417 protein-coding genes, 6 tRNA genes, 1 pseudogene, 1 riboswitch and 1 other annotated feature (1 of these 426 only partly in view) are annotated in these 461,373 nt (G+C 44.3%); of the genes and pseudogenes, 157 read left to right on the top strand and 267 right to left on the bottom strand.

Features of this window, described 5'->3' with window-relative positions; translation table 11 throughout:
• Positions 1-101 precede the first annotated feature (101 nt).
• From LIX84_RS05240 to LIX84_RS05275, 5 genes are all read right to left on the bottom strand, one after another.
• A complete protein-coding gene (locus LIX84_RS05240) occupies positions 102-413 on the bottom strand; it encodes an antibiotic biosynthesis monooxygenase family protein (RefSeq protein ID WP_226420843.1) in 312 nt (103 codons plus the stop codon).
• Positions 414-556: 143 nt separating this feature from the next.
• Positions 557-1,342 carry an NYN domain-containing protein gene (locus LIX84_RS05245; protein WP_047517926.1) on the bottom strand — a complete coding sequence of 262 codons (786 nt, stop codon included), beginning with the start codon at positions 1,340-1,342 and terminating at the stop codon, positions 557-559.
• Between the two features lie 161 nt (positions 1,343-1,503).
• On the bottom strand, positions 1,504-1,902 hold the full coding sequence (fos, locus tag LIX84_RS05255) for a FosG/FosC2-related fosfomycin resistance glutathione transferase (RefSeq protein ID WP_193447683.1): 399 nt from the start codon (positions 1,900-1,902) through the stop codon (positions 1,504-1,506).
• A gap of 686 nt (positions 1,903-2,588) precedes the next feature.
• Complete coding sequence (locus tag LIX84_RS05265) at positions 2,589-3,083, bottom strand: GNAT family N-acetyltransferase (protein WP_226420844.1); 495 nt, start codon at positions 3,081-3,083, stop codon at positions 2,589-2,591.
• A 145-nt stretch (positions 3,084-3,228) separates the two neighbouring features.
• Entirely contained in the window at positions 3,229-3,738 is a 510-nt protein-coding gene (locus tag LIX84_RS05275) for a DUF6882 domain-containing protein (RefSeq protein ID WP_020838879.1), read from the bottom strand.
• Positions 3,739-3,956: 218 nt separating this feature from the next.
• On the opposite strand from LIX84_RS05275, the gene LIX84_RS05280 reads away from it, so the two are divergent.
• Positions 3,957-4,388: a hypothetical protein gene (locus LIX84_RS05280; RefSeq protein WP_226420845.1), complete on the top strand. Its 432-nt coding sequence runs from the start codon at positions 3,957-3,959 to the stop codon at positions 4,386-4,388.
• A gap of 172 nt (positions 4,389-4,560) precedes the next feature.
• On the opposite strand, the gene LIX84_RS05290 is transcribed toward LIX84_RS05280, so the two are convergent.
• The 7 genes from LIX84_RS05290 to LIX84_RS05335 all read right to left on the bottom strand — a co-directional run bounded on the left by LIX84_RS05290 (position 4,561) and on the right by LIX84_RS05335 (position 9,435).
• The gene (locus LIX84_RS05290) at positions 4,561-5,073 is read right to left on the bottom strand and encodes a GNAT family N-acetyltransferase (RefSeq protein ID WP_094124842.1); all 513 of its coding nucleotides are present in this window, start codon (positions 5,071-5,073) and stop codon (positions 4,561-4,563) included.
• 134 nt (positions 5,074-5,207) lie between these two features.
• A complete protein-coding gene (locus LIX84_RS05300; RefSeq protein ID WP_230417863.1) occupies positions 5,208-5,816 on the bottom strand; it encodes a hypothetical protein in 609 nt (202 codons plus the stop codon).
• A gap of 50 nt (positions 5,817-5,866) precedes the next feature.
• Positions 5,867-6,334, bottom strand: coding sequence for a hypothetical protein (locus LIX84_RS05310; RefSeq protein WP_049535828.1), 468 nt, complete (start codon positions 6,332-6,334; stop codon positions 5,867-5,869).
• 147 nt (positions 6,335-6,481) lie between these two features.
• Positions 6,482-6,928, bottom strand: a complete 447-nt coding sequence (locus LIX84_RS05320) for a GRAM domain-containing protein (RefSeq protein ID WP_029836295.1) — start codon at positions 6,926-6,928, stop codon at positions 6,482-6,484.
• 154 nt (positions 6,929-7,082) lie between these two features.
• Positions 7,083-7,694 (bottom strand): hypothetical protein, encoded by a 612-nt coding sequence (locus LIX84_RS05325; protein ID WP_226420847.1) that lies wholly within the window; start codon positions 7,692-7,694, stop codon positions 7,083-7,085.
• 688 nt (positions 7,695-8,382) lie between these two features.
• Positions 8,383-8,817, bottom strand: a complete 435-nt coding sequence (locus LIX84_RS05330; protein WP_226420848.1) for a GNAT family N-acetyltransferase — start codon at positions 8,815-8,817, stop codon at positions 8,383-8,385.
• Between the two features lie 150 nt (positions 8,818-8,967).
• Positions 8,968-9,435 (bottom strand): cold shock domain-containing protein, encoded by a 468-nt coding sequence (locus LIX84_RS05335; protein WP_077681830.1) that lies wholly within the window; start codon positions 9,433-9,435, stop codon positions 8,968-8,970.
• Positions 9,436-9,679: 244 nt separating this feature from the next.
• On the opposite strand from LIX84_RS05335, the gene LIX84_RS05340 reads away from it, so the two are divergent.
• Positions 9,680-10,642: an integron integrase gene (locus tag LIX84_RS05340; RefSeq protein WP_226420849.1), complete on the top strand. Its 963-nt coding sequence runs from the start codon at positions 9,680-9,682 to the stop codon at positions 10,640-10,642.
• A gap of 44 nt (positions 10,643-10,686) precedes the next feature.
• On the opposite strand, the gene LIX84_RS05345 is transcribed toward LIX84_RS05340, so the two are convergent.
• The 8 genes from LIX84_RS05345 to LIX84_RS05380 all read right to left on the bottom strand — a co-directional run bounded on the left by LIX84_RS05345 (position 10,687) and on the right by LIX84_RS05380 (position 18,582).
• Positions 10,687-11,160 carry a DUF2947 domain-containing protein gene (locus tag LIX84_RS05345; RefSeq protein WP_226420850.1) on the bottom strand — a complete coding sequence of 158 codons (474 nt, stop codon included), beginning with the start codon at positions 11,158-11,160 and terminating at the stop codon, positions 10,687-10,689.
• A gap of 13 nt (positions 11,161-11,173) precedes the next feature.
• A complete protein-coding gene (locus LIX84_RS05350; RefSeq protein WP_170903013.1) occupies positions 11,174-11,761 on the bottom strand; it encodes an HD domain-containing protein in 588 nt (195 codons plus the stop codon).
• Between the two features lies 1 nt (position 11,762).
• Entirely contained in the window at positions 11,763-12,347 is a 585-nt protein-coding gene (gene rimJ / locus LIX84_RS05355; RefSeq protein ID WP_226420851.1) for a ribosomal protein S5-alanine N-acetyltransferase, read from the bottom strand.
• Between the two features lie 36 nt (positions 12,348-12,383).
• A complete protein-coding gene (gene tyrR, locus LIX84_RS05360; protein WP_226420852.1) occupies positions 12,384-13,928 on the bottom strand; it encodes a transcriptional regulator TyrR in 1,545 nt (514 codons plus the stop codon).
• Between the two features lie 100 nt (positions 13,929-14,028).
• Entirely contained in the window at positions 14,029-15,069 is a 1,041-nt protein-coding gene (locus tag LIX84_RS05365; RefSeq protein WP_226420853.1) for a YcjF family protein, read from the bottom strand.
• Positions 15,066-16,442, bottom strand: a complete 1,377-nt coding sequence (locus tag LIX84_RS05370) for a YcjX family protein (RefSeq protein ID WP_226420854.1) — start codon at positions 16,440-16,442, stop codon at positions 15,066-15,068. The genes LIX84_RS05365 and LIX84_RS05370 overlap by 4 nt, the downstream gene beginning before the upstream one ends.
• 263 nt (positions 16,443-16,705) lie before the next feature.
• Complete coding sequence (locus LIX84_RS05375) at positions 16,706-16,891, bottom strand: hypothetical protein (protein WP_012841654.1); 186 nt, start codon at positions 16,889-16,891, stop codon at positions 16,706-16,708.
• 173 nt (positions 16,892-17,064) lie between these two features.
• On the bottom strand, positions 17,065-18,582 hold the full coding sequence (locus tag LIX84_RS05380; RefSeq protein WP_005376905.1) for a fumarate hydratase: 1,518 nt from the start codon (positions 18,580-18,582) through the stop codon (positions 17,065-17,067).
• Between the two features lie 270 nt (positions 18,583-18,852).
• On the opposite strand from LIX84_RS05380, the gene pabB reads away from it, so the two are divergent.
• Entirely contained in the window at positions 18,853-20,214 is a 1,362-nt protein-coding gene (pabB, locus tag LIX84_RS05385; protein ID WP_226421142.1) for an aminodeoxychorismate synthase component I, read from the top strand.
• A 369-nt stretch (positions 20,215-20,583) separates the two neighbouring features.
• Here pabB and LIX84_RS05390 read toward each other — a convergent pair whose 3' ends face one another.
• Entirely contained in the window at positions 20,584-22,284 is a 1,701-nt protein-coding gene (locus tag LIX84_RS05390; protein ID WP_226420855.1) for an ATP-binding protein, read from the bottom strand.
• A gap of 7 nt (positions 22,285-22,291) precedes the next feature.
• Positions 22,292-22,831 (bottom strand): heme NO-binding domain-containing protein, encoded by a 540-nt coding sequence (locus tag LIX84_RS05395; RefSeq protein WP_012841652.1) that lies wholly within the window; start codon positions 22,829-22,831, stop codon positions 22,292-22,294.
• Positions 22,832-23,072: 241 nt separating this feature from the next.
• Here LIX84_RS05395 and LIX84_RS05400 point away from each other — a divergent pair, with 241 nt between their 5' ends.
• The 5 genes from LIX84_RS05400 to LIX84_RS05420 all read left to right on the top strand — a co-directional run bounded on the left by LIX84_RS05400 (position 23,073) and on the right by LIX84_RS05420 (position 29,218).
• A complete protein-coding gene (locus LIX84_RS05400; protein WP_012841651.1) occupies positions 23,073-23,672 on the top strand; it encodes a CoA pyrophosphatase in 600 nt (199 codons plus the stop codon).
• A 344-nt stretch (positions 23,673-24,016) separates the two neighbouring features.
• Positions 24,017-25,270 carry an aromatic amino acid transport family protein gene (locus tag LIX84_RS05405; protein WP_047009959.1) on the top strand — a complete coding sequence of 418 codons (1,254 nt, stop codon included), beginning with the start codon at positions 24,017-24,019 and terminating at the stop codon, positions 25,268-25,270.
• Positions 25,271-25,368: 98 nt separating this feature from the next.
• The gene (locus LIX84_RS05410; protein ID WP_005396900.1) at positions 25,369-26,730 is read left to right on the top strand and encodes an L-serine ammonia-lyase; all 1,362 of its coding nucleotides are present in this window, start codon (positions 25,369-25,371) and stop codon (positions 26,728-26,730) included.
• 210 nt (positions 26,731-26,940) lie between these two features.
• Positions 26,941-28,656 carry a cyclic di-GMP phosphodiesterase TpdA gene (gene tpdA / locus LIX84_RS05415; RefSeq protein WP_226420856.1) on the top strand — a complete coding sequence of 572 codons (1,716 nt, stop codon included), beginning with the start codon at positions 26,941-26,943 and terminating at the stop codon, positions 28,654-28,656.
• Positions 28,657-28,750: 94 nt separating this feature from the next.
• Positions 28,751-29,218 (top strand): GNAT family N-acetyltransferase, encoded by a 468-nt coding sequence (locus LIX84_RS05420; RefSeq protein WP_065646580.1) that lies wholly within the window; start codon positions 28,751-28,753, stop codon positions 29,216-29,218.
• A 90-nt stretch (positions 29,219-29,308) separates the two neighbouring features.
• Here the strand turns inward: LIX84_RS05420 and queD are convergent, their stop codons facing one another.
• From queD to LIX84_RS05575, 31 genes and pseudogenes are all read right to left on the bottom strand, one after another.
• Positions 29,309-29,686: a 6-carboxytetrahydropterin synthase QueD gene (queD, locus tag LIX84_RS05425; protein WP_085344009.1), complete on the bottom strand. Its 378-nt coding sequence runs from the start codon at positions 29,684-29,686 to the stop codon at positions 29,309-29,311.
• 345 nt (positions 29,687-30,031) lie between these two features.
• On the bottom strand, positions 30,032-30,193 hold the full coding sequence (locus LIX84_RS05430; protein ID WP_153904392.1) for a hypothetical protein: 162 nt from the start codon (positions 30,191-30,193) through the stop codon (positions 30,032-30,034).
• Between the two features lie 281 nt (positions 30,194-30,474).
• Positions 30,475-31,026: a hypothetical protein gene (locus LIX84_RS05435; RefSeq protein ID WP_053318072.1), complete on the bottom strand. Its 552-nt coding sequence runs from the start codon at positions 31,024-31,026 to the stop codon at positions 30,475-30,477.
• 42 nt (positions 31,027-31,068) lie between these two features.
• Entirely contained in the window at positions 31,069-41,526 is a 10,458-nt protein-coding gene (locus LIX84_RS05440) for a PLxRFG domain-containing protein (RefSeq protein ID WP_226420857.1), read from the bottom strand.
• Positions 41,527-41,616: 90 nt separating this feature from the next.
• On the bottom strand, positions 41,617-43,368 hold the full coding sequence (locus LIX84_RS05445) for a DUF4670 domain-containing protein (protein ID WP_226420858.1): 1,752 nt from the start codon (positions 43,366-43,368) through the stop codon (positions 41,617-41,619).
• Positions 43,369-43,379: 11 nt separating this feature from the next.
• Positions 43,380-43,640 (bottom strand): hypothetical protein, encoded by a 261-nt coding sequence (locus LIX84_RS05450; RefSeq protein ID WP_226420859.1) that lies wholly within the window; start codon positions 43,638-43,640, stop codon positions 43,380-43,382.
• Between the two features lie 9 nt (positions 43,641-43,649).
• Positions 43,650-44,156 carry a hypothetical protein gene (locus LIX84_RS05455; protein WP_021454673.1) on the bottom strand — a complete coding sequence of 169 codons (507 nt, stop codon included), beginning with the start codon at positions 44,154-44,156 and terminating at the stop codon, positions 43,650-43,652.
• Between the two features lie 19 nt (positions 44,157-44,175).
• Positions 44,176-44,853: a hypothetical protein gene (locus tag LIX84_RS05460; protein ID WP_021454682.1), complete on the bottom strand. Its 678-nt coding sequence runs from the start codon at positions 44,851-44,853 to the stop codon at positions 44,176-44,178.
• Complete coding sequence (locus LIX84_RS05465; protein WP_226420860.1) at positions 44,846-45,199, bottom strand: hypothetical protein; 354 nt, start codon at positions 45,197-45,199, stop codon at positions 44,846-44,848. Before LIX84_RS05465 ends, LIX84_RS05460 begins: the two co-directional genes overlap by 8 nt.
• 125 nt (positions 45,200-45,324) lie before the next feature.
• Complete coding sequence (locus LIX84_RS05470) at positions 45,325-47,742, bottom strand: phage tail tip protein (RefSeq protein ID WP_226420861.1); 2,418 nt, start codon at positions 47,740-47,742, stop codon at positions 45,325-45,327.
• Positions 47,743-49,353, bottom strand: coding sequence for a hypothetical protein (locus LIX84_RS05475; protein WP_025558172.1), 1,611 nt, complete (start codon positions 49,351-49,353; stop codon positions 47,743-47,745). It abuts the gene before it with no gap.
• Complete coding sequence (locus tag LIX84_RS05480; RefSeq protein WP_020840883.1) at positions 49,353-49,577, bottom strand: hypothetical protein; 225 nt, start codon at positions 49,575-49,577, stop codon at positions 49,353-49,355. Before LIX84_RS05480 ends, LIX84_RS05475 begins: the two co-directional genes overlap by 1 nt.
• A 121-nt stretch (positions 49,578-49,698) precedes the next feature.
• Positions 49,699-50,559 carry a DUF4376 domain-containing protein gene (locus tag LIX84_RS05485; RefSeq protein ID WP_226420862.1) on the bottom strand — a complete coding sequence of 287 codons (861 nt, stop codon included), beginning with the start codon at positions 50,557-50,559 and terminating at the stop codon, positions 49,699-49,701.
• Positions 50,556-55,124 carry a hypothetical protein gene (locus LIX84_RS05490; RefSeq protein WP_226420863.1) on the bottom strand — a complete coding sequence of 1,523 codons (4,569 nt, stop codon included), beginning with the start codon at positions 55,122-55,124 and terminating at the stop codon, positions 50,556-50,558. The genes LIX84_RS05485 and LIX84_RS05490 overlap by 4 nt, the downstream gene beginning before the upstream one ends.
• 19 nt (positions 55,125-55,143) lie before the next feature.
• Positions 55,144-55,815 (bottom strand): phage adaptor protein, encoded by a 672-nt coding sequence (locus LIX84_RS05495; RefSeq protein ID WP_031856814.1) that lies wholly within the window; start codon positions 55,813-55,815, stop codon positions 55,144-55,146.
• An 8-nt stretch (positions 55,816-55,823) separates the two neighbouring features.
• Complete coding sequence (locus LIX84_RS05500; protein WP_064490279.1) at positions 55,824-56,402, bottom strand: hypothetical protein; 579 nt, start codon at positions 56,400-56,402, stop codon at positions 55,824-55,826.
• The gene (locus tag LIX84_RS05505; RefSeq protein WP_226420864.1) at positions 56,402-56,752 is read right to left on the bottom strand and encodes a hypothetical protein; all 351 of its coding nucleotides are present in this window, start codon (positions 56,750-56,752) and stop codon (positions 56,402-56,404) included. Before LIX84_RS05505 ends, LIX84_RS05500 begins: the two co-directional genes overlap by 1 nt.
• A gap of 113 nt (positions 56,753-56,865) precedes the next feature.
• Entirely contained in the window at positions 56,866-57,312 is a 447-nt protein-coding gene (locus LIX84_RS05510) for a hypothetical protein (protein ID WP_025604732.1), read from the bottom strand.
• Positions 57,313-57,371: 59 nt separating this feature from the next.
• Positions 57,372-58,594, bottom strand: a pseudogene (locus LIX84_RS05515) (phage capsid family protein).
• A gap of 14 nt (positions 58,595-58,608) precedes the next feature.
• On the bottom strand, positions 58,609-59,310 hold the full coding sequence (locus LIX84_RS05520; protein WP_226420865.1) for a hypothetical protein: 702 nt from the start codon (positions 59,308-59,310) through the stop codon (positions 58,609-58,611).
• 80 nt (positions 59,311-59,390) lie between these two features.
• Positions 59,391-59,720, bottom strand: coding sequence for a hypothetical protein (locus tag LIX84_RS05525; RefSeq protein WP_226420866.1), 330 nt, complete (start codon positions 59,718-59,720; stop codon positions 59,391-59,393).
• A gap of 207 nt (positions 59,721-59,927) precedes the next feature.
• Positions 59,928-60,413 (bottom strand): hypothetical protein, encoded by a 486-nt coding sequence (locus tag LIX84_RS05530; protein WP_226420867.1) that lies wholly within the window; start codon positions 60,411-60,413, stop codon positions 59,928-59,930.
• A gap of 26 nt (positions 60,414-60,439) precedes the next feature.
• Positions 60,440-60,757: a Gp49 family protein gene (locus LIX84_RS05535; protein ID WP_021485000.1), complete on the bottom strand. Its 318-nt coding sequence runs from the start codon at positions 60,755-60,757 to the stop codon at positions 60,440-60,442.
• A complete protein-coding gene (locus LIX84_RS05540) occupies positions 60,758-61,273 on the bottom strand; it encodes a hypothetical protein (protein ID WP_226420868.1) in 516 nt (171 codons plus the stop codon). It lies immediately after the preceding gene.
• A gap of 19 nt (positions 61,274-61,292) precedes the next feature.
• The gene (locus tag LIX84_RS05545) at positions 61,293-63,398 is read right to left on the bottom strand and encodes a portal protein (protein WP_226420869.1); all 2,106 of its coding nucleotides are present in this window, start codon (positions 63,396-63,398) and stop codon (positions 61,293-61,295) included.
• Between the two features lie 11 nt (positions 63,399-63,409).
• Positions 63,410-65,203, bottom strand: coding sequence for a putative pyruvate/2-oxoglutarate dehydrogenase complex, dihydrolipoamide acyltransferase (locus LIX84_RS05550; protein WP_021454674.1), 1,794 nt, complete (start codon positions 65,201-65,203; stop codon positions 63,410-63,412).
• A complete protein-coding gene (locus LIX84_RS05555; RefSeq protein ID WP_033907881.1) occupies positions 65,193-65,759 on the bottom strand; it encodes a hypothetical protein in 567 nt (188 codons plus the stop codon). Before LIX84_RS05555 ends, LIX84_RS05550 begins: the two co-directional genes overlap by 11 nt.
• Before the next feature lie 390 nt (positions 65,760-66,149).
• On the bottom strand, positions 66,150-66,572 hold the full coding sequence (locus LIX84_RS05560; protein WP_226420870.1) for a hypothetical protein: 423 nt from the start codon (positions 66,570-66,572) through the stop codon (positions 66,150-66,152).
• A 243-nt stretch (positions 66,573-66,815) separates the two neighbouring features.
• A complete protein-coding gene (locus LIX84_RS05565) occupies positions 66,816-67,397 on the bottom strand; it encodes a hypothetical protein (RefSeq protein WP_226420871.1) in 582 nt (193 codons plus the stop codon).
• A 187-nt stretch (positions 67,398-67,584) separates the two neighbouring features.
• Positions 67,585-67,920, bottom strand: a complete 336-nt coding sequence (locus tag LIX84_RS05570; RefSeq protein ID WP_226420872.1) for a type II toxin-antitoxin system RelE/ParE family toxin — start codon at positions 67,918-67,920, stop codon at positions 67,585-67,587.
• A gap of 12 nt (positions 67,921-67,932) precedes the next feature.
• On the bottom strand, positions 67,933-68,175 hold the full coding sequence (locus LIX84_RS05575; protein ID WP_020840902.1) for a type II toxin-antitoxin system Phd/YefM family antitoxin: 243 nt from the start codon (positions 68,173-68,175) through the stop codon (positions 67,933-67,935).
• Between the two features lie 483 nt (positions 68,176-68,658).
• Between LIX84_RS05575 and LIX84_RS05580 the strand changes: the two genes are divergently transcribed.
• The 6 genes from LIX84_RS05580 (at position 68,659) to LIX84_RS05615 (ending at position 72,542) form a co-directional block, all read left to right on the top strand.
• Complete coding sequence (locus LIX84_RS05580) at positions 68,659-68,979, top strand: YbjQ family protein (protein WP_226420873.1); 321 nt, start codon at positions 68,659-68,661, stop codon at positions 68,977-68,979.
• Between the two features lie 134 nt (positions 68,980-69,113).
• A complete protein-coding gene (locus tag LIX84_RS05590) occupies positions 69,114-69,860 on the top strand; it encodes a hypothetical protein (RefSeq protein WP_065969353.1) in 747 nt (248 codons plus the stop codon).
• A 149-nt stretch (positions 69,861-70,009) separates the two neighbouring features.
• The gene (locus LIX84_RS05595; RefSeq protein ID WP_226420874.1) at positions 70,010-70,585 is read left to right on the top strand and encodes a hypothetical protein; all 576 of its coding nucleotides are present in this window, start codon (positions 70,010-70,012) and stop codon (positions 70,583-70,585) included.
• Positions 70,586-70,719: 134 nt separating this feature from the next.
• The gene (locus LIX84_RS05600; RefSeq protein ID WP_025562236.1) at positions 70,720-71,199 is read left to right on the top strand and encodes a hypothetical protein; all 480 of its coding nucleotides are present in this window, start codon (positions 70,720-70,722) and stop codon (positions 71,197-71,199) included.
• A gap of 159 nt (positions 71,200-71,358) precedes the next feature.
• Positions 71,359-71,994 carry an MltR family transcriptional regulator gene (locus LIX84_RS05605; protein ID WP_226420875.1) on the top strand — a complete coding sequence of 212 codons (636 nt, stop codon included), beginning with the start codon at positions 71,359-71,361 and terminating at the stop codon, positions 71,992-71,994.
• Positions 71,995-72,344: 350 nt separating this feature from the next.
• The gene (locus tag LIX84_RS05615) at positions 72,345-72,542 is read left to right on the top strand and encodes a hypothetical protein (protein ID WP_154216400.1); all 198 of its coding nucleotides are present in this window, start codon (positions 72,345-72,347) and stop codon (positions 72,540-72,542) included.
• Between the two features lie 351 nt (positions 72,543-72,893).
• On the opposite strand, the gene LIX84_RS05625 is transcribed toward LIX84_RS05615, so the two are convergent.
• The 17 genes from LIX84_RS05625 to LIX84_RS05705 all read right to left on the bottom strand — a co-directional run bounded on the left by LIX84_RS05625 (position 72,894) and on the right by LIX84_RS05705 (position 80,356).
• On the bottom strand, positions 72,894-73,103 hold the full coding sequence (locus tag LIX84_RS05625) for a hypothetical protein (protein ID WP_020840915.1): 210 nt from the start codon (positions 73,101-73,103) through the stop codon (positions 72,894-72,896).
• A gap of 4 nt (positions 73,104-73,107) precedes the next feature.
• Entirely contained in the window at positions 73,108-73,392 is a 285-nt protein-coding gene (locus LIX84_RS05630) for a hypothetical protein (protein WP_021453067.1), read from the bottom strand.
• Positions 73,379-73,879: a hypothetical protein gene (locus tag LIX84_RS05635; protein WP_226420876.1), complete on the bottom strand. Its 501-nt coding sequence runs from the start codon at positions 73,877-73,879 to the stop codon at positions 73,379-73,381. Before LIX84_RS05635 ends, LIX84_RS05630 begins: the two co-directional genes overlap by 14 nt.
• A gap of 10 nt (positions 73,880-73,889) precedes the next feature.
• Complete coding sequence (locus LIX84_RS05640; RefSeq protein WP_020840918.1) at positions 73,890-74,282, bottom strand: hypothetical protein; 393 nt, start codon at positions 74,280-74,282, stop codon at positions 73,890-73,892.
• A 104-nt stretch (positions 74,283-74,386) separates the two neighbouring features.
• A complete protein-coding gene (locus LIX84_RS05645; protein WP_025541757.1) occupies positions 74,387-74,815 on the bottom strand; it encodes a hypothetical protein in 429 nt (142 codons plus the stop codon).
• Positions 74,816-75,057: 242 nt separating this feature from the next.
• Positions 75,058-75,354, bottom strand: a complete 297-nt coding sequence (locus LIX84_RS05650; RefSeq protein WP_021454335.1) for a hypothetical protein — start codon at positions 75,352-75,354, stop codon at positions 75,058-75,060.
• A 69-nt stretch (positions 75,355-75,423) separates the two neighbouring features.
• Positions 75,424-75,882 carry a Ref family recombination enhancement nuclease gene (locus LIX84_RS05655; RefSeq protein WP_020840922.1) on the bottom strand — a complete coding sequence of 153 codons (459 nt, stop codon included), beginning with the start codon at positions 75,880-75,882 and terminating at the stop codon, positions 75,424-75,426.
• Positions 75,883-75,959: 77 nt separating this feature from the next.
• A complete protein-coding gene (locus tag LIX84_RS05660; protein ID WP_020840923.1) occupies positions 75,960-76,232 on the bottom strand; it encodes a hypothetical protein in 273 nt (90 codons plus the stop codon).
• A 13-nt stretch (positions 76,233-76,245) separates the two neighbouring features.
• The gene (locus LIX84_RS05665; RefSeq protein ID WP_226420877.1) at positions 76,246-77,055 is read right to left on the bottom strand and encodes a BRO-N domain-containing protein; all 810 of its coding nucleotides are present in this window, start codon (positions 77,053-77,055) and stop codon (positions 76,246-76,248) included.
• A gap of 43 nt (positions 77,056-77,098) precedes the next feature.
• Positions 77,099-77,290 carry a hypothetical protein gene (locus LIX84_RS05670; protein WP_020840925.1) on the bottom strand — a complete coding sequence of 64 codons (192 nt, stop codon included), beginning with the start codon at positions 77,288-77,290 and terminating at the stop codon, positions 77,099-77,101.
• 2 nt (positions 77,291-77,292) lie between these two features.
• Positions 77,293-77,442, bottom strand: a complete 150-nt coding sequence (locus LIX84_RS05675) for a hypothetical protein (RefSeq protein WP_021454738.1) — start codon at positions 77,440-77,442, stop codon at positions 77,293-77,295.
• 7 nt (positions 77,443-77,449) lie between these two features.
• Positions 77,450-77,755, bottom strand: a complete 306-nt coding sequence (locus LIX84_RS05680) for a DUF4406 domain-containing protein (protein ID WP_020840927.1) — start codon at positions 77,753-77,755, stop codon at positions 77,450-77,452.
• Positions 77,752-78,153 (bottom strand): hypothetical protein, encoded by a 402-nt coding sequence (locus LIX84_RS05685; protein ID WP_021453894.1) that lies wholly within the window; start codon positions 78,151-78,153, stop codon positions 77,752-77,754. The genes LIX84_RS05680 and LIX84_RS05685 overlap by 4 nt, the downstream gene beginning before the upstream one ends.
• 62 nt (positions 78,154-78,215) lie before the next feature.
• Complete coding sequence (locus LIX84_RS05690) at positions 78,216-78,581, bottom strand: hypothetical protein (protein WP_021484988.1); 366 nt, start codon at positions 78,579-78,581, stop codon at positions 78,216-78,218.
• Complete coding sequence (locus LIX84_RS05695; RefSeq protein ID WP_133296392.1) at positions 78,578-79,051, bottom strand: hypothetical protein; 474 nt, start codon at positions 79,049-79,051, stop codon at positions 78,578-78,580. Before LIX84_RS05695 ends, LIX84_RS05690 begins: the two co-directional genes overlap by 4 nt.
• Positions 79,008-79,967, bottom strand: coding sequence for a hypothetical protein (locus tag LIX84_RS05700; RefSeq protein ID WP_226420878.1), 960 nt, complete (start codon positions 79,965-79,967; stop codon positions 79,008-79,010). Before LIX84_RS05700 ends, LIX84_RS05695 begins: the two co-directional genes overlap by 44 nt.
• 74 nt (positions 79,968-80,041) lie before the next feature.
• A complete protein-coding gene (locus LIX84_RS05705) occupies positions 80,042-80,356 on the bottom strand; it encodes a hypothetical protein (RefSeq protein ID WP_031843978.1) in 315 nt (104 codons plus the stop codon).
• 291 nt (positions 80,357-80,647) lie between these two features.
• Between LIX84_RS05705 and LIX84_RS05710 the strand changes: the two genes are divergently transcribed.
• The 6 genes from LIX84_RS05710 to LIX84_RS05735 all read left to right on the top strand — a co-directional run bounded on the left by LIX84_RS05710 (position 80,648) and on the right by LIX84_RS05735 (position 84,880).
• Positions 80,648-81,283 carry a helix-turn-helix domain-containing protein gene (locus tag LIX84_RS05710; protein ID WP_033908283.1) on the top strand — a complete coding sequence of 212 codons (636 nt, stop codon included), beginning with the start codon at positions 80,648-80,650 and terminating at the stop codon, positions 81,281-81,283.
• Positions 81,284-81,606: 323 nt separating this feature from the next.
• Positions 81,607-82,035 (top strand): hypothetical protein, encoded by a 429-nt coding sequence (locus LIX84_RS05715; RefSeq protein WP_226420879.1) that lies wholly within the window; start codon positions 81,607-81,609, stop codon positions 82,033-82,035.
• 13 nt (positions 82,036-82,048) lie between these two features.
• Positions 82,049-82,873 carry a DUF2303 family protein gene (locus LIX84_RS05720; protein WP_226420880.1) on the top strand — a complete coding sequence of 275 codons (825 nt, stop codon included), beginning with the start codon at positions 82,049-82,051 and terminating at the stop codon, positions 82,871-82,873.
• A gap of 65 nt (positions 82,874-82,938) precedes the next feature.
• Positions 82,939-84,063, top strand: a complete 1,125-nt coding sequence (locus LIX84_RS05725; RefSeq protein WP_029809449.1) for a hypothetical protein — start codon at positions 82,939-82,941, stop codon at positions 84,061-84,063.
• Positions 84,060-84,686 carry an MT-A70 family methyltransferase gene (locus LIX84_RS05730; protein ID WP_050550019.1) on the top strand — a complete coding sequence of 209 codons (627 nt, stop codon included), beginning with the start codon at positions 84,060-84,062 and terminating at the stop codon, positions 84,684-84,686. Before LIX84_RS05725 ends, LIX84_RS05730 begins: the two co-directional genes overlap by 4 nt.
• Complete coding sequence (locus LIX84_RS05735) at positions 84,671-84,880, top strand: hypothetical protein (protein WP_025630572.1); 210 nt, start codon at positions 84,671-84,673, stop codon at positions 84,878-84,880. The genes LIX84_RS05730 and LIX84_RS05735 overlap by 16 nt, the downstream gene beginning before the upstream one ends.
• A 424-nt stretch (positions 84,881-85,304) precedes the next feature.
• On the opposite strand, the gene cspE is transcribed toward LIX84_RS05735, so the two are convergent.
• Together cspE and LIX84_RS05745 are read right to left on the bottom strand one after the other, a co-directional pair.
• Positions 85,305-85,517, bottom strand: a complete 213-nt coding sequence (gene cspE, locus LIX84_RS05740) for a transcription antiterminator/RNA stability regulator CspE (protein ID WP_021822123.1) — start codon at positions 85,515-85,517, stop codon at positions 85,305-85,307.
• Positions 85,518-85,911: 394 nt separating this feature from the next.
• Positions 85,912-87,072, bottom strand: a complete 1,161-nt coding sequence (locus LIX84_RS05745; RefSeq protein ID WP_033908285.1) for a tyrosine-type recombinase/integrase — start codon at positions 87,070-87,072, stop codon at positions 85,912-85,914.
• A gap of 489 nt (positions 87,073-87,561) precedes the next feature.
• Here LIX84_RS05745 and LIX84_RS05750 point away from each other — a divergent pair, with 489 nt between their 5' ends.
• Positions 87,562-89,187 carry a methyl-accepting chemotaxis protein gene (locus LIX84_RS05750; protein WP_226420881.1) on the top strand — a complete coding sequence of 542 codons (1,626 nt, stop codon included), beginning with the start codon at positions 87,562-87,564 and terminating at the stop codon, positions 89,185-89,187.
• Between the two features lie 188 nt (positions 89,188-89,375).
• The gene (asnS, locus tag LIX84_RS05755; protein WP_046876186.1) at positions 89,376-90,776 is read left to right on the top strand and encodes an asparagine--tRNA ligase; all 1,401 of its coding nucleotides are present in this window, start codon (positions 89,376-89,378) and stop codon (positions 90,774-90,776) included.
• 101 nt (positions 90,777-90,877) lie between these two features.
• Here asnS and LIX84_RS05760 read toward each other — a convergent pair whose 3' ends face one another.
• Both LIX84_RS05760 and LIX84_RS05765 read right to left on the bottom strand, forming a co-directional pair.
• Entirely contained in the window at positions 90,878-91,096 is a 219-nt protein-coding gene (locus LIX84_RS05760; RefSeq protein WP_012841649.1) for a hypothetical protein, read from the bottom strand.
• A gap of 106 nt (positions 91,097-91,202) precedes the next feature.
• Positions 91,203-92,624 carry an aminotransferase-like domain-containing protein gene (locus LIX84_RS05765; RefSeq protein WP_047009964.1) on the bottom strand — a complete coding sequence of 474 codons (1,422 nt, stop codon included), beginning with the start codon at positions 92,622-92,624 and terminating at the stop codon, positions 91,203-91,205.
• 259 nt (positions 92,625-92,883) lie between these two features.
• On the opposite strand from LIX84_RS05765, the gene LIX84_RS05770 reads away from it, so the two are divergent.
• The 3 genes from LIX84_RS05770 to LIX84_RS05780 all read left to right on the top strand — a co-directional run bounded on the left by LIX84_RS05770 (position 92,884) and on the right by LIX84_RS05780 (position 95,181).
• Positions 92,884-93,114, top strand: coding sequence for a hypothetical protein (locus LIX84_RS05770; RefSeq protein WP_005396877.1), 231 nt, complete (start codon positions 92,884-92,886; stop codon positions 93,112-93,114).
• Positions 93,115-93,359: 245 nt separating this feature from the next.
• Complete coding sequence (locus LIX84_RS05775; protein ID WP_074191498.1) at positions 93,360-93,659, top strand: hypothetical protein; 300 nt, start codon at positions 93,360-93,362, stop codon at positions 93,657-93,659.
• A gap of 331 nt (positions 93,660-93,990) precedes the next feature.
• The gene (locus LIX84_RS05780; RefSeq protein ID WP_074191499.1) at positions 93,991-95,181 is read left to right on the top strand and encodes an amino acid aminotransferase; all 1,191 of its coding nucleotides are present in this window, start codon (positions 93,991-93,993) and stop codon (positions 95,179-95,181) included.
• An 87-nt stretch (positions 95,182-95,268) separates the two neighbouring features.
• On the opposite strand, the gene LIX84_RS05785 is transcribed toward LIX84_RS05780, so the two are convergent.
• Positions 95,269-95,910, bottom strand: coding sequence for an outer membrane beta-barrel protein (locus LIX84_RS05785; RefSeq protein WP_074191500.1), 642 nt, complete (start codon positions 95,908-95,910; stop codon positions 95,269-95,271).
• Positions 95,911-96,228: 318 nt separating this feature from the next.
• Here LIX84_RS05785 and LIX84_RS05790 point away from each other — a divergent pair, with 318 nt between their 5' ends.
• Together LIX84_RS05790 and LIX84_RS05795 are read left to right on the top strand one after the other, a co-directional pair.
• Positions 96,229-98,118 carry a DUF294 nucleotidyltransferase-like domain-containing protein gene (locus tag LIX84_RS05790; RefSeq protein WP_226420882.1) on the top strand — a complete coding sequence of 630 codons (1,890 nt, stop codon included), beginning with the start codon at positions 96,229-96,231 and terminating at the stop codon, positions 98,116-98,118.
• Between the two features lie 8 nt (positions 98,119-98,126).
• On the top strand, positions 98,127-98,846 hold the full coding sequence (locus LIX84_RS05795) for a 3'-5' exonuclease (RefSeq protein WP_080955984.1): 720 nt from the start codon (positions 98,127-98,129) through the stop codon (positions 98,844-98,846).
• Positions 98,847-98,916: 70 nt separating this feature from the next.
• Here LIX84_RS05795 and LIX84_RS05800 read toward each other — a convergent pair whose 3' ends face one another.
• Both LIX84_RS05800 and LIX84_RS05805 read right to left on the bottom strand, forming a co-directional pair.
• Positions 98,917-100,800: a methyl-accepting chemotaxis protein gene (locus tag LIX84_RS05800; RefSeq protein WP_012841645.1), complete on the bottom strand. Its 1,884-nt coding sequence runs from the start codon at positions 100,798-100,800 to the stop codon at positions 98,917-98,919.
• A 229-nt stretch (positions 100,801-101,029) separates the two neighbouring features.
• Positions 101,030-102,601: a BCCT family transporter gene (locus LIX84_RS05805; RefSeq protein ID WP_176319976.1), complete on the bottom strand. Its 1,572-nt coding sequence runs from the start codon at positions 102,599-102,601 to the stop codon at positions 101,030-101,032.
• Between the two features lie 387 nt (positions 102,602-102,988).
• Between LIX84_RS05805 and LIX84_RS05810 the strand changes: the two genes are divergently transcribed.
• Positions 102,989-103,465 (top strand): MarR family winged helix-turn-helix transcriptional regulator, encoded by a 477-nt coding sequence (locus tag LIX84_RS05810; protein ID WP_031780419.1) that lies wholly within the window; start codon positions 102,989-102,991, stop codon positions 103,463-103,465.
• Positions 103,466-103,505: 40 nt separating this feature from the next.
• On the opposite strand, the gene LIX84_RS05815 is transcribed toward LIX84_RS05810, so the two are convergent.
• From LIX84_RS05815 to LIX84_RS05840, 6 genes are all read right to left on the bottom strand, one after another.
• Positions 103,506-104,144, bottom strand: coding sequence for a response regulator (locus tag LIX84_RS05815; RefSeq protein ID WP_005394727.1), 639 nt, complete (start codon positions 104,142-104,144; stop codon positions 103,506-103,508).
• The gene (locus LIX84_RS05820) at positions 104,137-105,492 is read right to left on the bottom strand and encodes a cache domain-containing protein (RefSeq protein WP_012841643.1); all 1,356 of its coding nucleotides are present in this window, start codon (positions 105,490-105,492) and stop codon (positions 104,137-104,139) included. The genes LIX84_RS05815 and LIX84_RS05820 overlap by 8 nt, the downstream gene beginning before the upstream one ends.
• A gap of 151 nt (positions 105,493-105,643) precedes the next feature.
• Entirely contained in the window at positions 105,644-106,930 is a 1,287-nt protein-coding gene (locus tag LIX84_RS05825; protein ID WP_005394731.1) for a TRAP transporter large permease, read from the bottom strand.
• Positions 106,931-106,942: 12 nt separating this feature from the next.
• Positions 106,943-107,482, bottom strand: a complete 540-nt coding sequence (locus LIX84_RS05830) for a TRAP transporter small permease subunit (protein ID WP_047009966.1) — start codon at positions 107,480-107,482, stop codon at positions 106,943-106,945.
• A gap of 115 nt (positions 107,483-107,597) precedes the next feature.
• Positions 107,598-108,689 (bottom strand): TRAP transporter substrate-binding protein, encoded by a 1,092-nt coding sequence (locus LIX84_RS05835; protein ID WP_005394734.1) that lies wholly within the window; start codon positions 108,687-108,689, stop codon positions 107,598-107,600.
• Between the two features lie 413 nt (positions 108,690-109,102).
• Positions 109,103-109,507, bottom strand: a complete 405-nt coding sequence (locus LIX84_RS05840) for a hypothetical protein (RefSeq protein WP_005394736.1) — start codon at positions 109,505-109,507, stop codon at positions 109,103-109,105.
• A gap of 273 nt (positions 109,508-109,780) precedes the next feature.
• Here LIX84_RS05840 and LIX84_RS05845 point away from each other — a divergent pair, with 273 nt between their 5' ends.
• Positions 109,781-110,446: a DUF2982 domain-containing protein gene (locus tag LIX84_RS05845; RefSeq protein WP_048625698.1), complete on the top strand. Its 666-nt coding sequence runs from the start codon at positions 109,781-109,783 to the stop codon at positions 110,444-110,446.
• 18 nt (positions 110,447-110,464) lie between these two features.
• Here LIX84_RS05845 and LIX84_RS05850 read toward each other — a convergent pair whose 3' ends face one another.
• The 15 genes from LIX84_RS05850 to nrfB form a co-directional block, all read right to left on the bottom strand.
• Positions 110,465-111,121 (bottom strand): MBL fold metallo-hydrolase, encoded by a 657-nt coding sequence (locus LIX84_RS05850; protein WP_226420883.1) that lies wholly within the window; start codon positions 111,119-111,121, stop codon positions 110,465-110,467.
• A 95-nt stretch (positions 111,122-111,216) separates the two neighbouring features.
• Positions 111,217-111,765 carry a DUF882 domain-containing protein gene (locus LIX84_RS05855; RefSeq protein WP_226420884.1) on the bottom strand — a complete coding sequence of 183 codons (549 nt, stop codon included), beginning with the start codon at positions 111,763-111,765 and terminating at the stop codon, positions 111,217-111,219.
• Between the two features lie 166 nt (positions 111,766-111,931).
• On the bottom strand, positions 111,932-113,473 hold the full coding sequence (locus LIX84_RS05860) for a L,D-transpeptidase family protein (RefSeq protein WP_226420885.1): 1,542 nt from the start codon (positions 113,471-113,473) through the stop codon (positions 111,932-111,934).
• 141 nt (positions 113,474-113,614) lie between these two features.
• Entirely contained in the window at positions 113,615-114,697 is a 1,083-nt protein-coding gene (locus LIX84_RS05865) for a DUF1513 domain-containing protein (RefSeq protein ID WP_226420886.1), read from the bottom strand.
• Entirely contained in the window at positions 114,678-115,715 is a 1,038-nt protein-coding gene (locus tag LIX84_RS05870) for an imelysin family protein (RefSeq protein WP_226420887.1), read from the bottom strand. The genes LIX84_RS05865 and LIX84_RS05870 overlap by 20 nt, the downstream gene beginning before the upstream one ends.
• Positions 115,716-115,725: 10 nt before the next feature.
• Positions 115,726-117,108 (bottom strand): di-heme oxidoreductase family protein, encoded by a 1,383-nt coding sequence (locus tag LIX84_RS05875; RefSeq protein ID WP_226420888.1) that lies wholly within the window; start codon positions 117,106-117,108, stop codon positions 115,726-115,728.
• Positions 117,109-117,205: 97 nt separating this feature from the next.
• Entirely contained in the window at positions 117,206-118,468 is a 1,263-nt protein-coding gene (locus LIX84_RS05880; protein WP_226420889.1) for an imelysin family protein, read from the bottom strand.
• Positions 118,469-118,644: 176 nt separating this feature from the next.
• Complete coding sequence (locus tag LIX84_RS05885) at positions 118,645-119,301, bottom strand: GTP cyclohydrolase II (RefSeq protein ID WP_005394759.1); 657 nt, start codon at positions 119,299-119,301, stop codon at positions 118,645-118,647.
• Between the two features lie 216 nt (positions 119,302-119,517).
• A complete protein-coding gene (locus LIX84_RS05890; RefSeq protein WP_005394761.1) occupies positions 119,518-119,694 on the bottom strand; it encodes a hypothetical protein in 177 nt (58 codons plus the stop codon).
• 146 nt (positions 119,695-119,840) lie between these two features.
• Positions 119,841-120,251 (bottom strand): heme lyase NrfEFG subunit NrfF, encoded by a 411-nt coding sequence (gene nrfF, locus LIX84_RS05895; RefSeq protein ID WP_005394762.1) that lies wholly within the window; start codon positions 120,249-120,251, stop codon positions 119,841-119,843.
• Entirely contained in the window at positions 120,238-120,771 is a 534-nt protein-coding gene (locus LIX84_RS05900; RefSeq protein ID WP_041852916.1) for a DsbE family thiol:disulfide interchange protein, read from the bottom strand. Before LIX84_RS05900 ends, nrfF begins: the two co-directional genes overlap by 14 nt.
• A complete protein-coding gene (locus LIX84_RS05905; protein WP_226420890.1) occupies positions 120,749-122,653 on the bottom strand; it encodes a heme lyase CcmF/NrfE family subunit in 1,905 nt (634 codons plus the stop codon). Before LIX84_RS05905 ends, LIX84_RS05900 begins: the two co-directional genes overlap by 23 nt.
• Before the next feature lie 9 nt (positions 122,654-122,662).
• Positions 122,663-123,634, bottom strand: a complete 972-nt coding sequence (gene nrfD / locus LIX84_RS05910; protein WP_226420891.1) for a cytochrome c nitrite reductase subunit NrfD — start codon at positions 123,632-123,634, stop codon at positions 122,663-122,665.
• Positions 123,631-124,317 carry a cytochrome c nitrite reductase Fe-S protein gene (gene nrfC, locus LIX84_RS05915; RefSeq protein ID WP_020196497.1) on the bottom strand — a complete coding sequence of 229 codons (687 nt, stop codon included), beginning with the start codon at positions 124,315-124,317 and terminating at the stop codon, positions 123,631-123,633. Before nrfC ends, nrfD (LIX84_RS05910) begins: the two co-directional genes overlap by 4 nt.
• A 1-nt stretch (position 124,318) precedes the next feature.
• Complete coding sequence (gene nrfB / locus LIX84_RS05920) at positions 124,319-124,921, bottom strand: cytochrome c nitrite reductase pentaheme subunit (RefSeq protein ID WP_226420892.1); 603 nt, start codon at positions 124,919-124,921, stop codon at positions 124,319-124,321.
• 467 nt (positions 124,922-125,388) lie between these two features.
• Here nrfB and nrfA point away from each other — a divergent pair, with 467 nt between their 5' ends.
• Positions 125,389-126,798: an ammonia-forming nitrite reductase cytochrome c552 subunit gene (gene nrfA, locus LIX84_RS05925; RefSeq protein WP_152812101.1), complete on the top strand. Its 1,410-nt coding sequence runs from the start codon at positions 125,389-125,391 to the stop codon at positions 126,796-126,798.
• Between the two features lie 87 nt (positions 126,799-126,885).
• Here the strand turns inward: nrfA and LIX84_RS05930 are convergent, their stop codons facing one another.
• From LIX84_RS05930 to gyrA, 3 genes are all read right to left on the bottom strand, one after another.
• Positions 126,886-127,440 (bottom strand): hypothetical protein, encoded by a 555-nt coding sequence (locus LIX84_RS05930; RefSeq protein WP_104971905.1) that lies wholly within the window; start codon positions 127,438-127,440, stop codon positions 126,886-126,888.
• A gap of 41 nt (positions 127,441-127,481) precedes the next feature.
• A complete protein-coding gene (locus tag LIX84_RS05935; protein WP_226420893.1) occupies positions 127,482-128,105 on the bottom strand; it encodes a TPR domain-containing protein in 624 nt (207 codons plus the stop codon).
• A 123-nt stretch (positions 128,106-128,228) separates the two neighbouring features.
• On the bottom strand, positions 128,229-130,949 hold the full coding sequence (gyrA, locus tag LIX84_RS05940; RefSeq protein WP_226420894.1) for a DNA topoisomerase (ATP-hydrolyzing) subunit A: 2,721 nt from the start codon (positions 130,947-130,949) through the stop codon (positions 128,229-128,231).
• A gap of 479 nt (positions 130,950-131,428) precedes the next feature.
• On the opposite strand from gyrA, the gene ubiG reads away from it, so the two are divergent.
• From ubiG to yfaE, 12 genes are all read left to right on the top strand, one after another.
• Positions 131,429-132,136: a bifunctional 2-polyprenyl-6-hydroxyphenol methylase/3-demethylubiquinol 3-O-methyltransferase UbiG gene (gene ubiG / locus LIX84_RS05945; protein WP_031780424.1), complete on the top strand. Its 708-nt coding sequence runs from the start codon at positions 131,429-131,431 to the stop codon at positions 132,134-132,136.
• A 501-nt stretch (positions 132,137-132,637) separates the two neighbouring features.
• Entirely contained in the window at positions 132,638-134,920 is a 2,283-nt protein-coding gene (nrdA, locus tag LIX84_RS05950; protein ID WP_005394788.1) for a class 1a ribonucleoside-diphosphate reductase subunit alpha, read from the top strand.
• Between the two features lie 203 nt (positions 134,921-135,123).
• Complete coding sequence (locus LIX84_RS05955) at positions 135,124-136,350, top strand: hypothetical protein (RefSeq protein ID WP_222133566.1); 1,227 nt, start codon at positions 135,124-135,126, stop codon at positions 136,348-136,350.
• Positions 136,351-136,352: 2 nt separating this feature from the next.
• Positions 136,353-137,978 carry a hypothetical protein gene (locus LIX84_RS05960; RefSeq protein WP_226420895.1) on the top strand — a complete coding sequence of 542 codons (1,626 nt, stop codon included), beginning with the start codon at positions 136,353-136,355 and terminating at the stop codon, positions 137,976-137,978.
• Between the two features lie 2 nt (positions 137,979-137,980).
• A complete protein-coding gene (locus tag LIX84_RS05965) occupies positions 137,981-139,873 on the top strand; it encodes a hypothetical protein (protein ID WP_226420896.1) in 1,893 nt (630 codons plus the stop codon).
• A 23-nt stretch (positions 139,874-139,896) separates the two neighbouring features.
• Entirely contained in the window at positions 139,897-140,214 is a 318-nt protein-coding gene (locus LIX84_RS05970; RefSeq protein WP_226420897.1) for a hypothetical protein, read from the top strand.
• The gene (locus tag LIX84_RS05975; RefSeq protein ID WP_047725737.1) at positions 140,207-140,605 is read left to right on the top strand and encodes a hypothetical protein; all 399 of its coding nucleotides are present in this window, start codon (positions 140,207-140,209) and stop codon (positions 140,603-140,605) included. The genes LIX84_RS05970 and LIX84_RS05975 overlap by 8 nt, the downstream gene beginning before the upstream one ends.
• On the top strand, positions 140,605-141,048 hold the full coding sequence (locus LIX84_RS05980; RefSeq protein WP_078231366.1) for a hypothetical protein: 444 nt from the start codon (positions 140,605-140,607) through the stop codon (positions 141,046-141,048). Before LIX84_RS05975 ends, LIX84_RS05980 begins: the two co-directional genes overlap by 1 nt.
• Positions 141,048-143,234, top strand: a complete 2,187-nt coding sequence (locus tag LIX84_RS05985) for an ATP-dependent DNA helicase (protein WP_226420898.1) — start codon at positions 141,048-141,050, stop codon at positions 143,232-143,234. Before LIX84_RS05980 ends, LIX84_RS05985 begins: the two co-directional genes overlap by 1 nt.
• A gap of 39 nt (positions 143,235-143,273) precedes the next feature.
• Positions 143,274-145,634, top strand: coding sequence for a hypothetical protein (locus LIX84_RS05990; RefSeq protein ID WP_226420899.1), 2,361 nt, complete (start codon positions 143,274-143,276; stop codon positions 145,632-145,634).
• Positions 145,635-146,381: 747 nt separating this feature from the next.
• Positions 146,382-147,515, top strand: a complete 1,134-nt coding sequence (gene nrdB / locus LIX84_RS05995) for a class Ia ribonucleoside-diphosphate reductase subunit beta (protein ID WP_005376818.1) — start codon at positions 146,382-146,384, stop codon at positions 147,513-147,515.
• Positions 147,515-147,796 carry a class I ribonucleotide reductase maintenance protein YfaE gene (gene yfaE / locus LIX84_RS06000; protein ID WP_226420900.1) on the top strand — a complete coding sequence of 94 codons (282 nt, stop codon included), beginning with the start codon at positions 147,515-147,517 and terminating at the stop codon, positions 147,794-147,796. The genes nrdB and yfaE overlap by 1 nt, the downstream gene beginning before the upstream one ends.
• Before the next feature lie 95 nt (positions 147,797-147,891).
• Here yfaE and LIX84_RS06005 read toward each other — a convergent pair whose 3' ends face one another.
• Entirely contained in the window at positions 147,892-149,124 is a 1,233-nt protein-coding gene (locus LIX84_RS06005; protein WP_226420901.1) for a CinA family nicotinamide mononucleotide deamidase-related protein, read from the bottom strand.
• 193 nt (positions 149,125-149,317) lie between these two features.
• Between LIX84_RS06005 and LIX84_RS06010 the strand changes: the two genes are divergently transcribed.
• Together LIX84_RS06010 and LIX84_RS06015 are read left to right on the top strand one after the other, a co-directional pair.
• Positions 149,318-150,220 carry a DUF3943 domain-containing protein gene (locus LIX84_RS06010; protein ID WP_226421144.1) on the top strand — a complete coding sequence of 301 codons (903 nt, stop codon included), beginning with the start codon at positions 149,318-149,320 and terminating at the stop codon, positions 150,218-150,220.
• Between the two features lie 226 nt (positions 150,221-150,446).
• Positions 150,447-150,959 (top strand): glycine cleavage system protein R, encoded by a 513-nt coding sequence (locus tag LIX84_RS06015; RefSeq protein ID WP_005394795.1) that lies wholly within the window; start codon positions 150,447-150,449, stop codon positions 150,957-150,959.
• Positions 150,960-151,037: 78 nt separating this feature from the next.
• Here LIX84_RS06015 and nspC read toward each other — a convergent pair whose 3' ends face one another.
• The 10 genes from nspC to uvrY all read right to left on the bottom strand — a co-directional run bounded on the left by nspC (position 151,038) and on the right by uvrY (position 161,310).
• The gene (gene nspC / locus LIX84_RS06020; RefSeq protein WP_005394797.1) at positions 151,038-152,171 is read right to left on the bottom strand and encodes a carboxynorspermidine decarboxylase; all 1,134 of its coding nucleotides are present in this window, start codon (positions 152,169-152,171) and stop codon (positions 151,038-151,040) included.
• 103 nt (positions 152,172-152,274) lie between these two features.
• On the bottom strand, positions 152,275-153,519 hold the full coding sequence (locus LIX84_RS06025) for a carboxynorspermidine synthase (protein ID WP_226420902.1): 1,245 nt from the start codon (positions 153,517-153,519) through the stop codon (positions 152,275-152,277).
• 18 nt (positions 153,520-153,537) lie between these two features.
• A complete protein-coding gene (locus LIX84_RS06030) occupies positions 153,538-156,414 on the bottom strand; it encodes a pyridoxal phosphate-dependent class III aminotransferase (protein WP_226420903.1) in 2,877 nt (958 codons plus the stop codon).
• Between the two features lie 911 nt (positions 156,415-157,325).
• A tRNA-Gly gene (locus LIX84_RS06035) sits at positions 157,326-157,401 on the bottom strand.
• Between the two features lie 13 nt (positions 157,402-157,414).
• Positions 157,415-157,501: transfer RNA gene (locus LIX84_RS06040), tRNA-Leu, on the bottom strand.
• Between the two features lie 77 nt (positions 157,502-157,578).
• Positions 157,579-157,654 (bottom strand) — tRNA-Gly (locus LIX84_RS06045).
• A gap of 37 nt (positions 157,655-157,691) precedes the next feature.
• Positions 157,692-157,765, bottom strand: a tRNA-Cys gene (locus LIX84_RS06050).
• A 462-nt stretch (positions 157,766-158,227) separates the two neighbouring features.
• Entirely contained in the window at positions 158,228-158,785 is a 558-nt protein-coding gene (pgsA, locus tag LIX84_RS06055) for a CDP-diacylglycerol--glycerol-3-phosphate 3-phosphatidyltransferase (protein ID WP_005394805.1), read from the bottom strand.
• A gap of 46 nt (positions 158,786-158,831) precedes the next feature.
• Positions 158,832-160,664 (bottom strand): excinuclease ABC subunit UvrC, encoded by a 1,833-nt coding sequence (gene uvrC, locus LIX84_RS06060; RefSeq protein ID WP_025767270.1) that lies wholly within the window; start codon positions 160,662-160,664, stop codon positions 158,832-158,834.
• A gap of 1 nt (position 160,665) precedes the next feature.
• Entirely contained in the window at positions 160,666-161,310 is a 645-nt protein-coding gene (gene uvrY / locus LIX84_RS06065; RefSeq protein WP_005386783.1) for a UvrY/SirA/GacA family response regulator transcription factor, read from the bottom strand.
• A 427-nt stretch (positions 161,311-161,737) separates the two neighbouring features.
• Between uvrY and LIX84_RS06070 the strand changes: the two genes are divergently transcribed.
• Entirely contained in the window at positions 161,738-164,101 is a 2,364-nt protein-coding gene (locus tag LIX84_RS06070; protein ID WP_226420904.1) for a DNA polymerase II, read from the top strand.
• On the opposite strand, the gene LIX84_RS06075 is transcribed toward LIX84_RS06070, so the two are convergent.
• Positions 164,098-164,865, bottom strand: coding sequence for a hypothetical protein (locus LIX84_RS06075; RefSeq protein ID WP_012841624.1), 768 nt, complete (start codon positions 164,863-164,865; stop codon positions 164,098-164,100). The genes LIX84_RS06070 and LIX84_RS06075 overlap by 4 nt on opposite strands.
• 194 nt (positions 164,866-165,059) lie before the next feature.
• On the opposite strand from LIX84_RS06075, the gene efpL reads away from it, so the two are divergent.
• Together efpL and LIX84_RS06085 are read left to right on the top strand one after the other, a co-directional pair.
• Positions 165,060-165,626, top strand: coding sequence for an elongation factor P-like protein EfpL (gene efpL, locus LIX84_RS06080; protein ID WP_005376801.1), 567 nt, complete (start codon positions 165,060-165,062; stop codon positions 165,624-165,626).
• A gap of 2 nt (positions 165,627-165,628) precedes the next feature.
• Positions 165,629-165,949, top strand: a complete 321-nt coding sequence (locus LIX84_RS06085; RefSeq protein WP_005376800.1) for an HI1450 family dsDNA-mimic protein — start codon at positions 165,629-165,631, stop codon at positions 165,947-165,949.
• Between the two features lie 185 nt (positions 165,950-166,134).
• On the opposite strand, the gene rluB is transcribed toward LIX84_RS06085, so the two are convergent.
• Positions 166,135-167,073 (bottom strand): 23S rRNA pseudouridine(2605) synthase RluB, encoded by a 939-nt coding sequence (gene rluB / locus LIX84_RS06090; RefSeq protein WP_005376798.1) that lies wholly within the window; start codon positions 167,071-167,073, stop codon positions 166,135-166,137.
• Positions 167,074-167,619: 546 nt separating this feature from the next.
• Between rluB and LIX84_RS06095 the strand changes: the two genes are divergently transcribed.
• Positions 167,620-168,330, top strand: a complete 711-nt coding sequence (locus LIX84_RS06095) for a calcium-binding protein (RefSeq protein ID WP_005394815.1) — start codon at positions 167,620-167,622, stop codon at positions 168,328-168,330.
• 104 nt (positions 168,331-168,434) lie between these two features.
• Here the strand turns inward: LIX84_RS06095 and LIX84_RS06100 are convergent, their stop codons facing one another.
• Positions 168,435-169,055 carry an L-threonylcarbamoyladenylate synthase gene (locus tag LIX84_RS06100; RefSeq protein WP_005376791.1) on the bottom strand — a complete coding sequence of 207 codons (621 nt, stop codon included), beginning with the start codon at positions 169,053-169,055 and terminating at the stop codon, positions 168,435-168,437.
• Positions 169,056-169,240: 185 nt separating this feature from the next.
• Entirely contained in the window at positions 169,241-170,098 is an 858-nt protein-coding gene (gene rnm / locus LIX84_RS06105) for an RNase RNM (RefSeq protein ID WP_226420905.1), read from the bottom strand.
• Positions 170,099-170,193: 95 nt separating this feature from the next.
• On the opposite strand from rnm, the gene LIX84_RS06110 reads away from it, so the two are divergent.
• The 8 genes from LIX84_RS06110 (at position 170,194) to LIX84_RS06145 (ending at position 178,145) form a co-directional block, all read left to right on the top strand.
• A complete protein-coding gene (locus LIX84_RS06110; RefSeq protein WP_005394819.1) occupies positions 170,194-170,319 on the top strand; it encodes a trp operon leader peptide in 126 nt (41 codons plus the stop codon).
• Positions 170,266-170,369: a sequence feature (Trp leader region), on the top strand. It overlaps the preceding gene by 54 nt.
• A gap of 126 nt (positions 170,370-170,495) precedes the next feature.
• Positions 170,496-172,061 (top strand): anthranilate synthase component 1, encoded by a 1,566-nt coding sequence (locus LIX84_RS06115; RefSeq protein WP_226420906.1) that lies wholly within the window; start codon positions 170,496-170,498, stop codon positions 172,059-172,061.
• A 16-nt stretch (positions 172,062-172,077) separates the two neighbouring features.
• On the top strand, positions 172,078-172,686 hold the full coding sequence (locus LIX84_RS06120; protein ID WP_226420907.1) for an aminodeoxychorismate/anthranilate synthase component II: 609 nt from the start codon (positions 172,078-172,080) through the stop codon (positions 172,684-172,686).
• A gap of 37 nt (positions 172,687-172,723) precedes the next feature.
• Complete coding sequence (gene trpD / locus LIX84_RS06125) at positions 172,724-173,734, top strand: anthranilate phosphoribosyltransferase (RefSeq protein ID WP_226420908.1); 1,011 nt, start codon at positions 172,724-172,726, stop codon at positions 173,732-173,734.
• 13 nt (positions 173,735-173,747) lie between these two features.
• Positions 173,748-175,187 carry a bifunctional indole-3-glycerol-phosphate synthase TrpC/phosphoribosylanthranilate isomerase TrpF gene (gene trpCF / locus LIX84_RS06130; RefSeq protein WP_226420909.1) on the top strand — a complete coding sequence of 480 codons (1,440 nt, stop codon included), beginning with the start codon at positions 173,748-173,750 and terminating at the stop codon, positions 175,185-175,187.
• Positions 175,188-175,251: 64 nt separating this feature from the next.
• Positions 175,252-176,442, top strand: a complete 1,191-nt coding sequence (gene trpB, locus LIX84_RS06135; RefSeq protein WP_005394827.1) for a tryptophan synthase subunit beta — start codon at positions 175,252-175,254, stop codon at positions 176,440-176,442.
• Positions 176,442-177,248, top strand: a complete 807-nt coding sequence (gene trpA, locus LIX84_RS06140; protein WP_109169705.1) for a tryptophan synthase subunit alpha — start codon at positions 176,442-176,444, stop codon at positions 177,246-177,248. Before trpB ends, trpA begins: the two co-directional genes overlap by 1 nt.
• 201 nt (positions 177,249-177,449) lie before the next feature.
• Complete coding sequence (locus LIX84_RS06145) at positions 177,450-178,145, top strand: Crp/Fnr family transcriptional regulator (protein WP_226420910.1); 696 nt, start codon at positions 177,450-177,452, stop codon at positions 178,143-178,145.
• A gap of 122 nt (positions 178,146-178,267) precedes the next feature.
• On the opposite strand, the gene LIX84_RS06150 is transcribed toward LIX84_RS06145, so the two are convergent.
• Entirely contained in the window at positions 178,268-179,809 is a 1,542-nt protein-coding gene (locus LIX84_RS06150) for a long-chain-fatty-acid--CoA ligase (RefSeq protein WP_226420911.1), read from the bottom strand.
• 545 nt (positions 179,810-180,354) lie between these two features.
• Here LIX84_RS06150 and LIX84_RS06155 point away from each other — a divergent pair.
• The 5 genes from LIX84_RS06155 to LIX84_RS06175 all read left to right on the top strand — a co-directional run bounded on the left by LIX84_RS06155 (position 180,355) and on the right by LIX84_RS06175 (position 186,613).
• Positions 180,355-181,614 (top strand): dicarboxylate/amino acid:cation symporter, encoded by a 1,260-nt coding sequence (locus LIX84_RS06155; protein WP_012841620.1) that lies wholly within the window; start codon positions 180,355-180,357, stop codon positions 181,612-181,614.
• Positions 181,615-181,769: 155 nt separating this feature from the next.
• Positions 181,770-182,939: an acyl-homoserine-lactone synthase gene (locus tag LIX84_RS06160; RefSeq protein ID WP_226420912.1), complete on the top strand. Its 1,170-nt coding sequence runs from the start codon at positions 181,770-181,772 to the stop codon at positions 182,937-182,939.
• A gap of 6 nt (positions 182,940-182,945) precedes the next feature.
• Entirely contained in the window at positions 182,946-185,492 is a 2,547-nt protein-coding gene (luxN, locus tag LIX84_RS06165; RefSeq protein ID WP_145473747.1) for a quorum-sensing autoinducer 1 sensor kinase/phosphatase LuxN, read from the top strand.
• 111 nt (positions 185,493-185,603) lie between these two features.
• Positions 185,604-185,846: a hypothetical protein gene (locus LIX84_RS06170; protein WP_005392851.1), complete on the top strand. Its 243-nt coding sequence runs from the start codon at positions 185,604-185,606 to the stop codon at positions 185,844-185,846.
• Positions 185,847-186,049: 203 nt separating this feature from the next.
• Complete coding sequence (locus LIX84_RS06175) at positions 186,050-186,613, top strand: septation protein A (protein ID WP_005392849.1); 564 nt, start codon at positions 186,050-186,052, stop codon at positions 186,611-186,613.
• Here the strand turns inward: LIX84_RS06175 and LIX84_RS06180 are convergent.
• Positions 186,610-186,849: a hypothetical protein gene (locus LIX84_RS06180; RefSeq protein ID WP_226420913.1), complete on the bottom strand. Its 240-nt coding sequence runs from the start codon at positions 186,847-186,849 to the stop codon at positions 186,610-186,612. The two genes, LIX84_RS06175 and LIX84_RS06180, sit on opposite strands and share 4 nt — an antisense overlap.
• Here LIX84_RS06180 and yciA point away from each other — a divergent pair.
• The 3 genes from yciA to gspS2 all read left to right on the top strand — a co-directional run bounded on the left by yciA (position 186,841) and on the right by gspS2 (position 188,044).
• Positions 186,841-187,236, top strand: coding sequence for an acyl-CoA thioester hydrolase YciA (gene yciA, locus LIX84_RS06185; protein ID WP_005392848.1), 396 nt, complete (start codon positions 186,841-186,843; stop codon positions 187,234-187,236). The genes LIX84_RS06180 and yciA overlap by 9 nt on opposite strands.
• Positions 187,237-187,351: 115 nt before the next feature.
• A complete protein-coding gene (locus tag LIX84_RS06190; protein ID WP_005392847.1) occupies positions 187,352-187,648 on the top strand; it encodes a YciI family protein in 297 nt (98 codons plus the stop codon).
• A gap of 3 nt (positions 187,649-187,651) precedes the next feature.
• On the top strand, positions 187,652-188,044 hold the full coding sequence (gene gspS2 / locus LIX84_RS06195; RefSeq protein WP_226420914.1) for a GspS/AspS pilotin family protein: 393 nt from the start codon (positions 187,652-187,654) through the stop codon (positions 188,042-188,044).
• 132 nt (positions 188,045-188,176) lie between these two features.
• Here the strand turns inward: gspS2 and metE are convergent, their stop codons facing one another.
• Positions 188,177-190,459 carry a 5-methyltetrahydropteroyltriglutamate--homocysteine S-methyltransferase gene (metE, locus tag LIX84_RS06200; RefSeq protein WP_226420915.1) on the bottom strand — a complete coding sequence of 761 codons (2,283 nt, stop codon included), beginning with the start codon at positions 190,457-190,459 and terminating at the stop codon, positions 188,177-188,179.
• A 278-nt stretch (positions 190,460-190,737) separates the two neighbouring features.
• On the opposite strand from metE, the gene metR reads away from it, so the two are divergent.
• Positions 190,738-191,649 (top strand): HTH-type transcriptional regulator MetR, encoded by a 912-nt coding sequence (gene metR / locus LIX84_RS06205; RefSeq protein WP_005392844.1) that lies wholly within the window; start codon positions 190,738-190,740, stop codon positions 191,647-191,649.
• 19 nt (positions 191,650-191,668) lie between these two features.
• On the opposite strand, the gene LIX84_RS06210 is transcribed toward metR, so the two are convergent.
• From LIX84_RS06210 to LIX84_RS06220, 3 genes are all read right to left on the bottom strand, one after another.
• The gene (locus LIX84_RS06210; protein ID WP_005392843.1) at positions 191,669-191,869 is read right to left on the bottom strand and encodes a DUF4250 domain-containing protein; all 201 of its coding nucleotides are present in this window, start codon (positions 191,867-191,869) and stop codon (positions 191,669-191,671) included.
• A gap of 153 nt (positions 191,870-192,022) precedes the next feature.
• Positions 192,023-192,733 (bottom strand): hypothetical protein, encoded by a 711-nt coding sequence (locus LIX84_RS06215; protein ID WP_012841615.1) that lies wholly within the window; start codon positions 192,731-192,733, stop codon positions 192,023-192,025.
• An 86-nt stretch (positions 192,734-192,819) separates the two neighbouring features.
• Positions 192,820-195,276, bottom strand: a complete 2,457-nt coding sequence (locus tag LIX84_RS06220) for an EAL domain-containing protein (RefSeq protein WP_226420916.1) — start codon at positions 195,274-195,276, stop codon at positions 192,820-192,822.
• A gap of 422 nt (positions 195,277-195,698) precedes the next feature.
• Here LIX84_RS06220 and LIX84_RS06225 point away from each other — a divergent pair, with 422 nt between their 5' ends.
• From LIX84_RS06225 to LIX84_RS06235, 3 genes are all read left to right on the top strand, one after another.
• A complete protein-coding gene (locus LIX84_RS06225) occupies positions 195,699-198,032 on the top strand; it encodes a YgiQ family radical SAM protein (protein ID WP_226420917.1) in 2,334 nt (777 codons plus the stop codon).
• 262 nt (positions 198,033-198,294) lie between these two features.
• Positions 198,295-201,801: a T6SS effector BTH_I2691 family protein gene (locus tag LIX84_RS06230; RefSeq protein ID WP_226420918.1), complete on the top strand. Its 3,507-nt coding sequence runs from the start codon at positions 198,295-198,297 to the stop codon at positions 201,799-201,801.
• A gap of 3 nt (positions 201,802-201,804) precedes the next feature.
• Positions 201,805-202,755 carry a hypothetical protein gene (locus LIX84_RS06235; RefSeq protein ID WP_226420919.1) on the top strand — a complete coding sequence of 317 codons (951 nt, stop codon included), beginning with the start codon at positions 201,805-201,807 and terminating at the stop codon, positions 202,753-202,755.
• A 105-nt stretch (positions 202,756-202,860) separates the two neighbouring features.
• Here the strand turns inward: LIX84_RS06235 and LIX84_RS06240 are convergent, their stop codons facing one another.
• Positions 202,861-204,957: a methyl-accepting chemotaxis protein gene (locus LIX84_RS06240; protein ID WP_226420920.1), complete on the bottom strand. Its 2,097-nt coding sequence runs from the start codon at positions 204,955-204,957 to the stop codon at positions 202,861-202,863.
• Between the two features lie 578 nt (positions 204,958-205,535).
• Here LIX84_RS06240 and LIX84_RS06245 point away from each other — a divergent pair.
• The 3 genes from LIX84_RS06245 (at position 205,536) to LIX84_RS06255 (ending at position 208,509) form a co-directional block, all read left to right on the top strand.
• Positions 205,536-206,213: a response regulator transcription factor gene (locus LIX84_RS06245; RefSeq protein WP_048625732.1), complete on the top strand. Its 678-nt coding sequence runs from the start codon at positions 205,536-205,538 to the stop codon at positions 206,211-206,213.
• The gene (locus LIX84_RS06250; protein WP_226420921.1) at positions 206,210-207,511 is read left to right on the top strand and encodes a sensor histidine kinase; all 1,302 of its coding nucleotides are present in this window, start codon (positions 206,210-206,212) and stop codon (positions 207,509-207,511) included. Before LIX84_RS06245 ends, LIX84_RS06250 begins: the two co-directional genes overlap by 4 nt.
• A 101-nt stretch (positions 207,512-207,612) precedes the next feature.
• Positions 207,613-208,509 (top strand): 1-aminocyclopropane-1-carboxylate deaminase/D-cysteine desulfhydrase, encoded by an 897-nt coding sequence (locus tag LIX84_RS06255; RefSeq protein ID WP_226420922.1) that lies wholly within the window; start codon positions 207,613-207,615, stop codon positions 208,507-208,509.
• A 39-nt stretch (positions 208,510-208,548) separates the two neighbouring features.
• Here LIX84_RS06255 and LIX84_RS06260 read toward each other — a convergent pair whose 3' ends face one another.
• Together LIX84_RS06260 and LIX84_RS06265 are read right to left on the bottom strand one after the other, a co-directional pair.
• Positions 208,549-209,091 carry an isochorismatase family protein gene (locus LIX84_RS06260; RefSeq protein WP_226420923.1) on the bottom strand — a complete coding sequence of 181 codons (543 nt, stop codon included), beginning with the start codon at positions 209,089-209,091 and terminating at the stop codon, positions 208,549-208,551.
• Positions 209,092-209,241: 150 nt separating this feature from the next.
• The gene (locus tag LIX84_RS06265; protein ID WP_005376746.1) at positions 209,242-210,102 is read right to left on the bottom strand and encodes a LysR family transcriptional regulator; all 861 of its coding nucleotides are present in this window, start codon (positions 210,100-210,102) and stop codon (positions 209,242-209,244) included.
• A 99-nt stretch (positions 210,103-210,201) separates the two neighbouring features.
• Between LIX84_RS06265 and LIX84_RS06270 the strand changes: the two genes are divergently transcribed.
• Positions 210,202-211,266, top strand: coding sequence for an HlyD family secretion protein (locus LIX84_RS06270; RefSeq protein WP_226420924.1), 1,065 nt, complete (start codon positions 210,202-210,204; stop codon positions 211,264-211,266).
• Positions 211,267-211,275: 9 nt separating this feature from the next.
• Entirely contained in the window at positions 211,276-212,295 is a 1,020-nt protein-coding gene (locus tag LIX84_RS06275) for a DUF2955 domain-containing protein (protein WP_226420925.1), read from the top strand.
• An 817-nt stretch (positions 212,296-213,112) separates the two neighbouring features.
• On the opposite strand, the gene LIX84_RS06280 is transcribed toward LIX84_RS06275, so the two are convergent.
• Together LIX84_RS06280 and LIX84_RS06285 are read right to left on the bottom strand one after the other, a co-directional pair.
• Positions 213,113-214,141, bottom strand: a complete 1,029-nt coding sequence (locus LIX84_RS06280) for a methionine synthase (protein WP_226420926.1) — start codon at positions 214,139-214,141, stop codon at positions 213,113-213,115.
• A 30-nt stretch (positions 214,142-214,171) separates the two neighbouring features.
• Positions 214,172-215,146, bottom strand: coding sequence for a DUF1852 domain-containing protein (locus LIX84_RS06285; RefSeq protein ID WP_226420927.1), 975 nt, complete (start codon positions 215,144-215,146; stop codon positions 214,172-214,174).
• A gap of 1,115 nt (positions 215,147-216,261) precedes the next feature.
• Here LIX84_RS06285 and LIX84_RS06290 point away from each other — a divergent pair.
• Together LIX84_RS06290 and LIX84_RS06295 are read left to right on the top strand one after the other, a co-directional pair.
• Positions 216,262-217,179: a leukocidin family pore-forming toxin gene (locus LIX84_RS06290; protein ID WP_053809756.1), complete on the top strand. Its 918-nt coding sequence runs from the start codon at positions 216,262-216,264 to the stop codon at positions 217,177-217,179.
• Between the two features lie 68 nt (positions 217,180-217,247).
• Complete coding sequence (locus tag LIX84_RS06295) at positions 217,248-217,931, top strand: topoisomerase I (RefSeq protein ID WP_226420928.1); 684 nt, start codon at positions 217,248-217,250, stop codon at positions 217,929-217,931.
• Between the two features lie 78 nt (positions 217,932-218,009).
• Here the strand turns inward: LIX84_RS06295 and LIX84_RS06300 are convergent, their stop codons facing one another.
• From LIX84_RS06300 to LIX84_RS06330, 7 genes are all read right to left on the bottom strand, one after another.
• Positions 218,010-218,708 carry an ABC transporter ATP-binding protein gene (locus tag LIX84_RS06300; RefSeq protein WP_226421145.1) on the bottom strand — a complete coding sequence of 233 codons (699 nt, stop codon included), beginning with the start codon at positions 218,706-218,708 and terminating at the stop codon, positions 218,010-218,012.
• 22 nt (positions 218,709-218,730) lie between these two features.
• A complete protein-coding gene (locus tag LIX84_RS06305) occupies positions 218,731-220,014 on the bottom strand; it encodes an ABC transporter permease (protein ID WP_226420929.1) in 1,284 nt (427 codons plus the stop codon).
• Positions 220,015-220,016: 2 nt separating this feature from the next.
• On the bottom strand, positions 220,017-221,231 hold the full coding sequence (locus tag LIX84_RS06310) for an ABC transporter permease (protein ID WP_226420930.1): 1,215 nt from the start codon (positions 221,229-221,231) through the stop codon (positions 220,017-220,019).
• Positions 221,228-222,499, bottom strand: a complete 1,272-nt coding sequence (locus LIX84_RS06315) for a TolC family protein (RefSeq protein WP_226420931.1) — start codon at positions 222,497-222,499, stop codon at positions 221,228-221,230. Before LIX84_RS06315 ends, LIX84_RS06310 begins: the two co-directional genes overlap by 4 nt.
• Positions 222,492-223,625 (bottom strand): efflux RND transporter periplasmic adaptor subunit, encoded by a 1,134-nt coding sequence (locus tag LIX84_RS06320; protein WP_047010019.1) that lies wholly within the window; start codon positions 223,623-223,625, stop codon positions 222,492-222,494. The genes LIX84_RS06315 and LIX84_RS06320 overlap by 8 nt, the downstream gene beginning before the upstream one ends.
• Positions 223,626-223,853: 228 nt before the next feature.
• Entirely contained in the window at positions 223,854-224,288 is a 435-nt protein-coding gene (locus tag LIX84_RS06325; protein WP_226420932.1) for a hypothetical protein, read from the bottom strand.
• A gap of 2 nt (positions 224,289-224,290) precedes the next feature.
• Entirely contained in the window at positions 224,291-225,103 is an 813-nt protein-coding gene (locus LIX84_RS06330; RefSeq protein ID WP_226420933.1) for an NlpC/P60 family protein, read from the bottom strand.
• A gap of 376 nt (positions 225,104-225,479) precedes the next feature.
• On the opposite strand from LIX84_RS06330, the gene LIX84_RS06335 reads away from it, so the two are divergent.
• Positions 225,480-226,013: a hypothetical protein gene (locus LIX84_RS06335; RefSeq protein ID WP_012841605.1), complete on the top strand. Its 534-nt coding sequence runs from the start codon at positions 225,480-225,482 to the stop codon at positions 226,011-226,013.
• Positions 226,014-226,062: 49 nt separating this feature from the next.
• Here LIX84_RS06335 and LIX84_RS06340 read toward each other — a convergent pair whose 3' ends face one another.
• The 5 genes from LIX84_RS06340 to LIX84_RS06360 all read right to left on the bottom strand — a co-directional run bounded on the left by LIX84_RS06340 (position 226,063) and on the right by LIX84_RS06360 (position 231,714).
• On the bottom strand, positions 226,063-226,578 hold the full coding sequence (locus tag LIX84_RS06340; RefSeq protein WP_226420934.1) for a protein disulfide oxidoreductase: 516 nt from the start codon (positions 226,576-226,578) through the stop codon (positions 226,063-226,065).
• Positions 226,575-228,686, bottom strand: coding sequence for a protein-disulfide reductase DsbD family protein (locus tag LIX84_RS06345; RefSeq protein ID WP_226420935.1), 2,112 nt, complete (start codon positions 228,684-228,686; stop codon positions 226,575-226,577). Before LIX84_RS06345 ends, LIX84_RS06340 begins: the two co-directional genes overlap by 4 nt.
• Positions 228,687-228,751: 65 nt before the next feature.
• Positions 228,752-229,150 (bottom strand): hypothetical protein, encoded by a 399-nt coding sequence (locus tag LIX84_RS06350; protein WP_104971937.1) that lies wholly within the window; start codon positions 229,148-229,150, stop codon positions 228,752-228,754.
• A gap of 100 nt (positions 229,151-229,250) precedes the next feature.
• Positions 229,251-229,853: a response regulator transcription factor gene (locus LIX84_RS06355; RefSeq protein ID WP_226420936.1), complete on the bottom strand. Its 603-nt coding sequence runs from the start codon at positions 229,851-229,853 to the stop codon at positions 229,251-229,253.
• 25 nt (positions 229,854-229,878) lie between these two features.
• Positions 229,879-231,714 carry a sensor histidine kinase gene (locus tag LIX84_RS06360; protein ID WP_226420937.1) on the bottom strand — a complete coding sequence of 612 codons (1,836 nt, stop codon included), beginning with the start codon at positions 231,712-231,714 and terminating at the stop codon, positions 229,879-229,881.
• A 179-nt stretch (positions 231,715-231,893) separates the two neighbouring features.
• Here LIX84_RS06360 and dsrO point away from each other — a divergent pair, with 179 nt between their 5' ends.
• The 9 genes from dsrO to LIX84_RS06405 all read left to right on the top strand — a co-directional run bounded on the left by dsrO (position 231,894) and on the right by LIX84_RS06405 (position 243,033).
• Complete coding sequence (dsrO, locus tag LIX84_RS06365) at positions 231,894-232,661, top strand: sulfate reduction electron transfer complex DsrMKJOP subunit DsrO (protein ID WP_226420938.1); 768 nt, start codon at positions 231,894-231,896, stop codon at positions 232,659-232,661.
• Positions 232,658-233,788, top strand: a complete 1,131-nt coding sequence (nrfD, locus tag LIX84_RS06370; protein WP_226420939.1) for an NrfD/PsrC family molybdoenzyme membrane anchor subunit — start codon at positions 232,658-232,660, stop codon at positions 233,786-233,788. Before dsrO ends, nrfD (LIX84_RS06370) begins: the two co-directional genes overlap by 4 nt.
• A gap of 17 nt (positions 233,789-233,805) precedes the next feature.
• On the top strand, positions 233,806-236,898 hold the full coding sequence (locus tag LIX84_RS06375; protein WP_226420940.1) for a tetrathionate reductase subunit A: 3,093 nt from the start codon (positions 233,806-233,808) through the stop codon (positions 236,896-236,898).
• 208 nt (positions 236,899-237,106) lie between these two features.
• Entirely contained in the window at positions 237,107-237,670 is a 564-nt protein-coding gene (locus LIX84_RS06380; protein WP_370685997.1) for a c-type cytochrome, read from the top strand.
• A gap of 8 nt (positions 237,671-237,678) precedes the next feature.
• Positions 237,679-238,731 (top strand): c-type cytochrome, encoded by a 1,053-nt coding sequence (locus tag LIX84_RS06385; protein ID WP_226420941.1) that lies wholly within the window; start codon positions 237,679-237,681, stop codon positions 238,729-238,731.
• 305 nt (positions 238,732-239,036) lie between these two features.
• Entirely contained in the window at positions 239,037-240,368 is a 1,332-nt protein-coding gene (locus tag LIX84_RS06390; protein WP_046874435.1) for a paraquat-inducible protein A, read from the top strand.
• Complete coding sequence (gene pqiB / locus LIX84_RS06395; protein WP_182019831.1) at positions 240,361-242,007, top strand: intermembrane transport protein PqiB; 1,647 nt, start codon at positions 240,361-240,363, stop codon at positions 242,005-242,007. The genes LIX84_RS06390 and pqiB overlap by 8 nt, the downstream gene beginning before the upstream one ends.
• The gene (locus LIX84_RS06400) at positions 242,007-242,585 is read left to right on the top strand and encodes a PqiC family protein (protein ID WP_226420942.1); all 579 of its coding nucleotides are present in this window, start codon (positions 242,007-242,009) and stop codon (positions 242,583-242,585) included. Before pqiB ends, LIX84_RS06400 begins: the two co-directional genes overlap by 1 nt.
• Before the next feature lie 208 nt (positions 242,586-242,793).
• Complete coding sequence (locus LIX84_RS06405; RefSeq protein WP_226420943.1) at positions 242,794-243,033, top strand: hypothetical protein; 240 nt, start codon at positions 242,794-242,796, stop codon at positions 243,031-243,033.
• Between the two features lie 65 nt (positions 243,034-243,098).
• On the opposite strand, the gene LIX84_RS06410 is transcribed toward LIX84_RS06405, so the two are convergent.
• The 8 genes from LIX84_RS06410 to sohB form a co-directional block, all read right to left on the bottom strand.
• Positions 243,099-244,937, bottom strand: a complete 1,839-nt coding sequence (locus tag LIX84_RS06410) for an extracellular solute-binding protein (protein ID WP_005397104.1) — start codon at positions 244,935-244,937, stop codon at positions 243,099-243,101.
• Between the two features lie 497 nt (positions 244,938-245,434).
• Positions 245,435-246,136, bottom strand: coding sequence for an orotidine-5'-phosphate decarboxylase (gene pyrF, locus LIX84_RS06415; protein WP_226420944.1), 702 nt, complete (start codon positions 246,134-246,136; stop codon positions 245,435-245,437).
• 83 nt (positions 246,137-246,219) lie between these two features.
• Positions 246,220-247,395: a lipopolysaccharide assembly protein LapB gene (gene lapB / locus LIX84_RS06420; RefSeq protein WP_005376665.1), complete on the bottom strand. Its 1,176-nt coding sequence runs from the start codon at positions 247,393-247,395 to the stop codon at positions 246,220-246,222.
• Positions 247,396-247,413: 18 nt separating this feature from the next.
• Complete coding sequence (locus tag LIX84_RS06425) at positions 247,414-247,710, bottom strand: LapA family protein (RefSeq protein WP_226420945.1); 297 nt, start codon at positions 247,708-247,710, stop codon at positions 247,414-247,416.
• 262 nt (positions 247,711-247,972) lie between these two features.
• The gene (ihfB, locus tag LIX84_RS06430) at positions 247,973-248,254 is read right to left on the bottom strand and encodes an integration host factor subunit beta (RefSeq protein WP_005385816.1); all 282 of its coding nucleotides are present in this window, start codon (positions 248,252-248,254) and stop codon (positions 247,973-247,975) included.
• A 213-nt stretch (positions 248,255-248,467) separates the two neighbouring features.
• Complete coding sequence (gene rpsA / locus LIX84_RS06435; RefSeq protein ID WP_005385817.1) at positions 248,468-250,138, bottom strand: 30S ribosomal protein S1; 1,671 nt, start codon at positions 250,136-250,138, stop codon at positions 248,468-248,470.
• A 110-nt stretch (positions 250,139-250,248) separates the two neighbouring features.
• Positions 250,249-250,929 (bottom strand): (d)CMP kinase, encoded by a 681-nt coding sequence (gene cmk / locus LIX84_RS06440; protein WP_005397113.1) that lies wholly within the window; start codon positions 250,927-250,929, stop codon positions 250,249-250,251.
• A 208-nt stretch (positions 250,930-251,137) separates the two neighbouring features.
• Positions 251,138-252,199: a protease SohB gene (gene sohB / locus LIX84_RS06445; RefSeq protein ID WP_161443560.1), complete on the bottom strand. Its 1,062-nt coding sequence runs from the start codon at positions 252,197-252,199 to the stop codon at positions 251,138-251,140.
• A 254-nt stretch (positions 252,200-252,453) separates the two neighbouring features.
• On the opposite strand from sohB, the gene LIX84_RS06450 reads away from it, so the two are divergent.
• From LIX84_RS06450 to LIX84_RS06465, 4 genes are all read left to right on the top strand, one after another.
• Entirely contained in the window at positions 252,454-253,200 is a 747-nt protein-coding gene (locus LIX84_RS06450; RefSeq protein WP_046874431.1) for a YciK family oxidoreductase, read from the top strand.
• Between the two features lie 129 nt (positions 253,201-253,329).
• Positions 253,330-254,022 (top strand): translesion DNA synthesis-associated protein ImuA, encoded by a 693-nt coding sequence (gene imuA, locus LIX84_RS06455; protein WP_114323271.1) that lies wholly within the window; start codon positions 253,330-253,332, stop codon positions 254,020-254,022.
• Positions 254,023-254,026: 4 nt separating this feature from the next.
• Positions 254,027-255,430, top strand: coding sequence for a Y-family DNA polymerase (locus LIX84_RS06460; protein ID WP_226420946.1), 1,404 nt, complete (start codon positions 254,027-254,029; stop codon positions 255,428-255,430).
• A gap of 27 nt (positions 255,431-255,457) precedes the next feature.
• Positions 255,458-258,532 carry an error-prone DNA polymerase gene (locus LIX84_RS06465; protein WP_226420947.1) on the top strand — a complete coding sequence of 1,025 codons (3,075 nt, stop codon included), beginning with the start codon at positions 255,458-255,460 and terminating at the stop codon, positions 258,530-258,532.
• Positions 258,533-258,607: 75 nt separating this feature from the next.
• On the opposite strand, the gene LIX84_RS06470 is transcribed toward LIX84_RS06465, so the two are convergent.
• Together LIX84_RS06470 and mlc are read right to left on the bottom strand one after the other, a co-directional pair.
• The gene (locus LIX84_RS06470) at positions 258,608-259,561 is read right to left on the bottom strand and encodes a chemotaxis protein CheV (RefSeq protein ID WP_005398212.1); all 954 of its coding nucleotides are present in this window, start codon (positions 259,559-259,561) and stop codon (positions 258,608-258,610) included.
• Positions 259,562-259,929: 368 nt separating this feature from the next.
• Positions 259,930-261,147, bottom strand: a complete 1,218-nt coding sequence (mlc, locus tag LIX84_RS06475; RefSeq protein WP_005398213.1) for a sugar metabolism global transcriptional regulator Mlc — start codon at positions 261,145-261,147, stop codon at positions 259,930-259,932.
• Positions 261,148-261,559: 412 nt separating this feature from the next.
• Here mlc and pyk point away from each other — a divergent pair, with 412 nt between their 5' ends.
• A complete protein-coding gene (gene pyk / locus LIX84_RS06480) occupies positions 261,560-263,002 on the top strand; it encodes a pyruvate kinase (RefSeq protein ID WP_005398214.1) in 1,443 nt (480 codons plus the stop codon).
• Positions 263,003-263,123: 121 nt separating this feature from the next.
• Here the strand turns inward: pyk and LIX84_RS06485 are convergent, their stop codons facing one another.
• Positions 263,124-264,275, bottom strand: coding sequence for a patatin-like phospholipase family protein (locus LIX84_RS06485; RefSeq protein WP_005398215.1), 1,152 nt, complete (start codon positions 264,273-264,275; stop codon positions 263,124-263,126).
• Between the two features lie 44 nt (positions 264,276-264,319).
• Complete coding sequence (gene cydH, locus LIX84_RS06490) at positions 264,320-264,412, bottom strand: cytochrome bd-I oxidase subunit CydH (RefSeq protein WP_005372970.1); 93 nt, start codon at positions 264,410-264,412, stop codon at positions 264,320-264,322.
• Positions 264,413-264,539: 127 nt separating this feature from the next.
• Here cydH and LIX84_RS06495 point away from each other — a divergent pair, with 127 nt between their 5' ends.
• The 3 genes from LIX84_RS06495 (at position 264,540) to LIX84_RS06505 (ending at position 267,259) form a co-directional block, all read left to right on the top strand.
• A complete protein-coding gene (locus tag LIX84_RS06495; protein ID WP_226420948.1) occupies positions 264,540-265,130 on the top strand; it encodes an outer membrane beta-barrel protein in 591 nt (196 codons plus the stop codon).
• A gap of 570 nt (positions 265,131-265,700) precedes the next feature.
• Positions 265,701-267,167 (top strand): sodium-dependent transporter, encoded by a 1,467-nt coding sequence (locus tag LIX84_RS06500; RefSeq protein ID WP_005398219.1) that lies wholly within the window; start codon positions 265,701-265,703, stop codon positions 267,165-267,167.
• Complete coding sequence (locus tag LIX84_RS06505) at positions 267,164-267,259, top strand: MetS family NSS transporter small subunit (protein WP_005372963.1); 96 nt, start codon at positions 267,164-267,166, stop codon at positions 267,257-267,259. Before LIX84_RS06500 ends, LIX84_RS06505 begins: the two co-directional genes overlap by 4 nt.
• Positions 267,260-267,322: 63 nt before the next feature.
• Here the strand turns inward: LIX84_RS06505 and LIX84_RS06510 are convergent, their stop codons facing one another.
• The 15 genes from LIX84_RS06510 to yceD all read right to left on the bottom strand — a co-directional run bounded on the left by LIX84_RS06510 (position 267,323) and on the right by yceD (position 280,473).
• Positions 267,323-267,724, bottom strand: a complete 402-nt coding sequence (locus LIX84_RS06510) for a hypothetical protein (protein ID WP_005396996.1) — start codon at positions 267,722-267,724, stop codon at positions 267,323-267,325.
• A 210-nt stretch (positions 267,725-267,934) separates the two neighbouring features.
• Positions 267,935-269,365 carry a PTS glucose transporter subunit IIBC gene (gene ptsG / locus LIX84_RS06515; protein ID WP_006743155.1) on the bottom strand — a complete coding sequence of 477 codons (1,431 nt, stop codon included), beginning with the start codon at positions 269,363-269,365 and terminating at the stop codon, positions 267,935-267,937.
• 444 nt (positions 269,366-269,809) lie between these two features.
• A complete protein-coding gene (locus LIX84_RS06520) occupies positions 269,810-270,577 on the bottom strand; it encodes a TatD family hydrolase (RefSeq protein WP_226420949.1) in 768 nt (255 codons plus the stop codon).
• A complete protein-coding gene (locus LIX84_RS06525; protein ID WP_104969633.1) occupies positions 270,568-271,530 on the bottom strand; it encodes a DNA polymerase III subunit delta' in 963 nt (320 codons plus the stop codon). Before LIX84_RS06525 ends, LIX84_RS06520 begins: the two co-directional genes overlap by 10 nt.
• Before the next feature lie 27 nt (positions 271,531-271,557).
• On the bottom strand, positions 271,558-272,190 hold the full coding sequence (gene tmk / locus LIX84_RS06530; RefSeq protein WP_031780597.1) for a dTMP kinase: 633 nt from the start codon (positions 272,188-272,190) through the stop codon (positions 271,558-271,560).
• Positions 272,187-273,203, bottom strand: coding sequence for an endolytic transglycosylase MltG (gene mltG, locus LIX84_RS06535; protein ID WP_226420950.1), 1,017 nt, complete (start codon positions 273,201-273,203; stop codon positions 272,187-272,189). Before mltG ends, tmk begins: the two co-directional genes overlap by 4 nt.
• Entirely contained in the window at positions 273,200-274,015 is an 816-nt protein-coding gene (pabC, locus tag LIX84_RS06540) for an aminodeoxychorismate lyase (protein WP_226420951.1), read from the bottom strand. Before pabC ends, mltG begins: the two co-directional genes overlap by 4 nt.
• 107 nt (positions 274,016-274,122) lie before the next feature.
• Positions 274,123-275,373 carry a beta-ketoacyl-ACP synthase II gene (fabF, locus tag LIX84_RS06545; RefSeq protein ID WP_005396984.1) on the bottom strand — a complete coding sequence of 417 codons (1,251 nt, stop codon included), beginning with the start codon at positions 275,371-275,373 and terminating at the stop codon, positions 274,123-274,125.
• Positions 275,374-275,466: 93 nt separating this feature from the next.
• Positions 275,467-275,700 (bottom strand): acyl carrier protein, encoded by a 234-nt coding sequence (acpP, locus tag LIX84_RS06550; RefSeq protein WP_004406112.1) that lies wholly within the window; start codon positions 275,698-275,700, stop codon positions 275,467-275,469.
• Positions 275,701-275,946: 246 nt separating this feature from the next.
• Positions 275,947-276,681: a 3-oxoacyl-ACP reductase FabG gene (gene fabG, locus LIX84_RS06555; RefSeq protein ID WP_031780596.1), complete on the bottom strand. Its 735-nt coding sequence runs from the start codon at positions 276,679-276,681 to the stop codon at positions 275,947-275,949.
• A 46-nt stretch (positions 276,682-276,727) separates the two neighbouring features.
• Positions 276,728-277,651, bottom strand: coding sequence for an ACP S-malonyltransferase (gene fabD, locus LIX84_RS06560; RefSeq protein WP_012841591.1), 924 nt, complete (start codon positions 277,649-277,651; stop codon positions 276,728-276,730).
• A 75-nt stretch (positions 277,652-277,726) separates the two neighbouring features.
• On the bottom strand, positions 277,727-278,677 hold the full coding sequence (locus LIX84_RS06565; protein WP_005396980.1) for a beta-ketoacyl-ACP synthase III: 951 nt from the start codon (positions 278,675-278,677) through the stop codon (positions 277,727-277,729).
• 5 nt (positions 278,678-278,682) lie between these two features.
• Positions 278,683-279,708, bottom strand: a complete 1,026-nt coding sequence (gene plsX, locus LIX84_RS06570; RefSeq protein ID WP_012841590.1) for a phosphate acyltransferase PlsX — start codon at positions 279,706-279,708, stop codon at positions 278,683-278,685.
• A 10-nt stretch (positions 279,709-279,718) separates the two neighbouring features.
• Positions 279,719-279,889 carry a 50S ribosomal protein L32 gene (gene rpmF / locus LIX84_RS06575; RefSeq protein ID WP_005396978.1) on the bottom strand — a complete coding sequence of 57 codons (171 nt, stop codon included), beginning with the start codon at positions 279,887-279,889 and terminating at the stop codon, positions 279,719-279,721.
• A 59-nt stretch (positions 279,890-279,948) separates the two neighbouring features.
• Entirely contained in the window at positions 279,949-280,473 is a 525-nt protein-coding gene (yceD, locus tag LIX84_RS06580; RefSeq protein ID WP_005396977.1) for a 23S rRNA accumulation protein YceD, read from the bottom strand.
• Positions 280,474-280,622: 149 nt separating this feature from the next.
• Between yceD and LIX84_RS06585 the strand changes: the two genes are divergently transcribed.
• The gene (locus tag LIX84_RS06585; RefSeq protein ID WP_104971955.1) at positions 280,623-281,204 is read left to right on the top strand and encodes a Maf family protein; all 582 of its coding nucleotides are present in this window, start codon (positions 280,623-280,625) and stop codon (positions 281,202-281,204) included.
• Positions 281,205-281,239: 35 nt separating this feature from the next.
• Here LIX84_RS06585 and rluC read toward each other — a convergent pair whose 3' ends face one another.
• Positions 281,240-282,208, bottom strand: a complete 969-nt coding sequence (gene rluC / locus LIX84_RS06590) for a 23S rRNA pseudouridine(955/2504/2580) synthase RluC (RefSeq protein ID WP_226420952.1) — start codon at positions 282,206-282,208, stop codon at positions 281,240-281,242.
• Positions 282,209-282,847: 639 nt separating this feature from the next.
• Between rluC and rne the strand changes: the two genes are divergently transcribed.
• Together rne and LIX84_RS06600 are read left to right on the top strand one after the other, a co-directional pair.
• The gene (gene rne / locus LIX84_RS06595) at positions 282,848-285,931 is read left to right on the top strand and encodes a ribonuclease E (RefSeq protein WP_226420953.1); all 3,084 of its coding nucleotides are present in this window, start codon (positions 282,848-282,850) and stop codon (positions 285,929-285,931) included.
• A gap of 332 nt (positions 285,932-286,263) precedes the next feature.
• Complete coding sequence (locus LIX84_RS06600) at positions 286,264-287,823, top strand: SulP family inorganic anion transporter (RefSeq protein ID WP_226420954.1); 1,560 nt, start codon at positions 286,264-286,266, stop codon at positions 287,821-287,823.
• Between the two features lie 60 nt (positions 287,824-287,883).
• Here the strand turns inward: LIX84_RS06600 and LIX84_RS06605 are convergent, their stop codons facing one another.
• Entirely contained in the window at positions 287,884-288,333 is a 450-nt protein-coding gene (locus LIX84_RS06605) for a low molecular weight protein-tyrosine-phosphatase (RefSeq protein WP_226420955.1), read from the bottom strand.
• A gap of 117 nt (positions 288,334-288,450) precedes the next feature.
• Between LIX84_RS06605 and cobO the strand changes: the two genes are divergently transcribed.
• A complete protein-coding gene (gene cobO / locus LIX84_RS06610) occupies positions 288,451-289,056 on the top strand; it encodes a cob(I)yrinic acid a,c-diamide adenosyltransferase (protein ID WP_005380837.1) in 606 nt (201 codons plus the stop codon).
• Positions 289,057-289,118: 62 nt separating this feature from the next.
• On the opposite strand, the gene LIX84_RS06615 is transcribed toward cobO, so the two are convergent.
• The 3 genes from LIX84_RS06615 to apbC form a co-directional block, all read right to left on the bottom strand.
• A complete protein-coding gene (locus tag LIX84_RS06615) occupies positions 289,119-291,206 on the bottom strand; it encodes an AsmA family protein (protein ID WP_226420956.1) in 2,088 nt (695 codons plus the stop codon).
• 188 nt (positions 291,207-291,394) lie between these two features.
• Positions 291,395-292,036: a uridine kinase gene (gene udk / locus LIX84_RS06620; RefSeq protein WP_005396962.1), complete on the bottom strand. Its 642-nt coding sequence runs from the start codon at positions 292,034-292,036 to the stop codon at positions 291,395-291,397.
• A gap of 180 nt (positions 292,037-292,216) precedes the next feature.
• Entirely contained in the window at positions 292,217-293,293 is a 1,077-nt protein-coding gene (gene apbC, locus LIX84_RS06625; protein WP_226420957.1) for an iron-sulfur cluster carrier protein ApbC, read from the bottom strand.
• A gap of 163 nt (positions 293,294-293,456) precedes the next feature.
• Between apbC and metG the strand changes: the two genes are divergently transcribed.
• The gene (gene metG, locus LIX84_RS06630; RefSeq protein WP_046874415.1) at positions 293,457-295,532 is read left to right on the top strand and encodes a methionine--tRNA ligase; all 2,076 of its coding nucleotides are present in this window, start codon (positions 293,457-293,459) and stop codon (positions 295,530-295,532) included.
• A 67-nt stretch (positions 295,533-295,599) separates the two neighbouring features.
• Here the strand turns inward: metG and LIX84_RS06635 are convergent, their stop codons facing one another.
• From LIX84_RS06635 to LIX84_RS06645, 3 genes are all read right to left on the bottom strand, one after another.
• Entirely contained in the window at positions 295,600-295,947 is a 348-nt protein-coding gene (locus LIX84_RS06635; RefSeq protein ID WP_074191585.1) for a hypothetical protein, read from the bottom strand.
• A 68-nt stretch (positions 295,948-296,015) separates the two neighbouring features.
• The gene (locus tag LIX84_RS06640) at positions 296,016-296,369 is read right to left on the bottom strand and encodes a hypothetical protein (RefSeq protein ID WP_074191586.1); all 354 of its coding nucleotides are present in this window, start codon (positions 296,367-296,369) and stop codon (positions 296,016-296,018) included.
• Positions 296,370-296,379: 10 nt separating this feature from the next.
• The gene (locus LIX84_RS06645; protein WP_226420958.1) at positions 296,380-297,291 is read right to left on the bottom strand and encodes a hypothetical protein; all 912 of its coding nucleotides are present in this window, start codon (positions 297,289-297,291) and stop codon (positions 296,380-296,382) included.
• 475 nt (positions 297,292-297,766) lie between these two features.
• Between LIX84_RS06645 and LIX84_RS06650 the strand changes: the two genes are divergently transcribed.
• Positions 297,767-298,576, top strand: coding sequence for a hypothetical protein (locus LIX84_RS06650; RefSeq protein WP_226420959.1), 810 nt, complete (start codon positions 297,767-297,769; stop codon positions 298,574-298,576).
• Positions 298,577-298,695: 119 nt separating this feature from the next.
• On the opposite strand, the gene fadR is transcribed toward LIX84_RS06650, so the two are convergent.
• Entirely contained in the window at positions 298,696-299,535 is an 840-nt protein-coding gene (gene fadR / locus LIX84_RS06655; protein WP_005396954.1) for a fatty acid metabolism transcriptional regulator FadR, read from the bottom strand.
• A 639-nt stretch (positions 299,536-300,174) separates the two neighbouring features.
• On the opposite strand from fadR, the gene nhaB reads away from it, so the two are divergent.
• Both nhaB and dsbB read left to right on the top strand, forming a co-directional pair.
• On the top strand, positions 300,175-301,761 hold the full coding sequence (nhaB, locus tag LIX84_RS06660) for a Na(+)/H(+) antiporter NhaB (protein ID WP_005396952.1): 1,587 nt from the start codon (positions 300,175-300,177) through the stop codon (positions 301,759-301,761).
• 83 nt (positions 301,762-301,844) lie between these two features.
• Positions 301,845-302,381: a disulfide bond formation protein DsbB gene (dsbB, locus tag LIX84_RS06665; RefSeq protein WP_065646638.1), complete on the top strand. Its 537-nt coding sequence runs from the start codon at positions 301,845-301,847 to the stop codon at positions 302,379-302,381.
• A 91-nt stretch (positions 302,382-302,472) separates the two neighbouring features.
• On the opposite strand, the gene LIX84_RS06670 is transcribed toward dsbB, so the two are convergent.
• Positions 302,473-303,090: a YecA family protein gene (locus tag LIX84_RS06670; protein WP_225462050.1), complete on the bottom strand. Its 618-nt coding sequence runs from the start codon at positions 303,088-303,090 to the stop codon at positions 302,473-302,475.
• A 170-nt stretch (positions 303,091-303,260) separates the two neighbouring features.
• Here LIX84_RS06670 and dusC point away from each other — a divergent pair, with 170 nt between their 5' ends.
• Positions 303,261-304,220 (top strand): tRNA dihydrouridine(16) synthase DusC, encoded by a 960-nt coding sequence (dusC, locus tag LIX84_RS06675; RefSeq protein ID WP_226420960.1) that lies wholly within the window; start codon positions 303,261-303,263, stop codon positions 304,218-304,220.
• Positions 304,221-304,255: 35 nt separating this feature from the next.
• Here the strand turns inward: dusC and LIX84_RS06680 are convergent, their stop codons facing one another.
• The 6 genes from LIX84_RS06680 to yfbV all read right to left on the bottom strand — a co-directional run bounded on the left by LIX84_RS06680 (position 304,256) and on the right by yfbV (position 311,537).
• The gene (locus LIX84_RS06680) at positions 304,256-305,731 is read right to left on the bottom strand and encodes a sensor domain-containing diguanylate cyclase (protein ID WP_226420961.1); all 1,476 of its coding nucleotides are present in this window, start codon (positions 305,729-305,731) and stop codon (positions 304,256-304,258) included.
• Between the two features lie 176 nt (positions 305,732-305,907).
• Positions 305,908-307,734: a maltodextrin glucosidase gene (gene malZ / locus LIX84_RS06685; RefSeq protein WP_226420962.1), complete on the bottom strand. Its 1,827-nt coding sequence runs from the start codon at positions 307,732-307,734 to the stop codon at positions 305,908-305,910.
• Between the two features lie 141 nt (positions 307,735-307,875).
• Positions 307,876-308,670, bottom strand: coding sequence for an ABC transporter ATP-binding protein (locus LIX84_RS06690; protein ID WP_005396631.1), 795 nt, complete (start codon positions 308,668-308,670; stop codon positions 307,876-307,878).
• Positions 308,667-309,602, bottom strand: a complete 936-nt coding sequence (locus LIX84_RS06695) for an ABC transporter permease (RefSeq protein ID WP_226420963.1) — start codon at positions 309,600-309,602, stop codon at positions 308,667-308,669. The genes LIX84_RS06690 and LIX84_RS06695 overlap by 4 nt, the downstream gene beginning before the upstream one ends.
• 174 nt (positions 309,603-309,776) lie before the next feature.
• The gene (locus LIX84_RS06700; protein ID WP_047010059.1) at positions 309,777-310,742 is read right to left on the bottom strand and encodes an ABC transporter substrate-binding protein; all 966 of its coding nucleotides are present in this window, start codon (positions 310,740-310,742) and stop codon (positions 309,777-309,779) included.
• Positions 310,743-311,084: 342 nt separating this feature from the next.
• A complete protein-coding gene (gene yfbV, locus LIX84_RS06705; protein ID WP_005380809.1) occupies positions 311,085-311,537 on the bottom strand; it encodes a terminus macrodomain insulation protein YfbV in 453 nt (150 codons plus the stop codon).
• 346 nt (positions 311,538-311,883) lie between these two features.
• Here yfbV and LIX84_RS06710 point away from each other — a divergent pair, with 346 nt between their 5' ends.
• Complete coding sequence (locus tag LIX84_RS06710; RefSeq protein WP_005396635.1) at positions 311,884-313,080, top strand: acetate kinase; 1,197 nt, start codon at positions 311,884-311,886, stop codon at positions 313,078-313,080.
• A gap of 136 nt (positions 313,081-313,216) precedes the next feature.
• Positions 313,217-315,361: a phosphate acetyltransferase gene (gene pta / locus LIX84_RS06715; RefSeq protein ID WP_005396636.1), complete on the top strand. Its 2,145-nt coding sequence runs from the start codon at positions 313,217-313,219 to the stop codon at positions 315,359-315,361.
• A gap of 111 nt (positions 315,362-315,472) precedes the next feature.
• Here the strand turns inward: pta and LIX84_RS06720 are convergent, their stop codons facing one another.
• Entirely contained in the window at positions 315,473-316,750 is a 1,278-nt protein-coding gene (locus LIX84_RS06720; RefSeq protein WP_226420964.1) for an MgtC/SapB family protein, read from the bottom strand.
• 287 nt (positions 316,751-317,037) lie between these two features.
• Here LIX84_RS06720 and LIX84_RS06725 point away from each other — a divergent pair, with 287 nt between their 5' ends.
• The gene (locus LIX84_RS06725; protein ID WP_226420965.1) at positions 317,038-317,460 is read left to right on the top strand and encodes a DUF7282 domain-containing protein; all 423 of its coding nucleotides are present in this window, start codon (positions 317,038-317,040) and stop codon (positions 317,458-317,460) included.
• 114 nt (positions 317,461-317,574) lie between these two features.
• On the opposite strand, the gene LIX84_RS06730 is transcribed toward LIX84_RS06725, so the two are convergent.
• The 11 genes from LIX84_RS06730 to moaA all read right to left on the bottom strand — a co-directional run bounded on the left by LIX84_RS06730 (position 317,575) and on the right by moaA (position 327,681).
• Entirely contained in the window at positions 317,575-318,522 is a 948-nt protein-coding gene (locus LIX84_RS06730) for a glutathione S-transferase family protein (RefSeq protein ID WP_226420966.1), read from the bottom strand.
• A gap of 167 nt (positions 318,523-318,689) precedes the next feature.
• Positions 318,690-319,703, bottom strand: coding sequence for a murein tripeptide/oligopeptide ABC transporter ATP binding protein OppF (gene oppF, locus LIX84_RS06735; protein ID WP_006742812.1), 1,014 nt, complete (start codon positions 319,701-319,703; stop codon positions 318,690-318,692).
• Positions 319,682-320,653: an ABC transporter ATP-binding protein gene (locus LIX84_RS06740; protein WP_005396641.1), complete on the bottom strand. Its 972-nt coding sequence runs from the start codon at positions 320,651-320,653 to the stop codon at positions 319,682-319,684. Before LIX84_RS06740 ends, oppF begins: the two co-directional genes overlap by 22 nt.
• A gap of 27 nt (positions 320,654-320,680) precedes the next feature.
• Positions 320,681-321,583, bottom strand: a complete 903-nt coding sequence (gene oppC, locus LIX84_RS06745; protein ID WP_226420967.1) for an oligopeptide ABC transporter permease OppC — start codon at positions 321,581-321,583, stop codon at positions 320,681-320,683.
• A gap of 15 nt (positions 321,584-321,598) precedes the next feature.
• Positions 321,599-322,519, bottom strand: a complete 921-nt coding sequence (oppB, locus tag LIX84_RS06750; protein ID WP_226420968.1) for an oligopeptide ABC transporter permease OppB — start codon at positions 322,517-322,519, stop codon at positions 321,599-321,601.
• Between the two features lie 128 nt (positions 322,520-322,647).
• Complete coding sequence (locus LIX84_RS06755) at positions 322,648-324,324, bottom strand: ABC transporter substrate-binding protein (RefSeq protein WP_005396644.1); 1,677 nt, start codon at positions 324,322-324,324, stop codon at positions 322,648-322,650.
• Between the two features lie 532 nt (positions 324,325-324,856).
• Entirely contained in the window at positions 324,857-325,312 is a 456-nt protein-coding gene (gene moaE, locus LIX84_RS06760) for a molybdopterin synthase catalytic subunit MoaE (RefSeq protein WP_114323293.1), read from the bottom strand.
• 1 nt (position 325,313) lies between these two features.
• Positions 325,314-325,571: a molybdopterin synthase sulfur carrier subunit gene (gene moaD, locus LIX84_RS06765; protein ID WP_005396646.1), complete on the bottom strand. Its 258-nt coding sequence runs from the start codon at positions 325,569-325,571 to the stop codon at positions 325,314-325,316.
• The gene (moaC, locus tag LIX84_RS06770; RefSeq protein ID WP_005396647.1) at positions 325,568-326,047 is read right to left on the bottom strand and encodes a cyclic pyranopterin monophosphate synthase MoaC; all 480 of its coding nucleotides are present in this window, start codon (positions 326,045-326,047) and stop codon (positions 325,568-325,570) included. The genes moaD and moaC overlap by 4 nt, the downstream gene beginning before the upstream one ends.
• Before the next feature lie 26 nt (positions 326,048-326,073).
• Positions 326,074-326,586, bottom strand: a complete 513-nt coding sequence (moaB, locus tag LIX84_RS06775) for a molybdenum cofactor biosynthesis protein B (RefSeq protein ID WP_226420969.1) — start codon at positions 326,584-326,586, stop codon at positions 326,074-326,076.
• Positions 326,587-326,691: 105 nt separating this feature from the next.
• The gene (gene moaA / locus LIX84_RS06780) at positions 326,692-327,681 is read right to left on the bottom strand and encodes a GTP 3',8-cyclase MoaA (RefSeq protein ID WP_226420970.1); all 990 of its coding nucleotides are present in this window, start codon (positions 327,679-327,681) and stop codon (positions 326,692-326,694) included.
• A riboswitch (molybdenum cofactor riboswitch) is annotated at positions 327,670-327,804 on the bottom strand. It overlaps the preceding gene by 12 nt.
• Before the next feature lie 175 nt (positions 327,805-327,979).
• On the opposite strand from moaA, the gene LIX84_RS06785 reads away from it, so the two are divergent.
• Complete coding sequence (locus LIX84_RS06785) at positions 327,980-328,876, top strand: YvcK family protein (protein ID WP_006742807.1); 897 nt, start codon at positions 327,980-327,982, stop codon at positions 328,874-328,876.
• A 112-nt stretch (positions 328,877-328,988) separates the two neighbouring features.
• Here LIX84_RS06785 and luxU read toward each other — a convergent pair whose 3' ends face one another.
• The 3 genes from luxU to uvrB form a co-directional block, all read right to left on the bottom strand.
• Complete coding sequence (luxU, locus tag LIX84_RS06790; RefSeq protein WP_226420971.1) at positions 328,989-329,333, bottom strand: quorum-sensing phosphorelay protein LuxU; 345 nt, start codon at positions 329,331-329,333, stop codon at positions 328,989-328,991.
• Entirely contained in the window at positions 329,330-330,736 is a 1,407-nt protein-coding gene (gene luxO, locus LIX84_RS06795) for a quorum-sensing sigma-54 dependent transcriptional regulator LuxO (RefSeq protein ID WP_005396653.1), read from the bottom strand. The genes luxU and luxO overlap by 4 nt, the downstream gene beginning before the upstream one ends.
• Before the next feature lie 293 nt (positions 330,737-331,029).
• Positions 331,030-333,060 carry an excinuclease ABC subunit UvrB gene (gene uvrB, locus LIX84_RS06800; RefSeq protein ID WP_047010067.1) on the bottom strand — a complete coding sequence of 677 codons (2,031 nt, stop codon included), beginning with the start codon at positions 333,058-333,060 and terminating at the stop codon, positions 331,030-331,032.
• Between the two features lie 559 nt (positions 333,061-333,619).
• Between uvrB and LIX84_RS06805 the strand changes: the two genes are divergently transcribed.
• The 10 genes from LIX84_RS06805 to LIX84_RS06850 all read left to right on the top strand — a co-directional run bounded on the left by LIX84_RS06805 (position 333,620) and on the right by LIX84_RS06850 (position 341,965).
• Positions 333,620-333,695: transfer RNA gene (locus LIX84_RS06805), tRNA-Asn, on the top strand.
• Between the two features lie 328 nt (positions 333,696-334,023).
• On the top strand, positions 334,024-334,602 hold the full coding sequence (rsxA, locus tag LIX84_RS06810) for an electron transport complex subunit RsxA (protein WP_005380762.1): 579 nt from the start codon (positions 334,024-334,026) through the stop codon (positions 334,600-334,602).
• Positions 334,603-334,605: 3 nt separating this feature from the next.
• Positions 334,606-335,202, top strand: coding sequence for an electron transport complex subunit RsxB (rsxB, locus tag LIX84_RS06815; protein ID WP_012841575.1), 597 nt, complete (start codon positions 334,606-334,608; stop codon positions 335,200-335,202).
• 8 nt (positions 335,203-335,210) lie between these two features.
• The gene (gene rsxC / locus LIX84_RS06820; RefSeq protein WP_226420972.1) at positions 335,211-337,847 is read left to right on the top strand and encodes an electron transport complex subunit RsxC; all 2,637 of its coding nucleotides are present in this window, start codon (positions 335,211-335,213) and stop codon (positions 337,845-337,847) included.
• On the top strand, positions 337,847-338,893 hold the full coding sequence (rsxD, locus tag LIX84_RS06825; protein ID WP_012841573.1) for an electron transport complex subunit RsxD: 1,047 nt from the start codon (positions 337,847-337,849) through the stop codon (positions 338,891-338,893). The genes rsxC and rsxD overlap by 1 nt, the downstream gene beginning before the upstream one ends.
• Before the next feature lie 7 nt (positions 338,894-338,900).
• Positions 338,901-339,533, top strand: a complete 633-nt coding sequence (gene rsxG, locus LIX84_RS06830) for an electron transport complex subunit RsxG (protein WP_006743364.1) — start codon at positions 338,901-338,903, stop codon at positions 339,531-339,533.
• A complete protein-coding gene (locus LIX84_RS06835; RefSeq protein ID WP_054867993.1) occupies positions 339,533-340,225 on the top strand; it encodes an electron transport complex subunit E in 693 nt (230 codons plus the stop codon). The genes rsxG and LIX84_RS06835 overlap by 1 nt, the downstream gene beginning before the upstream one ends.
• 64 nt (positions 340,226-340,289) lie before the next feature.
• Positions 340,290-340,931: an endonuclease III gene (gene nth, locus LIX84_RS06840; protein WP_226420973.1), complete on the top strand. Its 642-nt coding sequence runs from the start codon at positions 340,290-340,292 to the stop codon at positions 340,929-340,931.
• Between the two features lie 32 nt (positions 340,932-340,963).
• The gene (gene gloA, locus LIX84_RS06845; protein ID WP_005380739.1) at positions 340,964-341,380 is read left to right on the top strand and encodes a lactoylglutathione lyase; all 417 of its coding nucleotides are present in this window, start codon (positions 340,964-340,966) and stop codon (positions 341,378-341,380) included.
• Between the two features lie 150 nt (positions 341,381-341,530).
• A complete protein-coding gene (locus tag LIX84_RS06850; RefSeq protein WP_005384886.1) occupies positions 341,531-341,965 on the top strand; it encodes a DUF2753 domain-containing protein in 435 nt (144 codons plus the stop codon).
• Between the two features lie 120 nt (positions 341,966-342,085).
• Here LIX84_RS06850 and motY read toward each other — a convergent pair whose 3' ends face one another.
• The gene (gene motY, locus LIX84_RS06855; protein WP_012841571.1) at positions 342,086-342,967 is read right to left on the bottom strand and encodes a flagellar protein MotY; all 882 of its coding nucleotides are present in this window, start codon (positions 342,965-342,967) and stop codon (positions 342,086-342,088) included.
• Between the two features lie 263 nt (positions 342,968-343,230).
• On the opposite strand from motY, the gene rnt reads away from it, so the two are divergent.
• Positions 343,231-343,875, top strand: a complete 645-nt coding sequence (gene rnt, locus LIX84_RS06860; RefSeq protein ID WP_012841569.1) for a ribonuclease T — start codon at positions 343,231-343,233, stop codon at positions 343,873-343,875.
• A gap of 28 nt (positions 343,876-343,903) precedes the next feature.
• Positions 343,904-345,229, top strand: a complete 1,326-nt coding sequence (locus LIX84_RS06865; RefSeq protein WP_005396535.1) for a Na+/H+ antiporter family protein — start codon at positions 343,904-343,906, stop codon at positions 345,227-345,229.
• Positions 345,230-345,304: 75 nt separating this feature from the next.
• On the opposite strand, the gene LIX84_RS06870 is transcribed toward LIX84_RS06865, so the two are convergent.
• Together LIX84_RS06870 and LIX84_RS06875 are read right to left on the bottom strand one after the other, a co-directional pair.
• Positions 345,305-345,934, bottom strand: a complete 630-nt coding sequence (locus LIX84_RS06870) for a DsbA family protein (RefSeq protein WP_012841567.1) — start codon at positions 345,932-345,934, stop codon at positions 345,305-345,307.
• Between the two features lie 74 nt (positions 345,935-346,008).
• Positions 346,009-346,344: a Grx4 family monothiol glutaredoxin gene (locus LIX84_RS06875; RefSeq protein WP_017635833.1), complete on the bottom strand. Its 336-nt coding sequence runs from the start codon at positions 346,342-346,344 to the stop codon at positions 346,009-346,011.
• Between the two features lie 284 nt (positions 346,345-346,628).
• Between LIX84_RS06875 and sodB the strand changes: the two genes are divergently transcribed.
• From sodB to LIX84_RS06890, 3 genes are all read left to right on the top strand, one after another.
• The gene (sodB, locus tag LIX84_RS06880) at positions 346,629-347,213 is read left to right on the top strand and encodes a superoxide dismutase [Fe] (RefSeq protein ID WP_005396533.1); all 585 of its coding nucleotides are present in this window, start codon (positions 346,629-346,631) and stop codon (positions 347,211-347,213) included.
• A 155-nt stretch (positions 347,214-347,368) separates the two neighbouring features.
• Positions 347,369-347,872 carry a VC2046/SO_2500 family protein gene (locus LIX84_RS06885; RefSeq protein WP_226420974.1) on the top strand — a complete coding sequence of 168 codons (504 nt, stop codon included), beginning with the start codon at positions 347,369-347,371 and terminating at the stop codon, positions 347,870-347,872.
• Between the two features lie 191 nt (positions 347,873-348,063).
• A complete protein-coding gene (locus tag LIX84_RS06890) occupies positions 348,064-348,747 on the top strand; it encodes an SDR family oxidoreductase (RefSeq protein WP_046874522.1) in 684 nt (227 codons plus the stop codon).
• A 141-nt stretch (positions 348,748-348,888) separates the two neighbouring features.
• Here LIX84_RS06890 and adhE read toward each other — a convergent pair whose 3' ends face one another.
• Positions 348,889-351,591 carry a bifunctional acetaldehyde-CoA/alcohol dehydrogenase gene (gene adhE, locus LIX84_RS06895; protein WP_012841564.1) on the bottom strand — a complete coding sequence of 901 codons (2,703 nt, stop codon included), beginning with the start codon at positions 351,589-351,591 and terminating at the stop codon, positions 348,889-348,891.
• A 650-nt stretch (positions 351,592-352,241) separates the two neighbouring features.
• Here adhE and LIX84_RS06900 point away from each other — a divergent pair.
• Together LIX84_RS06900 and LIX84_RS06905 are read left to right on the top strand one after the other, a co-directional pair.
• Positions 352,242-352,880: a YchE family NAAT transporter gene (locus LIX84_RS06900; protein ID WP_005396528.1), complete on the top strand. Its 639-nt coding sequence runs from the start codon at positions 352,242-352,244 to the stop codon at positions 352,878-352,880.
• Between the two features lie 35 nt (positions 352,881-352,915).
• Positions 352,916-353,779: an ion transporter gene (locus tag LIX84_RS06905; protein WP_226420975.1), complete on the top strand. Its 864-nt coding sequence runs from the start codon at positions 352,916-352,918 to the stop codon at positions 353,777-353,779.
• Between the two features lie 55 nt (positions 353,780-353,834).
• Here the strand turns inward: LIX84_RS06905 and asd are convergent, their stop codons facing one another.
• Positions 353,835-354,950: an aspartate-semialdehyde dehydrogenase gene (gene asd / locus LIX84_RS06910; protein WP_005396526.1), complete on the bottom strand. Its 1,116-nt coding sequence runs from the start codon at positions 354,948-354,950 to the stop codon at positions 353,835-353,837.
• A 430-nt stretch (positions 354,951-355,380) separates the two neighbouring features.
• Between asd and nhaC the strand changes: the two genes are divergently transcribed.
• Positions 355,381-356,814: a Na+/H+ antiporter NhaC gene (gene nhaC, locus LIX84_RS06915; protein ID WP_005396525.1), complete on the top strand. Its 1,434-nt coding sequence runs from the start codon at positions 355,381-355,383 to the stop codon at positions 356,812-356,814.
• A gap of 89 nt (positions 356,815-356,903) precedes the next feature.
• Here nhaC and LIX84_RS06920 read toward each other — a convergent pair whose 3' ends face one another.
• The 3 genes from LIX84_RS06920 to yejK all read right to left on the bottom strand — a co-directional run bounded on the left by LIX84_RS06920 (position 356,904) and on the right by yejK (position 360,569).
• Positions 356,904-358,067, bottom strand: a complete 1,164-nt coding sequence (locus LIX84_RS06920; protein WP_226420976.1) for a chemotaxis protein — start codon at positions 358,065-358,067, stop codon at positions 356,904-356,906.
• 104 nt (positions 358,068-358,171) lie between these two features.
• Positions 358,172-359,488, bottom strand: a complete 1,317-nt coding sequence (locus LIX84_RS06925; RefSeq protein WP_226420977.1) for an Hpt domain-containing protein — start codon at positions 359,486-359,488, stop codon at positions 358,172-358,174.
• 82 nt (positions 359,489-359,570) lie between these two features.
• On the bottom strand, positions 359,571-360,569 hold the full coding sequence (yejK, locus tag LIX84_RS06930) for a nucleoid-associated protein YejK (RefSeq protein ID WP_226420978.1): 999 nt from the start codon (positions 360,567-360,569) through the stop codon (positions 359,571-359,573).
• Positions 360,570-360,654: 85 nt separating this feature from the next.
• On the opposite strand from yejK, the gene LIX84_RS06935 reads away from it, so the two are divergent.
• The 3 genes from LIX84_RS06935 to LIX84_RS06945 all read left to right on the top strand — a co-directional run bounded on the left by LIX84_RS06935 (position 360,655) and on the right by LIX84_RS06945 (position 362,958).
• On the top strand, positions 360,655-360,882 hold the full coding sequence (locus LIX84_RS06935; RefSeq protein ID WP_005380722.1) for a YejL family protein: 228 nt from the start codon (positions 360,655-360,657) through the stop codon (positions 360,880-360,882).
• A 22-nt stretch (positions 360,883-360,904) separates the two neighbouring features.
• Complete coding sequence (locus LIX84_RS06940) at positions 360,905-362,713, top strand: DUF3413 domain-containing protein (protein ID WP_226420979.1); 1,809 nt, start codon at positions 360,905-360,907, stop codon at positions 362,711-362,713.
• Between the two features lie 154 nt (positions 362,714-362,867).
• Positions 362,868-362,958 (top strand) — tRNA-Ser (locus LIX84_RS06945).
• Between the two features lie 191 nt (positions 362,959-363,149).
• Here the strand turns inward: LIX84_RS06945 and LIX84_RS06950 are convergent.
• Positions 363,150-364,073 (bottom strand): histone deacetylase family protein, encoded by a 924-nt coding sequence (locus tag LIX84_RS06950; RefSeq protein ID WP_104972008.1) that lies wholly within the window; start codon positions 364,071-364,073, stop codon positions 363,150-363,152.
• A 271-nt stretch (positions 364,074-364,344) separates the two neighbouring features.
• On the opposite strand from LIX84_RS06950, the gene LIX84_RS06955 reads away from it, so the two are divergent.
• Together LIX84_RS06955 and LIX84_RS06960 are read left to right on the top strand one after the other, a co-directional pair.
• Positions 364,345-365,034: an SDR family oxidoreductase gene (locus tag LIX84_RS06955; protein WP_145473614.1), complete on the top strand. Its 690-nt coding sequence runs from the start codon at positions 364,345-364,347 to the stop codon at positions 365,032-365,034.
• A gap of 183 nt (positions 365,035-365,217) precedes the next feature.
• Positions 365,218-365,424 (top strand): hypothetical protein, encoded by a 207-nt coding sequence (locus LIX84_RS06960; protein WP_005380717.1) that lies wholly within the window; start codon positions 365,218-365,220, stop codon positions 365,422-365,424.
• A 44-nt stretch (positions 365,425-365,468) separates the two neighbouring features.
• On the opposite strand, the gene LIX84_RS06965 is transcribed toward LIX84_RS06960, so the two are convergent.
• Both LIX84_RS06965 and LIX84_RS06970 read right to left on the bottom strand, forming a co-directional pair.
• Complete coding sequence (locus LIX84_RS06965) at positions 365,469-367,436, bottom strand: DNA topoisomerase III (RefSeq protein ID WP_145473613.1); 1,968 nt, start codon at positions 367,434-367,436, stop codon at positions 365,469-365,471.
• A gap of 103 nt (positions 367,437-367,539) precedes the next feature.
• The gene (locus LIX84_RS06970) at positions 367,540-368,088 is read right to left on the bottom strand and encodes an NAD(P)H nitroreductase (protein WP_226420980.1); all 549 of its coding nucleotides are present in this window, start codon (positions 368,086-368,088) and stop codon (positions 367,540-367,542) included.
• A 173-nt stretch (positions 368,089-368,261) separates the two neighbouring features.
• Between LIX84_RS06970 and LIX84_RS06975 the strand changes: the two genes are divergently transcribed.
• Complete coding sequence (locus tag LIX84_RS06975) at positions 368,262-369,578, top strand: MFS transporter (RefSeq protein WP_226420981.1); 1,317 nt, start codon at positions 368,262-368,264, stop codon at positions 369,576-369,578.
• A gap of 59 nt (positions 369,579-369,637) precedes the next feature.
• Here LIX84_RS06975 and LIX84_RS06980 read toward each other — a convergent pair whose 3' ends face one another.
• A complete protein-coding gene (locus tag LIX84_RS06980) occupies positions 369,638-371,650 on the bottom strand; it encodes an NADPH-dependent 2,4-dienoyl-CoA reductase (RefSeq protein WP_065645046.1) in 2,013 nt (670 codons plus the stop codon).
• A gap of 224 nt (positions 371,651-371,874) precedes the next feature.
• Here LIX84_RS06980 and sppA point away from each other — a divergent pair, with 224 nt between their 5' ends.
• Together sppA and ansA are read left to right on the top strand one after the other, a co-directional pair.
• Positions 371,875-373,725, top strand: coding sequence for a signal peptide peptidase SppA (gene sppA, locus LIX84_RS06985; protein WP_226420982.1), 1,851 nt, complete (start codon positions 371,875-371,877; stop codon positions 373,723-373,725).
• A 164-nt stretch (positions 373,726-373,889) separates the two neighbouring features.
• The gene (gene ansA / locus LIX84_RS06990; RefSeq protein ID WP_046874512.1) at positions 373,890-374,903 is read left to right on the top strand and encodes an asparaginase; all 1,014 of its coding nucleotides are present in this window, start codon (positions 373,890-373,892) and stop codon (positions 374,901-374,903) included.
• A gap of 105 nt (positions 374,904-375,008) precedes the next feature.
• On the opposite strand, the gene LIX84_RS06995 is transcribed toward ansA, so the two are convergent.
• Entirely contained in the window at positions 375,009-375,293 is a 285-nt protein-coding gene (locus LIX84_RS06995; protein WP_005380700.1) for a YeaC family protein, read from the bottom strand.
• A gap of 101 nt (positions 375,294-375,394) precedes the next feature.
• Between LIX84_RS06995 and LIX84_RS07000 the strand changes: the two genes are divergently transcribed.
• Positions 375,395-376,216, top strand: coding sequence for a DUF2989 domain-containing protein (locus tag LIX84_RS07000; protein ID WP_114323307.1), 822 nt, complete (start codon positions 375,395-375,397; stop codon positions 376,214-376,216).
• Between the two features lie 115 nt (positions 376,217-376,331).
• Here LIX84_RS07000 and msrB read toward each other — a convergent pair whose 3' ends face one another.
• A complete protein-coding gene (gene msrB / locus LIX84_RS07005) occupies positions 376,332-376,742 on the bottom strand; it encodes a peptide-methionine (R)-S-oxide reductase MsrB (RefSeq protein ID WP_005396508.1) in 411 nt (136 codons plus the stop codon).
• A gap of 337 nt (positions 376,743-377,079) precedes the next feature.
• On the opposite strand from msrB, the gene gap reads away from it, so the two are divergent.
• From gap to LIX84_RS07055, 10 genes are all read left to right on the top strand, one after another.
• On the top strand, positions 377,080-378,075 hold the full coding sequence (gene gap / locus LIX84_RS07010; RefSeq protein WP_012841556.1) for a type I glyceraldehyde-3-phosphate dehydrogenase: 996 nt from the start codon (positions 377,080-377,082) through the stop codon (positions 378,073-378,075).
• A gap of 158 nt (positions 378,076-378,233) precedes the next feature.
• The gene (locus LIX84_RS07015; protein ID WP_012841555.1) at positions 378,234-379,118 is read left to right on the top strand and encodes a D-hexose-6-phosphate mutarotase; all 885 of its coding nucleotides are present in this window, start codon (positions 378,234-378,236) and stop codon (positions 379,116-379,118) included.
• Between the two features lie 199 nt (positions 379,119-379,317).
• Positions 379,318-381,354: a methyl-accepting chemotaxis protein gene (locus LIX84_RS07020; RefSeq protein ID WP_182019786.1), complete on the top strand. Its 2,037-nt coding sequence runs from the start codon at positions 379,318-379,320 to the stop codon at positions 381,352-381,354.
• A 96-nt stretch (positions 381,355-381,450) separates the two neighbouring features.
• The gene (gene rlmA, locus LIX84_RS07025; RefSeq protein ID WP_074191650.1) at positions 381,451-382,278 is read left to right on the top strand and encodes a 23S rRNA (guanine(745)-N(1))-methyltransferase; all 828 of its coding nucleotides are present in this window, start codon (positions 381,451-381,453) and stop codon (positions 382,276-382,278) included.
• 97 nt (positions 382,279-382,375) lie between these two features.
• Positions 382,376-383,323 carry a ChaN family lipoprotein gene (locus tag LIX84_RS07030; RefSeq protein ID WP_199804079.1) on the top strand — a complete coding sequence of 316 codons (948 nt, stop codon included), beginning with the start codon at positions 382,376-382,378 and terminating at the stop codon, positions 383,321-383,323.
• Between the two features lie 251 nt (positions 383,324-383,574).
• Positions 383,575-383,934, top strand: coding sequence for a hypothetical protein (locus tag LIX84_RS07035; RefSeq protein ID WP_047010122.1), 360 nt, complete (start codon positions 383,575-383,577; stop codon positions 383,932-383,934).
• Positions 383,935-384,331: 397 nt separating this feature from the next.
• Entirely contained in the window at positions 384,332-385,909 is a 1,578-nt protein-coding gene (locus LIX84_RS07040) for an alkaline phosphatase (RefSeq protein ID WP_226420983.1), read from the top strand.
• A 136-nt stretch (positions 385,910-386,045) separates the two neighbouring features.
• The gene (locus tag LIX84_RS07045; RefSeq protein WP_031780613.1) at positions 386,046-386,345 is read left to right on the top strand and encodes a ribbon-helix-helix domain-containing protein; all 300 of its coding nucleotides are present in this window, start codon (positions 386,046-386,048) and stop codon (positions 386,343-386,345) included.
• Between the two features lie 151 nt (positions 386,346-386,496).
• On the top strand, positions 386,497-386,892 hold the full coding sequence (locus LIX84_RS07050; RefSeq protein ID WP_182034122.1) for a VOC family protein: 396 nt from the start codon (positions 386,497-386,499) through the stop codon (positions 386,890-386,892).
• Between the two features lie 17 nt (positions 386,893-386,909).
• Positions 386,910-387,194 (top strand): putative quinol monooxygenase, encoded by a 285-nt coding sequence (locus tag LIX84_RS07055; protein ID WP_065645039.1) that lies wholly within the window; start codon positions 386,910-386,912, stop codon positions 387,192-387,194.
• A gap of 69 nt (positions 387,195-387,263) precedes the next feature.
• Here LIX84_RS07055 and LIX84_RS07060 read toward each other — a convergent pair whose 3' ends face one another.
• Positions 387,264-388,862 (bottom strand): mechanosensitive ion channel domain-containing protein, encoded by a 1,599-nt coding sequence (locus LIX84_RS07060; RefSeq protein WP_443083698.1) that lies wholly within the window; start codon positions 388,860-388,862, stop codon positions 387,264-387,266.
• Between the two features lie 271 nt (positions 388,863-389,133).
• Entirely contained in the window at positions 389,134-389,574 is a 441-nt protein-coding gene (locus LIX84_RS07065) for a YcgN family cysteine cluster protein (protein WP_226420985.1), read from the bottom strand.
• Positions 389,575-389,761: 187 nt separating this feature from the next.
• On the opposite strand from LIX84_RS07065, the gene LIX84_RS07070 reads away from it, so the two are divergent.
• Together LIX84_RS07070 and LIX84_RS07075 are read left to right on the top strand one after the other, a co-directional pair.
• Positions 389,762-390,010 carry a GlsB/YeaQ/YmgE family stress response membrane protein gene (locus LIX84_RS07070; RefSeq protein WP_005397239.1) on the top strand — a complete coding sequence of 83 codons (249 nt, stop codon included), beginning with the start codon at positions 389,762-389,764 and terminating at the stop codon, positions 390,008-390,010.
• 127 nt (positions 390,011-390,137) lie between these two features.
• Entirely contained in the window at positions 390,138-390,386 is a 249-nt protein-coding gene (locus LIX84_RS07075; RefSeq protein WP_025574470.1) for a YkgJ family cysteine cluster protein, read from the top strand.
• A gap of 18 nt (positions 390,387-390,404) precedes the next feature.
• Here the strand turns inward: LIX84_RS07075 and LIX84_RS07080 are convergent, their stop codons facing one another.
• The 3 genes from LIX84_RS07080 to LIX84_RS07090 are packed head-to-tail and all read right to left on the bottom strand — an operon-like array spanning position 390,405 to position 392,766.
• Positions 390,405-391,064, bottom strand: coding sequence for a helix-turn-helix transcriptional regulator (locus LIX84_RS07080; protein ID WP_005397228.1), 660 nt, complete (start codon positions 391,062-391,064; stop codon positions 390,405-390,407).
• A 28-nt stretch (positions 391,065-391,092) separates the two neighbouring features.
• On the bottom strand, positions 391,093-392,370 hold the full coding sequence (locus LIX84_RS07085) for an L-cysteine desulfidase family protein (protein ID WP_006741736.1): 1,278 nt from the start codon (positions 392,368-392,370) through the stop codon (positions 391,093-391,095).
• 15 nt (positions 392,371-392,385) lie between these two features.
• Entirely contained in the window at positions 392,386-392,766 is a 381-nt protein-coding gene (locus LIX84_RS07090; RefSeq protein WP_226420986.1) for a RidA family protein, read from the bottom strand.
• Between the two features lie 317 nt (positions 392,767-393,083).
• Between LIX84_RS07090 and LIX84_RS07095 the strand changes: the two genes are divergently transcribed.
• Positions 393,084-394,343, top strand: a complete 1,260-nt coding sequence (locus LIX84_RS07095) for an amino acid permease (protein WP_031780611.1) — start codon at positions 393,084-393,086, stop codon at positions 394,341-394,343.
• Positions 394,344-394,549: 206 nt separating this feature from the next.
• Positions 394,550-395,248 (top strand): aquaporin Z, encoded by a 699-nt coding sequence (aqpZ, locus tag LIX84_RS07100; protein WP_226420987.1) that lies wholly within the window; start codon positions 394,550-394,552, stop codon positions 395,246-395,248.
• A gap of 51 nt (positions 395,249-395,299) precedes the next feature.
• Here aqpZ and recR read toward each other — a convergent pair whose 3' ends face one another.
• The 7 genes from recR to LIX84_RS07130 form a co-directional block, all read right to left on the bottom strand.
• Complete coding sequence (recR, locus tag LIX84_RS07105; RefSeq protein WP_031780610.1) at positions 395,300-395,899, bottom strand: recombination mediator RecR; 600 nt, start codon at positions 395,897-395,899, stop codon at positions 395,300-395,302.
• Between the two features lie 30 nt (positions 395,900-395,929).
• Positions 395,930-396,259 carry a YbaB/EbfC family nucleoid-associated protein gene (locus tag LIX84_RS07110; RefSeq protein WP_005380618.1) on the bottom strand — a complete coding sequence of 110 codons (330 nt, stop codon included), beginning with the start codon at positions 396,257-396,259 and terminating at the stop codon, positions 395,930-395,932.
• Between the two features lie 82 nt (positions 396,260-396,341).
• Positions 396,342-398,432: a DNA polymerase III subunit gamma/tau gene (gene dnaX, locus LIX84_RS07115; RefSeq protein ID WP_226420988.1), complete on the bottom strand. Its 2,091-nt coding sequence runs from the start codon at positions 398,430-398,432 to the stop codon at positions 396,342-396,344.
• 8 nt (positions 398,433-398,440) lie between these two features.
• Positions 398,441-398,986 carry an adenine phosphoribosyltransferase gene (apt, locus tag LIX84_RS07120; protein ID WP_005380615.1) on the bottom strand — a complete coding sequence of 182 codons (546 nt, stop codon included), beginning with the start codon at positions 398,984-398,986 and terminating at the stop codon, positions 398,441-398,443.
• A gap of 162 nt (positions 398,987-399,148) precedes the next feature.
• The gene (locus LIX84_RS07125) at positions 399,149-399,535 is read right to left on the bottom strand and encodes a YbaN family protein (protein ID WP_185090735.1); all 387 of its coding nucleotides are present in this window, start codon (positions 399,533-399,535) and stop codon (positions 399,149-399,151) included.
• 33 nt (positions 399,536-399,568) lie between these two features.
• Positions 399,569-399,700: a hypothetical protein gene (locus tag LIX84_RS23475; protein WP_005380608.1), complete on the bottom strand. Its 132-nt coding sequence runs from the start codon at positions 399,698-399,700 to the stop codon at positions 399,569-399,571.
• 224 nt (positions 399,701-399,924) lie between these two features.
• On the bottom strand, positions 399,925-401,031 hold the full coding sequence (locus LIX84_RS07130) for a response regulator (RefSeq protein ID WP_005397213.1): 1,107 nt from the start codon (positions 401,029-401,031) through the stop codon (positions 399,925-399,927).
• A 288-nt stretch (positions 401,032-401,319) separates the two neighbouring features.
• Between LIX84_RS07130 and LIX84_RS07135 the strand changes: the two genes are divergently transcribed.
• Positions 401,320-402,195 carry a LysR family transcriptional regulator gene (locus LIX84_RS07135; protein WP_005397211.1) on the top strand — a complete coding sequence of 292 codons (876 nt, stop codon included), beginning with the start codon at positions 401,320-401,322 and terminating at the stop codon, positions 402,193-402,195.
• Positions 402,196-402,262: 67 nt separating this feature from the next.
• Here LIX84_RS07135 and purF read toward each other — a convergent pair whose 3' ends face one another.
• From purF to fabB, 10 genes are all read right to left on the bottom strand, one after another.
• Positions 402,263-403,777: an amidophosphoribosyltransferase gene (gene purF / locus LIX84_RS07140; protein WP_005397209.1), complete on the bottom strand. Its 1,515-nt coding sequence runs from the start codon at positions 403,775-403,777 to the stop codon at positions 402,263-402,265.
• Between the two features lie 36 nt (positions 403,778-403,813).
• Complete coding sequence (locus LIX84_RS07145; protein ID WP_005380590.1) at positions 403,814-404,305, bottom strand: CvpA family protein; 492 nt, start codon at positions 404,303-404,305, stop codon at positions 403,814-403,816.
• Positions 404,306-404,366: 61 nt separating this feature from the next.
• Entirely contained in the window at positions 404,367-404,960 is a 594-nt protein-coding gene (locus LIX84_RS07150) for an SPOR domain-containing protein (protein ID WP_226420989.1), read from the bottom strand.
• A 14-nt stretch (positions 404,961-404,974) separates the two neighbouring features.
• On the bottom strand, positions 404,975-406,237 hold the full coding sequence (gene folC, locus LIX84_RS07155; RefSeq protein WP_226420990.1) for a bifunctional tetrahydrofolate synthase/dihydrofolate synthase: 1,263 nt from the start codon (positions 406,235-406,237) through the stop codon (positions 404,975-404,977).
• A 46-nt stretch (positions 406,238-406,283) separates the two neighbouring features.
• Positions 406,284-407,210 carry an acetyl-CoA carboxylase, carboxyltransferase subunit beta gene (accD, locus tag LIX84_RS07160; RefSeq protein ID WP_005397203.1) on the bottom strand — a complete coding sequence of 309 codons (927 nt, stop codon included), beginning with the start codon at positions 407,208-407,210 and terminating at the stop codon, positions 406,284-406,286.
• 197 nt (positions 407,211-407,407) lie between these two features.
• On the bottom strand, positions 407,408-408,202 hold the full coding sequence (gene truA / locus LIX84_RS07165) for a tRNA pseudouridine(38-40) synthase TruA (RefSeq protein ID WP_047010110.1): 795 nt from the start codon (positions 408,200-408,202) through the stop codon (positions 407,408-407,410).
• A gap of 138 nt (positions 408,203-408,340) precedes the next feature.
• Positions 408,341-412,720 carry a FimV/HubP family polar landmark protein gene (locus LIX84_RS07170; RefSeq protein ID WP_226420991.1) on the bottom strand — a complete coding sequence of 1,460 codons (4,380 nt, stop codon included), beginning with the start codon at positions 412,718-412,720 and terminating at the stop codon, positions 408,341-408,343.
• A gap of 197 nt (positions 412,721-412,917) precedes the next feature.
• The gene (locus tag LIX84_RS07175; RefSeq protein ID WP_053808783.1) at positions 412,918-413,931 is read right to left on the bottom strand and encodes an aspartate-semialdehyde dehydrogenase; all 1,014 of its coding nucleotides are present in this window, start codon (positions 413,929-413,931) and stop codon (positions 412,918-412,920) included.
• Entirely contained in the window at positions 413,928-415,061 is a 1,134-nt protein-coding gene (locus LIX84_RS07180) for a 4-phosphoerythronate dehydrogenase (RefSeq protein ID WP_226420992.1), read from the bottom strand. Before LIX84_RS07180 ends, LIX84_RS07175 begins: the two co-directional genes overlap by 4 nt.
• A gap of 341 nt (positions 415,062-415,402) precedes the next feature.
• A complete protein-coding gene (gene fabB / locus LIX84_RS07185) occupies positions 415,403-416,614 on the bottom strand; it encodes a beta-ketoacyl-ACP synthase I (protein WP_006741726.1) in 1,212 nt (403 codons plus the stop codon).
• Positions 416,615-416,742: 128 nt separating this feature from the next.
• Between fabB and mnmC the strand changes: the two genes are divergently transcribed.
• Positions 416,743-418,761: a bifunctional tRNA (5-methylaminomethyl-2-thiouridine)(34)-methyltransferase MnmD/FAD-dependent 5-carboxymethylaminomethyl-2-thiouridine(34) oxidoreductase MnmC gene (gene mnmC / locus LIX84_RS07190; RefSeq protein WP_226420993.1), complete on the top strand. Its 2,019-nt coding sequence runs from the start codon at positions 416,743-416,745 to the stop codon at positions 418,759-418,761.
• Positions 418,762-418,837: 76 nt separating this feature from the next.
• On the opposite strand, the gene LIX84_RS07195 is transcribed toward mnmC, so the two are convergent.
• The 3 genes from LIX84_RS07195 to LIX84_RS07205 form a co-directional block, all read right to left on the bottom strand.
• Positions 418,838-419,362 carry an NADPH-dependent FMN reductase gene (locus LIX84_RS07195; protein WP_104972025.1) on the bottom strand — a complete coding sequence of 175 codons (525 nt, stop codon included), beginning with the start codon at positions 419,360-419,362 and terminating at the stop codon, positions 418,838-418,840.
• 145 nt (positions 419,363-419,507) lie between these two features.
• Positions 419,508-419,771 carry a YfcL family protein gene (locus LIX84_RS07200; RefSeq protein ID WP_226420994.1) on the bottom strand — a complete coding sequence of 88 codons (264 nt, stop codon included), beginning with the start codon at positions 419,769-419,771 and terminating at the stop codon, positions 419,508-419,510.
• A 25-nt stretch (positions 419,772-419,796) separates the two neighbouring features.
• The gene (locus LIX84_RS07205; protein WP_012841543.1) at positions 419,797-420,327 is read right to left on the bottom strand and encodes an elongation factor P hydroxylase; all 531 of its coding nucleotides are present in this window, start codon (positions 420,325-420,327) and stop codon (positions 419,797-419,799) included.
• 333 nt (positions 420,328-420,660) lie between these two features.
• Here LIX84_RS07205 and LIX84_RS07210 point away from each other — a divergent pair, with 333 nt between their 5' ends.
• Positions 420,661-421,284, top strand: a complete 624-nt coding sequence (locus LIX84_RS07210) for a trimeric intracellular cation channel family protein (protein ID WP_012841541.1) — start codon at positions 420,661-420,663, stop codon at positions 421,282-421,284.
• Positions 421,285-421,370: 86 nt separating this feature from the next.
• On the opposite strand, the gene aroC is transcribed toward LIX84_RS07210, so the two are convergent.
• Together aroC and prmB are read right to left on the bottom strand one after the other, a co-directional pair.
• Entirely contained in the window at positions 421,371-422,456 is a 1,086-nt protein-coding gene (aroC, locus tag LIX84_RS07215) for a chorismate synthase (RefSeq protein ID WP_226420995.1), read from the bottom strand.
• Between the two features lie 179 nt (positions 422,457-422,635).
• The gene (prmB, locus tag LIX84_RS07220) at positions 422,636-423,568 is read right to left on the bottom strand and encodes a 50S ribosomal protein L3 N(5)-glutamine methyltransferase (RefSeq protein ID WP_226420996.1); all 933 of its coding nucleotides are present in this window, start codon (positions 423,566-423,568) and stop codon (positions 422,636-422,638) included.
• Positions 423,569-423,631: 63 nt separating this feature from the next.
• On the opposite strand from prmB, the gene smrB reads away from it, so the two are divergent.
• A complete protein-coding gene (gene smrB / locus LIX84_RS07225) occupies positions 423,632-424,162 on the top strand; it encodes an endonuclease SmrB (protein WP_046875553.1) in 531 nt (176 codons plus the stop codon).
• Between the two features lie 97 nt (positions 424,163-424,259).
• Here the strand turns inward: smrB and sixA are convergent, their stop codons facing one another.
• Positions 424,260-424,724 carry a phosphohistidine phosphatase SixA gene (gene sixA / locus LIX84_RS07230; protein WP_005397904.1) on the bottom strand — a complete coding sequence of 155 codons (465 nt, stop codon included), beginning with the start codon at positions 424,722-424,724 and terminating at the stop codon, positions 424,260-424,262.
• A gap of 375 nt (positions 424,725-425,099) precedes the next feature.
• Between sixA and LIX84_RS07235 the strand changes: the two genes are divergently transcribed.
• Positions 425,100-427,877: an insulinase family protein gene (locus LIX84_RS07235; RefSeq protein ID WP_226420997.1), complete on the top strand. Its 2,778-nt coding sequence runs from the start codon at positions 425,100-425,102 to the stop codon at positions 427,875-427,877.
• A gap of 168 nt (positions 427,878-428,045) precedes the next feature.
• Positions 428,046-428,300: a hypothetical protein gene (locus LIX84_RS07240; RefSeq protein WP_005397900.1), complete on the top strand. Its 255-nt coding sequence runs from the start codon at positions 428,046-428,048 to the stop codon at positions 428,298-428,300.
• Between the two features lie 62 nt (positions 428,301-428,362).
• Here the strand turns inward: LIX84_RS07240 and fadJ are convergent, their stop codons facing one another.
• Together fadJ and fadI are read right to left on the bottom strand one after the other, a co-directional pair.
• Positions 428,363-430,474 (bottom strand): fatty acid oxidation complex subunit alpha FadJ, encoded by a 2,112-nt coding sequence (gene fadJ / locus LIX84_RS07245; protein ID WP_104969676.1) that lies wholly within the window; start codon positions 430,472-430,474, stop codon positions 428,363-428,365.
• A complete protein-coding gene (gene fadI / locus LIX84_RS07250; RefSeq protein WP_226420998.1) occupies positions 430,474-431,781 on the bottom strand; it encodes an acetyl-CoA C-acyltransferase FadI in 1,308 nt (435 codons plus the stop codon). Before fadI ends, fadJ begins: the two co-directional genes overlap by 1 nt.
• Before the next feature lie 718 nt (positions 431,782-432,499).
• Between fadI and LIX84_RS07255 the strand changes: the two genes are divergently transcribed.
• From LIX84_RS07255 to LIX84_RS07270, 4 genes are all read left to right on the top strand, one after another.
• Entirely contained in the window at positions 432,500-433,075 is a 576-nt protein-coding gene (locus LIX84_RS07255; protein ID WP_029836529.1) for a sigma-70 family RNA polymerase sigma factor, read from the top strand.
• Entirely contained in the window at positions 433,068-433,799 is a 732-nt protein-coding gene (locus LIX84_RS07260) for a DUF3379 domain-containing protein (protein WP_005380527.1), read from the top strand. Before LIX84_RS07255 ends, LIX84_RS07260 begins: the two co-directional genes overlap by 8 nt.
• A 297-nt stretch (positions 433,800-434,096) precedes the next feature.
• Positions 434,097-435,356 carry an outer membrane protein transport protein gene (locus LIX84_RS07265; RefSeq protein ID WP_124008391.1) on the top strand — a complete coding sequence of 420 codons (1,260 nt, stop codon included), beginning with the start codon at positions 434,097-434,099 and terminating at the stop codon, positions 435,354-435,356.
• Positions 435,357-435,665: 309 nt separating this feature from the next.
• Positions 435,666-436,994 (top strand): outer membrane protein transport protein, encoded by a 1,329-nt coding sequence (locus LIX84_RS07270; protein WP_226420999.1) that lies wholly within the window; start codon positions 435,666-435,668, stop codon positions 436,992-436,994.
• A 74-nt stretch (positions 436,995-437,068) separates the two neighbouring features.
• Here the strand turns inward: LIX84_RS07270 and LIX84_RS07275 are convergent, their stop codons facing one another.
• The 26 genes from LIX84_RS07275 to fliP all read right to left on the bottom strand — a co-directional run.
• The gene (locus tag LIX84_RS07275) at positions 437,069-437,842 is read right to left on the bottom strand and encodes an MlaA family lipoprotein (RefSeq protein WP_005394290.1); all 774 of its coding nucleotides are present in this window, start codon (positions 437,840-437,842) and stop codon (positions 437,069-437,071) included.
• 215 nt (positions 437,843-438,057) lie between these two features.
• Positions 438,058-439,272 (bottom strand): c-type cytochrome biogenesis protein CcmI, encoded by a 1,215-nt coding sequence (gene ccmI, locus LIX84_RS07280; protein WP_226421000.1) that lies wholly within the window; start codon positions 439,270-439,272, stop codon positions 438,058-438,060.
• Complete coding sequence (locus LIX84_RS07285; protein ID WP_074191667.1) at positions 439,272-439,760, bottom strand: cytochrome c-type biogenesis protein; 489 nt, start codon at positions 439,758-439,760, stop codon at positions 439,272-439,274. The genes ccmI and LIX84_RS07285 overlap by 1 nt, the downstream gene beginning before the upstream one ends.
• Positions 439,757-440,311 (bottom strand): DsbE family thiol:disulfide interchange protein, encoded by a 555-nt coding sequence (locus LIX84_RS07290; protein WP_012841537.1) that lies wholly within the window; start codon positions 440,309-440,311, stop codon positions 439,757-439,759. The genes LIX84_RS07285 and LIX84_RS07290 overlap by 4 nt, the downstream gene beginning before the upstream one ends.
• Before the next feature lies 1 nt (position 440,312).
• Positions 440,313-442,289, bottom strand: a complete 1,977-nt coding sequence (locus tag LIX84_RS07295; RefSeq protein ID WP_226421001.1) for a heme lyase CcmF/NrfE family subunit — start codon at positions 442,287-442,289, stop codon at positions 440,313-440,315.
• Positions 442,286-442,771 carry a cytochrome c maturation protein CcmE gene (ccmE, locus tag LIX84_RS07300; protein WP_005380516.1) on the bottom strand — a complete coding sequence of 162 codons (486 nt, stop codon included), beginning with the start codon at positions 442,769-442,771 and terminating at the stop codon, positions 442,286-442,288. The genes LIX84_RS07295 and ccmE overlap by 4 nt, the downstream gene beginning before the upstream one ends.
• The gene (gene ccmD, locus LIX84_RS07305; RefSeq protein ID WP_005380515.1) at positions 442,768-442,974 is read right to left on the bottom strand and encodes a heme exporter protein CcmD; all 207 of its coding nucleotides are present in this window, start codon (positions 442,972-442,974) and stop codon (positions 442,768-442,770) included. The genes ccmE and ccmD overlap by 4 nt, the downstream gene beginning before the upstream one ends.
• A gap of 11 nt (positions 442,975-442,985) precedes the next feature.
• A complete protein-coding gene (locus tag LIX84_RS07310; RefSeq protein ID WP_005394301.1) occupies positions 442,986-443,729 on the bottom strand; it encodes a heme ABC transporter permease in 744 nt (247 codons plus the stop codon).
• A 109-nt stretch (positions 443,730-443,838) separates the two neighbouring features.
• Positions 443,839-444,507, bottom strand: a complete 669-nt coding sequence (ccmB, locus tag LIX84_RS07315) for a heme exporter protein CcmB (protein ID WP_006741714.1) — start codon at positions 444,505-444,507, stop codon at positions 443,839-443,841.
• A gap of 1 nt (position 444,508) precedes the next feature.
• On the bottom strand, positions 444,509-445,126 hold the full coding sequence (gene ccmA, locus LIX84_RS07320; RefSeq protein WP_012841536.1) for a cytochrome c biogenesis heme-transporting ATPase CcmA: 618 nt from the start codon (positions 445,124-445,126) through the stop codon (positions 444,509-444,511).
• A 285-nt stretch (positions 445,127-445,411) separates the two neighbouring features.
• The gene (locus tag LIX84_RS07325; RefSeq protein WP_226421146.1) at positions 445,412-445,906 is read right to left on the bottom strand and encodes a DUF2802 domain-containing protein; all 495 of its coding nucleotides are present in this window, start codon (positions 445,904-445,906) and stop codon (positions 445,412-445,414) included.
• 14 nt (positions 445,907-445,920) lie between these two features.
• Positions 445,921-446,415 (bottom strand): chemotaxis protein CheW, encoded by a 495-nt coding sequence (locus LIX84_RS07330; RefSeq protein WP_005380507.1) that lies wholly within the window; start codon positions 446,413-446,415, stop codon positions 445,921-445,923.
• A gap of 35 nt (positions 446,416-446,450) precedes the next feature.
• Positions 446,451-447,557 (bottom strand): chemotaxis protein CheW, encoded by a 1,107-nt coding sequence (locus LIX84_RS07335; RefSeq protein WP_226421002.1) that lies wholly within the window; start codon positions 447,555-447,557, stop codon positions 446,451-446,453.
• Entirely contained in the window at positions 447,547-448,326 is a 780-nt protein-coding gene (locus LIX84_RS07340; RefSeq protein ID WP_226421003.1) for a ParA family protein, read from the bottom strand. Before LIX84_RS07340 ends, LIX84_RS07335 begins: the two co-directional genes overlap by 11 nt.
• Before the next feature lie 8 nt (positions 448,327-448,334).
• Positions 448,335-449,447 (bottom strand): protein-glutamate methylesterase/protein-glutamine glutaminase, encoded by a 1,113-nt coding sequence (locus tag LIX84_RS07345; protein WP_109169796.1) that lies wholly within the window; start codon positions 449,445-449,447, stop codon positions 448,335-448,337.
• Between the two features lie 29 nt (positions 449,448-449,476).
• The gene (locus LIX84_RS07350) at positions 449,477-451,723 is read right to left on the bottom strand and encodes a chemotaxis protein CheA (protein WP_226421004.1); all 2,247 of its coding nucleotides are present in this window, start codon (positions 451,721-451,723) and stop codon (positions 449,477-449,479) included.
• 9 nt (positions 451,724-451,732) lie between these two features.
• Positions 451,733-452,473, bottom strand: coding sequence for a protein phosphatase CheZ (locus LIX84_RS07355; RefSeq protein WP_006741709.1), 741 nt, complete (start codon positions 452,471-452,473; stop codon positions 451,733-451,735).
• 120 nt (positions 452,474-452,593) lie between these two features.
• On the bottom strand, positions 452,594-452,962 hold the full coding sequence (gene cheY, locus LIX84_RS07360; RefSeq protein WP_017635949.1) for a chemotaxis response regulator CheY: 369 nt from the start codon (positions 452,960-452,962) through the stop codon (positions 452,594-452,596).
• Positions 452,963-453,007: 45 nt separating this feature from the next.
• Positions 453,008-453,742 (bottom strand): RNA polymerase sigma factor FliA, encoded by a 735-nt coding sequence (locus tag LIX84_RS07365; protein WP_006741708.1) that lies wholly within the window; start codon positions 453,740-453,742, stop codon positions 453,008-453,010.
• Positions 453,735-454,622: a MinD/ParA family protein gene (locus LIX84_RS07370; protein WP_005380498.1), complete on the bottom strand. Its 888-nt coding sequence runs from the start codon at positions 454,620-454,622 to the stop codon at positions 453,735-453,737. Before LIX84_RS07370 ends, LIX84_RS07365 begins: the two co-directional genes overlap by 8 nt.
• Positions 454,623-454,636: 14 nt before the next feature.
• Complete coding sequence (flhF, locus tag LIX84_RS07375; protein WP_226421005.1) at positions 454,637-456,154, bottom strand: flagellar biosynthesis protein FlhF; 1,518 nt, start codon at positions 456,152-456,154, stop codon at positions 454,637-454,639.
• A gap of 28 nt (positions 456,155-456,182) precedes the next feature.
• A complete protein-coding gene (flhA, locus tag LIX84_RS07380) occupies positions 456,183-458,282 on the bottom strand; it encodes a flagellar biosynthesis protein FlhA (protein ID WP_046875562.1) in 2,100 nt (699 codons plus the stop codon).
• A 210-nt stretch (positions 458,283-458,492) separates the two neighbouring features.
• Complete coding sequence (flhB, locus tag LIX84_RS07385) at positions 458,493-459,623, bottom strand: flagellar biosynthesis protein FlhB (RefSeq protein WP_006741705.1); 1,131 nt, start codon at positions 459,621-459,623, stop codon at positions 458,493-458,495.
• A gap of 3 nt (positions 459,624-459,626) precedes the next feature.
• Positions 459,627-460,409 carry a flagellar biosynthetic protein FliR gene (fliR, locus tag LIX84_RS07390; RefSeq protein ID WP_005384463.1) on the bottom strand — a complete coding sequence of 261 codons (783 nt, stop codon included), beginning with the start codon at positions 460,407-460,409 and terminating at the stop codon, positions 459,627-459,629.
• Positions 460,410-460,417: 8 nt separating this feature from the next.
• Positions 460,418-460,687, bottom strand: coding sequence for a flagellar biosynthesis protein FliQ (gene fliQ, locus LIX84_RS07395; RefSeq protein WP_012841532.1), 270 nt, complete (start codon positions 460,685-460,687; stop codon positions 460,418-460,420).
• Between the two features lie 24 nt (positions 460,688-460,711).
• Positions 460,712-461,373 carry the 3' portion of a flagellar type III secretion system pore protein FliP gene (gene fliP / locus LIX84_RS07400; RefSeq protein WP_006741704.1) on the bottom strand. Its footprint extends 208 nt past the window's final position, so 662 of the gene's 870 nt are visible here — the last part of the coding sequence; its start codon lies off the right edge, out of view; the stop codon is at positions 460,712-460,714.

The following is a 461,373-nucleotide window of genomic DNA, read 5'->3' on the forward strand; positions in this document are numbered from 1 at the left end:
GGTGAGCAACGCAATACCGAAGCCGCCGCATACCACCTTAAACACAAAAACCAACGCATAGTGAAAATATCACGCGTTGCGAATCCCTCTTAAACAGTTTGTTATAACCACATGTTCTCACGGACTTCATAGTGGCTTACATGACGATCTGGATTCAATCTATATTTTTCATCCTCTGGATACAATTTAGCGACACTAATATCTTCTCCGGAAAATGCTTTGATACATTCAAGATCTTTCCAATAGGTCAGCAAGGTGATTTCAGCATTATCACCTAGATCTCGATTTAAAATTTGTGCACCAAGGAAGCCTTTGGTACTGGATGTATCTTTTATACCGGTCTCATATAGATATGCTATAAACCCTTCTTGATACTCTTTAGGGCAAGTTGCTTTCCATTCTCTTGCTATCATAAATACTCCATTTCATGCCGTGGTTATAACGCCCTGTTAAGGTGTGAGCAACGCAATACCGATGCCATTGCATACCACCTTAATCACCTAAACCAACGCATAGTGAAAATGCCACGCGTTGCGAATCACTCTTAAACAGTTTGTTAGGCATTTTTTCGAGCATCTTTAATAAAGATATGCACTGCCCCCGACTCTGTTTCCTTACGCAAAATGTCAAACAACTCAGTTGCCTCAATTAGTTGACTTAATGTAGTGAAACCATAGTTCTTTGAACTGAAGTCTGGATACTGACGCTTTATTAAACTGCCACAATGCCCTAAGAACGACCAACCATCTTCATCTTGGTACTCACTAGCAGCACCTCGCAAGATATTGAGAAGTTTAGTGTCTTGGCGTAATTTCCTGCGAATGGATTTACTGTCATTCTGGGATGATTTTTCATTCGGGCTATTGGTCAAAGGCTGCTCTTCTTTAGGGGCATATCTTTCTTTGAGCACCTCTGTATACATGAAATCATCACAAGCATTACGAAATGCCACAGGCGTCATTTTTTTACCAACGCCAAAAACATATATCTCTGACTCCTTTAGCCTTGAAGCCAGTTTAGTAAAATCACTATCACTACTTACTAAAGCAAAGGCGTCATATTTGTTGGAGTAAAGGAGATCCATTGCATCAATAATCATTGCTGCATCAGACGAGTTTTTACCTTGAGTGTAGGAAAACTGTTGTACCGGATTTATCGCCAGCTCATTTAAAGGTTGCTTCCAATTTTTCAAGCACTCAGAACTCCAATCCCCATAAGCCTTTTTAACGAGGATGTGCCCATGTTTAGATAGCTCCTTTAATACTGCATCTAACACGGAGTATTGAGCATTTTCGGCATCGATTAAGACCGCAATTTTTTTCTCTGAATTTATATCTATCAATCTCTTTTCCTTTAGGTATGCTGAGCTACCCTGATGCCTAACGCCCTGTTAAGGTGTGAGCAACGCAGTTCCGAAGCTCCCGCATACCACCTTAAACACTAAACGCAACGCACAGAAAAAATGCCAAGCGTTGCGAATCACTCTTAAACAGATTGTTATGTTTAAAGCCAAACGAGCCCACTATATGGTTTCGTTCTTAGAGATTCTAACCGGCTTTTCAGCGAACCTGAATGTATCTCTAGTTTGTGGCCATCAGGGTCTAAGATATAAAGTGACTGCCCTTCACTCTTATTCTCTTTCCAAACTTCTGCACCCAATGAAACTATGCGCTTCGCAAACGCTTCAAATTCTTTTGGTTCGATATCAAAAGCTACGTGGGTATAGTCTGTTTTAGGGCAAGGTTCATCGTGGGAAAGGCAAAACCATAGTTCGCCTATTGATAAATAAGCTCCGTTGTCCCACTTAGCATGAGCTGTGAATCCCAACGTCTCCTGATAGAACTGAAGAGAGCGATCTAAGTCACTAACTGCAATGGTTATATGATTGAGCCCTAAAATCACCGTTTTCTCCCGTAAACATAACGCCCAATTAAGGGGTGAGTAACGCAACACCGATGCCACCGCAAACCACCTTAATCACTAAAATTAACGCATAGTAAAAATGCCACGCGTTACGAATCCCTCTTGAATTGTTTGTTAGTACGCTGCCCGTTAACCTTTGGTACATGCCAAGATATTGAAATATAGCACGAAAATTAAGACTTAAAACGCTGAAGCTAAAGGGACAACTGCCAAACTAGAACTCAATCTCAAAACGCAAGTTGGCGAGAAGAAAAACTTGCTTAACTGACCTATTTTCACCGTTTTCAAATTAGCAAAGGATACGGTCTTCAGGATTAAACAACCGCGCCAAAGAAACTCAGTGTTTGACGAAAATTTCCCAGCATCAAAGAAACCACACCAAAGAAATAACCCGAAAGTTAGAAACCGTAAACGGTGAAATCAACGCGAACACAACTCATATAGTGCCACCGGAAAGAACGTGAAAGGCACATTTAACCAGGTGTAAAGCTAGGAAAAGAAACCGATAAACTCCGAAAATTTTACCGTTGATGCCAATCCAGTACTAACGCCGCGTTAAGGGGTGAACAACGCCACCACCTGACCTAACCCATTGTGCCATAATCACAAAAGCTAAACTTTGAACCAAAACTGCCAAGCGTTGAGAATCCCTCTTGAACGCTTTGTTATGTGCGTGCTAAACGGTAGCGCCTTACAGTGCCCTCGTTTTCACTTGTGTAGTTACCAAGATACTCACCGCCGCAGTTTTCGATAACCTTTTGGGATACAGGATTGTCAATTGAACAAGTAACAATAACTGAGTCAGTGACGACATGGTCTCGCACCCAAGCAAGCAGAAATGAGGCTACACCCTTACCACGAGCTGACGGTCTAGTTTCGTAGCCAACATGACCAATGACATTTTCTACGTTGGCATTAGTACCTTTGCGAACTCGGATTGCACCTAAAATTTCGGAGTTCGATACACAGTAGTAAGTTGTGCTAGGTAAATATCCTTTGGGTAACTCGGAGATTGCCTTTGAACGTTCGACCAAACCTGACAAATAAGCTGTCGGATCTTGCTCCACACCCGAATATTTTGGAATACCCGACTCTAGGCATTCTTTCGCATAACTCGCTAATAATGGGGCCAAATCAAGGTTGGCCTCTATCACTTCCATGTCAATTTTCCTCATAAGCACATAACGCCCTGTTAAGGTGTGAGCAACGCAATACCGATGCCACCGCATACCACCTTAAACACTAAACGCAACGCATAGTAAAAATGCCACGCGTTGCGAATCACTCTTAAACAGCTTGTTATACCTAGTTTGCCCAACTTATGTCAGTTATCACCATGTAAGTAAAACCCGTCTCTCCCGTGGTTCGGTAGGCACCTTTAGCTTCCAAAAGATAAGAGGTCACGGAAGTCATTTCCCACCCATCAATCTCATCCGCTTCCCACTTGTCTATGATAAGCGCTTCATAGCCTTTTGACTCGCCAAACTCTCGAACGATGTGCATCTGATCTTTTACATTGTCATAAATGTAAGAGTTTGCCCAAGACCAAAGCCATGTATTTGACGTGGTAGAAATAGAACCGACGAACTGTACCTTTGCAATAACAGCAACCTTTCCATCGTTTGAAAATATAAGAGTACCGCTTTCCTGATCCCAGTCGAAACGCTCATGTTCACCAAGTTTAAACTCGCTCATCAGCTTGCTCTGCTTTTCTGTCAGAGCAGTATGCGCTTCGGTAACAAAATCTTCCCAGCTAATATTTGCGTTGGCATTTGAAACGAATAATCCCATGGCTGCTGTTAGTAATTTCTTCATAATTCTCCTACGAGGTATAACGCCGCGTTAAGTAGTGAGCAACGCTTCCACGAAACTTAACCATACCACCATAAACACAAAACCCAACGATAGAATGAAAAATACCAAGCGTTGGGAATCTGCCTTAAACGCTTTGTTATGTGACGTACTACGTGTGGTAATCATTGCTCGAAATAAGCACCTAGATTACTATAACTTTAATAACTAGGAGAGAGATTATGAAGTTTATTAATATTGGAGAAGGTGCAAAAGTTGATGGTTTGCAGCTAAAGCGTAATATTTTAGTTACCGATGATATGTCTCAGGTTGTTTTTGTTGATGTTGGGAAAAATGGTGAAGTAATAAATTTAGATGCTGATGGCAATCAAGTGCTAACTCCCGAAGCATATAGTAAATACCTGGATGCACGAGTATCTGAGCTTGACGATTGTTTCTCAGAGTTTACTGAAGAATTACATAAAATTGAGAATGAAATAGCTAAAGCTAAAATTAATCGCCAGCTAAACGCTGTCAAAGAAGAACTAAAACAAGTCGTACCTCAAAACAGCGCAATCAACTACTCTAGAGCACTTAATACACTCAAAGATCTATGTATAAATTTGGGGTATGGTGTTTTAGCTGGCATTGCAACATCACAACTCGGGTTTTAAGTACCATAGGGGCAACACGCCCCTAGTCACATAACGCCGCGTTAAGGGGTGCTGGCACGCAATACAAAAGCTACCGCACAGCGCCATAAACACTGAACTCAACGCATAGTAAAAATGCCACGCGTGCCAAATCCCTCTTGAACGCTTTGTTATGTGAATTTTTTCAGAGTGCTCAATACACACAACCATTAAATTCAATGACTTGATCGCTTAAAGCATGACTGCCATTGTAAGACTTAACCATACCACCACGGTAAACAAACTGACTCCAAGTTTTCTGCTGTACGTCGAAGTAATGGATAGGCAAAACTAACTCCGAATACCCTGAGCTTCGATAAACATCTGGCTCATAAGCGAAGAGAAAAGAATGAGTTACCCCAAAAGACACTAAGCATCGATCGAGCTCTTTCACGATGACTTTAGCTAAGCCCAAACCACGCTTACTTGGTGTAATGGCAATACCACCAATTATGCCCCCTTTGAAGCTTATTGAGCCCTGCCTCATTAAACGACTATAAGCCAAACCAGTAGCGATAATCTGATTATCGTCTTCAATGAGAATTGCACAAACGAACTCACGATTGAAAATGAACATAGAATCTTGGCCAAAAACGGAGTTTAGATGAGCATTAAGTGCTGCTTCGTAAGCCTCAATCTGACCACTTTTGACAACTGATATTTTCAAGATTGACTCCATTCACATAACGCCCTGTTAAGGTGTGAGCAACGCAATACCGAAGCTCCCGCATACCTCCTTAATCACTAAAACCAGCGCATAGTGAAAATGCCACGCGTTGCGAATCACTCTTAAACAGATTGTTATGCATCATTTTCACGGACTTTATTAGACCATGACTTGACTACCCTTTGCTCTTTTTTGACTAACCTAGATCGCCACATGAGATCAGCAAGCAATATAGCAATGACTGAGTTAAAACGTTCTCTAGGTGTCGAATTTTCCTCGAACTCTGAAGGACCACACCAAGGTAATTGACTAACCAAATGTGCTACTTTTTCAGAGTCAAAGCTAACACCACGCCAACTATGACCAAACTCATTTCGGATTTTACGGATAAGAGTTATTTCTCGAAACTCATTATCTTGAATTAAGCCAAGGGCATGCGCTGCTGTTGCTTTTGCGGAAAAAGTACCTAGTGGTGCGTTAAACCCAGATATAAGGTCTTTTCCTGATTTATTATCAGCAAAAAACTCTCCAAGGATATTACCTAACCAGTCATCTAATACCGCAGCAGCATTTAAAGCAGCACCACGATCACTCTCTTTGTTAAATTCCCTAAGAAACTCCGCAAGTTCCATAGTTTCAGGTTCTGACTTCATAACACTCCTGATGCATAACGCCCTGTTAAGGTGTGAGCAACGCAATACCGAAGTTGCCGCATACCACCTTAACCACTTAAAACAACGCATAATGAAAATGCCACGCGTTGCGAATCACTCTTAAACAGTTTGTTAGGTTTTTACTCAAAGAGTGCTCTATAAACTGGCGAAGATTTACTCTCATTCAAATCAATGACTTTTACATGCTTCGAAGCATGCATGGCAAGTTTACGATCCATTGTAACCAAGTACGCATCTTCAATCTTTGCGATGCATGCAAAAACCAAATCTGCTCCATACAACTTATCAAAGCCATCCAACGTAAATAATTGATTAGCTTTTCGAATTAGTTCTTGGTCAACATCGTACATAAGAGCTCGGTCATCTAAAAGATAGAACTCTCTAAGAACCGGTTTTCCTTTGCGAGCGAGCTTTGAGACCGTTGCATTTACTTCGAAAACAGCGAGAGTTGGAAATATATTTTGATAGTCAATATCAATCCAACCGTCAGAAAGATCTTTAAATAGGCTTCTACCCGGTGAATATCCATCATCATTCGATTCTTTAATATTTACTATTGCTGATGTATCCCATACAAACTTATGCATTTTACCTCCGAAAAACCTAACGCCCTGTTAAGGTGTGAGCAACGCAATACCGAAGCTACCGCATACCACCTTAAACACTAAAACCAACGCATAGTAAAAATGCCACGCGTTGCGAATCACTCTTGAACAGTTTGTTATACATTTAATCTAAGATCGTGTGTTTTTCTCAATCAAGTACAAGAATTGCTTGTATTTTTCAGTTGCAAAAGAGACGGATTCTTCGTCAGTATAAACACAAAATACTTGTCCAATTAACGAGATGGTGGCAGCCAGAGGATTACACTGTTCAACTTCAACGATGTCATTCAAGAGAGTCGAATATATTGGTCTGTATTCATAAGAATCATTATCCCACTCTGCAAAAATCACTTGCTGGTCAGTTAAAATTAAAGCACCTGAATATGCATATAACCCTTCCGTGAACATAGACTCAGAATAAACCAAAATAGACTCATTGCTTGAAACTAAATCTCTTTTTAACAACTCTATGTATTTAGAGGTTTCTACAGGTCCAAAACCGGATTTCATTGGTCCTCGATTCGAACAACCAACCAAAGACAAAATACATATCAAAAACATCCATTTTTTAAACATCTCGAAGCTCCCTTTCTAATTTTTCGAGTTGATGTATAACGCCGCGTTAAGTAGTGAGCGACGCATCCACCTAACCTAAACTACTACACCGTAAACACAAAACTCAATTTGAACTGAGAATGCCGAGCGTTGCGAATCTGTCTTAAACGCTTTGTTAGGTTTGCAGTATGATGCTAGGTGTGTACTTTGATTGACCTTTAACTAGCTCTTCTCCACGCTTTATACGAGCAAAAGCTTTCAAACTCAACCACGCAGGAAAGCCAAACATTGCCAATGTCGTGCCAAATAAAAGAAAAGATTGAACTTTGCTAATCCCTAAAATCCCGTCAAGAAATAGAGGGGAGCAAGCGATAAAAGCTAGCAAGAAGTATAAAGAAGCATACAAAGACTTTCGCCAGTTCCGTGATAAACTCGAAGAATATTTTTCTTTAAATTCAAGAGTCAATGCCCCATGCAACTCAAGCTTTTTTAGATATTGCTTTGACAGTACATAATCCCTTAAACACTTCGTCGAGTTTTCCAGCGTTAAAATGTACTCAACTTCTTTTACTGATATATTCTCTGTGCCAGCGATAGCTTGATAGCCTTTTTCCACAGCATAAGGATGTAGTTTACCCTCCGCTAAGTCGAACAGAAACTCTTTAGAAAAGCGGTAATCGTCTTTCAACCTAGCATGCTTACCACTAGCCAATTCAAGTAAGAATTTGCTCAATAGAATGAATGCTGAAACTAACGCAGGGATCTTGACCCACAATGAAATGTCCAAATTTCCTCCAAAAAACCTAACGCCGCGTTAAGTGGTGAACAACGTCAACCAGCAAACCTAAACCATTGTACCTTAAACACTTAACCCAACTGAAAGTGAAATCGCCAAGCGTTGTGAATCCGCCTTAAACGCCTTGTTAGGCGAAGTTTCCCACCAATGTTTAAGGTTGTTTGCAAGCAGATTACCCGAAACCAAATAAGCAACCAACCACCCACTGACTTTTTGTGATTCAAGAACCACAAATATCACTATGTTTCAGCCAAGATTCCAACGACCACGAAGCGCAGACCTTCAGCAACAAATTAGGTTTTAAGCCCGAAAAACCCAAAGCTGTAAACTTAAAGCGAGAACGAAAGCCTCGATTGGCCTGCCCTTTCCACACTTTGAGCCAGTGAGATTTACAACCAACCGACTGTGAAAACCAATGAGGCAACCCGCGAACCTTTGCATATTTTACGGCCAGAGAGATTCAAGAATTGGAGCCGACAATGTTGAATTGCCGACTTAGAAAAACGAATGCTCAAAGAGAACTAAGAAGATGAGAACAAAGAACTTTCCTGCCCGTCGCCTAACGCCCAATTAAGGGGTGAGCAACGCTACCACCCAACCTAAAGCATTGTACCGTAACCACTAAAATTGAAGTAGAAGCAAAAATGCCAAGCGTTGGGAATCCCTCTTAAATTGTTTGTTATGTGTTTGAACTTAAAAGGATCTCCATTTCAACCAACCCTTTGACTTCAGATGTTCTAACGAAGCCCTTGGACTCATACAGGCTGATTGCTGGATTTTCACTAAACACACGTAAAACTAGCTTAGTGGATTGTCTTTCTAGCGCATATCTAACAACTAGTTCGAGACACTTAGCCCCAATACCTCTACCCTGAAACTCAGGCAAAATTTGAAAGTCTCTCAAGAAGGTAGTATCGCCACTATAGCTAAAACGGAGAACACCAACACGAGCTTGGTCTAGATGGACTTCGTAATTATCTAACTCTTCCCAACTACTTAGAAACTGATTGTTATCCCAGATTATCCCACGGGTTTGATAGTAACTTGCCATATTAGACTTGGTTAAAGATTCTGCGAATAAGGAGTCACTACCTACTTTTAGCTGTACTTCCATGCATTTTCCTCTGGTTACACATAACGCCGCGTTAAGTAGTGAGTAACGCCACCACCATACTTAAACCATTGTGCCGTAAACACTAAAGCTGAATCAAACCCAAAATGCCGAGCGTTGCGAATCTGTCTTAAACGCTTTGTTATGCCGATACTACCAACTACCACACAACTGGCTCTCACAAGGGCTACCATCATTGTCACCATCAATTTTAACTCCGGGACAGTTTGACAAGTAAAACTTGGCTTCATCACAAGATACCATCTGGCTGCAATAAGTTTTGCCTTGGCAGTTAAAGCCCATATTTTCATATGCTGGATTTAACTTTGGCTCTATTACAAAGATATATAAAACTGCACCTAAAAAACCAACAATAAGTGCAAGGAGTATAATTGAAAAAGGGTTGCTTTTTTGGGGTTCGACACCAACCAACTGTGCAATCGAAGCGCTTGGCTTAGAGGTATTCTCCGCAAGTTGAAATTCTACTTTATCTCCAACTTGTGGTCGGCGAAAACCCTTTTTGAATTTGGATACATGAACAAAAATGTCACCATTGAGATTGTCAGACTTTATAAAACCAAAACCTCTATCATCAACCCAGCGAACGATTTTCCCTTTCATATATCCTCCATTTTCTTATAGCGGCATAACGCTTTCTATACGGCAATTTGCCTCCTTTCTAGCAGGCTACCGCCTTCTTTCTGATCAAAAGCGCTATAAATCGTAGCACCTATATGCATGAAAAAAATAGAAAAACAGTATGAATATGTGTGGTCGCGCGCGCAATTAGACGGCGCAATGCACGCTAATTGCAAAAGAGGTGATAGATTTAAGGGGCTGTATAAATAAACAGGTCAATTTTATCATGAAAAGTCAGTTTTTACTTAGTGTAAAAGAGCACATGCTTACTCGTCATTATGCGAATAAAACCATCGAAAGTTATCTATTTTGGATAAAACGCTTTATCACTTTCCACCAGCTTGCACACCCTTCGACACTAGCAGAAGATGATGTCGTTCAGTTCCTGAGTTACTTAGCGGTAAAAGAAAAAGTTGCGGTAAAAACGCAAGCTTTGGCACTGAACTCAATATCATTTTTATATCGTGATTATTTCAAAACTCCACTATCACTTGATATGAGATTTCAGAAATCTCTGACCGAAAAGAAACTTCCCGTTGTGTTAACCAGGGAGGAGATCCGACGATTTGTTCAACATATCGACCCGAGGTATAAACTCCATATTCAGTTGCTTTATGGCTCAGGGCTTCGAGTCATGGAGTGTTTGCGCTTAAGAGTTCAGGACATCGATTATGATTATGGTGCAGTTCGTGTTTGGCAAGGAAAAGGAGGTAAAAATCGTACCGTAACGTTAGCAAAAGAGCTACATGAGCCGCTTAAAGCTCAGGTTAATTTAACAAGAGATTACTATTTTAAAGATAGACACATGCCTGGTTATGCGGGCGTATACATCTCTGAAGGTTTACGACGTAAATACCCAAAAGCGGAGCTAGATTTTAACTGGCACTTTTTATTCCCATCAACAAAGTTAAGTACAGATCGGGACACCGGAGAGCTCAGAAGGCATCATATCAATGAAAGTGCAATACAAAGAGCGGTAAAGCGCGCTGCAACGGATGCGTGTATCGAGAAAATAGTAACATGCCATACACTCAGGCACAGCTTTGCCACGCATTTATTGGAGTCTGGTGCAGACATTAGAACCGTACAGGAGCAATTAGGACACACTGATGTAAAAACCACCCAGATTTATACTCACGTTATCGAGCGCGGGGCTGGCGGCGTGTTGAGTCCATTATCCAGCCTTTAGAAAAACAAAGCCACCTCGAAAAGGTGGCTTTGCAGTATAACTCGTTATTGGCGAACACCGAGTTTCACATTGCCCTTTGAGTCAAACCAAAACGCTTGTGAACGACGACGTCCAATCAATATTGGACCATCATCATAAAAGAGAAAGTTCTTCCAATGCTTTTTAAAAATCGACCACTTAGTTTCGATGACATTGTACTTCTCGTAGCAAAAGTAAACGGTCACATCGTCTTGCCAATCGATATGTGCTTCTACTTCCGCTGGCATGTCCGGATCATCCAACTCCCACGCAGCCATCCAATCAACGACTTCAGACCAGTTCGCCTCATTCATTGGCCAATCTTGGGAGCTAAGTCGATCCATATCGGGGCTTTGAGTACTAATATTTTCTTTCCAAAATTGTGCTGAACGAGCTTGGCTCATCGGCTTAATAAAAGCCAAATCTTCTTTTGGCACAGGCATCGACTGATGCGTAAAAATCCATTTTCTTTGGTATTCATCCAAAGGCAAATAAGACATTCAGTCTCCTTTATTACGATTTCAGCCAACCTTTCTCTGTGGCTTCTTCTATCAACTCTTTCGCTTTGCCCCATAAGGTAACAGAGCCAAATTCAATTCGTTTATTAATGGTAAGTGCTTGTTCACGAGAAACGCCATGCTCCTTCCAACTCTGACCATTATTATGGTAGTTCAAGAGCATTGGAATTAACCGATCGAGTGCTTTTGCATACTTAGCATCATCGGTCTGCGCGGCTTCAAATTCATGCCAAAGCGCCAATAACTCTTGCTCCTGATCGCTGGGTAACATACCAAACAAGCGTTCTGCCGCTCTAATTTCTTTTTCTGCCTGCTCTTGAGACGCGGCAGTATCATAAACAAAGGTATCCCCCGCGTCGATCTCTACTACGTCATGTATCAATAACATTTTCATCACTCGGCAAATATCAACAGGTGCATTTGCATGCTCTTCCATCAATATTGCCATCAGTGCGACATGCCAACTATGCTCACCACTATTTTCGAGACGCCCTTCAGCACTTTTAACTCGGGTTCGGCGCAAAATACTTTTGAGTTTATCGAGCTCGATTACAAGTGCTAATTGCTTTTCCAATCGCTCCATACTATCGCCCTTCTGGTTGCCAATTCGGATTAATAAGTGACGTTAGAACGTGGTCTTGCCATTCACCATTAATCAAAAGGTAATCTTTTGCATACCCTTCTCGATTGAACCCTACATGCTCTAGCACAGATTCACTACGTTTGTTGTGAGGCATGTACCCGGCTTGAATACGATGCAGTTTCTGAACGTTAAACATGTAGTCGCAAGCCATAGTTAATCCACGACGCATATAACCATGCCCTTGTGCTTTTTCAGCGAGAGAGTATCCGACGTTACAAGAATAAAAAGGGAAACGACTCAAATTACTAAAGGATATCGTACCTAGCATTTCACCCGAAGAGGCTCTGACCAAGAGGCAATAATACCCCAACCCCATTCGATGCAGCTCATTGAGCTTGATAAGCTTTTGCAACCAACCGTTCACTGAGAAAAAAGCCTCTTCACGTTTCGGCTCAAACGGTTTCAGGTATTCTCGGTTCGCTTGAAAATACTCGGCAATCATATCTGCGTCAACGATTTCAGCGGTACGCAGAAGCAAGTCACCGTCCAACTTATGAACGGCGATAGATGAGCTGTTATCTTCCATTACAAATGATTAATTCCGTCTTTTCGTTCAATTCGATTAATTCTTGCGGATACCGTAATCACGCAGTTTATTAGCGATTGAGGTATGCGATACATTTAAGCGCTTAGCAAGCTTGCGGCTTGATGGGAATGACTGATACAAACGCTCCAGAACCTGAGATTCATAGTCACGCATGATCTCATCCAATGAACCGTCGATGTTAAGAGTCGCACTACCAGCACCGAATGATTGAGGCTGAGGTAAATTGAAGTGATCCGCGTTTAGTATACCACCATCCATTTCTGTGAGCGCTCGAAGAACCATGTTATCGAGTTGGCGCATGTTTCCTGGCCACTGATAATTTGCAAGGGCATCAACTAGACCATCATCAAACTCTGGCTTATCAAGCCCAAGCTGTTGAGCATGTTTCGCCACAAATAACTCAAGCAATGGCGCAACGTCGTTTGAGCGCTTACGTAACGGAGGAATGCTGAGCGTAAGTACGTTGAGACGATAATACAAATCTTCACGGAACATTCCTGCCTCAGAAAGTTCGGCAAGGTTATGTTTTGTTGAAGCGATGATGCGAACATCGACATGCATCTCATCTTCTGCACCGACACGACGGAAATTACCATCCTGTAGAAAACGTAACAGCTTGATTTGAAGATGCGAACTCATTTCACCGATTTCATCAAGAAATACCGTCCCGCCATTTGCTTGCTCAAAGATGCCTTTGTGACCTTGTTCATGATTAAATGAACCCGGCGCGTGACCAAAAAGTTCGGTTTCTGCTACATCGTCAGGCATCGAAGCACAACTCAAAACTAGGAATGGCTTGCTCGCACGGCTAGAACGGCTGTGGCAAGCTTTAGCAAGCATTTCTTTACCGGTCCCTGTTTCGCCCTCAATTAACAGTGGCTGGTCAAGCACAGACAGCTTCTTAGCTTGGTTCATTAGCGCTTTATGACGGTTCGATATACCAACAAAGTGCTCAAAACCCAGAGGATTATGCAGCGGTAGCGCTTCTTCAATTCTTGCGACTTGCTGACTAGAGCGAATCGTCATTAGAGTACTCGCTAGAGTCGAGTTTTGCGCTTCGTCTCGGATATAAACTGGCATCAACTCAAGAACATAGTCCAAGCCATCAATCACAAGGTTTTCCCGCGTTCTGCCATTCACACCTTCAGACCAACGAGAGAAACGAACACTTGGTAACAAAGCACCGATTTGAGTGCCAATTACTTCTTGCTTGTGAAGACCAAGCAGTGTAAGTGCAGACATGTTTGCCATGTCTACGGCACCTTTAAGGTCGATGGCAAAGACCGGATCGGGCAAGTTATCAACTAGCGAAAGCAGCTCCGTATTGTGGCGCTCCATCGGCATAAACTGGATTTTACGTACGTCTTTCACCCCCGGAATACGGCGGATTTCAGCCATCAGCTCACTAAACGTATCAAAATCAATATCTGGGCAATTCAAATAGATAATACCGCTAATATCGATTTCGATACCACGCAAGTCGATGCTTTTAGACGCTAAAATATCGAGCAGTTCTCGGGTCAAGCCGAGTCGATCTTCACATAAGACTTCAAGACGCACTTAAAATATCCCAATTCACAACTGTCAGGAAAAGTTGACAGTAGTTTCTATCATGCTTGGAATCGCGTCAAGCAATCCTATCCATCAAAGTTGATATTCGTTACGGTTTCATCGTAATTGATGCAACTTTCGCCGCCACTGCCTTGCGTATGGTGCCCAATTTAACCTGACGGTCAGGATACCATGGTAGTGGACGCAATAAGGTCATCGCTTTCAAGCCCAAACGTGCCGTTAGAATACCAACACCTAGCCCCTGCCCCGCACGAGCAGAGACTTTGCCAGCAAGGTCCATCGACATCAAGTCCATACTGGCATCAATAGCCAGCTCACTGGCACCAGCCGCCGCCATATTGACAAATACCGCTTTTAGTAGCTTGATGCGAGAGGCGTAACCTAGCTCTACCCCATATACTTTGGAGAGGTTGTCGATCATTTTGAAATTTCGCCACGCCACCAGCAACATATCAGCGGCAGCCAGAGGGCTCACGGCGACCAGGGCCGCACACTCGGTTGCGTGCTGCGATACGATTTTCGTTGCCAATTTGTCTTGTTGGCTCACGACCATCGAGTCATACATATCAAGGATTTCAGCATCACTATGAGCAGGGTTAATGCTGTTCTGCCAACGATCAAAGCCCGGGTTCTCTGCCATCACGCCACTTTGTTCTGCTACATTTTCGCAAAAGGCTTTCCCTTTCCCCACACTCTCACTACTAACAAGCGCTTCTGCTTCTTCTTGAACACTAAAATGATTTCGTAGTTTGCGCAGTTTCCAAAGCTCTTTACCCATCGCCCCTAAACCAAGCGAAGCGATCGCAGCAATAAACCCCGTCCAGCTTAAAGCCAGCCAATCAGAAGTTTGAATTGCGGTTATAACCGAGTCCACCGCTTGCCAGCCAACCAAACCAGCAAAGGTGGCAAATGCGCCAGTCGCAAGCCATTTTCTGCCCGGTTTTGGACGAATGACATGCTCGAGTTGCAATTCCTGTTCGGTCTCCTGGCGCTCTTCTTTAAGTTCAACAGGTACGAATGTTTCTTTTTCGCCGAATGTTTGCTGCGCCGTCAACTCCGGTTGATTCGATTGCTGCTCTTTTTCCATCGCCTTTTCAGAGAAAACTTGTTTTTGCTTCAACTCACTCATTTCAATTTATCTCCAATCAGGTAATCCAGTGCTTTGTCTAAGCGTATGTGCTTCACTGGCTCATCATTCTGTGAGGGCATTGGACGGAATGACGTAAAATCAAACCCGTTGTTTTGCCAATAAGCCGCATTTGGTAGTTTTTTCGGCACTTCTCCCGGGAACATCGTCATCGGCTCACCATCCAACGTCGTACCCTGTAACGCCGGAATCGTCTTATCTCCAGAAGAAATAAATCCCGTCGTGGTTGATTGGATAGAAGCAATACTCATGCAACTCATCTCGATATTCTCGTAGGCTGCGGTTTGCCACGCTGGATGCACCATTTGTTGTAGCAAAGACACTAAATTGGGATGCTGATCGGGCGTTATGTGATCCGCTTTTGTGGCAGCAAACAGCACTTTGTCGATTTTTGGTGAGAATAAACGGCGCAAAAAGCTACTACGACCATAACGGAAGCTATGCATGATCTGCTCTAGCGCTTGGCGCATGTCGTAAAACGCTTCATCGCCGGCATTGAGAGGCTGCAAGCAATCCACCAGCACAATCTGTCGATCGAAGGTCGCAAAATGATGCTTATAAAATGCTTTCACTACTTTCTGTTGGTATTCCTGAAAACGCGCTTCGAGCATCGCCAAGTTGCTGCCCTTAAGAGCCTTGCTTTCCGAATCAGCACGACACGGGAAAAACTGTAGCACTGGCGCGCCTCCGAGCTCACCAGGTAATACGAAGCGGCCAGGCTGAACCCAATGAAGACCTGCGTCTTTACAGGCATGAAGGTACTCGGTGTATGTATGCGCAACTTTCTCGAGTAGTTTCTCGTTCACTTCAGCAGAAAGATCCACCTTTTCTAATTCAGACAGCCAAGCTTTGGCTAAATCGCCACGCTGGCCTTTAAGTGCATCAAACTGAGTTTGCGACCACGTCGCAAAGTCCATGTCCAATAACGGCAGGTCGAGCAGCCACTCTCCTGGATAGTCGATAATATCAACATTTAAAATTGCGGTTTTACTCAACAGCTTTTTCGTGGTTTTATTTGGTTTGTACTTGAGCGCTAAGCGAATCTCACTCACATCCCGTGTTGGTACTGGCCATTGAGGTGGGGTCGCATGGATCTGGCTCATCGCTTCGTCGTAAGCGAAACGTGGCACCATCATATTCGCTTGAGGTTCACGCTTCGCTCCAATAAGACGCTTATCTCTGGCTGCAGTCAAAAGAGGCAAATTATCATGGGTAGCGGTATGGAGGAACTGATTCACTAATGACGTGATGAATGCCGTCTTACCTGCACGAGAAAGTCCGGTGACGGCAATTCGAACATTGGAGTCCATACCTCTGTTGATAAAGTCATTGACTTCTTTCTTTATTCTTTTCATTGCGCTTCTTTATCTTGCTCCGCTCTAAAACAACGTTATCAGCAACTTCGGGTATTAATCTATGAATACTTACCTTTTCATACTGAACTCTATGAGTCTAACTTTATATACCTTAATAAAAGATGAACAAAACATTCGCTTAAAGCAGGATGAAAAAAGAAAAGCCCCTGAGTGGTTCAGAGGCTTACTTAATCAACACTAAAGCATTAGTGACCCTATTTATGCTGATTACTGTGTTGAACAGAAACCTGCTTTCTTTGAGTCTAGTCGTCTTCGATTAATTTATAGATAACAAATAGAGCGATTTCTAAAATCAGCCATAATACACACGTGATGGTCACGTACTTCTCATCAAAGATGCTGATGCCGTGAAGGATCAAGTCGTAGCCAACAAAGCCACCTACCACTACAGCAAGAATAATTTGTAGAATCTGAATAAAACGAGGCATGCCGTCTCCTAATTATTGTTCGCATAACGTTTGATTGCTATGCCCTGAGGTTTATATCTACATTATATAGACAAAAAGTGCAGTTTTCGCTGCACTTTTGTCAAATGTTTGCTAGGTAAATCAGCACCTTGTCACATTCTCTCTACTGAGACAATGTAAGATTACCGTTTGCCTTACGCTTCCATCTCTTGGATTTTCACTTTCCAAGTGTCAGGACCGATTTGGTGCGCGTTAACGCCATTTGAGTCTACAGCCACTGTTACTGGCATATCTTCAACTTCAAATTCGTAAATCGCTTCCATACCTAAATCTTCAAATGCGACAACGCGAGCTTTCTTGATCGCTTTCGCTACAAGGTACGCCGCGCCACCAACAGCCATTAGGTAAACCGCTTTGTGATTCTTGATAGATTCAACCGTTGCAGGGCCACGCTCAGCTTTACCGATCATGCCCATGATTCCTGTTTTTTCGAGCATCATATCGGTGAATTTATCCATACGCGTTGATGTTGTTGGGCCAGCAGGACCAACGACTTCATCACCAACTGCATCGACAGGGCCTACGTAGTAAATGAACTTACCGTTGAGATCTACGCCTTCTGGTAGACCTTCTCCATTGTCTAACATGCCTTGAATACGTTTATGCGCAGCATCACGGCCAGTCAGAATTTTACCTGATAGAAGAACGGTTTCGCCTGTCTTCCACTCTTGTACTTCTTCTTTAGTAATCGTGTCTAAGTTTACGCGACGCGTGTTTTCGCCCGCTTCCCAAGTAATATCTGGCCAATCTTCTAGTTTAGGTGGAGTTAGCTCTGCTGGGCCGCTGCCGTCAAGCGTGAAGTGCACGTGACGAGTCGCCGCACAGTTCGGTATCAAACAAACAGGCTTAGAAGCAGCGTGCGTTGGCGCCGTTTTGATCTTAACGTCGACAACAGTTGTCAAACCACCAAGGCCTTGCGCGCCGATACCAAGTTTGTTCACGCGATTGAAGATATCAAGACGAAGCTCTTCTTCTGCGTTTTGTGGGCCACGGTCAATAAGCTCTTGAATATCGATGTGTTCCATTAGAGATTCTTTTGCCAATACCGCTGCTTTTTCAGCCGTACCGCCAATACCAATGCCAAGCATGCCAGGAGGACACCAGCCCGCGCCCATTGTTGGTAGCGTTTTCTCTACCCACTCAGCAATATCGTCAGATGGGTTTAGCATCACCATCTTAGTTTTGTTTTCACTACCGCCGCCCTTCGCTGCGATCTGAATTTCAACTTTATCGCCCGGAACCATGTTGATGTGTACGACAGCAGGCGTGTTGTCTTTGGTATTAATACGTTTACCGGCAGGATCCATAAGTACTGACGCACGCAACGGGTTGTCTGGGTTCGTATACGCTTGTCGAACACCTTCATCTACCATCTGCTGAACCGTCATGTCGGTTGAGTCCCATTGCACGCCCATACCGATGTTGACGAAACACGTCACGATACCAGTATCCTGACAAATTGGTCGGTGACCTTCTGCGGACATTCGGGAGTTAATTAGGATCTGAGCAATCGCGTCTTTAGCGGCTTGGCTCTCTTCGCGGTGATAGGCTTTTTCAAGAGCTTGAACAAAGTCTAGCGGGTGGTAGTAAGAAATATACTGTAGCGCATCAGCGACACTGCTGATCACATCCTGCTTGCGTATTACCGTCATTACATGCCTCGTTATAGTTATGCTTCCATTATTGGCTTGGCTTCAATCGTGTTTGTTGAGCTTATTGCTCTTTTGAGCTTCGTTTTTTATAAACAATTGTCGAACGGCTGATATCGACACACGAAACGCTGAAGTCGCCTACTTGTAAACCATCTCAAAACCCTATGAATAGAGGGAGTTTGGCTATACAGAGGAATATGATACTCTTGCTGCCCATGACATGCCATGCAGTGAACGATCTCTTTGTCACAAATTACACAAATGAACAACATGGACAATCAATTCATTGATTTTAAAGCGCTGGAATACGCACCAGAGTTTGCTCTTCACCTCTTTTCTCGCATTCAACACCTGCCTTGGGCGATGTTGCTGCGTTCTGCATCAGAAACGCATATCGATAGCCGCTTCGATGTGTTGGTTGCCAACCCAATTGCAACGTTAGAAACCACTGCCGAAAGCACACAAGTTGAAACACCATCGAATGCCTATTCAACTCAAGATGACCCATTCGCGCTGCTTCATCAGTTGCAAGAACAGTGGCTTCCTCACGTTGAGTTAAATAAAGAATTGGATTTGCCTTTTGTCGGCGGAGCGCTCGGTTACTTCAGTTACGATTTAGGTCGACGCGTAGAAACAATGCCAGAACAAGCCGAAAAGGATCTCAACACGCCCGATATGGCGGTAGGTCTGTATGAATGGGCCGTCGTTGTTGACCACAAGCTTAAAAAAGCATACTTAGTCGGTCAGAATATCGAGCTAGCTTGGCAATGGTTAGACAAACAAGAAGCGGAGCAAAGCGTAGACTTCGCTCTGTCTGGCGATTGGCAGTCAAACATGACGAAAGAGAGCTACGCTACTCGCTTTGACAAGGTGCAAGAATACTTGTTGAGCGGTGACTGCTATCAGATCAATTTGGCGCAACGCTTTAACGCACCGTATCAAGGCTGTGAGTGGCAAGCGTATCTAAAATTAGAGTCCGCCAACCAAGCGCCATTTTCCGCTTTTATCCGTATGCCGGAATCTTCGATTTTGAGTATCTCTCCAGAGCGCTTTTTAGAACTCAAAGATCGCGTCATTGAAACGAAACCAATCAAAGGTACTCGACCACGCAGCGAAGATCCAAGGCAAGATAACGCTAATGCCCATGACTTGCAGACAGCGGAAAAAGATCAGGCAGAAAACCTGATGATTGTCGATTTGCTGCGTAATGACATTGGTCGAGTTGCATCACCTGGTAGCGTTCACGTGCCAAAGCTGTTTGAGATTGAAAGCTTCCCCGCAGTGCATCATTTGGTGAGCACCATTCGTGCGAATTTGGATGAACAATACTCTCCTGCAGATTTGCTGCGAGCGTGTTTTCCAGGCGGTTCAATTACTGGCGCACCTAAAGTTCGCGCAATGCAGATCATTGAAGAATTGGAGCCGCATCGACGCAGCGCGTATTGCGGCAGTATTGGCTACATTTCTCGCCATGGTCGTATGGATACCAGCATCACCATCCGCACTCTCGTAGCGGAGAATCACAAACTGTACGCTTGGGCAGGCGGCGGCGTCGTTGCAGATAGCGATTGCGCTTCTGAATATCAAGAAACGTTGGATAAGCTCTCAAAGATTTTGCCAGCGCTGCAATAGTAGGTTTCGCCAAATGGCAACGGCCTATGAATCCTGCTAACGAAAACAAGCAAAAACGCCTCCAGTAAGGATAATGCCGCTCGTTTAACAGCGAGTGGCATATTTCTGCATCTCGTCATCCTGTACCGCGACGAAGGAGCGTGATACAGGCTCTTCTATCCGAGCACTTTATGGTCAAATTTGTTTCATTAGTCGCTCAGCATGCTGCTATTAGATTCCTAGTCTCGCCAAGGCTCGCTGGAATGACACAAGAAACATCGTTAAGCGATCGGCATTATCCAGTGTGGAGCGTTTTTTGTGTGTTTTATTTACAGGTACTTTGGCTTTTAGCCGTTGGCTAACAAGAATCCGTTTTTTAAGAGGCAGCGTCTACTGCTCAAGCCACTTACACATGATCTGTTCAATATCGGTTGCGGTGTACGGTTTAGTGAGGATGTCGTCCATGCCTGAATCAATGCACTTTTGACGCTCTTCGATGGTAGTGCCAGCGGTTAATGCAATAATAGGATGAGTAAAGCCACTCTCTCTCAGATACATCGTCGCCTCATAACCATCCATTTCTGGCATTCGGCAGTCCATAAATATCAGTTCGTACTCTTTGTTTTTCACCGCTTCTAAAGCTTCTTTCCCATTGGCTTTTAAATCAGGCGTAATGTCGAGTTTTTTCAGCATTTGAGTAACTATCACTTGGTTCATTCTGATGTCGTCAACCACCAGTATTGAGCGTCCTGCCAAATCACTTCGCTCTATGGTAGCTAATTCCCCCTCAGCTGCGCCTTGGGCTTGTCCCTCCTTTAGAGGAATAGAGACTTTAAAGGTGGTACCTTTGCGTTCTTCACTTTCAAAGCTAATCTCGCCCTGCATCAAATCCACTAGATTTTTACAAATCGCAAGGCCCAAACCTGAGCCTTCAAAACTTCGCTTCGCCGAGCGATCTACTTGCACAAATGGGTCAAATAATGAGGGCTGCGCTTCTATCGGGATGCCAATACCCGTGTCTTCAACCTCAAAATGCGCAATACCGTTTATCCACTCCACTCGCAGCACCACCCCACCCAAATGAGTAAACTTAATAGCATTTCCCACCAAGTTGACCAAGATCTGTGTAATTCGCTCTAAGTCACCAACTAAAAACTCGGGAATACCGAGCTTTTTATCGATGGAGAAATGAATTCGCTTTTCTGCTGCTTTAGCTGAAAATACGCCCATGATGGCTTTTTCAAGCTCTTCCCAAGCAAAGACCTTATCGATGATTTCCATCATACCGGCATTCATCTTGCTGAAGTCGAGAAGATCGTTAATGATGACCCTCAACAAGTCTCCCGATTGAGTCAAGTTGTTTAGGTAATGGCGTTGCTCTTCACCTAACTGTGTTCGACTTAGTAGTTCAGCACTACCTAATACGCCATTAAGAGGCGTACGCAACTCGTGGTTAATCATGGCGACAAACTCTTTCGTCGCTTTTTCCGATTCCTCTGCCCGCTTTCGCAGCTCCACTTCTCGCTCTAAACTCAAATGACGGCCAATGACCCCATGAACCAAATCCGATACCAGCTCCATCTGTTTGGAAATAAAAGACTGATCGATTTGATCCAACTGAACAGAGAAGATCAACTCCCCTACTGTTTGCTTGTCAATGATGATAGGCAAATGCAAGTTCTCCCCTTGCCAATTGGGGACAGTCTTAATCGTATTCTCATGGCGAAGCTGTAAATGACCAAAATGATGTCGGCGCAAAGAAGAGAGTTTTGTGGAATCAAGATGTAAGTAAGCCGCAGAAATGATTGAGTTCGAAGTGAGCTGTTCAATAAAACTGGCAATCATGGCTTCATCAAACGTGCTCGACAAAAAAGTTCGACCAAACTTAATCAGCGTCGCGTCAACTTTCTCTTCGAACTCAAACTTGCGTAAATCCTTTTTTGATTTCAACTCAAGCTTTTTCAAAGCAACACTTAGCTGTTGAGTAGATTCATAAAGTTCGAAGCTCTTCTGCTCCAATAACCGCTCAGCTGCTTTTCTTGATTCGATTTCTCGTTTGAGTTTCCTTTCTAGCGAGGAACTTCCTGTCATATCGTTCTTATTGTGCCTCTAACCAAAAGCGAACCTGGCTACCATCTTCTGACTGGTTTTGGTGTTTGATATGAATAACTTCACCAAAGTGCGCCGCGCAGCCTTTTATTAGACCTAAACATACGTGAGACATGCACCGCGCACTTCGATAATCAAACACCATGTTTGATTGAGTCTCGCTGATAAAATCAAACTGAGGAGGATTAGCATCTGGGTAGAGCTTTTTGACCTCGACATGAATAAAATCTTCAACATGGCGAACAAATTGAAATGTCGTTTCACACTGCTGCAAACTGGCATGACTAGGAATCGAGCGAAGTAAATTCAAAAAAACGCACTCTCCAAATACTTCTTGCAGTTGTTCAGGTGGAATGCCAGATACTTTACTGAGATTCACAATCAATTTAACCAAGTCTTTATGATCGTAACTGCCAACCGCCGTATAAATCCCTTCGTCATTAGAAAGGTCGAGCACTTGGTCTAACACATCGAGACCAAACTTCTCTTCCACTAACTCCATGAACTCGGTGAAAATAATCCCTTTCATTAGTCAATACTTGCCTTATGGTGACGTCTTAAAATAAAGAATGGTTTATAACCTTATAAGTTTCAAATTATTATATCCAAGCAGAGTGAGACACACGACACAAAGCAGGGAAAGACCAATGGCCGTACTTTGGTATTGCCGTACTAATACTTTAATACCGTACCAACGGCGATAGCACCACGCCTCTTGCGGCCATTGAGTATAATAAATAGTGGTTAGGCACAATAAATAAGGATTTGGTTTGGTTATCGACAAAACTCAATTACTGCAAAACTTTCAATTTCGGCTTCCAACGGGTTACCACAAAGAGTCCCTCGCGCGACTGAAATGGATGAAAGGAAAATCACTGCGAGACGCAGCGGTCTTAATTGGTTTTGTAGAACGCCCGGAGGGGCTACAGGTCATTTTGACAAAGCGAGCAGCGCACTTGCGTCATCATCCGGGACAAATCAGTTTCCCCGGCGGTAAGTTTGAGCAGGAAGATCATCATCTAATCAATACGGCATTAAGAGAAACCAAAGAAGAGGTCGGTATAGAAGATGAACATATTCATGTATTTGGCCAGCTTCCAACATTGCCAACGATTAGTCAGTTTAATGTGACACCTTTTCTGGCCTTTATTTCTCCTGAGTATAAAACGCATATTGACCCAAATGAGGTGGAGTCTGTTTTTGAAGTTCCTGCCAACCACATTCTGAATCCGAAAAAGTTGTACAGCACCAAGTTTGACCTAAAAAACAGCAGTCATCGTGTATTTGCTATCCCATATAGACAGCATTTCATCTGGGGCATGACCGCACAAATCATCGAATCAATGCAAAAACATATCATTTCACATTAAAAACTTCTGATATCGGTATTTTTATGGATGCGATCATCATGCGCATCAATATTAATAAAACGTTGCTTCATAAACATTCATTCACATTAGATTAATTTGCCGTTTTCACCGCAAACGCTTGCGGTGAAATAAATTTATACAAACAGCCCTATCGATAAGTTTTTCTAATTTTACTCATTAGCAGAAATCACGAGTAGCACATCATTTTCGTGATAAAAAGCAGGTTTTTGACATATCATTCAATAAGCGTAAGCAATAAATGATTTAGATCTAATTTTCCTAGTGTAAAATCTTGCAAAATTACTCCCGACTTATTTCCTGTTCCCAAAATGAGTAACTAAAAAATGAATACAACTACTTCTGCGGTTTCTACCGCACAATCGTCTAGTAAGTTTTCTTACAAAGACTTTACCTGGTGTCTGTCCCTTTTTGGTACGGCAGTAGGTGCCGGTGTACTATTCCTTCCTATTAAAGCAGGTGCAGGTGGCTTTTGGCCATTAGTAATCCTATCCCTAATCGCAGCACCAATGACTTGGTTCGCACACAAATCTTTAGCTCGCTTCGTTCTTTCTGCGAAAAACCCAGAAGCGGACATCACTGACACAGTAGAAGAGCACTTTGGTAAGACTGGCGCAAACCTTATTACGTTCGCTTACTTCTTCGCTATCTACCCAATCGTACTTATCTACGGTGTTGGTATCACAAACACGGTTGACTCTTTCCTAGTTAACCAAATGGGTATGGAATCTATTCCTCGCTGGCTACTTTCCGGTGCACTTATCGCTGCAATGACAGCGGGCGTAGTGTTCGGTAAAGAGCTTATGCTGAAAGCAACTTCAGCGATGGTTTACCCTCTAGTGTTCATCCTACTAGCGCTGTCTGTGTACCTAATTCCTGGTTGGAACACTTCAATGATGGAAGTATCACCTGACTGGGGTGCAATGCCAGCTATCGTATGGCTAGCAATCCCTGTTATCGTGTTCTCTTTCAACCACAGCCCAATCATTTCTCAGTTCTCTAAAGAACAACGTCGTGTATACGGTGATGACGCAGTTAAGAAAACTGACGCTATCACTGGTGGCGCAGCGATGATGCTAATGGGCTTTGTAATGTTCTTCGTTTTCTCTGTTGTACTTTCTCTGTCTCCAGAGCAACTAGCAACAGCACAAGAGCAAAACATCTCTGTTCTTTCTTACCTAGCAAACGTTCATGAGTCTCCACTGATCTCTTACTTAGGTCCACTGGTTGCTTTCGCGGCTATCACTTCTAGCTACTTCGGCCACTTCCTAGGTGCGCATGAAGGTCTAGTTGGTCTAGTGAAATCTCGTTCAAAATCACCAGTAAGCAAGATCGAGAAGATGTCTCTTATCTTCATCGTAATCACAACTTGGATCGTTGCTATCGTTAACCCAAGCATCCTAGGTATGATTGAAACAATGGGCGCACCGATGATTGCGGCAATTCTATTCTTGATGCCTATCTTCGCAATGCAAAAAGTTCCAGCGATGGCTAAGTACAAAACTTCAGCACCTGTGCAAATTTTCACAGCAATCTGTGGTCTTGCTGCCATTAGTTCTGTAATCTACGGCGCTCTTTAATCATCCCTGCCCTAGCACGGTATGATTAATCCAAAAATATAACGATAAAATTAAGCCTCCCAACTCCCCTTGGGAGGCTTTCTTCTGAGGTAATCGATATGATTAGTGTTTTTGATATCTATAAAATCGGTGTTGGACCTTCAAGCTCACACACTGTAGGCCCAATGAAAGCGGGTAAAGAGTTTATTGATGATCTTCGCGCAATGGGAAAACTGCGCGACATCACTAAAATCACCGTTGACGTTTATGGATCACTATCACTGACAGGGAAAGGTCACCACACAGATATTGCTATCATCATGGGTCTTGCAGGCAACACTCCTGAGAAAGTTGATATCGATTCTATCCCGGGCTTTATCGCTCGCGTAGAAGAAACTGAACGCCTTCCTGTTGGCATGCACTGTCACACAGTATCGTTCCCACGTGAAGGTGGAATGAACTTCCACAAAACAAACCTTGAGTTACACGAAAACGGCATGCAAATCCACGCTTGGATTGATGACGAAAAAGCGTACTCAAAAACTTACTACTCTATCGGCGGTGGTTTCATCGTTGATGAAGAAAACTTCGGTAAAGAAGTTGAGAACCCAGTAAAAGTTCCTTACCCGTTTACAACGGCAGAAGAGCTTGTAAAACAATGTCATGAAAGCGGCCTATCTATCAGTGCGCTAACCATGAAAAATGAACATGCGCTTCATTCTGACGAAGAAACTCGTACTTACTTCGCAAACATCTGGCGCACAATGCGCGAATGTATGGATCGCGGTATGAACGAAGAAGGCATTCTGCCTGGTCCACTACGCGTGCCTCGTCGTGCGGCAGCACTTCGTCAGCAACTGCTTACTTCTGAAAAAACAACGAACGATCCAATGTCTGTTGTTGACTGGGTAAACATGTTTGCTTTTGCAGTAAACGAAGAGAACGCAGCAGGTGGTCGTGTTGTAACTGCGCCGACTAACGGTGCATGTGGCATCATCCCTGCGGTACTGGCTTACTATGACAAGTTTATTCAAACCGTAACTGAGAAAGACTACATCCGTTACTTCGCAGCTTCTGGTGCAATTGGCGGCCTTTACAAGCGTAACGCGTCTATCTCTGGTGCAGAAGTTGGCTGTCAGGGCGAAGTTGGCGTGGCATGTTCTATGGCAGCAGCTGGCCTTGCTGAGCTTATGGGTGGTAGCCCAGAGCAAGTATGTATGGCGGCTGAAATTGCGATGGAGCACAACCTAGGTCTAACTTGCGACCCGGTTGCAGGTCAGGTTCAGGTTCCATGTATCGAGCGTAATGGTATTGCAGCTGTAAAAGCAATCAACTCAACTCGTATGGCACTGCGTCGTTCTTCTGCTCCTACTGTTTCTCTAGATAAAGTTATCGAAACAATGCTAGAGACAGGTAAAGACATGAACGCGAAATACCGTGAGACTTCTCAAGGCGGCCTAGCAGTAAAAGTTATCTGTTAATAAGCCTTGCTGAATATCGACGAAACCCGAGCCGCCGCTCGGGTTTTTTATACCTCATTAACTATGAATAATGGGTTGCTACGCCCAGCATAAAAAAACCTAAAACCTTGAATATATCCAATTATTATGGATATCCCCGTAAAAAATCACATCCCTCTCCTAGCTTTATTGATAACGTAGCCAAAAATTAAACTTGGAGCACACCAACACATGATTAGGTTTGAAATTGGAAACCAAATCTGCGTTTGCTTGTCCGAAAACGAAATATCTTTAGAGCTCAATCAATCACTCCACCACTCCATTCCTGTCAACCCAAATGAGTACGCCATTCTGTCAACCATCGCCAAATACGGCAGCTTAAATACGCCAATTAGCCAGCGATTGATAGAAAGCAAAATCACTCAACAATACAAAATGACACTGCCTGAAAATGGCTTTAAAAACGCGGTGGCCGCTCTAAGAAAGAAATTTCGCAAGCTCACGGAAGAACACGTAACCACAAAAAAAAATATTATCGAAAATATTCACCGGACCGGATACTTCATCCCTTTTACTATGCAAAACAACCATCAGAATGGCATCGACCATCAACACAAGATCAATCAATACACAACAAACAGCCTTGGCAAAGCCCTTCGTATTTGTCTGCGTAATAAAAAGATCTATTCAGATACACTGTGGGTCGTGTTGCTCACAGCGATCATTTTCTTTGCCATCTGTTACTACGCGATAAACAGCATTGTGAAACATAATTATCTGGATAACGCCTTCCAAATTGCAGAGAATCTTTCCCAAAAGAGCTGCTTTGCTGATGAAAGAGAATTGAAGTCGCTCTTTGATAATGTAAAGCTGGTCGAATCGAGCATGATGCTAGACCGTTTCAATATCCGGTGTTTAGTCACCCCCGAAACCGTTGTCCCTGTCAGCAAAAAAGCATTTGAAGAGTGGAGTTATAATAGCAATTATACGACCCAATCATTTGACTTGAATAACGCAACCGTTTTGGTTCGTGTCAAAAACATTAACTTATCCGACAACGTTGAAAATCATATTTCGCGTTTTTTTCTTTCCGGCATGAAGCTATCAACCAATACAGGGACCTCTTTAGAAATTGGTAACACCAATGAACGCTTTTTCAACTATCACGTGAAGAACAGCGGCTATAAAGAGGTGTATTACATCTCTGGCCCGTTTCAAAGCATCATTTTATTAAGCTTGCTGTTTCTAATAATACTGCGCCATCGCTCTCTACAAGCCTTTATGGCTTATTTGTGCGCAATTCGACAATTTAAAATCAAACTGGAGCCGATTTATGACACTTCAGCGCAAAAGATTGTGCATTACGAAGCGCTCTCGCGGTTTAAGGTAAAAAATACGCAACGGTTTATTGAGACACTGATCCGCAATGGGCTGCTCCTAACTCATACCTTAATGGTGATAGAGTCCATCTATACTAAGCACAAAGCCTTGCCTATTCCTATCAGCATTAATGTTTGTCCTTCTTTGCTGCGAGGACGCAACTTTTCAATCCTACACAGAGAACTATCTAACCGAGATTGTCGTTTGCTGACGATTGAAATCACGGAAAATGCATCGATGTACTATACCTCCGAGATTTATGGCAATGTCGCGAAACTAAAAGCACTGGATTGTAAAATCAGTATCGATGACTTTGGCACTGGCAACAACAACGTGTCGCTCATCAGTAAAATCAATCCAGATTATTTGAAAATAGATCGGGAGTTTGTGATTGGTTTAAAGTCGGACGATAAGAAAGTGGAAACGTTGCGTCAGTTAATCGCCATGGGAAATACGTATCGCTGTACAGTCATTGTCGAAGGCGTAGAAACCGCCGATAGCGCTCACTTACTCACAACATTAGGTGCCTATATTCACCAAGGTTATTATTATCCTCTGCATTTCTAGCTTTTCTTAACCTCGTGAGTTACTTAAACTAGAGGAAATACTCTATTAAAGTTCGTGGCGGCATGAGGATATGCCGCCAATTTGTGGTTGAACGATGATTGCTATTAAACCCACCAAACTGAAAGATTTTTCGAGTTTGATGCAATTGGATGTGCAGGAAGAGCAGAAAGGATTTTCTACGCCGTTTGAAGTGGCTTATCAAAAACGCAATAAGTCTGAAGCGTTCTTTACGATTTATTCTGACGATCTATTAGTTGGCTATCTTGTTATCGATAAAGGCTTCTCCCAACATGCGCCCTTTGCCAAAAGGCACGAACTGGGGCTCAAGTACTTGATGGTTGATCAACGTTTCCAACGCCAAGGGGTTGGGAGTGAAGCGTTACGCAAACTGTTCGTTTACGCGTATACCATTGACCCTGAAAGCAACTCTCTTTGCGTCACTGTGCCACAGAGTCAGCAATACGCTATCAGTTTTCTTGATGCGTGTGGATTCATCAATACAGAGAAAACAACGTTTGGTGAGAACGAAAAAGAGTGGATTTTACGTCATCCACTGAGCTAGCAAGAAAAGTATAAAAAATAGGGAATATCCAGATACAACAAAGGCAAGCTCATGGCTTGCCTTTGTCTTCAATGCTCAATAAAAAGTGACTTATTCACCTTTGTAAATACAACCGGCTGTGCACGTCTCTTTGATTTCAACTTTACTTAGCAACGGTAAACTTGGCTTAAGCTGTTGCCAAATCCATTTTGCTAGCACTTCGCTCGTCGGATTCTCCAAACCTTCAATGTCGTTCAGGTAATAATGGTCTAAACGATTGTAAATTGGTTTGAATGCCGCTTTGATTTCAGCGAAATCCACTACCCAACCAGTATGCGGGTCTACCTCACCTTCTACATAAAGACGAACTAAGAAAGAGTGTCCATGCAAACGACCACACTTATGGCCTTCAGGTACATGTGGCAAGTGATGTGCCGCTTCGAACATAAACTCTTTGTATATTTCTGACAAATGGGATGACAACTTCATAAACCTCTGTTTTATATAGACTTTTACAGCAATCAAATAGTGTGTACATGAACTCATATACACGCCTATATACACACTGTATTTTTTCGTGCTCCCCGATATACACACAAATCGGCGTGATTTAAGAAAAGGATCGGGCAAACACGAAACGATAATGTGGTCATTATCGTCGGCTAAGAGGCAATGCGCAAGTGAGTTAAACTGATATACACAACATCCGGCCACCAGCTATACACACACCAAAAAGCACAAAAAAAGGGAGCACTTTCGCGTTCCCCTTTAATCAATAAATTAGAATCATATCTATCAGAGATAGTGGCCGGATTGCCACGCAAAGCATATCTGTTACGACTCTTCTTTATTGCTATTGTTGATAAACTTGGCTGCTTCAAGCAGCTTGGCCGCCTTCATCACTGTTCGCTGAATAAACTCCTTCGCAGCTTCATCCAAAGCTTCACATTCCATAAGCGTAGCGACCACTCTAAGGTCATTTGACGTATATTTCATTTTTTTCTCCTTAAAAGCCGAGTGGTTTACTGTCAAATAATTTACCAAAGAATTAGCAAGTTCTAAATAATGAAAAACAAAAATAGATTGGCTACCGACATAAGTGAAATTACTTAACGAAATATGCGTCTAATTTCGCGAATTTCATAACAAATCGGAAACGCGCATAAGCTACCAGACCACTGTTTATATATCCAGTTCTTTATAGCTATTTAGAGGTATTTTTTTATACATATTTGATAAAAAGCAAAAAGCCGCAATTTAGCGGCTTTTTATGGCATTTAGATGTTTCTTAGCGCTCTGAAACGGCATATTCTTCGAATTTCGGCTATTGCTGCGCTGGTGGAATCACCCTTGATTTTCTCATAGATACAGTCATCGGTTTGGGCTGCAATTTTGGCTTGAGCCTCTTCTATTTGACGCTCAATTTTGTCGCGATCAAGGTTAGTAACCAAATCACCATGAACACCCAACTCAACCTCATAGAACTTGCAAACCTTATACTTTTCGATTTGCTCTTTTAGCTCCACCTCACGCATTGCACTATTAAAGTCAAGTTCCGACTTACCAAAGCCATGCATTTCAGCAACTTTGGCTCTGCCATATTCAAGCGCTTCTTCATCCGACAAACCATTATCAACACCTTGCGCAACATTGATTTTAAAGTCACGCGAGTACAGTTTGCTCTCCATCAAACGTGCATAATGATAATCATACGGGTTTCGTTGTTCCGTTACCGTCGGGCAACGTGGTAGTTGCGCTGCGGTGGCGCACGACGCGCCACCAGCTAAACCCAAAATCATTGCTGTTAAAATGCTTTTACTAGCGATCATTTTAGATCTCTCCATACTTCTTTTCTAAGCACTCCATTAATGCTACCAACTCTGTTGCTCTTGCAGCAACTTCATATATTTTTGATTATAGTGCGCACCATTCTGTGATTTACTCGCCATTTTGAAATGTTGCTTCACCGAACGGCTTAAAACTTCGTTGGTGATCGGGTTTTGTCGGCCCCATTCCGAGCGGTTGAACTCACGGATATTGTTAAGCACGCTTTTACGTCCATCATTGTCCTTAGTGCGTACCGCCAGCCAGTAAGCATTCATTAAGCTTTGACGACGGCGAGTAACTTGACGTTCGTAGCCTTTCAATGCGCTGTTTGAGTCGTACTGCTGAACAAGTCGAGCCGGAGTAAAACCAAGCGCTTGTTGAGCATGTTCAAACAATGTCACATCATCAATGATAATTTCACCATTTCGGTTTGTGACAGTGCCACCTTCTGAAGCGTATCGCGCAGTTCTAAATACGTCCTTAATCCATTTTGGAGTCATGTATTCTACGCCGCGCAAATACTGGCCTTCTGTCATGTAGTCCAAACCACGCGCCCAAGATACAGCAATACCAAATGATGCACCTGCCGCCTGTTGAAGAATGTTTTCAGCAACACCAACGCTATCTTGTGCGTCTGATTCTTGTACCCAAAGGCGAAGCAAATCAATGTTGATTCGGCTTGAAACGTTAGGCATTGAACCGTAGTACAAGCCTTTCGCAATATCTTCACCGAACGTCTTAGAAAGTAGCGATTTTAGCTCTGTCTCTGCATCCCAAGGCTCATTGTCATCACCTGCCACTGCATAGGCCATATTAGCAATTGCCGCGATTGTAGCGACTGGTAGAGCGTTTAGACCGCCAATGGCAAACGTAACGGCAAACGTGCCAAGCAACTGCTTACGCGCTTCCTTTCTCACCTCTGGCGTTTCGCCCTTAATTGAATCAAAGAAACGGCTAAACAAGTAGTAAGTCATGTTTTGGCTGTACTGCTTGAACTGCAATGCTACCGCCGCAACGTCACCTTGCATGAATCGAGCGCGGTTACGGCTCGAATAGTCAAAGTGGCTATCCCAAGTTGCTTTAGTTGCGTAATCAAGTGACTCTTGTTTGCTTAGTCCGTTCTTCTTCGCCATACGGTAAGCAGTGATAAAACAAACCTCACGGTTCATTACTTCGGCCCAATGGAAAGGCGCACCGATTAGTTGCTGTGCTTTCGCCCATTTACCCGTATAGTTTGACGACTCTTGCTCTGCCATACCTGTTAAGTCGGCCATTTGAGTTACGTCGATAGCACCAATTTTGATCGCGTGGCGTAACGCCTCTCTCTCTTCTTGGTTAAGTACGTCGCCCAAAATGCCGTTGGTCATGTCCATATCACCACGCAAGCCAGCTTTTGATTTTTTAGCAACGAACGTCTTAGCAAATAGGCCCGATAGACTTGCCATTTCCGCCGCTGTTTCCTTAAAACCAAAACGTGAGCCAATGTAAGGCAAAGCAATCTGCCAGTTTTGGGATAAGTTGATCATCGCTGACGCTGGTGAAATACCGATTTGCCAGAAGAACCCAAAACCAGTTAGCGCTTGCGCCCATTGTGCGCGTTGTGGGTTCATCATCCATTCGTGACGCTTAACCATTTCGTTATATAAGCGTGACGCCGAAACGTTATTGCTCTTATCCGTAGCAATCTTCAACTCTTCCATTAGATCGGTGAAGCGCTTCTCTGTTTCTAGTCGCGCTTGTTGGTTCGCTTGGCGAACACCCTGATCTGCTAGCACACGAGCCGCATCTTCTGAATAACCAGCCACACCTTTACGGTGAATGAATGATTTACGAATTGAACGATCAGGCATGGTTTGCAAATACATTTGGTAGATTTCATCAGTTAACTGATCTTTCACCTTGTCGTTAGTTTGCGCACCTGAGATCGCCTTAATAATATCGCTCACGAATGACGCGCTAGCACCGTTTAGGCCGCGACTCTCTTGGATTTTTAGACCAAAGCGCACTTGTCCAACTTCTAAGTTCGCATTCTTATCATCCTGAACCTTGTAGCCAGCCGCCTGAAGCTTTTTAACGTCTTTCATCATGGCGTTTTCAGTCTCATACATTTGGAATACACGCTCACCGCTTGGGTCAACGACATCGATCCAGTAGTTACCAAAACGCGCCAACGGCACATAGAAACCAAGGCGTGATTTTTCCATCATGTAACGATGGTAAGTGTTCTCACCTGCTCGTTTGTTACCAGCCATGGCAAGATCAGTAATGCGCTCTTCTAGCGCCTTATCCATTTCCTCGCGTTGGCTAATGTAGTGATCGCGCACATCGGTAAAGACTTTTTGAGCATCTGGCGAAAGCTGTAGGAACTTCTCGCGTAATGCCTTGTGTTTAAGTCTTAGTTTCGGCTCGTTCTTAATCTCACGCTCTAGCGCTTGGCGTTCTTGCCAAATTTCTGAACCACGTTTAGTTTGCGAACCACCGTACTCTTGGTAAAGCTTCGCTAGTGTTTTGAGTAGCGCTTTCTTCTCATCAGTTTGGTCAACATACTCTTTTGACGGGTCAACATCGGCCAACGTCGCATCGTGCAACAAACTAAAGGTAGCTTCGGCGTCTTGCGGCTTATCCTTACGGAACTTATTCATGGCATCAGCTTGTTTGTGAACTTTCTCAATCAAGTCTGTTTTGCGTGTAGTAAACAAATCTTTGTTGTTTACATACGACTCAAGAATGTTGCCAACCTCACGGCTTACTCGTTTTCTACCTACTTCAGCCATTTGGCGTAGGTTTAACAACGCCCAACCACCATTTTTAAGCGCATCAAACTGCTTGCTAATAAATGGAACGTTGATCTTGCCAAGCATTTGCTTGTAGAAACTCTCATTCTTCGCTGCCAGCGCATCAGCAATGCTCACAATTGGATCGCCTTGCTGCGCCAAATCCTCATCCATGCTTGAGATTGTTTGGCTAAAGCGCACAACGTTAGAAAGCGTGGTCATTCCTTTAGGTTTTCGAAGGTCGCTATCCACGTTGTTGATCATGTTGCGCACTTCGGAAAGCGTGATTTTCTCTGCACTCAAAATGCCAGAACGACGCAATGCACCAAGTACCCAAGACAACACTTTGTCTAAGATTCGTTGAGAAACACTAGACTCTGTTTCTGCAATCTTAGCGATCACCTCTTCCGCTTTTACGTCTTCCGGTGCGGTTCGATATGATTTATCAACCTCGGCAAAGATGCCTTTCAAAGAGTTAACGTTTCGTAGGCTGTTGACCTTCTTGGTTAACTGCGCTTGTTGAGCAACGTCTAGGTTTGCGTATAGGCCATTGTGAGCAATAAACTCATGCCGCAAAGTGCGGCGAACGTCAGCAACGTTTTCCAAGTTTTCTGCCACCAGCACAACACGGTTATCACCGGACAACCATGCGCCTTTAACAATCGCATTGGATTCAGTTTCAACCAGTTCATGCAGATCGGCCATAGTTGGCACAACCATTACATTCGCACCTTTCAAACCGTCGTATTGGTTAATCCAATCTTGAGCGGCTTGAGTAACCTTTTCAGGCGATAGGCTGGTGGAAGGCTTTTTGTTGACTTCGCTGGCCTTGCTGAAACGAATATCGTCGTACTGATCGTTCGCTGGTTTTTCAATGACAATAATCTTTGTTGCTACGTTCGTAGGGTTCAAGCTGTTCTTGAATGCGCCAGCGTCTAGGTTGATCTCTTCTGCACCAACTTCATCTAGGTAACGACGGAAGTTTTTATTTGTTGTGTTACCACGATTACCAGCCATTGAGCTAGTGATAGCAACCAACTTACCGCCATCTTTTAGCATCGTTAGCGCATGGTTGATGTGGTGAATATCTGCATCGTTACTAAATGGAGGATTCATAACAATGCGGTCATAGATTTCACCAGCGTTATATTCCAAGAAATCACCAGCAACAACGTTGTGCCCCTTCTCTTCAAGTAATTCGCTTAGAGTGAAAGCAAGTTCACCAACATCAAGATCTACGCCATTTAGAGCTGCAATTTGATCGGCAATGTGACCCATACCAGCACTTGGCTCTAGCACTTTCATACCTGGTTTAATATCGGCTAAATCAATGAGCTTTTTCACTTCTGCTTCAGGAGTTGGGAAGAAGTCATTAAACGCATTACGGTTACCGCGTACAGTTTCCTCAATCTTCTCTGTGAGTTTTTGTAAGCGTGTTTTTTCTTTCTGCGTTGACATTTTTCCGTTGTTCGCTTGCTCATATTCACGCAAGGCTTGGCGCAACGTGATATCGCCTTTAATACCCATGCGAATTAAGCGATCTTGCGACTTGAATAACTCGTTGATGTGCTCGACACGGTAAACAGTGTTTGATTTGCTACGCGCTAGCTGGCGCAATTTAGGAATAACTTTATCCCAACGCGCACCATTCAAGTTAACGCTCTCGTGCTCCTTCAAGCCTTTAATGTTTGCTCGAATAGATTTAGCCGTCATCTTGTAACCGTCTAGGTTTTCGATTTCTCGCGCAATGTATTCAAGTGACGCTGGGGTACTCTTCGGCGCTGGAAAACGAACGTAACGAGCAACCTGATTAAACTTAGTTTCTGGTTTTAAATGCCAGTTGCCTTGCTGATCTCGATACGCTAGTTTTTCTCGATCATCTTCAGGCATATCCCATTTAACACGGTTCATAACGCTTGTTAGTTCTTCAAGCTGGCTGATATCAGTCAAGTTGCCTAGCAGTAGGAACTCGCCAGATTCAACGCCATCGGCAATCTTACGCAAGATATTCGCTTGCGCCTCTTGCTTATCTGCTCGTGCCGCTGCGCTTGCTGCCATGGCTGCGCGACGAGAAGTATTAGTCAAACGCTGTGCGTTGTTTGACTCATCAGCTTTCGCCTGTAGTGATGCCGCTTTTTCGCGTAGAGCTTCAACTTGCTTCTCTTTTTTCGACTTCGTTTTCTCTTGATCGCGTTGTTTAACTCGTTCGCTTTGATCAACGTTCAAGCCGCCCATTACAGATAGGAAATCATCACGCGCTTGTTCAGATTTAAAGTCAAAACGAGCTGGCAAGTTTTTAGGTTTGTAAGCTCGTGCGTACCAACCGCCTAGCTGTTTCGCCTTGGCTCTCATATCGTTGAAAGTATCGCTATCAACTTCGCTAAACGCAGCGCCATAGCGTTGTTCACCTTTAGCTTCGTTGAGAACATCGACCTTGCTCAACTCGATAGTCCCGTCAGTTTCAACGGCCTTAACTTCAGCTTTTCGCTCTAGTTCGCGCTTTTCTTGCTCTGCTAGTTTGCTTAACTGATTTTCAGTGTATAGACGGTCAAACTCGGCTAGCTGCTGGTCATTGAAAGCATCAATAGTGCCGCCGTTAGCTCGTGCGTAGGCTTGGAAATCATCAAGTGTTTGAGGATTATCAAGAGCCTTTTTCTTGCGCTCGGCTTCCTGCTCACGCTCGATTGCTTGTTGTTTTCGTTTCTCAGCAAGCTTGTTGTAGTCAGCATCACTCATTTCAGAAAGAATGTTGCGCATAGCTGAAGGTGATTTAACTACAAACATTCCACCATCAGACTGAATAGCAGCAAACTGGTTGCCGATATCTTTAACCGCTCGCTTAACTAGATCGTCTTTACGCAAGCTTGTGTCAATCCATTGGCCCATTTGCGCAAAGAAATTGCCGATAGCTGGCTTCGTGAATTGGCTAAATTCTTCTTCTAAAGCCGGAACATCATCAATGTAGTTATCGATCAGCTCAATGGCCTCTTCCTTGGTGTACTCGCCACTTTGAAGCGCGTTGATAGCTTTTAGATATTCACGCGCTCCACTTGGGCGAGAACGGCCTTTTTTAGCTTTAGACGCATCAGTTTCGTTGCTGGTGGCCTTGCTAGATTTTGGTTTGCTTCCTTTTGGAGGCGTTGGCTCTGGTTTGTCGTCACTCAGATAGCTTTTTGCCAAGTCGATTGCTTTTTGGCGATCTGATTGATATTGGCTAGTGATCCAATTGCTGAATGAATATAAGTCGTGCGTATCCGCGCCAGCTTCTTCCATTGCTTTAGATACTGCTTTCCAAGCTGGTTCTAACTCGTAGCTCTTGACGCGATAAGTCGGGTTTTCTGCGTACTTATCTGATACAGCTTGAAGAGTATCAATGAGCGAAGGCTCTTGCTTATCTGCTTTTGTATTGGTTTTGCGCTCTTCTAATTTGGCAATATCACCTTCTAGTCTATTGATTAGTAGGCGCATGGCTTCGCCGTTCTCACCATTAGCAATACGAGCTTTGTAGTGAGCGATCTCAGCTTGTTTGTAGTTGATTAGCGCATCCAGCTCTTCAATGGTTGGATTAGACAAATCTTTAAATGGAGGAACCTTGGCCGGAATCTCTGGAATTTCCACATCGGAATCCGCATCTTCACCAAAATCTAGGTTCAAATCTTCCCAAGAGTTGGCGTCTAGGTGGCCTTGGTTTTCGTTGATAAACTTATCCCAAACCGCTTCGTTACCGCCTTTCGCTCGGTACTCTTTCCAGACTTCACCAAGCTCGTTGTAAGCATCTTGTTCGGCTTTTTCTGCTGTTCTTAGTCGGCTTTGTGCTGCTTTAACTCGTGGATGAGCCATATCAACACCACTACGATCCGTAGAATGTTGCATTTCAACTTCGTCTAAGTTCTCTTGAGCTGCTTCAACTTTCTTTTGAGCTGTCGAGATTTTAGAGAGTTTGCCCTTAGCTTTACGGCTGATTGTGGCCGGAATCGCTTTTAATTGTGTAGGTTTGTTCTCAGCTTTTTTCGCCGTAGAGTCGCGCTCTGACTTCACTCGTTCAGATAAGTGACGATCAGCATAATCACGCAGATACTTATCAAACTCTTTATGCTGTGAAGAAGTTAGATCGGCACCCTTTTTAATTCCGTTTTCGTCTCGGAACTCCGCAATACGATGAGTGATCCAAGACATATAGCCAGCATTGCTATTGATAGCTTCAAGCTCTTCCGCTTCCAAAGTATCTAAGTACGCTTGATAACGTGGGTTATCTGCCTTACCTGTTTTTGCTTTAGCAAAGCGTTCTTTTGCAATTGTCTGATTTACGTCTTTAGCTTTCTCTGGAGTGGTAATGCCTCGACGCTCAGACTCAAGCTCTGAACGTAACCATTTAAGATCTTCAGTAGTGCCTTTGCCGTCTTTGATTTTGTTTAGACGACCTAAACGAGCGGTAGTGCGTTGGCGAGAAAGGTCATTGTCACTTGCTTGGTATGCCTTCTTAGCGTCTGCAATCTCGCGATCCAAACCTTCCAGCTCTTCATCACTAAGTAGTGCGTCATATTTTGATAAGCGAGTTTTCAGAACGTCACCAAGGCGGAGCAAATCACCTAGCTTGCCAGTAAAGTAAATCTTGCCTGCTGAATTGATATATTTCGCAGCATCTTGCAAAACATTCATTTGTTCAGGCGTAGGCATTTGACCGCGATCAAGGCGTTGCTCAACACTAGGCCAAATATCAACGGCTTTCGCTGTCTTTTCGCGTTCTTCGACTAAAAGTGATTGGTCAACAACACCTTTGCTTTGGGCTTTTTCTGCTTCGCTCTGAAGGTAAGATTCATTGCTTTTTACAATAAGGCTTACATATTTATCGGCTGCTTGATTAGCTTTTCCAATAGCATCCATCAAGCGCATATCGCTACCTTTGCCATAGTCAAAAGTAGTAACCGGTTCCTCTTGTTCCGCTAGTCGGATTTGTACCTGTTTAAGCTCTTTATCTTGAGTGACGAAAACCGATCTCTCGCCAATAGTTGCGTTCCACTTTTCGACTTTAGGCGTCAACGTTGTGGTATTACCGCTGCGCTTAACGTCCACTCCATCAATACCTTGACCTATTTTAAGGGTAGGTTTCTTGGCTTTTTTGCTATCAGCTTGAGCGTTTACTTCTTTGTCCAACCAGTTCAGATCATCTTTTGTACCCTTGCCTTCCAAGATGTTCTTGATGCGTTGTTCACGGTTAACTTTCTGACGGCCTTTGATTGCGATTTCAGCTTGAGCTTTACCAAGTTGACGGCCAAGCTCTGAACGTTTTGCAGCTTCACCAGATTGGTAAACATACTCGTCGCCAGTCTGTGGCAACTCTTCACTGTATGACTCAACCTCTTGAGACTCGTGCTTATCAAATTTCTTTTGAATACGAGCATTGCGATTAAGTTGGCGCTGTTCGACCTCTTGGATTGATGCGGAAATAGGCTCTTGAGCAACTATATAAGGCGCACGATAACGCTCCTGCTCTGTTTCTACAGGATTTAGGTCATATTCATTCGCTAGCTTGGTGAATCGCTCATCACGATTAACGTCTTTAGGATTAACGTCAGACCATCGATCAAACTCAACTTGTGGCGCGTCATAAACTCGTTGATTCTCGATACCCGTTGCTAACGGAGTAACGTCACGCTCACCGTTTGGTTGATGTCCACCAGCAAACGAGTTGGTTTGAGCTTGTTGTCTCATACCTTGAAGAACACGCGCCTGATTACGTTGAAACTCTGGCGTTTCCTCAACGTTTGGTTGATAGCCATTGGTTCGAATGCCGCGATTCTCAAGTTGCTGTTGAGCATTGCGCTCTTGAGCTTGCTGATCACGCAGAAAACTCTCTTCATCAGTTGGGCGTAACTGATCGACTTGTTTTAGCTCTTCGGAGTTAATGACACGCTGCAAAGCGCTGATCGCTTGCTCTTGGCTCATGCTTCCGTCACGACGCGCTTTTGCAATCTGAAGCACTGCTGCTGGCGAGATTTCCATGGCGCGTTGCAAGCCTTGTTTAAAGTTTTCGTCTTGCGCTGCAATTTCATCGACAAAACCAAGCTCACCACGTTGAATTGATTGGCTCAATTCAAACTTATCTCGTTGAGCATCTTGAGAATGGTATAGCTCTGAATCTGCCATTACTTCGCCAGTTTCAGGATCAAACATTTCTGCTTGAGCAACTTCATTATCAACTGGTGATTTTTGTTTCTGTCCAATAGCACTCAAGAACTCATTGTAAATTGAATTCATTGAACGCTGCGCCGCTTGACGTTCTTCAATGGATAGATCTGTATTAAGAGTTGCCAAGTAACGGCTCATGTCTTGACGCAATTGCTTCGCGTAATCATTGCCTCGGTCTTGTTTTTCCCAAGTTTTGATTGCGCTGACAGCTTGCTGGCCGTCACGGATTAGATCGGCATGATTGTCTGAAGAGAACAGATTAACAGGCGCTTGCTCTTGCTGTTTTGCAGCTTCAGAAATTGGTTGTTGTGGTTGCGCTTGCTGTGGCTGTACTGGTTCCGGCTGTTGTGGCTCAACACTTTGTTGTGCTTCCGCTTGATCTTCCGTTGCGTGACGCTCTGCTGCTGGTGGCACTTTACCCATTGCAGCACCTAACGCTTGATGTGCTAAAGCCGTAGATTCGTTAGCATCAAAGCCCATAGAAAGAGCGCGGTTCTCAATCTTCGGTCTTAGAAGAGCCTCAATCTCTTGATCTGTTTTACCAACCGAGCGCAATTGCGAAATCACTTCTGGATTGATCGCTTGTTCAATCTTGGTTTCAAAGTTACGACGACGGTAACGACCAGCCACACCACTAGGCGCACCAAAACCACCACCGATCAAACCACCGACTAAACCAGACTCAAGCGCAGCCGCGCCAACGCCTTCGGAGTTGTCGCCTTCAACGTCCATCTTTTCGTTGGTATGAACGTTAGAGCGGTATTGTTCAACGCCACCTTGTACGGCCTCGGTGCCACCTTCAGCAAGTACACCTTTACCAATAGCACCTTTGATTGTTTTGCCTAAACTACCTTTTAGCAGTTTAACCATTGCCTGATCACCTACCGTTTCACCGATCAGGTTGACCATGCCTAGAGTAAGGTCGGTTTTAATCGAATCTCCAACCTCTTGGGCCAATCGAGTACGAGCGTTGTTTAGCGCCTCTTCATCAGAGATATTCTTATCCGCTTCTTCGGCCACATAACGCTTGAACTGTGGAGAATCCATTAATTCGTGATAAGGAATGTTCTCGATTTCTCGTTGAACATTTAAGGCTTGACCACCGTTACCAGCCGCCAAGTTTAGAAGTGCGTTAGTACCGACATTGGCACCTTGGGACACCGCAGCGCTTCGACCTGCCATTGACGCTGCTTTACCTGCTGCACCTGCTGGCAACATGGTTACAGCCATACCACCAAGCACATTAGATGCTGTGCCTAACCATGTACGCCAATCTTTAGCACCTTCTCCAAAGCTCATATCATCATTGATGATATCTTTCGCCATGGCTTCGCGCATTTCAGGCGATAAGGTTTCGTATTGCTCATTAGCCCAATTCTCTAATGAGCTTGCTGCCTTTTCTGCACCAACGAAATTCGCAGCACCAGCCAAAGTTTGCAAAGCGCCTTGTTGAGCCATATCAACAACGTCACCAAACGTTGATGTGTTTTGATTGCGTTCCCTTTCCTCAACTAGACGCATCGCCTCTCTGAAATCCATCGGTATCCCCTCTTATTCTGCATAGGAAATAGACAGGGGAAGTATAACCCCAACCGCACCGATTGGGGATTTTTGTTTACGTTCGATGAATTAACGATTAGCCAAACCTAATGCCATGTAGCGTGCGGCTGGTGGCGCATTTTTACGCTGCTCTTCTACTCGTTGAGCCTGAGTTTTTAAGTTATCTCTGGCGTTACTTGTTAGCTTATCGGCTGCGCTATAAAAGCCACTATAGTTAAGCCAATCCATTGCCTGTTGTTGCTCTTCAGGACTCAAGTTCGCTGCCTTAATTGCTGCAAGCTTTTCTTGATAAGTTCCATCAGAGTTTAGGATTTCCTCTCGTAAAGCCTCTAACTCGCCTTGATTTGACGGTTCACCTTCTGTCTGTCCGGCGGCCTTCTTCTCGCCATTGGTGAACTCTTGAGACTCGCTTATCAGCGTTTCATTAGATGGCTTTTTCTTGATGATATCTTTACTTTTAATCATCTCTTGAATAGCCTTATTTACCTGATCAGGCGTCGCGGCTGGGTTTTCCATTAGATAAGACTGAAGTTGCGCTTTGCTGCCCGCTTGGAACTCATAATCAGGATATGACTCAACAAACGCTTGCGCTCGTTTTCTTGCCATACTTTGCGCTTGTTCCTTGGTTAAGTATTGAGGATCATAACCTGTTAGTGGCAAATACATCATCGTATGACGCTCTAGTGCCTTCTCCCTTTCTCGATTCAAGCGATCAATTTCAGCCTGATAATCTTGTTCCTTATCGAACATATTGCGGTCAAGTTTGACAATCTGTTCGTCATACTTACTATTAATTCCGTTTTGTTCAGATAGCTGTTGCTTCGCCAATTGAGCCATTGAAGAAGATGAACCACTAGAGCCAGATCGACTAGAACGGCCTGAGCGACCACCATATACAACATTGCCATTTTCATCGAAGTTCAGAGATCGACCTGTTTGAAGTTGACGCCAGTTGTTCAACTCTTCACGGTTCAAATGCTGACGAGTATCAATCATGGTTTTCATTCGATTACTAAACTCCGACAATGGCACAACTAAGATATTGTCATCTGGCTTGCTTGTTCGGTTTTGAGTAACGGGAACTGTGACAGTTTTTCCATTATCAAGAGTTAGATCTTGCTCAATAACTGCCCCACCGCCTTGAGTGATTCGAACTGCCGAAACTTTTCTCTCAACTATTTGATGTTGCTTACCATCTTTATCTGTGTAGATCGTAGGTAAACCTTTTGCCTTGGTGATTTCAGGCATCAATGTTTCCACTGCATTGATCAACATTGGATCATTCTCTGCTGGCATTTCACCTTGTGCCATTTTGTTGAACAAAGTCGCCGCCTCACCTAAAGCCTTGCCAGCATCACTACCAAGAATGTTGTTCACATCAAATTGAGGGTTTTTAGCTACATAATCTGCAAACTCCGGCGTCTCCATTAAGGAAAAATCGCCGCTGGCAATCGCCTTATCAATCGCTGGAAGGAAGATTGTTTGAAAACCTTCTTGGCGTTCCATAAGTGTTTTCTTGTGGTTATATTCTTCCTGTTGCTGCTTAAATGTAAGCTCTGCTTGCGCCCACTGCTTTTCTTGTTGTTTTCGGCTTTTGGCTTGCCAATCTAGTTCATCTTTACGCTGTAACTTTTGTTGTTCTCGATCTTCAAGCCCTTGCTGCCAACGAATATCTTCTCGCTGTCGCAAGATTTTCTTTCGTTCTCGGTCTTCGTTGTGCTCCTGTCTCCACAACTCACGATCTTGCTGGCGGTTGTGTAGGTCAATTAATCCTGCACCAACTCGAACGCCTTCATTAAAACTACCAATAACGTTTGCCATGAAAAACACCTCTAAAACAATGACGCAGCTAAACCACCAAGAACGGCACCAATCGCACCACCAGCAACAGTACCCACGACAGGCACAACACTACCGATTGTTGCACCTAGAGTTGCACCAGTACCGATACCTGACGCAATACCTTGCTTGTATTGTTGTTTAAGCTGCTCGTTCACTTGTTTGCGCTGTTGTTCTTGGTTAGAAAGATTTCTGTAAGTATCAAGCGAACTTCTCGCGTTATTTCGACCAATATCAATTAGACCGTATCCCATATTAGCCACCTACACTCCACCAACTGAGTTAATTAAGTTTCTGCTTCCTGACGAAACACCCGTCATTAATCCGACTTGTAAATCGTTTATGGCTTGGCGAGTGTTGTTATTAGTTGAAGCTAGCGCAAGCGCATTATTCATTTCCAAGTTTCGTTTTTGCTGATCAGTTCGAAGATCACCTAAACCATACTTTCTGGTTGCATTTGCAGCATTGATATTGGCTTGTTCTAAGTTCTTCGTGGCATTTGCGTTATTTCTATCTAACTGCTTATTTAACAAATTATCGGTCATAGCAAGATCGATAAGTTGATTCTCATATTGTTGGAAGCGCTTTAGATAATCTTCGTACTGCTTTCTCGTAAGATTCGCGTATATGTATTCAGGATTACCATAAGCGTTAACCATCATGTTTGAAAGATTATCGCTTTTAACACTGGCGGTTGGAGAGGTTGTGGCTGGCGCGGCTGAACGGCCAGTATTTGGATTGTAATAACCTAATTCACCCTCTTGAGGCATGATTATTTTCTCCTAACGTTTAACTTAAACCGTATGAACTAGCGCCGCCCATTGGCGCAAAGCCATCGTCTGATTTCATACTTTTGTAAGTATCTGGTTTGAAGTAATTACTTAATCCCTGTCCAGCGCTTGATAGCATCTCTTTGCCTGTATCGGTGCCAGTAAGTAAAGAGGCACCAGCGCCAGCAACCGCCGCCGGAATAGATACGGCGTTAGCTTCATCAATTGCAGCTTGGTTGGCCTTACGCGCTGACGCCGCCGCAATATCGTTAAGCCCTGCCGTGGCTTGAGTCGCCTGACCTCGCCCCATTGCAACTACGTTTTGAAGATTGCCAGTAAAACGCTCGGTTACGTTGTGTTGGCCTTGCGCAGTAGTTTGCACCTCGTTGGCATTAGAGCCTGAGATTATGTCGTTTGAAGCGCTAGACGCCTTACCTGAACTTGGATTAAAGCCAGATGCCGACAATTGTTTTTGAGTCTGATTGACAGCCGAACTCGTTGCACTATTCGACGTTGTATTGGCCGCTCCTGCTATTTTTTCGTAGTTTGCCTCGTCCCCCATTTTTTCGGTTATACGCATATATTCGTTTTCAATTGGAACAAACACCTCTTGATATCTATTCCACTCTTTAGCTGCTACTTCTGCTGCTGCAATCTGATCGGCAGTTGGTTTTGCTTTTTCTGGCCCTTTACCCATTGTTTACCAGCCTTTTCTCAAACCTGATTAAACCTTGCTCATTGTACCCTACTTTTTTAAATCCGTGAGCACGCCAAAGCCTGTACACACCTGCTCTTCGAGCCAATGAAACAATCTTTTCTGCTCCCGCATCTTTAGCAAGTTGATAGTACGCATTGATGTAATCTGATATGCCATGTCCGTTATCAGACCATCCAAAAACCACATACATAACTATCTCGTTATCTTCGTGCGTCACCTCCAAAACTGCGCCACAACGCTCACCAACAAACAAGTGTGCATCACCATTATCCAACTTACTGATCACCTCTTTCGGCAAATCCGGCAAATCATCACGACCAGCCACGTAAACAAGCTTTCTCACAAGCATGTAGATATAATTGTTGTGATCAACTTTAGCGAACCGCACTTTTTACCCCTGAACGATCTAGAGCACCTTAACAAAATGGCGCAATTCCAAAAGCACTAAACCTAAGCTTTGTAGGTGAGCACTAATCCAGATGAGTTCCACACATGCCAAGAATTGTTTTCGTGGTTTCTTGCGCGCAAACTAACCTTATAAGCCTTACCAGCCGGAAGACTATGCCGCCAGATCGGTGAGTTTTGAGCGCTCATACCACCAACATCTTGACTATGAACAACCTCATCATTAATTAAAAAATCAAACCATGCACCGAACGTAGTCACATACACACTCCCCCAAACAACCTCACGATCCCAAGTAGCCATTGGAATATTTACTGAGTAGAGCGTCTGAATTAGTCCTGTAGTACTTTCTGTCTTCATAACCGTGTACGGATAAGGTTTTATTACATCACCAACGATCTGATTAACATTGAGACGACCTTGAATATCGCAAGAATCAGTAATCGTAACGTTCCTTAGCACACCAGAAGTCGCGGTAATTTTCCCCGAAACATCAGCATCAACCATTTTTGCCACACCAGCCGCGCTCACATAGAACTTGCTGTTCGGGTCATTAATCGTTGACGCTCGTAACGTTACGTTTGCGATCACTGTATTTGCTTGCACGCTTGTTGCCACTACATCGCCAGCAACCAGATCTCTAATGTCTGCAACCTTGATTGATGCAGTGTCGATTGCGAGTACATATTTTGGCGGAGCTGTACCAACTTGACCGCCGTTAACCCAATCCTGATAGGCTGGGTTTTTGATAGTGCCAAAAACCGGAACGATGCTGTTGCTACCTGTACCACCAGTATTCTTGTCGTAAGCGACCTTAAACCCTGCGTTCTTAACAACAAATTCTGCGTTTGCTGTGCTCGTATCAGTGGAAGACTTGGCTATAAGAGCAACACTAGCCGTCATTCCACCTATGCTTGTTTTAACGCCCCACAACGCAGAATAGCCATCATCAAGATCGGCCAATGCTTCACTAATCTGTGTGACTGAAGATGAAACGCCGTTAACCGTTGCATTAACTTTTCCAATCTCGGTACTAATCGCCTGATTGGTTTGCGCCTTTGTGTAGTAGTTCTTGGATAGATTCGAGCTAACACCGTCAATTGATGATTGCAATGTCAAAGCAGATTTAGCAATGGCCTGATCGGTTTGCACTTCAGTGTAATAGTTGTTGGCTAAGTTACTCTCAACCTCTCCAATTTTTGAAGACAATGAATTGGTTGCAATATTGATCGCCTTTTCAGTATCAACCCACGTTTTATAGTTGGTTGATAGATTGCTCTCAACTCCTTCAATTGACGCTGACAACGACGTATTTAATTGAGAAATTGCTGACGTTAGCTTGGCGTTCGTCGCGTAGTTTTGCTCAATGCTTGAAATCGAATCGCCTAACTGAGTTTCGAGATCTAACTTGGCTGTAGATATAGCCTTATCAAGCTCAACTTGAGTCGCAAACTCTTGGCCTACCTGCGCAAGAATTGACTCCCCATTAGACTGAATTTCTGACTTAACAGACTCTCTTAATGCCGATAACGCGCTATCAACTTCAACCTTCGTTGCGTACTCTCGTTTGATCTGAGCAAGAATTGATGTCTCGTTTTCCTCGATCTGAGAAGTAACCGACTCTCTTAAAACCGCCATTGCCTTATCGGTTTCAACTGCTGTGTAGTAGTTGGTTTCAATCTCGGCCCTTAATGTCCGGTTCTCTTCTCTGCGAAATGCGCTTTCCTTATCAACGGTTACAGCGTTTTGCATAGCTGCTTCCGCTAATAATACGTCGATATTCTCAATAGTTTCTGCGTCTGGAATGGATGAAAAATCAATGCCTTCTAATGCCTCCGGTAAAGGAATTAGTTCGGGATGTTCTTCCATCTCCTTAATGATCAGGTCAAGATAATATTGAGGGTCAACAACGCTCTTTGCATGAGTACCATTAATTGAGTTAATCGCTGAACGTTCGCCTTTTAGGTTTACGAACTTGATCCAATAGTAATAATCACCTGTAGGCTCAATCGGCAATGACGCAACACTAGAAGGAGTTGTTTGCACCACAATCGCATCTGCAAAAACGTTTTCTCTTGCCTGATAAATTTCGGTGTAAGCATGGCCTTTATATGGCGCGGTATCCCACGAAAGTAGTGCGATACCAAAGCCAGATTTAACCACTAAGTTTTGTGGTGTAGTTGGCGTCTGAACTTCCTCACCAACAATCGGATCACCACTACCGCCGTCCGAACTTGGGATATTAATTGTGCTCTGTAATTTGCCGTTTCTGTAGTCAGCAAAACCAAGCTTTTTCATATCTTCCCAAAGGACGGCTTTTTTGCCGCCCTCGCCACGCATACCGATCAACTGTTCCAAGTTGTCGGCAACTGCATCCATTACAGCGTCACTTCCTTTCTTGTGGGGAATAGATTGGAATTTACCCTTTAGCTTTTTGCCGCCTTGTAATGTACGAACTGCCATTTACCCGTAAACCTCTGCCATACTAGAAGCAATGATCACCTCTTCTAATATTCCAGTGCCATAAACTTCAAATTGCCATGAGTTGCCCCTTGCTGGTGGAATGCGTATAGGTCGATCAGTTAACGTACCTATCTCGTAATCTTTGATGACGACTCCATCAACGATAATTTTCATTCCAACCAATGCCGGATCTTCCGCTCGGATATACAGCGTACTAAGTGTTGGATACATGGCGTAATACTCTTTAGAACGCCAAACATACGCTTTAGGTTGGCCCTTGTTCCATTCAGCCAATTTTGTTCCATCTTCGCTTCGAACATAAAGCGTACCTGTCACTAAGTCAGTAAATCCAAGGTTTGAACCTATAGAATGGAACGTAATACCACCCGTTTTAGGGTCGAATATGAACGACTTATCAAGCGCCTTTCCGTAAAAAGCCAAATACTTTCCATCGTAGTAGTAAGCTTCAATGGTTTCTGGCTCCAATGCTTCCCACTGCTTAGAGTCAATAATATCTTTGGTAATTAGCTCAACGTCTTGACCAGTGAACGCACAAAGGCCATGAGGAGACGCATAGATAATTAGGTTGTCGATATTTCTCATAGAGCGCTTGGAAACACACGCTTGCATAGACTCAAGCTTTCGCCCACTAATCGCATCACTGGTGATACCTTGGAACACCCAAGGGTAACCTTTCGTGCCAACCAATAGCATATTGCTCACTGATTCCATTGCTACGATTTCGTGCTCTGTTGTGAGCTGATAATCTACAGGCCATGCGTGAAGTAAATACGGCTCACTAAAACAAACAGTTCGGTCATAGCCACCAGCCATAATTCCGTTAGGCATTAGGGTTAAAAACCGTAGCTTTTTGTTAGGCATTTCGTATTTTTCACTTTCCAACGGGAACCCAAGATCATCGGCTGACTTATCATCCACAAACGTATTTTGTGAAATCGGAATTTCCCCAACCAGATAGAAGTCAGAAACACCACCCTCTGTTGACGTTCTATAGATTCGACGTTTAGTGATATTGCCGGATAAAGCACCTTCACTGTGAAATGTCAGCGTAACCGTACTCTCTGGGAACTTAATTTCAGCTTGATTGCTGATCGGAGATTGCGCCCCTTCCTCTTCTTGTTCGCTAACAAGCGTGTAGACATAAAAACGAGTTTCGTCGTCGGTTGCTTCGTCTTCTTCTGGCAGAGGATCTGGAGCATTTACTTTTGCTGTCACGCCATGCTCTGGCGCTGGCACTCCTAATGGATAAGAGTCAACGGGAAGATCACCAACACCATTAAATATCTGGTTATTGGTAACGCGAACTCCGGTATCACTTGTAAAATAAACACGGTTCCAAGGGTCACCAACAATTGGCGACACAACCACATCAACATCAGTTTTCCACTTGAACCACCAATCTAAAAACTTATAAACCGTTTTATGGCTTTCCGTTAAGCCTTCAGTAGTGTCCTTCAAGCCAAGGTAAGGCTGAAGGTTTCCAACCGGAAACTGACAATCTACCGCTTTTGTAGCGTATTCATTTGGTAGGAGTCTCGGCGTCTGTTTTGGCCGTTCTCCAAAGAAAGTAGCGACGTTAATTCTAGGCATTATTTACCTGCTCTCTCTTTGTAATCAGCAACGGCTTTCAAGCCAGCAACATCAGCCTGTAGAGCGCTTATATCTTGGCGAATATCTTTTACATCAGTGCCAATGTTTTGTTGAGTCGTCTCGATACTGTTCAAGCGATAATTCATCACATAGCCAGTCCCAACTATCGAAGCACACAACATCACAACGCCTAGTGGATTGTTGTTTAGTAACTTCTCTAACATCTTTCGCCCCTTTCAATTCGGGGCACTTTCGCACCCCATCATAAACTGCAATGCTTGACCAATAATAACTCGGAATAAAAACACTTTCTCGATTGAAAACAAAAATCACCAATCGAAAACATTAGATTTCTAAAAATTCGAATGGAGTTTGCATATCCCCCTCTGTCCAAGTGGCATATTGATTAAATAGCTTTTCTAATCGAATCGCATAAGCATCTTTAATTTGTTGGATTTGATTGTACGTCAGTTTTACAGGTTCATTATTTGCTGCAATCCAGACCGTCTCTTTATCCAGCATATTATTTCGCTCTGCATACCATAGGGTTTCATCCATGTTGTTCCGGTCAACTTGGCGAACTTGGAACTCATATCCATGAATAAAGATGTTTGATAGTTTTATTTCATCTCGCAAAGCTTGCGCCTTGTTCCGATGAAACTCCGCGATCACATTGTCAGGCTTTCTCTCGACAACTGGCGTCTTGGTAACAGTAAACTCTTCATCATTGACCAAATAATCGTATTCACCATTATGAGTGTAATAATTAGCGTCGTATGACACTTCAATCACTTCATAAACGGCGCGGCGATTTTGCATATCGATCACTGGCCGCGCTGGTGGCAACGTGGCAACTTCTTCACCATCTTCGCCAATAGTGATTTCAGGAACAAAGTTCTCTACATCCACCAGCCATTGAAGATATTGATCGTGGTTTACTTGAAAATCTTCCCAAGCAATTGCTCGTTCAAGCTCTGGCTTAATAAGTTGCTCCCAAGACTTACCCTCCCAGCGTCTTTGGTTTGCATCCTGATAAGTAATTACTTCAGGCTTATTAAGAACGATAACCGTGTATTGCTCGGTTATAGGGGAAGTTTCCTCCCACTCTGTGTAGCCAATCACTCGTTCTCGAACATCTTCAGCATAATAATGCCGGATATTCTCATCAATATCGGTTAGAGCTGTGTAGTCGGTATCAATGATCATAAATCCACCCCACTAACTTGAGAACCAGCACGAGCTTTGTTCTTCGTGTAGCCGTATGGAATTGCTAGCTCATGCGTACCATATAGACATAAATCACCATTGAGATTCTTATATGTCCCAACCTCACTTACGATTCGCAGTTTTCCATCATCACCCCATAAATCCGACTGTGAACCATATACGACCAAAAAAGGATCTCCCGTTGGAGCTGTGATATACACAAAGCCTTTTCCGTTCTCTAACCACACATCCCCCCAAGACGCAGTAAAAGACTTAACGCAGCGAAGCAACTTATTACCCAAAGCATTTGTAATACTTGGATCGGTTAAATAAAGCTGACCAGCAACACCATCAGTCGCAGTGTTAGTGGACGTAATTTTGGTTACATTCAACGACGAATAGCTACCAACCCAAATCAACTCATTGAATGATAGATTTAAATTGGCCTGTTGGTTGTTTGAACTCTGACTCCACAACACTTTGATTGCTGAATCATCATAAGCTGGTTCACCTAGTGCAATACATTCATGCGTTGGCGAGAAATCAGGGTTACTAGCAAAATATCCATCAAGCAACGTACATTTGTTCAGCTTCACTGTTTGGCTGTGTGGATGCTTCTGCGAGTAGCCACTAACAACTTTGTTTATAAAACTTTCCCGTAATAATCCACCACGAGTACGATCATTAAACATCGTTGCGTAAACATCACCGACGCCATTAGCGCCATTTAATATAGGCTTGATGTTTGCTGATTTAGTAAGTTTTGCGCTAGCAGTATAAGAATGTAATGCAACGCGAGTTGATGGAATTGCAGAACTGTTATCACGCGCATTTAATGATGAAGCGAACGTATAAGTTCCGGTTTGCCAAGCTGCGTCACCGTCGCTCCAATACATTCGCAGATCCTTATCCACCGCAACGTGAGTCATCGGAAATTTATTTGCCACCAATGTATTGTTTGGAACAACCGGAATCCAGCCACCAAGCCAACCATTTGCTAGTTCAGTTTTAGCCAAAATGCGCTCTGGCGAACCAAGCACATCAATCATATTAAAATTGCCAGACACTGGTATATTGGTCGGTGAAGTGACGACTACGTTGTTACTGACAGACTTCCAATAAGATGAAATATCGCCGTACTTAGAATCGAAATACACATACTGCCCGTGTCCATCTGTGGCTGCGGTTACCACTGTGTAACCATTTACCTTGAAATCTCTAGGATTCCGAGAACCAATGAAGTCATCAATTCCCTCAATCCATATAGCAGTTTTACCACCATAAAAATAAGGCTCTGTACTTGTTCGAACGAACAAATCACAACGAGTAGCAAACTCCTTGCCACGATAAGTACCATTCACTACCTTCTGGAAAATCTTCGCTGCTTCTTCTTTGCTGCTCATATCCCAAGCACTCAAACGATAATCAATTACACCACCTTGACCACTTGCGTAGATAGCATCGTATAAACGGTCATCACTACGACCAGAGGGTTTGGTACTAGTTGAGCCAATGAAGCCTGTCTCCAAGCTTGAACCTGCAATATTATTATGAACATCTCCGTTATTGTAACCACGGAAACAATCTAAAGTAGAAGTAACACCTCCAATGGTAGATGAGCCACCAAACTCGTACCAGAAGTATGCACCTGTAACTGTGGAGGAACCCCCGCTTGCTGCCGCAAATGCACGAGTACCCATAGGGTTAAAACTAGGATGATAAGCACCTTTGTTTAATCGAGGAACTACACCGCAAACATAGAAATAACACTCACCGTTTACTGCGTAAGAACCATCTGAAGCATGAGAGAAACGAACTTTATACGCGCCCAAACTTTCATCTGGACGAATAGGCTCAACGTTGCCATCAAAAACGCCATACCCAAGAGCATTATTAGGTTTACCAAATGAAGTGCCATTACCTCCGAGTACATCTTTAATGCCCTGTGGATTAACCACCGAACAGTTACTAAACACGCCGTAGAAATGTAAATAGTGTTGTGTTGCATCGACAGGGCTAAAGCCTTCCCAATCCCCATTACCTGCACCTGCAATAGTTCTCTGACGCACACGCCATTGAACAAGTCGTCCATCATCAAGTAAATAAATGTTGTGTTCAGGATTAGAAACTAAAGCTCTCTTCTGCTCATCCGTTGCAGCCCAAAAGTCAACGCCTTTACCTTTTGAGCCTGTATCACCATCAAAAGCGGCATAATAAGTTACAGGTCTATTAGAGCCTGTAGTAGCAATGCCTTCCATTGTGGAAGCAAGCGACTGAATACAACCATAAGGGTAAACAAATGGATTGGCCTTGCTGACTTCCTCTAAGAAGAACTCAAAACCAAACATATCAACACGCTCCGTTACTACCTCTTCGGTTACCTTTTGAACTGATAGGTATTTAAACGTACCCTTAAACGAAGCTCGTGCTTGGTAGTGCAACTGAAGCTTTGCGCCCGTCCAAGCGCTATTGAATGTAAAGTTAACCTCAAACGCTTGAAGTCCAGTGCCTGTTGTTGATTCAAATACGATACCGCCACCTGCATGATCACGAGTATATAGCCGCCAACCACTACCTATATTTTCAACATTAACTACACCTTTAATTCTGTATGTAGAGCCAGCCTCAAATGATGTGTAGTTATCGAAGTATGCTGATTCTCCCGTTTGTTGCCCGTTGACATACCCACCAGAACTGCCAAGAGAAAGGGAGTTGTTTACGTTGCTACCGCTAATACCCCAATTAGATGTACCGTTTCTAAAGTCGCCATTTTTACAATCTCCCTCAAATGCACGAGCAACTGCTTCATTACTATTAGCAGCAACATCCCCATACTTAGGATCAGCTTCCTTAGACAAATCTAGATTAACTTTACCAGAACCACGACAGTTACCAGTGGAGTCATAAACAACTGCGCCGTTCGGGGCTTCAGGAAACTTAATCGAAGCCCTTGGTTCAAACGCATCGTTGATATTAATCAGTTGCGAAATAAAGCCTGCGATATGCGTAACGGCATGGTTAGTTTTTGACGTTCCTGAAGCATTGGTGACCTTACCTATTCTTAGGCTATTTGGTGAATCTAACTGCGACCAAAGCCCCTCATTGACAGGAACATAATTACCAGAACTATAGTGACGACCAAAATCAACGAATCCACTAGCCGCAAACTGTTCACTAGCTAGCATTCGTGCTGCTTTCATGTTTGCTTCGCTTTGGCAATAGATTTGCCAACCAACATAACTACCGGATTTAATCTCTTCCGCTACTTGCTTTGTTTCATTCGCTAAGGCTTCAGTTTGCGTTTTCAGGGTTTGAGCATCGGTTTTACTTTGTGCTGCGCTTGTAGCTGAAGCAGCCGCTTGAGTAGCCTTTTGTGTTGCCGTTGATGCTGCTTGTTCGGCGCTCTGTTTTAGTGAAGTCATTTCACTAATTGCTGCGGTTGATTGCTGCGAAATGGCTGCTTTTTCTGTGGTAGCTAGATCCGTGATTTCGGTTTTGCTTGCACTAACTAAGGTGTTAATTGCACCCTTGCTCGTATCGGTAAGTGACGTAATGCTATTAGTGCCACCAGCCACTAGATCTGAAATTTCACCCTTACTCGTTGTCGTAAGAGTCGTAATATCTTTCTTGCTCTGAGTAGCAAGAGCCACAATGTCACTTTTGCTTTTGGTAGCTAGCGCCGTTATTTCACTTTGACTCGTAGAAGAAAGTGAAGAAATGCTGTCCGTTCCACCAGTAATAAGCTCGGCAATATCGCTCTTACCAGTAGTTACTTGCGCAGAAATCTGGCTCTTACTTGTCGTAACCAGTGTTGTGATTTCGCCCTTAACGGTAGTCGCTTGCGTAGCAATAGCCGTACTAATAGCAGTAGCCTTGGCATCAATTTCAGTTTTTGATGTACTTACAAACTGCTCAATATCTGTTTTGGTTTGCTGAACTTGAGAGGCTTTTAAATCCACATCGCTTTTTGCTTTGTTCACTAAAGCCAACGTATCCGCCGCATCAGCCGCATAGCTCTTCGCTGAATACTTGCCAGGTTCAACTTCGACACCTTGCGCCGCATTAGAGTATTGACGAACAAGATCTAGAGCTGCCTGTGTATTAGCTAGATCGTTTTTAATACTTTCAGACTGAGCGATCAGGTTTGTGATATCTGACACCAGTGTTTGAAGTGGCACAACCTCTATAGTTGAGCCGTCATCGGTGTGAATAAGAACCTTGTCAGCCGTTGATGTGTAATAACCTCGAAGGTCATCAAGCAACACTTGTTTTGAGTTGATAGCCGCCGCGACCATTGCGGCCACACGAGTTGCAATAGTTACTGAAGTATTTCGAATGATCGCATACTCACCATTTGCTGGTGGAACGCCAGTAAATGGTCTGAACAGTGACAAATGTTCGTTATCGGTGATCGATTCGACCTCATAAATACTGCCAGCTATGAACATGATATCGCCAGCTAGCGGTTTATTTCCGGCATCAACCCATAACGTACCAACGCCTACAACCTCTTTTGAGCCGTCGGTTACAGTTACCGTACCTCTTCGATACCAGCTACTACTCATTGTGCTCTACTCCAATTAATTAGCGTGGTTGGTTTTTGATATCAGCGCTCTTTTGTTGAACGATGCTATCTGCTTGGCTCTTGTCGCCTAGCATTGTTCTAAAGGCGTTTAATGCTGTGGTTGCACGAGCGGCGTTAGCGGTAAACTCCGCATCCTCACTAAATGCGCGGTAGACAAGCCACTCAATGATTGCGTTGTCGTACATCGGGTTTAGTTCGCATTTGGTTTCAGAGTCGTAATCGCTTTCAGTTATTGGCGTAGGCACTTTTGCAAATACGCACTCAATGGTTGTTCCAGAAACTACCGGAGGATACATATAAAACGTGGTTGGATTTCGGTCATCGTAAAGCCACGCTTTGGCCGTGCTAGCAAGAGGCTCTGAACGCCATTCAGGGCGATAATCATCAAGCATCTTCAAATCCACATTGCCAGAAATGGCCGCGCCGCCTTTATTTCGCAGAACATCAACAACAAAACGAGCACCTACTGGAATTGTCTGAGTTGAACCCTCAACACAAACAAAGTCCTCATTGGCCGTTAGCGCATCAGATCGAATTGCTAGGATTGCTCGAACTGCCGAGTTGAACGCATCAACCCAAAACGCTTTATCCCAACGGATCATGTTTTTATCGACAACGAGACGAGCTGCCTCATCGATCAAGTGTTTGACCGGAGTGTTATTAGCAGACATACACACCTCTAGTAGAAATTGTGCTTGCGCACTTTGTTTTTGAATGAATTGAAGTTGTCTTTGCTTAGTCGGTAAGCGCAGCGATAACCCTCTATAAATTCACGCTCGTACATCAACGCGAGATCAGGGTTAAACCAATTTGTACCAACCTGTAGTCGGAGGCGGTAAGCAGCGCCAGCCGCTAGAGCTTCGCCGTAATTTTCAACTAGGTATGAATTAAGGTTGTTCTCATCGAAATTTAGCTTTGGTTTTAGTACCGCCGTAACGGTCACCACATCAAAGTGATTCGTGAATGTGAACTCGTTGGTTACAGGATCAAAAACGTAGTCGTCATTGACGTAAAGCGGAGAACCGCAATTACTCACTACGCTGTCAATTTTTAGAATTGCTGAATCGGTAGGAATGCCAGCAACCGGAATTTGCACACCAGACACAACGGCGGTCAATTTGACCTTTGTTTTTAGGAACTCTGATTTCTCGCAAAACTCGCGGTAAGAGTCGCGCAAGGCGTCATCCATCATGATATCGACAACGCCAGCGCAACGCTGACGCACTAACCGATATAAATCAGATAGTGCGCTCATCATTAAGCCTCTGGAATACCGTGTTTAGCGTGTAGCTTGTCACGCACTGCCATGCGTAGAGCTGACGCATGTGTTTCGCCTTCTGGAACTTCCAACGCTAACGGATCAATCGGAAGCTCTTCTGCTAGGATAACGGTTTCAAGTTTCGCCTTGGTGTATTTGGAAATGTTGACGACTTCACCATCAACCATAACGAGCCAAGTGTTTGCTTTCTCTTCTTCAGCTTTTAGTTGCGCCACTTGTTCCGGTACGCTGGTTGGTTCGCCACGGTTAAAGTAGTAGTCACGGCCAAGCGTGTTTACTTTTTTAATTGGCTTTTCACCGATCCAAACAATTTTCTTTTCTGCTGTCATAGTCAATACCCTTATGTGTATTCGATGTGTTGAGCTGCGGCCATTGCCACGGAACATATAAAAAAGGCCAGCCAATTATCTGACTGGCCTGTTTTTCAACAGAGTGGACTATCTTAGATAGTGCCGACTGAAGTGGTGTAAATCGCTAGACGGATCTTGTCTTCCGTAACTGCGGCACCTGCGAACGTTAGAACAAGACACTTATCTTTTTCAGCAACATCTTCTGACGGAAAGTATCCAGCCGCATCAGACGACAACGCACCTTTCGGAACTTCCGTGGCCGTACCGATCACATCTTCTAGCTTGGTGCCAACTTGAGGCGCATGAATACCATCACCTAGCAGCACTTCATTAAGCGATGCTTGTGCAGTCAAACTAGTAACCGCTTCGCCTTTGGTAAGAATCTTAACTTCCACCAGCTTCACGCCAGCCTCAAGGCTTGCTGCGATAACCGAGTCACCATCAGCAAGTGCCGGAACTTCAGCGAACATCACTGAAAGGTTACCGTGAGTACCGTTGTAGACGTTTTGCTTAACAGCTGGTGATACTTTAACTGCCATTGCAATTCTCCTTTGATTCCGATGAATAAAGGCTGGCTAGATAGCCAGCCAGTCACTTATTACTTAGATAAACCGCCAACGGCTGTATCTAGCACCATTACGCCGTAGTCATTGATTCGGCCATTCTTCTCTTGGAAGCGAACTTTCTTAACGCCGCTCATCCAAGCGATAGACGTTTCACGACCGTTGCCGTGGTCAACCTTCTCGGTGTGCATAGAGAACTGAGCACCGCTTGAAGATTTACCGTAAGCCACTGCTAGCGCTTGGCCGCCAAGTAGGATTGCGCGGTCAATTACGGTAGCTGCTGTAGCTTCAGTTTCAGTGCCGTTGCCGCTTGCTGCGCCAACTTTCACTTTAGAGCCAGCATTGAAACGTACTGGTTTGCGGTATTGACGAACCAAGATATTGCGCCACATTAGGCGGTCACCTTGGAATAGTGGATGCTTAAAGCCTTGCGAACGGTTAACCGCATTCGCGATCAGCTCTTGCACTTTGCCAGCACCTTGAACGTCAGCCCATAGGTCGGCCCATTGGCGCGGAGTAACAAATAGAACGTAGAAAGGCGATTCACCGTAAAGCTCATCTGCTTCGAAGCGGATAGGCTTGATTGGATGTGCCATTTCTTCTAGGTAAAGCGCAATTTCATCGATCTTCGCTAGGGTTAGCGTGTCGGCTGCCACGATATCTGCAATACCTGTTGCGTCACCACCGAAGAAGTGGCGATCCGCTGTAGGAGCGGTAACAGGGTTAACCATGATTTCACCAAACATTGGATGATCCGCAGTTGGAACAATCATGTCGGAAGGCATGAAGTCACCACGCGCACCAGCTAGGTGATACGTTGCGATTTCATCTTGTAGATCGTTGAAGTAGTTACCAAGCATTGTACGAGCTACTTGAAGTAGGTTTTGCTTGGTGCGTTGTTGAGCCATCTTACCGCCTGAATCGACGTTATGACGGCCTTGGTTAATGACTAATTCAAACTCAACTTTTGATAGAGACTCGCCACGACCTTCGATTTTTTATCGCCCATCGTTGGCATACCGCCCAAGTTGTGGAACAAATCCATTTCAACTGTGTCACCAGCCTGTTTTGTAAGGTCGGTGATCATTACAACTGGCGCACCAGCTTCAGTTTGAGTTTTGTTTCGGTTGCGGTCTGCTGGCACTGCCTTTGGAGCTTTACCAGTTAGCATGTTTACAAAAGTGTTTTGGCGGCGCGTATGAGTAAACAGCGCGGCACCAAACGCTTTAGCAGCTTGAGCTTTAGTGATAGTAGTCATTATGAAATCCTCGACTAATCTAGAGCTATCACCGCTTGAGCTAGGAACTCTTCAACCTTCTCTGGCGACATATTGGCAAGTGATTGCTCAAGCGCTAGTGCGTCTTGATTCAACAATGCCTGATTAGCTGCCGCCGTAGTGTCCAGTGAAGAACCACCTAGACTAGACGGTGAATTAGGTACAACGGTTTGTTTTTCTGCCGTTTGTTGAGGTTGCTGCTGGCCTTGCTCGGCTTGTTTCTGTGCCTTTTCAGCATCAATTGACGCTTGAACCGGATCACCGAAAGCGGCCTTCACTCGGCGTTGCACTTCTGCAAAGCGTTCTTTTAGTGGCATGGCTTGGAACGCTGGATCATTCTTGAGCTTGTTGTCGATAACTAGGGCCATATCCCAACGGTCACGGTCACTCGATTCCCAAGTGCGAAGTTCTGTTAGTTCGTCAGCGTTTAGCGCGTTAGTAACTTCGTTAACTCCGTCATTGGCTTCTTGTTGAGTGGTCGCTGCCTTACTTTGAAAACGCTTAACTAGCGCCGTTAGTAAATTTGCTGCCGTTTCTGGCAACTCATCACGCAGCGCATTGAGTGCATTTTCATCGTTCAGCAATTCCTCAGGTAGCTTTTCAGGCGTAATGCCAGCTTCTTCTAATTGCTTGGTGTATAGCTGTAGTTTTTCCTTGGCGGTTGTAGCTTCACTTAACTGTTGCTCTAGCTCCTGCATACGGCTTGACGCTTCGCTCGCCTGATTGCGAGCCTTTTCTAGAACTGCATAAGGAATCGTATGTTTACCGTCCTTACTTGCTACCGCTGCATTGTCTGGATCAACTTCAATGTAGAGCTTGCCGTCAATCTCTCGAACCCAATGCTATCTTTGGCCGCATTCGTTTTAGGCTCTTGGCCCTGTTCTGATTTATCTAGGTTGGCGTCACCTTTTGGCTGAGTAGTGTCAATAACACTTGGTAGTGCCTCATCTTCCTCGCCTACGCCCATTTCGTTATCAGTCGAATGGTTGTCTTGGTCATTTTCACCGCTGAGAACGCCCAAATCGTCATCTAGGTCAATTTCATCTAGCAGTGCGTCAATGTCTTCGACGTTGCCAGTTAATAGTGCTTGGTCAAGTTCTATAGTCATAATCCCCTCATGTGCGCTTATCGCTGCGCTTGCGTTTGGTTTGTGCTTATCGCCGCACTTGCGAACAAGAAAGCCAGCTAACGCAATCGCGCTAACTGGCTTTTTTATGTTCTCGTGTTGCGTTAGTTTTTCGCCGCACACTCAATTTGCTGATAAATGTACCACAAATTTACGAATGCAAACTAAAAATTAACGCTCGATGATTATCTAGACGTGGCGAGTCTCACCTGATTTAGTAAACAACAGGATTGCATTCTCTGGTGCATCTTCTGGTAAGTTGAACACATCCAAGTGCAACCAGCTCACACCTTCTTCCATTCTCGTTAGATAAGGGAATCGGTCTTTGTGTTTAATAATCAAATCACGCAACTCTTGAGCCGTGTAATGATTACTAATTAAATCAACAGCTTGCCCTCTGCCATGCGCAGAGAATGGAGTGAAATGTTTGTCACTCGCAAGTCGCAAACCTGAGTAACCACGAGATCCACCAGCTTTCCAGTTGTTACAGATAAGCGCCGCTTTCTTCGGATCGATTTCACTAAGCAGCGTTCGCAGCTCATCAATGGTGATCAGCAATCGAGCATCCATACCAAGCATCGCCTTTTCACCACGCGCCTGATAAGCAGCTTTGCTCACAAGTTCCCAAGTCTTGAACCATTTAGGTCGATAGCTTCTTAGTCGTTTGTCATACATGGCTTTTCTCTCCAAACAATTACGTCTTATGCGCTCATCTTTCTGTAAGCTTCTAGCTTGTAGATCTCTTCGAATGTGTTGTTAAAACTCACTTGTCGGCCAATCTGGTCACGCCAGTTTTCAGGGTCGATACAAGTTGCTGGTTTACCAACAACAACAAAGCCGCCTTTCATCTTGATGCCGCAATACATGAATTTATTACCTGCAAGCGTGACGGTTTGAAAATCAATCTCTTCAATTCGATCAACAATGTCTTGAGGCTTTACACGTTTGCCAGTGCAACCTAGCTCTTCCATCATTTCTTGAATTTCAGTATTCGGCTTAAACTCGGCTGGTAATTTCATTTACTTACCCCCCCACTTCATAAACTTCATTGGTTGCTTTGTTCGACCTAAGCCCTGCATCATCGTTGAGCCTAGCCAAAACACGATAGCCGTTGAGAACGCGCCCATTACCTGACCTGCGATCATGATAATTAGTTGCTCGTATGATTTTGGAACCGTCCACCAAAACAATGAGCAAAACATACCTGACACCATGACACACAAGATCAGAGTTAACGCTGAAGGCATCCAGTGATCGCCGTGTGCGTCTCTCGCGTCTTGTGTGTCTGTTAGCTGCATAGATAACTGGTTAAGCGCCATTTCTTGCAACTTAACTGCGTGTTGATTCTGAAACTCAATAATCTTTGTTAGAGCTTCAGGGTTTTCTATCAGCTCTTTGATAACGGCGTCCGGTGTATCTTTGACACCAAGAACGCCAGCGATCAGAGTACCTATTGTTTTACCAGTGGCACCGCCAAGTAATGAACCAACCAAAGGGGCGGATTCGCCCACGATGTTTTTAACTTGTTCCCACACTTCTAGTTACCTCTTACATTTAGATTTGAAGGTTTAGCAATTGCTGGTCGATGTTCGCTAATATTGCATTAACTGTGCTATCTGCTTGTGCTTTGACTTCTGCGACCTCCTGTAAAACTTTCGCAGTTTCGGCCTCAACCTTGTTGTCTTTAACGTCTTGGCTTTCTGCATCACGTTGTAGTTTGGCAATCTTGGCCTGTAGTTCTTCAACCTTGGCCGCGCCTAAAGCAACCTCGTTTTGTAGCTGCTGCATTTGAATTTCAGCCATTTCTTGCTGCTTGCGTTGTTCTTCCTGCATAGCTGCTTGTTCTTCTGGCGTCATATCTTCCGGCGCTTTTGGAATGTTTAGAGTTTGTCTGATACGGTTCAGGATCTCTTGCTTGTTAGGTACATCCATTAACTCGACAACCATATCTAGCGTTGCCATTTGAATTTGTGGTGGCAACTGAGCAACTAGCGCGGTTAGTTGTTGAGCCATTTGAGCGCGGAATGTGGCAGTTTGCTGGATTGGAGCTTGAGCAATATGACCTTTCCAACGCTTAACGTCGTTGGTCACTGTGCCGTCGTCATTGGTCACGTTTAGGTGAATGACTTTTCGCTTATGAGCGTCTTGCTTGTTGATAGTTACAGCGATATTGCTTTGCTTCGCTAGGTCTTCGATTAGATAGGCCATTAACAGATCAGCTACTCGTGTTCTCGAATAGTGATAGTTGTCATTGATCTCTGCTAGCGTAGTCGCGCCTTGTTCCACTAGCGAGTTAATAGCCACTCCGCTGGTGGCTGAAGAGTCTTGGCCCAACATTGCATTGTAGATACCAGCAACGTCTTGGGTTTGCTTCATTGAGTCCTGCATAACAGTAAACTGCTGACTCGCAATATTGAAATCTTGCTGAATCTGGATAGCTTCACTGATTGATTTCTTGTTCTTGCGATCAGGGTTTAACTCAATGTAACCATCTGCACGTTCGACCTCTTCGAGCAAGTCTTCGCGGCTCATATTGGTTGCGTCTTGGTCTGCAATGACACGTTTAGCTTGTAGCAGCCACGTAAGCTTCATACGACGATAGTTGATCTCATCTTGAGCACTAATCATTCGGCTTACAACACCATAAGGTTGGCCGGATTTATCCATTCGATAACCGAAGAACGGAACAATTGGAAAGTATCCGCTCGGTGCAACTGATTTACGATCAATGATTCTATGAATACCAACAAACCACGCTTCGCGTACTGCTGACCATGTAGCAATTCGTGGTTTAAATGTACCCATTTTTACGCCAACGGCTTGAGCGATATTATTTGGATTGTATTCAACTGTTCGGCCATTCTTTAGGTCGATGACATAACCGCGTCTAAATGTACGGTAGTAGATAACCTGTAAGCAGATACGGCCACGCGCCTGATCTAACCATTCAGACGTATTTCGATCCCAACTCTCAAATTCATGGTAAGCAGCAAGCAAATCTTGGTCTTGCTCTTCGTAGCTTTCAAGGTTTGCAAAGTCTTCCCAATTATTCATTGCTTGGCGAATGATTTCGGCGTGTTCAGGGAAATGAGCAATAGCCTCGTCAACGTCTACCCAACGTTTACGCAGCAACCATCGAGCATCAGACAAGTCGGCCTCTTGAGCGTTCCAGTCCCACCACATTTCCTGACGGCGAACTGGCTTGATGTTGTAGCCACCACCATAGAAAGGATCGTCATTTCTGGTAACTTCTACCCAACCAATACCAGCTTTAATTTGTGAAGCGTAAGCGTCGGCATTAGCGCGATCAGCTCGTGCAAGTCGCCACGCATCTTTAAACTTCTCCTGAAGTGCATCGCGTAGCTCTTCGCCGTCATCGTCATCGGCTGTAAGTACAAGATCAGTTCGTGTTCTTGCTTCCATACCTAAAACGGCGTCAATAGCTGGCGCTATTAGGTTATTGATAATGATCGGTTGTCCACGTTCTTCGTAGACTTGTTTTACTTCCGGCGCTAGTTGGTTGCCGTCGTAGTAATCACAACACTTTTGCGCTGGGTCGCGCCAGTTTGGTTGTGCTTCCACGTTTGAGACTAATCGGCGTAATTGAGCAAGGTTAAAGCCCTTGCCGTCATGCTCCGCATGGTCTTCATTCCAAGCCATAAATTCTCCCCTCACTTAGTACGCCAATCGCTTGATCGCTTGGTGCGTGGCTGTAACTTGGTCATGGTTCTAGGCATTCGAACAACCATTTCTAGCGCAATCGCATAGCTCATCACTTGGTCATCAAATGCGCCTTCAATTGCGTTCATGCTTCCTTTGGAGTCATAAACGTAGGTATTCAGCTCTGTAACTGTCCCGATCCATCGAATGCCCGACGTATTATTGCGCAATTGCTCATTTAAGTTTGAAATAATTATCGGCTTGGATTTACGAGTGGTAAGCCAGCCTAATCGTCCTGTTTCTTCGTCCTCGTCTTCCTTGTCGTGGTGTTCTTCTTGGTAGATTCTGGATATTGGATAGATATCGCGTAGAACGTTTAAAACGGCGTGGCCGTGGTTGTTTCGTTCTGGCGCAGCGTAGGCCGCTCTGCCGTTTTTACCTGCGTACATCTTTCCAATGATTGCGATAATCTTTGCAAACTGATCTGTGTCGATATGACCAAACCAATGAGCAACTTGATTGCCAGTTTCGTCCAGCACATCAATTGAACCTCTGTCCCCATGTTCCAGACCTTCCGCAACGTCAGCGCCAAGGGCGTAATCCTTTTCTGGATCAGGCAATTCCCAAATAAGCAAATAGCCCTGTAGTCCGTTCTGCATGTTCTCGCTTTTACCTTCACGGTTTACGCTATCTCGAACATCAAACATTGCGCCTGTCTCTGGATTAACGTCATAGACAAGCAACGGCTTGGAGCAAGCTGACTCCGCAGCCATACAGGAAGGAGCGCTAAATACACGACGGCCTGACGTTAAGAACGCCTCTTGTGGTGTACTTGGATACTCTTGTTTTGTGTACTCTTCGTAGTGGTTATAGGTTTCGACATACCACTGCTTTTGCTCATCCGTTAACGGTCTACCCAAGTGACGGATCACGAATGGCTCAATCGACTTAAAGTATTCAATAAAGTATTTGGATAGCTTCAATCCGCCTAATGGCAATGGTGAGTAATATCTAGGATGAGTGAACCAAGGAATGAATCTAAAGTGAAAGTCTTTAGCACCCAACTTCACTCCGCTATGTGCTCGTTCCTCGGCTTTCTTACACAACTCAAAAAAGAGTCCTGCCGCGCCTTCTGCCGTCGATTCAATAAAGAGTTTGCAACCTTCGTGAACAGTAGGCATCGAACCTGTTTGGATCTCTTTGGCCTTTTGTGGGTAACCTGCACAAATACGGCCCAACTCTGAAATATGTAGAAACTGCAACGTACCGGAACGGAATGACGTTGCAACACGGATTCGTGAACCATTGGAAAAACTGAGTCGGCCACCGTTAGCGCCACCAGCTCGTTGAACTACACGAATGCGAGAACGCAAGTAATTAGGCAAATTGTTATATGGAAAGACAACCTTTGTCTGGAAGATAGCGCCAGCACTTTCCAAATCCTGCGCGATAATACCTGCGGCATAGTTCTTATTGAATAAACACGAGTCCAGCGCGTACAAGTCGATAAAGGTACTAAAGCCCAACTGACGCGCTTTAAGAATCAATTCAAAGGTATGGGCTGTTTCAAAGAGATCTCTCTGAGCGTCACGCATTCGAAACGTGACAACGCGACCTTTATCATTCTCTATCTTGTAAAGGTTGTTTAAGCGCCATTCCTTACAGGTCATATAGTTCCTGAAGTAACGGCGCTTCTCTGGCCGTGAAAGCGCTTTGAATTGCTGATCGGTAAGCGCTGGCATAACTAGGTTTATGCCACGGCCATTAATAGAATCCTTATACGGCTGAATACCATCATTCATCATCGTTCAACACTCCACCTTTATCTTTGAAGCGCTGAATGATTTCATCGTCATCCAAATCTTGAACTTCATCTAGCAACATACCTAGATCATCATCGTCGCCTAGACCTTCACGTTGTTTCTGGTCGAGATCATGACGAGCAAGCGCAGCTTGAGCCTTAGCCTTGTCAGTATTCGCTTCGGCCAACGCAATGCCTTTGCGTTTAAGGTTGGTATCAACTTCGACTTGTGTGGTTTGAGCGATAACCTTGCTTATTGCTCGATTGGTTAATCGACGGTTCGCCATTTGGCCCTCTAAATACTCAAGCTTTCCGGTGTGGTGGCAAACCATGCCAAAACTCGACTCGATTCGTTTCTCAAGTCGATCAATAAACTCCTGCTCTAGTTCTGTAGGTTTATCACCACGCTCTTCCAGCTCTTTGAGGAAGTCGGCTAATTCATCTTTGTATTGCGTGTAGCACTCAAGCGCCTGAAGAGCGGCAAGCTTATGCACTTCTAACTTAAATTCGTCATCGACTTGATGAGAGTATTTAACTAGGTTGCCAAATGCTTTAGTCATCAAGCCATGCACGAAAGCGTTGCTATTTCCCTTTGGAGCGCCAGCGCCAGCTCGACGGCCACCGTGTCCATTTTTGGCACTTGATTGATTCGCGGTTTTCTTGCGTTTGATTTTGGTTTTGGGCGGTGTGATCCCTTTGGGTTGTAATTTTTCGCCCTGAACTTCTTCGTTGTTCGCGTTCTGTTCGCTTGGTTTGTTCTCTTCTCTCTGTAACAGTTTGTTATTTAAGTATTTTCTTGCTGTGGAGTAGACTAAACCATTGCGAACACAAAACGTCTTAACGTCAACGCCAGTTTCTTCGTGTTCGCTAAGGTATTGTTTTTTTAATGCGTTCCCAATTAATTCTCGCCACTTCTCTAACTCCGAGTGTTCAATTGCGTCAACATATTATCACTGTTCAATGCTAATTATTTCCGTTCGATGACAAAAGGCACGTTCTAACCAACCTCTAAGCTGGCCTAAGTTGTCCGATGCAATCTCAATAACAATCCAGCCTAAAAGCTGCGCTTCGTTCATCTTCTCTCTGTCGTTTGCAAAGCCAACGCCGCGAGTGTGACGCCCATTTGAATGAGTACCGCCGTGAATCTCCAAGGCAATCTTTAAGTCGGGCCAAGCGTAATCCATTCGCCATTTGCGAGTCGGATGAAATAGAACTTCAGTTTGATATGGTGGCAAGCCGATAAGGTTGCGCTGAACACGCGCATGTAGCTTCTGGTAAGCCTTGCTAATGTCCCTTTGCTGCTTGGTCGGTGTTTTGGCTTGGCTTTCGATAAAAGCCTTTCCTAAGTGTCTGACGGGGATATAAACGGCCATATCTGTTCTCACCTGTGAACTTTATGACACGAATGATAACAAAAAAAGCCAGCGTTAAAGCTGGCTTGTTTAGTTTAAATACATGTTCGAGGATTATTTTTTATTTTTAAATACATCTCGTTTACGAGCGATGAACACACCCATAAAAAGAATGGCAAAGTATTCCACGATTATTAAGATGCAATTGAACATTTCTTGAGTCATTACTTCAGCGTTCATGCTAACAACCTCCCGAACAAACAATTACTCTACATCTACATGGTTCATGTGGAACTCAATCAGATATTCCTCATCTTCTTGGTAGAACTGCAAAGAGTAGTCTGAGCGTTCGATACATTTGAATTTGCTGTTCTCTTCCATATCCGGCGCGTAAAAGTCGTATTTCTTGTTTAGGAATGCTTTCACTCTTTCTTTGCTAGAGAAGTAATTAGTATGCGTTGATAGCGGTTCACCTCGATTAGTAGAAACGCGCACCACTTCATAGATAGTAATGCCTTGGCGGTATTCTGGACGCTCACACTCAAACACTTCTAGGCGGTTTTGCTTCCAAGCAAGGGCTTTGATTGCGTTACCCTTAACGGCTTCCAATGCTTCACGCGCTTCGTTCTCTGAATCCCAAGAACCACACCAGCAGTAAGCAATGTCTAAGCAATCTTGTTGGATTGGTGACGCTTCGTTGTAGAAGTTACAAACGGCCTTTGCAGTTGCCTCAACGCCAGATTTAGAAAGATTCATTAGTAGATTGCCTGTTTGCGCCACCAGCTCTTTAAGATCAGCAATAGCAGCAGTAGCAAGTTTGATTTGTTTTTCTTTTAAGTTGGTCATTTTGGTCATCCTCGTGTCGAAAGGTGCAATTTTGTTTGCATGTAAAATATAGCCCCGACGTTTTCGTTTGTAAACAAAAAGAAACGAACGAAAACAAAATATTTTTTGAGGATGATCAAAAAAGGCCGCTATTGCGACCTTTAGGCATAAAAAAACCGCCTCGAAAGGCGGCTTTTAATCATCAGTTTTATAAGAACCGGATGCAGTAATCCACTAGGGTTTTCTGCAAATCTTGCTTATCACTAATCAAAACCATGGCGTAAACCGTATCTGTCGCATCGTCGTATTGATAGATAAGTTTGAACCCATCAAAACTAAACTGACGAAAGTGATACACCCCAAGCTGAGTTAGCTCATAACAAGCCGGATATATGGCCGGATTGCTCTCAACGTTCTGCTCGAACGTCTCAATCAAATTTTCAATTCTCTCTACTACGCTAGTGGAATCATTCCATTGTGAGTAGTAGTCAATACGTTCTTCTGCTGTGTTAGCGAACGTTTCCGTATAAACAATATTGGCCATCTTATGGTCACCTTATGATTTCTTGGCGGCCAACCTCTCCTTAAATGAACTCGATGACATCGTGCGGCCTTGAGCTACGTCCTTGCTACTGATAGTAACAAGCTTCATCAAGGCTACTGCTTGATCGCGCTTTAGTCGTTCTTCGTATGATTCCACCACATAAATCGGCTTACCGTTTTGTGTGATCGTCATCGCTTCATCTAGTGGGAGATCGGCTGCATTTTTCTTTAAATAGCTTACCGTCTCAGTTCGCATGGGTTTCTTCCTTCGGTATAAGAATGTAAACCAGCTAAATTTAAAAGTTAGTCTGGGTTCATTTGTTTGCGTTACTAACTATACACCAAAATCTATATTAGCCCAAATTTAAACTAAATTTAGCTCACATCCAACTCGGATTGATCGATTAAGTGCTCTTTATGCTTATTAACCATAAAACGACTACTTGAAGGAGCTTTTGCAATAGGCATTGCAAACTCATTTATGCCCTATTGTTGGTTATCACTGAAGCGAATTAACTTCATTTGGATGAAGTCTCCCTTACCGACAGCTACCCAAGGTCGTCGAAGTAAGCTTTTTAAACTATCCGTCATTTTGCAATTTAATATCCATCATCTCTCATTAACCTATTGATTATCAATTGAACTGTAATTGGAAAGATTGCATTATAGGAGTATGGAAGACGGCTAAAATCCGTATATAGAAAGCGTTATGCAACAGTAATTAATAATGGAGAAAGTAGTGATTGTAGTTACCACTAATGAAATACATAAAAAAGAGATTTGTGCTTATCATGGTGTTGCAAAAGGGGTCGTTACTAAGAAACCTAATTTAAAGCAAGTTTGGAAGAGTGGGATGACTTTCACAGGCAATAACGACGACGCCTTGACGAACGTATCAGAAGAAGCCAGAGAACAAGCTTATGGCTTGATGATAGAAGACGCAAAACGGTTAGGTGCTAACGCAATTATAGGTATGAGCTACGACTCGGTTTCAGCACAAGAAGGCAGAGTTGAGGTAGTTGCATATGGTACGGCTGTAACGGTCGAGCAAGTTGCATAACAAAGCGTTCAAGAAGGATTTGGCACGCGTGGCATTTCAGTTTGCGGCAAGTTTAGTGGTTAAGGTGTTATGCGGTTACTTTTGTATTGCGTGCCTACGCCCCTTAACGCGACGTTATGTGCTTTAGGGTAATAATGAAGAATAACGAAAAATTCAAAGAACAAGTTGAATCAGTAATGAAAGAGCCAATGGCTGTTGAACCTACTGATTATGAAGAAAAAATAAGGCGAAACTTGATAATCGCTTCAAGCATTACCTTAGTGATGCTCAAACTTGGGCTTATGCCCGCTGCTGATTCAAGGTTTTTAGGGGGAATGAAGTTTGACAATTTAACCCCTGATACAATCTATACGATTCTGTTCGTTATTGTTGCATATGAGCTTGTCCATTATTCATGGCTACTAATCAACAAGTTTTCATATTGGAGAATTAGACTGACAGGAACCAAACATACTGAGTTTCGAGGGAACAGAGGCTCAATGGGAAGTACATATGAGCGGCTTGATTTTACGGGTAAAAGCGAAAATTCTAATCTCTATGTTTGGATGTTAGAAAATAACTCTGCTTCGAATTCAGCTATTGAACAACTCAATAAACACTGGTTGGAAGTTGAAAGTCTTTGTCAAAACATAAAATCAGATTCCTCCGAACAATCAAAGCTTAATGACTTGTTAAAAAAATTGAATGATATAGATAATACTATTAAAGGTTTGGAGCAACACCTTACGAACATTCGTATTTCTGCTTCACTACATAGATTTGATAATTGGTATCATTTTTTAGTTCGTAGCCAGAGCGCTAGGTGGCTAATTCTCGATGTTGTTTTACCTGCTTCAATCGGTATATACAGTTTATATTGTCTAAGTGATGCGTTATTTTGAAAACGCACATAAAAAAGCATTTAAGAGTGATTCCCAACGCTTAGTATTTTTGGTGATATCGTTGGGTTTTGTGTTTACGGTTGCATGGTTTAGTTTCGTGGTAGCGTTGCTCACACCTTAATGCGGCGTTATATTTAATGGAGAATCTGATGGAGTTACCAGCCACGGTATTTGTAGCCGGGGGGGCAATTATAGCTTCTTTAATAACAGGGCTAATTACGTTCACGAATATACTGATATCAAAGGATCAAAAAACGTCAGAATTCAGACAAGACTGGATCGACCGCGTAAGAGGTGAAGTTTCTTTGTTTACGTCTTCGGTGGCTGATTATACCTCCCACCTTGTAGCTAAAAAGGAAGATCCTGATGCATTAGATAAATTCTATGATGACAACATAAAATTAACTGGTGAAATAACTCGTAGCTACAACTCGCTTAGACTTCATTTGAACAAAGTCGACGATAAAGAAATAGTCGATATTTTAGGCGATTTGTATGAGTTCGCAGCAAAAGGTGAAATCGACTTCGAGGTCGAAGATGTTACAAAAAAAGAAAATGAACTCATTTCTCTAACACAAGATATGTTAAAGAAAGAGTGGACGCGCGTTAAAGCCGGTGAAAAAACATATCAATTTATGAAGTGGTTCGGGCTCTTTATGATTATTGCTCCACTTTTAGTCATTGCTATGAATTATCAGTATATTGCTACATTTTGGGCACCGTAGTTAAAAATATAACAAACTGCTCAAGAATTATTCGGCACACAAGGCTTTTTAATCTGCGTTAGTTTTAGTGGTTACGCCTATATACGTAAGCACGACCCTCACACCTTAACAATGCGTTATGTGCAAGGAGCAAAATGGAAACTTTAGAAATAGCGAACAAAATGTATCAATACCTAAGTTCGCTGCCAATTGCAGGGAAATACTTTGCTGACAATACTCCTATAATCATAGGTTTTTTGGGCATGTGGTGTTTTGGGCTTTTAATTGCTCGTGTTACACCAGTGCAAACGCTTATCCGTCGAACTAGCGAAGAAGCAAATGGTGATTTGCAAGAAAGTGATTTGATTCTTCTATTACCACTAAATTGGCGTCTACTGTTGTATAAAATCATCTTACCATTGCAGATTCTAGCTGTTTTCATGCTGGGCTTTTTGGTTGTTATCGTTGGTGGTGGTTTTATGGAAACGCTGTTTCTGGAATCATCAGCCGAGAAGTTTTCCAAGCTAGCAAACTCATTTCTATTTTTATTGTTTATTGGTTGGATTTGGAATTTACAGAGGTTGTACTTGTTTCAATTGGCTAGATTTATTCGTTGCAATCGGGATAACACATAACAAAGCGTTTAAGACAAATTACCACCGCTTGGCCTTTTCGGTTTGTTTTTAATTTAGTGTTTACGGCACTATACTTTAAGAGCAGTGGTCTACATAGCTCACCACTTAGCACCGCGTTAGGTTTTAAAGCACAATCTAAATGATCAATAGGAGGTAAGCTTGGAAATTGATAAGGTAAATCTTACGAAAATTGTCCAAGATTTAGGTGCAGATCTTTTAGGAGACGCTGAAAGTGAAGCCGCCAAAATGTTTAGGCGCATAACAGATTTCAGACAGACCATTACCTCTGAGTCTGATCGTGGTTGCGCTTTAATGGCAGCGGCGTATATAGATGAACGTTTAGGTGAGTTGTTACGTTCATATTTTGTCGATGATTTAAAAGAAGTCAGTAAATTGTTCGAATTCAATGGTGCTTGTGGGACATTCTCGTCCAAAATAGCACTAGCTTACGCCTTAGGCCTTATTTCAAAAAATGTACGCTCAGATCTGACTCTATTAAGACGAATTAGAAATGACTTTGCTCATGTATCTAAGCCAATTAGCTTTGACGAAAATCCTATCATATCTAGGTGCCATGAACTGAAGTTGTACCCTCACCCCAAAGAAATCCCACCTCGCTCACGCTTTTGTCGTTCGATGATGATAGCCGTTACACAGATTGAAACTACACGGGCCGATTTGGAAAAATGCACCGTAAAGGAAGACTATAATGGTGAACATTCAGCCCAACTAGCTCAAGCCTTTACGACAAAACTTGATGAGGTCCTAGGTACGGATTTTGCGGAGCGGTTATAAACCAAACAAAAATATTTAAGAGTGATTCGGCACGCGTGGCACTCTTGTTAAGCCTCAGTTTTTAGTGTTTAAGGTGGTATGCGGTAACTTCGGTATTGCGTTGCTCACACCCTAACAGGACGTTAGCTTTAAATGTGGAAAATAATACTGTGTTAGATTGCATTTTCAATTTGATTTTAAGCGTAGTTTCTGGAATTTATGCAGGACTAATAGTTTCACGGTTTGTAAAATTTGAGGATATTAGAACAGAGGTGAAGCGAGTTGTTCATGACATTGACTTCATGAATGAAGGTCCAAATGGAGAGATTGTCATGATAAATGAACCAAGAATTAACGACTTACACCATTGCATGTCAGAGCTATTATACCTAAAGCACAAAAATGCAGCGAACATTGTTGGAAGTCTAATCGACGCAATCAGTAATGCTAAATCCCACTCGGGGAAACCGACTGGTGATGTCGGTGATTTTTACCAAACATGGCAAAGCATGGTCAGAAAGATGACTCCGGATCTTAAGGTATTACTTAGTCTGAAACCCAAGGTGTAATTAATAAAGCTAACAAACAATTTAATAGTGATTCGGTACGCGTGGCATTTTTACTATACGTTAGGTTTAGTTTTTAGGTAATATGCTTGGGCTTCGGTGTTCCTCACACCTAAAAACGGCATGATACTATTTGAAGGCCGTGGTGGAACATCAGTTTAAATTTCGCATCGGAAGTCGGCTCACTTGATGTCCAGTATTAATGGTTACACAGTGTGACCCTAGCCTCGCTAAGTCTTCAGGGAAAGAACAGCGTACACACACGTATACACGGTATGTACGCTCTACATGCATTCTTTCACACGCAAATAGACATGGTTTTTACTGAATACTCAATCTCGGTGGCTGATATTACTATCGTTCCAACATGGAAAGTTTGTTTTCGATATCTTTGGCAATGACTTGCAGCTTGCTAGAAAGCCGTGATCGAATGATGCACATAAGAATCTGCTTATCTTTTTTGTACCAAGTGTAAAGCGTATTACGGCCTCGCCCCGACTCGTCCTCAAGGTCGGCAACTGTTAAACCAAACTGCTTTAAATACTCCGCTAGATCGTATCCCATAGGCTCACACCGTCTTTAGATGCTCATTACACTCTTTAATAACGTCCACCAGCTTCTCTATCGTTAAAGAGCTGGCCGAACGCCCCTCAAATTCAGCAAATAACTCATGCAATACCATGCACTTTGTTTGCTGCTTTAGAAACTTTGCTTCGTCTAGCATTCGGGTAAGACGCTTGATTGCCTCTGCCTTGCGAATAACTAACTGAACCGCGCTTAACTTAGGCGCACTCAAATAACCGATCACGGCACCTAAATCGCGCTCTAATTGCTTAATCTCACTCACGCTCATCGGTTTTTGCCTCTTCTTCGATATATTCCGAAACAGTCTCGCTAAAGAACACCGTGAAATCCGCACGAAAATCACTAGGAACGTCGCAACCAAGCTCCATAACGTATTCGCAAGCTTCCGAGAACTTAGGGCAATCTGGATACATCAGAATGATTTTAGCCAGTTCAAAACACGTAATTTCTGCGTTTTTTTGACTGACGGCATGATTAACAAGCGATTGCCAAGCAATGTGATTCATCACTGAGTAATTGCAAAACTGCGGCTTAGTTTGAATGGCCGCTTTAACTAGAGTCGGCAACGTTCCGGTGCGCTCTGCAATTACGTTCGCCAGAATGGTTTTCATTGAGTCGCAATTTAAGTCAAACCATAGGGCGTCAAGCTCCGCTTGGTCGCTGTAGGCTAGTTGGACGTAAGCGCTTGCAAATTCTGGATTATCAAAACCAAGTTCGTCTTGAAAAACAATGGTCGCTGCGTCAATGGTATTCACTACTTTCTCCTTAGCTGTCTTGCTTACTAACTTCGCCTAGTTCGGCCTCTTCCGGTGTAACTGCGTCGATAACAGTTATCTGGCCGGACTCTTCAAGCAACTTACTGAGTCGGGCCACTTCTTCTTGTAGTTCTTTGATTTGGCTTTCTTGTTGCTTGGTTCGGAGTAAGTAGTAATTCGAGTTAGCGATACCAAAAGAAATGTTTTCCATAACGATGTTCGATACATCCTCATGGTCATGTAGAAGAGCCAAGGCTTTAGCCGCTGCTAAGGAACAAAGCTCACTAACGCTAACAGGTTGCAGCGTGTTGGCTTCCATCTGTTTAAGTAGTGATCTTGATTTCGAAAGAATCCCCTCTGCTAGTAGCTGTTCTTGCGTTGACAGTACAATCTCGCGTGTCATAGCTGGATATTTCCTCGTTGTTCTCGTAGATAGTGACAGACTTGTACGAACCGACTAGCTTGGCTAGCCGGATCATAAACTCATCAAGGTTTAAGCGTTTCGCATCAGTGAATACGATTTGACGAGCTTGAAGTAATTCGGATCTTTTCTGCTCCGTCGTCTTTTGATTCGTCGCTTTCATTGTGGTGTTCAGAATCCTTGCATTGGCAATCTTCACAATCGCACTCTGTAAGTTTCACGCTGCTCAAATCCACACCTGCCATCTTTGCAAGAGCAATAGCTGTTACCTTTGGAAGAAGTTGAGGCATAAGCTCTTTGATCACCTCGTTCAAAGCACAACCGATGTGATCAGCGAGATTATTGTTAACCGTAGGAAACTGTTCGTGTTTAATGCCTAGACCTACTCTTTCATCATCCTGAATCTCTGGATTAATGGTTAAGGCGATTTTAAAACCGTCCCTTTGCACAAACTCTTCAAGAAAGTTCATTAGTTCTGGTCGTGTTTTGCTGTTTAGCACTTTTTGGTCGGTCATTTGTTCATACCTATTTGTTGAATTAGCCACAAAGGGCTTAGAAGAAAGCCGCTCGTCATAAGCAGCGTTCCAATCAAAAAAATTATGGTCGATGTCTTACTTGTTAACTTTCGATTCATAGAATCATAGAACGACAACACCGAAATCATAAAAAGAGCGTGACCAACAGAGAAGATCACGAATCCAAACAAAACAACAATCAAGCCTATTTTCCCCTGTGTTTTGTCTGGTAATACCTTGCGTCACTTTGTGTTGCGCCATTGTGCCATAGCAATAATTTCTTTTGTTGGCGCTAGCTGGTGGCGACCAAATGGGATTTTGTTTTGTCGCATTATCTCGATGACTTTAGGAACTAAGTGGATACTTAGCCCTACTACTCGGTAATGCTCAATCTGTGGAATTGCTCGGCCTAGCTCGAACGCTAGGTACTCAACTGCATCTTGCTCTGAGCAATGTCTATGGATAGAAAGGAGACGAATAGCTGCGTTAAATCCTATTGCCGCGATTTCATCTCTCGGTGAAATTTTGTTTTTGGTCATGTCAGTCATACCTTGCAATATTCATTGAACAAAAATAATTGTATCCGTTCGATGATTATACAAACAAACCTAAATATTGGAATTTATGTTTTCAAAAATGTTGCGTTGCTTCGCGTCCTCTCGCACCAACTCTTCAAAGCTCCATATTCCGGTAAGCTCTCCAATCTGATCGAGCGCTTCTAGTGGCAATTTAGACCACGCATATTCCACCAGCTCTAAATCTGTACCAACCTTGTTGAAGAATAATTGCTTGCGACTACCTAGCGGATCGTGTCGCACTGGTTCGCCTTCTGGTATTGGGTTGCCGCCAGTTGCGCCTCGATGGTGAACGGGACAAAGGCCATAACCAAAAAAGTGAGCTAGTGGCTTAACCGCACCTTTCTCACTCGAATGATGAAACTCAACGTATTCCAACGGTTCAGGCCAATCATTCGGGTGACCAAGCTTATCGCAAGCTATACAACCACAACGTTGAATCACGGCCTGTCCATAGATCTGTTCTGCCTTTGTCGGTTTGCGACCTTTCATTGCTCTTCTCCTGTTTTCTAGGCACAAAAAAAGCGCTGCATTCACTGAATGCAACGCTCTAACTCAAAAGCGATACTCTAAAGCGTTACTGTTAACGCCTCGGCTTGTTCTTTTAGATCTTCAATCATGGCTCTTGGATAGGAACCAAGCTCCTGAATGTTGATAGGCAGTAACGTATCTGCGTCAACTCCTAAGTGATCGGCTATAGCGGCCATTATTTTCTTAGTTGAGTAAGGCTTCATTCTCTGGCTCAAAGCAACTTGCTGATAGCCAGCTTGCGCAAACACGCCTTTTTTGTAGTAGTGATAAGTGATCAGGTAGTAGGTTAATACTTGGTTCGGATTACTCATCTAATGCGTTCCCCTAAATAACTGCTAATGTCTCTTGGTATTTTTTGAATAGTTCTAACACTCGCCCTTTGGCCGCAAATCGCCCTAACTGTCCACCAGCAAACCATAATCCGGTATCTGATAGTGAGAGAAGTTGAATTTCTTTCTTGAGCGCGGCTTTAAAGTCCTCAATGAGCACCATCTTAGTGAGAACGGGGAACGTCCCACTATTCACTGTGATTGGTCTAGTTGGAACGTCATAAGCTTCCACTAGCTCTTTAGCCTTTTGATTGGATAGCCCGTAGTGAATACCCAAACCGGAAACAATCGCATATCCAGCCGGAATAAAATTGCGCTCTAACTCGTCAATTCGTCGATGAGCGTCGTTGGCCGTTTCAATGGCCTGTTTGGTCTGCTTCTCCTGTTCAACTAGAGCCTTTGCTTGCTCAAGTAACCATTCCGCGCTTGTTCGCGGCTGTTCGGTCAATGAATAGGAGCCATGCTTTCGAATTTTTGGTAACACTTCGTGAGTGATCCAACGCTGAAACGGCTTACCCTTTGGCGCTTGGCTGGAAAGAATCAAGTCATACATACCAGCCTCGTTTATTACCGTAAGCCGTTGATTTAACTCTAACGTCGAGCAGCTCGACGTTGAAAATTCGGCCATTAATTGCTTTAGCGGCTTCTTATCTTGTTCTGAAACATACCGATTAACCGCATCACGAGCGTTCACAAGTCCAAGCATTGCGCCGACCTCGTTCCCGATAAACCAAGGATTGTTATCCATATCAATGATGACGGTCAGATCCCCAAAAATAGGTTTGTTGAATTTGGTTATGTTCATCAACGTAATTCCTTAAAACATGGTTCTTTTGGTCATACCCTGCTTACACACGAACACGCACTATTGGCTTAACTTCAGTCATGCAATGAATATCAATAGAGTCGCCTTGCGGCGGCTCATAACACACGACTTTGAAATCATTCGGATCTACTGGCTTTTTAGGTCTAATGAATTGGCTATATCTCTTCCCGTTAAGCTTGAAATCGTACTGATAAGGCAAGTCTCGTAATTTCATGCCTACCTCACCAATTTGAGTGATTTCAATCTCGCAACGATTACGCCAGCTAGAAAGTAAATCATTACCGTAAATTCGATGCCGAACTTAGCCAGCATGTAGATCGCTAGTGCGCCGTGTATCGCTACTAGAACGGTTTCACTAAAACGCATAACTCACCTAGAAACGAAAACGATGCTTGATTTGTTGAATGTTGTGGAACACTGGCAAGTGAAGCTTCTTTGCGTAAGCAACTTCAGCGAATGCGCCAACGCTAGTTTTCCAGTTCGGCAAGCAATAAATCGCGTCAACTTCACGAATCATTGCCATTGCTATATCCATGTACCCTTGTTCGCTTAATCCTTCTGGCAACATCAGTGTGTGAACGGGAACGTGACCGATGCACTGAATCTTTAGGGCTGCGCGTTTAAATTGCGCTTCGCTATCAGGCACATCGGTAACGCCACCAGCGATATAAATCTTCATCCCTTAATGCTCTCCATTTCGCGTCTAAGGGCGTTGATTTTTAGCTCAATACGCTCAATTTCTTCGGTACTGGATTCTTTAGTGATTTGATGTTGCAGCTCGGAAATCTCGCGTGGGATCTCTCCTACTCGCCATAGATAAAAATCAAGCTTTTCGATTTTCTTATGTCGGATAGCTTCTAGCTGGTCTTTGTCTACGAGCTGGTAGATCTGCGCTAGCATGATTTCAACGTCAGCAATTTCTTCCATCACTTCAGTGATCGAGCCTTTGCCTTGTCGAAAGTGGTGGTACAGGGCAACGGCCAATTCATTTAGCTCTGAAATGGCTTGTTCAACTTGGCGTCTGCGCCCCATTGTTAACAATACTTGGCAAGCTTTTTGGTCTGGCAATTTGGTCATTGATTGTTACCTTGTGTTTTGTTTCGAAAACAAATATATGATCGAAATTTACGTTTGTAAATTTAACGGGCCGAAAATTTAGATTCTTCTTTTGCGCGGTGAAGAGCCTCTAAAGCAACATCAAACGCTTCAATTTCCATTCGCCCGTATGAGTTACACGTATTGCCGATCATGCTAGCCATGCCAGCTAGTGTTTTTAAGTCCTGTTCTAAGTTCTCACTCAATACTTTGAAGTCTCTTTGCTTCGCTAGCTTGTGAAGGCGAGATACGCTCAAGAATGCGTTGCTGGTGGCTTCTAGGTAATTCACTAGCGCTTTAGCAAACTCCTGATCCATTGCTGGCACATCGTTGTTGATTGCGATTTCTTCAAAGCCGTACTCGTGCATTTTGGCGATCAAAATCTTCATTTGCTGCTTGATATCGTTCATCGTTTCATGGCCCTTAGTTGGTCAATTCGATCAGAAAACTCGTGTCGTTCTCCTGAACGTCGATACTCTTCTCGAACCTTGTCACTTACCGAAACTCGACTGTGTACTGGTAGCGCTTTTAGCTCATCCTCTGCAAGTCTCAAGCGGCCAGCTCGTTCTTTAGCGTCTGCATCCCGTAGATACTTGATGAAAAGTTCTAACTCTCCACCAGCTCTAGCTCGTTTCAAATCCCAATCACAATTTTGTGCTACCCATTTCTCGGCTCTCCCCATTGGCGCACGATTCAAAAATCGGTCATAGGCTTCGCGGTATTCCGCTTCGGTTCGCTGGTTAATCTGAGTCATCAACTCACCAAGCGATGGAGGGAAGCGGTTGCCGTTGGATAGTCGGTCAAAGCAGATCGCTAGTATCCGGTTAAGTTGCAAATCATTCAGGGTCGAAAGGAAGTTTCCCCATGCCGTAGTAATCACTGCGCCATTCATCGTTACCCATGTCTTGCCGTACATTTCCGTTAGCGTGTCCCATAGGGCTGTTAGCTTGGGATTCAATCCATTGGCGCTGTTGTTGTACTCGTGCAAATATGATTGCTGGCGATTGGTTTGGGTAAATCCGCAACCATTCAGGGAAGATTGACTGATCGGCATTCTCGCCATAACCGATTCCATTGATTTCAAATTTCTGTCCATTGTCGATACCTCTTAGATTCGTGTCGTTAAGCAATTCATCTGTCCAGCGTTCGTACTTGATGTAACGTTCTGGATGTAAGCGATCAAAACCTTGTTGCTGCGCTGCATTGCGTCGCTTTACGTCTTCAGCGAGCATTCGTGCAAACTCGTAAGGCTCGGCCTTTAGGCGCTTGATAGCTCGCTTAAACTCATTGAATGCTTGAATCTTCCCAACCTTTCTCATTCCGGCAGTCCAGAAAATTGCAAACGCATCAGAAAGCAATTGGTCTGAATCGTCAGATTCGGACGAAGTATTTAGATCAGTATTTAGTTTAAGATCAGTATTTAGTAGTGTCGTATTAGCCGGATCTGGCTTTTCCGTAATACGGCTTTCACGGATTAGGCTTTTTGGATAGTCACGCACTTCATACCAGGTTGAACCGTCAGCCTCTTTGTGGCGAAGGCAAAAGCCACGCTCAATAAGCTCTTTTAGTATTACGTAAACACCATCACGCCCCGTTTTCTTCATGGTTCCGGTGGTTACTTTCTCTAAGTGGGACACTTTAACTTCCCAATCATCAGGTTTTGACAACAAGTAACTAAGCAATCCCATAGCTTGAAAACTCAAACAATGGTCTGCATAAACCTCGTTGCAAATCATGGTGAAGTTGCGACTTGCACGTTTACGCTTGATCGTTGCGTTCTTATTTGGTTGTGCCATATAATTACCTCGTCACAGCACTAACATTTGGTGCAAACTTAAAGACCGCCGCCTCACACGGCGGTTTTTTTTACTTAAAATTCACTATTTGTTCGAATGTCTTTGTAGATAGAGCTTGCGCGTTCAGCCTGTTCTTCTTCGTTGTATTCGTCTTTAGGTTCAGTCAAACCACACTTTTCAACTAACGCTTGTCTGAGTGATTCAAGTTTCTCGACTGGCACTCCCAATGCGTTGCTGAGTTCATCGACCTCTTTCCACCAGTTGAAACTTGTCGCGCTCAAAACGCAGTAAGCTCCTAACTCTTCAAGCGTCAAACCACGCTTAAAAATCATCGTTGGAACGACAGCCATGTTGTTTAGAACGAAAAAGCGATTTTCAGGAATGTTCATGGTTACCTCTCAATGTGCTTTGGTTGAGCGTGGCGACACTGAGCTATTAGCGCCACAAGTGGGTGGCTGATAGGAAATAGCTCCCACGCTCACCAAAACACACTTTTAGGTTATCTACCGTTGAGTGTCGTCAACATTCGATGACCACAATCATTGATCGTAAACAATGGAATTGTCAAATAAAAAAAACTGGACCAATAATCGACCAAAAAAAAGAATTGGTTTATACTTGGTGTGTGAATTTCACATACATATACAAGCGTAATATTTAAACATCAAACAGGGGGCATTATGTCTATGTCTGTGCTTGCTCGGAACATCGAGCAGAGGAAACGGGATTTAAACATAACCAAAAGCATCGACTTGGCAAAGAGATCTGGTGTAAGTCGAGCGGTGTTAACCAACATCAAATTGAATCCAGAAAAAAGTATCATGCTTGATTCGGCTATCAGGCTAGCAGATGCCCTTGATTGCCGTCTTGAGTGGTTAGCTACTGGTGAAGGTTCGCCAACGGCTGACGAATACAAAGAACTTTCTCGCATTGAACTAGGTGCACCCCTAGTATCGTTAAACTCGTTCGTTGATGTTGACCCAGATGAGTTTTTAAAAACAGGCATTGCAGAACACACTCAAAGATTCCCTTGCCCTAGTGGAAACTCAAAGAGTCAATTCGTTGTAAAAGTGAATGACCAAATCAAAAACTATCCTGCTGGTGGCTATTTGTACTTTGACATTGATAAATCACCAGTGTCTGGTCAATTGGTTGTAGCAAACACTGGTAACAACGTGGAGATCATGGAATACCAATCCGCACACGGTAGGCAGTTTTTGAAATCCATGAATGAAGAGTTACCTCTTGAATTGCGTCTTGTAGAAATCACTGGTCAGAAATTAATTGGCACTTTCGCTGCGTATGCGATATTCTAATTTGTGGTGATAGATATCACTCACAATCAGCTTTTAAAAGGATTTCCCTCGCTATGCGAGGGTTTTTTTTATCTAAAATTCCAAATCAATCAAAAACGAAAACAATAATTTCATTTTTTATTGTTCTCGATCACTTCCAATATTTTCATCGTTAAGTTAATCTTTGCATCGTTCGGAAACAAACAGATAAAAATAAAACCGCCCATTTCTGAGCGGCTTTATTCACAAGGTATGACCAGACCATTTAATGGTGTGACCGTGTTGAAGCGGCGACCAAACCGCTACAACGCAGTCATAGTATCACAAAAGATGAGTGAGTAAACATGACTATTGACGAAGCAAAAATGACTGGCGAAGGAACTGCCAAAAAAGACCCTCAAATGGAACGTGTGACTAACTTCCCTGAGTTTATTGAGCGTGTAGAAGCTGGCTCGATTGCTAACGTTCTTGGTTTAGCCACATCCAACGTGGCGCTAGCCGTCTCTAACTCCGGTAAAGCTGGCGAGATCATCTTAAAGCTAAAACTTTCACCAGCATCTAAAACCGACCCGTCGATTATGAATGTAACCACGGCGATCACAGTTAAAGAACCGAAAGTAAATTACGGCTCGAAAGTCGAAGATTTCAAATATGAAACCGTGGCGTTTGCTGGCTTCGGTGGAAAGTTGAGTTATGACCGCCCTGCCGTTGGCGTCCACAACCAGCTAGAACTTCCGGCTGGTATTAACAAACTAAGCGTTGGCAAATACTAAGGAGTAAAGAGAAATGTCATTTACTAAAGAATCAATTCAAGAACTTGTAAATAAGGGTAGCGTTCCTGAGTTTATTAAAGCTATTGAAGCTAAAAATACGCTTTCCCAACTGATTCTAGTGCCTGACAACTGTTCCCTAAAAGATTTGGAACAGTACCCAGAACACCGCAATAACTTGCGTGGCGAGTTTAATACAATCTTGATCACTGAGTTTGCGAAGTATGCAAAAGACCACCAGCTAGAAGGCTCAAAGACTTTTATTGATGCTGATTCAATGAAAGCTAAAACAATCTTTGACGTTGGTACTAACGACAAAGCTGGTCATCAACTTCACAAGGCTTCAGTATCACTAAAACGCACTGCACCATTTAAAGCGCTGCTAAACATCGACGGCGAACGCATGGAACAACGCGATATGGCTGAGTTCTTGGAAGATTGGAAAGACTACATTTCTGCGTTTGACTCAAACGGCGAACAAATTGAAATGTTCAAAGCGATTGCGGCTGTTCGTGAACTTGATTTTGAACACACTCGCGGCTCAAACCGACAAGTTAGTGATTTCTCTCAATCACAAAGCGAATACGAACGTATTGCGACTAAAACTCGTGAAGATCTTGTGCTACCTGCGGCATTTGTATTCACTTGCGAACCATACTCTGGTTTAGGTGATTTCCACTTTGATTTGCGCCTATCAATAATTCGAAATGAACTTTTAATCCTACGCATTAAACGCATGGAAGAGATTCAAGAGAAAATGGCTGAGAAGTTCCTTGAAGTCGTTAAAGAAGAGTTCGCAAACCAATCGGTAGCAATGCCGACTTACATCGGTACTTACTAATGAGTAATGGTTCCCTCGTGAGTGAGGGAACCAAATCAGATAAGTTGTATTCACAAGGTAGACCAATGACCAACCAAACCCAACCTGTAGACGTTGCTGTTAATCACCTTCTGAACATGGTTCAAAACCAACTTGGTAACGTCCTTTCTCTTGTTGAAACCCAAGCACAATTAGTTTCTGAATCTCTAAACTACGAAACCGATCAGTACAACGAACTAATTGATCGAATTGAAAAGGCCGAGTCTGAACGCGACACGCTTGAACTGAAAGTTATTGAGCTGACCAAAGAGAACGAAGCAATTGAACTAGACCACCTAGACAAGCTCAACAAACTACGCAGCGAATTTAACTTACTAAAAGCAAGAACGGCTGATCTTCCTGCACTAAGAGAAGAAGTTAAGCGTTACCGTGAAATGAATCCAGACGCCTTAAAGCAACGCCTAGCTAAATCACGCGCAACTGCTGACGAGCGCTTAAACACAATCAACCGTTTAAAGAAAGAATCAAGCGACTACCGCAAAGAAAATATTCGTTTGAGAAAGGAAGTAACCCAACTAAGTGAAGCGGCTTTAGAAGCAACGCACCTATGCGAAGAGTACAAAGCTCGATTGCATTTCATTGATGGTGACGTAGAAAAACCATACGTTGGCAAAGACGGTTTAGAGCTATTTATATATCGCTATGGCTACCCTCTGGCATTTAAGCCATTAGTTAAAAACATTAATGTCATTCGCGACTTAAATTTTCATATTGAATTGCGTTCAAATTGGGCGGTTTGTTGTATCGTGAGCGTGTCTGATTGGCTGATCCCCCTTATCCCTACAGTACACGAGTTTGAAGGCCGTATTCCTTCAGAGCTGTATGTGGATCTTCAAGAGATATATACAAACGCTGCTGAAGTTAACCACCAGCATCTAATTGATCGAGTGGAACACTTCAAAGAAGTCACACTTGAATCTGTTTACGACGGTGTAATCACCGAACGAGAATTAAAGCTTCTGAACGATGCAAATTACTTCTCCGTTTACAGCGTAATGCACCCAACTGATGAGCAACTAGCAAAATCAGTTAAGGGCGTTAGCGAAACAAGTGCGTCAAAAATCCGAGCAGCAATTGACGAAAAGATCGTTCAACCTTGGGAACGCGAGAACTGGACGAAAGAACAAGTAAACGAGGTTCGTCGCAAGTGAAATACGATGTGATTTATGCCGATCCGCCTTGGCAATTCAGCTCAAAAAGAACTGGCGGTTCAATGAAAAGCGGCGCTTCACAAAAGTATCCAACAATGACGATAGACGACTTAAAGAAAATGCCAGTTGGTGAACTGGCATCTGATAACTGTTATCTGATCATGTGGTACGTGAACGCCATGCCTAAAGAGGCCTGTGATCTTGCTGAAGCGTGGGGATTTACCGTTAAAAACATAAATGGATTGGTTTGGGGAAAAGAGACTGTTAACGGCTTACCTTTCTTTGGTCTTGGTTACCACACAAGAGCTGGAACAGAATCGGCACTAATCGCGGTTAAAGGTAAACCAAAACCAGCAAGTCGCTCCGTTCGCTCGTTCTTTACGGCACCCGTTGGCGAACATAGTGCCAAGCCACAAGAAGGCCGCGACAAAGTAGAAAAAATCGCAGGACGGTTCGCTAGAAAGCTTGAGCTTTTCCATCGAGGCGAACCAAGAAATGGTTGGGATGTATTCGGCAACCAATCGGCACCAAGTTTAATTATAGATGAGGTTGGATTCAGAAAACCATACTTAGCGGAAATTCAGCTTCAATATGAGGAATTAGAAAAGTGGAAGAAAAACTAATTAGTATTGAACAATTGCTTGTTAGATATCGCCCTTTTGCAATGCGCGATGGTGAAAACTTCACAAAACGTGGCCTATACAACTGGCGTAAAACAAAGGGATTTCCTGAACCTGTAATCTCTTCACCGAGACTCATTTGGAAAACGGAAGATGTCTTAAGGTGGGAGAAAAATCAAGGTTACGACTTTTTATAACATCTTCTAACTTGCTGTTATATAAGGAGAGCGACAAAGCTATAGCGAATGATATTGTATTGTACTTAATTTGGATTAAGCTTTTACAGCATTCACCCAGATTCCGCCCTCTTTGTGGGCTAACAATGTACCAATAAGGTCTCGAAGCTCAATTCTATTTGTACAAAATGGAGCGCAGGAGGATGCTGATATTTTTGCACCTTTTAATCCACGCATGAAAACAGTTTCCATGCGTAAAGTACTATTACTTTCGTTTATATATTTTATATTGAATGTAGGCATATTTTTCTTAGTCTTAGTTATAATTTATTTTAATACTTTAATTTAAATGGAGATATTTTATGTTCTTTGAGTAATAAATAAATTGTATGGGTTTAGAGGAGATGAGAGTAGTAGAGGTGTGAATACACCTCTACAAATAATTTTATGCAACAACTACATTTGCAGCTTGCAAACCTTTCTGGCCTTGCTCTACTTTAAAGTTAACCTTTTGGCCCTCGGCTAGAGTTTTAAAGCCTTCTGAAACAATAGAGTTAAAGTGAACGAATACATCAGCACTACCATCATCTGGTGTCAAAAATCCGAAACCTTTACTATCGTTAAACCATTTTACAGAACCAGTTTTATTATTAGACATATGTTGTCCCTTATTTTAAATATAATTTACGCGTAACTTGCGAGAGAAGCACTGAAATCTTGAATTATTTAATGTTTATAATGAAGCTAGAGAGGGAAACTCTGAGGATAACAATGAAGGAATTCTGAGGGCTTAACTTAAAAACTTTATTTTTCATTTAATAACTCTGAACTACAACAGAGCAAATTCAGTATCACTAGTTCCGTGTTAAATGTAAAGCTTTATTTTTCACCATAGAGAAAAATAAACATAAAATTACAAAAAACCATTAAGCATCAATCACTTTATGCAACTAGCACTCGCAATCTTACATTCATAGGTTCTAGGTTCAGTGCTAACACCCGTATTTTTACGTGTAGAATCTGTAGACTAATACGCTCAAAAGAGCTCTAAATTAATTACTCTCTTTATAGTTAACTACAGCGTCGTGATAGACTCTCATAGCGTCTAACTGTTGACTTAAATACTGACCTTTGTTGTAGGTTTTCATTTCACCAGCCATTTCATGTCCTAGCATCTTCTCAGCGATATAAGGCTCAATTTTCAAATCACCAAAGTGTGTGGCTAAGGTGTGTCTAAATACGTGTGGCGACCAGCTTGGCAACGCTAACGCCGCTTGCAGCGGTCTAAAACGACTTTGAAAGCCTTGCACTCCTAACTCCCTACCCCTGTTCGAGATAATCAAGTTCTCAGAGCTTGGATGAAGGTTGTATAAAAACTCAAAGTAACCAATTAAGAAATCTGGAATTGGACGAACGATTAAACGCCCGTTCTTGCTGTTTTCTGGTGGCACTTTCCAAGTTCTACCTTTCAGGTCGATGTTAACTTTCTTGGCCGTTCTCAGTTCTCCGCTACGCGCTCCGGTAAACATGAGAATCAAACAAGCTGCCGCAAACTCAAGAGGATATTCACCAGAACGGCAATAGTCGTAAATTTGCTTGAGTTCTTTGAATGATAAAACCCTATCCCTTGGCTTTGACGGCGTACCAACAAAGCGGCTTTGAATGTTGATCAGTTTGTTCTCTTCAATAATGTCTACAGCCATTAGGTATTTGGCACACTGCTTTAATTCTGTCAGCAAGCGAACTGGAACAGTTTTACCTTCAATAGTCTTAATCACGTTGATCCAATCAACGGTTTTCATCTGCTCCCATTCATTAGAGCCAATCTTGCTAATTATGTGTGTATATAGCGCGTTGATAATTAGCTTTGGATATTTGCGTCTTGGGATCAATTCTTCATTAATCCAAAACTCAATACACTCTTGAACGGTTGAGATTTTCTTTTTGGCTTTGTTGTTTCGCGGATCTAAACCTTGCTCAAGCATCTTTTTAGCTTCTCGGTGAATATCCCTAGCTTCTTTTAAAGAAACTTGAGGATAAGTGCCGATTGTTAAGATTGCTTGTTTCCCCTGCCAGCGGAAGCGATAGAAAAAGCTAATTTTTCCGCTCTTATAGAAGCGCGCAAGTAGGCCGCCGCCGTCGGCTAAATCTTGGTGTGGTTTGTCTGTTGGAAAGTTATTTTTGGACTTTAAAGCCCGTTCGGTGATGGTCATAGTCTACCCTGTCATATACACAATATATACACACATTACGTTTCTTCAGGCATTTTTCCCATGTCACACGAGGAAACACCATGAAGCTCGCAAGCCCCGTATTTATTGGCTTTACATGATAAACGATGTAGATTTTGGAAGCTATTAGAAAGCCGATGAAACTAAAACATATTCCCTTTGTACAATTCTGTTTTCATCTTGATTCTCAGGCTTTAAAAAGACACGCAATACTAAGGAATTCACTGCTAACAGACAAGTGCTACTCAATACAAGCGTAGCAAAACGCCGTTTGTTCTCAGCGAAAATAATTAAACCTTTGTCCTGATCGTCGTATTTCTGTCATGCGCCAAACATTTGATTACACAGCACTCACATCACAATTACATATCCCCAACATGAGTGGGGTCACAATCATTCATTTCGTTGATCGCAGTGTGCATTTGTGCACATTAAGATTGTGCAGTTCGTTCCAATTACACTTATAAATTTATGCGCTCAACTATCACTTTTAAGCTCTTGCTCGCGTTAATTGCCGTCTTCAGCTGTGTTCTGGCTGCCTCTACGGCTTATCAATACCATCAACAAAAAACCTTAATCAATGATGTTCTCAGTGAACAGCTTCATGATAAGGCTAGTAATTACTTCGATAGCCTAAACATGATGATGCTAACAGGCACCATGTCGCAAAAAGAAACTTTGCGAAAAAAAGCACTCGCTCAAGAAGGGATTGAAGAAGTTCGCGTGTTGCGGGCCGATACCGTCACCAAGCTTTACGGACCAGGACAAGCAAACCAACAACCGGTCGATGATATTGACCAACGAGCTTTAAATGGCGAACTGGTCATTGAGCCAATTTCAGCCAATTGGGGGAACGGACTGGTTGTCGCGCTACCAATGAAATCAAGCGAAAATTATCGTGGCACCAACTGCGTTTCTTGCCATATAGCACCAGAAGGCGAAGTATTGGGCGCGATTCGTTTGGAATACAACATGAACCACGTCAATTCAATGATCAATAAACAGGCAATGTTTGCGATGGGAATAATGGCCGTTATCGCTTTTGTTGGTTTTATTATAACGATGAGTTTGATTCGTAAGATCATTGTTCGCCCAATACAAAAAACGTCGCAATTCATGGCGAATGTGAGCCATAGTAAAGATCTATCTCAACGACTTGTTCATCACCAAAAAGATGAGGTAGGCCAACTTTCTACCGCGATTAATTCGTTTATGGATACGGTATCCGAGAGTTTAGAGCGTGTACAAGACACCTCTCACTCTCTTGCCAATTCAGCCAGTCAGTTAACGGATGTTGCACAATCAACAGACAAAGCCGCCAATAATCAACAATTGGAAACCAGTGACGTACAAAGCAACATCACCGACATGTTGCAACAACAAACCGCCGTTGAAGACTCGACCAATAACGCCACAGCTCTAGTCAACCATACCGTTGATGTTGCCACTCACAGTGCAAGCCAAGCACACAGCGTAAGCGAAGACATCAAACACTTGGTGAGCAATATTGACGGCGTGCGGGAGAAAATCAGTTCGTTAAACCAAAGAACCGAAGAAGTGTCGTCCATTCTTGGGGTCATTAAAGGCATTGCAGAACAAACCAACCTACTCGCGTTGAATGCTGCAATTGAAGCCGCCCGAGCCGGAAAGCAAGGACGCGGTTTTGCCGTCGTCGCGGAGGAAGTGCGTAACCTAGCTTCTCGGACCGCCGAAGCCACGGGCAACATTGAGCATATCATTTCTCAATTCCAGCAAGGGAGTGAAGAGTCCTTAGCCTCTGTGGATACTGTCTGCCAGTTTGCTCACCAACGTTCAGTCGATGTCGAGACACTTTCAGTCACGATGCATAACGTTGTCGATGAAATGCATCAAGTTCTGAAACATGCGGAAAACATTCAAAGCCAGACGCAAACCACATCCGACGTCAGTCAGCGTATTCAATCCAAAATTGATGTGATCACACTGCATGCTGACGACACATCGCAATCAGCATCGCACACGCGTGATATTAGTGTTGATTTAGAGCATCTATCCGAACGTTTAGAGCAATTACTTAACCAATTCACACTTTCAGAGCATCAAAGAGTGAATAAATAGAGAGATTCTCCCCATCAAAATGAATATAAAGGTTGATGCGAGCGAATTGACAGGTAATATGTCTCGTTGAATCTGTAAAATGCTACCCAACTCAGCACTTAGCTTGTTTTTTGAACAAAAATGTTATTAGACAAGCACTTTAATAAGTGTTGGGTTGAATTTTTACCTCAATGGAGAATATTGAAAACATGACTTACGCGCCTGTATCAGACGTATTGAAAGGTCAGCTAGCAGTAGACAGCGAAGTGACTGTTCGTGGCTGGATCCGTTCACGTCGTGATTCCAAAGCTGGAATCTCTTTCCTTGCCATATATGACGGCTCTTGTTTCGACCCGATTCAGGCCGTGGTCCCAAATAATCTTAATAATTACGAAGACGAAGTACTAAAGCTAACGACTGGCTGCTCTGTTGAAGTAACTGGTAAGATTGTTGAATCTCCTGCAAAGGGCCAAGACTTCGAACTTGCTGCCACTGGCGTTAAAGTGGTTGGTTGGGTTGAAGACGCAGAAACTTACCCGATGGCAAAAACTCGTCACTCTATCGAATACCTACGTGAAGTTGCGCACCTACGTCCGCGAACAAACGTAATCGGTGCGGTAGCACGTGTACGTAACTGCCTATCTCAAGCGATCCACCGCTTCTACCACGAGCAAGGTTACTTCTGGGTATCTGCGCCGTTGATCACTGCCTCAGATGCTGAAGGTGCTGGTGAAATGTTCCGCGTTTCTACGCTAGACATGGAAAACCTACCTCGTACAGACGCTGGCAAAGTAGACTACAACGAAGACTTCTTCGGTAAAGAAACTTTCCTTACGGTATCTGGTCAGCTAAACGCGGAAGCTTACGCTTGTGCACTAAGTAAGGTTTACACTTTCGGCCCTACTTTCCGTGCTGAAAACTCAAACACAAGCCGCCACCTAGCAGAGTTCTGGATGGTTGAGCCTGAAGTTGCGTTTGCAGAACTGGACGACGTTGCGAAACTGGCTGAAGACATGCTTAAGTACGTATTCAAAGCAGTACTTGAAGAGCGTCGCGATGACCTTGAGTTCTTTGCTCAGCGCATCGACAAAGAAGCCGTTAGCCGTCTAGAGAACTTTGTTTCTTCTGACTTCGCACAAGTTGACTACACTGACGCGATCCAAATCCTGCTGGATTCTGGCCGTGAGTTCGAATTCCCAGTTGAGTGGGGTATCGATATGTCATCTGAGCACGAGCGTTTCCTAGCGGAAGAGCACTTCAAAGCGCCGGTAATCGTTAAGAACTACCCGAAAGACATCAAAGCATTCTACATGCGTATGAACGATGATGGTAAGACGGTAGCGGCAATGGACGTTCTAGCACCTGGCATCGGTGAAATCATCGGTGGTTCTCAGCGTGAAGAGCGTCTAGACGTACTGGATGCACGTATGCGCGAAATGGGTATCGACCCTGAGCACATGAGCTGGTACCGCGACTTGCGTCGTTACGGCACAGTGCCACACGCAGGCTTTGGTCTAGGCTTTGAGCGTCTAGTATCTTACGTAACAGGCATGGGCAACGTTCGTGACGTGATTCCATTCCCACGTACGCCTCGCTCTGCGAACTTCTAATCACTTTTTAGTGAGACAGAATTAGAAAAGACCTCCCTAGTGGAGGTCTTTTATTTTGTGCTCAACCGTCAATACCATCTGCTAAGTAACTCAAGCTTGAGTTAGTCTTCTTCCTTATCTCTGTCCGCTTTTTCAGCATACTTTACGCCCACAATACATAAGCCAAACATTACGAAAGGGATCACGGCCGCGGTGTACTCTGTCCATGCCATATGAGAGAAAGACTTCGCCAAAATGAGATGCGCAAATACCAGTAAAAACGCACTAAAAATAGCAACGGCGATTAACCTTAACTCATGTTTAACCAACTGCTTTTTCATCTTAAATCCTGCTTAATCGTCCAAGGTCTGTCGACCTGAATAATGATTGAAGCATAATTTTCAAAAATGGCGCTGATACAGTTGGAGCAAAAAAACACTAAGCAGTTTAATGAGTTTCAATTCTGAGTAATTCGCGAAGCAAATCACCTAACCTTTTGATAGCACGTTCCAAACTCGTTTCTAAAGGAAGCGATGTATTCAGTCTTAAATAGTTTTCGTATTGATCACTTATCGAAAAGAGTTTGCCATAAGCGACGGTAACCTGCTCAGACAATAGTGCCTGATATACCGCTTTACTTGATATTCCATCTGGCAATTTCAGCCAAAGAAAGTAACCACCATCAGGACGTAGATAGGTAACCTCTTTAGGTAGGTGCTTTACAAGTAAATCCACGAAGTCAGCTTGACGTTGTTGCAGTGTCTTACGCAGCTTTCTCAGGTGGTTGTCGTAACTGTCGTTTTGTAAGTAATGTGCAACCCCCTGCTGAATAGGGGCACTCCCAGATAATGTCGATATTAACTGGAGCTTTTGAATAGTCTCGTTAAAACGCTTATTCACCACCCAACCCAAGCGGTATCCAGGGCATAAACTCTTAGAAAAAGAACCACAATGAAGGACACGCTCTTGCTCATCAAAGCTCTTTAATGAGTTCGGCCTTTTGTCAGAAAAATACAGCTCAGAGTACACATCGTCTTCGATGAGATACACATCATATCGATTGGCTAACTCAACAATGTATCGTTTGTGTTCATCAGACAAAGAAGCCCCGGTTGGATTATGAAAGTTCGTCATTAACCAACAAGCCCGAACATCTTCATTGGCAAAGGCTGCTTCGATTTGTTCAAGCGAATGCCCACTCTCATCATCGACACTGATTTCTATAGCCTTGAGCCCTAATCGTTCTACCGCTTGAAGTGCGCCATAAAACGTTGGGGATTCGACAACGACGGTATCACCTGGTCGGGTGACCGCTTGCAAACTCAAGTTCAATGCTTCTAGCGCACCGGAAGTAATAACCACATCATCATGGGTTAATGATATCCCATGATGAATATACCTCTGAGCGACGAGTCGCCTTAACGACTCAGCACCAGGAGGTAGGTTGTCTAGCAACTTATCCGGCCCCATTTTTCGTCCCGAGCTGGCCAAATTACGGTTAAGCGACTCTAAAGGAAACAAACACGGATCCGGAAACGCCGAGCCTAAATGAACAACATCCGATGTTGCTTGGTGCTTCAAAAACGAATACAACTCATCATTCAACTTAGTGCATGGCGTATTATTGCTTTTAATTCCATTCGTATTGGTGAGACGTTCAAGATCGGCAGTCACATAGTAACCAGATTGAGGCTTTGCTATCACCCAACCTTGCGCCTCTAGCAATTGATAGGCTTGTAATACCGTACCTGCACTTACGGAATGATTGCGGCTGGTGACGCGTATTGAAGGCAGCTTCTCCCCTGCTCTCCAAGTATCTTGCTGAATTTGTGCCTTAAACAATTCGGCCAATTGACGGTATCGATTCATGTATCCCTCATTTCACTTGCAGCCGCACCATAGCATACTTCGCGCCAGCATTCTGATATGGCAGTAGTCAATTTAGCAACGTAATTTATCAAGCTTGTTTATAGCAATTTCGACGACGAAGTGAGAATTTATGTTCCATACTTTTACTGATACGTCCGAGTGGTCTTAAATCTTTGCCTTGTCCGAAAAGCAAGGCATTCCACGGAGCTGAGAGTGTTAAATCCACTTAGACATCTATCTTTTAAGCCGGGAGGAAGCGATGAAAGTATTTACAATGGACGATCTCTCTTATCGCGGGAAACATAAAGGTGTACATAGCTGGGACCATCCTGGCGGCACAACCCCTTATTACTGGCATCCTGATTGGTTGCATATCGCTGAAGATGCTTTGGGTGAACACAAAAAGGCTGACCTTGAAGTCCCTGACGGAGAGGCCGCAACAGAAGAGCATGCAAAAGCGGCGATTCTCAAACACTTGAATGACGAGTAGTTTAGGCTCTATCACCGTTCAAGAATAGCGTTAGGCAGGCGAATCCATCGTCGTATGCTTTAAACGCAGATAAAGCCAAAACCTGCCAAATAATAAATTCTTCTGAATGAGAAGTACGCATCGTCTGTAGCTATCGAATGACAAAATAAGTCGATAGTTATCACATTAATTTTCATTACATCTGTTACATTTAGATAGTAATGGTGATGCACACCTCAACTCATGGATTATGAGAGAAAACAATAATGGCGAAATACAACGAAGAAGACATTAAATACAAAGGTGAATCCAACGGCGTACATTCTTGGAGTTCACCTTCCGGCCAACCTTATTATTGGCACCCAGATTGGCTACACGTAGCGGAAGATGCGACGGGCACACACCCGAAACAAAAGCTTGACGTCGAAAAAGCGGAAGTCCCAACAGAGAAGCACGCGTTAAAAGCAATCTTAAAGCATATGAACGACTGGGCGACTGAGAAGCTTTCTTCTAACCCAGACATCGAAACCAATGCGGTTGAGTCTGAAATCGATCTGAAGAAATAACATCAATCGGCCTCTATACTTCTTACAAGCAAACGCTCCAACTTTAGTGGGGCGTTTTTGTCGCAACTAGTAACCGCCACTCCACGTAAATCACTAACGCAAAGCACTAAAGTCAAACGATTGGTACGTGAACAAAACTTCATCAACCATGGTATAAATCCCCTTCAAACTCTGTGCCTACCAAACGTTTTCATGGCAAAAACTTTAGTTATGTTATAATTCTGTTTCAAATCGCAACTTTTTTAGGTTTTCTTTTCAGTAACGGTTGTAACCAATATTGCTGAAAGGTATAAATGTTAGCACACCCCTTCGATTAACATGGATGAAGATTATGTTTGAAAAAGTAGTTGCCGCTCCGGCTGACCCTATTCTTGGCCTTACTGAAGAGTTTAAAAAAGATACTCGCGCAGACAAAATTAACCTTGGCGTAGGTATTTACAAAAACGAGCAAGGCGAAACTCCCGTTCTTGCAACAGTAAAGAAAGCTGAAGCAGCGCTTGTTGAAACTGAAAAAACCAAATCTTACCTAACTATCGAAGGCACAGCAGAGTACGGCATTGCAGTACAAAAACTGCTTTTCGGCTCTGATGCAGAAATTGTAAACGAAAAACGCGCTAAAACAGCTCAAGCTCCAGGTGGTACTGGTGCATTACGTGTTGCTGGTGAGTTCATTAAACGCCAACTTGGCGATGTAAAAATCTGGATCAGCAACCCTACTTGGGCAAACCACAACGGCGTATTTACTGCCGCTGGTATCGAAACGGCACAATACAGCTACTACAACGCAGAAACAAAAGACAAAGACTTCGATGCAATGCTAAACGATCTGCAATCTGCATCTGAAGGTGACATCGTGCTTCTACACGGCTGCTGCCACAACCCTACTGGTATCGATCCAACTGCTGAAGAATGGGAAACATTGGCGAAACTTGTCGCAGAGAAGAAATTGCTTCCTCTATTTGACTTCGCATACCAAGGCTTTGCTAAAGGCGTGGAAGAGGATGCTGCGGGTCTTCGTACTTTTGCTAAGTACAACAAAGAAATCCTAGTCGCGAGCTCGTTCTCAAAAAACTTTGGCCTTTACAACGAACGCGTTGGTGCCTTCACGTTAGTAGCGGAATCAGAAGAAGTCGCAACAACCGCATTCTCGCAAGTTAAAGCCATTATTCGCTCTATCTACTCTAACCCACCAGCGCACGGCAGCGCGGTCGTGACTCACATTCTTGGCAATGCCGAAATGCGTGCGGAATGGGAAGCTGAAGTAGCAGAAATGCGTGACCGTATCCAAGAGATGCGTGAACTATTTGTAGCGACACTAAAATCAGAAGGTGTGGACGCAGACTTTAGCTTCATCGAACGTCAAAATGGTATGTTCTCTTTCTCTGGCCTATCTAAAGAGCAAGTAAACCGTCTGAAAGAAGAGTTCGGTATTTACATCGTCGGTTCAGGCCGAATCAGTGTTGCTGGTATGACGAAGTCAAATATGGTTCCTCTATGTAAAGGCATTGCAGCGGTTTTATAATCGATAGTCGCATACTTTATTAAAAGAAAAGGTCAGCATAAGCTGACCTTTTTGTTTTTATTTATTGCCAATAAATGAACCGGTCCGCTAGTAGACAAACTTCAAACTCAGCCCCACTTCATTGACATAATCAGAGCTTTCACCGCTGTAATCGGTATCTCTAAACTGATAAAAAAGACCGGTACCAATAACATCATGCCATTGGTAGTTAAAACCTATCTTAAAATTGTTCTCATCGACGATATCACTGCGGTTAACTTCCACCTCGGCCGTCGCAATAAGTTTTTCACTGAATAAGTAATTCACCCCAACGGTGATGGCTTGAAGCAGTTCGCTATCTGAAGATAACGTATTATCCGTTTTGTCGTCCGTCGCTTTCGCTTTGATTGCACCTATTCCATATTTACCGTAGATATCGAATTGATCCGTAATCCCATAACGATAACCACCACCAAACAACAAACGGTCAATGCGAAGAGTAAAGTCGTCCGGATGGAAAAACTGCGCTGAGTAATCGACATTAAACAACCAGTTCTCAGTAAATAAGTAATTACCACCGAGTCCAATTGTGGTCGCGTTCGAATTATCTAACCACTCTTCATTTGTGGTTCCGGCACCCACATCCAAGTGAATGTGTTCATACCCAAATTTTTCTGCTTGGTCCATGACCGCCGCGCTAGTTACTGCTGGCAAAGCAGCTAAAGACGCAAGCAATAAACTTCTCACCATTCGACTTCCTTTCATGAGAATTATTTAAACACTGCCCCCAAATCACCTTGAGTGGCTTAGTTCAACAAAAATAACTTAGTTTACAGACGCGGTAACGATTTGAAATCTGCTATGCCTCTAAATCAAGCATTGGCCCAAAATATATCGACCACGTCCGCTCACCTTTTAAGTGACTATATAGTAGTAGAAATGCCGATTCCTTATCGTGCGATATGTCAGAATCTTATGACTGAGTACGAAAATCACGGTTCAGATAAGACTCTGTTTTAAAACTAAGTTAAGATTACTTTATTATTTGCGAACTAAAAGGCACCTTCGATGGATGCAGAACTTCTCGAGATTTATAACTTTCTCGCCAAGTACCCCCCGTTCAATGAACTCCCTGAAGAAACACTAAACAAGGTGACAGAGAGCGTCGAGATCTCGTACTACCGAGAAGATACCCCAATCATCCATTTTGGAGACTATATCCAAGATCTCTACGTGGTGCGAAGCGGTGTCGTAGAAGTTTATCGACGTAAAGGAGAGCTTTATAACCGTCTTGATGAAGGTGACCTCTTTGGTCAAATGGGAATGCTAACCAACAACAAAGTACGCTTTCCAGTAAAAGCCATTGAAGATACTCTGCTCTATTGTATTCCTGGTGACGTTTTCCAAGAGATATACGACAACTTTGATTCCTTTGCAGACTTTGTCGAAGTGGAAAATAGTGCTCGTTTACGCCAAGCCATTTCAGAAAACAAAGATGCCAATGACCTGACGACATCGAAAGTGAAAACCTTGCTGACTGGCGATGCTCATACGATTGATCGTGGTCAGACAATCCAGCAAGCCGCGCAGCAGATGGCGAATGACAACGTATCTGCTCTACTTATCGTCGATCCAGATTTCGTTCGTGACGAAGATGACCCACAGTCTCCGGTACTTGGTATTATTACTGACCGTGACTTGTGTACCCGTGTGTTAGCCGAAGGCTTGTCTCTACAGGACGATGTATCAAGTGTGATGACCACTGAAGTCATGTCTCTTGATCACAATGCCTACATCTATGAAGCAATGTTAACCATGCTGCGTTACAACGTGCACCATCTGCCTGTGGTTAAAAACCAATTGCCTATTGGTATTATCGAAACAACCGACATTGTTCGTTATGAATCACAAAACTCGCTCTTATTGGTGAGCAGCATTTTCCAACAACAGACCATCGAAGATTTGGCAGTTGTTGCTGAAGAAGTAAAAAGCAGCTTTGTACGCCTGGTCAACGAAGATGCCAACTCACACATGGTGGGCAGTGCGATGTCCGTAATTGGTCGAAGCTTCAAACAACGTCTGTTAGAAATGGCTGAAGAAGAGCTTGGCCCACCACCAATTCCTTATTGTTTCCTTGCACTTGGCTCAATGGGACGTGATGAGCAACTGTTGGTGACTGACCAAGATAACGCCATCATTCTAGATGAGACCTACCAAGAAGAGAAACATGGTAAGTACTTCGAAGCTTTAGCAAAATACGTCAGTGATGGATTAGATGCCTGTGGCTACAAGTATTGTACGGGCGATATTATGGCAACCAACCCATTATGGCGCATGACTCGTTCAGAGTGGGAAGAGTGCTTCGCTGACTGGATTGATAACCCGAACCCGAAAGCGCTACTCAACGCGTCCATCTTTTTCGATTTGGATGGCGTTTACGGTCGCTTAAAATGGGCAGAACAATTAACCAGCTTTATTGTTCGTCGTGCGCGTAAAAACAATCGCTTCTTAGCCTGTCTGGCTCGCAACGCACTTAACCGAACGCCGCCACTTGGCTTCTTTAAAGACTTTGTGATGGAGAAAGATGGCAGACACAACAACTCCATCAACCTCAAACGTCGTGGTACGGCTCCTCTGGTCGACTTAATTCGCGTTCACTCTCTGGCGGTTGGCTCACGCGCACAGAACTCGTTTGAGCGTCTCGACGACATCATTGATGCTGGCATTTTGCCAAAAGGTCGTGCACAAGACTTAAAAGACGCACTAGAGTTTATTTCCATGGTGCGTATTCGTCACCAAGCGACGGACGTGGAATTAGGCATTGACCCAGATAACAATATCGAACCAGAAAATCTCTCTGAATTTGAACGTCGCAACCTAAAAGATGCTTTCCAAATCCTAAGCAATGGTCAGAACTTCCTTAAGTTCCGCTACCAAGCGAATAAGAGCTTTAAGTGAGGTTGAACATGATCAAAAAGCTCTTTCAGAAGCCAACCATTCAGTGGCCAACGAAATTTGAACAAAAGTTGGAGATGGCTAAAGATGAGAATTTAATTGCGTTTTATAGCAATAAACCACCTGCACCAGAGACCCCCCTGTCTGAGGTGGAGTTCGTCGCGCTAGATTTCGAAACGACGGGGTTGAACCCCGAGAAACATGACATCATTACCATTGGTTTAGTGCCGTTTAACTTGAAGCGGATTTTTTTGCGCAATTCACGTCATTGGAAAGTTCGCCCGCAGCGAGCACTCGATGAAGACTCGGTAATCATACATGGTATTACTCACAGTGAATTGATCGATGCACCTGACTTGGGCGACATCTTAAGCGAGCTACTACCATGCTTAAGCGGAAAAATCATTGTTGTGCATTATCGTCGTATCGAGAGAGAATTTCTGGATAAAGCACTCAAAAGCCGTTTAGGGGAAGGAATTGAATTTCCAGTGATAGATACGCTGCATCTTGAAGAAACCATTCAACAGAAACGCTCTGGCTCACTCTGGGAGCGTTTAAAAGGGAAAAAGCCAGAATCGGTTCGGCTAGCGCAATCTCGACGCCGTTATGGTCTGCCAGACTATACCCCTCACCATGCATTAACCGATGCAATTGCTACGGCAGAACTGCTACAAGCGCAAATCGCCCATCATTATAGCGAAGAGCAACCGATCAGTGAGTTCTGGCTATAACGTCTTGCTAGCTTAATAAGCGTTCAAAAAAGGAGCCAAATGGCTCCTTTTTATTTAGGTCGGTATCCGATTACAGCTTAAAGCGTTGAATCTCTTGCTCTAATTCGTGTGAAAGCTCAGATAGGTGGGCAGCTTGTTCTGCTGCTTGATGAGCTTCTACAGACAGCTCGTTAGAAACGTCACGAATGCCTTCAGTATTACGCGTGATCTCGGTTGTTACCGATGCTTGCTCTTCTGCCGCCGATGCAATCTGCGTTGCCATGTCACTGATGCGCTCAACAGCAGTATGGATTTGCGTCAAGCTCGCTGCAGCCGCGTTTGCATCATCAACACTGGTGTCAGCCAGACGACGGCTATCACCCATGATGCCAACCGCTTTCGCTGTTGTGCCCTGTAACATCTCGATAGTTTCTTGAATCTCTTGCGTTGAAGCATGAGTGCGTTGGCTCAATACGCGAACTTCATCCGCAACCACAGCAAAGCCACGGCCTTGTTCACCTGCACGTGCCGCTTCAATTGCCGCGTTAAGTGCAAGTAGGTTAGTTTGCTCAGCAATACCTTGAATCGTTGATAGAATCGTATTGATGCTATTTCCGTGTGCTTCTAGCTCTTGAATCACATCAGTGGCAACTTGAACTTCTTGCGCCAAGTTCTGGATAGAACCTTGCGTCTGAGTCACTTGGCTAGAACCGTGTGAACAAGCTTGAACCGCTTCCTCTGAGTTACTTGCCGTGCTATCTGCATTACCTGCAATTTCTTGTGTCGCTGCAGCCATTTCGTTCACAGCCGTCGCCACCATGTTGATTTCATCTTGCTGGTAAGAGATACGCTGACTACGCTCTTCAGCTTGCTGTGCCGTCGTGCGTGCTTGCTCTGAAAGCGCAGATGATACGTGGCTAAGCTTGGTCACCATCGTGTGCATGTTGCCAACAAAGCGGTTGAAGTTTTCAGCCAGTTTACCGACTTCATCATCACTGCGTGGTTCTAGTCGTTGCGTTAAGTCACCTTCACCAGATGCAATTTCCTCAAGTGCATTTGATACGCGGCTCAAGTCACGGAACAAGAAACCAACCAACCAAGATACCGCAAGAATAACCACAATGGTGATCATCACTGCAGTGATCAATAGGTCACGTAACAATACCGCATGCCCAGCTTCTTCCGTTGCGCGATCCATTTCAATCGCGAACATCCAATGCGTGCCAGGTACTTTATTAAAGTAGTAAAGCTTCTCTTTACCTTTGATTACCGTATCTTCGATACGACCTTCATCTGCAGCGCGCTCGATTGCCTCTTCTGAAAAGTCTTTTAGAACACTGGTGATAGGCTTAAGCGTTAAACTTTTATCTGGATGCGCTAGGAACGTACCTTCGTTCATATCGATTAACATCGCATGCGCATTTTCACCTGCATCTAGGTTAATCACGTCGCTGATAAGCTGATCGATCAGTACATCTGCACCAACAACACCAACAAACTGACCATTTTTCATTACTGGCTCAGCAATGGTTACAAGCAGCGCGTTAGTGATTGCATCTTGATATGCAGCTGTGATGATCTGCTTACCTGCGGCGTTAGCATCTTTGTACCAAGGACGAGTACGAGGATCGTAATCAGCACGGTTACGCTCTGGGTGAGAGCGATACATATCACCGTTTGGTGTACCAAGGAAGATGTCATCAAAGCCACCAGCCTTGCGAGCTTGTTGTAGGAAAGGGACAACGTCTTGCTCTGTCGAGTAGTCGTTGAATGCAGTAGCAATATCTTTACGGATATTGACCCAATCAGAAATTCCTTCTGACGCAGTAGTACTTAGACTTTGCGCACGTGAATAGACACCTGAACGAGTCTGATCAAATAATTGACCAGCCGACAACCAAGTAAGTGCTGTTGCCATCACAACAACAGCAGAAAGGCTTGCGCCAATAAGCTTTTGTTTTAATGATAATTTCATATTTATAGTTTTTGAGTTGGGAGAACAGTTAAGGTGTGTGAATATTACACACTTTTTCACGACTATTCACTAATTTTTAAAAAACAAAATAGCACATTAACTCTTTGTAAAATATGAACTTTCATGTGTCATTTTTTTGTCTCACCGTCATAAAAACCGCACAAAAAAGCCAGCAAAATGCTGGCCTTTTGATTACTTGTTACTCAGACTGATTTATAAAATGCCTGAGTTATTGACGTTCTGTTCTCATACCCATCAATAAGCTCACACACATTGCAAGCAGAATGAAGGTAAACGGTAGTGCTGTAGAAATTGCACCTGCCTGAAGCGCTTGAACTGCTTCTGAGCCACCAATCCACAGTAGAGCAACCGCAATTGCACCTTCCATAAATGCCCAGAAAACACGTTGAAGTACAGGAGCGTCGACTTTACCGCCCGCTGTGATGCTGTCGATAACAAGTGAACCAGAGTCAGAAGACGTGATGAAGAACACAAGTACCAACACAACAGCAATGATTGAAAGCATGCTACCAAATGGAAGAACATCGAACATTTGGAACATAGCAAGTGAAACGTCAGTCAAACCATTCGTGCCCAACTCACCTACTTTATCAACAACTTGCTCGATCGCTAGACCACCAAATACTGACATCCAAATAACAGTAACAGCGGTTGGAACCAGTAGAACGGCTGTAATGAATTCACGAACGGTACGACCGCGAGAAACACGCGCAATGAACATACCTACGAATGGTGACCATGAAATCCACCAAGCCCAGTAGAATACTGTCCAGCCTTGGAACCATGCCTCATCTGTACGACCAAACGGGTTACTTAGCGGAATAATATTCTCTACGTATGCCATAAGTGTGGTTGGAATCGAGCCTAAACTCGCAGCCCAACCGATAAGACCAACAAGAATCAGTAGCAAGAACGCCACAACCATGTTGATGTTACTAATGACTTTAACGCCACCATCAATACCACGTACGACTGAAACAACAGCAAGCAAAGTTACAACGGTAATGACGACGATTTGTAGGCCAAGGCCTGGCTCAACACCAAATACGTGATGAATACCACTTGCCGCTTGTTGTGCACCTAAGCCCAGTGACGTTGCAAGACCAAACAAGGTCGCAAGAACGGCTAAGATATCCACGATATGACCAGCCCAGCCCCACGCGCGATCACCCAGAAGTGGGTAGAAGATCGAGCGCATAGACAGCGGTAATCCTTTGTTGTAGGCAAAGAATGCTAAAGAAAGTGCTACAACACCGTAAATTGCCCATGGGTGAAGACCCCAGTGGAACATCGTCGCACCCAGTGCCAATCTCGCTGCTTCTGGTGTATTTGCTTCAACACCGAGTGGCGTTTCATACCAACCAGTGAAGTAAGCGACAGGTTCTGCGACACTCCAGAACATTAAACCGATACCCATACCAGCCGCAAATAGCATTGCAAGCCATGACATGAACGAGTAATCGGCAACAGCGTCTTTACCACCTAAGCGGATTTTACCCATTGGCGAAACGATAAGTGCCAAACAGAAAATAACGAAAATATTACCTGCAATAATGAACAACCAATCGAATGAACCAATGATCTTCCATTTCAGCCCATCAAGTGCCGTCTTTGCGGTATGTGCATCTAGAACTAATGCAGCGACAAGAAACAGCGCAATTAAACCTGCACTAATACCAAAAACTGGGTTATGAACATCAAAACCCCATTTTTGAACGTTGTCTTGACCTACCGTATAGTCGGTACTATCGATACTGTACTTATCTATACCCTTTGTCATCGTTCCTCTCTATTTTTGTACTGTTTTTACGTACCAAACAAAAAAATCTTTCGAACACGATACGTTTTACATTCCGTGAAGGCGCAAGATCCTATCATTTGACACGTTTTTGTCTATCTTTTTGCTATGAAAAAATCCAATAACTTACTTTTCACTCAGCAATTTCCGCCTTTAAAAGGATAAACCACTAGCGCAATAGTTAGACCACAAACATTTATTGCTATAATAATTTTAGGTCTTCTTATTTTGTCTACACGACGCGACAAAATGAAATTGGAGACACTACTTAAAATTGTAGTGGTAATTTTTGATTCCACCCCTTTAAATAAGGGCGCATTTAAGTTAGTGTCGCCTCGATAAATGTTCCCTACAGACTGGATGAATAAATTGGAAAAGTACGAAGAAGTATTGGTCTCGATTCGTCAGATCATCCGCGCTATTGATTTACATTCTAAAAAGCTGAGCAAAGAGTCTGGATTGACCGCTCCACAGTTGATTTTGATGCGTGCTATCAATGAGTTAGATAATGTAACGATTAAACAGTTGTCTAGCCACACTAACATGAGCCAAGCGACCGCAACGACCATTCTAGATAGACTAGAACGAGGCCAGTTTGTTGAGCGTCAACGCAGTGTTCAAGACAAGCGTAAAGTGCATGCTGTACTTACGAGCAAAGGCCAAGAAGCCCTAAAGCAAGCACCAACGCCATTGCAGGAACACTTCATTAATCGATTCCAAAAATTGGAAGAATGGGAGCAGTCTCTGCTGCTATCTTCCGTTCAACGCATCTCAACAATGATGAATGCAGAGGATATCGATGTCGCTCCAATGCTAGAGCTTGGCAGCATTACAAAAGTCGATTAATTTCGCTCTCACGTGCTCGCTTTTTGCGGGCACTACTCTCCTACTCCGTTAACCCTGTTTCAAACGCATATTTCGCTAGCTCTGCCGTCGAATGTAAATCCAACTTGTGCTTAATGTTGTGGCGATGCGTCTCTACCGTTCGGTAGCTAATGTTAAGTAGTGTGGCGATTTTCTTACTGCTGTTTCCTTGAGCGACTAATTTAAGCACCGCTTCTTCCCTACGGCTAAGTGGATTCGTTTTTTGAGTGGCTGGCACCACCTCTTGGGTAAAAAGCGTTTGTGTGACAGACTCGCAGAAATACGTTGAACCTTGATTCACCGTTTTTATTGCTTGCACCATTTTCTCGGCCGAGATTTCCTTGAGCATGTACCCTACTGCGCCAGCTTGCATGACCTTCATGATGTATTCACGGTTATCGTGCATGGTCAGCATAAGTATTTTGCTTTCTGGTCGCTCTTCTTTAATTACCCCAGTCGCTTCAATACCGTTCATTATCGGCATGCTAATGTCCATCAAGATGACATCAGGCTGAAGGTGCTTTGCGACTTCTATCGCTTCCAGCCCATTGCTTGCCGTACCGACCACTTCAATGTCAGGCTCTAACTCCAAGCGAGCCATGAAGCCATCTAAGACCACTTGATGATCATCCACAATCACCACACTAATCGGTTTATCCATAAACTAATTCATCCAAATTAAGCAGCACGGTAATCTCTGTTCCTAAACCAAGCTCACTCATCAGTTCAAACTCACCACCAATGAACTCTACACGCTCTTGCATGTTCCTTAACCCAATCCCTTGTTGGTGCACTGCTTGGTTAACCACAAAGCCAACACCGTCGTCACGTATGAGTAATTGCAGCATATTGCCCATTTTTTGCAAAGTAACCGTCACTTTTTTCGCTCTTGCGTGTTTTTCGATATTGTTCAAAGACTCTTGAGCAACACGATACAAGGTCGTCGCGACTTCCGACGTCAGTTTGTACTGCTGAGTATCAAAATTACTCTCGATATCAATCCCAGAGTGAGAGTGAAAGTCTTGCAGTAAAGTGGTCAGTGCCGCCTCTAAGCCGATATCATCAAGGGCGCTAGGGCGAAGTTGATGAGAAATATGCCTTACTTCATTTATCGCGGTGACCAATGAGCGTTGCGATTTATCTAAGTGGGATTTGAGTTTTTCGTCTTCCAGTCTATGACTCATTAAATCCAAATGACATTTACTAGAAACTAACAACTGGTTGATTCCATCATGCAACTCTCTCGCTAGATGCTTTTTCTCATCCTCTTGAAACATGACGGTTTTATGTGCCAACTCTTTAAGGTTTTTATCGGCAAGACGGTGTTCATGCAGATTGATCGCTAAAGTGAGAACGATAATTACAGCAACGGTCACCGCTAAGATCACGACGACCGAGAAAAAAGTCGTTTCGATATTTTTGTTCACCGCAGCACGCATATTGGCGACTTCTTGACTGACGTCCTCAATATAGAGCCCTGTCCCTATCATCCATTCCCACTTATCGAGCCATGCGGCGTAGCTAAGCTTTGGGACGACCTCACCCGTAGATGGCTTTTGCCACAGGTACTGATGAAATCCACCACCTGATTGAGCTTGATACAACAAAGCTTCGATTAGACGATCGCCATTCTCGTCTTCAAGATAGAGTAAGTTCTCCCCGACTAGCTCTGGAAGAACAGGATGTACAAGGTTGGTGCCGTATTTATCGTAAGCAAAAAAGTAACCGTCTGCTCCGTAGCTTAAACGGTTTAAAATCGCTTTCACGCGTGTTTTAGCAACGCCCTCTTCTAAGGTTGGATCGTTGTAAATATAAGAAATGGAGTCAAAGGCGACGTCGACCGTGTCTTTGAGCGCCGCCTCTTTTGATTGGATCAGGTTTTGATGAAAGATCTCTACCTCCCTTTTGCCAAGAGTCTTGGTTTGATAGATAGAAATCCAACTGATACTCGCTGACACCAATACCACGGGTATCAATGTCAGCAGAATTAACTTTGCTTTGAGAGGCATCCCTTTCCTCCATGAAACGCTGCTTTACAGCTCACTATCTTAGCAGCACAAATAACTCGACTTCGTCCGCCTAGACATAAATAGCAGCTTAACAACTTGTCTCAAAAGGTAAAAACTCTCAGTTCACAAAATCTCTTTTATTATCGAGTGATCAACTCATGCCATAAAAGCCTGGGAAAAACAGCAAAGAAGCCAACACGACAATTTGAATCGCGATAAACGGCATCACACCTTTGTAAATATCTCGCGTAGTGACACCTGCTGGTGCGACGCCTTTTAGATAGAACAAACTAAAACCAAATGGCGGTGTTAGGAATGATGTCTGTAAGTTCATTGCGATAAGAATCGCAAACCACGTCATGTTGATACCCATCAACTCAGCGACCGGCGCAATAATTGGCACGATGATAAAGCAGATTTCAACGAAGTCGATAAAGAAGCCTAAAATCAGAATCACCACCATGGTAATGATGAGGAAGCCCCACTTTTCTCCAGGTAGTTCTAGCATCCACTCTTCGACTAGATAATCACCGCCAGTGTAGGTAAATGCCATTGAGAAGGCGGTTGCCCCTAGCAAAATAGCAAAGACCATTGCGGTTACTTTAACGGTTTCTTTCGATGCATCATAAATCATCGACCAACTAAACTGCTTATACAGTAACGACAGAACTATCGCACCAGCGCCGCCCAGAGCCGCTGACTCTGTTGGCGTTGCAATCCCAGCAAAGATTGAGCCCAATACCACAATTATCAGTGCTAGTGGCGGTAAAACGGCTTTCAGCGCAGTGAACACTTCTTGCTTTCGACTGATCGACTCATCGCGCTCTATCGCCTGTGCGGCTTGAGGGTTCAACTTCGCGTAAATAAGAATGTAGATAACATAGGCGCCGACGAGCGTGATACCGGGCCAGATTGCAGCTTGGAATAAGTCCCCGACCGGAACGCCGAGTACATCCCCTAACAAGATCAACACGATAGAAGGCGGGATAATTTGTCCCAAGGTACCAGACGCACAAATAGTCCCGCACGCCAAGCCTTTGTCGTAATTGTATTTAAGCATCACAGGCAATGAGATCAACCCCATCGCAACAACCGATGCGCCGACTACGCCCGTTGACGCGGCAAGTAATGCACCAACTAATACTGTCGAAATAGCAATACCACCACGGACACCGCCGAACAGACGTCCCATTGACTCAAGCAGTTGCTCTGCAAGCTTCGTCTTCTGAAGTACTAGTCCCATGAAGACAAACAATGGTACGGCCATTAGCACCGTATTTTCCATAATGGATTGAATACGATATGGCATGAAAGCAAACATCTCGATGCCTTCAGCCCAAACACCAAAAATCAGTGCAATACCGCCAAAAGTAAAGGCAACGGGGAATCCCAATAAAAGCGCAAAGAGCGCGACAAAAAACATCACTATACCGATCATAATGACTTCCTTTTACGACTTACCGTTATTACCGGCATAGATAAGATGAGGGTTAACAATCTTGTTGATCGAATGCAGCAGCAGTCCAATGCCACTGACTGCCATAAAGAAAAATGATAGCGGAATCATCGCTTTGATGATCCAACGATATGGCAATCCGCCTGGATCACCAGACGTCTCGCCTAGCGCGTAACTTTCTTTGGCGAAATCGACACCAAACCAAGCCACCAGTAGGCAAAAAGGGAATAAGAAAAATAGCGTGCCTATGATGTCGATGATGGATTGTGCTTTGTAAGATAAGCGTTCATAAAAAATGTCAACGCGAACATGGCCACCAGACTTAATCGCGTAAGGCACACCAAGCAGAAATACGGCGGAGAATAGATGCCATTCCATTTCTTGGAATGCAATGGATACATCGTTGAATACATATCGCATCACAACGTCGTAAACCACATTCACCAACAATAAAATAAACAGGATGCTGGACAACCATCCGAGGAAATCGCTAAAGCGGTTAAATAATCGCTCAATATAAATAAGACTTCTCATTCCGAACTCCGTGGAACGTTTGGATACGCTCCGCTATGGTGCGGAGCATTCATTATGAAGTTTTCTTGGGCTTCGTTCGCAGGCTAAACCTCTCGGCGTCGCCTGCGTCATAACGTTATTGTTGAGCTTGACTGTTTAAGTAAGCTCGGTGTGAAATGTCTGACCAAGGTCGAACTTGATTCATGTAGTTCGCTTGCGACTCTTGAATCTCTTTCGCCAAAGCATCTTTTTCTGCGTGCTCTTTCAACAAACGATCGTTTGCTTCTCGCAACGCAGCCACTACTTCAGGCGGGAAGTCTTTGACTTCAACATTTGGGTATTCAGATTTGATAGATGCCCAGTTTTTGCCACTTTCGTGTTTCGATTGCGTGTACATATCGTAAGCGGCGGTTTTCATTGCTACTTGTAAAATCGCTTTTAGATCATCAGGTAGACGGTTCCAAGTACGCTTATTAACAAGGAACTGAAGCTCAGTTGCTGGCTCATGCCAACCTGTGTAGTAGTATGGCGCGATTTTGTGGAAGCCCATGCGCAAGTCCAATGATGGACCAACCCACTCCAAGGCATCAATTGTGCGACGCTCTAGAGAGGTATATAGTTCACCAGGGGCGATATTCGTTGGTTTTGCACCTAGCTCTGCCAAGATCTCACCAGCAAAACCTGGGATACGCATTTTCAAACCCTGCAAATCCTCGACGGACTTGATCTCTTTCTGGAACCACCCGCCCATCTGAGTATCGGTATTACCGCCAGGGAAAGACATCAAATTATGTGGAGAGTACACCTTCTCCATCAGCTCCATACCACCGCCGTAGTAAAACCACGCATACTGCTCAGTTGGTAACATACCGAAAGGCATAGAAGTGAAGTAAAGTGTGTTTGGAACCTTGCCCTTCCAGTAGTAAGACGCCGAGTGGCCCATGTCGTATTGACCAGACTTAACCATATCAAACACCCCAAAAGGCGCTTTGTGCTTGTTTGCGGAATCAATACGGATTTGCAGACGCCCGTTGGACATCTCCTCTGCCATTTTTGCCATGTTTTTTGTCGCATCACCAAAAATCGGGAAGTTAGGTCCCCAAGTTTCAGCAAGCTTTAAACGATAGACTTTTTCAGCAGCATTTGCAGAAGTCACAACGAATGTCATCGCGGCAACGACAGCGGTTGTTTTGAGCACTCGTTTTAAAGATTTTTGGATTAGACTCATCGTTCACGTCCTTTATCACCAAGGTTATTGTTGTCATCCATTTCATTAGGATTGGCTGTATTCGGTATAAAAGATGTAACAATGTTGTCGAATGCGAAATGGGCATGAACACGGAAGCGAGTAATTCATCAATAAGACATTAGCCTTAGGTATTACGTATAACTACGTAGGATAGCCGTTATACAACAAGTTTAACTATCATAAAATTAATGAGTTACTTTTCCCTTAACGATGCAAAAGAAAAATGATACGTACGTACTTCTCTGCCAAAAAATTTACATAGTATTTAAGAAAATGTGACAAAGCACTTATTGGCAGCGTTAAAATCAATACCTAATGGATTATTTTCAATACGAAGATAAAAAAATACCTCGGCATTGGCCGAGGTATTCAAGCTAGAACGGTAGCGGTAATTAAACTGCTTTGTAGATAACTTTGTTACCTGCTAACTGCTCTTTTTGAACTAGGTTTTCTTCAAGAAGCTTCTTCAGTGCGCCAGTAGCCCATGATGCCGCTTTAGTATCTTCTTGACCTGCAGCTAGACCAATGCCTTTAGGGTTGATACCTTCAGCATTTGCTACAACGATGTCTAATACTTGTTGTTGCTTAGGAGTAAGGGCAACATCAACTGTTTTCACTGCAGCTACTTTTTTCTCAGCTACTACTTTCTCCGCAACAGCTTTTTCAGCAACAGAAGGTGCTACTGCTTTTTCGGCAACAGGCTTCACTGCTTTAGGTGCTGCAGCTAAGTTTGCTACTGTCGCTTTAATGCGTTTTTGCAGTTTCATCTGCACTTTACGCTTATGAGCAAGTCTCATTGAATATTTCTCCAGTTCACTGCATCTCAGCAGGGATGAAAATTTGAAGCGCGTTTTATACCAAAATTCACAAGCAATTTGTAGGTTTTAGCGGCGAAACGCGATGAAAAATGCGCTCAAAGCATAGAACGTCTACTATTTAATCAGATATTTTATGAACGGATTTATTGAATACTGGGTATAAAAACAGAGGTTTCTTTTATTTCAAATGCAAGTCAATGCACATTTAGTCATCCACGCATTTTTGATCAAGTATTCGATGAGGTTATAAGCATGGAAACGCTGCACCTAACAAATTCACATTTCAAACCCGACTCCCCTATCAACAGAATACTTTTGTTGCTCGTTGCACTGATAACCCTGTTTTTGGTTGTCATTTCTCCGGGATGGAAGCAAGCCATGTTGTCGGTCATTTTGATGTCTGCAATTGTTGGTTTCGCCATCTTGATGATCAAAAAAAGCCAAGTCACTTTTACGCTGACAGCTTCTCACTTCCAACAACATCTTTTTAAAGGCGGATGGGTCGTCCGATGGCGAAATATTGAGTCAATAGGGATTTGTAGCTACCAGCAGGAAGGGTGGCATCAGCCGCTACCTTGGATTGGTATTCGTCTAAAACACTACTCACCTTATTTGGATTCGATCTGCCCTCGTATAGCGACAGAAATTCTCCTTAGCCAACGCGCACTACTTTATTTAGGTGCGAAGCAGAATCAGTGTGAAGAAAAGTTTGAAGATATGGTGCTTGATCCTAAGCCATACATAAACAGCAACGGGGTTGAGTATAAAGGCTTGCTGGCGATGCTCGCCAACCGTATGAAATATCAAAGAGGATTTTACGGCTACGATCTGTTTATATCAGCCAGTGACCTAGATCGTGAAGCAGAGGATTTTGTGGGACTGACTCGGCGATACTTAGCTGCCGCCGAGCCAGAATAATGCTTAGTACACGCGCTTTTAGTAAAGCGGCATCTCGTCAGCAACAAACGGGTTAGTTTTACGTTCGTGACCGAAAGTCGATTGAGGGCCGTGACCAGGGACAAACGTGACATCATTGCCTAAAGGCCACAATTTCTCTTTGATAGAGCTAATCAAGGTATTGAAATCACCTTGTGGGAAGTCAGTTCGGCCAATGCTACCGTTAAACAATACGTCGCCCACAAACGCCAATCGCGCTTCTTCACTATAAAGAACAACGTGACCAGGGGTATGACCTGGTGTGTGGAATACCTTTAATACTTGATTACCAAATGTGACAGTGTCACCCTCATTTAACCATTTATGCGGTTCAAAGGCTTCAGTCAATGGGAAACCAAACATTTGGCTTTGCCCTTCTAGACCTTGTAGCCAAAAATTATCCGCTTTATGAGGACCAATGATCTCAATACCACCAAGCATTGCAGCCAGCGGCTCTGTTCCGCCAACATGATCTAGGTGACCATGGGTCAGCACCAAGTTGACGATCTCGATGCCAAGCTCTTTAATGAGCATAGCAAGTTGCTTTTCGTCACCGCCTGGGTCAATAACGATGCCTTTCATCGTTTCATCACACCACACGATAGAACAGTTTTGAGAAAAAGATGTCACTGGGACAACTTGGTATTTCAGAGCCATAGAAAACCTATTACCAAACAAATTTGCGTTAAAACTGGCGCAACTATGACACTAACCCCATGCGACTTCAAGACCTGCTGAGGCTTGCTATTGACTTACCAAGAACGCACAGCACCTGTGTCGATATGGACAAAGTTACTACTTGGATAATACCCAACACCACCAGCTTTCAAGCTAATTGCTGCATCGCGTACAGTAGACAATTTCACTCCATCAAGACGGAAGTCTATGGCCTTACCTTCCATATGAAGACTTTTCTTTGCCACTCCACTAGCCCCTTTGCGCAGGGACGCATTGGTCAAAGGCGAACGGTAACCAGAAATTACAATGACTTCTGCATCTGTACCGATCAGCTTTTGAATCTGGCTGATTTGATCGAACAAGCGTCGATCCATCGGATGAACTTCGTTTCGACGGTGATCACGACAAAACTCATTCAGCTTTTTTAGTTCATCATCAAGATAGCGTTTACCATCGAAATAGCATGTTTCGAGGAGCTCTCCAGTATTAAGGTTGTTCATCGCCAACTCACGTGGCTCGTCAGGGAATGAAGCCCATGAAATCGATGGCAAGGCAGATGCCAATACCACGCCACCAACGGTCATTTTAAGGAAATCTCGGCGGGAAAAATTACGACTCACCATTTCAAAAAACAATGCTCAACAACTAAACAAGTCGCGGACATTACCCAAACACCTTTGTCACGTCAAACGCATAAATCGCTCCACCCTAATTTTAAGATGTGGTGATTGACGCTTAATTATTGAGCAAACAGAAGATTCTTAGTTTTGTAAATTTTACTTAAAGATTTCAACTACGGTGATCGTATTTATAGATATCATCTCGGTAGTAAAGTGTTCCCTCTTCTAGCCATGCGGTTTGATAAATAATGTGCACTTGGATGCGTTCTCCTAAAGGAACCGACGTGTTAGAGCGACGCGTACTTTCCCGTTTTTTCGCTAAGCGCTCTTCTAGTCCCTGAGTTTTGAATAAGAGCTCCGCCAGTTGGTCGGCATGTTCAACGCGGACACACCCGGAACTGAATGCGCGTCTATCTCGTTCGAACAAGTTTTTACTTGGCGTATCATGCAAATAGATAGCTTGGGGGTTTGGCATATTAAACTTATACAATCCCAATGCATTGTGTAAGCCCGATGCCTGTCGCATACGATAAGGAAATGTTCTCGGATTCACCGTCGCCCAATTGATGGTTGTAGGGTCAATAATTTCGTTTGACGTCCAAGACCGGATGATTTGAATGTTATGGTTAATCAAATACATCGGATTACGTTTCACTTTAGGAATGATGTCTTTCACCATTATGGTCCATGGCACATTCCATGTGGGGTTGAGAATGACGGAGTCAAGAGTCCCCGACATGATTGGTGTTTTTCTTGAGGCTCTGCCAACCACAACTTTAGACTCGAACAACGGTTGACCATCGTGCCAATACGTTACTTCGTATCCAGGTACATTTACAAAGACAACATTATCTCTGTCTTTGGACCAAATCCTTGAACGTTCTGAGTTCAGCGCCAATAGATGCAATCGTTCTTGAGGAGAAAAGTTGATCCATCGAATGGTATTCGGGCCAATCACCCCATCCTCTTTCAAGCCATGAATACGCTGAAACTCTTTCACCGCTAACTCTAATTCTTCATCATACTGTTGGGTCGTGATATCTAAATACGATACATCCACACCAACCACTTCCATACGCTCAATCAGAAGCGGTTTATTTTCTAATTGGTCACCGACACGGGCAAGGCCCGTTTGTTCATAGATTGGATATTGATACTGAGCGTGCTCGGATAAAGAGGAGTAAGCGGAATAAAAAGCTTCGTCCGTTTGTAAAGGAGAGCGAAGGCTTGCTAAGAATTGACTAAGTTTGTCTACCGTAATTTCGTTACTCAGTACGGACAAAGTATCGATGCTAGGAGCAGGTAAAATCACGTGGGCTTTGTTAGCAAATAACCAATTGATACCTTCTTCAGGGAGCTGCTCGAGATAGCTGAGATACATCAAGAGTGAATCTGTCATTACCAAATCAAAGTCGAGGTTATCTCCCTGCCATCGAACTTGGTTTATACGATGGAGTTGATTCTCGAATTCGTCCGTGACGCCAGCAAGAGCAACCAGGTTTACTTGAAAAAGAAACTGCTCAATATCGCTTTCATTTTCCCAGTTCAAACGGTAATTAGTACTTTGATAAAGCTGGTCAATCACCTCTGGATAATGGATCATTTTTTCGACAGACAGCTTTTGTACCGCTCCCTCTTGCTCTGTTTGTGCAGAAGCTTCGAGAGAAACGACGGTAGAAAAGCTGAAAAACGGCACCATAAGTGCCGTCATGATTAAAACCCTAGCAAACACTGAAACGATCCTTGCGCTACTTGCCATAATGAAAAGTATGGCAAATATCTCACAGCTTGCAGGTTTAAAATTAAGAATCTGATGTTGAAATTAACATCAAGTTTCTTTATCTATTTGGGTTCAAACAATCTTTGACCAATGGTTATCCCATTGAACACCACTAAAAGAAGCGCTTTTATGTGTCGTTGGCCTTTGCTCAACCACTTTGCCAGCACCAGAGCTGACTCGGAACTCATCGCCATAGACCACAACACCAGAGGCGTCTGGTAACGCACTTAGTTCTACCAATTTCCCTGTAGATTTAGACCATATCCCATAACAACTGCCTGGAGGAGAAGTCGCAAGGATCCATTCATCCGTCGCCGCGATACTCGCGACATAGTGATTAAATCTCGCCCACTCTTCGGGTTCCGCATGCAAAGATTGCATCACGCCTCCACGAGTGTGCATCGCAAGTAAAGCTGGGTATTCATCCGGCTCTCCACGATATTGCTGACCACACAGTACCGTCTCTGCACCATCATGCGCTAAATGACGGATGCTCAACTTATGATCTGGTAAAGAGACTTGACCCAACAGCTCACCTTCTTGTGAAAGGTAACTCAGGCTTGGTCTCATGCTATCTAGATTGAGCGGTTCACGGCCGTTGGTGTGTACGCCACCGACGCCAATCGCTAATGCGCCATCAGGCATCATGATCACTTCATGAGGGCCGAGGCCAAAACCTGTTAACTCATCGATCTTTTGATATTGCTTTTGCACATCATAAACACCGATGATCCCACGGCTTGTGCCCCTTTCCCCTTCTGTAGCAAATAGCAACATACCGTCATGGGAGTAAACACCATGACCATAGAAATGGCGATCCGGTTCTGCTAGCTGCAGCTTGATCATCTGCTCAGAGCGATAATCAAACACCATGAAGAAAGTACCCGGTCGACGACCAAAGACCACAGCGTGACCTTGTGGGTTGGTCGCCACACCATGACCACGCTCAGGAATCGGCAACGAAGATAGCGGCATACCATGCTCATCGGCCACTACCGCTGTGTATTTATCTCGGCCGATGATTGAGCAGCCAATCAACGCTGGTTGACGTGAACGTGTTGAAGTACAACCAAATGGCATCATAGGTGCGGCCGCACCAAAGAGAGCGGCTTTCAGTAAGGTTCGGCGGGTTTGATCAGTCACCATCGGTTGCATTAAATCCTATAACCACGCCAAGCTCAATCGCCACTTCTTCGTGAATCAAGTACTTCAATTGCTCTAGCTTGTTGTATTGAGCGAGTACCATGCGGTAGCCTTCTTTACTTTGTAAAGCCGTGAACAAACTCTTATCTTCAGGCCATGTTTCCAACGCCATTTCAAACTGGTGAACAACACGGTCAGCGAGATCTGCATGGCCTTGCTCTCTTAGTAGCGCATCTAGGCCATTTCCGTTAGCAAAGTACAACGCTTCCATCCCTTGAAGGTTGGCTTTTAAGTTTGAAAGTGAGGTCTCTGAACGCCACGATTCTGAAAAATACGGGCGAGGCTTACCAATCTTCGCTAATGGACGACTCAACTTCTTCATGCTGTAGTCAAGCTGATTAGAGAGCAGCGAAATGTACTCAGATTTCCATTCCGTCATCTCTAACGACTTCCAAGGATTTTGTGCCCAAGAGTCTGCGATGATCTGCGCTTTGTTTTCTAGGTTTTCAGCAATTGCAACACCTGTCGTACAGGTATTGCTGTTGCTAGATAAGGTCGACGCTTTATCGTAAAGCAGCCATTCGAGCGCACCTAAACCTTGCACAGTGACACTTTGCGTGGAGATCTTTTCCGCACTCCAAACTTGGTCAGATTTCGTCAGCACAGACATTTTTCGGCCAGTGGTGTTCTTTTTATCTGGCCAAAACTGGATATTCCAACTTTGCTCCAACGCCGTAGCAGGGCCACGCTCTTGACCTTGTAATGCCATCCACGTCAGCATAGTTTGGTGCCATTGCTGTTTTAATTGCGCATCATCTTTCGTCTCTGATGTGCAGTAATCCGCGAAGCTTTGTTCTAGTTCTGTGGTTTGCGCTAAAAATGTCTGCGCAGATTGAAACTCAACTTCATAGACCGCTTGAGAAATATGACTTGTACTCTCAGGCTTGGCAGAGCTCGAACCGACTGTCGATTGGCAACCAATCAAACTTAACGTTGCGGCAATCGCACTCACTAACAGTGTTTTTTTCATGGTTGCTTCCTTATAGAGAATTCAGAAACGCAATCAATGCATTACGCTCTTTTTTGTTCAGTGCTAGCACGTTTTGTTTGGCCGTTTCCGCTTCGCCGCCGTGCCACAACACCGCTTCCATCAGGTTACGGGCGCGGCCATCATGTAAGAAGTAAGTATGCCCGTTTACTTCTTCGGTATAACCAATGCCCCATAGGGGTGCCGTTCGCCATTCACGGCCGTTTGCTAAGTACTCAGGACGGTTATCGGCTAAACCTTCCCCCATGTCATGCAGAAGCATGTCTGTATATGGATGGATAAGCTGCTCAGAAAGCGCTGGTAACTCTGGTCGCTTCGCCGTTTTGACACTGGTCTTATGGCAGCTTTCACAGCCAGAAGCCGCAAAAATTTGCTGACCGAGTTTCACGCTAGGATCGTTCATATTTCGGCGAATAGGTACGGCTAAGTGCTGGCTGTAAAACTCAACGAAGTCGAGAATATTTTCACTCACTTCTGGTTTGCCGCCATTTGGCATGTCGTCACAAATACTTTGTTTCGAGGTACAGTTTTCATTGGGGAATAAATGGCTCGTCAGCCCCACATCACCATTGAATGCTGCTGCATTTTGCTGCATTAACGTCGGTTGTCCGGCTTTCCAGCCAAAACGACCAATTGAGAAGTCGTCCTTCTCAATCTCCCAAACCTTGTTTACTTTGCCTGAGATGCCATCTTTGTTGGCATCTTGTTCATCAACCCAAGCCAGTAGCGTTTCGTCAGGAATACTCTCTAACAAACCAAGGCCGATCATTGGCGGTGCAACACGCGCTGAAAATTCCGTATCAGGGTGCATATCGCCGTAACCTAGATCGGTAATATTCAAATGAGGTTTTCTTAGTGTCACTGTCGTGCCGTCTTTAAACTTCACTGGCACATCGGTGTACGTGATTTCGATTTTTCCTTCTGGCGTTTGATCTTGCAGGGCAAAGTCTTGGAGCTGGCCGCCATAAGTCGGCTCAGGTATAACGCCGTCTCTGATGTACTCTGTTTTTTGTTCTGACGTCATCGCAGGGATGCTCAAACGCACTAACATGGACACCGCATGCAAATCCTTTTGCTCAGGAGGATGACCACGACCATCTTTGATGTGGCAGTTTTGACAACCATTTGTATTGAAAAGAGGTCCCAAACCATCTCTGGCATCGGTAGACGCTGGCGCTTGTACCCAAGGGTTGCGGAAAAAACTATTACCCACGCTAAAATCAAGACGTTTACTCATAGGAAGGTTCGCGGCAGGAAGAGAATACGCGTTGGCGCCTTCTTTTTTGACGCTCGTTTGTCCACCAGATTTCACATCATACGCGATAGCAGTAGAAGAAAAGATCACGGCCAAGGCCGAAATTAAGTAAGGCTTCATATCATTGCTCTAAAACACAACAAGAGGGGTGGGATAACAGCGAGTTAAAACGGTAAAGGGCTCAAACGAGCCCTTTCAATTATTTTTTGTACTTTGATTAAAACTCGTGGTCTGCAGTATCAGGGCTTAGGCTATCAATACCAATGATACCCGCAGCACGTTCAATTGAACCGGTTTGAGCAACCAATGACATGATGGTGTCATTCACTAACGTGTTGCCTTGTGCATTACCCGCTGCAATTAACTGGTCGAAGTGTTGGTTGTTCTTCTCCGCAGACGTAACCAATTTACCAACTTGATTACGCGTAACATCAAACTGCTTCTGGATCTCTTTAGCTGCTTGTTTGTCTTTTTGAGTCACTAGGTCAGCAATACTCGGACCAGAAAGCAATGTGCCGTCTTCACGCTTGTAAAGACCTGTGTAAACGTTATAGATGCCCTGCTCGTTGTAGTAATGAGAGTTGTGCGTATTGTCTGAGAAACAATCGTGCTCATCTTCTGTCGAGTTTGCTTCCAACGCCACCTTCATACGCTCACCAGCAAGCTCACCTAAAGACAATGAACCCATACCGAACAACATTTTACGTAGGCCATTATCCGCAGAATCATTAAGAAACGTTTCACGGTAGTTGCCTTTCACTTCCGCAGACCACTGTTTTTCCATCCATTCAAGGTCTTGAACCAGTAGATCGGCTGCCGCTTTTAGGTACTCACCACGACGGTCACAGTGACCATTCGTACACTCAGAACCGACAACGAAGTCTGTGTAAGCGCGCTGACCTGCGCCTGCGTTTGTGCCGTTTAGGTCTTGACCCCAAAGTAAGAATTCAATCGCGTGGTAACCTGACGCAACGTTTGCCTCAGAACCACCTACTTCGTTGAGATCCGCTAGCAATTCTGGAGTAATGTTTGAAACGTCTAGTTTAGAAGCACCAATCTGTAAACTGGTGTTTGCGATGATGTTTGCAGCAGCGCCTTCGTTACCGAGTTCATATTGGTAATCTGTCGCTACGTAGTCAATTAGGCCTTCATCAAGTGGCCATGCATTTAACTGCCCTTCCCAGTCATCAACAATCGCGTTACCAAAACGGAATACTTCAGATTGTTGGTACGGAACGCGAGAGTCTAGCCACGCTTGTTTTACTTCTTCAAGCTTATCCGCTGATGGCGATTTTAGGAATTCGTCGATTTTTACGTCGAGCGTTTTCGCCGTTGTCACTGAGTCAGCAAAGACTGCATGTGCAACGTCTGCATAATGTTCAACGACTTGTTGTTTCGTTACTTGGGCAGCAACGGTAGAACCACTGGCAATGAGGAGTGATGCAGCAATAGATTGGACTAAAACTGTTTTTGCATTCATCTGAAGCATCCTTGTTGAGCAATTTATTTGTTTTATTCGTAGTGCTAATTATTCTTATTTGCACTATTAGTCACGAGATAATACAAATTTACAATTTATTTTCAACTCTAGATACAAAAAAAGCCTCATCATTGTGAGGCTTTTAACATGCAAAACTGATAATTTAATAAATAAAATCAGAATTTTAGATTGTGCTTACCATGAGAAACTTTTGCTTTTAGGTAGCTTTCATTACCATCTTTAATATGTGCAGAGGTATTGACAACCTCAACAATCTCGATGCCGTATTCTGCTAATTCACGGATTTTCTTAGGGTTGTTGGTCACAAGGCGAATTTTACTTACACCTAATGCTTCGAGCATTTGCGCTGCTTCAGTGAAATCACGCAGGTCATCGTCAAAACCCAAATGGTTGTTTGCTTCATAGGTGTTCATACCTTGGCTTTGCAAACGGTACGCATCAATTTTGTTGTATAGACCAATACCACGACCTTCCTGACGTAGGTATAAAATAATACCGCCAGATTCGCCCATGCGTTGAATGGTTTCTTCTAATTGCTCGCCGCAATCACAACGGGATGAGTGAAAAACATCACCAGTAAGACATTCTGAATGCATACGCACCAAAGGCGTTTCTTGCGTTTGATCCGCTTGCCTAAAGATAACTGCCACATGCTCTTTATCTGTCTTCAGGCCACGAAAAGACAGGATTTCAGCATCGATATTACTTTTAGCCCCGACTTTAAAATCTACTCTGGCACGTACTTCCGCCATATCTATACTCACTCGATTTATTGCTTGATGCGCTTGATGCGTTTTCGTTATTGCATTCATGGGATTCACTCATTGCTCTTCAACTATGGGGATTGATACCGCATTTTTCAATATAGAGATCACAATTGAGAGCAGTTATCCCCTAAAGACAGCCAAAGAGAACAACTCCCCGCGCTGACGAATTGTTATAGTATAACAATTTTGAAAAACTACAATAAAAAACCCCAGACAAATTTTGTCTGGGGTTGATAATGAGTTGTATGTAGGGGTGATGATTTAATGTGTTTGGCTACGTTTCCAAACCGTAAGCTCTATCCATACCGCTTCGAGTTCTTGAATTTCTTCTTCGGTTAATACGGCAAGAGACGATGTAACTTGAGGCAGTTTCGAGGTTTGCAATGCACGAATCTGCGAATAAAAGTCTTTTTTTAACTGTAATATAACTGAATCCACTGCGTGCACCTACTTAGTTCTTTTATTACTTCTCCAGCTCAAATCGTTGATTTTCTTTATACTGGAATCTTCATAAATTCGGAAAAATGATAACATTCTGTTTGTTATCTGCACGATTTATTTCCCATAGTGGAATAGTGGTCACATTATTGACGCTTTATCATTTTGATCGAAAATAGGATAAAAAAGATCAAAAGTAATAGAGGAAAGATCCACAACGCCGCTGTCGAATAATTAAATGGTGGCTGATACAAAACGATATTCCCATATCTCTGAACCAAATAATCTTTTACCTCTTGATCCGTGCTTCCTTCGTTTACCATCGAGTACACTTTCAATCTTAAATCTTTAGCGGCTTGTGCATTAGATTCAACAAGGTTTTGGTTTTGACATTGCGGGCATCGTAAAGCCTTGGCTAATGCATTTGCTCTTTGTTGCAGTTCAACGGAATGAAATTCAAACAGATCAACATGCTGCGTAATTTGCTCTGCTTTGACCCAAGAAGAACACAAAGAAAACAAAACAATAATGAAGTAAGCATATTTAAAGTGAGACATTAAAATACCCTGAAAATAACGAGTTCCATTTGTCTATTGTTAACTTACCTCTATATTTGATCAAAACATTGCCATTTTGATCAATTAAGTAAGTTTCTGGCGTTCCTATTACACCAAGTTCAACCGCCAGTTGCCCATTAGGATCGGATATAACTTCGGTATATGGATTGTGTGAAGAGCTCAAATAGCGTTTAGCCGCGCTCTCTTTATCTCGATAGTTAAGACCAACGATGGGCACACCTTGTCGAGCTAAGTTGAGCAAATCATCATGTTCTTGTTTACAAACCCCACACCAAGACGCCCAAACATTCAATAGCACATAACCTTGATTTTCTAGTACTGCATCGGTGATTCGATTGCCTGAAATGAGTGAGTAAGCGGTAAAATCAGGGATAGATAACATACGATTTTGTTGTATTTCTACGTTTGGTCTATCGGATAATGCCATTGTCGCGGTGACAAAAAAAATCGCAACTAGCAATATGAGAACGATCAGTTTAAGCGTATTTTTCGATCTCATTACCTTTTCCCCTTAGATTCATCATACTCCCCAAAGAACTTATTACGATTAAAGCGCCACCAAACCATATCCACCATATGCCCGCGCGATATTGCACTTTAATTGCGTAGGCGCTGTTGTCGAGCTTGTCACCCAAAGTGATGTAGTAGTCTCCATGCCATAGTGATCGAATAGCGGGCTCGGTCATATTCATCACGCGTACAGGGTAATGCCGTTTCTCGGGTTGAAAGTTCAACGCCTTACCGCTCTCCAAATAAAGATCAACACTTCCCTGTTCTGCGGTGTAGTTCGGCCCAACTAACCATTCAATTCCATGATAATCAACGGTGATACCCGCTTTTTGATACGAGCTACCAGGCTCTGCCCGTAAGTTGTATTCATACGAATAGTCACTATTAAATACTGCTCCGCTTGCAGCCAACGCAAAGCCAATATGAGCAAGAAGCATAGGCATTAATTTGCTCTTGTTTTCTGCATAAAACAGCAAAAGCAAATGAGAAACCACTACCCACGTCGCTAATACCAGAGTAATCAAAGTCGTTATATGAAGCTCTTTTGTAGTAAAAACGAAAATAGTACTAACCGCAATAACATGAATACCGACAAACCCAATGGTTTTAACGGCATGAGGACTGGCTCCTTTCGTCCACTTCAACACGGGCATAAAGGCGAGAAAGGTCAGAGCAACTAATGTAAGGGGAAAAACGAGGCTGTTAAAGTAAGGTGCCCCAACGGATATATTACCCAAGCCAAGCAGTTGATAGAGCATTGGGTAAAAGGTACCGAGGAAAACAATCGCCATACAAACAACGAGAAGTCCAATAGCGATGTATACCATGTAGGCACGACTTATTAACGAATCGAGCGTAAAACGAGGAATATGTAGCCCTCGCACAATGAGCACACCAAAAGTGACAACCACCAAAACGCTGAGAACAGCAAGAAGTACTACACCTTTGGTTGGATCAACCGCAAACGCGTGTACTGAGGTTAATACACCCGATCTCACCACAAATGTGCCGAGAATACTCAAACTGAACGTCGCAAAAGCCAATGCGTAGGTGCTCCAAATTGCTCCTTTATTACGCTTCGACAACACACCGCTATGCAGTAGTGCGGTACCCACTAACCAAGGCAGCAAAGACGCGTTTTCTACCGGGTCCCAAAACCACCACCCGCCCCAACCTAATTCATTGTATGCCCACCAAGAACCGATCAAAATTCCAATTGTTAGCGTACCCCAAGCAAAGAAAGCGGCACTACGGGCAACACCATACCATTCATTTATAGGTCGCTTCGCTAATAACGCAGCTAAAGCGAACGCCAGTATCGCGGCATAACCAACGTAACCCAAATACAACAGCGGTGGATGAATAATAAGCCCGATATCTTGCAACATCGGATTGAGATCTCGTCCCTCCAACGCTAGCGTCTGAGCATACTCAAAAGGATTGGACGTGGTGAGGGTAAACCAAGCGAACATAGCAATAAGTAAGTTCATGATACCCAAGCAATCGCCTGTATATTGAGTGCAAACTGGCGACTTGATAGCAATAAAAGAGGCCCATAAGCTCAACGTAACCACCCAAAACAACATAGACCCTTGATGGCCGCCCCAAGCAGCTGCAATCTTAAACGCGATAGGTAACTGGCTGTTCGAGTGTGTAACCACATACTCAAGCGCAAAATTATCCTGAATAAAACAGACTATCAAAAGCGCCAAACAAACTAAGGAGGCTAAGCTGATAATATGAGACGTTGCGGTTTGGTGTGGCAACACTCCCTTCTTACTCAGCGTAAAGCAAACCCAATGCAGCAGCGTCGCACATGTCGATGCGACAGCCACCAATATCAACAAAAAGAAACCGAGCTCAGCCTCCATTTTGCCTCCTTACACGATGGTCATTTGACCAGCATAGAGAATGAAAGTACGCAGCATGAGTACGCCAACCAAACTCAACGTTGTGACCGCAAAAACGTAACTTCTCCTATGACGAACTTCAGAAGGCGTCAACCAATTAAGAGTCAAAGGCGTTATCATGCCGATGAGCACCACCCCAACCCAGAACCACTGAGCCCAGAATCCACTCGAAATGGCATTCCAAGCCGCGGCTTCATTTTGCCCGCCACTAAAGATAAGCCCAGTAAAGAATGTTACTAAGACAAACAGCTCAAACAATACCACTGGGCGTTCAAATCCGTGCACCCAAGACACACTAGGGCTGCTGGTCGACTCTTTAAACACCAAGATGCCGAACATCAAACATGCTGCTGCGCCAGATGACAAACTAGAGAATAGGAATAAGATTGGCAGTACTGGATTGTTTAGCATTGGGTAAGTCTTCAATGCAGACAATAAAAAGCCGGTGTATGCCGCAAGCACGATGGCTAAGAAGCCCAAGAATAATTCAATTGCGTTGTTGGCTTTCCCCGCCTTAATCAAAATGCCATCAGCAAAATCCAGCAGTTTGCTTGGTAACTTCCCTTCACAGAAGCTGATGATTTGATGGCGGAAGATAACGCCGATCCAAACAAACAGCACTAGCATGTACACTTGGAACAAGATCACGCCCATCGACATCACGGAAGTCGGGTTGTAGTAAATCATGATCTTCCAAAACTCAAGCGGTTTAGTTAAGTGGAAAATCAAAATCACTAAGCCAGAAATAATGCCAAATGGCGCTAGCCAAGCCATTGCTTTTATAATGCCATTGTTTGCGGGATCACCTTCAATCACTTTGCGTTTTAAATAGATAGAAATCATCACCGCACCTGCTGACATCCCTGCGAGGAATAAGTAAATCGCAATAATCCAATCCCAGACTAACGAGTCAAAGTGGAATGCACTTTCGAAGCCGTTCATGATGACACCTCCCCTTTGCTATGCGGAATTTTGTACAGTTTAGGCTGCGTACCTAAATGCGATTTATCGCGATAGACAACATGGCTTTCAATGGCTTTGCTCACCTCACTAGTTGGGTCATTCAAATCACCAAAAATGAGAGCTTTTGTTGGGCAAGATTCCACGCAAGCTGGCTGCTTACCTTGCGCTAGGTTGGTATCACGGCAGAAGTTACATTTATCCGCAGAGTGATCGACTGGATTAAAGAAGCGCACTTGATAAGGACAAGCAGCAAGGCAATAACCACATCCGACACATTTCTCTTTGTGCACATCCACGATGCCGGTCGCTTCATCTTTGTATGCAGCGCCTGTTGGACAAACGTATACACATGGAGGGTTATCACAGTGCTGACAGGATTCGCGAGTAAACTGGTATTCCACATCTGGGTATTCGCCAATCGGTTCACTGCGATGAATTTTAAGTCGCGTTACGCCTTCAGGGACTTTATTTACTTCGCGACAAGCATCAGTACAGGCGGTACAGCCAATACAGGCATTTTCATCATGAACCATACCCATGCGCTTCGCCTGTTCACTGTTGCTGGCATAAAGAGAGGAGCTAACAACGGAAGTGCCTGCAACGCCTGTAGTTAAAATCAACGCGCCGCTGCCGGCTAAAAAGTTTCTTCTCGAACATTTCATGCTATCTCTCCTCTTCTTTGGCAAGTTCAGGTTCGACGGCAAATTCAGAGTGACAATCCACACACTGCTTGATCAGTTGTTTTCTGTCGTACGACAACGCTTTGGTTTTCGCTGCGTGTACATCGTGGCAATTTGAACAACTGAGATTCTTGGCGTGCACATCGTGCGTCCAATGCTTTTCTCTTAACTTAAGTGGCGCGTGACAATCCACACACTGGCTATTAGCTTTGAGAATCAAGCTTGGGTCAAGGGACACTTTGTCGTGCACCGCTTTCGATTGCGCAGCAGAAAACTTAATCACATCGGGTGCACCTTCACGGTGATCAGGGCCGATGTTGCTGTGACAGTTAGTGCAATTGAGCTGCTTACCTTGACTCAATAACGCTTGCGAATCATGCGATAGATTCAGAGTATCTTTAGCATCCTTATGACATTGAAGACATTTATAGTCTCGGTCACGGATCAACTCGACTTGATGACGCTCAGCTTGAGCACCTTCAACTGGCTCTGAAGAAGTCGCATGGGCGGCGGTGAAAAAACCATAGATGGCAAAGATGAAGAGAAATTTCAGCATTGTCTCTATGGTCAATTTTATATTGCCCATATTTTTCTTTCCTTAGCTCGATAATAATTGATAACTCTTATCAACTATTATTTGAGCAACAATTAATTTCCTCTGAAGATATTTTTACACCTTCAAATGACATCAATTCTTATTTTGGAAAGCCACAACGCTAAACCTGTATTTATAATACCTCTATAATTCCTAAGAGGTAGAATCACATGTTCAAAAAGCGACCTTAATCACCTTATTTTTAGAATGGTTATACCCATAACACGCTGTGATTAAAGGGGATTACAACATACCACTTTAGGGGTATATGAACTTAAACATGATTAAGATCACTAGCATAAATTGATCTAAAACAAGGCCAATTTCGGTCACTATTTCATCTATTCAATTCACTATTAATATTAACGATAGATCTCCGATTCTTATTTGGAATAGCTCCTCACAACGCTGCTAATAAAAACGAATATGGAGATAACACCGTGAGCATAAAACACTGGATGAGCGCACCTATCGCGGTTGCGACCTTATTCGCCAGCCAATTATTTTTGGTTGGTGCTCCTTTGGCGGCAGAGGATACTGGTCTCATAGAGCCTCGCAATGATACCTTTGAACAAAACCATCCTGACCAATATCACTCTTGGAAAGCCACATCGGAAAGCGAGCATATTGAAGATGCCTTAAGTGAAGACCCAAACATGGTGATCTTGTGGGCTGGTTATGGTTTTGCTAAAGACTACAACAAAGCGCGCGGTCACTTTTACGCGCTTGATGATGTGAGGCAAACCCTCAGAACTGGCGCACCAGCAGACGAAAACTCCGGGCCAATGCCGATGGCTTGTTGGAGTTGTAAAAGCCCAGATGTCGCCCGCGTAATTGAAGAGCGCGGTGAAGACGGCTATTTTGAAGGTAAATGGGCGCGCTTGGGCTCAGAAATCGTCAACCCTATCGGTTGTTCCGACTGTCACAATACGGGTTCTGAAGCCTTCAAGAAAGGCGAACCCGCACTGGCACTGACTCGCCCATACGTCGAGCGTGCTTTTGACACCATCGGCAAAAATTTTGACCAACAATCTCGCTTAGATAAACAAGCGTCAGTCTGCGCTCAATGTCATGTCGAGTACTACTTCACAGGTCCGACTAAAGCAGTCAAATTCCCATGGGACATGGGGACCAACGTCGCTGATATGGAGAAATACTACGACGCGTTGAACTTTAAAGATTGGACGCACGCCGTTTCTAAAGCACCAATGCTTAAGGCGCAACACCCAGGTTTCGAAACTTGGAGAGCGGGTATTCATGGCAAAAACAAAGTGGTGTGTGTGGACTGTCACATGCCTAAAGTAACCAAAGAAGACGGTACGGTATACACTGACCACAAAGTGGGTAACCCGTTTGATCGTTTTGAAGACACCTGTGCGCAATGCCATACTCAAACCAAAGAGCAGCTACAAGGCATCGTTTCGACTCGCAAAGCGCAAGTACTAAACATGAAGCTAACCGCCGAGAAGCAAATTGTGGCAGCGCACTTTGAAGCTGGTGCAGCATGGGAAGCAGGGGCAACAGAAGAAGAGATGCAACCTATCCTACAAGATATTCGCCATGCACAATGGCGTTGGGACTACGCGATTGCTTCTCACGGTGTTCACATGCATGCTCCTGAGGTAGCACTTGAAGTACTCGGTACCGCAGTTGATCGCGCTGCTGACGCTCGTACTAAGTTAGTTCGTTTACTGGCAACAAAAGGTATTACTGACCCAGTTCAAATTCCAGATATCTCGACCAAAGCAAAAGCGCAACAAGCACTAGGTATGGATATGGAAAAGATGAACGCAGACAAGAAACACTTCCTAGAAACGGTGGCACCAGAATGGGATAAAGCAGCTGCTGAGCGCGAAGCAACGTACTGATCAGTATCGATTACACTAGGTTAAATGGATAAAACGAAGGGCGCACGTTGCGCCCTTTTTGTTTGATAGAAGGCAGAGGAAAACAGATTAGCGACGAGGAAGTCTCGGCCTAGGCTGAATATGTGGACGTGTTTTAGGCATCTGCACATTTGGGCGTGTAACTGGGCGTTGGATCTTCGTTTCCGGCAATGCTTTTCTTTGTTGAAGCTTTTCTGCCACGGCTTTGTCTTGTAAAGCCGTAGGCTCGATGCGCTCGGGGCGGTTCTCCCACTTGGTTTGAATCTCCTGCTTTTGCTCGTCAGGCAGCGATTGCCAATGATCGTCAAGCTGTCGCTTCATGTTATCGATGTTGGCGGACATATCATCGTCTTTCCAATCTTCGACTTTGTCTTTGATGGATTGCTGTTGCTCTTCATCCAAGCCATTCCACCACTCTTCTAGTTTCTCTTTGTATTCATCGTCGTTGTCGCAACAACCCGGATAGTAATAAATCCAGTAGTCGTCATGATCGTACCACCAAGGGTCGTAATAACCGGAAGAGTAATAAACCGTAGATGAGGTGCCAGAATGTTCGGAAGAGCTACAACCCACTAACACGGAGCCGCACAGCACCACAAATATTCCGAACGCTTTATTCTTCATTCGTCCCCCACCTTTCTTCTACTACTTATTAGAGTCTACGCCTACAACAGCTCTTTCGCTTTATTGATCGAGTTAATAATTTGTACTCGATCTAAGCTTGGATCGTTCGAGTCGAGTAATAGCACCCAAGTATCAATGGCTTCCTGAAAGCGGAATGACAGAAAATGATCATTGGCAATCAACGACAAAGCCGCTTCATTATGCGGTTCTATCTGCAAAGCTTGTTCTAGAAGCAAACTGACTTCTTGCGTCATTGATTGCTGGTGAATGTAGTATAAGGTCGTTGCTTTCGCAGCAAGTTGCGTGGCACCGACTGGCTCAGTTAGTTGGATGGCGTAATCAAAACAAATCAGTGCGCCATCCAGTTCTCCCTCTAGCAGGTAGCCCTGCCCTAACTGAAACCACAATTCGGCATTGTTTGGGTCTTCACGTAATTGGTCTTGAATTTCCTGCATGATATCGCGAGCAGTCATCATTCGAGAGACTTCAGCTTGAATAGGTTGTGGAGGAGATTGACGCAACAATAAGAAGCTAACGCTGGTTAACACTAGTACCAAAGCACAAAAACCGAACCATTGTGCCGCTCTTACTCTTGAAGCGCTGAGCGATAATACGACGACGAATAATCCCATCAAAGTGATGGCAATGAAAAACCAAACAGACATAACGCGCTCCCTAGACAAACTGAGTATTAGTGTACTGGTTTAATGCTTGTATTGCGTTGATACAGGTACAAAAAAGCCGAGCAACTGAGGCTCGGCTTTTTACATTAGAATAGTAACGAAAGATTACTCTTCGTTACCTTCCTCTGCATCATCAGCGGCTGGCGCTTCTGGAGTATCTTGCTGCGTATTTTCGTCTGTTGACTCTAACGCTTCTGCTTCTTCACCAGCAGGCAGCTCTTCGTCATCAACTTCTTCAATACGTTGCAAACCAACAACAGATTCGTCTTCCGCAGTACGGATAAGCGTTACACCTTGCGTGTTACGACCAACCTGGCTAACTTCACCCACACGAGTACGTACTAGTGTACCAGCGTCGGTGATCATCATCATTTCATCACCTTCAACAACCTGGATAGCACCAACTACCGGGCCGTTTCGCTCAGAAACTTTGATAGAAACGACACCTTGAGTGCCTCGACCTTTTGTCGGGTACTCGCTCAGCGCTGTACGTTTACCATAACCGTTTTCTGTAACCGTTAGGATGTCGCCTTCGTGCGAAGGAACGATAAGTGATACAACTTGGTCATTTTCAGCCAGTTTCATACCACGAACACCAGAGGCAGTACGACCCATAGGACGAACACCTTTAAACTTGATCTCTGGCTGACCATTCTCATCAAGAACTGGCTTACCATTTTCGTCAAGTACTGGAATTTCTTCTGCTTCTTTAAAGCGAACCACTTTACCCGCTTTAGAGAACAGCATGATTTCGTTTTCGCCGTTAGTGATATCCACACCGATTAACGAATCGTCTTCACGTAGGTTTACCGCAATCAGGCCATTTGAACGAACATTTGCAAATTGGTTCAACGGCGTTTTCTTAACCGTACCGTCACCTGTTGCCATGAAGATGAATTTGTCTTCAGAGAATTCATCAACACGCAGAATCGCGGTAATGCGCTCACCTTCTTCTAGTGGAAGGATGTTCACAATTGGCTTACCACGAGCAGTGCGGCTCGCTAGAGGCAATTGGTAAACTTTCAGACGGTATGTTTTACCGCGAGTAGAGAAACACAAGATGTTATCGTGGGTATTCGCCACTAGAAGACGCTCAATGTGGTCTTCATCTTTCATCTTGGTCGCACTCTTACCTTTACCACCACGGCGCTGTGACTCGTAGTCGCTCAGTACTTGGTACTTAACGTAACCACCATGCGATAGAGTAACCACAACGTCTTCACGCGCGATCAGCTCTTCCATGTCGATATCATGGCTCGCAGCTGTGATTTCTGTACGACGAGCATCACCAAAGCCATCACGAACCGCTTCAAGTTCTTCGCGGATCACTTCCATCAAACGCTCAGTGCTCGCAAGGATATGCATGAGTTCAGCGATTTCTTCTAGAAGTGTTTTGTATTCGCCAAGAATCTTCTCGTGTTCTAGACCTGTTAGTTTATGTAAACGTAGATCTAGGATAGCTTGTGCTTGTTGCTCAGTCAGGAAGTACTGACCATCACGAATACCATATTCAGGCTCTAGCCATTCAGGGCGTGCAGCATCTGTACCAGCACGCTCTAGCATTGCTGAAACGTTGCCTAAATCCCAACCACGAGCGATAAGGCCAGCTTTTGCTTCAGCCGGTGTTGGCGCCTTACGGATAAGCTCAATGATTTCATCAATGTTGGCAAGCGCTAGCGCTAAACCTTCAAGGATGTGGGCACGTTCACGCGCTTTACGTAGTTCGAAAATAGTACGACGAGTCACAACTTCACGACGGTGATCAACGAAGCACTTCAACATATCTTTCAGGTTGAATAGCTGTGGTTGGCCATTGTTTAGGGCCACCATGTTGATACCGAAAGTGGTTTGCAACTGAGTCTGAGCGTATAGGTTGTTTAGAACCACTTCGCCCACAGCGTCGCGCTTACATTCAATAACAATACGCATACCGTCTTTATCTGACTCGTCGCGCAGTGCACTGATGCCTTCAACTTTCTTAACTTTAACTAGCTCAGCGATTTTTTCGATCAAGCGAGCTTTGTTTACCTGGTATGGGATCTCAGTGACGATGATGGTTTCTTTACCATTCTTCTCCACTTCGATGTCCGCTTTCGAACGCATGTAGATTTTGCCGCGACCTGTTTTGTACGCGTCTACAATGCCTTTACGACCGCTGATCAGCGCCGCCGTTGGGAAATCAGGACCAGGAATGTAATCCATTAGTTCATCAATAGTGATTTCTTCATTATTGATGTATGCAAGACAGCCATCGATCACTTCGCCAAGGTTATGAGGCGGGATGTTGGTTGCCATACCTACTGCGATACCAGAAGCACCGTTAACCAATAGGTTTGGAATTTTAGTTGGAAGAACCGCAGGGATCTGCTCAGTACCGTCGTAGTTTGGTACGTAGTCTACGGTCTCTTTGTCTAGGTCAGCCAATAGTTCGTGGGCAATTTTTGCCATTCGAACTTCGGTGTAACGCATTGCCGCAGCAGAGTCGCCATCGATAGAGCCAAAGTTACCTTGACCATCGACCAGCATGTAACGAAGCGAGAACGGTTGAGCCATACGTACGATTGTGTCGTACACAGCACTATCACCGTGTGGGTGATATTTACCGATTACGTCGCCGACAACACGGGCTGATTTTTTATATGGTTTGTTCCAATCGTTGCCTAGTACGTTCATCGCGAATAAAACGCGGCGGTGTACTGGTTTTAGGCCATCACGCACATCTGGAAGAGCACGACCCACGATGACTGACATCGCATAGTCTAGATATGAACCTCTAAGCTCATCTTCAATGTTTACGGGCGTGATCTCTTTAGCTAAATCGCTCATAGAGCCATTATCCCTCTATTATCTGATCGTAATTACGATACGTGTAAGGTGCAAAAATATAACACACAATTCATCACTTCGGCATCACTTTCCCTCTCCTTTTATCAGGTTGTGAGCTTGGTTATGAATCAAATGTCGAGAATTTGCACACTCATCCCATATCTTTCTGATTAGTGGTTATATTTCGGTCAATATTGAGCAAAATCGGACTCTGTACGTATGGAACTTAGTTGAAATCGTTAATCCCAATATATCCACACAACGTCAAAAATGCCGGTTTTAGAGTATTGTCACTGGCACTAGTTCAAGGATGAACCAAAAACATGCAAGCCCTTTCAAAGTTACAGGAGCCTGTTGTTGCCGCACCAGTGAGCTCTGTCATGTCCCTTCACTAAGCACGTCGAGGTTGTTTGGTTATAAAACGTTGGAGTATACTGACGCCCTCTAAAGGACTCAGATTGAATGCAATAAAACCAATTATGACTAAAGCACAAAACGTCGACCCAAGTGAAATTAAGAAATTCGAGGACATGGCTTCTCGATGGTGGGATTTAGAAGGCGAGTTTAAGCCGCTTCACCAAATTAACCCACTTCGTTTGAACTATGTACTTGAAAAAGCAAATGGCTTGTTTGGCAAGCGTGCACTTGATGTCGGCTGTGGTGGTGGCATTCTTGCTGAAAGCATGGCGAAAGAAGGCGCTATTGTTACTGGACTTGATATGGGCAAAGAACCTTTAGAAGTCGCACGACTACATGCATTAGAAACAGGTACTCAACTGACCTACATTCAGAGCACAATAGAAGACCACGCTATAGAAAACGCAGGGACTTACGATGTCGTGACTTGTATGGAGATGCTTGAACACGTTCCAGATCCTCTCTCCGTTATCCGCTCTTGTGCTGCGCTAGTAAAACCTGGTGGTCACGTGTTTTTCTCAACCTTGAACCGAAACATCAAGTCATACTTGTTTGCTATTGTCGGTGCAGAGAAGCTTCTTAAGATTGTTCCTGAGGGGACTCACGAGCACGAGAAGTTTATCAAGCCTGCCGAAATGATGAAGATGATAGACCAAACAGACCTAACGGAAATGGGCATTACGGGCCTGCATTACAACCCTCTTAATGACAGTTACAAACTCGGCCGTAATGTAGATGTAAACTACATCGTTCATACTAAAAAATACTGAACGCCGTTATGTTAAAAAATGCGTTTTGTGATTGACATTTTTTGTAGAAAATGAATCGAAAGCGGTAGCACAAAGTTGCCGCTTTTTTTGTCTTTTTATGCCTAAAATTCGTGCTCTAGATTCCATTTTAACCAACCTATTTTTCGTAGATAAAAACGGCCAAAGATCAAGGAAAATATTTTTGCATGCGGTTATTTCTAAACCGATCTCAAAACCGTGCTTTTAACCATTCAAGTCTGCCCTTTTCTCATCGGTTAGTGTTCACTTACTGATTTTTTTCATTTTGTCAGTTATCCACAAGTCATCCCCGATCTGTACCTTGATAAATCAGTGTAATAGCACTATCTTGTAACCCGCAAACAAATGAACCCCTATATGTTGTGTTTAAGCGACAATATATAGATAGACTTTGATCACAAAGCCGCCGCAAGCTTTACTCATATTGCACATAAACAAACAAAAATACGGCTTTTATCAGTTTTCTTAGGGAAATAAAGCAGAATGAACCAACAACTTACCGTCACCAAGCGTGATGGCCGTAAAGAAAGTATCGATCTGGATAAAATCCACCGCGTTATCACTTGGGCTGCAGAAGGTCTAGATAATGTTTCGGTTTCTCAAGTAGAACTTCGCGCTCACATCCAGTTTTACGACGGCATCACAACGACAGATATTCACGAGACAATCATCAAGTCTGCGGCAGACCTGATCTCTGAAGAGACTCCGGATTACCAATACCTAGCTGCTCGCCTAGCGGTATTCCATCTGCGTAAAAAAGCGTATGGCCAATACGAGCCACCAACGCTTTATGATCACGTGTCTCGCCTCGTCGATATGGGTAAGTACGATCAACATATTCTAGAAGACTACACAAAAGCAGAACTCGACGAACTTGATGCGTACATCGACCATAAACGCGACCTAAACTTCTCATACGCGGCAGTTAAGCAGCTAGAGGGCAAGTACTTCGTACAAAACCGTGTAACGGGCCAAATTTACGAAAGTGCTCAGTTCTTATACATTCTTGTAGCAGCGTGCCTATTTGCGAAATATCCAAAAGCAACGCGTCTTGATTACATCAAGCGTTTCTACGATGCGACATCGACATTTAAGATTTCTCTACCTACGCCAATTATGTCTGGCGTGCGTACCCCTACTCGCCAGTTCAGCTCATGTGTTCTGATCGAGTGTGGCGACAGTCTTGATTCTATCAACGCAACAGCAAGCTCGATTGTTCGTTACGTATCTCAGCGCGCTGGTATTGGTATCAACGCTGGTCGTATCCGTGCATTAGGCTCAGAGATTCGCGGTGGTGAAGCGTTCCACACTGGCTGTATCCCGTTCTACAAATACTTCCAAACCGCAGTAAAATGTTGTTCGCAAGGTGGTGTTCGTGGTGGCGCAGCGACTGTATTCTACCCAATGTGGCACGGCGAAGCTCGCTCCCTAATGGTGCTTAAAAACAACCGTGGTGTTGAAGAGAACCGTGTTCGTCACATGGACTACGGTGTACAGCTGAACAAACTGATGTACCAACGTTTGGTTGAGGGTGGCAACATCACACTATTCTCACCTTCAGACGTACCAGGTCTATACGACGCATTCTTCGAAAACCAAGAAGAGTTTGAACGTCTATACGTGAAGTACGAGAACGATCCTTCAATCAAGAAAGAAACGGTTAAAGCGATTGAAATGTTCACTCTGCTAATGCAAGAGCGTGCATCAACAGGTCGTATCTACATTCAGAACGTGGACCACTGTAATACTCACAGCCCATTTGATTCTGAAGTAGCGCCAGTTCGTCAATCGAACCTATGTCTAGAAATCGCACTGCCAACGAAACCATTAACTAACGTTGAAGATGACTCGGGCGAGATCGCACTATGTACGCTTTCTGCCTTCAACCTTGGTGCTATCAAGTCTCTAGATGATTTCGAAGAGCTATCTGATCTTGTTGTTCGTGCGCTAGATGCACTGCTTGATTATCAAGATTACCCTCTACCAGCGGCATACAAATCGACGATGAACCGTCGTACGCTAGGTGTTGGTGTGATCAACTTCGCTTATTACTTAGCGAAACATGGCGTGAAATACTCTGACGGTAGCGCAAATGGCCTGACTCACCGTACGTTCGAAGCAATGCAGTACTACCTACTAAAAGCATCGGTAGAACTGGCGAAAGAGCAAGGCAAGTGCCCTTCATTCGACGAAACGAACTACGCGAAAGGCTTACTGCCGATTGATACGTACAAGAAAGATATCGACCTAATTTGTGACGAAGCGCTGCACTACGACTGGGACAGCCTACGTAAAGAAATTATGGAGCACGGCCTACGTAACTCAACACTGACTGCGCTAATGCCTTCTGAGACTTCTTCTCAGATTTCAAACGCAACTAACGGTATTGAGCCACCACGTGGTTATGTTTCAGTAAAAGCTTCGAAAGACGGTATTCTGAAGCAAGTTGTACCTGAGTTCACTGAACTTAAAGACAACTATGAACTGCTTTGGAACATCGGTTCGAACGACGGTTACCTACATCTTGTGGGTATTATGCAGAAGTTTGTTGACCAAGCTATCTCTGCTAATACTAACTACGATCCGTCACGCTACGAGACTGGCAAGGTACCAATGAAGAAACTACTTCAAGACCTGCTAACCGCGTACAAGTTTGGTGTGAAAACGCTTTACTACCATAACACTCGTGATGGCGCAAAAGATGAACAGAAAGACGCTGTTCAACCACAAGATGACGATTGTGCTGGCGGCGGTTGTAAGATATAACTGGTGTGTTTTTATATATGTAACATTTTTTGTGGTTAACTAAAAAATGTTTTTATTAAACAATTACTTATAATGGCGTCCTTGTGACGCCTTTTTTTTATTTTAAAGTGAAAATATTTCACGCTACTTGAATATGTAACATTTAAGATATAACCTAAAACCCATAAGGATATTTCACCTTACATGGATATGTAACATCGCTTATGAGATACAAAGTCAAAAACATTCGTCACCCTAAATATGATAATCAACTCCTTCCAATGCTGGTTGATACCGAGGATTGCGACTGCCCACTCCCATCGGCTGCGCTATGGGGATTCGATTTGTGGCATAGCAAACCGCTAAATACAGTAAAAGCGCGATTACGTGACTTAGCTGTTTTCTATGAGTATGTCGATAGACATCATCCCTCATTTTTCGAAGATGCCGCAGCCATTAAAATTCTCAGCCATCGGCAAATTACGGCTATAAGCTCAGCTCTATTAGTGAATTACAATTACACTGTTGATGATGGTGTAGTGGTCAAACCGTCCACCTTTAATCGTCGAATTGACTCTATATCACAATTTTTAAGTTTTCATTATTCTCGTTATGTTAATAGATTGAATGACTTGGAACGTATGGATGACCGACAAAAACATGTTTTTGCGATGATCGGACGGTTTAGGAAAAAACGCTACTCCAAGACAGAGATAGAAATCCATACGAACCAAGCTAAGTCATTATCAGTCGAGGAAGTGAACATAATTAGGGATATTGTAAGACCCTCGACTATAGACTTTTTTAATGAAGTAAACCCTTTTAGCCCAGAACTTCAAAGAAGAAATGCTTGTGCGATTCTATTACTCATTGAGCTAGGTTGCCGTGCTGCTGAGCTAGTTTTAATTAAAAACAACGACGAGCATCTGAAACTAACAACCAATCCAACTGTGGTGATTACCACAGAAGATAAAAACAGTAAAAGTTTTCGGGGTCGAGCAGACGGAGCTTCGCATAAAACCTTAGGGCGAGAATTGCCCATATCTCAAGGTTTGTCGAACTTAATTATTGATTATATTGAAGAAGATAGACCTAAGCTACGTAAACCATTTAATGATCAATTAACAGACTACCTATTTGTAAGTAAATCAGATGGGGGAGCAATGACTACCGATGGGCTATCATATTTGATCGACAGCCTTTATCGAAAAATGCCTGAACTGGTTAACACTATTCATCCTCACCGCTTACGAGTTACTAAAGGGATTGAAGTTCGCGATGCCGTTGATAAAGATTATGAAGGTTCCAACTCTCCAATGACTAAATCGGGAGATATGCAAGATACATTAACGACTTGGGGCGGTTGGTCTTCAACCAGTAATATGCCTAAGCACTATACAAAAGGGCTTCTACAAAGAAAGCTATCTGAATATTTAGCAAAGAGTGAATAAATATGGGGCATGCGGCTACACAATATTTATCAGAAGATTCATTTGATCCTTATTCTCAAGTATATGATTTCGTCTCAAGCTTAAATGGTGATTGTGACCCTTTCCCATCTCAGATTGAAACTTATTTTGGACAAACTGTTCAGTTACGGGATCTAAGTGGACGTTTGTTGAGTAGAATTCAGCTAATCAACGTAGGTAAAGGCCATGATTTTTATAACTTAAGTGATCATTATTCTGGCGATACTTACCTCGACTACATCGCTGCTAAATGTTGGATAGATACAGCAATTGAAAGATCTCCAGCTTCAATTAATCATATCTCCGAAGGTTTTAACGTATTACAAGGTATTAGCTTTACCGAAGATACCTACTCAAATGAAAGAAAATTTGCGAAAGAACTAGGCAGAAAACTATCTTCAGTTATCCTCAAAAATAAGGATAATCAGCGAGCTTTCTTATCTATTAGACAATTTGTTAAGTACGGTATCGCCAATGATTACTGGGGCTTTACAGATGAGTTAGAACTAAAAGTTTCTGAAGTCGCGGTTAAAGCGATTGGACGTAAAGAGCGCGTATCTATGTTAGATCATGAATATGGCCCCTTCACTCGCTCAGAAATTTCTCAAATAACAACAGCAATACAGGATGAAAAAGTTAAGACTGAGTTTCGCGTTTTAGTTGGATTAGCCAAAAGATTTGGACTTAGACCTATACAACTAGCTTTACTACGTGAAGACGATATTTATTACGATAAAAAGAAGCTAGCTTGGTATATTCTGATCCCACGAGTAAAGGGGCGTGCCGCACAATTGCGTAGAACCGAAGGGAACTTTACTGTTCGCGAATTGCCAGTAGAGTTAGCAGCAGAGATTAATCAATTAATTCAAGACCATTCCAACTTAGTTGAAATGGATGCAGACGGTAAAGAACTTCCGAGACCATTATTTAAAGCAAAAAAAGTTAATAGTGAATTCTTAAAACATAAGCTATTGGCTCCTTATGCATGGCATGTCAACTCAAAAAGAATCACTTCCACATTTGGCATTGAAATTCCTCAACTATTGCAATTAAAGTCTGTGTATTGCAGGGATGAAGACGGTAATCCTTATCTACTTAAAATGAACGCCTATCGTTTCCGTTATACGTTAGGCACTCGCATGGTGATGGAGGGCAAGACACCTGAAGAAGTTGCGTTAGCTCTAGACCATTCAACAACAGCATCAGTACAGCACTATTTTAAATACAATCAAGATCTTATTGATTTTATCGATGATACGTTTGAAGTATCTACTGCTCTAAAAAATGCCGCTTTACGATGGCAAGGTTATTTTATCGATGAAGACGATAATCTTGAAGGTAGCCTAATTCGTGTATCGGATGTTCTCTCTATTGGGAAGTGTTTAAAAAAGACCTTATGTGAATATCATCCAACAGTGAGTTGCTATGGCTGTAGCCGCTTTAGACCCTTCAAGGACGCTAATCATCAAAAACAACTAGAAGTAATCGAGAAAGAAGTCGAATTTGTCAAAAATAATTCAACAGGAGCGGTTCAACATCAGTTAAGCGAAGCATATGAAGGTGCTTTACAAATTGTTGAAGCTCAAAAAATTATGAGGGGTGAAAAATAACGATGAACCCTATCGATTTTCGCTCTCAAAAAGTAAAGAAGGCTCTACAAACACTAATAGACCGTGTTCATGAAGAGAGGAATTTAGCACAAGTTGACTTCGACACATTAGTGTCGAAAGGAACCATAAAAGGTCAATGGGATGAGAGCGGTTGGCAGTATCGCGGTCGCACTATCTATTTTAGAGGATGTCTTGATATAAATGGAGCAATCGTTACTTCCCATACAAAAATTGAAGATAGCGTCTTGATGCAAGGGATATGGGGAGACATATATCGCCTTTTTACACTACATAGTATTAAAAAACACAAATCTGGAAATGAACGAACTATTCCAGGCTTACTTAGTCGTATCGCCTGGCTAGGAACTTCACTAAACTTTGATGAAAACGCATTACTATCAATGGATCAAAGTAAAATTGATGCCCTAATACCATTACTACAAACCTATTATGAAAAGCCCAGAGGCACCTTTGAGCGTTATAAAGACTCGGTATCTTTTATCAAGAATTTTGTAGTTAAGAAGAGCTTTTGTAAGACCTTTGTGCCTAAAGTTAACATGAAAAACCCTGCATTGGAACGTAATGACGTAACCACGAATACAAAAAAGGAAGCTCATAAAGAAAAACATGTTGAAGATATTGGTCTGTACTTTGGGCGCATAAAACAAAAATTTGATGCGGCTAAACGCCTTGTCGAATCAGGCGGTACACCAGAATACTTTCAACCAAAAGATGGATATGATGAGCTTAGATTGCTAGCTACACCTTTTATGGAAGGTCTAGGGCTACGTATCGGAGAAGTACTTCGTCTTCACAAAGATTGCCTTGGGTTCGATGAAGACAGACAGCGTTATTTCCTCAGAGTGCCAGTCGAAAAAGGGGAACTTGCTTTCGCTAAGTCTATCCCTAAAATTTGGGAAAAAGTGATAGTAGATGCCCATGCAAGAATCCTTGAAATAACAAAGCCTCACCGAGACTTTGCTCGTAAAGTTGAGCAAGAAGGTGCACAAGCATTTATAAATTCATTTACCTTTCCAGATCGACCTGAGAATTTTGAGAATGCTCTCAAGGAACATGGATATGACCCCGATCTTCATTTTGCTCGTAGTGAAATAGGCACAAGTGGTGACATACATGTTTCGGGACTAACCGTAAGTTTGTTGAGAGAAAGTAAAGCTATCCAGGGTCGATACTCACAATCAATTGTCGGTAAATTAAAGTGTAAGTATGGTGACGAAAGAGCCGCAAGACAAAGAGTCATTATCTCAAAAGAAGAGCTTAGCAAACTTTGTTTGAAAGAGTATGAAGACACCAAAAGGATGGTGTATCGAGCTAATGATAACGTTGATGCAAAAGAAGAGATTGTATCAACCTCCTATACAATTGATATGCCTTTTAGTGAATTTTTGTTTATTGCTAAGAATGATACTTTTGACGCAGGGACAAAATCTCATGGCTTAATTCCATGTCCTTTGACATATAGGGCTTACACTCGATGGATAAACAATGACGAAAAAGGAAGCCGCCATAAAACGATATTCGAAAACTACGATATTAAAGATGAAAACGGTGACGTTGTTTCTTTGAATTCACATCAAATACGCCACTGGGTTACTACAGCCCTAATTCGGGCGGGAAAAAACGAATCAGCAATTGACCTATGGATGGGGCGAACGCCTGGACAAACAAGACATTACGACCATCGAACAGCGAAAGAACGAGCTGAGGCAATGCGTAAACGGTATATGTCTGAAAATCCACCCGATGATGTTCTGGGCAGACGCATAAAGCGTATGAGAAATAATAACGTTTCGCTAGATGAAATAGAGACAGCTCTAAATCACACCATGTCTGCTGTTCATTACACCCCTTGGGAACTTGCGACAGAGATTTAGACGTATCACCGTGTCAAAAAGGAATGATGTGTCTACGGGGTAATGATGGTGAAACATGCAATCATTTTGGAATAGATCCAACCGATAAAGAAGCTCTAGTTAATATTCACAATACAAAGGTTCATTATGAAAATCAGCTAAGTGCGCTATTGCCAAACTACGATGAGCTTTCATTGAAACTGAATAACCAAGAACCTCTAGACCAACATGTACAGTTTTGTATAGACACGATAAACGGTTGCATTGCTGCACTAAAAGCCTATGAAAACGCAGAAAAAAATGAAGCTCATAAAATTCCTATCGTTCAAATATTTAATCCAGAGAATATAAAAGATGAGTAAGGCTCCAGAGTGGCAAACTATTGCGCTGAGTAGTTTAGAGTTTTTTATTAAAAACCCAGAGTATAAGCACGAATTTGGACATGATTACATTGCTGACAGATGTGGTGTAACTCGTATGACTTTGAATCGCAACACACCATATATGAAGCGGTATAAAGAAGTCAGAGAATTTCTGCGAGGATATAAAACCGTAGATCCTTCGCAAGGAGCAACGCCTATTGATGGCTACAAGGAAAAGTATGAAGCACAAAAGGAAGCGAATCAGGAATTGACCCGTAAGATTGAAGCCCTTCAATTACGCTTAAATGACTGTTATCAAATGCTGGAAGATCAAGGTATTGACCCTGAGTTTATTTATCCGACAAAGCTGAAAAAACATAAGGAAAATTAATGGCGAATCCTCAAGCAGAAGTTAATTACCAAAAGTTCATAACATTTGTGAGAGAGCGAGAATCTGAGGGAGATTGGGAAGATTATCGCTCTAGAGACAATCACAGTTTGAACAAACAAGCTATCGCTAAAGAATGTGGCTTTGACAGGAAAAGAATTAATGAAAATTCTAAAATCATTGAAAAATTTGATGAAGTCGTCACTGATTTATTAAAGAAAGGGATACTCACCAAGGATTCAAGAACTGGTACAGACAAGGTAAGTGAAAAATCTGCCGCTATCTCAAATAGTGTAGATAAAAAGACTCTGAAATTTGCTCAGGAATGCAATGCTGCACTAGAACAAGAACTTAGCGAAACCAAAATTCAGCTTCAAAAAACTGAAGAAAAACTGAAGCATCTAGAAGTGATTGAAAGCTACATGATGGAAACAGGACGCTTGTAATGGAGCAATTCTCTGGTGATGTGCAAATTCGTTCCATTCGTAGTAAAGGGGCAAAGGGAGGAATTATATTTTCTGCTGTAACTCTTTGTGATAGTCCCACGCGTTTTGTCATTAAAGCTGGATTTGATGTAGCACCCACTCCTTCAATATTCAAAGAAAAGCATTTTTGGCATGTCGAAGGCACCGTAGAAAAACAAAAAATAACGTGGAAAGATGGCACGTCAAAGGAAGAAAAAGTCATAAAACCCACAAAGATATCTTTTGTTAAGGCTGCAAACGAAAATTTAAAGAGACTCCTGTCAGAATCCAAAGTATTCAAAGGGATAAGTGGAGTAAAGGCTGAAAAACTAGTGTCCTTTTATGGCGACGAACTATACCAAATTGCGGCTAATAATGATGCTGATAGGCTGACCCCAATCTTAGGCGCACACGTTGCTCAGACGTTGATCGATGGTCTGAATGCGTATCAAGAGTTACATTGTCTAAAGCTATTAGACGACTTAGGTGTACCAGCATATGTGGGTGAATCTGTCTTAAAAATATGGGGGCTAAGTGCTTATGACAAGATTAAAGCTAATCCCTATGTGCTTGTAATGTTTATGGCGAGTTTAGAAGCCCTGGATGAGTATGCAATAAATCGGCTTGGCTTTAAATCTGACTCCCCAGAACGCCTTGTAGCGTATGCAAAAGAAACACTTTATGAAGGATTCAAATCAGGTAACACGTGCCTACCGCTTGCAGAATTAAGGCAGAAACTAAGAAGAAAAATTGGTGACTTAGCCCTGACAGCTATTGATATCTCGATTGAAGATAAAGAAGTAATTGTTGACGAAGACATAGCGCAGGTCAGAAGCATGGATATCGTTGAATCAGGTGTCGCTTCAATAATATCTAGTCTTACTAAATATCCATTAAATCCAATTGTTAGCAAGCATATTGATGCCATTATTGCGCAATACGAATCACGAGTTGGTTTTGAGCTTACTGAAGAGCAACAACATGCAGTATCGATTTGTACTGCTGCCAGACTATCTGTCCTGACAGGCGGTGCTGGATGCGGCAAAACAACCGTACTTGAAGCTATCTGTTTCGCATTGGAAAGTTTAAAACTGACTAGCAAAATCTATTTGATGGCATTGTCTGGAAAAGCCGCCATGAGAATTACGGAGGCTACAGGACGTCAAGCCATGACAATTGCAGCGTTCATGTATCACGTCAATCAGGATGACATTCCAGAGGATGCTACATTCATCATTGATGAAGCGTCCATGATAGATATTCTTTCTATATATCAATTACTAAAAAGAATTCCAAGTAATGGGAGAATTATACTGACGGGAGATGAAGAACAGTTACCACCAGTCGGAATCGGTCTTATTTTCCATGCTCTCGTTGGTGTAGAAAATATTTTCAATCCTAACCTGACATCGGTTAAGCGACAGTCAGACGCCTCTGGCATACCTACGGTAGCAAACAAAGTGAGATGCTATCCAATGACGAGAGAACCCATCCCTTTCGCTCCCTATAAAGGTATTGGGCAAGGCGTTAGTTTCGTTCAGTGTAGCAACGCAGATATTGAGACAGAATCATTGCGGCTATACGAAGAATTAGGTGGAAACGGTGAAAATAATGATGTCCTTCTCTTGTCTGCAATTAAATCCTCCTCAGGCGGCGTTCTAAGCCTAAATACGCTCATACATGACAAGTTTTCCAAGGGAGATGCTATAGAGTTTACAGATACCGAATATGGAACAGTACAACACGCTATAAATGGTAGCACCTTGAGGGTTGGTGAGCTTGTCATGTATACAAGAAACGATTATTCCAAAGGGATTAGAAATGGCTCTATTGGTAAGATAATTAATTCAACCAATCAAGGTGTTTTTGTGAACTTTGAAGGTACACAAGTAACATTAAACCCATTAGAATTAAAGCACTTAGAGCATGCATACGGACTAACAGTTCATAAAAGCCAAGGTAGTCAATTTGAGCGTGTAATCGTTGTGATTAAAAAGTCTAGAGTCATTGATAGACATCTAATATATACAGCGTTAACCAGAGCCAAGCACCAAGTCGTTTTTGTTGGAGATATGTCGGTTCTATACGAAGCTCTTCTTATCTCAAAGGCTTTTAGCCGCCATACAAAGATATCAAAATTTATAAGTAAAGCATTAGCAACTGACTAGTGCCAAAGGGAAAGCAGAAACTGTCTAGGATTTATTAGGATGTATGAAATTACTTTAACCACACAACTCATAGCCATTTTTACTGCTTTCGCTGCATTCACGATGCCTATAGCGCTAGAGCTGATCAATCGCGTTAAATCGAAGTTTGGTTCTCCTTTTTATGTCGATACCGTTGAAAAAATCTTAGGCTTTAAAATCACAGGATTTATTAAACAGCTATTTATTTTTATCCTTATCTTCACTGTTTACAGCCTACTATCTTCCGTAGCAGACTCAAAGCTAAACAATATTAATGACTATTTCATCATTACTGAAATGTTATTTTTCTCTTGGTCAATAATACTTCTCTATAGAGAGTTCACCTTTTTAAGAGTGGTTTATGAAATAACAAAATCTGATTTTTTAGTTGAAGAATATATATTTAATAAATTAAAAAATTCGAAAGCCAATGAGCCAATTCAAGAAGAAATATATGATTTAATGAATATGCTTATTCAGATAGCACAGTATAATATAGAATTTTCTAAAGTTAGCATCCAAAAGAAAACACACAGTAAAATTATCAAATTCATTGATGATAGTTGCAAAAACAATGAAGATAATATAAACATGGACATCGTCGCTTATTTTTTAGAACAGTTCCCCAAGATCATATCACGTAGCGATAAATGTGATAAAGAAGAAATATTAACAGCACAGCACTCTTACGCCTTTCAGTTAGTAAACTACTTAGAATCAAAAAATAACAACTCGAAGAATATATCAACGACTAGTTTGTACTTTGAAACATCTAAAGAACTTAGTAGAAATGAAGATTCTTTATCTACTGCTGACTTTTTAGTATCTGTATCTATCTTCTTGATAAGAAAACCTGCCACTATTTATTTTATTGATAATTATGTAAAAACATTACTGGATTTATTAATTGATAAAAAACCAGAACTGGTATGTGTTTTAATGGAAAACTATAGAAATATACACAACTTTGACAGCTATTTTTCTGATGAAATGTACCATTTAATGTCTGAATATTTATGGAAAGAAACTCCCTATCCCGACAATAAGTTTAAAGATGTAAAACATATAATAAAAAAATTTGAATCAGACTTTCTAATAGAGAGAACAGGTGAATTCCATGAAGAAGTTCTAACCTTCTTAGATGATATCAAAAATAGTAATTGGTTCCAAAGTGCAAACATAGAAGAAACGGCTAAACTTGAAAGCCTTATCGATGACATAAAGCAAGAATTCATCAAAGGACTAGGTATCTCATTAGCCAAAGCTCTGGGAATACGTGCAATATCAAGGTTATCAGAAAAACACAATTGGAAAGAGATTTTATTATGCCTCAATTATTTCGACTTTTCTGGTACTGATGTCCATATGCTAGGGACACGGATTTATCCTAATTCATATAGCGAAATCATTTCATCATTGGTAAATTCTCTGTCATTCAAGCACCTATCTAGTGTAAGAAAAGATGACCTTAACTATATAAAATCCATTCCATTATTAATTATGCAGCAAATATATTCTCACAAAATTGGGGATACAACACCTAACTTTGATGAATTAGATAAAACGGAAATAGATCTAAGTAATTTAACGCTTAGAGAAGTTAACTCATGTAAGAAGAAGTTGGAAAAGGCTAGGTATTATGCTAATTCCGAAAATTATGCTTATGCATTTTGTGACTTTCACAACTTACATAATGAGACTTATAGCATTCACGAATCTTCGTTAAAAACTCTAGATTCTCTAATTGAAAATATAAATGATAAAATCAAATACATTGAAGAAAAGCAACCTATATCTAGACATCAAACAAAGAGATTTGAACAAGAATTTATTGAATCAGAATTAAATAGTCTGGCTCTGATGCCTTTATTGAAATTCTATGAAAAAAGTAAAAAAGAGAGTAAACATAAATATGAATACAAAGAAACCTTCGAGCGCAAGGATTTCATGGAAGATACAGGGACTCATTTTTCTTTTAAGCATTCATATATTATGAAAGATATACATACAAAGCTATTATATAATCTTATCGTTAAGAAAGGAAAATTAATAGAAACATTTATTCCAGACGAATTGCAAAGCGGTGATTACCTAATAATATCATCCGCCGATAGAAATGATATGAGTGAAATGACAGGTGCAAGCCTGCGAAATTATAGTCAAAACAATAACTTCACATTATTAACACTGCCGTACCAATCGAGTTTAGGAAAATATTATATTTATAGAGAAAAACGAGATGGCTCACTTTTAACTCTAAATACAAACTGTACTTCTGAGGATATTAATGAGCTTTATCGTAGTACTTTAAACGTAGAATTTAATGATATTAATGGTTCTATTGAGGTTATAAAATCAGCTAGTATAGAATTAAATTTTTAGCATTATTGTTCCAGTTATAAAACCCTTACTAAAATCTATTACTGAGCTTTTTTCTAAAAACTTGGTTGTTTTTGAGAAGAAGCGATAACATTTTTCCGTAGAAATATACAATATAGACTAAGTAAACCTACCTATTTAATGGCTTAAGAATCACTAATCCATTAATGGCGAGATCAGCTTCCTCTATGACACCAACCTCCTCACTGACGTCACGTTTTTGCGAACGGTGATGGGAAGGTCAAAAAGCGTGCGGCTAACTGAAATTGTAAAATCTTGCGCAAACAGCATATCACAGCAGTCACATCTTAAAATCATGAAGCAAGTTAGTTCCATGACTCCTAGAAATAGTGCTATCTCTAGCTCAGCACTTTTCTAACTTCAAACATGTAACATTTTGTCCTATTGACTGACGAATACTGACGTTTGTCCTCATCGACATTTGTGTAACATACCTGATAGAGATTAAATCTGATTTTAGTCAAATTATGTTTATATTATGGGTGAGGTTCATGTTACAATGAGAACATTATACATTACCTTGCTGCTATAGGGTTGTAAGAGGTAGGCTGGATAGGTTTAATTATTTGTTGCATATGGGCTGAATGACATGAAACCGACCCACCCACTCGATGTTACATTCAAAACTCGCAGCATAACAAGATTTAATCTACCCGCACCTAACACTCCGTAAAGACAGACTATCGATAACCTCCCCTTATGGGGAGGTTTAAAAGGAATTGAGGCATTATGGCTTACAGTACTTTTAACCAAAAAAAGAATGACCAGTTGAAGGAACCAATGTTCCTAGGTCAATCAGTAAACGTTGCACGCTACGACCAACAAAAGTTTGAGATTTTCGAAAAGCTTATCGAGAAACAACTTTCTTTCTTCTGGCGTCCAGAAGAAGTAGACGTATCTAGCGACCGTATCGATTACAACAAACTGCCAGATCACGAGAAGCACATCTTCATCTCTAACTTGAAGTACCAAACGCTTCTAGACTCTATCCAAGGTCGTAGCCCTAACGTGGCACTGCTGCCGCTTGTGTCTCTGCCGGAACTAGAGACTTGGATTGAGACTTGGTCTTTCTCTGAAACGATTCACTCTCGTTCTTACACGCACATTATTCGTAACATCGTGAACGACCCTGCTGTGGTATTTGATGATATCGTTGAGAACGAGCACATCCTGAAGCGTGCAAAAGACATCGCGCACTACTACGACGATTTGATTCAAGCGACGAATGATTACCATCGCTACGGTGAAGGTGAGCATGTCCTTAACGGTGAAACGGTTAAGGTTAGTCTGTACGATCTTAAGAAGAAACTGTACATCTGTCTGATGTCTGTGAACGCTCTAGAAGCGATTCGTTTTTACGTAAGTTTCGCATGTTCTTTCGCTTTCGCAGAACGCGAACTAATGGAAGGTAACGCGAAAATCATCAAACTGATTGCACGTGATGAAGCGCTTCACCTGAACGGTACGCAACACATGATCAACCTGCTACGTAACGGTCAGGATGATTTCACTTTCATGCAAATCGCAGAAGAAGCAAAACAAGACTGTTTTGACCTATTCAAAGAAGCGGCTGAGCAAGAAAAAGAGTGGGCAGAGTATCTATTCAAAGATGGCTCGATGATCGGTCTAAACAAAGACATCCTAAGCCAATATGTTGAATACATCACCAACATCCGTATGCAAGCAGTAGGTCTACCTGCAGCTTATCCAGAAGCAACAACCAACCCAATCCCATGGATTAACGCTTGGTTGTCTTCAGATAACGTTCAAGTTGCACCTCAAGAAGCGGAAATTTCTTCTTACCTTGTGGGTCAAATTGACAATGAAGTTCGCGCAGACGACTTCGAAGGATTCGAGCTGTAATGGCAACACTCAAAATCAACAAACTCATCAGTATTGAATCCAACCCTTCCAATACAATTTTGGAAACAATGGAGCAAGGTGGCTTATTACCAGAATACAACTGTCGTGATGGGCACTGTGGCGCTTGTCGCTGCAAGTTGGAATCTGGTGAAGTGGAGTATGTTGGTTTTGCCATGGCTTACACGCAAAGTGATGAGATATTACCTTGTATCTGTAAAGCAAAATCGGATTTGTCACTCAGTGGCGTTAACTACGCGATGAAAGAAAAGCAGCGCGCATAACGTGACTCGACGGTATAAAACGCAAAAGCCAAGGTGATTACCTTGGCTTTTTTGTATCTACGTGTTTTATCTCTCAGGCTGTTATAGGTCTCTGGTTATAAAGCACTACCTGGGAGATGCATCTCTTTAACTTTCTCTAAAAATGCATAATGTGCAAACATCGGTTTACGTTCTAGGTAGCGACGCAACAAGTCTAGTGCTGCCGTACTGATCACTTTAACTTGGTCATTACGCGGATACTTTTTCGAGAGTTTATATAATGCTCCCCACTCGCCTGACGGTGTCGATAAAGCGACGGAAAAAACACCCTCTTCAATATGGCCAGTGACGAGTGATAAATCCGTCCCACACTTCTCTCGCGTCGCTCCTGCCAGAGCAAACGTTTCTGCTAATGGGTCTCCGCTGTTGCTCATCGCTTGAGTCTGGCTTGGTAGTACCCAACCATGTCCAAGTTGCCTTTCAGCGTTTTCATCACTATTTAACCAATAAGTTAAGTATCCACCACTGCTTTTTTCGGAAACCGACACGGTTAACTCTTTATCCATCAACAGCTGGCCGACATTTTCAACCATAGGTAAATCAATACTAACGGTATTGCTTTCAAGATGCTTATTGATCATCTGTACCAACTTCAAACGTTGTTCAAACTGTTCAGAAGGGCCAAAGAGTTTCACTTCTATAAAAGGTAAGTAAGAGCGATAACCAAGCTCATACCCTTGAGGAAGTTTTAGCTGATCAAGCTTGTCCGAGATGCCGGATTCGGAAAGGCCGAACGTATAGATTCGACTACAACATGAACCTTGCACCTCCGGAAAAGCTCTTCTCAGATCAGGCAAAATTTGCGTCTCTGCCATAAGCTTAAATTCACTTGGCACACCCGGCGTAAAATAAAAAATGGCATCATTAATCAGCATCTTGAAACCACAGGCCGTGCCTATCGGGTTATCCAGAATCTCAGCCGTTTCTGGTAGCATGGCTTGTTTTAAGTTACTGTCTGGCATTGGGATGCCACGTCGAGCATACAAACTTTCTAGATGCTGCAACCACTCTTTGAAAAGCACGAGTTTACACTCAGCAGCTCTCGCGGCGGCGGCCGCACTCATATCATCGGTCGTTGGCCCTAAACCACCATTCACGATCACCACGTCATTGTTGAAGCTCAACATTAAAAACTCTTCAACCAAGCTCGACAGGCTATCACCAACCGTTGAGCGCTTTGTTAAGCCAAATCCATGTTGATAAAACAGGCTAGACAACCATGCCGCATTAGTATCAACAATATCACCGTGGAGCACTTCCTCACCGGTACTAAGCATTGCTATTTTCACAACTGACTCCTGAACATAAGCACAATCCTATTATTCGTTATAGTGCTTATTTTTCTTTTTATTTGGACGAATCTCGACGAGATATATTGGGACTAAATAAGGATCAAGTATTTAAATGGTTGATGTTTTGAGGGATAATTGCGAGCCCGATCATCACACCATCAACTCGGAGACCTTTGTGTCAAAATCATCCATGTTCAAGAAAACTCTAACTGGCCTTTTCTTGACTTCGTCAGCGCTTGCGCACGCAAGTCAGTACGATATGACCAGTCATACGGAGTTTTCTTACACACCTGATTGCTTGTCAGGTTACTGCGAAACGACGACTCTGTACACCTTCGAGTCTCAAAATCGCGGTCTTATGTTTGAACAGAATGATGATGATTCATTAAATCTTGATGCAGGGCTTCAGCCTAAACATCTCATTATCCCTCAAGATAAAGACTGGGATTACCTCATGGGTCAAACCTACACCATTCTTGGCTTGAGTATCGCAACCGTTGGTATGATGACTTTCCTTCCAGAAAGTATCACTAAGTGGGACGAAGAAGACCGAGACATGAGTAAGCTGGGTCAAAAATGGAAAGATAATGTCTCTGACGGGCCTGTTTGGGATCGTGATGAACATGTCCTCAACTACATCATGCACCCTTATTTTGGCGGCGTTTACTACACAGCCGCGCGCCACGCTGGCTATAACGAGTTTCAGTCGTTCTTGTACTCCGCAACCATGTCAACGTTCTTTTGGGAGTACGGAGTAGAGGCATTTGCAGAAGTGCCATCTTGGCAGGATATTTTTATCACACCATTCTTTGGTGCTGTGGTTGGCGAAATGATGCTCACTGCTGAGCAAGATATTGTAGCAAACGGCGGCGAAGTCATGGGCTCTGAAACCGTCGGTGATGTATCACTCTTCTTCCTAAACCCTGTTGGGCATATCCATTATTGGGTAACCGATGCGTGGGGCGGTAGTGCAGAGCTACAATTTAATTCATCACCTTGGTTTGGTAATCAAGACGTCGCAAAATTCGCAATGGACGCAGGCGCCAACTACGACAGCCAATTTTACGGTGTCGAACTAAAAGTAACATTTTAGCCTTGACTTGAGTTGATACTCAGTAGAAAAGCAGCCTTATGATGGCTGCTTTTTTGTGCCCTAAACATCGTTTTAATTATTTGCTTCACGAATTAGTGTCAAAAATTGACTTTCATCAAACATAACCCTCTCCTAGCACCTACACTAAATAAAAGGATTTATTCCAATAACTTAAGTAGCACGTTTATTCGTACTGCGTCCAAACCTTATTCCAGGAGGGGACATTATGAACACCGTATTTATTGTTAATTTTGTCGGACAAGCGTCACCCGCAACTATCAAAGAACTCGCAGCAATTACTCATGAAAATGGCGGTAAATGGCTGATAAGCAAAGTAAACTTTATTGAAGATCAAGTTGCAGGTGTCATCAAAGTAGAGCTTCCAAGAGAAAATGCCGACATCGTTAAAGAGGCGTTCTCTTCATGTCAAACTCTTGTGGTTAGGTTCGTTGACTCGGATCCTCACTCGCATCGTGAAGACACTATCTTTCAGCTTCGCTTAGATGCCAACGATAGAGCAGGTATTGTGAATGAAATTACTCACGTTCTCGATAATCAAGGCATTTCAATTCTAGATATGGATTGCCAACGCGTATTCATTGCAGGCGGCGGTGGGGTAAGCTCCAGCTTATTCAGCGCAAAAATGGCGATTAAATTGCCTAGCGAGCTAGAGATTGAGGACGTGGCTAATGAGTTAGAATCTCTGAGTGAAGACACTCGTGTAATTGTAGAAAGCTAACTGCATACCTTTAACGCTTCCCCAATAAAAAAGAGCAGCAATTCAGCTGCTCTTTGTCGTTCTAATACTCAATACGTTTTATTTCACCGACCACTGAGATAGTGAACGTTTGAAATCAGAGTAGTCAAATTCATTCAGTTTTTGAATGTCACCATTCGAGCGTTCACAGTAAACCGAAGGCATACGTAGACCGTTAAACCAGTTCAGTTTCACCATGGTGTAACCTGCACTATCTAGAATGTGCAGACGCTGTCCGATCTCGAGAGGCTGTTCGAAGTTCGCCACGCAAAACTGGTCACCAGCTAAACAAGAGCACGATCCAATCACGTATTCATGTTCACCGTTTTCAGATGCTTCAAGAATTGACGCTGGCTCGTTGTAGATAAGCGTATCCAAACGGTGGGCTTCTGTTGCCGAATCGACAATCGCCGTCTTCTTTACATTCTCCACAATATCAACCACTGTTACGACAAGATCGGTTGTCTTAGTGATGATCGCTTCACCCGGCTCTAGATACATTTGTACGCCGTGTTTCTCTGAGAATGCTTTAAGCGCTAAACCCAACTTCTCGATGTCGTACCCCGGCCATGTGAAGAACACGCCGCCACCCATGCTTACCCAGTCCAGCTTATCTAGGTACTCACCAAACTGCTCTGAAATAGCATCGAGTAAGCCGATAAACGCATCCACGTCTTTGTTCTCACAGTTCATGTGGAACATTACGCCATCAATACCATCAAAAATTTCCGGCTTGATGTGATCAGCCTGAACACCAAGACGAGAGAATTGACGAGCAGGGTTTGCTAAGTCTTGCCCTGCGTAGCTCACACCTGGGTTTAGTCGCAAGCCAATCGATGCTTTACCTTCGACAATATGACGATAAGCCGCTAGCTGTGACTGAGAGTTAAAGATCATCTTGTCACAGATGTCCGCCACATCGCGAACGTCATCTTCGCTGTAACCCACACTGTATGCGTGTGTCTCACCACCGAACGTTTCGTAGCCAAGCTTCACTTCAAACGGGCCAGAACTTGTTGTTCCGTCTAGGTAAGGCTTGATGATGTCGAATACACCCCATGTTGAAAAGCACTTCAGTGCTAATACAAGCTTCACACCAGAGATGTCTTTTAGCTGTTTTGCTTTCTCTAGGTTCTCAATCAGCTTGTCTTCATTGATCATGAAGTATGGCGTTTTTAGTTCGTTTTGTTGCATTTTGATACCTTACGTCCCTTCGCTTTAGCAAAGGCACTATAAAATCGAACAAAGCCGACGCAAGTGCATCGGCTTAAACGTACAAATAAGAGTCGCTAAATTCTTACTTCAATTTATGGATAACAGGTTGTCCTGGCTCCAGTTCTTGAACATGCCAATCTAGACCAATCGATGGCATGGTTTCTAGGAATGGGTCTGGATCTAGCTGCTCCATGTTGAACACGCCTTTGTCTGCCCACTTACTACGGAAAAACTGCAAAGCCGCGGTGATCGCAGGTACGCCAGTGGTGTATGAGATAGCTTGGTGTTCAACATCTTCGTATGCAACTTCGTGATCTGCGTTGTTGTAGATGAACACACTGCGCTCTTTACCGTCTTTCTTACCTTGAACCCAAGTACCGATACACGTTAGGCCAGTGTAACCAGGTGCGAGAGATGTTGGGTCTGGCAGCAACGCTTTAAGCACGTGCAAAGGTTGAACAACCGTGCCGTCGTGCAGCGTTAGTGGATCTGGGCTGAGTAGACCGATGTCACGCATCACATTGAAGTAATTTAGGTAACGGTCACCGAACCCCATCCAGAACTCAATGCGTTTCGCCGGGATGAACTCTTGCATAGATCGAACTTCGTCGTGCGCCATTGAGTACACTTTATGTGAACCACAGTTCGGGAATTCAAACTCAAGCATACGTGAGTGACAAGGTACTTGTTTCCACTCGCCGTTTTCCCAGTAGAAGGAATCACCTTGAATCTCAAGCATGTTCGTTTCTGGGTCAAAGTTAGTTGCGAACTTCTTACCGTGGTCACCTGCGTTTACATCCATTACGTCGATAGTATCGATTTCATCGAACAGATGCTTCACCGCGTATGCAGCAAACACCGATACTACGCCCGGATCGAAACCAGCACCAAGAATACCTGTGATACCCGCCTCTTCAAACTTCTCACGGTAGCCCCACTGCCAATCGTAAGCTTGAGGTACTTGTTGGCCTTCAGAACACAAATCAACCGCAACAGATGTATCAAGGTATGACACTTTAGCTTGGTAACATGCTTCCATAATAGACATGTTCACCCAAGGAGGACCCGCGTTGATCACTAAGTCAGGCTGCACTTCTTTAATTAAAGCAACTAAAGAATCTACGTCGTCCGCGTTTACCGCACGAGCTTCTAGTTTCTTAGTTGAATCTTTCAGATTGTTTTTCTTCTGAATCGATTCGATGATTTTCTCACACTTACCTACGGTACGTGATGCGATTGTGATATCACCCAGAACGTCGTTGTTTTGTGCTGCTTTATGTGCAACTACCCAGCCAACGCCGCCTGCACCAATCTGTAGAATTGCCATAGTTTTCCGTTACCTTTGTTAAACTAGCTCTGCCGCTAGCGTATTGATTTTTGAGAGCAAAGATTCAAAGTCCGCCGTCGTCAGACACGGGTTCAAAATCGTAAATTTAAGCGCGGTTTTATCGTCGACAATGGTTTCACCCAATACCGCGATACCGCGTGTTAACGCTTCTAAGCGCAACGTTTTGTTCAGTTCGTCAAGATCCGCTGATTCATGTGTCGCGCGGAACAGAACCGTAGATAGTGATGGTTCAGCCAACAACTCAAAGTGTTTGTTATCTCGAATCATGTCCGCAACTTCAAGCGTCTGATCAAGTAAATGATCGTACATATCACCTAGGGCTTTTGGCCCCACGCTTTGCATCGTCATAAACACTTTTAGCGCATCAAAACGCTTAGTTGTAGCAATAGACTTATCCACCAAGTTCGGTAGTTCGTCGTGTTCGCGGTTCAAGTAGTCTGCATGATGAAGCAGGAATTTAAAGTTAGACTTGTCATTCACCAACAGCGCACCACAACTGATGGTTTGGTAAAATAACTTGTGGAAGTCTACGCTGATGGAGTGTGCACGCTCACAACCTTTCAGACGGGCTTTTTGGCTACTTAGAATCAGAGCTCCACCGTATGCACCGTCGACGTGCATCCACATGTCATGTTTCGCTGCCATATCGGCGATAAAGTCTAGGTCATCAATAGCACCGTGATCCGTTGTGCCCGCTGTGCCGACAATTGCAAATGGGATCAAACCTTCTGCTTTTGCCTGATTTAGAACTTCGTCTAACTTAGTGACATCCATCGTTCCATCGGCATTAGCATCGACGGTCATAACCGCTTTTTCACCCAATCCCATCCAAGACGCTGATTTTTGAACCGTGAAGTGGGATTTTTTCGAACATACAATACGCAGCTTGTCTGCGTATTCAGGAAGGCCAAGCTTTTGAATTGAGTGCGCACTGAGTTTGTCAGCAATCCAATCACGCGCAAGCATCAAACCCATTTGATTACTTTGCGTGCCGCCGCTCGTGAAGATACCGTCCGCTTTTTCACCTAACTCGTATTTATCGCATAGCCAGTTCACAACTTTCTGTTCAACATAAGTCGCTGATGAAGCTTGATCCCATGAGTCCATTGATTGGTTCAAAGCCGCAATCATTGCCTCTGCGGCAATAGCAGGCATCAACGGTGGAGTATGAAGGTGAGCGATACAATCTGGATGTTGAGTAAAAATCGCGTTTTTCGCGACCAACTCGGCTGCATCATCAATAACCGTTTTGAGAGGCGCATTTTTATTGTCAAGATCAACAGCATGGATCGCTGCTTCCAATGCTTTTGGATCCATACCTGAGTATGGTGCAGCAACCTGTTCAAACACTGATTTCATTGCTGTCGTAGTGTGATTCATCACCGAAGCAAACTCATTGCTGCCCAACTCTCCAGTGTGGATGAAATGCTTCTTCCATTCATCTTGTGGCTGAGTTTCGATGTGACTACCGCCGGCTGCTAAAATCGCGTCTTCAAATACACGTAAAGCAAAGTCGATTTGCTCAAACGAGATGATAAGAGGAGGAAGGAAGCGAATTACTGCACCTTCACGTCCGCCTTTCTCAACGATCAAGCCACGCTCAAGTGCTGCGCGTTGAATGGAAAGAGTGAGTTCACTATCCGCTTGAGGTTCGCCAAATTTATTGAGCTCACCGTTTGGATTTTTAATCTCCACACCAAGCATCAAGCCTTTGCCACGTACTTCTGCGATACAGTTCACGCGCTTTTGAATGCTTTCAAGACCATAGCGCAAATACTGGCCCGCAATATTGGCATGCTCAACCAGATTGTCACGCTGGATGATTTCTAATGCTTTCGCACCAGAGACCATGGCTAACTGATTGCCACGAAACGTACCTGTGTGTTCGCCCGGCTTCCAAGTATCATGCTGCTTGTTGATAACCAATAGCGACATTGGTAAGCCACCGCCAATAGCTTTTGATAAACACAGGATATCTGGAACAATTCCCGACTCTTCAAATGCGAAATTGTAGCCAGTTTTACCAACACCACACTGGATCTCATCGAAGATCAGTAAGATACCGTGTTCATCACAAATACGACGTAACTCTCGCAGCCAGAATGCTGGCGCAGGAACAACACCACCCTCACCTTGCACTGGCTCAACGATGATCGCAGCAGGCTTCATAATGCCCGATTCATCATCGTTTAAAAGACGATCGATATAACGAATGCTTGCTTTCGCACCTTCATCACCGCCAAGCCCAAATGGACAACGCAGATTGTATGGGAAAGGCATAAAGTGCACATCTGACATTAAACCAGTTCGACGCGCTTTCGTACCTAGGTTGCCCATCATGCCCATTGTGCCGTTAGTCATACCATGATATGCGCCACGAAAAGCAAACATGGTGTTGCGACCAGTAGTCTGCTTCGCGAGTTTGATCGCGGCTTCAACTGCATCGGCTCCAGACGGACCACAAAATTGGATAACGCTGTTCTCACTTAACTCTTGAGGAAGAAAAGATTTAACAGATTGAATAAACGTCGTTTTTGCTGATGTTGCAATATCTAGCGTCTGATATGGCAGACCCGAATCTAATTGCTCTTTCAGAGCTTGGTTGATTTCAGGATGGTTATACCCCAAAGCTAGAGTGCCCGCCCCCGCAAGGCAGTCTAAAAAGAGCTGTCCACGTGTATCTTCAACCAAGCAACCAAAAGCTTGTTTGATTGCGATTGGCAAGCGACGTGGATAAGAACGTACTTCAGATTCATGCTCAGCCTGATCAATCAATACTTGATCTGGCGTTAAGTCATACGTTCCCTCAACGATAGGAACCTGAGACGAAAAAATGTTTGCGATATTGCTATCGACTTCAAAGGCAGTGCTCATACTACATAATCCCTTGAATTATAATAATTCTATATCCTGTATTAATAATCATTGGAATGAAGTTACAGGAGGTGTGTATACCCCTCCGCATTTGTCAGTGCAAAATGACAAATACAGATCATCTGCCACGATATTCGTGACTTTATATGTAAAAGGGATTAATCAAGGTTCTGTAATGCACCCGTTTTGTAAAACAGGACATTTCGGCAGTATGAAGCTGATTAGTGTGTGTTTATTCAAAGGTTTCAATGTTGGGTTTCCCATTAATATGCCGCTTTTACAGCATTAGTATCCCGTCTATCGACAAAAGGCTTTGCCGATACCTACCCTACGCAGTGTCACAATCAGCTTGAATGGTCACTACGCGTATCCCCCAGAGATCAAACGTTGTTAATTACGCTCCGAGATTGCGCGCGAATTTATCACAAAATAAAATCTTCTGGCAACGATTTTTCATATTAGTAACAGTGACGCAAATCACAACAAAGTTCCCCCTAGTGATATTTGTACATTCATACTCATCTACAACGCTTTTCTTCTTTTCTCAAATACCTGTTATTTAAACAAATATCCTTACAATATCAGCGCCATGAACCAAAACGGTTTATGAACATACCACTCTTTAATCGTAGAACATTATTTTCAGTATCCAAGGCATTTAACAGAGCTAGTATTTACGTTACTGCTCAGCCTAAATCGATGAGTCTTTATTCACAGAACTTTGATTGACTAAACTTAAACTAGTCGGATAGGTATGGCCATGAAGTGACGTTGCTATGGCTAAAATTAACAAGGAGTTAAGTTAGTAAGCTGAAGGAGCTCAGTGCTTAAAGAAATACATCGCGAAGAAGAAATTTAAGATTTTAAGAAATACAAAAAAGGCCCAGCATTTTGATGCTGGGCCTTAAACCTGGAGCGACACACGAGGTTCGAACTCGTGACCTCAACCTTGGCAAGGTTGCGCTCTACCAACTGAGCTAGTGTCGCATTTAATATGAGATGGTGCCCCGGGCCGGACTTGAACCGGCACAACGCGAACGTCGAGGGATTTTAAATCCCTTGTGTCTACCAATTCCACCACCAGGGCACACAAATATTCTTTGTGATGCCTTTACAGAAAAGTAAAACACCATCTGATACCGCTAACGCCATATCAATAAAATTTGGAGCGACACACGAGGTTCGAACTCGTGACCTCAACCTTGGCAAGGTTGCGCTCTACCAACTGAGCTAGTGTCGCATTTATTCTCGAAAGCCATTCACTCTCAAAAGAATAATGGAGGCGCCTCCCGGAGTCGAACCGAGGTCCACGGATTTGCAATCCGCTGCATAGCCACTCTGCCAAGGCGCCTCATTTGTGAATAAAGCTAAGCTTTTTCACCCCCCTTTTGAGCTGCACTCTCTTGGGTACGGGATGCATTCTACGGATTCGAGCGATCGAGTCAACACTATTTTTATTTTTTTAAATCGTTTGACTAGAATTTGTGCGAAAGACGGTAGATTGCTTAGTTTTAATACTAAAAATCGCTTAAATACACTTGTTTATCATAAAACTTTGGCTACGCCTTACACTGCTGGCCGTGCGTTACGTGTATTGAAGCGTTAACAATCAGGAGACTCGCTTCTCTGAGACTCTCCAAGGGCAAAAACAAGACTTAGATCACATATGGAATTCTATCGAAACAGGAACTCAGATAGAAATTTCAAGCATGGCCGTTAGCAAGCATTAAAAAACGTGAGAAGCAAAGAAATGCTGTAGATTATCTTAGATACAAAAAAGCAGGCTATTAAGCCTGCTTTCTAACATCAGAATTTAATGGTGCTCTTCATTCAACAGATCGTCTTTCGCAGCAGCTAAATATTGAATCATTGACCAATATGTCAAGAAAGTTGCCACATACAAGGCCGCAAAGCCTAGCCAAACCATCCATTCATCGTAACGCCATATCAACACCCATAAGGCGAACATTTGCGAAACAGTTTTTACTTTGCCAACCCAAGATACCGCAACACTCGCTCGCTTACCGATTTCAGCCATCCACTCTCGCAATGCTGAGATAATGATTTCTCGCGCGATCATCGTTACCGCTGGAATGGTCACCCAAATTGAATGGTAATGTTCCGTGATTAAAATCAATGCCGTTGCCACTAGCACTTTATCAGCAACAGGATCAATAAACGCACCAAAACGAGAAGTTTGGCCAAGTTTACGGGCCAACATACCGTCAAGCCAGTCAGTAAAACCCGCTACCCAAAACACCATTGCTGCTGCAAACGGTGCCCATGAATAAGGCAGATAAAAGACAACCACAAAAACAGGGATTAGGAACAGTCTAAGAAGAGACAGAATGTTCGGGATATTCAAACGCATTTTATTATTCTCTTACACATTGCGGCTTAATGTTGCGCGATTTTCCTTATTGTTTCAATGCTTGGAAAATAATTTCTGCTAAAGAGTGACTTATTCCCGGTACTTTGGCGATTTCTTCGACACTTGCACGTTTAAGTTCTTGTAACCCACCCATGTACTTGAGTAACGCCTGACGTCGTTTAGGGCCAATTCCCTCAATCCCTTCAAGTGCACTCGTACGTCTGGTTTTACCTCGCTTAGCACGATGCCCCGCTATAGCATGGTTATGGCTTTCATCACGAATATGTTGAATAAGGTGCAGCGCTGGAGCATCGCTTGGTAAATGAAACTCGTCCCCATCGACTGTAATCAGCGTTTCTAAGCCTGGTTTGCGAGTGACCCCTTTCGCAATACCAATCATGATGGGACGCTTTGGCCAATCACCCCAATATTGCGAAATAATATCATGCGCACGATTTAACTGACCTTTACCACCATCGATAAAGATGATGTCGGGAATTTTCTCTACGTCCAATTGCTTCGAATAGCGGCGCTCCAACGCTTGTCCCATTGCAGCGTAATCGTCACCACCGGTAATCCCAGTGATGTTATAGCGACGATACTCCTGCTTAACGGGGCCTTCATTGTTGAACACCACACACGATGCAATCGTACTTTCCCCCATGGTATGAGAGATATCAAAACACTCCATTCGAGCAATAGACTCCAGCTTCAATGTTTCGCGAAGCGCATGAAAACGCTGATTAATCGTCATCTTGTGATTGATTTTGGTGGTAATCGCCGTTAGTGCATTTGTGTTCGAAAGCTTGAGATACCTTGCTCGAGAGCCAGTTGGCGAGGTATGGAAATGAACCTTACGACCTGCCACTTCACTTAACGCTTTCTGTATTGGCGCAATATCTTCTGCCAACTCTTGATTCAAAATAATACGAGAAGGAATCGTGCGCGCTTCGTTATGGCTCAAATAGTATTGAGTCAGAAAACTATCGAACACTTCCTGCTGGCTTGTATTTTGTGGGATTTTCGGAAAATGGCTACGGCTACCAAGCACTTTACCTTGGCGTATCATCAGGATATGAATACACGCAATACCATTCTCCTGAGCAAACCCTAGTACATCCATATCATCCATGCTGTCTTCTGAGACGTACTGCTGCTCTTGAACACGTCTAATCGCTTGGATTTGATCGCGAAATTTAGCGGCATCTTCAAAGCGCAATTGCTGACTGGCAACTTCCATTTTCTCGATCAGTTGTTTGAGTACTTGCTGGTCTTTGCCTTGCAAAAACATGCGCACAAAGCCAACCAACTCTGCGTATTCTTCATCAGAAATGATGGTATCAACGCATGGCCCTGCACAACGGCCAATTTGGTACATCAAACATGGGCGCGTTCGGTTGGAATAGACAGTGTCTTCACACTGGCGCACAGGAAATATCTTTTGCAGCAAATGCAATGTTTCTCTTACTGCACCAGAATCTGGGTAGGGGCCAAAATATTCACCTTTGCGCTTCTTGGCGCCACGGTGGATAGAAAGCCGTGGGTGCTTATGACCACTAATAAAGATATAAGGGTAAGACTTATCATCTCGCAACAACACATTGTATTTCGGCAAATACTGCTTGATGTAGTTATGCTCTAAGATGAGCGCTTCTGTCTCAGTGTGAGTCACTGTGACGTCTATTTTGGCGATATTACTGACAAGCGCGCGAGTTTTCTCACTGTCTACTTTTTTTCGAAAGTAGCTTGAAAGGCGCTTTTTTAGGTCTTTGGCTTTACCTACGTAGATTACAACAGCTTCGGCGTTGTACATTCTGTAAACGCCGGGCTGATGAGTTACTGTCTTGAGAAAGGAAGCCGAATCGAAGGGAGGATTCACACTAAAGGGTCTCGGTGTCCAGCATTCCGTGGCGGATCGCTAAGTGAGTTAACTCAACGTCACCATTAATGTCCAATTTACTAAAGAGTCGGTAGCGATAGCTGTTGACTGTCTTTGGACTTAAATTAAGTTGCTCAGAAATATCCGTTACCTTTTGGCCTTTGGTGATCATAAGCATTATCTGCAATTCACGTTCGGATAAGTCTTTAAAAGGGTTCTCAGAGGCTGGAGAAAATTGACTCAATGCCATCTGCTGCGCAATCTCTGGTGAGATGTAACGCTGCCCACTATTAACTACACGAATCGCATTCACCATTTCATCAGGGCCAGCACCTTTAGTTAAATAACCAGACGCACCTGCCTGCATCACCTTGGTTGGAAACGGGTTTTCTGTATGAACGGTAAGTACGATGATTTTCACATCAGGATTCACGCGAAGAATTTTTTTAGTGGCTTCCAAGCCACCAATTCCTGGCATGTTCATGTCCATTAAAACGACGTCAGCATGATTACTGCGACACCATTTTACTGCATCTTCACCGCTGTCAGCTTCTCCTGCTACGTTCATTCCACGGACGTCTTCAATAATACGTCGTATCCCTGTGCGAACCAGCTCGTGATCATCTACAAGGAAAACATTTATCAAACTTGTATCTCCACACTTTGTATTGGTTCTGCACCCACATAACCATTATTTGTTAAATGTGGATATCAGTATGACTGCCTATATACTAACGTAATCGACAAAAAATTGCTTTCTATGAATATGTGCTGAAACGCAAACTTTAGCAAGAACTTATTCATAAACCACTCTATTATTTTAGAGCGTGATGAGCAGAACCGAAATCTAAGAAAAGACAATTAACAACATTAAGTACAATAAATCAAGTAACTAGGTTTCATATTGCCCAGAGAAACACGCTATAACTTAAAATGACACTGCCCCTCTTGCACCAAAGGCTAACTTGTAATCACTAATTCCAGCAAAAATTTGAACCGTTTTCTTTACTGGTTATTTTTACAGTTCTTAATGTTAAACTAGCGTTCTTCAAGTTTTCTAAGGTTTCTCACATTTGAATATCCAACAAGGCTTTCTGCTTACTCGACAGGCACGAGACATCAAAGGTCAAACTCAAATCGAGCTGTGGCTTTCGACAGAAGCAGGTCCTACTCAGTTACTTATTAATGGTGAGAAGCCAGTATTTTTCATCGCTCAGAAACACTCAGAGCAAGCAAAAACACTCGCGCGAGAAAAAAACATACCCGTCGACATCCGCCTTTTGGATCTCAAAACGTTTGAACATACGCCTCTTGCTGCCTGCTATACCAATGTAACCAGAGACGCTCTCGCACTCAAAGACACATTCGCTCAAAAAGATATCACCACGTACGAAAGTGATATTCGCCTCGCCGATCGCTACCTCATGGAGCGTTTTATTAAAGGCAGTATTGAGTTTACAGGCAATGTGACTCGTACCAATGGCTACCAACGCGTCCAGAACGCAAAATGCCGTACGGGGCAATATGAGCCGAAGTTAAACGTTGTCTCGTTAGATCTAGAATGCTCTGAGAAAGGCATTCTTTACTCCATCGGATTAGACAGCGTCATGGATTCCCGCGTTATCATGATCGGAGAACCAGAACCTTCGGAGACACCGATACAATGGGTTAAGGATGAAAAAGCGCTTCTAGAAGCACTCATCGTTTGGTTTAAACAATTCGACCCCGATGTCATTGTCGGTTGGAGTGTCATTGATTTTGACTTTCGTCTGCTACACAAACGAGCAGAGTGGCACAACATGAAGCTAATGCTTGGTAGAGCAGACCAAGCCAGCTTTTTCAGAAGTTCATCTCAAAGCCAACAAGGGTTTATTTCCATTCCCGGGCGAGTTGTAATGGACGGTATCGATACGTTAAAAACGGCGACTTATCACTTTCGGTCTTGGTCATTAGAGTCTGTATCTCAAGAACTCTTAGGGGAAGGGAAAGAAATCCACAACGTTCATGACCGCATGGATGAGATCAATCGTATGTACCGCTCCGACAAACCATCGCTGGCTAAATATAATTTACAAGACTGCGTGTTAGTGAATAAGATTTTCAATCACACTCACCTGCTCGACTTTGCAATTGAACGCTCTCGCCTCACTGGTGTAGAACTGGATCGTGTAGGCGGTTCGGTTGCAGCATTCACAAACCTATACATGCCTCAGATACACCGAGCAGGCTACGTTGCCCCAAACCTACACCCTGAAAATTGGATTGCGAGCCCCGGCGGTTACGTGATGGACTCCATCCCTAACCTATATGATTCCGTTTTAGTATTGGACTTTAAGAGTCTATATCCATCGATTATTCGCTCTTTCTTGATTGATCCTATGGGTTTGGTTGAGGGGTTATTACTCGATATTGGAAAAGAAGATAATCAGGCTGTTCCTGGCTTTCGCGGTGGACAGTTCCATCGTACGAAACACTTTTTACCAGAAATGATTGAAAAGCTTTGGGCAGCACGTGATGTTGCAAAGAAGAACAATGAAAAAGCTTTTTCTCAGGCAATCAAAATCATCATGAACTCGTTTTATGGCGTACTGGGGTCATCGGGATGTCGTTTCTTTGATACTCGGTTAGCTTCTAGTATTACCATGCGCGGACATGAGATCATGAAGCAAACTAAGGTGCTGATTGAGGAGCAAGGCTATCAAGTGATTTACGGCGATACGGATTCCACATTCGTGTCGTTGAATCGACCATACAGTCAAGTAGAAGCTGACGCTGTTGGAAATCAATTAGTTGATTACATCAACTCTTGGTGGCAAGAACACCTGCGTTCTGAGTACAACCTAACATCTATGTTGGAAATCGAGTATGAAACCCATTATCGCAGATTCCTTATGCCAACGATTCGTGGCGCAGAAACTGGCTCGAAAAAGCGCTATGCGGGTTTAATCGGTGAAGGAGAGCAAGAACGGATTGTATTTAAAGGGTTAGAAAGTGCCCGTACTGATTGGACCTCGTTAGCACAGAAATTTCAAAATACACTCTATAGCATGATTTTCCATGGTGAAGATCCAAGCGACTATGTCCGAGAGATGGTTGAGAAAACTAACAACGGTGAATTTGATGAACAGTTGGTGTATCAAAAGCGACTGCGCAGAAAACTGCATGAGTATCAGAAGAACGTCCCGCCACAAGTGCGTGCAGCTCGTTTAGCGGATGAGATAAATGCCAAGCTTGGACGCCCATTACAGTATCAAAACAAAGGACGAATTGAATACATTATAACCGTGAACGGTCCTGAACCTTATGAGTACCTCAATAGCCCGATTGATTATCAACATTACATTGATAAACAACTCAAACCCGTTGCAGATGCGATTCTCCCTTTCATTGGGACGGATTTTGACAGGCTTTCAGCACCACAAATGGGGTTGTTTTAACCGATACGAAACTCTGTTTTCTGGTACTGTTTGACTAACCAATCACCAAACGCATCAATTAGCCCGATAACAGAACGCTTGGGAATACCCCGGCCAGAAAGTAAAATTTCTAGCCGCTCGATCTCAAGCTGCTTTTCAGGATGATAAGTTAAGAATACCTTGCCACATTGTATAGGGTCATCAAACCAACGTTTATCTCGATACATCACCAAAGAGTATGACGCTCTTAGTAACTTTTTAGCAATCACGCGCTGGGCGGCCACCTGCTCTTCTATCGTCTTCGCTTGGACGATTTTTTTGCGATACACCGTAATCCAATCTTCCACATCCATATTCCAGTGCTTAGCAATTTCCCAACTTGGGACGTAATCACCAAAACAGTCTGCTAGATCATCACCATAAACACAGACACAGCAATGCTTAAGCATAAAGCCCCAAGTGAAAATACTATCTAAATTAGCTACTTCGCTCACTAAGGCTGTACGGACCGATACACCATTAACTTGAGGGTAACTCTGCTGCGCACGCCACTTAATTGTGTTGAGCAAAGTCGCGCGATTGTGCTCAAAGGATGATTGAGTAACGACAACCAGGTCTAAGTTCGACCTCCCAGCGACCGCTGTTTTGCGAGCGACGCTACCATACACATAAACGCTGTGTAAGTTTTGCCCCAGTCCACCTTTGAGACAAGCGGTGACTTCTCTAATTAAAGGCGCAAACTCTGGTTGAAATGGTTGTTTAGGATCGATAACAGGCAGAGACATGACTTAAAACGTGATCTCAGATGGTTCAAGAAGTTGAGCTATATGTTCTCTTAGCCGACTCACTGAATCAAGTCCATTCAGGTGTTTAGTCATGGGAGTAACAACAAATTTCTGCAATGAATTTTAATGCTAGGCGGCTAACTTAGCGCTATAATCACCGAGTTTTGCTTAATAAGTATGAATAGGAATATACAATGCCAAAGGCAAGTGAAATCAAAAAAGGCTTCGCAATCGAGTCTAATGGTAAAACTCTTCTAGTTAAAGACATCGAAGTAACGACTCCTGGCGGTCGTGGCGGCGCTAAAATCTACAAAATGCGTTGTACAGATCTAAACACGGGCGCACGTGTAGATGAGCGTTACAAGTCTGATGACGTTGTTGAAACGGTAGAAATGAACAAACGTGCAGTTGTGTACTCATACGCTGACGGCGATGAGCACATCTTCATGGATAACGAAGACTACTCACAATACACATTCAAGCACAATGAAGTTGAAGACGACATGCTGTTCATCAACGAAGATACACAAGGTATCCACATTATCCTTGTTAACGGTGCTGCTGTGGGTATTGAACTACCATCTTCTGTTGAGCTAGTGATTGAAGAAACTGACCCGTCAATCAAAGGTGCTTCTGCATCTGCTCGTACTAAACCAGCACGCTTCGCTTCAGGTCTTGTCATCCAGGTTCCTGAGTACATTGCAACTGGTGACCGTGTTATCATTAACACAGCTGAACGTAAATACATGAGCCGAGCATAAGCATGTCTGATTTGATTTCTTACGACGACGTCATCGACGCAGCGTACGACATTTTCCTTGAAATGGCTCCAGATAATCTAGAGCCTGCTGACGTGATTCTGTTTACTGCGCAATTTGAAGATCGTGGTGCCGCAGAACTTGTTGAAACTGGTGATGACTGGGTTGAACATGTTGGCTTTGAGATCGACAAAGAAGTATATGCAGAGGTTCGTATCGGCCTAGTAAATGAGGAAAATGACGTTCTTGATGACGTATTTGCTCGTATGCTAATCAGCCGAGACCCTGAACATAAGTTCTGCCATATGCTTTGGAAACGCGATTAACGTTTCTTCATCATGAACAAAAATACCAGCCTAGTGCTGGTATTTTTTTATCTGCTGTTTTGTTTAGCTGCGATATTTGTTTATCCAAACACCCTTCTCTATATCGGCTTTAGATCCTTTCGCTATGTAACAGATAAGAAAAAGGCTTGCCGAATTGGCAAGCCTTTCTGATGTTTTGCTATCGATTAACGATGCTTGTTACGTGCGCCTTGGTCACCAGCAGTCTTCTTCGGCTTACGACGAGAAGGGTTGTTACTGCGACCTTTTGGCGTGTTAACACGCTCTTCATGGCGCTTAACTGCGCGACGAATTTTTTGGCTGCGTGCACGCTCACGTTTGCGTGACGTGTTGTCTTTGTTCAGATCAAGCATGGTTTCTTTCTCTGGACGAAGCTCTACAAGCTCACGCAAGTAGTTTACTTCTTTCAGGTCAAGCTCCATCCAACCGCCACGAGGCAGTTTCTTGTCTAAGAAGATGTCGCCGTAACGAACACGTTTCAGACGACTAACGGTACACTCTTGCGATTCCCATAGTCGACGAACTTCGCGGTTACGACCTTCGTTGATAACAACGTAAAACGTGTGGTTCATGCCTTCACCACCCGCGTAAACAACATCTTCAAAGCGAGCTAAACCGTCTTCCAGTTCAACACCTTTTACTAGATTACGAACTTTCTGTTCAGTTACTTCACCGAACACACGTACTAGGTATTCACGTTCAACTTGGCGGCTTGGGTGCATTAAGCGGTTCGCCAGTTCACCATCCGTTGTGAAAAGCAGAAGACCAGAAGTGTTCGCATCCAGACGACCAACTGAAATCCAACGAGAGCCACGAATTTTTGGCAGACGATCAAAAACAGTACGACGACCTTCTGGATCGTGACGAGTACACAGTTCACCCTCGGGTTTGTAGTACGCAAGTACACGACAAATCACTTCTTCTTGAATCTTTGCAGAGACAATGTGACCATCGATACGAACTACGCTGCTCTCGTCTTCAAGTCTTTCACCAAGCTTAGCGACTACACCGTTCACGCTAACGCGACCAGATTTAATTAACGATTCAATCTCACGACGAGAACCGTGACCAGCACGTGCTAATACTTTTTGTAACTTTTCGCTCATTTATCTACCTATGTGTCGTCTTCACAGACGTCTAGACCAGGATTGGTCTGTATTTTGCTAATTACCCATTTCAGTGGGATTTTTCGGTCCGACATTATACGTAACTTTCTCAGTTAATGTAAGCTAAATCGGCGCCATTCTCCACACCCAAAATTCACTTTAAAACGTCGAAAATATTTACTCTATTCTGCAACTTTTTTCCTACTTAATACTGATATTGCCTAGCGAGAATCCCACTAATATCGGTCTTCCCGAGCCACTTTAACCGTGCAGTACCTGATAAAATTGTCAGGGTTACAACGATAACCACTTGGGGTGTGTTTACTGTTCGTGTTGCTTTAAAAGCAACGAAGAATAAACAGTCCCAGTTTGCTGCTAAGTAATACCAATCATCGTGGATAAATGAGCACTCATAGCAAGAAAGAAGCATCGGTAAGTCACTATTTACTATTAAAAATGACGCTAACGTTATCGTGTATTTTAACTAGCTAGATTGGCTCTGCATTTTCGGCGATTGGCATAAATCAGACAAAAAGGAATAGAACAATGTCTATGCTAAATCTAGACCTAAATTGGATTTTTGGGACATCTCAAGATGACGATATGACCGGTACAAAAGGGTCTGAAACAACCGATATTTTCTTCGGCTTCTGTGGTGATGATAAGTTCGTAGGATACGGAGGCAATGATGTTGTCTTCGGGGGCTGGGGAGACGATACCTTGCTCGGTGGCCGAGGAAACGACTTTGTTTCTGGCGGCTTTGGCAACGACTTCCTATCGGGCGGATTAGGAAATGACAAGCTCTTTGGTGGCTGTGGCGATGATACAATTTTTGATTACTCAGGCAACAACTACTTGAGTGGTGGTTGGGGTAACGACACGCTCGTCGTTGGCGATGGTGAATCAGTACTGAGCGGCGGCTGTGGAGACGACACTTTTGTGCTTACAAACCGCCTGGCTATTGGCGTACCCGATCAACCTGTATCTTCCAACGATATTGATATTAAAGCCGATATTGTCGATTTTAATATTTTTCATGACAAACTTGTCTTCGATATGGGCAGAGACACCGACAATGATGGCATTCGCGATACGTTCTTAGATTCAGCGGATGATCTTACTTTATCTTACAACGAGTGTGGTTGGGCGGTATTCTCTAGTGATGAATACAATGTTGAAGTGACACTAAACGGCGTGAGCTCTGCATACATCAACTATGCTGAACAAAATGGTATCGACATTTTCGATTTCGCTTAATCTCAATCAGCGAAGTTCGCTGAGATACTAAATAATAAGAAACTAAAATAGGAGGCGCGATGCCTCCTATTTTGTTTGACGGTGGTGTACGTCTATTAATCGAATTATTCGAATGGTGCCGGGTCACCTGATCCCAAACGCACCACAACAGGTTCACCTTCGCTAAAGTCAATGACGGTCGTAGGTTGTTCACCTAAGTAACCGCCATTAAGAATCACATCAACCGCATGTTCTAGTTTATCGCGAATATCTTCCGGATCAGACTCTGTTACGTCACTGCCAGGTAGGATCAACGACGTAGACATCATCGGTTCACCTAATGCTTCCAACAAGTCCAAGGCAATTTGATTGTCTGGAACACGGATACCGATGGTCTTACGTTTCGCGTTCATCAAACGACGCGGCACTTCTTTCGTGCCTTTGAAGATGAAGGTGTAAGGACCTGGTGTGTTGTTTTTCAGTAGTCGGAATGCAGAGTTATCCACTCGCGCATATAAAGAAAGCTCCGACAAATCACGACACAATAAAGTAAAGTTATGCTTATCATCCAGACGACGGATCTGACAGATTCGTTCCAGTGCCTGTTTGTTCTCCAACTGACAGCCAAGTGCGTACCCTGAATCGGTAGGGTACACCACAACGCCGCCGTTACGAATGATTGCTACTGCTTGATTAATCAAGCGAGCCTGTGGGTTTTCTGGGTGAACGTAAAAAAACTGGCTCATTGTAATTCCTCATTATCGAGCCTCTCGGCTCTATATTCTTATATGGAGCTTGAATGCCGCCTTGTTGTGCTTTATCAAGTGACTTCAAGATTCAAAGTGTTGTTCAGTTCCAACGACAAGGAAAGCCACATTAATACCCAATATACACTTTCCAGTTATTTGATGCTGAAACCCACGCTTTGAGGTTACTTTGATATATCCAACGAAGGATCAATACCCCAATCTTTCCAAACTGGTTCGACGCCTGCGGGCAACCAAAGGTTCCTTCCTAGCTCCATCCAAGGGGATGGGTAGTGAAAATCACTGCCTTGAGACGCTAATAGTTTGTATTTTATAGCATAATCAGCCAAGTTGCGCCTTTCTTGTTGCGCTTGCTGCGGCTGTGCAACTTCCATCGCATCACCGTTTGCTTCTACAAACGCTGCTAGAAGACGCTTAATCCACTTCGCTGTCAACTTATATCTTCCAGGATGCGCCAATACCGCCATCCCACCAGCCGCATGGATAGCATCAACCGCATCTTTCATCGAGCACCAATTCGGTGGTACATAACCTGGGTTATTACGCGTTAGGTATTTTTTAAACACCATTTGCATGGTTTTTGCGTAACCATTATCCACCAACCATTTCGCGAAGTGCGCTCTCGTAACAGGCGCATCACCGGCGATCTGCCTTACCTCTTCGAGCACGCCTTCCCGAGTTGCTTTTTGTAGTCGCTCTGCAATCAACTCTGACCTTGTTATGCGATGCTGCTTCTGCTGCTCGATGAGGGCGGATAATTGTTCATTTTCCGGATCGATATTCAAGCCGACAATATGAATGTCTTTGTTTTGCCAGACAGTCGATATCTCAATGCCGTTGATAATTTTGATCGGTAAATTATTGTCTTGAACGTGTTGCTTGGCTAACGCCAAACCGTCAACCGTATCGTGATCAGTGATCGCCAAAACCTCGATATCAAAACTCAGCGCCCTTTCCACTAAATCTTTAGGCTCTAACCGACCGTCCGATGCAGTGGTGTGACTATGTAAATCAATTCTCATATTTTTATCGTTTTAATGCTGTTTTGGGGTTGACTTTTTACTCTCGCACCAGTTAACTAGTACACAAATACAAAGTACGTAATTTAAGGTTCACCATGTTACAAGAATTTAACCAAAACCAAAAAGCGAAAGTTGCGGTTTGTCTTAATAAGACAAACTCATCAGATCTTGCTTGGTGGCGCACTTGGACTAGTTCTTGGTGGGCAAACGTATACTTCTAGTTTATAGAACCAAACGTTGTAAAGCCCGCTACTTAAGCGGGCTTTTTTGTTTTGTTGCTCATTTCACATTCAACTGCCTAAACATTAATCGAATATGGCTAACTCTAGATTGGGAGAACGTTTGCTTTATGCGACTATGTACGGCAGGAAGATTTAGACAGCTACAAGGAGGTCTTGTGAATAAGGCCATAGAAATCAAGAAACTTGGATGCCTAGAAGTATTAAAGACTTCGGTTCCTTACACTCAAGACCCAACACGTTTGTTCCATACCATTTGTGAGAACAAAAGAGATAGCTTGCTTCTCGAATCCGCTGAAATTGATTCGAAACAGAATCTAAAATCACTTTTAATCGTAGATTCAGCGGTGCGCATCGTTTGTTACGGCCACACTGTAAACATGCAGGCGTTAACCAACAACGGTAAAAACCTACTGTCTCACCTAAACCAGAACATCCGTGGTGACGTTGAAAGTAAGTTCGATGGCGAAACGCTGACTTTGGAGTTTAGCCAGCCATGCGACACGTTAGATGAAGACTCTCGCCTACGTGAAGCTTCTTCTTTTGACGCGCTACGTTTAGTGCAACACAGCTTCGATGTTTCACAGCAAGACAAACACGCGATTTTCCTTGGCGGTCTGTTTGCCTACGACTTAGTCGCAAACTTCGAGCCGCTTGGTAATGCAAAAGCAACCAATCAATGTCCAGATTACGTTTTCTACATAGCGGAAACATTGCTTGTTGTCGACCATCAAACGGAATCTTGCCAGCTTCAAGCTACATTGTTTGTGGATGATTCAGAAAAACTAGCGCTAGAGACTCGCATCGCAGAAATCAGCGCTCAATGTGCGGCGCCAAAGTTACTTCCAAATGCAGAGCAAATCGCCGACGTAACGGTAGAACCTAGCGTATCTGATTCAGACTTCTGTCAAATCGTTCGCGACTTAAAAGAGTTCGTAGTGAAAGGCGATGTGTTCCAAGTCGTACCATCTCGCCGATTCACTCTACCTTGCCCTTCTCCACTCGCTGCTTACAAAGAACTGAAACAAAGTAACCCAAGCCCTTACATGTTCTACATGCAAGATGAGCTGTTCACTTTGTTTGGCGCATCACCAGAAAGCGCGCTTAAATACGAAACCGACACCAACCAAATTGAAATCTACCCAATTGCAGGCACACGTCGCCGTGGTAAACGCCTGAATGGAGAGATCGATTTCGACCTAGATAGCCGCATCGAACTTGAACTGCGCACCGACATGAAAGAAAACGCAGAACACATGATGTTGGTTGACTTGGCACGTAACGACGTCGCTCGTATTGCTCAAGCTGGCACTCGCCACGTAGCAGACCTTCTAAAAGTCGACCGCTACAGCCACGTTATGCACTTGGTATCTCGTGTGGTTGGTCAACTGCGTGAAGACCTAGACGCGCTGCACGCATACCAAGCATGTATGAACATGGGCACGCTCACTGGTGCACCAAAGATTCGTGCAATGCAGTTGATTCGCGATGTAGAAGGCGCACGACGCGGCAGCTACGGCGGTGCTGTGGGTTACCTTACAGGCGAAGGAACATTAGATACTTGTATCGTGATCCGCTCAGCTTACGTTGAGAACGGCATTGCTCAAGTTCAAGCTGGTGCTGGCGTGGTGTTCGACTCTGATCCGCAAGCGGAAGCAGACGAAACGCGCGGTAAAGCGCAAGCGGTAATCTCTGCTATCCAAGCAGCGCATAAGTCACAATAAGGAATAGGGTTCAGAGATGGCTAATATCATTTTTATCGATAACTTTGACTCGTTCACCTACAACCTTGTGGATCAGTTCCGCTCGCTAGGTCACTCAGTCAAGATTTACCGAAACAACATTTCAGCAGAAACTATCGAACAAGCGGTAAACGAGCTTGAAAACCCAGTGGTTCTGCTATCACCAGGTCCTGGTGCACCGTCAGAGGCAGGCTCAATGCCAGAGCTTATCCAACGCATGAAAGGCAAAGTACCGATGATCGGCATTTGTCTTGGTCACCAAGCGATTGTCGAAGCGTACGGCGGCACCGTTGCTGGCGCGGGCGAAATTATTCACGGCAAGGTCTCTATGATGGAGCACCAAAACCATGCGATTTACCAAAACCTACCATCACCACTTGCGATTGCACGTTACCACTCGCTGGTTGCGACCAAAGTTCCTGAGAGTCTAACCATCACGGCAGAAGTGGATGACTTGGTGATGTCTGTTGTACATGAAGAAGATAAAGTTTGCGGGTTCCAGTTCCACCCGGAATCTATTATGACGACCTACGGAGCAACACTGTTGGCCAATGCCATTGAATGGGCACTTGAAGAACAAACTTCAGTGAACCCACTCACTGCTTAACAAGCACTTGGCACATAAGAAATTTAGGAGAGGAAATATGGAAGCAATCATCAACCCTATTATTACCAAACTGTACGAGCAAGAATCGCTTACTCAGGAAGAGAGCCAACAGCTGTTTGACATCATCATCCGTGGTGAACTAGACCCAATGTTAATGGCGTCAGCACTGACTGCACTAAAAATCAAAGGCGAGACACCGGATGAAATTGCAGGCGCGGCGAAAGCACTGCTGGCAAACGCAAACCCATTCCCTCGCCCAGATTACGATTTCGCAGATATCGTAGGTACTGGCGGCGACGGTCACAACACCATCAACATTTCAACCACTGCGGCGTTTGTTGCTGCTGCATGTGGGCTAAAAGTAGCGAAACACGGTAACCGCAGCGTTTCAAGCAAGTCTGGTTCTTCTGACCTTCTTGATTCATTTGGTATCAACCTAGCTATGAGCGCAGAAGATACGCGCAAAGCGGTAGACGACATCGGTGTTGCTTTCCTATTTGCACCTCAATACCACGGTGGTGTGCGCCATGCGATGCCAGTGCGTCAAACCATGAAAACACGCACCATCTTTAACATTCTTGGCCCACTGATTAACCCTGCTCGTCCTAATATCGAATTGATGGGCGTTTACAGTGAAGAACTGGTTCGTCCTATCGCAGAAACCATGCTACAAATGGGTATGAAGCGCGCCGCTGTAGTACACGGCAGTGGCTTGGATGAAGTGGCGATTCACGGTGAAACAACCGTTGCCGAAATCAAAGACGGTAAGATCACAGAATACAAACTAACGCCTGCAGACTTCGGTCTAGAAGCACACCCACTAGAAGCGATCAAAGGTGGCGATCCTGAAGAAAACAAAGCGATCATTACCAATATTCTGACAGGTAAAGGTACAGACGCACAATTGGGCGCAGTGGCAGTGAACGTAGCTCTGCTAATGCGTCTATTCGGCCACGAAGATTTAAAAGCCAACACGCAACAAGCGATTGAGGCAATGAATTCAGGCAAGGCGTACCAATTGGTACAACAACTTGCCGCACACGCTTAAGGAATTGAAGAAGATGACTGACTTCAACACTCAGCAAGCTGACAACCTGTCTGAACACGTTTCTAAGAAAGAAGCAGAAATGGCAGAAGTACTGGCGAAAATTGTGCGCGACAAATATCAGTGGGTAGCAGACCGTAAGGTGTCTCAACCGCTAAGCACATTTCAGTCTGATTTGCTTCCATCGGACCGCAGCTTCTACAATGCTCTGGGTGGCGAAAAGACGGCATTCATCACCGAATGTAAGAAGGCATCTCCTTCCAAAGGTCTGATTCGTGATCACTTCGACTTGGATTACATTGCATCGGTTTACAACAACCATGCCGATGCGATTTCAGTCCTAACAGACGAAAAGTACTTCCAAGGTAACTTTGACTTTCTTCCTCAAGTGCGTGGTCAAGTCAAACAACCGGTTCTGTGCAAAGACTTCATGGTAGATACCTACCAAGTTTACCTAGCGCGTCATTACAGTGCTGATGCTGTCTTGCTAATGCTGTCTGTCCTCAATGATGAAGAGTACAAAGCCCTAGAAGAAGCAGCACACAGCCTGAACATGGGTATCCTGACCGAAGTCAGCAACGAAGAAGAGCTTCATCGTGCGGTTAAGTTAGGAGCGCGTGTTATCGGAATCAATAATCGTAACTTGCGCGACCTAAGTACTGATTTGAATCGTACTAAAGAATTGGCACCGACCATTCGCGAACTGGCACCAAACGCGACGGTAATTTCAGAGTCTGGCATTTATACGCATCAACAAGTTCGTGATTTAGCGGAATACGCAGACGGCTTCTTGATTGGTAGTTCGCTGATGGCGGAAGACAACCTTGAACTTGCAGTACGCAAAGTCACGTTGGGCGAAAACAAAGTGTGTGGCTTAACGCATCCAGATGACGCAGCAAAAGCATATCAAGCTGGTGCGGTATTTGGTGGCCTGATTTTTGTCGAGAAGTCGAAGCGTGCAGTTGACCTTGAAAGTGCTCGCTTAACCATGAGCGGTGCCCCATTGAACTACGTAGGCGTGTTCCAAAATCACGATATCGATTTTGTTGCTTCTGTCGTGACCTCTTTGGGTTTAAAAGCGGTGCAACTGCACGGTCAAGAAGACCAAGCTTACGTAAACCAACTCAAAGCCAAACTACCAGCAGCGGTAGAAATTTGGAAAGCTTATGGCGTGACTGATGCGAAGCCAGAACTACTTGCAGACCACATTGACCGCCATCTACTAGATGCGCAAGTTGGCACTCAAACTGGCGGAACCGGTCAAGTGTTCGACTGGTCACTGATCGGCGACCCAAGTCAAATTATGCTAGCAGGCGGACTGTCGCCAGAAAATGCTCAACAAGCAGCGACACTAGGTTGCTTGGGGTTAGATTTAAACTCTGGTGTAGAAAGTGCACCAGGCAAAAAAGATTCACAGAAGTTGCTTGCGGCATTCACCGCCATTCGCAACTACTAAAGCTGGATATCAGCTAAAAAATTTAAAGCTATTCGTAGCGAAAAATACGAGAAGGAATATAACGATGGCAAAACTGAATGCCTACTTTGGCGAATACGGCGGTCAGTACGTTCCGCAAATTCTAGTTCCTGCATTGGAGCAACTAGAGCAAGCGTTTATCGACGCGCAAGAAGATCCAGAATTCCGCAGTGAGTTCATGACGCTCCTTCAAGAGTATGCGGGCCGCCCAACGGCTTTAACTCTAACTCGTAACCTAACCAAAGGTACGAAAACCAAACTGTACCTAAAACGTGAAGACCTGCTTCACGGTGGTGCCCACAAGACTAACCAAGTGTTGGGTCAAGCGCTACTTGCGAAACGCATGGGCAAAAACGAAATCATCGCTGAAACTGGCGCAGGTCAACACGGTGTTGCAACCGCACTAGCGTGTGCACTACTTGGCCTTAAGTGTCGCGTTTACATGGGAGCAAAAGACGTTGAGCGTCAGAGCCCGAACGTATTCCGTATGAAGCTAATGGGTGCAGAAGTCATTCCTGTTCACTCGGGGTCAGCGACACTTAAAGATGCATGTAACGAAGCGCTGCGCGACTGGTCTGCGACTTATGAAGACGCGCACTACCTACTAGGTACAGCGGCAGGTCCTCACCCATTCCCAACCATCGTGCGTGATTTCCAACGAATGATCGGTGAAGAAACGAAGAATCAGATTTTGGCACGTGAAGGTCGTCTTCCTGACGCCGTTATCGCGTGTGTGGGCGGTGGTTCAAACGCGATTGGTATGTTTGCTGACTTCATCGAAGAAGAAAGCGTTCGCCTAATTGGTGTTGAGCCAGCAGGTAAAGGTATCGATACCGACCAACACGGCGCACCGCTTAAACATGGTAAAACGGGTATCTTCTTTGGTATGAAAGCGCCATTGATGCAAGATCCAAACGGCCAAGTAGAAGAGTCTTACTCGGTATCCGCTGGCCTTGATTTCCCTTCAGTAGGTCCACAGCACGCACACCTAAACGCAATTGGCCGTGCAGAATACGACAACGTAACTGACGACGAAGCGCTCGAGGCATTCCAAGAACTGGCTCGCAGCGAAGGGATCATCCCAGCTCTAGAGTCTTCTCACGCTCTAGCTCATGCATTGCGCATGGCTCGTGAGAATCCTGAGAAAGAACAACTATTGGTCGTAAACCTATCTGGTCGTGGTGACAAAGACATCTTCACCGTACACGCCATCCTAGAAGAAAAAGGAGTGATTTAATGAGCCGTTATGAGAAGATGTTTGCGCGTCTAAACGAAAAAAACCAAGGCGCATTTGTACCGTTCGTAACGGTTTGCGATCCAGACGCAGAACAATCTTACAAGATCATGGAAACCCTCGTTGAGTCTGGCGCAGACGCCCTTGAACTTGGTATTCCATTTTCAGATCCGCTTGCAGATGGCCCAACCATCCAAGGCGCTAACATTCGTGCGCTGGATTCAGGCGCTACACCAGATATCTGCTTTGAACAAATTGGTAAGATTCGTGCTAAATACCCAGATCTGCCTATTGGCCTTCTGATGTACGCGAACCTAGTTTACTCACGCGGTGTCGAAAACTTCTACGAGCGCTGTGCAAAAGCAGGCATCGATTCTGTTTTGATTGCAGACGTACCAACCAATGAAAGTGCAGAGTTTGTTGCAGCAGCAGAGAAGTTTGGTATTCACCCAATCTTCATCGCACCGCCAACGGCAAGTGACGAAACACTGAAGCAAGTATCAGAACTGGGTGGTGGCTACACTTACTTGCTTTCTCGTGCTGGCGTGACAGGCGCAGAGACAAAAGCAAATATGCCAGTTGGTCACATGTTAGATAGATTAAACCAGTTCGATGCACCGCCAGCGCTGCTTGGCTTCGGTATTTCTGAACCAGCACAGGTGAAACAAGCAATAGAGTCTGGCGCAGCAGGGGCCATCTCCGGCTCAGCTGTGGTGAAAATCATTGAAGCGAATGTCGAGCAGCCACAAATTATGCTCGATAAACTTGGTGATTTTGTGTCAGCGATGAAAGCTGCCACTCAGAAATAACTTCCATTTGATGTAACGCTATAGCGCCCGCTTAACATTCTGTTTAGCGGGCGTTTTCTTGTATGGCGTTTATACCATATCATTTTTTATTCAACGCCCGCACTTTCCAAACCAATCTAAAGCAGAGCAATCAAAGAGTGATAAACTTTGCCACTTAACCAGCACAAATAATAACTAGAGCAGGATGCAGTAAGGTTGCACATGGAAGAAGTCAAAGCATTATTAGCCAAATGTCCTGTATTATCAGGGCTGCCCGAGAAAGGACTTAGTGAAGCAGCACAAATAGCTAAGGTTCGCTGTTTCGACGAAAAAGCACTGATTTGCAATAAAGGGGAACCTCAATCTTCTCTTATGGTCATTGCACAGGGTGCCGTACGAATTAATTCGATGAGTTCAAAAGGCAAAGAAGTCACATTAATGATTTTCGAGGCAGGAGGCTGGTTTGGAGACAATGTTTTTTCTCCCGGCATGCCCCGTATTTTTGGCGCAACCGCGCATTCTGGCGTGACCTTACTGGAACTACCTGGTGATAAGTTTCGCCAATTACTCGCCAAATATCCTCAAAGTTACCCTACGATTCTCGACTTACTTAGCCGCCGCTTATGGTCTGCCATTTCTGTTATCGAAGATGATGCAATTAGAGGAATCGAAGAGCGGATTGCAAGAAGGTTGCTGTTGCTTGCTGAATACCAACACAACCAAGCTATCAATACTCAGCCGTGTGTCGTGAGAGTGACTAGAGAGCATATCGCTAACATGATGGGGCTAACTCGTCAAAGTGTTCATAAAGTACTAAAAAACTTAGAGAGTATTGGGATGCTAGAACTGAAATATGGTTCAGTGACCATTATCAATCCAAAACGCTTAGAAGCGCACATAAAACAACTCGAACAATAGAGTAAACAGATAGTTCATGTGTACACGCTAGCGAGAGATTGCCATCTTCTATTCTTGAGTAACGTGCACAACACCACTCGCTCCAGACAAGTGGCGCTGTGACCCGAAGTTCATTGAATTGACTAAGCCACATTCAATTCAGATTTCAATTCACGCTTTAAAATCTTTCCTGTTGCACTCATCGGGAGATGCTCACGAATTTCAACATAACGAGGATATTTAAAAGAGGCTAACTGCTCTTTGCCCCACTTTTGTATTGTTTCCGCGTCAATGTACTCTCCCGGTTTAAGCACAACGTAAGCCTTTATCTCTTCGCCATACTCTTCATTTGGAATCCCTATCACCGCTACCATTGAGATGGCAGGATGAGTCATAAACACTTCTTCAATTTCTCTAGGGTAAACGTTAAATCCACCTCGAATGATCAGATCTTTCATTCTATCGACGATAAATAGATTACCTGAACTGTCAAAACGGCCAACATCACCAGTATGGAACCAGCCATTTTGTAGCGCGGATTCAGTGACTTCCGGGCGGTCAAGGTATCCCTTCATAACATTATGCCCCCGCACAACAATCTCACCTTCTTCACCGATCGGTAGCGCATTGCCTTCAATGTCGACAACTTTTACTTCAACGCCTTGAATCGGTTGACCTACCGATCCTGGTATACGTTCCTGATCTAAATGATTAAAACATGCAATAGGACTTGTTTCTGATAACCCGTATCCTTCAAGAATTGGGACATTAAATTGTTCCTCAAAGGCTCTAAAGATTTCGGTTGGCAACGGGGCTCCACCGCTGATAGCAACACGTAGTGAGGATGTATCAAATTGGTGCTGGACATGAAGCAAGCCGATATACATCGTTGGCACTCCAGCAAACAACGTCACTTTGTGTTTTTCCATCAGCTCAAGAACATGTTTAGGCTCAAACCTAGGCACTAACACCAAGGTTGCCCCGCCCAAAACACTGGCATTTAAGTGGACGGTTTGACCAAAGGTATGAAATAAAGGCAAAGTTACTAAGTGAATATCATCGGCCTGGCTGCCCATAATGTTTTGTGCCACCAGAGCATTCATTATGATGTTCTGCTGCGTCAGTTCAGCTCCTTTTGGTAAGCCTGTCGTCCCTGATGTATACAAAATAACACAAGTATCATCCGCATTACGCGGTACATAATCTGACAATGGTTCTGCATCCGCTATAAACGCATTGAGAGTTGGCACACCATTCCATTCGTTTTCACTTTGAGATTGAGTCATCACGACCATATTTTCACATATATCAGCCTGCTCAAACGCTTTAACCCCCTCTTTTGCCATTGGCAGTTCTGCTGTCCCTTCAAAACAGAAGTAAAACTTCGCTTTTGAATCTTCTAAGTGATACTTAATTTCTCGCGCTTTCAAAAGCACATTTAATGGGACAGCAACCGCGCCAGCTTTTTGTATCGCATAATAAACAAACGCGAAAAAAGGAATGTTTGGGCATGAGAGCGCAATACGATCGCCCGGAACGACCCCTTTGTTGATTAAAGATGCCGCGATCTTTCCGGTAATCGCATCAAACTGCGCATAAGTTATCTCGACATCACCACATATCAACGCCGTCTTATCTGGTTTACTCGCAGCATTTCTTTGTAATGCAGCAGCAAGATTCATCATAATCGCTTCACCTCTTACTTGTTGATTTTCGTTTTATCGGCTCGGGAGCATTAACAAAGAGAGCACTCCCCTACACTAAAATGTTGGTACTTAATATTTGTCTCGCCCATTCCTGATTAACATTATGTTTACAATGCAATCAAAACTAAGAATGTAAAACAATTAACATTTCACAAAGCTAATTGGTAAAAATGTGAGCTTGAAAGAACTTAATTGTTATAAATATCAATCCAAGTCACGCAAGACGCAGACTACGCTCGCAAACACAAAATCCATCTCAGCTAACAAAAAATAAACAAGAAAAAGAGATAAACAAAAACAATTACACAGCCAATAGGCATAACAAAAATCAATAGCAAACGTTTGCCATTGAACAAAACTTTATCGTTCGTCAATAAAATATCGATTAATCCATCAATAATACCTTGCTGCATATTGCCAATTGTAAACGATAAGTGTAAAAAGCAAGGCGAGATAATTATCCATAAAACCATTTATGGTTAGTGGGTAATTTTAGGATTTTACATTTTATTAGCACAGAGGTTATGGAAGTGTTAAAAGAAAAGAGTTTGCTAAACAACATTGGCGTACAAGTCGTAATCGCCATGATCGTGGGCACAGCCGTTGGTGCCATGATGGGTCATGATGCGACAGTGTTCGCTCCTTTAGGTGCTATCTTTATCAACTTAATCAAAATGTTGGTTATTCCTTTGGTCGCTGTAGCCTTGATTTCTGGTGCAGCTGGTCTTGGGAACAGCCAGTCAGCAGGTAAAGTTGGCATCGTCACTCTAGGTTATTTTGGTTTAACATCCGCCCTCGCCGTTGCGCTTGCACTATTTATGGGTGAAGTATTCCAACCAGGCATGGGTATCGACGTCTCTGGCGTTGAAGGAATGTTCTCAGCAGAATACGCTTCAAAAGGTGAACTACCTACTTTCTGGGCAACCATCACTGGCATGATCCCAACCAACGTTTTCCAATCACTAAATGAAGCAAACATCCTACAGATCCTCGTTTTTTGTATGTTCTTTGGTATTGCAATTTCTAAGCAAGCAAAAGAGCGTCGTGAGCCAATCATTAATGGTGTTAACTGCATCGTTGACGCAATGGTTTGGATGATCAACAAAGTGATGATCATTGCCCCTATCGGCGTGTTCGGTCTGATGGCAGAAGCAGTCGGTACATTCGGTTTTGGCGCACTAATGGTGGTATTCAAACTGTTCGTTGTTTACGTTGCCGCAATCCTAATCTTCGGTTTCGTTGTTTACCCAGCAATGGTGCATATTTTCACCAAGACATCAGCGAAGAAGTTCCTGTCTTCAATGAAAAAGCCACAAGCTGTTGCGCTTTCAACGGCCTCTTCTATGGCAACACTGCCTGTCACAATGGACACCTGTGAAAAAGAACTGGGCGTAAAAAATTCAACCGCGTCATTTGTTCTGCCTCTAGGCGCAACGATCAACATGTCAGGTAATGCGATTTACTATGGCTTGGTTGCTATCTTCTTTGCTCAACTGTTCAATATCGATCTAGGTATGGGCGCTTACATTGCAATTATCGTAACGTCTACATTGGGTGCGGTTGGTCAAGCAGGTGTTCCTGGTCCTTCTTTCCTAGTGGTTGCCGTGCTTCTTGCCGCTGGCATTCCAATCGAAGGTTTACCACTGCTATTCGCTCTTGACCGTATTTTCGATATGATTCGTACAGCACTAAACATCACAGGTGATGCAGCATGTGCAGTTATCGTTGATGCGCTAATTGAAGAGGAAGCGGCAGAAGCTGAGCTTAAAAAGCAAGAAGCTTAGTCCTTTCTCGAATGAACTAAAAACCGCTCACTATGAGCGGTTTTTTTGTCTTTTCTTGCATTACGTAACTATATAAATAGAAACCAATAGCATAAATTTATCAAAATGATATAAACCATTACAAAATATAAAAAACGTCAGAACTAGGTTATATCATGAGTCTTAAGCTGTCTTTGGAGCCCCTCGCCAGTACAGATTTGCCGATCGAGTCAAAACAACAGGCGCTGGTTGACACGGTCCTTCTTACTCTTACACCGCAAGAAAGGTCTTATCTTTTTCAACAAGTTGCTTTGTATAGAATAAAGCTTCTCAAGTCCCTCTTTCCTAAATACGCATCTAAGAGTCTGTCCGTACTGTTTGAATTAATGGATTATCGAGATTTAGTACAGCAGTATCCAACGCCTTTCTCCGAAGAGGCGCTCTTACTTGAACAAGTTGCCGCAGATTGTTACCCGCATTGGATGGTTTTCTGGTGTGAATGTGAGATTGCTGCGATCAAACAAAAATCTCTGTTAAACGATCAATCAAAAAACCAACTAGAACTTCCGCTCAAAGACGAAGTATACTACGGAGTGGTAATTGATAAGATCGAAGAATCCCAGCTTATGGTGTGCACACCAAACCATCCGCACATTATGACTATCAGCGATGCTGTGGCGTTAACTAACCTTGAACTTTTTATCAAAGGTAATAAATGGTTTGAGATGCTACCTCTCCTATCCATGTCGCAAACTGGAAAACACTTTCTTTTACTCAAACGATCAGGCTTTGAAAAAACCAAAGTGCTTGTTTCTTCGATGCTCATTCAGGATTGGGAGACTCGGGACTCTTGGCTAAGCTATACACCACAATTTAGCAATTCAAAGTGGAACTATTGCTTCCCTAACTCAGCCTTTTCGAACCTAAAACGCTTGGGAATTATAGAATCAACCAGCTCTTCAAAGATTCAGTCTATCGAAGAGTTTGACAACATAGTGAAAACAGCACTAATAAATAAGCATAAGGTTTGTGAAATCCTTAGATTAGCAGTCACTGGAAATACACGGCAGAAACTTTATTATATATATCTTACTCAAAAAAAACTCACTCAATTATTGCATGAACTTGGATATAAAATTAGTTTTACAGTTATAGACCAACCATTTATCCTCGATTTTTACTCTAACATCAAAGAGGAAGGATACTACAATTTAGGATTTTGTGATTTAAATAATGATCATATTTTAACTTATCGTGGTTTATGGAATATAAACATATTGAAAGACGAGTTTAATAAAATATCTTTTTTTGATTATATTAGATTAGTTAAGAAGGTAAAAGGATAAAAAGAGATGCAAATTTCCAAATTACCAACAATTCTGATATTGTACCCAAAAGCAACCGCACTCCTTTTAATAGTTTTACTGGTATTTATTTGGTTGATTTATTATTGCATCCAGTTGACAAACAAAGAAGAAAAGATATTAGGCACCTACCATTTCTCGTACATTGCTTATTCTGCCTGCATTATTGGGTGGATTATCAGTAATGCTTATTTTCATACCAACTTTCTCCCAAAACTAGGGGCTGATTTCGGTATCGTTATGGCACGAGTAGCCAACATTACCTCTTCATTAGCCTTCTGTTTCGCCTATTACTTTTCATGCCAACTGTCTGCCGAGCAGAGGAAAAGCAATATATACCTATGGCAAAGGTGGCTCATAACCATTGTTGTTTTTTATTCCATATCAGTGAACATAACGCCTGGACTAACCGTAGAGAACATTAGCATAATCAACACCAGCCAATTCATAATTGAGTTTGGAAACCAAACGCCATACTTTTTTTTCACTATGTTTTGTTTGATGATTCTTTGTTTAGGTAATCTTATTACCATGCGTAAATATAGCAATCGTCTAGCTCTAGCAAAAACAAGTTACATGATCGCTGGGATATTAGTGTACATGTTATCCACAGTCGTCATACAAATAGGCATTACTTACTTCCTAAAGGATTTCTCGTTAACTTGGCTTCCTCCGGCATTATCAGTGAGCGAAATGTTATTTGTTGGCTATGCATTGTTAACATCACGATTTTACAGTATAAAATACCTTGCCTATTTGATATTAAGCGCTCTTTTCGCCTGTATGCTTCTGACTATTCCTCTTGGGATAATATTTATTCCACTCTCTGATAATGTACAGTGGTTAGTTGCAATACCTATATGTGCTTTAATAGGGATGACTTGGAGAGTCTTATATGAAAAAGTAGGTTATTGTACAGCACTTTTAATTTATGGTACCAAAAAAACGCCTGTACAAAAAATATTGGAATTAGAAAAGGATTTTAAAATATCTATCGACGATGCAATGCGTCGCCTTGGTACACTACTACAAATCCCAGATGACAAATTACGCTTGGTCACAAGTAACTATAACGAGGCGTTTTACGAGAGATATCTGTCATCGAACAGAACAGTATTAATTTTGGATGAACTATCACAGGAATTAGAACACAAAATATCGGTCAAAAACTCTATAAAAGTGCTCTACGATAGAATGAGTTCTAATGATACCGCTCTTGTTATGCCATTATTTGGTCATTGCAAATCCGTTAGCCACTTTTTAGTCTCGCCTCACAAACTTAACAATCAAATGTTCTGTAATGAAGAAATCTCAGCACTACAGACCTTATTGACCCGTATACAAAGCTCAATAGAAGCAGATCGGCGTATAAGACAGAGTCATGCGTTGGCGAATTCAATTGCCCATGAAATGCGTAACCCTCTCGCTCAAGTGCAATTACAACTTGAAACCTTAAAACAGCATATTGAATCAAACGCTTCACTTGATACGTTAAAGAGAGAGATTGATAAAGGAGAAGCAGCGATTCAACGCGGTCGCCAATTGATCGACATCATTTTGCGAGAAGTCAGCGACAGCTCACCTGAGCATGAGCATTTAGACATTACTTCAATACATAAGGCCGTCGATCAAGCGGTCAGCCGTTATGGCTTTGAAAACGATCAAATAATCGAAAGAATCAACCTGCCCCAAGAGCACGATTTTGTCGTGAAATTAAACGAGACTCTGTTTAACTTTGTCATTTTCAATTTAATTCGCAATGCTATCTACTATTTTGATTCTTATCCCGATAGTCAAATTGAGATTCGTACTCAAACAGGGGCCTATGAAAACGTTCTGATCTTCCGAGATAGTGGTCCTGGCATTGATAGCAGTATTTTACACAAGATATTTGACGAATTTTTCTCGTACCAGAAAAGTGGCGGCAGCGGCCTTGGCTTAGGCTACTGTCAACGCGTTATGCGCTCTTTTGGCGGACGAATTGAGTGCCAGTCTGAATTGGGCGAATTTACAGAGTTCTACTTGTATTTCCCGGTCGTTCCAAACGCCCCCAAGCCAGAGACGTTGAGAGCACCGGACTTCAATGGCTGGAAAGTAAATGCACCACATTCTGAACCTCGCACAACCCAACACGTACAAGTAACCAACGATGCACCAACAGTGCTCATTGTTGATGACAAAGAGGTGCAGCGTACTTTGGTTCAAATGTACTTAAAGAGGCTGGGAGTCAACAGCTTACAAGCAAATAATGGCGCTTCTGCGGTGGAGCTATTTCAGTCGCACAAGATTGATTTGGTGCTTATGGATGTACAGATGCCAGTGATGAATGGATTTGACGCAAGCCAACGAATTAAGCAAATTGCGTCTTCCGTTCCGATCATCGCACTATCTGGAGAGTCTGGAGCCAAAGAGCTGGAGCTCATTGCGAAACTCATGGATGACAGACTTGAAAAGCCAACCACATTAAATGCGCTCCAAACCGTCATCAAGCGCTGGTTGCAACATGAGAGTTTTGCTACTTCCAACACTTTCTAATTTGCGAAGATAAAACTGGCACTAGATGTGCATTACTGAAGTAAATCGAATTATCCAGAGGGTCAAGCAAGCTGCAAATGGTTAGCGGATGAGCTTGATAAGGAGATCGCCATGTTACTTCATCGACACACATACTACGGCTTGATTCATCATGGAATCAAAGCACTACTACTCGATCGCTTAGGCCACTATACAGAAGAAGAATACCATCAGTATCTGAGCCTAATGACCGGCAAATCCACTTGCTTTACGATGTCTCTCGAAGAGCTTGAAGCAACCGTTGATAACCTGTTACGTGAAGGCTATTTAGAAGATGTCAAAACGCTTATTTCTCAATATCAACGTGTTGCTTAAATCTTAAATTCTATCAACTCAATTGCCGCTCTATCGCGGCAATTTTTATGCCTTCGATTTACTACTTCATCTTTGCGAAATGTTGCTTGTTGTATCATTCAGTCAGGGGATTACTTCTCTTACCTCTAACCTTGACGGTATTCACATCTTGTCAGATTCCGTTAGACTGTCTTCAATTCACTAATTAGGTAGATTTTGCCACCATGAAGCAAATCCTAGATTTTATCCCACTCATCGTCTTCTTCGCTTTGTACAAGATGTACGACATCTACGCAGCAACAGGAGCGCTGATCGTTGCAACGGCAATTCAGCTTGTCGTCACCTATGCTCTGTATAAAAAAGTCGAGAAAATGCAGCTAATTACGTTCGTTATCGTGACGATATTCGGCAGCATGACCCTTTTCTTCCACGACGACAATTTCATAAAATGGAAAGTCACCATCATTTATGTGATTCTAGCTATCGGTTTAGCAGCGAGTCACGCAATGGGGAAATCGGCCATTAAAGGCATGTTGGGCAAAGAAATTTCACTACCTGATGCTATTTGGGCGAAGATCAACTGGGCTTGGGTCGGCTTCTTCTCATTCTTTGCTGGTCTGAACATTTATATCGCTTACGAGCTACCACTGGATGTTTGGGTCAACTTCAAAGTATTCGGAATGTTGATTGCGACATTTGCCTACATGATTGCGACTGGCTTCTACATTTACAAGCACATGCCAAAAGAACAAAAAAATAACTCATCCGATGTGTCGACTGATGATTAAAAGCTCAGTTTTGCTATAATCCGCGCACTTTGCAGCGACCTTCGGGTCGCTGTTTTGCTCCATGTATCACTAAACCGATCAAACGGCATACCGGAATCAGACCATTCTTGCTGCTGTAAACCAACTTTCTCTGGTCCGGTATCTGCGGTTTTTTTAAGGACCTTTGGTTCTAGGTATTTACTATGTTGGCGCTTAGTTTGAGCGCCTTTAAGATTTAGGATGTCACTATGAGTCAAGAAATTAGCTCTCCGAGAGGTCAACTGCTGCTTCGTACCCTTGCAATGCCTGCCGATACTAATGCCAATGGCGATATTTTTGGTGGTTGGATTATGTCTCAGCTCGACCTAGCAGGTGCGATTCTGGCCAAAGAGATCTCTTCTGGTCGCGTTGTTACCGTTTCAGTGTCCAGCATTACCTTCAAGAAGCCTGTAGGTGTTGGCGATGTCGTTTGCTGCTATGGCGAATGCACTAAGATTGGTCGCACCTCAATGAGTGTCGATCTGGAAGTATGGGTCAAGCCGGTAAAAGCACACGGTGTCGGCGAGCGCTTCATGGTTTGTGATGCGACTTTCAACTACGTAGCCATTGACAGTGAAGGCAAACCACGGCCGGTTCAGAATTAGTCAACCTACAGCGCTAACTGTTAGAAAGGATCTCACATTTTCTGTTGTTCACTTGTGAGAGACACAAAAAAGGCGTTAAATTAACACTTTACCCTACCAATTAAGGAACTATGCTATGTGGTATGTCATCTTTTCTCAGGACGTCGAGAACTCGCTGGAAAAACGCATGAGCGTTCGCCCGCAACACTTGGAGCGCTTACAAAAGCTTCAAGACGAAGGTCGCCTTCTTACTGCTGGCCCTATGCCTGCGATAGACTCTGACAACCCAGGAGAAGCTGGATTTACGGGCTCGACTGTCATCGCTGAGTTCGCCTCTCTAGAAGACGCTAAAGCGTGGGCAGAAGCCGATCCTTACGTAGCGGCTGGTGTTTACGATAATGTAATCGTGAAACCGTTCAAAAAAGTGTTTTAATTTATGAAAAAATTACTGTGTCTTTTCTTGGCATTTGGTGCGTTAGCGGGCTGTTCATCTACTGATGATAATCAACGCCAGCTTGAGCTATTGGCATCAAACCGAGCGGGAGTCTTGTCCGCAGGTCTCCCTTTGGAATACGGTCCACTGCAGATAATGCGTGTCTCATCCAATAAAAATGTTGTTGAAATGATGATGATTTATAACGATGACGCACTCGGTGCAAAGCCGTTAAATCAAGTACTGAATACCAGTATCTACACCTATTGCAATAACCCGGAAGTTCGTAAGCAAATTGATATGGGCTTAATGTACCTTATTAAAGTGCGTAACTCTCGCGGTCAGTTGATGGCAGATGAGTTGGTTTCCGCGCAAACTTGTACTCAAATGAAATAGTCACAGTGAGTACGTTGTTTTCGATACGAGCAATTCATCCGCTATTGCGGGATAGTATAACGACGAAAATGAACGGCTAAGAATAGAAAAACGGAGACAACGGTCTCCGTTTTTATTTGCTAAAAAGGTGCCTTACGCCAGCTCAGCACGAAGTTTCTTCGCCGCTGACACGAGGTTCGCCAATGCCGCTTCTGTCTCTGCCCAGTTACGTGTTTTCAGACCACAGTCTGGGTTCACCCACAAACGTTGTACCGGAATCTTTTCTGCCGCTTTCTTTATTAGGCCTTCAATCCACTCTTCCGTCGGAATGTTTGGTGAGTGAATGTCATAAACACCTGGACCGATTTCATTCGGGTAATTGAACTCTTCAAACGCTTTAAGCAGTTCCATATTTGAGCGTGATGTTTCAATGGTAATCACATCTGCATCGAGCGCCGCGACTGAATCAATGATTTCATTGAACTCGCTGTAACACATGTGAGTGTGAATCTGAGTCTCTGGTTTTGCACTCGCTGCCGAGATCTTAAATGCATCCACCGCCCATTCTAAATACGCTTTGTGATCGCGCTTTTTCAACGGCAGACCTTCACGAATCGCAGGCTCATCGATTTGAATGATATTGATGCCTGCATCTTGCAGATCAGAAACCTCATCACGCAGTGCCAGTGCCAGTTGCTGGGCGATTTCTTGACGAGTAATGTCTTCACGCGGGAATGTCCAACATAAAATCGTTACCGGGCCCGTCAGCATACCTTTCATCTGCTTGCTGGTTAGCGATTGTGCGTACGTCGACCATTCCACCGTAATCGGCTTTTCACGCTCAATGTCGGCAACCACAATGGCTGGTTTCACACAGCGAGAGCCATAACTCTGTACCCAACCAAATTTCGTCGTTTGGAAGCCCGCCAAGTTCTCCGCGAAGTATTCTACCATGTCGTTACGCTCAGCTTCACCGTGAACAAGCACATCTAGGTCAAGGGCTTCTTGGCGTTTTACGGCATCCGCAATATGTCCTTTTAGCGCTTGGATATAGTCGGACTCAGATAACTGGCCAGTGCGATAAGCGCTGCGCTGAACACGAATTTCACCCGTTTGAGGGAAAGAACCGATTGTCGTGATTGGCAACAGAGGCAAGCCCAATACTTCAGCTTGATGCGCAGCACGCTCCGCGTAAGGTGCGCTGCGCTCGGCAAGTGACGCAGTAATACTGTTTAAACGTGCTTGAACTTGTGGCTTATTCACATGCGTTGCCGTTTTACGTGCTTTGATTGGCTGGCTGTAGGTATCACAAGCGAGAATCGCATCTTGATCACCATCGAGTGCTCGGCCAAGCAAGGCGACTTCTGTTACTTTTTGTTTTGCGAACGCAAACCAGCTTTTCACTTCTTCACTCAGTTCTGTTTCCAGTTCCAGATCAACCGGGCTATGTAGCAGAGAGCATGAGCTCGCAACCCAAAGGTTGTCGCCCAGTTTTTCTTTTACTGGCTGTAGACGTTCAAGTTGTGCACTCAAATCCGAGCGCCACACGTTACGACCATTGACCACGCCAGCAGACAGCACCCAACCCTCCGGTAGTTTGGCAACCACGTCGTCAAGCTGTTGAGGCGCGGCAGACAAATCAACGTGTAAACCGTCCACTGGCAGCTCAACAATTTTGTCTAACGTATCGCTTATAGAGTCAAAGTACGTCGTTAGCAGCACTTTTACATCGCTTCGAATCACTTGGTACGCTAGCTTGAACGCGTCAGCCCACTGACTTTCAAGCTCTAGTGACAAAATTGGCTCATCAATCTGAACCCACTCAACACCTTGACTCGCGAGCTTTGCCAAAATAGCTTGGTAAGCCGTAAGCAATCGTGGCAGTAGCGTCAGGCGATCGAACCCTTCTTCTACCTCTTTACCTAAGTAAAGATAACTGACTGGGCCAAGCAAAACTGGCTTCACTTTATGCCCAGCTTGGGTTGCTTCGTTGACTTCTTCAAACAGTTGAGGCCAGCTCACTTCAAATGTATCGTCCTTGCTAAATTCAGGTACGATGTAGTGGTAGTTTGTGTTGAACCATTTAGTCATATCCGATGCTGCAGCGCCCGCACAGCCGCAACCCGCTTGAGATTGACCGCGACCCACTTTGAATAGCGTATCCAAATCAGGGAAACCGTCTGCGTGACGTTTTGGCACGTGACCCAGTAACAACGTGGTCGTCAGTACATGATCGTACCAAGCGAAATCGCCAGCGATGGTAAAACTCAAGCCAGCATCTGTTTGTGTTTGCCAGTTTTTAGCGCGCAGATCTGCCCCAACCTTTTTAAGCTCTGCTTGATCAATTTCTCCGCGCCAGTATTTTTCCTGAGCGAATTTTAATTCTCGTTTTTCACCGATGCGTGGATAACCTAGTACGTGCGTTGTTGTAGCCATGTCCCTATTCCTTTTTCAATCTTGTTCAATTTGTTTAAGTCAGAGCATCTTTCGTCATGAAAGATGTCTGGATGGCTAAACTATCACTCTCATCTGCGGTTTGAACAACGTCCATTTATTCAACTTGTTTATTAAAAAAATTCATCATGAGGCGACATGATTCGCAAATAAACACAACAAACAGACGTCTAGACGTTTACATATCCATTTTTTGTCGTTAAGTTATTTATACGATTGCTATTCTGTTCATAGCGAGCAACAAAGGATGAAAGGAATTCATGATAGAGCTAAAACATTTGCGGACACTCACTTCGCTTCGAGACACCGGCTCTCTAACCGCGACCGCGACCGCGTTGCATCTCACTCAATCGGCCTTGTCTCACCAGATCAAAGATTTAGAGGCACGGATTGGGGGACAATTATTCCTTAGAAAAACTCGTCCGGTAAAGTTCACTTCAGAGGGAGAAATCCTATTGCGTCTTGCAGAAGATATTCTTCCCAAACTCGCAAGAGCAGAAAATGATTTGGCAAGCTTGAAAGAAGACGTCAATGGTCGGTTGCATATGGCGATTGAATGTCACTCATGTTTCCAATGGCTCATGCCTGCTCTTAGGGAATATCAACTTGCCTGGCCTAGCGTAACACTGGATTTTTCATCAGGTTTTGGCTTTGAACCACTTCCTGCACTGTTAGCTGGCGAGTTGGATCTCGTTATCACGTCAGATATTCAACCTCGTTCTGAAGTGCATTATGAACCTTTATTCGACTTTGAAATGCGCTTAATTACCGCGACCAACCACCCACTGGCGGAAAAAGAAGTTATTGATCCGCAAGATCTCGCAGATCAAACCATGCTCTCTTATCCGGTTCAAAAACAAAGGCTAGACGTCGTAAAACACTTCTTGCAGCCAGCGGGTGTAGAGCCCGCCAAATGGAAGCAAGCCGACAATACTCTGATGTTAGTGCAAATGGTCTCCGCAGGATTAGGGGTTGCAGCACTGCCAAATTGGGCGATTTCTGAATTTTCTCGCCAAGGGCTTATTACCAGTAAACCTTTTGGCCAAGGCTTATGGCGTCGCTTATTTGCTGCAACGCGTCACTCAGAGAAAGATAAACGTTACTTACAAGCCTTTTTCGCAACCGCAAGGCTACAATGTAAAAGCCACCTTGACGGAATCAAGATGGCTTAGGGATATGGATTAAGAAGGTTTAGCGTTGATATGCTTTAAATTGGTTGGTCAATGGATCGTACTGATAACCAAGCATATCAAGCTTGCCTACTACGGACTCTACATCCATTTCATACACCGATACTAACTCGTCAAAACTGTCGCACTCTAAACGTAGCTTTTCATTGACGATACCTAGCAAAATAATGCTATCCAAATTACCTACATTGCTTAAATCCATCGCGACTCTCCTCTTCGACAAGGTATATAAACAAGCGTAGACGTAATCACGTGAATTTAAAGTGAGCGCGATCCAAAACGTGAGTGCCTTATACTCAAGCAACCTAGAAAGGACTTGAGTACAAGCAGTATTGATCTGTTTCTCGACTCGAGATTAAGCCGCCAGAGAGAATAAACCTTGTAGGCTCGTCATTGACGCGAGCGCGAGCAACAGGGCGACGCTCAGTTGAACCTTTTCCGGTTTTTTATGTGTGAAGATATGCCAACACCAAACAATGATTGAAGAAATTAGCATGGCTAAAGACAACAAAATTGGTTGTGTTGCGGCGCTCAATGTCGCTTCATTTAACTGGTAAGAAGCAAATAGAGTTGCGATTACCAGCAGCATTCCAGACACAATGCCCGTAACTGGCAAAATGCGGTGAAATGCCTGCAATCTGCTACGAGCGATAGTCAGAAGCAATTGAGAAAATGACGCCCCAAGGAAAAATATCATTATTGCCATCGCAATAGACGCAGGCCAGCTTGGCTGTTCAAATGCTTGAATACTTACATACGCAAAAGCCAAACCATTCGCTAAATGCATCGCCCAAAGAGGGCCTTTTTCACGCGTTTTCTTGGTTTGAACCTGGGAGTAGAAATAGAAAATAGCGAACACGATCATAAATGCTTCAATGCGAAGAGAAGCAACCGCAAGCCACAATAACGCCACTGCTGGCAACATTTTATGAAGACGGCCTCTCTGACCCGGACAAATATCGCCCTTGATGAGAAGTAAAGTCAGTAGCGCTTGCGCGCCAAATAGCATCGGAGGAAAAGTAACCAGCAATTGTTGAATCATGTTAAATGCACGCTCAAAAGTCATTTTGGGGTGGCGATAATAGCAAATCACCTATCGTCAAACCACCGAAAGTCTATCCCCAAATGTACTAGAACAGCGAGACTTTTTATTCAACAAGAAGCGAGATACTTCAACGCATCTTCTTGAGTTAACACGCCTCTGTATTCTTCTTTTTCATCACATAAAACCCACGGGAAGCGAATGCCTGTTTTGATTAGCTCTCGAATAGCAGCGACGGACAAATGCGCATTGACGAGCACAAACTCCGTGCTCATTATCTGGTTAACCGGGCGTTTCCAAATCCAATTTTCTCGCTCAGTCTCTAATTCTGTCCCCATGGAAGGCGTTAGGTGTAAGTTAACTTGCTCTTTGGTAACTAAGCCAACACAGCGCTTTTCGTTAATGACAACCAACGGCGAACTTGGACTTAAATTCATATATTCCACCGCCAACGATAATGGCTCCCCGGGATCAAGGTGTCTGACCTCTTCATGGCTCAGTGATTGCAATACATCATCTTGTTTTGGTTTGACAGCAACACCCGAAAACAAATGTTCGTAACTTTCCGCTTTCTCCATCAAATCGACAGGCCGAGCACGAGAGAACAAAAAGCCTTGCATGTAATCCACACCTATTTCAGCCAATGTTTGAAGCTCCTGTTCTGACTCCACGCCCTCGGCAACCACTTTTACATTCATTTGCTGAGCAAGATCAGTGACCATTTTGACAATATTATAACTGGTATTGCCATGCTGAATGTTCTTAACGAATTTTCGGTCGATTTTCAGTAAATCAAACTGCCCTTTCTCTAGGTAAGAAAAAGAAGAATACCCTGTACCGAAGTCATCAATCGCTATTTTAATGCCCTCTTTGCGCACTTGCTCTAGCGCTTGCGTATGCTCTTCGTCTTGCTCAAAATACGCTGTTTCCGTCAGCTCAATCGTGACTCGTTTAGGATCGACACCACTGGCTTTAATTAGGTCATGCGAACGCTGAAGAACCTGGAGCGAATCCAATTTAGTATTCAGTGAGCGATTGATGGTTAACCCTATTTCCTCGCCATATATGTCTTGCAAGCGCGGAAAGTGCTTGAGCGCGGCTTGACAAACCTCATCATCCAGAGCCGCAATCAACTCTAAATCTTCAATAACAGTAATCATCTCTTGAGTGCTATAGGCATCACTTTCATGATAAAAGCGCGCTAAGGCCTCGAACTTAACGACTTTACCAGTTCGGCTGTCAATGATTGGTTGAAAATGAACATCCACCAGCCCACTGTCTATTTGCGCTTCCAAAAACGCCTCTAAATGCTGGCGTTTTACTAACTCAGAATGAAGCTCACTATTATAAAAATTAAAATAGCCACCTTCTCCAGAAAGTGAGGACAACATCGCCTGGGCTGCATGCGCTAACGCTTGCTTTGGCCTGTTTGTATCATAGCCGAGGATTGACACACCCGTTTGTCCCTCGACGATAGTGGTATGCATTTTTGTTCCCATTTCATTCCTAAGCTCAGTGAAGAACCCTTTCATTGCAATTTGAATCAAACGTAAAGGACTTAGCCATTGACAGTGAGGAGTTTGTAAACAGACAACAAACACATCCCTAGAAAGTTGACCCGCTATACTGGTGTAGCGGCTTCGCATAATAAAATCGGCGAAGCCTAGTTGCTGTTCAAGTAAGCATTTTTCAGAAAAATTTGGTCTGAGAGTCATGACGATATTGAGTTCTTTACTCCCACTTTCGTTCGCCAAATTAGCTAATTGCAGTTCGAACTCTTCTCTAGAAGGCAAAAAAGCTGACCAATCATGTTGTTGTTCACAGCGATTTTTCATCCACAACAAGGAAGCCGAAATGTCAGTAGAGAAGCCGAGATAAAGAATCCGTCCAGAATGAAATGTTAGCCGATAGATACAAAGATGATGCGCCTGATTACTACCATTTGCAGTTCTACTCAATAAATTACCGCTCCAGTATCCTTCATCATCAATATGTTGCCAGAGCTGGTCGTAAAACGCCTGACTATGGTGAGATGTGCTAAAGATATAGGTTTTAAGTCCAACCAAATCACGGTTTTGATAACCCATTTGCAATTCAAAGGCACGGTTACAACCTAAGATTCGGGTGTCTTCGTCCGCGACTAAAACCCCTACGTTCGGTAAATCAAATATCGTTTCGAGAATTTTCGCTAACTCTTCGCAGCCAGTGATCGTCAATTGCGGGATGATAGAGCCTTGAACAATACGTTCATTGAGCTTTTCAAAGCTAATTGTGACATGTATTAAGCGAGCTTCATTAAGCATCATGCAACAAGAAAAACGACCTTGCCCACCTAGGATCTCCACTTCTAAAATTCGTTGCCTTAGTGTTTCCTGTTGCCCCATCAGCATATGCTCAAACAAATCATCTAAACAGGTGACAGGCGTATTTAACCCAAAAGCATTTGCCATTCCTTGCTGGTCGCATTCGAACTCGCGAGTATCAATCTTGTAAGACCATTCAATCACTGGAGTCGGATTGGATGTCGGTTGCACTTTTTCATGTGCTATTGTTGTTGAGTCACTCATTCCCTAGCCCCCTTTTTAATTAGCCTCATGCTCAGGGTTCGTAGTCAACGTGCCTTATTCCATTTGGGACCTGCTGATCCTCTTGTAAAATAGATTCTGGCAACGTAAGCCAATCGACTTAGAACCTTTTCAGAGCTTGTTCGGCTTTTTGCATTTTCCTATGCATTAATTTGATTATAGGCGTTGTTTTTAATAAGCACATCATTGCTTATTGGTTGTATTAACATTGCGACATTTTTCACGACTCGACCTATAACCATGAGGCTTTCAAGGTGATATTAGACATAAAATCGCCGATATGGCCTTGATATTTTTGCAAACCAAATAAAACTCGATGAACTAAGCTTGAATAGATGAGTTTGGTATAGATACCTGATCCTCAAATCGCTATAATTCGCGCTCCCTGGAACAGAGAGCAAAATATGACCAATAACATCACTCCTATTCATGAGTACAAAAAATACTGGGCAGAGTGTTTTGGTACGGCACCTTTCTTGCCGACCAGTCGCAAAGAAATGGACGCCCTAGGATGGGATAGCTGTGACATTATCATCGTAACCGGTGACGCTTACGTGGATCACCCAAGCTTTGGTATGGCTATCATTGGCCGTCTGCTAGAAGCACAAGGTTTCCGTGTCGGTATCATTGCTCAACCAGAATGGCAAAACAAAGATGCATTCATGCAGCTTGGTAAGCCAAATCTGTTCTTCGGGATCACTGCGGGTAACATGGACTCCATGATCAACCGTTACACCGCGGATAAAAAACTTCGTCACGATGACGCGTACACACCAAATAACGAGGGTGGCAAACGCCCAGACCGCGCGACTTTGGTTTACTCTCAGCGTTGTCGTGAAGCTTACAAAGAAGTACCTATTGTTTTAGGTGGTATCGAAGCCAGCCTACGCCGTGTTGCGCACTACGATTACTGGTCAGATAAAGTTCGCCGTTCGGTACTGTTTGATGCAAAAGCAGACATCCTACTTTTCGGTAACGCAGAACGCGCACTTGTAGAAGTGGCGCATCGCATCGCAAATGGCGAAGACATCAGCACCATGACCAATATTCGTGGTACTGCCGTGAACTTGCCAGCCGCGCCAGAAGGCTACACGGTTATCGATTCTTCTCGCATTGAAAAACCTCGTAAAGAAGCGTTCGTACCAAAGAACCCATACGAAGTAGAAACTCAGTGTGAAACTAAAAAAGATGAGCCAGTTGCACAACCAATCACGATTCGCCCATCACGCCACGATGCTGCAACAACTGCGGTTCGCTTACCTTCGTTCGAAAAACTAAGAAACGATCGCATTCTTTATGCCCACGCAAGTCGTGTATTGCATTTAGAAACAAACCCGTACTCTGGTCGAGCGTTACTTCAAAGCCATGGTGATCGTGAACTTTGGGTAAACCAAGCCCCAATCCCATTGACGACCGAAGAGATGGACTTTGTGTTTGGCCTGCCTTACGCGCGTGTTCCTCATCCTATGTACGGCAAAGCGAAAATTCCAGCGTATGACATGATCAAAACGTCTGTGAACATCATGCGTGGTTGTTTTGGTGGCTGTTCTTTCTGTTCGATTACCGAGCACGAAGGCCGAATCATTCAAAACCGCTCGAAAGAGTCAATCATTAACGAAATTGAAGAAATTCGCGACAAAGTTCCGGGCTTTACCGGCACAATTTCCGATCTTGGTGGCCCGACTGCAAACATGTACCGTCTGGGCTGTAAAGATCCAAAAGCGGAAGCGAACTGTCGTCGTCCATCCTGTGTATTCCCGGGCATCTGTAACAAGTTAAATACAGACCATAAACACACCATCGATCTATACCGCGAAGCGCGTAAAGTTGAAGGCGTGAAGAAAGTGATGGTCGCATCTGGCGTACGTTACGACCTTGCGATTGAATCACCAGAATACGTGAAAGAGCTCGTAACTCATCACGTAGGTGGTTACTTGAAGATTGCACCGGAACATACAGAGAAAGGCCCTCTTGATCTGATGATGAAACCTGGCATGGGCACGTATGATCGCTTTAAAGAGATGTTCGAGAAGTACAGCGCAGAAGCGGGTAAGAAGCAGTACTTAATCCCTTACTTTATCTCTGCGCACCCAGGCACAGAAGACGAAGACATGCTGAACCTTGCTCTGTGGCTGAAGAAAAACAACTTCGAGTGTGACCAAGTACAAAACTTCTACCCTTCGCCAATGTGTAACGCAACGTCGATGTACTACTCAGAGACAAACCCTCTGAAACGAGTGAAGTATAAAAAACGTGAAGATGTACCTGTAGCAAAAGGTGAGCGTCAACGTCGCCTACATAAAGCGCTGTTGCGTTACCACGATCCAGCAAACTGGCCAATGATCCGTGAAGCCCTAATCAGCATGGGTAAAAAACATCTGATTGGTGACAAACAAGGCTGTCTCGTTCCTGCGGAAGACATTGAAGCACAAACACCTGCACAACGTCGTAAATCTGGTCGTCACGGGGCAAACCGCTTTGCAACCAAACATACCAAAAACCAACCGGGCTTCGGTGGTCATTTGAACAAACGCTCTGAAGGCGGTTCAAAAAATGGTAAACCATCTGGCAACCGTAACGGTTCTGGCAAAGCACAAGGTGGTCAACGCCCTGCTAGCAACAGCCAACGCCCCAGCGGCAACGGTGCAAACCGCCCAGCAGGCAGCAAGCCGCAAGGTCAAGGTCGCCCACAAGGACAAGGCAAACCAGCTGGTCAACGTAAACCAAAGCGTCGTTAATTCTTTAGCATTTAAATACTAGAAAGGGCTCCAGAGGTAACTCTGGAGCCCTTTTGTTTTGTCGGTTAATTGAGGTATCACTCACAACTCAAACTTTGATTCAATCAATACAAAAAATGGTAAACACCAACCAACTTATTTGAAAAACAAACAATTATTTGATGGAATAAAAATAATAGAAAAATAACTCATTGATTTTTAATTGCTTTATTTTGGTGCGATATTTGCGTAATAGAGTAAAACTCTTAAACATGGGCTAACGATGAGTAATCCACTTCCCCCAAAAACTTCTATGTTCTGGTATGACAACAGCTATACCTATGAGGAAGCCATTCAGGCATTTGAAAGCGATGGTACGCTGAAATCGCTGAATATCGTTCCAACCACGGAATCCGATGATCTTGCTGGCTCCCCCCCAGAGCGCAGTATGTTTTGGGAGGGAGAAACAAAAAAAATCGATCCGCCACCGCCGTCTGAACCAGAGCCTCTCAATTTAAAAACCGAGAAAGAACCAACAGAGGCTTTACCGGCACACTTCATCCCTGTTCGCTACGCCATCGATCAGCTAGAAACGGAAGAAACACAACCTTTTGGTTTGCCTGAAGAATGGAAAGGCCAAGGCCCAGCCAAACTCAATACCGTTGGCTACACCCTGCGTCAACTACGCGATGGTTGGCTGTATGTCTATGATGCAATTAACAAAAGCTTAGACGAATACGAAATCAAAGGAACGCAATTCACGCTCTATAAGTTGGGAGAATCAGAAAGCCCAAAATCAGAACAGCGTGGGACACCACAAGATGCAAGACCCTTCCTTACTTACGTTAACGGAAGCGTACTATCGATTTGTTTCTCTGAGCACCGGTGGACATGGCACACGTTCATGCGCGTCCTTAACAATCCGAGTAATCATATCGATCGCATGCAAACCATTGTTCTGTCTGCAAACGAGAATCAGCACAACATTGCCCCAATAGATAAATTAACCCAAGTTGCTGATATTGAATCTTCTGCCGTCGATGATGGTCGCTTTGCGGATTCTGGCATCGCCACCAAAGCAGATGAAGATGGTTCTGTCTTTAAACCTGTTGCTGTCGAAAGTAATTTAACCTCTGCGATTCCAGAAGAAGAGTCGGGTTACTTCATCGCGATAAAAGATTACGCCGCAGACATTCAAGATATGTCTCTGCATTTTGTTGGTGCTGCAAGCCCTTACCGTCTTTTCACTGACCAGTTTTCAAACCAGTGGAACTTGATGCAGACCGCCATGCAATTGTGCATGTTCGGGGCAAGTGACGAGATAGACATGCCAGCTAGCGTTAAGCGTAACAGTGAAGAGCTGTCGTTTTATACCGACATGGCTGAGTATTATGATTCCTCTAACCAACTTGATTTGGCAGAGCAGAACAAAAGCTCAGTTCAATCAGGCTATCCTGCTAAATTTTCCGCTGGAGCGATTGAATCACACCAACATACCAAAAGTGACATTGCCAAAGCGATACAGGACAAATATCGAATTTCTGCGAGCCGATTTGGTAAATACGAACAATGGATAGCGACTGAGCGCTGGCGTAAGCAGCTCAACTGGAAGCAAATGCTGAGCGAGATGCAAGAGCTGTCAGAACAAAAAGAAACCTTGCTAGCCCAAGTTGTCTGGGTAAAAAGGGATTTTATTGCTGTAATGGAATCCTTGACACCTCATCATCTCGAGAGAACCTTCGACCTATACAGCGAAGACACGCAGTACAGTTTGTATCAACTGCACAAGCAAACCGTTGAGTCATTTACTCTGGTGATGCAAGAAGAAGACCGCCAATGGGCTGAAAGCCAATGGGAAAAACCAACCAGTTTACTTGCTCTCTATGCCTCAGGGTTTAGTCGAAGTTTATTTAAAGTAATAAAGAAGAATATTACTGAGGCGCAGAATGAACAGTCGATCGCCTCAGAAAATCCAGCCCCTGATAATCAGTTGATGGACCAGATCTCTGCTACAAGCAACCGTGTGAGCATGTACTCTAAGATCATGGATTTTGTTTCCAACCCAAACACTGCGGAAACGGACTTTCTCAAAGATATCGCCAAAGGTTTCCAAGAGCTGGATATTATCTTTAAATCAGCAATAGGTGCGCTTGCAAAAGGAGTTTTAGAGTTTGGCGTTAGCATGACTTCACAAGCATCGATTATGCTGATGCCTGTTTTTGCTAAACCTCTGAACCGCCATAGCTATTATTTGTTTGCTGTTATAGCAGAGCATATGGCACACGATATGCCAGTAACTATAAAAGAAGGTTACGCTCGGGATTTTAAAAAATGGAAAAAACGCGTAAATGGTTATCTGGTTAAGCTCGAAAAAAACGATGCAATCATTGCTGACTTCCAGAAAAATAACCGCAAAGCCGACTCTAAATACACAACTGCTTTAGAAAATAAAAAGACTATTAAGAAAGCACTCGCTGTGGCTACATTGGAGTACCCGCAGTATATTGAGTTACCTGATGATCTACCTCAAAGAACCGTCGAGCTTAGAACGCGGATCGTGATGAATAAGCTCGATGATTTGAATAAACTGTTCGAGAATGCCGGTGGTCTAGGCTTTATGGCATTAGTATTTAACTGCATCGCGCTTGGTGATGCCATGAGCAGTATTCAAGACACAGGGTTAATGTCCTCTGATGAATTTTTGGATATCCAGCAAAAGCTTTTTTATACAGCCAACGCTTGGACAGGTATTCGTACAGGTAAGTTATGGGATAAAGTTAAAGGAGACCCTCTACTAAGATCACGTTCAGCGAAAACCTTAAAAGAGTTAGTTGTTAACGATAAAAACTTCTCAAACATAGCTATTGATGACCTAAAAGTATTCAATAAATGGCTAGCTGTAACCGGAGTTATCGGAGCTCTTGCTTCGGGTATAGAAGCCTATCGCTCATGGAATAAAATAGACAACTTGCATGGAAAAGAAAGAGTTGTGGAATACTTCAACTTTGCATCTTTAGTTGGATTGACACTTATTGGTGGGTTTCAAGCTATCGGTGGATTAACTGGGATTTGGTCGGCAAATATCCTGTTTGGAGGTCCGATCATGTTTGTCATTATGGGGCTCACTGCGGTTTACCTTCTTAGCAATCATATAATGAGTAAACTTAAACAAGACGATTATCAAAAATGGTTAGACAAATTACCGTGGGGATATCACTCGAATAAAGCACGTTGGAGTCAATCCTCAAGCTTGGTAGAGAGAGAAAAGCACAATTCTTCTTTGGTACAAGAGGCTCTTTTTGAGTTAAAAACCATAATGGATAAGCCTTTAATCCGCCAAATACCAATGATGCGTATAGTACCTAATTCACAAACACAATACCCAGCAGCAAAACAAGAATTGTTTGGTATTGAGCTACACATCCAAGTTCCCACCAATAATGCAAGAGATGGCATAAAACTTCGGACAAATACTTCTGTAACAGAGGAGGGACTGATGTCGGGAGCTTGGTACACTGGAGTAAATCTAGAAACGTTGAATAGTTCAACTGATTCCTTAGATTCTCAAAGCGTCTATAAATTAACTTTACCAATGAAAGACTCAGCTAACTATCTAGCATTTGAGATTGAATACATCCTTGATGATAAAAACGAATTAAGCCGTAAGTACTGGTTCCAAAACAATGCAAAACAGCGTGCAACTTATACGGCGATTTCAGACAATACTAAACAAGCAACGATCAGAAGTTCATTATCTTCAATTACTAGTGAACTTAGCTTACAGGAGTAACCCTTGGCTTATTTACCTTTTTTCATCACCCCAGACGAGTTTTCGGCTTATCAAGAAGAGCAAGAACAACAGATCCTGAAAGGGAATAATCTGACAGTCTGGTACAAGCACGATATTGAAGAACCTTTTCGATACTTATACTTATCGATTGCTATAGCCGCAGTCAGCCCATTATTTATTCTTACCTATTTCCTACATGATAGTAGCGAAATGATCTTAACTTACATTTTGTCGGGTCTAACGATAATTATGTCTGGTGTCTCTTATCTGACATTTGGTTTGGACAATCGTTATGATTACACCTTGTCCGATCGCGGGTTGGTTATAAAAAAGCGACGAAATTTACCGAATTGGGTAAACTCTGCAACTCAAGTCATGGGCTGGATTGGTGCAATAGTTTGTGTTTTGATGGTTGGGGTTGCTGGACCGGTGACACTTGTCGGAGCCGGTGGCTTTATATTGGTTTCATTTCGCATGCTTAAACGCCAACCGGATGAACCAACAGAAATTAAAATCGGAGAGCGTGAAGATTGGCTATTTGCTTATTACAACAAACAACGCAAGGTGATTACTCTCTATCATAAGTATGACGATTGCGATTACAGAGATGTAGCGAAAACGACCGTTAATCGATGCCACAATAGAGGTAGGAGCTTTATATTTTTCAGGTCAACCAATGATTTAGAGAGAGTTTTGGAAAAATTGTCTAAAGAGTATCAACTTAAATGTACCCAATTTGAGGATACCAAAGCCTTATTCAATGCTTATTCACCTGATGAATTGCTTCTGGAACCAGCAAGAAGCCGAGAGTTCCCTTTGGATGATACGTTTGAACTTAGAGCTCAAAACGCATCTATCCCAGAATGGGAATACCTTTACAACGGCAAGTGGCAAACGGAATCTGAAATCGAACGCTTAAAAGCGGCTGATGAACAGCAAGCAACTCCCGCTTAATAGTTTGCAGCAAGCATTAAAAAAAGGCTCCAGAGGTAACTCTGGAGCCTTTTTTTTGTGAGAAGTAAACGTTTTAAGTTGGGTTAAACTCTCTCACTTACTTGATTAAGACAACTTGAACTTACTCAACTCACCGTGAAGATCACTGGCTTTTACTGTCAGTTCGTTACTGATCGCTACCGAAGATGACATAGTATCCATCACTTCCATCGCCGTATCATTAATCACAACCACATTACGGTTGATCTCTTCTGACACCGAACTTTGCTCTTCTGCCGCTGAAGCGATTTGATTGTTCATATCATTAATCACTTCAATAGCTTGGTTGATTTCGGCCAACGCCAATTGCGCTGCTTGTGTTTCTTCTTTGGTATCCACCGCTTGCTTCTGGCTTTGCTCCATCAACACAACGATTGATTGCGTTTCTTGCTCCAAACGAGCCAACATTGCACGAATTTCTTCTGTCGAGCCTTGTGTGCGCGTTGCAAGGTTGCGGACTTCATCGGCTACCACAGCAAAACCACGACCCGCTTCACCAGCACGAGCAGCTTCAATCGCAGCGTTCAGCGCCAACAAGTTGGTTTGATCGGCAATGCCACCAATCTCACTCAGAATCCCCTGAATCGCCGTGCTTGAAGCCACCAAGTTCTGCGTCTGGTGCTGTGCATCATTCACTTGCGAAGCGAGGTTATCCACTGCGCTTGCAGCATTGTCCATACGCGACATGCCATTCGCACTATTGCTTTGAACTTGGCTTGCCGCCGCCGCTGCTTGTACCGCAGAATTTGCCACTTCTTGTGCGGTTGCGCTCATCTCATTAATCGCCGTTGCTAGCGAGTTGACTTCGTTCACTTGAACGTTCAGTTGATCTCTCGAAGCCGCCGCACGAGCTTGGCCTTCACTTGCGTTTTTATCAACTTGGTCTGCCGTCGCCATTACGGTTAAAAGCATTTCCTGAATGCGAGCGAGGAAGGTATTAAACCAGTGCGCCAGTTGGGCGGTTTCGTCCTTACCTTTCACCTCAATGCGGTAAGTTAGGTCACCCTCGCCTTGTGCTGCGTCTTTAAAACGCTCCACTAAGTTAGTTAACACTTTGCCCAACGAGGTCGCGATCATCGTCATCGCAACAATACCAATCAGAGCCGCAATAATCCCTGCCCACACTCCCTTTTCAAGAGCTTCTGCACTTTGTTCTTCACTCCATCGCTCGTAGTCATCCACGTTCTTTTTAAGGAAGCTACTGGGAACCGACACCATAACGATCCAAGGCACATCGCTGGTTTCAATTGCAGTAATCGCATACTCATCCCCGCCAAACGTCACAAGGCCTGCGCCTTTTTGTTTCGCAATGGATTGAATACGAGCCCATTGAGACGCCAATTCATGAGAGACTTTTTTGCCCACTTGATCCGCTTGGCTGCTGTTCGCCAGTGTGATGCCTTTCCACGAAGAAATCAGAATACGGCCTTGTCCATCAAACAAGTCGCTCGCGTAATCTTCACTTTGGCTTTGTAACTCGTTCAATGAAAAATCAAAACCGAGAGAGCCGACGATCTCGCCACGTAACTTGATTGGTTGGCTGATGGTCGTGATCAGTTCTTGTTTGCCGCGAACCGGATACATGTACGGTTCCATCACGAACGTTTTGCCCGTTTCGTAAGGCATCAAGTGCCAATCGTCTTTACGCTCACCGTTGTTGTTTAATTCAGTATTGCTAAAGCTATCCATCGCCACGACATCAAAACTGTTGTGCGAATTTGGCGAAAAGAATGGCGCTAAGTAGCCTTCGCTATTAAAGCCAAGGCTTTTGTCTTGAATCGTTGGCTCAACCCACGATGGCTTTTCCCACACCATGTAACCAGCAAACACAGCTTTGTTCTGAGCTTCTAGCGACGCAATAAACTGTTTAACAATAATGTCTGGCGTCGCGGCCGTCTCTGCGCTTAATTCGATAATTGAACGCGCTTGCTTTAGGTTCGCCAACACTGGTTCTAACTGGTTGGAAATATTCAGCCCTTGCTGAATCGCCGTATTGCTCAGGTCGGTCGTGGTGGCTTCGGTCAGTTGAGATTTTACTTTTGTAGTGATTTGTTCATTCACTTGCGTGAACGCATTGGTTGTCATACCCATTGCAATCAATAGAGTGAAGGCCATTGCCCCACCCGCACTGACAGCAATTCGAGTGCGTATACTGTTAAACATGATCGCCTCACAAATTGATTTTTATCTGGCATTAAGCATTGGAAGGATCATGGATTTTAAACAAGTAAAGTTAATGGAAGGCTTTCATTTATGAACAGAGCAAGAACAGAAAATGTAGTTTTATTAATAAAAATAAAATAATGCAGATTTTCGCTTATACATGAAGCCATTGATTTAATTGAATTATCTCAAAAAGGAGAATCTAAGCGTTTGTATTTAAAAGCAATAGCCATAATTAAAAAAGGGACTTAAGAGAAGTAAGAACTTTTTCTATGAGTGAGTCAGTAAAAATCAGTAATTACTAACAATGTGCTCAAGGTCACATTAATAATTTAGTATCTACATGTTTTATATAGAGTTAACAGAATCAAATAATCCACCCCATTTATACATCAAGAGAAATTGATAGATATGAACAAAAGATCGTAGATTTACTTGGATAATAAGACGGTATTCAAGCTAGACATTGAAAACCGACACAAAGGTGAGAAAATCATCGTCGACAACTTTTTCACACCTATAGTGAATAATGTTCGTTAAGATCAACATTCGAATTTATCGAGATTGGATAAGAATAAATGAAGCGTGTACTTTTGGTAGAAGATAATCGTGAAATAGCGGGAATGTTGTTTGATTATTTTGAGTGTGCTGGCATGCAGCTGGATTATGCCGACAACGGTGAGCTAGGCTTAAAACTGGCGATGGATAATGCGTTTGACATCATTTTGCTCGACCTCATGCTGCCGCGCATGGATGGCCTAACACTGTGCAACAAGCTACGCGATGCAGGTAATAACACTCCGGTGTTGATGCTGACAGCACTTGATAGCCGAGACGACATGCTCAAAGGCTTCCAACACGGCGCCGACGACTACCTCACCAAACCGTTTGATCTCGATATTCTTGAAGCACGCATGACTGCATTGATTAAACGCTACCGCGGTACGGTTGCATCAACCAAACTCCAGTATGGCGAAGTGTCTATCGATCAAAAAACGCATCAAGCCTACCGTCAAGATAAGCTGTTGGCGTTGAATCCAACCACGTACACGATTCTAGAAATGCTGGTGAAAAACGCGCCAGAAGTGGTCACACGTGAGGAGATTGCTTTCCGATTATGGCAAGAAGATGAGCCAAATAACGATGTGTTGCGTAGCCATATTTATCAATTGCGTGGGCAGCTCGACAAACCATTCAAAGAGCACGTTTTGAAAACCATTCCAAAAGTCGGCTTCCGATTGGAGCCCGGGGCATGATTCGCCGCTTATTTAACAATACACAAAGCTTAACCGGACGCCTTGAACTCTTCTTCCTTCTAGTGTCGGTTGTGATTGGCTTGCTATGCTTCGCATTGGTTAGCGGAGCGCTATTATGGTCGGAAGATCGCGTCGGTGAACGACGCATTATGATCGATAAAAAAGAGGCGATTGAGCACTTTCGAAACCATCCTGATAGCGGAATCATCAAACTCGATTTACTGACAACGGCATACAACGACATCAATCTCGTCCCTGAGCTCTATCAACCCTTCATTCAAGATAAAAAGTACTTTCTCGCTGAAGTTGCTGACGAACCAGACACTCGCATGATTTACATGAGCACCTACACGCAAGATGGAGAGGAACATCCTATTATTCTGATCTCTCTGATTGATGAGATAGAAATTACATCTAACGAGTTCATGTTTGTTCTCGTTATGGTGCTTGCGGTTGTAATCGGGTTACTTTTGATTTTTGGCAGCCTATTATCGAGACTTTCTCTGCGTCTCATTGAACCTGTTAGTGCCCTAAAAACGCAACTGGACCGCCATCAAGGTGACACCACACAAAAATTTGTTGTCCCTGAAGGCTCTGCAAATGAATTCCAAACGCTCGCAAATCAGCTTAATGAATATCGACATCAAATCAATCAAGTGATTAAACGTGAACAAGCTTTTGCACGATATGCCAGTCATGAACTGAGAACTCCGCTCACAGTGATGAAAGGTTCAAGCAGCTTGCTAGCCAGAAGCCCAAGTACGTCATTTCAAGAACGTCAGATTGGCCGTATTCAAGATGCAACTCAGCAGATGTCGACCATGGTTGATGCTTTGTTGGGTTTGGTTCGATATGAACGCAACACCGACGACAGCCCCGTTCGAACCATCTCAGAGCAAGAGCTTCACAACATCGTTGCTCTTAGCCAAGCGCAAGCCGATGAAAAGTCGTTGGAATTTAATGTTCAGATATTGGGCCATCCGCAAACCAAAGCGACCACTGCAGTGCTTAACATTACGTTGAGTAACTTAATTCGCAACGGCATTGCAGCCACGTCAGCGGGAACGATTCATATCACCATGACCGATACCACACTGTCGGTGAGAGATGAAGGTGAAGGCTTCTCTTCCGTGCCAGATGCCGAAGGCCATGGTTTGGGGCTCATGATTGTGGACGACTTATGCCGACGCTATAGCTGGCAATTCACTATTGATACACATCCAAATGACGGCTGCGTGGCTACTATCGATCTTTCAACCGAGGTAACTGATGGCGAGTCGCAAGACGAAGAAATGTAGAACACAAGATCTCGATACTTTTGATCTTCATTCAATAACGGGTACACTGTGCCACCTTTTTAAATGGCAAAGGTGACACGGTTTATTCCGTCAGCATCGACATGAAATTCTCAGAAAGTCCTATCACCCAACATAGCTTTAATGGGCACAAATTTTTCCTTAAACGTGACGACATGCTCCACTCCCACTTTTCTGGGAACAAAGCACGTAAGTTTATGACGTTAATGGAAGAGCAAAATCCCGACATCACCACGTTAATAAGCTTTGGCTCCGCTCAATCTAATGCCATGTACTCGCTAGCGGCTCTCGCCCAGATTAAAGGTTGGGCATTTGAGTTTTATATTCATCACATTCCATCTTGGCTAAAAAGCTCCCCCATCGGAAACTATCGCGGCGCTCTCGATTTGGGTATGAAAATCACCGCCATGCAAGACATCGGTAGCGAACTCCACCCTAGTGAATACATCCACCAGGTACGAAGATTAGATGAGTCGACATTGCTTATTCCAGAGGGCGGACGTTCCCACCTCGCTGAAGCTGGCATCAAACAGTTAGCACGAGAAATTCTTGATTGGACGCGATTGAGAGGTAAAGAGCAGTTTACGGTCGCCCTGCCATCAGGTACTGGCACGACCGCTTTATATCTTCATAAACATTTAAGCCCACACGGCATAGAAGTGCTAACTTGCCCTTGCGTAGGCGATGCAGATTACTTAACTGAGCAGTTCAACCAGCTCGGTGAAAACAGCCACCCAACCATTTTAACCGTGCGCAACAAACACCATTTTGGTCGCTTGTACGAAGAAGATTACATCACATGGAAAGCACTCTTTGAACAAACCGAACTCGAATTTGACCTGTTATACGACCCGTATATGTGGCAATGCCTCACCCCTTGGTTGGAAGAGAACACAGATAAAACGGTGATTTACATTCACCAAGGCGGGTTACTTGGCAACGAGTCGATGTTGCCAAGATATCAACGAGAATTTGAATAGCGTGTTCAAATAAAGTTGTCGCTGATTACAGTGATTCCACTATTTGATGAGCGACAGAATTTCTTTGAATTCAGGTGCTCGGCAATCTTCGACCATTTCATACAAACACATTTCTAGCCCAGTGAGCACCACACCGTTAGCGGTTAACTTCGCAAGAGCGAGCGCTTTATTGGCAGCGGTTCGGGAAGATACACAATCCGTGACTAATTCAACGCGATAACCGGACTGACGCAGAGAAACCGCGGTTTGATAGACGCAAATGTGGGATTCAATACCGCAAACCAACCAGGTATCAACTTTCGCGTTCTCCACCGCGACCTTAAACGTCGACTCTTTACAGCCATCAAACGTGTACTTGGTAATAGGTAAATGCGTACTTTCAAGCACTTCACGAATCAGCTCAGCGGTTGGGCCCAACCTTTCTGGATTCTGTTCTAGCCACAGAATAGACAAATCTAGTGCTTTGGCACCCCTTACCAGTTTCGTGATATTTTCAATCAGTGCGTTGCTTTCATGCATTAATGTAGCGAGTTTGCCCTGCACATCCACCACAATCAGGCCCGTGTTTCCTTTCGATAACATTTCCATCTCCTATCTTGTGCGACCACAAACCATACTCAACAAGTTGAGCAACAGTTAATGTATCAGAACCCTTTCATGTTAGAGCAATAAAACCTAGAAAGATGACCTTCGCTCACACATTTGCCCTTATTTAAGTGTGGTTTGAACTGACTATTTAAATTTCTCTCGAATTAGTTCAATCAAGGCTTTGACTTTATTGGGCAGAAATAAGGCCGAGGGATAAATCAGAGTAAGATGCTGCTTCGGATGCGCGAATTGAGGCAGCACCTCGACCAACAAACCATCTCGCAATGCAGGCTTAGAATGAATTTGAGGAATAAACGCGATGCCGTTTCCTGCTATCGCCATCGAGCGCAGCAAGTTGAGGTCATCCGAACGCAACGCCACATGTAGATCTGAATCGAGCAAATCGGCATTGTAACGATTAGTTAAAAGGCGATGCTGCTTAAGATCTTCCACCGTTTTTACTGGCGGATGCGATTCTAGATAGGCTTTTGACGCAACAAAGTGACTACGATAAGGCAAAAGACTGAACTGCACATAGCTGTCATCGGTGACTTTGACCACGCTCGGAAGAAGCTGTAAATCAAACGATTGACGCTTGAGATCGACACTCTCTTGATGGTTTTCAATCTCGACCGAAATCTCCGGATACCGCGTTGTGTACTCGGTGATGATCGCGTTAAACGCGGCAGAGCTCATCAATGCGGAAGGAATGGCTAAACGCACCTTGCCCGTCAGCTCTTGTTGATATTCGTGCATGGCATTTAAACCTTGCTGAATATGGTCAATAGGCTGCCCCACCAACTCAAACAAGCGTTTCCCGTGCTCCGTCAACTCAATGCTGCGTGTTGTGCGGATCAAAAGTTGTACCCCGAGCGATTTCTCTAATTCTTGCAGGCGACGACTCACTTTTGAGCGTTGTAGTTGATTCGCCTCTGCCGCTGCACTTATACCGCCGTGAACCACCGTCTGAGTGAATAGATAAATATCATCAAAACTAACGTTCATTGTCCTATTTTTAGGTCATTTATGTTCGTATTATCATTCTACTGAATTGTGAGTGACTTCTCTATAATCCGCTATCCAATATGTTTAACGGAACTTGTAATGACGGCTGACCAAAAATTCAAACACTGGATGCGAACTTTGATTGTCCTGTTCATCGTACTATTTTTGTACATTATCATTGCTGACCGCCACGCCCCCTTAACGACCGAAGGACGAGTGCAAGGATACGTTGTCCAAGTCGCGCCCGAGGTATCTGGTAAAGTGACCGACGTTCTCATCGAGAATAACCAGTCCGTTCAAAAAGGCTATGTGTTGTTTACGATTGATGATCGTAAATACAAGATTGCGCTTGAACAGGCGAAGCTGTCTCTGCAATCCGCTTATGAAAAAGAAGCAACGCTGTATTCTCAACGCGAAGCCGCTCTTGCCAATATTGCCCGAGCCCAAGCGACATTTGATAATGCGCACCGCGAGTACACCCGCTTACTGACACTATCGAAGCAGAAAGTCATCTCTCAATCGACACTCGATAATGCCTTTGCCCAAAATCAGGTATCACGTGCAGCGCTTAAAGCTGAAAGACAAAACTTAAAAGTCATTGAGGCGCAATTAGGCGATCAAAAAGGTCAAAGCACTGCCGTTCGAATTGCCAAAAACGGCATCGAAAAGGCGCAACTTGATTTGGCAAATACCGCGGTACTCGCTCCCAGTAATGGTGTCGTGACCAACCTGCAACTAGAAGTTGGCACGATGGCAAACACCAACATGCCATTGCTGACATTTGTACCAACAGGTTCACTCTGGGTAGCCGCTGATTTTCGTGAAAAATCCGTCGCGAACGTAGACAAGACTTTCCACGCCTTGGTCACATTTGATGCCAACCCAGGTTCGGTGTACGACTTTGATTTAGCTAGCCGCGATTACGGTGTAGCAGCCGCACAACAAACGCCTAATGGCGCACTAACCAAAGTGGAAGTGAACAACCGCTGGGTACGTGATGCGCAGCGTACACGAGTGAACCTAACCAGCAGCGAAGAGTTACCACCAGCACTGTTTGTCGGCTCTCGCGCTACCATTGTTTTGTACCCAGACAACAGCATTTTCTGGCAGTGGATGGCGCAAGCACAGATTCACCTCGCAAGCTGGTTCCACTTCATTTACTAGGCGGCGACAATGAAAACCTTACGAATTTGGTTCGGCTGCTCTTTAGGACTCGCGCTAAGCATGATCTTCGGTTGGTCTTACGGATTTTTTGCCATCATGATGCCGTTGTTTATTTTGGGCAGAATGGACCACTTTAATCTTTCGGCTTTATTGATCGTGTTTTTCTCTGCAGTGTGGACAACCATACAAGCCACATTTTTGCTGGAATACTTGCAGTTTCATCCAACATTAATGACCGTTGCCGTCGGAATCATGATGCTGTTTAAGTGCATTGCAATGATGAACCAGAAAACCTATTTGTTTGGTTACATGGGGTTATTGGTGGGTTCAATTGTGTTGAATTTTGCCAGCTATAACTTCATGGATATTGAAGAGTTCAACGTCAACATGTGGGTGATGGCGTTCAGCAATATTTTTGTTTGCGCATTCGCGTATTGGTTGTTCCCGGAGCCAAAATCCCCCGCCGAGCACATTGAGATGTCGACCCCAGTGAAAAGCGATATTGACTACATCAGCCAAGTTGCTATGGGTTGGGTAGTGGCGATGGCGGCGTTTATTGTATTCCAAGTAGCGGACTTATATGACTCGCTATCCGCACAAGCTTCCATTTTGATCATCCTAACCCCAATGACTTTAGCGGGCTCGCTCGCCATGGCAAAAATTCGCATCATCGGCACCGCACTAGGCTGCATCGCGGGGATGGCTGTTCAGCTGATATTGGGCAGTTGGTATGGGCATGGGCTACTCTTTTGGTTCGCCTTTACCATTGCAATGGGGCCATTCTGCTTATGGCTCACAAAGGGGCAAATTAAAGCGGCTATCGCGTTTTCTGCCATGTCTGCCCTATCGGTTCCGCTGACGACCTCATTGGTGCCAGAACAAAAAGACGCGTTCTTTTCGATCTTGTACCGTTTCAGCTCGATTTTCGTCGCGGTTTTGCTCACCGCGATGGTGATGTGGGTGGTGCATCACTGGATTCGTGTGATATTGCTAAAGCATCCTGAGATGAAGAACGTGGAGTTGAATTAAGTCTTGGCAGAGGCTGGAAACGGGAAATGTATGCCGCTCACTTTACTGTGAGCGGCATTTTTATTTAAAACGGTCACCCTGAACATCGAGGAACGAGCGTGATTCATGATCTGCTCACCGAGTGCTGTGAAGTTCTAAGGTTATCGCCATTTTCCAGTGAGTTGTTAGTAGATTCCTAGTCTCGTCTAGACTCGCTGGAATGACCCTCTCTTGGAGCAGATCCAATACCTAGGGTTGTGGCGAGCGATGTATCTTCCAACATCCGTCATCCTGAACAGCGAGGGACGAGCGTGATTCAGGAGCTACCCCCCGAGTACTTTGAAGTGCGAAAGTTATCGCTATTTCATAGCGAGCTGTAACCCGATCCCTAGCCTCGTTTAAACTCGCTAGAATGATCCTATCTTGGAGCTGCCCCAATACCTAGGGTTGTGGCGAGCAATGTATCTTCCAACATCCGTCATCCTGAACAGCGAGGGACGAGGTGATTCAGGATCTACCCACCGAGTGCTTTGAAGTGCGAAAGTTATCGCAATTTCCTAGCGTGCTGTAATCAGATTCCTAGTCTCGTCTAGACTCGCTGGAATGACCCTACCTTAGAGCTGCTCTAATACCTGAGGGATGGCGAGCAATGTATCTTCCAACATCCGTCATCCTGAACAGCGAGGGACGAGCGTGATTCAGGATCTACCCACCAAGAGCTTTGAAGTGCGAAAGTTATCGCTATTTCCTAGCGAGCTGTAATCCGATTCCTATTCTCATTTAAACTCGCTAGATTGACCCTAATTTTAGTTCATGGTGCGGAGCCTAAGTATTAATATCAACCCACCAACTCTTTACGAATGATCTCCGCACCCGCACTTAACGCATTGAGCTTAGCGGTCGATACTTCACGAGACAAAGGTGCCATACCGCAGTTGGTACATGGGTAAAGCTTGTCGGCATCAACGTACTTCAACGCCTCTCGCAATGTGTTCGCTACTTCTTCTGGCGTTTCAATTTCGTTGGTAGCGACGTCAATCGCACCAACCATCACCTTCTTACCGCGAATCAACTCAAGCAACTCAATAGGCACTCGTGAGTTATGACATTCGAGCGAGATAATATCGATATTCGACTGCTGCAATTTAGGGAATACTTCTTCGTATTGTCGCCATTCAGTGCCTAGCGTTTGCTTCCAATCCGTGTTCGCTTTGATGCCGTAGCCATAGCAGATATGCACCGCCGTTTCACATTTCAGCCCTTCAATCGCACGCTCTAAACATGCAATGCCCCACTCGTTCACATCATCGAAGAACACATTGAACGCAGGCTCATCAAACTGAATGATGTCGACACCTGCCGCTTCAAGCTCTTTCGCTTCTTGATTGAGGATCTTCGCAAATTCCCAAGCCAGCTTTTCACGGCTACCGTAATGATCATCATAAAGCGTGTCGATCATCGTCATAGGGCCTGGTAGCGCCCACTTGATAGGTTGCTTAGTTTGCTGACGCAAGAACTTTGCATCTTCAACAAACACGGGCTTTGTGCGGCTTACTGGGCCAACCACCGTCGGAACACTTGCTTCATAACGGTTGCGAATGGTCACCGTTTTACGGTTTTCAAAATCTACGCCGCTTAAATGCTCAATAAAGGTCGTCACAAAATGTTGGCGAGTTTGCTCGCCATCACTGACGATATCAACGCCTGCCAGTTTTTGTTCTTGCAAAGCGACACGTAACGCATCGCGTTTACCATCAATCAGTTCTTTACCTTGCAGTTTCCACGGTGACCAAAGTTTTTCTGGTTCCGCTAGCCAAGAAGGTTTCGGTAAGCTGCCAGCCGTTGAAGTCGGTAATAGTGTTTTCATCGTCATTCCTTTCTAGATTCTCGTTATCGATTACGCGTAGCTTGCAGACCATTGTTCAAGCACAGATTGATAAGGTTTGATGAAATGCTCCTCGGCAAATTTCCCTTGTTCAATCGCCAGTTGGCTGCGCTCTTCTCGGTCGTAAACGATTTGAGTTAGCGAGTGGTCTAGGTTTTTTAGGTTTGGCTGGTAGCAATTACCGGCAACCGCGTTGGCATTGTAAATCTCAGGTCGGTAAATCTTCTGGAATGTCTCCATCGTGCTTATCGTGCTGATAAGCTCTAGGTTTGAGTAGTCGTTCAGCAAGTCACCGAAGAAATAGAATGCCAATGGTGCGACACTGTTTGGTGGCATAAAGTAGCGCACCTGTAAGCCCATCTTTTTGAAGTACTGCTCCGTCAACGAAGATTCGTTCGGCTTATATTCAAAGCCCAAAACAGGATGTTGGTTTTCAGTACGTCGGTATACTTTGTTGTCCGATACGCTCAGACAAATCACTGGCAACTTTTTGAAATGCTGTTTATAAGACTCAGAATTAACGAAAGCTTTGAACAGTTTGCCATGCAAATCACCGAAGTTCGCTGGGATGCTGAAACGTGGCTGGTTTTTGTTGTGGTCCAACAGCAAAACGCTAAAGTCATAATCACGAACGTATGAAGAGAAGTTGTTGCCCACAATGCCTTCGATGCACTCGTTGGTGTTGTGGTCAACTATGTTGGTTTTGAGCACTTCAATCGATGGGAAGGCCTCGCCACTGCCTTGGATATCCATATCAACAGAGATGATTTCAAGCTCTACTGAGTAGCGGTCACCTTGCGCATTATCCCAATGTGCCAACGCATTAAAACGATTGTCAATCATTCGGAGTGCATTGCGCAGATTCTCTCGGCGGTAGTTTCCACGAGCCAGATTAGCAAAGTTGGTAGTGATTCGCGTGTTGTCTGATGGTTGGTAATTCTCATCAAAGCGAATACTTTTGATAGCAAATGTGAAATCGTTATTCATCGTGAGTTGGTATCCTATTTCCTTAGATAAAGCAGACTTTTCCTAACTCTGTGCATGGGGACATTTTTGTTTTTTGGTTTTCCCAATCGTTAGGTTGCACAGCACTTACGACGAACAGTTCGTACTAAAAATGACGGTCGCAGTGCCTAACACCAGAGCAGTCCTTTTTTTATACTTGCTTCACGAGTTGAGTAATACTGGTATTGTTTCACATTGAACATGAAAGAAATTCATAGTGGGAGTTCCAACCCAGAGGGAACTATCGTAGATACTGTTATTCATTGACACCAATACACGTAACTTGGCGAGCATATTGCCAATATTTTTAATTAAGAAACTGATAAGGGATTAACAGTACGTAAACCAGTTTTAAGCCTAGAAAACGCATTGTATAAACAAGACGCTACCTGGAATATAGGACAGCGTAGCTTAAATAGCACTTTTTCACACTCCATAATTTATTCAAGCATTCGTTTAATTAAAAGTACCTTACATTTTATATCCTCGGAAGGAGGATTATTTAATTATCTTATTTATTTCTTTTCCTATATTTACCATCTCAAATGTAACGTTTAATTTTTCCGTTTTAAAATAACATATAATCTCATACACGAATATGACAAATTCATTGACGGACTTTGTCACCCAATCATTACATTAAGCTAGAAAAAACCGACAACAAAACAAACATAAACCACTGTTTTAATTTAAATTAAATTAAATTCAGTAATCCGTAATGACCACATAACGACACTTTACTTAGTTTGGCATAACAAAAACCTCAACAATAACATGGTTAACACTTATAAACTTCACTTCTATCAATAAGTAATTTAAACATAACATTAGAAAATAAAAATTAAGTAATAACTTAAAAAGGTAAGACTTAATAACCACATTCTTATTTATTATAGTTGAGTAATGAATTTAAAAACTATGAGACATTAATCCCACGAATCTATACTTTTCCTTTTTTTATTAAAAAACAAGGTGCAATATTTAACCGCTCAATTATTGAGCACCAATTAATAACCAGTCCATAATTATAAAACACCCATAGAGTTATTGTTAAAACCCAATAATAACCTTTATGGGCTGACTAATAGGAAACAACAATGGAAAAACAGCATCTTTCCGCGAGTATTATCGCGCTCGCATTACTTGGTTCTCTAGCTCCAGCACATGCTGAAGATACATTAAAGGCTTACACTTCGACCTTGCTACAGCTCGATGATAGCGATGCACGCTCGAAGAAAATCCGCTTAATTTACTCCTTAGAAAATGTCTGGAATCAGTCTTTGCTGCCGAATGGAGCTAAGGAAGCCAAGTTGCTTCTAAACGGAGGTTCTGGTTTCGACATGACTAATGTACCGAATAAAGAGCAGATCTATGGTTTTGCCACCGGTGGAGACTACCGTTACACAATCCCAACAGCCTTTAAACTGGCACTGAGTTATTTAAATGGTGCCCCTTTACGTCATATGAGCCATGCTCCAGAAAACACCATTGCAACAGCATCCGTAAGTGAGTCTCTGGACTTTAATCTTGGCTTCAGTGCTTCTGATTCTCCAAATATTAGCGGTGGGATCTCCTGGAGCAACCGTGTAACTTACGATCAACCAGAATTTCAGACGGTGGCTGATTTTGATCAGACCAATGAGAGCATTAATTGGCTTATCGAAAACCAGACTATCCGCCACAATACTCCACCTAAAGACTGGTTATTGTACCGTTGGACCAGCTGTGACATGGGCAACCTAATTGACTATAGCGAATTACCTGTCGTGATGCGCTCTGACTTTAAACCGCAAGTCGGTGTTGTATATCGAAAAAATGATATTCAAGATGGCCTAGATACGTCAGAAGTCAAGCTGGTTGCAGGTTGGCGAAAAACCAATTACTACTTTGGTCGTGACTGGTGTAGCTGGTATACCACCCCAGAAAATACCTGGAAGAAAAATCGTGATAGCAGTCAATGGACAGAGACTAGCCGAGCCGTAACTATCTCTTGGAATGACGCGCTCTACCACTAACTTATTAGCCTGCGGCCACGGAATGAATAAGTGGCCGCCGTATTTACTAATGAAATAAACGGTAAGACATGACAAGTAATAAAAAACTCTTGACTGGATCGGCGCTAGCACTTGGTGCAGTACTCGCCATATTTCTAATTAATTCAAATAACAAGAATTCCCAGAGCGATTCTGTTGCAAGCTTTGACGAGCAAATCAAGACAGAGAAAACTGAAACAAGAAGTGTAACGCCTCCTGAGAGCGATGCAGCTCAAGAGGTGGTTACCGTTCCAACACCACAGAATGACAATGACGTTACTTCCGATGTCATTCCAGCTACACCTTGGATATCTGCCCCATTAAATGAATTGAGCAATGAACTGTACGATTTTATTGAAGCTGAACAGGTAAGTTACATCAGTACAACCGACTATCCATTCGACGAGCAAAAGCAAAAACAATTGCGAACATTAGCTAAACAAGGGGTTCCTATCTTGTTTGACAACACGGAATCATCCTATTTGGATAGTTACGGTGTCAGCGAAACCAAAGTCGTTTCAGAGTATTTTGGTACGGCGTCTGAAGGTGATGTCATCATTGCTACCGGAGTACAGAATGAGGATGGCAGCATTCATTATCTGGTTTTGCCTTTGAAGAGCAAAGATCTCAACGATAACAGTAAATTGATTGAGGACACTAAGCTCGCAATCACTCTACTGAAAGAACAAAAGCATGACTTGATAAAAGAGAGACAAAGCGAACATCGCGAATAAAAATAAAGGAAGATAGCTTCTCCTATTCCATGGCTATCTTCCTTAAAGTAACTCCAGTCTCAATCAAGAAAAATTCATTTATCTTCCCTCCGGAGCCCTATCCGAAATCACCTTGCCATCTTTGATGGTGATGATGCGTTTGGTGCGCTCTGCTAGGGCGTTATCGTGCGTCACGATGATCAAGGTTCTGCCTTCAGCGTGAAGTTGATTGAACAAGGCTTCAATCTCCGCGCCGGATTTTGAATCCAATGCACCCGTTGGTTCATCCGCTAAGATGATTTGCGGATCGTTGACCAAGGCTCTTGCAATCGCAACTCTTTGCTTTTGACCACCAGAAAGCTGGTTTGGTTTATGATCTAAACGATCCCCTAGCCCGACTTGCTCTAGCAATTTAGCTGCGCGCTGGCGACGTTCTTTGGCTTTGATGCCAGAGTAAACCAACGGCAGTGCCACGTTATCGAGCGCCGTCGCGTATTCCAATAAGTTAAAGCTTTGGAAGACAAATCCGATCTTTTGGTTACGAATACCAGCCAGGTCATTCGCACTTAAACTTGCGACGTTTTGGCCGCCAAGTTGGTACTCACCATCGGTGGGCTTATCTAAACAGCCGAGCATGTTCATCAACGTTGACTTACCCGAACCGGACGGGCCAAGAATGGAAAGAAACTCGCCTTGATTAATGGTTAAGTCAACGCCGTCTAGCGCGCGAACTTCCGCCTCCCCGCTTGAGTAGTATTTACAGATGTTGTTCAGCTCAACAAGCGGCTTGTTCGACATGTTCTCTCCAGAGTTATTGTTGTTATTCACTTTGTAGCGCCTCCAACGGGCTGACTTTTGCGGCTCGGTTTGCAGGTAACCATGCAGATGCCACACCAATGATCACTAAGGTGAGGATGACAATCGCGACAACGACCCACGACAACTCAGGGACAGGTTTACCCAGTTGTTCATAAAAGGCATTGCCCTCTAAAGGAATGGAACTGATGGCAGACACCAGCGCGTACGTCACGGCTAACCCAAGCGCGCCCCCCATCATCATTGTCAATAAAGACTGCACTAAATAGTGCATGCGAATGGCCGTTGGGGTTGCACCGACTGCCATGCGCACGCCGATATCACGCGTAGATCGCTTTACGGTGGCATACATCACATTGGCAATGCCGACGCCAGCAACAGCTAACGTCACGAAGCCGATAATGCCAAGAAAACTCTGCAAACCTATCAGAAACTGCTGCATACTCTTTTGTTTAAGGAACATATCATCGACTTGGACGACCTGTTCATCACTGACACTTGCCCCGTGTTTACGAGCAATCACTTGCCTTACCGTCTTCGCTAAGGCTTCTCGGTCTACATCCGCTTGTGGCTGCACATTGATGCCACCAATTTCACCGTTGACATGAAATCGCTTCCACGTCGCTAACGGCACAAAGCTGGAATAGTTGATAAGATCCCCCAGTTCTATTTGAGCGCTGTTTTTCTCCAATACGCCCACAACGGTGAACTCCTCATTGCCGATTTTTACCTTTTTCCCCACAGGGTTGAGTTGCAATGTGACTGTCGCAAACCAACTAAAGTCCTCATTCGGGTTGAATAAGTCGGCTGCCAGTTCATAACCCAGTACAACGACTTTGCGCGTCTCTTTTTGATCGAGTGGATTTAACCATCGCCCTCCCGCCATCGGCACCAAATTGGTCATGGATTGAAACTCGCTCGTGACCGCTAAGGGCTCTTGCCACGAGCTTCTGTCACCAACGGTGATGCGCTCTTTCCACTTCGCAGTTGGCGCAACACTTTTTACATCGGGTAACGCTCGAACGACCTCTGAATCGTCCATTTTTAATGTCAGAAATTTACCTTGGTGAAAAGCACCGTGGTCGACGGTGGCCATCCCTCCGGTCAAATAGATCAAGTTGCCGTTACCATTTTGTGCGGTTTTCAATACGCCCTGACGAATGCCCTCACCTACCGCCAACATAGCAGCGATACAGAGAGTCGCCCACGCTACAGCCAGAATGGTCAAACCCAATCTCAACTTTTCTGCGGCCATTTCTTGGAAAATTTGTCTCATCGGTAACAACATGACTAGGCCCTCGCATTCAAAGCAATGACTGGTGTGAGACGTGATGCTCGCCTTGCTGGGAAATACGATGCCATCAATGCCAAGATAAGCGTCACAAGTAAAGACCAAGCAATGGAATCTGGCGTGATCACAGGTAAACCCATCCATTCCGGTAATGCCATGCTGCTTAGGACAGACACCACGGCATACGAAAACATCAAACCTAATGCCGTGCCCACGGCTACCAAAATAAGCCCTTCAAGAATAAACTGACTGAGTATGGATTTTTGAGTCGCCCCGATCGCCAAACGCACACCAATTTCACGCGTGCGCTCCGTGACAGATAAAAACATGATGTTGGCAACGCCAAGCGCACCGACCGCCATGGTCATCGCGCCGCTCGCTCCAAGAAAAATCTGAATGCCACGCAAAATTCCACTGATGACCGCCGCACCTTCACTAAAATCAGGTAATTCGACCGCATCTTTATCACTTGGGTCAAAATGAAGCTGCTTGGCGAAAAAGTTCACGATATTTTGTCGAAACGACGGTGCATCAATCCCATCTCTCGGCTTCATCAATACCATCCAAGGTTTCGCATCCCACAAATCGCGGTACGTTGTTTGAGGAATGAAAACAGTGCGGCTATCGCCGAATGAAATGCCAGTGTCCTCACCGACGGTTATCCCAATCACCAAAAACGGAATGCCGTTGACTTTGAGCCTATCCCCGATTTGGATTCCGCCCATTTGCGCAATTTGATCGCCTAACACTGCCACGCGAGTGTGGTTGTCCATATCACTTGGTGACAGGTTTCTCGAACCGGATTGCAGCTTACGTTGCATTAAAGGAAAGTAAGACGTATCAATACCGTTGACCGTACTTGATAAGTTCTGTCCTTTGAGATTGGTGATATTCGCATCCCATTTGGCGTAAACGCTTGACGCCTGTTGTACGAAGCCCGACTGTTTGATCATGTCGACTTTTTCTTGTGGAATATCAATTTGTCGTCTTGAAGCTAACCCTTGCCACGGTTTACTGGTACTCGACGGAAACACCACTTGCACATTGTTGATCATAAATGAAAACGACTGGGTCTGATGGCGATAAAAGCCTTCGCCAAGTGCGATTAACACCACCACAGAGATCACGCCCCAAGCAATCGCGATAATGGCTAGCACGCTCTTCATGCGATGCGCCATCAACGTTTGCCAAGTTTGTTGCAATAGACTGATCATGAATGAAAAGCTCGAGAGATCAACGCCATGGTATCGTCATCGAGTTTCCCTGCGGTTTGCAGTAAGCCGATTCTCTTACGCCAGTAGCTGTACAAGTTGGTTTGCAGACTGTTTTTCGCCTCAAACAAGCTGTTGTGTGCGCTGATAACTTCCGACACTTCAAGCAGGCCAGCGTCGTAAAGTTTCTCTTTGCTTTGCAACACTCTGGCGCGCGACTCAACCAGCTCGTTCGCTATCAAAACTTGATTCCAGTTGATATCGACCTGCGTAAACTGCTGAATAACTCGTTTCTGAATATCAATTTCCACTCTACGCATATCTTGCTTGGCGCTTAAAATGTTCAACGATGCTTCGTCCACTTTCGCTCGCACTGCACCATTGAGGTCAATCGGCAAACTCAAACTAATCCCAGCGTTAAACTCGCCGTTTGAACGATTGTCACCATCGCTGTAGCCCACACTGCCTTTGACGGTTGGGTAGTATCCTCCTTTAGCTGAATCTTTCGCGAACTCGCTCGCTTTCACCATCTGCGCCGCCACCAACAGCTCTGGACTACTGTCTTTCGCCAGCTTTAGCCATTGCTCCTGAGAGTCCACCAGCATCGGCGGCTGAATCAAAGAATCCGTTCGAATTTGGTCGACACTCTCCGGCATTTGATTGATTAACGCCGCAAGCTCTGCTTTTTTCACTTCGAGATCGGCTTTTGCATTGAGGATACTTGCTTGCTCAGAGACTTGATTCGCTCGCATTTCTTCAACATCAACCGACTTCACTTTGCCTGCTCGATAGCGTTTCTCGATGATGTTGAGAAGTTCTTTCCCCTCCTCCAGCTTGGACTGCGCCAATTTGAGGTCGCCCTGTGCGCTTGCCACATCTAGGTAAGCGGTGAGCAACTTCTGCGCAAGCTCGTTATGTGATTGAGATAGCTCTAACTGTGTTTTGAGATAATTGGCATTCGCTTGATCCAGTTCCGACCACAAACTGCTATCCCAAATAGTTTGAGATAAGGTAGCGCCGTAACTGTTCGAATGGCTTGAGGACTCATTCCAATCCGCTGACGCACTGGCACTTAAGCCCGGCAATAACGCACTGCGGCTACTCTGTACGCCAACCTCGCCAAGCTGGACGCCGATTTTCGCTTTTTCGTAATTTGGATCGTTCTGCTTTGCTTGTTGCCAAGCTTGTTCAATAGAAATTGCGTAGGTCGGCAAACTGAGCGTGGCAGCCAACAATGCAAAGGCGATTTTTGATCGTTGCAGCTTAACCATGCGCCGCTCCCATCATGCTGTTGTCGATGACCTCTTCATCAAGCTCCACGCCATCAAGCACTTCGACATTGATGCCATCTGACAGACCGAGTTTCACAGGTTGTTTATGAAACCCTTGTTCTGAGCTATCGGGGATCAGAACATTCGGTGCGTCACCATCAAATTGCAGAGCGCGCTCCGGTAGAGTGAGCACGTTTTCAGACTTCTTCAGAATGATTTGAGCCGTCGATGAAAAACCAGAACGAAGCAACACATCTTGTGGGATCTTGAGTTCTCCCACTTCAACCTCAAAGCCGTTATCAAAACTTTTTGCCGAAGCATTGCCCTCTGGTGAGTTAAGGTTCTCAGATTGAATCGCCACTTTGGTTAGCACACCAGAAATCGCCACATCAGGATAAGGCGCAACCGTCAACATAACGGGCATTCCCGGAGACAACTGCGCAGCATCATGCTCACTGACGCTACCTTTAAAAATCAGACTGTTCATGTCGGCCAATGACATCATTTCAGTCGCGGCTTGGCTTGATTGAGTCGAGATGATCGGCTCTCCGACCTCAACTTTCTGGTTGAGTACCGTGCCATCAATTGGCGCGTAGATCGTCGACGTTAAACGCGCATCGCCGATCGACGCCTCACCACTACGGATGAGTTCGAGATTCTGGCGCTTTTGCAATACGTCCGCTTGCGCAGATTTGACTGCCGAGCGCGCACTTACGTATTCGTCGTAGTTACTTGGAATAATGTCCTGCTTGACCAAGCTTTCTAAGTTGGACAGTTTTTGTTTGGCGGATTCCAGCTCGGCTTCGCTACGCATGAGTTCTGCCGATGCATCCGTTAATGCTTGGGGAGTTGGGTTTGGACGCACTTTGATCAGCGGTTGGCCTTGCTTCACCTTTTCACCAACTTTCGCGTAAATTTCACCGACGATACCGTCGATTTGTGACTTGATAGACACAGAGTGTGCAGGGACAATTTTACCAACAGCCACCGCTTGTTTTTCAATCGTGCCTTTTTCCACAATCAATGTAGGCAGTAATTCTGGTTGAGCGGCAGATTGGAGATAGAAATACGTACCACCGCCGAGCAGCGCAATGCTCACAGCGGAGACAAGCCAACGTTTCGTCATTATTTATTCCAACAATTATTGGGTAGTCTAATGACTACTCCTAAAACACAAAGTTGAAGGAATAATATCCTGCTTTAATAGCGGTTTGGTTGTCACAGTTGGTATGGTTTTGTCAGTCGCCTCTGACAATCAAAGACTAAAAAAATCTCGACGAATCATTCAGCAAAGACGCTGTCTACGATGGCGACTAACATGCTCTGTAACCGCTCGTTTCAACCGCCACCCTTTTCATTCTGAACAATGTGCAAAATGGCGCTGATCTATATCTAAGTGAGCAGCTGTTTCTTGAGCGTATAATATATTCTCTTGATTAGCCTCAAACTCAGCCCCCGTCCCAGGCCAATAATATGTATCTTTATCATGACATAGAGTGAGAATGACAGGACCATTGTGTATATTGGGCTCATCTCCTAGCTCGCCATACATACTGAAAGTAATCTCAGACCCAACGTCTCCACGAAGTTTCTGAATCACTTCTGCTTGAACTTTAAAGAGCACATCTTCCTCATGTTCAGAAAATTTTTCAAAACCTGTAACTTTCACCACTGCAGAATAGGGCGTTTGGAATATCGCATCTTTGAGTGCCTCATTCTGAGAGTACACTCCCTCTGAAGCACAAGCTGATAAGCTCACACAACCTAACAAACTTATAAATTTCTTCATATTTAACTTTCCGTTCCTGCTAAGGCAGAGCCTTTTGTATATACAGGTAAAGTGCCTTTTGTTTCATCGTAGTTACTCGGCACTACGAATTTGTCCCAAACATCAATAGAGTACTTTGCTATATTGACTTGGTTGCTTTGGTTTCCTCCTAACATGTACAAATGCCTCCCATCTGGGCTCTTTCCCACTACAAAAGCAACATGCCCGCCACCTTTTCTCGATTTAATCCCTAGAGCTCCATGTATAGGATCTGAGATGTTTTTACCAAAACCCTTCCACTCCTTTGCTCGATAAGCTTCTTTTACTGGAGTGATTCCGTGTTGTTTAAAAACCCAAGCGGCAAACGAACCACACCAAGCATTTTGACCTCCAGAGTCATCAGTCCCCCAGAACTTAGATGCCGTAAAATAATCTAAAATCCTTGGGTTGGCTTTAGTACCTGAAACTTCTTTTTGTACAATTTCTCCCAACGCTGTTTTCATCCAAGGTACTTTGGTTACTAGCTTTTGAGCATCATGAGAATCATTTTTCACTGAGCTATTGGATGGTAACCCGTTGAGCTTACGATGAGTTTTACCATTTACATCAATCCGACCATCTGGCTTTACCATATAAAGCAGCTTACGCTGACACACTTTTATTGCCTCTACTGTTTTCGATAAATGAGGGCTCCGCCCTAACGAGCCATCAACAACCAACAGTCGGGTAAACCCTATTCTCTTTTGGTTATCATTTAAAAATTGTTGAACTGCTTTAACATCATTTTTAGAGTTAGTGCCATTTATACCAACAGAGCCACGGATTTTTAGTCCCATTCTCATTACCTTTATAGCTAATCATATACTTAAGAAAGTACGCCTTAGTGTGACAACAATAAAGATGAAATATTTTTTATACGATTAGCCATACGAGGGAAATTAGGTGTTGAAAATATAGATTACAAATAAACTCAACTCATATCACTAAAAACATCTATCTAACATCTTTTGGTAACGCTTCAAAGCAGAACAGCCGGATGTTTTTAAACTACACGTATTAGTAGACGATAAACTGTATATGAAAGAACACTTAAATTAACATAACAAACCTATCGCTTATTATTTTCCATTTAAATAATGATTATTATTTTTAATATCATTCTATAATTAAAGTGCTCAAATTCTCATGTTGTATTAACTTGAGGTTTAATTTATGAAACTAACTCCTTATTTAACTGCTGTTGTTTCGGTCAGCTGCGCTTTTGGCGCATTCGCAGCCGATGATTCAAAAGCACTTTTAGAAGATGCACTGAGTGCTGCACCACCGACTATTCGCGATAAAGTAACAGTGATGGACTGGAACAATAATGTTCTGCAAGAAGGTTCTAGCCAATACACTTGCTTCCCAACGCCACCTCAATTGGAAGGCACAGCGCCAATGTGTATGGATGGTCCTTGGATGGAATGGGCAGACGCTTGGATGAACAAAAAGCCTTTCCAAGCCAAAGCATTAGGTATTTCTTACATGTTAGCGGGTGATGGCGGTGCCAGTAACACCGACCCATTTGCAGAAGGGATGACGGACGATAATCAATGGATTGTGGAAGGACCACACTTGATGATTATTACGCCAGACCAAGCGTTGCTCGACTCTCTACCAACCGATCCAAGTTATGGTGGCCCATACGTGATGTGGAAAGGCACGCCATACGCACACATTATGATTCCCGTTGGAGCGAGAAAATAAAAAGAAAAAATCCGATATTCAGTATTTTGAATATCGGACTTTTATTTCGTTATTGAGCTAACCAAATTCTCGCCAATATTCCTACCGGCGTTGTGACGCCTGTCGTAATAGAGGTCACTTCACCATTTCTTAAAATATAAATGGTTGGAGTCACGCTAATTTTCCATTCACGCATAATATCGCTTGAAGGATCGTTTATGTTTTCAAAACGATATTCTTTTGCCTGCATAAACTGCGCCACACGCTCATTCGGCCCCGATGAGCCAGAAACGCCAACTACGGCATAGTCATCACTCAGCCAGCTCACGCTTGGACTTACAAATTTACAAGCGGGACACCAAGTCGCCCAAAAGTAAACAACGACAGGTTGTTCATGACTTTGCGCGATTGCATCGAAATATTCACCATCGCTCAATACGGAGCTCAATGGTGGTGCCTCCTGTTTAGGAATATCTTTAGTGCGATACCAATCCATCACGATGGAAATGACGGTGACAATGAGCACCATCTGTACGATTTGAATGAGCCAATATCGGAATGTTCTACGCTGCTTTGTCGGACTCATTGAATGGTTCCCCCACTCGCTTGTTTCACCGCGCTTAAAACAACATCATCAGTCAGAATCACAGGTAACGGGATACCTTGTGGCGCCGCCGGGCCATAGACGATGTTAAACGGCACACCGTAACGCCCATGAGCTCGTAAAAAGTCCGTTACCGAGCCGTCCGGATGTGTCCAATCCCCTTTTAACGTCGCCACATTAGGACTTTGAAGCAAAGAATAAACCGGGTCTTGCCATAAAACGCCGATCTTGTTCGCTTTACACGTGACACACCAATCCGCAGTCACATCAACAAACACCACTCGCCCATTATTGACGTGCTCTTCAATCGCTGAATTAGAAAGCTTCTGCCACGCTAAGTCCTCAGGAAGCGGTGTCGCCCATTGGTCGGCAGTGACACTACCAAGTAACAGGCCACCAGCTATCAACACTAACGATGCGGTCCCCGATACAGCAAGTGCTTTCTCACCATACACACGCTTAACTCTTGCCATCATGACGACAAAAGCAACCACAGCGATGAGTGCAATCCATAACATCGGTACATGATTTGCCATTAATGAAAGTAGCCAAACGCTGGTTGCCAACATCATTATGCCAAACACGATCTTAACGACATTCATCCATGGACCAGGCTTTGGTAGTTTTAGCGCGATACTTGGAAACACAGCGACTAAGATCCAAGGCAGTGCCATACCCAATGCTAATGCTGTAAAGGTTGCAAATAACGTTAATACGTCCGCGCCCAAGGCAAAAGCAACGGCAGTGCCTAAAAACGGTGCGGAACAAGGTGTCGCAAGCAAAGTAGCGAACATACCTTGAACGTAGTGACCCACTAGAGAGTTATCACCTTTCGATGCGAGCCATGTATTGGTACCCGATGACAGACGGATTTCAAATAACCCCAACATATTGGCGCCGAACAAAGCAGTGACTAGTACCATCAATCCTAGGAACCAAGGGCTTTGGAACTGTACGCCCCAACCGATCGCGTTACCCGTAAGCTTCAACACCAAAATGAATCCAGCTATCAGCCAGAACGAAGTGAGAATCCCCAGAGAAGAAGCGATAAACTGGGTACGAATTTGACGGCGCTCTACACCATGCGCAGCCACAATACTGCTGAGCTTCATCCCCAATACAGGCAGCACACACGGCATGATGTTCAAAATCAAACCGCCTAACAGTGCAAATAAGAAAATACTCTCTAAAGAGGTAGTTGGCAGTGACGATGTAACCGCTCCTGCTTGTGCTTGTGTTACCTCTTCGACCAGCAAGTTATCATCTTTGATAGAAACATATAACGATTGTTCATTAAGCTCTACCTCACCCAGCCAGGTATCAACCGAGTAATTTGCTGTGACGATATCACCTTCTTGCTGAAGTCCATCCAACTTGAAGCTGTAGTCACGAATCGCATCACCAACACCATCCACCAACACTTGAGGATTTTGCCAACCTTGCGTGTTCTTTAGTTTGATTTGTAATTTGGATTGAGTCGCATCCCAGTTTGTTTGCATGACCTCAACAAAAGGCGAAGATTGAGGAACATTACTCACCGCTTGGGCGTAACTGAACATCACGTCTTCGTCCACTTTCAGCTCAGAAGGTAAGAACGTCAATTGAATTTGGTAGTCCGTCAGCACACAAATCGTCGTACAGGAAGAAAGCGTGAGCACTGCATCAATCGTGACGGGTTTCGACATATCGTCGATATGCAGCGTCATTGGGAACAAAGTGTCGCCTTTGTAACCGAGAGTCTCAATGCCCAATAACTCAAACTTTTGCGGATATGGCCATTGCCAATCAACCTTACTCAGGTTTTGCGAGTTTTGCCAATCTATCGATGGCGCGACACCACCCTCGCCCGGCGATCGCCAGTAAGTTTTCCAGTCTCCGGTTAACTTGACATCCAAATAGCCTGTAAGTGTTTGGGCTTGCGGATCTTGTTGACCCGTTAGTACAAAGCGCGTTTGCACTGGAGGATGTTGCGGGTTGGTCATCCAACCGGTATCGGTAGTTTGTGCTGAAATATTCAGAGAGAACAAACTCAAAGCCAGCGTCATAAAGAACATAGACGCGAACTGAGTCAGTTTGGTAATTTGATTCATAGTGATTCCTAATAATAAAAACAAATGTGCTAAATCGCTGACGTTATTGGTCAGAAAGCACGTTTTTATTCTTGGAATACACAGAAAGTCAGATGGACTCGATACTTACGACCTATCGGCTCCGTCCAATTTTGTGCGCGAATATAAGTGCAGCACATCCAAATAGCCGACGCTAAAAGACCGACAAACAGAACAACAATAAATGCATCGAGTTGATGTTGAGAAAATTGAATCAACTTTTCAGACAATTCGCATTTGCTGGTTTCTTTAGCATCAATCGACTTGACGCTCGAACCCTCATCAGTAAGTGAAACAGCAGGCGATACCGTCTCGTACTTCATAGAGCATGACGATGCAAAACCTGAATTTTGCATCAGGCACACGACAACCACCCAGCCAATAATCGCTAGTAGCCATTTCACCCGTTTATGTGGTGTGTGATGTCGTTTAGTCAATAAACTCATAAGAATTCAGATAAAGTAGGAACGAAGAAGATAATACGCGAGTCGTCATAAAGCTCAAGTTGTATCCACAAATAACATTAGAAGCTTCACTCACTAAGCTCTAATCTAGCTTGCCATAAATATATGCCAACTCTGCGACGGTTTTCGCTGAGAACTTTTTCAATAGGTTAGCGCGGTGTACTTCAACCGTGCGCATTGCAATGCAAAGTTCGTCAGCAATTCGAATGTTGCGCTTGCCTGCAATGATCAAACGTAAAATGTCTTTTTCTCTAGGAGTGAGCGATTCATACGCCGATTTTGCCGCCGCCATATCAAGGTTTGCAGCCGACTGCACTTGCCCCTGCAAAATGGCTTGCGCCAACTCATCTCCTTTGACTGGCTTTTGGAAAAAATTGACCGCGCCAGCTTGTAATGCATCGACCGCCATCGGGACATCACCATGTCCGGTCAGGTAAATAACGGCCAAGGGACTGTTGGCTTGATTTAAAACTTGATGGACTTGCTGACCACGAAGATTTGGCATTCGACTATCAAGAATGATACACCCCGCTTGCTGAACGTTCACCTCATCGAGGAAAGACTGCCCATCAGCAAAAGTGGTGACGTTGAAGTCATGTTCTTCCAACATAAAAGCGAGCGAGTCACGCACCGATTCATCATCGTCGACTACAAAAACAGGTAGCTGCTTTTCACCGCTGCTCATTGAATGCTCCTATGCCTAGTTCAGATTAGTTTTGATATGGAAACACGAGCTCAACCAAACAGCCATGTGGCGCTGTCGAGCTGATGAGAAACTCGCCACCATGCATTTCCATTACATCACGACAAATGGCTAACCCCAGCCCGAGCCCCTCTTCTTTGCTACTCACAAACGCTTGAGTTGGATTCTCTTGCTGCAACCCTGTTCCGTTGTCCAATACTCGAATGGAAAGTTGATTGACTTGGTAGTCACTATGCAGGGCAATTTTACCTTGATAACCTGACGAGTGATATTTCTCTTGGAACAAAGTACACGCATCAATCGCGTTACTGATCACATTAACTAAAACCTGTTGAACGCCCACAGCGTCGACAAGTACCGGACGGACGTTCCCTTCCATACTGGTCATAATCGAAATATTTTGCTTCTGCATTCGAAAATGGAGCAACTCAATCGTGTCATCAATAAGAACTTGAAGATCGCACGGCGCTTTGTCGACACTACGCTTGCGGATCAACGTTCTTAAGCGCTGAATAATTGCATCGGCTCGTTCAACTTGCCCCTGTATTTTCTCAAGCACTGGGACAATATCTTCATGAGGGCGTTTTTTGGCCAAGCGAAGTAAACCGCCTTCACTGTAATTGCGAATGGCCGCCAATGGCTGATTGAGCTCATGGGCAAGACTGGTGCCGATTTCACCGACAATCGCGACTCTTTGTGAATGCTCTAACTGTTCACTTTTCTCTTTTAAACGTAACGATGTATGCTCCAACGCTTGCTTGCTCTTGCTAAATCGATACTCAAGCCAAAAGTGGTAAGCGTTCAATACAATCACAAAAATGAACAGCGCCCACGCCCATTCCTGATGACTACGCAGCCAACGCAATGCTTCTTGCCACCAAGGCTGCTGCAACGGATGGAGGTCTAGCGCCTGATAAAGTTTGTCGATGCTCAGCAAGCTGACGGGTGACGTCCAACCTGACGCGCCTGCCGCAATAATCGCAGGGTGATCTGGCGGCATAGCAAGCAAGACTTGCGCAATCTGTTTGGCGAGCTGAGCTGAGCCACGCTCTGTTTTGGCAAATGACCAGTTTGGATATAACGGCGTAGAAACAGCGCACGAAGAATGTTCATTTGGCTGTTGATTTAGGACTCGAAAATCACCTTGCTGTAACAGACCTTCATTTTGCATCTGTTCCAATAAACAAGCAGGGATGACAGCGGCTTCCACATTACCATCACGCAATTGATACAGGTTGGCGTCAATAGGAAAGCCGAGGTAACGGACATCAGCAAAGAAATCGTTAGGATTAAGACCCATTTCGACTATCTGGTAACGCAGCGTTAAGTAACCGCCAAAGGCTTTTTCTGATACAGCAGCAACGGGAAGCCCTGAGACATCTTGCAATGTTTGATAGCTTGAACCGGCTCGAACCACCAGCGCCGAACCAATGCCGTAGTTCGAATTTTGCGGCGCTCGGCTGGTTAGCGTTGCCATCCACGATAGCGCGTATTGCCTACCCAACCGCACTGCCTGACCTGGGTTAGTTAAGATGAAATCCATGGTCTGAAACTTCACCGCTTCGCCCATTTCATCCAAGTTAAGGGGATGAAGGACAAAATGCACATCGGAAATTTGCTGATTGAGCCAATCAATGGTCGGTTGCCATCTCTGCTCGGCATAAAGATGACCACGTATCGCTAACACGCCCACTTCGACTTTTTGCTTGGCCTGTGGCTGCTCTGCTTTTTGCTCTTGCATTCTTTGCAGATCTGCTTGTTCAGAAACTGCGCCCTGAGCCAAAGATGCAAAGGCAACTAAGCAAAGAATCCAAAACTGAAGCAACCGTGGCATTTTGTTCATGATGAGTCGAATCGTTCCTTCGAAAATAATGAAGCAAGAATAACAGCTACCTTCCCTAAACCACATTTGTTTTAGATCAAGTTTGATCTGGGTATGTGGAAATCCACAATATAAGCCTCGCGGTGCATTTCTCACAATGGAATCAGTCAATTCAAATACAACAAAAAAGCAGGTGAGTTATGGATTCCACCAAACGTCGTTTTCTTAGCGCGGTCACAGCTGGAGCCGCGTTAATTCCAGTCACGGGCATTGGCACGGCAACCGCGGGAAACATTATTCGAAATAACCAGTCCGCCGACCGAAAAGGACAAGTGGGGAAACGTTATGCAATGGTGGTGGATTTGCGAAAATGCGTCGGATGCCAGGCTTGCACCGTGGGTTGCAGCATCGAGAACCAAGCGCCTATCGGCCAGTTCCGGACCACAGTGAAGCAATACGAAGTCACGCTGGATGACGGTTCGAAAGCCACACGAGAAGCAAAGGCCTTTATGCTGCCTCGCCTTTGTAACCACTGCGAAAACCCACCCTGCGTGGCTGTCTGTCCGGTTCAAGCGACCTTTCAGCGCGAAGATGGCATCGTCATGGTGGATAACAGTCGCTGTGTCGCCTGCGCGTATTGCGTACAAGCCTGCCCTTACGATGCACGTTTTATCAATGAAGACACGCTCACCGCAGACAAATGCACCTTCTGCGCACACCGCTTAGAACAAGGCCTATTACCTGCCTGCGTGGAAACCTGTGTTGGCGGTGCGCGTGTGATTGGTGATTTAAACGACCCAACAAGCGAGATTCGCCGCTTAATCAAAGAACATCAGGACGACATCAAAGTATTGAAACCCAATGAAGGCACCAAGCCTCACGTGTTTTATATCGGCATGGATGAGCGCTTCACCAGCCATATCGACGGGCAGCCAGCTATTTACGACCCACAAGGAGATCGCGCATGAACATCACCGAAGTGTTAGTCCAACCTCAAGCGATGGCTTGGCTACCGTGGGCGGTGCAGTACTTCTTCTACATCGGTTCGGCTTATGCTGCCGCTATTTTGTTCCTAATCGCACTGTTATTTAAAAAACACACTAGTCACAGACTGCGTGCTGCGCTTGTGCTGACGCTGGCCATCGGCGCCATCGTGGGGCCATTAGCGTTAACTGGCGACCTTCACCAGCCGGGACGAGCTTGGCATTTTTACGCGCACATCACGCCGTGGTCATGGATGTCTTTAGGATCGCTTTTCTTGCCTGTTTTCTCAGGTTTAGCGGTAGTGACCGCATGGCTGTATCTCCGCCAGGATCTGATCAACTTACGTGATCAGCCAGGAAAAGTACTTCCTCTAATTTCAAAGCTATCACTGGGTGAATGGGTGCTCTCTCGTAGAGCCATGCTTATGGTGTCAGCCATCACTGTGCTATCCGGCATCACCATTGCAGTTTACACAGGTGCTGAAATTGCGGTCGTTAAATCGCGCTCTTTATGGCACCAACCCGCGTCACCAATTCTTTGGTTTGTCACTGCATTTATGGGCTCGGTCGGTTTCGCTCTGCTGATTTGGTTACTGCTGCCTAGCCAATCGAAAGCCCTCACTTCTGGTGATAACAATTTACTGAAAAAATCACTGGTCACGAGCGGCGTTCTGACGCTGATACTGCTACCCATTTGGGCATCCAACAATTCCGCATTTTCGCTCTATTCTAGCGAACAATGGATGCGCAACATTGCCTTGCTCACTTTTGTCGTTTTAGGTTGTATTTTGCTCGCTTTCATCTTCTTGCGCGATACCCAAAAGTCCGCATCAGCCAGATTTTGTCACGTCATAGGGCTCAGTTTTGTGTCTGCTGCCGCACTGGCAAGTGCGTGGCTGATTCGCTGGTTTACCATCATGGAAGTACAAACCATCGCCAAGTTCGATGCAGGGCTGTATCCATACCAACTCACTATGGATGGAAATGGCTGGATAGGCATTATCGGCATGCTCGGATTATGGCTTGCACTGGCATTGCTCGGATCAGAGCTGGTTCAGCCAAAACAAAATATCGAAGAAAAAGCCTCATCACTCACCTTAACTGAACGCTAATCAAAGAGGATTTCATCATGGATAACAAACGCCGTCAGTTTTTGAAATCAGGCATTGCAGTGGGTGGGCTTGGCGCATTCGCTGCGGGTTACGCCACCACCACCAAACATATGGTCGAAGGTGCGCTCGAAGGCACCGCAGGAGAAAAAACGCGTGATATTCACCACGGTAACTCGCTTGAACCAGAATACACGGTCAACAACAAAGGCAACCTGATCCCGAATCCAAATCAGCGCGTTGCGCCATCCATGTGCTTTGGTTGTTGGTCACTGTGCGGGTTGCGTGTACGCATTGATAACCGCAACGACGAGATTTTGCGTATTACTGGCAACCCATATCACCCACTCTCTCATCAGCAACACATTCCGTTCGAAACGCCAGTCAAAGATGCTTATTTAAGTTTGGCAGGAGAAGCGGGCCTTGAAGGTCGCTCCACCGCCTGCGCACGTGGAAACGGGATGCTAGAAATTCGCAACAGTCCGTACCGCATCACTCAACCGCTGAAACGAGTTGGCAAACGCGGCGAAGGAAAATGGATTCCGATCAGCTACGAGCAATTGATAGAAGAAGTCGTAGAAGGTGGTGATTTATTTGGTGAAGGTCATGTTGATGGCCTACGCGCAATTCGCGATTTAACAACGCCCGTAGATCCTGAAAACCCAGAATATGGCCCGAGAGCCAACCAACTGCTAATGACCAATGCCGGTAACGAAGGCCGAGACGACATTTTCAAACGCTTCGCGTTCAATAGCTATGGTACGCGTAACTTTGGGCATCATGGCTCTTACTGCGGCTACGCATTTCGTGCTGGCAGCGGTGCATTTATGAACGATTTAGATAAGAACGCACACTTAAAGCCAGACTTTGATAATGCGGAATACATCATCTTCATCGGTATGTCGCCAGCTCAAGCTGGCAACCCTTTTAAGCGTCAGGCGCGCCAACTCGCCAATGCGCGAACAGAAGGTAGCTTGGAATACACCATCATCACACCAAGTTTACCTGCGGGTTCATCGAGCTTGGCTGCCGGTGACAACAACCGCTGGGTACCAATCAAACCAGGCACCGACTCTGCCCTCGTGCTTGGCATGATCCAGTGGATCATCGAAAATCAACGCTACAACAAAACCTTCTTGGCGCAGCCGGGGGCAAACGCGATGAAACGAGCCGGCACCGCACACTGGTGTAACGCTACACATCTCGTGATAAGCGATGAGCAGCACCCGAGAAACGGCACGTTTTTACGCGCGTCGGATCTGAATCTGCCATTCGAAGGCGAAGCGTTGTCTGACTCCGACCCGTACGTCATCGTGGATGATCAAAGCGGCGAATTTGGTGTGCATACCCAGACAGGAGAAGCGGCACTGTTTGTCGATAAAACGGTTTCGCTTGCATCAGGCGAAGTGCGAGTAAAATCTTCCCTGCAAAGACTCAAAGAAGAGGCGTTTAAATACAGCCTTGCGTTCTATAGCCAACAATGTGAGATTCCTGTTGAGCAAATTGTCGAGCTAGCGAAACGCTTCACTAGTCACGGAACCAAAGCGGTGGTCGATACCCACGGTGGCAACATGCACACCAATGGGTTCTATAACTCGTTTACCATCATGATGCTCAATGCGTTGATTGGTAATATCAACATGAAAGGCGGCGCGATGGCGAAAGCGGGTGGCTACCCAACTTCCGCTGCGGGTCCTCGTTACGACTTCACCAAATTTGCTGGCAAAGTCGGCCCGAAAGGCGTCTTTCTGTCGCGCAGTAAATTCCCCTACCACAAAACCAGCGAATACAAACGTCGCGTTGAGGCAGGTGAATCCCCTTACCCAACTCGCGCCCCTTGGTATCCGTTTGCCGCGCCACTGCTGACAGAGCACCTATCTGCGGCTATTGATGGTTATCCATACCGCGTTAAAGCGTGGATCAACCACATGGCGAACCCAATGTATGGTGTACCCGGTTTGAAAACGCTGCTGGAAGGCAAGCTTAAAGATCCAAAACAACTCGGTTTGATTGTGTCTGTTGATGCGTTCATTAACGAAACCACCGCATTGTCGGATTATATTGTGCCGGACACGGTCACCTACGAAAGCTGGGGTATGGCAACGCCTTGGCACGATGTTCCGGTGAAAACCATCACCGCTCGCTGGCCGATTGTGGAAGCGCGAACAGAGAAAACCGCCGACGGTCGCTCGATTTGCTTAGAAAACTTTTTGATTGATGTTGCTAAGAAAATGCAACTAGGCGGCTTTGGTGACAACGCGATTCAAGATGCGCAAGGAAATTGGCACGCTCTCCACCGCGCTGAAGATTTCTACTTACGTTCCGCGGCGAACTTGGCGTATGTGAGAGGCGGCGTGCCTGAAGTTTCGGCAGAAGACATTGCGTGGTCCGGCCTAGAGCGTTTAATGCCAGCGATGCAAAGCACGCTGACAGCGGAAGAGATGAAACGTGTGGCGTTTATTTTTGCTCGCGGTGGACGCTTTGAAAATGCAACCGAAGCATATCAAGGTCAGCAAATGAAACACAAATGGACACGCCCTGTCGCGATTTGGAACGAGCGAGTCGGCAGCGCGAGAAACACGATGACGGGTGATTTCTACACCGGTTGCCCGACATGGCATCCGCAAAAGCTGGCCGATGGCACACCAATGGAAGACCAGTTCCCAAGCTCAGCATGGCCATTCAGCCTGACGAACTTTAAATCCAACATTCACAGTGCGGTATCCAACCTATCGCCAAGGTTGAACTCGATCAAAGGCGTAAACCCTGTGTACATCCATCCAATCGATGCCGAGCGCGCAGGCATTAAAACGGGTGATGAGTTTGTTATCGAGACTCCATCTGCAAGCACCAAAGCACTTGCGATGATAGTCAGTGGAATTCGCCCTGGCACACTCGGGTTTGAACATGGGTTTGGCCATACCGAGCTAGGGCAACGCTCACACTGGATCGGTGATAAACAGCAACCCGTAAAAACGCGCAGCCAAGATGGTGTCAACATTAACGACATCGGATTAATTGACCCAACCCGAGAAGGCAAAGGCGTGTTGTTGGATTGGGTGGTAGGAGCTGCGGCTCGCCAATCATTACCAGCCAAAATCCGCAAAGCTTAGTAGACAACCAAACCTGAAGAGCTGCCATTTAGCAGCTCTTCACATCCTCTAAATATGTGGAAATCCACAATACCTTTCCTTATTGACAAGGCCGACAATATCGTCCCAGTGACTACCAAGTAGCACTTGGACATATTAATAAGAATTAAAGTGAGTCAGCATGTCAAAGATTCTTCCAGTGGTGACAGCCTATTTGCTAGCCACCACTATGGGCGCAAGCGCCTCGTCTATTCCGGAAAAAGCCAGCGTATGTAGCGGTTGTCACGGCCAAGATGGCATGGGACAGCCAAATATCGCTCCGATGATCGCTGGTTTAAACGCGAATTATCTCAACACTCAAATCGAACTATTCCTTAGTGGTGAACGCCAAAATGTGGTCATGCAAGGCATGGCGAAGGAGCTTAGCGATCCTGCCGTTCGTAAAGAAGTCATGAATTACTTTGCTAACCTTCCAAGCTACGAGTTCACCAACCCAGAGCAACGCGGCGACCAAGCCGACATTCGTAACCCGTATCGTAAATTAATCTTCCAAGGCGATTGGGATAGAAACATTCCAGCTTGCGCGACTTGTCATGGAGCCAGCGGAATGGGCGTCGACAAATTCCCTCGCCTCGCAAGCCAACATGCTGATTACTTAAAAACGCAATTGATGGCATGGAAAAACGGCACTCGCAGTGGTGACCCGCTCAATATGATGGGTACTATCGCGAAAAATCTCACTGACGAAGAGATTGAAAACCTTTCCTACTACTTTGCCTCATTACGTTACTAGGAGCAGACATGAAACGTTTATATTCTTTGTTCGCATTGCCTCTCATCTCTGCTGCTACTTTGGCCAACGAGCCACTGCCGGATCGTCAAACTGAACTGCCCGCGGTGAAAAAAAAGAATCACGGTGAATACTTAAAACCGCGTGATCTAGGCACCATTCCAAATACCGAATTTGGTGAGCAAGTAAAACGTGGTTATTCCCTATTTGTTAACTCGCAACAAATGCGCGGAAAATACGTTGGCAACGAACAAAACTGTGTGAATTGCCATATGGAAGCAGGACGAAAAGCCAACGCTGCACCTCTATGGGCGGCATACATGGCCTACCCGGCTTATCGCAAGAAAAACGATCGCGTAAACAGCTATGCTGACCGTATCCAGGGTTGTTTCGAATATTCCATGAACGGTAAAGCGCCCGCTTACGATTCGCCAGAAATTGTTGCCCTTAGTGCTTACGCCTACTGGTTGGCGATGGGCGGCTTGCTCGACAAACATGGTATGACGGATGAACCAATTCCGGAGCTAGACGCAAAAGCGTTACAAGTTGGTGGAAAAGCAAAAGACTTCCCGTTGCCCGAAGCCATCGCGCAAGCATTACCAATTGAAAAGCGAGGTAATCTCTCTGGGCGTGGCTACCCAAAAATCAACGCCCCTGAGCAAGAACCATCAATAGAGCGAGGCGCACTGGTCTACGAAAAGAACTGTGAAACTTGTCATCGCGCCGACGGTTCAGGCATCAAAAGCACCGACGGTCATTCATACATTCCACCACTTTGGGGCGAATATGCGTATAACTGGGGTGCAGGTATGCACCGGATTAACACCGCGGCCTATTTTATTTACGAAAACATGCCGCTTGGGAAAAGTGTCCAGTTAAGCAAACAAGAAGCGTGGGATGTCGCGGCATACGTCAATAGCCACGAGCGTCCACAAGATCCACGATTTAAAGGCAACGTGGTCGCAAACGCAGAGAGATATCACCAACATCAAGGCTATTACGGAAAAACACTTAGTGGGAAGCAAGTCGGCTCTAATGCTTTCAAGAGCGGAACCGTCGAGTAAAAAACAACCGTTCATCTTAAATACCAGTGCTCCCACCTCCCTGCTCAGGCTCTCTGGGCAGGGTTGATTTACTCTCCTGAAGCAATTCACTTACCCTCTCCAAACCAGCAACGTTAAGTGGTTTTCGGCTTCCAACATACCCATCTTCTCAGTAAAATAGTGCGCCAAACGCGACTTTGTTTATATCTTAGAGCTTCCATATACTATGATGCCAAAAGTAAGAAACTCGTAAACTCCTGAATCAAAACAAGCGTGCCTAATGAAAAAAGAGTATTCTTAGGACAAATGAATCCAAAACCTACCCGATGAGTATTCAACCTAATTCCCGTCAGTTAATTTCATGCGAAGAGTGCGGCCTTGTTGTTCGTATTCCCGATATCGATCAAGGGCAAAAAGCTCAATGTCCTCGATGCGCGCATTCTCTGACAAAAGTGAATGCTAAACCCTATCAAAGCGTGATCGCCATTTCATCGGCATGTTTGATCATGTTGGTGTTAAGCATTTCTTTCCCTTTTATGTCGTTCAGTGTGCAAGGGCTATCGCAAGAAATCACCTTATTGCATGCAGCCAAAATGCTGGCTGAATTTCAAAATGTACTTTTAGGTGTGTTGCTTCTCGCAACGGTCGTCGTATTGCCTGCTATCTATGTCGGTCTCATTCTCTTTCTTCATCTCGAAGCATTAAAAGCGCGTAAACATACGCCATCCAAAAAACAGCAACGAATGGCGAAAGTTTTATGTCGCCTTCTGTTTCGAGTCGAACCCTGGCTGATGGTCGATGTATTCTTGATTGGCGTATTAGTCAGCTTAATTAAAATCGCTTCTCTGGCAGACATTGGAATGGGGACTTCATTCTGGGCGTTCTGCGTTTATACCGTACTGGTAGTCAAATGTATTTCTATGGTTGACAAAAGCTGGCTCTGGGGACACTTCATTCCAGCCATCGTGCTGCCCGATGTAAATGAGGGCGATACGCACCATAACCACAACCATATTGGTTGCCATACATGTCACCAACTCAACCCAATTGAAGCGAAAAAACACCAATACTGCATTCGTTGTAAAAGCCCTATTCATAAATACAACCCAGCAGATAATTTACAAAAAGCTTGGGCGCTTTTGTTTGCGTCAGTCATTTTCTATATACCCGCGAACCTTTATCCAATGATGTATACCGTAAGCCTTGGACATTCAGAAGGTTCAACTATCATGGAAGGGGTAATACTGCTTTGGCATTTAGGTTCTTACCCTATTGCGATGGTAATTTTCTTTGCTAGCGTATTCATTCCAATGGCGAAAATGCTGGCACTCGCGTGGCTGTATTACAATGCGCAAAAAGCGCGATATCTTCCTCCCAAAGAAAGTATTTCACGCTTAAAGATATACCGCTTAACTGAGTTTATTGGTCGCTGGTCCATGATCGATATCTTTGTCGTTGCCATCTTAGTTGCACTGGTTCAGTTGCAAAACTTAATGGCGATTTATCCAGGCCCTGCTGCGCTCTCTTTCGCGGCAGTGGTCATTTTCACCATGCTTTCTGCAATGATATTTGACTCACGTTTGTTGTGGCAGTTGCCACAAAACGAAGTGCAGGAGCCGATTTCTGACAACTTAAACGAGAAAGCCAAATATGAGTGATGAGAACAACGTAACCGCTCAAATAAAACCGCAAAAGCAGATTTCTGCGATCTGGATTGTCCCGATCCTTGCGCTAGCCATGGGAGCGTGGATGCTGTTCCAATACATCAACAGTACAGGCCCACAAATTACTCTCCAACTGCCAACCGCAGATGGGATTGAGGTTGGTAAAACCGAGATCCGAGCATTGAATGTTAAAGTCGGTCTGATTACCGAAGTTACTCTCAGTGAAAACTACGATCACATCATCGCTAAGGCGCAGATGAATAAAGACGCGAAGCGCATGCTGCGAGATGACACCATGTTTTGGGTGGTGAAGCCTCGAATTGGCCGTGATGGTGTTTCAGGTTTAGAGACCTTGCTCTCTGGCGCTTACATCCAACTTCAGCCGGGTAAATCTAAAGTAGAAAAGGAGCACTTTACGGTATTAGATGTGCCACCGGTCGCTTCTCCTGATGCAGAAGGCCTACGTCTTGTATTAACACACCGCGAAGCTGGCAAACTAGGTGTTGGTGACCCGGTTATTTATAAAGGCTTTACTGTTGGTCGTGTAGAGAAAACCAGCTTTGATGTTGATACTCGCAAAGCGCTGTATCAACTCTTTATTTTCAAACCTTATGACAGCTTAGTGCGCACTCGTACTAAGTTTTGGCTGAATTCTGGTGTTGATTTACAGCTCAATGCCGAAGGGTTTGAAGTTAAGTTTGGCTCGCTAGAGAGCATGCTAACGGGTGGCGTTACCTTCGATACCGTTCCAGGTCTTGAGTCCGGCGAACTACTCACAGAAGACATGGTTAACTTCCGCTTGTACGATGATATTAAGCAGCTGAGAGAAGGCATGTACGATGACTACATTGAGTTCGTCATGTTATTTGATGAATCGGTACGTGGCTTAAAAGCGAATGCGCCTGTTGAGTACCGCGGTCTTCGTATCGGTACCGTGACGAGAGTACCGATGCGTTTACCAACACCAGAAGAAAACTTCTCTGCGAAAAAAATTCCAGTTTTGGTGCGCGTTGAGCTCGGTCGAGTGTACGGAGATTTAGAATCCCAATCTTTATCAATGTTCAAAGAAAAGTTGAAGGAAGAGTTTGCTCGCGGTCTCCGTGGCACCTTAAAGACTGGTAACTTGTTAACTGGTGCGCTTTATATTGATGCAGACTTTTATCCTAATGATGATCAGTACGTTCCAAGTGAATATGAAGGTTTAGATGTATTTCCAACCATGCGTGGTGGTTTTGCCCAAGTTCAGCGCCAAGTTAACGACTTCCTAAATAAGATTAATAGCTTACCAATGGAAGAAACGCTTAACTCTCTCAATTCAACGTTAAAAACGTCGGAAAAGACGTTGGCGTCAGCAGAACGTGTCGCGGACAGTATTGATAAACTTTTAAATCAAAAAGAGACGCAAGAGATCCCAACAGATATTCGCCAAAGCTTGCAGCAGTTGCAAAAAACACTCGATGGTTATGGACCAAACTCAACCATGTACAATGAAATGGAAGCCACGCTCAAAGAACTAGAAAGCGTGATGACAGAGTTTAAACCCGTACTTAAACAGCTAAACGAAAAGCCAAACTCTCTCGTGTTTGGAGAAGATGAAATCAGTGACCCAATCCCAGTTAAAGGCCAAAACTAATGAAACGAGTATTCTTTTTGTCTATCGCGCTATTTGTCGGTCTAACGGGTTGCAGTAGTGCTCCAGAAACTAAAGGGGCTTTGTACCTTCTACCTAAGGCGGAACCAGTGACGCTGAGCTCTTCTGATATCTCACAGCGCCCTACTTTAGTTGTTCGTCCAGTAAAACTGGCAAGTTATTTAAACGACAGTGGTATCGTTTACCGAACCTCTGAGACTCAAGTTATCCAGGCAAGAAACAATCAATGGGCGCATAGTATTTCCGAGCAAATCACTCAGAGAGTCGTCACAGAACTACGCCACAAACAGACTCATTACTGGCCGACTGAAATGAACAACCTGTTGGATCAAAATGGTGAAGCCAAACTACAGCTGACGTTAAATAAATTTAATGGTAGCTACAAAGGCAATATCGAAATTGAGGGTGAATGGTTACTCATCAATGCTGAAGGAAAGGTAGAAAACAGTGCACCAATACAAATCTCTCAGCCTCTAAAGGACGAAGGCTATGGAGCACTTGTCGACGCACTATCCGTCGGGTTGGAAGAACTGACTTCGGACATTGCCAAAAAAATCTAAGATCGATGTTAATTACAGGGAAGCAAGTCGCTTCCCTTTTTTGTACTGCAAGAAGTTTTTTCGATCGAAATAGATGTAGATAATCAAGCGAGACAAATTGATCTTAGTCAGACTGCAATCCGTTCTTTGGTGCTACTCTACGGCAAAATATAAAGCCCCATCCTATGACCTTATGTAGAGGTCTTGTTGATAAGGTTCTTGAGTAGCAATGTCGATTAACATTTCCGATTTAACCACCGCCCTAAATAAGGTGGAGCATATTCATAAAGTTCAGCTTGAAAATGTGCATCAGTTCTTTAAAGCAAACGAAGCTTTCTCGGTAAAAACGTTCAGCCAACTAACATCTAGTGACTCACTTGATGAGCGATTTAAAACCATCGACAAGGCCTTCTCTTTGCTTGGTGATGTGAAAACCTACCTTTTAGAAGCGTCCTACTTAGTTAAGTAAAAATAAAAAAGCCCCTGTAACTTAATTACCGGGGCTTTCATTTTTATCACCGCTAAGTTGTGGAGTTACAACTTGTAGCGATCATCAATGACCGTTGTCTCTGGGAAGGTTTTACCCTCGTCCATCGCTTCCTCAGTCTCTTCTTTTACTTTGCTATCGATCCAGAAATTACCAATATCCATTGGATGAAGCACCCATTCTGTCGCTTTTGTCATGCCATCTTTAGGAATTTTAACCCAGCGCCAATGCGCAACTCGAGAATAAGGCACCATGTATCCAGGAACGATGATATTCGCTTTGCTGACATAGTTTTGGATTTGATGCGATAAATCGTAACGCTTCTCCTGATCAAACTCAGAGTCATAAGCTTCAATCAACTTGTCCAACTCAGGGCTGCTGTAGTTGGTGTGAGCATTCGTTTGTGGTCGATTAGCATTATCAGAGTGCAGGTATTCCCAATACGCAGGAATCTCACCAGAACCCATATTCAAGAACGCTAACTGATGCTTTTTCTCAAGAATGTATTTAAACGCAGATGAGCCATCCACCAAGTTTAACGTGAACTCTAGACCAGCGAGTTTCGCTTGCTCTTTCAGGTATGCAATACGTGGAGTCCAAGAGTTGTATCCGTAGGTGATAGCAAAGCTCAAGCGTTGGCCCTTATCGTTGACACGAATACCATCTGCGCCCACTTTGTCAAAGCCCGCTTTTTCGAAGTGTTTAACCGCCGCATCAGCATCAAACTTTGGCGGTGTATTGTTAGGATCATCGTATTCGCCATGACCAAAGCCGAGTCCATGTGGTTTGCGTGAATAATCCCCACGCATGATATTTTCAATCATGCCGTCATAGTCAGTGGCTGCCATAACACCTTTGCGCACTTCTAGGTTATCCAACATCGGCATCGCTGTGTTCATCCAAAGGCCACCGGCGCCTTGTGGTGCTTCGTTAAAGCCCCAGTACTTTTGGATATAGCCTTTTTTGTACACATCACTATCGGTTTTGTCATGCCAAAAGCTTGGTAGCACCATCTCAAAGTAATCTAAGTTACCTTTTTCAAAGTGCTTCATGGCAATATCAGGATCGCGAATCACCTTAATGCGGACTTTTTCTACGTTGTAGCGGTTTTTATAGTAGCGGTTGTTATACCCCCACCAATCTTCGCCCACGTGTTTGAATGTCACGCTCTTACCTTTCTTCACTTTATCAATGTAGTAAGGCGCCGCAGTTGGCTCAGATTTAAAGTTGAACTTTCTGACGAAGTTATCAGGCATGCCATCGTTATTTGCGTCCTTTTCTCCTTCAAAGAAGTGTTCCGGACGAGGCTGAAAACCATTACTCGGCATGTTAATCATAACCATGAGCGAGTCATGACTTTGAGCTACAGCAAGATTGACTTTGATCGTGTAGTCGTCAATTTTTTCAACACCAACAACGCTGTTCGTGAAGAAGTCGTTGTACCACGGGTCGATAATGTCTTTTGACGTGTAGTACTTCATCATAAAGACGTAATCATCTGCCGTAATTTTTTCACCATCTGACCACTCGGCCGTTTCATCAAGCTTAAAGAATACGGTTTTGTTGTCCTCTCCAAATGCCCATGACTTAGCAAGTTGGGGGATCCATTTACCAGTATTTGGATGACGCTGAGCAAGCTTTGGTGAACCATCCATTAAATATTGGCGCAAGCCGGAGTTCGCATCTGGACCAACACTTCGTAATGTCTGAGGAAAGCTCTGAATGTAAGTACGATAAGTACCACCTCGTACCGCTTCTTCAGAGGCGAACAGAGGTTCATTGTTATTTGAAATCCATTCTATATCAGCAGGTAGCTCTGCCGCACTCAGTTGAAAACTGGCAGCGGTCAGTGTTGCAAGTACTGAAAATGGCAGTTTTTTAGTCATGTTTCTTCCTTGTTGTGTTTGCGATTAAGGTCGTAGCAAGGAAGACGGAGTGTGAAAGCTGCAAATAGAAAATACGCAGATAGGAAATAATAGGAGCGTAATATGAAGTGACTTCCTGCCAGCTTCTATATTAATTTCAAAGAGTTTCACTAGGTCATCCTAGACCTTACAACGCAGTGAATGCATCCTCGCCATAGTATTCTTTAGGCTTTTGTAACGCAAGTCATCAATAATACATGGTCGCATTTTCTATGCATCACAGTGAGTTATGTTACAAAAGTGTGATCGATACAGTACCAAGCCCTACTTTTCTCATAATAAACCGTAGAACCTTTATCCGAATGAGCTCCCCCCTACACCAATTAAAGCAAGCAAGTAAGCGAGCAGATATAACTGGTAAAAATGAGCAGTTGCTTACTACGGTTGGTATTTTTATTAGATACAAAAAAGGTGAGGCATCACAGCCTCACCTTTCTTTATACAATACAAGACTGTGCTTACATACTAGACAAGCTATCATTGATCGATTTCAACACTGCAGCAGGATCCACAGCTTGAGTAATTGGACGCCCAATAACAAGATAGTCAGAGCCTGACTGAATAGCCTCTACTGGTGTCATGATACGGCGCTGGTCACCTTGCTCAGAGCCAGCAGGTCGGATTCCTGGTGTAACTAACTTAAAGTCTTGACCAAGTTCGCTCTTAAGCAATGAAGACTCTTGAGCTGAACATACGACACCATCTAAACCAGCGTTTTTGGTCAATGTCGCCAGACGAATAACTTGATCCTGAGGCGCAATGTTCAAACCAATACCCGCTAAATCACTTTGTTCCATACTGGTTAGTACCGTTACTCCAATCAGAAATGGGCGATCTTTACCGTATGGCTCAAGAATTTCACGTGATGCCGTCATCATGCGCTCACCACCGCTCGCATGCACATTCACCATCCAAACCCCTAATTCCGCGGCTGCGCGGACCGCCTTAGAACACGTATTTGGAATATCGTGAAATTTCAAATCCAGGAAGACTGAGAAACCACGTTTGTGGAGTTCACGTACGAAATCAGGACCAAATAGCGTAAACATCTCCTTGCCAACTTTTAGGCGACATGACGCAGGATCAATTCTATCTACAAACGCAAGTGCGTCTGCTTGGTTATCATAATCCAGTGCGACAATAACTTTTTGGTCGATCATTTCATCTCCTAACTATTTTGGTTCTTATTAAATAAAAAGTTAAAAAAATGCAGCGGACAGAAACTCTGTCAGCTGCATTAAAATTATTCACCATCCAATCCGCGGATTGGCTTGATCGTCCCCCACCCTTTACAGGACGGGCAGTGCCAATAAAGGGAATGAGTAGAAAACCCACACTTCCGGCATCGGTAGTGTGGTTTCACTTTTAACTGTTCACCCACCATCGCTTGTAGCGTCGATAGACTGTCCTTCGCGCGACCGTCTTCTGCTTCAGCAATGTGGTAGTCAATTAATCGATAAAAGCCCTTCATGGTTGGATTTTTCAGCAGCTGTTTGGTCAGCAGCTCTTGTGCAGCCCCTACGTTCTCGTGGTGAGCAACCAACTGAGCCAACATTAACTCGGCTGATACACCTGCTTTCTTATCAATACAAGCTCGCAGAAACTCGACAAGTTCATCTTCCTGGCCCAAATGATGGTAGCACTCTGCAATGGTTGGTAAGACATCGCTGATAAAGTCTTTGTCTTGCTCAAGCACACCCGTCAGGTATTTTATCGTGTGTTTATAATCTTCAGACTCTAGATAAATTCGTCCCAAAGCAATACTCGCTCGAACACACTTTGGGTCTTCTGCTAGGGCTTTTTTAAAGTGCTGTATTGCCTTATTAGTATTACCATCGGCTTGGTCGAGCATGGCAATTTCACACCAAAAATGAGCAATATTCGCACGCATTCTGGAGCGTTTATTACCCAACTTAGCCAATTGATTGGCGTAATAAATTGCTTTTTCCCATTCACGTGTTTGTTGGTAAATGGTTACCAATTGCTGAAGGGCCGCTTCTTTGTAGTCTGGCTCTTCGACTAACTGTTCGAAGATTTTCTCTGCACGATCGAGAAAACCAGAGACCATGTAATCTTTCGCTAACTGTTGAAGGGCGAGGTTCTTTTGGTCCAGTGTTAAGCCTGAACGAGAAATAAGATTTTGGTGAATTCTGATTGCGCGGTCGACTTCACCACGAGACCGGAACAGGTTACCCAACGCAAGGTGAGTATCGATTGTCTCGTTATCAACTTGGAGCAATTCAATAAAGTGATCAACAGCCTTATCTGATTGGTCAGAGAGCAGCAGATTAAGACCCGTCATATACTGACGAGAGATTTGATGAGATTGCTTCTGCTTGTCTTGCTGAGCGCTGCGATGCCCCATATACCAGCCATACGCAGCAGCTATAGGCAATAACAAGAAGAGTAGTTCAAGCATTAAAGTTAAGCCTTATCCTTATGCCTGTTTTTCGATGGCTGGTTTATCAGCAGGTTTGTTTGCATCTGTAGGTTCGTACTTTTTCAGTTTTTTCTTTAAACGACGAACTTGTAGCTGAGTTTTCAGCAGGATACTACCAAAGATAACCCACGCTAAAGCAAAGCCAACCACAAATACCAAACCTAATAGTGTAGATAAGTGGAACTCTCCTTTGGCTAGAAGATAGTTAAAAGTCACGAGCTCTTGGTTTTGGGAACCTAACGCCAATGCAATTAAAAAGAGAGCTAAAACAGCAACGATTTTTATAATTTTCATTTACATCACCCTTCTAGGAGTAAGTCGGTAAGATTATGCAGGAAAATACTTCTTCAGACTACGTATATTAGCAATAATCTATACCCAAGTAACCTCAAGATGCTTAGTTTGTAGACACGCCTAGAAGTTAAAGTTACTTGGGTGTAGAAAGCTGCAAAAAAACAGCAAGAATCAACAGCTCGCTTCGTAAACTGCTTGGATACATTACAAAAAAGCGGCATACACAAACGTATGCCGCTTTTTTCAAACTAATAAGAGTGCGTTAGCCAATATTTACACGCTCACGAAGCTCTTTACCAGGTTTGAAATGTGGAACGTATTTACCTTCCAATTCCACTTTATCGCCCGTTTTAGGGTTACGACCTACGCGAGGCTCGCGGTAATGAAGAGAAAAACTACCAAAGCCACGGATCTCGATACGGTCACCGCTCTCTAGCGTAGAGGCCATGTGCTCTAAAATATCTTTTACAGCATCCTCTACCTCTTTCGCTGATAAGTGTGTTTGCTCAGCGCAGAGTCTTTCAATCAGTTCAGACTTAGTCATAGTTGCCCTCTTTGAGTATCTTTATCACTTATTATAGTAAGTAATACTAATTCCAACAAACACTTGCTGACAATTCTAGACAAATTTTATGCAAAATGCGCAATGAAGAAATGCCTTTTATTAAGATAGTTTACCGTCATTAGTATTACTACTTAAATATGCTCAAATATAAAAAAGGAGCCTTGCGGCTCCTTTTTTGCTTAAGCGAGTATATTATTCGCCTTTAGCAGCTTTGAAAGCGTCAGCCATTGCGTTACCGAATGCATTGTCATCTTGCTTGTTGATAGATGCCATTGCTTCTTGCTCGTCAGCTTCGTCTTTAGCTTTGATAGATAGGTTGATTACGCGGTTCTTACGGTCTACACCTGTGAACTTAGCTTCAACAACATCACCAGCGCTTAGGATTAGAGAAGCATCTTCTACGCGATCGCGAGATACTTCAGAAGCACGGATGTAACCTTCAACGCCTTCTGCGATTTCAACAGTAGCGCCTTTAGCGTCAACAGCAGTTACAGTAGCGTTAACTAGAACACCTTTCTTGTTGTCAGCAACGTAAGCATTGAATGGGTCGTTTTCCATTTGCTTGATGCCTAGAGAGATGCGCTCACGCTCAGCGTCTACTGCTAGAACAACTGCAGAGATCTCGTCGCCTTTCTTGTACTCACGTACAGCTTCTTCGCCAGCAACATTCCAAGAAATGTCAGATAGGTGAACTAGACCGTCGATGCCGCCTTCTAGACCGATGAAGATACCGAAGTCAGTGATAGACTTGATCTTACCAGTAACTTTGTCGCCTTTAGCTTGTGCTTCAGCGAATGACTGCCATGGGTTAGCTTTACACTGTTTCAGACCTAGAGAGATACGACGACGTTCTTCGTCGATTTCAAGAACCATAACCTCAACTTCGTCGCCAACATTAACAACTTTAGAAGGGTGGATGTTCTTGTTAGTCCAATCCATTTCTGAAACGTGAACTAGACCTTCAACGCCTTCTTCGATTTCAACGAAGCAGCCGTAGTCAGTTAGGTTAGTTACGCGACCAGTTAGTTTGTGACCTTCTGGGTAACGCTTAGCGATTGCTACCCATGGATCTTCGCCTAGTTGCTTAAGGCCTAGTGATACGCGAGTACGCTCACGGTCGAACTTAAGAACTTTAACTTGGATCTCGTCACCAACATTAACGATTTCAGATGGGTGCTTAACGCGCTTCCAAGCCATATCAGTGATATGTAGAAGACCGTCAACGCCACCTAGGTCAACGAACGCACCGTAGTCAGTAAGGTTCTTAACGATACCTTTAACTTCAGAACCTTCTTGTAGAGTTTCTAGAAGCTCGTCACGCTCAACGCTGTTCTCAGATTCGATAACAGCACGACGTGAAACAACTACGTTGTTACGTTTTTGGTCAAGTTTGATAACTTTGAACTCTAGCTCTTTGTTTTCTAGGTGAGCAGTGTCGCGGATTGGGCGTACGTCTACTAGAGAGCCAGGAAGGAAAGCACGGATACCGTTTAGTTCAACAGTGAAACCGCCTTTAACTTTACCGTTGATGATACCAACAACAGTTTCAGCTTCTTCGTAAGCTTTCTCAAGTACGATCCAAGCTTCGTGACGCTTAGCTTTCTCACGAGAAAGTTGAGTTTCACCGAAACCATCTTCAACAGCGTCTAGAGCTACGTCTACTTCAGCGCCAACTTCAACTTCAAGTTCGCCAGCAGCGTTCTTGAACTGTTCAGCAGGGATAGCAGATTCAGACTTAAGACCAGCGTCAACAAGAACGAAACCGTTCTCGATAGCTACTACAGTACCTTTAACGATGCTGCCTTGTTGGAATTCTGTTTCGTTTAGAAACTCTTCAAAGAGTTGAGCAAAAGATTCAGTCATTTAGTTAATCTTCAATAAATTAAACTTCCACGGGTATCCTACCGCATGGGGTTATTAAATTCGCCAGTCATCATCCTTGCGACCAACGCTCTTAGTCTAGCCGAGTATCATTACTCAGCTAGCTTCGATTCGATATATTGTAGTGCCTTTTCTACTACTTCGTCGATAGTCATCGACGTAGAATCTAGCACAAGCGCATCCTCAGCAGGGCGTAATGGCGCCACTGGGCGGTTACGATCTCGGTCGTCACGCTCTTGGATCTCGCTTAAAAGGTCAGCAAATTTAACATCTAACCCTTTCTCTTGCAACTGTTTAAGGCGTCGATTTGCACGCTCTTCTGCGCTCGCATCAAGGAAGATTTTCGCTTGTGCACTTGGGAATACAATTGTGCCCATATCACGACCATCAGCCACTAGGCCCGGAGCGGCCTCAAATGCACGCTGACGACGTAATAATGCTTCACGAACACGTGGCAGAGCCGCAACTTTAGATGCTGCCATACCCGTTTCTTCTTTGCGAAGCTCCCCTGACACATCTTCGCCTTCTAGAACGACCTTAACTAAGTCACCCTCTGCGATAAATTGAACGTCTAGGTGTGTTGCCAGTGGGACAAGTGCGTCTTCTGACTCTGTGTCGACACCGTGGTGAATCGCAGCGAGTGCAAGTACACGATAAATTGCGCCAGAATCTAAGAGTTGGAAACCCAACTTTTTCGCCAGCAACATACATAAAGTGCCTTTACCTGCACCACTAGGTCCATCTACGGTTACAACCGGAGTTTGAGAGGACATGTTCTTCTCCACCTATAGTTTCTTTTCAGCAATTTGCTCGGTTTTCGAGGCGCGCATTATACGGGTAATCGCCCTTTGGAGCGAGGAAAAATGTCGTGTAAAGCATTACACCTAATGCGCAATTTGATTCATCAATAAACATAAGGTTCAACAAAAACGGCGAGAGCTTCCACCCTCGCCGTTTCAAATGTCATGATCTTAGGTTCGATTAAACAATCGGTTTTTGACCACGCTCAGCTAACTTTAAGATCACGCTGTCAGCAACTTTGCCCGCGACACCTGCTAGCTTGTCTGCCAGTTTTTTCTTCTGTACATAATGCACAGAAAGTACGGTTTTATCTTTGCATGCCGCAACAACGATATCATCAGATGTACTAATATCATCCACCAAACCAAGCTCTTTCGCTTGTGTACCGAACCAGTGCTCACCTGTGGCTACTTTGTCTAGGTCCAAACTAGGGCGACGCTCGCGAATGAAGTCTTTAAACAAGACATGTGTTTCTTCAAGCTCTTGCTTAAACTTATCGCGCGCTTTATCGGTATTCTCACCAAACATCGTTAGCGTGCGTTTATATTCACCCGCGGTTAGTTGTTCGTACTCAATGTCATGTTTCTTCAACAGTTTGTTGAAGTTAGGAATTTGTGCGATAACGCCAATAGAACCCACAATTGCAAATGGTGCAGAAACAATCTTATCTGCTACACATGCCATCATGTAACCGCCACTTGCCGCAACTTTGTCTACAGAGATAGTCAGAGGAAGACCCGCAGCTTTAATTCGGTCCAGTTGAGAAGAGGCAAGGCCGTAGCCATGAACCATACCACCGCCAGATTCTAAACGAAGTAATACTTCATCGCCTTCACGTGCGACAGCCAAAATAGCAGTGATCTCTTCACGTAAAGACGCAACTTCTTTTGCATCTATGCTACCGTTGAAATCAAGAACGAATAGGTGTGGTTCACGCTTGCTATCTAATGAACCGTCTTTGCTCGCTTGTTTGATCTCTTTTTCACGAGATTTGTTTTTCTCTTTCTCTTCTTTCTTGACCGCTTTATCTCGAGCTTTGATGAAAGCATCGTCATGCAAATGATGTTCTAACTGCTCAACAGATTGTTTGTGTTGCTCTGAAAGGTTGGTAATCTCTAACTCCCCTTTCACCGCACCCGATTTGCCACCAGCCGATTTTGCAATAATGAGCAGAACAATTATCGCAGCAACCACCGTGATAATTTTAGCCAGAAACAGACCATAATCTAATAAAAATTCCAACGAGAGCTCCTTTATCTCATTTCAGATGACGTTAGTATGTTACGCAGAAACATCAGCGAGAAGGCAGCGCGGTTTGTAACCACTTGTTCTGATTGATAGCATACCTAACGAAAGTTCTGGAATTGGTATAACACATGAATTGGTGTATTGTAACCATCTTGTCACGATTACCAAGATTTTCCATTGAGAAACAGGCGTTTTTTAGCGTCAATTAACTATCATGGACCCTCTTACAATAATAAGGATTTATCGCCGTGAACTACTCCGTTTCAGCTGATGCTCTAAAAGGTAAAGTCATTCTTGTTACTGGCGCTGGTAATGGCATCGGCCGTCAAGCCGCGCTTTCTTATGCCGAGCACGGTGCAACTGTTATTCTTTTGGGTAGAAATGTGCAAAACCTTGAATCTATCTATGATGAGATTGAAGCAGCTGGCTATCCACAAGCCGCTATCATTCCTCTGGATCTCAAGGGCGCAACTAAGCAAAATTACATTGATATGGCAGAGACAATCGAAGGACAGTTTGGTCGTTTGGATGGCCTATTACACAACGCAGGTGTCTTGAGTTCGCTGTGTCCATTTGATCAAATCAAAGAGGAAGATTTCGACGATATCATGCAGATCAACGTGAAAGCAGAAGTGTTAATGACTCAAGCACTACTGCCTGTGATGCGTAAATCAGAAGCTGGGCGTATTATCTTTACCTCTTCAACCGTAGGCCACTCTGGTCGAGCTTTCTGGGGGCCATACGCTATCTCTAAATTTGCCGTAGAAGGCATGATGCAAGTTTTGGCTGACGAGCTGAGTGATACGCCGATCCGTGTTAACGCAATTAACCCTGGTGCAACTCGTACTCGCATGCGTGAAAAAGCATACCCGGGTGAAGATGCAAATACTCTCAAAACGCCATTGGATATCATGCCGCTATATTTGCACTTAATGGATCCAGCGGTTACCGATGTGAATGGTCAGTGTATCGACGCTCAACCGAAGCGTAAATAACGAATTCAGGTTACCTCACATAATCGATTGAAAAGGCAGCAAACGCTGCCTTTTTTCATTTCTCTCTTCATAAAAATCTTGCGACTTTCTGTCATAGAAATATACTGTACATATATACAGGTATTTATTATGCACGATATTATTCAGCACTTAAAAAGCCAGCACCTTGTTTGGCAAGCAAATTTAACGAAAACAGATCCTCAGCAGTTGCGGACTAGTTCCGGGTTTTCTGAATTAGATGATTTGCTCGGCGGAGGCTTTCCACCTCATGGCGTAGTGGAGATGGAATCTATTGGTAGTATTGGTGAATTGCGTTTGCTCGCTCCTTATTTAAAAGCCACTCAGACCAATGGTGTGACTGCATTTATTCAACCTCCCGCGTTAGTGAATTCTCTGTTCTTACACTACATCGGTTTGGATATAAACCAAGTGTGGGTCGTCACTCCAACTCACCCCAAAGATGCTCTTTGGGCTGCAGAGCAATGTCTGAAAAGTGGGGTATGCAGTAATGTTTTATTATGGCAAGAAGAGCTTGAAATACATCAAGTGAAACGCTTACAGGTAGCGAGTGAGCAAGGCACTTGTCCTCTATTTATGCTCAAGCCTAATATGACAAACCGCTTGTCTTTACCTGTGTCACTCAGTTTAAAACTGAAAGGCGACGAGCAAGGGATTAATGTTGAAGTGCTGAAAAGGAAAGGAGGCTGGAATAGAGGTAGCGTTAGTATCGGCTTCCAACACCATTACCCGCAACTGGTGAAACCATCATCTGAAACTGTGCACTCGACTGTGGTCAATTTCCCACTGGCGAACCAAGGTTAGTGATATGTCTCTGTGGATTTACTTGCACTTCCCTCGCCTGCAGCTAGACGCACTCTTTGGTGATAACCAAGAACAACCCGTGGTGATTGTCGAAAGCCAACGTTGCCAGATTATTCAATACAACGAGATTGCCGAACAACAAGGCATTAAGCCTGGTATGGGCTTAGGCAGTGCTGCGTCCTTGTGTCGAGATTTACAAGTGCATCCTTATCATCCACAAACCGAATTAAATAAATTACAAGAGGTAGCTCAGTGGTTGTATTTGATCACATCTGACGTTGTGTTGATGCCAAACCAAGGCATTTTGCTGCGTGCCACACCGATGCTCACCCTATATGAAGGGTTGGACAATTACTGGAATAAAGTCAGTGCTCACTTAACTAAACTGCAGTTAAGCTTTCAATTTGGTTGTGGTTTTTCACCTTTGTCAGCCAAGTTAATGGCATTGGCAGGAGCAAATGTTCTTAGTGACGACAAATCTCTTATCGAACAAATGTTATTCCCATTACCTCTGCCTCTAACCGATTTATCGATCTCTATGGTTGAAAAGCTGCACCGCGTAGGCGTTACTTCCTTAAAAGGGTTACTTGAACTGCCATTGCAAGACATCGCACGACGCTTTGATATCGATTTGGTGAACTACGTTGGTCGACTGACAGGGCAGTTCAAGCATCCTGTAGACTTTTATCACCCGACCGAATCCTTCCAAGTTTATTTAGAGCTGTTATTTGAGCTCGAAAACGTCCAGTGGATTGAAAAGCCGCTGGCCAAGTTACTTCGTCAACTCGAAACCTTTCTTAAATTAAGAGATAAGGTCGCTTTTGAGCTGTGTTTAACACTCCACCAGCGTGAGAAACAAGAGCAACACCTTCAACTCACTTCTGCGCAAGGTGATTACCTATGTCAGCGTTGGCAGCAGTTAGCGAGTTTAAGCTTAGAGTCACTCTCGCTCAATGGCCCAGTCACAGGGCTAACGTTAAAAGTCGTCCGTCAAGGTGAGCCTCTTAGTGCATCACGCGATCTCTTTGCTGGGCAAAAAGGGAACATGAATGCTTTAGAACTGCTCTCTTTACTGCAAGCTAAATTGGGGAAAAGTGCCGTGTTAAAACCCAACATCGCTTGCGATCCTAGACCAGAAAAGGCCAGTCAGTATCGCCCTGCTGATGCTCCAGATGAAAAGGAGCACGCCATACCATCCATACTACGCCCCGCAATGCAATTGCCCACTCCCATTGCATTGCAAGAGCAAGTCTCTTTGGTCCACGGACCTGAGCGAATCGTTTCTGGATGGTGGGATGGTGATGAGATCATGCGTGATTACTACATTGCACACACCAAGCAAGGCCGCTGGTTATGGATATTTCGCGATCAGCACAAGCACTGGTTTCTTCATGGCTATTTTTGTTAAATCGACAGTTATTTTTGTTGGATCATTATGAGTTACGCGGAACTATTTTGTCAGTCTAACTTATCTTTTTTGACTGGGGCTTCTCATGCAGAAGAACTGGTACTCCAAGCTGCTTTCTATCGCTATCAAGCTCTAGCTATAACTGATGAATGTTCGGTCGCGGGCGTTGTCAAAGCCCATGCGACCATCGAACAACATAAACTCGATATCAAACAAATCGTTGGAAGTATGTTTTGGTTAAATGATGAATGCCAAGTCGTACTGCTTTGCCCTTGTCGCAAGGCTTATGCCGAGTTGTGTCGTATCATCACAAACGCAAGAAGACGAAGTGAAAAAGGCAACTATCAACTGTTCGAATGGGATTTGATGTCGATTCGACATTGCTTGGTATTGTGGCTGCCCACACATCAAGAGAGTGACCACTATTGGGGACGCTGGCTCAATCAACACCACGCTAATCGTTTGTGGGTAGCGATTCAGCGCCATTTGAGTAACAACGATACTGAGTACATTGCGCACTGCGAGCAGTTAGCACATGAATTTCAATTACCTATAACTGCCTGCGGAGGCGTTCTCATGCATGATGTTGAACGCTTGCCATTACAGCATGTACTTACCGCTATAAAACATGGGTGTAGCGTCGATAAACTCGGTTTTGATCGTATTTCGAATACAGAACGAGCGCTTCGTCCTTTTAAAAAACTGGTTCGGATTTACAAACCAGAATGGCTGGAAGAAAGTACTTACATCGCCGATTTATGCGAGTTTAAGCTCTCCGATTTAAAATACGAATATCCTACCGAGCTGATCCCAGATGGTTATACACCCGACTCTTACTTACGTATGTTAGTCGAGCGTGGTAAAAAGCTGCGTTTTCCTGAAGGCGTGCCAGCAGAAGTCAATCAAACCATCGAGAATGAACTTGCGCTTATTCAAGAGCTGAAATACCACTACTACTTCCTTACCATCCACGACATCGTAATGTTCGCGAAACAACAAGGCATTCTTTACCAAGGTCGAGGTTCCGCCGCAAACTCTGTGGTGTGCTATTGCCTGGAAATTACCGCCGTCGACCCTCGACAAATCGCAGTCTTATTCGAACGATTTATCAGTAAAGAACGTAAGGAACCGCCGGATATTGATGTGGACTTTGAACACGAGCGCCGTGAAGAGGTTATCCAATATATTTACAAAAAATATGGCCGTGAGCGTGCAGCACTTGCTGCAACAGTGATCAGCTATCGCTTTAAAAGTGCCGTGCGTGAAGTCGGTAAAGCGCTAGGGATTGAAGAGACCCAATTAGATTTTTTCATTAAGAACGTTAATCGCCGAGATCGCAGCCAAGGCTGGCAAGCTCAAATTATTGAACTTGGCTTACAACCAGAATCTCTCAAAGGGCAGCAGTTTATCCAATTGGTCAACGAGATAATTGGCTTCCCACGCCACTTATCTCAGCACGTGGGTGGCTTTGTAATTTCATCTGGCCCTTTATATGAGTTGGTACCAGTTGAAAATGCCTCGATGGAAGATCGCACTATCATTCAATGGGATAAAGACGATTTAGAAAGCTTGAAGCTACTAAAAGTCGATGTGCTCGCACTCGGCATGTTAAACGCCATCAGAAAGTGCTTTCAACTAGTCGAGAAACATCACCAGCGATCCCTCTCTATTTCCGAGATCACTCGCCGACAAGATGATCCACACGTGTACCGCATGATCCAAAAAGCTGACACGATAGGCGTATTCCAAATAGAATCTCGTGCACAAATGAGCATGCTTCCTCGCCTAAAGCCTGCTTGTTATTACGACTTAGTGATTCAAATTGCGATTGTTCGTCCAGGCCCTATTCAGGGTGATATGGTGCATCCTTTTTTAAAACGGCGTGCTCACAAAGAGCCAGTCAGTTATCCATCGGAAGAAGTAAAAAGCGTTCTTGAGCGGACTATGGGCGTCCCTATTTTCCAAGAGCAAGTCATCAAGTTAGCCATGGTAGCCGCAGGGTTTAGCGGTGGCGAGGCCGATCAACTCCGTAGAGCGATGGCATCATGGAAGAAGAATGGCGATCTCGCTAAATTCAGACCAAAACTGATCAATGGTATGCAAGATAGAGGTTATGACTTAGCGTTTGCTGAGCGCATTTTCGATCAGATTTGCGGCTTTGGTGAGTACGGCTTCCCTGAAAGTCATTCAGCGTCTTTCGCAGTGCTGGCATATTGTTCTGCATGGTTAAAATATTATTACCCAGCAGAATTTTACACAGCACTGTTGAACAGCCAACCAATGGGGTTTTATAGCCCATCGCAATTAGTACAAGATGCCCGCCGACATGGCGTCGAAGTATTGCCGGTGTGCGTCAATCATTCAAAATATCAGCATCATCTCGTCTCACGCCCGAATGGCAGGCTAGGCGTGCAACTTGGTTTTCGCTTGGTGAAAGGCTTTAACGCAGAAAGTGCGCAAAGGCTTATTGAGCGCAAACCACTTAATGGTTACCGCTCGATTCAAGAAGTAAAGCAGATATTAAGAAGCCGAAGTGACATTGAATTATTGGCTTCAGCCAATGCATTTCAGATCCTATCGGGGAATCGTTATAACGCACGCTGGGCAGCAATGGATTCCTTATCTGACCTACCATTGTTTCACAAGGTCGAAGAACCCAGTGTTAGCTACCAAACTCAGCCCTCAGAATATGAAAATTTAATTGAGGATTACGCGAGCACGGGACTATCTCTTAGCCGCCACCCGATTAAATTATTAGAAGAAACGGGCAAACTCCCTCATTTTACCCGCATGAGGCAACTGGCAGAGAAACCGCATAGGTCATTGGTCACAGTGGTAGGCGTGGTAACGGGAAGACAATCTCCAGGCACCGCCGCTGGCGTGACATTTTTTACGTTAGAAGATGACACAGGCAACATTAATGTGGTCGTTTGGCAAGCGACAGCACGAGCCCAAAAGCAAGCGTATTTAGGCGCTAAAGTATTAATGGTGAAAGGCATTCTTGAAAGAGAGGGAGAAGTCACGCACGTTATTGCTGGCAAGTTGATTGATTGCACGCACTATTTGAATAATCTACAAAGTAAATCTCGCGACTTTCATTAGTACAGAGATATTAATAAGCGAGGCGTTAAAAAATCAGAGGGAGAGCTGCTCCCCCTCTGATTTCACTATATCTAATCATGCACTTTTAGAAAGCATCTGGCGTAACCGGTCTTGAGCAACTTCAACCAACAGATCTGGTTGGAATTTAGAGATAAAACGATCACAACCTACTTTTTGTACCATGGCTTCATTAAAGCTGCCGCTCAGAGAGGTGTTCAACGTAATAAACAACTTAGACATACGTGGATCTTGGCGCACTTCATGAGTCAGTTTATAACCGTCCATTTCAGGCATTTCAGCATCCGTAATCATCATCAACAGCTCTTTTTCTACGTCTTTCCCTTCATCACACCAGCGTTTTAAAACTGTTAGCGCTTCTAGTCCGTCACGACACTCGATGATATTCATACCCAATTGAGAAAGCGTATCGCGAACTTGATTACGAGCTGTAGAGGAATCATCCACAATCAGAACATTACGCCCGACCATTGCTTGGGCAAGTTCTTGATCCAGAATGTCCGCTGAAATCGTGACATCGTAATGCACGATCTCTGCTAAAACTTTTTCAACGTCAATAATTTCGACAATTTGAGAGGCATCCCCCTCTTTGATTTGCGTGATAGCTGTGAGGTAATTCGAGCGACCAGACGTGGAAGGAGGCGGCTGAATTTCAGTCCATGCCGTATTAATAATATTTTTAACCGGACCGACTAAGAAGCCCTGCACCGTACGGTTGTACTCTGTCACGATCAAATTTTCTTCTTCCGCTTCACCACGCAAAGCTGGGAAACCTATTGCGCCACGCAAATCAATCACTGGCACTGCTTCACCTCGTAAAGAAGCAACCCCACGAATATTGTAGTGCGAGCCAGGGAGCTTAGTTAACGGTGGAAGCTTGATGACCTCTTTCACTTTGAACACATTAATCGCAAATAATTGGCGACTATTTAAAGTGAACAGCAGAAGCTCTAGTCGGTTTTCACCAACCAAGTTTGTACGCTGGTCAACCGTATTTAACACTCCGGACATACTACTACCTAAATTATGGATAATTCTTATTTACTCGAAATCAATACAGACACATCAAGGTTCTAAGCCCAAATAACCTTAAGATATTTGTTTTTCGAGCATGGCTGGAAAGTACAACGGTTTCAGCGCACTACTTCCCTTCTATTTGTATCAGACACAAAGTCACTCTACACATTGAAAGCCATTTGGGTTTATTTACTTGAACTTTTTAGGAAATTACATGAATGGCGCAGATATAGCAATGCAGCACAACTCAAATTCACCTTCTAGTAATAGGCGATCAAAAAGGGTGAGCCGTTAAGCCTCACCCTAAATCATCTAAAAATGTATAGGTTCGACACCTAAGCACTTAATCATGTTTGAAGCAATTAGCCTTCCACAACCTTCATCAATAACTGACCATCATACAACGCTTGCTTGATCAACGCGGCACCAGGCATTGTGGCTTGCTTATAGAAACGAGATTCCACCAGCTCAAGATCTTGGTGATAAACCGGTAAACTCTGCTCTTCGATACAGCGACGCACCGCAGGATAAAGTACATCTTTTGCTTGATTAATCACACCACCGATCAAGATCTTCTCAGGGTTAAATAAGTTGATCACAATAGCAATTGCAGAGCCTAAGTAGCGTCCAAGTTTTTCAATCACATCAACTGCCAACGGATCACCGTTCGCTGCCGCTTCACAAATGCTCTCAATACTCATTTCTTCTTGCTCAGCAAGAATAGAGTCTTCGCCATCAGCAATTCGTCTTACGACTTCTTCACGAATCGCTTGAGAACTGGCAACGGTTTCCAAACAACCAATGTTGCCACAATGACAACGTTTTCCATTTGGGTCGATTTGAATATGTCCAAGCTCACCAATGTTACCGTGACGACCTTGCAAAACGCGCCCATCCAGAATGATGCCGGCACCTAAACCATGGTGAATAGAGATAAGAACGGAGTTGTCATTGTCTTGAGAATGGCCGAAAAGCTTTTCTGCTAATGCCCAAGCTCGCGTGTCATTGGCAATGAAAACTGGCAAGCCCGTTGCTTTGTATATCTCTGGTCCAAGAGCAAGATTTTCGACATTGTAATGAGGCATTTGCAGCACGACACCTTGCTCTGAATTCACAAGGCCAGGCAGCGTAATTGCAATACTGGTAACACGGTCAAGTTGATCCGCGTAAGTTTGGAAGAATTCATCAATTTCGTAGAGCAGACGCTCAAGCACATCGTCTTGGTCACGTTCGTGTATCTCGATTTTAGTATCGATCAACACATCGCCACCTAGCTCATGCAGAGCAATAGTTAAATAACCTCGCCCCAAACGCATTGACAGAAATTGCCACCCTTCGTTGTTGACCTGCAAACCGACGGCAGGTCGACCACGACTCGTCGCTTCTTGTACTGTGGTTTCATGAATCAAGTGCGCTTCAATTAATTCTCGAGTGATTTTGGTGATACTGGCAGGAGCAAGCTCACTCTGCTTGGACAAATCAATTCGAGAAATAGGACCTTTTAGGTCAATTAGTTTATATACACGACCAGCATTGACCTGTTTGATATGATCAATATGGCCCGGTTGAGCCATGTACATCTTGCACTCCGAAATTCTATAACGAGACAATTTTTTTACTTTGCGAACTAATTGTGAAGTGAATTAATAAATCCCCGTGACAAGCATCACGTATAAACCTGTTTGTTTGTGTATTCAATCAAATAACGAAGAATCTACTCCTGTTAAATTGTTTGAAAAATAACTTATTTTTATTCACTAAATTATGAAGCAACTCCTGTTACAACAGCGCATTCTCTCCAATAGAGGCTGAAGCCTATGGAATATCTGTCTGTTTTACCGGGATTACTCTTAATGTAAACATTCTGTGCATATACTTATACTCAAGCAGCTTTAAGGTGTGGGCTCAGCAACGAGGCGGACCTTGAGAGCGATTGAGGAAAGTAAGGATAGAGTTCAAGTTACCTTTACACATACATTCATCGGAGAATCTATGACTTCCAAACTAAGACGAACAAAAATTGTCACCACGCTTGGTCCTTCAACGGATAAGGACAATGTACTTGAGGAGATCATCAAAGCCGGTGCAAACGTTGTCCGTATGAATTTCTCACATGGAACCAGTGAAGACCACATTCAACGCGCCAAAAAAGTCCGTACTATTGCGGCAAAGCTTGGGCGTCAAGTTGCTATCCTCGGCGACTTGCAAGGCCCTAAAATCCGCGTATCGACCTTTAAAGACGGCCAAGTCATGTTAAATGTGGGCGATAAATTCACATTAGACAGTGATTTACCAAAAGGTGAAGGCAACCAAGAGTCCGTAGGGCTAGATTATAAAGAACTGCCGCAAGATGTGTCACCAAACGACATTCTGTTACTCGATGATGGACGCGTTCAACTGCAAGTCACCAGCGTCGAAGGCAATAAAGTTCATACCCGTGTGATTGTTGGTGGTCCACTATCTAATAATAAAGGGATCAACAAAAAAGGCGGCGGATTGTCAGCCGATGCGCTCACAGAGAAAGATAAAGCCGACATTCTTACCGCCGCAGAAATTCAAGTGGACTACCTTGCTATTTCGTTCCCACGTAACGGCGAAGACATGCATTATGCTCGACGCCTAGCCAGAGATGCGGGCCTCGAAGCCATGCTGGTGGCCAAAGTCGAACGAGCAGAAACCGTCGCGACCAATGAGTCTATTGACGATATTATTCTCGCATCCGATGTGGTGATGGTAGCGCGTGGCGATCTGGGGGTAGAAATCGGCGATCCTGAACTTATTGGCGTCCAGAAAAAGCTGATTCGCCGCGCACGCAGCTTAAACCGCATCGTGATTACTGCGACACAAATGATGGAGTCCATGATTACTAGCCCGATGCCGACGCGTGCTGAAGTGATGGACGTGGCCAATGCGGTTCTAGACGGCACTGACGCCGTGATGCTGTCTGGAGAGACCGCAGCAGGTAAATACCCTGTAGAAACGGTCAAATCCATGGCCGAGGTATGTGTGGGCGCAGAAAAAATGTCTGAGGCAAGCCTATCCACTTATCGCTTAGATCGCACCTTCGAAACCGCTGAAGAAACCATCGCAATGGCAACCATGTACTCTGCGAATCACATGGAAGGAATTAAAGCGATGATCTCGTTAACAGAATCTGGCAGGACTGCGTTGATGATGTCTCGCTTAAGCTCTGGCTTACCAATATTTGCCTTATCACGTAATGAATCCACGCTCAATCGAGCTGCACTATACCGAGGCGTGACACCGGTATATTTCGAGTCAAAAAGTGATGCAGGTTTACCGACAGCTCAAGCTGCGATTGCCAGCCTTAAAGAACAAGGGTTCTTGCACAAGGGTGATTTAGTCATGATAACTCAAGGCGATGTAATGGATGTCGTTGGTTCAACCAACTGCATGCGAATTCTGCAAGCATAACCTTTATACCTAACCCTATTAACCACAGAGATTAAGTACGCACACGAACGAGGCTCCGTGTTTGGAGCCTCATTTATTTACACTTCACTTTGTATTTAGCGTATGTCGTTAATACAAAAGGTTATGCACTCTCTCTGCCATCAATTTCAATATTCAGTTGGTCATAGAGTTGAACCAGATTAAACCCCGCCTGAAGTCCGAGTTGATAATCATGCTCTAGTGATTCTTGGTCACTTAACAAAGAAGAAGAACGAAGCCCCTCTTTAGGCGCGATTTGTAAAATGAAAGTATCGTCAGGTGGAGCAGATATAAAGGCCTGAGTGAGCTCAAATGTTTGATAGTGAATCATCAGCATGTCGGCTAAACCTGAGTCAAAATTCTCACCGATTAAATGGCTTAGACGATACAAATTATCAGCACCGAACAACCAACGGCCTCCATTCAATAGCATTTTTCCTGCAAGCTTCGACTGATGGGCGGCATTAATTTTTTGTTGGAAGAACGAAGCCCAATCCAACTTCCATCGATTCACTTTTTGCTGCCATGATTGCTGCACCGAATTGATAGACTCTCGATACCACTCGACAGGCACATCCCCTACTTCACTTTGCGCTCTCGCTTCAATCTCCGAGAACGGTTCTGTTCGGATGACAATAATGTTGCGAGCATTCTGACGCCACGCTTCTTGAACAGGGATAGAAGCCGACACACCACCATCAACAAACTTATTGCCATTAACGTCGACAGGTCCGTGGTACAACTTAGGAATCGCGCATGTTGCTAACATGGTGTTAAACCACGTGTCACCCAAGATTGGTAAATATTGATCCGATAGCGTCTCTACATTTGTTACCGCTGCAAACGCACCTCGTCCTCCTAGTGCACTGCGGCCTAAATCAAGATCAAGCTTGTAAGGGAAATCTTGAATCCGCTCTAACGCCCACTCTAAACCCAAGTACTGCTGCTTTCGAATATAACGAAACAGATTAAAAAACTCAGGAGACGTTGTCAGTTCGGTAATAAAAGCTTTGCCCATACCGTGTTGACGACATAAGTAAGAGCATAAATTGAGTGCCCCAGCAGAGGTACCGTAGAATTCATCGAAAGGATCAAAGTTGGAAAGTAAAAATGCGTCTAATACGCCAGCGGTAAAAATCCCTCTCTGCCCTCCACCTTGCGTGACTAAAGCAGTTTTTCCATGCCTGAAATGCTCATAAACTTTGACATCAAGCTCAGTATGGCTTTCTGTGATTATACCGCTGTTACGTATCATAGGCTCACGCCATTTTGTTAAAACACTTGGTAAAAGTAGTTATCTTAAGCCGTTGTAATCGCAATGATGCCAAACGACAAAAGTACTGCAAAAACAGTCACCACGATGATTAATGCGGATTTTAGATCGTGTTCCATAAACACCTCCTTAATATGTAACAAATTAATAACACCAGTGTGAAATATGTTCAAGATTTGCTTAATTTAGTCGCGCAATTTTGACTAACCCATCACAATTAGCTTAGCCATAATAAGGAGATAGGACATGAACCAAAAACTCAGCTGGCTGGTAGGAAGCATACTGCTCAGCACCGCGGTAAGTGCACAAGCCAATATTATCGTTACTCCATTCATAGGCTATACAGGTGGCGGTCAAGTAGAAGACGAAAGTGGCAATACATACGACCTCGATCCCGCAGTGAACTACGCACTTTCAATCGAGACGCCTTTTGAGAAAGGAAGAATTGGATTATTTTACTCCAACCAATCAACAGAACTTGAAAAGTTATCAAATTCGGCAGACATCCATTACCTGCAATTTCAAAGCAGCATGTACTACCCTGTTGCAGAAAACTGGCAAACCTATATTGGTGTTGGCTTGGGAGCCTCTTACGCCGATGTTGATTGGGTAGACAAAAAATACGGATTTTCGGCTAGCGCTTTTGCAGGGCTGGAATATGAACTTTCAAAGAACTTTGCGTTGACAGCCCAATTGAGATGGTTAGGAACGGTCGTTGATAACGATACCTCTGGAGCCTGCACCCTACCTAATGACGGCTCAAACTGCATCATTAAGTTCGATACCGATTGGATGAACCAATTCCAATCAAATATTGGTTTTAGTTTCCGTTTCTAATTTTTTGTACACTTCACTTCGTAGGGCTCGCCATAAAGAGTGCTGGACGAGTCCTACACAAAGCAGATAGAAAATATCATCTAAACATCATCGCTTAGAAAAGTAACGAAGCATTCTCTAGCGGGGTGCGCAAAAGATAGCCGTACGCCCTAGTTCATCAAAATAGTTTTAAACACCAAGTCGATTATTGGATTCTAGTCATTTGTTCCATACAACCAACCAATCCCCCACACAAAACCATAATCAAACTCAAATTTAACAAGATTAAAACCAGACAACGCACCTGAGTTAACATTTAGATTCTATTGCGCTAAGTATTATTAGAAGTTAGTCTGATTAGTGAAAACAGATAAATATTTCAGTTTTATCAAACACACATCAAAACTTTAAGATTAATAATCTACTTTCTCTCACAGTAACCAGAATATAGCTCTAGAAAATTATAATAAGCTAGAATTAAGGATAGAAAAGCTGATGGATAACAGCGGTCCTTTCTTCCAACGGTTTGCGCAAATATTACTGTGTTACGGAGAGAGCTTCATTCCTCAGGGAGTCGTATAGGAGTCAAATATGAAGCGAGAACAATGGGGATCCCGAGCGGGATTCATCTTAGCAGCAGTCGGGTCTGCTATCGGTTTGGGAAACATTTGGCGTTTTCCATACATGGCCTATGAAAACGGTGGCGGCGCATTTTTTATTCCTTACATTTTCGCCATGATCACGGCCGGTATTCCATTTATGATCCTTGAGTTCAGTATGGGACAAAAGTACCGAGGCTCAGCACCAAAAACGCTAGCGAAAATTCATTCTAAATTTGAATGGCTTGGCTGGTTCCAAGTTGGTGTTGCAGCAGTTATCGCCGTTTACTATGTTGCAGTTATCGGTTGGTCAATTTCTTACTTTGGGTTGTCGTTCACTCAAGGTTGGGGAACCGATACAAACGCATTTTTCTTTAGTGAGTACCTAAAGTTAGGTGATAACTCACCAACAGACTTAGGCAGTATTCAATGGAAGATTGCCTTATCTATGGTGATTGCTTGGGCCATTACTTACACCGCCATTGCCAAAGGCGTGAAATCAGGGATTGAGCGCGCATCTAAAATCATGATGCCAATACTATTTTTGATGGTAATTTTTTTAATCGGACGTATGGTTTTCTTGCCAGGAGCTTTGGATGGCGTTAACTACATGTTTGAACCCGATTTCAGCAAAATTTGGGATGTGAAAGTATGGGCAGCTGCGTACGGTCAGATCTTCTTTACCCTAAGCATCGGCTTCGCGATCATGCTGGCTTACTCTAGTTATCTGCCAGAAAAATCAGACATCACGAATAACGCGTTTATGACCGTGTTGATCAACTGTGGCTTCTCCATCCTAGCTGGTATTATGATCTTCTCTGTCTTGGGTTACATGGCTCAAGAACAAGGTAAACCGCTAACAGAAGTGGTATCTGCAGGCGTTGGCCTTGCTTTTGTTACTTTACCTGCGGCAATTAACTTATTACCCGCACCATATATTCTTGGTCCTCTGTTCTTCTTTGCACTGGTGGTTGCTGGTCTAAGTTCGCACATTTCTATCATGGAAGCCGTAACATCCGCCATCATCGATAAGCTAAAGTGGAGCCGAAAAAAAGCTGCAAACGTTGTAATCGGAACTGGTTTTGTGGTTTCTATGGCGTTCGCGACAAATGGCGGTCTATTGCTGCTAGACCTAGTAGACCACTTCGCAAACAACGTTGGCATTATGGTAGGCGGCTTGGTTGAGATTGTATTGATGGCGTGGCTATTGAAACGCGTGCCTGAAGTACGTAATTACGTAAATGAGCGCTCTGATTTCTCTATTGGTCAATGGTTTGAGATCTGTTTACGCTTCGTAACACCGATTATGCTCGCCATTATCTTAGCGACTAAGCTTTATGCTTTATTTACTGAAGGCTACGGTGGTTATGATCTAACTGTAGGCTGGGCACTTATCGCCGCACTATTTATCTTTGGTCTAGTGATTAACGCAGTGAATCGCAAGGAGACAGCGAAATGACAATCAGCGCAATTATTATGATGGTTATTGGTTTAGGTATCACTTGGGGCGGCGCGGCCGTTTGTATCAAGCGAGCCATGGATAAACAATAGCAGTAATGCATTCCAAACAAAAAACGCCGGTAAATACCGGCGTTTTTTTATGTTTCTTTTATTCTAGAAACTGTATTTGATGCCAACGGCACCACCAAGTTGTAAGTCAGCACCTTTGTAAAGATCTAGCTCTGGGTGTATTTGACCATAAAGATCCCAGCCGCGTGATAAATCCCAGTTCACACCGAGAGGTACACGCACGCCAAACTCATCATCCCATTCATACCAACCACCAACGCCAACATACCAGGTCACAGGCATGTTTTGATCGAATGTTCCACGTTTAGCGATGTAATCAAACGCCATACCATCGTTACCGATAATGCCGCGATACTTATTATCTAACTCAACAACAACACTCAACTGTTGATCGACAGCCATACCAACAGACAAGTTCGTTGGCTCATTTGCCGCCATTGCGGTACTAGAAACTAGTCCTGCTAATAAAATTAATTTGCTCTTCATACACGTTATCAATTATTAAAAAAACATCATGCGCTATTCAAACATAGTGGTGCTTCAATATGTCAACGATGAGTAAGCGCGATGTATGAAAAGACTGGCAAAAGTAAAGATGAGTTTAGGATCACACTCAGAAAGCACTTTTAGCAATGAGAGAGGAACTAAAAAAGGAGGCCGAAGCCTCCTTTTATTCATTGTTATGAATGACGGTGATTAGCCGTGGTTACGGATCCACTCATCCATTTCAGTTTTTAGGTTGTCAGACTTAGTACCGAAGATAGCCTGAACACCACCTGCAACAACTACAACACCAGCAGCGCCAAGTTGTTTCAGTTTGTCTTGGTCAACAGCTGCTGTATCTGCAACCGCGACACGTAGGCGAGTGATACATGCGTCTAGACCAGTAATGTTAGCTTTACCACCGAACGCTGCAACCAGTTCACCACCCATGTCAGAGCCAGAAGTTGCTGCCGCACTTTCTGTTTCATCTTCACGACCAGGAGTTTTTAGGTCAAGTGCTGTGATTACGCCACGGAACACTACGTAGTAAATCACTGCGTATACTAGACCAACAGCAATCATTAGCCCCATCTTCTGAGCGTTACCAGATAGAACTAGGAAGTCGATCAGACCGTGAGAGAAAGAAGTACCGTGTACAAAGCCTAGAGTGTTAGAAACAATGTATGCAGAACCAGCTAGTAGAGCGTGGATACCGTATAGTAGTGGAGCAACGAATAGGAATGAGAATTCGATAGGCTCAGTAATACCAGTTAGGAATGAAGTCAGTGCAGCTGACGCCATGATACCCATTACTTTTGCGCGGTTTTCTGGTTTAGCACAGTGAGCAATTGCGATTGCTGCAGCTGGTAGACCAAACATCTTGAACATGTAACCACCCGCTAGCTGACCGAAGCCATTACCAGCAGCACGAGATGCTTCATCAGCAACTAGGTAACAAGTTAGTACGCCGTTTTGAGCTTCACCAGCAGCGTTAACACAAGAACCTGCTTCGAAGAAGAACGGTACGTTCCATACGTGGTGTAGGCCGAATGGGATTAGAGAACGCTCTACAACACCGTAGATACCGAATGCTAGTTGTGGGTTTTGGTGCGCAGCCCAATCAGAGAATGCAGAGATTGCACCGCCAATTGGTGGCCAAATTACAGAAAGGATAACACCAAGGATGATCGCTGCAAAACCAGTGATGATAGGCACTGCACGCTTACCAGCGAAGAAGCCAAGATACTCTGGAAGTTGAATTTTGAAGAAACGGTTGAATGCCCAAGCAGCCACACCACCGACAAGGATACCACCTAGTACACCTGTATCGATTTTCTCAACACCCATAACACCCGCCATTACACCTAGCGTTGCCGTCATGATGCCGTAACCAACGATTGCCGCAAGACCAGCAACACCGTCGTTATTAGTGAAGCCTAGAGCTACACCTACTGCAAATAGAAGTGCCATTTGGCCGAATACTGAACCACCAGCTTGTTCCATAAGATTAGAAACGATCTCTGGAATAAAGCTTAGATGGGCAGCACCCACACCTAATAAAATACCTGCAACTGGTAAAACTGATACTGGAAGCATCAGCGCCTTACCAACTTTTTGCAGGTTAGCAAAAAGGTTCTTAAACATGTTTATGCTCCTGATAAATTTATAAGTATTATTTGGGCACTAACGGCACACCCCCGTAGCCTAAAGGTTAGCACCCAATGAAAATGTAACCACAACTGCATTATATTTTCCGGCTCTAAATATATATTGATGACCCTCAAACTTTCCACACAGTTACGAAATTTAGTTTCAAAACAAGTCTTGGATCACACCCAAAAACAGTTAATGAAAAGGTTTGCATTGCAGTTATATTACTGTTTTATAAAGAGTTTATTATTTATATAATTAATTTTAAGGCGTAAATAAAATACGCCCCAATGTTATTTTTAGTAACAAAATTACATTTGTGATTTTTGAATGTTATTAAATCAACATTTTTAGTAAACATTAAACTCATGAGTATATCTGTTGTTTTTATCAACAAAAAAGGAGCATGTGCTCCTTTTTTATGCTCTTATTGATTTTTCATCGCAAAAAAAGATTTCGGAAATTTTCGGTGGTTTTTTGTGCCACTTCAGAAAGAGAGCACGATTTGAGTTGCGCAATATAAGAAGCCACCTCGACAACATAAGCAGGTTGATTCTCTTTACCTCGGTGAGGGACTGGAGCCAAGTAAGGAGAATCTGTCTCAATGAGAAGCTTCTCTAGAGGTAGAGTCTTCACCACTTCTTTCAACTCTGTTGCTTGACGGAAAGTGACAATCCCCGAGATAGAAATATAAAACCCCAGCTCAAGTGCAGCTTCAGCAAATGGAAGATCTTCTGTAAAACAGTGGATAACACCACCACATTTCTCCGCCCCACCCTTACGCAAAATATCTAGAGTATCCGCACGTGCGTTTCTGGTATGGATAATTAAAGGTTTGTCGAGCTCCACCGCAAGATCAACGTGTTGCTCAAAACGCTCTTTCTGTAACGCTGCCGTTTCTGGCTTGTAATGATAATCCAAGCCTGTTTCACCAATGGCAACGACTTTTGCATTCGATGCGTGGTGACGTAGCACGTCCATCGAAAAGTCGCTTTCAACATCAAGTGGGTGTACACCGCACGAAGCATAAACATTCTCATAAGGCTCAATCATTTCCATCATTTTAGGGAAAGAATCCAGCGTGACTCCCACAGAAAGCAGCTCGGTTACCTTTGCTTGTTTAGCTTTGTTAATAACGTCTTCCACATTGATGTGGAGATCGTCGTAATTCAATTTGTCTAAATGACAATGAGAATCTACGAACATAATGCCTCTCGTGATTCAATTAACCAGTTCATTGATAGTAGCTCAAGGTTTAGACCAGGAAAGGCTTGCACCTGAGCTTTGAGGTCCATCAGCGCCTTCGCTGATGAGTACAAACCGTTGTAGTTGTTCGGCTGAAACTTTATAGCGCCAGGAAGCATTTGTGCTTCTGATACACCAAACTGCGCTTTCTGAGCGTCTGTCAGTAAATACCACGCCCAGTCTAGTGATTGCTCCGAGTGTTTAGCCATTAAAGAAGCACACTCAGAAATGTCTGAGGCAGGAGAAGACATCGCCTTAATAAAAGTGCGCTCAAAAGCCAAGTAAGCATCGAGATCGCCATTATTTAACGCATCCAATGTTTTTATAGGAGAGCCCATATTCAGTTTTAAGGCGTAAGCAGGAACTTGCTGCGCCCCTTGTTCGCGCATCCATTGCATCGCTTGTTCCGTTGACGGCGGCGCAACAACCCAGTGTTGGCAACGGCTACGAATCGTTGGAAGCAGGCGCTCCTGATTGTGGGTAACGAGCAAAAACAAGCACTTTGCCCCAGGCTCTTCTAGCGTTTTTAACAATGCATTCGATGCCGATTCATTCATAGAGTCCGCTGGCTCTATAACAAATAGGCGATAACCATTAAGCTGTGATGATTCCTGAGCAAGACGGTTGCAAGCTCGAACTTGGTCCACCGTTATCGCTTTTCCTTCTTTTTCTGGTTTGATCCAGTGTAAATCTGGGTGGTTGTGTGATTGATTTAATTGACAGCTATGACAAAAACCGCACGCTTCACTGGCGTAATTTTGGCAAAGAAGTGCTTGGCTAAAAAACTCGATAAGTTTTTCGATGCCTAAGCCTTGCTCGCTTTGCAATAAAAGCGCACCTGGTATTCTGTCCGACTCTAGCCCTACTTTGAGGTTATCCCATACTGGCTGCAACCATGGATAATCATTTAACATGAGTCACCTAAATTTAAGTTTCACTTATTATTGACGAGCTAACCACTCGTTAAGAGCGTCCCGAATATCACGCGACACGTCTTCGATCGCCTGCTCAGCGTTAATGATAATGATAGAAGGATCAGCATGAGCAATCTCCAAATAACGCTCTCGTGTACGTTCAAAGAAGCTGATATCCATCTTCTCGATACGATCGAGCTCACCACGCCCACGCGCACGCTCAAGCCCAACGCGAGGGTCGATATCCATATAGAGAGTGAAAGCAGGTTTAAAATCACCAAGCGTTGTGTCTCGAAGGTTTTTCATTAGCGACGCGTCAATCTGACGGCCACCACCTTGATAAGCCTGCGACGACATATCGTGGCGGTCACCCACCACCCACTGACCGTTCGCCAAAGCTGGTTTGATCACGTTCTCAACCAACTGGACACGTGCAGCATATAGAAGAAGCAACTCCGTCATGTCTTTAAGTTCTTCGCCTTCATGCTCTTCTTTCACCAGAGCGCGCATCTTTTCTGCTAGCGGCGTGCCTCCTGGCTCACGAGTATTTACGATATTTTCAATACCTGCCGCTTTTAGCGTATCTAAAACGGTTTTAATCGCAGTGCTTTTACCCGCGCCTTCTAGGCCTTCAACGACAATAAAGTTTGCTTTCATCATTTGTTCTTTCTTAGTTCTCTTAAATAGGCTCGAACAGCACGATTGTGCTCTGCAAGGGATTTCGAAAATACGTGTCCGCCCTTTCCACTTGCTACGAAATATAAATAGTTGCTGCTTTCTGGATTCAAAGCCGCTTCAATAGAGGCTTCACCTGCCATCGCGATTGGGGTTGGAGGTAAGCCATTGATGGTATAGGTGTTATATGGTGTCGGCGTGCGCAAATCTTTCTTACGAATATTTCCGTCGTAAGCATCACCCATACCATAAATAACCGTCGGATCCGTTTGTAAACGCATGCGTTTGTTCAATCGGTTGATAAACACAGAAGCGACGCGCTCACGCTCAAAGTCAATGGCCGTCTCTTTCTCGATGATAGACGCCAGAATCAAGGCTTCATATTTGTCTTGCAATGGCAGCTTTTCTTGACGAGCTTCCCAGTTAGCATCCAGAATCTTATTGAGTTTTCGATGCGCTCGTTTTAATAACTGGCTTTCACTTGCACCCGCCGTGTAATGGTAGGTTTCTGCTAAAAACAATCCTTCCAGCTTTTCTCGCTCAATACCCAACTTTGCTGCCATGTCTTTTTCTGAGAGATCGGTTAAGTCATGCTCTAAATAAGGAGCACTTTTCAATTGCTCTACCCACTCAGAAAAGCGGCTGCCTTCAACAAAAGTGATCGCAAACTGGTATTCTTTTCCGGCATTCAGGTGCTCCAATGCTTGCGAAAGCGACATACCAGGCTCTAGTTGATAAGTACCCGCTCGCACTTGCAACAGTTCTGGATATAAGTGAGGTATTAAACGGATGTACTCCGACATTTCAATTACCTCATCTTCAACTAAGGCGCGCATGACATGATGAAAGCTTGTACCACTTTCTACAGTAAACAGCTGAGGTTGTTCCAATAGAATAGGCTTTTCAACGTATTGTTTAGCCTGTGAAATTATATAAAAAACAGCTGCTGCGCCTATCACTGCGATCAGCACAACAAAAGCCAACAGTTTTTTAATCACGTAGTTAAATTCCCTTGCAGTCGTTGAGTCAATTTTCCTATCGGAAATATAGTCTTAGAGTTAGATGCCACTATGCTGCGAATTGGTGCGACACCTAATATTGAGTTACACATGAAAGCCTCGTCTGCGCTCAGCAAATCTGGAAGTATAAAACTCCCCTCGATGACTTCAATATGACTTACTTTTAGTAACTCAAGCACCTTACGACGCATTACGCCCGCAACGCCAGATAAGGTCAGCTCCGGTGTAAATACTTTATAACCTTTAACCCAAAAAAGGTTGGCCATTGTAGTTTCAATGACATGGTTTTGCACATTTAACGTTATTGCATCTGCAAACTCGGTATCGTCGATTTCAGCCTTGGCGAGAATCTGCTCTAAACGGTTGTTGTGCTTGTGTCCAGCAAGTAAAGGTTGAATCCCGAGACGAGTCTCACAAACGCCCAAATCCACGCCTTTTTCTTGCCAAGAAGAGTAATGAGAAGGAAACGCAAAATTGGAGATAGTCACGATAGGGCCTTCAATCCCATTGGGACTATACCCTCGCCCACCAATACCACGGCTAACGTGAATTTTCACCCCAGCTTGTGCATCAGATAAAGCCGCTTTGCTTGCCCAATCACGCATAACTTGCCAGTCAGGAGAAGAGATCTTCAATGCGTCAAGGCAGGACTTCATACGCTCAATGTGTTCTTGCCAGTAAACCAACTCTCCGTTTTGGGTTAGGATGGTGGTAAAGCCTCCATCGCCGTATTGGAATGAGCGATCACCCAGTTCTACATGCGTTTGTGGAACTCCATTTACCCAAAACATTCGCGTACCTTCAAATTAGCAGACAACAAATAAAACAAAACGGCTCAATGCTAAGCATCGAGCCGTTAGAATACAAGTTTCGCTTATCTAAATAAGGTTAGATAGTGTTACTCAGCGAACTTTTTGAAGATCAAAGAACCGTTTGTACCACCAAAGCCAAACGAGTTACAGATAGCGTATTCCATACCTTCAACTTTGCGCGCAGTGTGCGGCACAAGGTCGATGTCTAGACCTTCTTCTGGATCATCAAGGTTAATCGTTGGTGGAACGATTTGGTCAACCAAAGACATAACCGTGATAATTGCTTCAACAGAGCCTGCTGCACCTAATAGGTGACCAGTCATAGACTTAGTTGATGATACAAGTACTTGCTTCGCACCTTCTTCACCAAGAGCACGTTTCACGCCCTTGATTTCTGCAACGTCGCCAGCAGGAGTAGATGTACCGTGAGCATTCACATAACCTACTTGGGTGCCTGTGATGTTCGCGTCACGCATTGCCGCTTCCATCGCAAGTGCACCACCAGAGCCATCTTCGCTTGGAGAAGTCATGTGGTAAGCATCACCAGACATACCAAAACCAACCAGTTCTGCGTAAATCTTCGCGCCACGTGCTTTCGCGTGTTCGTACTCTTCAAGCACCATCATGCCAGCACCATCGCCTAGAACGAAGCCATCACGGCCTTTATCCCATGGACGAGACGCTTTTTGAGGTTCGTCATTACGAGTAGATAGCGCTTTAGCTGCACCGAAGCCAGCCATGCCAAGAGGCGTAGACGCTTTTTCTGCGCCACCAGCAACCATCGCATCTGCATCGCCGTACGCAATCATTCGTGCAGCATGACCGATGTTATGTAGGCCAGTAGTACATGCTGTAGAAATCGCGATATTTGGACCACGAAGACCACGCATGATAGATAGGTTACCTGCAACCATATTTACGATGGTCGAAGGAACAAAAAATGGGCTAACTTTGCGAGGGCCTTTTTCTACTAATGCAGTGTGACCTGTTTCAATCAGATCTAGACCGCCAATGCCTGAGCCGATAGCAACACCAACTCGAGCCGCATTTTCTTCGGTAATTTGTAAGCCAGAGTTATCAAGAGCTTGAATACCCGCTGCAATGCCGTACTGGATGAAAAGATCCATCTTACGAGCATCTTTTTTAGACATGTACTCTGTGCAATCGAAATCTTTAACAAGACCTGCAAAACGAGTTGAGAAGTTCGTAGCATCAAAGTGCTCGATATTCACGATACCACTTTGACCTTCTAGCAGGGCTTTCCAAGATGATTCTACTGTGTTGCCTACCGGTGACAACATACCCATGCCAGTGACAACTACACGACGCTTGGACACGATATAATTCTCCGGGAATTGAATATTTCTATGAGAGGATAGAAGAAGTTAGAAAGAACACAGGCGGTCTAGGAGACCGCCTGGGAGAGCTAATTACTGAGCGCTGTTTACGTAGTCGATTGCAGCTTGAACAGTAGTGATCTTCTCAGCTTCTTCGTCAGGAATCTCAGTGTCGAATTCCTCTTCTAGAGCCATAACTAGTTCTACAGTGTCTAGAGAATCAGCACCTAGATCGTCAACGAAAGAAGCTTCGTTTTTAACTTCTGCTTCGTCTACACCTAGCTGTTCAACAATGATTTTCTTTACGCGTTCTTCGATGTTGCTCATTTTTCTTTTCCTTTACAGATTTCGCCTAATGCGATGATTCCGTAGTTTATTCGAACTATTGAAAGTTGCAAGGGGGTCCTTGCTGGTCAAACCACAAAATTAGCGAATTTAACCGAATTTCAATACATTTTTGACTTAAATCATGCACAAATCTTGCGCATAAGCATGACAAGTTCATGACAGTTAACTGCAACTATAGGCTATTTTTCACAATGTAAAATAGCTTATTTTGCACAAACTGTCTCATTAAACCATGTACATGCCACCATTTACATGCAAAGTTTCACCAGTAATGTACGCTGCTTCAGGCGAAGCAAGGAAAACTACTGCTGATGCAATTTCACGTGGGTCACCTAAACGACCAGCTGGCACGTTCGACAACGTTGCCGCACGTTGCTCATCATTTAGTGCCTTTGTCATGTCAGTTTCGATGAAACCAGGGGCAACAGTGTTCACTGTTACACCACGAGACGCAACTTCACGAGCCATTGATTTAGTAAAACCAATCACGCCCGCTTTCGCTGCTGCGTAGTTAGTTTGACCTGCGTTACCCATGGTACCAACAACTGAGCCTACGTTGATGATACGACCCGCACGTTTTTTCATCATGCCGCGTAAAACCGCTTTAGACATGCGGTAGATAGGCGTTAGGTTGGTATCGATGATGTCGTTCCACTCATCATCTTTCATACGCATCAATAGGTTATCACGAGTAATACCAGCGTTATTCACCAGAATATCGATCACACCAAATTCTTCGTTGATCGTTTTTAGTGTCGCTTCGATAGACTCGACATCAGTCACGTTAAGAGCTAGGCCTTTACCGTTATCACCAAGATACTCGCTGATAGCTGCAGCGCCACTTTCAGAAGTAGCCGTACCGATAACCGTCGCACCGCGCTCTACAAGAAGTTCCGCGATCGCGCGGCCAATACCACGGCTTGCGCCGGTAACTAGCGCGATCTTACCTTCTAGATTCATCATGTTGTGTTTCCTTTTCTTATCGCAAGTTTTATCGCTTGATGGATTACTTCGCCGCGTCTAGCGACGCAACATCATTCACTGCTGCTGCAGTTAGCGTTTTCACGATACGTTTTGTTAGACCTGTTAAAACCTTACCAGGACCAAGCTCAAGAAGCTGTTCTACCCCTTGCTCGTGCATAAGCTCGACTGTTTCAGTCCAGCGAACTGGGCTATGTAGCTGACGAACAAGCGCATCTTTGATTTTTGCAGGATCTGTCTCAGCGACCACATCAACGTTGTTGATAACTGGAAGCTGTGGTGAGTTAAATTCGATAGACTCAAGAGCTACTGCAAGTTTTTCCGCTGCTGGCTTCATAAGCGCACAGTGTGATGGCACTGAAACAGGAAGAGGAAGCGCACGTTTCGCACCAGCTTCTTTACATAGTGCTCCCGCACGCTCTACTGCATCTTTGCTACCCGCGATAACTACCTGACCAGGCGAGTTAAAGTTTACTGGAGAGACCACTTCACCTTGCGCTGCGTCTTCACACGCTTTTGCAATCGCATCATCAGCCAAACCGATAATCGCGTACATAGCGCCAGTACCTGCTGGTACCGCCTCTTGCATTAGCTTACCGCGTAATTCAACCAGCTTGATTGCTTCTTTAAAGTCAATGACACCCGCACATACAAGTGCTGAGTATTCACCTAGGCTGTGACCGGCTAGGTTTGCTGGTTGCTCTAAACCAAGCTCCTGCCATACACGCCAGATTGCAACAGATGAAGCTAGCAAAGCTGGTTGAGTGCGGAAAGTCTCGTTTAAATCTTCTGCAGGTCCATTTTGAACAAGCGCCCATAGATCGTAACCTAGTGCGTCAGATGCTTCTGCAAATGTTTGTTTTACTACGTCATATTGTTCGCCTAGTTCTGCAAGCATACCTACAGCTTGAGAACCTTGACCTGGAAATACGATAGCAAACTTGCTCATGTTGTTTTCCTTTAAGCAAAGTAAAAAGAAATAAGATGCACCAAGTGCACCTTAAATTTTGAATTCTCGTGAAACTTAGAACTTCACCAGAGCAGAGCCCCAAGTGAAACCGCCACCAAACGCCTCTAGCAATAAAGTCTGCCCGCGTTTAATGCGACCATCGCGCACAGCTTCATCCAGCGCAGACGGTACTGTCGCCGCAGAAGTGTTCCCGTGTCGGTCTAATGTCACTACGACTTGGTCCAAAGACATTGAAAGCTTTTTCGCTGTTGCCGAAATAATTCGATAGTTCGCTTGATGCGGTACTAGCCAGTCTAGTTCAGACTTATGCATGTTGTTGGCTTCAAGCGTATCTTTTACTAGTTTCGATAACTGAGTAACCGCGACTTTGAATACTTCGTTACCTGCCATATGAAGCCATTTGTCAGCATCTTGACCACGCTCAGGTACAGGTAGGCTTAGTAGCTCACCGAATTGACCATCTGAGTATATGTGGGTAGAAATAATACCAGGCTCTTGGCTAGCGCCTACGACAACGGCTCCAGCACCATCACCAAATAGGATAATGGTTGAACGGTCTGTCGGATCACACGTTTTAGACAAAGCATCTGAACCAATAACAAGTACGTTTTTACACATACCCGATTTAATATGTTGGTCTGCAACGGATAATGCGTACACAAAACCAGAACAAGCAGCGGCTAAGTCAAAAGCTGGACAACCTTTAATGCCAAGCTTTGCCTGCACCTGACACGCAGATGAAGGGAAAGTATGGCTACTGCTCGTTGTGGCTACGATAATCAGGTCGATATCGTTTTTATCAATACCCGCCATATCGATAGCGTTTTCAGCTGCGTAGAATGCCATGTCCGCTACAGTCTCATTTTCTGCAGCAATTCGACGCTCTTTAATACCCGTGCGAGCAACGATCCACTCATCACTTGTATCTACCATTTTCTCTAGATCTGCGTTTGTACGCACCTGAGATGGCAGGTAGCTGCCAGTACCTAAAATTTTGCTATACATGAAGACTAATAATGCCTCTCGAGTAAAACCGCTTCCAAACGATCGCTAATACGGCTTGGTACTTGTCGTTTGACCTCGTGTACTGCCTCGCCAAGTGCATTGACAATCGCAGATACATCCGCACTTCCATGGCTTTTTATGACAATGCCGCGCAATCCTAGCAAACTTGCGCCGTTATACTGGTCGGGGTTCAGTGTTTTTAGTTCATTAAATAGCCGAGAAAACAACTTTCTAGCAATCCAACCCTTTATCGTTGACGCCATCATACTGGTTTTAATTTTTTCGATAAAAAGTTGAGCTGTTCCCTCACTGGCTTTTAAGCATACGTTGCCGACAAACCCATCACATACAATGACGTCTGCAACATCATGCAAAATTTGATTACCTTCAATATAACCAACAAAGTTAATCGCGTCGGTCTGAGAAAGCATTTCTGCGCAACGTTTGACTAAATCGTTACCTTTAATCTCTTCTGCGCCAATATTGAGTACAGCAACGCGAGGAGGACAACCTAAGTGTTCTTCTGCTAGTGCACTGCCCATTACAGCAAATTGGAACAAACTATCAGCATCGCACGATACATTCGCACCTAGATCTAGCATCCAAGTACGCTTTCCAGTAATCGTCGGTAAAGCTGAAACTAAAGCAGGACGTTCAATACCAGGAAGTAACTTAAGAATGAAACGCGATAGTGCCATTAATGCACCGGTGTTGCCACCACTAACACAAGCATCCGCCTTCTGCTCAGAAACCAAATCGATAGCCATACGCATGGAACTATTTTGGCTATTACGTAGTGCCAATGAAGGTTTTTCTGAGTTCGAGATAACTTTCTCACTATGAAGAATAGTCAAGCGGGAACTGGTCGAGGTACCGAGTTGAGATAATTGAGACGTGATCAGAGATTGATCACCTATAAGAATCACTTTTAGCTCTGGGAAATGAGACAGTGCCTGCACGGCGGCAGGCACTGTTACGCGTGGACCGAAATCCCCGCCCATTGCATCAAGTGCAACGGTAATACTTTGCAAAGGTTCAACCTTACTTGTTGATAACCTTTTGACCACGGTAGTAACCTTCAGCAGTTACGTTGTGGCGTAGGTGAGTTTCACCAGAAGTCGCGTCTACAGATAGAGCAGCTGTAGTTAGCGCATCGTGTGAACGACGCATACCGCGCTTAGAACGAGTTTTACGGTTTTTCTGTACGGCCATTGACCCTACTCCTATACTATTGGGTTAAAAACCTGAAGAAGAATCGGTTACCACACCTATTACTTTTTCAGACTTTTCAAAACGTCGAATGGATTCGGTTTTTCTTCCTCAATTTCTTCAGGAATCTCACCAAAAACCATGTTATTTGAATCAACGCTACAATCCGCTTCATCGTGCATCGCAATTTGAGGTAATGCTAAGATGAACTCATCTTCAACCAGTTGTATAAGGTCTAATTCACCATATTCATTTAGATCTACCAAATCATAAATTTCTGGTGCTTCCTGTTCCGTTTTCTCACCGTAGTAAGGAGTAGAAAGGAATTCAACTTCGCACTCATGTGCGAATACCTCATTACAACGCTGACACTCTAAATCGACTTCGATGTTAGCTTTACCAGAGATAACAACGAGTCGCTGTTCATCCATCCCAAATGACAATGAGACTTCTGCGTCGCGTTTTACGCCTTCAGTTGTTTCCGCTAAGCGCTTGAAAAGACTAGCTTGGATGATGCCATCGTAATCCAATCGTTTCTGTGCAGCTTTTGCTGGGTCAACCGTTCGCGGTATTTTTACCTTTTGCATAGGGCGCGAATATTATCTTCCAAATCAAAATTAGTCAAAGAAAAAGGCAAAAAAGTTGTACTTTTTTACGCTTAACATACAGAGCATTAGCCAGAATCATTTTTGATCGATTATCCTATCGGAAATGCTCCCACGAATTGTAATTCAAAATGAAAAATTACCAACTGGTTTTAGCTTCAACCTCCCCTTTTCGTAAACAACTGCTTGAAAAGCTTTCACTACCGTTCATTTGTTTATCACCTGATTGCGATGAAACACCGTTTGACCAGGAAACGCCTCTTGAACTGGTGCAAAGATTGGCCCAAGAGAAAGCAACATCTTGCCAGACGGATAAAGCAAGTTTAGTTATCGGCAGTGACCAGGTTTGTGTCATTAATGGTGAAATCGTTGGCAAACCTTTAAATAGAGACAACGCAATAAATCAACTTTTGGCTCAAAGTGGAAAAGTCATCACTTTCTATACTGGTCTTGCGGTACATAACACCGTCACAAACCATACAGAAGTCGGCTTTGATTCTTTCGAAGTACACTTTAGAGATTTGACGCTTGAACAAATCGAACGCTACGTCGACAGGGAAGAACCTTTTTACTGCGCAGGCAGCTTTAAAAGCGAAGGAATGGGAATTTGTTTGTTTAACAAATTAGTGGGGAAAGATCCGAATACACTTGTCGGGCTACCACTGATTGATTTGATTGATATGTTGCATGTTCAGGGACTCGATGTCATTTAATCCAAAGACTATAAAAGGGAGCCACAGGCTCCCTTTTATAGTCCACTAGGAAAACATGGGTACGCGTTTCTTAAACCCGCCAACACTTTTTCTAACTTCGGTTCCATCGGTGCGTTGATTTCCATCCACTCATCATTTGATGGGTGCTGAAACTTGATGTTTGCCGCGTGTAGGAACAAACGATCTAAACCAACTTGACCTGTGTAAGCATCAAAGCGGCGGTCACCGTAGCGATCATCCCAAGCGATTGGGTGGCCCGTGTATTGTGTATGAACTCGGATTTGGTGAGTTCGACCAGTAATCGGACTCGCTTGAATCAATGTTGCTTGTTCAAACTTTTCCAAAATCTTAAAACGCGTTTCAGACGGCTTACCGTTAGGGTTAACACGAACAATACTGTTCACTTCGTTTTTAAGCAGTGGCGCGTTCACAACCTTACAACTGCTTTTCCATTGTCCCATGACAAGAGCTAAGTAAAACTTCTTCACTGTCTTTTCACGAAACTGGGCTTGCAAGTGACGAAGTGCAGAACGCTTCTTAGCAACCAATAAGATACCTGAAGTATCACGGTCAATACGATGCACAAGTTCAAGAAAGCGAGCTTGAGGACGAAGAGCTCTAAGCGCTTCAATCGCGCCAAACTTTAAGCCACTGCCACCATGCACAGCGGTGCCAGATGGTTTGTTTAGAATCAACATATGATCATCTTCGAAGATGATCATATCTTCCAACTCTGCGACTTTGTTTAGTTTCGTACTTGGCGCGACATCGTCATCTTTTTTCTCGACTGTCACCGGTGGAATACGAACGAGATCGCCTGCTTTTAACTTGTACTCTGCTTTTATACGCTTTTTATTTACACGTACTTCGCCCTTACGCACGATTCGGTAAATCATGCTTTTAGGGATGTCTTTTAATTGGTTGCGCAAAAAATTATCAATGCGCTGACCCGCCATATCTTCGTCAATGTCGACGAACTGGACTTTTGTTCTTATTTCGCTCATGGGCGGTATTGTAAACTCAATTTCGCGCGACTTCACATTATTCTTGTCGTAAAAGAAACACTTGGTAGTACGAACTGGTCTAAATTTCGCCAAGCTTTTGTTTAAATTATTAAAACTCTCGATCGAGTTCTCGATTTGTTTTCTGTCTTGATCAGTTTACACATCTCAATTGCTTATGAAACAGCCAGTTATAAATTAGAAATTTTGAGTTTAGCGGCAAATTTTCTATCGTTTGCGTGAAAGCAGATTGCTGATAGCCACGCGCACTGCTATAGTTCACAGCTGCTAAGGAAGGTTTGGTTACATTTTATTCATTACCAATCATTTATCCTCAAGCAATGTGAGTAGATCGTTGAAGGTCGAGTGCAGCATTGGCGTGAGACACATCGAATTCAACACTCTTGCCACCCTACTCCTCGCATATTCACGTTGAGTACCTACCGCCCAAATAGCGGGTCACAAGTCTACGTTTCCAACAGAAACCGCAAGAGGCTTGTGATGACTGAAGTGCCCGAGAGCATCCCCTTCCAGCCGGGAGGCTGCAAAATACAAGCCATGGGATCAGGCACCGTGAAAGAGCGAAAAAACAGTGGCAAGTCGACAAGAAAGATATAAAAGAAAAGACAACGAGAATTTTCAATGAAAAGAATGTTAATTAACGCAACTCAAAAAGAAGAGTTGCGTGTCGCTCTGGTTGATGGCCAGCGACTTTTCGATCTTGATATCGAGAGTCCAGGTCATGAATCTAAAAAAGCGAATATCTACAAAGGACGTATCACACGTATCGAACCAAGCTTAGAAGCCGCATTTGTTGATTACGGCGCCGAGCGTCACGGTTTCCTCCCTCTCAAAGAAATTGCCCGCGAATATTTCCCTGAAGGTTACACCTACCAAGGTCGTCCAAGCATCAAAGAAGTGCTAACGGAAGGCCAAGAAGTTATCGTTCAAGTGGAAAAAGAAGAACGTGGAAGCAAGGGCGCAGCTCTTACTACTTTCATTTCTCTTGCTGGTAGTTACCTTGTTCTGATGCCTAACAACCCTCGCGCAGGCGGTATTTCTCGCCGAATCGAAGGTGACGAGCGTACTCAACTAAAAGCCGCATTAAGTACTTTGGAACTGCCTCAGGGCATGGGCCTAATCGTACGTACTGCTGGCGTTGGCAAGAGTGCTGAAGAACTTGAGTGGGATTTGAATGTACTACTTAACCACTGGGGTGCAATCAAAGGTGCAGCGGACTCTAACCCTGCTCCATTCTTAATCCACCAAGAAAGTAACGTTATCGTTCGTGCAATCCGTGACTATTTACGTCGTGATATTGGCGAAATCTTAATTGACAGCAACACCATCTACGAACGTGCAAAAGAGCACATTCAATTGGTGCGCCCTGATTTCCTTAACCGCGTTAAGAAATATGAAGGCGAAGTTCCACTATTCAGCCACTACCAAATCGAAAGCCAAATTGAATCGGCTTTCCAACGTGAAGTGCGTCTGCCATCTGGTGGTTCTATTGTTATTGACCCGACTGAAGCACTAACGTCTATCGATATCAACTCTGCTCGTGCAACCAAGGGCGGCGATATTGAAGAAACAGCCCTAAACACGAACCTAGAAGCAGCCGACGAAATTGCTCGCCAATTACGTCTACGTGACTTGGGTGGCTTAGTGGTTATCGACTTTATCGATATGACCCCGGTTCGTCACCAGCGAGAAGTAGAAAACCGTCTACGTGAAGCCGTTCGTCTTGATCGCGCTCGTGTACAAATCGGTCGTATTTCTCGCTTTGGTTTGTTGGAGATGTCACGTCAACGTTTAAGCCCTTCTCTAGCAGAAGCAAGCCACCACATCTGTCCTCGCTGTAGCGGTACTGGAGTCGTTCGCGACAACGAATCTCTAGCACTTTCTGTACTTCGTTTAATCGAAGAGGAAGCACTGAAAGACAATACAGCGCAAGTTCTCGCAGTTGTACCTGTGCCAATCGCTTCTTACTTGTTGAACGAAAAACGTCGTTCAGTTAACCATATCGAACGCATTCAAGAAGTGAAGATTACGGTTGTTCCAAACTCTGACATGGAAACGCCGCACTTCGAAGTTATCCGTGTTCGTGAAGGTGAAGAGTTCGATCTGATTTCTTACCTACTTCCTAAAAAACTGGAAGCAATGAAAGAAGCGGAAGGTAAAGAGCCAGCGGAAGTTGACGTAAAACCTAAACGAATCGAAGAACCTGTTCTTAAAGGCTTTGCGGCTCCTTCTCAAACGGCACCTGCACCAGCAGCTAAACCTGCCCCTGAGGCGAAGAAGAAAGAACAGAAAGTTGAACAAGAAGAAAAACCTGGACTGTTCAGCCGTTTGTTTAAAGCACTTGGTAGTTTCCTATTCGGCGGTTCTGAAGAAGTAAAAGAAGAACCGAAACCTCAGGAAGAGAAAAAGCCAAATCGCGATAATCGACGCAACAAACGTGATCGCAATGATCGTCGTCGCAATAACAACCAACGCGATAATCGTGAGAACCGCGACAATCGTGATAACCGTGATAACCGACGTCGTCGTAAGCCTCGTGATGAGCAAGCGAATGAACAAAACGAAGCTCAACAACAAACCAATAAACAGCAAAACCGCAACCAAAAGCGTAAGCCTAAAACTCAACAAGCAGATAAAGCCCAAGAGCAAAAAGCAAATGCAAAAGTAGCGGAAAAAGGCCTGCAGCTAGCGGCAGAAGCTCGAACTGAAACAAAACCAGAAGAGAGCAAACCAAAGCAACAAAACGCGAAAGCAGAAAAAGTGAAGGAGCGTCGTCAACGTCGCAAACTGAACAAGTCTGTACGCGTTAAAGACCAAGAAGCGGTTGAGAAGAAAGCAGAAGAAACGGCGGTTAAGACTCAAGAAATGGTTGAAACCAAAGTTGAGAAGCCAACAGAAGCAGCGGTAGAGGCACAGCAAGACAACAAGCAAGCAGAGTCTAAGCAACGTCGTAACCGTCGTTCGCCACGTCACCTGCGTGCAAGCGGTCAGCGCCGTCGCCGTGGTCGCGATCGCCGTCCTAACCCGTTCCGCCTGCGTAAAGGTGGTGTAGCTTCTCCTGAGATGGCTATGGGTAAAGTAATGCCGCGCTACATTCCGAAACCAGCACCTAAGAAAGAAGAGCAAGTTAAGGAAGAAGCAGTAGCAGCAGTACCTACAATGCAAGGTGGTTTTGCTTGCCCAGAAATGGCTATGGGTAAAGTGATTATTCGCCGCGAGCAACCTGTTGTAACAGAAGCACCAGTTGTTGAATCAAAGGTTCAAGAAACAGTTGAAGCGAAAGTTGAATCTCCAGCAGTAGAAGCACCTGTTGTGGAAGCAGTAATCGCAGAAAAAACTGAATCGGCAGTAGTAGAAACAGCCTCTGTAGAGCCTATCGTTGAAACTCCTGCAACTGAACATGCTGAACCGGTTGATGCCATTGTAGAAACGGCACCAGCTGAAGAGCCTGTGGTTGAAGCAGCAAAAGAGATTGCAGCCGAAGCGCCAGTAGCTAAACCAGAGCCTAAAGTCGAAGCCATTAAAGTTGCGGCTAAGCTAAACGCTAGCGCACCGATGACGAAAGCACCTGGCCCTCAAGAGCTACGCGAAATCACTGTTGCAGCAGCACCGTTCAAAACCGAACGTTACCAAGCTAAAGGTGCGGGTAGCCAAGTGGCTAAAAACCGCGCATCGGCAGAGATGACAAAGCCTAACTTTAACTAGGCTAAATCATTACGTTCAACAGCTTAACGGCATAAATAAATTAAAGGCTACCATCTGGTAGCCTTTTTTATCTTCATATTTCCCCAATAAATTGTTCATATAAATACCAATTCGTGATCACATTTGTACGCCATTATTCGTATCATTCTTGAACTTAATCACACTTTTCGGTAGCATGCGCCGACTCAAGTTTTCGACACCATTCTGATGCTGCTCTTTTAATACTACGGTTTACACTGCAATGTTTGATTAGAAATCAACCACTCAGTGGCTTGTGCAAATACGAATATGTGTCGGGTTTAACTCATTGCAAAGAGAACTTAAAAACAAACATGTTCGAATTTCCCCAATTTTCTAAGCACTCCATAAAAAATGATGTGCTATCAGGCTTAACTGTTGCGCTTGCATTGGTTCCTGAAGCTGTCGCATTTGCGTTCGTTGCTGGCGTAGACCCAATGGTCGGTCTTTACGCTGCATTCATCGTTGGTCTTATTACTTCCATTTTCGGTGGTCGTCCTGGCATGATCTCTGGTGCAACAGGTGCCATGGCAGTCGTAATGGTTTCGCTTGTCGCGACTCACGGTGTCCAGTACCTATTCGCAGCCATCATGCTCGCTGGTATACTTCAAATTGCCGCTGGTATGTTTAAATTGGGTAAGTTCATCCGTATCGTGCCTCACCCTGTGATGATTGGTTTTGTGAACGGTCTGGCTATTGTTATCTTCCTAGCTCAGTTGGGTCAGTTTAAAGCGCCAGATATCAACGGCATGCTTACTTGGCTACCACAAGACCAAATGCTGCTAATGCTTGGTTTGGTTGCGCTAACTATGGCAATCATTCACTTTCTACCAAAAATCACAACAGCTGTACCCTCTTCACTTGTTGCGATCGTAACGGTGACTGCTTTAGTGGTTGGCTTGGATCTGGAAACTCGCACTGTTGTTGACTTCCTGCGTACAATGTCTGGTGATGAAGCTGCAACACTCGCAGGTTCACTACCAACCTTCTCTATTCCTGCGGTACCATTTACACTAGAGACACTACAAATCATTCTTCCATACGCGATCATTCTCGCGGCAATTGGTCTAATTGAATCTCTACTAACGCTGACAGTTTTAGATGAGATGACGAACACTCGTGGTCAATCTAACCGCGAATGTATCGGTCAAGGTATGGCAAACATGACTTGTTCTGTGTTTGGTGCTATGGGTGGTTGTGCAATGATTGGTCAGTCGATGATCAACGTAAACTCAGGTGGTCGCGGTCGTCTATCTGGTATCGTTGCTGCTATCGCTCTATTGATGTTTATCTTATTCGCTTCTTCGTTAATTGAAATGATCCCACTCGCTGCTCTGGTTGGTGTGATGTTCATGGTTGTCATTGGTACATTCGAATGGGCAACATTTAAACTAGCGCGTCGCGTACCGAAGCAAGACTTCTTCGTTATTGTTCTTGTGACCGTTGTTACTGTTCTTACTGACCTAGCCGTTGCCGTAGCGGTTGGTGTTATTGTTTCTGCATTAATGTTTGCATGGCAACACGCTAAGCACATCTATGCCGACACATGCTTAAACGAGGAAGGTTCAAAAGAGTACAAGATTCACGGTCCTATTTTCTTTGGTTCTGCCGCTAACTTCTTGGAGTTGTTCAACGCGCCTGAAGATCCAAAAGATGTGATTGTCGATTTTGCAGACTCTCGCGTGACTGATCACTCCGCAATTGAAGCGATTGAAACACTAGCAGAGCGTTACAACTCTCAAGGTAAAACACTACACCTTCGCCACCTAAGTCCAGATTGCCGCAAGCTTTTAGATAAAGCGGGCAGCTTGGTTGAAATAAATGTGAAGGAAGACCCAAGCTACAAAGTGGCAACCGACATTTTAGCGGGTTAACACGAATAAAAAGGGATGAGCTCAGCTCATCCCTTTTTCTATTGTCTTCAAGCCCGGAGATTATAGCTTCTTCAAAATCGCGTCTGATGCCTCTTCGATTAAATCAAGCACCAGTTCAAAGCCATCTTCTCCACCATAATATGGATCGGGGACTTCGTCGTAACCTGACCCAGAATGACTTAAAAATAACGATACTTTGTGTCGATACTTCAACGGACAAATATCCAATAAATCGGCCAAATTTGCTTTATCCGCGGCTAATATAAGGTCAAACTTTTCAAAGTCATCAATGGTGACTTGGCGCGCTTGCATTCCTTTAAACGAATAACCTCGCTGCTTTCCTGCAGCCATTGCCCTTGAGTCCGGTGGGTTTCCTGCGTGGTAGCCAATTGTACCTGCCGAATCAACCTCTACTTCAACGCCTAGCTTTTGAGCTTTCGCTCTTAACACTGCTTCTCCGGTTGGTGACCGACAAATGTTTCCCATACAAACAACAAGTATTTTCTTCATTTTATTCCCTGAATTATCGGTGGTTTTTCTTCACGATATGTTGGTCTATCATAGCGAGATAAATCAATGAACCCAAATCAGCTTGGGCAAAGCACAAAAAGGAATTGAGGAAGTATTATGTCTATCGAAGAAAATAAAGAAGCACGCCATAAGGCTCGCCAACAAAAAGTCAAAGAACAGGTAGACGCAAAAATTGCTGCTGCTCAAGAGGAAAAAGGTCTGCTACTGATCATTACCGGAAATGGTAAAGGTAAATCGACATCAGGGTTCGGTACGATAGCACGCGCAGTGGGTCATGGTTTGAATTGTGCTGTCGCGCAGTTTATTAAAGGTACTTGGGATAATGGTGAGCGCAACCTACTTGAGAAACTCGGCGTTGAATTCCAAGTAATGGCGACCGGCTTTACATGGGAAACTCAAAACAAAGCCGCTGATACCGAAGCAGCGCAAGGCGTATGGCAAGAATGTAAGCGCATGCTGCAAGACGACTCTATCGATGTCATCTTGTTTGACGAGCTAACTTATATGGTGAGCTACGGCTACATCGACTTAGACGAAGTGGTCGAAGCACTGAGCAACAGACCTAAAATGCAGTCGGTTATTATTACTGGGCGTGGCGCACATCGAACCCTGATTGAAATGGCCGATACCGTTTCTGAAGTGAAAAATGTAAAGCACGCATTTGAATCTGGCGTAAAAGCCCTCAAAGGCGTCGATTGGTAACACTCGCAGAGTAATTTAAAAAGGGTTGGCAAAATGCCAACCCTTTTGATTTTCACGCACGGTTAGTTGAAAAGATTCTTCAATAAACCATCGACCGCATCTTTGGTTTTCTCGTCTTTGATTTTGTCCGTTAGCTTCTCTACGCCACGATCGATTTCTTTCTGAGCTTTCTGCTTCAGAACATCATCGAATACGAGCTTGAATTTAGGTTCTGCCCACTTACCAGACACATTGATTGGAATCGTGATGTCTTTCAGCTCATCTATATCTTTGCCGCCTTGGCCTTCTAGGCTACCTACGACTGATGTGCTGATAGTAAAGTTAACAGTTTCATTGATGTAGTTTGCGGTGCCTTTACCACGAACACGTAGCAATGGAGACTGAGCTTGCATATTATCCGTTGATACGACACCTTTGTTGAGCTTCAATGTCGCCGTCATTGCACTAAAGTCTGTTTTCTTAACTTCATTGGTGCCTTCGACTTTTTGCCCTTTAAATTTTGCGTAGTTTTCACGAATCAACTGAGCAACGTTGATGCCATTTACCGCACCGTCAGCAAAATTGATAACAACCGTACCAGAAAGATTCTTCTTGATACCGGTAGGCGTTAGACTCTTACCTGTAACATTCACATCAATGTTACCCGTCCCTTCAAGCTTGTCGTTATCAGCGACATCAATAAGTAGCGGTTGAACTTTCACGCCTTTGATTGACTTTTTCACACTGTAAGTCGCTGGTGATTGGCGTGCATCTAACTTCGCTGTCGCTGAAATTGTGCCTTGGTACAGCTTCGAACTAAATGAAGTAAGCTTAAATACGCCACGATTTACAGTGAAGCTCGCTTTTACCACTTCCATCTTCGCGTTTGCCGCTTTGAATTTGTCGATGGTAATGTCACCCTTTACATCTAACGTTTTCAACGCAGACAAATCAGGCTCAACCTCAGGTCCGGCTGGTGCACTCTCGCCATCAGAAGCAGGCTTATTACCTTCGGCAGCTTGCTTATCTAACCCTAAGAACTCATCAAGATCGATATTTGGGCTATGGAGAGCAAAGCGTACTTTAGGAATATCGCCAAGTGTCACATCAGCCTTACCATCTAAGGCGATAGCATTCGCTGTTAACTTCTCTAGGACAAAACTCAGGTGGTTTTTCGTCAGGTCGAAAGACAGATCAGACACCATGTTGACTTTCATAGGTGACTGAGGTAATGCATCACCCTCAAAAGTCGATTTAAGAGTTAACTTATCCAACTGCACTTTGCTGATAGCCTTGTCTACACTAAGTTGACCAGCACCCTGCATATCTAACTTCATACCACCAGCGTCGCCCTTCATGGCATAAGTCAGGTTATTTACTTTATCGAATTCAAACGTATCTAAACCGATCGTTGCCGATTCAATCTTATTGGCAGGATCAGAGTATGTCGCATCAAAGTTGATGTTCTTTAGCGCGTAGTTTGCCAAACCTTTTTCTAGCTTAAAGTCGGCCTGACCTTTCGCTGTGAACTTTTGGTCATTCATTTCGCCCTTCACGCCAAAATCAGCCGTTGTCCAGTTGTCAAAAGCGAATTCGGAAAGGTTTAATGAGATATCATAAAGTTTGGTGTAACTACCGGCTTGCTTATCCTGCATTTCTAATGAGCCATTAGAAACCGTAACACCAGCAAGATTAATGCTCCAATCAGAGCCAGAAGGCTGCGTTTCACCATTTTGCGTAGGCGCAGTATCGCTCGCTTGCTCTGCTTGTTGTGTTTGGGCTTTCGTCAATGCATCAATATTCTTGCTGCCATCTTTCTTGGTTTCGATATAGAACTCAGCCCCATCAAGCGTGACGTTTCCAATTTCAAGCTGTTGACTAAAAAGTGGCATGACAGAGATATCTACACCAACGGTATCAACTTTGAATAAATTGGGTTTACTAAAGCCTTGTGGGTTTCGCAATTCCGTATGTCCCAACTCAAAGCCGATCGATGGGAAAAATTGCCAACTGATATCTCCTTCAATCACTAGTTCTAAACCGGTTTGCTTTTGCGCTTGCTCAACAATAAGGGGCTTAAACTGGTTAGGATTGACTAAGATGGTTAACGCTAAAATTGCGACCAAAATGACCACAATCGGTATTGCTAGAATTAAGAGCAGTTTCTTCATTTGTTTTTCCTTGCTCGAGTGTTTTTACAATTATAAGCGCAGACTCCATTTACCGCTGACAGTTCCACAAAATCGTGAAAAATGTCTGGTTTTAACCTGCAACTGACTAATTTAAAAACAAAAAAAGAAGTGGCACTTAAGGTGCCACTTCTTCTCTTAAAAAGAAAGCGATATAGCCGTCTAAAGGCTTAAGCTTTCAAAAGTCTTGCAATGTGAGCTTTTAATACATCGATTGCGATACGGTTTTTACCACCGCGAGGAACAATAATGTCCGCATATTGCTTAGAAGGTTCGATAAACTGCATGAACATCGGACGTACTGTTTGTTGGTACTGCTTGAGAACAGATTCCATAGTTCGGCCTCGTTCTTCCACGTCACGCTTAACACGACGAAGCAAGCAAATATCTAACGGTGTATCCATAAATACTGTCGCGTGCATCAAATCACGAAGACGAGGGTCAGTAAGAAGAAGGATGCCTTCTAGAATGATCACCTTTTTAGGCGTCATTGTGGTCGTGTTACTTGTTCTTGTGTGCTCAGTGTAGCTGTACTCAGGTACTTCTACTGCTTCACCACGTACCAATTTTTCAAGGTGCTCACACAGTAGGTCGTGGTCCAACGCACTCGGGTGATCGTAGTTCGTCTTTACTCGCTCTTCCATGCTTAGGTGGCTTTGGTCGTTGTAGTAGCAATCTTCCGTGATGACACCGATTTGATGATCGCCTACTTTCGCGCGAAGCTCATTATAAATAGTGCTCGCGATCAGACTTTTTCCAGAAGCAGAAGCGCCAGCAATACCTACGATGACGCATTGATTATTATCAGACATTAGTTTGCACCCGATGATGATTTCTAGTCACATAAAAAGATAAACTGCCTGATTATAGGGAGTTCACCCCATAGTTACTAGCTGGAATTAGGGTTTAGTCATAAGTTTCTGCCTGCTCAGAGGATTAACCTCCGAGCAAACGTTAAAATGTGCAATTATCGACCAATAGGCAGAGTAAACTTAGTTCACCATTGTAAAGCTAATCGCATCTGGTTTTGCCTTGCCTTGCCAAAACATCGTGCTACATACGCGATCGGCAAGCTGCTTGTAATACCCTGCATGCTCACTTTCTGGGCGCCTTGCTACTGTTGGCACGCCAGCGTCAATATCTTCTCGCATAGAGATATGAAGCGGAATTTGTCCTAGCAGTGCTAAGCCAAACTCTTGCGACATTTTTCCTGCACCACCCATGCCAAAAATATGCTCTTTCGCGCCACATTGGCTACAAATGTGATAACTCATGTTTTCCACAACACCAATAACCGGGACATGGACTTTGTTAAACATTGCCGCTCCCTTTCTTGCATCGGCAAGCGCCAAGTCTTGCGGTGTCGTGACTAACACACTACCTGTCACCGGAATCTGTTGTGACAACGTCAACTGTATATCACCCGTGCCTGGCGGCATATCAATCACCAAATAATCTAAATCGGGCCAGTCTGTTTCCGTTAATAACTGCGACAACGCTTTTGAAGCCATTGGACCGCGCCATATTGCCGCTTCTGATTTGTCCACTAAATAGCCGATAGAGTGAGTATAGATGCCGTGAGCGAAAATGGGCTCCATCCACTTACCATCACGAACTTCTGGTTTTGCATCTTCTTGCCCTAACATCATAGGGACGGAAGGTCCGTAGATATCCGCATCCAACAATCCCACTTTCGCCCCAGATTGAGCAATCGCCAATGCTATGTTAACCGCAGTCGTTGATTTACCGACCCCACCTTTCGCAGAACTAACGGCAATGATGTTCTTAACACCTTTAACCGGATTGGCCACTTGAGTTTCTAATGCTTTAACTCCAAGGCGAATATTGAATGGGAATTCAGCCACTTTATCTGCGGTTTGTTGCTGTTTAATCCAGTCATGCAATATGGTTTGAAGCTCATTACTTGCGAATGGCAACGTTATCTCAACAGAACCTTGTGCCGTAATCGAAATTGCGCCATGAATATCTGCCCAATTTTCCACCAACTGTGGATGCTGGAATTGGTTAAACCAGTGACAAAAATCTTGTTTTGAAGTGAACTGATGCATAAGTCCTCCTTTTAGATGCCATGCTAACACCGTCCTCCCTCAACCAGAACCCCAAAAAAAACTAAGGCATTCCGCAGTTTGACACCTTGGAGTTAGTGAGTTCATGGGGTAGTATTATCCATCAAAATTTATTTATACCTATCAAGAAAAGCGAATATTAAGTATGGCAAACGATCCAAGAAACTTTCCGTCAAGGAAAATGCTGGTAACTTGTGCCCTTCCGTACGCTAACGGTTCGATCCACCTTGGTCATATGCTTGAGCATATCCAAGCGGACATTTGGGTTCGTTACCAACGCCTACGCGGCAACACTGTAAACTTCATCTGTGCTGACGATGCTCATGGCACGCCAATCATGCTTAAAGCGCAACAGATGGGTATTACTCCTGAAGAAATGATTGCCGCAGTTAGCGAAGAGCACCAGAAAGACTTTGCTGGCTTTGATATCAGCTTTGATAACTACCACAGCACACACTCAGATGAGAACCGTGAGCTAGCGTCACACATTTATCTTGAGCTGAAGAAAAACGGCTTTATCTCTAGCCGCACAATTTCTCAGTTGTTCGACCCAGAAAAAGAGATGTTCCTACCGGACCGTTTCGTAAAAGGTACGTGTCCAAAATGTAAGTCAGAAGACCAGTACGGTGACAACTGTGACAACTGTGGTGAGACTTACAGCCCAACAGAACTGATCAATCCTAAATCTGCGGTTTCTGGTGCGACGCCAGTAATGAAAGATTCTGAGCACTTCTTCTTCGACCTGCCTCAGTTTGAAAGCATGCTAAAAGAGTGGACTCGCTCTGGCTCGCTACAAGCTGAAACCGCGAACAAGATGCAAGAGTGGTTTGAATCAGGTCTACAACAATGGGATATCTCACGTGACGCGCCATACTTCGGCTTCGAGATCCCAGGTGAGAAGAACAAATTCTTCTACGTATGGCTAGACGCACCTATCGGCTACATGGGCTCTTTCAAAAACCTATGTGACAAGCGCGACGACCTAGATTTCGACGAGTACTGGAAGAAAGACAGCTCAGCAGAACTGTACCACTTCATCGGTAAAGACATCGTTTACTTCCACAGCCTATTTTGGCCAGCAATGCTAGAAGGTTCTGGCTTCCGCAAGCCTAACAACGTATTCGTACACGGTTACGTAACCGTAAACGGCGCGAAAATGTCGAAGTCTAAAGGTACTTTCGTAAAAGCAAGCACTTACCTAGAGCACCTAGACCCTGAGTGTCTACGTTACTACTACGCGGCGAAGCTAAACAGCCGTATCGACGATCTAGATCTTAACCTTGAAGACTTCACTCAGCGCGTAAACGCTGACGTTGTTAACAAGATCGTTAACCTGGCATCTCGTAACGCAGGTTTCATCGCAAAACGTTTTGAAGGCAAACTGTCTGACAACTTTGCAGAACCTGAACTTTACAACGAATTTGTTGCTGCTGCTGACCGTATCGCTGAGCTTTACGAAACGCGTGAGTTTGGTCGTGCAATCCGTGAAATCACGGCATTGGCAGACAAAGCTAACCAATACGTTGATGAAAAAGCACCGTGGGTTGTAGCAAAAGAAGAAGGCAAAGATCAGGAACTACAAGACATCTGTTCTGTTGGTATAAACCTGTTCCGTGTACTGATGACTTACCTGAAACCAGTAATGCCTGCGCTAGCTGCACGTACTGAAGCATTCCTAAACCAAGAGCTGACTTGGGAAAACATCGCTGCGCCACTAACAGGCCACGAGATCACTAAGTTCAAAGCACTGTTCAACCGTATCGATCCGAAGAATGTTGAAGCGATGATCGAAGCATCTAAAGAAGATGCGGCGGCAGAAATGGCGGCGAAAGAGAAAGCAGAAGCGGAAAAAAACAAGGCTAGCCAAACTGAGCTAGACAAAGAGCCAATCGCTGAAGAGATTGAGTTCGACGCTTTTGCAGCAGTAGATATGCGTATCGCTCGTATCATCTCTTGTGAAGAAGTGCCAAAAGCAAACAAACTGCTTAAGTTCCAACTGGACATCGGTGGTGAAACTCGTCAAGTGTTCTCTGGCATCAAGTCAGCGTACAAACCTGAAGAGCTAGAAGGCAAACTAACGGTAATGGTAGCAAACCTAAAACCTCGTAAGATGAAGTTTGGTATGTCAGAAGGCATGATCCTAGCCGCTGGCCCTGGTGGTAGCGACCTATGGATTCTTGAGCCGCACGAAGGCGCTCAGCCTGGCATGCGCGTAATGTAATGCTCTTCGCATAATAGAAAGGCTTAACTATTTCAGTTAAGCCTTTTTTACAACAAGATAAAATTACTTAATGCAACCTATACTCTTCCGGTCCCCAAGTAATGGTCGCGCCACACACAAGGAAAAGTACAAAACTGATGCTTACAACATACGCAAGTATTCTATCAAACGTTGTTGCGTATTTTAGTATTAGTTGGTCATCCACAAGTGATAATTTGACTGGCTTTCCTCGCATCAATACTGATGCGTACATGGGAAATCTAAAACCCCACCCATTTCTGTCCCAACCAATAGGGTCATGACCATCCCGCAACATTTTTTTCTCAATCCGCTTTACCGATACACGAATGAAAAGCAAAGTACTAACTAACCAAGTACATCCGATAATCATATTTGCAATATCAAAATAAGACACGTTGCTCCCTTTATCAGGATTTGGCTTTTCAACTAGGCTTATATTCACCGTTCTACAGAGCCCTGCGCTTAACTGGTTTTCACTCTGTACTCTTCAGGCCCCAACCCCATAACTGCTCCCAAAGCAAGTGCCATCACGAAGCTTATTGTGACAATATACGCAAGCACTCGGTCAAAGACTGTCGCGTACTTTAGAATAAGTTTGTCTTCTACCAGCGATACTTTCGCAGGTTTACCTCGCATCAACACTGAGGCGTACATGGGAAACCTAAAACCCCACCCATTTCTGTCCCAGCCAATTGGATCATGACCATCCTGCAATATTTTTGTCTCAATCCGCTTTGCTGATACACGAATAAAAACCAATGTGCTCAGTAACCATGTCCAACCAACAATCATCACTATAAGATCGAAACAAAACACAATTACTCCTTTAAAACCAATTTACTTTAGAGCTAGTTTCATAGGTTTTTTCTGCTAAACCTTGCCCAAACCAATCACCCATTTTTGCAGCCGCATAACCAGCCCCTAAACCAACACCTATTAATACTACTACTCCAAATGGGCCAGCAGCTAAAGCGATTCCCATTCCAGATGCAATCACTTTGGATGTGGTCCAAATGCCAGCAGCGTTGCTCGCACCAAACCCAGCAACTTCCATTGCCGCTCTTTTTTGCCAATTTTCTCCGTTATTCTTGGCATTTCGAACATTGTTAAAGCGAACACCAGCATCAATCATGATGATCTTTTTACCTACAATACTAGAGCTTTGTTCAAGAACTCGAATTGAGCGGATGTTAGCTATAGATGTTAAATGTAACTTAGTTATATCCCTACCGCTTCGCGCGATATTGACAGCCCTATTCGGGTTGCTCCAAATGTTACCGCGGCTACTTTTAATTCGCCCTGCATAATGGGCAAGTTCTTTTGTAAATTTTGCATTCAAAGAACTATGAGCTTCTTTAACTCTATATCCAAGCTTCACAAGCTCCTTTTTCTGCGCACCACTTCGTGACGCTGTCCGTACATCTAGTAAGGCGTTTTGATATTTGAGCAAAGCTTTCCCGAAATTACTCAATCTGACTTGCTTTTCATTAACCGCCGTAGCGGCAGCACCTACTGCAGTATACTCATCGATTTTCCCCCCCATAGTATGATTAGTAGCATCTAAAAAAGGCTTAATCTCTTTTTCATAGAGGAGGGCTACCGCTTGTAAGTTTTCATCGCCAAACTCACTTGTTAGATTGGCTACATTTCTTTTGGTTTCTTGTGACCAACTTTTTACAGTATCAAGAGCACAGGCTATATCAGGTCTCTCGCTACGCAACTTAGCTATGTTGATCACAGAGCCTTCGTTCAGTATGAAAGGAGTACCTGCGGGAATAAAACTACCAAATATATGTGGGTTGTCCTTACGAAACTGAAGGTACCTATCCTCATCATTTGTATCGATAGGGAGCGTTATCTTTGAGTGAGTACTGAAGCATAGGTCGAATTTATTAGACAAATTAATTACCTCGAACAATCAACAAAATAGACAACTTATATCATATGAAGTGTTCGAGTATTTTAATTTCTAAACATTGTGACTTGAATCAGACTACAAAAAGTAATCAATATGTAACTCACAAAGAATAACGCGTACACCGAGCATCGACACCGAATAATCAACCATATTCACAAATTTGGTGAATCCATGCACCAATAACGACCGTCCCAAAAGAACATTCAACATAACCAGTTGTTTTAATTTAATTTTTGTTTGGCATCAAAACTGCAAACCTTCCTTGCTAGGTCCAAACACTAACAAGGAGTTGGTTATGTTTGTTTTGATTTCCACATTATTATCTATCGCTATTTTAGCCGGAATATATCACTTATCTTCTAAACGAGAGCAGCAACACGCGCGTAAATATCAGCTGTTAACATTATTGCGAGATGTTGTTCATCTGCTGAGACGCCATCGAGCTGCGACGCACTACTCACTTCAATTTCAACAAAATAACGAACAAGAATTAGAAGTCCTTCATAACGATCTCACCAACAAACTGCATCTTTTGGTCGAAACCTCACGCTTTGAAAATAAACCCATGTATCGCGTGCTGCAGATCAAAGTAGGAAAACTGCTTGAACAATGGAACGATCACAGTGTTGCAAGGAACCAGATGGAGCATGGTAAGTTAATTCGTCATTGCTTGTTCTTGATGGATGAAGTCACGATTGCTTGGTTAGCGGTAGAACAACGAGATGATCTACATAATGAGTACCACATGAACTGGCAAAACATCATGGATAGCTTAGAAACCCTGACTCAATTGAGAATTAGCATTCAAGACTTGGGAGAGAAAGGGGGGAATGAGCGTTTCAAAAATTACGCATCGGTTATGACACGTAAGCTAAATCAATTAGCAGTTATCGCTCCGCTTAGTATCGTTTCTCCTGCTTCCACACGCTCAATACAGACATTAAATAACTATGTGACAGGCAGTCATGTCGATTTAACAGAAGCAGAGCTTTATGGAGTCACATCAGACTTATCGTTGACCATCTTCAATACTTACGACCACGTCCTTTCAGACATCGTTGAAGCATTGTATCTACCGTTGCCCAAACTCTCTGTAGCAAGATAAGCTCTATACAGTGCCGTGCCAATTGTCACAACAGGAACGTAACTGGTATCTATAGGTAAAAACAAAAAAACCGCAGACCTTAGGTTCTGCGGTTTTTCATTCATCTAACTTCTCAGCGCTTAGCTGTCATCTTCTGTGAAGTTCGTTGGTAATTGCTTTTTCATCTCGTTCCAGATTAGCGCGCTTTCCATACCATAGTGACGAATCACAACTGGCAGTTGTTCACGCTGACCACTTTCACAAGTTTCTAGCAACTGATGGTAAAACTTCAGCGCTAGCTCACGAGAAGCTGGGTTTGAGAAGTAATAGCTACCAACGCGATCATAGAGCTTCTTCAAGCCATTAAAAATCAAACCGTAAATCTGATTCCCTGAATGGAATGCTAGGCGTTGGAACAACATGTAGTCGTAAAAGTTGAACGTTTTAGCAATCAAGATTTCTTGACGCTTCGCTTCATCTTTCTCGTTGTCTTCTTTCACGTTCTGTAAGACTTTCTCAGCATAAGGTGAAGAAGCGATGAAATCGTCCCAAGAAGCAGCATTCATTAAAGCTTCACAAGATTCAATTACATTCTTGATCGTGCGCTCAGAGTTCTCTTTATTTGCTTTAAATGCATAACGCATAAAGATAGGGCTGATGTTGGTACGTGCTGCAAGCAAATCTTCTACAATGTTTGTTGCGTTATCTACGTCCAACGTCATCAACGTATCCAAAATATGCAGACCAGAGGTCTCCATAAATTGGTTTACCTTCGTTGGTTTACCGTGTTGGATTGTTAACCAACCATCACGGGCTAGTCGTTGAAGAACCTCTCGTAAAGTCGTTCGAGTAACACCAATTAGCTCAGACAGCTCGCGTTCAGCAGGTAAAATAGAGCCAGGAGGAAAACGGCCGTTCCAAATGCTCTCGATAATATATTTTTCTGCGAATCCCGCAGGGCTTTTCGCCTTTATGACCATTCTACTTTTTATCCAATATTGATTTCTGAGGGTCGATACTACTCATCATACCACTACTTAACGGTTTGAGAAAATTTACGATCAATAATTGAAACGATTCTACAATATAGAGTTAATACTCTATATGTTATGTCAATCTAGGACGGTCTGACGTGCGAGTGAAAGCGGTAAAATCTGAATTTTCGTTTAATTAAACAGCTCACAAATTGCGGAGAAATAAAGACTACTGCGTCACAATTTTATATTCAAAATATGAAAAATTACTTTGTATATCACAGTTAATATTCTTTCTTAATTTGCCTTTTCTCGTCACTGACCGTCATTTAAAATCCAAGAGGATTTTTTTGAGCCTTTCATGATATAGTAACGCCGTTTTGATCGCGTTATTACATTTAAAAAGTCATTTTAGTCGGTAGCATCACGTTTTGTTATTGACTAATAAATGCCTGAGTGTAGAGTTTGCGGTCGAAAGTGAGCGGTGCTTGAGTTCAGGGGAAGTAACTTGGCAAGACTGCAATAAACAAAGGATTGTTGTTTTACTAAGTTATTGTTTTAAAAGACTAGTTAATAAGTCTAACAAACAGATACTTAAGCACTATTGTAGTGTCTATTCATAATTTTGTTATAAAGAGAATTATCATGCCGATATCGCTCGGAAACGCTTTTATCAAGAACTTTCTTGGTAAAGCGCCTGATTGGTACAAAGTTGCCATTATAGCCTTCTTAATAATTAACCCGATTGTATTCTTCCTAATAAACCCATTTGTTGCTGGGTGGTTGCTGGTTGCTGAATTTATTTTCACGCTTGCAATGGCATTAAAATGCTACCCATTACAACCTGGTGGTTTACTTGCTATTGAAGCCATCGCTATCGGCATGACTAGCCCTGCGCAAGTTAAGCACGAGTTGGTGGCAAATATTGAAGTATTACTGCTTCTGGTATTTATGGTTGCGGGCATCTACTTCATGAAGCATTTATTGCTGTTCATTTTTACCAAAATTTTACTTGGTATTCGCTCCAAAACCCTTCTATCACTTGCGTTTTGCTTTGCCGCTGCATTTTTATCTGCGTTTTTGGATGCTTTGACGGTTATCGCCGTTGTTATCAGTGTGGCGATCGGTTTCTACTCTATCTACCACAAAGTGGCGTCAGGTAATCCGATTGGTGACCATGACCACACACAAGATGACACGATCACTGAGTTAACGCGTGATGACTTAGAAAATTACCGCGCCTTTTTACGCTCATTGTTGATGCACGCTGGTGTAGGTACTGCGTTAGGTGGCGTAACCACTATGGTGGGTGAACCTCAGAACTTAATTATTGCAGACCAAGCGGGTTGGTTATTTGGTGAATTCCTAATCCGTATGTCTCCAGTGACGCTACCCGTATTTTTCTGCGGTCTCATCACTTGTGCTCTAGTCGAAAAGCTTAAAGTGTTTGGCTACGGTGCAAAGCTTCCTAACAACGTTCGTCAAATCCTCGTTGACTTTGACAATGAAGAGCGCAAAACGCGTACCAATCAAGACGTTGCAAAGCTATGGGTTCAAGGGCTTATTGCCGTTTGGTTGATCGTGGCATTAGCCTTGCACTTGGCGGCGGTAGGCTTAATTGGTCTTTCAGTGATCATCTTAGCGACGGCTTTCACTGGCGTCATTGAAGAGCATTCCATGGGTAAAGCGTTTGAAGAGGCTCTGCCTTTCACTGCACTACTTGCGGTATTTTTCTCGATCGTTGCGGTAATCATCGACCAAGAGTTGTTTAAACCAGTTATCGACGCGGTGCTTGCCGTTGAAGATAAAGGCACTCAGTTAGCTCTGTTCTATGTCGCGAATGGCTTACTATCAATGGTGTCGGATAACGTATTCGTCGGTACGGTTTACATCAATGAAGTAAAAACAGCACTCATTGAAGGTCTCATTACTCGCGAGCAGTTCGACTTACTGGCAGTTGCTATCAACACTGGTACTAACCTACCATCTGTTGCTACGCCAAACGGTCAAGCGGCATTCCTATTCCTACTCACCTCGGCTCTCGCTCCATTAATTCGTCTGTCTTACGGTCGAATGGTTATCATGGCGCTGCCTTACACCATCGTTCTTGCGATTGTCGGGCTAATGGGCATTATGTTCTTCCTAGAGCCTGCAACGGCTTCTTTCTACGATGCAGGCTGGATTTTACCTCATAGTGGTGATCTGACTCCCGTAGTCTCCGGCGGTCACTAAAATTTGAGTTGATTAGGAAACTTATCCACGTTAAAAAGCTCTGAGTATTCAGAGCTTTTTCTATTTCAGACAGGAACAAAAACGTGACTATTTTAAATTCACTTAACCAGTTTTCGAAGGGACGCTTATCGTGGCTGCTGCTTCTGCTATTCGTCGTTTTCTTTGAAGCATGTGCCCTCTATTTTCAGCACGTCATGATGCTTGCACCATGTGTCATGTGTATCTACGAACGAGTCGCGATGATGGGAGTGGGTGTCGCTGCAATCGTTGGTCTTATGGCACCAAATAACCCAGTTTTCCGTTGGCTAGGTTTGATTGGCTGGGGATTAAGCTCTTACAAAGGACTGTTGCTTGCTCAGCAGCACGTTGATTATCAGTTTAACCCATCACCATTCGCGACTTGTGATTTATTCGTAACATTCCCTAGCTGGGCTCCGCTTAATCAGTGGGCTCCTTGGATATTCGAAGCATACGGTGATTGCTCGAAGATTGTTTGGCAATTCCTCGATTTATCAATGCCACAATGGTTAGTAGTTATTTTCGCGGGCAATTTAATTGCTTTAGCATTAATTGTGATCGCACAATTCTTCCCAGCAAGACGCACTAATCCGATTCGTTAATCCTTCCGAGAAATGATAACGAAAAAAGCCGACCAGATGGTCGGCTTTTTACTGAGTAAACATCGCGGCTATTTAACTTAACCACGTTAACTCAACCACGTGATTGACCACAACACTGCTTGAACTTTTTGCCGCTCTCACAAGGACAAGGATCATTGCGCCCGATACCTTTGAATGGGTTTAGGCTTTGAGCCTTATTGCCTACCATCAACTCATCCGCGCCTAACGCCACTTCACCAACCATCAAATCAAGCTGGTCGACCAAGTCTGCAAGAGCTGGAGGCGTTTCAATACCGGCGTCGCGCATCTGTTGCTGCGTTGCCGACTCATCGATAGCCAGCATCAAAGTGGTCAGTAATGCTTGTAGCATACGTTGCAATCCATCATTGAGCTCAACGCCTTGCCATTGTTCTTCAATCATTGGCCAAACAGACATAAAGCCTTCGGCAAAATCAGCAAGTTGCTCAGGTTCTGTGCCTGTTAGCCCTAACACGGAATATTCGTTTCGTTGAATTCGGTTGTGCTGCTTGTGAATTTGCTCTTCTACTGCCGGTTGAATCGCTTTGAATCCTTCACCTAATAGCGGCTCTAACCACTTTTCAGGAGCGAGTGGTTTTGTCGTCAGATTAGCAGCGAGCACTGCGCCTTCGATAAATAGGCAAGATTCATCGATGTGAATTTCGCCTTTCTCAATCAATGTGTATTGCATGACATCTGGTTTCCCATAAATTTGGCGGCATTATACCTCAGAGCATAAAAGCACGTAACCGGGAGTTGCGAGTTTGACTGTATTGAGTGCTTTGAGTCTTTTAATGACAAACTTAGCTTACATCGCTACAATCGCCCTCCTTTTTATCACCAAACTGTATTAGGCAAACTATGCGAGTTGTACTAGGCCCAATGGAAGGCGTTTTAGACCATTTGATGCGCCAAATCCTGACCGAGATAAACGACTATGACCTATGTGTTACGGAATTTGTTCGAGTCATCGACCAGTTATTGCCCGATCATGTATTTCACCGTTTATGCCCGGAGCTGTTGCAAGGTTCTCAAACCGCATCAGGTGTGCCAGTACATGTGCAATTATTAGGACAAGAACCAAACTGGATGGCTGAGAACGCAATTAAAGCGGCGAGCTTAGGCGCCAGAGGCATCGACATAAATTTTGGTTGCCCAGCCAAAATGGTCAATAAAAGTAAGGGCGGTGCTGCTCTACTTCAGCATCCTGAGCTAATTCACCGTGTGGTAAAAGCTTGTCGAGAAGCCGTTCCAGAGGCAATCCCCGTAACTGCAAAAATTCGTCTTGGCTGGGAAAACCCTGAAGATTGCTTTGAAATTGTTGATGCCATTCAATCTGCTGGTGCAAATGAACTCACCGTTCACGCTCGGACTAAGCAGGGTGGTTACAAAGCGTCTGAGATAAAATGGGATTACATCAACCAAATTCGCGAACGTTTTGATATTCCGCTTATTGCGAATGGCGAAATTTGGAATTATGAAGATGGTCAACGTTGCATTGAAACGACTGGCGTTGACTCTTTGATGGTGTGCCGCGGCGCTTTCAATATCCCTAACTTGGGCAACATGGTAAAACACAACCACCAGCCAATGTCATGGCCCGAGGTGGTTGAGCTACTGATCTACTACTCCAAGTTTGAGATGAAAGGCGACAAAGGTTTGTACTATCCAAACCGCGTAAAACAATGGTTCTCTTACTTACGTCAGGCCTATCCTGAAGCAAAAGATCTATTCAGAGAAATCCGAACGTTTAACAAAGCCGCGCCGATTGTTGAGCATATTCAACGTTATCGTGATGAGTTAAATTCTCAGTTTGCATAAAATCCGAGCATTGCAAAGGGCGAACTGCTCGCCCTTTAAGCGCTTAGATCTTCGTAGCAAATCTTATTTTTGCCTGTACTCTTGGCTTGATATAACTTTTCATCCGCCGCTTTAAATAACTCATCAAAGCTTTCCACTCGGTTCTCTTTACTGAACACCACACCGCCAGAGATCGTAAAACCTTCTTTAGTCACGCGTGTCGAGCGTTCGTCTATGGCTTTTTTTACCCGCTCTAAAATTAGCTTAATGCCTTCCGAGTCTTCGTCGTAAATCGCCAACACGAACTCTTCGCCACCAAACCTTGAGGCGACATCTGTGTGGCGAATATTTTCACGTATACATTTTGCAACTAGCTGAATCGCAGAATCGCCGACATCATGACCATAGGTATCATTGATCTTCTTGAAGTTATCAATATCGAACAATGCTAATGCAACCTGTTTTTTCGTCATCTTATTGCGCCACACGGTTTGCATTCCTCGACGGTTCAACAAGCTCGTCATCGGATCTCTGGCGGCGAGATCTTTAAAATAACGTCGCTCACTACGCATATTCACATAGAACAATACGACTGTGCTCAAAACGTAAATAGAGATCGCAACAATAAGGCTGTATTTTTCGAACACCGCTAGGTTCTTAGCTTCATCCCAAAGGTTGTACTCGTAATACATGCTGTGATTCGCACTCAATCGCTCTAACTCGACTGGTTTGATACATGTACTGTTTGAAGGAATGGATTGTAAATTGGAAACCAAATGAAACTTACCAACAAGACCTAGCGACGAAGCCATCAACGCATTGACATCAAAATCAATGGACAGCACACCTTGATGCCTCCCTTTTTCGTAAACAGGCACCGTCATACTAATGATTTGACCTTCCATCGAATCCAACATCGGCCCAGGTCCGGCCAAGGTGATGTTCACTTTATCTTGTGCCGTTTTTTGCCAAAATGGGCGCGCTTTTAGCGTTGACCAAAGCTCTCTAGTGAAGTTTTTCGCGTACGTGTCAGGAGACGAAATGACGTAACCACGCTTATCGATGTAATGAATACCAACGATATGGGATTCAATATCGTGCAGAAAAGACAATGACGGCGCAAAACCCGCCTTTTGTTCAGCTAATTGGTTAATCGTTGAACCTTGCTGACATAAGCTTTCATCGCCCACGATCATGTAATCAAGATCAACCGCAGGTAACCCCTCACTGTAGACACTCTCTAGCAACAAGACGTCTATCGGCCAAATATAACAAAGCCCCTTTTTGACTAAAGAATTGTGCTCTTCAGACAATGGGTTAGCGTAATTCGTATAGTTAGTAAAACTATAATCTAAGGCGGTGAGGACTTTAATACCACGGGACATGGCACGATCAATACGTGCATACTCAGAATCAATATAGCGATTGACCGCATCGTAGTAGTTTTTTGTCGTAACAAGCAAAACCACTACAAATAATGCGAGGGGAAAAAAGATGACAAATGAGAGACTAAATCGCCTTTGGTTAACCATTGAGTACCATGTATGTGAAAGGTAGTTAGTCTCTTATCAAACAATGGGATTACGCTGTCTTATCAACTGGCAATGCGTAGTGCGCATCGCCAGATAATCAGATAACCAACAAATGTGTACGCATTGTAGGAGACTGTTTATATATTAAAGAAGTTTAATCAATATAGAATGTAGTGTCACTTCAGTTGCCACAATTTGAAGCTCTGTGCAGGTATATTGACAGAAAGATGACCCTTATAATCAATAAGTTCGCGTCCATCCAGAAGTGACGAAAGATGGGTAGCCTCCAAACCAAGTTGCCACAGAGGCATGTCAATTGAACACTCATCGCCACTTAGATTCATCACAACAACGATCGCTTCACTTCCAAGTACGCGCGCATAAGCCAGCACGTTGGTATCGCAATGCAGCCATTGAATACTACCAGACTGTAAAGACTTGTACTGTTTACGTATCGAAATCCATTGCTTGTAAATCGACAGCCATGCTGAGTTTTCGATTTCATTCCAAGGGAAACAGCGACGATTATCCGGGTCCAGCCCTCCCTCTAGTCCGACTTCACTCCCATAGTAAATACAAGGTGTACCGACGTATGTCATGAGCAGAGCAAGTGCGATGTTCATTTTACGCTTATCACCATCAACCAGTGTGATAAAACGAGCAGTATCATGACTATCGAGTTGATTTAGCTGCGATAGCTGATTCGAAAATGGAATTTTTGCTCTGGCTTCGTCCAACCATGCTTTAAACTCCAAACCATCAATGTTGATTGGTTCATACATAATATCTTGCTGCGCGATAAAAGCTCGAACTGGATGAGCAAAACCGTAGTAGTTCATCGCCCCATCTTCTTGGTCACCTTGCAGCCACTGTGTTGCTTCAAAAAAGTGCTCACCTAGCACATAGGCATTCGGATTGACTGACTTCGTCGCATGGCGAAACGCTTCAACATAATGAGCATTGTTTTTCGCTCCCTCTCCTTCGCCAAGCATATGAATAACATCAAATCGCCAACCATCGACTGAGTATGGTGGCTTCAGCCAGTGCTTAATGACAGATGCTTCGCTTTGATAGATATAGTCACGCACTTGTTCATTTTCGAAGTTCAGAACCGGTAAGTTACCAATGCCCTTCCAACCAATATAGTGATTGGTTTCGCCTTCAAAAAAGTAGTAATCGCGGAACTTTGACTGCGGATTGCTATACGCCCCTTCTCCTTTTTGTTGGATATCAAACCAAGGATGATGCACTGACGTGTGGTTAAACACCGCGTCTAAGACAATCTTCATATTCTTACCGCGAATCTTCTCACACAGTTCCGCAAACTGAGCATTGGTGCCAAACATAGGATCAACAGTGAAGTAATCCGTAGTGTCGTATTTGTGGTTACTTGGTGAAGAAAAAATCGGATTAAAATAAAGCGCAGTAACGCCGAGCTGTTCAAGATAGTCCAACTTTTGTTCCACACCTTTGAGATCGCCGCCAAAAAACTCTCTTGCTCCTGTATTTTTGTGAGACCCCACCGCTTCTCCCCACGATTTAATGATCGCTTCTGAATCATGCTGAGCATAAGCTTTACGAATGTCAGATTCACTTTTACTAGCAGAAAAACGGTCAGGAAAGATTTGATAGAACACTTGCTCTTGGACCCAGCTTGGTGGTTGATGGTTTACATTCAACTTAAAGTGGAACTCTTTGGGTGGAATACGCTTTTGTACGCCTCGTGCATCGAGCCAGTATTGTTGTCCGTCTTTGAGGAGCTTAAACACATAATGTGTGACATCTCGATCTCGATTTGGTCGGAACGAGGCTTCCCATAGTAACAATTCCCCAGTTGTTCCAATTTGAGCCATGTCGACCAGATATTCTTCATTGTCCGGCTCAAGACGCACATATACGGAATCAAAATCCAATGTCTCGGTTTTCAGTCTGACTGTGACTTGCTCGTGATTAAAAGCTAAACCATCAATGGTTTGACTATGAAAAATAAATGGCAGGTTCATTATGGGCACTCCTCGTCATCGGATATGCCACTATGTTATTGAAGAATGAGAGACAAGAAATCCTCCTTGCGAGTTGGCATATAAGCCAATTTTCCCAAGGAGGATCACACTTAGTAGGCGTAGTGACTTGTCGGATACCGCTTAGTTCAACAAGAGACTGTCATCTGCAAGCTCTTCACCACGCACTTTGGAGAACATATCCAACAAGTCTGGTACCTGCATGTTAGCGCGCTGCTCTCCAGCCACATCAAGCACAATTTCACCTTGGTGAAGCATTACGGTCCTATCGCCACATGCTAATGCGTCTTTCATCGAATGCGTCACCATCATCACGGTTAAATCGAACTCATCGACAATACGTTTAGTTAAGTCGATAACAAACGCCGCCATACGAGGATCAAGCGCAGCCGTGTGTTCATCAAGCAGTAACAACTTACTCTCCGATAACGTCGCCATCACAAGGCTAACGGCTTGTCGTTGTCCACCGGACAGTAAGCCAATGCTATCGCCCAGACGATCTTCTAAGCCAAGCCCTAGGATGCTAATTCGCTCTTGGAACAGCTTGCGACGTTTAGCTGAAAGCGCCAAACCCCAACTGCGTTTTTTACCACGCATGTACGCTAAAGCCATGTTCTCTTCTATCGTTAGCTCTCCACAGGTTCCGGCCAATGGATCTTGAAACACTCGTGCGCATTGCGTCGCACGCTGGGCTACCGTCTGCTTGGTGACGTCTTTGCCATCAATGATCACCTGACCACCTATCATCGGCGTCTCACCTGTCACCGCACCAAGCAACGTCGATTTTCCTGCGCCATTAGAACCAATCACGGTAAGAAATTGATGCTCTGGAACCTCTAAAGAGACGCCTTTCAATGCACGATTTTCTAAAATCGTCCCTGGGTTGAACGTGACCTGAATGTTATTAAGTTCAATCATAACGCCTCCCCCGAACCATTTTTTGATGCCGCTTGTTTAGCATCGGTAACGCGTTGTTTCGCTCTCATGCTCTGTTTTAGCTTTGGAGCAATAAGCGCCACAGCCACCAATACTGCGGTAACAAGGTTGAGGTCTGAAGCTTGTAAACCAAACATGCCAGAGCTCAAAGCGAAAGCCACTGCAAGACGATAAAGTACCGAACCGATGATGACAGCAAATACCGCAACCCAAATTTTTCGCCCGGGAATAAGGGTCTGGCCCAAAATCACAGCAGCCAAACCAACCACAATGGTGCCCACGCCAGAGGTCACATCTGCAAAGCTGTTCGTTTGTGCAAACAACGCGCCTGCGAATCCGACAAAACCGTTGGATAAAGCCAACCCAAAGTAGGTATAAAAACCAGTGCTCGCCCCTTGCGCAGAAACCATACGCGCATTCACGCCCGTGGCTCGTAAACCAAGACCAAAGTCGCTGTTCAGCAGGCGAATGACAAAGAAAGCGGACAAAAGAACTAAGACCCCAACAACCAGAGGGCGAATAAACATCGCATCGCCCAATGCTTCAAACGGAGTGAGAATCGTATCCTCTCCAAGCAACGCCATATTAGGTTTGCCCATAATACGAATATTGATTGAAAATGCCGCGATCATGGTAAGAATGGAAGCTAACAGGTGCAAAATACCACATCGAACAGCCAGAAAAGCGGTTACCCACCCCGTCATACTACCGGCTATCATCGCCATTATTGTCGCAAGCCAAGGATTAATATCTGCGACAATCGCCGTTGCTGCCACCGCCGCTCCCATTGGAAAGCTGCCATCCACACTCAAATCGGGGAAATCGAGAACACGAAACGTAAGATACACACCCAAGGCAACTAGGCCATAAATTAAGCCAATTTCGAGTGCGCCAAAAAAAGCAAATGCAGACATAACTGCTCCTTTCTGCATGTTCAGGCTGGCTAATACCAACCTGAACTTAAGACTTCTAACGTATACTCCCCTTCTTCTCCAGCAGAATGCTCTGCACGAGAAATCCGGCGAGTATCAACTTTGGGGCAAGCCTCTACCAACTAATGTGACAGGCTTAACCCAAAAAAGCGTTACTTATTGCATGCTTGTCGCACGTTCAACCACAGAACTTGGCAGCTTGATACCGAGCTTAGATGCTGCGCTTTCATTAATTACAAGGTCAGAGCCCGTCGCGACTTTTACATCCAGCTTGCCTGGTTCTTGACCATCAAGAATCGCCGCCACGTAATCCGCGGTTTGTACACCAACCTGGTAGTAGTCAAAACCTAGACCAGCGATCGCACCTTTTTCGACATATGACGTCGCACCACCAAATACAGGTTTTTTCGCTTGATTCGCTGCCACAATCATCCCTTCAATCGCACTTGCAACTGTATTGTCTGTTGGGGCGTAAAGAATGTCTGATTTCGCTGCAATGGCTTGAGTCGCAGACTGAACATCAGCACTTTTTAGTGCGGTCGCTTCAACCACTTGTATGCCTTTTGCTTCTGCGCTTTCTTTTAGTAGTTCAACCAAAGTCACGGCATTAGCTTCACCGGGATTAAATACAACCCCGATGCTTTTCACCTGAGGGAGAATTTCTTGGATGAGATCGACATGCTGAGCAACGGGTGAAAGATCAGACAGGCCAGTTACGTTTTTGCCTGGTTGTTCCATCGACTTAACCAATTTCGCACCGACCGGGTCTGTTACCGCAGTAAAGACAACAGGAATAGAGCGCGTTGCCGACACCAAGGCTTGTGCCGAAGGCGTCGCGATACCCACTAACACATCAGGATTTTCGCCGACGTACTGACGGGCAATTTGCACTGCAATCGCAGGGTTACCCTGTGCGGTCTTATAATCAAATTCTAGATTTTTGCCTTCTTCGTAGCCTTTCGCTTTTAAACCATCAAGCAATCCTTGACGCGTCGCGTCTAACGCGGGGTGTTCGACAATTTGTGAAACTGCAACGGTTGCAGTGGCGGCCAGTACATTGGCAGAAGAGAAAATAGCAGTAGCAGATAGAACGGCAGTGGCTAATAAACGTTTCGTTTTCATCATAACTCCTTGATGTGACTTCGTCCTTGTTTCGCGAGCATTCAACATGAATATCGACTCGTGAATTCAAATGTTTGAAGGGGGTAATGTTGTGTTCGTATAACTGTGCACTTATTGCGCATCTTTTTTTATTATTACTACTAAGTCTTAGTAAAGAAAAGAAAGATTTAACACTAAAGCAACATTTGTGATCGAGAGGTCTCTTCATCTCGATAAGAATCCTTGGTAAACCAAGTAATGTACGCACCATCAAAGATGGTAGGAGTGGCTGAAGCGCAAGGTAATCACAGGCAGGATCAAAAATGGAGTGGCTAATGCACACTCCATTTCAAAAAACTTAGATTAGAACCAACGCTCTAGTGAGGACTTATCAAGCTGACGAAACGCTCGATTCAGTATTATCGCAAGCTCTTTATAACGAGGGCGAGCTTTAACAGGCTCTAGTGCAAAACCTGTTTCCACAATCTTTTGATGCAGCTCCCGATACCAAGACGCCAGAGAAGGCGGCAATTTCGTGTTGGATCGAGCACCAAGCCACCAAATCCCTTGAAGTGGCAAGCTAATCGCAAACAAGGCAACAACAATGGATTGAGGTAACGCGTGGTAATTGTTGAATGCCATTTGAGTGAGTACGCTGATCGCAGCAACGGCTGGCATGACTTTAATGCCAAAGCGAGTCGCCTTAATGATACGCTGTTCCGGAAATATGGCGCTTAGCTCTTTACGAACCGGCCAGATCTCCATGTAATTCTGGCCATCTTTCAGGCTATGGATCAATCCGACTTTATTACTCATACCGCTCTCTCACTAAAAAATAGTTGAACATTTCAACTGAAGGTACAAAAAATTGATGAAAGTTAATATTCTTTCAAATTTTTTTTGTTATCATTGCTTATTATCGCTATCCTTTGCAGACCCTCAATCTCATTGTTGCTGTTATTTACAATTTAAGCAACTCCGAGATATCTATCTGCACGGATCGCATCATAGTGATGGATGGGTTCATCACTATTTCTTTATATGGAATTAGAACAATTTTTGACCAGGATTAGTACGCAGCCTTCTGGGTATCGGCTATTCTTGTGATTAATTTTTCATTCTTTAACTGATTTTTTATCAGACGAATAACAGGTAGTCATACATGTCTAAGCTAGTTTTAGTTTTAAACTGCGGTAGTTCTTCTCTTAAATTTGCCGTTGTTGATGCCGAGAACGGCGACGAGCACTTATCAGGTCTTGCTGAGTGTCTTCACCTTCCTGAAGCTCGCATCAAGTGGAAACTTGATGGCAAGCACGAAGCTCAACTAGGCAATGGTGCAGCTCACGAAGAAGCACTAGCGTTTATGGTAGAAACTATTCTTGCTTCTAAGCCAGAGCTTAAAGCTAACCTAGGCGCAATCGGTCACCGTATCGTTCACGGCGGCGAGCAGTTCACTCAATCTGCACTAATCACTGATGAAGTTCTAAAAGGTATTCAAGACGCTGCAACATTTGCACCTCTTCATAACCCTGCTCACATCATCGGTATCGAAGCGGCTAAGAAAAACTTCCCAGAGCTGAAAAACGTTGCTGTATTTGACACTGCGTTCCACCAAACTATGCCTGAAGAGTCTTACCTATACGCTCTTCCATACAACCTATACAAAGAACACGGTATCCGTCGTTACGGTATGCACGGTACTTCTCACTTGTTCATCACTCGTGAAGTTGCTGGCCTACTAAACAAACCAGTTGAAGAAGTAAACATCATCAACTGTCACCTAGGTAACGGCGCGTCTGTATGTGCAATCAAGAACGGTCAATCTGTAGACACTTCTATGGGTCTTACTCCACTTGAAGGTCTAGTAATGGGTACTCGCTGTGGCGACATCGACCCTGCTATCATCTTCCACCTGCACGACGCTCTAGGTTACTCTGTTGATCAAATCAACACGATGCTAACTAAAGAGTCTGGTCTTCAAGGTCTAACTGAAGTGACTTCTGATTGTCGTTTCGTTGAAGACAACTACGGTGAGAAAGAAGAAGCAACACGCGCAATGGACGTGTTCTGCCACCGTCTAGCTAAGTACGTAGCTGGCTACACTGCTTCAATGGACGGTCGTCTAGACGCAATCACTTTCACTGGCGGTATCGGCGAGAACTCTGGCCCTATCCGTGAAATGGTTCTAAACCGTCTTGGCATCTTCGGTATCGAAGTAGATAGCGAAGCTAACCTTAAAGCTCGCTTCGGCGGCGAAGGCGTTATCACGACTGAAAACAGCCGTATCCCTGCAATGGTTATCTCTACTAACGAAGAGCTAGTCATCGCTGAAGACACTGCACGCCTGACAGGTCTTTAATTGAATTACTGGCTAGCCACTCGGCTAGCCAGATTTTCATTCAAACGAATTTCTTAGGGGCTCAACTCCTATTCTTCGAGCTTCATGGAATAAGAGTTGAGCTTTTATCCCCCAAATAGCTAAAGGTACTCTACGAATGTCTCGTACTATTATGCTTATCCCTACTAGCGCAGGCGTTGGCCTAACAAGCGTTAGCATGGGTGTTCTTCGCGCTATGGAGCGTAAAGGCGTTAAAGTTTCTTTCTACAAGCCAATCTGTCAGCCACGTTCAGGTGGTGATCAGCCAGATCTGACTTCAACTATCGTTGGCCACAACAGCGATATGAAGATCGGTGAGCCAATGGCGATGTCTGTTGCTGAAAGCCTAATCGGTAACGACAACATGGACGAGCTGCTAGAAACCGTTGTTGAACGTTACAACCAAATCAACAAAGACGCAGACGTTACGCTAATCGAAGGTCTTGTACCTACTCGTAAGCACCCATTTGCAAACCAAGTAAACGCGGAAATCGCGGCAACACTTGGTGCAGAAATCGTGCTAGTTGCGACTCCAGGTACTGATAACCCAGCGCAACTGAAAGAGCGTATCGAAGTAGCATGTTCTAACTTCGGCGGCACTAAGAACAAAAACATCTCTGGCGTTATCATCAACAAGCTAAACGCTCCTGTTGACGAAGCTGGCCGTACTCGCCCTGACCTATCTGAAATCTTTGACGATGCAGATAGCGCGAAACAAAACGAATTGAAAGTGATGGAAATCTTCAACACTTCTCCAATTCGTGTACTAGGTTGCGTGCCATGGAGCATTGATCTGATTGCGACTCGTGCAATCGACATGGCTAAGCACCTGAAAGCAGATATCATCAACGAAGGTGACATCAACACTCGTCGCATCAAGAGCATCACTTTCTGTGCACGTTCTCTGCCAAACATGATTGAGCATTTCAAACCTGGCTCTCTACTTGTTACTTCTGCAGACCGTCCTGATGTTATCGTTGCGGCTTCTCTTGCTGCAATGAACGGTGTGGATATTGGTGCTGTACTGCTAACTGGCGGTTACGACATCCCTCGCGAAATCGAAGGTCTATGTAAACCAGCGTTCGACACTGGTCTACCTATCTTCAAAGCACAAGGTAACACTTGGCAGACATCTCTAAACCTACAGAGCTTCAGCATCGAAGTACCTGCAGACGATAAAGAGCGTATCGAGTTCATCAACGAGCACGTTGCTGGTCACATCGACGGTAACTGGATCGAGTCAATGACTGAAGGTACTCAGAAGTCTCGTCGTCTAAGCCCACCAGCGTTCCGTTACCAGCTAACTGAACTTGCTCGTAAAGCAGGCAAGCGTATCGTTCTTCCAGAAGGTGACGAACCTCGTACTGTTAAAGCGGCAGCAATCTGTGCTGAACGCGGTATTGCAGACTGTGTGCTTCTAGGTAACCCAGATGAAATCCGTCGCGTAGCAGCTCAACAAGGCGTTGAGCTAGGTACTGGCGTAACCATCATCGATGCCGATGCTGTTCGTGAAAACTACGTTGCTCGTCTAGTTGAGCTGCGCGGTGCGAAAGGCATGACTGAAGTTGTGGCTCGTGAGAAGCTACAAGATTCAGTATTCCTAGGCACAATGATGCTTGAGAACGACGAAGTTGACGGCCTAGTTTCTGGTGCTGTTCATACTACGGCGAACACTATCGTTCCTCCGTTCCAAATCATCAAGACTGCACCAAATGCGTCTATCGTATCTTCAGTATTCTTCATGCTTCTGCCTGATCAAGTACTGGTTTACGGTGACTGTGCGATCAACCCAGATCCAACCGCTGAACAGCTTGCTGAAATCGCTATCCAATCTGCTGACTCTGCAGCAGCATTCGGTATCGACCCTCGCGTTGCTATGATCTCTTACTCTACTGGTGAATCTGGTAAGGGTGCAGACGTTGATAAAGTACGTGAAGCAACTCGCATCGCGAAAGAGAAGCGTCCTGATCTAGTGATCGACGGTCCTCTACAGTACGACGCAGCTATCATGGAAAACGTGGCAGCGTCTAAAGCGCCTAACTCTCCAGTAGCAGGTAAAGCGACAGTATTCGTATTCCCAGACCTAAACACGGGTAACACGACTTACAAAGCGGTACAACGTTCAGCTGACCTAGTTTCTATCGGTCCAATGCTGCAAGGTATGCGCAAGCCTGTAAACGACTTGTCTCGTGGCGCGCTAGTAGACGATATCGTGTACACAATCGCTCTAACAGCAATCCAAGCAGACCAAGAAGCTAAATAATCGCTTCTGACATCTAGTTGGACAACTATCCAAAGCCCTCGATTCGTCGAGGGCTTTTTCTCTTGTTGGCCACACAGCTAAGAGGCTATGAGCAATAGCACTAATACGCTCTTACGAATACAGCGCCATAAATACCCCAGCCCCAACCACAACACAACCTGTCATCACTGGTGCGATTCGGCGCCAAAGCTTCTTATCCCCTATCGCGATGACCATCCCCATTTTCACAATGGTATTAACCGAAGCGGCAATCAAAATGCCTAACGCAGCAGTGGTCACGCTCAATGTTTGCGTACTTTGACGTCCGAGGGTTAACGAGATCGCATCAACGTCAGTAATCCCTGATAAAGCAGAAAGGAGCAACACACCCGCATTGCCGAACCAGTCAGACAAAGCATGAGCAAGCAGCATAATCACCGCCAACACGAGGCCAAAGAACAGTGCCGACTGCAAAGCAAGAGGGTTCGTTTGCTTATTTGATTGCTCAATCTGCTCAACTTCACTTCTGCGCCAAATCCACCATGCCGGAATGTACAGCGCAACCATCATCGCCATCACAATTGGCCAAAGAAGTTTCACTAATTGTGGATTGATAACGGACAGTACGATAAGTAAACGAGGGAACATGGTTCCGCAGCTCAGAAGAATACCACTAGCGAGTAACGGGCTGATGCTCGCTTGCTCACGAGAAAGATGGGAAAACTGCAACGTTAATGCTGTCGAAGAGCTAAGCCCCGCAAATACAGACGTAAACAAAATACCTCGCTTCGCCCCGCCGATTTTTATCGCAAAATAACCGACAAAAGAGATACTAGCGATCAACACAACCATCCACCAAATCTCATACGGGTTAAGTGCATTCCAAGGGCCGTAAGATTGATTTGGTAACAGGGGTAACATGACTATCGAGATAAGTAATAAACGCAGTGCTGCGTCTAACTCATACTCTTGCAGTTTTTGTAGCGCTTGATGTAGCTCTCTTTTGTTATCAAGCACCACCGCGGTAATAACGGCCGCTGCTGCAGCCAAAACAGCCTCACCCGACACGGCAAGGTTACCCAGAACAAACACCACCATGATACTAACCACACCAGTGATGCTCACATCTCCGCTCTTTTTCTGCTGTATAACAAAAGCGATGCAAGTGAGGATGACTAAAGCGATAAACGCAAAACCAATGAGTAAAGGTGTATAGATGTTGGCGAGAATGCCAACTAAACCACCGAGTAAACCGACTAAAGAAAAAGTACGAATGCCCGCGACACGACTGCCTTCTACGCTATTGCGCATCACCCAGCCACGTTGGGTGCCAACAATTGCCCCCAGTAATAGAGCAATAAGCAGATTCCAAATTAGATGCTCGCCACTGACAAACTCATTGATATCCATGCATCACCCCCGTTAAAAAGCGGTTGTTATATCATTAGTTTATTTGAATATGGGTAAGAAGCTGTGACGATGAGAGGATAATCAGAAAATGGCCCCGGCACCTGGCTTACCATTGCGTCTTATAATTTCATTATTCTTTTACCTACCACCAAAACGTAATAGAACGAAGCGGCCCTCCCTGTTCAATTTATCAGCATTATTTACATTTCAACTGAACTTTCTTACTCGAACTACGTAACGAAGATGGACTGCTATTAAGCAAACTCACACATAAGTAAGGAATACATATGAACAACTCCATCAACAACTCACAGCTAAAGCTTGGTTTAGCTGCAATTCTGTTCAGTTTTTCTTCATTCAGCTTTTCAGCCCCAAGCATTAAAGGCGTTGATCAAGATATGTCCGGAGGAACGGTAACCGCAAAAATGGCTCATGCTGACGACAACGGATGGATGGTCGTCCACCGAACAGACGAATCAATGAAGCCTGGCCCTGTTATCGGCTATGCCCCACTAAAGATGGGACAGAATGAGAACGTGAATGCAATTTTGATGGAACCGGTTGAGTCTGGCGACATGCTGATGCTAATGGTCCACGGAGAAAAAGGTGGAATGAAGACTGGCGTATTTGAATATACACTAGGAGCCAAAGAAGATGGCCCTGTAAAAGTCGACGGAAAATTAGTGATGGACGTCGTGCGCGTTAAGTAAGACGAGCGCACATTTAAAAGTCACTCTCCTACTCCTAGTATTTAGTTGGCATAAAAGTACTTAACGACATTGCTTACCGTTAAGTACTTTTTCATTTCTGATGGAGGCAGAAAACTAGCTAATTATTTCTCTTCCATGAGGAGAGTTTAAGTCTAAATCAGGCCCTTTGGGTACGACTTGCGTCGGGTTAATCCCTGTGTGGCTGAAATAGTAGTGACGTTTAATATGGTAGAAATCCGTGGTTTCTTCGACGCCTTCGACTTGATACAGCTCTTTTAAGTATCCTTGAATATTTTCGTAGTCTGCGATGCGCTGCTTGTTACATTTGAAGTGGCTCACATACACGGCATCGAAACGGATTAGAGTCGTAAACAAACGCCAATCAGCCTCAGTAATAGTATTCCCCGCTAAATAACGATGCGTCGCTAGGTGCGAATCGATTTTATCTAGCGCAGCAAATAAAGAATCGAATGCTTCTTCATATGCCTCTTGCGTGGTCGCAAAACCACAGCGATACACTCCATTGTTGACGTTTGGATAAACAAAATCGTTCCACTCGTCAATAACATGCTTTAGCTGTTCTGGATAATAGTCATCGTGGTTTCCTGTTAACTCATTGAACTCCGAGTTAAACATACGAATAATTTCTGACGACTCATTCGACACGATCGTATTGGTCTTTTTATCCCAAAGCACAGGCACAGTTACACGGCCTGTGTAATCTGGTTTGGCCTGCGTGTAGATTTGGTGCATACGAGTGTGACCAAATAGTGGCTCAGGAAGCCCCATTTGCCAGCCTTGGCTTAACATATCCGGGCAAACAACCGTGACATCAATATGGGGTTCTAAGCCTTTCAGCTTGCGGAAGATGAGCGTTCGGTGTGCCCAAGGACAAGCAAGAGAGACATACAAATGGTATCGACCAGACTCTGGTTTAAACTCCGCATCAGGTTCGTTTTTAACCCAGTTACGGAATCCAGCATCTTCACGCACAAATTTGCCACCATTTGATTTTGTGTCATACCAGACGTCATGCCAAACACCTTCGACCAACTTACCCATGATTGCGCTCCTCTCATTCTGTTTATGTCTATATTAGCGTTTCCTATCAAACAGAAAATCACTGAACTTAGGACATCATGTTCAAGAAATTCGAATGTATAAATCAGATGCATAAAAAAAGCGCGACCCGATGAAGGTGTCGCGCTTAAGCCCGTCACAGGCTGAATTTATACACTAACGTGCAAACAAGATACCGCGTGAACGTCGTTCCCTTGAATCGTTGGCTTCGTCTTCGCACACTCTTCGGTTGCTTGTGGGCAACGAGTGCGGAACACACAACCCGATGGTGGACTGATCGGCGAAGGAAGGTCGCCTTCCAGCATCTGGATTTTCTTACTGCGTTCAATGTTCGGGTCCGGAATCGGAACCGCTGACATCAATGCGCGTGTATATGGGTGCTTAGGATCAGCAAACAGCGCCTCCGCCTCACCGAGCTCGACAGCATTACCCAAGTACATGACCAAAACACGATCTGAGATGTGTTTAACCACTGACAAATCATGCGCAATGAATACCAGAGAAAGGCCTAGTTCTTTTTGAATCTCTTTAAGCAGATTAACAACCTGAGCTTGAATAGATACATCAAGCGCCGATACTGGCTCGTCACAAATAATCATCTTGGGCTTGAGGATAAGCGCACGCGCAATCCCGATACGCTGGCATTGACCACCCGAGAATTCGTGCGGATAACGGTTGATCACATTTGGTAGTAGACCCACTTTCGCCATCATCTCTTTAACGCGGTCTTTCACTTCCTGCTTAGACAGTTCTGGGTAGAACGTTTCAAGAGGCTCAGCAATAATGTCGCCAACCGTCATACGTGGGTTAAGAGAAGCCAAAGGATCTTGGAAAATCATTTGGATTTCTTTACGCGTTTCACGACGTTGGACGTCTTTCATCTTAGTTAGATCTTGACCCAACCAAACTACTTCGCCATCCGTCGCTTCAACAAGACCGATGATGGCGCGCGCAAACGTCGATTTACCACAACCTGACTCGCCCACTACACCAAGCGTTTCCCCTTCGTATAATCGAACGTTCACCCCATCAACCGCTTTTAGGCTTGAAGGCTTTGACCAAGGCCATGCCGATTTTGACGCAATGCTGAAGTGAACTTTCAGCTCTGAAATGTCCAGAATTAGCTTTTTATCTACTGCGTTCATTTGTTCCAAGCCTCCCATTCAGAAAAACATGCGCGCTGACGGCCATCACCAAATGGAGTCAGAATTGGCGCTTCACGCTTACAACGATCCATCACTCGGTGACAACGCTCTTGATAAGGGCAGCCCGGTGGTAGACGAAGCAAGTTTGGTGGATTACCAGGAATGGTTGGCAGAATTTCACCTTCCGTATCAAGGCGAGGGATCGCTTTCAACAGACCCTCTGCATAAGGGTGGCTTGGATTATAGAAGATTTCGTTTACGTTGCCGTACTCCATCGTACGACCTGCATACATCACCAGCACTTTGTCACACGAACCTGCAACAACACCAAGGTCGTGCGTGATCATGATGATCGCCGTGTTGAACTCGTCTTTAAGCTCATTAAGCAGGTCCATGATCTGTGCTTGAACCGTCACATCAAGTGCTGTTGTTGGCTCATCGGCAATAAGCAGTTTAGGACGACATAACAACGCCATCGCGATCATTACACGTTGACGCATACCGCCTGAAAACTCATGCGGGTACATCGTGATACGCTTACGCGCTTCAGGGATTTTCACCGCTTCCAGCATGCGTACTGATTCTTCAAATGCTTCCGCTTTGCCCATGCCTTTATGCAGCATAAGCACTTCCATCAACTGGTCACTTACCTTCATGTAAGGGTTCAGCGATGTCATTGGGTCTTGGAAGATCATTGCGATCTGTTCAGCGCGAACTTTGTTCAGTTCTTTTTCTGGTAAGTTTAAGATTTCTTTGCCTTCAAACTTTGCGCTACCAGAGATAATACCGTTTTTAGCCAAAAGGCCCATGATTGCGAATACGGTTTGAGATTTACCTGATCCCGATTCTCCAACGATACCTAAGGTTTCGCCTTGGTTGAGAGAGAAGTTCAAATCGTTTACTGCGGTTACGATACCATCTTGCGTGGTGAATTCGACGCGCAGATCTTTGACATCTAATAAGCTCATCATTGCTTCCTTAATCTTATCTTTTAATTATCTGTCTTTTGGATCCAGCGCATCGCGCAGGCCGTCACCAACGTAGTTGAAGCAGAATAGCGTCACAACCATGAACACTGCTGGGAATGCCAGCTGCCAGATTGCCACTTCCATTGTCTGTGCACCTTCTTGTAGAAGAGCGCCCCAACTTGTCATCGGTTCCTGAACACCAAGACCAAGGAATGATAGGAATGACTCCGTCAGGATCATGCTAGGGATAAGCAGCGTAGAGTAAACCGCTACGATGCCCAGTACGTTCGGCACGATATGACGAGTGATAATTTTCCAGTTGCTAACACCACACACATGTGCAGCTTCGATGAACTCTTTGCTACGTAAGCTGAGTGTCTGACCACGTACGATACGCGCCATATCTAGCCATGCGATAGCACCAATCGCAACGAAGATCAGCATGATGTTACGACCGAAGAATGTTACCAGTACGATTACCAGGAACATAAACGGTACCGCGTATAAAATTTCTAGAATACGCATCATTACGCGGTCAACTTTACCGCCGATGAAACCAGATGCTGCGCCGTAGAGCGTACCAATCAGTACCGCTACAAATGCGCCCATAACACCCACCATCAACGAAATACGCCCCCCAATTAGCGTACGCACGTATAAATCACGGCCTAGGCTGTCAGTACCAAACCAATGGTCAGCATTCGGTGCAACGTGCATCGCGTACCAGTCAGTATTATCAAAGGTGTGCGGTGCGATCATTGGCAGAATAATCACCGCCAACGTCATTAGAACAAGAAGGAATAAGCTCACCATTGCCGCTTTGTTGCGCATAAAACGGATACGAGCATCTTGCCAAAGACTGCGACCTTCAATCTCCAAGTTTTCGGAGAACTTCTCAATCGCTTCTAGGTTTTCTTTTTTCGTTAACATAACCAAACGTCCCTGTTAGTAGCGAATTTTCGGGTCAATCATTGCAAGTAGAATATCTACAATCGCGTTGAATAAAATGAATAGGAAACCAATCAGGATGGTTACACCCATTACTAGCGAGTAGTCACGGTTAAACGCAGCGTTAACGAATAGCTTACCAATACCTGGTAGACCAAAAATGGTTTCGATAACAACAGAACCAGTGATGATACCTACGAAAGCAGGACCCATGTAAGAAACAACAGGAAGAAGTGCCGGCTTAAGGGCGTGCTTGATGATGATGTAACGGTAGCTTAGACCTTTAGCACGAGCCGTACGAATAAAGTTACTGTTCAGTGTCTCGATCATCGAACCACGCGTAATACGAGCGAAGGTTGCAACATACAGTAGTGACATACCAATGACAGGAAGCACTAAATACTGCCAGCTACCATCTTGCCAACCGCCCGCAGGGAAGATACTCCAGTGAAGCGAGAATAGATAGATAAGCGCAGGTGCCAATACAAAAGAAGGCATTACCACGCCGAGCATCGCTGTCGACATGATGGTGTAATCAATCCAAGTATTCTGCTTGAGCGCAGCAATGGTACCGACGGTAACCCCCATAATCAGGGTAAAGATAAAGGCGATGAAGCCCACTTTAGCCGAAACCGGTAAGGCAACCGCGATCAGCTCGTTAACCGAGTAATCAAGGTATTTAAATGACGGTCCGAAATCCCCTTGGATAACATTGGTCAAATACGTGGTGTATTGTTCAAATACAGGTTTATCTAAGCCATATTTAGCTTCGATATTTGCCATTACTTCGGGTGGCAATGGACGCTCTGTCGAGAAAGGGTTTCCCGGTGCAAAGCGCATAAGAAAGAAAGATACGGTGATCAAAACCAACATTGTTGGGATCGCCTCAAATATCCTTTTTGCGATGAATTTAAGCATAAACTCACTCTTTCAGTCTGTGACAGTTAAATTAAAGAAGTCGTCCAATTCTTTTGGACTAAAGATAGGCGCTACATGCAATTTCTCACATGTAGAGCCTCATTTTTATAGTTCTATCGAGTTACGAATTACTCTGTGATGTAGAGATCTTTAGAGTAAATCTTGTCTTCCGCGTTATTGACTGGGAAGCCACCAACTTTCGGTGATAGTAGACGTGATTTCACGTACTGGTAGATAGGTGCGATTGGCATATCTTTTGCCATCAACTTCTCTGCTTCTAGGTAAAGCGCTTGACGCTCTTCGTCAGAAGTTGAAGCAAATGCTTTGTTCATGATTGCATCGTACTCTTTGCTGTCGTAGTGAATACCACCAGTAGTGTTATTACTCATCATCAGCGTTAGGAAAGATGAAGCTTCGTTGTAGTCGCCACACCAACCTGCACGAGCAACCTCAAAGTTGCCAGAATCTTTGGTAGATAGGTAAGTTTTCCACTCTTGGTTTTCTAGCGTAACGTCTAGACCAAGCGTCTTCTTCCACATTGAACCCAGTGCAACCGCAAGTTTCTTGTGGTTCTCTGACGTGTTGTATAGAAGGTTAAATTCAAGAGGGTTGTCTGCGCCGTAACCCGCTTCTTCCAATAGACGCGCCGCTTCAGCGTTACGCTCTTCTTGCGTCATTTTGCCGTATGCAGGGATTTCTGGGTTGAAACCCGCCGTGATTTCAGGCGTTAGGAAATAAGCTGGCTTTTGACCCTGTGCTAGGATCGCATCAGTCACGATATTACGGTCAATCGCATAAGAAATCGCTTTACGTACGCGAACATCATCAAACGGCTTTTTCTTCGTGTTGAAGATGTAGTAGTAAGTACACAAGTTACCCGATACAGACACGTCTTCTGGATGCTCTTGCTTCAAACGCTTGAAGTGCTCTGTAGGCAGTTCATTCGTGAAGTCGATTTCACCTGCTAGGAAGCGGTTCATTTCCGCTACTTGGTTTTCGATTGGTAGGAAAGTAACTTGATCAAGCGTCGTGTTTTCGTTGTCCCAGTATTGTTCGTTACGTTTTAGAACTAAACGCTCGTTTACAACCCAGTTGTCAACAACATAAGCACCGTTACCTACAAAGTTCTCAGGCTTCGTCCATTGATCGCCGAACTTTTCAACGGTTGCTTGGTGAACAGGCTTCACTGTTGTGTGGCCCATCATCATCACAAAGTATGGTACAGCAGTGTCTAGCTCAACCACTAACGTGTGGTCGTCAACCGCTTTAACACCCAACTCACTCTTGTCTTTTTTACCCGCAACAATGTCTTTTGCGTTCTTCATCTTGGTGTATTCCATGTACCAAGCGTATGGAGAAGCGGTTGCTGGGTCGACTGCGCGTTGGAAGCTGTATACAAAATCACCTGCAGTAACAGGATCACCGTTAGACCATTTTGCGTCTTCACGTAGGTGGAAAGTGTATGTTTTGTTGTCTTCAGTTTCCCAAGATTCTGCAACACCAGGGATAGTGTTACCGTCCGCATCTTGGTTTACTAGGCCTTCAAGAAGATCGCGAATCACGTGGGATTCTGGAACACCTTGAGATTTATGAGGGTCTATTGTCGCAACTTCTGTACCGTTACCACGCACCAATTCTTGAACAGCAGCAAGTTTTGGCTCTTTAGAATCAGATTTAGCTTCAGGGGCTGGAGCCGGAGCAGGCTCTGCAGCTTGTTTCTCTGCAGGCTTTTCGCCACAACCAGCTAAAGCGAGAGAAAGACCAGCACCAATAAATAAAGCGCGCGTGATTTTATTCTTATACATGCGTAAAACTCCAAATTTTTTCGTTAGCATCCATGACTTCTTTGTAAGGGCCTGGAACGGTCAGAGTTTTAGATTTTTTTAGTGCATTTTCTGAGCACAAAAGCCTAAAACCTTACAAAGACTGCGGCACACATTAGCAATCATTGAAGTAATTTGCCATAAAAATGTAGCAAAAAAACCAATAATCCTGACTAAACCACACATACCTAGCAGTAAACTCTAATCAAAAAGTATTCACCAGCCAAATGGAGACCAGAAGCGACATTCCACAGACAAAACTTTCGATTAATCTACATTTAAACCATTTGATAGCATCTTATGCTAGATATTTACATATTATTTAACATTTATGACAAATGAAGTCTAACAAATAATTGTTTATATATTGGGCTAAAAACTTTTATTGTGAAGAATATCACCAGAGCGAGCACGGGTTGTGTTGAAGTCAAATGAGCAGAATTATGAAGATAAGTACAAAAAAAGCTAAGTGCCATTGACACTTAGCTTTTTTCACTAGAATGAGGAGTGGGTTCTATTTTTCCCAACGCTGTGCAGCTTGGTGATCAGTATCGCGCGACTCAATCCAACGATCTTCATTCGTCGTGCGTTCTTTCTTCCAAAATGGTGCTTTGGTTTTCAAGTAGTCCATAATGAACTCGCAAGCATCAAATGCTGCTCCGCGGTGTGCACTTGAAACACCAACAAAGACGATTTGATCACCGCTATCCATGTCACCAACGCGATGAATCACGCGTACGCCCAATAATGGCCAACGTGATTCCGCTTGATCGCAAATGTCGCTCAAGCTCTTCTCAGTCATGCCTGGGTAATGTTCCAAGTGCAAACCAACAACATTATCGCCAAGGTTCATATCTCGAACTTTACCAATGAATGTTACGACAGCACCAGCAGCCGTACCTTCGGATAAACGTTGATATTCGTGATCAACGGAAAAGTCTTCAACTTGTACAGAGACGCGTGGGTCCATCTTAACCTCCGGTTACCGGTGGGAAAAATGCAACTTCATCCCCCGCTTTTACTTCGGTATCAAGTGGGACAATAGATTGATTAACAGCAGCAAGTAGCTTTCCTGGCTCTAAAGCCAAATCCCACTTACCATTTTTATCAGCGCCCTCTTCCACGAGATGCGCGCGAATCGCTTCAACCGTTTCAAATTGATCATCTAATTCGACACTGTCGATACCAATCAGCTCACGAGTTTGAGCAAAAAAAAGTACTTTAATCATGATTCCGCCTTGAAGTGTCCAGATTTTCCACCCGTCTTTTCTAGGAGACGAACTTGACCGATAACCATGTCTTTTTGCACCGCTTTACACATATCGTAAATCGTCAGTGCAGCAACAGAAGCCGCCGTGAGCGCTTCCATTTCTACGCCCGTTTTACCTGCAAGCTTACAAACAGATTCAATACGAACTTTGTTTTCTGACTCAATAGCCTCCAACTGAACTTCGACTTTAGAAAGCAACAGAGGATGACAAAGTGGAATCAAATCCCACGTTTTCTTTGCAGCTTGGATACCAGCAATTCGAGCCGTCGCGAACACATCACCTTTATGATGCTGCCCGGAAACAATCAGTTGCAAGGTTTCTGGGGCCATGTGAACAAATGCTTCTGCACGTGCTTCACGAACCGTTTCAGCTTTTGCAGACACGTCGACCATGTTAGCTTCGCCAGACGCGTTGATATGGGTAAATTGAGTCATTGTTTTTCCTTCGCTTTTAGGAAAGGTTATACAGATAGGTGCGGCATGAAGTTACAAGGGCGATGGCTTGCATCTAACTGCTGCTTGATGATCTTCGTCCAGCCAGTGCGGCACGCGCCTGTTGAACCAGGCATTGCGAAGATAACTGTATGGTTAGCAAAACCTGCAATTGCACGCGATTGGATCGTTGACGTACCAATTTCTTCGTAAGACACCATGCGGAATAACTCACCAAAACCTTCTACTTCTTTATCAAACAGAGGCTTCAGCGCTTCTGGCGTGCTGTCACGTGACGTGAACCCTGTACCACCAGTAATCATGATCGCTTGAACATTGTCGTCCGCAATCCACTGAGAAACAATTGCGCGAATTTTGTACATGTCATCAATAACAATTTGCTTATCGACAACATTGTGACCCGCTTCTTGAGCGCGTTCAACAAGGTAGCGACCAGAGGTATCGTTTTCTTCGGTACGAGTGTCAGATACCGTTAGAACGGCAATATTTGCAGGTTGGAATTTGCTTTCAGCGTGACCCATGTGTTCACCTATTCTCTTTTAACTTTGATACGTTTGGTATCGATTCTAGAAAAGCGAGGGAAAGCTAGCCTATAAATAAGCTTTCCCTACAAAATTTGAGTTGATTTAGCCGCCGATAGACGCCAGATGCGGCGTCATACCCGTATTACCATCGTGCAAGAAATGGCTCACCGACTTAGTTTGTAACTGCGCTTGGATGCGTTCAATAAGCTCGCTTTCTTGCTCATCACGTTCCAATAGATCACGTAGTTCTACACCGTGGTCTCCAAACAAACACAGATGCAGCTTACCCATCGCAGAGACGCGTAGTCGGTTGCAGCTCTCACAAAAGTCTTTTTCATAAGGCATGATTAGACCAATTTCACCCTTGTAATCTGGATGAACAAACACTTGCGCGGGGCCGTCATTATAAGAGCGCACTTTAAGCAGCCAACCGTTCGCAATCAACTGATTACGAATTGCTACGCCGGACACATGATGCTTATTGAATAAATCATCCATCTCACCCGTTTGCATCAACTCGATGAAGCGCAGTTGGATTGGACGATCTTTTATCCAGTTGAGAAACGCTGGCAGTTCTTGATGGTTAAGATCTTTCATCAAAACCACATTAACTTTGACTTGCTCATAACCAACTTCAAACGCACGCTCGATACCATTCATCACCTCAGTGAACTTATTTTCACCCGTGATTTGATGGAACATACGCGGATCAAGGCTGTCCACGCTAACGTTGATGTGAGTTAAGCCCGCTTCACGCCAGTCTGCGACTTGCTTCGCCATGCGGTAACCATTGGTCGTAGTTGCAACTTTTTGGATACCAGGCGTCGTAGCCACTGAGTGGATAATGTCGGTAAAATCTTTGCGTAAACTTGGTTCACCGCCAGTAATGCGCACTTTTGACGTGCCACAATCAGCAAACGCTTTTACGACCCGTTTGATTTCAGGAAGAGATAAAAAAGACGAGTTTTTATTGCCCGAAGGCTTATAGCCATCAGGAAGGCAATAGGTACATTTGAAATTACATACGTCGGTCACAGACAGACGCAAGTAATAGAACTTACGATGAAATTTGTCTTCGAATTGTTGCGCCACGGAACACCTTTCCAAACACGGGAGGCATGGCCATTTCCAATCATGCCCTTGTGACAGTACGCCACTGGCTCAAAACGCTTATCCTCGGACTTAGCAATAGTGAGCTCGGAGTTATGGCAACCAGAGATATGAAACCTCTGATAGCTTTGCGGTGTAAAATACTTAATATTTGTACTGGAATCCAGACTTGAGTGATAAAAAACTCTCTAGAGACACAATTTACCGCTAAGTGAGTACCTTTCAAGCACTCCTTAAGATAAATTGTAGCCGTTTTTTAAAAGATTATTAGAAGAACGTAATGAATATCTACACGGATAAAAAAGTGGTCGCTGTTGGCGGTGGTCATGGCTTAGGTCGAATGTTGGCCGCACTACGGGATTTTGGCGGCAATGCAACTGGCATTGTAGCCACAACAGACAATGGTGGCTCAACAGGAAGAATTCGTCACTGCCAAGGTGGAATCGCCTGGGGCGACACACGGAACTGCATTAATCAGCTGATCACAGAGCCGTCGATCAGTTCAATGATGTTTGAATATCGCTTCAAAGGTACTGGCGAGCTTGATGGTCATAACCTCGGTAACTTGATGCTTACGGCGCTCGATAACTTATCGGTCAGACCGTTAGATGCCATCAATCTGATTCGAAACATGTTAAAAGTCGACGTTAACATTCTTCCTATGTCTGAACACCCTTCCGATCTTTCCGCGTTATCCGTGGATGGGAAGTGGGTCACGGGAGAAACGAATGTAGACGAGATGGACACCGATTTACGCCGTCTCGATCTATCACCAGAAGTTCCTGCAACTAAAGAAGCAGTAACTGCACTGGCAGAGGCAGACGCTATTATTCTTGGTCCTGGCAGCTTTTTAACCAGCATCATGCCTCCTTTGCTGTTGCCTGAGCTCGGCAAAGCCATTGCCGCCAATGAGAAAGCAAAAGTCATTTTCGTTGCCAACTTGAGTCCAGAGTACGGCCCAGCCGGACGAATGACCATGGCACAAAAATTAGAATGGTGTGAGCGTGCCTGCCAAGGTAGGAAGATAGACGTGGTTCTAGCAGAGGAAACCGAGCAAGAAGTCTTGAGCCAGTGGAATGTAGTGACCGAGTCGTTAGCTTCGTCGAACCGAGATTGGCGTCACGACCGAGATAAACTCAAGCTCGCTATTGAAAGCCAGCTAAGGCTTTCAATTTAAAAAAACGCCCTCTAAAGCTAGGGGATAGCTTCAAGTTTACTCGCTGTCAGCAATGAAAAAACCCTTCACTTACGTGAAGGGTTTTGTGTAAGAGCCTCATCAGAACAATGCATTACTGCTGCCAATCACGATAAGCGTCGCGTGTTTCGTGCAAAAGATCGAACATCGTTTTTAACTCGTCTGACTCTTCAGCTAACTCACCTGCTTTGGCTTTTTTATCTATCGACATCGCCAATTGACAAAGACGGTCTGCTCCAAAGCTCGCTGCGCTGCTTTTTAACGCGTGACTGATTTCTTTTAGGTAACACAATCGCTCTGTCCCTTGAAACTGAGATAAATTCTCGATGTAGGTATCCATCTCCCCCAAGAAAATATCGAGTAAAACAGGAACATTGTCACTGCCAATCTCCATCGACAGTTCATCGATTTTTTGCTGATTTAATACATTCACACTCATACTTTTTGCCGCTCTTCCTTGCCATTCCAAGCCTGTAACTTGCGGTAAATCGTCGATGGACTGACATCAAGGTATCCCGCCGCTCGGGGGATATTGCCATCACACGCTTCAATCGCTTGCTCTATCGCCATTTTTTCTGTCATCCACAACGGCATAATCTCAGACGCAGTCATCACTTTCGGCTCAATAAATTTCGCCACAGAAGACGGACGGTCAAGCGGTTGATTCAGCGGTGGCGGTAACATATCCAACGTGATTTCTTTACCGTTGTTTAGAACAACGATATTGCGCAGCACGTTTTGTAACTGACGAACGTTGCCTGGCCACTCATAGCTATTAAATCGGTCGATTACATCAGGCGCAAAACGCACGAAGCTTTTTCCTTCCTCGTGCGACATATAGCCTAACAGTGAGTATGCAATTTCAATGACATCTTCACCTCGTTCACGTAAAGGCGGCAAATGCAAAGGAATGACATACAAACGATAGTACAAATCTTCACGGAATCGACCTTCTTGTACCTCTTTCCATGGATCACGGTTAGTTGCACAAACAAAGCGAACATCCACGCTCTTCATTTTTGATGAGCCCACTTTTTGGAACGTGCCGGTTTGAATAAATCGCAGCAATTTGGTTTGCAAATCTAAGTCCATCTCACACAGTTCATCAAGGAAAAGTGTGCCACCATCCGCTAATTCCGCTGCACCCTGACGATCATTTGCTGCGCCGGTAAAAGCACCTTTCACGTGACCAAACAGTTCACTCTCAATCAAATCTTTTGGAATTGCAGCACAGTTAATCGCAATAAAAGGCTTGTCACCACGCTTGCTTGCCGCATGGATTGCCTCGGCACATACCTCTTTACCCGTACCACTTTCACCAGTGATGAAGATACTCGCTTTGCTGCTCGCTGCTGAATCAATCGTGCGGTAAACCTGTTGCATTGTTTGACTACTGCCAATAAAGCCTTGATAACTTTGATTTCCCGGGTTATCAGCCTCGTTTTTTAACTTAGTCGCTTTACGAATCGCATTGTTAACCGTGACACGTAAACGGTCTGCTTCACACGGTTTGATCAAAAAGTCTTGAGAGCCATGACGCATTGCTTCTACCGCGGTATCGATAGAACCGTGAGCGGTCATAAAAATAATAGGTACGTCTGGATGACTCTTTTTTACAGCGTGTAAAACGTCCATCCCCGTCATATCTGGCAGACGAAGATCGAGCAGAATAAGATCTGGAATTCTATGGTTGAGACTTTCAATGGCATCCCTACCTGTACCGACAATATTGATATCTATACCAAGCGGTGTCAGGTATGAGCGGTACAGTGCCGCAACGGATGCGGTATCCTCAACCATTAAAAGGTAACGAGATTTAGGACCTTCAGATTTTTGTTGCATAACCTAGCTAATATTTTGTTGTGTTTTAAACAATAATCGCATTACGCTTTGCATTTTGCAAATAACATTAGCTAAATTATGGGTAAGAGAAAGGATTCAAAAATAATATCAATTATTTAAAAAATGGCATAAACCATGCTGATAGTTTAGTGACCCCTCGGGTCACCTAGCCAACTGACGTTGTTAGTGAACGAGATGTTCACAAAACAAGCCAATAGACCCGACTGCCTATTGGCTTCTTTTTTTGCAAGCAATCTAAAACACTTGGCTAAGCTAGATCATTAAGCTTACTTTTAACTATTTGCGATGAACTGCGCTCTTAGTTTTTCAATCTCGTCACGCTTTTGCGCCGCCAATTCAAACTCTAAATCTTGCGCGTGCTGATACATTGCCGCCTCAAGTCGACTGATTTCTTTTTCCAACTGTTGAGGAGACATGACCTCGTATGTTTGCGAAGGCTCCGCCACTTTCGACAACGGTACCTGTTTAGTATTACGCTGACGTTTAGACTTGGTAATATCGCCCAATTCCATAATATCTTTGATATTTCGTTTGAGCGCTTGCGGCGAAATGCCCATTTCTTCGTTATACGCTTTCTGCTTCTCGCGGCGGCGGTTGGTTTCATCCATCGCCTTTTTCATGGAGTTGGTGATTCGGTCAGCATACAAGATCGCCTTACCTTCAAGATTTCGCGCAGCACGACCAATGGTCTGAATTAGTGAACGCTCGGAGCGCAAGAAGCCCTCTTTATCTGCATCCAATATTGCAACCAGCGAAACTTCAGGCATGTCCAAGCCTTCTCGTAGCAAGTTAATTCCCACCAGCACGTCAAACTCGCCAAGACGAAGATCACGGATGATCTCCACACGTTCTACGGTATCAATATCTGAGTGTAAGTAACGTACCCTAACATCATGTTCGTGCAAGTACTCGGTGAGATCTTCGGCCATTCGTTTGGTCAATGTTGTCACTAGAACTCGCTCATCTTTAGCAGAACGGAGGCGAATTTCAGACAACAAGTCGTCCACTTGGGTCGCCACTGGGCGAACTTCCAATTCTGGGTCAAGCAAGCCTGTTGGACGAACAACTTGATCCGCTACATCACCAGCCGATTTTTCTAGTTCATAATTTCCTGGCGTCGCAGAGACAAAAATCGTCTGCGGTGCTAACGCTTCAAACTCTTCAAACTTGAGGGGACGATTATCTAACGCAGAAGGTAAGCGAAAACCAAACTCTACCAGCGTTTCTTTACGAGAGCGGTCACCTTTGTACATGGCACCAATCTGCGGCACCGTCACGTGGGATTCATCGATGATCAACAAACCGTCATGAGGCAAGTAATCAAACAATGTCGGTGGCGGCTCGCCTTCCGATCGTCCGCTGAGATAGCGAGAATAGTTTTCGATACCTGAGCAAAAACCTAACTCATTCATCATCTCGATATCGAATTGAGTCCGCTGGCTAATACGCTGTTCTTCCAGTAGCTTGTTGTTATCTAGAAGCTGTTTTTTGCGTACTTCTAATTCAACCTTAATATTTTCAATCGCTTCAAGAATACGATCTCTTGGTGTCACGTAGTGCGTCTTAGGATAAATGGTGTAGCGTGGTAAATCTCGCTGTTTCACCACACCAGTCAATGGATCAAAAACACTTATGCAGTCAATTTCATCATCAAACATTTCGACACGAACTGCGTCTTGGTCAGATTCCGCTGGAAAGATATCAATCACTTCGCCACGAACCCGAAACTGTCCTCGCTCAAATGCCACGTCATTTCTTGAATATTGTAGCTCTGCCAAACGTCGTAGCATGTCCCGTTGATCAATCACGTCACCACGACGTAAATGCAACATCATTTGCAAGTAAGATTCTGGGTCACCCAAACCATAGATAGCAGAAACAGACGCAACGATAATCGCGTCTTTACGTTCCAATAGTGCTTTCGTTGCGGAAAGGCGCATTTGCTCTATGTGAGCGTTAACCGATGCGTCTTTTTCAATGAAAGTATCCGTCGTCGGGACATAAGCTTCAGGCTGGTAGTAATCGTAGTAGGAAACAAAGTACTCCACCGCATTATTGGGAAAGAATGATTTCATCTCGCCATATAATTGCGCTGCGAGCGTTTTGTTTGGAGCAAGTAATATTGCAGGTCGCTGGGCTTGAGCGATAACATTCGCTAGTGTGAACGTTTTACCCGATCCCGTTACCCCCAATAGTGTTTGATGTGCCAGTCCAGCATCGAGCCCCTCAAGCAGCTGCTTGATCGCTCCCGGCTGGTCACCCGATGGCTGATAATCGGAGACCAATTCATAGACTTTACTCATACCCTTCCTCAACTTTACTGCGCTTTGGCTGTATATATATACACCTTAGCCAATGAAATCTACGTCTATTGAAAATTTACCCACCATTGTTAATAAATTTTCTTGTTTGTCTAGAATGCTATAGCCATACAAAACCTACTCTGATATAGTACTTCGCCCTAGCTGAAGAGCCACACCCATTCTTCACATTGCAGTTTCCACAACTTTTCCCCAAAAATTGGCCTAAACACTCTTTATCCCCAAAAGCTAGATTTTTATCCACCTTGAATACATTTTGCTTAACATCAATAAATCTATGTTTTAATTGCATATTCTCTGTATAACCCTGATTAAAAATTCACTAAATAAAAATCAGGTTGCATATAAAAGATCTTTACTCAGATCTCATCAACATAGTTATCCACAAAATTAGTGGATAAGTAACCTCACCCCTTTACTGACAAGCAGTACAGAAAAGTAAAGCCCTTCCCCCAATATTTTTTGCTAAAAATGTATTTTTTTACTGTTGACAGTAGTTTGGCCGCTCGGTAAGATTCGTTCCGATTTCAAGCAAAGCAATTCCTCCTTAGCTCAGTTGGTAGAGCGACGGACTGTTAATCCGCAGGTCGCTGGTTCGAGCCCAGCAGGAGGAGCCAAATTCCAGAAAAGTCGTGTCGCAAGACACGGCTTTTTTCGTTTTGAAATCAAAAGCTTCTTTCACCATCAATATCTCAAGTGACGACTTAAAATTACTCGCTAAATGTAATTCCCGCCTTCTGAGCAAAAGATTCTTTGAGGAAAGACAGCACCAGCGTCTTTGTAAAATCCATTCAGCAAGCTGTTCAATTTCTTATTGATTCATCAAAATACCTCACATAGACGACTATTTTTCCATCGTGTATGTAAAACCACATCGTTCACTGGTTGTTATTGGTGTCACAAAACACGATAATATCAAGATCGGATTTTAAGAACGTAATAACTATGACCGAATATGTTTTGTTGTTGGTCGGCACTGTGCTGGTGAACAACTTTGTACTGGTGAAGTTTTTGGGCCTATGTCCTTTTATGGGTGTGTCCAAAAAACTGGAAACAGCAATAGGTATGGGCTTAGCGACAACTTTTGTGCTAACGCTCGCGTCAGTGTGTGCGTATTTAGTGGAAAGCTACATTCTTCGTCCACTGGGTATTGAGTACCTTCGAACCATGAGTTTTATTTTGGTGATAGCCGTTGTGGTGCAGTTCACCGAAATGGTTGTGCACAAAACAAGTCCAACACTTTATCGCTTGCTTGGTATTTTCTTACCGCTGATCACTACAAACTGCGCGGTATTAGGCGTCGCGCTTCTTAATATTAATGAGAACCATAACTTTATCGAATCGATTATCTACGGCTTCGGCGCCGCTGTTGGTTTCTCATTGGTGTTGATACTTTTTGCATCCATGCGTGAGCGCATAGCTGCCGCCGACGTACCAGTGCCTTTTAAAGGTGCATCGATTGCAATGATTACAGCGGGTTTAATGTCACTAGCCTTTATGGGCTTTACAGGTTTGGTGAAGTAAACAATGAGTACGATTTTAATTGCGATCATCGCGTTAGCGGTTCTTGCTGCGATTTTCGGCGCGATACTTGGTTTTGCTTCTATTCGCTTCAAAGTCGAGGCAGACCCAATTGTGGATCAAATCGACGCAATCTTACCTCAAACTCAATGCGGTCAATGTGGCTACCCTGGTTGCCGCCCTTATGCTGAAGCGATTGCAAATGGCGACCACATCAACAAATGTCCGCCAGGCGGTCAGGCAACAATCGAAAAGCTCGCCGACTTAATGGGTGTTGAGCCAGAAGAATCTGCGCACGATCTCGACAACAAAATTCCAACCGTTGCGTTTATCCATGAAGATATGTGCATTGGCTGTACTAAGTGTATTCAAGCGTGTCCAGTGGATGCAATTGTAGGCGGTACAAAAGCGGTTCATACCGTAATTAAAGACGAATGTACGGGGTGTGACTTATGTGTTGCACCATGTCCAACTGATTGTATTGAAATGATTCCTGTGGCAACCACCACGGAAAGCTGGAAGTGGCAACTTAACTCCATTCCAGTACTCAACATTACGGATGCTGCCGACGATGCAGCGAACGTGAAAGATTCAATTAAGTAAGGTTTCGCATGTTGTCTTTGATTGAACAAATTCGTACAGGCTCGCTTTGGGATTTCCCTGGTGGTGTGCATCCGGCAGAAAACAAAAAGCAGTCCAACAAAACTGAGCTCGTTCACGCGGCTATCCCATCAGAAATTGTATTACCGCTAAAACAGCACATTGGTAGGGCTGGTAACTTATTGGTTGCCGAAGGTGACCACGTATTAAAAGGTCAGCCATTAACGCAATCCGAAACTGGTTTTACCGTTCCAGTGCATGCTCCTACATCGGGTACGATCACCGCAATTGAGCCTAGAACCGTTGCTCACCCTTCAGGTCTGAGTGAACTCTGTGCGGTCATTACACCTGATGGTAACGATACATGGTGTGACAGAAAACCCGTCGCGGATTACAAACAAGAAACACCTGACGCACTGATCGATATTATTCGTCTCGCAGGCATTTCAGGTATGGGTGGCGCAGGTTTCCCTACCGCAAAAAAAATCCAATCAGGTTTTGCTCGCACAGAGATTCTTATCGTCAACGCAGCTGAGTGTGAGCCATACATCACATCAGATGACAAGCTCATGCAAGAGCATGCCGAAGAGCTCATCCAAGGTATCGAGATTGTCGAACATATCCTGACACCAAAGCTCACGATTATTGGTATTGAAGATAACAAACCAGAGGCAATTAAAGCGTTAGAAGCTGCGGCTCTAAACAAAGATATCGTCATTCGCGTTATCCCGACTAAATACCCTTCTGGTGGTGAAAAACAGCTGATCAAAATTTTGACCAATAAAGAAGTACCAAGCGGCGCAATTCCAGCCGATATTGGTATTTTGGTTCAAAATGTCGGTTCTCTTTACTCAATCAAACGCGCAATCATCGATGGTGAACCGATGATAAAACGCGTGGTGACTCTCACCGGTAAAACATTCAAACAACCACGCAATGTTTGGGCATTATTAGGTACACCAGTACAGGCGTTATTGGATGAGTTTGGCTATAAAGCCGATAAGAAGTTACAACGTTTAATCATGGGTGGACCAATGATGGGCTTCACCCTTCCCCACTCTCAAGTGCCGATTACCAAGACAGCAAACTGTATCCTTGCCCCGACTCGTCGTGAGATCTCTCCACACCAACATGAGATGGAATGTATTCGCTGTAGCCAATGTGCTGAAGCTTGCCCTGCTTCACTGCTACCTCAGCAACTGCAATGGCATGCAAAAGCTGAAGAGTATGACAAACTCGAAGAACTAAACTTAAAGGATTGTATCGAGTGCGGTGCTTGTGCGTTTGTGTGTCCAAGTGAAATTCCTCTCGTACAGTACTACCGCCAAGCAAAAGCGGAAATTCGCACCAGAACACAAGAAGCGGAAGCTGCTGAACGAGCGAAGCTGCGTTTTGAAGAGAAGAAAGCGCGCATGGAGCGCGAAAAAGCAGAACGTGAAAATCGCTTTAAGAAAGCAGCCGATCAGCGCCGTAAAGACATGAAATCTTCTGGTGGTGATGATGCGATTGCAGCAGCGATCGCACGAGTGAAAGCTCAGAAGACAGAAACAACAGAAAAAGCAGAGCCAGCCGTGAAACCTGCCGTCGCTGCAGCCATTGCCAAAGCGAAGGCAAAACAGGCCGCAGCCGCTAAAGCAGGCTCTAGTGAACCTGATAACTCAGAAATGGCAAAACTGCGCGAAGAACGCAAACGTCTAGCCCGCGAACGTAAAGCACAAAAAGAGCAAGGCGAAACACCAGACAACAACGCTGATGATAAGAAATCGGCAGTTGCAGCAGCCATCGCCCGAGCTAAAGCGAAAAAAGCTCAACAAGAAGAACCAACCGAAACGTTAGAAGCTCAAGCGTCTGCTGAGCAAGCTGAAGAGCCGAAGAAAGCCGCGGTTGCTGCTGCTATTGCGCGTGCCAAAGCGCGTAAAGCGAAACAAGTAGACTCAACTGAAACCGAAGAAGCTGAAACGCCTACTGAGACAACCGACGATCCGAAAAAAGCCGCCGTTGCTGCTGCCATTGCACGCGCTAAGGCTCGTAAAGCGAAACAAGCAGACTCAACTGAAACCGAAGAAGCTGAAACGCCTACTGAGCCAACCGACGATCCGAAGAAAGCCGCCGTTGCTGCTGCCATTGCACGCGCTAAGGCTCGTAAAGCGAAACAAGCAGACTCAACTGAAACCGAAGAAGCTGAAACGTCTACTGAGCCAACCGACGATCCGAAGAAGGCAGCCGTTGCTGCTGCCATTGCGCGCGCTAAGGCTCGTAAAGCGAAACAAGCAGACCCAACCGAAACGGAAGAAGCTGAAGCGCCTGCTAAGCAAGCTGCAGACCCGAAAAAAGCCGCGGTTGCTGCTGCCATTGCGCGTGCCAAAGCGCGTAAAGCTAAGCAAGAAGAACCAGCCGAAACGGTAGAAGCTGAAACGCCTGCTGAACAAGCTGAAGATCCGAAAAAAGCGGCTGTCGCTGCGGCTATTGCGCGTGCCAAAGCGCGTAAAGCTAAGCAAGAAGAACCAGCTAAAACGGTAGAAGCTGAAACGCCTGCTGAACAAACTGAAGATCCGAAAAAAGCGGCTGTCGCTGCTGCTATTGCGCGCGCGAAAGCTCGCAAAGCGCAGCAAGAAGCTAATAAAAATAATACTGAGGAGAACGAGTAGTGTCGTTTTTTATTGCCAGTTCACCGCATACCCACAGCCGTCGTAGTACACCTGACTTAATGAAATGGGTGGCACTTTGTGCTCTCCCAGGTTTAGCGGCTCAGACCTACTTCTTTGGGTGGGGAACGCTTATTCAGCTGATTTTTGCCATCGCAGTCGCTGTATCACTTGAAGCCTTAGTTATGGTCTTCCGTAAACGTTCGCCGATGCGAGCACTACGTGATAACAGTGCGATCGTTACCGCTTGGTTATTAGCCGTTGCTATTCCACCATGGTCTCCGTGGTGGATTATGGTGATCGGACTTATTTTCGCGATCGTAATCGCTAAACACCTATATGGTGGCCTTGGTCAGAACTTATTCAATCCTGCTATGGTCGCTTATGTGGTCTTGTTGATCTCATTCCCAGTGCAAATGACGAGTTGGAGTGCCCCGACGTCACTCATACCTGATCACGTAAATTTTGCAGATACACTCTCTTTAATTTTTACGGGCTATGATTACGACGGCTTATCGCTTCAGCAAGTTCGAACGGGGGTTGACGGTGTGACAATGGCGACGCCACTTGATGCATTTAAGACCGGCATTCATACAGGTGCAACCCCAAGTGAAGTACTGTCGCAGCCAATATTCGATGGATTAGCTGGCATTGGTTGGCAATGGGTAAATCTTGCCTACTTACTTGGTGGTTTAGTGATGATCAAAAAACGCATCATCCAATGGTATATCCCCGTAGGTTTCCTAGCGAGCCTGACGCTATTTAGCCTCGTGTTCAGCTTACTGACCCCAGGGGAAACTGCGTCGCCAATCTTCCACTTGTTATCAGGTGCAACCATGCTTGGCGCATTCTTTATTGCAACCGATCCCGTGTCGGCGTCTACCACCGTTAAAGGACGTTTGATCTTTGGCGCGCTTATTGGTGCTTTGGTCTTTATCATTCGCAGTTGGGGCGGCTTCCCTGATGGTGTTGCATTCGCAGTGTTACTTGCAAATATGTGTGTGCCACTGATCGATTACTACACCAAACCTAGAACTTACGGTCACTGAGGTAAACATGTTAACCGCTATTAGAAAAAATGGTCTGACACTTGCGATCTTTGCCTGTGCAACAACCGGATTAGTCGCCTTTACTCAGTACCTAACAAAAGACCAAATCAAGATACAAGAACAACAACAATTACTTTCTGTTTTGAATCAAGTCATTCCAGAAAACATGCATGACAACGCACTCACGCAAGCCTGCACTATGGTCACGTCACCAGAACTGGGGACATTACGTGCGATGCCAGCCTACCTCGCCACGAAGAATGGTGAACCGACAGCAATCGCAATAGAATCCATCGCGCCAGATGGCTACAATGGTGAGATAAAAGTTATTACTGGGATTGACAATCAGGGCAATATTTTGGGGACACGCGTCTTAAGCCATCAAGAAACCCCTGGCCTGGGCGATAAAATTGATCTTCGTGTCACCGACTGGATCCTGAGCTTTACGGGCAAACAAGTCACGGAAAGTAACTGGAACTCATGGAAAGTTCGTAAAGATGGTGGTGATTTCGATCAATTTACTGGTGCAACGATCACGCCTAGAGCCGTCGTAAAAGTGGTGCGAAATACCGTTAACTACGTAAACCAATCTCGTGAAGACATTCTTAGCCAGCCTTTGGGCTGTGAAGGAGAGCAGTAATGAATGAGAATAAATTGCTGATGAAAAACGGTATGTGGAGTAATAACCCTGCTCTCGTACAGCTGCTGGGTCTGTGTCCACTACTAGCGGTTTCTTCCACAATAACCAATGCCTTAGGTCTTGGTATTGCAACCTTATTAGTGCTGGTCGGCTCCAACGTCACGGTTTCTCTTATTCGTAATTACGTGCCAAAAGAGATCCGCATTCCTGTGTTCGTGATGATCATTGCCTCTCTCGTTACCTGTGTTCAGTTATTGATGAATGCCTATGCGTATGGTTTATACCTGTCTCTTGGTATCTTTATTCCTCTGATTGTAACCAACTGCATCATTATTGGTCGAGCTGAAGCATACGCTTCAAAAAATGATGTTGCGCCTGCAGCATTAGACGGTTTATGGATGGGTCTTGGTATGACAAGCGTTTTGGTCGTGCTAGGTGCCATGCGTGAGTTAATTGGTAATGGCACGCTATTCGACGGGGCAGATCTGCTATTAGGAGACTGGGCATCTGCTCTGCGCATTCAAGTTTTCCAATTTGACAACAGCTTTCTGCTAGCACTTCTTCCACCCGGTGCATTTATCGGCGTTGGTCTGTTGATAGCGCTTAAAAATGTCATCGATAATTCAGTCCAGGCACGTCAACCAAAAGAAGAAAAACCAACCATAGAACGTGCTCGCGTCACCAACGCATAACAAAATAAGGCTCTGTCATAGGAGCCTTTTTCATAAACCGCAGAGACGGTATTGGAAGTCAGCAATGAACAAAATAAAAAGAATCAAAATTCTTGAGCGATTACGAGAAAACAATCCGAATCCTCAAACTGAGCTTAACTGGAGCTCCCCTTTTGAACTGCTAATCGCGGTATTACTATCAGCGCAAGCAACCGATGTAAGTGTCAATAAAGCCACCGACAAGCTTTTCCCTGTCGCTAATACACCGCAAAGTATTCTCGATTTGGGAGTTGATGGCTTAAAAGAATACATAAAGACCATCGGTTTATTTAACTCAAAAGCAGAAAACACTATCAAGACTTGTAAGATCTTGTTGGAAAAACACAATGGTGAAGTTCCTGAAGATCGTGCAGCGTTAGAAGCGCTACCAGGCGTAGGTCGCAAGACCGCAAACGTCGTGCTCAACACCGCTTTTGGTTGGCCAACCATTGCCGTCGATACGCACATTTATCGCGTGTCGAATCGTACTAAGTTTGCAATGGGCAAAACGGTTGATGATGTCGAGCAAAAGCTATTAAAAGTTGTGCCAAAAGAGTTCAAACTCGATGTGCACCACTGGCTCATTCTTCATGGCCGCTACACGTGCTTGGCGAGAAAGCCTCGCTGCGGTAGCTGCATTATTGAAGATTTGTGCGAATATAAAGAGAAAGTATATCCAGATAGCTAACGCTATTTGAAAATCAAAGCTAGGAGCAAAAAATGTCAAATGGTCGAATTCTCCACACTATGCTTCGCGTAGGTGATCTAGACAAATCCATCAAGTTTTACACTGAAGTTATGGGCATGCAGTTGCTTCGTACGAACGAGAATAAAGAGTACGAATACACACTGGCGTTTCTTGGCTACGGTGACGAATCCCAAGGTGCTGTGATCGAGCTAACTTACAACTGGGGTAAAACTGAATATGACCTAGGTACTGCTTTTGGTCATATCGCCATTGGTGTTGATGATATCTACACAACTTGCGACGCTATCAAAGCGGCGGGCGGTAATGTGACGCGTGAACCAGGTCCAGTAAAAGGCGGAAGCACGCACATTGCATTCGTAAAAGACCCAGATGGTTATATGATTGAGCTTATCCAAAACAAGCAAGCTTCAGCAGGTCTTGAAGGCTAAGCAGCACTTCTAATAATCACTTGTACTGCAAGTTGAACATCGATTACAGGCAGGTCTGCGATCTGCCTGTTCTTTTATAAACAAAACACTTTACTTGATAATAATTATCGTTTAGATTTATTCGCAACTTCGATATGCGGGATTACGATAATGATCAGTGAATGGGAAAAACACACACTTCTAGCCGATACGGCACTTCAACTAGATGACCCTGTTCGCAGCATTCTTCATTACCAGCAAGCCCTAAGCCTGAGTGAAGATATTAGCGAATGTGTGGAAATTGAAGCAGACGAGCGATTATTAATTTCTGTGATTTCTTGTCATAACTTAGCTCAGTTCTGGCGTTGGGCCGGAGACACTGACTATGAACTCAAATACCTTCAGCTGGCTTCAGAGAAAGTCTTAACACTCATCCCACAATGCCCAAATAAAGAATGTGCAAGCTTTATCGACTCAATAGGATGTTGCACTAAAGCATTAATAGACTTCATGAAACGTCACCCTAATCCGGCTATTGCCAAACAGGTTGAAAAAATCGATACCGCAACAAATTGCGAAGTCATTGCCAAATTCCGCTTAAACTAACATTCAAATTATACAGCCGGAATCACCGAAAGGTACTTAGCAAAATCCCATTAAAATATTATTAACAACGTCAGTAAATTAAAAACGCCGAAGCTTTCAGCTTCGGCGTTTTTATATTCGTTACACTTGGGTTCGCCCGAGTGATATTACGACTCGGCGGTTTTTGTCTTTTCCTATTGGCGAGCCATTATCTGCAATAGGACGACGCTTGCCGTACCCTTGCACTTGAATTCGATCTTCCGGTAGCCCTAGAGACTGAAAATAATCACGAAGTGACTCTGCACGTCGCTCAGATAAACTTTGGCTCGCACTTTTGCCATCGGTTGAATCGGTGTACGTCGCCACCAGCACGAGATCGATATCTTGATTATGTCGGATATAATCTGCAATTTGTGATAAACGCTTTTTGGAAGCCTTGGTTAACTGATCGCCTTGTCTTTCGTAGTGCAAAATCGTAAAGGCAATGTCTTCAAAACTGTATTTCAATAAATTGGAAATACAGTCGCTAAACGCGTTGTACTTATTTTGAAACAGCACGGATGACAATGCGACTTCAATTCTCTGATCTCGGCTCTGCCAATCCTGATAACTAAAGGTCGGATAACGCCCTTTTTCCAGCTCAGACAAAATGCCCCATGCTGTTTGCCCTCCGACATAACCATCAAACTGTTTAAAAAACTTTAGGTTTGTAATTCGATCGGCGTGTTCACCTGGTCGCCAAGGTGGCGGCATAGAGATGAGACTGACGTTACGTGTTTCTCCCATCGGACGACGCATTTTTAACTCAAAGTCTAAATTGATTTTTTTATTCGCACGAGATGAAAATACCGCATCTCCAAAACTTGGAATAGGGTGAACAAGTTGGCATTCTAACGGTGTGTTGACCACCATTTCCCATTGAGATTGCTGTGGAGTGGCAACATAACGTTTGCCCATCACAGCAAAACTGCTTGTGCTAAACAACGAAAATACAACGCCACTAGTAATCAGCCATTTCTTCATCTAAGTACTGTCTCTTAAACGGCAGTCTGTTGCCGTCAATTTGAATCAATAAAACCACTTCACCTGGCATGCAAAAACCTCGCCAACGTGCGAAATATCGTGATAATACGATTAACGTTAATCATGGTAACTCAATCACCCGAAATGCGATCGAGCGTATTGATGAGATGCAAAATAGAATTCCGTTTTTCTCCTAAATTGCGGTTTTTCTCGTCGGTATAATCTGCAATAATGCAGCCTTCGTCACACAAAAATAAGCCGACATGACAATAGAAAATGAAGCTCTGACCTTGAAAAAACGCTTTCGTGGTTATTTCCCTGTGGTAGTAGACGTTGAGACCGCAGGTTTCAATGCTCAAACTGATGCACTTTTAGAAATTTGCGCCGTTACGTTAAAAATGGACGAAGATGGCGTGTTGCATCCGGCCTCCACCATTCATTTTCATGTTGAGCCATTTGAGGGCGCTAACTTAGAAAAAGAAGCGCTAGAATTCAATGGTATTCGTGACCCATATAGCCCTCTTCGTGGTGCAGTTTCTGAGCAAGAAGCGTTAAAAGAGATTTATAAGCTTATTCGCAAAGAACAAAAAGCCGCAGATTGCTCGCGCGCAATTATGGTTGCCCATAACGCAGCATTCGACTTAGGTTTTGTAAATGCAGCCAATGAGCGCTGTAAACTAAAAAGAGTCCCTTTTCATCCCTTTGCTACTTTTGACACGGCAACATTGAGCGGCCTTGCTTATGGTCAAACGGTTCTCGCGAAAGCATGCAAAACGGCCGGGATGGAATTCGATAATCGTGAAGCACACTCAGCGCTTTACGATACACAAAAAACAGCAGAATTATTCTGCGGCATTGTCAACAAATGGAAGGCCCTCGGCGGTTGGCCGCTTGTTGACGAAGAATAATAAGTAAACACAACATATTAGGAAAAGTATGAATCCTGTCGTTATATCAGTGTGCGTCATGCTCGTGTTAGCATTGATGCGCGTAAACGTGGTGGTTGCCCTCACGTTTAGTGCCATCGTTGGTGGCCTTGTCGCAGGCATGAGCCTTGGAGACACAGTTGCCGCGTTCGAAAGTGGTTTAGGGGGCGGTGCGACTATCGCTCTGAGCTACGCGATGTTAGGCACTTTCGCCGTTGCTATCTCTAAATCTGGCATCACGGATCTACTGGCAAAAAGTGTTATCAAGCGCTTAAACGGTAAAGAAAACTCGGCGTCAACTACCGGGTTAAAGTACGCGGTGTTAGTCGCGCTCGTTCTTGTCACTATGTCATCTCAGAACGTAATTCCGGTCCATATCGCCTTTATTCCAATTTTGATTCCACCTCTTTTGGGCGTATTTGCGAAACTTAAGCTAGATCGGCGTTTGGTCGCGTGTGTTCTTACTTTTGGTTTGATCACACCTTACATGATCTTACCTGTTGGTTTCGGCGGTATTTTCTTAAACAACATTCTATTAAAGAACCTACATGACAACGGTTTGGAAAACGTGGTTGCAAGCCAAGTTCCAACGGCAATGTTACTGCCAGGTGCTGGTATGTTGTTTGGTCTATTGCTGGCGATCTTTGTTAGCTACCGTAAACCGCGCATCTACGAAGAAACGGAGTTGACTGTCGTTCACGAGACAGATCATGCTATCAATAAAAAGCACATCTTGGTGGCCGCTCTTGGTATTGTCGCCGCATTGGGTGTTCAGCTTTACACTGGCTCAATGATTATTGGTGCTCTAGCTGGCTTTATGGTGTTTACTTTTGGCGGTGTGATTGCTTGGAAAGAAACACACGATGTCTTCACAAAAGGCGTGCATATGATGGCTATGATTGGTTTCATCATGATCGCTGCCGCAGGTTTTGCTGCGGTAATGAAGCAAACAGGTGGCGTTGAGACATTAGTACAGTCTCTCTCTACCAGCATTGGTGATAATAAGCCGCTTGCTGCGCTATTAATGCTAATTGTTGGTCTGTTGGTAACAATGGGTATCGGTTCATCGTTTTCAACCATTCCAATCTTGGCGACAATCTACGTTCCACTCGCGTTGGCATTTGGTTTTTCGCCAATGGCAACAATCGCGCTAGTTGGTACTGCTGCCGCTTTGGGTGATGCTGGTTCTCCAGCGTCCGACTCGACATTAGGCCCTACATCTGGTCTAAATGCCGACGGTCAGCATGAGCACATTTGGGAAACGGTTGTTCCAACCTTTATCCACTACAACATTCCACTGATCATCTTTGGTTGGATTGCTGCAATGGTGCTTTAGTACCTTTGTTTGATGGATATACTTAGTTACGAAAAAGCCGCTCATTGAGCGGCTTTTTGTTATTTGAAATCGCGATTATTGCGCTGGCATATTGTCAATAATACGCTCACGTATCAGTTTCAAGGTAGGCTCTGTTGACAGATAATCCACGGCAATCGGGAAATAAGCGTCGTTAATTTGAAGAACCAAGCTAGGGTAAGAATCCACGCCTAGGCTCTTTGCAAGACTCAGTTGATCTTGGAACACACCTTCTAAGAAAGAGCCGTCCATATCGTTCTTGAACTGCTGAACATTCAAACCAATTTCTTTAGCTAGCTGCAAGTGAGTCGCTTCTTCATGAGGAGGCATCGCACGTAAGTAATACGCATGTTGAATCGCTTCTAGCATCTGCTCATAAGAATCTTGAAAGCCCGCTGCGATAACTGCGCGACAAGATTGGTAAGTGCTTCTTACTGGCGTACAAAGCTTCCAAAAATCGTAGTTAAACTTGGTGCCCAACTGACGCTCAATCTGCTTCCAAATAGCTTCGAGTTTTTGTTGCATCTCTGGTGGCATCGGCAAACTAGTATCTGGCGCAAGACCACCCACCACATACTCAAACTGAATAACGCCTGGCAGTTGCTGTTTCAATTTATCAAGCGTCGGTTTGTAACCCCAACACCAACTGCACATTGGGTCATGCACGTAGTAAAGCTTTATGTTCATTCCACTAACCTAAAAAGAAAAAGGAGCCAGTACGGCTCCTTCGTATTCTATCGCTAAATGTGAGTATTTACGAATTACTCAGCTTGATCTTCAGCGCGCGCTGCAGCTTCTTTGATTAGAGGCTGAAGTTCACCTTTTTGGAACATTTCTAGAATGATGTCGCAACCGCCGATAAGCTCGCCTTCAACCCATAGTTGAGGGAATGTTGGCCATTGTGCGTACTTTGGTAGCTCAGCACGGATATCTGGGTTTTGCAGAATGTCTACGTAAGCGAACTTCTCACCACATGCCATTAGAGCCTGTGACGCTTGAGAAGAGAAACCACAGCTTGGCAGTTTCGGTGATCCTTTCATGTACAGCAGGATTGAGTTTTCAGAGATCTGCTGTTTGATTTTGTCGATAGTTTCCATCGCTTCCTCATTCATGGGTTTGAACTTTGTTTATTTGCCACATTCTACTCAATAACGACAGAATAAAAACCATATAATTAATAAGGCTTAAATTCAGGTTGCTTGATGGCGAACAATTCCGCACTTCACAGCCGCTAACCCCTTAAAATATTTTCATATCGGGGTTTTAATAAAGTAAAAACTTGCTAAAATACTTAGCAAGTCAGCCTTAAAGGCTACATAGCTATAAAAAACACTGGAAGCAATCGAAAGGTCATCCTTTCAAATCAATGGAGAATCGAGTAATGGCATTTGAACTACCAGCTCTTCCTTACGCGAAAGACGCACTAGAACCACACATCTCAGCAGAGACTCTAGACTACCACCACGGTAAGCACCACAACACTTACGTTGTTAAGCTAAATGGTCTTATCCCTGGCACTGAGTTCGAAGGCAAAACTCTAGAAGAGATCATCAAGACTTCTACTGGTGGCGTATTCAACAACGCAGCGCAAATCTGGAACCACACGTTCTACTGGCACTGTCTTGCTCCAAACGCAGGCGGCGAGCCAACTGGCGCAGTTGCTGACGCAATCAACGCAGCGTTCGGTTCTTTCGAAGAATTCAAAGCGAAGTTTACTGATTCAGCAATCAACAACTTCGGTTCTTCATGGACTTGGCTTGTTAAGAAAGCTGACGGCTCTCTAGAGATCGTTAACACTTCTAACGCTGCTACTCCTCTAACAGAAGAAGGTACAACACCACTTCTAACTGTTGACCTATGGGAACACGCATACTACATCGATTACCGCAACGTACGTCCTGATTACATGAACGGCTTCTGGGCACTTGTAAACTGGGACTTCGTAGCTGAGAACCTAGCGAAGTAATTTTACTTCCCCCTAAGTTCAATTTAGTCTTATTTTAAAAGCTCGCTAAACCAGCGAGCTTTTTATTTTTCGCTTAAAAACTCCAATTTAATCTCTTCTTTTTCCTAAAGTTCTTCTCAGACACGCCGTTAAAATGGCATCGAGCGAGGAACATCATGCAAATTCATACTTTAGACAAAGCGGCAATTATTAACGAGCTTCAGTTCGGCAATGGTATCAACCATGCTGTCCACGAAGGACGTCGTGCCGATTTTGCACTGATTTTGTCGATGTTTTCTAACGATGTACGCGACGTTGTACCTGTGGAGGAAATCAAAGAAGTAGCCACTAGCGAAGATATACTCCGTCAACAACTTGAATTGTCAACGCCTCAAGCTCTTCGTTCTGATAGCAGCAGCTATGAGCTAGCAGCACAGCAAACAAAACAATTCCACGGTGCAGGTCTATCCTCAGCGAAACTGAGTCACTACTTGAAACCAGACGCCCTGACCTACTTGCCGGAAGATACGTTTAACCTTCCTGAAGACGTTTATCACAACCTATCCGGTCATGAGCGACGCAAATTGGGCGAGCGCAACAAAAAACTCATCCCAGATGCAGGGCTATACAATCAACTAGTGACGGCTCAACGTCAGTATCAAATTCAACTGCAAGTATAGAGATCATTGTTCAACCAACAGCTTGCAGTATCCACAGTCAGAAATGTGACGCCTTACAAATTACCGCACAATAGTCCTCATCCAAAAGCGTTAGTTTGAAGTCTTTCACACTGAGCCTTTCTAATTTCAACCATGCTAATAGCACAAACCACTGGTGTATTTTTTTCACACAGGGATACAGTGAAGGTGTTATGGATATTAAAGAATCAATTATTCTCGTCACGTCTGCAGGTTCTGTTATAGGAAGGACTTGTGCTAGTCACTTTGCTCACCTTGGAGCGACGTTGATTCTTTGTGACCAAAACTCTAGCGCTCTAAAAGCGAGCTATGAGCAGATTAGTGCCTTCACAGATAAAGTCTATGCGATGAATGTGTGCAGTGATAACACAACGTCCATTAACTTACTGTTTGATCAAATAGAATCGCAGCTGCGTGCGACACCAGACGTGATAGTCAATTGCTGGACGAGCTCTCCCATGCCAGGCTTGATGGCTCCCGAACCTATGAGTACTTACATTGATCACTTGTCTTCTGCAGCACGTTTCCTCTACACCTATGGCCAGGTGGGAGCCGAACGATTTCGCGCTAGAAATAAGAAAGGGGTAATTGTTAACGTCATTTCCCATGACAGCCATGAAGATTTAACGGGTGTCGAAAGCATGGCTGCTTTGGTGTCAGGTTTTACTCACAGTTGGGCAAAAGAGCTCACTCCATTTAATATTCGGGTGGGTGGCGTCATTCCTTCGGTAAACCATACAAGAGAAGAACTTAACGAAAGACACTGGGCCGAGATCCAAGATGAACTGGTTCGCAATACCGCATATATCGTATCAAATGAGTATTTTAGTGGCAGAGTGGTTGCTACTGAGGTATGAATGGACAACATGTTTGTTGCGTCAACGGATCGCTCTTACTCAACTCTTTCAACAAAAAAGCCCCAGTCAAATGACTGGGGCTTTTACTTTTTCCCGGTTAAGGTTTCGTGCTAGCGAAAACCTTACTCACACGACTCTTAATTACGCGTCAGCTTTTTCTTTCTTTGCTTTAGGCGCCGCTTTCGCTGCTTCTTGGTCTGCTTTCTTCTTGATAACTGTTGTACCTTCGAAAGTTTCACCTTCAACGAATGCTTTACCGTAGTAAGAAGCCATTAACACATCTTTAAGTTCGCTAATTAGTGGGTAGCGAGGGTTCGCACCAGTACATTGGTCATCGAACGCTTCAACTGCTAGCTCATCAAGTTTCGCGATAAAGTCTGCTTCAGCTACGCCTGCGGCTTGGATAGACATTGGGATGTCTAGGTTCACTTTTAGCTCATCCAACCATGCTAGTAGACGTTCAATTTTCTGAGCAGTACGGTCACCAGCTTGGCTTAGACCTAAGTGGTCAGCAACTTCAGCGTAACGGCGACGTGCTTGTGGGCGGTCGTATTGAGAGAACGCTGTTTGTTTAGTTGGGTTATCGTTCGCGTTGTAACGTACAACGTTAGAGATAAGTAATGCGTTTGCTAGGCCATGTGGAATGTGGAACTCAGCACCTAGTTTGTGCGCCATTGAGTGACAAACACCTAGGAATGCGTTAGCAAATGCCACACCAGCGATAGTTGCTGCGTTGTGTACTTTCTCACGAGCGATTGGGTCGTTAGCGCCGTTCGCGTAGCTTGAAGGTAGGTATTCTTTTAGCATCTTAAGTGCTTGTAGAGCCTGACCATCTGAGTATTCGTTCGCAAGAACAGATACGTAAGCTTCTAGAGCGTGAGTTACTGCATCGTAACCACCAAATGCTGTTAGAGACTTAGGCATGTTCATCACTAGATTAGCATCAACGATAGCCATGTTTGGCGTGATTTCGTAGTCAGCTAGTGGGTATTTAGCACCAGTCTTGTCGTCAGTAACAACCGCAAATGGTGTAACTTCTGAACCAGTACCTGAAGTTGTAGTGATACATACAAGCTCAGCTTTTTGACCCATTTTAGGGAACTTGTAAATACGTTTACGGATGTCCATAAAGCGCATTGCTAGTTCTTCGAAGTGAGTTTCTGGGTGCTCGTACATTACCCACATGATCTTCGCAGCATCCATTGGTGAACCACCACCTAGCGCTAGGATAACATCTGGTTGGTAGCTAGCCATTTGAGCCGCACCTTTCTCTACAACAGAAAGCGTTGGGTCAGCTTCAACATCGAAGAATGTTTGAACTTCCATGCCTTGAGCTTTCAGTAGGCTTACTACGTCATCTGCGTAACCGTTGTTGAATAGGAAACGGTCAGTTACTAAGAATGCGCGTTTCTTACCTTCTAGGTCGCCTAGAGCAATTGGAAGGCTACCACGACGGAAGTAGATTGACTTAGGTAGTTTATGCCACAACATGTTTTCAGCTCGCTTCGCTACAGTTTTCTTGTTGATTAGGTGTTTAGGACCTACGTTCTCAGAGATAGAGTTACCACCCCATGAACCACAACCTAGAGTTAGAGAAGGCGCAACGTTGAAGTTGTACAAGTCACCGATACCACCGTGAGTAGTCGGGATGTTGATTAGGATACGAGCTGTCTTCATCTTGTCACCGAAGTAACGGATACGGTCAGCGTTAGTATCTTGGTTAGTGTAAAGACCAGATGTGTGGCCGATACCACCAATCTCAACCATAGTTACCGCTTGAGCAACCGCGTCTTCGAAGTTGTCAGCACGGAATAGACCTAGAGTTGGAGATAGTTTCTCGTGAGCGAATGCGTCATCGTGAGACACTTTACCTAGACCTTCACCAACAAGGACTTTCGTGTCTGCTGGAACTTTAACGCCTGCCATTTCAGCGATTGCCGCTGCTGGCTGACCTACGATTTTCGCGTTTAGCGCGCCATCGATAAGAAGAACTTTACGAACTTTTTCAGCTTCTGCTTTGCTTAGTACGTAAGCTTTGTGAGAAGCAAAACGCTCTTTCACTTCATCGTAAACTTCATCAACGACGATTGCAGCCTGCTCAGAAGCACATACTACGCCGTTGTCGAAAGTCTTAGACATCAGGATAGAAGCCACTGCACGTTTGATGTCAGCAGTTTCGTCGATAACAACAGGAACGTTACCTGCACCTACACCGATTGCTGGTTTACCAGAAGAGTAAGCTGCTTTAACCATGCCTGGGCCACCAGTTGCAAGGATAAGAGCAATGTCATCGTGTTTCATAAGAGCGTTAGAAAGCTCAACAGAAGGTTGGTCGATCCAACCGATGATGTCTTTTGGTGCACCCGCTGCTACTGCTGCGTCTAGAACCAGTTTCGCTGCGTCGTTAGTCGAGTTTTTCGCACGTGGGTGTGGTGAGAAGATGATACCGTTACGAGTCTTCAGAGAGATTAGAGATTTGAAGATCGCTGTAGATGTAGGGTTAGTCGTTGGTACGATACCGCAGATGATACCTACAGGTTCAGCGATAGTCATAGTACCTAGGTTGTCATCCTCTTCTAGGATGCCACACGTTTGTTCGTCTTTGTATTTGTTGTAGATAAACTCAGAAGCGAAGTGGTTCTTGATTACTTTATCTTCAACAATACCCATACCAGATTCTTCAACCGCTTGTTGAGCTAGCGGGATACGGGCTTGGTTAGCTGCAAGCGATGCTGCACGGAAGATTTTGTCTACTTGCTCTTGAGAGTAAGTAGCGAACTCTTCTTGCGCTTTCTTAACGCGAGCAATCATTGCATCTAGTTCAGCCATATTAGTTACAGGCATAGGGAATCTCCTAAAATTAACAAATATTAAAAACTTTTTACTAAGGCTATTACTTATCGTTTTTACTGTTTATCAGTCACTTAGAAAACAAACGTCTTAGTAAATTGCTTTCAGGACTGAGTATAATATTTCAGAGTGTGAAAAAAATTGACTTGGATCAGTTCTCACGACCTAAATACCACCAAAGTGGTGCCCTATCACACTAAAACGACATAACCCACTGATAAACAAATAAATTAATCTTCAATTTTTATTGAACAAAAAAGAAGCAAATAGACAAATAAATAAAAGAAACTACAACAACCTGTAAAAAAGTTTCATTTTTAGCCAACAAAATTACATGTAGGCCCAATTCCTTGTGCTACTGAGAGTATATCGAACCGAATACATCTCTCTACAAACCACCTTAGTTTTTATCAAAAGTGTGCGAATGTTAACGTTTATGTAAAACAGCACACTTTGACAGCAACTTTATACGCAACAATTCTTTTCCAGATTAGATACAGTTTATTAAAGAATTAGTTTTTCTCACTAAAACAGTAGGAAATGCGTTAGTTTTTTTCATTTCTTCCAACCCAACTTTTGCCTTACATTACGCCCAAATTACCCCTTCGCCTTTTCACTAATGTGAACTTTAATGAGTACGCAACATGCAAACTTTTGAACTTGCTATCTTCTTGCAGTTTTTTCTTGGTTTGGTCGCCGCAGTAAACCCTGTTGGTATCATGCCTGTGTTTGTGTCACTAACCGGACATATGACACCAGACGAAAAGCGCAATACGGCAACCACAGCGAACGTGGCTGTTGCTATCATTCTGATCATTTCGCTCTTTGCTGGCCAGTTACTATTAGATATGTTCAGCATTTCTCTGGATTCGTTTCGTGTTGCAGGTGGGCTACTGCTGCTTAGCATCGCGTTCTCGATGATGAGCGGTAAACTGGGGGAAGATAAACAAAACAAACAGGAAAAATCAGAATACGTGAGTCGCGAGCAGATCGGTGTTGTTCCTCTTGCGATGCCGCTAATGGCAGGACCAGGCGCAATCAGTTCGACTATTGTTTACGGTGCACGCTACCCAAGCATGTTTGATACGGTAGGCATCAGCATTACAATTGGCTTGTTCTGTCTATGCTCGTGGCTGTTGTTCCGCTCTGCCCCACTGATCGTGCGATTTTTGGGCCAAACTGGTATCAACGTCATTACCCGTATCATGGGTTTGATATTAGGTGCATTGGGTATTGAGTTTATCGCCAATGGTTTACGCAACTTATTTCCAGGATTAGCCTGAGTTTCTATAAAATTGTATGATAGAGCGATTCAACAATGGATCGCTTTGTCATGACGACTGACTCTCTTAAATATACTCTTTATGTCACCATTTTTGGTACTCATACCAAAGCTGGTCGAACCTTCGATATTGCACTGATAATCGCGATTATCAGTTCTCTAATCGTACTGGTATTAGACTCAATACCATCCGTACGCGCCGAGTGGGCAAAAGAGCTGAAATACTTGGAGTACACTTTTACCGGTTTGTTCACTATTGAGTATTTTCTCCGGCTTTATTGCTCTCCAAAACCAGCCGCCTATGCGAAGAGCTTTTATGGCGTCGTTGATTTACTCGCGATTTTACCTACTTACTTAGCACTGTTTTTCCCTTCTGCCTCCTTTATGGGCGTAATAAGAGCACTGCGAGTCATGCGAATATTCCGCATACTCAAGTTGGTACGCTATCTTCAAGAGTCCAACATCCTCTTACGCTCTCTACTGATGGCGCGCAGAAAGATTTTTATCTTCTTTAGCTCTGTCGCCATTATGGTCACGATCTTTGGGTCACTGATTTTTGTCCTTGAGGGGCCTGAAAACGGATTTACTAGCATTCCGAAAAGTATTTATTGGGCTATTGTGACCATCACAACGGTTGGATATGGTGACTTGGTACCTCAAACAGATCTCGGAAAAGGGCTTGCCTCACTCACCATGTTGTTGGGTTATTCAATTTTGGCGGTCCCTACTGGTATTTTCACAGCAGAGCTTCACCAAGAAATGCAATCGCACAAAGTATTAGTGAAGTGTCCGAACTGTTCTCACGCCGGGCACGACTCTGATGCGACTTACTGTAAACACTGTGGTAGTGAACTGGCCGATCCTGACAAACGCGTTGTTCGTGGAGAAGACGAAGCATAAAAAAGAGCTCCCTAGGGAGCTCTTTTATTTTGTCATCAAACAAAGATTGATGTGATTATGCTTTCTCAGAAAGAATAATGCGTAACGTACGACGCAATGGTTCTGCTGCGCCCCAAAGTAGTTGGTCACCAACAGTGAAAGCATTTAGGAAGTCATCACCCATTGCCATCTTACGTAGACGACCTACTGGTACGGACATAGTGCCTGTTACTTTTGCAGGTGTAAGTTCTTGCGCAGTAATGTCACGATCATTAGGAATCACTTTAACCCAGTCGTTATGAGTGGCGATGATTTCTTCGATTTCGTCCATTGGGACATTTTGTTTAAGCTTAATAGTGAGTGCTTGAGAGTGACAGCGCATCGCACCAATACGGACACAAGTACCATCAATTGGCACAGGCGAGCTTTGTGAGCCCAAAATTTTGTTTGCCTCTGCGCCCGCTTTCCACTCTTCTTTACTCTGACCGTTATCACGTTTCACATCGATCCACGGAATAAGCGAGCCAGCTAGTGGTACACCGAATTTATCGGTAGGGAAAGAACCGCTGCGCATTGTGTCTGCAACTTTTTTATCAATATCTAGGATAGAGCTTGATGGGTTTGCAAGTTCGGAACTTACAGAGTCATTGATAACGCCCATTTGCGAGATCAGTTCACGCATGTTTTGTGCGCCAGCACCAGAAGCGGCTTGGTACGTCATTGCGCTTGTCCACTCAACAAGGCCTTTCTCGAATAAGCCACCTAGACCCATTAGCATTAAACTAACCGTACAGTTACCACCAACAAATGTGTTTGTGCCACCGTGGATGCCTTGTTGGATTTGCTTTAAGTTCACAGGATCAAGCGTGATGATGGAATCTTCCGCCATACGTAACGTAGATGCTGCGTCAATCCAGTAGCCTTTCCAACCGGCTTGACGAAGTGCTGGGTAAACTTTTTCTGTGTAGCTACCACCTTGACATGTAATTACCGCATCAAGCTGTTTTAAGCTTTCAATATCATACGCGTCTTGCAGTAAGCCTGCGTCTTTTCCTAAGTTAGGAGCAGGAATACCAACTTGAGAAGTACTGTAGAATACTGGTTCGATTAGGTCGAAGTCTTTCTCTTCAACCATACGCTGCATAAGGACTGAACCAACCATACCGCGCCAACCAACTAAACCAACTCTCATCGTATTAACTCTCCATGTATTAAAAAACCTACCCCATAGTTAATTTTTCGCATCAAAATCTCAACCCCTATTTTGTAAATAAGCCTATTTTTTAACCTTTTCCTATGAAAATTCGTGTTAAACGAGATTTTTTAGTGTTTGGTTTGCGATTTCGGCCATTTTTCAAGTAGGGAAAGCCCTGTTACTCCAAATTGGTCTTACCACTCAGTGATAAAATAACACATGAAGCACAATAATTTCACATTACACAACATTTAAAACCAAAAAAGTTAAAACAAACTAACAGTTAATTTCACAAGCAAACGTTTTTGCCGACGAACATCAAGATAAAACACCAAATATTCGAAATATAATTTTTGTTAATGTATGTTATGCGCGATTACAACAAGGAGCGCCTTCCTCTATTGCTCCAAGATTGACAGAGGCACATATGAAGCAAGTTACACCACGCCTACCAAGCTTGATACAGGTATTTATCTCGCTCGGTTTATTTCTACTGCTGGCATTTTCGTTCACTGCCAAGCTAGACCTACCGATCCAGCTAGCGCTGTACATCGGTTGGTTCATTATCATGATATTAGGCATTAAGCTTGGTCATCAGTACAAAGATCTGGAAAAAGCTGCACTAAATGGCATTTCCAATGGACTTGGAGCCGTCTTAATTCTTCTTGCCGTTGGCGCGCTTGTTGGTACGTGGATCTCTGGTGGTATTGTTCCAACCATTATTTACTACGGCCTTAAAGCAATTCACCCTTCTATCTTTTTGCTCGCAACCATGATCATCTGTTCATTGACTGCGCTAGCGACTGGCACATCTTGGGGCGCTGCTGGTACTGCTGGTATTGCGATGATGGGTATTGGCCAAGGCCTTGGCGTTCCAGCACCAATTACTGCTGGTGCGGTGCTTTCAGGTTGTTACTTTGGTGACAAAATGTCGCCTCTATCGGATTCTGTGATTCTTGCTTCATCGATGTCTAACGTTGAAGTAATGGAACATATTAAAGGCATGCTGCCGATCGCACTCATTAGCTACATTATTACAGGCATTATGTTTACTGCATTTGGTTTCCACTACGCAGGTCAAGTTGACATGAGCCAAGTAGACTCTGTAATTAAAGCGATGGAGCAGCAATTCTACATCACTCCTTACTCATTTGTTCCTGTGATCATCGTATTGTCACTTCTAGCAATGCGTATGCCTTCATTCCCAGTGATCAGTTTTGGTTCTCTGCTCGGTATTATTTGGGCAGTAATGATTCAAGATGTGGACTTCCTAACCGCGTTCAACACCGCTTGGGCTCCGTTTGCGATTTCTTCAGGCGTAGATTTCATTGACTCAATTCTTAACCGTGGCGGCATGTCTTCAATGCTTGGCTCGGTAGCAGTTATCGTATTCGGCCTTGGTTTTGGTGGTCTACTAGATAAAGTGGGTGTGTTAGAAACTATCGCTAAGCTGTTTGAAAAACGCGTTCAAAGTGCAGGTTCACTGGCAACAAGTACAATCGGTACAGCCTTTATGGGGAACGTATTTGGTTCAGCGATGTACGTTTCACTTATCCTGACACCAAAAATCTGTGCGAAGAACTACGATCGCCTAGGCTACAAACGTAAGAACTTGTCTCGTAACGCAGAGTTCGGCGGCACATTAACATCTGGTATGGTTCCATGGAGTGACAATGGTATCTACATGGCAAGTATTCTGGGTGTTGCGACACTATCTTATGCACCGTTCATGTGGCTAAGCTTTGTATGTATCATCGTGACTATCATCAGCTCCTACATGGGTTGGTTTGTTGATAAATGCGAACCAACGGCGGAAGCAGTTGAACAAGCAGAAGGCGAACTGAAGCAGCAAACCGCTTAAGTTCGCATAGGTAGGAAGAATCTCTCTTTCCGAGTGAAAGACAAAGAAAAAGAGCGCGTGAGCGCTCTTTTTTATATCTCAACCAAACGTTAACTTTGTTTGGCTTGCGTTTTCACTGCTGCACGCTTACCAAACCAATAGCCCAAGCCAAGTGGTGCAAAGAATATAACGGCAATGAACAAGATGAAGTAGATAATGGTACTTTTAACGAGATCAATCAGCTTGGTCATCGCTAAACTGACCACTTCCTGCGAGACTCGGTCCATATCTTGAGCAAACTTCTCACGCTCATGGGTAATGATCTGCGCGATTTCTTGGCGCTCTCTGGCTACCATCAGCTCTAAAGCTTGGCGCTCCTCACCCAATTGAGATAAACGCGCTTGCGTTTTTTGGTCAATATCGTCAACCAAAGGTTGTAACTCTACCGCCATTTGCTCTGCCAAATAGCGCATGTACTCTGGATTGTTATCAATAAAGTCCTTCATCGAATCAGCCGTAACTTGTAGGCTATTTAGCGCAGCATTAACTTTTTCGATGCTGGCAGAGCTATTTAATGCTAATAACTGCGCCTTCCAAGTCATAATTTTTGGGGTCTGTTCTGATACAAGGCTTAGACGATCCGAGACATCCCCTAATGCTTCTGGCATTGTACCTAGCGTAGTCACTGCCTCTTCCTCGCTAATTTGATTCGCATCTAACCACCCACGGTAAGCTGGCGTCCTGATCATACTTAAGTCCGCGAATGGATGTTGCTTAACGAACTCTGCAACAAACGCTTGTGTCTTGATGTACGCTTCTTGTTTCAACAGAGATTGAGCCAGTTTATCCACCTCTTTCGCTAAGTGAGCAGAAACTAACTTTGCCTCATCTGTCGCAAACAGTTCATTGCCAGGGCCAGTCGTAAAGAATTGACCCATCTGTAGCGTAAAAGTCCAAGTATCAATCAGTGCTGCCATTGGCGAGACTTGGTATGCTGCGGCTTGAAGACCTTCTTCAGCATTTATCTTCCAAAGCAAAATATAAGATTGATGGACTTTATCATGCGGCTCATATTGATCGTGCAATGCATCAGCAGCTTGCTCTACCTGAGCAAAAAACTGTTGCGCATACTCACGAGTCAGGAGACGCATATTAAGCTCTTGTTTGGTAAGAGGGACGGTTTGACTCTCGATTTTCACTTCTAACAGGGAGCACCCTGAAAGCATCACAACCAACCCTATCAACATCATTGAAGACAATCGACGAACGGACATGAAAGTACCTTTAACAAATTGTATGGAACAGGAATAAAGCGAACTAAGTCATATAGTTCGGGCCTTTAATACCCCAACTCTGATGATTGTAAGTCAGAGCAATATCAATCTGTTAGCGCTTCTTGTATCTTTTCACTATTGAGAACGTGGTTAGCGAAAAGTATGGTTTGCTTTAGGACATCATCTAAACGTGTCAGTTTCTCTTCCGGCACTTTTTGCCCTTGTTTAATCAACAGTTCAATATCACCCGAAATGCAGTGCAATGGCATTGCTCCTAAACTTCCCGAGACCCCTTTAAGACTATGAGCGGCTCTTTGCGCTTGCTCTTTATCCTCTTCTAATAGCCGATGCATTTTTGAACCATCGCCAGAGTGATCCTGAATAAAGACTTCAAGTAACATTCGCACCGCGCTTTCATCTCCCGATAGCGAGTCCAGCATCTTATTGATATCTATATACGGCTCACGTTCCACTACTGCCACTTGTGATGTGTTCGGCTCATTATGACTCTGTTCGTTAACTTGGCCGTTTTGAGCGCTTTCGGACTGAGCAGAAAAAACAACGTAAGACCCACCAGCTTGCTCAGACTCTTTATCTTCTGCTCTTGATGGTATTAGCGGCTGAACGGTTCTTTGGGAGAAAAGCCCCCATGAAATAAGAGAAAGAAATAAACCACTGATTACTGACAACCAAGTAACAAAGGTCATCAACTTTTGTTCCAACTGGTCATTTATCGAAGTTAACTGGTTCGGGAAATCAGGATTAAGCAGTTGATTAACTAGATAGCTGCCTTGCGCCTTGGCAGATAGCGCGCTTGAAGTCTGGGCAAGTTGACGCTGAAAAGCACTTAGCTCTTGAGGAGAAAGCGTGTCCGACTCGATAAAGAGTCGGTCTAAATCACGATAAGTATCGCTATTCGTTGCTGAGTCACTAAAAATAGACTCCAAAACAAGTGCGCCTAAGCGATAGTACATTGATTGAATTTGCTCAGAGTTTTCAGCTCGGGCACGGCTCCTTCGCAACTGTTCAGCCAATGATACAAGCTCACTGTCACTCCCTACAAAGGCTCGAGCACTTTCTAAAAATCGATCGGTCGCATAAAGCAATTGAGTAATATCTGGTGTGATTTTTCCTTCAGAAAACTCACTTTCAAGCTGTAAGCGAACTGCATAGGCTAACTGAAGTTTTAGTGAAACTTGGTCGACGTGCTTAACACGATAAGGCAGATCAAAGTTAAAAAAATGTCTGACTTCTTCAACTTTGCTTCCTAGCTCATTCACCGTTGAAATGGTTTGAATCGTTTGTTTGGCTTGCAACCAAATCCCTAGCGCTAAAACACACCATAAAACGAACCAGAACCAAACAAACCGCCTAATTCCTTCTTTTAGCTTCAGCAACACTCGCCCCTCGCATATCTCCATTAATTACAAGCATATACTATGGATGTTTCTTATTCACATAAAAAAAGAGAGCAATTGGCTCTCTTTTTTTGACGATACGGTTTTAGTTGCGACTCAGCTGATCTTTTAGATTTGGAGGCGTACCTTTAATCGTTAAGGTATCCGTCTCTGGGTCATAAAAAATACGCTCGCCAAGCAATAGGCTATCAAAGCTAATATTCAAGCCACCACCAGCGCCAACAAATTTAGTCAGTTTGCGAACCGTCGCACGGTCACCTGGGAAAGACTCTTCAAGTTCGTACCCTTGCTCTTTGGTGAAATCCATAAAGCTTGTGCCATCTTGGCTTGGAGGAAGCTCTCCAGAAAGCTCTGAGATTTGAACCTCATCACCGGATTTAATTTGCTGATTGCAGTAATCGTAAACTTGTTTCTTGTACTCATTCACTTCTTGCTTTTCTAGCTTCGAGTCAGCACAAAAATCATCCACTGCCTGCATCAACACTAAGTTTTGTTGTTTAGTATCTAAGCCGATGTCCGCTTGCAGGAAATCTAGGAAGAAATCCGCCACTTTACGGCCGACGCGTCCCTTGATGTATTGCAAGTAACGATTGGATTCCTTATCAGTGTCGTAGCTCGACAAGTCAATTCGTGCCGCAATATCCATTTTGGTGATATCTAGGTAATCCGTCGCACTGATGTCCAAACCTTCGGTCACTTTTAAACTTTGGTTCATTGGTAAGATACCGATGAACAAGTAGTCCGTTGCTAAACTCTGATACTCAGCGAAAACCAAAATACCTTCATCCGCAAATGGGTACTTAATCAACTCTTCTTTCAAGCGATTTGCACTAATTTGTGAGAAGTCGTAAAAATCTCGCTCTCCTTTGCGCATTTCTTGAAGCCAAAATTGAAATTCGCTGTCTGACTGGAAAGAGCCAAAACCTTTACCAGCTTTAGAATGGAATACTCGGTGAAGTTCAGCGACTAAGTTTTCAGTAGATGCATCGTTCTCTAATGATGCTGGACGAAAGTTTACAACTAGCTCGTCCTGATCGTTTTTGCACAGTTGATGCAGAATAACGTTTGAAAGATGAAGGCTCATAGTGATTTTATCTTGCTACAAGGTTTTAGTTGATGGGCATTGTAGGTTATCATAAGCCGCTTTTACTATCATTATTAGAGTCTTTATGCCGATTACATCTAAATATACTGACGAGCAAGTAGAGAAAATTCTTGCTGAAGTAGCAACAGTTCTTGAAAAACATGCTGCTTCTCCTGAGTTGACGCTAATGATTGCCGGAAATATCGCAACCAATGTCTTAAATCAACGTGTTGCTGCTTCACAACGCAAAGCGATTGCTGAAAAATTTGCTCAGGCGCTGATGTCTTCTTTAGAAACACCAAAAACACACTAATAACGGACAATAGAACACATACATGGTAGACAGCGGAAACTCATACGGCGAACGTGTATCTCGACTGGTTGGTTGGGGTCACTGGTTTGCATTCTTCAATATCGTCGCATCGATGTTGATAGGCACACGCTACATTGTTCAGTCTCCTTGGCCCGAGACGTTACTTGGTCAGTTTTATCTGGCGGTTTCTTGGGTTGGTCACTTTGGCTTTCTAGTTTTCGCGCTTTACTTGCTCGTTCTATTCCCGTTAACGTTTATCCTGCCATCGCGGAAATTGTTCCGTTTGGTGGCAGTGATTTTCGCGACCGTTGGGCAAACCATATTATTGATTGATACCCAAGCGTATCAGTCTATCAATTTGCACTTAACTCCTGTCGTTTGGGAGTTACTATTCAGCGAAGATAAAAGTGCACTCAGCACTGATCTACAACATCTCTTTGTTGTAATGCCGCTGATCTTCCTTATTCAGCTCGCTCTATCCGAATGGGTATGGCGAAAACAGCGCAAACTTTCTCATAAGCACGTAGGACGTCCTCTAGCTGCTGTATTTTTCCTCAGCTTTATGACCAGCCATTTGGTTTATATTTGGGCTGATGCATACTTCTACAATCCAATTACCAGTCAGCGTTCAAACTTCCCATTGTCTTATCCGATGACGGCGAAGAGTTTTATGGAAAAACATGGTCTACTTGACCGTGAGGAATACCTAAAACGCTTAGCGGAAAATGAAGGCAACGTAGAATTAGTCAATTACCCTCTAGAAAAGCTAGAGTTTAACCGTCGAGTCAATAAGCTCAACGTGTTGATGATCAGCGTAAACAACCTGCGTGCAGACGCGCTGAATCCAGAAGAGATGCCTAACCTCTATGAGTTTGCCGAAAACAATCAGAACTTCCGTAATCATTACAGTTCAAGTAATGATACTTACGGGGCTTTCGGTTTGTTCTACGGCTTACCAACCAGTTACGCCTCAAGCATCAAGGCGCAAGGTGCTTCGCCGGTGTTACTCGATGTACTGAAAGATCAGGGCTACAACTTTGGTTTATTCAGTGGCAGCGGGTTTGAAGATGATCTCTACTCAGAGATTATTTTCCGCGACTTAAAACTAGCGGAAGACCTCGATGGCACACAAGCTCATACCGATAAGCAATCTATCGCGAACTGGAATACATGGTTAACAGAGAAAGCGAGTCAACCATGGTTTAGTTACATCGAAGTCACCACCGTTGATAATTTTGAATCGATCCCTTCAAATAATGACGAAGAAATGTCCGCAAGTGAACGCTTCAAAAAAGCTTATGAATATGCGGTGAAATCAGCGGATAAAACCATCGCTAGCATTATTGGTGAGCTTGAAACAAATGGACTATTGACAAACACCATCGTGATTATCACTTCTAATCACGGTAGTGAGTTTAACGAAACCAATACGAACAGCTGGGGCGCAAACAGCAACTACAGCCGTTATCAGTTACAAGTTCCTATGGTAATCCAATGGCCAGGAATGTTGGCTGGTGAATTTAATCACAGCACAAGCCACTTGGACCTTTCGGTCACGTTGTTGCAGGATATGCTCGGTGTATCTTCCAACCCATATGATTACAGTAGTGGCCGTAACCTATTTGATGAAAGTCGTCGCCGTTGGATCCTAGCGGGTGACACTCGTGAGCTTGCCTTAATTACTAGCTCGCAAACCACAGTGATCGATAAGTTTGGCAACTATAAGTTGTATGATAAAAATTACAAACGACTTCGAGATGATGCACCGAAGTTGCCAGTTTTGATGCAAGGTTTAACTGAGTTACAGCGTTTTTATTCTAAAAACGATTAATACCTAGCAATCCATATACTATTCAAACTCCCCTTTTTGGGGAGTTTTTGTTTATTTAAACAACACAAACCACAAATTTGCGCAGTAAACATCCAATCAGTTCAACTAGGGGTTTACAACATTTTCAAAGCCTTATATTATGCGCCTCAACAACGGAGAGATGGCTGAGTGGTTGAAAGCACCGGTCTTGAAAACCGGCATACGTTAATAGCGTATCTAGGGTTCAAATCCCTATCTCTCCGCCACTTTTAGAAAAAGCCCGCTAAGAAATTAGCGGGCTTTTTCGTATATCCAGATTTGAAAAGATTTGTACAAATCCCTCCTTGAATACAAACCAAGCAATCGCCACATTCAGAAAGAACCCATTAGAAAATTAACGCCCTTTTCGTTCCAGTGTCCCGTTATGAATCAGGTTGATACTCACGTCTAGTTGTATTTACTTACCAACAAAAACTTCTTTAGCGGCATTAATGAGCTGTAAATGGATTGGGACGAGGTCTGAATGATTCGTTCGATATCCACCTCCGACGACAGCTGCGACAGGGATACCTCGCGATTTCATTGTTTGCATTAAAAATCTATCACGCTCTAAAATCCCTTGCGTCGACACATCAAAATATCCAAGCTCATCGTCTTGATGTATATCAACACCAGCATCGTAGATAACCAAATCAGGACGATGAAGATTAAGCGCCATATCGACCACTTCCTTAAACGCTATTAAAAAATCCTCATCACCTGTTCCTCGCACCAAAGGCACATCTAGATCAGACTGAGGCTTTCTAGCCGGGAAGTTTTTGTCACAGTGGAAAGAAAGCGTGATGATATCTGGCTCATCGTGACACAAAGTTGCTGTTCCATCCCCATGGTGAACATCACTATCAATGATCAATACTTTATCGACATGTTCGACTTCGAGCGCTTGCCTGGCCGCGATCACTAAGTCATTAAATAAACAAAAACCACTGCCAAACTCTTTGTGTGCGTGGTGATACCCGCCACTCAAATGAATGGCAACACCATACTCAAGTGCTTTATTTGCGGTCAAAGCCGTGCCCGCTGCTGAAGTTAGCGTTCTGGTAATGAGAGACTCACTCCAAGGAAAACCTATTCGGCGCATCTTCGCAGCTGGCATGTTTCCATTCACAAGTAAGTCGACGTATTCCTGGTCATGAACACGTTTTACTTCCTCAACAGTTAATGCTTCTGGCTGGAAAAACTGCACGTGTTCTTTCCAGTTATCTTTCTCCATATGTACCAATACCGATTCATAGAGGTACTGGTACTTCATAATTGGGTAACGATGCCCCTCTGGCAACTCAAGTTGAGAATAAATCGGGTGGTAGATAAATGGCAGCATGAGAAATTCTTAATAACAATGGTAACGAAATAGTATCAACTTCAAGGGTTGAATAAAATGCAATTTAATTGATAATGATTTTCAATATCAATTAAATTTAATATACATATGAATTCTACTTTCTTTGCTATTCTCGGCGCACTGTTTGGCTCTCTTTGTGCTCTGTCCCTATTTTCATCTTTCGTTGTTGGTGCGTGGTGGCTGGTTGATTTTATTGCGCTTAGCTAACACAATGACTTTCAACTGAAATCAAAAAAATATAGGTGTTTGTATGAGTCAAACCGTCTTTATTACCGGAGCAAATCGCGGCATTGGCCTTAGCTTAACTGAGCTGTACCTGAAGCAAGGCCATCAAGTACACGCTACTAGCCGTTCCTTAGAGAACAGTTCTGAACTACAAACTCTAGCCTCACATTACAGCAATCTAGTTTTGCACGAACTGGATGTTACTCACTACGAACAAGTCGCTCTGCTTGCAGATAAGCTCCCCGCCATCGACTTACTCATTAACAATGCGGGATATTACGGCCCCAAGGGATACGGCTTTGGAAACACTGACGTAGAAGAATGGCGTAAAGTCCTCGAAGTGAACACCATTGCACCGTTAAAACTGGTTGAGCACTGTTACCCTCGCTTACAACAAGGCAAGATAAAAAAGATTGCTTGTATCTCATCAAAAGTGGGGAGCATGACCGAAAATACGTCCGGTGGCGGTTATATTTATCGTTCATCGAAAGCGGCGCTAAACTCGGTTGTTAAAAGCTTGAGTAATGATTTAACACCTGAAGGATTTACCGTTTTAGCGCTTCATCCTGGTTGGGTAAAAACGGCAATGGGCGGGCCAAATGCATTGATCGATACGCAAACCTCCGCGCAGGGCCTAGCGAACGTGATAGAGCTGAGTACACCGCAACTTTCAGGTCGATTTATTAACTACGATGGTACTGAGCTACCTTGGTAGCGGCGTTAAGAAACAACCATCAATAAACCAAATAACACCTAAGCTAGGCTTCATAATCGTGACTTGGTTGGCAAACATAATGTTCATCGGCGATCTACCAGCATAATTCGCGCAATCTAACTTGAATTTATCTATATCCAATCCAGACTTATGAAAAAGTAGAACAATTAAGGAGAAGGCACGATGGCAGCAGATAGGGATTTGGTTAATTTTAGCGAAGAGCATGAGCTAAACTACTGCTTGAGAAGTGCTGGTAAACGCCAAACTCAAGCGAATCGAGATACATTAGTTGACTTAGGCAACCAGGTGAAAGAGGTACTGGACAAACGCGTGTTAACTCAAGGTGAAGTAAGAGGCGCGATCCAAAACCACGGCGACCTGTTCGAGTAATCTATTTTCAAGCATGCGCGGTGTTTAATTACGCCGCGCTTGTCCTATGCCCGCTTACCTTTGGCTGCACCAGATTTAGTTGCGCCACCACTCTTTGAATAACTACGCTTTTTACGTTTAAACGCAGGACGTTCCACTTTGGGTAGATGACGCAATGAATCAGGGATCGGCCCTGCTTTTACTTGTGCCATCAAGCCATCAATGCGTTGCTCTAGTGCTTGCATAAACGGCTGATATGCCTGATTTCTCTCTGCCATACCTTGTAACTGGTGCTCCCAATGAGCCGTCATATCTGGGTACGTTGAATCCTGTGGCAAGGCATGAATGAGACCTCTTCCCGCAGGAGAGCTGAGAATTGATTTACCTTGACGCGTGAGCAGTTGGCGTTTGAACAGCGTGTCCAAAATACCAGCGCGAGTCGCTTCCGTACCTAGCCCATCAGTATCACGAAGGATTTTTTTCAGTTCTTTATCCGCAACGTAACGGGCGATCCCGGTCATCGCTTGCAACAGCGATGCTTCGGTAAAGTGCTTTGGTGGCTCGGTTTTTCGGTCTTTTATTTCCCCTTCACGACAAGTTAACACGGTGCCTTCTGGTAACGGTGGTACGGCATCAATACCTTCATCTTCCTTGTCAGTTTTGCCCATTAGCGCTTTCCAACCCGGCGAAACTAACTGACGACCTTTCGCGATAAACGTACCACCAGCGATATCGAAAACTAATTTCGCTTCTGCGTAAACCGCCGCCGGATAAAACTGCATGAGATACTGGCGCGCAATCAATTGATACACTTTCATCTCATTGCCCGAAAGCGCATTCACATTAGCTTGTTTTGGTGTAGGGATAATCGCATGGTGCGCATCCACTTTTTTATCGTTCCAGGCTTTGGACTTTAATGTTAAGTCTGCTCCCTGAACGGCACCTTGCAGCTCTTTTGCGTTATTCGCAATAGCTGTTGTCACCATCTCTGCTTGTGAGTAGTGTTCCATCGGTAAATAGCGACAATCTGAACGTGGATAAGTGATCAGCTTGTGCTTTTCATACAATGCCTGACAAGTATCTAGTACTTGTTGCGCACTCATACCATAGCGCTTCGCTGCATCGATCTGTAAAGCAGATAATGAATAAGGTAATGGTGCTGATTGCTTGGTTTGCTTTTGTTCCGACTCCGTCACTTTTGCGGGTTGATTTGCAATACGGTTTGCAACATTTTCCACCAACTTACGGTTTAATACTCGCCCTTCTTCGTCCTGCCAAGGCTTACATGCCTCACTTGGCTTCCAACGAGCACGAATATCAAAAGTACCATTGGCATCTTGATATGGGATCAGAGCATGTAGGGTAAAATAGTCCTTTGGGACAAAGTTTTCGATTTCTTCATCACGACGCACCACCAAGCCAAGAACTGGGGTTTGCACTCGCCCTACCGAGAGAACACCTTGATACCCTGCTTTTTGACCAAGCAAGGTATAAGCACGAGACATGTTCATGCCATACAACCAATCAGCCCGAGAGCGAGCCAATGCAGAAACTGAAAGTGGGATAAACTCGCGATTACTGCGCATAGAACTGAGTGCGCGTTTAACCGCAGGTAAGTTCAAGTCGGAAATCAGCAAACGCTGTGTGGATTCCTTCTTGGTTTTAGATAACTTGCAATAGTCGAGAACTTCATCAACTAACAGCTGACCCTCTCGGTCTGGGTCTCCTGCATGAATGACTTCGTTAGCTTCTTTGAGCAATTTACGAATCACTGTTAATTGCTTACTTGCGCTTTTCCTCGGTCTGAGCTGCCATTGCTGCGGAACAATTGGTAAATCTGCCATATTCCACTTTTTATAACGCTCATCGTAAGCGTCAGGTTCGACTTGTTCGAGCAAATGGCCGATACACCAAGTAACGATATCCCCGTTCCCACAGCGGATGAATCCTTGATCTTTCTTTTGAGGGTTTGGCAGGGCAGCGGCAATCGCACGGCCTAAGCTTGGTTTTTCAGCAATAAACAGACGAGACATAACGTTTTGGAAATAAATATAATTAGGGCCACATTAACGAATGTAGCCCTAATAAATCAAGAAAAACTGTATAAATAAACAGTCAATTTACCTAGATGCTCAGTTATAGAAACTCAACAAACTGAGAAAGGTCACGCTCAGGAACTTTCATCGGTGTGCAACCAGGCGTACCTAGGTACAAGAAACCAACAATCTCATCGTCGCCTTCTAAACCAAACGCTTGATGAACTTCTGGATGGAACATCCACTTACCTGAGCGCCAAAACCCTTGAAAGCCTTGCGCTACCGCTGCCATCTGCATGGATTGTACGGCACATCCCGCAGATAAGTGTTGCTCTAGTGCAGGCACTTTCTCATGTTCCGTTACTTTAGCAATCACCGTGATCACCATTGGCGCACGAAATGGCGCATTTTTCACCTTTTCGACCACCGCTTCATCACTATTTTCAGCTTCTACGGCTTTTACCAAGATATCTGACAGTTTTTTCAAACCATCGCCCTGTGCGATAACGAAACGCCAAGGGGTTAATCCCGCATGGTCAGGCGCACGAAGGCCTGCACGAATGATGTTCTCAAGTGCTTTACCTTCTGGTGCAGGCGCAGATAACTTCGCGATAGATCGGCGATTGAGCAAAAGATCGAGAGCGTCCATGAAAGAATCCTTATCGAATATCGTTGTTATTTTGTTTACGCCACTTTAGCACAATCTGTTCCTACGAATAACAACCGGTTTTCTGTGGGCTTGATAACGTGCTTCACTTAACATCAAACTCGATTTAATGTTAATTTATTCGCGAAATGAATAAGTTGAACATAGGCAGGTTGATGAACAAGGATAAACAAAACAGCATTTACGAAAAGATCGTTAATGACGAAGATGCCCGTGCCTGTAAGGCGATTCCTGAATCAGCTTGTCATCAAGTTCCCGGCAACTTTCTTAAAATCATTCTTGCTCAGTTTTTAACGAAGGTCGGCGATGCGTTAATCAACCCCAAAGTCACGTTGCCGTGGATACTACAAAGTCTCGGGGCACCGGTTTACTTAATTGGTTGGCTCGTTCCTATTCGTGAATCAGGTTCCCTTATCCCACAACTTAGCATCGCGCACTACATCCGACGCATCCCAGTAAGAAAATGGGTCTGGGTAATTGGCAGCATCTTGCAGGCTCTTTCCATATTTGCAATCGGATTGGTCGCATTAACTCTAACAGGAGCAGCTGCGGGTTATGGTGTAATTGCTTGTCTTGTGATCTTCAGCCTCTCACGCGGTTTAAATTCCGTCGCATCAAAAGATGTGTTGGGAAAAACCATCCCCAAAAACCAACGAGGTCAAGTCAACGGCTGGTCTTCAAGCGCTGCTGGCCTTGTTACACTACTTTTTGCTAGCCTTCTGGCACTAGCCTGGTTATGGGACGTAGAGCCGACGGAGCGCTTTTACAGTCTGAGTTTAGGGTTAGCGGGCGCCATATGGCTTATTGCGGCATTAGTTTATGCACGAATTAATGAGTATGCCGGTGAGGTAGACGGTGGTCGAAATGGCGTCCTTGAGGCATTTAAACAACTCGCGTTACTTAAAACAGACGTGACCTTTCGTCGATTCGTTATCACGCGGACACTATTTTTATGTTCTGCGCTGAGTGCACCGTACTACGTTGTGCTGGCACAGCAATCTCTGGGTGGACAGCTCTGGGTGCTAGCTCTCTTTATGTTTGCGAGTGGCTTAGCCTCCTTTGTGTCAGGTCCTTTCTGGGGAAGAATGTCCGATCGATCTAGCCGCAGTGTTATGGTCATCGGCGCAACGATGAGCGCGCTACTTGGCGTTGTTTTATTTGTTTACGATACTTGGATAATCGCCAGCACAAGCTTCCTATTCGTGATTCCTCTGCTCTACTTTTGTGTGTGCATTGCCCACGACGGAATACGAGTCGGACGAAAAACCTACTTAGTTGATATCGCAGAAGGTGACAAACGGACAAGCTATGTAGCCGTGAGTAACACGGTGGTTGGGATAATGCTGCTTCTAATGAGTTCTCTTGGTGTCATGTCGAACTTTTTGAGCCTTTCAGCTGTGGTGTTAGTGTTCTCTTTTATTACTCTTTCTGGCGTGGTAATGGCCAAACAACTGCCAGAAATCAGTGACTAGTTCTATACAAAAAAGCTGCGCTCAAAGCGCAGCTTTCATAGTAAACACACCTTGAAAGACTAGAGTTTTACCGCCAATTTAACGCCTTGACGAATCGCACGCACAGCATCAAGTTCACCCGCATGGTCAGCTCCGCCAATGATATGAATCTTCTCTCCAAGTTCAGACCATTTATCTTCAAATGGACGAACAGACTCTTGCCCCGCACAAATGACGACTTTGTCCGCGTTCAATAATTGTTCTTTTCCATCTACATGAATGTGCAAACCTTGATCATCAATTTTATCGTAAGACACGCCACCGACTAAATGTACGCCCCGTTTTTCAAGGGTACGTTTATGGATCCAACCTGTTGTTTTACCCGGACCTTTACCTACACGACCTTTACGACGCTGAAGCACCCAGACTTCTTTATCGCTGACCGCATCAGGGTAAGGGTATAAACCACCCGGTTGGGACATCTCTTTGTCGATTCCCCATTCATGCAACCAGTCATCCAACGTTTGTCCAACCGGCTCAGTGAGCATGGTCGCGACATCTACGCCAATACCACCTGCACCAACGATAGCCACTTTCTCACCGACTGGTGTTTTGTCTCGAATGAGTGTTTGATAGTCGACGACTTTTTCTGGGTTATCAATTCCATCAATATTGACTTTACGTGGCTCAACACCCGATGCCATCACTATCTCATCGTATTCTGTTAGTAGGTCATAGTTCGCTTCCGTCGATAAGTGCAGATTCACGCCTGTTTCATCAATACGATTAGCGAAATATCGTATCGTCTCTCGAAACTCTTCCTTACCAGGGATCTGCATAGCAAGACGGAACTGACCGCCGATGCGGTCGTTCTTTTCGAACAAATCAACCTTATGGCCACGTTCAGCCAGTGTAGTCGCACAAGCTAAGCCCGCCGGACCTGCTCCGACAACGGCAATGTTTTTCTTCTTAAAGGCTGGTTCAACAACAATTTCGGTTTCATAGCACGCAAGTGGGTTCACTAAGCAACTGGCGCGCTTACCTTTAAACACGTTATCTAGACACGCCTGATTACAACCAATACACGTATTAATGAGCTGCGCTTTTTCCTGCTCAGCTTTAGCAACAAAGTAAGGATCGGCCAAGAATGGGCGCGCCATCGAAACCATGTCAGCATGACCTGAAGATAGAATACGTTCTGCTTCGTCTGGCGTATTTATTCGGTTACAAGTGATGATAGGAACCGAAACGTGAGGTTTAACTTTTTCCGTAACCCACGTAAACGCACCGCGTGGTACTTGAGTCGCAATGGTAGGAATTCGAGCCTCGTGCCAACCGATACCCGTATTGATAATCGTGACGCCAGCCTCTTCAAGCGCTTTCGCCAATTCGATAACGTCTTCAAATGTGCTGCCCTGCTCGACAAGATCCAGCATAGAGAGACGGAAAATGATGATGAACTTGTCACCCACCGCCTTACGAACCGCTTTGACAATTTCTAGCGGAAAACGCATACGTTTTTTGTAACTGCCACCCCATTCGTCGTAACGCATGTTCGTGCGCTTACATAAGAATTGGTTTATCAGGTAACCTTCCGAGCCCATTAACTCGACGCCATCATAACCAGCAAGCTGGGCTAACTCAGCGCTGTTCGCAAAGGCATCAATGGTTTTCTTTATCTGGCGGTCGCTCATTTCACTCGGAGCAAACTTTGCAATTGGCGCTTTAATGCCAGACGCACTTTGCGAGAATGGATGCATGGCATAACGCCCAGCATGGAGAATTTGTAGGGCAATTTTGCCACCGTGCTTGTGCACCGCTTCTGTCACAACTTTGTGGGCCTTAGCATGCTTTGGTTTGCTGAACTCAGCACTCAACGGGTGCAAACGACCGCGTAAGTTCGGAGAAAAACCTCCGGTTACAATCAGTCCAACACCGCCTTTCACGCGTTCTTCATAGAAAGCGGCGAGCTTCTGTAATCCTTCTTTGTGCTCTTCTAAGCCCGTGTGCATTGATCCCATCAGGACTCGGTTTCGTAATTGTGTAAAACCGAGATCCAGTGGCTTTAATAGGTTTGGGTACATGGCAGACATCACTTAACATCCATTGTTATTATCATGGTCTGACCAGATTAAGCCCGCTCAACCAAAAAATCAAACAAGCGTTTACATTTTTGTAACACCGATCAATCTCGCGTGAAAATATGCCAATTGTTGAGTGGTCGTGATAAGCTAAAAAAATGTTATCTTTTGAGATCTTAGAGATAAGAACCCATACTTTGTTAGACTCGGCGTAACTATCTCGTTATGGAGACAAGATGAAAAAACTCTTCAAATTTATTGGTTTGATATTTAAAGGGATATGGAAGAGCATCACCTTTATCAGACTTGCACTGGCAAACCTGATCTTCTTGCTGATGATTGCCGTTTTCTACTTTGCTTTTACTTATACCGGAGACGGTCAACCCGTCGTCGAAAAAGAGTCGGCATTGGTGATGAACCTTTCAGGTCCGATTGTCGAACAAAGACGCTATGTAAATCCAATGGACTCTTTTGCTGGTTCCCTTTTGGGCAATGAGTTACCGAAAGAAAACGTCCTTTTCGATATCGTTGATACTATTCGCTACGCGAAAGACGATCCTAAAGTGTCTGGATTAGTGCTAGCACTGCGAGACATGCCAGAAACAAATCTCACGAAATTACGTTACATCGCGAAAGCGTTGAACGAATTTAAAGCGTCAGGTAAACCCGTTTACGCCGTAGGTGATTTTTACAACCAAAGCCAATATTACTTGGCAAGTTACGCTGATAAAGTTTACCTGGCACCTGATGGCGGCGTATTGATTAAAGGTTACAGTGCCTATTCAATGTACTACAAAACGTTATTGGAAAAGCTTGATGTTTCTACTCATGTTTTTCGCGTAGGTACTTATAAATCCGCTATCGAACCTTTTATTCGTGATGACATGTCCGATGCCGCGAAAGAGTCTGCAACACGCTGGGTTACTCAGTTGTGGAGTGCTTTTGTTGATGACGTAACCACAAACAGAAATATTGATGCGAAAGTGCTTAACCCAACCATGAATGAGCTGATTGACGAAATGAAGTCAGTGGATGGTGATCTTGCTCAGCTCGCGGTTAAAATGGGCTTGGTTGATGAACTCGCGACACGCCAAGACATTCGCACTCTATTTGCCAAACAGTTTGGTAATGACGGCAAAGACAGCTACAACGCGATTGGTTACTACGACTACCTTGCAACGATTCGTCCTGATTACACACTACCTCAGCACGATATCGCCGTTGTTCTAGCAAGTGGCGCGATTATGGATGGTCAACAACCTCGTGGTACTGTCGGAGGTGACACCGTCGCAAGCTTGTTGCGTCAAGCACGCAATGATGAAAAGGTGAAAGCGGTCGTGTTGCGAGTAGATAGCCCCGGGGGTAGTGCCTTTGCCTCTGAGGTGATTCGCAACGAAGTAGAAGCACTAAAACAAGCAGGCAAGCCAGTTGTTGTATCCATGTCGAGTTTGGCTGCCTCTGGTGGTTATTGGATTTCAATGAGCGCAGACAAGATCGTTGCTCAGCCAACAACACTGACGGGTTCCATTGGTATTTTTAGTGTCATCACCACGTTTGAAAAAGGCTTTAGTAAGTTAGGCATTAATACTGATGGCGTTGGCACATCGCCGTTCTCTGGTGACGGTATTACCACTGGCCTTTCTGACGGCGCGTCTCAAGTATTCCAATTAGGTATCGAGCACGGTTATAAGCGCTTTATTTCTTTGGTTGGCGAGAATCGCGATATGTCTCTAGAGGAAGTCGACAACGTCGCTCAAGGTCGAGTTTGGACAGGACAAGACGCCCTATCCTTTGGTCTTGTTGACCAGATGGGTGACTTTGACGATGCTGTAGAGCTAGCGGCGAAACTGGCGAACGTGACCGATTACGGCATTTACTGGGTAGAAGAACCGCTTTCTCCTACTGAACTATTTTTACAAGAGTTCATGAAACAGGTGAAAGTCTCTCTAGGTATTGATGCAACCAGCTTGCTACCAAAAAGTCTTCAACCCGTAGCTCAGCAGTTCGAACAAGACGCAAGCTTGCTACAAAGCTTTAACGATCCTAAAGGTCAATACGCATTTTGTTTGAACTGCCAAGTGCAGTAGCTTTTTCATTAATATTACAAAGGGTATCTCTACTTGAGGTGCCCTTTTTATTACGCTCAACATCTCCTCAGATGACTTTCTGATGCTGTGCGCATAGCCTCGCATCTCAAGGTTATTTAGGTATATAATCCCCGCCTCTGTTCCCCTACATGAAAGAAAAAACGATGACTAGAAAACACATCTACATCGCTTACACCGGTGGCACCATCGGAATGCAAAAATCGGATCACGGCTATGTGCCTGTTGCTGGCTTTATGGAAAAGCAACTAGCAAGCATGCCAGAGTTTCACCGTCCTGAAATGCCGGATTACACTATCCACGAATACGATCCTCTGATTGACTCATCAGATATGACGCCTGCCGACTGGCAGCAGATTGCGGATGATATTCGTGACAACTATGACAAATACGATGGTTTCGTCATCCTACATGGTACTGACACCATGGCATATACAGCATCTGCATTGTCTTTCATGCTTGAAAATCTTGGCAAGCCAGTGATTGTTACAGGTTCACAGATCCCTCTTGCGGAGCTGCGTTCTGACGGTCAAGCAAACCTATTGAATGCTCTGCATATTGCCGCAAACTACCCGATCAACGAAGTTACTTTGTTCTTCAATAATCAGTTGATGCGTGGTAACCGCAGCACAAAATCTCATGCGGACGGTTTTAATGCCTTTACTTCACCAAACCTTCCTCCACTACTGGAAGCCGGGATCAATATTCAAGTAAGCAACAGCGTAACCGTTGGTGCACAACCAGAAGGTGAATTTAAGGTTCACAACATCACACCACAACCAATCGGTGTGATCACCATGTACCCTGGTATATCACATGAAGTTATTCGTAATACGCTTCGTCAGCCTGTAAATGCGATGATTCTGTTGACTTTTGGTGTGGGCAATGCGCCTCAAAACCCTGAGCTACTGGGCCACCTTAAAGAAGCCTCTGAGCGCGGCGTTATTGTCGTGAACCTGACTCAATGTTTGGCAGGCAAAGTGAATATGGGCGGCTACGCCACGGGTTGTGCACTGGCAGACTCTGGAGTTATCAGCGGCTTTGACATGACGCCAGAAGCGGCACTAGCAAAACTGCATTACCTTCTAAGCCAAAACCTTTCTTACGAAGAAGTGAAAGAGAGAATGCAGCAAGTACTGCGTGGTGAGATGAGCCTGTAAATTCAAGCTTACTACGATCTAAAAAGCCCAATAGAGATTGGGCTTTTTTCTTTTAAAGTCAAAGTAGTAGCGGTAAACGACACCCTGTAAAAATCAAAGGTTCGCTTAATCAATGTTCGGATTGACACGAACAATGTCGCTCTCTTCTCCGCTAAATTGTTTTTTAAGTTCTTGCTTCGATTTAAAGCTGATTTCACCACCTGCCGCAACCGTCATGTGCTGCGCATCAGTATTATGTTTTGATTGATACAACATCACAGCTTGCATACACGAATCTCGCTGCTCTTTAGAAAGTGTTGTACCCTCAGGCCATCTTCCCGTTTCTACTGCATAGACTAAGCGATCATAAACTTCTGGAGTCATCGCTTGTAATAGTTGTTCTGCGTCCATAATGTACCTTCTTATTACATTCTATTTACAGAACATAACGGGTTAAGAAACTGAGTCAAGAATACGAAAATGAATTGGTGTAACGGATCACAAGCAAAGCCATGAAAAGAACACACTGGTTACTTCTCAGCCTCACTAGTCTCGCACTAACGGGCTGTTTCGAAGGTAACGTGACAACCGAAGAGTTGTGCCAAAAAACACCAGAGCTGCGCTGCAAACAGCTCAATATGGATGACGGGCAATGTCGAGTTCCCAGAACAAATTTAGTATGGCATCGGTTTGAGCAATTGAAAAAACCATCAGAAGCCAACCAAATCATCGAATACGGTCTGGTCGCTGAATATAGAAAATGCTTAGAACTCGCCTCTCAGATCACACCTATTGATCAAAGTGCTCTCAAGAGACAGCGTTTTAACGCTTTGGTACACAGTATTGATGAGCTAGAACGCATCGTAAACGAGTTAAAAGGCTCAGAAGACCCGGCTACTTTGTATTTTTTGTGGTCTCAAACGGGTGACATCCAAGCTCGTCGCGCATTTTTACAAATGGAAGGCTCACCCAAGTTAAATACTGCTGAGATGCAATATGCATTAGCTACTTTCTATACTAATCGAGATGCCAAGAAAACGTTAATACTGCTGAATAAAGCGTTGTCTTTATCGGATGAAGACAACCTTAATCCGATCATTCTCAAATCAATGGCAAGCATTCATCAAGGGCTTGGAGAAAAAGAGCGCGCGTATCTGTGGGCAATGGTTGCAAAAAGATTCGACGTCCCGCTTGCTGATGAAAAGCAGCTCAAGCGTATGTTTAATTTTAGTCATGCAGAGCAATATCAGCAGCTAGATGAATTAGCTGAATCGGTGGCAAAAGCCATAGAGAGAGGGAACTACTCTCCAGCAATGATACCCAAAGAGATATAAACGAAAAAACTCCCGCAATTGGCGGGAGTTTTTCTTTGGGTCAAACTACACTCTGTTTTCTACTTACAACAAATCGTATTGAAAGGATAAAACACTATCGAGCACAATTTTGTCGTTATTGTTCTGATTTGTTGAAAATTAACGACACTGAATTAACACAAAAACGCTCACCCGTGGTCTGTGGGCCATCTTCAAAAACGTGCCCTAGATGGCTATCACATGTGGCACAACGAATCTCTGTACGTACCATTCCGTGACTCAGATCTTCTAAATAGCGCACCGCTTGATCATTGATGGGCGCATCAAAACTTGGCCAACCACAGCCAGAGTCATACTTGTTATCAGAAACAAAGAGAGGGGCATTGCAACAGGTACAAGCATAAACCCCCGTCTCTTTATTATGCAGTAGTTTACCGCTGAATGGCGGTTCTGTACCTTGCTCTCGGCAGACACGAAACTCTTCTTCAGAAAGTTGCTCGCGCCACTGCTCATCTGACTTCGCCACTTTTTTCCCGTTTTGCTCCACGACTTTCTGCTCCTTCTTTACTGTTTTTGGTATTGACTTTTTTAGCAAAAAACTTGCTTCTCTTAACAGTTGTAGCACATACTTTCTCACCAGGACACCATGCGTAATTAATTTGATAAGAGCACTTATCTCACCAGTTATATTACGCCAACTGGACTACAGAAGAATCAGTTAAAAGTTTAAAAAACGAACATTTGCGAAGAATTGTTAAAAAAAACGTCGCTTTTTTTTGACTTTAAACAAGTTAAGTCCGATTATCACTTGCAGATGTTTACTGGATTCTGTAATTTTACTACCAGTTATCTTTAATCAGAAATTAAGTTGTGGAGCAACTATAATGACTATCAAAGTAGGTATTAACGGTTTTGGCCGTATCGGTCGTTTCGTATTCCGTGCAGCGCAAGAGCGTGCTGACATCGAAGTTGTAGGTATCAACGACCTTATCGACGTAGATTACATGGCATACATGCTTAAGTACGACTCAACTCACGGCCGTTTCAACGGTACTGTTGAAGTTGAAGGCGGTAACCTAATCGTTAACGGTAAAACTGTACGTGTTACTGCAGAGCGCAACCCAGCGGACCTTAAGTGGGACGAAATCGGTGTTGACGTTGTTGCAGAAGCAACTGGTCTTTTCCTAACTGACGAGACTGCACGTAAGCACATCGAAGCTGGCGCGAAGAAAGTTGTTCTAACTGGTCCTTCAAAAGACGCTACTCCAATGTTCGTAATGGGCGTTAACCACGCTACTTACGCTGGTCAAGACATCGTTTCTAACGCTTCTTGTACTACTAACTGTCTAGCGCCTATCGCTAAAGTTCTTAACGACAAGTTCGGTATCGAATCTGGTCTTATGACTACAGTTCACGCTACTACAGCAACTCAAAAAACTGTAGACGGCCCTTCTGCTAAAGACTGGCGCGGTGGTCGTGGTGCTTCTCAGAACATCATCCCATCTTCAACTGGTGCTGCTAAAGCTGTAGGCGTTGTTCTTCCAGAACTAAACGGCAAACTAACTGGTATGGCTTTCCGCGTACCAACAGCTAACGTTTCTGTAGTTGACCTAACAGTTAACCTAAAAGAAGGCGCATCTTACGAAGCTATCTGTGCAGCAATGAAAGAAGCTTCTGAAGGCGAGCTAAAAGGTGTTCTAGGTTACACTGAAGATGCAGTAGTATCTCAAGACTTCATCGGTGAAGTTCAAACTTCTGTATTCGATGCTAAAGCTGGTATCGCTCTAACTGATAACTTCGTTAAAGTTGTATCTTGGTACGACAACGAAATCGGTTACTCAAACAAAGTTCTAGACCTAATCGCTCACATCTCTAAGTAATTAGATAGTTAGCAATTAGCGAATAACTTCGTTAAAGAAAAGGCGGCTCTAGAGTCGCCTTTTTTGTATCTGGAATTTGAGAGAATACCTCGGCGCTGTTGCATTGTATTTGCGACGGATGTCGAAACCCTACTTTCCCCAATGATAGGAAACAGCACATGGATTTAAAAACTCTCCCAGCTCTAACCGTGTTATCTGATAACGTTACTGTCGTTGAAATTGATCAGGTCAAAGTAGTACGTGTTATTCATGAGAAAGCGACAGCAGGCATCTCCTTACATGGTGGTCACGTTGTTTCGTTCACTCCTGCTGGTCATGAAGATTTGATTTGGATGAGCGAGAAGGCAATTTTCGACGGGAAAAAAGCTCTGCGAGGCGGCATTCCCGTTTGCTGGCCATGGTTTGGGCGTATTGCAGCACCGGCTCATGGTTTCGCACGTACTGCTGAATGGGAGCTGGTTGAACATCGCGAGAACGATAACGGCGTGATTGTTGAACTTGCTCTGTTCCCGACAGAAGAAATCCACGATATTTGGCCACATATGTTTGACGCTCGTTTGGTGGTTGAAGTTGGCGATGAGCTAAAAGTGACACTCAAAGTCATGAACATCGATGACGAAGCTTGGACCTTCTCTGGCGCGTTACATACTTACCTAAACGTTGGAGACATTAAGCAAGCACAAACGACAGGCATGGGTGCCGAGTACATTGATAGCTTGAAAGCTGATGCGGTATGCCAAGGTGGTGATGTTCTGCAACTCACAGACACCATTGATCGCGTTTACACGCAACCAGAAGCGAAAATTTTGGTAAAAGATCCGGAACTGAATCGTACATTAAGCGTGGAAAACCATGGTCATAACTCCGCGGTACTTTGGAACCCTTGGGCAGAAGGTGCACAAGGTATGGCTGATATGGCTGACGATGGTTACCAAACCATGCTGTGTGTTGAATCTACTGTTCACGCTCCAAGTATCGAGCAAGGTAAAACGCTCCAGCCAGGTGAGACTCATGAACTTGTCACTGTAATTTCAGTGCAGTAGTTATAACCAGATCAAAGGTCGGGAATACCCGACCTTTTTTGTAATAAAAGCCCCACCTAGATGGTCCTCTCTCAACTAACTTATTGGTTATCAGTCACTTTTGACTATTTCATTAATAAATATCAAAAAATTCGATCATATAAACCGATAGCATGCCGATACAAAACTCATAAATAATAAAAATATCAGGAACTGATCTATGTTAGAGAGATACCGAAATCAAAGTGTCGGATTCCAGTTAAAGCTGGTTATCACTTTGTGTCTATTCATTGCTTTCAGCAGTATTGCTGCGCTTGTTTACCGTAACGCTTCCGATGTTCTATTAGAAAGCACCCTTAAAGAGCACCAATCTAAAGTAGAGTCGATGGCTAAAACCATTGCTGGCCAATTCGATGCTTATCTGCATACCGCTAAAGTGCTCGAGTCCACTTTTCGTAATGGCTACCTTGCCGGTGTTTATGTCGAAAACTATACGGTTGATTTCATGGGGCATGAAATACCAAACATCACTCAATACAGTGAAAGCTTAATTAACGACACAAAGCTGGTCGATAGCTTCACACGTGATACCGGTGCTATCGCGACTTTATTCGCGCCTTTGGGAGATGATTTTATCCGTGTATCTACCTCACTAAAAGATCCACAAGGTCAACGAGCAGTGGGAACCACACTAGGTCTCGACCACCCAGGTTATCAGCAACTAAAAGCTGGTCAGCCATATTACGCTCAAATAAAGTTGTACGGCGAACGCTACATTACCTATTACTCTCCAATTAAAGATGCTACAGGAAAAGTTGCAGGGTTATCGTTTATTGGTTTGCCTGTAGATCAAGCAACACAAACGCTATTCGATGCGCTAGAGGAGATTAAATGGGGCGATACTGGCTATACCATCATTGTCGACAACGACGACAACAATCTTGGTAAGTACCTACTCCATCCGACCAAAAGTGCAACCGACCCTTCAATCACAGAAGTTCGTGACTACGAGGGTAATAAGCCTTTCCATAAAATTTTTGAACAAAAGAGCGGATTAATTCTCTACCCTTACCAATTCGGCTCAACAGTCGGCGAAAAGTACTTAGTGTTTACCGAAGTACCAGGCTGGAACTGGAAACTACTGGGTGGTACGTTCATCAAAGAAGTGACCAAAGGCAGTGATACACTACTCAAACTTATCGCCATCATTTCTTCGGTAGCGGCAATCATTACTTTTGTTGTACTGACACTTTTCTTGAATCGCAGCTTACAACCTCTGACCGTTCTAAACTCCTATATGACTCGCTTGGCGGGCGGCGAGGTCAGCTTGAACGTCCCATCGTCTCGTAAGGCATCAAAAAATGAAATTACGAACCTGAATACGGGTGTCGCCAGTATGGCAAGTCAACTCAATGAACTTGTTGGTAAGATCCGTTCCACAAGCGACTTAGTAGAGAGCAACTCCACCAGCGTTGCCAATGATGCCCATAGCAATTTAACCCAAGCTGACCGCCAACAAGAAGAAGTAGAACAAGTGGTAACAGCAATCGAAGAGATGGCCTCTTCTGCTCAATCGGTTGCCCAACAAGTCGAAAGTATTGCGGAAAACGTACGCTCCGCGAATACCGATAGTCAATCTGGTCTCGCGATTGTAGAAGGCGTATGTATCGATGTTGCTCAACTCAACGATCAGTTAGATCAATCAGCAGCGGCTATCGAGCAAGTCAATCGCGATAGTGAGAGTATTCAAACCGTCACGAAAATGATTGATGAGATTGCAGAGCAAACCAACCTACTTGCGTTGAATGCAGCCATTGAAGCCGCACGAGCAGGTGAGCAAGGTCGTGGCTTCGCAGTTGTAGCAGATGAAGTGCGTACACTTGCGCACCGTACACAAAGCTCAGTTCAGGATGTAGTTGAAATTATTGAGAAGCTAAAAGGCTCTACTCATAATGCAGTTAATATGATGACCGACAGCCAACGCAGTGCCAATCAGGTCTTAGACAAAGCACAAGACGCGGGTACAGCATTAGAAGCCATCGCAGTACAAGTCCAGTCGATAGCGTCTCAAGCCGACGCCATTGCTGCGACCTCAGAAGAGCAAGCTCAAGTATCCCAAGAAATTGCTGCAAATGCCCATTCTATCAGTGAGCTAAACCGAGAAAGCCGCGACACCAGCGCGAAAACATCGCAAAGTGCCATTGAACTGCAACAACAAGCGCGGAACTTGAAAGAGCAAGTCGACTTCTTTCACTAATACTTAATAAGAGCCGATTCCATCGGCTCTTTTTGTTTCACTTGAGACCTCGCTTTTTGATAGAATTTGCCGCCCTACTTTCTGTTCGAGATCGTCATGAACTATCAATGCCCTTTATGCCATCAAGCTCTAGCATTAAATGAAAAAACGTTTAAGTGCGAAAACAATCATCAGTTTGACTTAGCAAAAGAAGGCTACGTTAACTTGATGCCAGCGCACCACAAACGCTCTAAAGATCCTGGTGACAATAAAGAGATGATGCAAGCTCGTCGTCGATTCCTTGAGGGGAATTACTACAACCCAATGCGCCAAGAGGTTGCACAGCTGTGTGCCAAATACACAGAGGGAACCGATCATCAATTATTAGATATTGGTTGCGGCGAGGGTTACTACACGGATCAAGTGCAGAAAACGATACAAACGCAAACGGACGATGCGACGATATATGGATTGGACATTTCAAAAGTTGCGATTCGTTATGCGGCGAAGCGCTACACACAGTGTCACTTTAGCGTCGCTTCTAGCCATCGGCTTCCTTTCGCGAATGAATCCTTAGATGCTATTTTGCGCATTTATGCCCCTTGCAAGGCAGAAGAGCTTCAGCGCGTTGTAAAAGAGAACGGTGTGGTCATCACGGTGACACCTGCAAGCCGTCACTTATACCAACTACGTGAACGCATTTATCAAGATGTTCGTCTTCACAGTGAAGAGCCAGAACACATTGAAGGATATGAATTAGAGCATCAACAACATCTTAACTATGTTATGAATTTGAAGAACGGGGCCGCATTCGATTTATTGCAAATGACGCCATTCGCATGGAAAGCAACCGATGCACTTCGTGAAGAGTTGAAGTCCGCTACACTCTATCAGTGTGAGGCTGATTTTATGCTGCGCGTATATCGCAAAAAGTCCACTCAGTAATAATAGTGGCAGTCAATAAACGCAAATAGTTATCATTTATATTGATTCATTGCTCAGCCTCCATTAATATCATCCGGACATTTTTGGAGGCTTTTCAATGCGCTTTTCTATTTTAAGCTTACTCTTTGCTGGCTTACTTACTGGTTGTTCTTCTGTTCCATCAACCAACTCTCACCCTACCTCTGCGGAAGTCACTACTTTTTACGACTACCAACTTTACACCCCTTCTGGCGAGCACATCGCTCTAAGCAAACTACCAAAAGAGCTGCGACAAGCAGATGTTATTCTTATTGGTGAATGGCACACACATGCCGGCGTTCATCGCTTTCAAACCGATATGCTCAAACAACTTTCATCTTATGACCGCCCACTCGCGTTATCAATGGAACAATTTACCCGCGACAAACAACCTGTTGTTGACGCTTACCTGCGTGGGGAAATCGGTGAACAGTACTTGATGAAACAAGCCAATGCTTGGCCCAATTATGAGAGCGACTATCGCCCTCTCGTTGAGTTTGCTAAGCAGAAAAATCTCCCGGTGATTGCAGCGAATGCACCAAAGGGCATTGTCCGATGTATTGGTCGTCAGGGGATAGACTACGTTAACAAGCTCGATGATGAGCAGCGAACGTTTATTGCAGAATCCATCAACACGGCCAGTAGTCCATACAAAGAGAAGTTTATGGCATCCATGCATCATGGGAAGCCAGAACAAACCGAGAAACAGTTTGCAGCTCAAGTAACTTGGGATGAAACCATGGCAGAGTCTATTGTTAACTACCTAAACGCCAAACCAGGTGCTCAGGTTGTTCATGTCGCGGGTAAGTTTCATACCGAGCAAGGGTTAGGTACGGCTACATCCATCTTAAGCCGCAATCCGAGCTTAAAAGTGGTTGTAATTAGCCCAACAGATAACGTGCTTGCCGATAATACTGACTATCAGTTAGAGGTTCTTGCACCACCAGTACGGTATGTACAAGATGCTCACCGCATGGCGGCATATCAACACCTCACTAAGCGCAATAGCGACCTTCAATGTAAGTAGCTGGTCTCCAATTTAAGTTACTACCTTGTCGTTGCGTTGCATCATCACAGTGCTCCGAGTTCATAGAGTGACAACGGTCTGCTTCCTGCTGGTCTATTTTTTGCTAATGATCACGAATAGAAACCAGAAGCGGCAAAAGCAGACCTGTTTTTATCCAAATAGCTTCAGAAATAGAATTTGCCGCCGATAGTAATATAACTGCTTTTTACCCGCACTCAGTGAACGAGTGTCGATGTTCCAAGGAGTATTCGATGAATCCAGTAGGAAGCACTTCTGTTAATAGCTATGCCAAACAATCTGTCGCCTCTAAGCAAACAAGTATTGCACAAGAGGAAGGCAACGCTTCGCCGCTAAAAGTCGAACACAATAAGGTGACACTGTCCACGGAGGGCAAAGCGCTCCTCGCCGCTCTGCAGCAAATCGAACACGACAGTAAGAGAGTAGAAGCAGAAGATAAATCTGTTGGTGAAAAAGTGGAGTCCTTTACACATGGCGCACTTGGCATGGATCACCCTGACAAAATCGAGGAAGAAGAAGACGGCTCATACTCTGCGGGTCAATACCTTTCTGCGGCCCTCACTGTCGGTGGCATCATATTAGCGTTGGTCTAATAATCGTTACGACAATAAATCCTATTTGAATAAATCACTAACTGCAGCCCATAATTTGATACGTCAAAGAACGATATGTCGTAAACGTAGGTTATATACTCCTCAATTCGACCGCTCTTATGACCTTAAAACGCATACTCGTTTATTGCTCCCTAAACTAGGTTTCTTGTGAAGGCACTGAATGGATAACTTTAGTCCATGCTTTCAACTCCTAAGCGTAATCCAAGCCCACGTTTGTGGGCTTTCTTCTTTCTAAATTCACAAACGTTAGAGGTTGATTCACTTTTTCTACAAACCCAAGCAAAGACGACAATTTAGTTAAACTTTTATTACCGACACAAAATCGTCATAAATCATTGTTTTAATGCCAGCGCTTTTAATAAACAAGGAAAATATAATGAAGCGCTTAGTATCTCCAATCGTTACCGCAGTGGCAGCATCAACCCTCTCTTTTAATGCACTCTCGGCCGAAATCAAAAACGTTATTTTGATGATCGGCGATGGCATGGGGCCTCAACAAGTTGGTCTACTAGAGACCTACGCCAAACACGCACCTAACTCGATTTACCAAGGCGAAACTACCGCTTTGTATAAACTCGCTCAAGAAGGTGTGATTGGATCATCACTGACTAATCCAGAAGACGCGATTGTCGTCGACTCTGCGTGCTCCGCAACGATGCTAGCAACAGGAATACCTACCGCTTCTGAAGTCATTGGTATTGATAGCCAAGGCAACCACGTTGAAACCATTTTGGAAAAATCCAAAAGCAAAGGTAAGGCTACGGGTCTCGTCTCTGATACACGTATGACTCATGCAACGCCAGCCGCATTTGCCGCTCATCAACCACACCGTTCTCTAGAAAACAGTATTGCGGCGGACATGCTAGAAACTGGCGTTGACGTGATGATGTCTGGCGGACTTCGTCATTGGATTCCAAAGTCGACAAACGACAAGGGAGAGACATACGAGCAACTTGAAAAGCTCACTGAAGGTAATGTCTACCTAAAGTCGAAACGTAAAGATGAGCGCAACTTGCTTACTGAGGCGCAAGACCAAGGTTACAACCTGGCTTTCAGCCGCGATATGCTCACACAAGCTAAAGGTGACAAATTACTTGGACTTTTTGCTTACTCGGGCATGAACGATGGTATTGCCTACAGTCAAAGCAAAAACGATCCAAAACGTACGCAGCCATCACTGAAAGAAATGACCACCAAAGCAATCGACATCCTTTCAAAAGACAAAGACGGCTTTTTCTTAATGGTTGAAGGCGGTCAAATTGACTGGGCTGGCCACAGTAACGATGCGGGTACGATGCTGCATGAAATGATCAAGTTCGACGAAGCGGTAGACTCGGTTTATGAGTGGGCAAAAGGCCGTGATGACACACTGATCATTGTTACCGCTGACCACGAGACCGGTTCTTTCGGCTTTAGTTACTCATCAGCAAACTTGCCTAAACCGCAAAAACGCGACGGCGAAGCATTCAAAAATCAAGATTACGCGCCAAACTTCAACTTTGGTCAGTTCGAAATCCTCGATGGTTTATACAACCAGAAGAAAAGCTACTACGGTATGATCAGCGAATTCCAAGCGCTTGATAAGAAAGCTCAAACACCAACGAAGTTTGCAGAAATTGTGAATGCAAATAGCGCTTTTTCGATTACACCTGAGCAAGCAGAACGCGTATTAGCAAGTAAACCAAATCCATACCGACTCGCTGGACACAAATACTTAAGCGAAGAGAACGTTCCTACAATCAATGACTTTGATGCGTTCTTTCCTTACAACGACCGTGGAAACTTGCTAGCGCGTGAGCATGCAACAAAGCAAAACACAGTATGGGGAACGGGTACTCATACGCATACCCCAGTCAACGTATTTGCTTGGGGGCCGGCAGAAACTATCCTTCCGGTATCAAAAATCATGCACCACTCTCAGTTAGGTGAGTACTTAAAGCAACAAATCAAATAATCGGCTTGCACTTACTTCACGACTCGTGATGTTCAAACGCTCTCGTAAGGGAGCGTTTTTTTATGCATGAAAATAGTTGACGTTTTAAACAATAAACCTCAATAATTATAGGTCTTTGATTATATGAATGAAGAAAATGTGCGAAATATTTGCTAAGCAGCCCCAAGACAACTATCAGTTCATCACCCGCTCTATCCGTATTGATGGTCACGCAACAAGTGTAAAACTTGAAGCGAGCTTTTGGACGATTCTTGAGGAAATTGCTAACGCTCAAAACATGACTGTTCCTAAGTTTATTAGTACGGTCTATCAAGAAGCGCTCGAATACAATGGTGAAGTAAACAACTTTGCCTCCCTACTCCGCTGCGCCTGTCTCACTTACGCTCGCCAACCTAAAGAGACGATTCGTCAAGCACTGACACAACTAAACACTTAATAACAACCAACCGCTGACCAACCTACCAATAACCCTCATAGGCTATGCAACAGAGTTGTAAGCCATTGAGCATGTTCTAATTTGTCGTACTAGAGTACTACCCAGACTCCTTTTGAACTCGCTAACCTATGCGGACTATCAAGGAGTACCCATGACAAAAATGATTCACACCATGATCCGAGTCAGCGATCTGGACCGTTCTCTACAATTTTACCGCGACGTACTTGAGCTAGAAATCAAAGACCAATACATCTTTGATGGTTTTTCTCTGACCTATCTAGCCAACGAAGAAACTGGCTTTGAATTAGAGTTGACACACAATCACGATCAAACTGTGCCTTACACTCACGGCTCAGGCTACGGTCACCTTGCTGTCAGCGTAGAGGACATCGAACAAACTCACAAACGCATTAAATCTCTCGGTATTGAAGCGGGTGACATCAAAGCTTTTGATCACCAACAAAAGCATTTGGCAACGTTCTTTTTTGTGACTGATCCTGATGGTTACAAAATTGAGTTCTTACAACGCCAAGGGCGTTACCTATAACAAAAAGAGTAAACATCATGATTCACTTGACTGCTACCTTTCACGCACAACCGGGAAAAGAACAAGAACTGAAAGCAGTGCTCACCCGAGCACTTGAACCCACTCGCAATGAAGAAGGTTGTGTTCGTTATCAGTTATTCCAAGATAAAGACAATGCGTGCCACTTCGTTTTTCAAGAGCAATTTAAAGACCAACAAGCGTTCGATCTTCATGGTAAAACAGAACACTTTTCTCTTTTGATTAGCCAAATCGACAACTTGTTAGAATGCGAACCGAAATTGGCGTTCTTTAACGAACTGTAAAAACACCGCTTAATGCAAATAAAAAGGCACTCTTTACTAGAGTGCCTTTTCGTACTGTTGTGGCTGTGATTACGCGTCTTGCTTCTCTACCATGTGCAAATGCACATCTTGTTGTGGGAAAGGAATCGAAATGCCTTCTCGGTCAAAGCGCAGTTTCACTTCTTTTGTCACATCCCAATACACGTCCCAATAATCATCAGTTTTTACCCAAGGACGAACAATAAAGTCTACAGATGATGTGTTTAACGTATGCACTTTGATCATCGGCTCTGGTGTACGAAGTACTGCAGGGTGAGAAGTAATGATATCAGACAGCACTGACTCGGCTTTCAGCAAGTCATCCGCATAACCAATGCCAAACACCATATCCACACGGCGAATGCGCTCGTGTGTGACGTTCTTAATCACATCTCCCCAAATTTTACTGTTAGGTACAATAATAATTTGGTTATCAAACGTACGGATTGTGGTGTTCACCAAACTCATATGGCTTACCTTACCATCCACACCACCAGCATACACAAAGTCACCAACATCAAATGGGCGGTAAATAAGCAACATCATACCCGCCGCGAAGTTAGACAAGGTGTCTTGCAAGGCGAAGCCGATAATCACACCAGCAATACCAAAACCGGTTAGGATCGGTGCTAGGTTCAATCCAAGCTGAGATAGGCCCACCATGATACCAATCACCCACACGAACTTGCCGGACATTGAGATAAAGAAGTCCTGCATCAAGTGTGAGAGCTTTAAGTTTTTCGATGAAACCGCCTTGCTGATCACTTTGCGCGTTAACTTCGCAAGCCCACGAGCGATCAATAAAATCAACGCAAATACAAACAACTGGAAAATGTGCTGCGGCGCATTTTCGGCAAACCAGTCTAGTGCCGAGTTGGACCAATGACTCAGTATTGACCACACTACTTTAGTATTCAGTAAATCGTGGGTGATATTCCCTGTCACTTCGAAAATTTGGCGTTTGTATTCGGACGTTTCTAAACCGACTTTATCGCCAATCGAAATTAAATTGCGTAGGCTTTCCGTCGCAATATTCAGTCTTTGCTTAGTAATAAGCTGACTTAGCTGCAGTGACGCTTTTTCCGATTCAGGGCTTGACGAAAGTTGAGAGCCGATGATTTCACTTTGCTGACTCAAGTACTCAATTGAGGCAGACAGCAAACGCATGCGTTTATCAACTTTATCCTTTAGTTCCGCTTCTGCGCGCTCATTTTGAGCCCCTAACTCTTTCAGCCAAGCAAGGTTTTGCCAACTTGAATCGAAGCTGACATCGAGGTAATGCTGTAACTCTCGGTAATCATTTACAAGAGCAAGTTTCTCTTCATCCTTGGCTTTATTTAAATCTTCAACGACTTTCTTTATTTTTTCCGACAGATAGTTCGTGGCGTCCTCAGAGTATTTTTCCTGCTTTTTAACCAAGGAGATCAATTTGTCACGAGGGATAGTTTCACGTTCAATCGCTGATGCTAACTGACTTCTTAACTCTTCATTTTTTTGGAACAGCTGTAGTTGAAGCGCGTCGCGCTCATCACCACTCGCTTGCGAGAGACCTTGGGATAAATCCACAATTTCTCGATTCAAGTTATCAATAGAAGTTTCGGCAGCAGAGGGCTCTGGCGTATCCTGAATATCTTTCGCATTGATGACCATCGGGTCCATCATACCGAGGATGAGCGCGAATAATGCCACCCAAGATGTCAGGCGTATTTTCTGGGGGAAATGAAACGTCATGTTTACCTCTTAGGGAACAGTTCTGATCAAAACGACCAAGAATAGAAGTGTAAAGCCTTGAAATTATATACCTAAGTTTACAACACTAAATAATAAACTGAGCAGCATTTCGTTAGTTGGGCGTCAAAGTTGAGAAACCCAATAACAAACAAGCCTTTCATTATTAGATGAAAGGCTTGTGTAAATTTAACTACGGGCGATTGGGGTGATTCAGAATGTGGTCTTCCCAATCCACCACATCAATCTCGTATACCACTTTATTGCGGACACTTTCGCCCGCCGCGTGCATCGCAGATTTCGAGCCCGTAATCAACGGATGCCATTCTGGTAAAGGCTGTTTTTCAGCTAACAGACGGTAAGCACACGTGTGCGGTAACCAAGTGAAATCGTCGATGTCTTCGCGTGTCAGCTTGGTGCACTCTTCGCCAGAGGTAAAGCGATTTGGGTAGTCCTTACATGAACATGTTTTGCTGTTCAGCCAGCTACACGCCACATTGGTGTAGTAGATTTCATCGGTATCTTCATCCATTAGCTTGTGCAGACAACACTTGCCACACCCATCACAAAGAGATTCCCATTCCTCTTCGCTCATGTGTTCTAACGATTTACTTTGCCAAAATGGAGTGCTCATACTTCAGGTCTCACCAAGGGAATTAGGGGCCGATTTATACTCTTCTCGCCGCAAAAGTTCAAGTTTTGAGACGATCTCCAATCGGCATCAAGTATCTAATACGATATTCAACCATTTTCAATTAACTGTTCTATCCTTATACAAGTTCGCATTATTTCATTGATCACGAAGGAATTAAGGAGTTTTCATGGGTATCATTTCTTGGATTATTTTGGGCTTGATCGCCGGGGCCTTAGCGAAATGGTTGATGCCAGGAAAAGATGGTGGAGGCTGGATCGCAACCATGTTGCTCGGGATTGCCGGTGCCTTTGTTGGTGGTTTCCTTGGCGGCATTCTTGGATTTGGTGGCGCGACAGGTGTAAACATCGGCAGCATCATTACCGCAACGCTGGGCGCGTTTATTCTGCTGTTTGTTTACAATCGCTTCTTGAGATGATCACAACGGTTTAAAAGCAAAAAGGAGCACTCTATTGAGTGCTCCTTTTTATTTTTTCTTAAGCGACTCTTCCAATCCACGTCAAAATGACCATAATTGCCCCCTCAATTTTTAAGAGGTTTACATTATGGATTGTCGACTAGGATGCGGAGCTTGCTGTATTGCGCCAAGTATCTCTTCACCGATACCTGGAATGCCCAAGGGCAAACCAGCAGGTGTTCGTTGCGTACAACTCAACGATGATAATTTGTGTAAGCTGTTTGGTAAGCCTGAGCGCCCTAACGTTTGTCACGATTTTAAACCGTGTCCGGTTGTGTGTGGCAAAACCAACCAAGAAGCGCTCGACAACATCACTGAGCTAGAGCAACTTACTTAATCTATTCAGAGCCCCCGTTTAGTCGTTACCAAGCTCTCGCAAATACAAGTAGATGGTATCGCGCGAAATACCAAGATGGTTTGCAACCATTAAAACAGCATCTTTGTATTTAAAAATGCCTAAGCCGTGCAGTCGCGTCACCAGTTCACGGTTACGTTTAGAAGGCGCAATGGCTTCATTTTCCCACACTTCTGTTTGCACGGTTTCTATCGTGCTGATGATGGTTTCATCGATATTACGCGCAAACGTTTCTGGTGAGCGAGCACCACCAACACAACACTCGGTGTGTTGCTGAGGCAGCATTGCCTTTAAAAACGCCTGCATCGGTGCATCCATATCCACGTTGATACACAGCAAACCAATCGGTTTGTTTTTTGGATTTCTGACAATGGTCGTAATGGAGTGCAAGGTCTTTCCGTTCGACGTTTTCGTCAAGTACGAATCAGAAACGTCCTTGCCCTCTCTTAACTTCATTCTCGCTAAGTTGGTAATTGGGGCACCTTCACTGCGTTCCGTCACGTGCCCATTTGCGATTTTGATGATTTCCGGCGCTTCGGCATCTAAGCTGTGGAGAACCACTTCAGTGTGTTCACCATACATACGTGCAATGCCATCCACGACGTTTTTCATAGAGTTCAAAATATCGAGATCACTCTTGGTGAGTTTCTTTAGTAGCAATGTTACTTCCCTTAGCAAAAACTGGAGGTTAGGCCGACATAATATCGATAATAGATTTGTCAGTATACGGCATACCGAAACGAACCATTGAGCCAACATTTCTTATCGTTTGCTCAACTTCTTCGCCTACTATACCTTGATTCTTAACACTGTGGTTACCCATCGCCATCAAATATGAGCGCACCGCCGTTGTCGATGAAGTACACACTTTCATCGCACAAGAGGACTTCGCACCATCGCACACCATGCCTGAACTGTCGCTGATGACGTTTTGAATGGCGTAGCATGATTGCTCGAATGTACCACCAGCTAAATACACCAGCGCCATAGATGCCGCCGCACTGGTAACAGTGTTGCCACAAAATGCGGATAACGGTGGGTAATAAGATTTGATGTAAATAGCCCCTAAATGACTCATGATCAACGCGCGAGCCAGCTGTTCTTCGTCGTTTTGAAATGCTTCTGCGGCAACTACAACTGGCATTGTAGCGGCAATACCTTGGTTCCCACTGCCGAAATTGCTCATGGCTGGCAACGTCGCCCCTCCCATGCGAGCATCAGACGCCGCGGATGTCATCATCTGTATACGACTCATTAAGTCATTGCCCAATAAGCCTTGCTCGATGTTGCCTTTTAGCGTGCGTCCAATTTCTAGGCCGTAACCTCGGTCGATACCCTCTTGAGCCAGCAAGGTATTAAGCTCTGCAGCTTGGAGAATAAATTTGATCTCTTCAAAAGGCGCTTGAGTGGCAAACTCATAGATTTGTTTGATCGAAATATCCACACCTTCACAAACGGAAGCGGTTGCAACGCGTTGCTGTGGTGGAGCATCAAAAATCACGTCGCCATTGCGCGTGATCTGGATAATGTTGGTGTGACCGCCACTGATCGTAACCGAAACAACATCGTCACCAGAAGTGAGCGTTACGCTGCAATAAATGAATTCTTGCGTATCCATGCGCGCTACAGTTACCCGCTCTTCATCTATCAATTGTTGCGCAGCAGCGACATCCTGCTCATTAATCCGAGCCAACACTTCCAGTTCTGCTGTTGGGTCACCGGCTAATGCACCAACTGAGGCGGCAATTTTGAGGCCTATCTTGCCCGTTCCGGGTACGAAAACACCCATCGAGTTTTTAAATAGGTTGTCTGAAACACGCACCTCTATCGCATCAATATCGGATGTGCCTAACTCTTTTCTAGCAACTGCTGCCGCGTACGCAGCAGCAATGGGTTCTGTACATCCTAATGCAGGTTTCACAACTTGCTTAATTATTTGGATATATTGTGTCCATTGCTGGTTCATGCTCTGTTCTCCGTATTACTTTTTATGAGCAATCGCTTCGACTTCAATTAACACGCCAAGAGGCAAATCTTTCACTGCGAAGCAACTGCGTGCCGGACAATCTTGTTGGAAAAACTCTGCGTAGACCTTGTTAAACTCGGCAAAGTCATTAATATTCGATAGGTAACACGTTGTTTTTAAAACAGTATCGATACTGCCACCACCAGCCTCTAAAACGTGCTTCAAGTTAGTAAGAGATTGATGACTTTGTGCACTGATGCCGCCTTCAACTACTTTTCCTGTTGCCTTATCAACGGGTAATTGGCCAGAAGTAAAAATCAAATCGCCATAGCTAGTGCCATGTGAATAAGGTCCGATAGCAGCAGGCGCGTGTTCAGATGAAACCAATTTTTTCATTTTCAAATCCTCACATAAATTTTATTTTTTATTAAGAAGTTTCTAATTTAACTTCCGTATTAGCGTTATTTTTTCAATTAAATATGAATCAAACAACTAGATCAGATCACAAAATTCGTTAAAAACTCCAATTTATTTGAACTTCTTCGCCAAGATCTCAAATTTATCTGAATTTTCCACAAAAAAATTGGTGATATACATTTTCTCAATTAAATTTGAGAAAAATTCATACTAACAAGAGAAACAATAAAATGAGCGTGACAGCACCTACACAAACCTTACCCATCGGTAAAGAGCCACCGCACGTAAAAGCAGGCATGGCCCTAGACGAGTGGAAAGCCGCGATCAAGTTTGATAGCACAGACTGGGGATGGGTGATCATGAGTATCGGCATGGCAATCGGTGCCGGTATTGTCTTTTTACCAGTAAAAGTAGGCGTATTGGGCCTTTGGGTATTCTTGGCCTCTGCCGTGATCGGCTACCCAGCGATGTACTTATTCCAACGCCTTTTCATCAACACTCTCTCAAGTTCTCCAAAGTGCCAAGATTACGCTGGCGTCATTTCCGGCTACCTTGGTAACAAATGGGGGGCGTTATTAGGTGTGCTCTACTTCATTATGTTGGTGATTTGGGTCTTTGTTTACTCAACAGCTATCAACAATGACTCGGCATCTTTCTTACATAGCTTTGGCATCACGGAAGGTTTATTGTCTGAAAACCCGCTATATGGTCTGGCTTTAGTGTGCGCGCTGGTCGCTATTGCATCTCGTGGTGAAAAGATTTTATTTAAGGTCAGTACTGGTCTTGTGCTGATCAAACTTTGTACTGTTGCATTACTTGGAGTCATGATGATCGAAAAATGGGATGTAGCGAATGTCGGTGCGATTCCAGAAACAGGCGCTGGTTTGAAAGATGCAATTGAGCTACTGCCGTTTACTCTAACGTCTATTCTCTTCATTCAAAGTTTGAGCCCAATGGTGATCTCATACCGATCAAAAGAAAAATCGATTGAGGTTGCTCGCTTTAAAGCCATGCGCGCAATGAAAATTGCTTTCGGTATCTTGTTTGTGACCGTCTTCTTCTACGCGATTTCCTTTACGCTTGCGATGTCACATGAACAAGCGGTTAAAGCAGCAGAAGAGAACATCTCTGCTCTTGCGATGGTTGCGCAAGGTATGGACGGCACGACGCTAAAACTAATGAGTTTGATGCTGAATATTTTCTCAGTAATGACTGCGTTTTTTGGCGTGTACTTAGGTTTCCGCGATTCTTGCCAAGGTCTAGCGATGCTGGCTCTAAAAAAGGTCATGCCTGAAGATAAGATCAATAAAGACTTAGTCACCAAGGGAATCATTCTCTTTGCGATTCTCATGGCGTGGGGTGCAATTGTATTGAATCTACCAGTTCTGAGCTTCACATCAGTATGTAGCCCTATCTTTGGTTTGATTGGCTGTTTGATTCCAGCTTACCTTGTCTACCAAGTGCCTTCTTTACACAAATACAAAGGCGCGTCGCTTTACTTGATTATTGCGACTGGTATTTTGTTGTGCGTATCACCTTTCGTCGCATTTAGCTAAAACCTACTTTGCCTTGGCTGTTACTCAGGTAGTGATGGCCAAGGCAACCTTAAGATTCAACCTCTCCTCTCCTTGCTTTTCTCTCATCCTTGAGAACTCTTGCCACATACCGTCCTATTTGCAGTCTTTACCCGATCTCCCTCACACTTAATTGACAATTCTCGACTATGTTCAGCGGGTCATTTAAGTAGAAATTAGGAAATAACATGAACAAGTATTTAGCAGAGGCTTTTGGTACGTTCTGGCTAGTATTAGGCGGTTGCGGTAGCGCAGTGTTGGCTGCAGGCTTTCCAGACGTTGGTATTGGTCTGCTGGGTGTCGCTCTGGCCTTTGGTTTAACCGTTTTAACCATGGCATTTGCAATCGGTCATATTTCAGGTTGCCATTTGAACCCTGCAGTGACAGTTGGCCTTTGGGCTGGCGGTCGTTTTGATACAAAAGACGTTGCGCCTTACATCATCGCACAAGTGCTCGGCGGGCTGATCGCTGGTGGCATTCTTTATGTCATCGCGACAGGACAAGCTGGATTCGATGTTGTGGGTTCTGGCTTTGCCGCCAATGGTTATGGTGAACACTCGCCGGGTCAGTACTCCATGCTTGCTGCGCTAGTTTCTGAAGTTGTAATGACGATGATGTTCCTTATCGTAATCATGGGGGCGACAGACAAACGTGCACCTCAAGGTTTTGCACCTATTGCGATTGGTTTGTGTCTGACTCTTATTCACCTGATAAGCATTCCTGTCACAAATACCTCAGTAAACCCGGCTCGTAGTACAGCAGTCGCGATATATGTGGGCGACTGGGCAGTTTCTCAATTATGGCTGTTCTGGGTTGCGCCTATTTTGGGTGGCGTACTTGGTGCAGTTATCTACAAAAATCTTCTTGGTAAAGAATCGAACGATTAATCGTTCCCAACTCACAAGATCAAAAAAGCCGCTGAATTCAGCGGCTTTTTATTAAATTCTGTGTCGACCTAACAGCGAGTGTGACAACGTCGTGCCATCGACAAGCTCAAGCTCTCCACCGACAGGCACACCATGCGCGATGCGGCTGGCATCAACTTGGTGTTCTTTACATAGCTCTGCGATGTAATGTGCAGTAGCTTCGCCTTCAACCGTCGGGTTTGTTGCTAAAATCACTTCGGCTATATCACCGCGACGTAAGCGGTAATCAAGCACATCCAGTCCAATATCACTTGGACCAATACCGTCTAGTGGTGACAAATGTCCCATAAGAACAAAGTATCGACCAGAATACTGGCCCGTTGCTTCGACTGCAGCAATGTCTGCCGGGCTTTCTACCACACAAATTTGACCATTTTCTTGGCGTTTTGGGTTAGTACAAATATGACAGACTTCTTCTTCGGTGAAGGTTCGACACTCAGTACAATGACCGATTTCTGTCATTGCCTGGCTAAGCGCATCTGCAAGTTGCAAACCGCCTTTTCTATCGCGCTGTAACAAATGAAAGGCCATACGCTGCGCTGACTTGGGGCCAACCCCAGGTAGACAACGTAAGGCCTCCATCAATTGCTCCAGCATATGACTGGTACGCATTAAAAGTCCGCTTAATTAAATATCAGCAGATTAGAATGGCATTTTCATACCTGGTGGTAGTTGCATACCGCCAGTTACAGAAGCCATTTTCTCTTTTTGAGTTTCTTCAACACGACGGGCCGCATCGTTGAACGCCGCAGCGATCAAATCTTCAAGCATTTCTTTGTCGTCTTCCATCAAACTTTCATCGATGTCAACACGACGTACGCTGTGACTACCAGTGATAGTAACTTTAACTAAGCCAGCACCAGACTCGCCAGTTACTTCCATATTCGCGATTTCTTCTTGAAGCTTTTGCATGCGATCTTGCATTTGCTGGGCTTGCTTCATTAGGTTGCCCATACCGCCTTTACCAAACATGTTTATCTCTCTGGTTTAATGAGGTGTTGCATCAATTAATGGGGTTATACCTTTGGGTTTTCAACCCCATTCCATTCGATTATTAGATAGGGCGCACACTATCTTTATCAAGCTCTGCAGCAAAACGACGTTCAATAAATTGAACATTTGGATCGTTTTCTAAACTGTTCAGCGCTTGCTGTAATTTCTCTTGGTAGAGCCTATCTCTCAGTTCAAGTGGTGTTTCTCCACTCTCCCCTATTTCGATGCTCATGTGGCACTCTTCACCTAACACGGTATTAAGTGCTTTAAGCAATTCGGCTTGAGCTCTATCAGTATTCAAATGAGCTTGGCTGCTTCTCAATAGTAACGAAACGGTTGTTCCTTCCTTACTATAATGAGAGTTTAGCGCAAGTTGCTCTACCAGCTTAGGGATCTCCATTAAGCTGATTAGCTTCGCCCATTCATTATGTTCTAACGATTCATCGATGAGCTTTTGTGCCATTTCAGGCGTTTTCTCATGCTCAAGTGCCTGCTTGAGCTGCGTAGGTGTCAGTTTTGTATTCACTTTTGTCTCAACAGGCTTGCTTGGACGCCAGCGATACGCTTCCTCAACTTGTGGCTCCGTCGACTTCGGAGCTGAGTTTGGCGACACCTGCGCGGAATTGCCATGCAATTGCGCTACTCGGTCGATAACCGATTCTGGTTGTGCAGATGCCGCTTTAGGCTTTTTTGAGCCACCATTTTGAGGAGTGTTTTGTTGTAGGCCTTGACGCTGAGAACGTAATTGATGACGCAAACCGCTTAGACCACCGCGCGCCGGTGTTGAAACGCTTTCTTGCACTTGTTGAGGTGGCGTTTCATGCTGCGGCGCTGGGTTTTCGCTCATCGGCGGCGCCATATCATACTGTGGCGGAACCGTCTCATATCCACTCGCGTGATACTCAGGTTGTGAATTGGATGAAGGTTGAGGCGCCACTTGTGGTGTGCTTTGTGCTGGATTCGGCTGCTGAGTTCGAGGAGCTGGTGCAGTCTTTGGCTGACTGGCACTTTGAACTGGGGCTAAAGCTGGTTCGCAGTTACTGGAAACAACATTTGCCCCACTGTTATTTGATGGGCGGAACGCCATCATACGCAGCACAATCATTTCCAAACCGACTCGCCCATTTGGCGAGAGGGTCAAATCTTCACGACCTTTCAATGCAATTTGATAGTAAAGCTGAACGTCTTGCGGGCTTAGAGCTTTACTCAACAGCTCTATTTTCTCTGCATCTGGTTGTGCTCGGTCTAACGACGCGGGCAACGCTTGATACATCGCAATTCGGTGTAACTGTGTTGCGACTTGCTGCAACAAACCATCCCACTCAACACCATTTGCCGCTAATTGTTGGATTTTATCCATGGCTTGTTGAGGTTTCTTGCTGCTGATTGACTCCAGTAAGTGAATCGCTTGGTCGGTATCAATCGTCCCCAACATGTGGCTGACAATATCGGCTTGCACCGCACCGTTACCTAATGCAATTGCTTGGTCAGTCAAGCTGAGAGCATCACGCATACTGCCATCTGCAGCATGTGAAATCATACCCAGCGCTTTTGGCTGTGCTGAAACTTGCTCTTGACCCAGGATATAATCAAGTTGCTGGTGAATATCATCAACGCTGATTGGTTTGAGATGGAACTGTAGACAACGCGACAATATAGTAACTGGCAGCTTTTGTGGATCGGTTGTCGCGAGTAAGAACTTCACATACTCTGGCGGCTCTTCCAGGGTTTTCAACAACGCATTGAAAGAGTGACGCGATAGCATGTGTACCTCATCGATGAGGTACACTTTAAACCGTCCACGAGCAGGTTTGTATTGAACGTTGTCTAACAGTTCGCGAGTGTCTTCAACTTTAGTACGTGATGCCGCATCGATTTCAAGAAGATCGACAAAGCGACCTTCATCAATTTCACGACAAGTATCGCACTTACCACAAGGTGTCGCGGTAATACCGGTTTCGCAGTTCAAGCCTTTGGCAAACAACCTACCGATACTCGTTTTACCCACACCACGAGTCCCGCTGAACAGATAAGCATGGTGTAAACGGTTTTGCGCCAGTGCGTTTTCCAACGCCGTCAGGACATGTTTTTGTCCGACAACTTGGTCAAACTGATTAGGACGCCATTTTCGCGCTAAAGCTAAATAACTCATTGAATGTATTAATGTCCTTCAAAATCGCAAATGCTGTATACGTTTAGACCTAGTGCTTCTAAACGTTTATCACCACCGATTTCTGGTAGGTTGATAACGAACGCAGCGTGCTCAACTTCACCGCCCAGTTGGCGAATCAGCTTAGTCGTCGCTTCAATAGTACCGCCCGTTGCCAATAAATCGTCGACAACCAGTACTTTGTCGCCTTCAACGATGGCATCTGTATGGATTTCTAGTGTATCAACGCCGTATTCAAGCTCATAAGATTGAGCAACAGTAGGACGTGGTAGCTTGCCTGGTTTACGCACTGGTACAAAACCAACACCTAGCTCAAGCGCTAAAGGCGCACCAAATAAAAAGCCACGAGCTTCCGTACCCACAACCTTGGTAAAGCCCATATCTTTGTAACGTTCAACAAGTAAGTTGATCGTTGCTTGGTATGCTTTTGCGTCTTCAAGAAGGCTCGTCACATCACGAAATAGAATGCCTGGCTTTGGGTAGTCTTGGATGCTTTTGATGCTAGATTTGATCAGTGAAATTGTTTCTGTAGTCATAATACCGATTTACTTAGATTGGCTCATCGCCCTCTCTAATCGCAGTATCACGAGGGCAACGAACAATAGGTTTTCACCACTATGTGCTTATTTTCGTAACAGTCACAGGCGCTGAAAATACAAACGCCCACTCGAAGAGCGGGCACACTATTCTCTACAATCTTAGTGATTTTCTTCTCTGTCAGCAACCAACTCAATCACAGGCAGACGCATAAACCAGCCGAGTAAAACGATTAGCATCACTAAAAGACCAATTTTCACCCAAACAAGGGGAACAACAACGATTGAAACAATGAAACTAAGTGCAATAAAAATGGCGCCACGCTGCTTTACTTTTGAAGTAACAGCCCGGTGCTTATGCCAATTATCGAGAATCGGCCCAAACGTTTTGTGGTTATGTAGCCAATGATGAAATGCGGGGCTACCACGCATAAAACATGCACTAGCAAGTAGAATGAAAGGAGTGGTGGGTAAAAGCGGAAGGGCTATGCCGGCAATGCCGAGCACAATACAGAGTCCACCAACGGTATTGAAAAAGTAACGCTTAATACGAATGGTGAACTCCGGTACAAAATAGCTAGATTAAAAGCCTGCGTAACCATTCATTACACGAAGCCAGGTTAGCGTTGCAGGTAGTGTTGGAATTAAAAGTACTGCAATGAAACCTAAAAAGTAAAAAATATTATAAGGCTCTTTAAAATCTTTGTCTGCCATGATGTATCTTCTCACTAGTTGACTTTGCTTCTCCCAAGGCACAGCGTTAAATTATCGTTGCACAAATGGGTCATTATTGTTTTAGGCGTTGACTATACCTTAAACAGCCAAATCTAAACACCAGCAAAAAGTAAGGTTATTGTTCGAGCATTTGTTGTTTTTTGTGGTTCTAAAAAGACAATAAGCAGCGCCAAGACGCTGCTTATTGTGTTATGAAGTCAGAATTATACCAGTCGTGATTTCCGGGCAATATTTAAGCTAAAACTTGAAGAACCTAAACAACCGATGGATAACTGACCAGCAACACCTAGCGGTAAATCTCGGGTTATGAAGTTTTTCATACTTCCTGCCCCTAAACAGTTACCTGCCGCGATATGTTGATTAGTATTTCCGTCAGACCAATGACTATCTAAACCCGCAGGCAGGATAGAAACGGAGGACGAAGCCAGATCAGCGACACCAAATACAGCATTAACCGCACCAGCGCACTCTGAACACTCGATTCCTTTTTCAATGATCCCTACCATATCCTTCAGATCAGCACTGAAACTCTTCAAATTACGCAGGTAATCGTCAAACAAAGCCCTAACAAGCAATGTCGTCGCGACACCATCATTACTCTGGGAAGCAGAGTCAACGAGATAGAACGCAAATTGCCCATTCATTAACCAACGATAATCGAACACCAGTGGCATAACGTCCGTCGATTGCAATAAACGGTATGAGCAGCGCCAATCACCTTGAGAAGCATCTTTCTCTGGCAATAGAGCATGCAGTAAATCTCTTGCAGCACTCGGGTTCTGCTGCAAATACTCTAGATGCCAGTGAAGCTCTTGCTCATCTGGGATTTCGCCACCGTCATCGACTCGGAACCACTGACTTGAAAAGTCTCGCTGTTCTGAGAAATGGCTATCGGTATCTTCAAGCGTATTGTCTATCGCCTGAGATAGGTGCTCATAATTACCTATCGGTTTAGGAAGAAAATCTTTAATACCAAATCGCAACGCTTTCGCGACATCGGACATTTCATCCGTGCCGGACACCACGATAAGCGGCAAGTATGGATATTCAAGACTGACTTCTTCGACGAATTCAATGCCATCTAATACCGGCATCGATAAATCACACAAGATAAGATCGGGTTGGCATTCCCTGAGTTGTTGAAGCGCCTCTAGGCCGTTTTCAGCTTCTACTACTTTAAAACCCTGACTTTCTAAATAAGCATTGGTTACTTTACGAAATATTGGATCATCATCCACCAACATAATTAGTTTTTGATTAACCACTTCCTGTGCCGAGACCATTGCCGTTTGACTGTGAGTCTTAAACATACCTTTACACCTCACAAAGCTAAGTCAAAAAACAGATTTATTATTAAGTCATTATTTTTGTTGTGTTTACATCCGGCGAAACGTTGCGCAGCAAGACTTGAGGCCGTTCCACCTTGTTATAAAACGTAGCTTGAAAACGGCGTTTATACAAATATTACGGGGTATAACAGTATTTACTCAAACAGGGTTGCTGTGTTCAAATGATGCAACATGTTGACTTAAAGCAAGCTTTGATCACAAAGTTAATTATAAATTAGCCGTAATCGGTAATTTAATGTGTCTGGAAATATGAAATTAGATGACTTAAACCTGTTTCGACTGGTTGTCGAAAATGGGAGCTACACCGCAACTTCGCGAAAAACCATGATCCCGGTTGCGACCATCACCCGACGCATTCAAGCGCTAGAAGACTCTGTCAATCTTCGACTATTGAACCGTCACGCTCGCAAACTCTCGCTTACAGAAGCCGGGGAACGTTTTTACCATGAGTGCTCCCCTTTGCTACAAAGGCTAACCACGGCAGCAGAGGAAATCACTGACGACTGCCGAGGAGCATCAGGCAAGATTAAGATATCGGCGCCTTATAACTTAACTAAGCGCATGATGATGCCGATGTTCAACAGCTTTATGAAGCAGTATCCGGACATCAATATCGAACTAACGACAGAAAATAATGCAGACAAGCTTGACCCTACTGAATGGGATGTCATTTTTCGAGTGGGGCCCCAACGTGATTCTAGCCTGATCGCACGCAAGATTGGCGAAGTGAAGGATATTCTTGTCGCAAGTCCTGACTACCTTGCCTCGAATCCGGCACCAAACCACGCAGAAGAGCTCTCTAACCATTCATTGCTAAAAGGCTACCCTCTTATCAAGTGGACCTTAATTAATAGCAAAGGCGAGTCTGTAGTAAACGTTGATCGTGGTCGCTTTCAGGCGAATGCACTAAATGTAGTACGCAGTGCTTGTTCCGAAGGTTTAGGCATCACGCTAATGCCAGATGTCATGATCAAAGAATACATCGAAAGCGGCGATTTGGTACGCATACTGCCAGATTGGAGTGCAAACCCGCGCGACATTTATATGCTTTACAACCACAAAGATCACCTGCCAGAGAAAGTTCGTCTCTTTATCGACTTTGTGATCGCTTACAACATTCACTAATTCGATAGCGAATACAAAAAACCAGAGCCGGAGCTCTGGTTTTTTTTACGCCTCAAGAAAACGCCTATTATGCGCCTTCGTTATGCAGCTCTAGGTTTGCTAAATCCTGTTGGATTTCAAGTTGTGTTTTCGCATCATCGTTACGAAGACCATCTAAGAAGTCTAGGTATTGTTGGTCAATATCACCCGTTACGTATTCGCCGTTAAACACGGATGTATCGAACTGAGTAATATCTTGGTTTCCAAGACCGACTGCCTCAACCAAGTCTTCTAGACGTTGATAAATCAATGCATCAGCACCAATCTGCTTACAAATTGTATCGTTGTCACGGCCATGAGCAATGAGCTCGGTAGCACTTGGCATATCAATGCCGTACACGTTCGGGAATCGAACTTCTGGTGCTGCTGATACCATGTACACTTTCTTCGCACCAGAATCACGTGCCATTTCGATGATTTGTTCTGACGTAGTACCACGAACGATAGAGTCATCCACCAGCAACACATTCTTATCTTTGAACTCCGAACGAATTGCATTCAACTTGCGACGTACAGATTTCTTACGTTGTTGCTGACCAGGCATGATAAACGTACGCCCCACGTAACGGTTTTTCACGAAGCCTTGGCGGTAAGGGATATCGATCGCTTGAGCGATTTGAAGTGCGATATCGCACGATGTTTCAGGGATAGGAATAACGACATCAATATCAAGATTTGCGTAGTCTTCACGAATACGTTCGCCTAACTTTTTACCCATTTCAACGCGAGCACTGTATACCGAAATTTTATCGATGAACGAGTCTGGACGAGCAAAATACACGAACTCAAAAATACAAGGGTTCAGCTTAGGATTGTCTGCACACTGCTTCGTGTACAGTTCACCGTCAAACGTTGCGTAGATCGCCTCACCAGGTGCAACATCACGAACAAAATCAAAACCGACGGCATCCAATGCTACCGATTCAGACGCAACCATGTACTCCGCTCTGCCATTAACTTCACGCTTACCTAAACATAGAGGGCGAATACCGTGTGGGTCACGAAACGCAATCATACCATGACCGATAATCATGGCAGTCACAGCGTAAGCACCACGAATTGTGCGATGCACATTGGTGACTGCGCGGAATACGTCTTCTGTCGTGACATTTCCTTTTACTGAGTCAATTTCGTGTGCCAGTACATTTAGTAATACTTCGGAGTCTGAAGTGGTATTGATATGACGGCGATCTTTTTCAAACAGCTTTTGACGAACTTCGTTAGCGTTGGTCAAGTTGCCATTGTGGGCAAGTGTAATACCGAAAGGAGAGTTTACGTAGAAAGGTTGAGCTTCTGAAGCGCTTGAGCTGCCTGCTGTTGGGTAACGAACATGACCAATTCCGACCTCGCCTTGCAGGCGCTGCATATGCCTTGCTTCAAATACATCCTTGACTAAACCGTTCGCCTTGCGCAGACGAAAACGATTGCTTTCTATGGTACAAATACCAGCGGCATCTTGGCCACGATGCTGTAACACCGTTAACGCGTCATAAATAGACTGGTTTACAGGCGTTGTGCCCACGATTCCAACAATACCACACATGTCCTAATCCTCGATTTGCGACAGTAGCTGGCACTACTAGATAGTGCCAGACAGAAAACTTGATGTTGCTTGTAAATGCTCGAAGAATGGGGCGATGATACGGCTGAACTCAGGGATCAACTGTGAATCTTTCCACCAATCCGAGCTTGGGAATGCAGTAAACGCATCCATAAAAAACAGCACCGCAGAAACAATTAAGACTCCGCGTAGACCACCAAATACAATCCCAAGAATTCGATCCGTACCTGATAGCCCTGTTTTTTGTACCAGTTGACCAATGACGTAATTCACCACTGCACCAACTACCAAGGTCGCGACAAATAAAGCCGCAATCGCCGCTCCGTTACGAAACATGTCATCTTCGATGTTGGTGAAGTACACCGCCAATTTGGCGTAGTAGTTGCTGGAGATAAAAAACGCTCCAAACCAAATCACCAAAGACAAAGCTTCTTTAGCAAAACCGCGAACTAAACTGATCAGAGCTGAAAATCCGATCACACCTAAAATGATAAAATCTATCCAATTCATGTTTTCTTCATCTTAAGTTGGCGCGCATTTTAACAGAAAAAATGCTGACGCAAACGTTTTCTTATGGATTTAATGGCTTAAATTTAAGCAATTGACCTTTTGAGCCTGTAATTTTTTGTAATTCCTTGACTTGTCGTTCAAGTTTACTTTTTGACACATCAGGACCAACAATCACTCTCGTAAACTCGTTTTCTTTCTTTGTATGAGCTTGATAGCCACGCTTTTGCAAATCAGCGACAAGCGCGACCGCATTTTCGTGATTCTTAAGCGCCATCAACTGAATGATCCAAGCAGAATCTTCATATTGATTTTTTTCTTGCACAGGACGAGTGGCCACCTCAACTTGCTCTGGCTGTTTGATGACCTCTGGTTTAGGCGTCGGCGTTGGGTCGTGCTCAGAAGCAGCCACTTGAGCGTCCTCTTGCTCCTGCACCACCGCTTCAACTGGAGAGTCCGGTAACGCTATATCGTCTTCCACTGGCTCTAATATTTCGAAGTTTTCCACATCACTATCAAGTTCAGGTTTGATAGGAATACTGGCAAATTCTTCTTTATAGTGCAGTTTCTTACCATCTAGCACATCGGGAAGAACAATCACTCCGACTGCGACTAGAATGATGGTGCCGACTAAACGACTTTGGAATTTACTTGCCATCAAAATACCTTTGCTTATTTATTCTTTGATTGCCAATGTTCCAATACCTCTCCGACAGTATGGAATGAACCAACCACCAGAATGACGTCTTCTTGCTTTGCGTGGCTTCTTGCATTCTCAAAGGCGTCAACAGGGTTTTCAAAATGAACTTGCCCATCAGGTAAGTATTGGCACAACTCTCCAGCAGTCGCCGCTCTCGGTCCGGTTAGCGACGCTGGATACCATTGTGTTGCAATTGGAGTTAGCGCTTCAATGGTTGCTTTAATGTCTTTGTCATGCAGCATTGCAACCACAATATGGATATTCTTACCCAGATATTGTTGCTTCACTTTCTCTACCAAATACTCAGCAGAGTGCGGGTTGTGCGCGACATCAAGGATTATCTCCGGCTCATGATGCAATATCTGCATACGCCCTGCCAGGCGAGCATTATTCAAGCCATTGACAATGTTTATGTCAGTGATTTGCAATTCCGATGCTCCCAACGCCATCAATGCTGTTGCCGCGTTTTGTAGCGGTAACGATGGGACAGGTAAATCCTCTAACGCAAATGCACCACTGCTCCACTTCCAACCATTATTAGTTAGTTGGTAATAATACTGAATACCAACTTGGAAGAACTCAGAGCCAATATCGTCAGCATGAGCCGCCACGGTCGCCGGTGGCGTTGGTTGACCACAAATTGCTGGCTTCCCTGAACGGTAAATGCCTGCCTTTTCAAAACCAATGACATTGATGTCATCACCAAGCCAATCCACATGATCGATAGCTAAGCTCGTAATAACAGAAACATCATGGTCAACAACGTTGGTGGCATCTAGACGGCCGCCAAGTCCTACTTCAAGCAACACAACGTCGACTTTCTCTACTTGGAAAATACGTAGCGCAGCAAGCGTACCGAATTCAAAGAGGCTAAGACTAATATCACCACGCTGCTTTTCTACATAGTCGAATGCTTCACAGTGCTTTGCATCTACAACGTCGACGCCATTAATGCGTACACGCTCGTTGTAACGAATCAGGTGCGGAGAGCTGTAAACACCGACTGAATAGCCAGCATCGAGTAAAATAGCTTCCATTAACGCACACGTTGAGCCTTTGCCATTGGTGCCGGCAACAGTGATTACGGTTGGAGCTGGTTTGGTAAGATTGGCTTTGTTTGCTACCGCTTGGACACGGTCTAAGCCTAGATCAATTGCTGAGGAATGAATATTTGCTAAATAATCAAGCCACATCTCTAATGAAGATGTGGCTTGAGGAATTGGGTTTTGGGTCATCTAACTTTAACCATTAAATTCTTTGGTTTTTATGTTAGTTGATACTTTACCCTTTTTCGTCCGCTTCTGGTACAGAATATGGTTCTTCATTTGGAGATTCGTTAACCGAAACCACCAAAGGAGACTTGTGGTTAGTCATCTTAGCGATTAGACCACCCACACGCTGACGCATTTCACGACGGTCAACGATCATATCAATCGCACCGTGATCAAGCAGGAACTCACTACGCTGGAAACCTTCAGGAAGATCTTCACGCACTGTTTGCTCGATAACACGACGACCAGCAAAGCCAATCAGCGCCTTAGGTTCACCGATGTTGATATCACCCAACATAGCCAAACTTGCTGATACACCACCCATTGTAGGGTCAGTTAGAACCGAAATAAACGGCAGACCTTTTTCTGATAGACGCTCAAGCGCAGCACTGGTTTTTGCCATTTGCATAAGAGACATCAATGCCTCTTGCATACGAGCGCCACCACTTGCTGAGAAACAAACAAGTGCACAATTGTTTTCAATTGCTGCATCCACCGCTTTAACGAAGCGAGCACCAACAACTGAACCCATTGAACCGCCCATAAAGGAGAATTCAAACGCACACGCCACAAGGGGTAGACCAAGCAGTTCACCTTGCATCACAACTAGCGCATCTTTCTCTCCGCTGTTTTTTTGTGCTGCAGAGATACGCTCTTTGTATCGCTTAGAATCTTTAAATTTCAGTTTATCCTGTGGCTCAAGTTCGGTACCTAATTCAACTCGATTGCCTTCATCTAAAAACGTTTCCAAACGACGACGCGCTTTCATGCGCATGTGATGGTTACACTTTGGACAAACTTCTAGGTTACGCTCTAGTTCAGCATGATATAAAACCTGTTCACAAGAGGTACATTTAGTCCACACACCTTCTGGGATAGAAGCTTTGCGTGAACTTACTAGGTTGCTTTTCTCTAAAATCTTTTCAAGCCAACTCATGGAAGACCTTTTCTCTCAACTCTTCCGCTTCATTGCGAAAGATATAAATTCGACATAATACCGACGGATTAAACCATATCTTGCAGCTACTGTAGATAAAAAACTGGTTGTACCTATTTTTGATATCATAAATAGCGTATGTTTTCCGCTCACATTCAATGTAAACACTACCGATATTTTGAAATAAGTTTGTAAAATTAGTTCAAATTATCTGGCAAAAACAGTGGACCGATCGGCACTTCAGGTAACCCAAATTCTTCTGGATAGTCTACATCTACCAGGTACAGACCTTCCGCTTTCGCTGTCGCACCCGCTAGTTTGCGATCTTTAGCCTCTAGTAACCATTTGATCCATTCAGGGCTCTCTTCACCACGTCCAACCTTTATCAAGCTACCCGTGATGTTACGAACCATATGATGCACGAACGCATTAGCTTTAATATCAATAACCACATAGTTCCCATGGCGCGTAACGTTCAGATGCATCAAGTTTCGAAATGGGCTACGAGACTGACAATGCGCCGCACGAAACGACGTAAAATCATTTTCACCAAGCAGATACTGCCCTGCCTCATGCATTTTTTTCTCGTCGAGCTCACCATGATAGTGGCTCACACCAGAGTTTAAGATGCCAGGTCGTAAAGCATGATTGAAAATAATGTAACGATAACGGCGCGCTGTCGCTGAGAATCGTGCATGGAAATCATCTGGGACTTCCTTAGCCCAACGAACCGCTATATCACTTGGCATGTTCGCGTTTGCGCCCATGGTCCAAGCTACCATTTTTCGAGTAACGTTGGTATCAAAGTGCACAACTTGTCCTGTGCCATGCACGCCAGCGTCTGTCCGACCAGCACACTGTACTTCAACTGGGTGATTAGCAACAACGGACAATGCTTTCTCTAGCTCTTCTTGGACACTTTTCACTTCTCTTTGGCGCTGCCAACCAAAGTAGTTTGTACCGTTGTACTCGATACCTAATGCGATTCTCATCTTAACCTTCGAACTCTAAAATGGGGCGGGAAGTATATACTCAAGTCACCTCAAGTTGCCAGTTTCAACAAGGATGACGTAAAGGCATCACCATACTAGCGAGACACAAAAAGGGTAGCCAACGCTACCCTTTTCGATTTATCGGCCATTAATGGCATCAATCAGGCTCTTTGCTTCGCGGCGAATATCATCTTCACCGTAAACAATCGCCTCTTCTAGTAGTTTTATCGCCCCTTGAGAATCATTCATCTCGAGATAGATTTTAGCAAGGTCCAGTTTTCCAGCAGCTTCAGCATTGCTATCTACGTCAACATCGCCGATCTCACCGATAACATCTGGAAACTCGTTCAATCCGACATCAAGCTTCAGATCTTCCTCTTCGAACTCACCACCTTCTTTATCGACCTGAGCCATCAATTCATCAATCGTCATAAATTGATTTTTCTTCGGGTCGAAGTCATCCAAGTCGCTTTGCTCTGCCCAGTTTTCTTGCGCGATCTCTGGCTGACTTAGTGCATCACTTGAATTCCAGACATCACGCTGGTCCTCGGGCACTTCGTCCGCAGAACTTACGCTATCGGCAGCGGGTTTAAAGCCATCCCAATCATCTCCAACATCAAGCATGGTTTCAAAATCCATACCTGCGCTTGCGATGGTGTCACTGTCTAACTGACCTTCAAATACCTCTGAACTTGCGTCTTCAGCAAGAAGGTTAGCCATTGAAGATTCATCATCCAAGTCACTTAGCGGCTCACCCTCTGTCGCCGTTGGCTGCACTTCTGGTTCATTATCAAGACCGTTTTGCTGCGCAAAAACTTCAAACAAAGCATCATGATCGTTATCGGCTTGAAGAGTTGGTCTCGATGTCTCAGCTTCAACATTAGGAGTCTCTGGCGCACTCTCATTCATTGATGCGAGAACATCTTCCTCATTGAACTCAGGAAGATCTTGGTCGTCAAAACTTAGCTCTTCATCCTCACCGGAGATTGGTTCTATATCTGCGGTTTCAGAACTCGGTAATTCTGGCTCTTCTTCCATAGACGCCAATGCATCTTCTTCACTGAATTCTGGCAGTTCGAGTTCATCAAAATCGAACTCTTCTTCTGCTTCAGTCGCCGACTCAGCTTCAGAGCGCTCAGGCTCGATAGATTCTGGTTCATCTAACGCAGATTCGTCCGCCATGGACGCCAATGCATCCTCTTCACCAAACTCTGGCAGTTCGAGTTCATCAAAATCGAACTCTTCTTCTGCTTCAGTCGCCGACTCAGCTTCAGAGCGCTCAGGCTCGATAGATTCTGGTTCATCTAACGTAGGTTCGCCTGCCATGGACGCCAATGCATCCTCTTCACTAAACTCTGGCAGTTCGAGTTCATCAAAATCGAACTCTTCTTCTGCTTCAGTCGCCGAATCAGCTTCAGAGCGCTCAGGCTCGATAGATTCTGGTTCATCTAACGTAGGTTCGCCCGCCATGGACGCCAATGCATCCTCTTCACTAAACTCTGGCAGTTCGAGTTCATCGAAATCGAACTCTTCTTCTGCTTCAGTGGCCGAATCAGCTTCAGAGCACTCAGGCTCGATAGACTCTGGGTCATCAAACGCAGGTTCGTCCGCCATGGATGCCAGTGCATCTTCTTCACTGAACTCTGGTAGTTCGAGTTCATCAAAATTGAGTTCTTTTTCTGCTTCAGTAGCCGACTCAACTTCAGAGCGCTCAGGCTCGATAGACTCTGGGTCATCAAACGCAGGTTCGTCCGCCATGGACGCCAGTGCGTCTTCTTCACTGAACTCTGGTAGATCAAGTTCATCAAAATCGCACTCTTCTTCTGCATTGGTGGCCGAATCAGTTTCTGATGCTAGTTCTGAACTTTCTGGCTCACTTTTGTTACCCGAGTTTTGTTCTTGTTCTGGTTGAGTTTCACTTTCTAGTTCAGGCTCATCCAGTAGCCAATCTTCTTCTTGTGGAACACCAAATTCATTTTCTACTGTATTTGGTGTCGGAGTGAACGCTGGAGCGTCTTCTACTGTCTCAACTTGAGGCGGCACTTTAGCATCAGGCTCTACTGATGCATCTTGCGTTGACTTAGAATTGGCATCCTCTTCTTGTTGTGGCGAAGATTCCTCTATCTCAGCTTGCGGCTCTTCAACTTGTTGTTGCGCTAAATCATCTTCAGTATCAAATAGCGCATCCAGTTCAGCAGAAAAGTCCGCGTTTTCTTGCTCTGTAGGCTGAAGCTCTTCACTGTCTGACTCAAACAAGTCGTCTAGCTCGCTCATTAAAGGATCGTTCTCTGGTGAGAGGTCCTCTAAATCACCCAGAAACTCATCGCTGCTAAATGGCTCTGAATCAGTTTCTGGCTCGGTTAATGGTTGCTCTGGCGCTGTTTGTTGCGGATCTGGTTGACTGTCACTTAATAAAGCATCGATGTCCAAACCAGACTCAATTTCCGGCTCTTCATGAGCGGGCTCTGACTCGGCTATTGAAGATGGTTTTTCGTCGCCGTCTGGTTCGCCAAAACCAAGTGAAGCGAGTAACTCTTCCTCTTCCGATTTAGTCTGTGCAGGGCTTTCGTCCTCTCGAATCAGATCATCAAACGGGTCTAACTCAGTCTCAGTTCCTGTCTCTTCATCAAGTTCGGATGTAACGTCATCAATGAGTTCATCTAGTAAATCTGTGCTATCTGCATCTAACTCTTCAATCGAGTCATCACCTTCAAAACCAGAGAGTGCTTCTAGCTCATTCAGTGGGTCAAACTCGTCATCTGTTTCATCTTCGTCAAAATCGATCAGTTCATCGAGTAAGTCCGTACTGTTTTCATCTAGAACGGCGTCTTCACTGGCGTCACCTTCAACTTCTGTCGACTCAGTAACAGGCTGCTCGTATTGAGCTAATAGCTTATCGATATCGTCATCAGATGCCTCTCCTGCGCTGAAATCATCATCCGATACGGGCTGTTTTAGTTCAGGTTCATCGGTATCTAGGTCGAAGTCGTCGTTGCCAAGTTCCGCAAACAAGTCATCAAGCATATCCTGATCGACAGTGTCACTTGGTAACTCTTCTGACGGCTCATCTGCTGCAAGTAGTTCCGCAAATGCGTCATCTGAGAGCGAATCTGCTTTCTCGTTCGTATCATCTGAAAGATCGAAGCCAGCCTCATCGTCATCGAGCACTTCTAGTTCTGGAGCAACCTCATCTAAGGCTCGCTCCATCTCTTCTAAACCAAGCGCTTTTTCTTCGCCGTTAACTTGGATACCATTGTTCGATGACTCAAACTCATCCAGACCAACATCCAGGTCGCCGTCATCACCGATCCCCGCAAATGGGTCATCGTCCCCTTCTAGGTTGAAATCCAGTTCTTCATCGTCAAGGTTGGCAAAGACGTCTTCTTCTAAATCTGGCTTCTCTTCTTGTGTAGCCTGAGTATTAATATCTTCATCTGCGAACAACTCATCATCAAGTGTGAGTTCTTCATCCAGCTCGTCCGTCGCCGCTAAACCAATTGGCGCAGCTAATGGATCGGTTTCCTGCGGCGATTGCGCAGCAGGCTCTTCCTCTTTGTTTTTAGAACGGCGACCAAGCAACATCACAACCAATAGTGCCAGCAATGCACCTGGAATAAGCGCCGCTAAGCCGACAAGCCAACCATTAGACAAAATCTTGTCAATCGTACTTGGCTGCATGCGTTGTTGCTCAGCAAGGCGCTGGCGCTCTTCAGCAAGCAGTTTCTCGACTTCCGAGCGAATGCGTTCTTCGTCATTCAGCTCATTTTTCAAGGTTTCAACTTCGCTTTGCACTTCTGACAACATTAAGCGAAGACGATGGTTCTTCTCTTCCAATGACTCTAATTCACTTTGTGAGCCTTGAAGTTTGTCTTTTAACGCACTGACCTGCTTTTCACCCTGCGGAGAGGTGTTCACAGGTGGCGCAGGAATAACTGGTATTGTTTTTTGAACCGGTTTTGGTTCCGCAGCTACAGTGATTTCTGGTTTAGGAGCAACAGGCTTGGGTTCTACTTTTATTTGTGGCTTTGGTTGCTCGGTGACGCGTTGCGCTGGCGTGGCTCTATTTGTCGGCTTCGGCTGTTTTAACTTAGCCTCGTGCGCCTTCATAATCGCAACAGCTTGCTCTGTAGTCGCGCTTTGCACTTGCTCTAGAGACGGTACTCGTAGTCGACTCCCTGGAATCAACTCATGAATGTTTTGGTTCTCAAACGCTTGAGGGTTAATTCGATAAATGGCAAGAAGCGTTTGTTGAACGGTAACACCGCGTGAAGGTCGTAATTCTGAAGCGATCGACCATAGTGTTTGATTTTCACCAGTCGGACCAAAGAAACGTGACGGCTGAGTATTTGCAGGAGGAGCAGGTAATGCTCGCTCAATATCTTCAGCATAGCTCGGAGATGATTGCACTTCACCAGACGGTCCAACAAGACGAATTCCTTCGGCTTGAACCACTGATGATGTCTGAGTCGCGCTCATCAACACAAGGGCTGCTAACAAACGCTTATAATTTTGACGCATAGAAGGCTCAGTTTTGTGCTAAATACAATTTGAAATGGTGATCGGTTAAATATATCGGATATCACATGCAAAACTATAGCGTTGAGAATAAAAAATGTGTGGCTCTCGCCATATTCGTACTAATCTCACACTATTTTGTTCCGTTCGTACAAAAAAGCCTCGCACAATGCGAGGCTTTGAAATGAACAGTAAGTGACTTAGTAGTAATCGCGGATCAGGACTTCAGCGATTTGTACCGCGTTAGTTGCTGCGCCTTTACGCACGTTATCCGCCACAACCCACAAGTTTACACCACTGTGGTGGCTGATATCGTTGCGGATACGACCAACCATAACATGATCTTTACCGCCCGCATCACGCACTTGTGTCGGGAAGTCATCACCGTGGAAGACTTCAATGCCTTCTGTTTGCTCAAGTAGATTAATGACTTCTTGTGCATCAATTGGAGAGCGAGTCTCAATGTGAAGCGCTTCAGCATGACCATAGAATACCGGCACACGCACACACGTTGGGTTTACTGTGATTGATGGATCGTTAAAGATCTTCTGTGTTTCCCACACCATTTTCATTTCTTCTTTGGTGTAGCCATTTTCCATCATCTGATCGATTTGCGGAATACAGTTAAACGCAATCTGTTGAGAGAATTGCTTCTTATCCGCTGGCAGACCGTTTAGAAGCTTAGCCGTTTGACCTGCTAGTTCGTCAATGCCCGCTTTACCCGCACCAGATACGGATTGGTATGTAGATACGTTAATACGCTCAATACCCACTGCATCGTGAATTGGTTTTAGTGCCACCAGCATTTGAATGGTCGAACAGTTTGGGTTCGCGATGATGTTACGGTTACGAAACTCTGCAATCGCTTCTGGGTTTACTTCTGGCACAACGAGAGGAATGTCGTACTCGTAACGGAAGTGTGAAGTGTTGTCGATAACGATAACACCTTCATCTGCCGCGATTGGCGCCCATTTTTCAGATAGCTCACCACCAGCAGAGAACAACGCAATATGAGCTTGAGACCAATCAAACTCTTCAACGTTCTGTACACGAACCGTTTTGCCATTAAAGCGATAAGTCTTGCCTTCGCTACGCTCACTTGCCAATAAGTGAATGTCACCCACTGGGAATTTACGTTCTTGAAGCACTTCTAAAATTGTTTCACCGACCGCACCGGTCGCACCTAAAATGGCAACATTATATTGCTGGCTCATTGACTTACCTCAATCTGAAAACCTAGTTCTGCTAATGGAGCAAGGTTACATGTTTTGTTACCCACTAGCGTGACAGCGCTGTATTCACGGCGATCCCAGTAGTTTTTACGCATCAGGTCAAAAGCACCTGGCTTACTGATCTCACGACGGAAAAGAGCGTCATCTCTACGCACATCATAGATTAACTGCGTGATGTTATGCAGTGTTGCTTCATCCCAAGCTCTGTCCAATACCATAGTTGGAACAGGCGCGGTTGGCAGTAAATCGCTGGCATGCGCACGTAATTCGTTATTTAAGAACTCACAGTAGCTGTTGAAAATCATCGTCGTACCGCGAGCTTTCCCTTCCAAGCCATAGCCTGCAACGTGAGGGGTTGCGAATGCTAGCAGAGGCAGAAGCTCCATATCAACCTCTGGTTCAAATTCAAATACGTCAAGCGCTGCGGTAAAACCGTCGTTTTTCAAAAGACGTTGCTTCAATGCCTCGTTATCAACGATTGGACCTCGCGCGGCGTTAATCAAAATCTGATCACCACGAAGCGAGTTTAAAACCGTTTCATCAATTAAATGATGAGTTGGATATGGGCCATCTTTGGTGATTGGCGTATGTAGTGTAATGATGTCTGAGCTTTCAATCAGTTCTGTCAACGGAGTAAAGCTACGAGGATCACCAGCCTCTTGTTTGAATGGGTCATTGATGAGAACTTTAATCCCCATGCCTTTCAAACATTTCTCTAGGTAGCTACCTACTTGGCCTGCACCAATAATACCTACCGTCTTGTCAAACACCGAGAAACCGTGTTGCTGTGCGAGCACCATCATCACGCTGAACGCGTATTCCGCCACCCCCACTTTGTTACACCCTGGCGCCGCAGTGAAGAAAATGCCTTTCTCTTTTAAAAGTGCTTGGTCAACATGATCCATACCTGCTGTTGCCGTACCAACAAACTTCAGCTTGTTTGCTTTGCTGATCAGGTCAGCATTCACTTTGGTGACTGAGCGAATCATTAGGGCATCAACATCCACTAAATCATCAGCCGTCAGTGTACGACCTGGTTTTAGAATTACGTTACCGAGTTGGCTGAATAGCTCTTCAGCGTACGGCATATTTTCATCAACAATAATTTTCATAGCGCCAGCGTTTTAACATCCATTTGTATGAGTTCGTTTATTCGCAAGATGCGAAACTAAAGCGATTGTGCCCTTTTCCCGAAAAATCTCAAGAAATAACCCTAATAAACCTCAAGGAGATTAGTTCCAAAGAAATCGTTTAACGGGAAGCAACGTAAAAAGCAGAAATTGAGAAAAGAAAAAGCCCGGCTAAATAGCCGGGCAAAGTTCCAGAACAAAAGGATCCTATCCCGCTCTCCATGGGATAGAGTCTGCGTCTGTTCGATCAGTGTGACTGATCAAGCTCTGGAAACTGGATTGTTGACGCTGTTCTCACTCACGTGGCGCGCCAACAAATTCAGTTAACCTTGGTACTTTTTAATAACCAAAGTTGCGTTTGTGCCGCCAAAGCCAAAGCTGTTTGACATTACGGTTGTTAACTCTGCATCACGTGCTTCTGTCACGATGTCCAGACCTTGAGCTGCTTCGTCCAAGTTTTCAATATTGATGCTTGGAGCAATGAAGTTTTTGTCTAGCATAAGTGTTGAGTAAATCGCTTCGTGCACACCAGCGGCGCCTAGTGCGTGACCAGTCATTGCTTTTGTTGCAGAGATTGCTGGGCTGTTCTCACCAAACAATTGTTGGATCGCACCAAGCTCTTTCACGTCACCAACTGGTGTCGACGTGCCGTGCGTGTTGATGTAATCCACACCGTCAACGTCTTGCATCGCCATCTTCATACAACGGATCGCGCCTTCTCCTGATGGTGCTACCATGTCGTAGCCATCTGAAGTCGCACCGTAACCTACGATCTCACCGTAGATTTTCGCGCCACGTGCTAGAGCGTGCTCAAGTTCTTCGATAACCAGCATGCCGCCACCGCCAGAGATAACGAAACCATCACGGTCCGCATCATACGTACGAGATGCTTTGTCTGGAGTGTCGTTGTATTTCGTTGACAGCGCACCCATGGCGTCAAACATCATGGTTTGAGACCAATCAAGCTCTTCACCGCCACCCGCAAAAACAATGTCTTGTTTACCAAGTTGAATAAGCTCCATCGCGTGACCGATACAGTGTGCAGAAGTAGCACATGCAGAGCTCATTGAGTAGTTCACACCACGAATCTTAAATGGCGTAGCAAGACAAGCGGAAACCGTAGAAGACATAGTACGAGGAACCATGTAAGGGCCAACTCGTTTTACGCCTTTTGCGCGCATCGTGTCTGTCGCTACCGTTTGGTTATATGCAGAAGCACCACCAGAACCCGCAACGATACCGGTACGATCGTTTGAAACCTGATCCTCTGTAAGACCAGCGTCTGCGATTGCCTGCTCCATTGATAGGTATGCATAAGCAGCCGCATCACCCATAAAGCGCATCTGCTTACGGTCGATGTGTTCCGCCGGGTTGATTTTTAGGTCACCCCATACTTGCGAACGAAGACCGTGTTCTTTGAACTGCTCAGATGCAGTGATGCCAGATTTGCCCGCTTTAAGAGACGCTAGAACTTCTTCGACGTTGTTACCGATACTTGAAACAATACCCATACCGGTGATTACGACTCGTTTCATTATGACATTCCTATAATTCAAAAATCCGCTAGATGATAACTAAGATAGTCAACAAAAGTGGTCAGCTTTCCCATAAATTCGTACAATCGCCCCATTCTTACCGCGCCAAATCACAAATTTGCACCATTATGACTTCAATAAAAAACGCAGAACTTGGTTGGAACGAAGCTGGTACTCCGGTTTCAGACCAATTTGATGATGTTTACTTCTCTAACGTAAACGGTCTTGAAGAGACACGCTACGTTTTCTTAAAACAAAATCATCTCCCAGAAAGATGGCAGGAATTTGACCAAAGACGTTTTGTCATTGGTGAAACAGGATTTGGCACGGGATTAAACTTCTTAGCAGTATGCCAGTGGTTTAGTGAGTTTCGTCGCCAGTATCCAGACGCAACATTGAAAGAGCTGCATTTTATTAGCTTTGAAAAATATCCGCTAAGCCAAGCGGATTTAAAGAAGGCGCATGAAGCTTGGCCTGAGCTAGCTGAGTACGCGGAAAAGTTACAAAAGCACTACCCTGCCGCCGTGCCGGAATGTCATCGCATTATTTTAGAAGACGGCGCAATCACACTCGACCTTTGGTTTGGTGACATCAAAGACTGCATGCCGCAAGTGCCTTATGGCGAACAAGGACTGATTGACGCTTGGTTCTTAGATGGATTCGCGCCAAGCAAAAACCCAGAGATGTGGAACCAAAATCTGTTCAACAACATGGCTAAGTTAGCCAAGCAAGACTGTACAGTTGCCACTTTTACCGCAGCGGGCTTTGTGCGTCGAGGATTGAACGAAGCAGGCTTTGCAATGAAAAAAGTCAAAGGCTTTGGCACCAAGCGTGAAATGATCGCAGGTTCGATGGAACAACGCGAAAAGCAGTCGAACCATCTTCCGTGGTTCAATCGCACGGCGTCCAGCAATCTTGATTCGATTGCCATAATCGGAGGCGGTATTGCCAGCGCGGCGTTAGCGAAAACGTTGGTTCGTCGTGGCCAAAACGTCACGCTTTACTGCAAAGACACTCAACCAGCCGAAGGAGCTTCGGGTAATCGTCAAGGGGCCGTGTATCCATTGTTGAACGGTCCTCATACTGGTGTTTCGCGTGTGTTTGCGCCTGCATTTTTGTTTGCACGACAATTTATTGAACAAGCTGCGGAGTCGGTTACATTCGATCACGATTGGTGTGGTGTAACTCAGCTAATGTGGGATGAAAAATCTGCTGATAAGCTGGAAAAGATGCTTGCGGGTAATTTTCCTTCTGAATTGATTCAAAAACTGTCCGCCGACGAAACTGCGAATACTATCGGATTACCTATCGACATGTTGTCTGTGCACTACCCAATGGGAGGGTGGTTGTGCCCTGCCGAGCTAACGCGTGGGTTAATCAAACAATTAGAACAGACATCGTTACTCTCAACGAAGTTTGAACATCACGTTGAAGCATTAAATTGGGATGAAGAGCATCAGCTTTGGACACTAACGGTCAATGGTCAAACATTTGAGCACTCAACCGTTGTGATTGCGAATGGCCATGAGTTCCAGACATTGAGCCAAACCGCTTCCCTGCCGATGGGACAGGTGAAAGGGCAAGTCAGTCATGCTCCGGCAACCGAAACGCTGAGTCAATTGAAAACGGTATTGTGTTACGACGGCTACATGACGCCTGTTAACCCAAACAATCAGCACCTGTGCATAGGCGCGAGCTACGATCGCAGTCACCTAGACTACGAATTTGATGAAAACGCTCAGAAGGATAACGCAGAAAAGTTAGTTAAGTGCGTACCGAACCAAGAATGGCCAAAAGAGGTAGATATCAGGGGCAATCGATCTCGCCAAGGTATTCGCTGCGTGAGCCGAGATCACTTACCATTTGTCGGAAATGTGGGTGACTTTGAGACGATAAAAACGCAATACGCCAACTTACAAAATCAAAAAGCAGAAGAGGTAGAAACCGTTCATCAGTTCACTAACTTATTCTGCTTCTTAGGTTTAGGATCTCGTGGGCTGAGCTCTGCACCATTGTTAGCTGAAGTGTTGGCCTCGCAAATCTGTGGAGACCCGCTGCCATTACCTGTTGATGTATTGACCGAACTTCATCCAAGTCGAATGTGGGTTCGTAAACTAAGAAAAGGCAAAGCCATTACTGAGCTGTAAGAGTATTCTCTCGTTTACATTCCCGACGCAAATATGTGTCGGGAATCACTAACTCATTAAGTCACTCGTGTTGAAATTACTTCAGCTGTGCAATTGCCTGTCTCACTTGTTCTGCCACTTCCGGATTTACCGCCTCACCAGACTCCACGTCAAAGTTCTCGTAGAAGCTCGGCACAGATAGCGATGCTTTCACATCTGCTCCGAAAAATTGCGCGGAACCTGTTGCCGCCGCAAGAACGCTCTGTGCGCCACCCGGGCCAGGAGAAGTTGCTAAGTAAACGACCGGCTTGTTTTGAAATACGTTGCGCTCAATGCGCGTCGCCCAATCAAACAGGTTTTTATACGCTGCTGGGTATGAGCCGTTATGCTCTGCGAAGGAAACAACAATAGCGTCAGCCTCAGCCAAATCACGTAAAAATGCGACTGCACCTTCAGCTTGACCAATTTCTTTCTCTTTGTCTTCGCTAAACATCGGTACTTGATAATTGTTTAAGTCTAAAACGTTCACTTGAGCGTCTTCGACTTGGTTTGCTGCGTATGTAGCAAGTAATTTGTTGATTGAGGTAGAGCTGGTAGAAGCACCAAATGCGACAATTTTCATGGTTGTAATCCTTTGTTCACGTTTTATGCTAACCAGAATAAAAGTTGAACAGTTTCGCTACAACCACAAAAATTTTATGGAGAGGTTCGAATTTTTCGAAGTAGTAAATGATTTGGACTAATAAATGGAGAACGACGTTCGGAGATTAAGCCTGAGCCTGCAGTTGTTGCCACAAGTCACTGACGATCGCGCGATCAGCTGGGCTTAACTCGGTACGAGCGTCTTCCAAACTGCTCTCAATGCGTGACTTCAGCTCAGTAATATCGCTAATGCCTTCTTCTTCACAAGATGCCGCAGACAAAGAGATGTGACCACGTAGATAACCACCAGCAAACAATTCATCGTCAGATGCTGTTTCAATTCGAGCATCAATCAGTTCCAGTAGTTTTTCTTCAAATTCAATAATCATGGTGTATCTCTGAGGTTATTTGAGGTTATTTAACGCAAAAGTCTGACGCTTCCAGCGGCTTGGTTTGGTAAAACGCACGCAGAGCATCCGAAAGCATTTTCACTCGCAAAGGCAAGCCAGCTTCCAAAATACCTAACACTTCTTTATGCACTTTCTGCATAAAGCCGAGCCTATCTGGTTCAAAATCGCCGTGTAGATTGTCACAACTCACCGTAAAAGGGAAGCCAGCACTTTGTGCCAGAATCCATTCATAAGCTTGCGGACGCACTTCAACTTTCTCAAACTCCGCTTGAACTTCTGCCGTGCGCCCATCGGGTTCATACCAATAGCCAAAATCTTCCAGCAAACGACGCTCTGGCCCTGCCACACACCAATGCGAGATTTCGTGTAATGCGGAGGCATAAAAACCCCGAGCAAAAATAATCCGATGATGAGGGTGTTCATCATCAGCAGGAAGATAAATAGGCTCATCACCACCTAACTCCAATTTCGTATTAAATTGGTCTAAAAAGGTGTCATTAAAAATGGTGATAAGGTCTTGGTATTCGTGGGTCATCGTCGAGTTTGTACTTCAGTTTGACATGCGCTGGGTATTGTCGCTGTTTTTATCTATAAGGTAAAGATGCCCCCACAGTTTTGGTTATTAGTTGAATTTATCTGAACATCGCTTTCTCCATATAATTTCTCATTCGTCAGCGTACTCATTTGCTACTACACTCTCGCCTTATTTTGATGCTGCTCAAACTGCTGTTTTTTAAGCGGTTTGATTACAGGCATGTTGCTGGTTTTAATCACTTTTTAAGAATGATAAAACCTTTTGTAAGTGTTGTTGCTGCGCCTACGATGATTCACGTAGAACGTAGTGACTTTTTACGTTGAGTGTCTCCCTATGTTGCTAAGTGTGTTGTATATCATTGGTATCACGGCTGAAGCCATGACAGGTGCGTTGAGTGCTGGTAGAAGAAAAATGGACTGGTTTGGTGTTATGTTGGTGGCCAGTGCAACGGCCATTGGTGGTGGCACCGTACGTGACATTTTACTGGGACACTACCCTCTTGGTTGGGTAAAAAACCCAGAGTTCCTAGCAATCACGTGTATTGCGGGTGTACTTACCACAGGCTTAGCGAAATGGGTGATTAAGCTAAAAGGTCTATTCATCCGCCTTGATGCGTTAGGTCTAATCGTATTCAGCATCATCGGAACTAAGATTGCGATGGGCATGGGCTTACACCCTGGGATCTGTATGGTTTCAGCGCTAGTAACGGGTGTATTCGGTGGGCTACTCCGCGACTTAATCTGTCGCCAAACACCGTTGGTACTGCATGAAGAACTTTACGCTTCTGTCGCTCTTATCGCATCAGGAATGTACTTAGCGCTATTAGAATTTAATGTTCCCGATGTAACAGCCACTATCATTACACTGATCACCGGTTATATGCTGCGTATGGCCGCGGTACGTTTTAAGTGGCGTCTCCCTTCTTTCAATTTGGAAACGGAAGGCTCACTCCATTAATTTAAATCTAAACGCGTAATGAAAACACATTAAAAAGGCTGCTCATTGAGCAGCCTTTTGTCTCTCTATCAAGCTTATTTTTAAACTTAAATCTTCGGTGTTTCAGTTGTTACGCCATGGTTCTGACCACGATGACGCAGCAAATGATCCATCACCACAATCGCGAGCATCGCTTCAGCAATTGGTACGGCACGAATACCCACACAAGGATCATGACGGCCTTTGGTGCTCAATTGAGTTGGCTCACCTTCTTTTGTGATGGTCTCACCCGGAACGGTGATGCTTGATGTTGGCTTAAGCGCAATGTTAGCCACAATGTCTTGACCAGTTGAGATACCGCCAAGAATACCGCCCGCGTGATTACTGCCAAAACCTTCAGGAGCAAGCGTATCACGGTGTTGACTGCCTTTTTGGTTTACCACATCAAAGCCATCACCGATCTCAACGCCTTTCACCGCATTAATGCTCATTAGCGCGTGCGCGATGTCTGCATCCAGACGGTCAAATACAGGTTCACCAAGACCAACAGGCACGTTAGTTGCCACAACCTGAATTTTCGCGCCAATAGAGTCGCCTTCTTTTTTCAGGTCACGGATAAGTTGGTCAAACGCTTCTACTTTGTCCACATCTGGGCAAAAGAACGCATTGTTTTCGATTTCGTTCCAATCTACCTTGTCGATAGAAACATCACCCATTTGTGACAAGTACGCGCGAATCTCAACACCAAACTCATCTTTCAAGTATTTCTTCGCGATTGCACCCGCCGCCACACGCATTGCGGTTTCACGAGCAGACGAACGGCCGCCACCTCGATAGTCACGGATGCCATACTTTTGGTGGTAAGTATAATCAGCATGACCCGGACGGAATTTATCTTTGATGTCCGAGTAATCTTTTGAGCGCTGATCGGTGTTTTCAATTAGCAAACCGATCGATGTGCCTGTGGTTTTGCCTTCAAAAACACCAGAAAGAATTTTAACTTCATCCGGTTCACGACGTTGTGTGGTGTAACGAGATGTGCCTGGACGACGGCGGTCGAGATCGATTTGCAGATCTGCTTCTGTAATTTCTAACCCCGGAGGACATCCGTCTACGATACATCCCAGTGCGATACCGTGACTTTCCCCGAATGTCGTCACTCGGAAATGTTGTCCGATACTGTTTCCTGCCATTACTTCCTCAAGTTTTTATCGCTACGCCCTCTCAAACCAGAGCGCAACTGCTTTCCAATTCTTCGTGGATTCATAGTGGCTTTATTACGTTTTGATGTAAAGAGTTAATATCGGCGAGTTATGCATAAAAAAACACCGAGCATAAAGCTCGGTGTTTTGACATTTAGTGCAAGACCCTATTAGTCTTTGTACAGTTTGAACTCTTCGGCACACTCAACCAGCTGGTCACGCGTTAGCATGAATACGCCGTGACCGCCGTTCTCAAACTCAATCCAAGTGAACGGAATCTCTGGGTACTGTTCCATCATATGAATCATTGAGTTGCCAACTTCACAGATAAGAATGCCGTTATCTGTTAGGTAGTCTGGTGCGTTTGCTAGAATACGACGCACAAGTTTTAGGCCATCCGTACCGGCTGCTAAACCAAGCTCAGGTTCGTGTGTGAACTCGTCTGGCAGGCTGTTCATGTCTTCTTCATCCACATATGGTGGGTTAGACACGATCATGTTGTACTTCTCTTTTGGTAAGTCGCGGAACAAGTCAGAGCGAATTGGGAACACTTGCTGCTCCATGCCGTGATCTTGTACGTTTTGCTCAGCCACTTGTAGAGCATCTGTAGAGATGTCGATCGCATCCACTTCAGCTTCAGGAAAAGCGTGCGCACAAGCAATCGCGATACAACCAGAACCCGTACATAGGTCCATGATGCGCGTAGGCTCTTCCACCAACCAAGGTTGGAATTCAGCTTGAATCAACTCACCAATTGGAGAACGTGGCACGAGTACACGCTCGTCAACGAAGAACTCAAGACCGCAGAACCAAGCTTTGTTGGTTAGGTATGCAGTTGGTGTACGTTCATTGATACGTTTTACTACACGCTCAACAATACGCAGACGCTCGCTTGTGGTTAGGCGAGAGTTTAATACGTGCGGAGGCACATCAATCGGCAAGTATAAGGTTGGCAGGATAAGCTGAACCGCTTCATCCCACGCATTATCAGTACCATGACCGTAAAACAGGTTAGCTGCGTTAAAGCGGCTTACCGTCCAACGAATCATATCTTGAAGGGTATGCAGCTCCGATACCGCTTCTTCTACAAAAATCTTATCCAAAATTGCCTCCGAAAAGCGCTACAATACTGCCAATAAAAGTTTATTAATGAAATTGTTTACCTAATGAGCAAAAAAGACACCGAACACGATGACGATTTCGCCTTGTTTCAGGAAGCAGTACAGGGCGTAAAAAAGTTGCGACAGGATACCATAATCCAGCAACCAAAAAAAAATACTAAGCAAAAAGAAATCAAGCGCTCCAACCGTGAAGCGAGTGATTCTGAGTTTTACTTCTCCGACGAGTTTGTCCCTCTCTTAAATGAAGATGGCCCAACTCGTTATGCACGTGACGACGTCTCCACTTATGAAGTTAAACGTCTGCGTCGCGGCGTGTATGTACCGGACGTATTCCTCGATATGCACGGCATGACACAACAAGAAGCTAAACGCGAACTTGGTGCGATGATCGCCTACTGCGTCAAAAACGAGATTCACTGTGCGTGTGTGCAACATGGCATTGGTAAACACATCCTGAAACAGAAAGCGCCACTTTGGTTAGCACAACACCCAGACGTAATGGCTTTCCACCAAGCGCCACTAGAATTCGGCGGTGATGGTGCGTTGTTAGTTTTGCTCTCGATTCCAGAAAAGTAACTAGCTCACTGTAGAAGCAATTAAACAAAAAGGCAGGAAATTTCCTGCCTTTCTTCATTCTATATCTAATGTTTAAATGCTTATTTGGTTTCGACGCTTATGGCGTAATATGCCACAGCACTTCACCGTTTTGCGTTTGTAGATCGTATTCAATACATACTAGACCTGATGTAGGAAACATCGGTGGTGCCATGTCTTTTACAAACTCTGAAGTGAGATAACCAACCAAAGGCAAGTGAGAGACAAGCAGAAGCGAGTCTAGTTTTTCCACTTCAATCAATGCACTTGCAAAATCAAATACATGCTCAGATTGACCGTAAGGTGTAATATCTTCACAAGTTTCGATGCTTTTTGCAGCAAAATACTCGCTGATCTCTTGCCAAGTTTGTTGAGCTCTAATGTACGGACTCACCAACACTTTATCGAATTGCGCAAAACCTTGTTCTTTACAGGCTCTCGCAACCGCTTCTGATTCGACTCTGCCTCTTGGGGTCAATTGTCGTGCTGCGTCTGAATCTGCAAAATGCTCGGCTTCGCCGTGACGCATGATGAATATTTTCATGTTATTTCCTAGGGATAGCTAACGCTACCAAAAGGTTGACTGCTATCTTTATTAGATAGACGGGGCTAACTTTAATAATGACGAAACAAAAATACTGATATAATTATCTGTTCATTATACCAATTCGCTTGCTAAAGATAGCGACTTTCTTAACAATCTATTAAAAAGAATGTACTCAGTTCATCACAGTATTTAACTGTGTTATGAGTTCAGTGCATTCATTCAAACAGTTCTTCCCCATACGCAAACGCGATGGGCCTGTGCAGAAGTCTACGAATAACAAAAATACGGCAAGCAGTATTTGTCGAAACGCAAACTTTGCGCCCCCTAGCTAGGGGTTCATAATTACTGTAATGCGAAATCTGGAGACGCATCGTGCATCTAAGTCCTAACGATTCAAATCAATACCGCTACATTACCTTGAGCAATGATCTGCGTGTACTGCTGATTCATTCCGAGACAGCTCAACAGTCAGCAGCTGCTCTAGCAGTGAACGTTGGACACTTCGACGACCCAAACGATCGCCAAGGTCTGGCACACTATTTAGAACATATGCTTTTTTTGGGTACGGAAAAATACCCTAAAGTGGGCGAGTTTCAAAGCTATATTAGCCAGCATGGAGGAACAAATAACGCTTGGACGGGTACTGAGCACACTTGTTTCTTTTTTGATGTTACTCCGAATGCCTTTGAAAATGCCTTAGATCGATTTAGCCAGTTCTTTACCGCACCATTGTTTAACGAAGAAGCTTTAGACAAAGAACGCCAGGCTGTCGACTCCGAATACAAACTCAAACTTAATGACGATTCTCGCCGCCTGTATCAAGTCAACAAAGAAGTCATCAATCCAGATCACCCTTTCTCTAAGTTCTCAGTCGGCAACCTAGATACATTAGGTGACCGAGAGGGTAAATCCATCCGCGACGAAATTGTCGAGTTTCACCACTCTCAATACTCTGCCGATCTCATGACGTTGACGCTCTTTGGGCCGCAGTCGCTCGATGAACAGCAAGCGTGGGTAGAAGCCATGTTTGCCAATATCCCAAACCACCACCTTCGTGGAAAATCGATTGATGTCCCCATTAGCACCAAAGAAAGTACCGGGATTTTAGTTCAAGTTGAACCAATCAAAGAATTTCGAAAACTCATTCTCACCTTTCCAATGCCGGGAATGGATAAGCACTACGGCGTTAAACCACTCTCTTACTTCGCGCATTTACTCGGCTATGAAGGCGAAGGCAGCTTAATGCTCCAGCTAAAAAATGAAGGCTGGATTACTTCACTTTCTGCAGGAGGCGGCGCAAGTGGTAGCAACTATCGAGATTTTACGGTTAGCTGCACACTCACCCCACAGGGTCTCAACCACGTTGACGACATCATCCAAGCGGTTTTTCAATACCTCTCGATGATCAAACAAGACGGGCTAGATGAATGGCGCTATCTCGAAAAACAAGCGGTGCTTGAGTCGGCGTTTCGTTTCCAGGAACCATCTCGACCAATGGATTTGGTTAGCCATCTTGTTATCAATATGCAGCATTATCAGCCAGACGATACCATTTATGGCGACTACAAAATGGCGGGCTATGATGAACAACTGCAGCGTTCGTTGCTGCAATACTTAACCATCGATAATGTCCGTGTAACCCTGATTGCAAAAGGACTGGAATACAACCGTACTGCCGAATGGTACTTTACTCCATATTCCGTCACGCCTTTTAGTGATGAGCAACGCCGCTTCTATCAACAAATCGATCCAAGCTGGCAGTTCGTCTTACCAGAAAAGAACCCTTATATTTGCTACGATCTCGATCCCATGCCGTTCGAAAATGGTGGCTCACTACCAGAGTTAATTGAAGATCTCGAAGGCTTCCGACTTTGGCATTTACAAGATGATGAATTTCGCGTGCCAAAAGGCGTTGTATATGTCGCTATCGACAGCTCTCATGCTGTTGCATCACCGAAGAACATTGTCAAAACTCGCCTATGTGTCGAGATGTTCCTCGACTCGCTAGCAAAAGAAACCTATCAAGCTGAAATCGCAGGGATGGGTTACAACATGTATGCTCACCAAGGCGGGGTTACCTTAACCCTCTCAGGGTTCAGCCAAAAACTGCCTCAATTGTTGGAAATGATCCTGCACCGTTTTGCTTCTCGAGATTTCAGCCCTGCACGCTTTGAAACCATCAAGCAGCAACTGTTACGTAACTGGAGAAATGCTTCACAAGATCGTCCTATTTCGCAGCTTTTTAACGCACTTACAGGGCTACTTCAACCCAATAACCCGCCTTTCGCAACCTTAGTCGAAGCGCTAGAAGAAATCGAAGTCGATGAACTCTCGGTATTCGTAGAATCAATTCTTGCAGAACTGCACGTTGAAATGTTTGTTTACGGAGATTGGCAGCGTCAACAAGCGCATGACATGGCGACGACCTTAAAAGATGCCCTAAGAGTAAAAGAGCAGCGTTATGAAGAGGCGCTCCGCCCACTCATCATGCTGGGAAAAAACGGCAGTTTTCAACGTGAAGTACATTGTAACCAGCAAGATTCGGCGGTCGTTATTTACCACCAGTGTGAGGATATTGAACCTCGTAGCATTGCTCTATACTCATTGGCGAACCATCTCATGTCGGCAACATTTTTCCACGAGATCCGCACAAAACAGCAATTAGGTTACATGGTGGGCACTGGCAATATGCCACTTAACCGTCATCCGGGTATTGTGCTTTATGTGCAGTCACCCAATGCAGCGCCTGCCGAGCTGGTTACCTCAATCGATGAGTTCTTAAATGCCTTTTATATGGTGCTGTTAGAACTGAACGATTACCAATGGCATAGCAGTAAGCGCGGCTTGTGGAATCAAATAGCGACGCCGGACACCACACTGCGAGGTCGTGCTCAGCGTCTTTGGGTTGCAATAGGAAACAAAGACACCGAGTTTAACCAACGTGACAAGGTACTTGCTGAACTGAAGAAATTGACCCGAGCAGACATGATTCGCTTTGTCGTTAATGAGTTGAAACCTCGCACGGCAAACCGATTGGTCATGCACTCTCAAGGGCAATCGCATTCGGACGCTCCGCGCATCCACTTAGGGCAAGAAATTGGATCGATTGAAGAGTTCCAACTTAGGCCAAAAGATTGCGGCTTAGGATGATCTAATTGCGCAGTAATAAAATTATCGATTAGTAAGTATATACCTACAAACCAATGAGGTTGTGGGTCTCATAAATAGAATCGACACCATAATTGGCAGAAAATTGAAATTACGCCATTGCGGCTTATGCTCTAATTACCACACTAAAAATAAATTAATGAGGTAATCATGAAAAAAGCACTACTACTTGCGGCTATTTTACTGCCACTGGCATCTGCACACGCTGAAATCTCGGTGAAAGGTGATGGCTTTGAGCTAAGTAACGACTGTGTCCGCCTAAGCGGAGACAATGTTTCTATCAAATCAGATGATTGCTCTTCAAAACAGTGGAAAGATAAAGACAACAAAGGCAACAGCAGCGTTCACGGGGACGACAACCCAGGTAAAGGCCACAATAAAGATAAGAAAGACAAGAAGAAGTAACTATTTCTTATTTATGAAAAAGGCTTGCCACTGGCAAGCCTTTTTCTTTACCGAAGCAACGTTTAATAGAATGTGGTTCCTTCTCCAGCTCGAGTAAGCAAACCATCACACGGTGCGTAACGATCGCCATACTTCGATGCAAACTCATTCATTTTCTCAACCAGTTCTTTAATGCCAAACTGATCCATATAACGGAATGGACCGCCCAAGAATGGAGGGAAACCAATGCCAAATATTGCACCAATATCACCATCACGTGGCGAGCGAATGATGCCGTCATCCAAACAACGTACCGCTTCATTCAGCATTGGTAGTACACAGCGCAACGCAATATCGTTATCGCTCAGCTTAGATTCAGGATCGAGCTTAAGCAGCTTGTAGATAGATTTATCGACATCTTTCTTCTTACCTTTGTAAGTGTAGAAACCTTTCCCGCTCTTACGTCCTTTGCGACCGTCATTCAATAAGATATCGAACACGTCCGGGCCTTTGAATCGCTCACCTAACTCGTTGACTAGAATCGGCATGATCTTCGCGCCAATGTCGACACCGACTTCATCCAGTAAGGTAATCGGGCCGACAGGGAAACCAAAATCAAGCAACGCCGTATCAATCTTTTCGATCGGTTCGTTAGCCAGCAGAATATGCGCCGCTTCGTTCATGTATGGCGCAAGAATGCGGTTCACGTAAAAGCCCGCTTTGTCTTTCACTACGATCGGGGTTTTACCTTGCTTTTTAGCAAGTGCAACGACTGTTGAAATGGTTTCATCTGATGTCGTTTCATGCGGAATCACTTCCACCAACGGCATTTTTTCTACCGGGCTGAAGTAATGCAAACCCACTACGTTTTCTGGACGCTCCGCTTTTTCTGCAATTTTGTGGATTGGTAACGAAGAAGTATTGGTCGCAAAGATGGTTTCCGGCTTGGCATTCGCTTCAATATCCGCCACCATTTTTTGTTTAAGATCTAAGTCTTCAAAAACGGCTTCAATTACAACATCAATATGATTAAAGCTGGTAAAGTCGACACCGCCAGACAGTTGTAACATTTTCGCTTGCAGATCGGCTTTTGATAGAATGCGACGTTTACGCTGTTTCTCGAATAACTTGTAGTTATAGTTGAGTGCGTTTAGAACGCCATCGTTGCTGACGTCTTTGATGCGGACAGGCACCTTCGCTTTTGCAACAGACACATGGCTGATTCCTGCGCCCATCAAGCCACCGCCAAGCACGCCAACTTTATGAACTGGCGCGGGTTTCGCATCCGTACCATTTTCTTTCTTCATTTCCGTTGTCGCAAAGAAGATAGAACGGAGCGCTTTTGATTCAGAGCTCATCACAAGCTCACCGAAGCGTTTCGCTTCAAGCTCTTGTCCTTGGGCGAAACCTTTCTCTAAACCATGCTGAATAACGTCTAAAATCGCGACCGTTGCAGGATAGTTACCACGGGTTTTCTGATTGGTTTTCTTCGCTGCCTGTTCAAACACAAACTTGCGCCCTAGCCCGCTACCCGACATCACTTTTTCTTTCGTCGATAGCTTTTTCGTACCCTTGTTTTTACCTTTGTCGATAAACTGTTTTGCTACGTCGAGCAAAATGGTGTCAGGGACACAGGCGTCAACCACACCCAGCTTTTTAGCTTTCTTTGCGCGAAGCTGTTTACCCGTCAAGATCAAGTCCAGTGAAGGTAACAGGCCAATCAAACGCGGCAGACGCTGCGTACCGCCGGAACCTGGCAGCAATCCAAGCTGTACTTCTGGTAGGCCTAAACGCGTTTTATCTGAATCCGTACAAACACGATAATCACATGCAAGAGCAAGCTCTAAACCACCGCCCAAACATGGACCGTGAATAGCGGCAACCACAGGATATGGTAAGTCCGATAGCTGCTGGAATAGCTCTTGACCTTGCCTCGCTAATGCTTCTGCTTCACTTGCGGTCGTGCACGCTTCTAGCATGCGAACATCGGCCCCCGCGACAAAGTTGTCCGGTTTTAGGGAATGAATGATCATCCCTTTGATGCCACTGGCGTCTTTTAGCTGAGCAAAGATTTCTTTCATTTCATCAGCAAAAGCCGCCTGTAGCGTATTCATTTTTTCATTAGGTACGTCAATCGCTAACCAAGCAATATTCTGCTCATCAACTTTTAGACTAAATGCTTTTTGCTCGCTCATTACTCAACCTCCAGAATCATTGCTGCACCAAGACCGCCAGCTGCACATGCGGTATTCAATGCAATACCGCCACCACGGCGTTTCAGTTCACGTAGGGTTTGCGTCATCATTCGTGCACCTGTCGCCGCGAATGGGTGACCGTAAGCGATTGAGCCACCAAGCACGTTAAACTTATCCATGTCGATTTCACCGATCGCTTTCGAACGACCTAGATTTTCTTGAGCAAACTTATCTGAAGCAAACATCTTCACATTCGCCAATACTTGCGCAGCAAACGCTTCGTGCATGTCGATCAACGTCAGATCAGACAGCTCCAAGCCTGTATTTTCTAGCACTTTCGCTGTGGCATAAGTCGGTCCCATCAGCATGTCCTTTTCCACACCGATCGCTGAAAATGCGTAGCCGCGGATGTAGCCAAGAATCTCCATGCCAAGCTCTTTCGCTTTACCTTCGCGCATCAACATCACTGCCGCACCACCATCAGTCAGTGGCGTACTGTTAGCTGCCGTAACACTGCCATACTGGCGATCAAAGGCAGGTCGAAGTTTCGCGTACCCTTCTACGGTTGAGGCGTGACGGACATTGTTGTCTTCCGAAATCCATTTTTTGTATGGTTCGGGAAAAGCCGTCATCACTTCACCTTGGATCTTGCCTTCTTTCCAAGCTTGGGAAGCCAGCGTATGAGAGCGATGTGCTAGCGCATCCTGCTCTGCACGAGAAATACCATGCGTCTTCGCCATTTGCTCCGCAGTTTGTCCCATCGACAAGCCCGTCGAGTACTCGGCTACTGCAGGAGGCACTGGCATAAGGTCTTTAAAGCTCAAGTTTTTGAGGATGCTAAGCTTCTGACCCATTGTTTTTGTCTTACTTAGAGCAAGCAGATTAGCGGCCAGTTTCTTAGAGACGCCAATAGGCAAGACGGAAGAAGAGTCTGCACCGCCAGCAATACCAATATCGATGGTTCCCGCCATGATGCTTTCTGCGACATTAACCGCCGCTTGAAAACTCGTCGCACACGCTCGAGTCACACTGTAAGCATCAGTATGGATGTTCATACCGGTGCCTAACACGATTTCTCGTGCGATGTTTGGCGCTTCAGGCATTTGTACTACTTGTCCAAATACCACTTGTTCGATTAGCTTCGGATCAATATCTGTTCGAGCAAGCATTTCTCTTACTACCATTTTCCCTAAATCGACCGCTGGCACTTGGCTAAATTCCGTGCTTTGACGAGCAAAGGGAGTTCGAAGCCCCGCGACAATAGCGACACGCTCACCATTGCGTGTTTTTACTTCCTGCTTACCCATTGTTTCTCCTTAAATACAAGAGGTCTGACCTGATGCATTGTAATGAATTTGTTAAATTTATCAAACGTGCGTTTAAATAAACGTGAAGCAAGTAGATCAATTACTCTACTTCTTTGATTCTTATGCGATTAATAATGATTAACTATAGAGAGTTAAAACGGTAAGAGGTATATGGAAGGTAAAATCGAAGCAAAAAAAAACCACACATAACTGTGTGGTCGGAATATCTATAAAACAATTAACTTACGCCAATTGAAAATTAATCAGTTTCCTGATTAGGAGAAAGTAAAGTCAGCCTTCAAAAGGAAGTGTCATCTTGCTCAACATGTTAGTCGCAATGACTAACGAGATGACAAGATGTACTATAACCCCTTCACTGCTTGATATTTTGAAATAGATCAATTTTATAGTGATTTTACGAGCTTTAAGCACATCTAAAAGGCTCAGCGATGCAAACCTATTCAAAAATTCACCGCTAGCAGTCTCTTTTTATGTCCCATCGAATGAACTTATCCAAACCATTGATTACTAATGATGATATTGTTAACAATCTTTACCAATTCATGTTCGATGATATTTGGCATTTGCGTATACACTTTTAAGTAACCACATAGCTTATTGTGTCAGAGGTTATCTACGACACACGCTCAACCGAAACCGCGAGGCTATTGAAAAGTAAAGTCATGCTCAGAACAAATAAGAAACTCACAGAGCGAGGATGGAGGCTCCTGTGGCCATATTAAAAATGTTTGGAAAGAAAAATTCCAACAGTCCGGTCAACTCTGATATGGACAAGCAAAGAAAATACGAAGCGCTCGTCCGAGGGTACCATCGTGACTTATATCGCTACGCATACTGGTTGTGCAAAGATAAAGCGATAGCGGAAGATCTAGTTCAGGAAACCTGTCTTAGAGCTTGGAAGTCACTCGATAGCCTTCAGGACGAAAAAGCTGCCAAGTCTTGGCTCATCACAATATTGAGACGAGAAAATGCGCGCCGCTTCGAACGTAAACAATTTGATTTAGTTGATATCGATGATTACGGCAATGATGCTAAAGTCAGCGATGACCCACATCATCAGCAAGAATGGCTGCAAGCACAGATCATGAAACTCGATGTTGAATACCGCGAGCCTTTATTTCTCCAAGTTGTCGGTGGTTTCAGCGGAGAAGAGATTGGCGACATTCTTGATTTAAATAAAAATACAGTGATGACTCGATTATTTCGCGCTCGTAATCAACTCAAAGAGATGTTGGATTCTCAAGATACTAAGAGAGGACAAAAGAATGGATGATTTAGAATTTCGTCGTCGTATTTTGTCGGATCCAAAACAAAAGGATGAAGAGATTCTGCAAGCTTTAGCTGGTAGCGACGCCAACAATAAGTTTGTTGATGACGTTTTGGATCTCGACGTAAAAATTAAACAAGCCATGAATGTGGATGTACCTGAAGATCTCGCTGATAAGATTTTATTTAGTCAGACGTCGAGTGCACTTGATGAAGAGAAGGTCGTCAGACCAAACTTTGTGCGCAAAGCAATGGCACTTGCCGCTTCTATTGCGTTCACCGCAGGATTATTAGTTGGTCAAGTAAACTGGGGAAATGTTTTGGTGTCTCCAGCACAAGCCAGTTTAGCTGATACCGCGATGAAACACGTTATTCATGAAGAACCTTTTGTTCGTCATCTTGATGAGGATGTACCGAGCTCGCAAATTAATGCGAAAATGTCGCCATTTCATTACCAGTTTAGTGAAAACTTTCCATATCACGTTTACTACCTAAACCACTGCGGTTTTGGCGAATCCAATGCGGTGCATATGGTATTCCAAGGTCCAAAAGGTAAAGTAACGTTATTTATTACTGGTATTCCTAGCGAACAAAGTACCGACTTTAATAAGGATGGCATGACCGGAATCGTTCAGCCCGTCGGGAGTTCAAGCCTGATTTTAGTCGGAGAAGAAGGTGAAAATATTGATGCTATCGCTACGACTCTTGCATCAATGATTAAACCGATGTAATAACTTCGACGATTTCCAGCCTTCAAAAGGTTAAATGCCGCTAAATGATCTTATTTAGCGGCATTTTTGTATAAATAGAACACAAAACATTCACCATCGCTATAGCATTTAGAGCTTAAACTCTAAATTATGCATTTTAAGTGCAATTTCCCGCCTTTTAGACATCATTTCTGCAATTTTTATTCAATTTTATCCAATGGTCGGATTTGTCCAAGCAACTATTGATACTACTATCTGCGCCACTGAGCAAAAGCTCAATTTATCGTCCAAAGAGACGAATCTAATAAGGAAAAACAAATGACTCAGAACACGCGTCTGTTTAAAAAGACTCTCCTAGCAGTAACGGTAGCTTTTGCCTCAGGTCAATCGATGGCAGCGGGTTTCCAAATCAACGCTCAATCAGCAACTGGCATCGGCCGTGCATTTGCTGGTGATGCAGTAATCGCAGATAACGCCGCGGTAATGGCTCGTAACCCAGCAGCAATGGCTCTATTTGATAAAATGGAACTTTCGCTAGGTTTCGAAAGCATTACTTCAATGATTGAAGTGAAAGATGCGAAATATAACGTTAATACTCCTTTGGGTTCCAGTACTGTAAATGTTGCTGACACTGATGATGTGGGTGATACGTCAATAGCTCCAAACATTCACCTAATCGTTCCAGTAAATGACAAGTTTGCATGGGGCGTAAACGCATACTCTAATTTCGGCACTAAAACTGAATTTTCAGATAACTACACCGCAACCGAGTACGGTGGTCTTACGGATGTAAAAAGCCTCAACTTTGGCTTTGCGGGTTCTTACCGTTTAAACGAACAATGGAGCTTTGGTGCTGGTTTAGATTTAATCTACGGCCAAGGCACAATGAAGCGTACAACTAGCTCTTCAGTCCCAGGGGTTGGCGGTCAAAAAATTCTGGACGTAGATAAAGCTGATGGTTGGGCTGTTGGTTTCAACGTTGGTACTGTGTACGAACTAGATGAAAACAACCGTTTTGGTCTAGCGTATCGTTACAGTCCTGAATTTACGGCGAAAGACGACAAAGGTCAGGAAATCACGCTACCTCTACCAGATATGGCAGAGTTTTCTGGTTTCCACAAAATCCAAGACACTAAGTTTGCTGTACACTACAGCATTCAATACATCGGCTGGAAAGATTTCGACCAAATTGATTTTGAGAACCTAAATCAGGGTTTACTTAAAGGTGGTTACTCGAAAGACTATCAATGGCAAGATGGCTGGCACTACGCAATTGGTGGTACTTACTACCTAAACAACAACTGGACACTTCGTGCTGGTTACATGTACGACACAAGCGCTCAAGATAAAGTAACGTCTATCTCGGTACCAGACTCAGATCGCCAGTGGTTCTCCACAGGTTTCTCTTACCATATTGATAATAGCTCAAACATCGATTTTGGCTTCACGTACTTGTTAGGTGAAGATGTAAAAGTTAATGAGAATACTCAATTAGCTCCTGGTCTTTCTACCGGTGTAACAGCAACAACTCATGCTGATGCAATTCTATTCGGCTTACAATACAGCCGTAGCTTCTAAACGCTTCGCTGTTAGTTAGTAGAAAAATACTTTATATAAAAGGCTGGATTTCCAGCCTTTTTTCATATCTGCGATTTATTGCCCACTCAATTTGAGTGAACACGTGTATCTAAATCTCACAATTAGGACGCACAGCTGTTCGCTGAATCCCATTTACAAGCCTTTCACAGTCAGACAATTAAACCACCCAAGTAACACTTGAAAGAATAATATTCCAAATGACTACTTATGTTGGATTTCCATTTCTAAAGTAAAAACTCTACCTTTAAACTTTCGTCCCACGTTATAAACAAATCAGCGAACATTCGAATGAAAACCAACAAGACTCTTCTATCAACAGCAGTGGCATTAAGCCTACTTGGCACAACGGGCATGGCTAACGCAGCAGGTTTCCAACTTGCTGAATATTCTGCAACAGGCCTAGGTCGAGCATATGCTGGTGAAGCAGCAATGGCTGACAACGCAAGTGCACAATGGCGTAACCCAGCAATGCTAACTTATTTGGAAGGCACTCAAGTGTCCGTTGGTGCAATCTATGTGAACCCAAATATTGATATTGAAGGTGATGTAAACTTCCACGGTAGTACTTCTTCTGCATCTTCAGATGATTTCGCCCATGATGCAATCATTCCAAACTTCTACCTATCACACCAATACAATGAGAAATTCGCGATTGGTTTGGCATTTGGCACCAACTACGGCATGGAAACCGATTTAGGGAAAGGCTTTGGTGCATCGCACTTCGGTAACGAAGCAAGCGTAACGACAATGGAAGCGAACTTAAACGCAGCTTACAAAGTCAATGAATCAATCAGCGTTGGTGGTGGTATCCGTTACATCATCGGCGAAGGCAGCTTTGGCGCAGCAGCTCCTAAGAATAACGTTGTAGGAAAGCACCCTTTAACTGGCGATCCTATCAGTGTTCCTCAAGGTACCGCTCTAAAATACATGGAAGGTGACGATACCGCTTGGGGCTGGCAAGTTGGTACTGCATGGCAGATCAATGAAAATAACCGTATCGGCTTCGCGTACAAATCTGAAGTTGAACTGAAGCTTGAAGGCCATGCTGAAGGTCTAGGTTTTGGCTTCGGTACTTCTGAGCTTCCACAGCTGCGTGACAACGGCTATATGTACCTAAACCTGCCTGCAACAGCTGAGCTGGCAAGTTTCCACCAAGTAACAGACCAACTTGCGTTACACGCAAGCTTTAACTGGACGGATTGGAGCTCTTTCGAGAAATTGGAAGCACGCCTAGATACCGCTGGCACGCATATGGTTAAAGTAGAAAACTGGGAAGATAACTACCGCTTTGCTGTTGGTGCCACTTACCAGCTTGATCCTAAGCTAGCGCTACGTACTGGTATTGCATACGATACTTCAGCGGTAAGCGACAAAAACCGTACGATCACTATTCCAGAAACTGACCGTACTTGGCTAAGTATTGGCGCAACGTACGATTGGACGGAAGACTTCAGCCTAGACGCTGGCTTCACCTATATTTTCGCGAAAGACGCACCAATCGTTGAGTCTCGTGGTTACAAGTCAGACGACGCTGCAGAACAAGTCGGCGGCCAATTCGTAGGCGAAACTACGGGTAATGTTTGGCTAATCGGTGTTCAAGCAAACTACCGTTTCTAACCAAACAGCAAAAATATGAAAAAGGCTTAGCATCAGCTAAGCCTTTTTTATTTGTATATTGTAAAGAACAGCGCTTAAAAGTCTTCTAGGTATTCGTCTAAATACTCTTCTTCTTCGATGTTAACTTCTTCCACCGTTTCAACTTCTGCTTTAAAGTTTTGACGCTGAATATAAACATCGCGAGTAAGAATATATGGATCTGGCGACGAGTCTAACTGTGCTTCTTGCGGTACTAATAAAGCACGCTTCTCCATGCCTTCAAACGCCCACTTACCCAAACTCGCCCAGAAGTTGAGGTAAGAGAGGGGTAAATACGTACTATCTACGGTATCTGTCACTTCACGTAAGGTATACGGGCCATAACCTGGAATCATGAAGTAAGGGCCATTTCCAACACCATAGTGGCCTACTGCATCACTGAACGCTTTCTCGTCGTATTTCGTAATACCCGCGGCACTTGCAATATCGAATAAACCGAAAATACCAAACGTCGAGTTAATCCAAAAACGGTTAAAGTGGTCTACGGCTTTCGTGCCGTTACCCATGACTAAGTTATTAACCATGCTGGCTGGCTCATCTAAGTTCGACAAGAAGTTAGCGATACCGGAACGAATAGGAACTGGCGTGTATTCCACATACGCAAGTGATACAGGACGAACCAAATACGGATCTAAATATTCGTAGTTGATTTCCCACATGGTTCGGTTAAAGCCTTCCAACGGGTCATACACATCAGAAGTCGTTTGATTTGTTTCTTGTCCTGTTACTGCTTCATCAGGCGCACTTGAACAGCCAACCAGTCCAACTGCAAGCAGTAACAAGAAGGTAGATTTACCCTTGTTATACATTTTATTTTCCATAACGACTATTAATGTACCTAAGTCACCCAATGAACAGTTGTACGTATGTTGAGCAGTATACGTAGTAAAGATGACTCAGATATGGGAATAAATAAAGGCCAGCAGTCGCTGGCCTTCGGTATTCTACTCGATCGTTTAGAGTCATACCACTAAAGGCAACAGACTCTACCCCGTTGTCATATTTCAGAGACAGACGCTAACGATTAATATTGCTGGTCAATGGTCACTTCAACCGGCGTGCCAAATTCAACGACGTCACTCTCTCCGTACCAATCTTGGTCACGCGTTGCTACGTTACCGTCAGAGTCCACACGCACACGGACGATTAACTTGTCGAGTGAAGATAGTTTTTGCCCCTGCATCATGGCATTACCATCATCTAATACGACTGTACGAGGGAAAGTACCCAGCGGATAGCGAGCTGCCGCAACAGGCATTGGTGAGCCATCTGCACGATGTACCGATACAATCAGAACTGCGTTTGGATCCAACTGAGCATTTGGTGCCACATTAATTGTCACAGCTACACTCTTATCCGGTGAAACCGCTTCGCCCATTTGCTTACGAGCACTCTCAATACTGCGTGACAACATCTCGTAGCGGCTATCTTCTGGACCAATCATTTGCTGCATGATTCCCCAGTACTTGATCGCTGCCGGAAAGTCTTGACGCTCAAACGCATCGAACGCTAACAAAGAAAACACACGCAGATCGACATAGTCTTGCTGCATCAGCTTGCCAAGTAATGAGCGAGCCGTCGCTTGATCCATTTCCTCTTGAGACAGCATCAGAGCTTGTGCATAACCCAACATCACATCAGGCTCTTTGGGCTCTAGGCGATATGACTTTTCCATCGCATCGATAGCAGTCGTGACATCACGATTTGCTAACGCAATACGACCTAGCAGTAACCAACCTGTCGAGTCTTCCGGCTGGTAATGTAAGCGAGTTCGGAGGGCAAGGGTCAAATCCGCCATTTCATCGTCACTCAACGGCTCAGAAGAAGCCGACATCAGCTTTTTCGATAACTCAGGTAGATTTGCAGACACTTCTTGCCATTGAACAATATCGTCTGACGCGCCAAATTTGTAATACAAGCCATAGCTCAACGCCACCGTCAGAATTACCGATGGAACTAAAACCGCGATTGGTGAAACCTTGGTTTCTTTTTGCGCTTTATCACCCGGAATATCGTCAAGGAGAGACTGCTTTAGATCAGAAATCAGTTCGTCTTCGCTTTCAACCAGCCCTTCGTCGGTTTCTTCTGCAAGCTCAGATAGACGGTCTTTATAAAATGCCTTGTTGAGCTCATCGCGTAACACATCATCATTGTTCGCTTTTTGTTTAAGCAGCGGCAAAGCCACCAGCGCACAAGCAATAAGCGTAAGAGCAACGGTGGAAATCCAAAATAGTGTCATTACTTCTTATCTCCGTTGTTCTCTTCTTCTTCAAGCAATGCTTTTAAACGAGCCTCTTTTTGCTCATCCCATTGCTCGTCACTGCTCGCTTTTGCCTTAACTTTAGATTTACGGCTACGCAGTACAATCAAACCAAAACCACCCAATACCACAGCGAGCGGCCCTAGCCACAAGATCGCAGTAGCAACCGTAAATGGTGGGTTGTAAGTCACGAAGTTACCATATCGGGCGATCATGTAATCAACAATCTCATCTTTGGACTTACCTTCTTTGGTCATTTCGTACACCTTATGGCGTAAGTCTTGAGCAAGTTCAGCGTTAGAATCCGAGATCGTGTTGTTCTGACATTTAGGGCAACGGAGCGTATGGCTTAACTCTTTGAACTGCTGTTCTTGTTCCAAGTTATCAAACTCGTACACCTCAATGGCAGCGTGAGCAGCAAGAGATAATGTCATGGCAGCAAAGACTGCAAGGATCAGCTTTCTCATTGCTTCGCCTCCTCAACCAGTTTGTTGTAAAGCGGCTCCAGTGTTTCTGACCAATTACGTGGGTTTACATCCCCCACATGGCGATAACGAATCACACCATTTGCATCAATAATGAATGTTTCTGGTGCACCATAAACGCCAAGGTCAAGACCAAGCATACCGCTACCATCAAATAGGCTAATTAAGTAAGGGTTGCCGAGATCATTCAACCAGCCTACCGCTTTGTTACGATCATCTTTGTAATTCATACCGATGATCTTAACGCCCTTACCCGCCAATTCGTTTAGGTATTTATGCTCTGCATAACATGTTGGACACCACGTTGCCCAAACGTTCAAGAGCAACGGCTCACCTTTAAAAATTGACTGGTCGTATTGTTTTCCAGGTTCAGCTAAGTCTTCTAAGTGAAACTCAGGAACTGGCTTACCAACCAAAACCGACTCCAATTTCGTTGGATCATCGCCCTCTTGGTTGCGCATTAACTGGGTTGCGAAAATGCCCGCCAAAATCATGAAAGCGACGAGCGGAATAAATAAGATTTTCTTATTCATGTTATGCCTCCTGCTCTTTTGACTTCGCGTTTTTCTTTGAAGATTTACGGAAGCGATAACGCTTATCTGAAATCGCTAGTGCACCGCCTAACGCCATAATCAAAGAGCCAGCCCAAATCCAACGAACGAACGGTTTATAGTAAATACGAACAGCCCAAGATCGGTTGTCGTCTAAACGTTCACCCATTGCAATGTATAAGTCACGACTAATTCCACGGTCAATGGCAGCTTCGGTCATCATAGACTTAGCCGTACGGTAGAAGCGCTTCTCAGCGTGAAGCGTATTCACGTATTTGCCATCATGTGTGATCTCAAAATCCGCGATGTAGCCATCGTAGTTTGGACCATCTTTATCACGCAGGCCTGAGAAGTAGAAATCATAACCTTGAATTTGGAAATGTTCGCCAGGTGCTAAACGTACATCACGCTCGATGCTGTAGTTCTGTACCATCGCAATACCGATAACAGATACCGCCAGACCAACATGACCCAACATCATCGCCCAGTGGCTACGCTGCAGCTTGCGAACGCCTTCACTAAAGCTATGACGGTGCGTTGCACGCTCATATAGTTCAAAGCCATGCATTGCAATAATCCAAACCGCCATTACCCAGCCAATGTAAGCCATGGTTGAGAAGAAGTCGGCAAACAGGAACACGCATACCGCAGCCAAGGCGAAAGCAAGCACACCTGAAATGAGCATTGGTTTCACAAGTTTAGATAAATTGTCTCGCTTCCAACGGATAAGTGGACCAATACCAAGTAGGAAAGCAAATGGCATCATCAACCACGCAAACAGCATATCGAAGAATGGCGCACCGATAGAAACCGACCCCAAACCAAGCTGCTTATGTACGAGCGGCAACAGTGTCCCCACTAACACCACAACAAGTGCTGCGATAAGTAATACGTTATTGGCTAAGAGCGCGTTTTCACGAGAGACTAAGTCGAAGTTACCACGTACACGTACTGCTGCCCCTTTTACGGCAAACAGCAATAAAGAGCCGCCGATAACGAAAACGAGGAAGCCTAGAATAAACATACCGCGCGACGGGTCAGACGCGAACGCGTGCACCGATACTAAAATACCGGAACGGACTAAGAATGTGCCCAACAAACTCAACGAAAATGCAGAGATTGCCAATAGTACCGTCCACGCTTTAAATGTGCCGCGTTTTTCTGTCACGGCAAGAGAGTGCATTAATGCGGTACCCGCTAACCAAGGCATGAATGATGCGTTTTCTACTGGATCCCAGAACCACCAGCCACCCCAGCCAAGTTCGTAGTAAGCCCACCAAGAGCCTAGTGCGATACCGAGTGTTAAAAATACCCATGCAGCGGTTGTCCAAGGACGAGACCAACGGGCCCAAGCCGTATCAAGGCGTCCGGTCATTAGGGATGCGATCGCAAAGGAGAAGGCAACCGAGAAACCAACGTAGCCCATGTAAAGCATTGGCGGATGAACAATCAAACCAGGGTCTTGAAGCAGAGGGTTCAAATCACGTCCGTCAACCGGGAAGAACGGTAACGTACGTAGGAATGGGTTTGACGTTAGGATGATAAACAGTAGGAAACCCACTGAGATCATGCCCATTACGGCAAGTACACGTGCAACCGACTCTTGCGGCATACCACGACTGAATGTCGCTACAGCGACAGTCCAAGCAGCTTGGATTAACACCCATAGCAACAGTGAACCTTCGTGTGCACCCCATACTGCGGTTAAACGGTAGTACCAAGGAAGCTGACTATTCGAGTTGCTCGCTACATACTGTAACGTGAAGTCGTTGGTATAAAATCCCCAACATAAAATGGCGAAAGAGAACAACAGCATTAGGAACATAGACCAAGATAGCGGTCGCGCTGTGTTCATGAGCATGGTGTTATTATTCGATGCTCCCCACAATGGCAATACGCTCAGCAGCACAGCCATTGCAAGCGAAAGAATGAGAGCAAAGTGACCGATTTCAGCAATCATTGGCCGCTTCCTTGTTTCTGTTCTGTGCTGTATTGAAGCGGTTCATGCGTTTTCTTCATCGCTTCCGCAATTTCTGGTGGCATGTATTCTTCATCGTGCTTCGCTAGGACCTCAAATGCCTCAACTGTCGTGGCATCTTTCAGTACACCTTGAGCCACAATACCCTGCCCTTCACGGAACAAGTCAGGAAGAATACCGTCATAAGTAATCGTCACTTTAGGACCGACATCGTGCAGGTCAAAACTCACTTTCAAAGAATTAGGATCTCGACGAACCGAGCCCACAACCACCATACCACCAATACGCAGACGCTGGCCTACTTCTGGCTTGGTGCCATCTGGCTTACCATTAACCAATTCCGTTGGAGTGTAGAAAAGGTCCATATTTTGGTTAAGCGCATAAAGTATCAAACCAATGGTGGCACTAATACCGATAAAGATCGCTAGTACGATACCTAGCCTCTTTTTACGTCTCGGGTTCATAAGGTGTTCTCCATGTTCTTCGCTGCGTCGATACGAGCTTGACGGTCAATTTTTGCTTTCACTTCTTTCAATAATGCATCACCGCGGCGAAGGCTAGTGATCAGAAGGATCAGCATGGATAAGAAAGTAATACCAAACGCACTCCATACGTATGATGCGTAGCCACCCATGGCAAAAAAGTCGCTCAGAGATTCAAAATGCATAATCAATTACCTCACTGAGTTTGTTCTGTTGCGAGTTTGCGCACCCAAGGGCGGTGACTTTCTTTACTGATGATTTCGTTACGAAAACGTACCATCGTCACTGCACCAAAGAAGAACGCAAAGCCAAAGATGTTTAGCAATAACGGCCAAAGCATGTCGGATGAAATAGAAGGTTGTTCAAATTTCGTGATCGTCGCGCCTTGGTGAAGCGTGTTCCACCATTCTACGGAAAAGTGAATGATAGGTAGGTTCACGACGCCTACGATCGCTAAAATACCCGCCGCTTTTGCGGCTGTTTTCTGATCGTCAAACGCGTGATAAAGCGCAATAACACCAAGGTAGAGAAATAGAAGAATCAATTCTGAAGTAAGACGGGCGTCCCATACCCACCAAGTGCCCCACATTGGCTTACCCCAAACGGCACCAGTAAGTAGAGCAATGAAGGTAAATACCGCACCAATCGGCGCCATCGCAAGCGCCGCCATATCAGATAGACGTACTTGCCATACTAAGCCAATAAATGCCGCAATCGCCATCGACATATAAACGCCCATAGACCAAATAGCTGATGGGACGTGAATATAGATGATTCGGAAACTGTCACCTTGTTGGTAATCTGAAGGCGCAAATGCAAGCCCCCAAACCGTACCAACCGATAAGCATACGAGGGCCAATACAGAAAACCAAGGCAGAAACTTACCACTCAAACGGTAAGCGGTTTCTGGCTTGGCATAAGGATGTAGCCATTTCCACATGTTTTGTTCTCACTCTTACTTCAGGGACACTGTCTAAAGGGCTGAGACCGTAGCAGTGCTTTAATAATAATTCTTTGATCAAGCGCCGCTTCATTGGCACTTTATTGAGTTAGTTAACACTAACTCTCAATGCGGCACTAATGGCAAAAGGCGTTAACGTCATCGCTCCCATTAGCATCGCACCTAAAATTGCTAGTTGACCGTTATACGCCATACCAAGCGCGGCGGCATCAATTGCTGATGTTGCGAAAATCAAAATTGGGATGTAGAGCGGAAGAATAAGCAAACTCAAAAGAACGCCCCCCTTTTGCAACCCAACCGTCAAAGCCACACCAATAGCTCCAATAAAACTTAGTGTCGGTGTACCGATCATCAAGGTTAGTACAACAGATAGCCAAGTATTGAAATCGAGCGAAAGTAAAACCGCCAATAATGGGCTAATTAGGATCAGAGGTAACCCTGTTAACAACCAATGTGCTATGACCTTTGAAACCACTACAAGTTGCAATGGAATCGGCATTAGCATCATTTGTTCCAATGCACCGTCTTGAAAATCATCACGAAATAGACGCTCTAATGATAATAAGGCGGATAGCAATGCGGCAACCCAAACAATGCCCGCTGCAATACGTGCTAACAAATTTGGTTCAGGCCCGATACTAAGAGGAAACAGAGTAATAACAATAATAAAGAACCAAAGCGGGTTCAGAATGTCTGCCTGACGGCGAAATGCTATCAATAGCTCGCGGCGAATGATGGTGGTCATAGATGGAATCATATCAATCACCCAACTTTATTTTTCTAAGTTTCGGGCTGTCCGAAAACATATCTTGATGCGTCGTCAACACGACAATACCGCCATTATCAGCGTGACTTGCGAACAAAGATTCAAGCACTTTGACGCCTTGCTTATCGATGGCGGTCAACGGTTCATCTAAAATCCATAAAATTTGCTTACTGAGCCATAACCTTGCTAGTGCCACTCGTCGTTGCTGACCTGCGGAAAGCTGTGCTACAGGCACATCTTCTCGACCAGCTAAACCAACTTGAGTTAAAGCAGTGAAGATTTCTTCGTCAGAAGAGCGGTTATTTTGAATAGATTGGTAAAAACGTAAGTTTTCTAGTGCGGTAAGCTCTCGTTTCACTCCAGTTTGATGCCCTAAGAACAGCAGATCTTGATGGAAAACATCACGAGATTTTTCAACCTCTTCTCCTTTCCACTTAATGATGCCTTCTTCTCTATCACCTAAACCTGTCACAATACGTAGTAACGTAGTTTTGCCAGTACCATTGCGCCCTTCTATCTGGACCAATTCACCAGGCTTAATTTCAAACTGCAGGTTTTCAAACAGGACCCTCTCATCACGGATCGCTGTCAGGTTAGATACTTCTAACATAGAGCTTCAACTAAAAAATGAACGAAGCGCTATATTAACACAGCTTAGTTATGACAAAACAGGATAAGAGGGCTGGGATGTATGTAAGTTCATGTATTTTTGTTAATTAATCGTCACACTTTAATAAAATTAACTATAAGTAGTTATAAGCTCTCATTTTAACTTGGGGAGCGAGTGCTAAGAGTGAAAAGAGCTTAAGGTAATCTACGGCTGTATTGCAAAAAGATAATTAGTAACCGAACACAAAAAAGAGGCTTATCGCCTCTTTTTATCGCTTTAAAACCTTTAGCGTCGACGACGTCCACGCGTCGGGTATTCTGCATCATCTGATGGCTGACCGCTTAGTGGTGGAATTTTCTCTTTTCCCGCCAGTTTTTTCTGTAGTGAAAGCATCAATTCCGCTTCAGCTTTTGGCAGTTCACACTCTTCAATGAGCTCATTGATATCTGCACCAAGCTGTACCATTTTAGAAGCTCGACTGTACAAGCGACCATCAGTATCAGCGTGCTCGAGTTCACGAATTCTCTCGTTTAGGTGCTGAATAATGTCTTGTTGTTCCGTTACTTTTTGTCCAAGACCAACGACAACCGAACGCACTTCGAGTAACTGCTTACTCAACTTTTGTACTTCTTTATCTACATGTCGAGACTGTGCTCGTTGCTGGTCTACTTGCTTTTGCAACCCCGAGCGAATGCTCAGTTGCAAAACAACCAACACCAACACGATAAAAGCGACGCCACCCGCAAGGAATGGAACAGATAAAAGAGTCTCTTCAGCCATCATTATTCAGCCCATTATAGGTGAGCCATCTCGTCCCATTCGTCATCCGTTAGGAGCTTGTTCAAATCCACAAGGATAAGAAGTTTGCCGTCACGGTTGCTCACACCTTGGATGAACTTCGCGCTTTCATCAGTACCGACAGAAGGCGTCGTGTCAATTTCAGAAGAACGTAGGTAAACCACTTCTGCCACACTATCTACCAAAATACCAATCACTTGACGCTCAGACTCGATCACAATAATACGAGTATTATCTGTAACTTCGCCTTCCATCAGGCCGAAACGCGAACGCGTGTCGATAACAGTAACCACGTTACCACGCAGGTTGATGATACCCAGAACATAATCTGGCGCACCTGGAACGGGTGCAATTTCAGTATAACGAAGTACTTCACGAACTTGCATTACGTTGATGCCATACGTTTCTTCTTCTAGCTGGAACGTCACCCACTGAAGAACTTCGTCATTCGATGCATCTTTCTTCACTTCTACTTCAAAAGCTTGAGACATAGTTAATCCTCGTTAATGTCGTTCCCGACTTAAATCTAATTCAGTGATTTGACATCTAAACCGGCGTTTAGCATGTCAATGAGCGCCTGGACATGAATTAAGGCGCACATTTTTTCTTTTACCATGCCCGCTAGCCAAGGGCGTTTACCCGCCTGTTCACGCCAGCGAACCTTGTTGATATTGAGCGTTTCCGTCCCCATTAGTTGGTTACTGGCCAGCCCCCACATGCTCTCTCCAAGCATGACAACATATTGGTAATTATCTTTGTAACTGTCATCGCGAAGCTTATCTGCCATCACCCATTTCGCGGTATCGACGACATCAAACTGTTGTTCACGATTTGTTTGTAGCCCCAAATACCAGGCGGGCTTTCCTATTAAATGGTTAAGCTCGCTGATGCGATGAATACCACCTAACTCATCAAGCGGTACGGCAAACGTGACATCATTCACATCAAAGTAAAGCACTTGAAAATCTTCACTTCGCTTCGTGCTTTCCCAGTCAGTTGGTATTTCGGAACCTGTTTGTGTCTCGAGCTCAGTATCAACATTCGATTCTATATTGACATCATGCTCAATCACCGATTGAGGTTCAACCAGTTCTGGCTGAGTTTCCTCAAAAACTGGCGCATCAATCACCCAGTCTTGTATCTCTTCAACTGTTTGTAACTCGGGCGCCTCACTAACCGTTTGTACGTCTGGCTCAGCCGCTTTTATTTCTGCTGCAATATCAATCGTATTTTGTTCAAGAATACTATCAATATCTAACTCGGCTACAGGGTTGCTTGCTTCAAGCTGACTTAATAACCTTTGCACATCTTCCAGATTTGGGGCTTCCAATTCTGGCGGGTACGCTTCTTGAAACTGGTAAGTTTCCGGCTCCGAGTATTGAAACTGCAATTCTGGCTCTGGCTCTGGCTCTGGCTCTGGCTCTGGCTCTGGCTCTGGCTCTGGCTCTGGCTCTGGCTCTGGCTCTGGCTCTGGCTCTGGCTCTGGCTCTGGCTCTGGCTCTGCAGATGATATTTCTTGAGCCAGCAAGTCAAGCTCTTCCTCAAGAGTCGTTGCTTCAGCCTCATCACCCAATAGCGCATTAAAGTAGTCATCAAGCGCTTGTTCACTGGAAAGCACGTCGTTACTGCTCATCGAACGCTAACCTCTCCAGGTAAATCAGTAACTGTTTATACGCAAACACACCACGACTACCAGATGCAAAATGCGAAGCTGGCAAGTGCTTTAAACTAGCATCACGGAACTTGGTATCAATCGGCACCGCAGAGGTCCATACTTGATTTGGGTAATCGTTCTTCAGTTGCATCAATGTTTGCAAAGACGCTTTGGTGCGCTTGTCATACATCGTTGGAACGATAGTCACTTTGAAACCACCCGGACGAGACTTTTGCATAATGGTTAACGTGCGCATCATGCGTTCCAAGCCTTTCATCGCCAAAAACTCGGTTTGAACGGGAATCAAAATTCGGTCACTGGCGGCCAGTGCGTTCACCATCATCACACCAAGAATTGGCGGGCAGTCAATCAACACATAATCATAGTCTTGTGAGACCGCTTGTAGAGCTCGTTTTAAGATCAGCCCCATCCCACTGCGATTCCCCATGACACGATCAAGCGTCGCAAGGGACATATGCGCGGGAATGATATCCATCCCTTCCAGTTTTGTCTCTAGGATTAACGGCCTCACCGCTTCACGAGAGAATGTCTTCAACTGGAATAAATCAAATAGGCTCGAAGTTACTGCGTCAGGATCATAACCAAGATAGGTAGTCAGTGATGCGTGAGGGTCAGTATCGACCATCAGTACGCGATGACCTTTTTGACTCAGCAAACCCGCTAATGTCACTGTTGAGGTGGTTTTACCCACGCCACCTTTCTGGTTAGCTACACTCCAAACAATCATGATGAATCCTACGCTAGGCCAACTTCCACCAACATGCGTTCTGCAATGCGGTCAAGCGGTAAATCTTCTGAAGAAATGCCTGCTTTAGCAACAGCTTGGGGCATACCATAAACAACACAACTTTCTTCATCTTGAGCCCAAATAGTTGAGCCTGCAGACTTCAACATACGAGCGCCTTCACGACCGTCTGCACCCATGCCAGTCAGCACTAAAGAGAGTACTTTGTCACCGTATACTTTGGCTGCAGAACCAAAAGTCACATCCACACATGGTTTGTAGTTCATGCGGTCGCCGCCATCAATGATACGAAGACGAGCAGCCCCCGCTCGACCATCAACCATCATTTGCTTACCACCTGGAGCAAGGTATGCCACACCAGGCTGTAAGACATCGCCGTCTTGGGCTTCTTTCACTTGAATCTTACACAAGGTATTCAAACGGCTGGCAAATGCAGCAGTAAAGGTTGCTGGCATATGTTGGATCAATACGATCGGATGCGGGTAGTTCATCGGTAAACGCGTCAGAATTTTTTGCAAAGCAACCGGACCACCAGTCGACGTGCCAATTGCGGTCAGTTGATACTTCTTACCGGAGGCTCGGAACTTTGCCGCAGCCGGTCGAGCAGGAGCTGGAGTCGCTGGCGAAGCCGTTCTTGAACCTAGTGGACGAGCTGCCGCATTGGTACTCGCAGCAGCGCGAGTGATTGGTCGACGCATAAAAGCGCGCTTCGAAGCAATCTGAATAACTCGTTGCTGAAGCAGTGACACCGCTTCTTCGCGGTTACGTGCGATGTCTTCAAACTTTTTCGGTAAGAAATCCAATGCGCCCGCATCAAGCGCATCAAGCGTGGCTTTCGCCCCGTCATGAGTCAGGGACGAAAACATTAGGATTGGCGTTGGAGCCGCTGCCATGATTTCACGCACAGCGGTAATGCCATCCATCACTGGCATTTCAATATCCATCGTGATGACGTCCGGTTTAAGAGATTTGGCTTTCTCAACCGCCTCTCTGCCATTTACCGCAACGTCAATCACTTCTAGGCGCGATTCTGAGTTGATGATTTCGCTCACGCGACGTCGAAAAAAACTCGAATCATCAACGACTAGTACTTTAATCGCCATCTTATTCCTTTTAATAACGTCAGCTTTGCTTAAAGGCGTGAAGCCGCAGCATATCGCTTAAGTAAATCAGGCACATCTAGAATTAATGCAATATGGCCATCGCTAGTGATTGTTGCACCAGCCATGCCCGGAGTGCCTTGCAATAGATTATCGAGTGGCTTAATAACCACTTCTTCTTGACCAATAAGCGTATCCACAACAAAACCAACGCGCTGGTTACCGATCTGTACAATAACCACATGACCGTGACCAGTACGCTCTTCGACGTTTTGTGATTTGGATGCTAACCAGTTCTGTAGGTAAAATAGCGGGATAGATTTTTCACGCACAATGATCGTCAACTGACCATCTACCACGTTTGTGCGACTCAGATCCAAGTGGAAGATTTCGCTCACCGAAGCCAGTGGTAGTGCAAACGGATGACCGCCAACGCCAACCATCAGTGTTGGTAGGATCGCCAACGTTAGTGGTACTTTGATGGTGATCTTAGTGCCCTTACCTAGCTCAGAATCGATATCGATTGAACCATTTAAGGTGTTGATCGCCGTCTTAACCACATCCATGCCAACGCCACGGCCAGAGATGTCAGAAATTTTATCTTTACTTGAGAAACCTGGCGCAAAGATAAGGTTGAAGCACTCTTTGTCTGTTAAACGGGCCGCTGCATCTTCGTCCATCATGCCGCGCTTAACCGCGATACCACGCAGTTTGTTCGGGTCCATACCGCCGCCATCATCTACGATGGATAGCTCAATGTGATCCCCTTCTTGTGATGCAGACAAAATCACTTTACCTGTGCGTGATTTACCTGCTTTCGCACGGTCGTCTGGCATTTCAATACCGTGGTCAACCGAGTTACGAACCAAGTGAATCAATGGATCAGCCAATGCTTCTACAAGGTTTTTATCGAGATCGGTTTCTTCACCGCGCATTTCCAGCACGATGTCTTTATTTAGGTTACGCGCCAAGTCACGGACAACGCGTGGGAAGCGGCCAAATACTTTCTTGATTGGCTGCATACGCGTTTTCATTACCGCGCCTTGCAGATCCGCCGTTACGACATCAAGGTTGGCGACCGCTTTGGACATTTCTTCATTGTCGCTGTTCAAACCAAGGCTTAATAGACGGTTTCGGACCAATACAAGCTCACCTACCATGTTCATGATGGTATCAAGCGTCGAGGTATCGACACGAACGGTTGCCTCGGCCTGAGGCTTTTTAACCGCTGGCGCTTTCGCCTCTTCTTTCACCGCGACAGGTTTAGATTCTGGTTTTGGTTTTGGTGCTGGAGCCGGAGTTGGCGCTGCTGGTGCTGGTGCTGGCTTAACCGCAGGCTCAGGTTTCGCAGGGCTTTCCTCTACGTTTGCTGATGCCGGCTTCGTTGCCATATCCAGTTCTTCCAGCGTGGGACCTTTGCCCGCACCATGTAGCTCGTCGAGTAACTTTTCGAACTCTTCGTCCGTCATTAAGTCACTATCTTGATTTGCTGACGATGCAACTGGCGCAGCTGGTTCTGCCGCTTTAGGAGGTTCTGCTGGTGCAGATGCTGCAGCCTCTGCCGCTGATGGACTTTTGCCAACGCCGTGAAGTTCGTCAAGTAGACGTTCAAATTCATCGTCAGTGATATCGCCACTTTCAACTGATGGCGCACTTGATTGAGGGGGCTCTGATGGCGCTGTTGGTGTCGCAGGTTCTGAAGCGCCTGGAGCTGAGCCTTTACCATGAAGTTCATCCAGCAGCTTTTCGAATTCGTCTTGGGTAATTTCATCAACAGAGCCGACACTTGACGCTGGCGCGGCAGGTTCTTCAATAACAGGCTCAGGAATGACAGGTTCAGGAGTAACCACTGGTTCTTCAACCACGGTTGCAGCGACTTCATCTTCTGATTCAGGTTTACATAGACGATGAAGTTCTTCAAGAAGGGCAGGATCCGCAGCTTCCAATGGCTCACGATCTTGAACGGCTTGGAACTGGGTATTGACCGTATCCAACGCTTTTAGCATCGTATCCATTAAGTTTTGCGTGACCGTGCGTTGGCCGTTTCGTAAAACGTCGAACACGTTCTCCGCACCATGACAAGTATCGACTAGCTCTGCCAAAGACAGGAAGCCAGCACCGCCTTTTACGGTGTGAAACCCGCGGAAAATTGCATTAAGTAAGTCTTTGTCTTCTGGGTTATTTTCCAATTCAACCAACTGCTCAGAAAGCAGTTCGAGAATTTCCCCAGCCTCAATGAGAAAGTCCTGAAGAATATCTTCGTCTAAATCGTAGCTCATACGTTACCTTTAAAATCCAAGACTGGACAACAAGTCATCGACTTCGTCCTGCGATGAAACCGCATCTTCTCTCAGTTCTGGATGAAGAATCGGGCCTTCGGCTTCGCTTGTTTGTGTATTCTTTTTATCTGCCGGTTCTGACAAAACTTGAATGTGTTCTTCAGGTTTATTTCCAGAGAATACGGTTAGGATTTCCACTAAGCGGCCTTCTACTTCATTTACCAACGTAATTACGCGGCGAATAATTTGGCCAGTTAGGTCTTGGAAGTCTTGCGCCATGAGAATTTCGGTCAATTGACCACGCAACTCAGTGCTGTCACCTTCGACTTGAACTAATAGCTCGTCGATTCGGTGACAAAGTGCTTTGAATTCGCTTAATTCGATGCGCCCGTGCATGAGTTCATTCCATTGAGGACGAACTTTCTGAAGGCAATCATGCAGGTTGTCAGCGATAGGAAGGCAGCAGTCGACTGCATCCATCGTTTTGTTGGCTGCTAGCTCTGTCTTCTCGATCACATAATTAAGACGATCCCTTGCGTTAGGGATTTCGTCTTTCGCAATTTCGGTCATGCGCTGATCGAGACTGAACTGCTTGAGTGATTCGTGAAGGTCTCGAGTTAAGGCTCCAATTTCTTGCAGCATTGGATTCTCGGCACCTTCGTAGATCGAGGCAACAAGCATATTGGCTTGGTCTTGTTCCCCGTTTTCTAGCATTTGAACGAGTGACTTCGCCTGCTCTAGTGAGATCATTCTGAATAGACCCTTTTACGTTTAGTTCTTCTTATCACTTTAAAAACGCTAAACGAGTCATTTAATAGGTATTTAATAATTGGTATGAATGACTCGAATAACAAAGAGAAAAAGAGAGAGTTATAAACGCTCGAAAATTTTATCTAATTTTTCTTTTAATGTTGCAGCAGTAAATGGCTTAACAATGTAGCCGTTTACGCCTGCTTGAGCAGCTTCAATGATCTGCTCACGCTTCGCTTCAGCCGTGATCATTAGAACTGGCAAATGCTTAAGTTCTGCATCCGCGCGGATGTGTTTAAGCAAATCGATGCCTTGCATACCTGGCATGTTCCAGTCAGTTACAACAAAATCGAAGTCACCTTTTTTCAGCATTGGTAATGCGGTTAAACCATCGTCCGCTTCTTGAGTGTTATTGAAACCCAAGTCACGAAGCAGGTTTTTAACAATACGGCGCATTGTTGAGAAATCATCAACAATAAGGATCTTCATGTTTTTATTCAAAATTGCCTCCACTGAATCGTAAAATCAGTGTTTTTAGTCATTTTGTGTCCACGCACTGAGCTTGGTGCGCAAACGTTGCATCGCTTGACTCAGTATTTGACTTACGCGAGATTCGCTTACGCCTAACACATCGCCAATTTCTTTCAAATTGAGTTCTTCATCATAATAAAGCGAAAGTACCAAAGCTTCACGCTCTGGAATCTGTTTTATTGATTCAACCAGTGCTTTTCGAAATGATTCATCGGCAACCCCTTTGAATGGGTTACTGTCATCAGTTTCATCTGCAGGTGAAATCACATCATCAGAAACGCCTAAATCTTCAATACCGACTAATTTTGAGCAGTTGATATCGGTCAGAGCACTATGATATTGATCCAGTGTCATACCGAGATGCGTGGCTACTTCAGAATCAGTAGGATCTCGATTTAATTCGCCTTCCAGCTCCGCAATCGCTTGGTTAATCTCTCGATTATTTTTATGAACAGAACGCGGTACCCAATCGCCTTTGCGCATGTCATCTAACATTGCGCCACGAATACGGATACCTGCATAAGTTTCAAAGCTCGCACCTTTAGAACCATCATAATTCTGCTGAGCTTCGATAAGACCGATCATGCCGGCCTGAATTAAATCCTCTACCTGAACACTCGGCGGTAAACGGCCTAATAGGTGGTGAGCAATGCGCTTAACCAACACTGAGTAGCGCTCTATAAACGCTTGCTGGCTATTAAACTTGCCATGTTGGTCATAGGTTATCGCTTTATTCACCAAAAGGGTCCTCTGCGAATTCGGTACGATTTAGCAACCTTTCCACAAAAAATTCCAAGTGTCCACTTGGTGTTTTCGGTAGTGGCCACGTTAACGCTTTGTTTGCTAGTGAGCTGATAGCTAAAGCGGCAGGTGAGCGAGGGAACGCATCAACGACAATTTTTTGTCTTTTTACAGCCTGTCGTACTTTATCATCTAATGGAATACATGCTACGAGTTCAAGGCTGACATTCAAGAATCGCTCTGTGACTAGCGTCAACTTTGCAAACAATTCTCGCCCTTCACGGTAGCTTCTGACCATATTTGCTACAACTTTAAAGCGTTGGACCTGGTGTTCTTTACTTAACAGCTTAATTAACGCATATGCATCTGTGATTGAAGTTGGTTCATCACACACAACCACAACGACATCTTGAGCTGCTCGCGAAAAACTGATTACCATGTCAGAAATGCCTGCGGCGGTATCTATCAGCAGGACGTCCATTTCGTCTTCAAGACTACCAAATGCTCGAATGAGTCCAGCATGTTGAGCGTGAGAAAGCTCAGTCATGCTCTGTGTGCCAGAAGTTGCAGGGATTATCTTTATACCATAAGGCCCTTCGACAATCGCATCTTTTAGCTCACATTCACCCGCTAAGACATGTCCTAGATTACGTTTTGCACGAATTCCGAGCATCACGTCCACATTGGCCAGACCTAAATCAGCGTCGAGAACCATCACCTTCTTGCCTTGGCGAGCCATACAAATCGCCAGACCCAGTGTTACGTTTGATTTCCCCACACCACCTTTGCCGCCAGTAACAGCAATCACTTTGGTCAACGATGGTTGTGTTAAGCGACGGAGGCCGCTTGCTTGATCGTGTATCATATTCTCAGTCATAGTAGTCCGCCGCCTTAGAGTCCTTCACTGTCACTATTCCAAAAGTGAGGTTCGTTCTCTGTCGACTTCTCTAACAGTTCATTTGCTTTCGCAAGCATATATTTTGGTTGCGCTATCACAATGTCTTCTGGCACGCGCTGACCATTAGCTATGTAAGCCACTGGCATTGCGTTTTGAATCACTACACTGATGAATTCGCCTAGACTTAATGACTCATCAAGCTTCGTCATAATACAACCCGAAAGTGGTATGCGTCGGAAGTGATCCAGCGTTTCTTGTAGAACGCGACGTTGTGCGGTAGCTGGCAAAACAAGGTAGCTGTGAATCACTTCTCCGCTCTCTTGCATTAGAGTATCGAGCTGCTCAGAAAGCCTGACATCTCGTTGCCCCATCCCTGCCGTATCGACCAAAATCAGTCTTCTGTTTCTTAGCTGATATATAACATCGGCTAACTCGTTAGAATCTTTAGCAACTCTTACGGGACAACCCATGATTCTTCCGTAAATTGAGAGCTGCTCATGTGCACCTATGCGATATGTATCTGTTGTCACAAGGGCCACATTGTCGGCACCGTATTCCATGGCGGCACGTGCTGCGAGCTTCGCAACGGTGGTTGTTTTCCCCACCCCCGTCGGACCTAACAGTGCGACCACACCACCACGTTTTAAAATGTCCTGTTTAGGAATATTGATTTGATCCGCCACCAGCGACAACAACGCTTTCCACGCTCGCGCTGGTTTTGTATCTTCCGGGATATAGCAAGCCATTTGGTCTGCTAACTCCGGAGAAACGCCCATACGCTCTAAGCGCTTAATCAGCATTGCTCTGAGCGGCTCACGACGTTCCACTTCCTGCCACATCAGGCCAGAGACTTGATGCTCTAGAAGACGACGAATTGACGTCATCTCTTCGCGCATACTCTCCAGCTCATCTGCAGACTCTTCTCGCTCATCACTTGGACGGCGGCGATCATAGCGTGTCGGATCCAACTTCGGCGTTGGACGCTCAAATCGATTATCTTGTGCGATTAACTTCGCCAAAGGTGAATCTGGTTGATATGGCGCTGGCTTTTCTTGGTTGTAGCCGTCGCGATGCTTATTCTGGCGTTGCAATAAAGCAGAGAGCGAATCTTCATTTTCCGCTACATGATCGTCAGCATCTGCTGCACCACCACTATATTGCTTAAGCATGTTAGCGAATCGCTGCGTCATCGAGCCTGTTTTTTCGTTGTTACTGTTATTACTGTTCAGGCTAATTTTATCTTCATCTAAATGACGATCTTGATAACGATCGGCAGAAGACGATGACATTTGACGATGTTCGTTATAGCGATTCGATTGAGAAGCACCGCGATTTTGTTGTGACACTGCGCTTGCTTGAGACGGGTTAGATTCACTATCTATCGCCGCAACAATCGCCACCCCACCAGCCACTTTCTTGTTTGACATGATCACCGCTTCCGCGCCTAACTCCTCTTTCACTTGGAGCAGCGCCGTTCTCATGTCTTTGGCAAAAAATCGCTTTATTTTCAAACTATGAATCCATTAATGATGCGTGAGATCAGTTACCCACGGCTTGCACAATTCTGATCTGTTTTTCATCCGGGATTTCTTGGTAAGACAGTACCCGGAGATTAGGTATTGTGTTCTTCACAAATTTCGCCAACGTCGAGCGTAATACACCGGAAGTAAGCAGAACGGCTGGCTCACCTTTCAATTCTTGTTCCTGTGTCGCTTGGCTTAGTGAAGACTGCAATCGTTCAGCGAGCCCCGGTTCAATCCCCGCAGATTCGCCTCCTGATGCTTGCATAGTTTGATGCAATATTTGTTCCAGCTCAGGTATCAAAGTAATCACTGGCAGCTCAGGCTCTATACCATTGATTTCTTGAACAATTAGACGTTTTAAACTAATTCGAACTGCTGCCGTCAATATGTCAGCTTCTTGACTCTTACTTGAGTACTCAGCCAAAGTTTGAACAATCGTGCGAATATCGCGGATTGGAATGGCCTCGTTTAACAAGTTTTGTAGGACTTTCACCACCACACCTAATGGCAACTGATCAGGAACAAAGTTCTCAACCAACTTAGGCGCGCTGCGTCCTAACATTTCTAATAAATTCTCTACTTCTTCGTGACCAATCAACTGCGATGCGTTATTAGTCAATAACTGGCTCAGGTGCGTCGCTAATACTGTCGATGAGTCAACAACCGTATAACCTAACGCCTGAGCATGCTCACGCTGATCTTCGCGAATCCATACGGCTTCCAATCCAAATGCAGGGTCAATGGTTGGCTCGCCATCAATCATGCCATACACCTGACCTGGGTTAATCGCTAGCTCTTGATCCGGACGAATCTCAGCTTCGCCCACCGCAACCCCCATTAATGTGATTCGATAGCTGTTTGGCGTCAGTTCAAGGTTGTCACGTATGTGAACCGCAGGGATTAAAAACCCAAAATCTTGCGATAGCTTTTTACGCACACCTTTTACGCGCTCTAACAGTTCTCCACCTTGGTCTCGGTCCACTAGCGGAATCAAGCGGTAACCCACTTCTAGGCCAATAATATCGACTGGCTGGACGTCGTCCCAAGAAAGCTCGCGTTGTGATGAAGGCTCTGTACCTTCGTCGGCTTTCGCTGGTAAAGCCGGTTCTTTCGCTTTCTGCTTTTGGCGTTTATCGATGAAATACGCCGCCGCGCCAGCCGCTACCGCCAGACTCAAAAACGCAAAGTGTGGCATGCCCGGTACGATGCCCATCACACCGAGAATAGCTGCGGTAATCATCAGTGCTTTTGGGTTATCGAACATCTGGAAGACCAGCTGTTCACCCATGTCTTCATCGGTGTTTTGACGTGTCACCATCATCGCCGCTGCAATCGACAGCAATAGCGATGGAATCTGTGCAACTAGGCCGTCACCAATCGTCAGCAAAGTATAGATTTCAATTGCCTCACCGAAACCCAATCCATACTGCGCCATACCGATCGACAGACCGCCAATGATGTTGATAAACAGAATCAAAATACCGGCAATCGCATCACCTTTTACGAACTTCGAGGCACCATCCATTGAACCGTAGAAATCCGCTTCTTTTGTCACTTCAAAACGACGAACTCTTGCTTGTTCTTGGTCTATCAATCCGGCATTTAAGTCCGCATCAATCGCCATCTGCTTACCTGGCAACGCATCAAGGGTGAAGCGAGCACTTACCTCAGAGATACGACCTGCACCTTTGGTCACCACCATAAAGTTGATGATCATTAAGATGAGGAAAACCACTAAGCCGACCGCGTAGTTACCACCAATAACGACATTACCAAACGCTTCAATTACGTTACCTGCCGCGTTGCCGCCTTCATGACCATGCAGTAAGACGACACGTGTCGAAGCAACGTTCAAAGCCAAGCGCAACAAGGTTGCGATCAGCAGTACCGTCGGAAAAGCGGCGAAGTCCAACGGACGACGTGTGTAAACGGTCACTAACAACACCACCATCGACAACGCGATGTTAAAGGTGAAGAACATATCCAGCAAAAAGGCTGGAATAGGCAGCACCACCATCGCTAAGGTGGCCAAAACCATCACCGGTGCGCCAATAGCTGGCATTTCACGCTGAGGGATTCGTGGCAATTTATCTGCAAATGGCAGGCTTAACTTCATACTACGAGAGATCTCAATCGATTGAAGCGTCACGTTAGCTCTTACTATTAATACGCGACCGCTTTGGCCTAAAAGTTTAGGTATGGTTGATAATTAAGGCGTTTTAAGCAAGCTATGTACCATAATTAACGCCAAAATAATGACTAAACACTCAAGTAGAGTTTAATATCTGATTCAATTAACCTTTTTAGAATTAGGCTTCTTTTAGCATTAGTGCCGGTGTTCTGGCGGGATTGGCAAATCGTAATCCTGAATTTTGGGGCGCTGTCCACCTCGTTTTCGGTATTGCTTCAACTGGAATACAAATGCCAAAACCTGAGCCACCGCAGTAAATAATCCATCGGGGATCTCTTGTTCTAGCTCAGTAGTATGGTACAGCGCACGAGCAAGTGGCGGAGCTGGTACAATTGTGATGTCATGCTCTCGGGCGACTTCTCGAATCTTCATTGCCATGTGATCAGTACCTTTAGCGATCACTACCGGCGCACGGTCTGTCTTCTGCTTATAACGAAGCGCAACCGAAAAGTGCTCTGGGTTGGTAACAATAACATCAGCCTGAGGAACGTCTGCCATCATACGACGTTGAGCCGCTTCTCTTTGCAGCATACGAATGCGTCCTTTGACCTCTGGCTTACCCTCGGTTTCTTTATATTCGTCTTTGACTTCTTGCTTGGTCATTTTTAACTGATCAGCGTGCTGCCAGATTTGAAATGGAATATCGATGGCAACCACGATCAACAGTGAACAGCTGATCAACAAGATAAAGTTCAGCAGAATATCTAAAGCATGGAAGATGTTTTGCGGATACACATCCATACTTAATTGAATCAGATCCGCCTGCGATGCTTGGATCAAATAGATCGCGACACCAGTAACCAAAACCACTTTAAGAATTGATTTGATCAACTCTACCCAGCTTTGCATTCCCACCATCCGCTTTAAACCGCTAAGCGGATTCATTTTCGACAGCTTTGGCATAGCGGCTTGAGCAGAAAAGCTGATTCCTCCCACACCCGCAGCACCAATCATGGCGGCAGTAAACAACGTAGCTAGCACCAAAAATAGAGGGAACAACAAATCGGTCATCGCCCCTAAAGCAATGTCAAATAGCTTTGCCGTATCAAAAATCTCTTCTCGTTGAAGATCAAATAAACGGCTCATGATGGAAAACAGTGAGCGTGCTAACGCCTCGCCAAACCACATCAATGAAATGGCGCCAACGATCAGCACAGATGCTGATGCAAGCTCTTTAGATCGAGCGACCTGCCCCTTTTCTCTGGCTTGTTGTAACCGTCGGGGCGTGGCTTCTTCGGTGCGTTCCTGACCGTCTGATTCTGCCAATTCTTAGCACTCCAAGCGAATGAGTCGACAAATCTGCGCCTCACCCACCGTCCAGAACATTTCATAATGACTGTAAAGGCCAGCCAGTATGTACCAACACAGTAATAGACCCACCATCAACGCAAATGCAAAACCAAGCGAAAAGATATTTAACTGTGGTGCAGCACGGGTCATTACACCAAACGACAAGTTAATGGTAAGTAGTGCAATAATGCCAGATAGAGACATACTCAGTGCCGTTTGGAACATAATACCAAGCCAGCCTGCCATTTCACGGAAATCAACCGCGTTGAGCGAGCCGGAACCAATCGGCAAGGTTTTAAAGCTGAACACTACCAGTTGCAGCATTTTCAAGTGCCCATCGGTGGCAAGGAAAAACATTGTCGTCAAAAACATGAATAGCTGACCAAGCAATGGCGTGTTCTGACCATTTGCGGGATCAACCATAGAAGCGAAACCCAAACTTGATTGCATACCCAATATTTGTCCCAACAAGACAAAGGTTTGAATCATAAATTGAGTGACCATGCCCATCGCAATACCGATGATCATTTGCTCGGCAATGGTCATAAAACCCCGAAACGAGAGCAACTCAATGTCTTGAGGCACTGCAGGGATCGCTGGCATGACGGCAAAAGTGATGGCTAACCCGAGGTAAAGGCGGATTCGTGGTGAGACAAATCGAGCCCCAGTTACCGTCATCACCATCAGCATGGAAGAGATACGAACGTAGGGCCAGAAATAGTTTGCGATCCAATCTAAGACAACGCTAGTGGGGTACTCCATAGGCGCCTCTAATAAAGCACCTGAGGTAAGCGCTCAATCAAGCCATAGAAATATTCCATCAACATTTGCGTCATCCAGTGACCAAATAGCATTAGAGCCAAAAGCGTGACAATCAAACGCGGCAAGAAGCTCAATGTTTGTTCGTTGATGGAAGTCGCAGCTTGGAAAATCGCAACAATAAGGCCGATAAGCAAACTTGGGATGATAATGGCGCAGACCATGATAAGCACCATCCAAAGTGCTTCACGGAAAAGCTCGACAAACATTTCTGGTGTCATGTCTTATCCTCTATCTGCGCTTATCTAAAGGGCAAAACTGCCCGCGAGTGTCGAAAGTATCAAGTTCCAACCATCGACCAATACGAACAGCATCAACTTGAACGGCAACGAAACAATCATTGGTGACAACATCATCATACCCATTGCCATCAGTACCGACGCTACCACGAGGTCAATAATCAAAAACGGCAAGAAGAGCATAAAACCAATTTGGAATGCAGTTTTTAACTCCGAGGTGATGAAAGCCGGAATCAACACCGCCATCGACACATCTTCTGGGTTCTCAACTTGCTCTCCTGACATGGTTACGAACGTCTCCAAATCTTTGATTCGGGTCTGTTTAAGCATAAATGCTTTCATTGGTGCTTGTGCAGCATCAAACGCTTCTCGAGCCGTGACTTGCTCGTTCAAATAAGGCTGAACGGCTTTATCGTTGATTTCGTTCAGGACGGGAGACATAACAAAGAAGGTCAAAAACAGCGCTATACCAATGATGACCTGATTAGACGGCGTTTGTTGCAAACCCATTGCCTGACGCAATATCGACATCACCACAACAATTCGAGTAAACGACGTCATTAGAATCACCATGGCAGGCAAGAAGCCAAGCATGGTCATTAACGCTAGGATTTGTAGCGTAACCGAGTAATCTTCACTGCCATCTGGGTTTGTGGTCATGGTAAACG

The sequence above is a fragment of the Vibrio sp. E14 genome (assembly GCF_020515785.1).
Lineage (GTDB): Bacteria > Pseudomonadota > Gammaproteobacteria > Enterobacterales > Vibrionaceae > Vibrio > Vibrio diabolicus.

What these genes read in the sequence shown, in the direction of transcription:
- ccmI (WP_226421000.1), bottom strand. Translation starts at nt 439,272, where the DNA reads ATGACACTATTTTGGATTTCCACCGTTGCTCTTACGCTTATTGCTTGT.
- LIX84_RS05555 (WP_033907881.1), bottom strand. Translation starts at nt 65,759, where the DNA reads ATGACTAAAGCATTTGGCAACCTAGTTAAATACTCTCATCAAGTCGAT.
- LIX84_RS06495 (WP_226420948.1), top strand. Translation starts at nt 264,540, where the DNA reads ATGAACCAAAAACTCAGCTGGCTGGTAGGAAGCATACTGCTCAGCACC.
- LIX84_RS06980 (WP_065645046.1), bottom strand. Translation starts at nt 371,650, where the DNA reads ATGTCTGCCATGTACCCAAACCTATTAAAGCCACTGGATCTCGGTTTT.
- LIX84_RS06145 (WP_226420910.1), top strand. Translation starts at nt 177,450, where the DNA reads ATGGAAGAAGTCAAAGCATTATTAGCCAAATGTCCTGTATTATCAGGG.
- LIX84_RS05805 (WP_176319976.1), bottom strand. Translation starts at nt 102,601, where the DNA reads ATGACAAAGGGTATAGATAAGTACAGTATCGATAGTACCGACTATACG.
- uvrB (WP_047010067.1), bottom strand. Translation starts at nt 333,060, where the DNA reads ATGAGTAAAGTCTATGAATTGGTCTCCGATTATCAGCCATCGGGTGAC.
- LIX84_RS05405 (WP_047009959.1), top strand. Translation starts at nt 24,017, where the DNA reads ATGAATACAACTACTTCTGCGGTTTCTACCGCACAATCGTCTAGTAAG.
- LIX84_RS07275 (WP_005394290.1), bottom strand. Translation starts at nt 437,842, where the DNA reads ATGTATAACAAGGGTAAATCTACCTTCTTGTTACTGCTTGCAGTTGGA.
- LIX84_RS06355 (WP_226420936.1), bottom strand. Translation starts at nt 229,853, where the DNA reads ATGAGCAGCGGTGAAAAGCAGCTACCTGTTTTTGTAGTCGACGATGAT.
- cydH (WP_005372970.1), bottom strand. Translation starts at nt 264,412, where the DNA reads ATGGAACACGATCTAAAATCCGCATTAATCATCGTGGTGACTGTTTTT.
- LIX84_RS06030 (WP_226420903.1), bottom strand. Translation starts at nt 156,414, where the DNA reads ATGAGCACTGCCTTTGAAGTCGATAGCAATATCGCAAACATTTTTTCG.
- LIX84_RS06340 (WP_226420934.1), bottom strand. Translation starts at nt 226,578, where the DNA reads ATGAGTCCGACAAAGCAGCGTAGAACATTCCGATATTGGCTCATTCAA.
- LIX84_RS05310 (WP_049535828.1), bottom strand. Translation starts at nt 6,334, where the DNA reads ATGCATAAGTTTGTATGGGATACATCAGCAATAGTAAATATTAAAGAA.
- pabC (WP_226420951.1), bottom strand. Translation starts at nt 274,015, where the DNA reads ATGTTTTGGGTAAATGGAGTTCCACAAACGCATGTAGAACTGGGTGAT.
- LIX84_RS05775 (WP_074191498.1), top strand. Translation starts at nt 93,360, where the DNA reads ATGGCGAAATACAACGAAGAAGACATTAAATACAAAGGTGAATCCAAC.
- LIX84_RS05590 (WP_065969353.1), top strand. Translation starts at nt 69,114, where the DNA reads ATGAAGAATAACGAAAAATTCAAAGAACAAGTTGAATCAGTAATGAAA.
- LIX84_RS05545 (WP_226420869.1), bottom strand. Translation starts at nt 63,398, where the DNA reads ATGGCTTGGAATGAAGACCATGCGGAGCATGACGGCAAGGGCTTTAAC.
- LIX84_RS06525 (WP_104969633.1), bottom strand. Translation starts at nt 271,530, where the DNA reads ATGTTAAATGATTATCCATGGTTGCAGCCAGTATGGGATAACCTCAAA.
- LIX84_RS06875 (WP_017635833.1), bottom strand. Translation starts at nt 346,344, where the DNA reads ATGGAAACTATCGACAAAATCAAACAGCAGATCTCTGAAAACTCAATC.
- cmk (WP_005397113.1), bottom strand. Translation starts at nt 250,929, where the DNA reads ATGTCCTCTCAAACTCCGGTTGTAACCGTAGATGGACCTAGTGGTGCA.
- ptsG (WP_006743155.1), bottom strand. Translation starts at nt 269,365, where the DNA reads ATGTTTAAGAACCTTTTTGCTAACCTGCAAAAAGTTGGTAAGGCGCTG.
- LIX84_RS06680 (WP_226420961.1), bottom strand. Translation starts at nt 305,731, where the DNA reads ATGGTTAACCAAAGGCGATTTAGTCTCTCATTTGTCATCTTTTTTCCC.
- LIX84_RS07350 (WP_226421004.1), bottom strand. Translation starts at nt 451,723, where the DNA reads ATGAGCTACGATTTAGACGAAGATATTCTTCAGGACTTTCTCATTGAG.
- LIX84_RS06465 (WP_226420947.1), top strand. Translation starts at nt 255,458, where the DNA reads ATGAGTTACGCGGAACTATTTTGTCAGTCTAACTTATCTTTTTTGACT.
- LIX84_RS05795 (WP_080955984.1), top strand. Translation starts at nt 98,127, where the DNA reads ATGATCAAAAAGCTCTTTCAGAAGCCAACCATTCAGTGGCCAACGAAA.
- LIX84_RS05630 (WP_021453067.1), bottom strand. Translation starts at nt 73,392, where the DNA reads ATGAGCGTGAGTGAGATTAAGCAATTAGAGCGCGATTTAGGTGCCGTG.
- gyrA (WP_226420894.1), bottom strand. Translation starts at nt 130,949, where the DNA reads ATGAGCGATTTAGCTAAAGAGATCACGCCCGTAAACATTGAAGATGAG.
- LIX84_RS06025 (WP_226420902.1), bottom strand. Translation starts at nt 153,519, where the DNA reads ATGGCAATTCTACAGATTGGTGCAGGCGGCGTTGGCTGGGTAGTTGCA.
- moaB (WP_226420969.1), bottom strand. Translation starts at nt 326,586, where the DNA reads ATGGGTCACGCTGAAAGCAAATTCCAACCTGCAAATATTGCCGTTCTA.
- LIX84_RS05660 (WP_020840923.1), bottom strand. Translation starts at nt 76,232, where the DNA reads ATGAGTAATCCGAACCAAGTATTAACCTACTACCTGATCACTTATCAC.
- LIX84_RS05800 (WP_012841645.1), bottom strand. Translation starts at nt 100,800, where the DNA reads ATGAAATTATCATTAAAACAAAAGCTTATTGGCGCAAGCCTTTCTGCT.
- LIX84_RS06320 (WP_047010019.1), bottom strand. Translation starts at nt 223,625, where the DNA reads ATGACGAAACGTTGGCTTGTCTCCGCTGTGAGCATTGCGCTGCTCGGC.
- LIX84_RS07205 (WP_012841543.1), bottom strand. Translation starts at nt 420,327, where the DNA reads ATGACCCACGAATACCAAGACCTTATCACCATTTTTAATGACACCTTT.
- LIX84_RS07020 (WP_182019786.1), top strand. Translation starts at nt 379,318, where the DNA reads ATGTTAGAGAGATACCGAAATCAAAGTGTCGGATTCCAGTTAAAGCTG.
- LIX84_RS06315 (WP_226420931.1), bottom strand. Translation starts at nt 222,499, where the DNA reads ATGGTTAAGCTGCAACGATCAAAAATCGCCTTTGCATTGTTGGCTGCC.
- LIX84_RS05935 (WP_226420893.1), bottom strand. Translation starts at nt 128,105, where the DNA reads ATGTCTGTTTGGTTTTTCATTGCCATCACTTTGATGGGATTATTCGTC.
- LIX84_RS06335 (WP_012841605.1), top strand. Translation starts at nt 225,480, where the DNA reads ATGAAACTAACTCCTTATTTAACTGCTGTTGTTTCGGTCAGCTGCGCT.
- LIX84_RS06600 (WP_226420954.1), top strand. Translation starts at nt 286,264, where the DNA reads ATGTTCGAATTTCCCCAATTTTCTAAGCACTCCATAAAAAATGATGTG.
- fabG (WP_031780596.1), bottom strand. Translation starts at nt 276,681, where the DNA reads ATGAATCTAGAAGGTAAGATCGCGCTAGTTACCGGCGCAAGCCGTGGT.
- metG (WP_046874415.1), top strand. Translation starts at nt 293,457, where the DNA reads ATGGCAAACGATCCAAGAAACTTTCCGTCAAGGAAAATGCTGGTAACT.
- LIX84_RS06220 (WP_226420916.1), bottom strand. Translation starts at nt 195,276, where the DNA reads ATGAGTGACTCAACAACAATAGCACATGAAAAAGTGCAACCGACATCC.
- aroC (WP_226420995.1), bottom strand. Translation starts at nt 422,456, where the DNA reads ATGGCAGGAAACAGTATCGGACAACATTTCCGAGTGACGACATTCGGG.
- nrfD (WP_226420891.1), bottom strand. Translation starts at nt 123,634, where the DNA reads ATGAACGGCTTCGAAAGTGCATTCCACTTTGACTCGTTAGTCTGGGAT.
- LIX84_RS07200 (WP_226420994.1), bottom strand. Translation starts at nt 419,771, where the DNA reads ATGATTATTGAATTTGAAGAAAAACTACTGGAACTGATTGATGCTCGA.
- LIX84_RS06520 (WP_226420949.1), bottom strand. Translation starts at nt 270,577, where the DNA reads ATGTTCGTAGATTCTCATTGTCATTTAGACAAATTGAATTACGACGAT.
- rluB (WP_005376798.1), bottom strand. Translation starts at nt 167,073, where the DNA reads ATGAGCGAAAAGTTACAAAAAGTATTAGCACGTGCTGGTCACGGTTCT.
- LIX84_RS05380 (WP_005376905.1), bottom strand. Translation starts at nt 18,582, where the DNA reads ATGACGGTAATACGCAAGCAGGATGTGATCAGCAGTGTCGCTGATGCG.
- asd (WP_005396526.1), bottom strand. Translation starts at nt 354,950, where the DNA reads ATGAGAGTTGGTTTAGTTGGTTGGCGCGGTATGGTTGGTTCAGTCCTT.
- rnm (WP_226420905.1), bottom strand. Translation starts at nt 170,098, where the DNA reads ATGAGAATTGATTTACATAGTCACACCACTGCATCGGACGGTCGGTTA.
- ubiG (WP_031780424.1), top strand. Translation starts at nt 131,429, where the DNA reads ATGACTAAAGCACAAAACGTCGACCCAAGTGAAATTAAGAAATTCGAG.
- LIX84_RS05475 (WP_025558172.1), bottom strand. Translation starts at nt 49,353, where the DNA reads ATGCCTAGAATTAACGTCGCTACTTTCTTTGGAGAACGGCCAAAACAG.
- LIX84_RS05495 (WP_031856814.1), bottom strand. Translation starts at nt 55,815, where the DNA reads ATGTCTGCTAATAACACTCCGGTCAAACACTTGATCGATGAGGCAGCT.
- luxO (WP_005396653.1), bottom strand. Translation starts at nt 330,736, where the DNA reads ATGCAACAAAAATCTGAAGGTCCTAAATCTCGTTACCTTTTAATGGTT.
- LIX84_RS06725 (WP_226420965.1), top strand. Translation starts at nt 317,038, where the DNA reads ATGAACAACTCCATCAACAACTCACAGCTAAAGCTTGGTTTAGCTGCA.
- LIX84_RS07035 (WP_047010122.1), top strand. Translation starts at nt 383,575, where the DNA reads ATGAATCCAGTAGGAAGCACTTCTGTTAATAGCTATGCCAAACAATCT.
- LIX84_RS06505 (WP_005372963.1), top strand. Translation starts at nt 267,164, where the DNA reads ATGACAATCAGCGCAATTATTATGATGGTTATTGGTTTAGGTATCACT.
- LIX84_RS07255 (WP_029836529.1), top strand. Translation starts at nt 432,500, where the DNA reads ATGGAGGCTCCTGTGGCCATATTAAAAATGTTTGGAAAGAAAAATTCC.
- LIX84_RS07055 (WP_065645039.1), top strand. Translation starts at nt 386,910, where the DNA reads ATGATTCACTTGACTGCTACCTTTCACGCACAACCGGGAAAAGAACAA.
- LIX84_RS07310 (WP_005394301.1), bottom strand. Translation starts at nt 443,729, where the DNA reads ATGTGGAAATGGCTACATCCTTATGCCAAGCCAGAAACCGCTTACCGT.
- LIX84_RS07015 (WP_012841555.1), top strand. Translation starts at nt 378,234, where the DNA reads ATGGATTTAAAAACTCTCCCAGCTCTAACCGTGTTATCTGATAACGTT.
- LIX84_RS07000 (WP_114323307.1), top strand. Translation starts at nt 375,395, where the DNA reads ATGAAAAGAACACACTGGTTACTTCTCAGCCTCACTAGTCTCGCACTA.
- LIX84_RS06385 (WP_226420941.1), top strand. Translation starts at nt 237,679, where the DNA reads ATGAAACGTTTATATTCTTTGTTCGCATTGCCTCTCATCTCTGCTGCT.
- LIX84_RS05320 (WP_029836295.1), bottom strand. Translation starts at nt 6,928, where the DNA reads ATGTTTAAAAAATGGATGTTTTTGATATGTATTTTGTCTTTGGTTGGT.
- moaD (WP_005396646.1), bottom strand. Translation starts at nt 325,571, where the DNA reads ATGATTAAAGTACTTTTTTTTGCTCAAACTCGTGAGCTGATTGGTATC.
- LIX84_RS06270 (WP_226420924.1), top strand. Translation starts at nt 210,202, where the DNA reads ATGACGGCTGACCAAAAATTCAAACACTGGATGCGAACTTTGATTGTC.
- nrfC (WP_020196497.1), bottom strand. Translation starts at nt 124,317, where the DNA reads ATGAAATGTTCGAGAAGAAACTTTTTAGCCGGCAGCGGCGCGTTGATT.
- LIX84_RS06405 (WP_226420943.1), top strand. Translation starts at nt 242,794, where the DNA reads ATGTCGATTAACATTTCCGATTTAACCACCGCCCTAAATAAGGTGGAG.
- sppA (WP_226420982.1), top strand. Translation starts at nt 371,875, where the DNA reads ATGAAAAAACTCTTCAAATTTATTGGTTTGATATTTAAAGGGATATGG.
- pyrF (WP_226420944.1), bottom strand. Translation starts at nt 246,136, where the DNA reads ATGATCGACCAAAAAGTTATTGTCGCACTGGATTATGATAACCAAGCA.
- LIX84_RS05785 (WP_074191500.1), bottom strand. Translation starts at nt 95,910, where the DNA reads ATGGTGAGAAGTTTATTGCTTGCGTCTTTAGCTGCTTTGCCAGCAGTA.
- LIX84_RS06300 (WP_226421145.1), bottom strand. Translation starts at nt 218,708, where the DNA reads ATGTCGAACAAGCCGCTTGTTGAGCTGAACAACATCTGTAAATACTAC.
- LIX84_RS06970 (WP_226420980.1), bottom strand. Translation starts at nt 368,088, where the DNA reads ATGGACGCTCTCGATCTTTTGCTCAATCGCCGATCTATCGCGAAGTTA.
- LIX84_RS06700 (WP_047010059.1), bottom strand. Translation starts at nt 310,742, where the DNA reads ATGAAAACGAAACGTTTATTAGCCACTGCCGTTCTATCTGCTACTGCT.
- nhaC (WP_005396525.1), top strand. Translation starts at nt 355,381, where the DNA reads ATGAAGCAAGTTACACCACGCCTACCAAGCTTGATACAGGTATTTATC.
- LIX84_RS05435 (WP_053318072.1), bottom strand. Translation starts at nt 31,026, where the DNA reads ATGATCGCTAGTAAAAGCATTTTAACAGCAATGATTTTGGGTTTAGCT.
- LIX84_RS06410 (WP_005397104.1), bottom strand. Translation starts at nt 244,937, where the DNA reads ATGACTAAAAAACTGCCATTTTCAGTACTTGCAACACTGACCGCTGCC.
- LIX84_RS05875 (WP_226420888.1), bottom strand. Translation starts at nt 117,108, where the DNA reads ATGAAGCCTTACTTAATTTCGGCCTTGGCCGTGATCTTTTCTTCTACT.
- LIX84_RS07150 (WP_226420989.1), bottom strand. Translation starts at nt 404,960, where the DNA reads ATGGCAAGTAAATTCCAAAGTCGTTTAGTCGGCACCATCATTCTAGTC.
- LIX84_RS06740 (WP_005396641.1), bottom strand. Translation starts at nt 320,653, where the DNA reads ATGAGCTTATTAGATGTCAAAGATCTGCGCGTCGAATTCACCACGCAA.
- LIX84_RS07340 (WP_226421003.1), bottom strand. Translation starts at nt 448,326, where the DNA reads ATGATTGTTTGGAGTGTAGCTAACCAGAAAGGTGGCGTGGGTAAAACC.
- LIX84_RS07040 (WP_226420983.1), top strand. Translation starts at nt 384,332, where the DNA reads ATGAAGCGCTTAGTATCTCCAATCGTTACCGCAGTGGCAGCATCAACC.
- LIX84_RS05745 (WP_033908285.1), bottom strand. Translation starts at nt 87,072, where the DNA reads ATGACCATCACCGAACGGGCTTTAAAGTCCAAAAATAACTTTCCAACA.
- LIX84_RS05335 (WP_077681830.1), bottom strand. Translation starts at nt 9,435, where the DNA reads ATGAAAGGGAAAATCGTTCGCTGGGTTGATGATAGAGGTTTTGGTTTT.
- LIX84_RS06730 (WP_226420966.1), bottom strand. Translation starts at nt 318,522, where the DNA reads ATGGGTAAGTTGGTCGAAGGTGTTTGGCATGACGTCTGGTATGACACA.
- LIX84_RS06955 (WP_145473614.1), top strand. Translation starts at nt 364,345, where the DNA reads ATGAGTCAAACCGTCTTTATTACCGGAGCAAATCGCGGCATTGGCCTT.
- LIX84_RS06720 (WP_226420964.1), bottom strand. Translation starts at nt 316,750, where the DNA reads ATGGATATCAATGAGTTTGTCAGTGGCGAGCATCTAATTTGGAATCTG.
- LIX84_RS05975 (WP_047725737.1), top strand. Translation starts at nt 140,207, where the DNA reads ATGAGTAAGGCTCCAGAGTGGCAAACTATTGCGCTGAGTAGTTTAGAG.
- LIX84_RS06470 (WP_005398212.1), bottom strand. Translation starts at nt 259,561, where the DNA reads ATGTCCGGAGTGTTAAATACGGTTGACCAGCGTACAAACTTGGTTGGT.
- nrfB (WP_226420892.1), bottom strand. Translation starts at nt 124,921, where the DNA reads ATGGGCAATATAAAATTGACCATAGAGACAATGCTGAAATTTCTCTTC.
- oppF (WP_006742812.1), bottom strand. Translation starts at nt 319,703, where the DNA reads ATGGGAGGCTTGGAACAAATGAACGCAGTAGATAAAAAGCTAATTCTG.
- adhE (WP_012841564.1), bottom strand. Translation starts at nt 351,591, where the DNA reads ATGCCTGTAACTAATATGGCTGAACTAGATGCAATGATTGCTCGCGTT.
- LIX84_RS05445 (WP_226420858.1), bottom strand. Translation starts at nt 43,368, where the DNA reads ATGGCAAACGTTATTGGTAGTTTTAATGAAGGCGTTCGAGTTGGTGCA.
- LIX84_RS05530 (WP_226420867.1), bottom strand. Translation starts at nt 60,413, where the DNA reads ATGTATGACAAACGACTAAGAAGCTATCGACCTAAATGGTTCAAGACT.
- LIX84_RS05825 (WP_005394731.1), bottom strand. Translation starts at nt 106,930, where the DNA reads ATGATCGGTATAGTGATGTTTTTTGTCGCGCTCTTTGCGCTTTTATTG.
- fabD (WP_012841591.1), bottom strand. Translation starts at nt 277,651, where the DNA reads ATGAGCAAGTTTGCTATCGTATTTCCAGGTCAAGGTTCTCAAGCTGTA.
- LIX84_RS05900 (WP_041852916.1), bottom strand. Translation starts at nt 120,771, where the DNA reads ATGAGATCGAAAAATACGCTTAAACTGATCGTTCTCATATTGCTAGTT.
- yciA (WP_005392848.1), top strand. Translation starts at nt 186,841, where the DNA reads ATGAGTCAAGAAATTAGCTCTCCGAGAGGTCAACTGCTGCTTCGTACC.
- LIX84_RS07030 (WP_199804079.1), top strand. Translation starts at nt 382,376, where the DNA reads ATGCGCTTTTCTATTTTAAGCTTACTCTTTGCTGGCTTACTTACTGGT.
- LIX84_RS05560 (WP_226420870.1), bottom strand. Translation starts at nt 66,572, where the DNA reads ATGGCCGTTTATATCCCCGTCAGACACTTAGGAAAGGCTTTTATCGAA.
- LIX84_RS06460 (WP_226420946.1), top strand. Translation starts at nt 254,027, where the DNA reads ATGTCTCTGTGGATTTACTTGCACTTCCCTCGCCTGCAGCTAGACGCA.
- LIX84_RS05375 (WP_012841654.1), bottom strand. Translation starts at nt 16,891, where the DNA reads ATGCCTCGTTTTATTCAGATTCTACAAATTATTCTTGCTGTAGTGGTA.
- LIX84_RS07270 (WP_226420999.1), top strand. Translation starts at nt 435,666, where the DNA reads ATGAAAACCAACAAGACTCTTCTATCAACAGCAGTGGCATTAAGCCTA.
- LIX84_RS05960 (WP_226420895.1), top strand. Translation starts at nt 136,353, where the DNA reads ATGGGGCATGCGGCTACACAATATTTATCAGAAGATTCATTTGATCCT.
- LIX84_RS06425 (WP_226420945.1), bottom strand. Translation starts at nt 247,710, where the DNA reads ATGAAAATTATAAAAATCGTTGCTGTTTTAGCTCTCTTTTTAATTGCA.
- LIX84_RS07195 (WP_104972025.1), bottom strand. Translation starts at nt 419,362, where the DNA reads ATGAAAATTGTCGCATTTGGTGCTTCTACCAGCTCTACCTCAATCAAC.
- LIX84_RS05765 (WP_047009964.1), bottom strand. Translation starts at nt 92,624, where the DNA reads ATGAATCGATACCGTCAATTGGCCGAATTGTTTAAGGCACAAATTCAG.
- LIX84_RS06940 (WP_226420979.1), top strand. Translation starts at nt 360,905, where the DNA reads ATGGTAGACAGCGGAAACTCATACGGCGAACGTGTATCTCGACTGGTT.
- fadR (WP_005396954.1), bottom strand. Translation starts at nt 299,535, where the DNA reads ATGGTCATAAAGGCGAAAAGCCCTGCGGGATTCGCAGAAAAATATATT.
- LIX84_RS05505 (WP_226420864.1), bottom strand. Translation starts at nt 56,752, where the DNA reads ATGACAGCAGAAAAGAAAATTGTTTGGATCGGTGAAAAGCCAATTAAA.
- LIX84_RS06995 (WP_005380700.1), bottom strand. Translation starts at nt 375,293, where the DNA reads ATGGACGCAGAACAACTATTACAAGCGATGACTCCAGAAGTTTATGAT.
- LIX84_RS05990 (WP_226420899.1), top strand. Translation starts at nt 143,274, where the DNA reads ATGTATGAAATTACTTTAACCACACAACTCATAGCCATTTTTACTGCT.
- LIX84_RS05855 (WP_226420884.1), bottom strand. Translation starts at nt 111,765, where the DNA reads ATGGTGAGTCGTAATTTTTCCCGCCGAGATTTCCTTAAAATGACCGTT.
- LIX84_RS05280 (WP_226420845.1), top strand. Translation starts at nt 3,957, where the DNA reads ATGAAGTTTATTAATATTGGAGAAGGTGCAAAAGTTGATGGTTTGCAG.
- LIX84_RS07180 (WP_226420992.1), bottom strand. Translation starts at nt 415,061, where the DNA reads ATGAAAATTATTGTTGATGAAAATATGCCGTACGCTGAAGAGCTATTC.
- LIX84_RS06615 (WP_226420956.1), bottom strand. Translation starts at nt 291,206, where the DNA reads ATGAAGAAACTGCTCTTAATTCTAGCAATACCGATTGTGGTCATTTTG.
- LIX84_RS06100 (WP_005376791.1), bottom strand. Translation starts at nt 169,055, where the DNA reads ATGAGCCAGTTTTTTTACGTTCACCCAGAAAACCCACAGGCTCGCTTG.
- rlmA (WP_074191650.1), top strand. Translation starts at nt 381,451, where the DNA reads ATGAACTATCAATGCCCTTTATGCCATCAAGCTCTAGCATTAAATGAA.
- LIX84_RS07060 (WP_443083698.1), bottom strand. Translation starts at nt 388,862, where the DNA reads ATGGTCATCAATGCGAAAGATATTCAGGATACGCCAGAGCCCTCTGCT.
- flhA (WP_046875562.1), bottom strand. Translation starts at nt 458,282, where the DNA reads ATGAAGTTAAGCCTGCCATTTGCAGATAAATTGCCACGAATCCCTCAG.
- LIX84_RS07095 (WP_031780611.1), top strand. Translation starts at nt 393,084, where the DNA reads ATGGCCCTAGACGAGTGGAAAGCCGCGATCAAGTTTGATAGCACAGAC.
- LIX84_RS23475 (WP_005380608.1), bottom strand. Translation starts at nt 399,700, where the DNA reads ATGGCAGACAAAGATTTTAAAGAGCCTTATAATATTTTTTACTTTTTA.
- LIX84_RS06950 (WP_104972008.1), bottom strand. Translation starts at nt 364,073, where the DNA reads ATGCTGCCATTTATCTACCACCCGATTTATTCTCAACTTGAGTTGCCA.
- fadJ (WP_104969676.1), bottom strand. Translation starts at nt 430,474, where the DNA reads ATGAGCGAGCAAAAAGCATTTAGTCTAAAAGTTGATGAGCAGAATATT.
- LIX84_RS06210 (WP_005392843.1), bottom strand. Translation starts at nt 191,869, where the DNA reads ATGGATTTAAGCAATGTAGGTAATTTGGATAGCATTATTTTGCTAGGT.
- LIX84_RS05980 (WP_078231366.1), top strand. Translation starts at nt 140,605, where the DNA reads ATGGCGAATCCTCAAGCAGAAGTTAATTACCAAAAGTTCATAACATTT.
- LIX84_RS06850 (WP_005384886.1), top strand. Translation starts at nt 341,531, where the DNA reads ATGATCAGTGAATGGGAAAAACACACACTTCTAGCCGATACGGCACTT.
- LIX84_RS07170 (WP_226420991.1), bottom strand. Translation starts at nt 412,720, where the DNA reads ATGCGTCAAAATTATAAGCGTTTGTTAGCAGCCCTTGTGTTGATGAGC.
- dusC (WP_226420960.1), top strand. Translation starts at nt 303,261, where the DNA reads ATGCGAGTTGTACTAGGCCCAATGGAAGGCGTTTTAGACCATTTGATG.
- LIX84_RS07175 (WP_053808783.1), bottom strand. Translation starts at nt 413,931, where the DNA reads ATGAGCCAGCAATATAATGTTGCCATTTTAGGTGCGACCGGTGCGGTC.
- LIX84_RS06225 (WP_226420917.1), top strand. Translation starts at nt 195,699, where the DNA reads ATGACCAATAACATCACTCCTATTCATGAGTACAAAAAATACTGGGCA.
- trpB (WP_005394827.1), top strand. Translation starts at nt 175,252, where the DNA reads ATGGCAAAACTGAATGCCTACTTTGGCGAATACGGCGGTCAGTACGTT.
- LIX84_RS06295 (WP_226420928.1), top strand. Translation starts at nt 217,248, where the DNA reads ATGACAAGTAATAAAAAACTCTTGACTGGATCGGCGCTAGCACTTGGT.
- LIX84_RS05780 (WP_074191499.1), top strand. Translation starts at nt 93,991, where the DNA reads ATGTTTGAAAAAGTAGTTGCCGCTCCGGCTGACCCTATTCTTGGCCTT.
- LIX84_RS06485 (WP_005398215.1), bottom strand. Translation starts at nt 264,275, where the DNA reads ATGATACGTAACAGCGGTATAATCACAGAAAGCCATACTGAGCTTGAT.
- LIX84_RS05395 (WP_012841652.1), bottom strand. Translation starts at nt 22,831, where the DNA reads ATGAAAGGGATTATTTTCACCGAGTTCATGGAGTTAGTGGAAGAGAAG.
- LIX84_RS05500 (WP_064490279.1), bottom strand. Translation starts at nt 56,402, where the DNA reads ATGATGAGCGCACTATCTGATTTATATCGGTTAGTGCGTCAGCGTTGC.
- luxU (WP_226420971.1), bottom strand. Translation starts at nt 329,333, where the DNA reads ATGAGTGTGAATGTATTAAATCAGCAAAAAATCGATGAACTGTCGATG.
- LIX84_RS05485 (WP_226420862.1), bottom strand. Translation starts at nt 50,559, where the DNA reads ATGATCATTGATACCGACTACACAGCTCTAACCGATATTGATGAGAAT.
- LIX84_RS06345 (WP_226420935.1), bottom strand. Translation starts at nt 228,686, where the DNA reads ATGAATCAAATTACCAAACTGACTCAGTTCGCGTCTATGTTCTTTATG.
- rsxA (WP_005380762.1), top strand. Translation starts at nt 334,024, where the DNA reads ATGACCGAATATGTTTTGTTGTTGGTCGGCACTGTGCTGGTGAACAAC.
- LIX84_RS05670 (WP_020840925.1), bottom strand. Translation starts at nt 77,290, where the DNA reads ATGAAATTACGAGACTTGCCTTATCAGTACGATTTCAAGCTTAACGGG.
- LIX84_RS06400 (WP_226420942.1), top strand. Translation starts at nt 242,007, where the DNA reads ATGAAACGAGTATTCTTTTTGTCTATCGCGCTATTTGTCGGTCTAACG.
- LIX84_RS05460 (WP_021454682.1), bottom strand. Translation starts at nt 44,853, where the DNA reads ATGGGTAAAGGGCCAGAAAAAGCAAAACCAACTGCCGATCAGATTGCA.
- LIX84_RS07090 (WP_226420986.1), bottom strand. Translation starts at nt 392,766, where the DNA reads ATGAAAAAATTGGTTTCATCTGAACACGCGCCTGCTGCTATCGGACCT.
- trpD (WP_226420908.1), top strand. Translation starts at nt 172,724, where the DNA reads ATGGAAGCAATCATCAACCCTATTATTACCAAACTGTACGAGCAAGAA.
- LIX84_RS05275 (WP_020838879.1), bottom strand. Translation starts at nt 3,738, where the DNA reads ATGAAGAAATTACTAACAGCAGCCATGGGATTATTCGTTTCAAATGCC.
- LIX84_RS06075 (WP_012841624.1), bottom strand. Translation starts at nt 164,865, where the DNA reads ATGTCTCTGCCTGTTATCGATCCTAAACAACCATTTCAACCAGAGTTT.
- LIX84_RS05525 (WP_226420866.1), bottom strand. Translation starts at nt 59,720, where the DNA reads ATGACTATAGAACTTGACCAAGCACTATTAACTGGCAACGTCGAAGAC.
- LIX84_RS07265 (WP_124008391.1), top strand. Translation starts at nt 434,097, where the DNA reads ATGACTCAGAACACGCGTCTGTTTAAAAAGACTCTCCTAGCAGTAACG.
- truA (WP_047010110.1), bottom strand. Translation starts at nt 408,202, where the DNA reads ATGAGAATCGCATTAGGTATCGAGTACAACGGTACAAACTACTTTGGT.
- tpdA (WP_226420856.1), top strand. Translation starts at nt 26,941, where the DNA reads ATGATTAGGTTTGAAATTGGAAACCAAATCTGCGTTTGCTTGTCCGAA.
- LIX84_RS05685 (WP_021453894.1), bottom strand. Translation starts at nt 78,153, where the DNA reads ATGACCAAATTGCCAGACCAAAAAGCTTGCCAAGTATTGTTAACAATG.
- LIX84_RS05845 (WP_048625698.1), top strand. Translation starts at nt 109,781, where the DNA reads ATGGAAACGCTGCACCTAACAAATTCACATTTCAAACCCGACTCCCCT.
- LIX84_RS05615 (WP_154216400.1), top strand. Translation starts at nt 72,345, where the DNA reads ATGTCAGAGCTATTATACCTAAAGCACAAAAATGCAGCGAACATTGTT.
- LIX84_RS07335 (WP_226421002.1), bottom strand. Translation starts at nt 447,557, where the DNA reads ATGAGCAGTAACGACGTGCTTTCCAGTGAACAAGCGCTTGATGACTAC.
- LIX84_RS06250 (WP_226420921.1), top strand. Translation starts at nt 206,210, where the DNA reads ATGATTCGCCGCTTATTTAACAATACACAAAGCTTAACCGGACGCCTT.
- oppC (WP_226420967.1), bottom strand. Translation starts at nt 321,583, where the DNA reads ATGTTAACGAAAAAAGAAAACCTAGAAGCGATTGAGAAGTTCTCCGAA.
- folC (WP_226420990.1), bottom strand. Translation starts at nt 406,237, where the DNA reads ATGACCCAAAACCCAATTCCTCAAGCCACATCTTCATTAGAGATGTGG.
- acpP (WP_004406112.1), bottom strand. Translation starts at nt 275,700, where the DNA reads ATGAGCAACATCGAAGAACGCGTAAAGAAAATCATTGTTGAACAGCTA.
- LIX84_RS06215 (WP_012841615.1), bottom strand. Translation starts at nt 192,733, where the DNA reads ATGACTTTTGAGCGTGCATTTAACATGATTCAACAATTGCTGGTTACT.
- LIX84_RS06325 (WP_226420932.1), bottom strand. Translation starts at nt 224,288, where the DNA reads ATGAAGAAATTTATAAGTTTGTTAGGTTGTGTGAGCTTATCAGCTTGT.
- LIX84_RS06170 (WP_005392851.1), top strand. Translation starts at nt 185,604, where the DNA reads ATGTTACTTCATCGACACACATACTACGGCTTGATTCATCATGGAATC.
- sodB (WP_005396533.1), top strand. Translation starts at nt 346,629, where the DNA reads ATGGCATTTGAACTACCAGCTCTTCCTTACGCGAAAGACGCACTAGAA.
- LIX84_RS06280 (WP_226420926.1), bottom strand. Translation starts at nt 214,141, where the DNA reads ATGAAAACACTATTACCGACTTCAACGGCTGGCAGCTTACCGAAACCT.
- nhaB (WP_005396952.1), top strand. Translation starts at nt 300,175, where the DNA reads ATGCCGATATCGCTCGGAAACGCTTTTATCAAGAACTTTCTTGGTAAA.
- LIX84_RS05490 (WP_226420863.1), bottom strand. Translation starts at nt 55,124, where the DNA reads ATGAGTAGTAGCTGGTATCGAAGAGGTACGGTAACTGTAACCGACGGC.
- LIX84_RS06285 (WP_226420927.1), bottom strand. Translation starts at nt 215,146, where the DNA reads ATGAATAACGATTTCACATTTGCTATCAAAAGTATTCGCTTTGATGAG.
- LIX84_RS05770 (WP_005396877.1), top strand. Translation starts at nt 92,884, where the DNA reads ATGAAAGTATTTACAATGGACGATCTCTCTTATCGCGGGAAACATAAA.
- LIX84_RS06755 (WP_005396644.1), bottom strand. Translation starts at nt 324,324, where the DNA reads ATGTATAAGAATAAAATCACGCGCGCTTTATTTATTGGTGCTGGTCTT.
- yfaE (WP_226420900.1), top strand. Translation starts at nt 147,515, where the DNA reads ATGGCAACACTCAAAATCAACAAACTCATCAGTATTGAATCCAACCCT.
- LIX84_RS07370 (WP_005380498.1), bottom strand. Translation starts at nt 454,622, where the DNA reads ATGACTGAGAATATGATACACGATCAAGCAAGCGGCCTCCGTCGCTTA.
- LIX84_RS05645 (WP_025541757.1), bottom strand. Translation starts at nt 74,815, where the DNA reads ATGACCGACCAAAAAGTGCTAAACAGCAAAACACGACCAGAACTAATG.
- pabB (WP_226421142.1), top strand. Translation starts at nt 18,853, where the DNA reads ATGGACAATCAATTCATTGATTTTAAAGCGCTGGAATACGCACCAGAG.
- trpCF (WP_226420909.1), top strand. Translation starts at nt 173,748, where the DNA reads ATGACTGACTTCAACACTCAGCAAGCTGACAACCTGTCTGAACACGTT.
- nrdA (WP_005394788.1), top strand. Translation starts at nt 132,638, where the DNA reads ATGAACCAACAACTTACCGTCACCAAGCGTGATGGCCGTAAAGAAAGT.
- rpsA (WP_005385817.1), bottom strand. Translation starts at nt 250,138, where the DNA reads ATGACTGAATCTTTTGCTCAACTCTTTGAAGAGTTTCTAAACGAAACA.
- LIX84_RS05680 (WP_020840927.1), bottom strand. Translation starts at nt 77,755, where the DNA reads ATGAAGATTTATATCGCTGGTGGCGTTACCGATGTGCCTGATAGCGAA.
- LIX84_RS06120 (WP_226420907.1), top strand. Translation starts at nt 172,078, where the DNA reads ATGGCTAATATCATTTTTATCGATAACTTTGACTCGTTCACCTACAAC.
- pyk (WP_005398214.1), top strand. Translation starts at nt 261,560, where the DNA reads ATGACTTCCAAACTAAGACGAACAAAAATTGTCACCACGCTTGGTCCT.
- LIX84_RS06935 (WP_005380722.1), top strand. Translation starts at nt 360,655, where the DNA reads ATGCCGATTACATCTAAATATACTGACGAGCAAGTAGAGAAAATTCTT.
- LIX84_RS07130 (WP_005397213.1), bottom strand. Translation starts at nt 401,031, where the DNA reads ATGTTTAAGACTCACAGTCAAACGGCAATGGTCTCGGCACAGGAAGTG.
- LIX84_RS05240 (WP_226420843.1), bottom strand. Translation starts at nt 413, where the DNA reads ATGATAGCAAGAGAATGGAAAGCAACTTGCCCTAAAGAGTATCAAGAA.
- LIX84_RS06695 (WP_226420963.1), bottom strand. Translation starts at nt 309,602, where the DNA reads ATGTCTGCATTTGCTTTTTTTGGCGCACTCGAAATTGGCTTAATTTAT.
- LIX84_RS06650 (WP_226420959.1), top strand. Translation starts at nt 297,767, where the DNA reads ATGTTTGTTTTGATTTCCACATTATTATCTATCGCTATTTTAGCCGGA.
- LIX84_RS07325 (WP_226421146.1), bottom strand. Translation starts at nt 445,906, where the DNA reads ATGGCTGAAGAGACTCTTTTATCTGTTCCATTCCTTGCGGGTGGCGTC.
- LIX84_RS07065 (WP_226420985.1), bottom strand. Translation starts at nt 389,574, where the DNA reads ATGAGCACTCCATTTTGGCAAAGTAAATCGTTAGAACACATGAGCGAA.
- LIX84_RS06290 (WP_053809756.1), top strand. Translation starts at nt 216,262, where the DNA reads ATGGAAAAACAGCATCTTTCCGCGAGTATTATCGCGCTCGCATTACTT.
- rsxB (WP_012841575.1), top strand. Translation starts at nt 334,606, where the DNA reads ATGAGTACGATTTTAATTGCGATCATCGCGTTAGCGGTTCTTGCTGCG.
- LIX84_RS05965 (WP_226420896.1), top strand. Translation starts at nt 137,981, where the DNA reads ATGAACCCTATCGATTTTCGCTCTCAAAAAGTAAAGAAGGCTCTACAA.
- LIX84_RS06380 (WP_370685997.1), top strand. Translation starts at nt 237,107, where the DNA reads ATGGGCGCAAGCGCCTCGTCTATTCCGGAAAAAGCCAGCGTATGTAGC.
- imuA (WP_114323271.1), top strand. Translation starts at nt 253,330, where the DNA reads ATGCACGATATTATTCAGCACTTAAAAAGCCAGCACCTTGTTTGGCAA.
- asnS (WP_046876186.1), top strand. Translation starts at nt 89,376, where the DNA reads ATGACTTACGCGCCTGTATCAGACGTATTGAAAGGTCAGCTAGCAGTA.
- LIX84_RS06110 (WP_005394819.1), top strand. Translation starts at nt 170,194, where the DNA reads ATGTTACAAGAATTTAACCAAAACCAAAAAGCGAAAGTTGCGGTTTGT.
- LIX84_RS05870 (WP_226420887.1), bottom strand. Translation starts at nt 115,715, where the DNA reads ATGAAAAAAACACTGTTAGTGAGTGCGATTGCCGCAACGTTAAGTTTG.
- LIX84_RS05430 (WP_153904392.1), bottom strand. Translation starts at nt 30,193, where the DNA reads ATGAAATATACGTCAAATGACCTTAGAGTGGTCGCTACGCTTATGGAA.
- LIX84_RS05790 (WP_226420882.1), top strand. Translation starts at nt 96,229, where the DNA reads ATGGATGCAGAACTTCTCGAGATTTATAACTTTCTCGCCAAGTACCCC.
- gloA (WP_005380739.1), top strand. Translation starts at nt 340,964, where the DNA reads ATGTCAAATGGTCGAATTCTCCACACTATGCTTCGCGTAGGTGATCTA.
- oppB (WP_226420968.1), bottom strand. Translation starts at nt 322,519, where the DNA reads ATGCTTAAATTCATCGCAAAAAGGATATTTGAGGCGATCCCAACAATG.
- LIX84_RS05710 (WP_033908283.1), top strand. Translation starts at nt 80,648, where the DNA reads ATGTCTATGTCTGTGCTTGCTCGGAACATCGAGCAGAGGAAACGGGAT.
- LIX84_RS05370 (WP_226420854.1), bottom strand. Translation starts at nt 16,442, where the DNA reads ATGAAAAGAATAAAGAAAGAAGTCAATGACTTTATCAACAGAGGTATG.
- LIX84_RS06150 (WP_226420911.1), bottom strand. Translation starts at nt 179,809, where the DNA reads ATGATGAATCTTGCTGCTGCATTACAAAGAAATGCTGCGAGTAAACCA.
- dsrO (WP_226420938.1), top strand. Translation starts at nt 231,894, where the DNA reads ATGGATTCCACCAAACGTCGTTTTCTTAGCGCGGTCACAGCTGGAGCC.
- LIX84_RS07240 (WP_005397900.1), top strand. Translation starts at nt 428,046, where the DNA reads ATGAAAAAAGCACTACTACTTGCGGCTATTTTACTGCCACTGGCATCT.
- LIX84_RS06260 (WP_226420923.1), bottom strand. Translation starts at nt 209,091, where the DNA reads ATGTTATCGAAAGGAAACACGGGCCTGATTGTGGTGGATGTGCAGGGC.
- gap (WP_012841556.1), top strand. Translation starts at nt 377,080, where the DNA reads ATGACTATCAAAGTAGGTATTAACGGTTTTGGCCGTATCGGTCGTTTC.
- LIX84_RS05750 (WP_226420881.1), top strand. Translation starts at nt 87,562, where the DNA reads ATGCGCTCAACTATCACTTTTAAGCTCTTGCTCGCGTTAATTGCCGTC.
- malZ (WP_226420962.1), bottom strand. Translation starts at nt 307,734, where the DNA reads ATGAACCTGCCATTTATTTTTCATAGTCAAACCATTGATGGTTTAGCT.
- LIX84_RS06785 (WP_006742807.1), top strand. Translation starts at nt 327,980, where the DNA reads ATGAATATCTACACGGATAAAAAAGTGGTCGCTGTTGGCGGTGGTCAT.
- LIX84_RS05640 (WP_020840918.1), bottom strand. Translation starts at nt 74,282, where the DNA reads ATGACACGCGAGATTGTACTGTCAACGCAAGAACAGCTACTAGCAGAG.
- LIX84_RS06710 (WP_005396635.1), top strand. Translation starts at nt 311,884, where the DNA reads ATGTCTAAGCTAGTTTTAGTTTTAAACTGCGGTAGTTCTTCTCTTAAA.
- LIX84_RS06255 (WP_226420922.1), top strand. Translation starts at nt 207,613, where the DNA reads ATGAAATTCTCAGAAAGTCCTATCACCCAACATAGCTTTAATGGGCAC.
- apt (WP_005380615.1), bottom strand. Translation starts at nt 398,986, where the DNA reads ATGACTACAGAAACAATTTCACTGATCAAATCTAGCATCAAAAGCATC.
- LIX84_RS05410 (WP_005396900.1), top strand. Translation starts at nt 25,369, where the DNA reads ATGATTAGTGTTTTTGATATCTATAAAATCGGTGTTGGACCTTCAAGC.
- lapB (WP_005376665.1), bottom strand. Translation starts at nt 247,395, where the DNA reads ATGCTTGAACTACTCTTCTTGTTATTGCCTATAGCTGCTGCGTATGGC.
- yceD (WP_005396977.1), bottom strand. Translation starts at nt 280,473, where the DNA reads ATGCAAAAGGTAAAAATACCGCGAACGGTTGACCCAGCAAAAGCTGCA.
- LIX84_RS06160 (WP_226420912.1), top strand. Translation starts at nt 181,770, where the DNA reads ATGAGTCTTAAGCTGTCTTTGGAGCCCCTCGCCAGTACAGATTTGCCG.
- motY (WP_012841571.1), bottom strand. Translation starts at nt 342,967, where the DNA reads ATGAAGAAATGGCTGATTACTAGTGGCGTTGTATTTTCGTTGTTTAGC.
- LIX84_RS06885 (WP_226420974.1), top strand. Translation starts at nt 347,369, where the DNA reads ATGCAAATTCATACTTTAGACAAAGCGGCAATTATTAACGAGCTTCAG.
- LIX84_RS05510 (WP_025604732.1), bottom strand. Translation starts at nt 57,312, where the DNA reads ATGGCAGTTAAAGTATCACCAGCTGTTAAGCAAAACGTCTACAACGGT.
- rluC (WP_226420952.1), bottom strand. Translation starts at nt 282,208, where the DNA reads ATGAGCGAAATAAGAACAAAAGTCCAGTTCGTCGACATTGACGAAGAT.
- nspC (WP_005394797.1), bottom strand. Translation starts at nt 152,171, where the DNA reads ATGCAACAAAACGAACTAAAAACGCCATACTTCATGATCAATGAAGAC.
- LIX84_RS07330 (WP_005380507.1), bottom strand. Translation starts at nt 446,415, where the DNA reads ATGTCTCAAGCTTTTGAAGTAGAAGTGAAGAAAGATGCATCGAATGAC.
- LIX84_RS05625 (WP_020840915.1), bottom strand. Translation starts at nt 73,103, where the DNA reads ATGGGATACGATCTAGCGGAGTATTTAAAGCAGTTTGGTTTAACAGTT.
- LIX84_RS05930 (WP_104971905.1), bottom strand. Translation starts at nt 127,440, where the DNA reads ATGAAGAATAAAGCGTTCGGAATATTTGTGGTGCTGTGCGGCTCCGTG.
- nrfA (WP_152812101.1), top strand. Translation starts at nt 125,389, where the DNA reads ATGAGCGCACCTATCGCGGTTGCGACCTTATTCGCCAGCCAATTATTT.
- LIX84_RS05565 (WP_226420871.1), bottom strand. Translation starts at nt 67,397, where the DNA reads ATGACCAACTTAAAAGAAAAACAAATCAAACTTGCTACTGCTGCTATT.
- LIX84_RS07085 (WP_006741736.1), bottom strand. Translation starts at nt 392,370, where the DNA reads ATGAACCAGCAATGGACACAATATATCCAAATAATTAAGCAAGTTGTG.
- LIX84_RS06330 (WP_226420933.1), bottom strand. Translation starts at nt 225,103, where the DNA reads ATGGGACTAAAAATCCGTGGCTCTGTTGGTATAAATGGCACTAACTCT.
- rne (WP_226420953.1), top strand. Translation starts at nt 282,848, where the DNA reads ATGAAAAGAATGTTAATTAACGCAACTCAAAAAGAAGAGTTGCGTGTC.
- LIX84_RS06155 (WP_012841620.1), top strand. Translation starts at nt 180,355, where the DNA reads ATGGAAGTGTTAAAAGAAAAGAGTTTGCTAAACAACATTGGCGTACAA.
- LIX84_RS05665 (WP_226420877.1), bottom strand. Translation starts at nt 77,055, where the DNA reads ATGAACATAACCAAATTCAACAAACCTATTTTTGGGGATCTGACCGTC.
- sixA (WP_005397904.1), bottom strand. Translation starts at nt 424,724, where the DNA reads ATGAAAATATTCATCATGCGTCACGGCGAAGCCGAGCATTTTGCAGAT.
- yejK (WP_226420978.1), bottom strand. Translation starts at nt 360,569, where the DNA reads ATGAGCCTTCATCTTTCAAACGTTATTCTGCATCAACTGTGCAAAAAC.
- LIX84_RS05840 (WP_005394736.1), bottom strand. Translation starts at nt 109,507, where the DNA reads ATGAGACTTGCTCATAAGCGTAAAGTGCAGATGAAACTGCAAAAACGC.
- LIX84_RS05350 (WP_170903013.1), bottom strand. Translation starts at nt 11,761, where the DNA reads ATGGAGCGATTGGAAAAGCAATTAGCACTTGTAATCGAGCTCGATAAA.
- LIX84_RS06500 (WP_005398219.1), top strand. Translation starts at nt 265,701, where the DNA reads ATGAAGCGAGAACAATGGGGATCCCGAGCGGGATTCATCTTAGCAGCA.
- fliR (WP_005384463.1), bottom strand. Translation starts at nt 460,409, where the DNA reads ATGGAGTACCCCACTAGCGTTGTCTTAGATTGGATCGCAAACTATTTC.
- smrB (WP_046875553.1), top strand. Translation starts at nt 423,632, where the DNA reads ATGAGCAAAAAAGACACCGAACACGATGACGATTTCGCCTTGTTTCAG.
- LIX84_RS06245 (WP_048625732.1), top strand. Translation starts at nt 205,536, where the DNA reads ATGAAGCGTGTACTTTTGGTAGAAGATAATCGTGAAATAGCGGGAATG.
- LIX84_RS06360 (WP_226420937.1), bottom strand. Translation starts at nt 231,714, where the DNA reads ATGAACAAAATGCCACGGTTGCTTCAGTTTTGGATTCTTTGCTTAGTT.
- LIX84_RS05985 (WP_226420898.1), top strand. Translation starts at nt 141,048, where the DNA reads ATGGAGCAATTCTCTGGTGATGTGCAAATTCGTTCCATTCGTAGTAAA.
- LIX84_RS06870 (WP_012841567.1), bottom strand. Translation starts at nt 345,934, where the DNA reads ATGAACATAAAGCTTTACTACGTGCATGACCCAATGTGCAGTTGGTGT.
- LIX84_RS05725 (WP_029809449.1), top strand. Translation starts at nt 82,939, where the DNA reads ATGACCAACCAAACCCAACCTGTAGACGTTGCTGTTAATCACCTTCTG.
- tmk (WP_031780597.1), bottom strand. Translation starts at nt 272,190, where the DNA reads ATGATGAAAGCAAACTTTATTGTCGTTGAAGGCCTAGAAGGCGCGGGT.
- LIX84_RS06095 (WP_005394815.1), top strand. Translation starts at nt 167,620, where the DNA reads ATGTCTATGCTAAATCTAGACCTAAATTGGATTTTTGGGACATCTCAA.
- ansA (WP_046874512.1), top strand. Translation starts at nt 373,890, where the DNA reads ATGACTAGAAAACACATCTACATCGCTTACACCGGTGGCACCATCGGA.
- ccmD (WP_005380515.1), bottom strand. Translation starts at nt 442,974, where the DNA reads ATGCATTTTGAATCTCTGAGCGACTTTTTTGCCATGGGTGGCTACGCA.
- LIX84_RS05865 (WP_226420886.1), bottom strand. Translation starts at nt 114,697, where the DNA reads ATGCAACCGATGGTGACTGATCAAACCCGCCGAACCTTACTGAAAGCC.
- ccmA (WP_012841536.1), bottom strand. Translation starts at nt 445,126, where the DNA reads ATGTTAGAAGTATCTAACCTGACAGCGATCCGTGATGAGAGGGTCCTG.
- LIX84_RS05265 (WP_226420844.1), bottom strand. Translation starts at nt 3,083, where the DNA reads ATGGAAGTGATAGAGGCCAACCTTGATTTGGCCCCATTATTAGCGAGT.
- LIX84_RS07075 (WP_025574470.1), top strand. Translation starts at nt 390,138, where the DNA reads ATGGATTGTCGACTAGGATGCGGAGCTTGCTGTATTGCGCCAAGTATC.
- LIX84_RS06890 (WP_046874522.1), top strand. Translation starts at nt 348,064, where the DNA reads ATGGATATTAAAGAATCAATTATTCTCGTCACGTCTGCAGGTTCTGTT.
- LIX84_RS06390 (WP_046874435.1), top strand. Translation starts at nt 239,037, where the DNA reads ATGAGTATTCAACCTAATTCCCGTCAGTTAATTTCATGCGAAGAGTGC.
- trpA (WP_109169705.1), top strand. Translation starts at nt 176,442, where the DNA reads ATGAGCCGTTATGAGAAGATGTTTGCGCGTCTAAACGAAAAAAACCAA.
- LIX84_RS06310 (WP_226420930.1), bottom strand. Translation starts at nt 221,231, where the DNA reads ATGATCAGTCTATTGCAACAAACTTGGCAAACGTTGATGGCGCATCGC.
- nrfD (WP_226420939.1), top strand. Translation starts at nt 232,658, where the DNA reads ATGAACATCACCGAAGTGTTAGTCCAACCTCAAGCGATGGCTTGGCTA.
- LIX84_RS06690 (WP_005396631.1), bottom strand. Translation starts at nt 308,670, where the DNA reads ATGATTGAACTTAATAACATTCAGGTCACGTTCAACCCAGGGACGATT.
- LIX84_RS06275 (WP_226420925.1), top strand. Translation starts at nt 211,276, where the DNA reads ATGAAAACCTTACGAATTTGGTTCGGCTGCTCTTTAGGACTCGCGCTA.
- LIX84_RS05690 (WP_021484988.1), bottom strand. Translation starts at nt 78,581, where the DNA reads ATGAACGATATCAAGCAGCAAATGAAGATTTTGATCGCCAAAATGCAC.
- LIX84_RS05575 (WP_020840902.1), bottom strand. Translation starts at nt 68,175, where the DNA reads ATGCGAACTGAGACGGTAAGCTATTTAAAGAAAAATGCAGCCGATCTC.
- LIX84_RS05860 (WP_226420885.1), bottom strand. Translation starts at nt 113,473, where the DNA reads ATGACGGCACTTATGGTGCCGTTTTTCAGCTTTTCTACCGTCGTTTCT.
- LIX84_RS05450 (WP_226420859.1), bottom strand. Translation starts at nt 43,640, where the DNA reads ATGGGATACGGTCTAATTGATATTGGTCGAAATAACGCGAGAAGTTCG.
- cheY (WP_017635949.1), bottom strand. Translation starts at nt 452,962, where the DNA reads ATGAAGATCCTTATTGTTGATGATTTCTCAACAATGCGCCGTATTGTT.
- LIX84_RS06375 (WP_226420940.1), top strand. Translation starts at nt 233,806, where the DNA reads ATGGATAACAAACGCCGTCAGTTTTTGAAATCAGGCATTGCAGTGGGT.
- LIX84_RS05830 (WP_047009966.1), bottom strand. Translation starts at nt 107,482, where the DNA reads ATGAGAAGTCTTATTTATATTGAGCGATTATTTAACCGCTTTAGCGAT.
- LIX84_RS06015 (WP_005394795.1), top strand. Translation starts at nt 150,447, where the DNA reads ATGAACACCGTATTTATTGTTAATTTTGTCGGACAAGCGTCACCCGCA.
- recR (WP_031780610.1), bottom strand. Translation starts at nt 395,899, where the DNA reads ATGCGTACCAGTCATATGCTGGAGCAATTGATGGAGGCCTTACGTTGT.
- dnaX (WP_226420988.1), bottom strand. Translation starts at nt 398,432, where the DNA reads ATGAGTTATTTAGCTTTAGCGCGAAAATGGCGTCCTAATCAGTTTGAC.
- LIX84_RS07355 (WP_006741709.1), bottom strand. Translation starts at nt 452,473, where the DNA reads ATGATCTCACTAGAGCAGGCGAAGTCACTCGTTCAAATGCTAGAAAAC.
- LIX84_RS07110 (WP_005380618.1), bottom strand. Translation starts at nt 396,259, where the DNA reads ATGTTTGGTAAAGGCGGTATGGGCAACCTAATGAAGCAAGCCCAGCAA.
- LIX84_RS05550 (WP_021454674.1), bottom strand. Translation starts at nt 65,203, where the DNA reads ATGATGAATGATGGTATTCAGCCGTATAAGGATTCTATTAATGGCCGT.
- LIX84_RS05880 (WP_226420889.1), bottom strand. Translation starts at nt 118,468, where the DNA reads ATGAATGCAAAAACAGTTTTAGTCCAATCTATTGCTGCATCACTCCTC.
- LIX84_RS06240 (WP_226420920.1), bottom strand. Translation starts at nt 204,957, where the DNA reads ATGTTTAACAGTATACGCACTCGAATTGCTGTCAGTGCGGGTGGGGCA.
- LIX84_RS06175 (WP_005392849.1), top strand. Translation starts at nt 186,050, where the DNA reads ATGAAGCAAATCCTAGATTTTATCCCACTCATCGTCTTCTTCGCTTTG.
- LIX84_RS05470 (WP_226420861.1), bottom strand. Translation starts at nt 47,742, where the DNA reads ATGGCAGTTCGTACATTACAAGGCGGCAAAAAGCTAAAGGGTAAATTC.
- cspE (WP_021822123.1), bottom strand. Translation starts at nt 85,517, where the DNA reads ATGTCTAATAATAAAACTGGTTCTGTAAAATGGTTTAACGATAGTAAA.
- LIX84_RS06350 (WP_104971937.1), bottom strand. Translation starts at nt 229,150, where the DNA reads ATGAGTTTATTGACTAAACGACATCACACACCACATAAACGGGTGAAA.
- LIX84_RS05595 (WP_226420874.1), top strand. Translation starts at nt 70,010, where the DNA reads ATGGAGTTACCAGCCACGGTATTTGTAGCCGGGGGGGCAATTATAGCT.
- purF (WP_005397209.1), bottom strand. Translation starts at nt 403,777, where the DNA reads ATGTGTGGTATTGTTGGAATCGTGGGCACAACGCCTGTAAACCAGTCT.
- luxN (WP_145473747.1), top strand. Translation starts at nt 182,946, where the DNA reads ATGCAAATTTCCAAATTACCAACAATTCTGATATTGTACCCAAAAGCA.
- LIX84_RS06925 (WP_226420977.1), bottom strand. Translation starts at nt 359,488, where the DNA reads ATGGAGATATGCGAGGGGCGAGTGTTGCTGAAGCTAAAAGAAGGAATT.
- pqiB (WP_182019831.1), top strand. Translation starts at nt 240,361, where the DNA reads ATGAGTGATGAGAACAACGTAACCGCTCAAATAAAACCGCAAAAGCAG.
- nth (WP_226420973.1), top strand. Translation starts at nt 340,290, where the DNA reads ATGAACAAAATAAAAAGAATCAAAATTCTTGAGCGATTACGAGAAAAC.
- LIX84_RS05480 (WP_020840883.1), bottom strand. Translation starts at nt 49,577, where the DNA reads ATGTTAGAGAAGTTACTAAACAACAATCCACTAGGCGTTGTGATGTTG.
- LIX84_RS06670 (WP_225462050.1), bottom strand. Translation starts at nt 303,090, where the DNA reads ATGCAATACACATTGATTGAGAAAGGCGAAATTCACATCGATGAATCT.
- rpmF (WP_005396978.1), bottom strand. Translation starts at nt 279,889, where the DNA reads ATGGCCGTACAGAAAAACCGTAAAACTCGTTCTAAGCGCGGTATGCGT.
- rsxC (WP_226420972.1), top strand. Translation starts at nt 335,211, where the DNA reads ATGTTGTCTTTGATTGAACAAATTCGTACAGGCTCGCTTTGGGATTTC.
- LIX84_RS05300 (WP_230417863.1), bottom strand. Translation starts at nt 5,816, where the DNA reads ATGCGTTGTTTTAAGTGGTTAAGGTGGTATGCGGCAACTTCGGTATTG.
- LIX84_RS06190 (WP_005392847.1), top strand. Translation starts at nt 187,352, where the DNA reads ATGTGGTATGTCATCTTTTCTCAGGACGTCGAGAACTCGCTGGAAAAA.
- LIX84_RS06920 (WP_226420976.1), bottom strand. Translation starts at nt 358,067, where the DNA reads ATGTCCGTTCGTCGATTGTCTTCAATGATGTTGATAGGGTTGGTTGTG.
- LIX84_RS06585 (WP_104971955.1), top strand. Translation starts at nt 280,623, where the DNA reads ATGAAAAATTACCAACTGGTTTTAGCTTCAACCTCCCCTTTTCGTAAA.
- metE (WP_226420915.1), bottom strand. Translation starts at nt 190,459, where the DNA reads ATGGCTACAACAACGCACGTACTAGGTTATCCACGCATCGGTGAAAAA.
- LIX84_RS05330 (WP_226420848.1), bottom strand. Translation starts at nt 8,817, where the DNA reads ATGGAAGTACAGCTAAAAGTAGGTAGTGACTCCTTATTCGCAGAATCT.
- LIX84_RS05905 (WP_226420890.1), bottom strand. Translation starts at nt 122,653, where the DNA reads ATGGAGGCTGAGCTCGGTTTCTTTTTGTTGATATTGGTGGCTGTCGCA.
- LIX84_RS05720 (WP_226420880.1), top strand. Translation starts at nt 82,049, where the DNA reads ATGTCATTTACTAAAGAATCAATTCAAGAACTTGTAAATAAGGGTAGC.
- LIX84_RS07290 (WP_012841537.1), bottom strand. Translation starts at nt 440,311, where the DNA reads ATGAATAAGAAAATCTTATTTATTCCGCTCGTCGCTTTCATGATTTTG.
- accD (WP_005397203.1), bottom strand. Translation starts at nt 407,210, where the DNA reads ATGAGTTGGCTTGAAAAGATTTTAGAGAAAAGCAACCTAGTAAGTTCA.
- LIX84_RS05650 (WP_021454335.1), bottom strand. Translation starts at nt 75,354, where the DNA reads ATGACCAAAAACAAAATTTCACCGAGAGATGAAATCGCGGCAATAGGA.
- LIX84_RS07145 (WP_005380590.1), bottom strand. Translation starts at nt 404,305, where the DNA reads ATGAATTGGATAGATTTTATCATTTTAGGTGTGATCGGATTTTCAGCT.
- LIX84_RS05520 (WP_226420865.1), bottom strand. Translation starts at nt 59,310, where the DNA reads ATGCAGGAGCTAGAGCAACAGTTAAGTGAAGCTACAACCGCCAAGGAA.
- LIX84_RS05835 (WP_005394734.1), bottom strand. Translation starts at nt 108,689, where the DNA reads ATGAGTCTAATCCAAAAATCTTTAAAACGAGTGCTCAAAACAACCGCT.
- ihfB (WP_005385816.1), bottom strand. Translation starts at nt 248,254, where the DNA reads ATGACTAAGTCTGAACTGATTGAAAGACTCTGCGCTGAGCAAACACAC.
- LIX84_RS07295 (WP_226421001.1), bottom strand. Translation starts at nt 442,289, where the DNA reads ATGATTGCTGAAATCGGTCACTTTGCTCTCATTCTTTCGCTTGCAATG.
- LIX84_RS05655 (WP_020840922.1), bottom strand. Translation starts at nt 75,882, where the DNA reads ATGAAAGGTCGCAAACCGACAAAGGCAGAACAGATCTATGGACAGGCC.
- LIX84_RS05675 (WP_021454738.1), bottom strand. Translation starts at nt 77,442, where the DNA reads ATGCGTTTTAGTGAAACCGTTCTAGTAGCGATACACGGCGCACTAGCG.
- ccmE (WP_005380516.1), bottom strand. Translation starts at nt 442,771, where the DNA reads ATGAACCCGAGACGTAAAAAGAGGCTAGGTATCGTACTAGCGATCTTT.
- LIX84_RS06510 (WP_005396996.1), bottom strand. Translation starts at nt 267,724, where the DNA reads ATGAAGAGCAAATTAATTTTATTAGCAGGACTAGTTTCTAGTACCGCA.
- gspS2 (WP_226420914.1), top strand. Translation starts at nt 187,652, where the DNA reads ATGAAAAAATTACTGTGTCTTTTCTTGGCATTTGGTGCGTTAGCGGGC.
- LIX84_RS05815 (WP_005394727.1), bottom strand. Translation starts at nt 104,144, where the DNA reads ATGGATAAACCGATTAGTGTGGTGATTGTGGATGATCATCAAGTGGTC.
- LIX84_RS05365 (WP_226420853.1), bottom strand. Translation starts at nt 15,069, where the DNA reads ATGAGTGAGTTGAAGCAAAAACAAGTTTTCTCTGAAAAGGCGATGGAA.
- LIX84_RS06965 (WP_145473613.1), bottom strand. Translation starts at nt 367,436, where the DNA reads ATGTCTCGTCTGTTTATTGCTGAAAAACCAAGCTTAGGCCGTGCGATT.
- LIX84_RS05345 (WP_226420850.1), bottom strand. Translation starts at nt 11,160, where the DNA reads ATGTCTTATTTGCCTTTGGATGAATACCAAAGAAAATGGATTTTTACG.
- LIX84_RS07285 (WP_074191667.1), bottom strand. Translation starts at nt 439,760, where the DNA reads ATGAGAAAGCTGATCCTTGCAGTCTTTGCTGCCATGACATTATCTCTT.
- LIX84_RS05715 (WP_226420879.1), top strand. Translation starts at nt 81,607, where the DNA reads ATGACTATTGACGAAGCAAAAATGACTGGCGAAGGAACTGCCAAAAAA.
- LIX84_RS05570 (WP_226420872.1), bottom strand. Translation starts at nt 67,920, where the DNA reads ATGGCCAATATTGTTTATACGGAAACGTTCGCTAACACAGCAGAAGAA.
- apbC (WP_226420957.1), bottom strand. Translation starts at nt 293,293, where the DNA reads ATGCATCAGTTCACTTCAAAACAAGATTTTTGTCACTGGTTTAACCAA.
- LIX84_RS06230 (WP_226420918.1), top strand. Translation starts at nt 198,295, where the DNA reads ATGAGTAATCCACTTCCCCCAAAAACTTCTATGTTCTGGTATGACAAC.
- queD (WP_085344009.1), bottom strand. Translation starts at nt 29,686, where the DNA reads ATGAAGTTGTCATCCCATTTGTCAGAAATATACAAAGAGTTTATGTTC.
- LIX84_RS05420 (WP_065646580.1), top strand. Translation starts at nt 28,751, where the DNA reads ATGATTGCTATTAAACCCACCAAACTGAAAGATTTTTCGAGTTTGATG.
- fadI (WP_226420998.1), bottom strand. Translation starts at nt 431,781, where the DNA reads ATGGGTAAGCAGGAAGTAAAAACACGCAATGGTGAGCGTGTCGCTATT.
- nrfF (WP_005394762.1), bottom strand. Translation starts at nt 120,251, where the DNA reads ATGTCTCACTTTAAATATGCTTACTTCATTATTGTTTTGTTTTCTTTG.
- LIX84_RS06835 (WP_054867993.1), top strand. Translation starts at nt 339,533, where the DNA reads ATGAATGAGAATAAATTGCTGATGAAAAACGGTATGTGGAGTAATAAC.
- LIX84_RS05760 (WP_012841649.1), bottom strand. Translation starts at nt 91,096, where the DNA reads ATGAAAAAGCAGTTGGTTAAACATGAGTTAAGGTTAATCGCCGTTGCT.
- LIX84_RS05600 (WP_025562236.1), top strand. Translation starts at nt 70,720, where the DNA reads ATGGAAACTTTAGAAATAGCGAACAAAATGTATCAATACCTAAGTTCG.
- LIX84_RS06565 (WP_005396980.1), bottom strand. Translation starts at nt 278,677, where the DNA reads ATGTATAGCAAAATTTTAGGTACTGGCAGCTACCTGCCATCTCAGGTG.
- LIX84_RS06305 (WP_226420929.1), bottom strand. Translation starts at nt 220,014, where the DNA reads ATGTTGTTACCGATGAGACAAATTTTCCAAGAAATGGCCGCAGAAAAG.
- moaC (WP_005396647.1), bottom strand. Translation starts at nt 326,047, where the DNA reads ATGACTCAATTTACCCATATCAACGCGTCTGGCGAAGCTAACATGGTC.
- LIX84_RS05820 (WP_012841643.1), bottom strand. Translation starts at nt 105,492, where the DNA reads ATGCCTCTCAAAGCAAAGTTAATTCTGCTGACATTGATACCCGTGGTA.
- ccmB (WP_006741714.1), bottom strand. Translation starts at nt 444,507, where the DNA reads ATGATTCCATCTATGACCACCATCATTCGCCGCGAGCTATTGATAGCA.
- aqpZ (WP_226420987.1), top strand. Translation starts at nt 394,550, where the DNA reads ATGAACAAGTATTTAGCAGAGGCTTTTGGTACGTTCTGGCTAGTATTA.
- rsxG (WP_006743364.1), top strand. Translation starts at nt 338,901, where the DNA reads ATGTTAACCGCTATTAGAAAAAATGGTCTGACACTTGCGATCTTTGCC.
- fabB (WP_006741726.1), bottom strand. Translation starts at nt 416,614, where the DNA reads ATGAAACGAGTCGTAATCACCGGTATGGGTATTGTTTCAAGTATCGGT.
- pgsA (WP_005394805.1), bottom strand. Translation starts at nt 158,785, where the DNA reads ATGCGTTTGAATATCCCGAACATTCTGTCTCTTCTTAGACTGTTCCTA.
- cobO (WP_005380837.1), top strand. Translation starts at nt 288,451, where the DNA reads ATGTCTATCGAAGAAAATAAAGAAGCACGCCATAAGGCTCGCCAACAA.
- LIX84_RS05700 (WP_226420878.1), bottom strand. Translation starts at nt 79,967, where the DNA reads ATGGCACAACCAAATAAGAACGCAACGATCAAGCGTAAACGTGCAAGT.
- pta (WP_005396636.1), top strand. Translation starts at nt 313,217, where the DNA reads ATGTCTCGTACTATTATGCTTATCCCTACTAGCGCAGGCGTTGGCCTA.
- LIX84_RS07260 (WP_005380527.1), top strand. Translation starts at nt 433,068, where the DNA reads ATGGATGATTTAGAATTTCGTCGTCGTATTTTGTCGGATCCAAAACAA.
- LIX84_RS06010 (WP_226421144.1), top strand. Translation starts at nt 149,318, where the DNA reads ATGTTCAAGAAAACTCTAACTGGCCTTTTCTTGACTTCGTCAGCGCTT.
- LIX84_RS06900 (WP_005396528.1), top strand. Translation starts at nt 352,242, where the DNA reads ATGCAAACTTTTGAACTTGCTATCTTCTTGCAGTTTTTTCTTGGTTTG.
- LIX84_RS07050 (WP_182034122.1), top strand. Translation starts at nt 386,497, where the DNA reads ATGACAAAAATGATTCACACCATGATCCGAGTCAGCGATCTGGACCGT.
- LIX84_RS07135 (WP_005397211.1), top strand. Translation starts at nt 401,320, where the DNA reads ATGAAATTAGATGACTTAAACCTGTTTCGACTGGTTGTCGAAAATGGG.
- LIX84_RS05970 (WP_226420897.1), top strand. Translation starts at nt 139,897, where the DNA reads ATGATGTGTCTACGGGGTAATGATGGTGAAACATGCAATCATTTTGGA.
- LIX84_RS05455 (WP_021454673.1), bottom strand. Translation starts at nt 44,156, where the DNA reads ATGCCTCAAGAGGGTGAATTAGGTTATTACAATCCAAATACTGGCCGT.
- rnt (WP_012841569.1), top strand. Translation starts at nt 343,231, where the DNA reads ATGACAATAGAAAATGAAGCTCTGACCTTGAAAAAACGCTTTCGTGGT.
- fliQ (WP_012841532.1), bottom strand. Translation starts at nt 460,687, where the DNA reads ATGACACCAGAAATGTTTGTCGAGCTTTTCCGTGAAGCACTTTGGATG.
- metR (WP_005392844.1), top strand. Translation starts at nt 190,738, where the DNA reads ATGATAGAGCTAAAACATTTGCGGACACTCACTTCGCTTCGAGACACC.
- mnmC (WP_226420993.1), top strand. Translation starts at nt 416,743, where the DNA reads ATGACTTCAATAAAAAACGCAGAACTTGGTTGGAACGAAGCTGGTACT.
- LIX84_RS06085 (WP_005376800.1), top strand. Translation starts at nt 165,629, where the DNA reads ATGTCTGATTTGATTTCTTACGACGACGTCATCGACGCAGCGTACGAC.
- LIX84_RS06605 (WP_226420955.1), bottom strand. Translation starts at nt 288,333, where the DNA reads ATGAAGAAAATACTTGTTGTTTGTATGGGAAACATTTGTCGGTCACCA.
- yfbV (WP_005380809.1), bottom strand. Translation starts at nt 311,537, where the DNA reads ATGAGTAATAAAGTCGGATTGATCCATAGCCTGAAAGATGGCCAGAAT.
- LIX84_RS05440 (WP_226420857.1), bottom strand. Translation starts at nt 41,526, where the DNA reads ATGGATTTCAGAGAGGCGATGCGTCTAGTTGAGGAAAGGGAACGCAAT.
- udk (WP_005396962.1), bottom strand. Translation starts at nt 292,036, where the DNA reads ATGTCTGATAATAATCAATGCGTCATCGTAGGTATTGCTGGCGCTTCT.
- LIX84_RS06865 (WP_005396535.1), top strand. Translation starts at nt 343,904, where the DNA reads ATGAATCCTGTCGTTATATCAGTGTGCGTCATGCTCGTGTTAGCATTG.
- LIX84_RS07070 (WP_005397239.1), top strand. Translation starts at nt 389,762, where the DNA reads ATGGGTATCATTTCTTGGATTATTTTGGGCTTGATCGCCGGGGCCTTA.
- LIX84_RS05390 (WP_226420855.1), bottom strand. Translation starts at nt 22,284, where the DNA reads ATGACAGGAAGTTCCTCGCTAGAAAGGAAACTCAAACGAGAAATCGAA.
- LIX84_RS07045 (WP_031780613.1), top strand. Translation starts at nt 386,046, where the DNA reads ATGTGCGAAATATTTGCTAAGCAGCCCCAAGACAACTATCAGTTCATC.
- efpL (WP_005376801.1), top strand. Translation starts at nt 165,060, where the DNA reads ATGCCAAAGGCAAGTGAAATCAAAAAAGGCTTCGCAATCGAGTCTAAT.
- LIX84_RS06905 (WP_226420975.1), top strand. Translation starts at nt 352,916, where the DNA reads ATGGATCGCTTTGTCATGACGACTGACTCTCTTAAATATACTCTTTAT.
- LIX84_RS06265 (WP_005376746.1), bottom strand. Translation starts at nt 210,102, where the DNA reads ATGAACGTTAGTTTTGATGATATTTATCTATTCACTCAGACGGTGGTT.
- LIX84_RS07345 (WP_109169796.1), bottom strand. Translation starts at nt 449,447, where the DNA reads ATGGCGATTAAAGTACTAGTCGTTGATGATTCGAGTTTTTTTCGACGT.
- LIX84_RS05850 (WP_226420883.1), bottom strand. Translation starts at nt 111,121, where the DNA reads ATGGCTCTGAAATACCAAGTTGTCCCAGTGACATCTTTTTCTCAAAAC.
- rimJ (WP_226420851.1), bottom strand. Translation starts at nt 12,347, where the DNA reads ATGGAAGATAACAGCTCATCTATCGCCGTTCATAAGTTGGACGGTGAC.
- LIX84_RS05885 (WP_005394759.1), bottom strand. Translation starts at nt 119,301, where the DNA reads ATGAATGCAATAACGAAAACGCATCAAGCGCATCAAGCAATAAATCGA.
- nrdB (WP_005376818.1), top strand. Translation starts at nt 146,382, where the DNA reads ATGGCTTACAGTACTTTTAACCAAAAAAAGAATGACCAGTTGAAGGAA.
- LIX84_RS05340 (WP_226420849.1), top strand. Translation starts at nt 9,680, where the DNA reads ATGAAAAGTCAGTTTTTACTTAGTGTAAAAGAGCACATGCTTACTCGT.
- moaE (WP_114323293.1), bottom strand. Translation starts at nt 325,312, where the DNA reads ATGGACCCACGCGTCTCTGTACAAGTTGAAGACTTTTCCGTTGATCAC.
- mlc (WP_005398213.1), bottom strand. Translation starts at nt 261,147, where the DNA reads ATGTACATGGCTCAACCGGGCCATATTGATCATATCAAACAGGTCAAT.
- LIX84_RS06975 (WP_226420981.1), top strand. Translation starts at nt 368,262, where the DNA reads ATGAACAAGGATAAACAAAACAGCATTTACGAAAAGATCGTTAATGAC.
- LIX84_RS07210 (WP_012841541.1), top strand. Translation starts at nt 420,661, where the DNA reads ATGTTGCTAAGTGTGTTGTATATCATTGGTATCACGGCTGAAGCCATG.
- LIX84_RS05535 (WP_021485000.1), bottom strand. Translation starts at nt 60,757, where the DNA reads ATGAAATTACCAGCCGAGTTTAAGCCGAATACTGAAATTCAAGAAATG.
- LIX84_RS05955 (WP_222133566.1), top strand. Translation starts at nt 135,124, where the DNA reads ATGAGATACAAAGTCAAAAACATTCGTCACCCTAAATATGATAATCAA.
- LIX84_RS06960 (WP_005380717.1), top strand. Translation starts at nt 365,218, where the DNA reads ATGGCAGCAGATAGGGATTTGGTTAATTTTAGCGAAGAGCATGAGCTA.
- LIX84_RS05705 (WP_031843978.1), bottom strand. Translation starts at nt 80,356, where the DNA reads ATGAACATTCCTGAAAATCGCTTTTTCGTTCTAAACAACATGGCTGTC.